This window comes from Amycolatopsis sp. NPDC114504, from assembly GCF_055633595.1.
Genome location: NZ_JBVKDU010000005.1, coordinates 495336 through 942865, shown reverse-complemented (window position 1 = coordinate 942865; position 447530 = coordinate 495336). Strand labels below are relative to the sequence as shown.

Annotated in this window: 435 protein-coding genes, 2 tRNA genes, 6 pseudogenes and 1 riboswitch (2 of these 444 cut by a window edge); of the genes and pseudogenes, 237 read left to right on the top strand and 206 right to left on the bottom strand. The window is 72.0% G+C overall.

What is annotated here, in order from left to right; translation table 11 throughout:
* The 4 genes from ACZ7PG_RS40495 to ACZ7PG_RS40480 all read left to right on the top strand — a co-directional run.
* Window positions 1-538 carry the 3' portion of a type III PLP-dependent enzyme gene (locus ACZ7PG_RS40495; protein WP_470244489.1) on the top strand. The gene continues 605 nt to the left of window position 1, outside the view, so 538 of the gene's 1143 nt are visible here — the last part of the coding sequence; its start codon lies off the left edge, out of view; it ends in the stop codon at window positions 536-538.
* Window positions 531-890, top strand: a complete 360-nt coding sequence (speD, locus tag ACZ7PG_RS40490; protein ID WP_470244488.1) for an adenosylmethionine decarboxylase — start codon at window positions 531-533, stop codon at window positions 888-890. Before ACZ7PG_RS40495 ends, speD begins: the two co-directional genes overlap by 8 nt.
* On the top strand, window positions 890-1753 hold the full coding sequence (locus ACZ7PG_RS40485; protein ID WP_470244487.1) for a spermidine synthase: 864 nt from the start codon (window positions 890-892) through the stop codon (window positions 1751-1753). The genes speD and ACZ7PG_RS40485 overlap by 1 nt, the downstream gene beginning before the upstream one ends.
* Before the next feature lie 209 nt (window positions 1754-1962).
* A complete protein-coding gene (locus ACZ7PG_RS40480; RefSeq protein WP_470244486.1) occupies window positions 1963-2562 on the top strand; it encodes a DUF4360 domain-containing protein in 600 nt (199 codons plus the stop codon).
* Window positions 2563-2627: 65 nt separating this feature from the next.
* Here ACZ7PG_RS40480 and ACZ7PG_RS40475 read toward each other — a convergent pair whose 3' ends face one another.
* Window positions 2628-3047: a hypothetical protein gene (locus ACZ7PG_RS40475; RefSeq protein WP_470244485.1), complete on the bottom strand. Its 420-nt coding sequence runs from the start codon at window positions 3045-3047 to the stop codon at window positions 2628-2630.
* Between the two features lie 364 nt (window positions 3048-3411).
* On the bottom strand, window positions 3412-3864 hold the full coding sequence (locus ACZ7PG_RS40470) for a MarR family winged helix-turn-helix transcriptional regulator (protein WP_470244484.1): 453 nt from the start codon (window positions 3862-3864) through the stop codon (window positions 3412-3414).
* Window positions 3865-3938: 74 nt separating this feature from the next.
* Here ACZ7PG_RS40470 and ACZ7PG_RS40465 point away from each other — a divergent pair, with 74 nt between their 5' ends.
* Window positions 3939-5993: an MMPL family transporter gene (locus ACZ7PG_RS40465; protein WP_470244483.1), complete on the top strand. Its 2055-nt coding sequence runs from the start codon at window positions 3939-3941 to the stop codon at window positions 5991-5993.
* On the opposite strand, the gene ACZ7PG_RS40460 is transcribed toward ACZ7PG_RS40465, so the two are convergent.
* Window positions 5974-6351 (bottom strand): MerR family transcriptional regulator, encoded by a 378-nt coding sequence (locus ACZ7PG_RS40460; RefSeq protein WP_470244482.1) that lies wholly within the window; start codon window positions 6349-6351, stop codon window positions 5974-5976. The genes ACZ7PG_RS40465 and ACZ7PG_RS40460 overlap by 20 nt on opposite strands.
* Before the next feature lie 49 nt (window positions 6352-6400).
* Between ACZ7PG_RS40460 and ACZ7PG_RS40455 the strand changes: the two genes are divergently transcribed.
* Window positions 6401-7207 (top strand): MBL fold metallo-hydrolase, encoded by an 807-nt coding sequence (locus tag ACZ7PG_RS40455; RefSeq protein WP_470244481.1) that lies wholly within the window; start codon window positions 6401-6403, stop codon window positions 7205-7207.
* Here the strand turns inward: ACZ7PG_RS40455 and ACZ7PG_RS40450 are convergent.
* From ACZ7PG_RS40450 to ACZ7PG_RS40420, 7 genes are all read right to left on the bottom strand, one after another.
* Window positions 7184-7540: an STAS domain-containing protein gene (locus ACZ7PG_RS40450; protein ID WP_470244480.1), complete on the bottom strand. Its 357-nt coding sequence runs from the start codon at window positions 7538-7540 to the stop codon at window positions 7184-7186. The two genes, ACZ7PG_RS40455 and ACZ7PG_RS40450, sit on opposite strands and share 24 nt — an antisense overlap.
* Window positions 7537-8607, bottom strand: coding sequence for a cobalamin B12-binding domain-containing protein (locus tag ACZ7PG_RS40445; RefSeq protein ID WP_470244479.1), 1071 nt, complete (start codon window positions 8605-8607; stop codon window positions 7537-7539). The genes ACZ7PG_RS40450 and ACZ7PG_RS40445 overlap by 4 nt, the downstream gene beginning before the upstream one ends.
* Window positions 8604-10232: a PP2C family protein-serine/threonine phosphatase gene (locus tag ACZ7PG_RS40440; RefSeq protein WP_470244478.1), complete on the bottom strand. Its 1629-nt coding sequence runs from the start codon at window positions 10230-10232 to the stop codon at window positions 8604-8606. Before ACZ7PG_RS40440 ends, ACZ7PG_RS40445 begins: the two co-directional genes overlap by 4 nt.
* Window positions 10225-10620, bottom strand: a complete 396-nt coding sequence (locus ACZ7PG_RS40435) for an ATP-binding protein (protein WP_470244477.1) — start codon at window positions 10618-10620, stop codon at window positions 10225-10227. Before ACZ7PG_RS40435 ends, ACZ7PG_RS40440 begins: the two co-directional genes overlap by 8 nt.
* Window positions 10621-10712: 92 nt before the next feature.
* Window positions 10713-11099 (bottom strand): STAS domain-containing protein, encoded by a 387-nt coding sequence (locus tag ACZ7PG_RS40430; RefSeq protein ID WP_470244476.1) that lies wholly within the window; start codon window positions 11097-11099, stop codon window positions 10713-10715.
* Between the two features lie 98 nt (window positions 11100-11197).
* On the bottom strand, window positions 11198-12370 hold the full coding sequence (locus tag ACZ7PG_RS40425; protein ID WP_470244475.1) for a VanZ family protein: 1173 nt from the start codon (window positions 12368-12370) through the stop codon (window positions 11198-11200).
* Window positions 12371-12445: 75 nt separating this feature from the next.
* Window positions 12446-12640, bottom strand: coding sequence for an antitoxin (locus ACZ7PG_RS40420; RefSeq protein WP_470244474.1), 195 nt, complete (start codon window positions 12638-12640; stop codon window positions 12446-12448).
* Between the two features lie 340 nt (window positions 12641-12980).
* Here ACZ7PG_RS40420 and ACZ7PG_RS40415 point away from each other — a divergent pair, with 340 nt between their 5' ends.
* The 3 genes from ACZ7PG_RS40415 (at window position 12981) to ACZ7PG_RS40405 (ending at window position 16499) form a co-directional block, all read left to right on the top strand.
* A complete protein-coding gene (locus ACZ7PG_RS40415) occupies window positions 12981-14690 on the top strand; it encodes a sulfatase-like hydrolase/transferase (protein ID WP_470244473.1) in 1710 nt (569 codons plus the stop codon).
* Window positions 14691-14813: 123 nt separating this feature from the next.
* Entirely contained in the window at window positions 14814-16001 is a 1188-nt protein-coding gene (locus ACZ7PG_RS40410) for a GGDEF domain-containing protein (RefSeq protein WP_470244472.1), read from the top strand.
* 168 nt (window positions 16002-16169) lie between these two features.
* The gene (locus tag ACZ7PG_RS40405) at window positions 16170-16499 is read left to right on the top strand and encodes a hypothetical protein (protein WP_470244471.1); all 330 of its coding nucleotides are present in this window, start codon (window positions 16170-16172) and stop codon (window positions 16497-16499) included.
* Window positions 16500-16644: 145 nt separating this feature from the next.
* On the opposite strand, the pseudogene ACZ7PG_RS40400 reads toward ACZ7PG_RS40405, so the two are convergent.
* Window positions 16645-16863, bottom strand: a pseudogene (locus tag ACZ7PG_RS40400) (enolase C-terminal domain-like protein); the annotation flags it as partial.
* Between the two features lie 650 nt (window positions 16864-17513).
* On the opposite strand from ACZ7PG_RS40400, the gene ACZ7PG_RS40395 reads away from it, so the two are divergent.
* The 3 genes from ACZ7PG_RS40395 to ACZ7PG_RS40385 are packed head-to-tail and all read left to right on the top strand — an operon-like array spanning window position 17514 to window position 19785.
* The gene (locus ACZ7PG_RS40395; RefSeq protein ID WP_470244470.1) at window positions 17514-18635 is read left to right on the top strand and encodes a S1 family peptidase; all 1122 of its coding nucleotides are present in this window, start codon (window positions 17514-17516) and stop codon (window positions 18633-18635) included.
* Window positions 18636-18689: 54 nt separating this feature from the next.
* Window positions 18690-19190 carry a tRNA (N6-threonylcarbamoyladenosine(37)-N6)-methyltransferase TrmO gene (gene tsaA / locus ACZ7PG_RS40390; protein ID WP_470244469.1) on the top strand — a complete coding sequence of 167 codons (501 nt, stop codon included), beginning with the start codon at window positions 18690-18692 and terminating at the stop codon, window positions 19188-19190.
* Window positions 19191-19242: 52 nt separating this feature from the next.
* Window positions 19243-19785, top strand: coding sequence for a dihydrofolate reductase family protein (locus ACZ7PG_RS40385; protein WP_470244468.1), 543 nt, complete (start codon window positions 19243-19245; stop codon window positions 19783-19785).
* On the opposite strand, the gene ACZ7PG_RS40380 is transcribed toward ACZ7PG_RS40385, so the two are convergent.
* Together ACZ7PG_RS40380 and ACZ7PG_RS40375 are read right to left on the bottom strand one after the other, a co-directional pair.
* Window positions 19782-20372 carry a TetR/AcrR family transcriptional regulator gene (locus ACZ7PG_RS40380; RefSeq protein WP_470244467.1) on the bottom strand — a complete coding sequence of 197 codons (591 nt, stop codon included), beginning with the start codon at window positions 20370-20372 and terminating at the stop codon, window positions 19782-19784. The two genes, ACZ7PG_RS40385 and ACZ7PG_RS40380, sit on opposite strands and share 4 nt — an antisense overlap.
* 4 nt (window positions 20373-20376) lie before the next feature.
* Entirely contained in the window at window positions 20377-21246 is an 870-nt protein-coding gene (locus ACZ7PG_RS40375) for an alpha/beta fold hydrolase (protein WP_470244466.1), read from the bottom strand.
* A 290-nt stretch (window positions 21247-21536) separates the two neighbouring features.
* On the opposite strand from ACZ7PG_RS40375, the gene ACZ7PG_RS40370 reads away from it, so the two are divergent.
* Window positions 21537-22166 carry a TetR/AcrR family transcriptional regulator gene (locus ACZ7PG_RS40370; protein ID WP_470244465.1) on the top strand — a complete coding sequence of 210 codons (630 nt, stop codon included), beginning with the start codon at window positions 21537-21539 and terminating at the stop codon, window positions 22164-22166.
* Window positions 22167-22265: 99 nt separating this feature from the next.
* The gene (locus ACZ7PG_RS40365) at window positions 22266-22772 is read left to right on the top strand and encodes a VOC family protein (protein WP_470244464.1); all 507 of its coding nucleotides are present in this window, start codon (window positions 22266-22268) and stop codon (window positions 22770-22772) included.
* On the opposite strand, the gene ACZ7PG_RS40360 is transcribed toward ACZ7PG_RS40365, so the two are convergent.
* Window positions 22769-23194: a DoxX family protein gene (locus ACZ7PG_RS40360; RefSeq protein WP_470244463.1), complete on the bottom strand. Its 426-nt coding sequence runs from the start codon at window positions 23192-23194 to the stop codon at window positions 22769-22771. The two genes, ACZ7PG_RS40365 and ACZ7PG_RS40360, sit on opposite strands and share 4 nt — an antisense overlap.
* Window positions 23195-23579: 385 nt before the next feature.
* On the opposite strand from ACZ7PG_RS40360, the gene ACZ7PG_RS40355 reads away from it, so the two are divergent.
* The 8 genes from ACZ7PG_RS40355 to rimO all read left to right on the top strand — a co-directional run bounded on the left by ACZ7PG_RS40355 (window position 23580) and on the right by rimO (window position 30135).
* Window positions 23580-24269 carry a TetR/AcrR family transcriptional regulator gene (locus tag ACZ7PG_RS40355; RefSeq protein ID WP_470244462.1) on the top strand — a complete coding sequence of 230 codons (690 nt, stop codon included), beginning with the start codon at window positions 23580-23582 and terminating at the stop codon, window positions 24267-24269.
* On the top strand, window positions 24266-25369 hold the full coding sequence (locus ACZ7PG_RS40350) for an FAD-dependent oxidoreductase (protein WP_470244461.1): 1104 nt from the start codon (window positions 24266-24268) through the stop codon (window positions 25367-25369). The genes ACZ7PG_RS40355 and ACZ7PG_RS40350 overlap by 4 nt, the downstream gene beginning before the upstream one ends.
* An 11-nt stretch (window positions 25370-25380) precedes the next feature.
* The gene (locus tag ACZ7PG_RS40345) at window positions 25381-26079 is read left to right on the top strand and encodes an alpha/beta fold hydrolase (RefSeq protein ID WP_470244460.1); all 699 of its coding nucleotides are present in this window, start codon (window positions 25381-25383) and stop codon (window positions 26077-26079) included.
* Window positions 26080-26103: 24 nt separating this feature from the next.
* Window positions 26104-27354, top strand: a complete 1251-nt coding sequence (locus tag ACZ7PG_RS40340; protein WP_470244459.1) for a PucR family transcriptional regulator — start codon at window positions 26104-26106, stop codon at window positions 27352-27354.
* Window positions 27355-27439: 85 nt separating this feature from the next.
* Window positions 27440-27691 (top strand): hypothetical protein, encoded by a 252-nt coding sequence (locus ACZ7PG_RS40335; RefSeq protein ID WP_470244458.1) that lies wholly within the window; start codon window positions 27440-27442, stop codon window positions 27689-27691.
* Window positions 27692-27723: 32 nt separating this feature from the next.
* Window positions 27724-28356, top strand: coding sequence for an NAD(P)H-dependent oxidoreductase (locus ACZ7PG_RS40330; protein WP_470244457.1), 633 nt, complete (start codon window positions 27724-27726; stop codon window positions 28354-28356).
* Window positions 28357-28451: 95 nt separating this feature from the next.
* Window positions 28452-28763, top strand: a complete 312-nt coding sequence (locus ACZ7PG_RS40325; protein ID WP_470244456.1) for an uS12 family ribosomal protein — start codon at window positions 28452-28454, stop codon at window positions 28761-28763.
* 4 nt (window positions 28764-28767) lie between these two features.
* On the top strand, window positions 28768-30135 hold the full coding sequence (rimO, locus tag ACZ7PG_RS40320) for a 30S ribosomal protein S12 methylthiotransferase RimO (protein WP_470244455.1): 1368 nt from the start codon (window positions 28768-28770) through the stop codon (window positions 30133-30135).
* On the opposite strand, the gene bla is transcribed toward rimO, so the two are convergent.
* Window positions 30119-31081: a class A beta-lactamase gene (bla, locus tag ACZ7PG_RS40315; RefSeq protein ID WP_470244454.1), complete on the bottom strand. Its 963-nt coding sequence runs from the start codon at window positions 31079-31081 to the stop codon at window positions 30119-30121. The two genes, rimO and bla, sit on opposite strands and share 17 nt — an antisense overlap.
* 54 nt (window positions 31082-31135) lie before the next feature.
* Here bla and ACZ7PG_RS40310 point away from each other — a divergent pair, with 54 nt between their 5' ends.
* Genes ACZ7PG_RS40310 through ACZ7PG_RS40300 form a run of 3 tightly spaced genes read left to right on the top strand, consistent with a single transcriptional unit; the run spans window position 31136 to window position 33277 of the window.
* On the top strand, window positions 31136-32002 hold the full coding sequence (locus tag ACZ7PG_RS40310) for a LysR family transcriptional regulator (protein ID WP_470244453.1): 867 nt from the start codon (window positions 31136-31138) through the stop codon (window positions 32000-32002).
* A complete protein-coding gene (locus ACZ7PG_RS40305; protein ID WP_470244452.1) occupies window positions 31999-32901 on the top strand; it encodes a serine hydrolase in 903 nt (300 codons plus the stop codon). Before ACZ7PG_RS40310 ends, ACZ7PG_RS40305 begins: the two co-directional genes overlap by 4 nt.
* Before the next feature lie 43 nt (window positions 32902-32944).
* Entirely contained in the window at window positions 32945-33277 is a 333-nt protein-coding gene (locus tag ACZ7PG_RS40300) for an antibiotic biosynthesis monooxygenase family protein (RefSeq protein WP_470244451.1), read from the top strand.
* A 344-nt stretch (window positions 33278-33621) separates the two neighbouring features.
* Here ACZ7PG_RS40300 and ACZ7PG_RS40295 read toward each other — a convergent pair whose 3' ends face one another.
* Window positions 33622-34188 carry a cysteine hydrolase family protein gene (locus ACZ7PG_RS40295; protein WP_470244450.1) on the bottom strand — a complete coding sequence of 189 codons (567 nt, stop codon included), beginning with the start codon at window positions 34186-34188 and terminating at the stop codon, window positions 33622-33624.
* A gap of 54 nt (window positions 34189-34242) precedes the next feature.
* Here ACZ7PG_RS40295 and ACZ7PG_RS40290 point away from each other — a divergent pair, with 54 nt between their 5' ends.
* The gene (locus ACZ7PG_RS40290) at window positions 34243-34524 is read left to right on the top strand and encodes a hypothetical protein (RefSeq protein WP_470244449.1); all 282 of its coding nucleotides are present in this window, start codon (window positions 34243-34245) and stop codon (window positions 34522-34524) included.
* Here ACZ7PG_RS40290 and ACZ7PG_RS40285 read toward each other — a convergent pair.
* On the bottom strand, window positions 34521-34733 hold the full coding sequence (locus ACZ7PG_RS40285) for a DUF2795 domain-containing protein (protein ID WP_470244448.1): 213 nt from the start codon (window positions 34731-34733) through the stop codon (window positions 34521-34523). The two genes, ACZ7PG_RS40290 and ACZ7PG_RS40285, sit on opposite strands and share 4 nt — an antisense overlap.
* A gap of 34 nt (window positions 34734-34767) precedes the next feature.
* Window positions 34768-35760, bottom strand: coding sequence for a selenide, water dikinase SelD (selD, locus tag ACZ7PG_RS40280; RefSeq protein WP_470244447.1), 993 nt, complete (start codon window positions 35758-35760; stop codon window positions 34768-34770).
* Between the two features lie 53 nt (window positions 35761-35813).
* On the opposite strand from selD, the gene ACZ7PG_RS40275 reads away from it, so the two are divergent.
* From ACZ7PG_RS40275 to nrfD, 6 genes are all read left to right on the top strand, one after another.
* Window positions 35814-35908 (top strand) — tRNA-Sec (locus ACZ7PG_RS40275).
* Window positions 35908-37191 carry an L-seryl-tRNA(Sec) selenium transferase gene (gene selA / locus ACZ7PG_RS40270; RefSeq protein WP_470244446.1) on the top strand — a complete coding sequence of 428 codons (1284 nt, stop codon included), beginning with the start codon at window positions 35908-35910 and terminating at the stop codon, window positions 37189-37191. The genes ACZ7PG_RS40275 and selA overlap by 1 nt, the downstream gene beginning before the upstream one ends.
* On the top strand, window positions 37182-38894 hold the full coding sequence (gene selB, locus ACZ7PG_RS40265; protein WP_470244445.1) for a selenocysteine-specific translation elongation factor: 1713 nt from the start codon (window positions 37182-37184) through the stop codon (window positions 38892-38894). Before selA ends, selB begins: the two co-directional genes overlap by 10 nt.
* Window positions 38895-38932: 38 nt before the next feature.
* Window positions 38933-42160, top strand: a complete 3228-nt coding sequence (gene fdh / locus ACZ7PG_RS40260; protein ID WP_470244444.1) for a formate dehydrogenase — start codon at window positions 38933-38935, stop codon at window positions 42158-42160.
* Window positions 42153-42998 carry a 4Fe-4S dicluster domain-containing protein gene (locus tag ACZ7PG_RS40255; RefSeq protein ID WP_470244443.1) on the top strand — a complete coding sequence of 282 codons (846 nt, stop codon included), beginning with the start codon at window positions 42153-42155 and terminating at the stop codon, window positions 42996-42998. Before fdh ends, ACZ7PG_RS40255 begins: the two co-directional genes overlap by 8 nt.
* Entirely contained in the window at window positions 42995-43918 is a 924-nt protein-coding gene (gene nrfD / locus ACZ7PG_RS40250) for an NrfD/PsrC family molybdoenzyme membrane anchor subunit (RefSeq protein ID WP_470244442.1), read from the top strand. Before ACZ7PG_RS40255 ends, nrfD begins: the two co-directional genes overlap by 4 nt.
* Here nrfD and ACZ7PG_RS40245 read toward each other — a convergent pair.
* The 10 genes from ACZ7PG_RS40245 to ACZ7PG_RS40200 all read right to left on the bottom strand — a co-directional run bounded on the left by ACZ7PG_RS40245 (window position 43896) and on the right by ACZ7PG_RS40200 (window position 50523).
* The gene (locus ACZ7PG_RS40245; RefSeq protein WP_470244441.1) at window positions 43896-44777 is read right to left on the bottom strand and encodes an alpha/beta fold hydrolase; all 882 of its coding nucleotides are present in this window, start codon (window positions 44775-44777) and stop codon (window positions 43896-43898) included. The two genes, nrfD and ACZ7PG_RS40245, sit on opposite strands and share 23 nt — an antisense overlap.
* A 68-nt stretch (window positions 44778-44845) precedes the next feature.
* The gene (locus tag ACZ7PG_RS40240; protein ID WP_470244440.1) at window positions 44846-45028 is read right to left on the bottom strand and encodes a CsbD family protein; all 183 of its coding nucleotides are present in this window, start codon (window positions 45026-45028) and stop codon (window positions 44846-44848) included.
* A 93-nt stretch (window positions 45029-45121) separates the two neighbouring features.
* Entirely contained in the window at window positions 45122-46912 is a 1791-nt protein-coding gene (locus ACZ7PG_RS40235) for a complex I subunit 5 family protein (protein WP_470244439.1), read from the bottom strand.
* 4 nt (window positions 46913-46916) lie between these two features.
* Window positions 46917-47261: a sodium:proton antiporter gene (locus tag ACZ7PG_RS40230; RefSeq protein ID WP_470244438.1), complete on the bottom strand. Its 345-nt coding sequence runs from the start codon at window positions 47259-47261 to the stop codon at window positions 46917-46919.
* Window positions 47261-47995, bottom strand: coding sequence for an MnhB domain-containing protein (locus ACZ7PG_RS40225; RefSeq protein ID WP_470244437.1), 735 nt, complete (start codon window positions 47993-47995; stop codon window positions 47261-47263). Before ACZ7PG_RS40225 ends, ACZ7PG_RS40230 begins: the two co-directional genes overlap by 1 nt.
* Window positions 47992-48228, bottom strand: coding sequence for a Na(+)/H(+) antiporter subunit B (locus ACZ7PG_RS40220; RefSeq protein ID WP_470244436.1), 237 nt, complete (start codon window positions 48226-48228; stop codon window positions 47992-47994). The genes ACZ7PG_RS40225 and ACZ7PG_RS40220 overlap by 4 nt, the downstream gene beginning before the upstream one ends.
* Complete coding sequence (locus tag ACZ7PG_RS40215; protein WP_470244435.1) at window positions 48225-48524, bottom strand: monovalent cation/H(+) antiporter subunit G; 300 nt, start codon at window positions 48522-48524, stop codon at window positions 48225-48227. The genes ACZ7PG_RS40220 and ACZ7PG_RS40215 overlap by 4 nt, the downstream gene beginning before the upstream one ends.
* On the bottom strand, window positions 48521-48775 hold the full coding sequence (locus tag ACZ7PG_RS40210; RefSeq protein ID WP_470244434.1) for a hypothetical protein: 255 nt from the start codon (window positions 48773-48775) through the stop codon (window positions 48521-48523). The genes ACZ7PG_RS40215 and ACZ7PG_RS40210 overlap by 4 nt, the downstream gene beginning before the upstream one ends.
* Window positions 48772-49224: a Na+/H+ antiporter subunit E gene (locus tag ACZ7PG_RS40205; protein WP_470244433.1), complete on the bottom strand. Its 453-nt coding sequence runs from the start codon at window positions 49222-49224 to the stop codon at window positions 48772-48774. Before ACZ7PG_RS40205 ends, ACZ7PG_RS40210 begins: the two co-directional genes overlap by 4 nt.
* 39 nt (window positions 49225-49263) lie before the next feature.
* Complete coding sequence (locus ACZ7PG_RS40200) at window positions 49264-50523, bottom strand: cation:proton antiporter domain-containing protein (protein WP_470244432.1); 1260 nt, start codon at window positions 50521-50523, stop codon at window positions 49264-49266.
* A gap of 182 nt (window positions 50524-50705) precedes the next feature.
* Between ACZ7PG_RS40200 and ACZ7PG_RS40195 the strand changes: the two genes are divergently transcribed.
* On the top strand, window positions 50706-51050 hold the full coding sequence (locus tag ACZ7PG_RS40195; RefSeq protein ID WP_470244431.1) for a hypothetical protein: 345 nt from the start codon (window positions 50706-50708) through the stop codon (window positions 51048-51050).
* Between the two features lie 7 nt (window positions 51051-51057).
* Here the strand turns inward: ACZ7PG_RS40195 and ACZ7PG_RS40190 are convergent, their stop codons facing one another.
* From ACZ7PG_RS40190 to ACZ7PG_RS40160, 7 genes are all read right to left on the bottom strand, one after another.
* Window positions 51058-51825, bottom strand: a complete 768-nt coding sequence (locus tag ACZ7PG_RS40190) for a maleylpyruvate isomerase family mycothiol-dependent enzyme (protein WP_470244430.1) — start codon at window positions 51823-51825, stop codon at window positions 51058-51060.
* Window positions 51826-51921: 96 nt separating this feature from the next.
* Complete coding sequence (locus ACZ7PG_RS40185) at window positions 51922-55575, bottom strand: family 78 glycoside hydrolase catalytic domain (protein ID WP_470244429.1); 3654 nt, start codon at window positions 55573-55575, stop codon at window positions 51922-51924.
* Between the two features lie 81 nt (window positions 55576-55656).
* The gene (locus ACZ7PG_RS40180; RefSeq protein WP_470244428.1) at window positions 55657-55902 is read right to left on the bottom strand and encodes a hypothetical protein; all 246 of its coding nucleotides are present in this window, start codon (window positions 55900-55902) and stop codon (window positions 55657-55659) included.
* Between the two features lie 213 nt (window positions 55903-56115).
* Window positions 56116-57408 (bottom strand): DJ-1/PfpI family protein, encoded by a 1293-nt coding sequence (locus tag ACZ7PG_RS40175; RefSeq protein WP_470244427.1) that lies wholly within the window; start codon window positions 57406-57408, stop codon window positions 56116-56118.
* A gap of 1 nt (window position 57409) precedes the next feature.
* A complete protein-coding gene (locus ACZ7PG_RS40170) occupies window positions 57410-57799 on the bottom strand; it encodes a hypothetical protein (protein WP_470244426.1) in 390 nt (129 codons plus the stop codon).
* A gap of 89 nt (window positions 57800-57888) precedes the next feature.
* Window positions 57889-58533 carry a response regulator gene (locus ACZ7PG_RS40165; RefSeq protein ID WP_470244425.1) on the bottom strand — a complete coding sequence of 215 codons (645 nt, stop codon included), beginning with the start codon at window positions 58531-58533 and terminating at the stop codon, window positions 57889-57891.
* The gene (locus tag ACZ7PG_RS40160; RefSeq protein WP_470244424.1) at window positions 58530-59612 is read right to left on the bottom strand and encodes a sensor histidine kinase; all 1083 of its coding nucleotides are present in this window, start codon (window positions 59610-59612) and stop codon (window positions 58530-58532) included. The genes ACZ7PG_RS40165 and ACZ7PG_RS40160 overlap by 4 nt, the downstream gene beginning before the upstream one ends.
* A 115-nt stretch (window positions 59613-59727) precedes the next feature.
* Between ACZ7PG_RS40160 and ACZ7PG_RS40155 the strand changes: the two genes are divergently transcribed.
* From ACZ7PG_RS40155 to ACZ7PG_RS40145, 3 genes are all read left to right on the top strand, one after another.
* The gene (locus ACZ7PG_RS40155; RefSeq protein WP_470244423.1) at window positions 59728-62307 is read left to right on the top strand and encodes a glycosyltransferase; all 2580 of its coding nucleotides are present in this window, start codon (window positions 59728-59730) and stop codon (window positions 62305-62307) included.
* Complete coding sequence (locus tag ACZ7PG_RS40150) at window positions 62307-63749, top strand: radical SAM protein (RefSeq protein ID WP_470244422.1); 1443 nt, start codon at window positions 62307-62309, stop codon at window positions 63747-63749. Before ACZ7PG_RS40155 ends, ACZ7PG_RS40150 begins: the two co-directional genes overlap by 1 nt.
* Before the next feature lie 92 nt (window positions 63750-63841).
* On the top strand, window positions 63842-64684 hold the full coding sequence (locus ACZ7PG_RS40145) for a lysozyme (protein WP_470244421.1): 843 nt from the start codon (window positions 63842-63844) through the stop codon (window positions 64682-64684).
* Here the strand turns inward: ACZ7PG_RS40145 and ACZ7PG_RS40140 are convergent.
* Window positions 64681-64956, bottom strand: coding sequence for a hypothetical protein (locus tag ACZ7PG_RS40140; RefSeq protein WP_470244420.1), 276 nt, complete (start codon window positions 64954-64956; stop codon window positions 64681-64683). The two genes, ACZ7PG_RS40145 and ACZ7PG_RS40140, sit on opposite strands and share 4 nt — an antisense overlap.
* Before the next feature lie 89 nt (window positions 64957-65045).
* Here ACZ7PG_RS40140 and ACZ7PG_RS40135 point away from each other — a divergent pair, with 89 nt between their 5' ends.
* The 3 genes from ACZ7PG_RS40135 to ACZ7PG_RS40125 all read left to right on the top strand — a co-directional run bounded on the left by ACZ7PG_RS40135 (window position 65046) and on the right by ACZ7PG_RS40125 (window position 67130).
* The gene (locus ACZ7PG_RS40135) at window positions 65046-66278 is read left to right on the top strand and encodes a GDSL-type esterase/lipase family protein (RefSeq protein ID WP_470244419.1); all 1233 of its coding nucleotides are present in this window, start codon (window positions 65046-65048) and stop codon (window positions 66276-66278) included.
* Window positions 66279-66361: 83 nt separating this feature from the next.
* A complete protein-coding gene (locus ACZ7PG_RS40130) occupies window positions 66362-66751 on the top strand; it encodes a hypothetical protein (RefSeq protein ID WP_470244723.1) in 390 nt (129 codons plus the stop codon).
* Between the two features lie 25 nt (window positions 66752-66776).
* Entirely contained in the window at window positions 66777-67130 is a 354-nt protein-coding gene (locus tag ACZ7PG_RS40125) for a ClpX C4-type zinc finger protein (RefSeq protein ID WP_470244418.1), read from the top strand.
* On the opposite strand, the gene ACZ7PG_RS40120 is transcribed toward ACZ7PG_RS40125, so the two are convergent.
* From ACZ7PG_RS40120 to ACZ7PG_RS40080, 9 genes are all read right to left on the bottom strand, one after another.
* Complete coding sequence (locus ACZ7PG_RS40120) at window positions 67120-67923, bottom strand: SAM-dependent methyltransferase (RefSeq protein WP_470244417.1); 804 nt, start codon at window positions 67921-67923, stop codon at window positions 67120-67122. The two genes, ACZ7PG_RS40125 and ACZ7PG_RS40120, sit on opposite strands and share 11 nt — an antisense overlap.
* 46 nt (window positions 67924-67969) lie before the next feature.
* Window positions 67970-69973 carry a hypothetical protein gene (locus ACZ7PG_RS40115; RefSeq protein ID WP_470244416.1) on the bottom strand — a complete coding sequence of 668 codons (2004 nt, stop codon included), beginning with the start codon at window positions 69971-69973 and terminating at the stop codon, window positions 67970-67972.
* A 13-nt stretch (window positions 69974-69986) separates the two neighbouring features.
* On the bottom strand, window positions 69987-71228 hold the full coding sequence (locus ACZ7PG_RS40110; RefSeq protein ID WP_470244415.1) for an ATP-grasp domain-containing protein: 1242 nt from the start codon (window positions 71226-71228) through the stop codon (window positions 69987-69989).
* A gap of 82 nt (window positions 71229-71310) precedes the next feature.
* Entirely contained in the window at window positions 71311-71619 is a 309-nt protein-coding gene (locus tag ACZ7PG_RS40105; RefSeq protein ID WP_470244414.1) for a putative quinol monooxygenase, read from the bottom strand.
* 76 nt (window positions 71620-71695) lie between these two features.
* Window positions 71696-71769: transfer RNA gene (locus ACZ7PG_RS40100), tRNA-Pro, on the bottom strand.
* Between the two features lie 114 nt (window positions 71770-71883).
* Complete coding sequence (locus tag ACZ7PG_RS40095) at window positions 71884-73056, bottom strand: alginate lyase family protein (RefSeq protein WP_470244413.1); 1173 nt, start codon at window positions 73054-73056, stop codon at window positions 71884-71886.
* Window positions 73057-73227: 171 nt separating this feature from the next.
* Entirely contained in the window at window positions 73228-75483 is a 2256-nt protein-coding gene (locus tag ACZ7PG_RS40090; RefSeq protein WP_470244412.1) for a glycosyl hydrolase family 18 protein, read from the bottom strand.
* Between the two features lie 150 nt (window positions 75484-75633).
* On the bottom strand, window positions 75634-76413 hold the full coding sequence (locus ACZ7PG_RS40085; RefSeq protein WP_470244411.1) for an enoyl-CoA hydratase/isomerase family protein: 780 nt from the start codon (window positions 76411-76413) through the stop codon (window positions 75634-75636).
* Between the two features lie 2 nt (window positions 76414-76415).
* Window positions 76416-77327 carry a PaaX family transcriptional regulator gene (locus ACZ7PG_RS40080; protein WP_470244410.1) on the bottom strand — a complete coding sequence of 304 codons (912 nt, stop codon included), beginning with the start codon at window positions 77325-77327 and terminating at the stop codon, window positions 76416-76418.
* A gap of 143 nt (window positions 77328-77470) precedes the next feature.
* Between ACZ7PG_RS40080 and ACZ7PG_RS40075 the strand changes: the two genes are divergently transcribed.
* The gene (locus tag ACZ7PG_RS40075) at window positions 77471-79108 is read left to right on the top strand and encodes an ABC-F family ATP-binding cassette domain-containing protein (protein ID WP_470244409.1); all 1638 of its coding nucleotides are present in this window, start codon (window positions 77471-77473) and stop codon (window positions 79106-79108) included.
* A 477-nt stretch (window positions 79109-79585) separates the two neighbouring features.
* Here ACZ7PG_RS40075 and ACZ7PG_RS40070 read toward each other — a convergent pair whose 3' ends face one another.
* The 5 genes from ACZ7PG_RS40070 to ACZ7PG_RS40050 form a co-directional block, all read right to left on the bottom strand.
* On the bottom strand, window positions 79586-80407 hold the full coding sequence (locus ACZ7PG_RS40070) for a carbohydrate ABC transporter permease (RefSeq protein WP_470244408.1): 822 nt from the start codon (window positions 80405-80407) through the stop codon (window positions 79586-79588).
* Window positions 80404-81375 carry a carbohydrate ABC transporter permease gene (locus ACZ7PG_RS40065; RefSeq protein ID WP_470244407.1) on the bottom strand — a complete coding sequence of 324 codons (972 nt, stop codon included), beginning with the start codon at window positions 81373-81375 and terminating at the stop codon, window positions 80404-80406. The genes ACZ7PG_RS40070 and ACZ7PG_RS40065 overlap by 4 nt, the downstream gene beginning before the upstream one ends.
* A complete protein-coding gene (locus ACZ7PG_RS40060; protein WP_470244406.1) occupies window positions 81357-82628 on the bottom strand; it encodes an extracellular solute-binding protein in 1272 nt (423 codons plus the stop codon). The genes ACZ7PG_RS40065 and ACZ7PG_RS40060 overlap by 19 nt, the downstream gene beginning before the upstream one ends.
* Before the next feature lie 112 nt (window positions 82629-82740).
* Window positions 82741-84828 (bottom strand): alpha-galactosidase, encoded by a 2088-nt coding sequence (locus ACZ7PG_RS40055; protein WP_470244405.1) that lies wholly within the window; start codon window positions 84826-84828, stop codon window positions 82741-82743.
* Window positions 84829-84883: 55 nt separating this feature from the next.
* Window positions 84884-85828 carry a methionyl-tRNA formyltransferase gene (locus ACZ7PG_RS40050; RefSeq protein ID WP_470244404.1) on the bottom strand — a complete coding sequence of 315 codons (945 nt, stop codon included), beginning with the start codon at window positions 85826-85828 and terminating at the stop codon, window positions 84884-84886.
* A 115-nt stretch (window positions 85829-85943) separates the two neighbouring features.
* Between ACZ7PG_RS40050 and ACZ7PG_RS40045 the strand changes: the two genes are divergently transcribed.
* Window positions 85944-87254, top strand: coding sequence for a lysine N(6)-hydroxylase/L-ornithine N(5)-oxygenase family protein (locus tag ACZ7PG_RS40045; RefSeq protein ID WP_470244403.1), 1311 nt, complete (start codon window positions 85944-85946; stop codon window positions 87252-87254).
* Here the strand turns inward: ACZ7PG_RS40045 and ACZ7PG_RS40040 are convergent.
* From ACZ7PG_RS40040 to ACZ7PG_RS40025, 4 genes are all read right to left on the bottom strand, one after another.
* The gene (locus ACZ7PG_RS40040; RefSeq protein WP_470244402.1) at window positions 87241-87726 is read right to left on the bottom strand and encodes a DinB family protein; all 486 of its coding nucleotides are present in this window, start codon (window positions 87724-87726) and stop codon (window positions 87241-87243) included. The two genes, ACZ7PG_RS40045 and ACZ7PG_RS40040, sit on opposite strands and share 14 nt — an antisense overlap.
* A 74-nt stretch (window positions 87727-87800) precedes the next feature.
* Complete coding sequence (locus ACZ7PG_RS40035; protein ID WP_470244401.1) at window positions 87801-88604, bottom strand: ABC transporter ATP-binding protein; 804 nt, start codon at window positions 88602-88604, stop codon at window positions 87801-87803.
* A gap of 3 nt (window positions 88605-88607) precedes the next feature.
* Window positions 88608-89660 (bottom strand): FecCD family ABC transporter permease, encoded by a 1053-nt coding sequence (locus ACZ7PG_RS40030; protein WP_470244400.1) that lies wholly within the window; start codon window positions 89658-89660, stop codon window positions 88608-88610.
* Between the two features lies 1 nt (window position 89661).
* The gene (locus ACZ7PG_RS40025) at window positions 89662-90699 is read right to left on the bottom strand and encodes a FecCD family ABC transporter permease (protein ID WP_470244399.1); all 1038 of its coding nucleotides are present in this window, start codon (window positions 90697-90699) and stop codon (window positions 89662-89664) included.
* Window positions 90700-90835: 136 nt separating this feature from the next.
* Between ACZ7PG_RS40025 and ACZ7PG_RS40020 the strand changes: the two genes are divergently transcribed.
* The 4 genes from ACZ7PG_RS40020 to ACZ7PG_RS40005 all read left to right on the top strand — a co-directional run bounded on the left by ACZ7PG_RS40020 (window position 90836) and on the right by ACZ7PG_RS40005 (window position 110637).
* Complete coding sequence (locus ACZ7PG_RS40020; protein ID WP_470244398.1) at window positions 90836-108880, top strand: amino acid adenylation domain-containing protein; 18045 nt, start codon at window positions 90836-90838, stop codon at window positions 108878-108880.
* A gap of 2 nt (window positions 108881-108882) precedes the next feature.
* Complete coding sequence (gene panD, locus ACZ7PG_RS40015) at window positions 108883-109293, top strand: aspartate 1-decarboxylase (protein ID WP_470244397.1); 411 nt, start codon at window positions 108883-108885, stop codon at window positions 109291-109293.
* A gap of 97 nt (window positions 109294-109390) precedes the next feature.
* Complete coding sequence (locus tag ACZ7PG_RS40010) at window positions 109391-110416, top strand: ABC transporter substrate-binding protein (protein WP_470244396.1); 1026 nt, start codon at window positions 109391-109393, stop codon at window positions 110414-110416.
* 11 nt (window positions 110417-110427) lie between these two features.
* A complete protein-coding gene (locus tag ACZ7PG_RS40005) occupies window positions 110428-110637 on the top strand; it encodes an MbtH family protein (protein WP_470244395.1) in 210 nt (69 codons plus the stop codon).
* A gap of 170 nt (window positions 110638-110807) precedes the next feature.
* On the opposite strand, the gene ACZ7PG_RS40000 is transcribed toward ACZ7PG_RS40005, so the two are convergent.
* The 3 genes from ACZ7PG_RS40000 to ACZ7PG_RS39990 are packed head-to-tail and all read right to left on the bottom strand — an operon-like array spanning window position 110808 to window position 115141.
* Window positions 110808-112559, bottom strand: coding sequence for an ABC transporter ATP-binding protein (locus ACZ7PG_RS40000; protein ID WP_470244394.1), 1752 nt, complete (start codon window positions 112557-112559; stop codon window positions 110808-110810).
* Window positions 112556-114226 carry an ABC transporter ATP-binding protein gene (locus tag ACZ7PG_RS39995; RefSeq protein ID WP_470244393.1) on the bottom strand — a complete coding sequence of 557 codons (1671 nt, stop codon included), beginning with the start codon at window positions 114224-114226 and terminating at the stop codon, window positions 112556-112558. Before ACZ7PG_RS39995 ends, ACZ7PG_RS40000 begins: the two co-directional genes overlap by 4 nt.
* Before the next feature lie 54 nt (window positions 114227-114280).
* Window positions 114281-115141, bottom strand: a complete 861-nt coding sequence (locus ACZ7PG_RS39990) for a DMT family protein (RefSeq protein WP_470244392.1) — start codon at window positions 115139-115141, stop codon at window positions 114281-114283.
* Window positions 115142-115185: 44 nt separating this feature from the next.
* Between ACZ7PG_RS39990 and ACZ7PG_RS39985 the strand changes: the two genes are divergently transcribed.
* Both ACZ7PG_RS39985 and srmL read left to right on the top strand, forming a co-directional pair.
* On the top strand, window positions 115186-115698 hold the full coding sequence (locus ACZ7PG_RS39985) for a DinB family protein (protein WP_470244391.1): 513 nt from the start codon (window positions 115186-115188) through the stop codon (window positions 115696-115698).
* Window positions 115699-115968: 270 nt separating this feature from the next.
* Window positions 115969-117090 (top strand): PheS-related mystery ligase SrmL, encoded by a 1122-nt coding sequence (gene srmL, locus ACZ7PG_RS39980; protein ID WP_470244390.1) that lies wholly within the window; start codon window positions 115969-115971, stop codon window positions 117088-117090.
* Here srmL and ACZ7PG_RS39975 read toward each other — a convergent pair.
* Window positions 117046-117615, bottom strand: a complete 570-nt coding sequence (locus ACZ7PG_RS39975) for a TetR/AcrR family transcriptional regulator (RefSeq protein ID WP_470244389.1) — start codon at window positions 117613-117615, stop codon at window positions 117046-117048. The genes srmL and ACZ7PG_RS39975 overlap by 45 nt on opposite strands.
* Before the next feature lie 48 nt (window positions 117616-117663).
* On the opposite strand from ACZ7PG_RS39975, the gene ACZ7PG_RS39970 reads away from it, so the two are divergent.
* The 6 genes from ACZ7PG_RS39970 (at window position 117664) to ACZ7PG_RS39945 (ending at window position 123085) form a co-directional block, all read left to right on the top strand.
* Entirely contained in the window at window positions 117664-118626 is a 963-nt protein-coding gene (locus tag ACZ7PG_RS39970) for a zinc-dependent alcohol dehydrogenase family protein (protein ID WP_470244388.1), read from the top strand.
* 16 nt (window positions 118627-118642) lie between these two features.
* Window positions 118643-119353, top strand: a complete 711-nt coding sequence (locus tag ACZ7PG_RS39965; protein WP_470244387.1) for an MBL fold metallo-hydrolase — start codon at window positions 118643-118645, stop codon at window positions 119351-119353.
* 124 nt (window positions 119354-119477) lie between these two features.
* Window positions 119478-120296 (top strand): ABC transporter permease, encoded by an 819-nt coding sequence (locus ACZ7PG_RS39960; RefSeq protein ID WP_470244386.1) that lies wholly within the window; start codon window positions 119478-119480, stop codon window positions 120294-120296.
* Window positions 120281-120982: an ABC transporter ATP-binding protein gene (locus ACZ7PG_RS39955; protein ID WP_470244385.1), complete on the top strand. Its 702-nt coding sequence runs from the start codon at window positions 120281-120283 to the stop codon at window positions 120980-120982. Before ACZ7PG_RS39960 ends, ACZ7PG_RS39955 begins: the two co-directional genes overlap by 16 nt.
* Window positions 120969-121985: an ABC transporter substrate-binding protein gene (locus tag ACZ7PG_RS39950; protein ID WP_470244384.1), complete on the top strand. Its 1017-nt coding sequence runs from the start codon at window positions 120969-120971 to the stop codon at window positions 121983-121985. The genes ACZ7PG_RS39955 and ACZ7PG_RS39950 overlap by 14 nt, the downstream gene beginning before the upstream one ends.
* A complete protein-coding gene (locus ACZ7PG_RS39945; protein WP_470244383.1) occupies window positions 121982-123085 on the top strand; it encodes an LLM class flavin-dependent oxidoreductase in 1104 nt (367 codons plus the stop codon). The genes ACZ7PG_RS39950 and ACZ7PG_RS39945 overlap by 4 nt, the downstream gene beginning before the upstream one ends.
* Here ACZ7PG_RS39945 and ACZ7PG_RS39940 read toward each other — a convergent pair.
* From ACZ7PG_RS39940 to ACZ7PG_RS39920, 5 genes are all read right to left on the bottom strand, one after another.
* Window positions 123082-123681 (bottom strand): class F sortase, encoded by a 600-nt coding sequence (locus ACZ7PG_RS39940; RefSeq protein WP_470244382.1) that lies wholly within the window; start codon window positions 123679-123681, stop codon window positions 123082-123084. The genes ACZ7PG_RS39945 and ACZ7PG_RS39940 overlap by 4 nt on opposite strands.
* Window positions 123671-124519 carry a DUF4397 domain-containing protein gene (locus ACZ7PG_RS39935; RefSeq protein ID WP_470244381.1) on the bottom strand — a complete coding sequence of 283 codons (849 nt, stop codon included), beginning with the start codon at window positions 124517-124519 and terminating at the stop codon, window positions 123671-123673. Before ACZ7PG_RS39935 ends, ACZ7PG_RS39940 begins: the two co-directional genes overlap by 11 nt.
* Window positions 124520-124537: 18 nt before the next feature.
* Complete coding sequence (locus ACZ7PG_RS39930) at window positions 124538-126355, bottom strand: glycosyl transferase (RefSeq protein ID WP_470244380.1); 1818 nt, start codon at window positions 126353-126355, stop codon at window positions 124538-124540.
* A gap of 95 nt (window positions 126356-126450) precedes the next feature.
* Entirely contained in the window at window positions 126451-127236 is a 786-nt protein-coding gene (locus ACZ7PG_RS39925) for an IclR family transcriptional regulator (protein WP_470244379.1), read from the bottom strand.
* Window positions 127237-127300: 64 nt separating this feature from the next.
* On the bottom strand, window positions 127301-127891 hold the full coding sequence (locus tag ACZ7PG_RS39920; RefSeq protein ID WP_470244378.1) for a TetR/AcrR family transcriptional regulator: 591 nt from the start codon (window positions 127889-127891) through the stop codon (window positions 127301-127303).
* Window positions 127892-127974: 83 nt separating this feature from the next.
* Here ACZ7PG_RS39920 and ACZ7PG_RS39915 point away from each other — a divergent pair, with 83 nt between their 5' ends.
* The 7 genes and pseudogenes from ACZ7PG_RS39915 to ACZ7PG_RS39885 all read left to right on the top strand — a co-directional run bounded on the left by ACZ7PG_RS39915 (window position 127975) and on the right by ACZ7PG_RS39885 (window position 136251).
* On the top strand, window positions 127975-128895 hold the full coding sequence (locus ACZ7PG_RS39915) for an oxygenase MpaB family protein (protein WP_470244377.1): 921 nt from the start codon (window positions 127975-127977) through the stop codon (window positions 128893-128895).
* Between the two features lie 9 nt (window positions 128896-128904).
* On the top strand, window positions 128905-129930 hold the full coding sequence (locus tag ACZ7PG_RS39910) for an LLM class F420-dependent oxidoreductase (RefSeq protein ID WP_470244376.1): 1026 nt from the start codon (window positions 128905-128907) through the stop codon (window positions 129928-129930).
* A 119-nt stretch (window positions 129931-130049) separates the two neighbouring features.
* Window positions 130050-132051: pseudogene (locus tag ACZ7PG_RS39905) on the top strand (neutral/alkaline ceramidase).
* A gap of 17 nt (window positions 132052-132068) precedes the next feature.
* Window positions 132069-133016 (top strand): sphingomyelin phosphodiesterase, encoded by a 948-nt coding sequence (locus ACZ7PG_RS39900; RefSeq protein ID WP_470244375.1) that lies wholly within the window; start codon window positions 132069-132071, stop codon window positions 133014-133016.
* Window positions 133017-133048: 32 nt separating this feature from the next.
* On the top strand, window positions 133049-134362 hold the full coding sequence (locus tag ACZ7PG_RS39895) for an MFS transporter (protein WP_470244374.1): 1314 nt from the start codon (window positions 133049-133051) through the stop codon (window positions 134360-134362).
* Window positions 134349-135764: an aminotransferase class V-fold PLP-dependent enzyme gene (locus tag ACZ7PG_RS39890; RefSeq protein WP_470244373.1), complete on the top strand. Its 1416-nt coding sequence runs from the start codon at window positions 134349-134351 to the stop codon at window positions 135762-135764. The genes ACZ7PG_RS39895 and ACZ7PG_RS39890 overlap by 14 nt, the downstream gene beginning before the upstream one ends.
* A gap of 19 nt (window positions 135765-135783) precedes the next feature.
* Entirely contained in the window at window positions 135784-136251 is a 468-nt protein-coding gene (locus ACZ7PG_RS39885; protein WP_470244372.1) for a hypothetical protein, read from the top strand.
* Window positions 136252-136284: 33 nt separating this feature from the next.
* Here the strand turns inward: ACZ7PG_RS39885 and ACZ7PG_RS39880 are convergent, their stop codons facing one another.
* From ACZ7PG_RS39880 to ACZ7PG_RS39865, 4 genes are read right to left on the bottom strand one after another with little or no spacing between them, the layout of a single operon-like run.
* Entirely contained in the window at window positions 136285-136557 is a 273-nt protein-coding gene (locus ACZ7PG_RS39880; protein WP_470244371.1) for a DUF6295 family protein, read from the bottom strand.
* A gap of 12 nt (window positions 136558-136569) precedes the next feature.
* Window positions 136570-137310, bottom strand: a complete 741-nt coding sequence (locus ACZ7PG_RS39875) for a dienelactone hydrolase family protein (RefSeq protein ID WP_470244370.1) — start codon at window positions 137308-137310, stop codon at window positions 136570-136572.
* A complete protein-coding gene (locus tag ACZ7PG_RS39870) occupies window positions 137307-138998 on the bottom strand; it encodes an MFS transporter (protein ID WP_470244369.1) in 1692 nt (563 codons plus the stop codon). The genes ACZ7PG_RS39875 and ACZ7PG_RS39870 overlap by 4 nt, the downstream gene beginning before the upstream one ends.
* The gene (locus ACZ7PG_RS39865; protein WP_470244368.1) at window positions 138995-139429 is read right to left on the bottom strand and encodes a MarR family winged helix-turn-helix transcriptional regulator; all 435 of its coding nucleotides are present in this window, start codon (window positions 139427-139429) and stop codon (window positions 138995-138997) included. Before ACZ7PG_RS39865 ends, ACZ7PG_RS39870 begins: the two co-directional genes overlap by 4 nt.
* 142 nt (window positions 139430-139571) lie before the next feature.
* Here ACZ7PG_RS39865 and ACZ7PG_RS39860 point away from each other — a divergent pair, with 142 nt between their 5' ends.
* Window positions 139572-139868 (top strand): hypothetical protein, encoded by a 297-nt coding sequence (locus ACZ7PG_RS39860; protein WP_470244367.1) that lies wholly within the window; start codon window positions 139572-139574, stop codon window positions 139866-139868.
* Here the strand turns inward: ACZ7PG_RS39860 and ACZ7PG_RS39855 are convergent.
* The 4 genes from ACZ7PG_RS39855 to mrf are packed head-to-tail and all read right to left on the bottom strand — an operon-like array spanning window position 139865 to window position 142561.
* Entirely contained in the window at window positions 139865-140914 is a 1050-nt protein-coding gene (locus tag ACZ7PG_RS39855; RefSeq protein ID WP_470244366.1) for a GTP-binding protein, read from the bottom strand. The two genes, ACZ7PG_RS39860 and ACZ7PG_RS39855, sit on opposite strands and share 4 nt — an antisense overlap.
* Window positions 140911-141060 (bottom strand): 50S ribosomal protein L32, encoded by a 150-nt coding sequence (rpmF, locus tag ACZ7PG_RS39850; protein WP_125316285.1) that lies wholly within the window; start codon window positions 141058-141060, stop codon window positions 140911-140913. The genes ACZ7PG_RS39855 and rpmF overlap by 4 nt, the downstream gene beginning before the upstream one ends.
* Complete coding sequence (locus tag ACZ7PG_RS39845; protein ID WP_470244365.1) at window positions 141060-141314, bottom strand: type B 50S ribosomal protein L31; 255 nt, start codon at window positions 141312-141314, stop codon at window positions 141060-141062. The genes rpmF and ACZ7PG_RS39845 overlap by 1 nt, the downstream gene beginning before the upstream one ends.
* The gene (gene mrf, locus ACZ7PG_RS39840; RefSeq protein WP_470244364.1) at window positions 141311-142561 is read right to left on the bottom strand and encodes a ribosome hibernation factor-recruiting GTPase MRF; all 1251 of its coding nucleotides are present in this window, start codon (window positions 142559-142561) and stop codon (window positions 141311-141313) included. Before mrf ends, ACZ7PG_RS39845 begins: the two co-directional genes overlap by 4 nt.
* A 78-nt stretch (window positions 142562-142639) precedes the next feature.
* Between mrf and rpmB the strand changes: the two genes are divergently transcribed.
* Genes rpmB through rpsR form a run of 4 tightly spaced genes read left to right on the top strand, consistent with a single transcriptional unit; the run spans window position 142640 to window position 143599 of the window.
* Entirely contained in the window at window positions 142640-142876 is a 237-nt protein-coding gene (rpmB, locus tag ACZ7PG_RS39835; protein ID WP_086860064.1) for a 50S ribosomal protein L28, read from the top strand.
* On the top strand, window positions 142876-143043 hold the full coding sequence (rpmG, locus tag ACZ7PG_RS39830) for a 50S ribosomal protein L33 (RefSeq protein WP_470244363.1): 168 nt from the start codon (window positions 142876-142878) through the stop codon (window positions 143041-143043). Before rpmB ends, rpmG begins: the two co-directional genes overlap by 1 nt.
* Window positions 143043-143348 carry a 30S ribosomal protein S14 gene (gene rpsN / locus ACZ7PG_RS39825; protein WP_470244362.1) on the top strand — a complete coding sequence of 102 codons (306 nt, stop codon included), beginning with the start codon at window positions 143043-143045 and terminating at the stop codon, window positions 143346-143348. The genes rpmG and rpsN overlap by 1 nt, the downstream gene beginning before the upstream one ends.
* Window positions 143345-143599: a 30S ribosomal protein S18 gene (gene rpsR, locus ACZ7PG_RS39820; RefSeq protein WP_470244361.1), complete on the top strand. Its 255-nt coding sequence runs from the start codon at window positions 143345-143347 to the stop codon at window positions 143597-143599. Before rpsN ends, rpsR begins: the two co-directional genes overlap by 4 nt.
* A gap of 32 nt (window positions 143600-143631) precedes the next feature.
* Here rpsR and ACZ7PG_RS39815 read toward each other — a convergent pair whose 3' ends face one another.
* Window positions 143632-144201: a hypothetical protein gene (locus ACZ7PG_RS39815; protein ID WP_470244360.1), complete on the bottom strand. Its 570-nt coding sequence runs from the start codon at window positions 144199-144201 to the stop codon at window positions 143632-143634.
* 67 nt (window positions 144202-144268) lie between these two features.
* On the opposite strand from ACZ7PG_RS39815, the gene ACZ7PG_RS39810 reads away from it, so the two are divergent.
* The 4 genes and pseudogenes from ACZ7PG_RS39810 (at window position 144269) to ACZ7PG_RS39795 (ending at window position 149348) form a co-directional block, all read left to right on the top strand.
* Window positions 144269-145057 carry a hypothetical protein gene (locus ACZ7PG_RS39810; RefSeq protein WP_470244359.1) on the top strand — a complete coding sequence of 263 codons (789 nt, stop codon included), beginning with the start codon at window positions 144269-144271 and terminating at the stop codon, window positions 145055-145057.
* Window positions 144942-145808 (top strand): annotated as a pseudogene (locus ACZ7PG_RS39805) (vWA domain-containing protein); the annotation flags it as partial. The gene ACZ7PG_RS39810 and the pseudogene ACZ7PG_RS39805, both read left to right, overlap by 116 nt.
* A 149-nt stretch (window positions 145809-145957) precedes the next feature.
* Window positions 145958-147184 (top strand): uroporphyrinogen-III C-methyltransferase, encoded by a 1227-nt coding sequence (gene cobA, locus ACZ7PG_RS39800; RefSeq protein ID WP_470244358.1) that lies wholly within the window; start codon window positions 145958-145960, stop codon window positions 147182-147184.
* 76 nt (window positions 147185-147260) lie between these two features.
* Window positions 147261-149348, top strand: coding sequence for an ATP-binding protein (locus ACZ7PG_RS39795; RefSeq protein ID WP_470244357.1), 2088 nt, complete (start codon window positions 147261-147263; stop codon window positions 149346-149348).
* Here the strand turns inward: ACZ7PG_RS39795 and ACZ7PG_RS39790 are convergent.
* Window positions 149336-150214, bottom strand: coding sequence for an alpha/beta fold hydrolase (locus ACZ7PG_RS39790; protein ID WP_470244722.1), 879 nt, complete (start codon window positions 150212-150214; stop codon window positions 149336-149338). The genes ACZ7PG_RS39795 and ACZ7PG_RS39790 overlap by 13 nt on opposite strands.
* A 135-nt stretch (window positions 150215-150349) precedes the next feature.
* Here ACZ7PG_RS39790 and ACZ7PG_RS39785 point away from each other — a divergent pair, with 135 nt between their 5' ends.
* Both ACZ7PG_RS39785 and ACZ7PG_RS39780 read left to right on the top strand, forming a co-directional pair.
* Window positions 150350-151192, top strand: a complete 843-nt coding sequence (locus tag ACZ7PG_RS39785; RefSeq protein ID WP_470244356.1) for a crotonase/enoyl-CoA hydratase family protein — start codon at window positions 150350-150352, stop codon at window positions 151190-151192.
* Between the two features lie 12 nt (window positions 151193-151204).
* Window positions 151205-152908: an AMP-binding protein gene (locus tag ACZ7PG_RS39780; RefSeq protein WP_470244355.1), complete on the top strand. Its 1704-nt coding sequence runs from the start codon at window positions 151205-151207 to the stop codon at window positions 152906-152908.
* Between the two features lie 72 nt (window positions 152909-152980).
* Here ACZ7PG_RS39780 and ACZ7PG_RS39775 read toward each other — a convergent pair whose 3' ends face one another.
* Window positions 152981-153376, bottom strand: a complete 396-nt coding sequence (locus ACZ7PG_RS39775) for a hypothetical protein (protein WP_470244354.1) — start codon at window positions 153374-153376, stop codon at window positions 152981-152983.
* Window positions 153377-153410: 34 nt separating this feature from the next.
* Window positions 153411-153968, bottom strand: a complete 558-nt coding sequence (locus ACZ7PG_RS39770) for a hypothetical protein (protein WP_470244353.1) — start codon at window positions 153966-153968, stop codon at window positions 153411-153413.
* A gap of 266 nt (window positions 153969-154234) precedes the next feature.
* On the opposite strand from ACZ7PG_RS39770, the gene ACZ7PG_RS39765 reads away from it, so the two are divergent.
* From ACZ7PG_RS39765 to trxA, 8 genes are all read left to right on the top strand, one after another.
* The gene (locus ACZ7PG_RS39765; protein ID WP_470244352.1) at window positions 154235-154465 is read left to right on the top strand and encodes a hypothetical protein; all 231 of its coding nucleotides are present in this window, start codon (window positions 154235-154237) and stop codon (window positions 154463-154465) included.
* A 13-nt stretch (window positions 154466-154478) separates the two neighbouring features.
* Window positions 154479-155099: a cardiolipin synthase ClsA gene (locus tag ACZ7PG_RS39760; RefSeq protein ID WP_470244351.1), complete on the top strand. Its 621-nt coding sequence runs from the start codon at window positions 154479-154481 to the stop codon at window positions 155097-155099.
* Window positions 155100-155200: 101 nt separating this feature from the next.
* Window positions 155201-155587: a glycine cleavage system protein GcvH gene (gene gcvH, locus ACZ7PG_RS39755; protein ID WP_470244350.1), complete on the top strand. Its 387-nt coding sequence runs from the start codon at window positions 155201-155203 to the stop codon at window positions 155585-155587.
* Window positions 155588-155724: 137 nt separating this feature from the next.
* Window positions 155725-156195 carry a glycogen accumulation regulator GarA gene (garA, locus tag ACZ7PG_RS39750; protein WP_284750621.1) on the top strand — a complete coding sequence of 157 codons (471 nt, stop codon included), beginning with the start codon at window positions 155725-155727 and terminating at the stop codon, window positions 156193-156195.
* On the top strand, window positions 156192-156938 hold the full coding sequence (gene ftsR / locus ACZ7PG_RS39745; RefSeq protein ID WP_470244349.1) for a transcriptional regulator FtsR: 747 nt from the start codon (window positions 156192-156194) through the stop codon (window positions 156936-156938). Before garA ends, ftsR begins: the two co-directional genes overlap by 4 nt.
* A 216-nt stretch (window positions 156939-157154) precedes the next feature.
* Window positions 157155-157628, top strand: a complete 474-nt coding sequence (locus tag ACZ7PG_RS39740; protein ID WP_009078856.1) for a bifunctional nuclease family protein — start codon at window positions 157155-157157, stop codon at window positions 157626-157628.
* A 41-nt stretch (window positions 157629-157669) separates the two neighbouring features.
* Entirely contained in the window at window positions 157670-158065 is a 396-nt protein-coding gene (locus ACZ7PG_RS39735; protein WP_470244348.1) for a MerR family transcriptional regulator, read from the top strand.
* 11 nt (window positions 158066-158076) lie between these two features.
* A complete protein-coding gene (trxA, locus tag ACZ7PG_RS39730) occupies window positions 158077-158412 on the top strand; it encodes a thioredoxin (protein WP_470244347.1) in 336 nt (111 codons plus the stop codon).
* On the opposite strand, the gene ACZ7PG_RS39725 is transcribed toward trxA, so the two are convergent.
* Window positions 158393-159025, bottom strand: coding sequence for a TetR/AcrR family transcriptional regulator (locus ACZ7PG_RS39725; protein WP_470244346.1), 633 nt, complete (start codon window positions 159023-159025; stop codon window positions 158393-158395). The two genes, trxA and ACZ7PG_RS39725, sit on opposite strands and share 20 nt — an antisense overlap.
* Window positions 159026-159303: 278 nt before the next feature.
* Between ACZ7PG_RS39725 and ACZ7PG_RS39720 the strand changes: the two genes are divergently transcribed.
* Window positions 159304-159882 (top strand): MerR family transcriptional regulator, encoded by a 579-nt coding sequence (locus ACZ7PG_RS39720; RefSeq protein ID WP_364379688.1) that lies wholly within the window; start codon window positions 159304-159306, stop codon window positions 159880-159882.
* A gap of 42 nt (window positions 159883-159924) precedes the next feature.
* Window positions 159925-160023: riboswitch (glycine riboswitch) on the top strand.
* A 167-nt stretch (window positions 160024-160190) separates the two neighbouring features.
* A complete protein-coding gene (gene gcvP / locus ACZ7PG_RS39715) occupies window positions 160191-163067 on the top strand; it encodes an aminomethyl-transferring glycine dehydrogenase (protein WP_470244345.1) in 2877 nt (958 codons plus the stop codon).
* Between the two features lie 5 nt (window positions 163068-163072).
* Here gcvP and ACZ7PG_RS39710 read toward each other — a convergent pair whose 3' ends face one another.
* Both ACZ7PG_RS39710 and ACZ7PG_RS39705 read right to left on the bottom strand, forming a co-directional pair.
* A complete protein-coding gene (locus ACZ7PG_RS39710; protein ID WP_470244344.1) occupies window positions 163073-163264 on the bottom strand; it encodes a response regulator transcription factor in 192 nt (63 codons plus the stop codon).
* 102 nt (window positions 163265-163366) lie between these two features.
* A complete protein-coding gene (locus tag ACZ7PG_RS39705) occupies window positions 163367-163540 on the bottom strand; it encodes a hypothetical protein (RefSeq protein ID WP_470244343.1) in 174 nt (57 codons plus the stop codon).
* Between the two features lie 222 nt (window positions 163541-163762).
* Between ACZ7PG_RS39705 and ACZ7PG_RS39700 the strand changes: the two genes are divergently transcribed.
* The gene (locus ACZ7PG_RS39700) at window positions 163763-164704 is read left to right on the top strand and encodes an NAD-dependent epimerase/dehydratase family protein (protein ID WP_470244342.1); all 942 of its coding nucleotides are present in this window, start codon (window positions 163763-163765) and stop codon (window positions 164702-164704) included.
* Window positions 164701-166875, top strand: coding sequence for a glycosyltransferase (locus tag ACZ7PG_RS39695; RefSeq protein ID WP_470244341.1), 2175 nt, complete (start codon window positions 164701-164703; stop codon window positions 166873-166875). The genes ACZ7PG_RS39700 and ACZ7PG_RS39695 overlap by 4 nt, the downstream gene beginning before the upstream one ends.
* On the opposite strand, the gene ACZ7PG_RS39690 is transcribed toward ACZ7PG_RS39695, so the two are convergent.
* Entirely contained in the window at window positions 166805-167302 is a 498-nt protein-coding gene (locus tag ACZ7PG_RS39690) for a GtrA family protein (protein ID WP_470244340.1), read from the bottom strand. The genes ACZ7PG_RS39695 and ACZ7PG_RS39690 overlap by 71 nt on opposite strands.
* A 138-nt stretch (window positions 167303-167440) precedes the next feature.
* On the opposite strand from ACZ7PG_RS39690, the gene ACZ7PG_RS39685 reads away from it, so the two are divergent.
* Window positions 167441-168595 (top strand): NAD-dependent epimerase/dehydratase family protein, encoded by a 1155-nt coding sequence (locus tag ACZ7PG_RS39685; RefSeq protein ID WP_470244339.1) that lies wholly within the window; start codon window positions 167441-167443, stop codon window positions 168593-168595.
* 47 nt (window positions 168596-168642) lie between these two features.
* Here the strand turns inward: ACZ7PG_RS39685 and ACZ7PG_RS39680 are convergent, their stop codons facing one another.
* Complete coding sequence (locus ACZ7PG_RS39680) at window positions 168643-169002, bottom strand: nuclear transport factor 2 family protein (protein ID WP_470244338.1); 360 nt, start codon at window positions 169000-169002, stop codon at window positions 168643-168645.
* A gap of 156 nt (window positions 169003-169158) precedes the next feature.
* Here ACZ7PG_RS39680 and ACZ7PG_RS39675 point away from each other — a divergent pair, with 156 nt between their 5' ends.
* Genes ACZ7PG_RS39675 through ACZ7PG_RS39665 form a run of 3 tightly spaced genes read left to right on the top strand, consistent with a single transcriptional unit; the run spans window position 169159 to window position 171109 of the window.
* Window positions 169159-169449, top strand: a complete 291-nt coding sequence (locus tag ACZ7PG_RS39675) for a hypothetical protein (protein WP_470244337.1) — start codon at window positions 169159-169161, stop codon at window positions 169447-169449.
* Between the two features lie 36 nt (window positions 169450-169485).
* The gene (locus tag ACZ7PG_RS39670; RefSeq protein ID WP_470244336.1) at window positions 169486-170292 is read left to right on the top strand and encodes a helix-turn-helix domain-containing protein; all 807 of its coding nucleotides are present in this window, start codon (window positions 169486-169488) and stop codon (window positions 170290-170292) included.
* Window positions 170293-170335: 43 nt separating this feature from the next.
* Window positions 170336-171109, top strand: coding sequence for an aldo/keto reductase (locus ACZ7PG_RS39665; RefSeq protein ID WP_470244335.1), 774 nt, complete (start codon window positions 170336-170338; stop codon window positions 171107-171109).
* Here ACZ7PG_RS39665 and ACZ7PG_RS39660 read toward each other — a convergent pair.
* The 6 genes from ACZ7PG_RS39660 to ACZ7PG_RS39635 all read right to left on the bottom strand — a co-directional run bounded on the left by ACZ7PG_RS39660 (window position 171106) and on the right by ACZ7PG_RS39635 (window position 177721).
* Window positions 171106-171795 carry a hypothetical protein gene (locus tag ACZ7PG_RS39660; RefSeq protein WP_470244334.1) on the bottom strand — a complete coding sequence of 230 codons (690 nt, stop codon included), beginning with the start codon at window positions 171793-171795 and terminating at the stop codon, window positions 171106-171108. The genes ACZ7PG_RS39665 and ACZ7PG_RS39660 overlap by 4 nt on opposite strands.
* A gap of 1265 nt (window positions 171796-173060) precedes the next feature.
* Window positions 173061-173942 carry a 3-methyladenine DNA glycosylase gene (locus ACZ7PG_RS39655; RefSeq protein WP_470244333.1) on the bottom strand — a complete coding sequence of 294 codons (882 nt, stop codon included), beginning with the start codon at window positions 173940-173942 and terminating at the stop codon, window positions 173061-173063.
* Window positions 173939-174982: a hemolysin family protein gene (locus ACZ7PG_RS39650; RefSeq protein WP_470244332.1), complete on the bottom strand. Its 1044-nt coding sequence runs from the start codon at window positions 174980-174982 to the stop codon at window positions 173939-173941. Before ACZ7PG_RS39650 ends, ACZ7PG_RS39655 begins: the two co-directional genes overlap by 4 nt.
* Window positions 174979-176334: a hemolysin family protein gene (locus ACZ7PG_RS39645; protein WP_470244331.1), complete on the bottom strand. Its 1356-nt coding sequence runs from the start codon at window positions 176332-176334 to the stop codon at window positions 174979-174981. The genes ACZ7PG_RS39650 and ACZ7PG_RS39645 overlap by 4 nt, the downstream gene beginning before the upstream one ends.
* Window positions 176335-176549: 215 nt before the next feature.
* The gene (locus ACZ7PG_RS39640; protein WP_470244330.1) at window positions 176550-177116 is read right to left on the bottom strand and encodes a TIGR03086 family metal-binding protein; all 567 of its coding nucleotides are present in this window, start codon (window positions 177114-177116) and stop codon (window positions 176550-176552) included.
* Window positions 177117-177139: 23 nt separating this feature from the next.
* The gene (locus ACZ7PG_RS39635; protein ID WP_470244329.1) at window positions 177140-177721 is read right to left on the bottom strand and encodes a TetR/AcrR family transcriptional regulator; all 582 of its coding nucleotides are present in this window, start codon (window positions 177719-177721) and stop codon (window positions 177140-177142) included.
* A gap of 187 nt (window positions 177722-177908) precedes the next feature.
* Between ACZ7PG_RS39635 and ACZ7PG_RS39630 the strand changes: the two genes are divergently transcribed.
* The 5 genes from ACZ7PG_RS39630 (at window position 177909) to pip (ending at window position 182073) form a co-directional block, all read left to right on the top strand.
* Complete coding sequence (locus ACZ7PG_RS39630; protein ID WP_470244328.1) at window positions 177909-178301, top strand: hypothetical protein; 393 nt, start codon at window positions 177909-177911, stop codon at window positions 178299-178301.
* A gap of 32 nt (window positions 178302-178333) precedes the next feature.
* Entirely contained in the window at window positions 178334-178951 is a 618-nt protein-coding gene (locus ACZ7PG_RS39625) for a DUF3558 domain-containing protein (protein ID WP_470244327.1), read from the top strand.
* 3 nt (window positions 178952-178954) lie between these two features.
* A complete protein-coding gene (locus ACZ7PG_RS39620) occupies window positions 178955-180283 on the top strand; it encodes a hypothetical protein (protein ID WP_470244326.1) in 1329 nt (442 codons plus the stop codon).
* Window positions 180284-180319: 36 nt separating this feature from the next.
* Window positions 180320-181048: an ESX secretion-associated protein EspG gene (locus ACZ7PG_RS39615; RefSeq protein WP_470244325.1), complete on the top strand. Its 729-nt coding sequence runs from the start codon at window positions 180320-180322 to the stop codon at window positions 181046-181048.
* Window positions 181049-181125: 77 nt separating this feature from the next.
* Window positions 181126-182073, top strand: coding sequence for a prolyl aminopeptidase (gene pip / locus ACZ7PG_RS39610; RefSeq protein ID WP_470244324.1), 948 nt, complete (start codon window positions 181126-181128; stop codon window positions 182071-182073).
* 55 nt (window positions 182074-182128) lie between these two features.
* On the opposite strand, the gene ACZ7PG_RS39605 is transcribed toward pip, so the two are convergent.
* Window positions 182129-183328, bottom strand: a complete 1200-nt coding sequence (locus ACZ7PG_RS39605) for a Glu/Leu/Phe/Val dehydrogenase dimerization domain-containing protein (RefSeq protein ID WP_470244323.1) — start codon at window positions 183326-183328, stop codon at window positions 182129-182131.
* 122 nt (window positions 183329-183450) lie between these two features.
* On the opposite strand from ACZ7PG_RS39605, the gene ACZ7PG_RS39600 reads away from it, so the two are divergent.
* The 7 genes from ACZ7PG_RS39600 (at window position 183451) to ACZ7PG_RS39570 (ending at window position 191070) form a co-directional block, all read left to right on the top strand.
* Window positions 183451-184377 (top strand): LysR family transcriptional regulator, encoded by a 927-nt coding sequence (locus ACZ7PG_RS39600; RefSeq protein WP_470244322.1) that lies wholly within the window; start codon window positions 183451-183453, stop codon window positions 184375-184377.
* Between the two features lie 120 nt (window positions 184378-184497).
* Window positions 184498-185769 carry a glutamate-cysteine ligase family protein gene (locus ACZ7PG_RS39595; RefSeq protein WP_470244321.1) on the top strand — a complete coding sequence of 424 codons (1272 nt, stop codon included), beginning with the start codon at window positions 184498-184500 and terminating at the stop codon, window positions 185767-185769.
* Window positions 185766-187103: an ergothioneine biosynthesis protein EgtB gene (gene egtB, locus ACZ7PG_RS39590; protein WP_470244320.1), complete on the top strand. Its 1338-nt coding sequence runs from the start codon at window positions 185766-185768 to the stop codon at window positions 187101-187103. Before ACZ7PG_RS39595 ends, egtB begins: the two co-directional genes overlap by 4 nt.
* Before the next feature lie 5 nt (window positions 187104-187108).
* Window positions 187109-187864, top strand: coding sequence for an ergothioneine biosynthesis protein EgtC (egtC, locus tag ACZ7PG_RS39585; protein ID WP_470244319.1), 756 nt, complete (start codon window positions 187109-187111; stop codon window positions 187862-187864).
* On the top strand, window positions 187861-188838 hold the full coding sequence (gene egtD, locus ACZ7PG_RS39580) for an L-histidine N(alpha)-methyltransferase (RefSeq protein WP_470244318.1): 978 nt from the start codon (window positions 187861-187863) through the stop codon (window positions 188836-188838). Before egtC ends, egtD begins: the two co-directional genes overlap by 4 nt.
* A gap of 46 nt (window positions 188839-188884) precedes the next feature.
* The gene (locus tag ACZ7PG_RS39575) at window positions 188885-189307 is read left to right on the top strand and encodes a nitroreductase family deazaflavin-dependent oxidoreductase (RefSeq protein WP_470244721.1); all 423 of its coding nucleotides are present in this window, start codon (window positions 188885-188887) and stop codon (window positions 189305-189307) included.
* 158 nt (window positions 189308-189465) lie between these two features.
* Window positions 189466-191070 (top strand): alpha/beta hydrolase, encoded by a 1605-nt coding sequence (locus ACZ7PG_RS39570; protein WP_470244720.1) that lies wholly within the window; start codon window positions 189466-189468, stop codon window positions 191068-191070.
* A gap of 46 nt (window positions 191071-191116) precedes the next feature.
* On the opposite strand, the gene ACZ7PG_RS39565 is transcribed toward ACZ7PG_RS39570, so the two are convergent.
* On the bottom strand, window positions 191117-191695 hold the full coding sequence (locus ACZ7PG_RS39565) for a TetR/AcrR family transcriptional regulator (RefSeq protein WP_470244317.1): 579 nt from the start codon (window positions 191693-191695) through the stop codon (window positions 191117-191119).
* 90 nt (window positions 191696-191785) lie between these two features.
* On the opposite strand from ACZ7PG_RS39565, the gene ACZ7PG_RS39560 reads away from it, so the two are divergent.
* Together ACZ7PG_RS39560 and ACZ7PG_RS39555 are read left to right on the top strand one after the other, a co-directional pair.
* The gene (locus ACZ7PG_RS39560; RefSeq protein WP_470244316.1) at window positions 191786-192634 is read left to right on the top strand and encodes an alpha/beta fold hydrolase; all 849 of its coding nucleotides are present in this window, start codon (window positions 191786-191788) and stop codon (window positions 192632-192634) included.
* Between the two features lie 203 nt (window positions 192635-192837).
* Window positions 192838-193542 (top strand): MgtC/SapB family protein, encoded by a 705-nt coding sequence (locus ACZ7PG_RS39555; protein ID WP_470244315.1) that lies wholly within the window; start codon window positions 192838-192840, stop codon window positions 193540-193542.
* A gap of 52 nt (window positions 193543-193594) precedes the next feature.
* On the opposite strand, the gene ACZ7PG_RS39550 is transcribed toward ACZ7PG_RS39555, so the two are convergent.
* A complete protein-coding gene (locus ACZ7PG_RS39550) occupies window positions 193595-196426 on the bottom strand; it encodes an aconitate hydratase (RefSeq protein WP_470244314.1) in 2832 nt (943 codons plus the stop codon).
* A gap of 331 nt (window positions 196427-196757) precedes the next feature.
* Between ACZ7PG_RS39550 and ACZ7PG_RS39545 the strand changes: the two genes are divergently transcribed.
* Window positions 196758-198068 (top strand): NlpC/P60 family protein, encoded by a 1311-nt coding sequence (locus tag ACZ7PG_RS39545; protein ID WP_470244719.1) that lies wholly within the window; start codon window positions 196758-196760, stop codon window positions 198066-198068.
* A 43-nt stretch (window positions 198069-198111) separates the two neighbouring features.
* Entirely contained in the window at window positions 198112-198822 is a 711-nt protein-coding gene (locus ACZ7PG_RS39540) for an SAM-dependent methyltransferase (protein WP_470244313.1), read from the top strand.
* A 3-nt stretch (window positions 198823-198825) separates the two neighbouring features.
* Here the strand turns inward: ACZ7PG_RS39540 and ACZ7PG_RS39535 are convergent, their stop codons facing one another.
* Entirely contained in the window at window positions 198826-199224 is a 399-nt protein-coding gene (locus ACZ7PG_RS39535; protein WP_470244312.1) for a DUF1801 domain-containing protein, read from the bottom strand.
* A 27-nt stretch (window positions 199225-199251) separates the two neighbouring features.
* Between ACZ7PG_RS39535 and mobA the strand changes: the two genes are divergently transcribed.
* The 4 genes from mobA to ACZ7PG_RS39515 all read left to right on the top strand — a co-directional run bounded on the left by mobA (window position 199252) and on the right by ACZ7PG_RS39515 (window position 202961).
* The gene (gene mobA / locus ACZ7PG_RS39530; RefSeq protein WP_470244311.1) at window positions 199252-199797 is read left to right on the top strand and encodes a molybdenum cofactor guanylyltransferase; all 546 of its coding nucleotides are present in this window, start codon (window positions 199252-199254) and stop codon (window positions 199795-199797) included.
* Between the two features lie 159 nt (window positions 199798-199956).
* Window positions 199957-201030 (top strand): AAA family ATPase, encoded by a 1074-nt coding sequence (locus ACZ7PG_RS39525; protein ID WP_470244310.1) that lies wholly within the window; start codon window positions 199957-199959, stop codon window positions 201028-201030.
* Window positions 201031-201036: 6 nt separating this feature from the next.
* Complete coding sequence (locus ACZ7PG_RS39520; RefSeq protein WP_470244309.1) at window positions 201037-201984, top strand: DUF58 domain-containing protein; 948 nt, start codon at window positions 201037-201039, stop codon at window positions 201982-201984.
* Window positions 201981-202961: a VWA domain-containing protein gene (locus ACZ7PG_RS39515; RefSeq protein ID WP_470244308.1), complete on the top strand. Its 981-nt coding sequence runs from the start codon at window positions 201981-201983 to the stop codon at window positions 202959-202961. Before ACZ7PG_RS39520 ends, ACZ7PG_RS39515 begins: the two co-directional genes overlap by 4 nt.
* Before the next feature lies 1 nt (window position 202962).
* Here the strand turns inward: ACZ7PG_RS39515 and ACZ7PG_RS39510 are convergent, their stop codons facing one another.
* The 7 genes from ACZ7PG_RS39510 to ACZ7PG_RS39480 form a co-directional block, all read right to left on the bottom strand.
* Window positions 202963-203472 carry a hypothetical protein gene (locus ACZ7PG_RS39510; protein ID WP_470244307.1) on the bottom strand — a complete coding sequence of 170 codons (510 nt, stop codon included), beginning with the start codon at window positions 203470-203472 and terminating at the stop codon, window positions 202963-202965.
* 65 nt (window positions 203473-203537) lie between these two features.
* The gene (locus tag ACZ7PG_RS39505; RefSeq protein WP_470244306.1) at window positions 203538-204005 is read right to left on the bottom strand and encodes a tRNA (cytidine(34)-2'-O)-methyltransferase; all 468 of its coding nucleotides are present in this window, start codon (window positions 204003-204005) and stop codon (window positions 203538-203540) included.
* A gap of 4 nt (window positions 204006-204009) precedes the next feature.
* Window positions 204010-204432: an acyl-CoA thioesterase gene (locus ACZ7PG_RS39500; protein ID WP_470244305.1), complete on the bottom strand. Its 423-nt coding sequence runs from the start codon at window positions 204430-204432 to the stop codon at window positions 204010-204012.
* Window positions 204433-204448: 16 nt separating this feature from the next.
* Complete coding sequence (locus ACZ7PG_RS39495) at window positions 204449-205393, bottom strand: TAXI family TRAP transporter solute-binding subunit (protein WP_470244304.1); 945 nt, start codon at window positions 205391-205393, stop codon at window positions 204449-204451.
* Window positions 205390-206781: a sensor histidine kinase gene (locus tag ACZ7PG_RS39490; RefSeq protein WP_470244303.1), complete on the bottom strand. Its 1392-nt coding sequence runs from the start codon at window positions 206779-206781 to the stop codon at window positions 205390-205392. The genes ACZ7PG_RS39495 and ACZ7PG_RS39490 overlap by 4 nt, the downstream gene beginning before the upstream one ends.
* 3 nt (window positions 206782-206784) lie before the next feature.
* Entirely contained in the window at window positions 206785-207453 is a 669-nt protein-coding gene (locus ACZ7PG_RS39485; RefSeq protein WP_470244302.1) for a response regulator transcription factor, read from the bottom strand.
* A 7-nt stretch (window positions 207454-207460) separates the two neighbouring features.
* Window positions 207461-208804, bottom strand: a complete 1344-nt coding sequence (locus ACZ7PG_RS39480) for an MFS transporter (RefSeq protein ID WP_470244301.1) — start codon at window positions 208802-208804, stop codon at window positions 207461-207463.
* 184 nt (window positions 208805-208988) lie between these two features.
* Between ACZ7PG_RS39480 and fabG the strand changes: the two genes are divergently transcribed.
* A complete protein-coding gene (fabG, locus tag ACZ7PG_RS39475; protein WP_470244300.1) occupies window positions 208989-209693 on the top strand; it encodes a 3-oxoacyl-ACP reductase FabG in 705 nt (234 codons plus the stop codon).
* A gap of 34 nt (window positions 209694-209727) precedes the next feature.
* Window positions 209728-210495 (top strand): enoyl-ACP reductase FabI, encoded by a 768-nt coding sequence (fabI, locus tag ACZ7PG_RS39470; RefSeq protein WP_470244299.1) that lies wholly within the window; start codon window positions 209728-209730, stop codon window positions 210493-210495.
* 3 nt (window positions 210496-210498) lie between these two features.
* On the opposite strand, the gene ACZ7PG_RS39465 is transcribed toward fabI, so the two are convergent.
* Window positions 210499-211659, bottom strand: coding sequence for a Cmx/CmrA family chloramphenicol efflux MFS transporter (locus ACZ7PG_RS39465; protein WP_470244298.1), 1161 nt, complete (start codon window positions 211657-211659; stop codon window positions 210499-210501).
* Window positions 211660-211728: 69 nt separating this feature from the next.
* Window positions 211729-212310, bottom strand: a complete 582-nt coding sequence (locus ACZ7PG_RS39460) for a TetR/AcrR family transcriptional regulator (protein ID WP_470244297.1) — start codon at window positions 212308-212310, stop codon at window positions 211729-211731.
* 86 nt (window positions 212311-212396) lie between these two features.
* On the opposite strand from ACZ7PG_RS39460, the gene ACZ7PG_RS39455 reads away from it, so the two are divergent.
* Window positions 212397-213440, top strand: coding sequence for a ferrochelatase (locus ACZ7PG_RS39455; RefSeq protein ID WP_470244296.1), 1044 nt, complete (start codon window positions 212397-212399; stop codon window positions 213438-213440).
* Between the two features lie 233 nt (window positions 213441-213673).
* Here ACZ7PG_RS39455 and ACZ7PG_RS39450 read toward each other — a convergent pair whose 3' ends face one another.
* A complete protein-coding gene (locus ACZ7PG_RS39450; protein WP_470244295.1) occupies window positions 213674-214471 on the bottom strand; it encodes a hypothetical protein in 798 nt (265 codons plus the stop codon).
* A gap of 100 nt (window positions 214472-214571) precedes the next feature.
* On the opposite strand from ACZ7PG_RS39450, the gene ACZ7PG_RS39445 reads away from it, so the two are divergent.
* Together ACZ7PG_RS39445 and ACZ7PG_RS39440 are read left to right on the top strand one after the other, a co-directional pair.
* On the top strand, window positions 214572-215969 hold the full coding sequence (locus ACZ7PG_RS39445; protein WP_470244294.1) for an ATP-binding protein: 1398 nt from the start codon (window positions 214572-214574) through the stop codon (window positions 215967-215969).
* Window positions 215966-217930, top strand: a complete 1965-nt coding sequence (locus tag ACZ7PG_RS39440; protein ID WP_470244293.1) for a vWA domain-containing protein — start codon at window positions 215966-215968, stop codon at window positions 217928-217930. Before ACZ7PG_RS39445 ends, ACZ7PG_RS39440 begins: the two co-directional genes overlap by 4 nt.
* A 307-nt stretch (window positions 217931-218237) precedes the next feature.
* On the opposite strand, the gene ACZ7PG_RS39435 is transcribed toward ACZ7PG_RS39440, so the two are convergent.
* Complete coding sequence (locus ACZ7PG_RS39435; RefSeq protein ID WP_470244292.1) at window positions 218238-219557, bottom strand: hypothetical protein; 1320 nt, start codon at window positions 219555-219557, stop codon at window positions 218238-218240.
* Between the two features lie 125 nt (window positions 219558-219682).
* On the opposite strand from ACZ7PG_RS39435, the gene ACZ7PG_RS39430 reads away from it, so the two are divergent.
* A complete protein-coding gene (locus ACZ7PG_RS39430; RefSeq protein WP_470244291.1) occupies window positions 219683-220441 on the top strand; it encodes a MerR family transcriptional regulator in 759 nt (252 codons plus the stop codon).
* 71 nt (window positions 220442-220512) lie between these two features.
* Entirely contained in the window at window positions 220513-221751 is a 1239-nt protein-coding gene (gene mshC / locus ACZ7PG_RS39425; protein ID WP_470244290.1) for a cysteine--1-D-myo-inosityl 2-amino-2-deoxy-alpha-D-glucopyranoside ligase, read from the top strand.
* Between the two features lie 52 nt (window positions 221752-221803).
* Here the strand turns inward: mshC and ACZ7PG_RS39420 are convergent, their stop codons facing one another.
* Together ACZ7PG_RS39420 and ACZ7PG_RS39415 are read right to left on the bottom strand one after the other, a co-directional pair.
* Window positions 221804-223435 carry an ABC-F family ATP-binding cassette domain-containing protein gene (locus ACZ7PG_RS39420; protein ID WP_470244289.1) on the bottom strand — a complete coding sequence of 544 codons (1632 nt, stop codon included), beginning with the start codon at window positions 223433-223435 and terminating at the stop codon, window positions 221804-221806.
* A gap of 157 nt (window positions 223436-223592) precedes the next feature.
* Complete coding sequence (locus tag ACZ7PG_RS39415; RefSeq protein WP_470244288.1) at window positions 223593-224069, bottom strand: MarR family transcriptional regulator; 477 nt, start codon at window positions 224067-224069, stop codon at window positions 223593-223595.
* A gap of 145 nt (window positions 224070-224214) precedes the next feature.
* Here ACZ7PG_RS39415 and ACZ7PG_RS39410 point away from each other — a divergent pair, with 145 nt between their 5' ends.
* The 3 genes from ACZ7PG_RS39410 to ACZ7PG_RS39400 are packed head-to-tail and all read left to right on the top strand — an operon-like array spanning window position 224215 to window position 226858.
* Window positions 224215-224802 carry an ArsR/SmtB family transcription factor gene (locus tag ACZ7PG_RS39410; protein ID WP_470244287.1) on the top strand — a complete coding sequence of 196 codons (588 nt, stop codon included), beginning with the start codon at window positions 224215-224217 and terminating at the stop codon, window positions 224800-224802.
* Window positions 224799-226061 carry an MFS transporter gene (locus ACZ7PG_RS39405; RefSeq protein WP_470244286.1) on the top strand — a complete coding sequence of 421 codons (1263 nt, stop codon included), beginning with the start codon at window positions 224799-224801 and terminating at the stop codon, window positions 226059-226061. Before ACZ7PG_RS39410 ends, ACZ7PG_RS39405 begins: the two co-directional genes overlap by 4 nt.
* Entirely contained in the window at window positions 226025-226858 is an 834-nt protein-coding gene (locus ACZ7PG_RS39400) for a metallophosphoesterase family protein (RefSeq protein WP_470244285.1), read from the top strand. Before ACZ7PG_RS39405 ends, ACZ7PG_RS39400 begins: the two co-directional genes overlap by 37 nt.
* Here ACZ7PG_RS39400 and ACZ7PG_RS39395 read toward each other — a convergent pair.
* Window positions 226853-227398, bottom strand: coding sequence for a CGNR zinc finger domain-containing protein (locus ACZ7PG_RS39395; RefSeq protein WP_470244284.1), 546 nt, complete (start codon window positions 227396-227398; stop codon window positions 226853-226855). The genes ACZ7PG_RS39400 and ACZ7PG_RS39395 overlap by 6 nt on opposite strands.
* Window positions 227399-227436: 38 nt before the next feature.
* Here ACZ7PG_RS39395 and ACZ7PG_RS39390 point away from each other — a divergent pair, with 38 nt between their 5' ends.
* Window positions 227437-228372 (top strand): phosphotriesterase family protein, encoded by a 936-nt coding sequence (locus tag ACZ7PG_RS39390; protein WP_470244283.1) that lies wholly within the window; start codon window positions 227437-227439, stop codon window positions 228370-228372.
* Window positions 228373-228391: 19 nt separating this feature from the next.
* On the opposite strand, the gene ACZ7PG_RS39385 is transcribed toward ACZ7PG_RS39390, so the two are convergent.
* A complete protein-coding gene (locus ACZ7PG_RS39385) occupies window positions 228392-229297 on the bottom strand; it encodes a PAC2 family protein (protein WP_470244282.1) in 906 nt (301 codons plus the stop codon).
* 38 nt (window positions 229298-229335) lie between these two features.
* On the opposite strand from ACZ7PG_RS39385, the gene metH reads away from it, so the two are divergent.
* The 6 genes from metH (at window position 229336) to hisG (ending at window position 236818) form a co-directional block, all read left to right on the top strand.
* Entirely contained in the window at window positions 229336-232899 is a 3564-nt protein-coding gene (gene metH / locus ACZ7PG_RS39380; RefSeq protein WP_470244281.1) for a methionine synthase, read from the top strand.
* A 12-nt stretch (window positions 232900-232911) separates the two neighbouring features.
* Window positions 232912-233574: an HAD family hydrolase gene (locus ACZ7PG_RS39375; protein ID WP_470244280.1), complete on the top strand. Its 663-nt coding sequence runs from the start codon at window positions 232912-232914 to the stop codon at window positions 233572-233574.
* A 59-nt stretch (window positions 233575-233633) separates the two neighbouring features.
* Window positions 233634-235091, top strand: coding sequence for an AlkA N-terminal domain-containing protein (locus ACZ7PG_RS39370; RefSeq protein WP_470244718.1), 1458 nt, complete (start codon window positions 233634-233636; stop codon window positions 235089-235091).
* Between the two features lie 8 nt (window positions 235092-235099).
* On the top strand, window positions 235100-235609 hold the full coding sequence (locus ACZ7PG_RS39365) for a methylated-DNA--[protein]-cysteine S-methyltransferase (protein WP_470244279.1): 510 nt from the start codon (window positions 235100-235102) through the stop codon (window positions 235607-235609).
* A 66-nt stretch (window positions 235610-235675) separates the two neighbouring features.
* Window positions 235676-235939, top strand: coding sequence for a phosphoribosyl-ATP diphosphatase (locus tag ACZ7PG_RS39360; protein ID WP_155544123.1), 264 nt, complete (start codon window positions 235676-235678; stop codon window positions 235937-235939).
* A 33-nt stretch (window positions 235940-235972) separates the two neighbouring features.
* Window positions 235973-236818, top strand: a complete 846-nt coding sequence (gene hisG, locus ACZ7PG_RS39355; RefSeq protein WP_470244278.1) for an ATP phosphoribosyltransferase — start codon at window positions 235973-235975, stop codon at window positions 236816-236818.
* Window positions 236819-236878: 60 nt separating this feature from the next.
* On the opposite strand, the gene ACZ7PG_RS39350 is transcribed toward hisG, so the two are convergent.
* The 3 genes from ACZ7PG_RS39350 to ACZ7PG_RS39340 form a co-directional block, all read right to left on the bottom strand.
* Window positions 236879-237814: a ParA family protein gene (locus ACZ7PG_RS39350; protein WP_470244277.1), complete on the bottom strand. Its 936-nt coding sequence runs from the start codon at window positions 237812-237814 to the stop codon at window positions 236879-236881.
* Window positions 237815-237878: 64 nt separating this feature from the next.
* Complete coding sequence (locus tag ACZ7PG_RS39345) at window positions 237879-238670, bottom strand: thioesterase family protein (protein ID WP_470244276.1); 792 nt, start codon at window positions 238668-238670, stop codon at window positions 237879-237881.
* Complete coding sequence (locus ACZ7PG_RS39340; protein WP_470244275.1) at window positions 238670-239569, bottom strand: RecB family exonuclease; 900 nt, start codon at window positions 239567-239569, stop codon at window positions 238670-238672. Before ACZ7PG_RS39340 ends, ACZ7PG_RS39345 begins: the two co-directional genes overlap by 1 nt.
* Before the next feature lie 278 nt (window positions 239570-239847).
* Between ACZ7PG_RS39340 and ACZ7PG_RS39335 the strand changes: the two genes are divergently transcribed.
* From ACZ7PG_RS39335 to ACZ7PG_RS39325, 3 genes and pseudogenes are all read left to right on the top strand, one after another.
* A complete protein-coding gene (locus ACZ7PG_RS39335) occupies window positions 239848-240999 on the top strand; it encodes a site-2 protease family protein (protein ID WP_470244274.1) in 1152 nt (383 codons plus the stop codon).
* Window positions 241000-241061: 62 nt separating this feature from the next.
* Window positions 241062-241892 (top strand): tRNA (adenine-N1)-methyltransferase, encoded by an 831-nt coding sequence (locus tag ACZ7PG_RS39330; RefSeq protein WP_470244273.1) that lies wholly within the window; start codon window positions 241062-241064, stop codon window positions 241890-241892.
* Window positions 241893-242634 (top strand): annotated as a pseudogene (locus ACZ7PG_RS39325) (IS5 family transposase); the annotation flags it as partial. It lies immediately after the preceding gene.
* A gap of 9 nt (window positions 242635-242643) precedes the next feature.
* On the opposite strand, the gene ACZ7PG_RS39320 reads toward ACZ7PG_RS39325, so the two are convergent.
* Both ACZ7PG_RS39320 and ACZ7PG_RS39315 read right to left on the bottom strand, forming a co-directional pair.
* On the bottom strand, window positions 242644-243093 hold the full coding sequence (locus ACZ7PG_RS39320; protein ID WP_470244272.1) for a hypothetical protein: 450 nt from the start codon (window positions 243091-243093) through the stop codon (window positions 242644-242646).
* Between the two features lie 13 nt (window positions 243094-243106).
* A complete protein-coding gene (locus tag ACZ7PG_RS39315) occupies window positions 243107-243955 on the bottom strand; it encodes a hypothetical protein (RefSeq protein ID WP_470244271.1) in 849 nt (282 codons plus the stop codon).
* 364 nt (window positions 243956-244319) lie between these two features.
* On the opposite strand from ACZ7PG_RS39315, the gene arc reads away from it, so the two are divergent.
* Window positions 244320-246122 carry a proteasome ATPase gene (arc, locus tag ACZ7PG_RS39310; RefSeq protein ID WP_284744987.1) on the top strand — a complete coding sequence of 601 codons (1803 nt, stop codon included), beginning with the start codon at window positions 244320-244322 and terminating at the stop codon, window positions 246120-246122.
* Window positions 246123-246173: 51 nt separating this feature from the next.
* Here arc and ACZ7PG_RS39305 read toward each other — a convergent pair whose 3' ends face one another.
* A complete protein-coding gene (locus ACZ7PG_RS39305) occupies window positions 246174-247106 on the bottom strand; it encodes a DMT family transporter (RefSeq protein ID WP_470244270.1) in 933 nt (310 codons plus the stop codon).
* A gap of 97 nt (window positions 247107-247203) precedes the next feature.
* Here ACZ7PG_RS39305 and ACZ7PG_RS39300 point away from each other — a divergent pair, with 97 nt between their 5' ends.
* Window positions 247204-248049 (top strand): DUF3626 domain-containing protein, encoded by an 846-nt coding sequence (locus tag ACZ7PG_RS39300; RefSeq protein WP_470244269.1) that lies wholly within the window; start codon window positions 247204-247206, stop codon window positions 248047-248049.
* Here ACZ7PG_RS39300 and ACZ7PG_RS39295 read toward each other — a convergent pair.
* Both ACZ7PG_RS39295 and ACZ7PG_RS39290 read right to left on the bottom strand, forming a co-directional pair.
* Window positions 248026-248919 carry a TIGR03620 family F420-dependent LLM class oxidoreductase gene (locus ACZ7PG_RS39295; RefSeq protein ID WP_470244268.1) on the bottom strand — a complete coding sequence of 298 codons (894 nt, stop codon included), beginning with the start codon at window positions 248917-248919 and terminating at the stop codon, window positions 248026-248028. The genes ACZ7PG_RS39300 and ACZ7PG_RS39295 overlap by 24 nt on opposite strands.
* Window positions 248920-248983: 64 nt before the next feature.
* On the bottom strand, window positions 248984-249322 hold the full coding sequence (locus ACZ7PG_RS39290) for an ArsR/SmtB family transcription factor (protein WP_470244267.1): 339 nt from the start codon (window positions 249320-249322) through the stop codon (window positions 248984-248986).
* 46 nt (window positions 249323-249368) lie between these two features.
* Between ACZ7PG_RS39290 and ACZ7PG_RS39285 the strand changes: the two genes are divergently transcribed.
* Genes ACZ7PG_RS39285 through ACZ7PG_RS39275 form a run of 3 tightly spaced genes read left to right on the top strand, consistent with a single transcriptional unit; the run spans window position 249369 to window position 251309 of the window.
* On the top strand, window positions 249369-249707 hold the full coding sequence (locus ACZ7PG_RS39285) for a hypothetical protein (protein ID WP_470244266.1): 339 nt from the start codon (window positions 249369-249371) through the stop codon (window positions 249705-249707).
* Window positions 249704-250645 (top strand): aldo/keto reductase, encoded by a 942-nt coding sequence (locus tag ACZ7PG_RS39280; protein WP_470244265.1) that lies wholly within the window; start codon window positions 249704-249706, stop codon window positions 250643-250645. The genes ACZ7PG_RS39285 and ACZ7PG_RS39280 overlap by 4 nt, the downstream gene beginning before the upstream one ends.
* A 52-nt stretch (window positions 250646-250697) precedes the next feature.
* Complete coding sequence (locus ACZ7PG_RS39275; protein WP_470244264.1) at window positions 250698-251309, top strand: hypothetical protein; 612 nt, start codon at window positions 250698-250700, stop codon at window positions 251307-251309.
* Here ACZ7PG_RS39275 and ACZ7PG_RS39270 read toward each other — a convergent pair.
* Window positions 251300-251818, bottom strand: a complete 519-nt coding sequence (locus tag ACZ7PG_RS39270) for an NUDIX domain-containing protein (RefSeq protein ID WP_470244263.1) — start codon at window positions 251816-251818, stop codon at window positions 251300-251302. The genes ACZ7PG_RS39275 and ACZ7PG_RS39270 overlap by 10 nt on opposite strands.
* A gap of 42 nt (window positions 251819-251860) precedes the next feature.
* Between ACZ7PG_RS39270 and dop the strand changes: the two genes are divergently transcribed.
* The 4 genes from dop (at window position 251861) to prcA (ending at window position 255467) form a co-directional block, all read left to right on the top strand.
* A complete protein-coding gene (gene dop, locus ACZ7PG_RS39265; RefSeq protein ID WP_470244262.1) occupies window positions 251861-253363 on the top strand; it encodes a depupylase/deamidase Dop in 1503 nt (500 codons plus the stop codon).
* Window positions 253364-253449: 86 nt separating this feature from the next.
* Window positions 253450-253644, top strand: coding sequence for a ubiquitin-like protein Pup (locus ACZ7PG_RS39260; RefSeq protein WP_013226725.1), 195 nt, complete (start codon window positions 253450-253452; stop codon window positions 253642-253644).
* A gap of 111 nt (window positions 253645-253755) precedes the next feature.
* Window positions 253756-254610 carry a proteasome subunit beta gene (gene prcB, locus ACZ7PG_RS39255; RefSeq protein ID WP_470244261.1) on the top strand — a complete coding sequence of 285 codons (855 nt, stop codon included), beginning with the start codon at window positions 253756-253758 and terminating at the stop codon, window positions 254608-254610.
* A 53-nt stretch (window positions 254611-254663) separates the two neighbouring features.
* Window positions 254664-255467, top strand: a complete 804-nt coding sequence (prcA, locus tag ACZ7PG_RS39250) for a proteasome subunit alpha (protein ID WP_470244260.1) — start codon at window positions 254664-254666, stop codon at window positions 255465-255467.
* Between the two features lie 267 nt (window positions 255468-255734).
* Here prcA and ACZ7PG_RS39245 read toward each other — a convergent pair whose 3' ends face one another.
* The 3 genes from ACZ7PG_RS39245 to ACZ7PG_RS39235 form a co-directional block, all read right to left on the bottom strand.
* A complete protein-coding gene (locus tag ACZ7PG_RS39245) occupies window positions 255735-256421 on the bottom strand; it encodes a hypothetical protein (protein ID WP_470244259.1) in 687 nt (228 codons plus the stop codon).
* 41 nt (window positions 256422-256462) lie between these two features.
* Entirely contained in the window at window positions 256463-257659 is a 1197-nt protein-coding gene (locus ACZ7PG_RS39240; RefSeq protein ID WP_470244258.1) for an alpha/beta hydrolase, read from the bottom strand.
* 103 nt (window positions 257660-257762) lie between these two features.
* Window positions 257763-259247 carry a phosphatase PAP2 family protein gene (locus tag ACZ7PG_RS39235; RefSeq protein WP_470244257.1) on the bottom strand — a complete coding sequence of 495 codons (1485 nt, stop codon included), beginning with the start codon at window positions 259245-259247 and terminating at the stop codon, window positions 257763-257765.
* 142 nt (window positions 259248-259389) lie between these two features.
* On the opposite strand from ACZ7PG_RS39235, the gene pafA reads away from it, so the two are divergent.
* The gene (pafA, locus tag ACZ7PG_RS39230; RefSeq protein ID WP_247023269.1) at window positions 259390-260748 is read left to right on the top strand and encodes a Pup--protein ligase; all 1359 of its coding nucleotides are present in this window, start codon (window positions 259390-259392) and stop codon (window positions 260746-260748) included.
* Between the two features lie 62 nt (window positions 260749-260810).
* Window positions 260811-261836, top strand: coding sequence for a WD40/YVTN/BNR-like repeat-containing protein (locus ACZ7PG_RS39225; RefSeq protein ID WP_470244256.1), 1026 nt, complete (start codon window positions 260811-260813; stop codon window positions 261834-261836).
* Here the strand turns inward: ACZ7PG_RS39225 and ACZ7PG_RS39220 are convergent.
* A complete protein-coding gene (locus ACZ7PG_RS39220; RefSeq protein ID WP_470244255.1) occupies window positions 261833-262531 on the bottom strand; it encodes an SDR family oxidoreductase in 699 nt (232 codons plus the stop codon). The genes ACZ7PG_RS39225 and ACZ7PG_RS39220 overlap by 4 nt on opposite strands.
* Before the next feature lie 91 nt (window positions 262532-262622).
* On the opposite strand from ACZ7PG_RS39220, the gene ACZ7PG_RS39215 reads away from it, so the two are divergent.
* From ACZ7PG_RS39215 to ACZ7PG_RS39185, 7 genes are all read left to right on the top strand, one after another.
* Window positions 262623-263036 carry a winged helix-turn-helix transcriptional regulator gene (locus ACZ7PG_RS39215; RefSeq protein WP_470244254.1) on the top strand — a complete coding sequence of 138 codons (414 nt, stop codon included), beginning with the start codon at window positions 262623-262625 and terminating at the stop codon, window positions 263034-263036.
* A 10-nt stretch (window positions 263037-263046) separates the two neighbouring features.
* Window positions 263047-264030 (top strand): helix-turn-helix transcriptional regulator, encoded by a 984-nt coding sequence (locus tag ACZ7PG_RS39210; RefSeq protein ID WP_470244253.1) that lies wholly within the window; start codon window positions 263047-263049, stop codon window positions 264028-264030.
* On the top strand, window positions 264027-265007 hold the full coding sequence (locus ACZ7PG_RS39205; protein WP_470244252.1) for a helix-turn-helix transcriptional regulator: 981 nt from the start codon (window positions 264027-264029) through the stop codon (window positions 265005-265007). The genes ACZ7PG_RS39210 and ACZ7PG_RS39205 overlap by 4 nt, the downstream gene beginning before the upstream one ends.
* Before the next feature lie 10 nt (window positions 265008-265017).
* Complete coding sequence (locus ACZ7PG_RS39200) at window positions 265018-265230, top strand: bacteriophage holin (protein ID WP_470244251.1); 213 nt, start codon at window positions 265018-265020, stop codon at window positions 265228-265230.
* Window positions 265231-265261: 31 nt separating this feature from the next.
* A complete protein-coding gene (gene tatA / locus ACZ7PG_RS39195; RefSeq protein WP_470244250.1) occupies window positions 265262-265591 on the top strand; it encodes a Sec-independent protein translocase subunit TatA in 330 nt (109 codons plus the stop codon).
* 86 nt (window positions 265592-265677) lie between these two features.
* Window positions 265678-266649: a twin-arginine translocase subunit TatC gene (gene tatC / locus ACZ7PG_RS39190; RefSeq protein WP_470244249.1), complete on the top strand. Its 972-nt coding sequence runs from the start codon at window positions 265678-265680 to the stop codon at window positions 266647-266649.
* Entirely contained in the window at window positions 266649-267530 is an 882-nt protein-coding gene (locus ACZ7PG_RS39185) for a diacylglycerol/lipid kinase family protein (RefSeq protein ID WP_470244248.1), read from the top strand. The genes tatC and ACZ7PG_RS39185 overlap by 1 nt, the downstream gene beginning before the upstream one ends.
* Here the strand turns inward: ACZ7PG_RS39185 and ACZ7PG_RS39180 are convergent.
* The gene (locus tag ACZ7PG_RS39180) at window positions 267527-268090 is read right to left on the bottom strand and encodes a hypothetical protein (RefSeq protein ID WP_470244247.1); all 564 of its coding nucleotides are present in this window, start codon (window positions 268088-268090) and stop codon (window positions 267527-267529) included. The two genes, ACZ7PG_RS39185 and ACZ7PG_RS39180, sit on opposite strands and share 4 nt — an antisense overlap.
* Window positions 268091-268213: 123 nt before the next feature.
* Between ACZ7PG_RS39180 and ACZ7PG_RS39175 the strand changes: the two genes are divergently transcribed.
* The 4 genes and pseudogenes from ACZ7PG_RS39175 (at window position 268214) to ACZ7PG_RS39160 (ending at window position 274474) form a co-directional block, all read left to right on the top strand.
* Window positions 268214-270991, top strand: a complete 2778-nt coding sequence (locus tag ACZ7PG_RS39175) for a DEAD/DEAH box helicase (RefSeq protein ID WP_470244246.1) — start codon at window positions 268214-268216, stop codon at window positions 270989-270991.
* A gap of 160 nt (window positions 270992-271151) precedes the next feature.
* Complete coding sequence (locus ACZ7PG_RS39170) at window positions 271152-271925, top strand: DUF4333 domain-containing protein (protein ID WP_470244245.1); 774 nt, start codon at window positions 271152-271154, stop codon at window positions 271923-271925.
* A gap of 75 nt (window positions 271926-272000) precedes the next feature.
* Window positions 272001-273204, top strand: a pseudogene (locus ACZ7PG_RS39165) (GNAT family N-acetyltransferase).
* 52 nt (window positions 273205-273256) lie between these two features.
* A complete protein-coding gene (locus ACZ7PG_RS39160; RefSeq protein ID WP_470244244.1) occupies window positions 273257-274474 on the top strand; it encodes a GNAT family N-acetyltransferase in 1218 nt (405 codons plus the stop codon).
* A gap of 4 nt (window positions 274475-274478) precedes the next feature.
* Here the strand turns inward: ACZ7PG_RS39160 and ACZ7PG_RS39155 are convergent, their stop codons facing one another.
* On the bottom strand, window positions 274479-275426 hold the full coding sequence (locus tag ACZ7PG_RS39155; protein WP_470244243.1) for a 5'-3' exonuclease: 948 nt from the start codon (window positions 275424-275426) through the stop codon (window positions 274479-274481).
* A gap of 376 nt (window positions 275427-275802) precedes the next feature.
* Here ACZ7PG_RS39155 and ACZ7PG_RS39150 point away from each other — a divergent pair, with 376 nt between their 5' ends.
* The 4 genes from ACZ7PG_RS39150 to ACZ7PG_RS39135 are packed head-to-tail and all read left to right on the top strand — an operon-like array spanning window position 275803 to window position 277954.
* Window positions 275803-276945, top strand: a complete 1143-nt coding sequence (locus ACZ7PG_RS39150; RefSeq protein ID WP_470244242.1) for a M24 family metallopeptidase — start codon at window positions 275803-275805, stop codon at window positions 276943-276945.
* The gene (locus ACZ7PG_RS39145; protein ID WP_364623019.1) at window positions 276942-277397 is read left to right on the top strand and encodes an Lrp/AsnC family transcriptional regulator; all 456 of its coding nucleotides are present in this window, start codon (window positions 276942-276944) and stop codon (window positions 277395-277397) included. Before ACZ7PG_RS39150 ends, ACZ7PG_RS39145 begins: the two co-directional genes overlap by 4 nt.
* 46 nt (window positions 277398-277443) lie before the next feature.
* Entirely contained in the window at window positions 277444-277668 is a 225-nt protein-coding gene (locus ACZ7PG_RS39140; protein WP_364623022.1) for a hypothetical protein, read from the top strand.
* A complete protein-coding gene (locus tag ACZ7PG_RS39135; protein WP_155544080.1) occupies window positions 277655-277954 on the top strand; it encodes a hypothetical protein in 300 nt (99 codons plus the stop codon). Before ACZ7PG_RS39140 ends, ACZ7PG_RS39135 begins: the two co-directional genes overlap by 14 nt.
* 92 nt (window positions 277955-278046) lie before the next feature.
* Here the strand turns inward: ACZ7PG_RS39135 and ACZ7PG_RS39130 are convergent, their stop codons facing one another.
* The 3 genes from ACZ7PG_RS39130 to ACZ7PG_RS39120 form a co-directional block, all read right to left on the bottom strand.
* Window positions 278047-279126: a GDSL-type esterase/lipase family protein gene (locus ACZ7PG_RS39130; RefSeq protein WP_470244241.1), complete on the bottom strand. Its 1080-nt coding sequence runs from the start codon at window positions 279124-279126 to the stop codon at window positions 278047-278049.
* 47 nt (window positions 279127-279173) lie between these two features.
* A complete protein-coding gene (locus ACZ7PG_RS39125; RefSeq protein WP_470244240.1) occupies window positions 279174-280358 on the bottom strand; it encodes a cytochrome P450 in 1185 nt (394 codons plus the stop codon).
* 163 nt (window positions 280359-280521) lie between these two features.
* Window positions 280522-281424 (bottom strand): LysR family transcriptional regulator, encoded by a 903-nt coding sequence (locus ACZ7PG_RS39120; protein ID WP_470244239.1) that lies wholly within the window; start codon window positions 281422-281424, stop codon window positions 280522-280524.
* A gap of 91 nt (window positions 281425-281515) precedes the next feature.
* On the opposite strand from ACZ7PG_RS39120, the gene ACZ7PG_RS39115 reads away from it, so the two are divergent.
* Entirely contained in the window at window positions 281516-282355 is an 840-nt protein-coding gene (locus ACZ7PG_RS39115; protein ID WP_470244238.1) for an oxidoreductase, read from the top strand.
* On the opposite strand, the gene ACZ7PG_RS39110 is transcribed toward ACZ7PG_RS39115, so the two are convergent.
* From ACZ7PG_RS39110 to ACZ7PG_RS39095, 4 genes are all read right to left on the bottom strand, one after another.
* Window positions 282352-282705 carry a VOC family protein gene (locus ACZ7PG_RS39110; RefSeq protein ID WP_470244237.1) on the bottom strand — a complete coding sequence of 118 codons (354 nt, stop codon included), beginning with the start codon at window positions 282703-282705 and terminating at the stop codon, window positions 282352-282354. The two genes, ACZ7PG_RS39115 and ACZ7PG_RS39110, sit on opposite strands and share 4 nt — an antisense overlap.
* Window positions 282706-282790: 85 nt before the next feature.
* Complete coding sequence (locus ACZ7PG_RS39105; RefSeq protein WP_470244236.1) at window positions 282791-283477, bottom strand: ABC transporter ATP-binding protein; 687 nt, start codon at window positions 283475-283477, stop codon at window positions 282791-282793.
* Window positions 283474-284166, bottom strand: a complete 693-nt coding sequence (locus ACZ7PG_RS39100; RefSeq protein ID WP_470244235.1) for an ABC transporter ATP-binding protein — start codon at window positions 284164-284166, stop codon at window positions 283474-283476. Before ACZ7PG_RS39100 ends, ACZ7PG_RS39105 begins: the two co-directional genes overlap by 4 nt.
* The gene (locus ACZ7PG_RS39095; RefSeq protein WP_470244234.1) at window positions 284159-286741 is read right to left on the bottom strand and encodes an ABC transporter permease; all 2583 of its coding nucleotides are present in this window, start codon (window positions 286739-286741) and stop codon (window positions 284159-284161) included. Before ACZ7PG_RS39095 ends, ACZ7PG_RS39100 begins: the two co-directional genes overlap by 8 nt.
* A gap of 286 nt (window positions 286742-287027) precedes the next feature.
* Here ACZ7PG_RS39095 and ACZ7PG_RS39090 point away from each other — a divergent pair, with 286 nt between their 5' ends.
* Together ACZ7PG_RS39090 and ACZ7PG_RS39085 are read left to right on the top strand one after the other, a co-directional pair.
* Window positions 287028-288743, top strand: a complete 1716-nt coding sequence (locus ACZ7PG_RS39090) for a glycosyl hydrolase family 18 protein (protein WP_470244233.1) — start codon at window positions 287028-287030, stop codon at window positions 288741-288743.
* 99 nt (window positions 288744-288842) lie between these two features.
* Window positions 288843-289376 (top strand): carboxymuconolactone decarboxylase family protein, encoded by a 534-nt coding sequence (locus ACZ7PG_RS39085; RefSeq protein WP_470244232.1) that lies wholly within the window; start codon window positions 288843-288845, stop codon window positions 289374-289376.
* Here ACZ7PG_RS39085 and ACZ7PG_RS39080 read toward each other — a convergent pair.
* The 5 genes from ACZ7PG_RS39080 to ACZ7PG_RS39060 form a co-directional block, all read right to left on the bottom strand.
* On the bottom strand, window positions 289373-290326 hold the full coding sequence (locus ACZ7PG_RS39080; RefSeq protein WP_470244231.1) for a quinone oxidoreductase family protein: 954 nt from the start codon (window positions 290324-290326) through the stop codon (window positions 289373-289375). The two genes, ACZ7PG_RS39085 and ACZ7PG_RS39080, sit on opposite strands and share 4 nt — an antisense overlap.
* Before the next feature lie 7 nt (window positions 290327-290333).
* A complete protein-coding gene (locus ACZ7PG_RS39075) occupies window positions 290334-291194 on the bottom strand; it encodes a dioxygenase family protein (protein ID WP_470244230.1) in 861 nt (286 codons plus the stop codon).
* A gap of 11 nt (window positions 291195-291205) precedes the next feature.
* Entirely contained in the window at window positions 291206-292012 is an 807-nt protein-coding gene (locus ACZ7PG_RS39070; RefSeq protein ID WP_470244229.1) for a citryl-CoA lyase, read from the bottom strand.
* Window positions 292005-293165, bottom strand: a complete 1161-nt coding sequence (locus ACZ7PG_RS39065) for a CaiB/BaiF CoA transferase family protein (RefSeq protein WP_470244228.1) — start codon at window positions 293163-293165, stop codon at window positions 292005-292007. Before ACZ7PG_RS39065 ends, ACZ7PG_RS39070 begins: the two co-directional genes overlap by 8 nt.
* A gap of 67 nt (window positions 293166-293232) precedes the next feature.
* Entirely contained in the window at window positions 293233-294042 is an 810-nt protein-coding gene (locus ACZ7PG_RS39060; RefSeq protein ID WP_470244227.1) for an IclR family transcriptional regulator domain-containing protein, read from the bottom strand.
* Between the two features lie 142 nt (window positions 294043-294184).
* On the opposite strand from ACZ7PG_RS39060, the gene ACZ7PG_RS39055 reads away from it, so the two are divergent.
* Window positions 294185-295600 (top strand): amidohydrolase family protein, encoded by a 1416-nt coding sequence (locus ACZ7PG_RS39055; protein ID WP_470244226.1) that lies wholly within the window; start codon window positions 294185-294187, stop codon window positions 295598-295600.
* Window positions 295601-295614: 14 nt separating this feature from the next.
* Window positions 295615-296112 carry a hypothetical protein gene (locus ACZ7PG_RS39050; protein ID WP_470244225.1) on the top strand — a complete coding sequence of 166 codons (498 nt, stop codon included), beginning with the start codon at window positions 295615-295617 and terminating at the stop codon, window positions 296110-296112.
* Here the strand turns inward: ACZ7PG_RS39050 and ACZ7PG_RS39045 are convergent.
* Genes ACZ7PG_RS39045 through ACZ7PG_RS39030 form a run of 4 tightly spaced genes read right to left on the bottom strand, consistent with a single transcriptional unit; the run spans window position 296096 to window position 301908 of the window.
* Window positions 296096-300328 (bottom strand): non-ribosomal peptide synthetase, encoded by a 4233-nt coding sequence (locus ACZ7PG_RS39045; RefSeq protein ID WP_470244224.1) that lies wholly within the window; start codon window positions 300326-300328, stop codon window positions 296096-296098. The genes ACZ7PG_RS39050 and ACZ7PG_RS39045 overlap by 17 nt on opposite strands.
* Window positions 300329-300347: 19 nt before the next feature.
* Window positions 300348-300611: an acyl carrier protein gene (locus ACZ7PG_RS39040; RefSeq protein ID WP_470244223.1), complete on the bottom strand. Its 264-nt coding sequence runs from the start codon at window positions 300609-300611 to the stop codon at window positions 300348-300350.
* A gap of 11 nt (window positions 300612-300622) precedes the next feature.
* Window positions 300623-301501 carry a ketopantoate reductase family protein gene (locus ACZ7PG_RS39035; protein WP_470244222.1) on the bottom strand — a complete coding sequence of 293 codons (879 nt, stop codon included), beginning with the start codon at window positions 301499-301501 and terminating at the stop codon, window positions 300623-300625.
* Window positions 301498-301908: an MbtH family protein gene (locus ACZ7PG_RS39030; protein WP_470244221.1), complete on the bottom strand. Its 411-nt coding sequence runs from the start codon at window positions 301906-301908 to the stop codon at window positions 301498-301500. Before ACZ7PG_RS39030 ends, ACZ7PG_RS39035 begins: the two co-directional genes overlap by 4 nt.
* A 12-nt stretch (window positions 301909-301920) precedes the next feature.
* Here ACZ7PG_RS39030 and ACZ7PG_RS39025 point away from each other — a divergent pair, with 12 nt between their 5' ends.
* The 22 genes from ACZ7PG_RS39025 to ACZ7PG_RS38920 all read left to right on the top strand — a co-directional run bounded on the left by ACZ7PG_RS39025 (window position 301921) and on the right by ACZ7PG_RS38920 (window position 326887).
* Entirely contained in the window at window positions 301921-302760 is an 840-nt protein-coding gene (locus tag ACZ7PG_RS39025) for a hypothetical protein (protein ID WP_470244220.1), read from the top strand.
* Window positions 302757-303314, top strand: a complete 558-nt coding sequence (locus ACZ7PG_RS39020; RefSeq protein WP_470244219.1) for a GNAT family N-acetyltransferase — start codon at window positions 302757-302759, stop codon at window positions 303312-303314. The genes ACZ7PG_RS39025 and ACZ7PG_RS39020 overlap by 4 nt, the downstream gene beginning before the upstream one ends.
* Window positions 303311-304543 (top strand): ATP-grasp domain-containing protein, encoded by a 1233-nt coding sequence (locus tag ACZ7PG_RS39015; protein ID WP_470244218.1) that lies wholly within the window; start codon window positions 303311-303313, stop codon window positions 304541-304543. Before ACZ7PG_RS39020 ends, ACZ7PG_RS39015 begins: the two co-directional genes overlap by 4 nt.
* Before the next feature lie 10 nt (window positions 304544-304553).
* Complete coding sequence (locus ACZ7PG_RS39010) at window positions 304554-305261, top strand: thioesterase II family protein (protein WP_470244217.1); 708 nt, start codon at window positions 304554-304556, stop codon at window positions 305259-305261.
* A gap of 20 nt (window positions 305262-305281) precedes the next feature.
* Window positions 305282-307654 (top strand): non-ribosomal peptide synthetase, encoded by a 2373-nt coding sequence (locus tag ACZ7PG_RS39005; protein WP_470244216.1) that lies wholly within the window; start codon window positions 305282-305284, stop codon window positions 307652-307654.
* Window positions 307651-307908: an acyl carrier protein gene (locus tag ACZ7PG_RS39000; RefSeq protein ID WP_470244215.1), complete on the top strand. Its 258-nt coding sequence runs from the start codon at window positions 307651-307653 to the stop codon at window positions 307906-307908. Before ACZ7PG_RS39005 ends, ACZ7PG_RS39000 begins: the two co-directional genes overlap by 4 nt.
* Window positions 307905-309170 (top strand): MFS transporter, encoded by a 1266-nt coding sequence (locus ACZ7PG_RS38995; RefSeq protein WP_470244214.1) that lies wholly within the window; start codon window positions 307905-307907, stop codon window positions 309168-309170. Before ACZ7PG_RS39000 ends, ACZ7PG_RS38995 begins: the two co-directional genes overlap by 4 nt.
* Window positions 309167-310399 (top strand): beta-ketoacyl [acyl carrier protein] synthase domain-containing protein, encoded by a 1233-nt coding sequence (locus ACZ7PG_RS38990; RefSeq protein WP_470244213.1) that lies wholly within the window; start codon window positions 309167-309169, stop codon window positions 310397-310399. Before ACZ7PG_RS38995 ends, ACZ7PG_RS38990 begins: the two co-directional genes overlap by 4 nt.
* Window positions 310396-311508 (top strand): beta-ketoacyl-[acyl-carrier-protein] synthase family protein, encoded by a 1113-nt coding sequence (locus ACZ7PG_RS38985; RefSeq protein ID WP_470244212.1) that lies wholly within the window; start codon window positions 310396-310398, stop codon window positions 311506-311508. Before ACZ7PG_RS38990 ends, ACZ7PG_RS38985 begins: the two co-directional genes overlap by 4 nt.
* Window positions 311501-311965 (top strand): hypothetical protein, encoded by a 465-nt coding sequence (locus ACZ7PG_RS38980; RefSeq protein ID WP_470244211.1) that lies wholly within the window; start codon window positions 311501-311503, stop codon window positions 311963-311965. Before ACZ7PG_RS38985 ends, ACZ7PG_RS38980 begins: the two co-directional genes overlap by 8 nt.
* Window positions 311962-313329, top strand: a complete 1368-nt coding sequence (locus ACZ7PG_RS38975; protein WP_470244210.1) for a class I adenylate-forming enzyme family protein — start codon at window positions 311962-311964, stop codon at window positions 313327-313329. Before ACZ7PG_RS38980 ends, ACZ7PG_RS38975 begins: the two co-directional genes overlap by 4 nt.
* Before the next feature lie 11 nt (window positions 313330-313340).
* Window positions 313341-314033 (top strand): thioesterase II family protein, encoded by a 693-nt coding sequence (locus ACZ7PG_RS38970; RefSeq protein ID WP_470244209.1) that lies wholly within the window; start codon window positions 313341-313343, stop codon window positions 314031-314033.
* 27 nt (window positions 314034-314060) lie between these two features.
* The gene (locus ACZ7PG_RS38965; protein ID WP_470244208.1) at window positions 314061-314765 is read left to right on the top strand and encodes a 2OG-Fe(II) oxygenase family protein; all 705 of its coding nucleotides are present in this window, start codon (window positions 314061-314063) and stop codon (window positions 314763-314765) included.
* Entirely contained in the window at window positions 314762-315739 is a 978-nt protein-coding gene (locus ACZ7PG_RS38960) for an ornithine cyclodeaminase family protein (protein WP_470244207.1), read from the top strand. Before ACZ7PG_RS38965 ends, ACZ7PG_RS38960 begins: the two co-directional genes overlap by 4 nt.
* A gap of 18 nt (window positions 315740-315757) precedes the next feature.
* Entirely contained in the window at window positions 315758-316876 is a 1119-nt protein-coding gene (locus ACZ7PG_RS38955; protein WP_470244206.1) for an epoxide hydrolase family protein, read from the top strand.
* 82 nt (window positions 316877-316958) lie between these two features.
* Window positions 316959-317609 carry a hypothetical protein gene (locus ACZ7PG_RS38950; protein ID WP_470244205.1) on the top strand — a complete coding sequence of 217 codons (651 nt, stop codon included), beginning with the start codon at window positions 316959-316961 and terminating at the stop codon, window positions 317607-317609.
* Between the two features lie 191 nt (window positions 317610-317800).
* A complete protein-coding gene (locus ACZ7PG_RS38945; RefSeq protein ID WP_470244204.1) occupies window positions 317801-317995 on the top strand; it encodes a DUF6229 family protein in 195 nt (64 codons plus the stop codon).
* 96 nt (window positions 317996-318091) lie between these two features.
* Window positions 318092-320893, top strand: coding sequence for a type 2 lanthipeptide synthetase LanM family protein (locus ACZ7PG_RS38940; protein WP_470244203.1), 2802 nt, complete (start codon window positions 318092-318094; stop codon window positions 320891-320893).
* Between the two features lie 112 nt (window positions 320894-321005).
* Complete coding sequence (locus tag ACZ7PG_RS38935; protein ID WP_470244202.1) at window positions 321006-323813, top strand: AfsR/SARP family transcriptional regulator; 2808 nt, start codon at window positions 321006-321008, stop codon at window positions 323811-323813.
* Between the two features lie 125 nt (window positions 323814-323938).
* Entirely contained in the window at window positions 323939-324922 is a 984-nt protein-coding gene (locus tag ACZ7PG_RS38930; RefSeq protein WP_470244201.1) for a hypothetical protein, read from the top strand.
* A 61-nt stretch (window positions 324923-324983) separates the two neighbouring features.
* Complete coding sequence (locus ACZ7PG_RS38925; protein WP_470244200.1) at window positions 324984-325406, top strand: hypothetical protein; 423 nt, start codon at window positions 324984-324986, stop codon at window positions 325404-325406.
* A gap of 458 nt (window positions 325407-325864) precedes the next feature.
* Window positions 325865-326887, top strand: coding sequence for a hypothetical protein (locus ACZ7PG_RS38920; RefSeq protein ID WP_470244199.1), 1023 nt, complete (start codon window positions 325865-325867; stop codon window positions 326885-326887).
* A gap of 136 nt (window positions 326888-327023) precedes the next feature.
* On the opposite strand, the gene ACZ7PG_RS38915 is transcribed toward ACZ7PG_RS38920, so the two are convergent.
* Window positions 327024-327197, bottom strand: coding sequence for a hypothetical protein (locus tag ACZ7PG_RS38915; RefSeq protein WP_470244198.1), 174 nt, complete (start codon window positions 327195-327197; stop codon window positions 327024-327026).
* A 234-nt stretch (window positions 327198-327431) separates the two neighbouring features.
* On the bottom strand, window positions 327432-328820 hold the full coding sequence (locus ACZ7PG_RS38910) for a KamA family radical SAM protein (RefSeq protein ID WP_470244197.1): 1389 nt from the start codon (window positions 328818-328820) through the stop codon (window positions 327432-327434).
* Window positions 328821-328951: 131 nt separating this feature from the next.
* Between ACZ7PG_RS38910 and ACZ7PG_RS38905 the strand changes: the two genes are divergently transcribed.
* From ACZ7PG_RS38905 to ACZ7PG_RS38895, 3 genes are read left to right on the top strand one after another with little or no spacing between them, the layout of a single operon-like run.
* Window positions 328952-330547 carry an amidohydrolase gene (locus tag ACZ7PG_RS38905; RefSeq protein ID WP_470244196.1) on the top strand — a complete coding sequence of 532 codons (1596 nt, stop codon included), beginning with the start codon at window positions 328952-328954 and terminating at the stop codon, window positions 330545-330547.
* An 11-nt stretch (window positions 330548-330558) separates the two neighbouring features.
* The gene (gene lnt / locus ACZ7PG_RS38900; RefSeq protein WP_470244195.1) at window positions 330559-332190 is read left to right on the top strand and encodes an apolipoprotein N-acyltransferase; all 1632 of its coding nucleotides are present in this window, start codon (window positions 330559-330561) and stop codon (window positions 332188-332190) included.
* A gap of 26 nt (window positions 332191-332216) precedes the next feature.
* A complete protein-coding gene (locus ACZ7PG_RS38895) occupies window positions 332217-332984 on the top strand; it encodes a polyprenol monophosphomannose synthase (RefSeq protein ID WP_470244194.1) in 768 nt (255 codons plus the stop codon).
* Here the strand turns inward: ACZ7PG_RS38895 and ACZ7PG_RS38890 are convergent.
* Window positions 332971-333720 carry a class I SAM-dependent methyltransferase gene (locus ACZ7PG_RS38890; protein ID WP_470244193.1) on the bottom strand — a complete coding sequence of 250 codons (750 nt, stop codon included), beginning with the start codon at window positions 333718-333720 and terminating at the stop codon, window positions 332971-332973. The genes ACZ7PG_RS38895 and ACZ7PG_RS38890 overlap by 14 nt on opposite strands.
* 35 nt (window positions 333721-333755) lie before the next feature.
* Between ACZ7PG_RS38890 and ACZ7PG_RS38885 the strand changes: the two genes are divergently transcribed.
* Window positions 333756-334556 (top strand): PIG-L deacetylase family protein, encoded by an 801-nt coding sequence (locus tag ACZ7PG_RS38885; protein ID WP_470244192.1) that lies wholly within the window; start codon window positions 333756-333758, stop codon window positions 334554-334556.
* Here ACZ7PG_RS38885 and ACZ7PG_RS38880 read toward each other — a convergent pair.
* Window positions 334483-335238, bottom strand: coding sequence for a DeoR/GlpR family DNA-binding transcription regulator (locus ACZ7PG_RS38880; protein WP_470244191.1), 756 nt, complete (start codon window positions 335236-335238; stop codon window positions 334483-334485). The two genes, ACZ7PG_RS38885 and ACZ7PG_RS38880, sit on opposite strands and share 74 nt — an antisense overlap.
* Before the next feature lie 48 nt (window positions 335239-335286).
* On the opposite strand from ACZ7PG_RS38880, the gene ACZ7PG_RS38875 reads away from it, so the two are divergent.
* Both ACZ7PG_RS38875 and ACZ7PG_RS38870 read left to right on the top strand, forming a co-directional pair.
* On the top strand, window positions 335287-335895 hold the full coding sequence (locus ACZ7PG_RS38875) for an NUDIX domain-containing protein (RefSeq protein ID WP_470244190.1): 609 nt from the start codon (window positions 335287-335289) through the stop codon (window positions 335893-335895).
* Between the two features lie 57 nt (window positions 335896-335952).
* Window positions 335953-336516 carry a dihydrofolate reductase family protein gene (locus ACZ7PG_RS38870; protein ID WP_470244189.1) on the top strand — a complete coding sequence of 188 codons (564 nt, stop codon included), beginning with the start codon at window positions 335953-335955 and terminating at the stop codon, window positions 336514-336516.
* Here the strand turns inward: ACZ7PG_RS38870 and ACZ7PG_RS38865 are convergent, their stop codons facing one another.
* From ACZ7PG_RS38865 to ACZ7PG_RS38850, 4 genes are all read right to left on the bottom strand, one after another.
* Window positions 336517-337467 carry an RNA polymerase subunit sigma-70 gene (locus ACZ7PG_RS38865; RefSeq protein WP_470244188.1) on the bottom strand — a complete coding sequence of 317 codons (951 nt, stop codon included), beginning with the start codon at window positions 337465-337467 and terminating at the stop codon, window positions 336517-336519.
* A 141-nt stretch (window positions 337468-337608) separates the two neighbouring features.
* Window positions 337609-337956 (bottom strand): RNA polymerase-binding protein RbpA, encoded by a 348-nt coding sequence (locus tag ACZ7PG_RS38860; protein WP_003081521.1) that lies wholly within the window; start codon window positions 337954-337956, stop codon window positions 337609-337611.
* A 227-nt stretch (window positions 337957-338183) separates the two neighbouring features.
* Window positions 338184-338948 (bottom strand): thymidine kinase, encoded by a 765-nt coding sequence (locus ACZ7PG_RS38855; protein WP_470244187.1) that lies wholly within the window; start codon window positions 338946-338948, stop codon window positions 338184-338186.
* Between the two features lie 77 nt (window positions 338949-339025).
* Entirely contained in the window at window positions 339026-340426 is a 1401-nt protein-coding gene (locus tag ACZ7PG_RS38850) for an MFS transporter (protein WP_470244186.1), read from the bottom strand.
* A gap of 244 nt (window positions 340427-340670) precedes the next feature.
* Between ACZ7PG_RS38850 and ACZ7PG_RS38845 the strand changes: the two genes are divergently transcribed.
* Complete coding sequence (locus ACZ7PG_RS38845) at window positions 340671-341339, top strand: transglycosylase family protein (protein ID WP_470244185.1); 669 nt, start codon at window positions 340671-340673, stop codon at window positions 341337-341339.
* 3 nt (window positions 341340-341342) lie between these two features.
* Here ACZ7PG_RS38845 and ACZ7PG_RS38840 read toward each other — a convergent pair whose 3' ends face one another.
* Window positions 341343-342134, bottom strand: a complete 792-nt coding sequence (locus tag ACZ7PG_RS38840; RefSeq protein WP_470244184.1) for a glycerophosphodiester phosphodiesterase — start codon at window positions 342132-342134, stop codon at window positions 341343-341345.
* A gap of 66 nt (window positions 342135-342200) precedes the next feature.
* On the opposite strand from ACZ7PG_RS38840, the gene ACZ7PG_RS38835 reads away from it, so the two are divergent.
* Together ACZ7PG_RS38835 and ACZ7PG_RS38830 are read left to right on the top strand one after the other, a co-directional pair.
* Window positions 342201-342581, top strand: coding sequence for a hypothetical protein (locus ACZ7PG_RS38835; protein WP_470244183.1), 381 nt, complete (start codon window positions 342201-342203; stop codon window positions 342579-342581).
* A gap of 140 nt (window positions 342582-342721) precedes the next feature.
* Window positions 342722-343729: a tryptophan dimethylallyltransferase family protein gene (locus tag ACZ7PG_RS38830; protein WP_470244182.1), complete on the top strand. Its 1008-nt coding sequence runs from the start codon at window positions 342722-342724 to the stop codon at window positions 343727-343729.
* Here the strand turns inward: ACZ7PG_RS38830 and ACZ7PG_RS38825 are convergent.
* The 5 genes from ACZ7PG_RS38825 to ACZ7PG_RS38805 all read right to left on the bottom strand — a co-directional run bounded on the left by ACZ7PG_RS38825 (window position 343718) and on the right by ACZ7PG_RS38805 (window position 347765).
* Entirely contained in the window at window positions 343718-344686 is a 969-nt protein-coding gene (locus ACZ7PG_RS38825) for a tyrosine-type recombinase/integrase (protein ID WP_470244181.1), read from the bottom strand. The genes ACZ7PG_RS38830 and ACZ7PG_RS38825 overlap by 12 nt on opposite strands.
* A gap of 1296 nt (window positions 344687-345982) precedes the next feature.
* Window positions 345983-346423 (bottom strand): SRPBCC family protein, encoded by a 441-nt coding sequence (locus ACZ7PG_RS38820; RefSeq protein ID WP_470244180.1) that lies wholly within the window; start codon window positions 346421-346423, stop codon window positions 345983-345985.
* Between the two features lie 12 nt (window positions 346424-346435).
* On the bottom strand, window positions 346436-346768 hold the full coding sequence (locus tag ACZ7PG_RS38815; protein ID WP_470244179.1) for an ArsR/SmtB family transcription factor: 333 nt from the start codon (window positions 346766-346768) through the stop codon (window positions 346436-346438).
* Window positions 346765-347214 (bottom strand): SRPBCC domain-containing protein, encoded by a 450-nt coding sequence (locus ACZ7PG_RS38810; RefSeq protein ID WP_470244178.1) that lies wholly within the window; start codon window positions 347212-347214, stop codon window positions 346765-346767. Before ACZ7PG_RS38810 ends, ACZ7PG_RS38815 begins: the two co-directional genes overlap by 4 nt.
* A 32-nt stretch (window positions 347215-347246) precedes the next feature.
* Window positions 347247-347765, bottom strand: coding sequence for a GNAT family N-acetyltransferase (locus ACZ7PG_RS38805; protein WP_470244177.1), 519 nt, complete (start codon window positions 347763-347765; stop codon window positions 347247-347249).
* A gap of 41 nt (window positions 347766-347806) precedes the next feature.
* Between ACZ7PG_RS38805 and ACZ7PG_RS38800 the strand changes: the two genes are divergently transcribed.
* The gene (locus ACZ7PG_RS38800; RefSeq protein ID WP_470244176.1) at window positions 347807-348364 is read left to right on the top strand and encodes a helix-turn-helix domain-containing protein; all 558 of its coding nucleotides are present in this window, start codon (window positions 347807-347809) and stop codon (window positions 348362-348364) included.
* Window positions 348365-348413: 49 nt separating this feature from the next.
* Entirely contained in the window at window positions 348414-349055 is a 642-nt protein-coding gene (locus ACZ7PG_RS38795; RefSeq protein ID WP_470244175.1) for a DUF1345 domain-containing protein, read from the top strand.
* On the opposite strand, the gene ACZ7PG_RS38790 is transcribed toward ACZ7PG_RS38795, so the two are convergent.
* Window positions 349042-350013: an SDR family NAD(P)-dependent oxidoreductase gene (locus ACZ7PG_RS38790; protein ID WP_470244174.1), complete on the bottom strand. Its 972-nt coding sequence runs from the start codon at window positions 350011-350013 to the stop codon at window positions 349042-349044. The genes ACZ7PG_RS38795 and ACZ7PG_RS38790 overlap by 14 nt on opposite strands.
* 54 nt (window positions 350014-350067) lie before the next feature.
* Here ACZ7PG_RS38790 and ACZ7PG_RS38785 point away from each other — a divergent pair, with 54 nt between their 5' ends.
* Genes ACZ7PG_RS38785 through ACZ7PG_RS38775 form a run of 3 tightly spaced genes read left to right on the top strand, consistent with a single transcriptional unit; the run spans window position 350068 to window position 352765 of the window.
* Window positions 350068-350520, top strand: coding sequence for a P-loop NTPase family protein (locus ACZ7PG_RS38785; RefSeq protein WP_470244173.1), 453 nt, complete (start codon window positions 350068-350070; stop codon window positions 350518-350520).
* A 33-nt stretch (window positions 350521-350553) separates the two neighbouring features.
* Window positions 350554-351159: a TetR/AcrR family transcriptional regulator gene (locus tag ACZ7PG_RS38780; protein ID WP_470244172.1), complete on the top strand. Its 606-nt coding sequence runs from the start codon at window positions 350554-350556 to the stop codon at window positions 351157-351159.
* Window positions 351143-352765 (top strand): acyl-CoA dehydrogenase family protein, encoded by a 1623-nt coding sequence (locus tag ACZ7PG_RS38775; RefSeq protein WP_470244171.1) that lies wholly within the window; start codon window positions 351143-351145, stop codon window positions 352763-352765. The genes ACZ7PG_RS38780 and ACZ7PG_RS38775 overlap by 17 nt, the downstream gene beginning before the upstream one ends.
* 1 nt (window position 352766) lies before the next feature.
* Here the strand turns inward: ACZ7PG_RS38775 and ACZ7PG_RS38770 are convergent, their stop codons facing one another.
* Window positions 352767-353297, bottom strand: a complete 531-nt coding sequence (locus ACZ7PG_RS38770) for a TetR/AcrR family transcriptional regulator (protein WP_470244170.1) — start codon at window positions 353295-353297, stop codon at window positions 352767-352769.
* Between the two features lie 77 nt (window positions 353298-353374).
* Here ACZ7PG_RS38770 and ACZ7PG_RS38765 point away from each other — a divergent pair, with 77 nt between their 5' ends.
* Window positions 353375-354589: an FAD-dependent monooxygenase gene (locus tag ACZ7PG_RS38765; protein WP_470244169.1), complete on the top strand. Its 1215-nt coding sequence runs from the start codon at window positions 353375-353377 to the stop codon at window positions 354587-354589.
* On the opposite strand, the gene ACZ7PG_RS38760 is transcribed toward ACZ7PG_RS38765, so the two are convergent.
* The gene (locus ACZ7PG_RS38760; protein WP_470244168.1) at window positions 354573-355133 is read right to left on the bottom strand and encodes a TetR/AcrR family transcriptional regulator; all 561 of its coding nucleotides are present in this window, start codon (window positions 355131-355133) and stop codon (window positions 354573-354575) included. The genes ACZ7PG_RS38765 and ACZ7PG_RS38760 overlap by 17 nt on opposite strands.
* 84 nt (window positions 355134-355217) lie before the next feature.
* On the opposite strand from ACZ7PG_RS38760, the gene ACZ7PG_RS38755 reads away from it, so the two are divergent.
* Window positions 355218-356228, top strand: coding sequence for an aldo/keto reductase (locus ACZ7PG_RS38755; protein ID WP_470244167.1), 1011 nt, complete (start codon window positions 355218-355220; stop codon window positions 356226-356228).
* 209 nt (window positions 356229-356437) lie between these two features.
* Here ACZ7PG_RS38755 and ACZ7PG_RS38750 read toward each other — a convergent pair whose 3' ends face one another.
* From ACZ7PG_RS38750 to ACZ7PG_RS38735, 4 genes are all read right to left on the bottom strand, one after another.
* Entirely contained in the window at window positions 356438-357544 is a 1107-nt protein-coding gene (locus ACZ7PG_RS38750) for an SWIM zinc finger family protein (protein WP_470244166.1), read from the bottom strand.
* Window positions 357541-360006, bottom strand: a complete 2466-nt coding sequence (locus ACZ7PG_RS38745) for a DEAD/DEAH box helicase (protein ID WP_470244165.1) — start codon at window positions 360004-360006, stop codon at window positions 357541-357543. The genes ACZ7PG_RS38750 and ACZ7PG_RS38745 overlap by 4 nt, the downstream gene beginning before the upstream one ends.
* A gap of 71 nt (window positions 360007-360077) precedes the next feature.
* On the bottom strand, window positions 360078-360860 hold the full coding sequence (locus ACZ7PG_RS38740; RefSeq protein WP_470244164.1) for an ABC transporter permease: 783 nt from the start codon (window positions 360858-360860) through the stop codon (window positions 360078-360080).
* On the bottom strand, window positions 360857-361783 hold the full coding sequence (locus tag ACZ7PG_RS38735) for an ATP-binding cassette domain-containing protein (protein ID WP_470244163.1): 927 nt from the start codon (window positions 361781-361783) through the stop codon (window positions 360857-360859). The genes ACZ7PG_RS38740 and ACZ7PG_RS38735 overlap by 4 nt, the downstream gene beginning before the upstream one ends.
* 79 nt (window positions 361784-361862) lie before the next feature.
* On the opposite strand from ACZ7PG_RS38735, the gene ACZ7PG_RS38730 reads away from it, so the two are divergent.
* Window positions 361863-362639, top strand: coding sequence for a TetR/AcrR family transcriptional regulator (locus ACZ7PG_RS38730; protein WP_470244162.1), 777 nt, complete (start codon window positions 361863-361865; stop codon window positions 362637-362639).
* On the opposite strand, the gene ACZ7PG_RS38725 is transcribed toward ACZ7PG_RS38730, so the two are convergent.
* On the bottom strand, window positions 362622-363791 hold the full coding sequence (locus ACZ7PG_RS38725; RefSeq protein ID WP_470244161.1) for a cytochrome P450 family protein: 1170 nt from the start codon (window positions 363789-363791) through the stop codon (window positions 362622-362624). The genes ACZ7PG_RS38730 and ACZ7PG_RS38725 overlap by 18 nt on opposite strands.
* Window positions 363792-363877: 86 nt before the next feature.
* Here ACZ7PG_RS38725 and ACZ7PG_RS38720 point away from each other — a divergent pair, with 86 nt between their 5' ends.
* The 5 genes from ACZ7PG_RS38720 to ACZ7PG_RS38700 are packed head-to-tail and all read left to right on the top strand — an operon-like array spanning window position 363878 to window position 367821.
* Window positions 363878-364948, top strand: a complete 1071-nt coding sequence (locus tag ACZ7PG_RS38720) for a TetR/AcrR family transcriptional regulator (protein ID WP_470244160.1) — start codon at window positions 363878-363880, stop codon at window positions 364946-364948.
* 19 nt (window positions 364949-364967) lie between these two features.
* Window positions 364968-366242 carry an RNA polymerase sigma factor gene (locus ACZ7PG_RS38715; RefSeq protein WP_470244159.1) on the top strand — a complete coding sequence of 425 codons (1275 nt, stop codon included), beginning with the start codon at window positions 364968-364970 and terminating at the stop codon, window positions 366240-366242.
* Window positions 366239-367003 (top strand): alpha/beta fold hydrolase, encoded by a 765-nt coding sequence (locus ACZ7PG_RS38710; RefSeq protein ID WP_470244158.1) that lies wholly within the window; start codon window positions 366239-366241, stop codon window positions 367001-367003. Before ACZ7PG_RS38715 ends, ACZ7PG_RS38710 begins: the two co-directional genes overlap by 4 nt.
* On the top strand, window positions 367004-367336 hold the full coding sequence (locus ACZ7PG_RS38705; RefSeq protein ID WP_470244157.1) for a YciI family protein: 333 nt from the start codon (window positions 367004-367006) through the stop codon (window positions 367334-367336). It begins immediately after the preceding gene.
* Entirely contained in the window at window positions 367336-367821 is a 486-nt protein-coding gene (locus ACZ7PG_RS38700) for a GyrI-like domain-containing protein (RefSeq protein WP_470244156.1), read from the top strand. Before ACZ7PG_RS38705 ends, ACZ7PG_RS38700 begins: the two co-directional genes overlap by 1 nt.
* Before the next feature lies 1 nt (window position 367822).
* Here the strand turns inward: ACZ7PG_RS38700 and ACZ7PG_RS38695 are convergent, their stop codons facing one another.
* Window positions 367823-368272 (bottom strand): anthrone oxygenase family protein, encoded by a 450-nt coding sequence (locus ACZ7PG_RS38695; RefSeq protein ID WP_470244155.1) that lies wholly within the window; start codon window positions 368270-368272, stop codon window positions 367823-367825.
* 17 nt (window positions 368273-368289) lie between these two features.
* Window positions 368290-369111 carry an NAD(P)H-binding protein gene (locus ACZ7PG_RS38690; RefSeq protein WP_470244154.1) on the bottom strand — a complete coding sequence of 274 codons (822 nt, stop codon included), beginning with the start codon at window positions 369109-369111 and terminating at the stop codon, window positions 368290-368292.
* Window positions 369112-369193: 82 nt separating this feature from the next.
* On the opposite strand from ACZ7PG_RS38690, the gene ACZ7PG_RS38685 reads away from it, so the two are divergent.
* On the top strand, window positions 369194-370120 hold the full coding sequence (locus ACZ7PG_RS38685; RefSeq protein WP_470244153.1) for an AraC family transcriptional regulator: 927 nt from the start codon (window positions 369194-369196) through the stop codon (window positions 370118-370120).
* On the opposite strand, the gene ACZ7PG_RS38680 is transcribed toward ACZ7PG_RS38685, so the two are convergent.
* The 6 genes from ACZ7PG_RS38680 to ACZ7PG_RS38655 form a co-directional block, all read right to left on the bottom strand.
* Window positions 370092-370490 (bottom strand): YybH family protein, encoded by a 399-nt coding sequence (locus tag ACZ7PG_RS38680; RefSeq protein WP_470244152.1) that lies wholly within the window; start codon window positions 370488-370490, stop codon window positions 370092-370094. The two genes, ACZ7PG_RS38685 and ACZ7PG_RS38680, sit on opposite strands and share 29 nt — an antisense overlap.
* Window positions 370487-370918, bottom strand: a complete 432-nt coding sequence (locus ACZ7PG_RS38675; RefSeq protein ID WP_470244151.1) for an SRPBCC family protein — start codon at window positions 370916-370918, stop codon at window positions 370487-370489. The genes ACZ7PG_RS38680 and ACZ7PG_RS38675 overlap by 4 nt, the downstream gene beginning before the upstream one ends.
* Complete coding sequence (locus tag ACZ7PG_RS38670) at window positions 370915-371259, bottom strand: ArsR/SmtB family transcription factor (protein WP_470244150.1); 345 nt, start codon at window positions 371257-371259, stop codon at window positions 370915-370917. The genes ACZ7PG_RS38675 and ACZ7PG_RS38670 overlap by 4 nt, the downstream gene beginning before the upstream one ends.
* A gap of 39 nt (window positions 371260-371298) precedes the next feature.
* Window positions 371299-372354 (bottom strand): hypothetical protein, encoded by a 1056-nt coding sequence (locus tag ACZ7PG_RS38665; RefSeq protein ID WP_470244149.1) that lies wholly within the window; start codon window positions 372352-372354, stop codon window positions 371299-371301.
* Between the two features lie 180 nt (window positions 372355-372534).
* On the bottom strand, window positions 372535-373731 hold the full coding sequence (locus ACZ7PG_RS38660) for an RNA polymerase sigma factor (RefSeq protein ID WP_470244148.1): 1197 nt from the start codon (window positions 373729-373731) through the stop codon (window positions 372535-372537).
* The gene (locus ACZ7PG_RS38655; protein WP_470244147.1) at window positions 373728-374072 is read right to left on the bottom strand and encodes a YciI family protein; all 345 of its coding nucleotides are present in this window, start codon (window positions 374070-374072) and stop codon (window positions 373728-373730) included. Before ACZ7PG_RS38655 ends, ACZ7PG_RS38660 begins: the two co-directional genes overlap by 4 nt.
* Window positions 374073-374167: 95 nt before the next feature.
* Between ACZ7PG_RS38655 and ACZ7PG_RS38650 the strand changes: the two genes are divergently transcribed.
* Entirely contained in the window at window positions 374168-375214 is a 1047-nt protein-coding gene (locus tag ACZ7PG_RS38650; RefSeq protein WP_470244146.1) for a site-specific integrase, read from the top strand.
* A gap of 285 nt (window positions 375215-375499) precedes the next feature.
* On the opposite strand, the gene ACZ7PG_RS38645 is transcribed toward ACZ7PG_RS38650, so the two are convergent.
* Complete coding sequence (locus ACZ7PG_RS38645) at window positions 375500-375670, bottom strand: hypothetical protein (protein ID WP_470244145.1); 171 nt, start codon at window positions 375668-375670, stop codon at window positions 375500-375502.
* 25 nt (window positions 375671-375695) lie between these two features.
* Here ACZ7PG_RS38645 and ACZ7PG_RS38640 point away from each other — a divergent pair, with 25 nt between their 5' ends.
* Window positions 375696-376205: a CGNR zinc finger domain-containing protein gene (locus ACZ7PG_RS38640; protein ID WP_470244144.1), complete on the top strand. Its 510-nt coding sequence runs from the start codon at window positions 375696-375698 to the stop codon at window positions 376203-376205.
* Here ACZ7PG_RS38640 and ACZ7PG_RS38635 read toward each other — a convergent pair.
* A complete protein-coding gene (locus ACZ7PG_RS38635; protein ID WP_470244143.1) occupies window positions 376195-376848 on the bottom strand; it encodes a class I SAM-dependent methyltransferase in 654 nt (217 codons plus the stop codon). The two genes, ACZ7PG_RS38640 and ACZ7PG_RS38635, sit on opposite strands and share 11 nt — an antisense overlap.
* A gap of 90 nt (window positions 376849-376938) precedes the next feature.
* Between ACZ7PG_RS38635 and ACZ7PG_RS38630 the strand changes: the two genes are divergently transcribed.
* The gene (locus ACZ7PG_RS38630; RefSeq protein WP_470244142.1) at window positions 376939-377715 is read left to right on the top strand and encodes an SGNH/GDSL hydrolase family protein; all 777 of its coding nucleotides are present in this window, start codon (window positions 376939-376941) and stop codon (window positions 377713-377715) included.
* Here ACZ7PG_RS38630 and ACZ7PG_RS38625 read toward each other — a convergent pair.
* The 6 genes from ACZ7PG_RS38625 to ACZ7PG_RS38600 form a co-directional block, all read right to left on the bottom strand.
* Entirely contained in the window at window positions 377695-378294 is a 600-nt protein-coding gene (locus ACZ7PG_RS38625; RefSeq protein WP_470244141.1) for a TetR/AcrR family transcriptional regulator, read from the bottom strand. The genes ACZ7PG_RS38630 and ACZ7PG_RS38625 overlap by 21 nt on opposite strands.
* 24 nt (window positions 378295-378318) lie before the next feature.
* Window positions 378319-378780 (bottom strand): SRPBCC family protein, encoded by a 462-nt coding sequence (locus ACZ7PG_RS38620; RefSeq protein ID WP_470244140.1) that lies wholly within the window; start codon window positions 378778-378780, stop codon window positions 378319-378321.
* Window positions 378777-379097, bottom strand: a complete 321-nt coding sequence (locus ACZ7PG_RS38615) for a metalloregulator ArsR/SmtB family transcription factor (RefSeq protein ID WP_470244139.1) — start codon at window positions 379095-379097, stop codon at window positions 378777-378779. The genes ACZ7PG_RS38620 and ACZ7PG_RS38615 overlap by 4 nt, the downstream gene beginning before the upstream one ends.
* Window positions 379097-379483 (bottom strand): VOC family protein, encoded by a 387-nt coding sequence (locus ACZ7PG_RS38610; protein ID WP_470244138.1) that lies wholly within the window; start codon window positions 379481-379483, stop codon window positions 379097-379099. Before ACZ7PG_RS38610 ends, ACZ7PG_RS38615 begins: the two co-directional genes overlap by 1 nt.
* Window positions 379484-379509: 26 nt before the next feature.
* Entirely contained in the window at window positions 379510-381033 is a 1524-nt protein-coding gene (locus ACZ7PG_RS38605; RefSeq protein WP_470244137.1) for an FAD-dependent monooxygenase, read from the bottom strand.
* 72 nt (window positions 381034-381105) lie between these two features.
* Window positions 381106-381717: a TetR/AcrR family transcriptional regulator gene (locus ACZ7PG_RS38600; protein WP_470244136.1), complete on the bottom strand. Its 612-nt coding sequence runs from the start codon at window positions 381715-381717 to the stop codon at window positions 381106-381108.
* Window positions 381718-381869: 152 nt separating this feature from the next.
* On the opposite strand from ACZ7PG_RS38600, the gene ACZ7PG_RS38595 reads away from it, so the two are divergent.
* Complete coding sequence (locus tag ACZ7PG_RS38595; protein ID WP_470244135.1) at window positions 381870-383216, top strand: MFS transporter; 1347 nt, start codon at window positions 381870-381872, stop codon at window positions 383214-383216.
* Between the two features lie 430 nt (window positions 383217-383646).
* Window positions 383647-384417: a hypothetical protein gene (locus ACZ7PG_RS38590; protein WP_470244134.1), complete on the top strand. Its 771-nt coding sequence runs from the start codon at window positions 383647-383649 to the stop codon at window positions 384415-384417.
* 202 nt (window positions 384418-384619) lie between these two features.
* On the opposite strand, the gene ACZ7PG_RS38585 is transcribed toward ACZ7PG_RS38590, so the two are convergent.
* From ACZ7PG_RS38585 to ACZ7PG_RS38555, 7 genes are all read right to left on the bottom strand, one after another.
* Entirely contained in the window at window positions 384620-385966 is a 1347-nt protein-coding gene (locus ACZ7PG_RS38585) for an SPFH domain-containing protein (RefSeq protein WP_470244717.1), read from the bottom strand.
* Window positions 385967-386057: 91 nt separating this feature from the next.
* Window positions 386058-386546 (bottom strand): SPFH domain-containing protein, encoded by a 489-nt coding sequence (locus ACZ7PG_RS38580; protein WP_470244133.1) that lies wholly within the window; start codon window positions 386544-386546, stop codon window positions 386058-386060.
* Window positions 386543-386977, bottom strand: coding sequence for an NfeD family protein (locus ACZ7PG_RS38575; protein WP_470244132.1), 435 nt, complete (start codon window positions 386975-386977; stop codon window positions 386543-386545). Before ACZ7PG_RS38575 ends, ACZ7PG_RS38580 begins: the two co-directional genes overlap by 4 nt.
* An 84-nt stretch (window positions 386978-387061) precedes the next feature.
* On the bottom strand, window positions 387062-387874 hold the full coding sequence (locus ACZ7PG_RS38570; protein ID WP_470244131.1) for a DUF3097 domain-containing protein: 813 nt from the start codon (window positions 387872-387874) through the stop codon (window positions 387062-387064).
* A gap of 51 nt (window positions 387875-387925) precedes the next feature.
* Window positions 387926-388810 (bottom strand): phosphotransferase, encoded by an 885-nt coding sequence (locus ACZ7PG_RS38565; protein ID WP_470244130.1) that lies wholly within the window; start codon window positions 388808-388810, stop codon window positions 387926-387928.
* Window positions 388795-389610, bottom strand: coding sequence for an SCO1664 family protein (locus ACZ7PG_RS38560; protein ID WP_470244129.1), 816 nt, complete (start codon window positions 389608-389610; stop codon window positions 388795-388797). Before ACZ7PG_RS38560 ends, ACZ7PG_RS38565 begins: the two co-directional genes overlap by 16 nt.
* 2 nt (window positions 389611-389612) lie before the next feature.
* Window positions 389613-390188: a DUF3090 domain-containing protein gene (locus ACZ7PG_RS38555; protein WP_470244128.1), complete on the bottom strand. Its 576-nt coding sequence runs from the start codon at window positions 390186-390188 to the stop codon at window positions 389613-389615.
* A 76-nt stretch (window positions 390189-390264) separates the two neighbouring features.
* Between ACZ7PG_RS38555 and ACZ7PG_RS38550 the strand changes: the two genes are divergently transcribed.
* Genes ACZ7PG_RS38550 through ACZ7PG_RS38535 form a run of 4 tightly spaced genes read left to right on the top strand, consistent with a single transcriptional unit; the run spans window position 390265 to window position 393786 of the window.
* Complete coding sequence (locus ACZ7PG_RS38550) at window positions 390265-392184, top strand: prolyl oligopeptidase family serine peptidase (RefSeq protein ID WP_470244127.1); 1920 nt, start codon at window positions 390265-390267, stop codon at window positions 392182-392184.
* Window positions 392181-393080, top strand: a complete 900-nt coding sequence (locus ACZ7PG_RS38545; RefSeq protein ID WP_470244126.1) for a S66 peptidase family protein — start codon at window positions 392181-392183, stop codon at window positions 393078-393080. Before ACZ7PG_RS38550 ends, ACZ7PG_RS38545 begins: the two co-directional genes overlap by 4 nt.
* Complete coding sequence (locus tag ACZ7PG_RS38540) at window positions 393077-393481, top strand: TIGR03668 family PPOX class F420-dependent oxidoreductase (RefSeq protein ID WP_470244125.1); 405 nt, start codon at window positions 393077-393079, stop codon at window positions 393479-393481. Before ACZ7PG_RS38545 ends, ACZ7PG_RS38540 begins: the two co-directional genes overlap by 4 nt.
* Before the next feature lie 41 nt (window positions 393482-393522).
* Window positions 393523-393786, top strand: coding sequence for a hypothetical protein (locus tag ACZ7PG_RS38535; protein WP_470244124.1), 264 nt, complete (start codon window positions 393523-393525; stop codon window positions 393784-393786).
* 26 nt (window positions 393787-393812) lie between these two features.
* Here the strand turns inward: ACZ7PG_RS38535 and mptB are convergent, their stop codons facing one another.
* The 5 genes from mptB to ACZ7PG_RS38510 all read right to left on the bottom strand — a co-directional run bounded on the left by mptB (window position 393813) and on the right by ACZ7PG_RS38510 (window position 400823).
* Entirely contained in the window at window positions 393813-395348 is a 1536-nt protein-coding gene (gene mptB / locus ACZ7PG_RS38530) for a polyprenol phosphomannose-dependent alpha 1,6 mannosyltransferase MptB (protein ID WP_470244123.1), read from the bottom strand.
* 72 nt (window positions 395349-395420) lie between these two features.
* The gene (gene nikE, locus ACZ7PG_RS38525) at window positions 395421-397073 is read right to left on the bottom strand and encodes a nickel ABC transporter ATP-binding protein NikE (protein ID WP_470244122.1); all 1653 of its coding nucleotides are present in this window, start codon (window positions 397071-397073) and stop codon (window positions 395421-395423) included.
* Window positions 397070-397966, bottom strand: a complete 897-nt coding sequence (locus ACZ7PG_RS38520) for an ABC transporter permease (RefSeq protein ID WP_470244121.1) — start codon at window positions 397964-397966, stop codon at window positions 397070-397072. The genes nikE and ACZ7PG_RS38520 overlap by 4 nt, the downstream gene beginning before the upstream one ends.
* On the bottom strand, window positions 397963-398988 hold the full coding sequence (locus ACZ7PG_RS38515; RefSeq protein ID WP_470244120.1) for an ABC transporter permease: 1026 nt from the start codon (window positions 398986-398988) through the stop codon (window positions 397963-397965). Before ACZ7PG_RS38515 ends, ACZ7PG_RS38520 begins: the two co-directional genes overlap by 4 nt.
* Window positions 398989-398990: 2 nt before the next feature.
* Window positions 398991-400823, bottom strand: coding sequence for an ABC transporter substrate-binding protein (locus tag ACZ7PG_RS38510; protein ID WP_470244119.1), 1833 nt, complete (start codon window positions 400821-400823; stop codon window positions 398991-398993).
* 170 nt (window positions 400824-400993) lie between these two features.
* On the opposite strand from ACZ7PG_RS38510, the gene ACZ7PG_RS38505 reads away from it, so the two are divergent.
* Window positions 400994-401821, top strand: coding sequence for a M55 family metallopeptidase (locus ACZ7PG_RS38505; RefSeq protein WP_470244118.1), 828 nt, complete (start codon window positions 400994-400996; stop codon window positions 401819-401821).
* The gene (locus ACZ7PG_RS38500; RefSeq protein ID WP_470244117.1) at window positions 401814-403109 is read left to right on the top strand and encodes a M20/M25/M40 family metallo-hydrolase; all 1296 of its coding nucleotides are present in this window, start codon (window positions 401814-401816) and stop codon (window positions 403107-403109) included. Before ACZ7PG_RS38505 ends, ACZ7PG_RS38500 begins: the two co-directional genes overlap by 8 nt.
* On the opposite strand, the gene ACZ7PG_RS38495 is transcribed toward ACZ7PG_RS38500, so the two are convergent.
* Window positions 403106-404056, bottom strand: coding sequence for a zinc-binding dehydrogenase (locus ACZ7PG_RS38495; protein ID WP_470244116.1), 951 nt, complete (start codon window positions 404054-404056; stop codon window positions 403106-403108). The genes ACZ7PG_RS38500 and ACZ7PG_RS38495 overlap by 4 nt on opposite strands.
* A 54-nt stretch (window positions 404057-404110) precedes the next feature.
* On the opposite strand from ACZ7PG_RS38495, the gene ACZ7PG_RS38490 reads away from it, so the two are divergent.
* Window positions 404111-404890 (top strand): AraC family transcriptional regulator, encoded by a 780-nt coding sequence (locus ACZ7PG_RS38490; protein WP_470244115.1) that lies wholly within the window; start codon window positions 404111-404113, stop codon window positions 404888-404890.
* Here ACZ7PG_RS38490 and ACZ7PG_RS38485 read toward each other — a convergent pair.
* Window positions 404866-405498 (bottom strand): class I SAM-dependent methyltransferase, encoded by a 633-nt coding sequence (locus ACZ7PG_RS38485; RefSeq protein WP_470244114.1) that lies wholly within the window; start codon window positions 405496-405498, stop codon window positions 404866-404868. The genes ACZ7PG_RS38490 and ACZ7PG_RS38485 overlap by 25 nt on opposite strands.
* 41 nt (window positions 405499-405539) lie before the next feature.
* Complete coding sequence (locus ACZ7PG_RS38480; protein ID WP_470244113.1) at window positions 405540-407171, bottom strand: tannase/feruloyl esterase family alpha/beta hydrolase; 1632 nt, start codon at window positions 407169-407171, stop codon at window positions 405540-405542.
* 149 nt (window positions 407172-407320) lie between these two features.
* Here ACZ7PG_RS38480 and ACZ7PG_RS38475 point away from each other — a divergent pair, with 149 nt between their 5' ends.
* Both ACZ7PG_RS38475 and ACZ7PG_RS38470 read left to right on the top strand, forming a co-directional pair.
* The gene (locus ACZ7PG_RS38475; RefSeq protein ID WP_470244716.1) at window positions 407321-411631 is read left to right on the top strand and encodes a GH92 family glycosyl hydrolase; all 4311 of its coding nucleotides are present in this window, start codon (window positions 407321-407323) and stop codon (window positions 411629-411631) included.
* 71 nt (window positions 411632-411702) lie between these two features.
* Window positions 411703-412236, top strand: coding sequence for a YciI family protein (locus ACZ7PG_RS38470; protein WP_470244112.1), 534 nt, complete (start codon window positions 411703-411705; stop codon window positions 412234-412236).
* A 55-nt stretch (window positions 412237-412291) separates the two neighbouring features.
* On the opposite strand, the gene ACZ7PG_RS38465 is transcribed toward ACZ7PG_RS38470, so the two are convergent.
* Window positions 412292-413047 (bottom strand): alpha/beta fold hydrolase, encoded by a 756-nt coding sequence (locus ACZ7PG_RS38465; protein WP_470244111.1) that lies wholly within the window; start codon window positions 413045-413047, stop codon window positions 412292-412294.
* A 57-nt stretch (window positions 413048-413104) separates the two neighbouring features.
* Between ACZ7PG_RS38465 and ACZ7PG_RS38460 the strand changes: the two genes are divergently transcribed.
* Together ACZ7PG_RS38460 and ACZ7PG_RS38455 are read left to right on the top strand one after the other, a co-directional pair.
* Window positions 413105-416230: a GH92 family glycosyl hydrolase gene (locus ACZ7PG_RS38460; RefSeq protein WP_470244110.1), complete on the top strand. Its 3126-nt coding sequence runs from the start codon at window positions 413105-413107 to the stop codon at window positions 416228-416230.
* Window positions 416227-418311, top strand: coding sequence for an FUSC family protein (locus ACZ7PG_RS38455; protein ID WP_470244109.1), 2085 nt, complete (start codon window positions 416227-416229; stop codon window positions 418309-418311). The genes ACZ7PG_RS38460 and ACZ7PG_RS38455 overlap by 4 nt, the downstream gene beginning before the upstream one ends.
* Window positions 418312-418362: 51 nt before the next feature.
* Here the strand turns inward: ACZ7PG_RS38455 and ACZ7PG_RS38450 are convergent, their stop codons facing one another.
* The 4 genes from ACZ7PG_RS38450 to ACZ7PG_RS38435 form a co-directional block, all read right to left on the bottom strand.
* Window positions 418363-418992 (bottom strand): DUF4360 domain-containing protein, encoded by a 630-nt coding sequence (locus ACZ7PG_RS38450; RefSeq protein ID WP_470244108.1) that lies wholly within the window; start codon window positions 418990-418992, stop codon window positions 418363-418365.
* A gap of 242 nt (window positions 418993-419234) precedes the next feature.
* Window positions 419235-420089, bottom strand: a complete 855-nt coding sequence (locus ACZ7PG_RS38445) for a TIGR03560 family F420-dependent LLM class oxidoreductase (protein ID WP_470244107.1) — start codon at window positions 420087-420089, stop codon at window positions 419235-419237.
* Between the two features lie 2 nt (window positions 420090-420091).
* Complete coding sequence (locus ACZ7PG_RS38440) at window positions 420092-420457, bottom strand: VOC family protein (RefSeq protein WP_470244106.1); 366 nt, start codon at window positions 420455-420457, stop codon at window positions 420092-420094.
* Window positions 420454-420858 carry a nuclear transport factor 2 family protein gene (locus tag ACZ7PG_RS38435; RefSeq protein WP_470244105.1) on the bottom strand — a complete coding sequence of 135 codons (405 nt, stop codon included), beginning with the start codon at window positions 420856-420858 and terminating at the stop codon, window positions 420454-420456. Before ACZ7PG_RS38435 ends, ACZ7PG_RS38440 begins: the two co-directional genes overlap by 4 nt.
* Window positions 420859-420967: 109 nt before the next feature.
* Here ACZ7PG_RS38435 and ACZ7PG_RS38430 point away from each other — a divergent pair, with 109 nt between their 5' ends.
* Window positions 420968-421399 carry a MarR family winged helix-turn-helix transcriptional regulator gene (locus tag ACZ7PG_RS38430; protein ID WP_470244104.1) on the top strand — a complete coding sequence of 144 codons (432 nt, stop codon included), beginning with the start codon at window positions 420968-420970 and terminating at the stop codon, window positions 421397-421399.
* Window positions 421400-421497: 98 nt separating this feature from the next.
* Window positions 421498-422478, top strand: a complete 981-nt coding sequence (locus ACZ7PG_RS38425) for a malate dehydrogenase (protein ID WP_470244103.1) — start codon at window positions 421498-421500, stop codon at window positions 422476-422478.
* 52 nt (window positions 422479-422530) lie between these two features.
* Here the strand turns inward: ACZ7PG_RS38425 and ACZ7PG_RS38420 are convergent, their stop codons facing one another.
* Genes ACZ7PG_RS38420 through ACZ7PG_RS38410 form a run of 3 tightly spaced genes read right to left on the bottom strand, consistent with a single transcriptional unit; the run spans window position 422531 to window position 423920 of the window.
* A complete protein-coding gene (locus ACZ7PG_RS38420; RefSeq protein ID WP_470244102.1) occupies window positions 422531-423109 on the bottom strand; it encodes a dihydrofolate reductase family protein in 579 nt (192 codons plus the stop codon).
* On the bottom strand, window positions 423106-423576 hold the full coding sequence (locus ACZ7PG_RS38415; protein WP_470244101.1) for an SRPBCC family protein: 471 nt from the start codon (window positions 423574-423576) through the stop codon (window positions 423106-423108). Before ACZ7PG_RS38415 ends, ACZ7PG_RS38420 begins: the two co-directional genes overlap by 4 nt.
* A 2-nt stretch (window positions 423577-423578) precedes the next feature.
* Complete coding sequence (locus tag ACZ7PG_RS38410; protein WP_470244100.1) at window positions 423579-423920, bottom strand: ArsR/SmtB family transcription factor; 342 nt, start codon at window positions 423918-423920, stop codon at window positions 423579-423581.
* Window positions 423921-424046: 126 nt separating this feature from the next.
* Here ACZ7PG_RS38410 and ACZ7PG_RS38405 point away from each other — a divergent pair, with 126 nt between their 5' ends.
* Window positions 424047-424631, top strand: coding sequence for a ClpP family protease (locus ACZ7PG_RS38405; RefSeq protein ID WP_470244099.1), 585 nt, complete (start codon window positions 424047-424049; stop codon window positions 424629-424631).
* Window positions 424632-424740: 109 nt separating this feature from the next.
* Here the strand turns inward: ACZ7PG_RS38405 and ACZ7PG_RS38400 are convergent, their stop codons facing one another.
* The 4 genes from ACZ7PG_RS38400 to ACZ7PG_RS38385 form a co-directional block, all read right to left on the bottom strand.
* A complete protein-coding gene (locus ACZ7PG_RS38400) occupies window positions 424741-426795 on the bottom strand; it encodes a M3 family metallopeptidase (RefSeq protein ID WP_470244098.1) in 2055 nt (684 codons plus the stop codon).
* 94 nt (window positions 426796-426889) lie between these two features.
* On the bottom strand, window positions 426890-427597 hold the full coding sequence (locus ACZ7PG_RS38395; RefSeq protein ID WP_470244097.1) for a histidine phosphatase family protein: 708 nt from the start codon (window positions 427595-427597) through the stop codon (window positions 426890-426892).
* Between the two features lie 49 nt (window positions 427598-427646).
* Window positions 427647-428489 (bottom strand): undecaprenyl-diphosphate phosphatase, encoded by an 843-nt coding sequence (locus ACZ7PG_RS38390; RefSeq protein ID WP_470244096.1) that lies wholly within the window; start codon window positions 428487-428489, stop codon window positions 427647-427649.
* A 1-nt stretch (window position 428490) separates the two neighbouring features.
* Window positions 428491-429528 carry an LLM class F420-dependent oxidoreductase gene (locus ACZ7PG_RS38385; protein WP_470244095.1) on the bottom strand — a complete coding sequence of 346 codons (1038 nt, stop codon included), beginning with the start codon at window positions 429526-429528 and terminating at the stop codon, window positions 428491-428493.
* An 86-nt stretch (window positions 429529-429614) separates the two neighbouring features.
* Between ACZ7PG_RS38385 and ACZ7PG_RS38380 the strand changes: the two genes are divergently transcribed.
* The 3 genes from ACZ7PG_RS38380 to ACZ7PG_RS38370 all read left to right on the top strand — a co-directional run bounded on the left by ACZ7PG_RS38380 (window position 429615) and on the right by ACZ7PG_RS38370 (window position 431903).
* Window positions 429615-430583 carry an aldo/keto reductase gene (locus ACZ7PG_RS38380; RefSeq protein ID WP_470244094.1) on the top strand — a complete coding sequence of 323 codons (969 nt, stop codon included), beginning with the start codon at window positions 429615-429617 and terminating at the stop codon, window positions 430581-430583.
* Between the two features lie 91 nt (window positions 430584-430674).
* A complete protein-coding gene (locus ACZ7PG_RS38375) occupies window positions 430675-431682 on the top strand; it encodes a YncE family protein (RefSeq protein WP_470244093.1) in 1008 nt (335 codons plus the stop codon).
* A complete protein-coding gene (locus tag ACZ7PG_RS38370; protein ID WP_285478272.1) occupies window positions 431679-431903 on the top strand; it encodes a DUF5703 family protein in 225 nt (74 codons plus the stop codon). Before ACZ7PG_RS38375 ends, ACZ7PG_RS38370 begins: the two co-directional genes overlap by 4 nt.
* Here ACZ7PG_RS38370 and ACZ7PG_RS38365 read toward each other — a convergent pair.
* Genes ACZ7PG_RS38365 through ACZ7PG_RS38350 form a run of 4 tightly spaced genes read right to left on the bottom strand, consistent with a single transcriptional unit; the run spans window position 431900 to window position 435479 of the window.
* Entirely contained in the window at window positions 431900-432646 is a 747-nt protein-coding gene (locus ACZ7PG_RS38365; protein WP_470244092.1) for an SRPBCC family protein, read from the bottom strand. The genes ACZ7PG_RS38370 and ACZ7PG_RS38365 overlap by 4 nt on opposite strands.
* Window positions 432636-433232, bottom strand: coding sequence for an ArsR/SmtB family transcription factor (locus tag ACZ7PG_RS38360; RefSeq protein ID WP_470244091.1), 597 nt, complete (start codon window positions 433230-433232; stop codon window positions 432636-432638). Before ACZ7PG_RS38360 ends, ACZ7PG_RS38365 begins: the two co-directional genes overlap by 11 nt.
* Window positions 433233-433263: 31 nt before the next feature.
* The gene (locus tag ACZ7PG_RS38355) at window positions 433264-434157 is read right to left on the bottom strand and encodes an alpha/beta fold hydrolase (RefSeq protein WP_470244090.1); all 894 of its coding nucleotides are present in this window, start codon (window positions 434155-434157) and stop codon (window positions 433264-433266) included.
* Window positions 434157-435479 carry a M20/M25/M40 family metallo-hydrolase gene (locus ACZ7PG_RS38350; RefSeq protein ID WP_470244089.1) on the bottom strand — a complete coding sequence of 441 codons (1323 nt, stop codon included), beginning with the start codon at window positions 435477-435479 and terminating at the stop codon, window positions 434157-434159. Before ACZ7PG_RS38350 ends, ACZ7PG_RS38355 begins: the two co-directional genes overlap by 1 nt.
* A gap of 140 nt (window positions 435480-435619) precedes the next feature.
* Between ACZ7PG_RS38350 and ACZ7PG_RS38345 the strand changes: the two genes are divergently transcribed.
* Window positions 435620-437206: an AMP-binding protein gene (locus ACZ7PG_RS38345; protein WP_470244088.1), complete on the top strand. Its 1587-nt coding sequence runs from the start codon at window positions 435620-435622 to the stop codon at window positions 437204-437206.
* Window positions 437207-437219: 13 nt separating this feature from the next.
* Here ACZ7PG_RS38345 and ACZ7PG_RS38340 read toward each other — a convergent pair whose 3' ends face one another.
* Window positions 437220-437873: a GntR family transcriptional regulator gene (locus tag ACZ7PG_RS38340; RefSeq protein WP_284749890.1), complete on the bottom strand. Its 654-nt coding sequence runs from the start codon at window positions 437871-437873 to the stop codon at window positions 437220-437222.
* Window positions 437874-437986: 113 nt separating this feature from the next.
* On the opposite strand from ACZ7PG_RS38340, the gene ACZ7PG_RS38335 reads away from it, so the two are divergent.
* The 11 genes and pseudogenes from ACZ7PG_RS38335 to ACZ7PG_RS38285 form a co-directional block, all read left to right on the top strand.
* Window positions 437987-438742, top strand: coding sequence for an HpcH/HpaI aldolase family protein (locus ACZ7PG_RS38335; RefSeq protein ID WP_470244087.1), 756 nt, complete (start codon window positions 437987-437989; stop codon window positions 438740-438742).
* Window positions 438739-440055 (top strand): MFS transporter, encoded by a 1317-nt coding sequence (locus tag ACZ7PG_RS38330; RefSeq protein ID WP_470244086.1) that lies wholly within the window; start codon window positions 438739-438741, stop codon window positions 440053-440055. Before ACZ7PG_RS38335 ends, ACZ7PG_RS38330 begins: the two co-directional genes overlap by 4 nt.
* The gene (locus ACZ7PG_RS38325) at window positions 440052-440843 is read left to right on the top strand and encodes a carbon-nitrogen hydrolase family protein (protein ID WP_470244085.1); all 792 of its coding nucleotides are present in this window, start codon (window positions 440052-440054) and stop codon (window positions 440841-440843) included. The genes ACZ7PG_RS38330 and ACZ7PG_RS38325 overlap by 4 nt, the downstream gene beginning before the upstream one ends.
* Window positions 440844-440912: 69 nt before the next feature.
* The gene (locus ACZ7PG_RS38320; protein ID WP_470244084.1) at window positions 440913-441779 is read left to right on the top strand and encodes a TetR/AcrR family transcriptional regulator; all 867 of its coding nucleotides are present in this window, start codon (window positions 440913-440915) and stop codon (window positions 441777-441779) included.
* Window positions 441776-442669 (top strand): beta-keto acid cleavage family enzyme, encoded by an 894-nt coding sequence (locus ACZ7PG_RS38315; protein WP_470244083.1) that lies wholly within the window; start codon window positions 441776-441778, stop codon window positions 442667-442669. Before ACZ7PG_RS38320 ends, ACZ7PG_RS38315 begins: the two co-directional genes overlap by 4 nt.
* Entirely contained in the window at window positions 442662-443591 is a 930-nt protein-coding gene (locus tag ACZ7PG_RS38310) for a 3-hydroxyacyl-CoA dehydrogenase NAD-binding domain-containing protein (protein ID WP_470244082.1), read from the top strand. The genes ACZ7PG_RS38315 and ACZ7PG_RS38310 overlap by 8 nt, the downstream gene beginning before the upstream one ends.
* The gene (locus ACZ7PG_RS38305) at window positions 443584-444006 is read left to right on the top strand and encodes a thioesterase family protein (RefSeq protein WP_470244081.1); all 423 of its coding nucleotides are present in this window, start codon (window positions 443584-443586) and stop codon (window positions 444004-444006) included. Before ACZ7PG_RS38310 ends, ACZ7PG_RS38305 begins: the two co-directional genes overlap by 8 nt.
* 33 nt (window positions 444007-444039) lie before the next feature.
* Window positions 444040-445599: an ABC transporter substrate-binding protein gene (locus ACZ7PG_RS38300; protein WP_470244080.1), complete on the top strand. Its 1560-nt coding sequence runs from the start codon at window positions 444040-444042 to the stop codon at window positions 445597-445599.
* A gap of 1 nt (window position 445600) precedes the next feature.
* Window positions 445601-446557: an ABC transporter permease gene (locus ACZ7PG_RS38295; protein ID WP_470244079.1), complete on the top strand. Its 957-nt coding sequence runs from the start codon at window positions 445601-445603 to the stop codon at window positions 446555-446557.
* Window positions 446554-447446: pseudogene (locus ACZ7PG_RS38290) on the top strand (ABC transporter permease). Before ACZ7PG_RS38295 ends, ACZ7PG_RS38290 begins: the two are co-directional and overlap by 4 nt.
* Window positions 447443-447530, top strand: the 5' portion of a protein-coding gene (locus ACZ7PG_RS38285; RefSeq protein ID WP_470244078.1) for an ATP-binding cassette domain-containing protein. Its footprint extends 1460 nt past the window's final position; the window shows 88 of its 1548 coding nt (coding positions 1-88); the start codon lies at window positions 447443-447445; the stop codon falls past the right edge of the window. Before ACZ7PG_RS38290 ends, ACZ7PG_RS38285 begins: the two are co-directional and overlap by 4 nt.

Genomic DNA, 447530 nt, shown 5'->3' with positions numbered 1-447530 from the left:
GCAGGGCGTCGCGATGACGCGGCTCAACCTGGGCGGCGGCTTCGCGACGACGCACCGGACGGGTGTCCCGTCGCTGGACGCGTACGCGGCGACGATCGAGACGGCCCTCGGCACGTACTTCCCCGGCGAGCGGCCCGAGCTGATGCTGGAGCCCGGCCGGGTGCTCGTCGCCGACGCGGGACTGCTGCGGACCGAGGTCGTGCTGGTCGCGCAGCGCGGCGAGCGACGGTGGGTCTACCTCGACATCGGCCGCTACAACGGCCTGGCCGAGGCCGAGAACGAAGCGATCGCCTACCGCTTCGAGCCGGTCGAGCCACACGACGGCCCGGCCGGGCCGGTGGTGCTCGCCGGGCCGACCTGCGACGGCGACGACGTCCTCTACCAGCGGACGCCGTACGAGCTGCCGGTGTCCTTGACCGCCGGCGACCGGCTCGACGTGCCGGGCACCGGGGCCTACACCGCGAGCTACGCGTCGGTCGGGTTCAACGGCATCGAGCCGCTGCGGACGTACTGCGTCGGGAGGTGGGGCGATGTCTGAGGTCGGCCGGTTCACCGGGCGGCACGTGCTGGCGGAGCTGCACGGCGTCGACGCGGCCCTGCTCGACGACCCCGAGCGCCTCGGGGAGCTGCTCCGGGTGGCGGTGACGGAGGCGGGCGCGACGGTCGTCGACGTCGTGGCCAAGCGGTTCGCCCCGCAGGGCGCCACGGTGATCGCGCTGCTGGCCGAGTCGCACGCGTCCGTGCACACCTACCCCGAGCACGGGTCGCTGTTCGCCGACGTGTTCACCTGCGGCGAGCGCGCCGACCCCGAGCACGCGCTGCGGTTGCTGGCGAAGTCGCTGGACGCCGCCGCGGTCCACCTGTCCGTCCTGCACCGGGGAGAACGCTGATGCCCACGATCCACGAACCGGTCGGCGCCGGCCTCACCCGCGTCTGGGCGGTCGACGACGTCGTGTTCGACGCGCGCACGCCGTTCCAGGAGGTGCTGATCGGCAAGACCGCGCAGGGGGTTTCGCTGTTCTGCGACGGCGAACGCCAGAGCACCGAAGCGAGCCAGCTCGTCTACCACGAGGCGCTGATGGTGCCCGCGCTGCTGCTGGCCGAGCGGGTGCGGCGGGTCCTGGTCATCGGGTCGAGCGAGGGCGTCGCCTCCCAGCTGGCCGTGGACGCGGGCGCCACGCTGGTCGACCACGTCGACATCGACGAGGAGGCGGTGCGGGCCTGCGCCGAGCACCTGCCCTACGGCTACACGACCGCGGACCTCGCGCGGAGCGACGGGCCGATCCGGGTGTCCTTCGAGGACGGCTGGGCGTTCCTGGCCGCCGCCGAAGCCCGCGGCGACACCTACGACGTGGTCGTGATCGACCTGCCGGACGAGAACACCGACCCGGACGCGCAGCACAACCGCTTGTACGGCACGGACTTCCTCGGCCGGTGCGTGCGGGTGCTGGCCCCCGGCGGGGTGGTGACCTGCCAGGCGGGCTGCCCGACGCTGTGGCGCAACGAGACGCTGCTCGCGTCGTGGCGGCGGTTCCGCGAGGTGTTCGGCACGGTGCTGTACTTCGGGTCCGACGAGCACGAGTGGGCCTTCCTCTCCGGGCGCGCGGACCGCGTCGAGGAACCGGGCGCGCTGGTGGCGCGGCGGTTCGCGGAGCGGGGGAGCCGGGCTTCGACGCTGGACGCCGAAGCGCTGCTCGCCGGCGCCACCCCGCCGTACTCGCTCCGGCACGATACTGGTCTGAACCAGTACTGACCGACGATTCTTCGATATGCACAACCGGCGAAGGGCGAAATAGCGGGAAATGGATTTCCCGTACTCCCGGTTGTCGTGTTACTCCGTTCAGTGGCCGTCGAAAAGGTTGCGATCGCGCTACGATCCGTTTCGCGCGCGATCATCGTGATCAAAAGGCACCGTGGCCCATTTGGAGGAGCGTCATGCTCGGTATGTTGGTCGTAGCCGGAATGATTCTGTCCGCCCTCGCCGCACCCGTCGATTCCGCGGCGGCATCGGCTCCGACCGAAAAGATCACGCTCGACATCAAGACCATCAACGGGTCCGGCTGCCCGGCCGGCACCGCCACGGCCTCGGCGGACGTCGCGTCCGACAACACGTCGTTCACGGTGCACTACACGAACTTCACCGCCAAGGCCGGCGGTGGCGCGTCCGCGCTCGACGCCCGGAAGAACTGCCAGATCAACGTGCTCGTCCATGTGCCACAAGGGTTCACGTACGCGATCGCCGAAGCCGAGTACCGCGGTTACGCGCACATCGAGAGCGGGGCGAGCGCGCTCGAGCAGGCCAACTACTACTTCGCCGGGACGTCACCGACCGCGCGGGTCCGCCACACCTACCCGGGCCCGTTCCACGGCGTGTGGCGGGCGAGCGACGTCACCGACGTCGCCGCGCTGGTGTTCGCCCCGTGCGGTGAGGACCGCAACCTGAACATCAATGCGGAACTGCGGGCGGACGCGGGCACCTCCTCGGCGACGAGTTACATCGAAATGGATTCCGAGCACGCGAGTGTCGACACGATTTACCACTTCGCGTGGAAGACCTGCTGAATTCGGCGGAATTGCCCGGATGACCCGCTCACCGGAACGTCTCCCGGCGAGCGGGTCCGTTCGCGTTATACGTGCGTGACCAGAAGTGTCACTCCCGCTTCGCCGCCGCAGTCGACGAAGACCGGGCCGACGCCGTTGCCGATGTGCTGCGACACGGTCGCCTTGGCGACGAAGTGGCCGGGTCCGGCGTCGATGATCCGGATGTTCTCCAGCGCCGGGTGCTCCGGGAAGCCGCCGAGCACGGACTTCAGCCCGGTGCCGCCGCCGCAGTCGCCCGTGATCGTGACTTCCTGGCCGCGGTGCGTCGTCGGGTTCGGCGTCACCTCGACGGTGGCGCGGGCGCCCTGGGGTGGTTGTGTGGTCATGGTCCCCTCCGAAGTTCCTGATGCCGCCGACGCACCGCCGGCGATGCCGATGCTCACCGCCGTGACGAGCCCGGCCGCGGTGGCCAGGCCGATCACCGTGCGGGTGGACTTGCCGCGCATGGGGTTCTCCTCCCTCGACCCGGGGTTCGCCGGATCTGCTTCGTCAGTCGCCGCGGGAGGGGTGGCGGGTTCTCGACGAAGCGGAGTGAGACGTGGATCACAGTCGACGCGGACTGTCCACAAGGGACGCTAGTCGAGTGCGGCGGAAGCCGGCAGCTCGGCCGGTTCGCCCTTCGCCGGTGCGAGCGTGCATCGTCGTTCGAACCGCTCCATCAGGACGGTAGCGATCAGGAGGGCCACTGGGGTGCTCACCGCGATCCACATGCCAGAAGAGCTACCCAGGCCCGCCGGAGCTGAATCGCCGAACTGACCGCGGAGAAGCGGGCCGGGACCGGGAATCCGCGCCTGGCCTGGGCCGGGCCGCTCAGGTCACCGGTTGCTCTCGATCCTCCGCGGACAGCCGCGCGATCACGTCCAGCAGCCCGGCGCGGAACGCGTCGTCCTCGCCCAGGACGCCGAGCAACGCCGGCTCGGCCCGCACCGCGCGTTCGTGCACCGCGGCGCCGCGCGCGGTCAGCCGGGTCAGGTGACGCCGCGCGTCGGCCGGGTCCGGTGTCCGGGTGACGAACCCGGCCTTGGCGAGCCGGTCGAGCGTGCGGCTCATCGTCTGGTCGGTCACCTGGCAGCGCTGGGCCAGCGTCCGCTGGGGGAGCGGCCCGTCGCGCAGCGTGTGGAGCGCGATCAGTCCCGCGTGGGTGAGCCCCATGCCGTCGAGCACGGCCGCCCAGCGGTGCTCCACCAGGCGCGCGGCGACCGCGAGCAGCCGGCCCGTCGGCCACGTGCTCAGGTCCGGTTCGGGGGTTGTGCTCACCGTCACTCCGGGTCGTCGTGCAGAATGTTCAGCTTGCTGAACAATTGGGCGTGTTCGCCCTCGAAAGGACCTTAGCGACCATGAACGACAAGCCGCGCCGGCTCCGCTGGCTGATCCCGGCCCTCCTGGTGATCGCCTGGCTCGGACTGGGCGGGTTCGGCGGGCCGTTCGCCGGGAAGCTCAGCGAGGTCGCGAAGAACGACAACGCCGCCTTCCTGCCGCGCTCGGCCGAAGCCACCGAGGTCTCCGACGAGCAGAAGGCCTTCACCCCGCGCCAGGTGCTGCCCGCGACCGTCGTCGCCGAGCGCACCACCGGCTTGACCGCCGAGGACCGCCGGTTCCTCGACGCCAAGGCCCAGGAGCTGGGCGGCATCCCCGGCGTCGTCGGCCCGCTCGGCAAACCCGAGAACGCGCCGCGCGACGACCAGGCCGTGCAGCTGGCCGTGCCGATCCTCGCCGACGGCAACCCCGGTGACGTCGTCAAGGAGGTCCGCGCGGCGCTCACCGGCGCCCCGGCCGGGCTCACCGTGCTGGTCACCGGGCCGGCCGGGCAGATCGCCGACCTGGTCAAGGCGTTCGGCGGCATCGACGGCATCCTGCTGCTCGTCGCCGGCGGGGTGGTCGCGCTGATCCTCATCGTGGTCTACCGCAGCCCGCTGCTGCCGTTCCTGGTGCTGCTCTCGGCGGTGTTCGCGCTCGGGCTCGCCAGTCTCGTCGTCTACCTGCTGGCGAAGCACGACGTCCTCGCGCTCAACGGCCAGAGCCAGGGCATCCTCTCGATCCTCGTGTTCGGCGCGGCGACCGACTACGCCCTGCTGACCGTCGCCCGCTTCCGGGAGCAGCTGCGGGACACGCCGAGCCGGTTCGACGCGCTGAAGCTCGCCTGGCGCGCGACGCTCGAACCCATCGCCGCCTCGGCCGGCACCGTCATCCTCGGGGTGCTGTGCCTGCTGTTTAGCGACCTGAACTCGAACAAGGGCCTCGGCCCGGTCGCGGCGATCGGCATCGGCGCCGCGCTGCTGGCGTCCACCACGTTCCTGCCCGCCGTGCTGGCGCTGTGCGGCCGCGGCGCGTTCTGGCCGTTCAAGCCGGCGCTCGGCTCGCCGCACCCGGAGACGTCGGGGATCTGGGGCCGCGTGGCGCGCCTGGTCGGCGGCCGGCCGCGCACGGTCTGGGTGGTGACGGCGCTCGTCCTGGGTGTCGGCGTCGCGTTCCTGCCGCAGCTCAAGGCGTCCGGCACGGCGCAGTCCGACGTCTTCCTCACCCAGGTCGAGTCCGGGACCGGGCAGGACGTCCTCGGCCGGCACTTCCCGGGCGGGCTGGGTGCGCCCGTGATCACGATCGCCGACACCGGCGCCGTGCCCGCGGTGCTGGCGGCGTCCAAAGTGGACGGAGTCGCGGAGTCGGTGCCGCTGCCCAAGGTCGTGAACGGCCGGGTGCAGATCCTGTCCGTGCTGAACGATCCGGCGGACTCCGAAGCGGCCGTCGCCACGGTCGGCAAGCTGCGCGACGCCGTGCACGCGATCCCCGGCGCGGCCGCGAAGGTCGGCGGCCCGACGGCGATCCAGCTCGACACGCAGCAGACGTCGGAGCACGACCGCGCGCTGATCATCCCGATCGTGCTGCTGGTGATCTTCCTCGTGCTGGCCCTGCTGCTGCGGTCGTTGCTCGCGCCGCTGCTGCTGATCGCCACGGTGGTGCTCTCGTTCGCCGCGACGATGGGCGTGTCCGCCCTGGTGTTCAACCACATCCTGGACTTCCCGGGCGCGGACCCGGTCGTGCCGCTGTTCGGGTTCGTCTTCCTGGTGGCACTCGGGATCGACTACAACATCTTCCTGATGACGCGGGTGCGCGAGGAGGCGCTGACCCGCGGCACGCGCGACGGCACGCTGCGCGGGCTGTCGCTGACCGGCGGCGTGATCACCTCGGCCGGGGTGGTGCTCGCCGCGACGTTCTCCGCGCTCGCGGTGATCCCGATCCTGTTCCTGGCCCAGATCGCGTTCATCGTCGCGTTCGGCGTCCTGCTGGACACGTTCCTGGTGCGGTCGCTGCTGGTGCCGGCGCTGACGGTCGATGTCGGGCGGCGCATCTGGTGGCCGTCCAAGCTGGCGAAGGCTACGAAATCGCCCGCTTGAAGTCCGGGCACTCGACCAGCGGCACGTGGTCGCAGGTCGCGGCGTGGCGGAGGCTGTCGCGCATGCGGGTGAGCCGGTCGATGGCGTCGTCGAGCTCCGACGCCTTGACCGCCATCCGCTCGCGCAGCGCGTCGTCGCTCGGCGTCGCCACCAGGAACCGGGCGATCTCCGCGATCGTGAACCCGGCGCCGCGCGCGCAGGCCACGAGGTCGAGGCGGCGCAGGACGTCCGGGTGGTACGTGCGGCGCAGGCCGTTGCGGCCGGCCGGTTCGACGAGCCCGCGCTTCTCGTAGAACCGCAGCGCCGAGGGCGCCAGCCCGGACTTCTCGGCGACTTCGGCGATGTCGAGCAGGGTCATCGGGTTCCTCCTTGACTTGAAGCGTAGTTCAAGTCGGACGATGACGGCCATGAAGATCCACCACCTCAACTGCGGGTCCGTGCGGCAGATCGAAGCCCCCGGACTGCCCACCGCGCACGCGGTCAACCACTGCCTGCTCGCCGAGACCGAGCACGACGGACTCGTGCTGGTCGAAACCGGCCTCGGCCTCGACGACGTCCGCGACCCCACCGCCACCCTGGGCGGCGACTGGGTCACCATGGCGCAGCCGCTGCTGGCCGAAGACGAAACGGCCGTCCGGCAGATCGCCCGGCTCGGCTTCGCCGCGGCGGACGTGCGGCACGTCGTGGTCACGCACCTCGACGTCGACCACTGCGGCGGCCTGCCCGACTTCCCGGACGCGCGGGTCCACGTCCTCGCCGCGGAGCTGGACGCGGCCTTGGCCGAGGCGCCGAGCTTCCGCTACCGGCCGGCGCACTGGGCACACGGTCCGAAGTGGGAGACCTACGACGCGCCGGCCGGGGACGACTGGTTCGGCTTCGCCTCGGTGCGGCTGACCGGCGTGGAAGCGGACCTCCGGCTCGTCCCGCTCGGCGGGCACACGGCGGGCCACGCGGGCGTCGCGGTCCACGACGGCACGCGCTGGCTCCTGCACTGCGGCGACGCGTACTACTTCCACGGAGAGCTGACGGCGGACCCGGAGCCGCACCCGGTGCTGGACGTCGTCCAGACCCGCTCGGAAATCCACCACGACCTGCGCCTGGGGACGCAGGCACGGCTGCGCGAGCTGGCGAGGCGGCACGGCGACGAGGTGACGCTCTTCAGCGCCCACGACCCGTGGGAGCTGGAGCGGCTAGGAGTCGCGGCGGGCGCGTGAGTCGGCCGTGACCTCGCCGGTGAGGTAGGCCGTCGTCCCGGTCAAGGACAGCAGCCGTTCGAGGGCGGGGGGCCGGTTGTCCAGGTGCAGGCGGGCGCCCGCGCCGGTGACCGCGCGGTGGACCAGCAGCAGGGTGGACAGCCCGGAGGAGTCGCAGAAGGCGATCCCGCCGCAGTCGAGCCGCACGTCCCGCACGTCCGGGTGGTCGGCCAGGCGGGCGGTGACCAGCTGCAGCAGCAGCCCGGCCGTGGCGAACTCGAGCTCGCCGACGATCGCGACGCGGGCCGTCGCGTCGTCCGGGGCGGTCCAGGTGCAGGTCAGCCCGCTGGTCATGCCGACCGCTCCGATCCGGCGGGCGGCTTCGCCAAGTGCGTGCGCGCGGCGCGGAGCAGGCCGGTCGCGCGCGGGAAGTCGCGCAGCTCCGCCTCGAGCAGGTCGAGGGCGGGCACCAGCGACGCGGCCGGGACGCCCCGCGCGGTGAGGATCCCGGCGGTCCAGGTCAGGAACCCGGTGAACAGGTCGTCGTCGCCGACGTACAGCGCGGTCGCCAGGAACTCGACGATGTGCGCGAGGTCCTCGGCCGTGTGCTGGCGCTGCAGGTCGGTGTAGGTCCGCATCGCGGGGACGCGCTCCTCCAGGCCGGTCAGCACCGCCTTGACGAGCCGGCCGGAGCTGCGCGTGACCAGCGTGTACTCCTGGTCGGCCAGGTGCGGCAGGTCGTCGAGCGGCTGGTGCCCGGCGAGCGGGCGGGGGAGCGGCTCGGCCAGCCGGTCGGCGGCCGAGCGGGCGTCCGGTGCCCATGCTTCGGCGCCGAGCAGCCGGGCGTACCGGCCGTCGGGGCCGAACGCGGCACCGCCGGCGATGACCGGGGTCGCGGCCGCCTGGCACGCGGTGATCGTGGCGTGCGCGGTCGGCAGCCGGGTGGCGATCGACCCGGACAGCGCGACCGCGTCCGGCCCGGTGCGGTGCAGGTGGGCGACCAGGTGCGGGGCGGGCACCTGCGCGCCCAGGTAGTCGACCCGGAAGCCGCGCAGCCGTAGCACCTCGGCGAGCAGCCGGGCGGGCATCGCGTGCCACTCGCCGTCGACGCAGGCGACGGTGACCCGGCCGAGGTGCGGCTCCGGCCGCTTCAGCACGTAACCGAAGGTCGCGATGACGCGGTCGTTGATCGCGGTCGCCGCGTGCTCCTGGGCGACCGTGAGGCGGTTGGCCGCCCACTCCTGCCCGACCCGGCGCTGGACCGCGCCGATCACGTCGAGCAGCAGGCTCTCCGGGTCGGCGCCGTCGTCGAGCGCCTGGATCACGACGTCGCCGGCGGCGTACTCGTCACCGGTCGTGACGGCGTCCCAGAGCCGTTCGGCGTGCTCGGCCACCCCGGGGGTGCGGGTGGGGGTGCTCATGCGGTGTACCTCCCGCGCCCGTGGCCGCCGACCGCGGCCAGGTGCTGCCCGCGCGGCGCGGTGATCGCCAGCACGGCCATGTCGTCGTGGGTGCCGCGGCCGATCCACTGGGACGCGAGCATCTGGATCCGCTCGACCACCGCGTCGGCCGGCAGGTTCGCGCACTCGCCCAGCGCCTGCCGGAGCCGGTCCTCGCCGAACATCGCGTCGCCCAGCGGGCCGCCGCGCGCCTCGACGATCCCGTCGGTGTAGAGCAGGCACGTCTCGCCCGGGTCGAGCGTGATGTCCGTCCCGGACGACCGGATCTCCGGCAGCACGCCGATCAGGCTGCCGTGGGTGTCGGCCTCCTCGACGCGGCCGTCCGCCCGGACGATCAGGGGCGGCGGATGGCCCGCGCACGTGACGCGCAGCCGGACGGTGGCGCCCTCGCGGCGGGCCGAGGCCAGCACGAGCGTGACGAAGCGGGCGTCACGGCCGCTCGCGAGCGAGCGGTTCAGCAGGCTCAGCAGCCCGTGGTGGTCGCCCGCCATCGGCAGCAGCGCGCGCAGCGTGGTGCGGATCTTGCCGGTCAGCACGGCCGCTTCGAGACCCTTGCCGCAGACGTCGCCGAGCACGGCCAGCGACTCGTCGCCCGCACCGGTGGTCGCCGGGTGCACGTCGTAGAAGTCGCCGCCGATCCGCTCGCCGTCGCGGGCCGGGCGGTAGCGGCCGGCGAACTCGATGCCGCCGAGCTGCTCCAGGGTCGGCGGCAGCAGCTCGCGCATCAGGGTGTCGGTGATCGACGCCTGCAGCGCGAACACGCGCGCCGCCGACATCGCCGCGCCGGCCCGTGCGGCGAACAGGCGGGCGAAGAGCTCTTCCTGGTCGGTGAAGGAGGCCCGGTCGCCGCGGCGGAGCAGGACCAGGGCACCGGCAGGGACGCCGTGGCCGGGCAAGGGCGTGACGACGATCGACCCGACCGGGCCGAACCCCGCCGGCAGCACCCAGGCGGGCGCCGCGTCCGGGTCGAGCCAGCGCGAAGGCACCGGCGGGAAGCCCTGCAGCGCCTCACCGAGGCCGGGCAGCTCGTCCGGGTTGATCTCCAGCCGGAACCGCGCCGGCTCCTCGCCGCGCACGCAGGAGACGGCGGGGAAGTTCCCGGCCGTGGTGGGCGCCAGCACCAGGGCGGCGTCGGCGAGGTGCTGCGCGGCGAGCCGGGCGGCGACCTCCATGCAGCGCTCCAGGTTGAGCGAACCCAGCAGAGCGGCGGAAGCGTCGCTGAGGAACGCCGTCCGCTCCTGCTCACGGGCCAGCGCGTCCCGGGCCAGGCGGGCGTCGGTCTCGTCGACCAGCCACCACGTCACGGCCTCGCCGTGCGGGATCGGGTGGGCCGCGAAGGCCCGCTCGCCGACCTCGCCGCGGACGACCTCGCCGGCGCGGTGGTCGTGCGCGCCGGCCAGCCAGTCCGCCACCGTGCCGGTCAGGGCTCGGCCGGGCCCGGCCGCGGGGAAGAGCGTGCGGGCGGCCTCGTTGAGCGCGAGGACCACGCCGCCGTCGTCGGCGCAGAGTGCGGCCGTGGGCGCGGCGGCCCAGCCGCGGTCGCCCGTGTCGGGTGTCCGGCGCGCCGTGCGCACCGGGTCACCCACGGGCGCCCCCGGGGTCGTCGGTCGCCAGCTCGGCCCACAGTGTCTTGCCGCTGGGCCGGCACAGCTGGCCCCAGGCCGCCGCGCAGCGCTCCACCAGCAGGAGGCCGCGGCCGCCCTGGTCGGACGGCGTCCGGCGGTGGGCCGGCCCGCCCCCGCCGTCGTCGACCTCGATCCGCAGCTTCGCGGCGCCGGTCAGCAGGCGCACGTGGTAGGGCGCGCGGCCGTGGCGGAGCGCGTTGGACGTCAGCTCGTCCACCACCATGACGGCGGTGCCGACCACGCTCGCCGGGAGTCCGCGCAGGACCGTGCGGACCCAGTGGCGGACCTTGGCCAGCTCGGTGAGGTCGGCGGTGATGCCGAGCTCGTGCCGGATCGCTCGCAGGTTCACGTCCGCCTCCTTCGCCGTTGCGGGCTCCGGGACGAAGCCGTCCCCTTCTTCATGCCCGGATCCGGGTCCGATGACACGGGTTTCGGCGGCCGTCATGTTTCTTCGGTCCAGGACGCCCGCACCGCGGCGAGGCTCGGGTGCAGCGGCATGAGGTCGCCGAGGCCGAGCAGCTCGATCGGCCGGGTCACGGCGTACGCGGTCGACACGAAGGCCAGCTTGCCGCCCGCGTCGTGCAGCCCGGCGGCCAGCCGCAGCAGGACCTGCAGGCAGCTGGAGTCGCAGTAGCCGACCTCGGCCATCTCCAGCACGACCCGCCGGGCGCCGGGATCGGCGGGGAGCAGTTCGGCGAGCTTCGGTGCGATCGCGAGGTCGAACTCGCCGCGCAGGGTGTAGACCTCGAGGCCGCCGTCCTCGTGGATCTCGACGGACCACCCGGCACCGGAAAACCGTTGCCGGGGCCGCGTCGCGTCGGTGGTCATGCGGGCTCCAGAAGGGGGGATCGGGGGCACGGGCTGGCGGCTCAACCCTGCTCCGGACGCAATCTACCAGCGCCCCCGATCCCGGGCAGCACGTCCCGTCACCGTCCTTTAAGGACTTCGGTCGGCCGGTCGGGCTCGGCCACCGGTTCGGGGGCCGGGGCGCCCGGTGCCACGATGGCGACGTTCACCGTGCGGGTCAGCCGTTCGTAGGGTGCCCGGTGCTCGCCGTCCAGCAGCACCGCCAGCGGCGTCCAGACGCCGACGACGAACACCGACGCGGCCAGCGCGACGGGCAGGAGCAGCTGCTCGGGGTGGTTGCCGAGGTCCCAGCGGTCCAGGTCCAGCAGCCACCACGTGAGCCACAGCGGCGAGAGCAGGACGCCGTTGCGGACCAGCAGCGCGATCGGCCCGGCCCGGCGGCGGCCGCGCCGCACCACGCGCAGCAGCATCGCCCGCTTCCCGGGCGTCGAGCCGGTCACCGCGGGAAGCACCACGAACCAGACGAGCGCGAGGATCACCACCGGCGTGTCGCGGTGTGCCAGGTCCTCGCCGAACAGCGTCAGCAGGCCGAACAGGAAGCCGAGCAGCGCGGCGAACCCGAGCAGGTCGGTGGCCAGCGCGAACAGCCGCCGGGTGAACGTGACCTTCGTGGCGTAGCGGCGCCGGTCGTGCTCGGGCTCCGGCGAGGGCAGCAGGCGGCCGAGCGGGCCGGCCACCAGCCAGCCCACGACGACGCCCGCGGTGTTGAGGATCAGGTCGTCGACGCTGAAGAGCCGGTACGGGCACGGGTAGACGAACCACAGGCCGGTCAGCTGCGTCAGCTCGAAGAACAGCGACACGCCGAAGCCGACCACCGCCGCGGGGACGAGCCGCATCTTCTGCGCGTAGCGGACGTAGAACCCGAGCGGGGCGAGCATCACGACGTTGAGCGCGGTGGTCCAGACCGCCGGGTTGTGCAGCAGCGCACCCGGGCTCCAGTGCCCGCGGGCGCGCTGCGAAACCACCTCGACGAAGTAGAACGGCCGCAGCTGCGGAGAACTCGCGTACGTGTGACCCGCGCAGTACGCCGGGTCGGCGGGCAGCGGCAGCACCGTCTGCGTGGCGATCGCCAGCAGGTAGAACAGGAACGCGTAGAAGACGAACGTCGGCCAGCCGCCGGCGCGGCCCCGCCGGCGGTAGCTGACGAAGGCGGCCGGGAGCATGACGGCCAGCACGAGGAACGGGAAGAGGATGAGGGCCGTCCGGACGGGGACGAGGTAGGTGGCGACCACGGAGCCGGTGGTACCCAGCCGAGCCGGGAGCGAAGCGTGCTTCCCCCGGACGGCTGGGCGGTCACCGGCCGGGACTCACTGCGGGGGCGCGTCCTGCTGCCCGCCGCCCTGCTTGTGCAGGTACTCCTTCACCTTGTCCGAGCCCTGGTCGATCTTGTCGGCGTGGTCGCCGAACCGCTGCTTGGCGGCGTCGGCGACCTTGTCCACACCCTGATCGGCCTTGTCCGGGTCCTTCCCGAGCGCTTCCTTCGCCTTGTCGAACAGGTTCATCCCTCAGGCCTTCCGTCGCGGAATCCGATCTTCGGACCTTTCGAGGAGAACACCGGCGCAACCGGCCCGCAACCGAACGGCCGCAGGCACTCACCTGTCGGGGGTATCGGCACCCCTTTCCGGGGTGAAAGCTCCGCGCCCGGGTTTGGAACCGGCGGGATCGGGTAGCGGCCGATCGCTCACGGTCTCGGGCACATCGTCCGGATCGTCCCGCGACCTTGGCTTCGGCGGCCCGGCGGCGTGAACCGTGGGCCGTCGTGGCCCGTATATGCGGTGAGACCGCCGTCCCCGCCGCAGGGGAGCGGCGGCCGACCCGTGAACCGTGATGTGAGGCCGCGCCATGATGGGAACCACCGGACTGCCGTTGCCGCGGCGTGCCCGCCGCCGCACCCCGGACGGAGGTGCGCCGCTGCCGGACTTCGGACTGCCCCGGGTCGCCCGGCGGCACGCCGTCGCGGGCGTGGTGCTCTCCGTCCTGGCGGCGCTGCTGGTGCTGTTCGCGCTCCTCGCGCCGGAGGACCTCAACTCGTTCTCGCCGGAAGCGCTGGTCCGCATACCGGTGGAAGGCCTGATCGTCGCGGCTTTCGTGCTGGTCCTGCCGCCGCGGGCACGCCGCGTCGTCGCCGTGCTGGTCGGGCTGCTGCTGGGGCTGCTCACCGTGCTGAAGGCGCTCGACACGGGCTTCTACGCGACGCTCGAGAAGCCGTTCGACCCGATCTACGACTGGAGCTTCTTCAACGCGGGCGTCGAGTTCCTCGCCGGGGAGATCGGCGACGCGGGCGCGTACGCCGTGCTGGCGGGTGCGGTGCTGCTCGCGATCGCCGTGGTCGTCTTCATGGTGCTCGCGATGCTGCGGCTGACCCGGATCGCGGCCGGCCGGCGGACCGGCGCGACGCGCGTGGTGGCCGTGCTCGGCGTGATCTGGATCGTCTGCTCGCTGTTCGGCGTCGAGATCGCGCCGGGGCAGCCGGTCGCGGCCCAGAACGCCGCCGCCCTGGCCTACGACGACCTGCGCCAGGTGAGCACGGACCTGCGGGAGCAGCAGCCCTTCGGTGAGCTGGCCGCCGAGGACGCGTTCCGGAACACCCCGGGCGACCAGCTGCTGGCCGGTCTGCGCGGCAAGAACGTGATCCTGACGTTCGTGGAGAGCTACGGCCGCGTCGCGCTCGACGACCCGGGGTTCGCCCCGAAGATCGGCGCGACGCTCGACGCGGGCACCGCCGAGCTGAAGGCGGCCGGCATCGGCGCGAAGAGCGCGTTCCTGTCGTCGTCCACGTTCGGCGGCGGCAGCTGGCTCGCGCACTCCACCGTCGAGTCCGGCATGTGGATCGACAACCAGCAGCGGTACAACAACCTCCTCGACAGCGACCGCCTGACCCTCGGCGGCGCGTTCCAGAAGGCGGGCTGGAAGACGGTCTGGGACGTCCCCGCGCACACGAAGGACTGGCCGGAGGGCCAGCGGTTCTACCACCCGGACGCCTACTACGACTTCCGGAACATCGGCTACAAGGGGCCGGGTTTCGCCTACGCGACGATGCCGGACCAGTACACGTTCTCCATGCTGCAGCGCAACGAACTCGCGAAGAGCGCGCAAAAGCCGGTGATGGCCGAGGTGGACCTCGTCTCCAGCCACGCGCCGTGGTCGCCGCGGCCCTGGCTGGTGGACTGGAACCAGGTCGGTGACGGCTCGATCTTCGCGCCGCAGCCGGGCGCGGGGGAGGCGCCGGAGTCGGTCTGGAAGGACCCGGCGAAGATCCGCGACGCCTACCGCGACGCCACCGACTACTCCCTGAAGACGCTCATCTCGTTCATGCAGCACTACGGCGACGACAACACCGTGCTCGTGTTCCTCGGCGACCACCAGCCGCCGGTGGTCACGCCGCAGGGCGCGGTGCACGACGTGCCGATCACGATCGTGGCGAAGGACCCGAAGGTGCTGGACCGGATCTCCGGCTGGGGCTGGACGGACGGCCTGCACCCCGCCGCGCAGGCGCCGGTCTGGAAGATGGACTCCTTCCGCGACCGGTTCCTGACCGCGTTCGCCCACTGACCGCCCCCTCCTGACTGTCCACTGAGGACACTCCGTCCGGCGGCTTCCGGTTCCCGCCCGGCGCGCCTATCCTGGTGGCGCCGGGCGGGGGAGCCCGGCCGATCCACGGACACGGGAGGGTAAGTGGATCCGCAGGGCCGGTCCGGCTCGGCGCACCCGCCACGCGGCGTCGTGCCCTACTACCTGGCGGTCGAAGCCACCGCCGTCGTGTTGCTGCTGGCCGCCGTCCCGGCGACGAAGCCGCAGCCGCGGGACTGGCTGTTCTTCGCCGTCCTGCTCGGCTCGGCGGTCGTGCAGGCCGAGCTGTCGGCGAAAGCCGAGCGGATGCGGCGGTTCCTGTCGAGGAACCCCCACGTCAGCGTCGCGTCGGTGTGGTACTTCGCCGCGCTGCTCGCGATGCCGCCGGTGCTCGCGTCCGTGCTCGCGGTGCTGGTCTACGGGCACCTCTGGCTGCGGATGGCGCGGGTGCCCGGCGTGCGGCTGTACCGGCTCACGTGCTCGGTGGCGACCTACGTCGTGAGCATCTTCGCCGCTCACGGCGTCGCCGGCGTCTTCGGTTCCGACGTGGCCGCCACGATCGCCGCCGGGATGGCACTCTTCCTGGTCAACACGCTGCTCGTGATGGTCGGGTTCAAGCTCCACGAGCCGGGCCGCCCGTTCCTGTCGTTCGCGGGCACGGCGTCGGAGAACCTGCTCGACGCGGCGACGCTGTGCCTCGGCGCGGTGGCCGCGGCGCTGCTGCCGGTCCGGCCGTGGCTGGTCCCGCTGCTGGTGCTGCCGGTCGTGCTGCTGCACCGGGGTGAGCTCGGGCGGCGGCTGGAGCTGCGCGCGCACGACCCCAAGACCGGGCTGCTGACCATCGAGGAGTGGCGGGCCCGGGCCGAGGCCGAGCTGGGCCGCGGGGGCGTCTGCGGGATCCTGATGCTCGACCTCGACCACTTCAAGCGCGTCAACGACACCCACGGGCACCTGGCGGGCGACGACGTCCTGCGCGCGGTCGCCGGCGCCGTCCGGGGCGAGGTGCGGGTCTACGACTCGGTCGGCCGGTTCGGCGGGGAGGAGTTCGTCGTGCTGCTGCCCGGGATCGGCCGCGTCCACTCCGTGGCCGTCGCCGAGCGGATCCGGGACGCGGTGGCGGCGCTGGCCGTGGTGGTGGCGGACGGGACGAGGATCACCGGGCTTTCGGTGTCGATCGGGGTGGCGGTCCACTCGGCCGCGGGCCGCGGCGTCGACGACGTGCTGGGAGCCGCGGACAAGGCCGTTTACGCGGCGAAGAAATCCGGCCGGGATCGGGTTTGCGTCAGCCGTTGAGGAATTGTGCGTGCCTTCCGCCATCCGTCCAGGGTCGCGGGCTAGCCCGGATGGAGCAGTGTGGTGACTTTCCGCTGCGCTCGCATTCACTGGCCCGATGAATTGCCGGTAATTCTTCCGCTCTCCTAGGCTTCGTAAGGTCGGGGTTCTCCGCTTTGAGGAGTGGTCATGCGAAGGAAATTGGCGGTTCTCGCGGTCGCTGCGTTTTCCCTGTTCGGATTGTCGGTCGTGCCCGCGGCCGCGGCCGGCGGCGACTTCGCGCCGCCCGGCTGTTTCGGCGAGCGCTACGGAACACTCTTCGGTCAGGGCGTTTCGGTCAGCTGTTTCCCCGGCGAGGGCTACGGGTACCGCGTGATCGCCCACTGCGCCAACGGCTCGGCGTTCTGGTTCGTGGCCGGCGATTTCGTGCCGTACGGATTCGGCCCGGCCGTCGCGGAATGCGCCGGGGCGCTGCTCGTCCCGTCGCGGGTGGTCTCCTACCAGGTCGACGAAATCTGATTTTCCGCGGGAACCGTCCGGCCACCCATTTCCGGGTGGCCGGACGGTGTCGTGTCCGGGTTTTTTCGGCAGGTGCGGCGGTCGTCCACCGCGTCCCGGTCCCGGTCGATTCCGAGCCAGGTGCGCGTGATCGCCCGCGGCTGCGGGATGTGCGGGGCGTACCGGCCGTTCGGCACGGCCGCCGCGGGTAGTCGCGGAATCGGGCGATCGAGCAGAGCGATTCGCCGACCGCGCTCGGGACGGTGGCCGCGGCGGCGAGCCGGGCGTGCCCGGAGACGTCGTCGGCGGTCAGCGGTTCCTCGAGCCGGCACAGGTCGAGCGGGCCGAGCGCGGCGGCCGTTATCCACTGGATCGCGTCCACCATCAGTCGCACGGCGGCCCGACGGCCTCCCGGACCGCGGTGAGCCGTTCGAGGTCCTCGCCGTCGGCGGGCATGTCGATCTTCACCTCGACGCTGGCTCGCCCGGCGGCCTTCGCGCCGGCGAAGAGGTCTCGCCACCTCGCCTCGACCGGTCGCGAGTCCTGCCCGACGAGCCGGGGAGCGGGTGGTCGCGCAGCAGCGCGGCGACGGAGCTGCCCCAGTGCCGATCGTGGACGAGTAGCCGAGCCCGTGGCCGCCGTCCTCGGTGGTCAGCTCGATGCCCGGAGCTCTAAGGGTCGGATCGTATAGGAAATACGATCTGACCGGCGTGAGAGGGGGCCGGGGGTGCCGCTGAGGGGGACGGTCATGCACGTCTGCTGCCCCGCAGACTCTGGTTCCGGCCACCGCCCCCACTCACATGCTCTACTTGGTCCAGACCTTCGTCGACGCGGACAGGCAGGACCTGTTCGCGGTTCTTCGCGTTCCGGAAACACGTTGCCCCGCAACCGATCGCGCCGTCCAGTCCACAACGGACACACGTTCGCCTCCGCGAATTCCGGACAGAAGACCGGACAAATCTGGACCACTCGCACGATCCGCCCGCACACTCGGCCCACGGTGAGTTTCTTTCCCCCTGCCTCGAAGGAGACCTCATGCGTCGAAGAATCGTCCTCGCCCTCGGCGGCGCCGCCGTCCTGACCGCGTCCCTCGCGTCGGCGTCGCTCAGCCCCGCCGTGGCCTCGCCCGGGCTGGTCGCCGCCATGCAGCGGGACTTCGGCTTGACCGCCGCCCAAGCCGAAACCCGCCTCGGCCAGGAGGTGACGGCCGCGCGGGTGATGCCGGCCGCCCAGCGAGCCGCCGGAGCCGCCTTTGGTGGCGCCTGGTTCGACCCCGCGCTCGGCAAGCTCGTCGTCGGCGTGACCGATCCGGCCGCGGCGGACGCGGTCCGGAAGGCCGGTGCCGAGCCGGCGACCGCCCGGGTCAGCGCCGCGAAGCTCGACGCGACGAAGGCCGCGATCGACGCCTCCGCCAAGGCCGCCCCCGCACCGGCCGCCGTCAGCGGCTGGCGCACCGACCCGCGCGCCGGCAGCGTCGTCGTCACCCTGCGGCCCGGCGCGCACGGCGCCGACGTCGACGCTTTCCTGGCCAGGGCGGCGAAAGCCGGTCCGGTCACGGTGGCGACCGCACCGGCCGCCGCGCCGTTCTCGGCGGGCACCGTCGGCGGCGACCCCTACTACATCAACGGCAACACCCGCTGTTCGATCGGCTTCTCCGTGCAGGGCGGCTTCGTCAGCGCCGGCCACTGCGGCGGCGCGGGCAGCTCGGTGGTCGGCTGGGACGGCTCGGCGATGGGCAGCTTCGCCGGTTCTTCCTTCCCCGGCAACGACTATTCGTTCATCCGCATCGGCAACGGCTGGTGGACCGCGCCGGTCGTGCTCGGCTGGGGCACGGTGAGCGACGCGCTCGTCCGCGGCTCGTGGGTCGCGCCGGTCGGCACCTCGGTGTGCCGCTCGGGTTCGACGACGCACTGGCACTGCGGCACGGTGCTGGGGCTCAACGAGACCGTCAACTACTCCCAGGGCGCGGTCTACCAGATGACGCGCACGAACGTCTGCGCCGAACCCGGTGACTCCGGTGGTTCCTTCATCACCGGCGACCAGGCCCAGGGCGTGACGTCGGGCGGCTGGGGCAACTGCAGCTCCGGTGGCGAGACGTGGTTCCAGCCGGTGAACGAGATCCTGCAGACCTACGGCCTCTCGCTGGTCACGGCGTAGTCATCGCGTAGCGGGTCGCGCATGGCACCGGTCGCGAGGTCCTACCCTGGGCCGATGATCCCGATCGGTGTCGTGCGCACCGCCCGCACGGAGCTCGAGCACACCCCCGTCCAGGCGGGCGCGAACCGCGCCGAAGAAGGCACGATCGAGCTCGACCCGCGCTTCGCCGAAGGCCTGGCGGGGCTGGCCGGGTTCGGCTACGCGTGGCTGCTCAGCCTGCTGGACCGCCCCGACCGGCCGGGCACGCTGACGCAGGTCCCGTACCTCCTTCGCCGCGAAGGACGCCGGATGGGCATCTTCGCCACCCGCGGCCCGCGCCGCCCGAACCCCATCGGGCTCAGCCTGGTCCGGATCCTCGGCATCGAGCACGCCACGATCCGCTTCGCCGGTGTCGACCTGCTCGACGGCACCCCCGTGCTCGACGTCAAGCCGTACGTGACGCGGTTCGACCGGCCGCCCGGCGACCCCGCGTGCGGGTGGTTCGACGCGCTCGACGTCGAAGACGGGACAACTCCGTCCGACCTGAGCGATGAATCCGGCGGGCGCCGCCGGTAGGTACCGGTGAGGCCGCGCCACCAGGGGGCGGCAGGATCCACCGGGAGTGGTCATGAGCGTGATCGTCGTCGAGTTCCTCACCCTGGACGGTGTCGTCGGGGACCCGGACGGCTCCGGCGGCACGGCCACCGGCGGCTGGGCGTTCCGGCACGGACCGGAGGCCGTGGCCGGGGACAAGTTCCGGCTGGGCACCCTGCTCGAAACCGGCACCCTGCTGTTCGGCCGCACCACGTGGGAGCTGTTCGCCAAGCTGTGGCCCGGCCGCACCGGCGCATTCCCCGACCGCCTCAACGCGGCTCGGAAGCTGGTCGCTTCGCGGACGCTGAACGACGTGTCCGCGTGGCAGAACTCCTCGCTGCTGCAAGGAGATCTCGTCGACGAAGTCACGAAGGACACGGGCGATCTGGTCGTCATCGGCTCGGTCGGCATCGCGCAGACGCTCGCCCGCCACAGCCTGGTCGACGAGTACCGCCTGCTCGTCTTCCCGAGCGTGGTGGGGGAGGGCCGGCGGCTCTTCGAAGCCGCCGCGGACCTCACGATGGTGTCCACCACGCGGGTCGGGCCCGCGGTGCTGAGCACCTACCGGACGCGTTAGGTCCGCAGGAGGCTCGCGAGCCAGTCGCCGAGGACCTGCTGGACCTCTGCGCGGGTCCGCGCGGGGTCGTCGGCCGCGGCGATCATCCTCGCCGCCTCCATCACCGCGCTGAGCACCAGCTGCGCCAAGGCGCGGACGGGCGTCTCCACGATCAGCCCGTCCGCCCTGGCCTGCTCCAGCACGGCGACGATCAGGCCGAGGCCGTACTCCGCCTCGATCTCGCGCCAGACGTCCCAGCCCAGCACGGCGGGCGCGTCGGTCAGCGAGATGCGGCGGATGTCCTCGCGCAGGCAGGCGTCGAGGAAGGCGCCGAGGCCGAGCATCATGCCGGTCAGCGGGTCCGCGCCGTCGGCGAACGCGGCCTCGACCTCCGCGGTCAGCTCGCGTTCCAGCTCTTCGACGACGGCGCGGAACAAACCCTGCTTGTCGGAGTAGTGATGGTAGAGCGCACCGCGGGTGACGCCGGCGGCGCGGGTGATCTCGTCCGCCGGGACGGCCTGGTAGCCGCGGGCGGCGAACAGTTCGCGCGCGGCGGCGACCAGGGCGGCCTTCGTGCCGGCGGAACGGTCCTGCTGGGTACGTCGCACCCGCCTAATCTGCCATGACGCCCGCGAACTCGACGATGTGCCCGGCCAGCGCGGCGGGCTGGTCTTCGGACAGGAACGTGTAGGCGTCCGGAACCTCGACGACCCGCGCGTCCGGCAGCAGCGCGGCGAGCCGGTGGGCCAGCCGGATGGGGAACAGCTTGTCCTCGGGGCTCCAGGCGAGCAGCACCGGCCGGTCGAAGGTCCGCAGCGCCTCGGCGGCGGCGAGCGTGTGCCGCGGGTGGACGTCCCGCAGCAGCTTGCGCAGGTCACGGCGCACCCCGGCGGACTTCCGCAGCGGCGAGAGGTAGGCCTGCGCGACGGCGTCCGGCAGCGGCCGCTTGGTCACCCAGCCGAAGAGCACGGGCAGCGGGTACAGCGCGCGGATCCGCAGCAGCTGCCCGAGCACCGCCATCGACCCGGGGATCCGGGCGACCGGCGGCAGCGCCTTGAAGATCGGCGGGAAGAAGTACTCGAAGCAGTCCGACGGCGTGAGCACGACCCGCCCGACCCGCTCCGGGCGCCGGCTGAGCAGGATCTGCGTCAGCGCGCCGCCGGTGTCGTTCGCGACGATTGTGACGTCCCGCAGGTCCAGCGCGTCGAGGAAGTCCGCGATCAGGTCGGCGTTGCCGGTGGGTGAGAGGTCGGCGTCCGCGCGCATCGGGAGGTCGTGCGAGCCCAGCGGCAGATCCGGGGCCAGGCACCGGAACCCGGCGGCGGCGACGTCCGGCACCACCTTCCGCCACAGTTCGGCGTTCGTCAGCACCCCGTGGACGAACACCACCGGGGCGCCCCCGCCCCGCTCGAAGTACCGCACCTCGCCGGCCGGCAGCCGGACCCGGTGCTCCTGACCCAGGGATTCGCTCCGCTTCGTCATGAGGCGAGGATACATACGTGGTGTATGTATGTAAATTGCCGCGCGACTACGCCTCGCAGAGCCGGCGGGGGAGGGAGGCGCGGTGGTGCCCCGGACTTGGCTTCGGGGAAAGGTCGGATCCGGGGGCACCACCGCCCGCGGGACAGCTGACACGGTGTCCTGCGGTGAAACCACCCTACGAACCGCCGGGCCGCCTGACCAGGGCCTCGATGCGGTGTCGAAGGTTTGTCGCCCGGTCGGTCACCGGACCTACCGAGAGTGGAGCGCATCGGCCGGCCCGGGCTCGTCCGGTGGCCGGTCGCCGTGGCGGTGGACGATCCGCCATTCGTGTAGGCGAGGTCGCCACTCGCGCCCGCGGCGACGACTTCGAGGCGGTAGTCGGCCAGGAACTCCTCGCTACGACTCGAGCCGGCGGCAGCGCGGCGCACGCCCAGTTCGTCACGAAGGGTTACGGCCGGACGACCATCGCCGACGTCGCCGCCGAGGCCGGGGTCGCGCCCGAGACGGTCTGTTCGGCGTTCAAGAACAAGGCGGCGCTGCTGCACCGCACGTGGGACGTCGCGGTGGGCGACGACGAGGACGTGTCGATGCTGGAGCGTCCGGAGCTGCGGGCCGTGTTCGCCGAGCCCGACCTGCGCACCCGGTTCACGGCGTTCGCCGTGGTCGACACCTCGGCGACGCGGCGGACCGCGCGACTGCACCTCGCCGTGCGCGGTGCGGCGGCGAGCGGCCCCGCGGCGGCGGCGATGCTCGCCGAGATCGACCGGCAGTGGCCGGCGGCCATGGCGGACCACGCCCGGGCGGCCGCGGCCACCGGGCAGCTGGCCGTCGATGAGGACGAGTGCCGCGACGTGGTGTGGTCCACGACGGACGGGATGCTGTGGCACCGGCTCGTCGAGTGTCAGGGGGTGGCCCGATGACCGCTACGCGGCCTGGCTCGGCCGGCTGTGGGTGGCGTCGTTCGTGGTAGCCTTCGGTTGAAACTTCAACCGATTTGCGTGCCGCGCGGGGAGCCCTCGATGTCGATCTTCCGCCTGAACCATGCCGTGCTCTACGTCCGGGATGTGGCCGAAAGCGTCGCCTTCTACCGCGACGTCCTGGGCTTCGACTACATCGAGGGCGGCGACGCGCACCGCGGCGCGGCGTTCCTGCGGGCGCCCGGGTCGACCAACGACCACGACCTCGGCCTGTTCGAGCTCGGTGCTCAGGCCGAGGACTCCGGCGCGGGCAAGACGTCGGTGGGGCTGTACCACCTCGCGTGGGAGGTCGACACGCTCGGCGACCTCGAACGGCTCGCCGGCCGCCTCACCGAAGCCGGCGCGCTCGTCGGCTCGTCCGACCACGGCACCACGAAGTCCTTGTACGCCAAGGATCCCAGCGGGCTCGAGTTCGAGGTCGTCTGGATCATCCCGCGCGAGCTGCTGACCGACGACGACCGGGCGAAGAGCGGCCGGCTCGACCTCGCGGCGGAGCTGGCGAAGTACGGTCCCGACGCGCGCAGCGGCGTCGGGATCTCGCGTCCCTAGGCGGTGACGCGGGCCGGTGCCTCCTCCGGCGTCCGGTTCAGGGCCGGGAGGTTGCCGAGCGCGAACCGGCCGGGGCCGACGAACGCGACGACGAGCAGGCTCCAGCAGAAGAGGGTCGCCGCCTCGCCGCCGTTCTGGATCGGGAACAGGCCGTCCGGCAGGTGCGCGGTGAAGTAGGCGAAGGCCATCGACCCGGAGCCGAGGATCGCGGCCGCCCGGGTGCCGAGGCCCAGGCAGACGAGCGCGCCGCAGACGAGCTGGATCACCGCGGCCCACCACCCCGGCCACACTCCGACGGCGGCGGGGGCCTTCGCGCCGAACAGGCCGAACAGCGTCTTCAGGCCGTGGCAGGCGAACAGGAAGCCGATGACGATGCGGTAGAGCCCGATGACGTGGTCGCGGGCCGGGTCCAGGCGGTGCATGGTGCCTCCGTGAGGGGGGTCGGGCGGCCTCGTGCCGGCCGGCGGTGTCGCCGGCCTCCGTGGATTCGGTGTATTCCAGATATACCGGCCGGGCCGGGGTGCCACACCCGTCGAAAGTTGCTTAACCGGTTTTTACTGTGATAATTCCTAGTGGTCTGTACCTTTGGATTTGCCATGCGGCGTAACCGGAACCGCCAGACAGGTGATCTACGTCCTGTGGTCCAGACCAGTTAGCGGGCTGGTCCGTGTTTCGCGATTGTTTCCGATTTTTTTCGTCCGGAAACAATCGCCGGGGTAGTGACATGCTCGGCGGTTGTGACACGTCTCCGGCGAACATGTTCGGCGCGAACGTGCCCGGAACGAACATGTTCGCTACAGTGGGGGCATGGCTCCGGAAGGCACGTACAACCGCCGTGAGCGCCCGGCGAAACCGGCGCTGACCCGCGAAGGCATCGTCGCGACCGCCGTCGCCCTGATGCGCGCCGAGGGCGTCGAGCGCGTCACCATGCGCCGGCTCGCCCAGGAGCTGGACACCGGGGCGGCCTCGCTCTACGTCTACGTCAAGGACACCGAAGAGCTGCACGCCGCGGTGCTCGACGAGCTGCTCGCCGAAGTCGACCGGAGCGGCACGGGGGACTGGCGCGAACGCCTCTGGGCGGTGCTGGACTCCTACCGGTCGGTGCTGTTCGCGCACCCGAGCCTCGCCCGGGTCGCGCTGGTGACCCGGCTGAGCGGGCCGCACTACCTGACGCTCGTCGAGGCGGTGCTCGCCCTGCTCGACGAGGGTGGCATGGCGCCCGGGCAGGCCGCCTGGGCGGTCGACGTGCTCCTGCTGACCGCCACGGCGACCGCCGTCGAACACGGCAGCCGCCGGGAGAAGCCGGGGGCCGCCCGCGAGCACGACGTCATGACCGACTCCCTGGCCGCGGCCTCCCCGCGGACCCATCCGCACATCGCCGCGCTGGCCGCCGACCTGGTGTCCGGCCCCGGCCCCGCCCGGTCGCGGTGGGCGTTCGACGCGCTGCTCAACGGCGCGCTCGCCACCCCGCGGCCCGAACCCGAGGAGAACCGATGACCCGGATCGCCATCGTCGGCGGGGGCCTGGGCGGCCTCACGCTGGCCCGCGTCCTGCACGCGCGTGGCATCGCGTCGACCGTCTACGAGCTCGACGCCTCACCCGCCGCCCGCGACCAGGGCGGCACCCTGGACCTGCACGAAGAGTCCGGCCTGCGCGCCCTCGCCGAGGCGGGCCTGACCGCGCCGTTCCGCGCCGTCGCCCGGGAAGAGGGCGAAGCGCTGCGCATCCTCGACCGCGACGGCGTCGTCCGGTTCGAGGAGACCGCCGAAGCGAGCGGCGGCACCCGGCCCGAGGTGGATCGCGGGGCCCTCAAACGGATCCTGGTCGAGTCCCTGCCGGACGGCGTCGTCCGCTGGGGCACCAAGGTGACCGCGGTGTCCGCCGGGCGGATCACCCTGGACACCGGCGAGATCGCCGAAGCGGACCTGGTCGTCGGCGCGGACGGCGCGTGGTCGAAGGTCCGGCCGCTGCTGTCGGACGCCGTTCCGGTCTACTCCGGACTGTCGTTCGTGGAGGCCCATCTGTCCGATGTGGACGAGAAACACCCGGCCGCGGCGGCGCTCGTCGGCCAGGGTTCGATGTTCGCGCTGGCCGGTGGGAAAGGCCTGATCGCCCAGCGCAACGGCGGCGGCCGGATTCGCGTGTACGCCGCCGTGCGGACCGAAGACCCCGGCACGGTCACCGGCCTGACCGACCACGAACGCCTGCTCGACGTCTTCGCCGACTTCGACGCCGGGCTGCGCGCCCTCATCGCGGAGAGCGACGAGACCCTGGTCCCGCGCCCGATCCACGCACTGCCGGTCGGCCACCGCTGGGACCGGGTGCCGGGCGTGACCCTGCTCGGCGACGCCGCGCACGTGATGTCGCCGTTCGCGGGCGAAGGCGCGAACCTCGCCATGCTCGACGCCACCGAACTGGCCCTCGCCCTGGCCGCCCACGACGACGTCGAAAGCGCTCTCTCCGCGTACGAAACCGCCCTCTTCCCGCGGTCGGAAGAAGCCGCCCGCGACTCGGCGGACAACCTCGAAGCCTGCTTCCGGCCGGACGCGCCCGCCGCCATGGTCGAGCAGATGCTGGCCCACGCCGATCACCACTGAAAGGAACCTTCGTGACCCGGACGCTGCGTCCACACCCGGGACTGGACATCCCCCTCGTCGACACCGGCGGCGGCGACCGCACCGTGCTCGTCCTGCACGGCGGCGCCGGCCCGCGCGGCGTCGAGCCGATCGTCGAGCACTTCGCACCGCACGCGCGCGTGCTCGCGCCGACACACCCGGGCTGGGCCGGCACGCCCCGCCCGGACTGGTTCTCCGGCGTCGACGACCTCGCCGTCACCTACCTCGACCTCCTGGACGACGAGGACGCGAACGACGTCCTCGTGGTCGCCAGCTCCTTCGGCGGCTGGGTCGCGTCCGAAATGGCGGTCCGCGACCGCGGGCGCCGGATCGGGCGGCTGGTGATCCTCGACGGCATCGGCGCGGACGTCGAAGGCCACCCGATCAGCCTGCCGCAGCCACCGCCCGGCGCGCCCGGGCCGGACCCCGCCGACATGGCCGCGCTGCGGGCCTACGCGGGCGAGCGGATCGCCGACCCGAAGCTGCTGCGGCGCCTCGTGCGCGTCCGGATCCCGGCGCTGCTGGTCTGGGGTGCGGACGACGTCGTCGTGCCGCCGGAGTTCGGCAAGGTGTACGCGGCCGCGTTCGCCGACGCGCGGTTCGAGGTCGTGGCGGGCGCGGGGCACGTGCCGCATGTCCAGGCCCCGGCCGAAACCTTCCGCTTGATCGACGAGTTCGCCGGACGAGCTTGATCGTTCACCCCGTAGGGTGGCTCCATGGTGGACGAAGAAATCGTCTCGGACCGCATCCGGCAGATCGCCGCCACCCTCGCGGACCGGGCGGGCGAGCTGACCGGGGAGCTGGTCCAGCTGTACGCGGCGGACCTGCCGCAGCTGGTCAACGACGACGAGCGCATGGTGAGCCTGCTGTCGGCGAGCGTCTACCAGAACATCGAGACCGCCCTGCAGATCTTCCGCCACGGCATCGACCCGGCGACCGTCGAGCCGCCGGCGGCGGCCATGGAGTACGCGCGCCGGCTGGCCCAGCGCGGCACCCCGGTGTTCGACCTGATCCGGGCGTACGACCTCGGGCAGGCCGCGATGCTCGACTTCGGCTTCCAGGAGTGCATCCGGCTCGTCGATGACGCGGCGCTGCTCGGGGCCATGATGCGCCGGCTGCTCAAGGTCGCCTACGAGTTCATCACGCGGGTGGTGCGCCAGCTCGTGAGCGTCTACCAGGACGAACGCGACAAGTGGCTGCTCAACCGGAGCGCCGCGCGGGCGGCGAAGGTGCTGGACCTGCTGAGCGAGAACGGCGGTCCGGCCGACGTCGACGCGGCCGAGGCGGTGATCGGCTACCGCCTGCGCGGCACGCACGTGGGGATGGTCGTCTGGCACGCGTCCGAGGCCCACGACGTGCTGTCGCTGCTGGAGTCGGTCGCCGGCGCGGTGCTGGCGCGCGCCGGCGGCGAGGGACGTCCGCTGTTCGTGCCCCGCGACGAGGCCGGCGCGTGGGCGTGGCTCCCGGTGGCGTCGGTCCGCCGCGAGCACCTCGACGCCGTGCTCGCCGAGGCGGACCCCGGCGTGCGCGTCACGGTCGGCGACCCCGGCACCGGCGTCGGCGGCTTCCGCGACACCCACCAGCAGGCCCGCCGGGTGCACGCGCTGGCGCTGGCCGCCGGCGAGCACTGCGACCGCGTGCTGACCTTCCGGGACGTCGGCACGGTCGCGCTGATGACGACCGACCTCAACGCGGCCCGGCTGTGGGTGGCGAGCACGCTCGGGCCGTTGAGCGCCGACGACGAGAACTGCGCGCGGCTGCGTGACACCCTGCGCGTGTTCCTCGCGGCCGGTGGCAGCTACACGACCGCCGCGGGCGAGCTGACGATGCACAAGAACTCGGTGCAGTACCGCGTCCGCAAGGCGCAGGAGCTGCTGCCGCGCGAGCTCGCGGAGAGCAGGCTGGACGTCGAGCTCGCGCTCAACCTGAGCCACCGCCTGGGTGCGGCCGTGCTGTCGCCGGCGTGATTTTGGTACCCCGGACCACCCTCGCCCAAGATCGTTGGTGCCCGGGCACGAAGCTGCGATGAGCCGATCGGCCTACCTTCCGTGTATGGGTGAAAACGGTGGGATGCTCGCGCTGGTGCGGCTACGCCGAGGCGTCGTCGGCGAAAGCAGACGCGTCTGCCACCTGATCCCCGTCCCCGCCCCCGGCGAGGTGCCGGCGCAGCTGACCGCGCTGTGCGGCGAAGGGATCTACCCCGGCGAGGCCGAAGTGCTCGACGGGCTGCGCGGGATGCCGTGCCACGCCTGCCTGATGCGCAACGCGCCGTCGGGACCGGGCCTGCTGGCGAACGCGGGCTGAGCCGGCCGCCGGCGCCGTGACAGGCTGGTGCGGTGATCGACGAGACGTCCCGGCCGGTGGTCGTCCTGCTGGCCCACCCCCGGCCGGGGAGCTTCAACCACGCCCTCGCCGCGCGGGTCCGTGACACGCTGAGCGGCGCCGGGCGGCCGGTGTTCTTCCACGACCTGTACGCCGAAGGCTTCGACCCGGTGCTCACCGCGGAAGAGGCCTACACGAGCGGGACCCGCGCGGAAGAGTTCCTCGCCGCCGAGCCGGATCCGCTGGTGCGGCGCCACCGTGAGGAACTCGGCGAAGCGGGTGGGCTCGTCGCGATCCACCCGAACTGGTGGGGCAAGCCGCCCGCCATCCTCAGTGGCTGGCTCGACCGGATCCTCGTCCCCGGCGTCGCGTACCGCCTCGACGACGCCGGTGGCGCGCCGGAGTCGCTGCTCTCGCTGCGGGGGCTGCTGGTGGTGAACACCTCCGACACCACCGAGGAGCGCGAGCGGACGCTCTTCGGCGACCCGCTCGACGCGATCTGGCGGCGCTGCCTCGCGCCCTACCTCGGTGAGCCGGACGTGCGCCGGCTGGTGCTGCGGGTGGTCGCCGGCGCGGACGAACGGCGCCGGGCCGGGTGGCTCGACGACGCCGAAACCGAGGTCCGGCACCTGTTCGGTGGTCACTGACCGGTTCCGGCCACTTCCGGTGAAGACCTTGAGACGGTTTCCCGCGGCGTGCGACTCTCGGCTCGACCGGCTACCGGACGCACCGAGGGGGACCCGTGAGCATGCTCGAGCGGATGGCCGAAGAACGTCGGCTGCGCCAGGAGAACGCCCAGGAGGCACCGGCCGGGCAGGAGTGGGGCACGTGCGTCGGCGTCCACGAAGTCGGTGACCGGCGCCGGAAGATCGCCAGGGTGCTGCTGGCGAGCGGCATGGTGATCACCGCCTACCTGCCCCTGAACGCCGTCGCGCCGGCCGTCGACACGCCGGCACTGGTGCAGACCAAGGCGATCGGCGACTGCTGCGGCGAGCACGTGGTGGTCCTCGGGATCGGCGACCAGCCGGGCCACGGCGACGTCGTCGCGGACTGACGGCGTGCGCACCGTCTCCCTGGTCACCCTGGGCTGCGCGCGCAACGAAGTCGACTCCGACGAGCTCGCCGCCCGCCTCGGCGGTTCGGGCTTCCGCTTGGCCGAAGCCGGCGACGAAGCCGACGTCGTCGTGGTGAACACCTGCGGCTTCATCGAAGCGGCCAAGAAGGAGTCGATCGACACGGTCCTCGCCGCGTCCGGCAAGGGCGCGAAGGTCGTCGCGGTCGGCTGCATGGCCGAGCGCTACGGCCGCGAGCTCGCCGACGCGCTGCCGGAGGCCGACGCCGTCCTCTCGTTCGACGACTACCCGGAGATCGGCGACCGCATCGAGGACGTCCTCCAGGGCCGGACCGCGCCCGCGCACACCCCGCGCGACCGGCGCACGCTCCTGCCGATCACGCCGGTGCGGCGGACCGCGGTCTCCGCCCACGTGCCGGGACACGGCGGCCCGGCGAGCGGCCCGCGGGTGCTGCGGCACCGGCTCGGCGGCGGCCCGGTCGCGCCGCTGAAACTGGCGTCGGGCTGCGACCGGCGGTGCACGTTCTGCGCGATCCCGAGCTTCCGCGGCGCGTTCGTCTCCCGGCCGCCCGCCGAGATCCTCGCCGAGGCCGAATGGCTCGCCGGCCACGGCGTGCGCGAGCTGGTGCTGGTCAGCGAGAACTCGACGTCCTACGGCAAGGACCTCGGCGACCTGCAGGCGCTGGAAAAGCTGCTGCCGGAGCTCGCCGCCGTCGCCGACCGCGTCCGGGTCAGCTACCTGCAGCCGGCCGAGCTGCGGCCCGGCCTCGTCGAGGCGATCGCCGGGACCCCGGGCGTCGCCCCGTACTTCGACCTCTCGTTCCAGCACGCGAGCGGCCCGGTGCTGCGCCGGATGCGCCGGTTCGGCGACCGGGAGCGCTTCCTGCAGCTGCTCGAACGGATCCGGACGATCGCGCCGGACGCCGGGGTGCGGTCGAACTTCATCGCGGGCTTCCCGGGCGAGACCGACGCCGAGTTCGCCGAGCTGAAGCTCTTCCTGGAGCAGGCCCGGCTGGACTCCATCGGCGTCTTCGGCTACTCGGACGAGGACGGCACCGAGGCCGCCGGCCTGCCGGGCAAGGTCCCGGCCGCGGTGCTCGCCGAGCGGGTCGAGGAGCTGTCGGTCCTGGCCGACGACCAGGTCTCGCGCCGCGCGGAGGAGCGGCTCGGCGCGGTCGTGGACGTGGTCGTCGGAACCGGCGGACGCGGCTGGGCGGCGCACCAGGGACCCGAGGTCGACGGGCACGTGACGTTCGCCGGGGTGGCGCCGGAGCCGGGTTCGCTCGTGCGGGCCGAGGTGATCGGCACCCACGGCGTCGACCTCGAAGCCCGCGTCCTCACCGAAGACCGCTGAGGGCGAGCTTCGCCGCCTGCGCGATCAGCCGGTCGTCGGGCGACGCGTCCTCGGCCTTCTTGTCGGACATGACGACCAGCACGATCGGCGCGCGCCCCGGCGGCCAGACGACGGCGATGTCATTGCGCGTCGCGTAGCCGCCGGTGCCGGTCTTGTCGGCGACGGCCCAGCCCGCCGGCGCGCCCGCCCGGATCAGGGCCGCGCCGGTGGTGTTGGCGCGCATCATGTCGGTGAGCACCGTCCGCTTCTCCGGCGGCAGCGCGGCGCCGAGGGTGAACACGCGCAGGCTGGTGGCCATCGCCCGCGGGGTGCTGGTGTCGCGGACGTCGCCGGGCGCGAGGTCGTTGAGGCCGGGTTCGGTCCGGTCGACGTGCGTGGTCGTGTCGCCGATCCCGCGCAGCGCGTCGCCGAGCCCCCGCGGCCCGCCCAGCTCGCGGAACAGCAGGTTGGCGGCGGTGTTGTCGCTGTAGCGCAGCGCCGCGTCCATCGCGTCGCGCAGGGAAATGCCGGTGGTGACGTGCTTTTCGGTGACCGGCGAGTTCGGCTGGAGGTCGGCGCGGGTGTACTTCAGCACCTTCGCCAGCCCGTCGAGGCTCGTGCGCTGGAGGACGGCCGCGGCCGAGAACGCCTTGTGCGTCGAGGCGTAACCGAAGCGTTCGTCGGCGCGGTGGGTCAGCTCGCGGCCGGAGCCGGTGTCCACGGCGTACACGCCTAGGCGGGCGCCGAACTCACGCTCCAAGGGCGCGAAGTCCGGTTGCGGGGCTGCCGCCGTCGTCGATGGCTTTGCTGCCGGTGCCGGTGCTGGGGCCTCGGCGGCTTGAGTGGTGCAGGCGGTGAGCGACAGGAGAGCCAGCGCGACGAACGCGGCCCGCCGGACGTGGGGGAGCGGCACGGGACAACCTTTCCGATCTTGATCGACATCCGCAGTCTCACCGGCTTCGCTCATGCTGTCCAAGACGGAAGTGAACGGTTCGATGCCGGAATCGCATAGAGTGGGGTCGTGGACCTGGTCGGCGGCTGCAGGGCGTTCGTCAGCGTGAGCGAAGCGGGGAGCTTCACGGCGGGCGCGGCGGTCGCGCGGATCCCGCAGCCGGTCGCGAGCCGGCGCATCGCCGCGCTGGAAGCGCACTTCGGCGAACGGCTCTTCGACCGGACGACCCGCCGGGCGCGGCTCACGCCGTTCGGGCGCGACGTGCTGCCCTCCGCCCGGCGGCTGGTGCAGCTGGCCGACGCGCTCGAACACGACGCGCGGCAGGCGCGGCTGCGGCCGATGCGCGTCGCCGTCCCGGACACGTGCGGGGTGCGTTCGCTGGCCGAGCTGGCCGCCGAAGCCCGCGCGCAGGAGGTCCACCTGGAGTTCCGCGTCGCGCCGCCGGGCGAGCGGGCCGAGCTGGTCCGCACGCAGGAGGTGCGGGCGGCGCTCGTCGCGGTCCCGGCCGACGAAGGCGTGTGGTCGGTGCCGCTGGGGCTGGCCGGGGTGGTCGCGCCGCCGGCCCGGGTCGTGCACCTGGAGACGTTGCGGGCCGGGCGGTCCGGGGGACCGCGGCGGCACGTCCGGCTCCAGCCGGAGGACGACGTCCCGCACGTCCGCGACCGGCTGCTGCGGGTGCGGGACGCCGTGGGCCTGCCGCCGGCGCAGGTGGCCGTGGCCGGATCGCTGACCGCGGCCGCGGCGGCGGTGTTCGGCTCGGCGGACCTGCTGCTGTGCTCGGCCGCGCAGGCCGACGAGCTGGGGCTGCACTGGCGCCCGGTCGGCGAGATCTCGCTGGCGCGCGGCTTCGGCGTCGCGGCGACTCTGGGCGAAGACGCCGACCGGTTGCGCGGACTGTCGTCGGCGGTCGCCCGGTGCCTGGGAGCCGAGGCATGAGAGCGGAAGGGCTGGTCCGGCAGCTGCGGGCGGAGCTGGACGAAGGCGGGCTGCGCGGGTCGTTCCTGGTCCGCGACCTGCGGTCGGGGCACGAGCTGGGGATCGACCCGGACCGCGAGTACCCGATCGCGTCGCTGGTGAAGGTCCCCCTGGCGGCGGCGACCCTGGAGCGCATCCGCCGTGGCGAACTGGACGGCGCGACGCAGCTGGAGGTCGCGCCGGGCGGAGTCACCACGCCCGGTCCGATCGGGCTGACGCGCTTCCGCCACCCGGCCCGGATCGCCGTCGACGACCTGCTGTACCTGAGCACGGCACTGAGCGACGGCGTGGCGGCCGACGTCCTGTTCGGTCTCACGCCGCCCGACGCCGTGATGCGGGCGCTGGAGGGGTGGGGTCTGCGGGGAATCGCCGTGCGCCACCTGATGGCGGACCTCGTCGACACCCCGGCCGAGCGGTTCGACGCGGGCGAGGTCGACCTGGCGCACGCACTGGCGATCGGCGCGGGCACGGCGGGCCAGGGGCACCGGCTGCCCCAGCTCGACGTGACCCGCGCGAACGCGGCGTCGGCGCGGGCGGTGCTGGAGCTGCTGCAGGCGCTGTGGACGCCGTCGCGGATCGATCCCGTGGTGGCCGCGGGTGTGAGGGAACTGATGGCGCACAACGTGATCCGCCACCGCTTGACGCCGGACTTCGCTTCGGACGCGGCGAAGTGGTCGTCGAAGACGGGAACGCTGCTGAACCTGCGGCACGAGGCCGGAGTAGTCGAGCACGCGGACGGCCGGGCGTTCGGCGTGGTGGCGCTGACGGAGTCCCGCGTCCCGGCGGTACTCCAGCCCGAGGCGGACGTGCTGATGGCCCGGGTGTCCCGAGCCCTGCGCGACCACCTGCGCGGAGCGTGAATATCGGTTGGGGCCGGCGGCGGCGCGGACCTAGGCTCCGGCGGTGTCCTTCACGAGACCCGAACCTCCGTACTACGCGGTGATCATCAGCAGCAAGCTCGACGCGGGCAACCTAGACGGATACGCACCCATGGACGCCCGGATGGGCTCGCTGGGGAGGGCGCAGCCGGGCTACCTGGGACGCGAGTCCCGGACGGACGCCGACGGCCGCGAGCTGACGGTGCTGTACTACCGCGACGCCGAGTCGATCACGGCGTGGAAGCAGCATCCGGAGCACCTGGAGGCCCAGCGCCGCGGCCGGGAGCAGTGGTACGCGGACTACCACATCGAGGTGGCGAAAGTGGAGCGCGCGTACGGCTTCCAGCGCCCGGAGTAGGCCGGGCCGGTCGTCATGAACGACTCGCACCCGACGCCACTTCGGGTGCGCCGACCGCAATGACCGCCGCACGGCCACGGAAGCGACTCCGGGGCCACCGGCCGCAGTCCTCAACCTGGCCAACGGTCCGCCCTTGCCGCGAAGGCGCCCCAGGGGCCAACGCCCGCAGGTCCCCGACCGCGACACCCCCACCTCGGCCACGAAGGCGACCCCGGGACCACCGCCCGCAGTCCTGAACCCGGCAAACGGCCGTGCCTCGGCCACGAAGGCGCCCCAGGGGCCACCGCCCGCAAGCCCCCAACCGGGGCGCGCCCACCCGACCAACCGCCCCCACCCCGAGCCGCTCAGGCCGGTGCCTTCACCCCGAACTCCACCTCCGCGGTCTGCACCGTCCCCGCAGTCCGCCCCGGTGCCGTCTGGTACTGCCAATACAGGTTCGTGTGCGCGATGACCGCCCCCGGCTCAGGTGCCCCGTACGCCGACAGGTCCTCCGTCGTGTGCGCGTCGGACACCAGTGTCGCGTCGTAGCCGCGGGTGAACGCGCCGTGGAGGGTGGACCTGATGCACACGTCCGTCTGGGCTCCCGCCACCACCAGCCTGCCGATATCGCGGGCCGCCAGCACCGCCTCCAGGTCGGTGTCCTCGAACGCGTCGCCGTAACCCTTGTGCACCAACGGTTCCGACTCGCGCCGCACCAGTTCCGGCACGTACTCCCACTCCTCGCTCCCGCGGGGCAGCCCGTCATCGGTGTGTTGCACCCACACCACCTCGGTCCCGCCCGCGCGCGCCTTCTCCACCAACGCGACGATGTTCGCGAGGACGGCGGCGCGGTCGTGGGCGCCGTCCATCACGCCGTTCTGCACGTCGACGATCAGCAGAGCGGTGTTCGGGCGATCGGTCAATGTCGTCATGGGGCCACCCTAAACGCGGGCACCGACAGTTTTCGCGCAGTAGCATGACCCGCCATGGACTACGGGATGCTGCTGCTCGGGATCGTCCTGCTCATCACGGTCGTCGGCCTGGGATCGTCGTCCACCGAACGCAGGCTCGGCCGCCGGCTCGATCGGATGGAACGGAAGCTGGACGCCATCGTCGCCCAGCTCGGCGTGACCGTCGTCGAGCCCGGGCTCGACGAGGTCACCGCGTTGCTGCGCGAGGGCAAGAAGATCCAGGCCATCAAGGTCTACCGCGAGAACACGGGCGCGGACCTCAAGGAAGCGCGCGACGCCGTGGAGCGGCTCGCCTAGGACGTCCCGCCGAGGCGCTTCGCCGACACCGCCGCCCACACGGCGTCGAAGTCCTCGTACCGGTCGCCCTCGGCCAGGCCGCCGAGCGAACCGAGCACGGAGTCCCCGCCGCCGGCCGCCGCCGCGCGCCGCAGGAGTTCGTCGCGGCCGCACGGGTAGGCGGTCTGGGCCAGGTGCTGTTCGAGGCTGGAACGGTCCGGTGCAGACATGATTTCCGCGTACCCGCCGCGACCGCCCCGAAACTCACCCCACGACGATCGTGTGGTCCCCGCGCGGCACGAGCTCCCCGATCACCGGATACCCCGGCACCTCCCCGGCGACCAGCAGCCCGCCGGACGTCTGCGCGTCGGCCAGCAGCAGCGCCTCGTCCTCGGAGATCCGGGACAGGTCCACGTGCGGACGCACCCAGTCGAGGTTGCGGCGCGTGCCCCCGCTGACGTACCCGTCGCGCAGCGCCTCTCGCGCGCCTTCGACGTACGGCACAGCCGGCGGGTCCAGGCGCGCGGTGACGCCACTCGCCCTGGCCAGCTTGTGCAGGTGGCCGAGCAGGCCGAAGCCGGTGACGTCGGTGGCGCAGACGGCCCCGGCGGCCAGCGCGGCGCGGGCGGCGGCGTCGTTCAGCGTCGTCATGACGTCGATAGCCTGCGCGAACCGTTCGCCGGTCGCCTTGTGCCGCGAGTTCAGCACGCCGATGCCGAGCGGCTTGGTCAGCGTCAGCGGCACGCCCGCGCGGCCGGCGTCGTTGCGCAGCAGCCGCGCGGGATCCGCGATACCGGTGACGGCCAGGCCGTACTTCGGTTCCGGGTCGTCGATGCTGTGCCCGCCGGCCAGGTGGCAGCCCGCCTTGCCGCAGACGTCGAGCCCGCCGCGCAGCACCTCGCCCGCCAGCTCGAACGGCAGCGTCTCCCGCGGCCAGCCGAGCAGGTTGACCGCCACCACCGGCGTGCCGCCCATGGCGTACACGTCGGAAAGCGCGTTGGCCGCGGCGATCCGCCCCCAGTCGTAGGCGTCGTCGACGACCGGGGTGAAGAAGTCGGTGGTCGCGATCAGCGCCGTCGACCCGGAGATCTTGACGACGGCCGCGTCGTCGCCGGTGTCGAGGCCGACGAGGAGCTCGCCCGCCGGGTCGGTGGGGGAGCTGCCGGTGAGGCCGCGGACGGCCTCCTCCAGCTCGCCGGGCGGGATCTTGCACGCGCAGCCGCCGCCGTGGGCGTACTGCGTCAGTCGGTACTCCACCGCTTCATCGTGCCCGCCGGCCGCAACCTTGGCAGGATGGTCGCATGGTGCAGGGAGGCGTATCCGGCCTGGTGACCGGCACGGTCTTCAAAACCGGTGAACGGCAGGTCCTGTCGTTGGCGGGTTCGATTCCCGTCCGCCTCCGCCATGCCTGACCCCCGCCGCGCGATCCCGCGGACCGACGCGGTGCTGGCCGAGCCCCGGGTCGCCAAGTTCGCCGAGACGCTCGGGCGTGACCTGGTCAAGGCCGTGATCCAGGAATCGCAACGAGCCGCGCGAGCCGGGGAGATAGCCCCGCACGACGTCGTCGACGTCGTGCTCGGGCGGCTCCCGGCGAGCGCGGCGTCGCTGCGGCCGGTGGTCAACGCGACCGGCGTCGTCGTGCACACCAACCTCGGCCGGGCCCCGCTGTCCGCGGCCGCGCTCGACGCCCTGGTGGCGGCCGGGGGCGCCACGGATGTCGAGTTCGACCTGGCGACCGGTGAGCGGGCGCGGCGCGGGCGGGGTGCCCTCGCGGCGCTGGCCGCCGCCGTCCCGGACGCCGGTGGCGTGCACGTCGTCAACAACAACGCGGCCGCCCTGCTGCTCTGCGCGCTCGCGCTGGCCCCGGGCCGGGAGATCGTCGTCAGCCGGGGCGAACTGGTCGAGATCGGCGACGGCTTCCGCATCCCCGACCTCCTCGCGTCGACCGGCGCCCGGCTGCGCGAGGTCGGCACCACCAACCGGACTTCGGTGCGCGACTACGCCGACGCTCTCGGCCCGGACACCGGGTTCGTCCTCAAGGTCCACCCGTCGAACTACCGGGTCACCGGTTTCACGTCGGAAGCGGCGCTCGGCGAGCTGGCCGGCCTCGGCGTGCCCGTGGTCGCCGACATCGGGTCCGGCCTGCTGACCCCCCACCCGCTCCTGCCGGACGAACCGGACGCCGCGAGCGCGCTGCGGGCGGGCGCCACGGTCGTGACGGCCAGCGGCGACAAGCTGCTCGGCGGCCCGCAGGCCGGTCTCCTGCTCGGCGACGCCGACGTCGTCGAACGGCTGCGACGGCACCCGGCCGCGCGGGCGCTGCGCGTCGACAAGCTCACGCTCGCCGCGCTCGAAGCGACGCTCCGCGGGCCGGAACCGCCGGTGCGCGCGGCCCTCGACGCGTCGGTCGCGAGCCTCCGAGAACGAGCGGAGACCCTGGTCAAAGCACTGGAAGGCATTGACGCCCGGATGGTCTCGGTGTCGTCGGCCGTCGGCGGCGGGGGAGCGCCGGGTGTCGAGCTGCCCAGCGTCGCGGTGAGCCTGCCCGCCCGGTACGCCGTCGCGTTGCGGACCGGCGAGCCCGCGGTCGTCGGCCGGGTCGAGCGGGACCGGTGCCTGCTCGACCTGCGGACCGTCCGGCCGGAAGAGGACGCGAAGCTCCTGGAAGCCGTCCGCCGATGCGGGTGATCGTCACCGCCGGGCACGTCGACCACGGGAAGTCGACGCTCGTGCGCCGGCTGACCGGGATGGAGCCCGACCGGTGGGGCGAGGAGCGCCGCCGCGGGCTCACCATCGACCTCGGGTTCGCCTGGACGCGGATCGGCGACGACGACGTCGCGTTCGTCGATGTGCCGGGCCACGAACGGTTCGTGCCGAACATGCTGGCGGGCGCCGGGCCCGCGCCGGCGGTGCTGTTCGTCGTCGCGGCCGACGAGGGCTGGATGCCGCAGTCGGCCGAGCACCTCGCCGCGCTCGACGCGTTCGGTGTCCGGCGCGGGCTGCTGGTCGTCACGAAGGCGGACCGCGCCGATCCGGCGGCCGCGACCGAGGCCGCGCTCGGCGAGATCGCCGCGACGTCGCTGGGTGCCGTGCCGAGCGTCGCCGTCAGCGGGAAGACCGGTGCGGGTTTCGACGAGCTGCGCGCGGCGATCGCCGCGCTGGCCGGAGGGTTGCCGGCGCCCGATCCGGACGCCGATGTCCGGCTGTGGATCGACCGGGCGTTCACCGTTTCGGGCGCGGGCACGGTCGTCACCGGAACGCTCGCCGCGGGGACGATCGCCGTCGGCGACGAGCTGCTGCTCGGGGACGCGCGGGTCAAGGTCCGCGGCCTGCAGGCGCTCGGCGAGGCACACGACCGGGTGACGGCCGTGGCGCGCGTGGCGGTGAACCTGCGCGGCACCGCGCGGGCGGACGTCGGACGCGGCGACGTCCTGCTCACCCCGGACCGCTGGCAAGAGACGGCCGAGTTCGACGTGCGGCTGCACGCGACCGACCTCCACCGGAACCTGGTGCTGCACTTCGGGACGGCGGCGGTACCGGTGCGCGTCCGTCCACTGGGGACGGACACCGCCCGGCTCACGACGACGTCCGCGCTGCCGTTGCGTGTCGGCGATCGCGGGCTGCTGCGCGACCCCGGCGAGCACCGGATCGCCGCGGGCTTCGACGTGCTCGACGTCCGGCCGCCGTCGCTGGCCCGCCGTGGCGCGGCGCGCGCCCGGGGCGAGGAGCTGACCACCGATGATCTCGCCGGGGTGTACCTGCGCCGCTCCGGTTTCGTGCGGGCCGCGGACTTCTCGGTGCTGGGGCTGCCCGAGACGGGTGACCTGGTGGGCGGCTGGCGCGTCGACCCGCCGCGGTTCGCCGGGCTGCGTGCCGAGGCGGCGGCGATCGTGCGGGACTGGGACGCCCTCGCCGCGGGCATGCCGGTGGAGGCGCTGCGGCAGCGGCTCGGCCTGCCCGCACCGGAGCTGGTCGGCCCGCTGCTGGCCGGCACCGGTCTCGAGGTGGCGGGCGGGCTCGTCCGCCGGCCGGGCGGGCTGGCTCCGGCGGTCGAGAAGGCCGTGGTGGAGGTGGAAAAGCAGCTGGCCGAGCACCCGTTCCGCGCTCCGGAAGCCGATGACCTGCGGGCGCTGGGCCTGGGCCGCCGCGAGCTGGCGGCGGCCGTCCGCCTCGGCCGGCTGACGGCGGTGGCGGAGGGCGTGGTGCTCGGGCCGGACATCGAAGAGCGAGCCGCGACCGAGCTGCGCGCGCTACCCCAGCCGTTCACGGTTTCGGCGGCGCGCCGCGCCTTGGACAGCACCCGCCGGGTGATGATCCCGCTGCTGGAACGCCTGGACGCGGCCGGACTGACGGAACCACTGGGCGACGGGACCCGCCGGACGAGTGGTTAGGCCTGCGTTCCGGGGGTATGGCTACTACCGTGCGAAGCATGAGCGTGCGGAAGTGGATCGAAGGCTGGCCGGTGTACCGGCAGCTGACCGGTCCCGACCGGACAGCGCGCGCGGCGGCGGCCAAATCGGACGGTTCGGAGAAATGGCACGCCCGCACCGAAGACGCCGACAAAGTGGTCAAGTCGGTCTGCCCGTACTGCGCCGTCGGCTGCGGCCAGAAGGTGTACGTCAAGGACGGCCGCGTCACGCAGATCGAGGGTGACCCGGACTCGCCCATCTCCCGCGGCAGGCTCTGCCCGAAGGGCTCGGCCAGCAAGCAGCTCGTGACCAGCCCGAGCCGCGTCACCGAGGTCCTCTACCGGCGCCCCCACGGCACCGACTGGGAGCGCCTGCCCCTCGACACGGCGATGGACATGATCGCCGACCGGGTCCTGAAGACCCGCGCCGAGACGTGGCAGGACGCCGACGACCAGGGTCGCAAGCTCAACCGCACGCTCGGCTTCGCCAGCCTGGGCGGCGCGACGCTGGACAACGAAGAGAACTACCTGATGAAGAAGCTGTACACCGCGCTCGGCGCGATACAGATCGAAAACCAGGCCCGTATTTGACACTCCGCCACGGTTCCCGGTCTGGGGACCTCCTTCGGTCGTGGGGGCGCCACGACGTTCCAGCAGGACCTCGCCAACGCCGACTGCATCGTCATCCAGGGCTCGAACATGGCCGAGTGTCACCCGGTCGGGTTCCAGTGGGTGATGGAGGCGAAGGCCCGCGGCGCGAAGATCATCCACGTCGACCCGCGGTTCACCCGCACCAGCGCGGTTTCGCACGTCCACGCGGCGTTGCGCGCCGGGACGGACATCGCGTTCCTCGGCGGCTTGATCAACTACGTCCTCAGCGAGGAAAAGGACTTCCGGGAGTACGTGCTGGCCTACACGAACGCGGCCGCCATCCTGCGTGAGGACTTCGCCGACACCGAAGACCTCGATGGCGTCTTCTCGGGCTACGACCCCGAGAAGCGCCGGTACGACATGACGTCGTGGGAGTACGAAGGCGCGCCGACCGTGCCCGCGGCCGGCTCCACCGATCCCGAACAGCCGGGGGAGCCGGGCTCGGAGTCGCACCACGGCGGGGAAGCGCACCAGAAAACGGCCCGTGCGGACACCTACGGCAGCGGCGGCGCGGCGGTCGGCGCCAAGCCGAAGACCGACGAGACGCTGCAGCACCCGCGGTGCGTCTTCCAGGTGCTCAAGCGCCACTTCGCGCGCTACACGCCGGAGATGGTCGCCGACGTCTGCGGCCTGCCGGTCGAGCAGTTCCGCGAGATCGCCGAGGCGGTCACCGCGAACTCCGGGCGCGACCGGACGACGGCGTGGGTGTACTCGGTCGGCTGGACGCACCACACGGTCGGCGCGCAGTACATCCGCACGGCGTCGATCCTGCAGACGCTGCTCGGCAACATCGGCCGTCCCGGCGGTGGCATCCTCGCGCTGCGCGGCCACGCCAGCATCCAGGGCTCCACCGACATCCCGACGCTGTTCAACCTGCTCCCCGGCTACATCCCGATGCCGCACGCGCACCAGCACCAGAGCCTCGACGAGTTCGTCGAAGCCGACGCGGGCAAGACGGGCTTCTGGGGCAACATGCGCTCCTACGCCGTGAGCCTGCTCAAGTCCTACTGGGGTGATTCGGCGCAGCCGCATAACGACTTCCGGTTCGACTACCTGCCCCGGCTGACCGGTGACCACGGGACGTACGCGACCGTGCAGAAGCAGATCGAGGGGGAGTGCAAGGGGTACTTCCTGGTCGGGGAGAACCCGGCCGTCGGCTCGGCCAACGGCAAGTTCCAGCGGCTCGGCCTGGCCAACCTCGACTGGCTCGTCGTCCGGGACCTGCAGCTGATCGAGAGCGCGACGTTCTGGAAGGACGGCCCGGAGATCGAGACGGGCGAGCTGAAGCCCGAGGAGATCGGCACCGAGGTCTTCTTCCTGCCCGCCGCCGCGCACACCGAGAAGGACGGCAGCTTCACCAACACCCAGCGCCTGCTGCAGTGGCACCACAAGGCCGTCGAACCACCCGGCGACGCCCGCAGCGACCTGTGGTTCTACTACCACCTGGGCCGGATCATCCGGGAGCGGATCGGCGACGACCCCCGGGACGCGCCGGTGCGCGACCTCACCTGGAGCTACCCGGTCGAGGGGCCGACCGACGACCCGAGCGCGGAGTCCGTGCTGGCCGAGATCAACGGCCACGGCCCCGAGGGCCCGCTTTCGGCGTACACGGAACTGAAGGACGACGGCTCGACCTCGTGCGGCTGCTGGATCTACTGCGGTGTCCGCGCCGGCGGGAAGAACCAGGCCGCGAACCGGCAGCCGGGCCAGGAGCAGGACTGGGTCGCGAAGGGCTGGGCCTGGGCGTGGCCGGCGAACCGGCGGATCCTCTACAACCGCGCGTCGGCGGACCCGGACGGGAAGCCGTGGAGCGAACGGAAGAAACTGCTCAGCTGGGACGCCGACCAGGGCAAGTGGGTCGGCCCGGACGTCCCGGACTTCGAGCCGACGAAGGCCCCGGACCACGTGCCGCCCGAGGGGGCCAAGGCCCAGGACGCGCTCGGCGGCCGTGACCCGTTCATCATGCAGACCGATGGCAAGGCGTGGCTCTACGTCCCGGCCGGTCTCGCGGACGGCCCGCTGCCCGCGCACTACGAGCCGTTCGAGAGCCCGGTGGACAACGCGCTGTACCGCCAGCAGGAGTCGCCGACGCGCCAGACGCTGGACAGCCCGGCGAACCCGTACAACCCGGCGCGCAGCGAGGTCTACCCGTACGTGTTCACCACCTACCGGCTCACCGAGCACCACACGGCCGGCGGCATGAGCCGGACGCTGCCGTACCTGTCGGAGCTGCAGCCGGAGTTCTTCTGCGAGGTCTCGCCGGCCCTGGCCGCCGAACGCGGGCTGGAGAACGGCGGCTGGGCGACGATCGTCTCCGCGCGGACGGCGATCGAGGCCCGCGTCCTCGTGACCGATCGGGTGAAACCGCTGAAGGTCCGCGGCCGGACGATCCACCAGGTCGGCCTGCCGTACCACTGGGGCCCGAACGGGCTGTCCCGCGGCGACGCGGCCAACGACCTGCTGGCCATCGTGATGGACCCGAACGTGCACATCCAGGAGTCCAAGGCGGCCACCTGCGACATCCGGCCGGGACGGCGTCCGCGCGGCGCCGCCCTGCCCGAGTTCGTGGCCGAGTACCGGAGGCGAGCCGATGGCTGAGTACGGCACCCAGCCCCGGATGGGGTTCTTCACCGACACGTCGGTGTGCATCGGCTGCAAGGCCTGCGAAGTCGCGTGCAAGGAGTGGAACGAGGTGCCCGAGGCGGGCGGGCTCGACCTGCTCGGCACGTCCTACGACAACACCGGCGCCCTGGGCTCGAACACCTGGCGGCACGTGGCCTTCGTCGAGCAGCCGAAGACGTCCACTGTGGACCTCGGAATGCCGGACCTCGGGATGCCGGACGTCGGCGCGCCGGGGCAGGAAGACCCGGGCGTGCGCTGGCTGATGTCGAGCGATGTCTGCAAGCACTGCACGCACGCCGCCTGTCTCGACGTCTGCCCGACCGGCTCGCTGTTCCGCACCGAGTTCGGCACCGTCGTCGTGCAGCAGGACATCTGCAACGGCTGCGGCTACTGCGTCCCGGCGTGCCCGTACGGTGTCATCGAAAAGCGCGAGAGCGACGGCCGCGCGTTCAAGTGCACCCTCTGCTACGACCGGCTCGGCGCGGGGATGGAACCGGCCTGCGCCAAGGCGTGCCCGACCGACTCCATCCAGTTCGGCGAGCTCGACGAACTCCGTGAACGGGCCGACGAGCGGGTCCGCGACCTGCACGAGTCCGGCGTTCCCGAGGCCCGGCTCTACGGCCGTGACCCCGAGGACGGCGTCGGCGGCGACGGCGCGTTCTTCCTGCTGCTGGACGAACCCGAGGTCTACGGGCTGCCGCCGGACCCGGTGGTCACCACGCGGGACCTGCCGGCGATGTGGAAGCGGGCGGCGGTGACGGCGGCCGGCGTCGCCGTGGCCGTCGCGGCGTCGTTCCTGGGCCGGCGCCGATGAGCCCGCGCCGCGAACGGACGATGGTCGAGCCCGCCGAGTTCCGCTCCTACTACGGCAAGCCGATCCTCAAGGAACCGGCCTGGAAGCAGCCGGACGTGCCGCTGTACCTGTTCCTCGGCGGCGCGGCGGGCGCGTCGGCGACGATGGCGGCGCTCGCCGACGTCACCGGGCGGCCGGGGCTGGCCCGCGTCGGCAGGCTGGTCGCGTCCGGCGGTTCGCTCGCGAGCGTCGTGGCGCTGGTCCACGACCTGGGGAAGCCGACGCGGTTCCTGCACATGCTGCGGGTCCTGAAGCCGACGTCGCCGCTCTCGGTGGGGTCGTGGATCCTCTCGCCGTTCTCCGGGCTGGCCGCGGTGGCGGCGGCGTCCGAGGTGACCGGGCGGCTGCCGCGGATCGGCCGGCTCGCAGGCATCGGTGCGGGCGTGCTCGGGCCGGCGATGTGCACGTACACGGCGGTCCTGCTGGCGGACACGGCGACGCCGTCGTGGCACGAGGCCCACGGCACGCTCCCGGTGCTGTTCGCGGGCAGCGCGTTGACCAGCGGTGCGGGTGCGGCCCTGCTGGCGGTTCCCGCGAGCGAGCTCGGCCCGGCGGTCCGGGCGGGGCTCGCCGGGGCGGTCGCGGAGCTGGTAGCCGAGCACCACGTGGAAACCGGCCTGGGCCTGGTGTCGGAGCCGTACCGGACGGGCCGAGCGGGCAAGCTGCTGAAGGCGGCGAAGGCTTTGACGGCGGCCGGCGCGGGACTTTCCCTGCTGGCGAAGCGGAACCGCGCGGCGGGCGTGCTGGCCGGGACGGCGTACCTGGCCTCGGGACTGTGCACGCGGTTCGGCGTCTACGCGGCCGGGGTGGAGTCCACAAAGGACCCGAAGTACGTGGTGATCCCGCAGCGGGAGCGGCTCAGTCGGCGGGAAGGCCGCTGAAGAAGTCGCCGAGTGCGGTGGCCAGCGCGGCCGGGTTCTCCTCCGCCATGTGGTGCCCGGACTTGATCGCGTGACCGCGGAGGTCGGTGGTCCAGCCGCGCCAGACGGCCAGGACGTCCCCGTAGAGGTCTTCCAGGTCGTCGTCGCTGGACCACAGGACCAGTGCCGGGCAGGTGATCCGCTTGCCGGCGGCCTGGTCGGCGTCGTCGTGCGCGCGGTCGACACCCAGGCCGGCCCGGTAGTCCTCGAGCATCGCGGTGACCGTGGCCGGGTCGTGGATCGCGCGGTGGAAGTCGGCGAAGTTGCCCTCGCCGAGCCGCTCCGGGGTGTTCTTGGTACCGACGTTGTACCAAGCGTCAGGATCGGCGGTGATCACCCGTTCGGGTTTTTCGGGCTGGGCGAAGAAGAACCAGTGGAACCACTCGCGCGCGAACCGAGCGTCGCAGCGGGCGAGGGCTTCCCCGATCGGGACGGCGTCCAGGATCGCCGCGCCCCGGATCACCGACGGGTGGTCGAGTGCGAGCCGCGTCGCCACGTAGGCGCCGCGGTCATGACCCGCCACGAAGAACCGGGAATGGCCGAGGTGCCGCAGCAAAGCGACGCAGTCCGCCGCCATGACGCGTTTGCTGTAGGGCGTGTGGTCTTCGTCGGTCGGCGGTTTCGTCGATTCGCCGTAGCCGCGGGTGTCCGGGCAGACGACGGTGAACCGCTCCGCGAGCCGCGGGGCGACCCGGTGCCACGTCGTGTGGGTGCGCGGATGCCCGTGCACCAGCAGGAGCGGCGGACCGGAGCCGCCGTGGCGGACCCGCAGCGTCACCCCGCCGACGTCGACGTAATCGAGCGCGAAGCCGTCGAACACGATTCACCCCCGGCAGCGAAACTGCCGCACCCCGGGAACCCGAGGTGCGGCAGCGGCAGAACTACGGATCAGTTCTTGTCCTTGACGCCCTTGACGGCGTCCTTGATCTTCTCGCCGGCCTGCTTGAGGGAGCCCTTGGCCTGGTCGGCCTTGCCCTCGGCCTGCCACTGCTCGTTGCCCGTGGCGTCGCCGACAGCTTCCTTCGCCCGGCCCTTGAGCTCTTCACCCTTGTTCTCGAACTTGTCGTTCATGGGACGCACCTTCCGTCGCGGCGACATTTCCGGATCGGCCAGTCGCCAAAAGGGCCTTGTCGTTCGGTTACCCACTCGCGAGGCGCCTACACATCAGAGCCGGACGAGCGCCGTGAGGACCGTCACCCCCACGAGCAGCCACGCGACGTAGTCCCCGACGTGGCCCGAATGGCCCCGGTGCAGCACTTCGAGGGCCGCTCGGACGGGCCGGGGCCACGACGGGAGCCGGTGGGGCCAGAGGGCCACCGCGGCGATGCCGAGCGCCAGCAGCACCGTGAGGCCGCCGAACAGCACCCCGGACGTCGTCCACCCGGCTGTCACGGGCGGCAGGTGCGCGACGGCTCCGGAGGCGGGCAGGACGTCGTGCAGGTACCCGGCGCGGTCGGCCTCCTGCCGCCCGGCGGTGACCGCGACGTCCTTCAGCCAGGGGACCGCGAGCGCGGCGGCCAGCACCGCGACGATCGCGCCGGTCATCGTCGCCGGGGTGCGCGCGATGCGTCCGCCCGTCTCGGGTTCCTCGTCCGTCCCGGCGGTCCGGTCGCCGTCGTCCCGGCGCGGCGGCCGGCCGAGTCCGAAGTAGACACCCAGACCGGCGCGCAGCACCGCGGCCGCCGTCACGGCGGTGACGAGCACGAACACCGCCACCAGCCAGCCGTACCCGGCGTGCTCGAGCGCGTGTTCCGCGACGTCCTTGCCGAACGCGACGCCGAACGGCGGCAGCCCGGCCAGCACCAGCGCCGCCAGCACGAACAGCCCGCCTTCCAGCCGCGAGTGCCCGCACTTGCCGAACAGCTCGTCCTCGTCGACGCTGCCGTAGCGGTCCTTGAGCACCCCGACGAGCAGGAACAGCGCCGCCTTGGCCCCGGCGTGCCCGGCGACCACCAGCACGAACCCCGTGCTCGCCTGGCCGTCGGCGGCGGCCAGTCCACAGAGGAACAACCCGGTGTGCGCGATGGTCGAGTAGGCCAGCAGCCGTTTCAGGTGGCGCTGGGTGAAGCACAGGACGGCGCCGAGCACCGCGCTGCCGATCCCGAGCACCAGCAGCACCCGGGCGAACGCGCCGTCGTCGAGCACGCCGCCGAACACCGTGCGCCGGACCCGCAGCACGCCGTAGACACCCAGCTCGACCATGACGCCGGAGAAGAGCACGCACACCGGCGTCGGCGCGACCGCGTGCGCGTCGGCGAGCCAGAAGTGGAACGGTACCGCGGCCGCCTTGACCAGCAGGCCGGTGCAGACGAGCACGAACGCGGCGAGCACCAGCGCGTCCGCCGGCTTCCCGTCGAGGGCGACGCCGAGCTGGGCCAGCCCGAGCTGGCCGCCGCGCGCGTAGAGCAGGCCGATCCCCATCAGCGTGAAGTACGCGCCCAGGGAGTTCACGACGCCGAAGTTGAGCGCGCCCTGGACGGAGTCGGCCTCCTCGACGCGGTACCCGGTGAGCGCGTAGGCGACGCCGCTCATCAGCTCGAAGAAGACGAAGAGGGTGAACAGGTCCCCGGTGAGCAGGAAGCCGAGCATGCCGGTGAGGAACAGCAGCATCATCGCGTGGTAGCGGGCTTCGACCGCCTCGAAGTAGCGCCAGCTGTAGACCAGCGCGCACGTCGTCAGGAACGACGCCAGCAGGGCGAGCGTGGTGTTGAGGCCGTCGGCGGCCATGACGATGCCGAGCGACCGCGTGCCTTCGGGTTCGTGACCGCCGAGCCAGCTCACCACCCGGCCGTGCTGGACGGCCACCAGCAGCACCGCGGTCAGCACCGTGACGCTCAGCGCCGCGGTGGTCGCGACGACGTCGGTCACCACGCGCGGCAGCTTCGCGCCCAGGCCGAGCAGCACGCACGCGGCCAGCAGCGGCAGGGCGACGACGAGGGCCGGGAGCGCGCTCATCGCCTCAGCCGCGCAGCGCGCGCAGCTCGTCGGGATCGACCGTCCCGTGGCGCTTCGAGATCTGGATGGTCAGCCCGAGCAGCAGCGCGGTGATCGTCGCCGACACGACGATGTCGGTCAGCGTCATCGCCTGCACCATCGGGTCGACCACGGGCTGCCGCTGGTCCTGGACGACGATCGGGGCGCCGGCCCGGTCCTGGTAGCCGATGCCGAGCAGCAGCACGTACGTCCCGGCCTGCGCCACCGAGAGCGAGACGACGGTGTGGACGAGGTGCCGGCTGCGCACGATGCCGATCGCGCCGATCAGCAGCAGCCACGCGGCGACGCCGTAGCAGGCCATCCCCACCATCACACGGCCTCCTCGCGGATCAGGCCCTGGCCGAGGAACTGCGCCAGCAGCACGACGAGCCCGGCGGCGACCTCGATCCCGACCAGAACGCTCAGCACGGGCACGGTGCCGGCCGCCAGCAGCGACCCGAACTCGCCCTTCGGCAGGAAGTTGGCCAGGAACGTGCCACCGGCGACCAGCCCGGTGAGCCCGGCGACGACGTACAGGCCGGTCGCCGCCGCTTCGGCGTACTCGCACCAGTCGATCGGGCGCAGCCGCGCGAGCGCCGGGTAGCTGCCGGAGATGTAGAGCAGGTGCCAGCCGGTGGCCAGCACGACCCCGCCCTGGAAGCCGCCGCCCGGGGTGAGGTGGCCGTGCACCACGACGTCGACGCCGAGCAGGAGGGTCACCGGCAGCATCAGGTAGCCGGCCAGCTTGACCACCGGCAGGACGTACCCGCGCTGGGGCTCGATCCGCTGTCGTTCCTCTTTGGACGGTTGCAGCAGCGAGAGCGCGCCCACGACGGCCGCCGCGACGATCGTCTCCTCGCCCAGGGTGTCCAGCGCGCGCAGGTCGAAGTTGACCGACGACACGAGGTTCGGCGTCGCGCGGGCGATCGCGGCGGGCAGGGCCAGGTCGCGGTAGACGTGCAGGGTGCCGCCGAACTCGGGCATCCGCAGGAAGGCCGTCACGAACAGGACGGCGACGCCGAGCGCGCCGGCCGCGCACAGCCACGTCCGCGCCCGCGGCGTCATCGCCCGCCGACCTTCCGGATGGTGAGCAGCACGAGCAGCGGCACCACGGCCGACCCGATGGCCAGTTCCGACAGCGCGACGTCCGGGGCCTGGAGCGCGACGAACAGCAGGGCCAGGCACAGGCTGAACAGCGAGAGCGTGATCGCCTGGCGCCGCGGGTCCGGCGTGGCCACCACCGCGAACCCCTCGACGGCGACGAACGCGAGGGCGACGAGCAGCACGACCGTCGTCACGACGGCAGGTCCTCGTCGATCGCGCCCCGCCGCTGAGCCTCGACGCGCCCGGCGGCGGACTGCAGCACCGGCCCGGTCACCGCGAGCAGCACGACGGTGAGCAGGACGGCGCCCGACGCCAGTGTCCAGCCACTGGCCAAAGCCAGTCCGAGCCCGACGAGCGGCGCGCCCAGCGTCGTGACCGGGGCGAGCAGGTGCAGGCGGGTGAGCAGCGTCCGGGCCCGCAGCATCGCCAGCGCCGAGACCACGACGACGGCGACACCGGCGAAGACGAGGACCTGCGCGACGACCGTCATTCCGTCGTCCCCAGCAACCGGATGAACAGCAGCGTGCCGGCGAAGGCCAGCACGGTCAGTGTCAGCGGCAGGATCACCGCGCTCGACGGACCGTAGGCCTGCACGAGCAGGAGCAGCGTGAGCACGGTGACCGGCCCGGCGAGCTGCAGCCCGGCGAGGCGCCCGACGGCGTCACCGCGGGCGGCGAGCCACAGTGCCGGGCCGAGGCCGCCCACCATGAGCGCCACGGCGGCGATCAGCCAGCCGGTCACCGGCGCACCTCGTCCAGCACGCGCGAGTCGCCGTCGAGGAGCCGGTGGACGACGAGCCGGGATTCACCCGGGGGAGTGGCGACGACCATCGTGCCGGGCGTGCTGCCGACGACGAGGGCCGCGCAGGCCACCCGGGCGTCGTGGACCGCGCCGGGTTCCCGGGGGAGGTCCACCGTGTCGAACCGGCCCGCGCGCGGGTGCCGCACGACCTCGACCAGCACCTGGACGGATTCACGGACCGCGGCGCCCGGCACGGCGAGCAGCCAGCGGAACCAGCGGGCCCGGGGCCGCCACGCGCCGCCGACGGCCTTGCGCGCGGCGCGGGCGGCGAACGCGCACGGCACCGCCGCGACGGCCGCGGCCACGATCTCGGGCAGCGACGGCGTCGACAGCGTCAGCACCCACAGCCCGGTCAGGCCGAGCCACCAGGGCAGCACCTCGGAAGCCACGGCGGCCGGGTACCCCGCGGCCGCGTTCGCCAACCGGGCTCAGTGGGCCGGCAGGTGGCCGCCCATCCGCTCGATCCGCTTGATGGCCGGCTCCGCGAGGATGCCGTGGACCAGCACGGACACGGCGACGGCGAGCGCGCCGACCCGCCACAGCACGTCCTGGTGCTCGACCGGCAGCCGGTCGATCGCGTAGGCGAGGTAGAAGAGCGTGCCGATGCCGCGGACGCCGAAGAACGCGATCGCGAGCGTCGCCGGGCGCCCGGCCGAGGAGCCGAGCAGCGAGACCCAGCCGATCACCGGCCGCACCACCAGCACCGCGACCACGGCGATCACGACTTCCAGGGGGCGCAGGCCCAGCAGCAGCCCGTCCCCGATGGCGAGGCCCAGCCCGAGCAGGGCCAGCGGCACGAAGAGCCGTTCCAGCTGGTGGCCGAAGGCGTGCAGGACGCCGTGGTACTCGTGCTCCCGCTCCTGCTTGCGGACGCAGACGGCGGCGGTGAACACCGCGACGAACCCGTTGCCGTGCGCGAACTCCGCCAGCGCGTACGGCAGGAAGGCCAGGGCGAGCAGGACGAGACCGTCGCCGTACTCGGCCAGGCGCAGCCGGTCGGACGACGTGCGGAAGATCGCCCAGCCGAGCCCGCGCCCGGCGACCAGGCCGACCACCACGCCGGTCACGACCGGCAGCAGCAGGTCGACGAGCACCCAGGAGGGGGCCAGGTCCGGCCTGCTGCCCGCCATCGCCAGCCCGAGCAGGACGAACGGCATGGCCAGCCCGTCGTTGAGCCCCGCTTCGGTGGTCAGCGTGAAGCGGATTTCGTTGTCCCTGGCCAGTTCCGGCTCGACGTCGGGGTGCGGCACGCCGATGTCGCCCGCCAGCACGGGGTCGGTCGGCGCCAGCGCCGCGGCCAGCAGCAACGCCACCCCCGGCGCCAGCGCGAGCCACCAGTACCCGAGCGCGGCGATCGCGAGGATGGACAGCGGCATGGTCAGCGCGAGCAGCCGCCACGTCGAGCCCCAGCGCTTCAGGCCGAACGGGCGGTCGACGGAGAGCCCGGCCCCGGCGAGCGCGACGAGGATGCCCAGCTGGGTGAACGACTCCACGCCCTGGAGGTGGGCCGCGGGATCGCTCCAGCCGTTGCCGTACGGCGCGGGCAGCGGCAGCAGACCCAGGACGATCCCGGCGATCAGCATCACCAGGGGGACCGAGAACGGCCGGTCCGCGACGAGTTTCGGCACGATCGCCGCGGCCAGGGCGAGCAGTCCGGCCACGCCGAACAGCACCGTCAACGACGACAAAGTGTCCTCCTGCCCGCTCGTGCCGTGCCGCCCGGGCGGGAGGTCCGTGCGCGGGACCCGGCCGAGCGAGAGCCGGGTTCCGCCGACACCGCCGCCCGGTGCGGATGCGGGTAGCGTGACCGGGAGGTGGCGTCGCGTCCCGGGTTCCCGATGTGCGCGCGGCGAAACCGGGAGGAGGCGCCGTGACATCGGCGAACGGGGCCGGGCGGCCCTGCCGGTTCTGCGGCAGCACGGGCGGCCCGCGGGTCCCGGGCAAGGCCGGCCCGATCTGCCTCGACTGCGTGCGGGCCGGGCTGCGGGTGGTGCGCGACGGCGCCGACCGCGAGACCCCGGGCGGCGACGTGCTGGCGGCGGTGACGTCACCGCTGGCCGCGGTCTGCGAGTTCTGCGGCCGCCGCGAGCGCCGCACGTTCCTCGGCCTGCGGCGCCCGCTGCTGCGGGTCACGAGCGCCCAGCGGGACGCGGTGATCTGCGTCGACTGCCTGGACCACGCCGGCGACGTGCTGAACCTCGCGCTGCGTCACTGAGCGCCGCTCAGCGTTCCGGGTCCCACTCCACGAGCTTGTCGAACAGCTGCCGGTCGCCGTCGAGGGCGAGGGAGTCCAGCGGAACGCGGCCGTAGAAGGCGAGGAGCAGGTCGTTCGCGGTACCGCGCGCGGAGGAGTCGGCCCGGCCGTCGTCGGCGGCGAGGCGGTCGGTTCGCGCGCCGTCGGCGCCGAGCCGGTTGCGCCACGAGCGGCCCTCGGTGACGTGGTAGTCGGCGACGGCGGGTTCGTGCGGCCAGGCGACCGTCGTCGTGCAGATGGTGGTCAGGAACTCCTCGACGCCGTCGACCGCCACCTCGGCCGGTACCGGCCGAGGGGTCCCGGCCGCGACCTGGGCGTCGTAGGTGTGCACGGCGATCTCGGCTAGCTGACGCCGCGCGACGGCGGCACAGGTCAGCGGTGACTGCGAAGTGCCCCACCAGGCCCAGCAACGGCGATCCGGACCGGCCTCCCGCAGGGCGTCCAGGAGCTGCCGGGTCGACGCGGCCGACCACGCCAGCAGGGGTTCGAGTTCTCGAGGGGGACCCTGGTCGTCCGGCGGGGTGGATTTGCCGGTGGCGTCGGGCCCGGCGGCGATGGTGGCCGCCCAGGCGCGGCGGCCGTCGCCGAGGTGGCGCACCAGGTCGAGCAGTGTCCACTCGGGACAGGTCGGCACCCGCACGTCGAGACCGGGTGCGGCGGTGACCGCGGCGCGGAACGCCGTCGAGCGCTCGTCGATCAGGCGCAGCAGGTCGGGGTAGTCCAAGGTGTCGTGCACCGGTGGTGTCTATCACCGGGCTTCGGCGACCGGCCAGCGGATTTCCGCCGGATCGAGCCGGTACCGCCGCGGGCAGCGGCGGTACCGGCTCTCCGGTCACGCGGTCGCGGTGAACACGTACGACCCGGCGGGCACGAAGTACGACCCCGCCGCCGACGGCACCGCTTCCGGCGGCGCGACCACCGAACCCGGCTGCGACGTCGGCACCTGCACCGTCGCCGACGAACCGACCGGGACGGTCACCCGCAGCGTCAGCTTCCCGGCCGAGACCGACCAGTCGCTGACCGCGCCGCCGTACGGCGTCTCGTACGCCGACTTCGCCGACGTCAGCCCGCCACCCGGCCGCGGCGCCACCAGCAGGGACGCGTAGCCCGGGGACGCCGGCGACAGCCCGCCGACCGAGCGGTACAGGAAGTCGCCCACCGAGCCGAGGCCGTAGTGGTTGAACGAGTTCATCCCGGGGTCGTTGAACGAGCCGTCCGGCTTGATCCCGTCCCAGCGCTCCCAGATCGTCGTCGCGCCGTGGCCGATCATGTAGCCCCAGCCGGGGAAGTCCGGCTGCAGCAGCACCTGGTACGCAACGTCGGCGTGCCCGTGCGCGGCCAGCACCGGCAGCAGGTTCTCGACGCCGAGGAACCCGACGCTGAGGTGCTCGTTCGCGGCCGCGACGCGAGCCGCCAGCTTGTCCGCCGCCGGCTGGACGCGGGAAGCGGGCAGCAGCCCGAAGGCCAGCGCGAGGACGTACCCGGTCTGCGTGTTGGCGCCGACCGTGCCGTCCGCCTGCGTGAACCGGCTGGTGAACGCCGCGCCGATCTGGTCGGCCAGCGTCCCGTACTTCGTGGCCTCGCCTGCGTGCCCGGTGGCCGCGGCCATCCGGGACACCAGCCGGGACGACCACGCGAAGAACGCCGTCGAGATCAGGTCCTGCGCGGTGTTGTCGTTGACGTTGAGCCAGTCGCCGAACGTCTGGTGGTCGCGGATCAGGTCGGCACCCGACGTCGAACGCAGGTACTCGACCCACTTCACCATCGCGGCGAAGTGCTCGTTGATGACGCCGGTGTCGCCGTAGCGCTGCCACAGGGTGTAGGGCACGATGACGCCCGCGTCGCCCCAGCCCGCCGTGCCCGAGCCGTCGAGCACGCCCGGCGCGACGTCGGTGAACGACCCGTCGGCGTGCTGGGCGTCGACCAGGTCGTCGCTGAACTTGCCGAGGAAGTTCGCGACGTCGAGGTTGAACGTCGAGGTGCCGGCGAAGATCCCGATGTCGCCGGTCCAGCCGAGCCGCTCGTCGCGCTGCGGGCAGTCGCTCGGCACGGACAGCATGTTCGAGCGTTCACCCCACAGGATGTTGTGCTGCAGCTGGTTCACCTGCGCGTTCGACGTCGTGAACGTGCCGGGCTGCGCGCCGGCCGTCCACATCGCCCGCCCGGTCAGCGTCGCGGCCGTCGGGGCCGAGGGCAGGCCGGTCAGCTCGACGTACCGGTAGCCGTGCACGGTGAAGCGCGGCTCGTACGTCTCCGCGCTCCCGGTGCCCGCCAGGGTGAACCGGTCGGTCGCCTGCGCCGCGCGCAGGTTCGTCGTGTAGATCGTGCCGTCGGGGTTGAGCACCTCGGCGTGCCGCATGGTGACCGTGGTGCCGGCCGGGCCGGTCACGGACAGCCTGTTCCAGCCGCTGAAGTTCTGGCCGAGGTCGGCCACCCAGACCCCCGGCTTCGGCTGCGTCCAGGAGACGGGCTTGAACTCCTGCTGCACCGTGACGCCGTTGTCCACTTGGGACACCAGGTTCGGCTTCGCGCCGGCCTTGACGCGGGGTGCCGCCCACGCGCGGTCGTCGAACCCGGGCCGGTCCCAGCCGGTCGCGAGCCGGGCGTCGTAGGTCTCGCCCTGGTAGAGGTCGTCGGCGCGGATCGCGCCGTCGCCGGTCTTCCAGGTGCCGTCGGTCGCGAGCGTGGTGGACGTCCCGTCGGTGAAGGTCAGCTTCAGCTGCGCCGAGTACCACGGTTCGGTGCCGTACTTCTGGCTGCCGGCGATGCCGATGCTCCCGGAGTACCAGCCGTTGCCGACCATCGCGCCGACGACGTTCTCGCCCTGGCGGATCTGCCCGGTGACGTCGGAGACGCGGTACTGCAGGCGTTTCGTGTAGTCCGTCCAGCCCGGTGCGAGGACCTCGCCGCCGACCTTGGCGCCGTTGAGGTGGGTCTCCTGCAGGCCGAGCGCGGTGGTGAGCAGCCGTGCGCTCGCGACCGGCTTCGCGACCGTGAAGCTCTTGCGCAGCAGGGGAGCGGGGGCGCTGACGGCGACGTTCGCGCCCCACGGCCCGGTGCCGTACGCGGTCAGTGCCCGCGCCGCGGTCCAGGAGCTGTCGTCGAACCCGCGCTGCTGCCAGCCGGCCGGGCCGGTCTGGCTCGCCTTCCACGTGCCGTCGGTGCTGACGGTGGGTCCACCTTGGACGGTCAGCTTCGCGATCATCCCGGCGGGGCTCTGCGTGGTGTTCTCCGCGCTGATCGCGATCGTGTTCGACCCGGCGGTCAGCAGGCTGCCGACGTCGACGACGGCGGCGGTCTTCCACGAGTCCGTGACGCGCGGGGAGTCGCTGACCTGGGTGCCGTTGACCCACACGGTCGCGGTGTCGTCACCGGTCACGACGAGCGTGGCCTTCGATGGTGCCGCGGCCAGGTCGAAGGTCTTCCGGAAGAACCGGGTGGCCGGGGGCACGCCGCCGAGCGGGTCCCCTTCGGGGTACCAGACCCAGCTGGCGCCGGCGAGGTCCGGGCCGGCGGCGGCGCGGCCGAGGAAGGCGCCGGTCCATTCGGCCGCCGGGTCGCGCAGCGCGGTTTCGAAGCGCTGCACCGCACTCCAGCCGCTCATCCGGCCTTCGCCGTCCCAGACGCGGACCTTCCAGGTGTAGGCGGTCAGCGAGGTGAGCGCCGGTCCGCCGTAGGCGACGTCGGCCTGCTGCGCGGACGTGACGCGGCCGCTGTCCCAGACGTCCTTCCCACCGGCGGAAACGACGAGCTGGTAGGCCGATTGCCGTTGCTGCGCCGACGTTGCCGCCAGCTTCCAGCCGAACCGGGCCTGGGCCGGGTCGACGCCGAGCGGGTTCACCCGCTGCCCGACCGTGGCGCTCGCGACGGAGAGCGGAGTCTTGGCCGAGGCGCTCGGCGTGCTGACCCGCGTGCCCCACGGACCGGTGCCGTAGGTGCCGAGGTCCTGGGCGGCGGCCCAGGTCCCGTCGGCGAAGCCGGGCTGCTCCCAGCCGTCGGCCGCGGTCGTCGCGCTCTTCCAGCCGGCCCCGGTGGTGAGGTCGGTGGTGCCCGACGCGGTCGTGACGCGCGCCCGCCCGAGCAGGCCGGCCGCCCCACCGGAGTTCCGGACGGCGACGGCGAGGGTGTTGACACCGGGAGCCAGCGCCGGCCGCAGGTCCACGGCCAGCGCGGACCGCCACGAGTCCGCGATGCGGGCCGACGAGGCGAGGGGCTTGCCGTTGAGCCAGACGTCGGCGGTGTCATCGCCGGTGAGGACGAACTGGGCATCGCTGACCGCGGCGGCGGGGACGGTGAAGGTCGTGCGGAAGTAGCGCGTGGCGGCGGGTGCGGTCACCCGGGCATCGCCTTCCGGGTACCAGATCCAGTGGGCGCCGGTCAGCTCGACCGGTGGAGCGGCGCCGGCCGGCGGAACCGACGCGGCGGAGAGGACCAGGATCGCGGCGAGCGTGGTGGTGGTCGCGCGCCAGAGCTTCGAGGGCAGCATGCGGGCTCCCTTACGGCGGGGATGGGGCGGCCGGATTTAAAACGTTTCAATAGAGCGTGATACGTGACTGTAATCACGAACTCACACGTTGGCAATACTCCACCGGGACGTATGGGTGGTGAATCGCTTCGACAGTCGGCGGGTTTCATAAATCGTTTTACGGCTGGATAGTGCTCGCTGGTAACGCTCACATCGTTCGCTCCCGCCGGAGATCCTGCGCGTGCTGGCGGACGTCGTTGCCTTGGCGGCGCCGGTGGCCACGACATAGGTGACGGCCATATGGACGAGATCAACTTCGGCACCAAGTGCTGGTTCCAGCCCTGCCACGGCGCGGACCCACGGGGTGCAGGCCGACCCGGAGACCGGCGTCACCGGCTGAACTTCGGCTAGGAGATCTCCGTGCGCGCGACCACCGCGCTGCAGGTGATTCGCCGGTCAGCTCCGTTTTGGACAAGAGCGACGCCACGTGGATCGTCCGGAAGGGACTTGCCGACACCGGCGGCGCCCACGCCGGGGACGCCGCCGGTGCATATGACGAGGTTAGCCGGGTCGACGCTCAGCCCTGATCCGGCGCACAGCGACCACGACCGCCGCGCCCAGCAGCACCAGGACGATCGGCAACGCCGTGGGCAGCCACGGCCAGGCCCGGCCTTCGAACCCGACACCATCGGCGGGCAGCTCCAGAACCTTCGCGGTCCAGCGCGCGGTCGCGACGTCCGTGCTGCGCGAGAGCGCGCTCACCGCGGTGTCGTAGGCGAAGCCGGGCCGGTCGTGGACGTACTCGGGTGCGGGACCCCCGGTGACGCCGCGCGTCGCACCCGGCACGATCAGCCGGTCGAGGCCGGCGGTGCCGAGTGCCGCCCGCGGCAGGAACGTCAGGCCGTGCCGGGACCGGATCGGGCCGCCGTCGGCACTCACGGCGAGGGTGCGCGAGGACAGCGATTGGCCCTCGGTGTCGAACACCGACGCGAGCTCGATCTCGCCGACGCCGTTCGCGAGCAGCACGCCGATCTCGTCCGGGTTCCAGCGGAAGGCGGCGTTGACGATCGCGGCCGCGTCCGGCATCGACGCCGGTACGTGCACCGGGACCGTGGTGCCGTAGCGCGTCCAGCCGACCGCCTTCGCGGCGTCGGCCGCCACCGCGCGACCGGCCAGCCGCTCCACCCAGTGCAGCGTTCCGTCGATGCCCGACAGGATCCCGGCCGTGGTGACGACGTCGCCGTCGTCGACGAACCGCTGTCCGCGCACCCAGTGCACGGCCGGGTAGTCGTCGGCGAACGCCTCGAGCTTCAGCCAGTGGGCGGTGGCCGGGCGGCCGTCGAGCAGCCCGGTCGAGGCCAGCACGCCACCGCCGTTGCAGACGCTCAGCAGCTTCGCGCCGCGGGCGGCCTGGGCGCGCAGCCAGTTCTTGACCGGCTCGGTGCTCGGCTCGCCGACGTCCGGGAGCGCGGGCACGACGACGAGGTCCGGCGCCTTCGGGCCGAGCCGGGCGGCGAGGTCGTCGAAGCTCAGGTCGGGGACGAGGTCGAGACCGCCGGTCAGCGGCTTCGGCTCCCGCTTCGACGCGACGGTGTAGACGTTGAACCGGCCCGTCGCCGCGAGGATCTCGTACGGCGCCAGGGTGTCGGAGACGACGGCCCCGCGGTCGCCGACGACGACCACGGCGGTGGGCTTGGCCGGGTCGTGCGCCGCCACCGTCGCGGCGGGCAGTGGCCGGTCCGGCCCGGGGGAGTACAGCGCGTCGAACGCCGACAGCGCGGAGATCGCCGCGCCGATGCCCGGGACGGCCAGCACGGCGACGACCAAGGCGAACCACTTCAAGACGGTCTTCACGTCAGTGCCAGTACTCGGCGCGGCGCCACACCATGGCGGCGAGCATCAGCGGGAACATGATCACGTGCCCGGCGACCATCAGGGTGCCGCCACTGATCGCATCGAGCCAGAACGGGACGAGCAGCATGACGAACGGCAGGTACATGGCGGCGGCCATCTCGGCGATCCGCGGCCACGAGTGCCGGCGCAGCAGCATCGCCGCGGTCATGGCGACGGTCATGTTCGTAGCCATGACGAGCGCGTCGACGTCCGGGCGTTCCAGCCAGGCCGCCGGCCAGAGCGGGTGGAGCGCGACCATGCCGATGATCATGGCGGCGACCATCTCGGCGTAGTGCCCGGCGAACCGGGCGAGCTTGCGGGGGGTGGTCCGGGTGGTTTCGGTGGTGGTCATGATTCCCTCCAGGTTTCTCCTGGACGAGAGTCCCGGGTGCCGGCCGCGCGGGGACGTGCCGGAAGTCATGACCCGGGTCATGTGACCGCTCAGAGCAGCCCGAGGTCCCGGGCCCGCAGCGCGGCTTGGGTGCGGTCGCGGGCGCCGAGCTTCCCCAGCACGTTCGTCACGTGGTTCTTCACCGTGCCCTCGGCGAGGAACAGCTTCGCGGCGATTTCGCGGTTGCTGCGGCCGTCCGCGAGCTGGCGCAGCACGTCGAGCTCCCGCTCGGACAACGGCGCGACAAGCGGCTGGGGCGCCGGCTCGGGCAGCTCCGCGAACCGCGCGACGACCTTCGCGGCCACCGACGGCTGCAGCACCGACTCGCCCCGCGCGGCCGCCAGCACCGCCTCGATCAACCGGGCCGACGACACGTCCTTGAGCAGGTACCCGACCGCGCCCGCGCGCAGTGCGGCGAAGACGTCTTCGTCGTCGTCGAACGTCGTCAGCGCGATGATCCGGACCTCAGGGTGTTCGCGCCGAAGCCGCCGGGTCGCGGCGATGCCGTCGAGGACCGGCATGCGCAGGTCCATCAGGACGACGTCCGGCGCCAGTGCGGCGGCCTGGCTCAGCGCCTCCTCGCCGTTGCCCGCCTCGCCGGCGACGTCGATGCCGTCGTGCGTCGCCAGCAGGGTGGCGAGGGCTTCGCGGAACAGCGCCTGGTCGTCGACGAGCAGGACGCGGACCGGTGTCATCCCGGAACCTCCATGCTCAGCGCGCTGCCCTCGCCCGGCGCCGAGGTGAAGTCGAGCTTGCCACCCAGCTGCGCGGCCCGTTCCCGCAGCCCCAGCAGCCCGAAACCGGTCGACGCGCCGCCGTCGCCACCGGCGCCGTCGTCGCGGACCACGACCCGGACCGCGGTGTCCGCGTAGTCCAGCAGCACGTCGGCGTGGCCGGCGTTCGCGTGCTTGCGGACGTTCGTCAGCCCTTCCTGCGCGGTGCGGAAAAGCGCCTCGCGGTGCTCTTCGGGCAGCGGCCGTTCGACGCCGGACACCGTGAGCTCGGCCGGGACACCGGCTTCCGAGACCAGCGCCCGCAACGCGTCCGGCAACGGCGTCGGCCGCGGTTCGCGCAACGCCTTCACCGAGCGGCGCACCTCGGAAAGCGCGTTCTCGGCCTGCTCCTGGGCCTTCGCGAGGACGTCGTCGGCCTTGCCCGGGTCGGTCGGCAGCACCGCCCGTGCGGCCTTGACCTGCATCTGCACGACGGTGAGCGAGTGCCCGAGCCCGTCGTGGATGTCCCGCGCGACGCGGTTGCGCTCCTGCGCCGTCGCCAGCCGTTCGGCCTGGGTGGCGTAGTCGCGCAGCTTCTCGTGCGCTTCGGCGAGTTCGCCGCGCGACCGCTGTTCGCGCACCAGCAGTTCGGTGATCACGGCCGCGAACACCACCGAGACCAGCGTCCCCAGGCCCTCCCGCAGGCCCGCGCCCAGCGACATCCCGAGGTGCACCAGCGGCACCACGGCGATGACGAGCGCGACCACCGGCAGCGGCAGGCGCAGCAGCACGCACTGGCTGACCAGCACGACGAGGAACAGCGTCGCCCCGACGCCGGCGCTGATCGTGAACGTCACGAAGGCCAGCGGCAGCTGGACGCCGACGTACGCGGCGGGCCACGTCCAGCCTTCGCGGGTGCGGACCCAGCCGAAGCCCGCTGTCGCGAGCACCGTGAAGACCGCGCCGAAAACCAGCGCGAGCACGGGCTCCCCGGACCCGAGGACCCCGAGCACGATCGAGAGGAAGGCGCCGCAGGTCAGCACCCCGAGGGCCCGGTTCATGCGGCCACTCTGGGGCGTCCGGCGCCCGCGGTCAACCGTGCACTCACGCGGCCGTCCGGACTCCGGCCGCTTACGCTGGGAACGACGGCGAAGCCGAGACGGGAGTCCGACATCGATGTCAGTCCTCTGGGGCGTGTCCTTCGACGCCACTCCGCTTTCCGGCGTCGTGGTCGAGTTCCTCAAGACGGCGCGCCGGTTCGCCGGGCACCGCGTCCACCTCGACCTCGGCTACGACATCAAGGCCGACAAGGGCGCGTTCTTCCGGCCCTACCGCGACGAAGCCGGGCTGTTGCCGGGGTGGGTCACGCTCGACCGCGTCGAAGGCGTCGACGGGATTCGCGGCTACGACCGGGAGTTCGTCGAGCGGGTCCTGCGCGAAGTCGTCCAGCACGGCGACGAGACGTCGCGTCCGGAGATCGACCGGATCGCGGGTGAGCTGGCCGAAAAGATCGTGGCCACCTGGGAACGGCTCGGCGTCACGATGGTGATGGTCGAGAACGGCACGCTGCCCGAGAACCTCGTCTACACCGAAGCGCTCTACCGCGCGATCGACCGCTACGGCACCCGCCATCGCCTGGGCCGGTTCGTGTTCTGGCGCGACCACGACCTGATGTGGCAGAGCGAACCCGGCATCGCCAAGTACGGCCACTTCCCGTATCCCGGCGTCCCCGCGCCGCGGAACTCCCCGCACATCCACTACTTCGCGCTGCACGAGCAGGCGTTGACGAAAACCCTGGAGTGGGTTCCCGGCCTGCGGAACATCGACGTCCTGCCCAATGCGTTCGCCATCGCGCCGGCGGGGATCGACGAGCGCAACGCGGGTTTCCGCCGTGACCACGGCATTCCCGGCGACGTCCCGCTGCTCGCCCGGATCACGCGGATCATCCCGCAGAAGCGCATCGACCGGGACTTGCACCTGCTCACCCTGCTGCCGGACGCGTGGCTGTTCGTCGCCGGGGACGTCGCCGAGGCGCCGGCGGAGCACGACCGGCTGGTCGCACTGGCCGGGGTGCTCGGTGTCCGCGACCGCGTCGTGTTCGGCGGCTGGCTGACGCCGTACGACACCGCCGTGCCCGGCCGGTACTCGGTGCGCGACCTCCTCGCGCACGCGACGGTCGTGTCCTTCCTGACCTCCTACGACTACGAGAGCTACGGCAACCCGGTGAGCGAGGCGATCGCCTCCGGGACGCCGTACATCACCAGCGGCTACGAGCTGTACGACGTCGTCTACGGCCGCAAGGGTTTCCGGGCTCCGGTGCTGGACATCCGGGCCCGCGACCTGCCGGACGCGGCGTTCGCGCGTGAAGTGGCCGAGCTGATCACCGACGAAGGGAAACGGGCGGACGTGGTGCGGGCGAACTCCGAACTCGGGCAGGCGCACTTCGGGACGCGGGTCGTCGACGACCTCGTCGACCGGCTCTACCCGCCACCGATGGCGGCCGGCACGCGGCTCTCCGTCGTGCTGCCGGTCTTCAATGAGGCCGCGAACCTGCCGGAGGTCCTGCGGACGCTGCACGACCAGCGTGACGGCGACGCGCCCCTGGACAAAGGCCGGTACGAGGTCGTGCTGGTCGACAACAACTCGACCGACGACACCGTGGCCGTGGCGCACGCTTTCGCGGCGGCACACCCCGATCTCGCGCTGCACGTCATCCACGAGCCCGAGCAGGGTGTGTCGTGCGCGCGGCGGGCGGGCATGGACTTCGCCGCGGCCCGCAGTCGCAACCGGCCGGACACCGATCCGGGGGAGCGGTTCTACCTCGTGTCGGCCGACGCGGACTGCCGCGTCGACCCGCACTGGCTGAGCGAGCTCCTGGACGCGATGGAGACGACCAAGGCGGCCATCGGCGTCTGCGACTACTACTACAACGCTTCGCACTTCGTCGGGCGCCCGAGGCTGTGGGACGCGATCCAGCGGACCCTGCGCTGCCGCGCCGTCACGTTCTCGCTGTTCGGCGGTTTCCCGGACGGCAAGGGCTTCGCCGTCGAGCGCGACGCCTACGAGCGCGCCGGCGGCATCGAGATCTTCTACCAGCTGCGGGACGGGAAGTTCGTCAGCCACCTCTCCGACGACTGGGACTTCGGGATCAAGGTCGCGAGCGGCGGCGACGCGATCACCTACGCGCCGCGCTCGCGCGTCGAGATCAACCCGCGCCGCGTCGACCACGCCATCGACGAGGTGATCGCCGGCCGGGCCTACGGCTCCGACGGCATCATCGTCATGCGCGACATCCGGCCGTCGGTGCCGGCGGTCCCCGGCGACCTGACCGAAGCCGAGGCGCTGCAGGCGTGGGAGTTCTCGATCAAGGACTTCACGCCGAAGAACACGATCCTGCCGGTGCTGCTGACACCCACGCTCCTGGAGGACGACGCCGTCATCGCGTTCTTCGGCGCCGATCTGGCGTCCCGGCTCGCGCGGCGGATCGCCGAGATCCGCGTGGAGATGCGCGTCGTCGACTTCACGCCGATCCACGCGTACAAGACGCCGTCGTACCGGCTGTACTTCGAGTTCGCGGACGAGCTGTTCGCCTGCCTGCGCCGGCACGTCGGCGAGGACATCGGCTTCCCGCCGCCACTGCCGCCGTGCCTGGCGGAGATCCCGGCGGACCGGTTCGCGGAGTTCGTCCACTACTACTGCGAGGACCGGGAATCCGGAGAGGCCCACAACTACTTCGGCAACGGAGGGGTGTTCTGATGACTCTCGCCTACGAAGAGGCGATCGGCTCGCTGCACACGCTCGACCCGGCGTGGCCGCGGCCCGCCGTGCTCGACGTCCTCGAGGCACCGGAGAACCGGCACCTCCTGGACTTCGTGCAGGAGGACCCGTTCGGGGCGCACGTGTTCCCGGGCAACGTCCCCGGTTCGCCGGCGGACTTCCTGCGCGACCTCGACGCGCAGCTGGCTTCTTCGCGTCCCATTCACCTGTGGTCCTACATCCCGACGTGCGCCTACCGCTGCCGGTTCTGCCAGTACCCGGTGGTGCTGGTCAAGGGCAAACCCGAGGTGCAGTACGAAAAGGCGAAGCACTGGGTCGACCTCAACATCGCCGAAGCGCGGCTGTGGCTCGACGCCGTGCCCCACCTGGCCGGCGCCGAAGTGGGGGAGTTCAACGTCTTCGGCGGCACGCCGTCGCTGCTGCCGGAGCCGGAGATCCGCCGGTTGCTGGAGTTCTACCGGTCGGAGTTCGGCTTCACCGCCGACACCACGATCCGGTTCGAGGGCGACCCGAGCACGTTCACCCCGGCCAAGCTCGAGCTGCTGCGGGACCTGGGCTGCACCAAGCTGTCCAGCGGCGTCCAGTCGTTCGACGACCACGTCCTGGAGCTGTGCGGCCGTGAGCACAGCGCTGAAATGTGCGTCGACTTCGTCCGCAACGCCCAGCGGCTGGGCTTCGAGTGGGTCAGCATCGACCTGATGTACGGGCTGCTCGACCAGACCCTGGACAGCGTCCGCCGCGACCTCGACGTCGTGCTGGACAACGAAGTCACGGCCGTGGTCTGCACGAAGCTGCACCTGGCATCCTACAGCGACACGCGCACCGGCGTCACCGGCGAGAAGCCGGCGGCGTGGCAGCTGCCGTCCTATCGGGACAAGCTGGTGCGTGACGGCCACCGCTGGCCGACGCTCGGCGAGCAGTACCAGATGCGGGAGCTGCTCACCGACGGCCTGCGGGCCGCGGGCTACACCGAACACCCGACGATGTACTTCGCGCGCGCCGGCCTCGGGCCCGAGAAGTGGAAGGCCATCATGGTCGACCAGGACAAGCAGGAGGCCGAGGTGGCGATCGGCCTGGGCGGTTCGTCGAGCTGCCGCGCGTCCGAGGCGATCACCGACGTCAACTCCCGGCGCTACATCGAAACCGTGTCGGACGGCCGCATCCCGCTGGGTTCGGCGACGCGGTTCACGCCCGAGGCGCAGGAGGCGCGGGCGGTGAAGATGGCGCTGACGACGTTGCAGCCGGTGCGGGATTCCCTGCACGCGGCGCGGTTCCCGGGGCGTTCGCTGTTCGCGGAACCGTGGCTGGGGAAGTTCCGCTCGCTGGCCGAGCGGGGGCTCGTCGAGCTGCGTCCCGGCGTCGTCGAACTCACCCGGGCGGGGGAGGTACTGGTCGAAGCGATCATCACCACCGAGCTATAGATCACCACATCGAGTGACACATCGCTCGCGGGGAGCGATCAGGCCAGGCAGCATGGGCTCCGGACGTGACCAGTGTCGAGATCGGAGCCCCGATGAGCCGAACCGTTGCCGGACACGACGAACAGCGGTGGCGGCCGCGGCTCGCCGCAGCGGGCGCCTTGGCCGCGCTCGCTTCGGTGGTCGTCGCGGCTCCCGTTGAAGCCACCGAAGCCGACTACTCCCTCGCCGACACGAACTACGCGGGCACGCAGATCGCGCTGCACGAAGGCGTGGTGCCCGGATCGGCCCGAGCCGACACGACCGACCAGACGCTCGGCCACGACGTCAGCGGGCACCAGGGCGCCGTCGACTGGTCCGCGGCGACGACCGGCGGCGCGAAGTTCACCTACGTCAAGGCGACCGAGGGCACCGGGTTCGTCAACCCCCAGTACAGTCAGCAGTACGACGGCGCGCACGCGGCCGGGCTGATCCGCGGCGCGTACCACTTCGCCCGGCCCGACATCTCGGGCGGCGCGCAGCAGGCGGAGTACTTCATCGCCCACGGCGGCGGCTGGCGGTCCGACGGCAAGACGCTCCCGGGCGCGCTGGACATCGAATACAACCCGTACGGCGACGTCTGCTACGGCAAGAACCCGGCCGACATGACGGCGTGGATCGCCGACTTCACCCGGACGTACCTGGCGAAGGTCAAGCGCAGCGCCCTGATCTACACCAGCACGACGTGGTGGAAGCAGTGCACGGGCAACGCGTCCGGGTTCGGGAACACGAACCCGCTGTGGCTCGCGCGGTACGGCCCGGAGGTCGGGGAGCTCCCGGCGGGCTGGGACAAGCAGAGCATCTGGCAGTTCGCGCGCGGCGGCGGTCTCCCGGGCGACCAGAACTACTACAACGGCCCGTTCGGCCGGGTCGTGGCGCTGGCCGGCGGGGCGGCTTAGCGCTGCCAGGTGCCCTTCAGGTCCGGCCACGGCGGCCGGCGCAGCACGGCGAGCGTGCCGAGGGTCGCCGCGACCAGTCCGGTGCCGACGGCCAGCAGGGCGATGCGCGTCGCGTCGATCGCCGGCTCGAACTTGACCTGACCCTCGCGGATCGCGAAGACCCCGGGCGGGTTCGTCACGGTGATGACGGTCGTGCCGTCGGCTGTCTCGTACGGTTCGCCGAAGGTCCGGGGCTCGCCTCGACCCGGTCTCGGCAGGCTTCGCAGCGTCATGTCCGCCGATCGAACCCGGAAACCGGGGCGCTGACAAGAACGGACAAGCTGCTTGCCGGTTTCGTGACCCGCTCCCTACCATCGATCGGATGCGAGTAACCCATCGGATCGCCGTACTGGCCACGATTTCCGCGGTCGTCGTCGCCTCGGCGCCGGGTGCGGACGGCGCGGGACACGCCTGGTTCACGTCGTGGGCGCAGTCCCAGGACGGGCACGCGGACGCCCCCGTGTCCGGCCGGTCGCTGCGCATGATCACCCACCTGAGCCAAGGCGGCGACGCCGTGCGCGTCCGGCTCCAGAACACCTTCGGCACCGGGCCGCTCACCATCGACCACGCCACCGCCGGGCTGAGCACTTCCGGCGCGGCGGTTTCGGGAGTGCGTGACCTGACCTTCTTCGGCCGGTCCGCCGTCACGATCCCGGTCGGCGGCGACGTCTGGAGCGACGAGACCCGGCTCGTGACGAGCCCGGACACGAACCTCGCGGTGAGCATGTTCGTGGCGGGCACGGCCACGCCCGGCCGCCACGGCGCGGCGCTGCGGGACAACTACCTCACCGCGGAGGGTTCGGGCGACCACACGGCCGATGCTTCCGGCACCGCTTTCACCGCCACGGTCGGCTCGACGTACGTCGTGAGTGCGGTCGACGTGCACAACACGTCGCTGAAGGGCACGGTCGTCCCGTTCGGCAGCTCGGTCGTCGACGGCATCGGCAGCACCAACTGCGGTCCCGGCTGCACCCAGCTGGGCGCCGACCGGCGCTGGACCGACGACCTGGCCCGCCGGATCGTCGCGGAGGCCCCGGCTTCGGTCCAGCTGGCCGTGGCCAACGCCGGTGTCTCGGGCACGACCAGCGCCCCGTCGTGCCCCGGAATGCCGCCGTCGGTCGTGGGTCTGGACGCCGCGAGCCGCCTCGACCGGGACGTTCTGGCGCTGCACGGCGTCAAGTCGGTGATCTACTACTACGGGACGAACGACCTGGCGTACGGCTGCGACGCGGAGACGATCCTGGCCAGCTACCGCGAAGTCTTCCAACGGCTGCGAACAGCCGGGATCGCGGTGTACGTCACGCCGAGCACGCCCCGGCCGGGCTACAACGACGCGGCGAACCTGGCGCGCCACGAGATCGGGCTGTTCGTGTCCCGCTGGTCGACCTGCGGCGGCGCCTGTTCCGGCGTCCTCGACTTCGACCAGGTGCTGAAGGATCCGCTGAAGCCGAACAGCATTCTGCCGGCGTACGACAACGGCGACGGAATCCACGCGAACGTGGCGGGCCAGCAGGCCTTGGCGGACTTCATCTCCGTGCCGGCACTCGCTCGATAGGGGCCGGTTCTTCACACGATGGCGTGACCGCGCGAGTCGGAACGGCCGGAGTGTGCCCAGGGGTCAGCACAGTACGTCCGGTGATGAACAACTCGATGGACGACGCGGGCTGCTGCCTGCTGTCCGTGGCCTGGAACGTCGCCCCGCTGACCGAAGGGCGGCCGGAGTCCCGGCGCGGGGATCTGCGCCGCACCGTCGTCGCGGTGTGCCGCACCGCCGGGCACGGCGCCCGCGACTGGGCCACGCGCAACGGGACCGGCGCCGAGGCCGAGTACCGGCCGTTCCTGCAGCTCGCCGACGTCGCCTACGAGATCGCCACGTTGCTGCAGCTGGTCGAGGACTTCCTGGTGCCCGACCTCGGGCGCGAGCACCGCCGCTGGGCCGAGATCGAGGAGCTGACCGCGCGGATGACGGAGCTCGCCGAGTGGACGTCGGGGTTCTTGAGCTTGTCAGGCTCGTCCTTACGCGCGTAAGGTCACTCCTGACAAGGAGGTCGGGGTGGCTGTCATCGCAAGGTGTTCGTTCTGCGCGAAGCCGAACACGGAGGTGGACACGCTCGTCGGCGGTCCGGGGGTGTTCATCTGCGACGGGTGTGTTCAGCTGTGCGTCTCGGTGATCGACGGCAAGCCGTCGGACGCGCCGATGATCGCGCCGTGGGAGCACGACCTGCCGCTCGAGCAGGTGCTGCACAACCTCGGCCCGGTCGCGGCGGCGACCACGCAGGTGCAGCAGAACCTGACCGCGTGGGTCGGCAAGGCACGCACCCTGGGCGGAACGTGGGCGCAGATCGGCGAGGCGCTGGGGATGACCCGCCAGTCGGCGTGGGAGCGCTTCGGTTCGGCTACGGCTTGACGCCGACACCCGCGTAGAGGCCGTCCTCTTCGGGATCGACGACGGCGGCGAGCCGGTCCGGCCGCCAGTTCGCGGAGGTGGTGAGCCCGGGTTCGACGAGCTCGAAGCCGTCGAACAGGGCAAGCACCTCGGCCCGCGAGCGCGGGTAGATGTGGTCCTGCGTCGACCGCATGGTCTCGGCGATCTTGGGATCGCGCAGGACGGCGTAGTCGTTGGTGAGGTGGGTGAGCGCGAGGTGACTGCCGGACGCGAGCGCGTCGCGGTAGGTCCCGAAGACGCCCCGCACGTCCGGCAGGTAGTGCCCGAGGGTGATGGCCAGCAGCCCGACGGGCTGGCTGAGATCAAGCAGCTTCCGCACGGACTCGGAGCCGAGAACGGCGTCGGTGTCGGTGGCATCGGCCTCGAAGGCCTCGGCGTTCGGATTGTCCTTCAGCAGCATGAGACTGTGCGCGACGGCAACGGGTTCGTAGTCGACGTAGACGACCTTCGCCCGCGGATCGACAGCCTGGGCGACCTCGTGCACGTTGCCGACGGTCGGAATCCCGGACCCGAGGTCGAGGAACTGCCGGATGCCTTGGTCGAGCATGAACCGCACAACGCGCCTGAGGAAGGCCCGATTCCGCCGGGCAACACTGGCAACCTGCGGCTGAATGGCCTCGAGTTTCGCCGCAACAGCCCGATCGGCGGCGAGGTTGTGGGCCCCACCGAGCAGGTAGTCGTAGATCCGAGCGGCACTGGGCCGCGAAAGGTCGGCATCGGGCGGGATCCAGTCCGCGCCCTCCTGATCGGTCATCGCATCCCCCTCGAATCGGCTGGGCCTACCTTAGCGGGAAAGCTCGTCACTCCGTGCTTTCCACCGCGTGCAGGCTTTCGGCCGTAAGCCGATCAGCTCCCCAGCTGCGCTCGACGTACCCGACAATCCGCGTCACGTCCTCAGCCGGCACCTTCTCCGGCAACCCACGCTCAAGCGGATCGACGTGGAAGATGTAAAGCCGCGAAGCGAACTGGTCGAAGGGCAACGAAGCCTCACCGAACCGCTCGCCGTTCCCCGCGGTGGAGACGACGACGCCGTCACCCCAGTCCTGGCCGCTGTCGTTGTTGGGGTTGAAGAAGTACACCCGCATGACGTCGTGGGGATCAGGCGCTGCCCGCAGGATCGTGATCGCGTGCCAGCCGACGTAACGCGCCGCGCTGTCGGTGACCGCGACCCCGGCCGGCTGCGGGTGGATCAGCGGCTGCCCGCCGTTGTAGGACGGGTGGTAGCTCGCGTGGAAGTGCCGGTAGAAGTCGTCGAGGTCGATCAGCTTCCCGGTGGCGACGTCGACGTTGATCCGGAAGCCGCGGGCGGTCCACCAGCCGTGGAACTCGGGGTTGACCCACCGGTGCGGGTCCCCGGGCCGGTCGGCGCAGCGGCGTCCCATCTCGGCGTAGATCCGGTCCAGGTGCGGCACCACGAGCAGCGACACCGGATCCAGGTCCGCCGGCGGCGTGGCCGCCAGCCCGGCGACGGCGTCCTTCGACGAGATCGGCTGCCCCTCGAAGTGCATGATGACCTCGTCGTCGCGGGCGGCCCAGGCGACGATCTGCAGCAGGTAGTCCGGGTCGTTGTACGCCCACATCGACAACGCGCGCGCCGACTGGCACGTCGGGTTGTCGCCCTGCCCGACACCGAGCGGCAGGCCCAGCATCGACAGCACCCCGGCGACGAGCCGCGCCGCCGGTCCGGGCTGGTCGCCGAACACCGTCGTCAGCCGTTCGCGCGCGGCCGGCGCGAGTTCCAGCGCCAGTTGGCGCCACAGCGCGGGCACCACCGGGGGCTCGTAGAGGATGCCTCGGTCGAGCAGCAGCGCGAGCCCGTAGATGCACTGCGCGGTCTGCGGGTGCACCGCGACCTCGATCAGCCGGTGCACGAGGTCGCGGTAGCGCAGCAGGCAGTTCCGGCCGGTGTCGGACAGGCCGAGTGCCTCGCCGAGCAGGTAGTCGCTCTCGTAACGCAGGAACCGCAGCAGCTCCGCGTGGTAAGGCGACACGAGACCGGTGTCGTGCATCGCCCGGGCGAACCCGGTCGCCTCGTACTGCAGGCCGACGGTGTCCATCGCCTCCAGCCGCGACCGGAAGACGTCGACGCCGGGGTCCTCCCGGCACGCCTCGGTGGTCCCGAACAGGCTGGTGATGAGCCGGTCGAGGCCCTGGCCGGACGACGCTCCCAGCGCGACGTCCGGGTCACCGCGGTAGACCGCGATCCGGGTGATCAGCGACTGCACCTGGTCGACCTGGATCGGGCGCTGGCGCAAGATCCGCCAGATCTCGTCGACCAGCTCGTCCAGGACGCTGTCGTAGCCGACCTCGTCGGCGATGTGCCGGAACAGGTCCCGGATCAGCTGCGCGGTCCGGCCCTGCCGGACCCGCTCCGCCTCGGTGGGCGGTGTGAACAGCAGCTCCAGGTTCATCGCCAGGACCTGCGACAGGAACTGGCGGGCGTCGTCGGCCGACAGCGTCGGGTGGGTGAAGTCGCCGCGGGCGACCGCGAGCATCCGCAGCTCGCTGGTCGCCTCGATCACGGCGGTGTCCGCGTTGTCGCTGCGCAGCCCCGGCCCGACCAGCGACGGGACGAGGATCTCCGGCGTGGCCCAGTCCGTGCCCAGGAACAGGCCGGCCTCCTCGATGGCCTGCGCCCTGGCCTGGATCGCCGCGGGACCGCCCGGCTGCAGCAGCACTCGCCGCAACGCCTCCAGGACGCGCCGCAGCTTCGTGTGCTTGCCGAAGTCGCGGGTCTCGGCCATCGCCCGGACGGCGTCGTCGAGCGCGGTCACGCGCTTGTCCAGCGTCACGAGGTTCCCCACGTTTCGGTCCACATCAGACGTAGAAGTCGTAGTCTTCCTGTTCCTTCAGCAGATCCCGCATCCGGTAGGCGTCGTCGCCGAAGAAGTACAGCAGGCCCCAGTGGGTGCCGAACGCGGTCCGCTTGGTGACGGTCTCCTCCAGCGGGGCCGAGAGGTCGTGCGACTCGTAGTAGTCGTCGTCCTGGGTCTGCTCGGGGATCCGCAGCTCGCTGACGACCCGCCGGCGCGGGTAGACGCCGAAGCAGCCCGCGACCCCGGCCGCGTCGACGACCTCGCGCGGGAAGAAGGCGTCGATCTCCTCCTCGGTCGTCTTGGGGTCGAAGGCCAGCGCCAGGCCCTGGTAGGCGTTGAAGCCGTAGGCCCGCTCGAGCAGCTCGAAGACCTTGAAACCCGGCGGCCGGTAGGCGACCTCGCCGAAGTACATCTCACCGTCGCTGGTGACGAAGTACTCCGGGTGCACGAACCCGAACTCGATGTCGAAGGTCTTGATGAGCTTCTCGATCTGCGCGGTGATCTGCGGCCGGTACTTCTCCAGCTCCGACGTCGCGGGAACGAACACCGAGTACCCGAGGGTGACGTATTCGGAGATGTTGAGGAACTTGATCTTCCCCTGGTGGATCCACGCTTCGACGGCGAACTCCCAGCCGTCCAAATGGGACTCCATGAGCACGGGGAACTCGTCGTCCGGGATCGTGTCGATCTCGTCGGGCGTGCGGATGACGCGGTGCCCGAGGCAGCCGGCCTTGTCGAACGCCTTGAGGTGGATGGGGTCGTTGGGATCGCCGTCCAGCTTGAGCAGCGTCTGGTTGACGCGCTTGAGGAAGCGGATCACGTCGTCCCGGTCGTGCGCCTCTTCGAAGATCCCGACCCGGATCCCGCCGAGCTGCGCGCGCCGTTTCATCAAAGCCTTGTCCCGCAACAGCATGGCTTGGCCGAAGAGGCGGGGGTTGTCGAGCAGCACGGAGTTGATCGCGCCGGCCCACTCGACGGTCTCTTCGAACAACGGGATCGCGACATCGACGCCTCTGTCCTTGAGGATCTCGGCGATCTCCATCGACCGGTCGTTGAGCCGCTCGAAGTTCCAAGGCACGTAAGGGATGTCGTGCTCGACGCAGTATTCCTCGGCCCACTCCGGCGCTACTACGAGATAGCGACGGTCGAAGCGATCGAGGGCCTCGACGGCATTGAGGCTCCAGCCGAGCAGAGCGAGATGCCCCTTGTCAGGATTCTTCGCGGCCGGTTCGGGCTGCGGCATGAACGATTCCTCCGGTTCGGCGGACGTTTTGTCTCGTGCACCGACCGTACCGGCAGGTTCCGGGGGTCCGCCGATCGAGAAGTCAGCCGGGCAGCCCGGTGGCCGTGACGGGTGTCACGAACTCGACGCGCGTGGACTTCACGTACTTGTCCCGTTCGGCGAGGAAGTGCCGGGTGTGCGGCTGCCGCTCGTGCTCGTCGAAGGCATCGCGGTCCCGGTAGACCTCGTAGAAGACGCGAGCGAGAGGAGCATCGGCGACGCGGTGGGTGACGTAGACGAGAGTCCCGGGTTCGTGCTCGGCGATGCCCCGCCCGGTCCGTTCGACGAGAAGATCGAACTCGGCGGCTCGCGCCTCGTCGTGGAGCTCGAACCGGACGACAAGTGCGAACATCTCTCTCCTTTGGGTGCCCGAACCGGCCCCGGATACGACGAAAGCCACGTTTACCTGCGTAAACGTGGCTTGTCCGTCGGGCTGACAGGATTTGAACCTGCGACCCCTTGACCCCCAGTCAAGTGCGCTACCAAACTGCGCCACAGCCCGGACCCGCACTCGCTGAGTGCGTGAGAAGTACTTTAGCGTGCCCGTCCAACGGGCTTGCACGCGGGGCCTCGATCCGCCTGACCTGCGGAAACAGGTCAGGCGGACCGGGAGCCCTCACGCAGCGTTGCCGGCGTGGGTCAGCGTCTGCCACGCCACGAACAGGTTGTTCGAGCCCGCCGGGCGCTGGCGCTCCGTCAACGTCTGCGTGTTCGCCATCGCGATCCCCAAGCGCGTGTGGAGTGCGTTGAAGCCCACCTCCGTCACCGGGCCGAGGCCCAGCTTCAACGAACCACCGCACAGCCACGAAGGCACCGCCGTGCCCAGCTGGTACTTCGACTGGAACCCCAGTGCCTGGCGCAGGCGCTCGCCCACGTCCGTTCCGTACACGTCCTGGCCCTGGATGCGCAGCGTCTCCGCCACGTCCGCGATCGCCGCGATCCCGTAGCCCGTGTGCGTGAAGTCGCGGCACGTCTCCTGGGTCAGGCCGTCCACGAACGTTCCCTGCCCTTGCCAATAGCCCACGATCTGGTCGCGCGTGGACAGTCCGCTGCCCGGGACCGTCTTCGGCAACGCGCCGTCGGACGACAGGTAAACGTACGCCGCGACGCGGTTGCGGTAGCGGGTCACCGCCTTGTCGAAGTTCGTCTTGTCCTCCAGGAACACCGAGATGCCGACCGCGGCCTCCATCATGGACAGTTCCCAGTTGCCGTTGCTGTTGCTGCCGTTGATGATTTTGTTCAGGTACACGTTGCGCAGCATCGTGCCGAAACGGCCGGAGTTCGGCCAGCTCGTGTACGTGTACTTGATGATCTCCGCCGCGCGGGGCCAGGACGAGCCCGCCCAGCCCGTCTGCAGCGGGGCGTTGCTGTTGGTGTGGTTGGTGATCGTCGCCGACCACGCGTCCATCAATGCGATCGCCTTCTGCGCGTAGCGGGCGTCGCCGGAGATGTACCAGATCAGGGCGTCCGTGTACGCCGCGATCGCGTCTTCCCGCTCGTCGGTACACCCGTTGTTCGGGTTCGAATACGGGCCGCATTCGACCACCGAACGCGGTTTCGGCGTCCGCGAAAGCGACGCGTACGCACTCGCTTTGGCTTGGTCGTAAGCGGCTTTCCACGGCTGGGCGCCGGCGTTCACCTGCGTTTTCACGAAGTCCAGCTGCGGACGGCTGACCAGCACTCCGGGGTGGGTGAACGTCGCCGGCGCCGCGGGGGCCGGGGTGGCGACCAGGCCGAGGGCCAGTGGCACCAGTGCGGCGAGCGTGACGACTTTTCTCAAGCGGGACATGGCTCTCCTCGAGACGACGGTGTCCGGGGCAGCGCGCTGCGCCCAGTCTCATGGTCCAGACCACGGCCCGTCAAGAACCGGGAAGCCCTTTCTTCGCCTCCTGAAGAAATAGCCGGGAAAATGTTCAGCCCGCTGAACGGAAGACGTTTTCCGTTCAGCGGGCTGAACAAATCAGCCAAGTCCGGCGCTGACCGCGTTCATCAACGTCCCGGTGTCACCCGACATCTCCCACGCCATCACGCCGAGCAGGCCACGCTGCTTCAGCCACGTCGTCTTCAGTCCGATCGACCAGGCGTCGTCGAACGTCCACCACTGACCGCCGTTGCCCGTGTAACACGACGTCGCGACCGCCGCGGTGTCGTGGTAGACCGTGCACGCCGGCACGCTCGCCACCAGGTTCGCGTACCCCCGGGTGCCTGCCTCCTCGGCGAACTGGCCCGGCGCCGCGCCGGTGGCCGACTGCCACTCGCCGTGCCTCCCGCCGTCCGCGACGCCCTGCCAGCCGCGCCCGTAGAACGCCAGGCCCAACGTCAGCCGCCGTGGATCGACGCCCGCGTTCGTGTAGGCGTTGATCGCCGCTTCCGCGCTGAAGTGGAAGTTGTACGGGTCGTCCGCGTCCGCGTACAGGTTGCCCTGGTGCCCGGTGCGGTTCGGCTCCCACGAGTTGTCGCTGCCCGACCCGTGGAAGTCGTACCCCTGCACGTTCGCCACGTCGAGGTAGCTGAACACCTTCGACAGGTCCCAGCCGGCCGCGACCTTGGCGGGGTCCGCCGGGGTGAACGCGTGCAGCTGGTACCGCTTGCCGGTCGTCGCGCCGTACGCGTCGAGCTGCGTGCGGAACTCGGCCAGCAGCGCCGTCAGGTTGTTCTTGTCGTTCGGGCTCCAGTGGTTGCCCGGGTGGCCGTCGGCGCTCGCGGGCCACTCCCAGTCGAGGTCGATGCCGTCGAAGATGCCGGCCGCGGTGCCCGGGCCGCCGGCGCCACCGTAGGACGCGAGGTTGCCCTTGATCCACGTGTCGAGGCACGACGAGACGAACTTCTTCCGCGACGCGTCCGTGGCCGCGACATCGGAGAAGTACTTCGAGTACGTCCAGCCGCCCAGCGAGACCAGCACTTTGAGGTTCGGGTGCTTCGCCTTGAGCTTCTTGAGCTGGTTGAAGTTGCCGCGCAACGACTCCCAGCCCGTGTCGGCCACGCCGTCCACCGACTGCGCCGCCGCGAACGGCCGCGAGTAGTCGGCTTCGGCGTCACCCGCGCCGTCGCCCTGGTTGGGGTCCTGCGGGTTGGCCGTCGTGCCCTTCGTGACGCCGGACAGGCACGTCAGGTTCACCGGGTCGATGTTCTCGAACGCGTACAGCAGGTGCGTGAGCTTGGCGGCCGCACCCGACGTCTCGAGGTTCTTCACGAAGTACTGGCGCCCGTAGATGCCCCACTGCACGAAGTAGCCGACCTTCGCGTAGCCCGCGACGATGTCGCCGGTCCGGGCGGTCACCGCGGCACTCGGCGCGGACACGTTGTCGTAGCCGTCCCGCGCGCGCACCGTGAAGGTGTACGAAGTGGACGGTGCCAGGCCGGTCACGACCGCCGCCGTCGTCGTCACCGTGGTGGCCAGCGTGGACCCGCGGTAGACGTCGTAGCTCACGACGCCGGTGTTGTCCGTCGACGCCGTCCAGGCCAGGGAGACGCTTCCCGAGTCGGCGGCCGTCGAGCGCGGCCCACCCGGCGCCGAGGGCGGGGAAGTGTCGTCGGCCGGGTTGTTCGTGGTCACGGACAAGGCGGCGCTCGCCGCGGACGTCGTGCCCTTGGAGTCCTTGGCCTTCACCGTGAACGAGTACGCCGTGCTCGGCGTGAGCCCGCTGATCGTGGCGCTCGTCCCGGTCACCGACGCGGCCAAGGCCGTGCCCTGGTAGACGTCGTAACCGGTCACCGGCAGTGAGCCGGCGGTCGAGGTGTTCCAGGCCAGCGCGACCGTCTTGGTGGTCTTCGCGACCAGCCTCAGGTTGGCCGGCGCGCCCGGGGGAGTGTCGGGTGAACCGTCGCAGTTCGCGTTGTCGACGCGGCACTGCGACGGCGTCGCGGCGGCGCTGAGCCGGAACGTCGGGCTGTACGGGTAGGTGTTGCGGCCCGGCGCCAGCGTCGCGATGTAGTACGCCGGGGTGAGCGTGACCTGGGTGCCGTTCTGGGTCACCGTGCCGTTTTCGCCGGTGCTGGCGGTGACTCCGGCGGGCAGTGTGAAGGTGATCGCCCAGTTGCTCACCGACGCGGTGCCGGTGTTCGCGACGGTGTAGGTGCCGGTCGTTCCGCTCATCGCCAGGGTGGCGGTCAGCGAACCGGCCGCGGCGGCGGGTGGCGCGAGCGCCGCGACGCTGCCGGCTGCGATCAGTACGGCGGCGAGCGCGGAGCGTAGTCGTGCGGGAGTGCGTCTCATGGCGGTTCTCCAAGCGGCACGAGGCAGACGGACTGTGGTCTAGACCACGTCCGAATGTAACCCGCGCCGGGATAACCGGTCTAGACCACATCGATCAAGACGAAACGGGCTCACGCCCGAACGGCCGAAGCCGTTGTCCGAACGGAGGTTTCACCGCCCCGTGAAGGTCGCCTTCCCGGGCCCGTCGGCGAGGAACGACTTCACGGCATTGCGGAGATCCTCGGTTTCGAACAGCTCGGCGGCGATCGACGTGATGTTCGCGTTCGCCTCCGGGACACCACCGGCGGCGAAGTGGTCGAGGACGCGCTTGGTCGCCGCGTGGGCCCGGGTCGGGCCTGAGGCCAGCCGCGCGGCGAAGGCCCGGGCCGCGTCGTCGAACCCTTCGTCGGGCAGGACGCGGTTGACGACGTTCCAGCGTTCGAGCGTCGCGGCGTCGTAGGTGTCGCCGGTCATCACGAACTCCTTGGCGCGGCCGACGCCGGCGCGCGCGGCGAGCCGCTGGGTGCCGCCCATGGTCGGCGTCAGCCCGACGACCTTCTCGACCAGCCCGAACTTCGCGCGCGCCGCGGCGAGGATCAGATCGCACGCCACGGCCACCTCGAACGCCCAGGTCAGGCACAGTCCGTGGGCGGCGAACACCGTCGGGAACGGCAGTGCCGCGATCCTGTCCGGCACCGCGAGCATCGCGTCGAAGAGCACCTTCGCCTCGGCGGGCGAGCCCTGGGCGTCGAACAGGGAGACGTCCACGCCGCCGCTGACGACCTTGCCCTCGGCGCGGATCAGCAGCGCCCGTGCAGGGTCCTTTTCCAGCTCGTCGATCGCCGACGAAAGTGAGTCCTGCAGGGAGGCCGTGTACAGGTTCAACGGCGGGGCGTCGATGGTCAGGACGGCGAGCCCGCCGTCACGGTCGAGGCGGACCTGGTCGGTCATGTTCACCCTGCTTCTTCGGCGGCGACGATGTCGTCCCAATACTGCTGGGCCTCCGGGCGCCAGTCGACGTGTTTGTGATGGAACAGCTCCGCCGCTTTCGTCCCGCTCCACTTCGCCGGCAGGAGCTCGGCGGGCAGCTGCGGGTCGAGGAACGGGAACCGCCGCCACTCGTGCACCAGCTCGGTCTGCGCCCGCAGCACGGCCCGGCCGCCGGTGGGGTGCAGGCCGGTGAACCGGTCGATGAAGTCCTCGTAGCGGTCCTTCAGCTCGGTGAGGTCCCAGGAGCGGGCGACCATGGTCTCCTGCTCGCCGACCTCGCCGTAGGTGGCGGTGAACGACATCGCCTGCGCGTCGAGACCGAGCTCGCTGACGATCTGCTGGGCCTCCCGCTGGCGGCTCAGGTCCGGGCTGACCCACACCCCGGCGACCGGCGAGCCGAAGCCCGCCCAGGTCAGCCGCGTGCGCAGCCGGTGCCGCAGGTCGCGCTTGGCTTCCGGCACGGAGACGATGAGCATCAGCCACTGGCCGTTCCAGGGACGCTCTTCGCGGCCGAACGCGTAGATCCGCTCGGCGCCCTCGGTCAGGAGGCGACGCCCCGGCGGCGTCAGCGACCAGCGCACCCGGCGCCCGACGCGCTCGGAGACCATCCAGCCCTCGGCGGCGGAGCGGGCCAGCGCCTGGCGCGCCGACTTCTCCTCGATGTCGAGGATGCCGAGCACCTCGACCAGCATCGACGTCCAGACCGGCTTGTCGCGCGGCAGCGTGTACTCGCCGAGCACGGTCATCAGCAGCGACCGCGCGCTGGCGTGGCTGACCTCGCGCCGCCGGCTCACCGTGGGCCGGGGCGCGGACGAGCGGCCTTCCCTCGGTTTCGGCCTGCGGCCGATGGTGACCGGGGGAGCGGATTCGCCCATGCTCTTTCACCTCACTGCGCGGGGGTAGCGACAACCGAACAGGTTACCCACACTGAGTGATCAAAGCGCCACCGGACACACACAGTCGGTGCGTTTGACCATGATCTGACAGTTCAGCACGGCCCCGTAGACTTGACCACCTCATGAGCGCAACTCTCGTCGCGAAGGACCTGGCCGCGGGCCACGGTGACCGCATCCTCTTCTCCGGCCTCGATCTCGTGGTCGCCCCCGGCGACGTCGTCGGCCTGGTCGGCGTCAACGGCGCCGGCAAGTCGACGCTCCTGCGGACGCTGGCCGGGCTCGCGAAACCCGACGACGGCGAGATCCGGCTGAACCCGCCGACCGCGACCGTCGGGCACCTGCCCCAGGAGCCCGAGCGGCGCGAAGGAGAGTCGGTGCGGGCGTTCCTGGCCCGGCGCACCGGCGTGTCGGCGGCGCAGGCGGACCTCGACGCGGCGACGTCGGCGCTGACCGCAGGCTCGGTGGGTGCGGACGACCAGTACGCCGTGGCACTGGACCGGTGGCTCGACCTGGGTGGCGCGGACCTCGACGACCGCGCGGCCGAAGTGGCCGCCGACCTCGGGCTCGCCGTCGACCTGGATCAGCCGATGACGTCGCTCTCGGGCGGGCAGGCCGCGCGCGCCGGGCTCGCGTCGCTGCTGCTGAGCCGCTACGACGTCTTCCTGCTCGACGAGCCGACCAACGACCTCGACCTGGACGGGCTGGCCCGGCTGGAGCGGTTCGTGTCCGGGCTCCGGTCGGCGACCGTCCTGGTCAGTCACGACCGCGAGTTCCTGGCCCGGACCGTCGACCGCGTCGTCGAGCTGGACCTGGCGCAGCAGCAGGTCAACGTCTACGGCGGTGGCTACGAGGCCTACCTGGAAGAGCGCGAGGTCGCGCGCCGGCACGCGCGTGAGGAGTACGACGAGTACGCCGACACGAAGGCGTCACTGGAGGCGCGCGGGCGGATGCAGCGCGGGTGGATGGAGAAGGGCGTCAAGAACGCCCGCCGCAAGGCGCCCGACAACGACAAGATCGGCCGCAAGTTCCGCAGCGAGGCCACCGAGAAGCAGGCGTCGAAGGCCCGGCAGACCGACCGGATGATCGAGCGCCTGGACGTCGTCGAGGAGCCGCGCAAGGAGTGGGAGCTGCGGATGGAGATCGCGGCGGCCCCTAGGGCGGGCGCGGTGGTCTCGACCCTGCGCGGCGCGGTAGTCCGGCGCGGCGGGTTCACGCTGGGGCCGGTCGACCTGCAGATCGACTGGGCGGACAAGGTCGCCATCACCGGCGCGAACGGCTCCGGCAAGTCGACGCTGCTGGCGGCACTCCTCGGTCAGCTGCCGTTGTCCGACGGCGACGCGGCGCTCGGCCCGGGTGTGGTGGTCGGCGAGGTCGACCAGGCGCGGCGGCTGTTTCTTGGGGACGTGCCGCTGGCTACGGCGTTCGCCCGGGAGGTGCCGGAGCTGCCCGACGCCGAAGTTCGGACGCTGCTGGCCAAGTTCGGTCTCAAGGCGGCGCACGTGCTGCGCTCCGCTGCGACGCTGTCGCCGGGGGAGCGCACGCGTGCTGGGTTGGCGTTGCTGCAGGCTCGTGGGGTGAATCTGTTGGTGCTGGATGAGCCGACGAACCATCTGGACCTGCCGGCGATCGAGCAGCTTGAGGCGGCGTTGGATAGGTACCCGGGCACGCTTTTGCTGGTGACTCACGACCGTCGGATGCTTGACGCTGTGCATGTCACTCGGCGGTTTGAGGTTGATGGGGGGAAGGTTCGGGAGCTTTGACCGCTGGCGGTGTCGGTTGCGGGGTCGGTGAGCAGTGCTCTCTAACCTGATCGGCGCTCGCCATCGCGGGTGAGCGGTGCTCTCGAAGCCGGGCGCTGCTCTCTGCAGCTGGTGAGCGGTGCTCTCGAAACTGAGCGCCGCTGCCGTCGTGGGAAGAGCGGTGCTCTCGGGTTCTGAACGCGGTATAGAGCTTGACGGAGCGGTGCTCTCGGGTGAGAGCAGTGCCCGCCGCTACGGGTGAGCGGTGCTCTCGGAGTCTGGCGCCGTTTCCTGTCGCGGTTGAGCGGTGCTCTCGGGACCGAGCGTCGCCTGCTGTTGCGGTGAGTGGTGCTCTCGGGAACCGAGCGTCGTCTGCCGTTGCGGGTGAGCGGTGCTCTCGAAGTCGAGCGCTGTTCGCCGCCGCGGGAGAGCGGTGCTCTCGGGTGGGAGCGCTGCTCGCCACCACGTGTGAGCCATGCTCTCGAAGGTGACCGCCGCTCACCCCTTCGTCGCGCCGCCGGTCAAGCCCTTGACGAACTGCTTCTGCAGCGCCAAGTAGAAGATCAGCACCGGCAACGTCGCCAAGAACATCAGCGCGAACACGCTGCCCAAGTCAGCCTGGTACTGGCCGATCGAGCGATAAATACCCGTCGTGATCGTCGTGCCCTGGCTGGGGCCGAGGATGATCAGCGGGTCGATGAAGTCGTTCCAGATCCACACGCCCAGGAAGATCAGCACCGATGCCGTCGCCGGGCGCAACAGAGGGAACACCACCCGCCAGAACACCTGCATGCGGCTCGCTCCGTCCAGCAACGCCGCCTCCTCCAGCTCCACCGGCACGCTCCGGATGAACCCGCTGAACACGAAGACCCCGAACGGCACGTAGTACCCGACGTTGAACAGGATCAGCCCCTGCAGCGTCGCCATCAGGTGCGTCACCCGCAGGACGTCCGTGATCGGGATCAGGATCACCTGCGGCGGGATCATCAGCCCGGCCAGCAGCACCAGCGTCAGGACCTTCGTCCACCGCTTGCCCGACCGCGCCAGGTAGTGGCCGAGCATGGCCGACAGCACCGTCAGCACCAGGATCGACAACGTCGTGACGACGACGCTGTTGGTCAAGCTGACCCAGAATAGGCCGTCCGGGCGGGTCAGCACCGCGTGGATGTTGGCCAGCGTCGGCGGCAGCGGGAGCGACGCCGGCTCCGCGGCGATCCGGTCGCCGTGCTTGATCACGTTGGCCAGCACCAAATACAACGGTACGAAGAACACCGCGCTGACGACCAGTGCGACCGACGGCCGTAGCCAGGAGCGGGTCACAGGTCCACCTCCCGGCGACGCAGGAAGTTCAGCACGACCGTCGTCACGACCGCGACGATCACCAGCATCAACACGGCCATCGCGGACGCGTAGCCGACGTGGTTCGAGTCGAAGCCGGTCTGCAGCACGTCGAACGCGATCGTCGCGGTGGCGCCGGAGCCCGGGCCGCCGTTGGTGATCACCTTGACGTAGTCGTAGGTCTTGAACGCCGAGATGAGCAGTACCACCGTGTTGATTGTCAGCGACGGCGCGAGCAGCGGCCACGTCACAGCGCGGAACCGCCGCAGCGGGCCGGCGCCGTCGATCTCGGCGGCCTCCAGCAGCTCGGTGGGAACCCCCTGCAACCCCGCGAGGTAGACGACGACGCAGAACCCGAGCATCTGCCAGCACACGATCGACGCGACCGAGTACAACGCCACGTCGGGATCCGAAAGCCAGCCGGGCGGGTGCTCGATCCCGACCGCCCGCAGCAGGTTGTTGAGCGGACCCTGGTCGTCGAGCAGGCGCGACCAGACGATCGAGACGACGACCGAGCTGAGGATCACCGGCGTGAAGAACACGCTGCGCAAAGCGTTGTAGAGCCAGCCTTTCCGATCCAGCAGCAGCGCGACGCCCAGGCCCAGCACGTTCGGCACGATCACCACGATCAGCGTCAGGATCGTGGTGACCTTCAGCGCCGTGAGGAACTGTTCGTCGGTGAAGAGCAGCCGGTAGTTGTCGAAGCCGACGAACTTCACCGGCGGGTTGAACGGGTTGTAATTGGTAAGGCTGTATCCGAAGCTGATCAGGATCGGCGCCATCACGAAACACAGGTAGACCAGCACGCCCGGCGCGCCGAACGACGCGAAGTGCCACACCCGCGGCAGGATCGGCTTGCGCCGCTTGGGGCGGGCCGGTCTGCGCCGGGACGAGGGAGGAGCGGGGGGACTGACGACGGCGGTCAAGTGCGTCAGCCCGCCTTCGCCCACTCGGTGTCCAGGAACGCGCACGCGTCGGCCACGGACTTGCGGCCGGTGATCACGTCCTGCGCGGCCTGGTCGACCTTGTCCTTCATGCCGGGCAGCAGGCCGTCGTCGGCGGTCTCCCAGCGGAACGCGTGCACGACGGCTTTCTGCTGCACCGCCTCGGTGTAGAGGTCGTAGCCGGCCTTGAAGGTCGGCCCGACGTCCGCCGGCGGGGTGTAGCCCTTGATCGCGGGGAACAGGCCGTCGGCCTTGACTGACGCGTCGAGCTGGTCCTTGTCGAGCTGGAAGCCGAGGGCGAACTTCTTGGCGGCGTCGAGGTTGGCCGCCTTGGCGTTCACGATCATGCCGCCGCCGGTGTAGGCCGGGACGACGAGCTTGCCGTCCTCGGTCGGGAAGTTGAAGACGCCGACCTCGAAGTCGTGCTTCTTGGTGTCGGCGTTGGCGGCGAACCAGTTGCCCATCGGGTACATCGCGCTCTTGCCGTCGAGGAAGGCCTGCTCGGTGGCCGCGTAGTCGCGCGACACGCTCGTCTTGTCCACGTACCCCTTCGTGGCGAGGTCGGCAAGCTTCGAAAACGCTTTCTGGAACGTGGGATCGGCGAACTTGACCTTGTCCTGACGGCGCTGGGTCAGCCAGTCCGGGATCGTGTTGTACACCTCGGTGCTGACCAGCCCGGAAAGGATCATCGACGACGGGAAGCCGTCCTTGCCGCCGCCGATGGTGAACGGCGCGATGCCCTTGTCCTTCAGCTTGCCGGCATCGGTTTCCAGCTCGGCCCAGGTCTTCGGGGTCGTGGTGATGCCCGCGTCGGCGAACAGCTTCTTGTTGTAGTAGACCGGCGGGATGGTCTGGGTGTTCGCCGGCAGCTGGAAGTACTTGCCCCGCACCGGGTTCGCGTCGGGGAACTGGAAGTCCTTGAGCTCGTCGGGCGTCCACGCGTAGAGGTTGCCCGCCTCGGCGAACCCCGCCGAGTCGACGGCGATCATCACGTCCGGGAACTGGCCCGACTGCAGAAGCTGCTTCGCGTACGACGTCCGCCCGTCGGCGGTCGGGGCGACGAGCTTCTTGACCTTGATCCCCGGGTTCTTGTCGGTGACGCGCTTGATGGCGGCGTCCCAGTAGGCCGGCGTGAGGTTCGGCGTTTCGAAGGTCAGGAACGTGATTTCCGCGCTTCCGCTCCCGCCGGTGTTCGCGCCGACCGAGCATCCGCTCACAGCCAGGAGCACTGCCGCTCCGAGCGCCAGGGACCGTCTCATCGTTCCTCCCACATGCCACCCACCATATGTGATGTACGACGCATTTGATCGGACCTCTGACACGGTGTCAAGCGTCGAACCCCATCGAATCCCGCGTTGATCCGTCGAGAGATCAGATCTTTCGACGCAATTGGACGACTCTGCTCGCGAAGTCGCCGGTCGGCAGGCCGAGGGGCAGCCCGTGGGCGAGCAGCACGGCGCCGCGGTACGAGGTTCCGGACTCCGAATCGAGGTACCGGTCAGTGGGATCGAGGCCGTCGAGCCGCAGCGGGCGCTCCGGCGCGTTGAAGTGCGCGGCCTGCCGGTAGGCGAAGACGACCACCCGATCCTCGTGGACGTACTGGAACGCCGTGACCCCGTCGTCGACCGGCGGCCGCAGCCGGTACAGCGCGCCGTGCTGGACCACGGGCCGGATGTCCTGGTAGAGCGCGATCAGCTCGTGGGCGAGCGCGAGGTCGTCGTCCGGCCAGCGTGCGATGTCGCCGCCGATGCCGAGCACGCCGGCCATGGCGACGTGGAACCGGAACCGCAGGGGCACCGAGCGGCCCGTGACGAAGCCGGGGTTGTCGGTGACCCACGCGGACATCGCGCGGGCAGGGTAGAGCTGGCCGTAGCCGTGCTGGATCCGCAGGCGGTCGAGGGCGTCGGTGTTGTCCGACGTCCACACCTGGTCGGCGCGCGCGAGCACGCCGAGGTCGATTCGGCCACCGCCGCCGGCGCACGCCTCGATGCGCAGGCCCGGGTGGTCCGCTCGGAGGCGGTCCATGAGCGCGTAGACGGCCAGGGTGTGCTCGACCCACAGGCGGTCCGGGTCCGCGTCGCCCGGCCAGCCCGCTTCGCTGAACGGGCGGTTCATGTCCCACTTGAGGAAGTCGACGCCGTGGTCGCCGACGAGCCGGTCGAGCCAGTCGTGCGCCCAGGCGGCGACATCGGGCCGGGCGAAGTTGAGGACGAGCTGGTTGCGCAGTTCCGACCGGCGCCGGTGCGGGTGCTGCAGGACCCAGTCCGGGTGCGCGCGGTAGAGGTCGCTGGCGGGGTTGACCATCTCGGGCTCGACCCAGAGGCCGAACCGCATGCCTAGCCCGTGCACGGCGTCGACGAGGGGCTCGAGGCCGTCGGGGAAGCGGTCGCGGTTGACGTACCAGTCGCCGAGCCCGGCGTGGTCGCCGGTCCGTGCGCCGAACCAGCCGTCGTCCATGACGAACAGTTCGACGCCGAGTGCGGCGGCGCGCTCGGCGAGCAGGCGCTGTCCCTTCTCGGAGACGTCGAAACCCGTTGCCTCCCAGGAGTTGTAGAGCACCGGACGCAGTTCGTCCGGGTGGGGGAGGACGTGGTCCCGGACGTAGGCGTGCCAGGCGCGGCTGGCGGCACCGAACCCGCCGTCGGTGTAGAGCCCGGCGGCGACCGGCGTCGTCAGCGGCTTGCCCGGCCCGACGCGGTGCACGACGCCGTCCTGGCCGAAGCCGCCGCTGACGGTCAGCCGGCCGGTGGACGAGCGGGTGGCGGTCAGGCGCCAGGACCCGCTCCACGCGAGGGCGACGCCGTGGACCTCGCCGTGGCGCTCGGTCGCGGTGCCGTCGTCGACCATGACCCACGGGTTGGCGTGGTGCCCGGTGATCCCGCGCCGGCTCGCGAACGTCGTCTCACCGTGGGGCGCCGGGGTGCGGTGGAGCTGGGTTTCCGCGGCCCACCGGCCGGTGACGTGGCTGAGCCGGTAGTCGTCCCGGACGGGCAGCACCCAGGTCGCGGAGTCGGCCCGGACCACCTCGACGTCGGTGTCGGCGGCCAGCTCGGTCCACCGTTCGAGGACGGGACCCTTCAAGCGGTAGTGGAGGGTGATCCGGAGGGGGTAGTAGCGGTCGGTGAAGCGGATCTTCAGGTGGTCGTGGTCGATCTCGTGGGTGGCGTAACGCCATTCGAGCGCGCGGGTGCCGTCGGCGAAGCGGAGTTGCAGAGCGGGGGTCCAGTACTTGGTCCCGCCGTCAGCGGCGAGTTCGTCGAGGCCTTCGTTGGGGTCGTTGAAGCCGTCCCACCAGGGAAGGGTTTTCCCGATGAGCTCGGGGACGTCCTCGGCGGGCAGCTTCGGGCCCCAATGGACGTGAGTCGGGACGTTGTCCTCGTCGAGCCGCAGGGCGTAGGTGCTCGACGCGGTGGTGAGCACCCACGCGCGGTGGTCTTCGAGGAAGCAGATCCCGGCCATGCGGGCCATCCTGGCGCCGGGGTGACCGGGCGCCAAGGGGTGTCCCGCTGATCGGTCAGGGCCGGTCGGTGAGGTACCCGCCCATGGTCTTGAAGTAGTCGGCCGCGGGCAGGTCCGTGCCGTCCGCCGTGCGGACCCGCTCCACCAGCAGCCCTGGCGACTGTCCGCGACGCGCGTCCGGCCCGGCCACGATCACCACGCCCTCGCCCTCGCGGATGAAGATGCGGCCCGGCGTGCCACCGTAGTGGCCGCGGGACACCGACGCGCGGAGGATCCGCAGCTGCTCGCCCCGGTGGTAGGTGAACGCGTTCGGGTACGGGTCGGACAGTGCGCGCACGAACCGCTCGATGTCCGCCGGCGACGACGTCCAGTCGACGAGGCTGTCCCGGGCCGCGCGCTTGTGGAAGAAGCTGGCCTTCGCCCGGTCCTGCGGCACCGGCGTGTAGCCCGTCTCGATCTTCGAGATCGCCTCCGCCGTGATCGGCGCGATCAGGTCGACCGTGCGGTGGAACAGGTCCGTCGTCGTGTCGGCCGGGCCGACCGGGATCGCGCGCTGCAGGACGATGTCGCCCGCGTCGAGCTCGCCGTCCATCATGTGGGCGGTGACGCCGACCTCCGGCTCGCCGTTGATCATCGCCCAGATCAGCGGCGAGAAGCCCGCGTAGGACGGCAGGAGCGAGTCGTGGATGTTCAGGGTGCCGTGGCGGGGGAGCTCGAAGATCTCCGGCGGCAGCCACGTGCGCCAGTTGTTCGCCACGATCAGGTCGAGCTCCGCCGCCTTCAGCTCGGCCAGCAGCTCGGCGTCGTCCGGGCGGTTGCGAAGCAGGACGCGGATGCCGTTGGCCTCCGCGAGGTCGGCGACCGAGTCGGCCCAGATCCGCTCGTAGGCGTGGTCGCTCTTCGGGTGCGTGACCACGAGAGCGACCTCGTGACCGGCGTCGATGAGCGCCTGGAGGGTCCGGTGCCCCCAGGTCTGGTAGCCGAACATCGCCACGCGCATTCGAGAGTGCCCTTTCGTGATCGGGGGACGAACATCACCACGAACGTACTAGGCGAGGCTCGCCTTACTTAGGTTAGGGTTCCCTGAACGGTACCGGAGCGCGCAAGGGAGCAACATGACTGCAGAGGCCGGCGAACAGATCCCGATCTACGACGTCGTCGGGGTGGGCTTCGGCCCGTCGAACCTGGCCCTCGCCATCGCTCTCGCCGAGCACAACGCGGGCCCGGGGGAGCCGGTGACCGCGCACTTCCTCGAGCGGCAGCCGCGCTTCGGCTGGCACCGCGGGATGCTGATCGACACCGCGACGATGCAGGTCTCGTTCCTCAAGGACCTGGTCACCATGCGCAACCCGACCAGCGAGTTCAGCTTCCTCAACTACCTGCACGCGGCCGACCGGCTCGTCGACTTCATCAACCACAAGAACCTGTTCCCGCTGCGCGTCGAGTTCCACGACTACTTCGAGTGGGCGGCCGCGAAGGTCGACGACGTCGTCTCCTACGGCACCGAGGTCGTCGCGGTGAAGCCGGTCCACGACGGTGACGAGGTCGCGTACTTCGACGTCGAGGCTTCGGACGGTTCGTCGCTGCGCGCCCGGAACCTGGTGGTGGGCACGGGTTTGCGGCCCCAGCTGCCCGACGGCGTCACCGCCGGCGACCGGATCTGGCACAACAGCGAGCTGCTGTTCCGCGTGGACGCCTTGCGTGACGCCGATCCGAAGCGGTTCGTCGTGGTCGGCGCCGGGCAGAGCGCCGCGGAGGTCGCGGCGCTGCTGCACGACGAGTTCCCGCGCGCCGAGGTGTGCGCGGTGTTCGCGCGCTACGGCTACAGCCCGGCCGACGACAGCTCGTTCGCCAACCGGATCTTCGACCCCGACGCCGTCGACCAGTTCTACCGCGCGGGCGAGCCCGTCAAGGACCGCCTGATGCGCTACCACGGCGCGACGAACTACTCGGCCGTCGACATCGACCTGATCGACGAGCTGTACCGCCGGATGTACCGCGAGAAGGTGCTGGGCGTGGAGCGGTTGCGGCTGTTCAACGTCTCGCGCCCGGTCGACGTGACCGACGCGGGAACGGTGACCATCGAGTCCCTGACGACGGGTGCGCGGACGGTGCTGGAGGCCGACGCGGTCGTATACGCCACCGGCTACCGGCCCGCGGACCCGACGCCGCTGCTGGGCGAGCTCGGCCCGCGGTGCCTGCGCGACGACGAAGGCCGCCTGCGTGTCGAGCGCGACTACCGGCTCACGACGGAGCCGCCCCTGCGCGGCGGGATCTACCTGCAGGGCGGCACCGAGCACACGCACGGGATCACGTCGTCGCTGCTGTCGAACACCGCGGTGCGGGTGGGGGAGATCCTGCAGTCCATTGTGGACCGCCGAGTCGTCGCGGCGCCCGAGGGGGAGTACGCCGTCAGCGCGCGGTGAGCTGCTCCCGGAGGATGTCGCTGTGGCCGGCGTGCCGGGCGAAGTCCTCGATCAGGAGCAGGTAGACGAACCGGAGGTTGACCTCGCCGAGGACGTCGTGCGTCCAGGTGTCGTCGAGTTCGAAGCGGGCCGCGATCTCGCGTGAGCGAGCGCTCGCCCGCTCGAACTCGGCGATCACGTCGGCGAGGGTTTCGCCTTCGGTGACGACGAAACTGGCGTCGCCCGGGGTCGTGGGCCCGTCGCACTCGGACTCGTCGAGGCTGAGCAGGAGGAGCTGGAACCAGCGGCGTTCGGCCATCGCGGCGTGCTTGACCAGGCCGATCGGCGTGGTCATGGACGTGACCAGGCGCCGCCGGACGTCGGTTTCGGACAGGCCGCGCGCGGTGTCGGCGACGGCGCGGCGCTGGCGGTCCATCGACGCCTCCAGCAGGTGACGCTCGGATCCGGTGGTGATTTCGGGCAGCACGAACACAGGTCAGCTCCTAGATGGGGTGGTGGCCGGACGGACCTCGGAACGGCACGAGGCGGGCCACGCCCAGGATAGCGCTAGTCGACCGGCGCCGGGTGGTGACGGCTGATCGGGATCACCATCGGGGTCCCGCTCACCGGGTCCGGGGTCACCTGGCAGCGGACGTCGAACACCTCGTCCACCAGCTCCTCCGTGATGACCTCGACCGGCTTGCCCGATGCCACGATCCGCCCGGACTTCATCGCGATCACGTGGTCGGCGTAGCGGCACGCCTGCGGCAGGTCGTGCAGGACCATGACCACCGTGCGGCCCTCGGTGCGGTTGAGGTCGACCACCAGGTCGAGCACGTCGATCTGGTGGGCCAGGTCGAGGTACGTCGTCGGCTCGTCCAGCAGGAGCACCGGTGTGCCCTGCGCGACCGCCATCGCGATCCACGCTCGCTGGCGCTGGCCGCCGGACAGCTCGTCCACCGGGCGGTCCGCCAGGTCCGTCATGGACGTCGCCTCCAGTGCCGACGCGACCGCGCCTTCGTCCGATGTGGACCACTGGCGCCACCAGCTCTGGTGGGGGGCTCGGCCGCGGCCGACGAGGTCTGCCACCGTCATGCCCTCGGGCGCCACCGGGGACTGCGGCAGGATCCCGAGGCGCTGGGCGACCTGGCGGGTCGGCAGGTCGTGGATCGAGCGGCCGTCCAGGAACACCCCGCCGGACTTCGGCGTCAGCAGCCGTGCGAGGGTGCGCAGCAGCGTCGACTTCCCGCACGCGTTCGGCCCGACGATCGCGGTGATCTGCTCCGGTGGGATGTCGAGGTCGAGGCCGTCGATGACGACCCGGTCGTCGTAGGCGACGCGGAGGTCCTGCACACGCAGGGATGGTGTCATGGGTCAGCCTCCGGAGCCGGATCGGTTGGCCCTGGCCAGCAGCCAGAGCAGCAGCGGGGCGCCGAGCACGCCGGTCACGATGCCGACCGGGAGCGCCGACGCCGTCAGCGAACGCGCGATGATGTCGCTGCCCAGCACCACGACCGCGCCGGTGAGCGCGGACGCCGTGATCGGCGGCGAGGACAGCTTGGCGAGCCGCTGCGCGATCTGCGGCGAAGTCAGTGCGACGAACGAGATCGGGCCCGCCGACGCCGTCGCGAACGCGACCAGGCCGGCGCCGGCCAACAGCAGGCCCAGCCGGACCGGCTGCACCGGCGTGCCGAGCCCGGCCGCCACGTCGTCGCCGAGCAGCAGCGTCTGCATCCACCGGGACAGCGCCAGCACCACCGGGAACAGCACGAGGAGCGCGAAGAACAACGGGACGACGTGCTCCCAGCCGCGGTTGGCGAGGTTGCCGACCAGCCAGCCGATCGCCGCCTGCGCCTCGGTGATCTGCGCCTTGCTCAGCAGGTAGTCGGTGAGGCTGGTGCACATCGCGAAGATGCCGATGCCCACCAGCAGGATCCGGTACCCGGTGGTGCCGCGCCGCCACGCCAGCGCGTAGACCAGCAGCGCCGTGAGCAGGCCGCCGAGGAGGCCGAGCGTGGTGGTGCCGAGCCCGCCACCGAAGCCGAACGCGATCCCGGCGACGACGAACGTCGCCGCGCCCGCGTTGATGCCGATCATGTCCGGGCTGGCCAGCGGGTTGCGGGTGATCGTCTGGAACACCGCGCCCGACGCGCCGAACGCGAGCCCGGCCAGCAGCCCGGTCAGCGCCCGGGGCAGCCGCAGCTCCTGCACGATGTAGCCGTTCCCGGTGTCGCCGCCGCCGAACAGGCCGGACAGCACGTCGGACACGGTCATCGGGACGTCGCCGATCGTCATGCCCACGCAGAAGAGCACGAACACGAGCACGGCGAGGATCACCGAGACGAGCAGCAGCCGCGGCCGGAGGCGGCCCGACACCGCGCCGGCGCGGAAGGTGACGCGGTCGGTCCGGATCTGCAGCAGGCTCATGTCAGGACTCCACGAGCTTGCGGCGGCGGACCAGGTAGATGAAGAACGGCGCGCCGAGGAACGCGACGATCACGCCGGCGCGGATCTCGCTCGGGCGCGCCATGATCCGGCCGAGGATGTCCGCGGCGAGCAGCAGGCACGGCGCGAGAATCGCGGTGTAGGGCAGCAACCAGCGGTGGTCCGGGCCGATCAGGAACCGCACCGCGTGCGGGACGATCAGGCCGAGGAACACGATCGGCCCGGCGACGGCGACGGCGGCGCCGGTCAGCAGCGTGATCGCCAGTGCGCCGCGCAGGCGCAGCGGCCCCAGCTTCCGGCCGAGTGCGATCGCGACATCGTCACCGAGGGCGAGGCTGTTGAGCGCCGGGCCGCTCGCGATCGCCAGCACCACCCCGACGACGAGGAACGGCAGCACCTGCAGCAACGCGTTCGCGTCCACACCGGACAGCGAGCCCGCCGACCAGAAGCGGTAACGGTTGAGCGCCACCGGATCCGACAGCACCATCGCGCTGGTGAACGACGACAGCAGAGCCGTGACGGCGGCGCCGGCGAGCGCGAGCTTGACCGGGCTCGACCCCGCGCGCCCGCGCGTGCCGAGGTAGTAGACGACGGCCGTGGCGAGGAGCGCGCCGGCGAAGGCGAACCAGATGTAGCCGTAGAGCGAGCTGATGCCCAGCACGGTGATCGAGAACACGATCGCGAACGCGGCCCCGGCGCTGACGCCGAGCAGGCCCGGGTCGGCGAGGGGATTGCGGGTCAGCGCCTGCATGACCGTGCCGGCGAGCCCGAGCCCGGCACCCACCAGCACCGCGAGCAGCGTCCGCGGCATCCGCACACTGTGGATGATCACGGCGTCCGCGGAGCCGTCGTCGTGCCACAGCACCTGCCAGACGGCGCCGAACGAGATCTCCTTGGACCCGAGCCAGATGCTCAGCAGGCACAGGAGAACGAGGACGCCGAAGGCGGCCAAGAGACCGAGGGCGCGGCCCGTGTGTGGCGGGCGTCGCGTGAGAGCGATCCCTCCGGGGTCTGTTCGCACCGCACCTCCGACTGGTACTTCTTTTAGGTAAGGCTAACCGATGGTACAGGAGTGCATCCTCACCATCCGTTTGTTAGGGTCACCTAAGTTTGCGCCCCGTTCGGGGCGTCGTGAGCAGCGGGAGGCTGGTCTACCGGTGAGCAACGGTGACGCTGTGCAGCAGGTGGCGGAGCTCGGATTCTGGCGTGACCGCCTCGCCTCGGCGCCGAAGGAGCTCGCCCTGCCGGTCGACCGGCCGTACGTCGCGGAGCCCGTCCCGGCCCGGGTGACCCGGCCGCTGCCGGCGGTCGACGAACTGACGCTGCTCGCCGCCTTCACGGTGCTGATGTCCCGGTATGCGGGAACCGCCGACGTCGTGCTCGGCATCGGCTCGCTGGTGCCGCTGCGGGTCGACCTCGGTGGCTCGCCCGGTTTCGCGGACGTCGTCGCGAGCGTACGCGAGGCGCGCGAAGAGGCATTGAGTCACCAAGTTCCCTTCGCCGACCTGGTCGCCGAGGTCGAGCCCGAGCCCGGTCGCGGGGGATCGGTGCTCGTCAACGTCGGCTTCGGTGCCGAGACCGGTTTGCCGCTCGACCTGAACCTGCGCGTCGACGGCGAAGCGCTGGTCGCCGACTATCGTGCCGACGTCCTCGACGAGTCCACAGTGGACCGGATGCTCAGGCACCTCGAGCACCTCCTGGACGACGCACGGAACCGTCCACAGTGGCCGGTCGAGCGCCTGGACCTCGTGCCGGAGCCAGAGCTGCGCCGGATCGTCGAAGAGTGGAACGTCACCGACCTCGACACGCCGCTGTCGACGCTTCCGGAGTTGTTCGCCGCCCGCGTCCGGGAGACGCCGGACGCCGTGGCCCTCGTCTTCGAGGACGAGCAGCTGACCTACGCCGAGCTGGACGCCCGCGCGAACCGGCTCGCCCACGTCCTGATCGGGCGGGGAGCCGGGCCGGAACGGGTCGTCGCGCTCGCCGTGCCGCGCTCCCCGGACATGATCGTGGCCGAGCTGGCCGTGCTCAAGGCCGGCGCCGCCTACCTGCCGCTGGACCCGGACTACCCGGCCGAGCGCATCGCGTTCATGGTCACCGACGCCCGCCCGGTCTGCGTCGTGACCACCACCGAGCTCGCCGAAAACTTCGAGAGTGCTCTTCTGCTCGACGAACTCGACCTCGACGCCGCCCCGGACACGGACCCGGCCGCGGTGATCGTCCCGGCCAACGCGGCCTACGTCATCTACACCTCCGGCTCCACCGGCCGGCCCAAGGGCGTCGTGGTGTCCCACGCCGGGGTCGCGAAGCTCGTCGCGACGCAGTCGGAGCGCTTCGGGATCGGGCCGCACAGCCGGGTGCTGCAGTTCGCGTCGCCGAGCTTCGACGTCGCGTTCTGGGACCTGTGCCTCGGCCTGCTTTCGGGCGGGCGCCTGGTGATCGTCCCCGCCGAGCGGCGGGTGCCCGGCCCCGAGCTGGCCGACTACGCCCACGCCCAGGGCGTCGACTTCATGATCCTGCCGCCCGCGCTGCTCGCCGAGTTCCCCGACGACTGCGACCTGCCGCGCGACAGCGTGCTGCTGGCCGGAACCGAGCGCGTGTCGCCCGAACTCGTCAAAAGGTGGGCGCCGGGCCGCCGGATGTTCAACGCCTACGGCCCGACCGAGGCCACGACCAACTCGACGCTCGGGCTGTGCGACCCGGAGATCGCGCCCGGCTCGGCCGTGCCGATCGGTGTGCCGGACCCGGGCACCCGCGCGTACGTCCTCGACGCGTCCCTCGCGCCGGTCCCGGTCGGCGTCGTCGGGGAGCTGTACCTCGCCGGATCCGGCCTCGCGCGCGGGTATCTCGGGCGGCCGGGGCTGACGGCGGAACGGTTCGTGGCCGACCCCTTCGGTTCGGGCGGCCGTCTCTACCGCACCGGTGACCTCGTGAAGTGGCTGCCGGACGGCCGGCTCGTATTCCTCGGCCGCGCGGACGACCAGGTCAAGATCCGCGGCTACCGCATCGAGCTCGGCGAGATCGAGTCGGTCCTCGCCGAGCACCCTCGCGTCGGCCAGTCGGTCGTCGTCGCGCAGGACGGGCAGCTCGTCGCCTACGCCGTGCCGGTGCCCGACCGCGACCAGGCGGCCGAGCAGGGGCACGTCGAGGAATGGCACGACGTCCACGAGGAGATGCTGGCCGGGTCCACGGGCATCGAGGAGAACTTCGCCGGCTGGAACTCCAGCTACGACGGCTCCGACATCCCCCTGGAAGAGATGCGCGAGTGGCACGCGGCGACGATCGAGCGGATCCGGTCCCTGCGGCCGAAGCGGGTCCTCGAGATCGGCGTCGGCAGCGGGCTCATCCTCTCGCGGATCGCGCCGGACGCCGAGGCGTACTGGGGCGTCGACCTGTCCGAGAGCGCGATCGAGAACGTCCGGCGCGAGGTCGCCGCGACGCCCTTCGCCGATCGAGTCCACCTCGCCGCCCGCCCGGCGCACGACCTGGGCGAGCTGCCGGACGAGCCGTTCGACACGGTGATCATCAACTCGGTCGCGCAGTACTTCCCGAGCGCCGACTACCTCGCCGAGGTCGTCCGGACCGCAGCAGGTCTCGTGAAGCCCGGCGGTACGATCTTCCTCGGCGACATCCGCAACCTCCGCTCGCTGCGCGCGTTCCGCACCGCCGTCGAGCTGCGGCACGGCCGGGCCGACGTCGCGGCGGTCGACCAGGCGATCGCGCGCGAGGGCGAGCTGGTGCTCGACCCGGACTTCTTCCCGGCGCTGGCCCGCGACCTGGACGGTTTCGACGACGTCGACCTGTGGGTCAAGCGCGGCACCGCGCACAACGAGCTGACCCGGCACCGCTACGACGTCGTCCTCCGCAAGGCGCCGAAGCCGGCCGCGGCCGGCGAGCAGGTCGTCGCGTTCGGCGATCTCGGGGCGGTGGAACGGTTCCTGGCCGCCGAGACGCCCGTCCGGCTGCGGGTCACCGGGATCCCCGACGCGCGGCTGGCCGGCGAGCTGGCGGCGGTGCGGGCCCTGGACGAGGGTGATCCGCGGGCAGTGACCGCGCTCGAACGCCGCGACGGCGTCGACCCCGAAGCCCTGCACGACCTCGGCGACCGCGCCGGGTACCGGGTGGCGGTGACCTGGGCGGCCGAGGCAGGCGCGCTGGAGGCCGTCTTCTCGAGGGGGGAGGACGGCCCCGCCTACCGCCCGGGGCGGCAGACCGGCACACCCGCGTCGTACGCCAACAACCCGGCGGCCCGGCGGGAGACCGGTGCGCTGGTGGCGTCACTGCGTACCCACGTGCGCGACCGGCTGCCGCTGTACATGGTGCCCTCGGCGTTCGTCGTGCTGGACAAGCTGCCGGTGCTCGCCTCGGGCAAGCTCGACCGCAAGGCCCTGCCGAGCCCGGAGCGGTTCACCGCCGGGCCGGGCCGCGCGCCGCGCAACCCCGTCGAGCAGCTGCTCTGCGAGATGTTCGCCGACGTCCTGGGGGTGCCGCAGGCCGGGCCGGACGACGACTTCTTCGCCCTCGGCGGTCATTCGCTGCTGGCGACGCGCCTGATCCAGCGGATCCGGGCGGCGGTCGGCGCCGAGGTGCCGGTGCGGGCGGTGTTCGACGCGCCGACCCCGGCCGCGCTCGCCGAGCTCCTCGCGGGGGCGGTGACCGGCACCGATCGGCGCCCGCTCACCCGCGTCACCGACCGGCCCGAGCGGCTGCCGCTGTCGTTCGCGCAGCAGCGCCTCTGGTTCCTGCACGGCCTGGAAGGCGGGTCGGCGACCTACAACGTCCCGCTCGTCATGCGGCTCGCGGGTGAGCTGGACGTCGAGGCGCTGCGGGCGGCTCTACACGACGTCCTCGACCGGCACGAGGCGCTGCGGACGGTGTTCCCGACCGCCGACGGCGTGCCGTACCAGCGGGTGCTGGCCGACGCCGAGGTCGAGCTGACCGTGCGCACGGTGTCCGATGTGGATTCCGAAGTGGACGCTCTCGTTCGCGGTGTCTTCGACCTCGGCGCCGGCGTCCCGGTGCGGGCCGCGCTGCTGACCGTCGACCCGCGGCGGCACGTGCTGGTCCTCGTCGTGCACCACATCGTCGCCGACGGCTGGTCGCTCGCTCCCTTGTGGCGCGACATCGCGACGGCCTACCGCGCCCGGCTGCGAGGGGACGCTCCACAATGGACTCCGTTGCCGGTGCAGTACGCGGACTACACGCTCTGGCAGCGTGAACTCCTGGAAGCGGAAGAGACGGTTCAGCTCGACTACTGGCGGTCCGCTCTCGACGGCCTGCCCGAGCGCATCCCGCTCCCGCTCGACCGGCCGCACCCCACGGTGTCGGCCTACCGCGGCGAGTTCTTCACCTTCGCCTGGGACGCCGGTCTGCAGGCCGGGCTGACCGATCTCGCGCGGGCGTGCGGCGCGAGCCCGTTCATGGTGGTGCACGCCGGCCTGACCGCGTTGCTCTCCCGGCTCGGCGGCGGGACCGACATCCCGATCGGCACTCCGATCGCCGGCCGCACCGACCAGGCGCTCGACGACCTCGTCGGCTTCTTCGTCAACACGCTCGTCCTGCGCGTCGACGCCGGCGGCGACCCGTCGTTCCGCGACCTCGTCGCCCGGGTGCGGGAGCGCAGCCTGGACGCCTACGCCCACCAGGATGTCCCGTTCGAACGCCTCGTCGAGGCGCTGAATCCGGCGCGGTCGCTGGCGCACCACCCGCTGTTCCAGACGATGCTCGCGTGGCAGAACACGCCCGGCGCGGGTGTCGAGCTGCCCGGGCTGACCGTCACCGAGCGGCCCGTCGGCACCGGCACGGCCAAGTTCGACCTCTGGTTCTCCCTCACCGAGCGCGCCGACGGCATCCACGGCCAGGCCGAGTTCAACGCCGAGGTGTTCGACCACGCCACCGTGACCGGCCTGCTCGACCGCCTCGAAGTCCTGCTGCGCCAGGTCGTCTCCGCCCCGGACCGCCGGCTCGGCAGCCTCGACGTCCTCACCCCGGCGGAACGCGAGGCCCTGCCCGCGGTCTGGTCGGGCGCCGTCGAGGACGTCCCCGCGGTCACCGTGCCCGAGCTGTTCGCCGCCCAGGTCGCGCGGACGCCGGACGCGACAGCGCTCGTGTTCGAGGACGAAGAGCTGACCTACGCCGAGCTGGACGCCGTCTCGAACCGCCTCGCGCGCGTTCTCGCGGAGCGGGGTGCCGGCCCCGAGCGCGTCGTCGCCCTGGCCCTGCCGCGGTCGACGCACCTGGTCACGGCCATCCTCGCGGTACTGAAGACGGGCGCGGCCTACCTGCCGCTCGACCCGGGCTATCCGGCCGAGCGCATCGCGTTCATGCTCGAAGACGCGGCTCCGGCGCTGGTCCTGGCGACCGGCGACGACCTGCCGCACGCGGTCCGCCCGGACGACCCGGAACTCGTCGACGGAGTTTCGGACGCTCCCCTCGACGTCGTGCTCCGACCGGAGAACCCGGCGTACGTCATTTACACGTCCGGCTCGACCGGCCGCCCCAAGGGTGTCGTCGTGCCGCACGCGGGCATCGTCAACCGGCTGCTCTGGATGCAGGACGAGTACGGCCTGACCGGCGACGACCGCGTGCTGCAGAAGACGCCGTCCAGCTTCGACGTCTCCGTCTGGGAGTTCCTCTGGCCGCTGATCACCGGCGCCACCGAGGTCGTCGCCCGGCCGGACGGCCACAAGGACCCGGCCTACCTCGCCCGGCTGATCCGCGACCGCGGGGTCACGACCGTCCACTTCGTCCCGTCGATGCTCCAGGTCTTCCTGCAGGAGCCGGCGGCGGGGGAGTGCACGAGCCTGCGCCGGGTCCTGTGCAGCGGCGAAGCCCTGCCGGCCGACTCGGTGGTCCAGTTCGGCCAGGTCCTCGACGCCGAGCTGCACAACCTCTACGGCCCGACGGAAGCCTCGGTCGACGTCACCTCGTGGCGGACGTCCGCCGAAGACCCGGCGGTCCCGATCGGACGTCCGGTGTGGAACACCCGGACCCACGTCCTCGACGCCGCCCTGCGCCCGGTGCCGCCGGGTACCGCCGGTGAGCTGTACCTCGCCGGTGTTCAGCTGGCCCGCGGCTACCTCGGCCGTCCCGGGCTGAGCGCGGAGCGGTTCGTCGCTTCGCCGTTCGAGCCGGGAACGCGGATGTACCGCACCGGCGACCTCGCCCGCTTCCGCCCCGACGGCGTCCTCGAATTCCTCGGCCGCGGCGACGAGCAGATCAAGATCCGCGGCTTCCGCGTCGAGCCCGGCGAGATCGCCGCGACCCTCGCCACGCACGACGACGTCGCGCACGCCGTGGTCGTGGCGCGCGAGGACCGCCCGGGTGACGTCCGGCTGGTCGGGTACGTCGTGCCCGCCGGCACGGCGAGCTCGCCGGACGAAGAGACCGAGCAGGTCGGCGAGTGGCGCGAGCTGTACGACTCGATGTACTCGGCGGCCGAGGACGAGTTCGCGGGGTGGAACTCCAGCTACACCGGCGAGCCGATCCCGCGGGCGGAGATGCGGGAGTGGCGGGACGCGATCGTCACGCGGATCCGCGACCTGAACCCGCGGCGCGTCCTGGAACTCGGCGTCGGGACCGGCCTGCTGCTGACCGAGCTGGCCCCGGACTGCGAGTCCTACTGGGGCACGGACTTCTCCGCCGAGGTCATCGCTTCGCTGGGTCGCCGGGTCGAGGCCGACCGCGTGCTCGCCGATCGCGTCGAACTGCGCACCGGCGACGCCGCGGACCTGTCCGGCCTGCCGTCCGGATTCTTCGACACCATCGTGCTGAACTCCGTTGTCCAGTACTTCCCGAGCGGGACGTACCTGCTGGAGGTGTTGCGCGGGGCCCTCGAGCTACTCGCGCCGGGTGGTTCGCTGTTCGTCGGCGACGTCCGCGACCTCCGCCAGGTCCGCGCCTTCCACACGGCGGTGGCCGAAGCGCGCGGAGGCGACGTCGAGCAGAACCTCCTGCGGGAGAAGGAACTCCTCGTCGCGCCCGAGTTCTTCGCCGGCCTCGACGGGGTCACCGCGGACATCCGGGTCAAGCGCGGCCGGGCGGTCAACGAGCTGACCCGGTACCGCTACGACGTGGTCCTGCGCCCCGGCTCGGCCGAGGCTCCCGAGCTCCCGGCGCTCGTGTGGGGTACCGATCTCTCCACTGTGGACGAGGTCGCCGGTCCGAGCCGGATCGAACGCGTTCCGAACGGCCGCACCGCACCGGGCGGGGTGGACCCCGAAGACTGGTACGCGTTCGGTGACGCGCACGGCTACCGCACGGTCGTCACGTGGTCGGCCGAGGGCGACGGTTCCGTCGATGTCGTGTTCACGACCGGCGAGACCGCCGGCGCCTTCCGGCCCGGAACCGGTCCACTGCTGTCCTACACCGGCAACCCCGGCCGCTTCCGCCGGATCAGCACGCTCACCGCGGACCTGCGGACCCTCGCCGCCGACCGCCTGCCGGAGCACATGGTCCCGTCGGCGATCGTCGTCCTCGACGCGCTGCCGGTGACGGCCAACGGCAAGCTCGACCGCCGTGCCCTGCCTTCGCCGGACCCGGTCGCGCCGACGTCCGACCGCGAGCCGCGCACGCCCGTCGAACGGCAGCTGTGTGAGCTGTTCGCCGACGTCCTGGGCCTCCCGCGGGTCGGCCCGGACGACAGCTTCTTCGCCCTCGGCGGCCATTCGCTGCTGGCCACCCGCCTGATCGCGCGCATCCGCACGACGCTGAACGCCGAGCTGGAAGTCCGGTCGGTGTTCGAGACGCCCACCGCCGCCGGCCTCGCCGCGCTGGTCGGCGCCGGTACCGGGACCGCGCGGCCGGAGCTGGTCCCGATGGCCCGGCCCGCGCTCGTGCCGCTGTCCGGCGCGCAGCAGCGGCTGTGGTTCCTGCACCACCTCGAAGGCCCGTCGGCCACCTACAACGTCCCGCTGATCATGCGCCTGGACGGCGAGGTCGACGTCGAGGCGCTGCGCACCGCACTGTCCGATGTGGTCGAACGCCACGAGGCGCTGCGGACGCGGTTCCCGCAGCACGACGGCGTTCCGTACCAGGACGTCCTCCCCGCCGGTGACGTCGACCTGCCCGTGCGGGAGGTCACCGACCTCGACACCGCGCTGACCGGGCTGGTCCGAGGCTCGTTCGACCTGGAACGCCGGGCGCCGATGCGCGCGGAACTGCTGCGGCTCGACGAGCGTGCGCACGTCCTGGCCCTGGTGTTCCACCACATCGCCTCCGACGGCTGGTCGATGGCCCCGCTCTGGCGCGACATCGCCACGGCCTACGCCGCCCGGCGCGCCGGCGAGACTCCACAGTGGACGCCGCTGCCGGTGCAGTACGCCGACTACACGCTGTGGCAGCAGGATCTCCTCGGCACCGAGGACGACCCGGACAGCGTGCTCAGCACCCAGCTGGACTACTGGCGCGACACCCTCGACGGCCTGCCCGACCGCATCGAGCTGCCCCTGGACCGACCCCACCCGGCGACCGCGACCTTCCGCGGTGAGCTGCACACCTTCACCTGGGACGCGGACCTCCACGCGCGCCTCACCGAGCTGGCGCGCGAGTCCGGCGCCAGCGTGTTCATGGTCGTCCACGCGGCGCTGGCCGCCCTGCTCACCCGGCTGGGCGCGGGCACCGACGTCCCGATCGGCTCGCCCATCGCCGGCCGCACCGACCAGGCCCTCGACGACCTCGTCGGGTTCTTCGTCAACACCCTGGTGCTGCGGGTCGACACCGGGGGCGAGCCGTCGTTCCGCGACCTCGTGGCCCGTGTCCGCGAACGCAACCTCGACGCGTACGCCCACCAGGACGTCCCGTTCGAACGCCTGGTTGAAGTGCTCAACCCGGCGCGGTCGCTGTCCTACCACCCGCTGTTCCAGGTGATGATCGCCGGGCAGAACAACACCCGCGCCGACGTCACCCTGCCCGGCCTGACCGTCACCGAGATCCCGGTGACCACCGGCACGTCCAAGTTCGACCTGGCGATCTCCCTGACCGAGCGCGAAGCCGGGATCGCGGGCGTTCTGGAGTTCAACGCCGACGTCTTCGACCACCCGGGCGCCGACGCGATCCTGCGCCGCCTCGAAGTGCTGCTGCGCGCGGCACTGGCCGCACCGGACCGCCCGGTCGGCGCCCTGGACCTCCTCGAAGGCGACGAGCGCGACCAGGTCCTGACCGAGTGGGCCGGGTCGCTCGAACCGGCCGGCACCGAGACGTTCCCCGGGCTGTTCGCCCGCCGCGTCGCCGAAGCTCCGGACGCCGTCGCGCTCGTCTTCGAGGACGTCGAGCTGACGTACGCCGAGGTCAACGCCCGGGCCAACCGGCTCGCGCACCTGCTCCTCGACCGCGGCGCCGGGCCGGAGCGCGTGGTCGCGCTGGCCGTGCCGAGGTCGGTCGACATGATCGTCGCGGAGCTGGCCGTGCTCAAAGCTGGCGCCGCGTACCTCCCGATCGACGTCGACTACCCCGGCGACCGGATCACGTACATGGTCGAGGACGCCCGCCCGGTCTGCGTCGTGACGACCCGCGAGATCGAGGCGAAACTCCCCGCGGACGTTCCCCGCGTCCTCCTCGACGACTCCGTCCTCAACGGAATGTCCACAGCGGACCCGGACGTCGTCGTGAAGCCGGAGAACGCGGCCTACGTCATCTACACGTCCGGCTCCTCCGGCCGGCCGAAGGGCGTCGTCCTCCAGCACTCGGGCGTCGCGAAGCTCGTCGCCACCCAGGTCGAGCGCTTCGGGATCGGCCCGCACAGCCGGGTGCTGCAGTTCGCGTCTCCGAGCTTCGACGTCGCGTTCTGGGACCTCTGCCTCGGTCTGCTCTCGGGGGGCCGGCTCGTCGTGGTCCCGGCCGAGCGCCGGGTCGCCGGGCCCGCGCTGACCGAGTACGCGCACCAGCACGGCGTCGACTTCATGATCCTCCCGCCCGCGCTGCTCGACGCCATGCCGGCGGACTGCGACCTCCCGCGCGACAGCGTCCTGCTGGCGGGTACCGAGCGCGTGTCGCCGGAACTCGTCAAAAGGTGGGCGCCGGGCCGCCGGATGTTCAACGCCTACGGCCCGACCGAGGCCACGACCAACTCGACGCTCGGCGAGAGCGACCCGGCCGAGCTGGCGGACGCGACCGTCGTCCCGATCGGCATCCCCGACCCCGGCACGCGCGCGTACGTGCTCGACGCCGGGCTGCGGCCGGTCCCGCCCGGCGTGGTGGGGGAGCTGTACCTCGCCGGCTCCGGCCTGGCCCGTGGCTACCTCGGGCGCGCCGCGCTGACGTCGGAACGGTTCGTCGCCGACCCGTTCGGCGACGGCGGCCGCCTCTACCGCACCGGTGACCTCGTCAAATGGCTGCCGGACGGGCGGCTGGTGTTCCTGGGCCGCGCGGACGACCAGGTCAAGATCCGCGGCTACCGCATCGAACCGGGCGAGATCGAAGCCGTGCTCACCGAGCACCCGGCGGTCGGGCAGTCCGTCGTCCTCGCGCAGGACGGCCGGCTCATCGCCTACGCCGTCCCGGCCGCCGGCCGCGACGAAGAGGCCGAGCTGGACCACGTCGGCGAGTGGCGCGAGCTGCACGAGAACGTCTTCACCGAAGCGGCGTCCGGCGGCCTGGAGGAGAACTTCACCGGCTGGAACTCCAGCTACGACGGCACCGAGATCCCCCTCGGCGAGATGCGCGAGTGGCACGCGGCGACGATCGAGCGCATCCAGGCGCTGAAGCCGAAGCGGGTCCTCGAGATCGGCGTCGGCAGTGGCCTGATCCTGTCCCGGATCGCCCCGGACGCCGAGGCGTACTGGGGTGTCGACCTGTCCGAGAAGGCGATCGCCAACCTCCGGCGCGAACTGTCGAGGACGCGGTACGCGGACAAGGTCCACGTCGCGGCCCGCCCCGCGCACGACCTCGGCGAGCTGCCGGACGAGCCGTTCGACACCGTCATCATCAACTCGGTCGCGCAGTACTTCCCGAGCGTCGACTACCTCGCCGAGGTCATCCGGACTGCCGCGGCGCACGTCCGGCCGGGCGGGGTGCTCTTCCTCGGCGACATCCGGAACCTGCGTTCGCTGCGGGCGTTCCGGACGGCGACCGAGCTGCGGCACGGCCGCCGGAGCGCGGCCGCGGTCGACCAGGCCATCGCGCGCGAAGGCGAACTCGTGCTGGACCCGGACTTCTTCGGGGCGCTGGCCCGGGAACTGGACGGCTTCGACGACGTCGACCTCCGGATGAAGCGGGGACACGCGCACAACGAGCTGACCCGGCACCGCTACGACGTCGTCCTGCGGAAGGCGCCGAAGCCGGCGCCGGTCGAGGAGACCGTCGTCGCGTTCACCACGCTCGACGAGCTGGAGCGGCTGCTGGCCGAGCGGCCGGCGCGACTGCGGGTCACCGGTGTGCCGGACGCGCGGCTGTCCGGTGAGCTGGCCGCGGTCGCCGCGCTCGCCGACGGCGACGCCGACGCGGCTCTGTCCGCTTTGGACGCCGAGCCGTCCGGAGTGGACATCGAGACGCTGCGAGACCTCGGTTACCGCGTGTACGCGGCACCGTCGCAGCAAGGCGTGCTCGAAGTCGTGTTCACCACCGGCGAGCCGACGCGCATCCACCGCGCCCGTCCGGTGCGCGCCGCCCTGGCCACGCTGGGCAACCACCCGGCCGGGCAGCGGGACACGAGTGGCCTGGTCACGGCGCTGCGGGCGCACGTCCGCGACCGGCTGCCGCAGTACATGGTGCCGTCGGCGTTCGTCGTCCTGGACCGGCTGCCGCTGCTCGCCTCGGGCAAGCTCGACCGTCGCGCGTTGCCGAGCCCCGACCAGCAAGCGGTCACGGCCGGCCGGGCGCCGCGAACCCCGGTCGAGGAAGTCCTCTGCGGACTGTTCGCCGAGGTCCTCGACACCGCGACGATCGGCGTCGACGACGACTTCTTCGCCCTCGGCGGGCACTCGCTCATGGCGACGCGCCTGGTCGCGCGGCTGCGCGCGGTGTTCGGCGTCGAGCTGCAGGTGCGGTCGGTGTTCGAGGCGCCGACCGTCGCCGGCCTCGCCGCGCTGCTGTCCACTTCGGACTCGACGGCCGCCCGGCCCGCGCTGGAGCGCGCCGAACCGCGGCCGGACGTGCTACCGCTGTCGTTCGCCCAGCAGCGGCTGTGGTTCCTGCACCGCCTGGAAGGTCCGTCGGCGACGTACAACATGCCGACCGCGGTCCGGCTGACCGGCGACCTCGACGTTTCCGCGTTGAAGATCGCACTGTCCGATGTGGTCGAACGCCACGAAGCCCTGCGCACGGTCTTCCCGGAGATCGACGGCGAAGCCCGGCAGCAGATCCTCGACGACGTCACGATCCCGCTGCCGGTCCGCGAGGTCACCGCGGCCACGCTCGCCGCGGCGGTGTCGGACGTCGCGAGCACGGTGTTCGAGCTGGAGTCCGAGATCCCGCTGCGCGCGGAACTGCTGCGGCTGGGCGCCGAGGAGCACGTCCTGGTGCTGGTGTTCCACCACATCGCGTCGGACGGCTGGTCGACCGCGCCTCTGTGGCGCGACCTCGCGACGGCCTACACCGCCCGGCAGGCCGGGGAAGCTCCTCGGTGGACTCCGCTGCCGGTGCAGTACGCGGACTACACGTTGTGGCAGCGGGACGTCCTCGGCGAGCCGGTCATCGAACCGCAGCTGGCCTACTGGCGCGACGCGCTGGCGGACCTGCCGGAGCGCATCGAGCTGCCGACCGACCGGCCGCACCCGGCGGAAGCGTCCTACCGGGGCGAGCAGTTCGCGTTCGGCTGGGACGCCGAGCTCCACAGTGGACTCGTCGAGCTGGCCCGTGCCTGCGGTGCCAGCGTGTTCATGGTCGTCCACGCCGGGCTGACCGCCGTGCTCACCCGGCTCGGCGCGGGCACCGACATCCCGCTCGGCACGTCCATCGCCGGCCGGACCGACCAGGCCCTCGACGACCTCGTCGGCTTCTTCGTCAACACCCTGGTGCTGCGCGTGGACACCGGCGGCGACCCGTCGTTCCGCGACCTCGTCGCCCGCGTGCGGGACCGCAGCCTCGACGCCTACGCCCACCAGGACGTCCCGTTCGAGCGCCTGGTCGAGGTGCTCAACCCGGCGCGGTCACTGTCCTACCACCCGCTGTTCCAGACGATGCTGGCCTGGCAGAACAACGCCGTCGCCGACCTCGCGCTGCCCCGCCTGACCGTCGCGGAGGAACCGGTCCGCACCGGCACCGCCCGCGCCGACCTGGTGTTCTTCGTCGGCGAGCGGCCCGGTCACCAGACCGGCATCCGCGGCACGGCCGAGTACAACAGCGACGTCTTCGACCGCGCGAGCGTCGAAGCGATCCTGGACCGGCTCCAGACGTTGCTGCGGGCCGTCGTGGGCGACCCGGACACCCGGATCGGCACGATCGACCTGCTCACCGACGCGGAACACGGCCAGCTCACCGCCGCTCTCGGGACGCCGCTGCCCGCGGAGACGGTCGCGGAGCTGTTCGCCGCCCAGGTGGCCCGCACGCCGGACGCCACCGCGCTGGTGTTCGGCGAGGAGCGCCTGACCTACGCCGACCTGGACACGCGCGCGACGACGCTCGCCCGGGCGCTGCTCGCGCGGGGTGCCGGGCCGGAGCGGGTGGTGGCCGTCGCGCTGCCGCGGTCGGCCGGCCTGGTCACCGCGCTGCTCGCGGTGCTCAAGACCGGCGCCGCCTACCTGCCCCTGGACCTCAACCACCCGGCCGAGCGCGTCGAGCTGATGCTCGCCGACGCCGCGCCGCACCTCGTCATCGCGGAAGACGGCTTCGGAGATCGGCTGGTCCGGCCGAGTGACACGGGCGCCGAGCCGGTCTGGCCGTCGATCAGCCCGGACAACCCGGCGTACGTGATCTTCACGTCCGGCTCGACGGGACGCCCGAAGGCCGTCGCCGGGACCCAGCGCGCGCTGGCCAACCGGCTGCACTGGGGCCGGGACGTCGCCGACGGCGTGCGCGTGGCCAAGAGCGCGCTGACCTTCATCGACGGGTCGACCGAGCTGCTCGGCGGGCTCGTCGCGGGCGACGCCGTGGTCCTCGCCGACGACGCGACGGCCACCGACCCGCACGCGCTCGCCGAACTGGTGCGCACGTCCGGCGCCCAGGTGCTGACCGTCGTCCCGAGCCTCCTCGACGCCTTCGCCGAGGACACCTCGGCCGACGCGTTCGACTCCGTGACCACATGGATCACCAGTGGTGAGCCGCTTTCCGGCGTGCTGGCCGAGAAGGTGGCCCGGCGGTGGCCGTCGGCGAAGCTGGTCAACCTGTACGGCTGTTCCGAAGTCGCGGGCGACAGCCTGGCCCAGGTCTGCGGTCCGGTGGCCATCGGGCGGCCGGTCGCGAACACCCGCGCGTACGTCCTCGACGCGGCGCTGCGGCCGGTCCCGCCGGGTGTCCGCGGCGAGCTGTACCTGGCCGGCGCCGGGCTCGCGCGCGGCTACCTCGGCCGTCCGGCGCTCAGCGCGGAACGGTTCGTGGCGTCGCCGTTCGAGCCGGGGGAGCGGATGTACCGCACCGGCGACCTCGTCCGCCGCCGGGCCGACGGCGCGCTCGAGTTCCTGGGGCGTGCCGACCAGCAGCTCAAGATCCGCGGCTTCCGCGTCGAGCCGGGCGAGGTCGAAGCAGCGCTGACGGCCGATGCCTCGGTGGCGCGCGCGGTGGTGATCGCCCGGGACGACCGGCTGATCGCCTACGTCACGCCGTCGGGCGACCCGGCCGCGTTGCGGGCGCGGGTGGCCGAGCGGCTGCCGGAGTACCTGGTGCCCTCGGCGATCGTCGTGCTGCCGGAGCTGCCGCTGAACGCCAACGGCAAGCTCGACCGCGCCGCGCTGCCCGACCCGGAGATCCGGACCTCCGGCCGCGTCGCGCGAACCCCGGCCGATCAGGCGCTGTGCGACCTCTTCGCCGACGTCCTCGGTGTGCCGCGGGTCGGCCCGGACGACGGGTTCTTCACCCTCGGCGGGCACTCGCTCCTGGCGACGCGGCTGGTCAGCCGGATCCGCGCGCTGCTCGGCGTCGAGGTCCCGATCCGGGCGGTGTTCGACGCACCCACCCCGGCCCGCCTGGCCGAACTCCTGGATCCGGGGCGGCAAAGCCGTCCCGCGCTGGTACCGGCGAAGCGGCCGGACGTGCTGCCGCTGTCGTTCGCCCAGCAGCGGCTGTGGTTCCTCGACCGGCTCGACGGGTTGAGCGCGACCTACAACATCCCGTGGGCGTGGGAGCTGACCGGACCGGTCGACGCCGACGCGCTCCGGGCCGCGCTCGGCGACGTCGTCGCCCGGCACGAGATTCTCCGGACGATCCTGGTCGAAGAGCAGGGCACGCCGTCGCAGGTGGTCCTGGCGGCGGGTGACGCCCGCGCGCGGCCGGTACTGGTCACGGAAACGGCGGCCGACCTCGAGGAGAGCGTCACCGCCGCGGCGTCGTACTGCTTCACCCTCGACGCCGAGATCCCGGTCCGCGCGACGCTCGTCTCGGCCGGGCCCGACCGGCACGTGTTCGTCCTGCTGGTGCACCACATCGCCGGCGACGGCTGGTCGCTCCCGCCGCTGAAGCGCGACCTCGACACCGCGTACGCCGCGCGCCTGAACGGTGAGCGTCCACAGTGGACGCCGTTGCCGGTGCAGTACGCGGACTACACGCTGTGGCAGCGGGAGATGTTCGGCCGGTCCGACGACCCGGACAGCCTCCTCGGCCGGCAGGCGGCCTTCTGGCGCGACACCCTCGCCGGGATCCCCGACGAGCTGGCGCTCCCGGTGGACCGGCCCCGCCCGGCGCGCTCGACGAACCGGGGCGCGGCCGTGCCGTTCACCGTGCCGGCCGACGTCCACCGCAGCCTGCGCGAACTGGCCCACGGCAGCGACACCAGCACGTTCATGGTGCTGCAGGCCGCCCTCGCGGCGCTGCTCACCCGGCTCGGCGCGGGCACCGACATCCCGCTCGGCACGCCGGTCGCCGGCCGCATGGACCACGCGCTGGAGGACCTCGCCGGGTTCTTCGTCAACACGCTGGTCCTGCGCATCGACACCGCCGGCGACCCGACGTTCCGGGAGCTCCTGGACCGCGTCCGCGAGGCCGACCTGGCCGCGTACGCCCACCAGGACCTGCCGTTCGAGCACCTCGTCGAGCTGCTCAACCCGGCCCGGTCCCTGGCGCGGCACCCGCTGTTCCAGGTCATGCTCGCGGTCTACCACGCGGGTTCGGCGCCGGAGCGGCTGCTCGGGCTCGAGTCGTCCTATCGGGACACCGGGCTGCGGCAGGCGAAATTCGACCTGTCGTTCGACCTGGTCGAAACCCCCGAGGGCATCGAGGGCGACCTCGAGTTCAGCCTCGACCTGTTCGACGAGCCGACCGCCCGGACGCTCACCGAGCGGCTGGTGCGGCTGATGACCGCCGTCGTCGCCGACCCGGACCGGCCGCTGAGCCGGATCGACGTCCTGGATGCGGCCGAGCGGCACCGGATCGTCGCCGACTGGGGTCGTGGCGAACCGCTGACGACGTCCGCGCCGACGGTCGTCGACCGGCTGGCCGCGCAGGTGGCGGCGACGCCGGACGCGACCGCGCTGAGCGACGCGGTCTCGAGTGTCACGTTCGCGGAGTTCGCGGTGCGGACCGACCGGCTCGCCCGGTGGCTCGCGTCCCAGGGTGCCGGTCCCGAGAAGGTCGTCGCGCTGGTGCTGCCGCGGTCGGCATCCGTCGTCGAGGCGATCTTCGGCGTGTTCAAGACCGGTGCGGCGTACCTGCCGGTCGATCCGGACCAGCCGGCCGACCGGATCGCGTCGATCCTCGACGACTCCGGTGCCGCGCTGGTGCTCACGAGCCGCGCGCTGGCTTCACCGGTGCCCGGGGCGCTGTTCGTCGAGGACATTGTGGACAGTGACGCTGTCCTGACCTCGCCGTCGCCCGCGAACCCGGCCTACGTGCTCTACACGTCCGGGTCCACGGGCAAGCCCAAGGGCGTCGTCATCCCGCATTCCGGGCTGGTGAACCTGTTCCACAGCCACCGCGAGACGCTCTACCGTCCCGCGGTCGCGGCGGCGGGCGGGCGGCGGCTGCGGGTCGGGCACGCGTGGGCGTTCTTCTTCGACGCCTCGTGGCAGCCGCAGCTGTGGCTGCTCGACGGGCACGAGGTGCACGTCGTCGACGACGACACGCGCCGCGACCCCGATCGCCTCGCCGCGGTGGTGCGCGACCGCGGGCTCGACTTCCTCGAGCTGACGCCGTCGCACTTCGCTCAGCTGGCCGCGGCCGGCGTCGTCGAAGACGGGAAGTGCGCGCTGGGCGTCGTCGGCGTCGGCGGCGAAGCGGTGTCCGAGACGCTGTGGGAGTCCCTGCGGTCGATGCCGGGAACCGAGGCGTACAACCTCTACGGCCCGACCGAGGCCACAGTGGACGCGCTCGTCGGCCGGTTCGCCGACGCGGACCGGCCGGTGGTCGGGCGCCCGGTGCACAACGCCCGCGCGTACGTCCTCGACGGCGCCCTGACACCGGTCCCGGCCGGCGTGCCCGGCGAGCTGTACCTGGCCGGAGCCGGACTGGCCCGGGGCTACCACGAGCGTCCCGCGCTCACCGCCGACCGGTTCGTCGCCGACCCGTTCGGGCCGCCGGGGGAGCGGATGTACCGCACCGGCGACCTGGTGCGGTGGCGGCCCGACGGGCAGCTCGAGTACCTCGGCCGCACCGACGACCAGGTCAAGATCCGCGGCTTCCGGATCGAGCCGGGCGAGATCGAGACGGCCCTGGCGCGCCACGACGAGGTGGAGCAGGCGCTCGTGGTCGTCCGGGACGACCGGTTGGTCGCTTACACCAGGCCGGCGACGGCGGATCCCGCGCGGCTGCGGGAGTTCGTGGCCCGGTCGCTGCCGGAGTACATGGTGCCCGCGGCGATCGTCCCCCTCGAAGCGTTCCCCGTGACGCCCAACGGGAAGCTCGACAAGGCCGCTCTGCCGGTGCCCGAGTTCGAGGCCCGCGGCCGGGCGCCCGAGACGCCGTTGGAGAAGTCCCTCTGCGAGATCTTCGCGGAGGTGCTGGACGTCGCCGCCGTCGGCGCCGACGACGACCTGTTCGCCCTCGGCGGGCATTCCATGCTGCTGGTGGTCCTGCGCAACCGGATCACCGAACGGATCGGGACCGAGCTTCCGATCGCCGAGTTCTTCCGCACCCCCACGGCAGCCGGACTGGCCGCGCTGCTGAACCGAGACGCGAGGTAGACGTGCACCGCACCCTGATGAACGCCAAGATCCACCGCGCCACCGTGACGCAGGCCGACCTGCACTACGTGGGTTCGCTGACGATCGACGCGGACCTGATGGCCGCCGCGGACATCGTCGAGGGCGAACGCGTGCAGGTCGTCGACATCACCAACGGCGCCCGCCTGGAGACCTACGCCATCACCGGCGAACCGGGCACCGGCGTGATCGGTGTCAACGGTGCCGCCGCGCACCTCGTGCACCCCGGTGACCTGGTCATCATCATCACTTACGCCCAGGTCGACGAGGCCGAGCGCGCGCGGCACCGGCCGCGCGTGGTGCACGTGGACGCGGACAACTGCCAGGTCCACCTGGGACACGACCCGGCCGAGCCGGTGCCCGGCGCGGAGGCCCAGTTGTCCGGCCGGAGCTGACGTGCGTGGGCGTGGACACAGGACGGTTGCGGTGGTTGCTTTTGGCAGGCTGCCCTAAATAAGGTGTGCCTATCCTAAAGTCAGGCGAGAGGTTCTCATGTCCGTGTTTCAAGGTGGGCCCGGGTTCGGCCGGCGTGGTTTCCTGATCGGGGCGGGTGGCCTCGCGGCGACCGCGGTCCTCACCGCGTGCGGCAGCAGTGACGACAAGGCCGCCCCGGCGGCCTCGGGCCCGTGGGAGTTCACCGACGACCGCGGCCAGAAGGCGTCTCGCGACCAGCGTCCGACCCGTGTCGTGGCCTACGCCAGCTCGGCCGCCGCGCTGTGGGACTACGGCGTCCACCCGCTCGGCGTGTTCGGCCCGCAGAAGACGGCCGACGGCGCCAAGGAGATCCAGGCCGGCAACATCGACCTGAACGCCGTCACGTCGATCGGCAACGCCTGGGACGACTTCAGCATGGAGAAGTTCGCGGCGCTCAAGCCGGACCTGGTCGTCACCGGCCTGACCGGCACCAAGCCGACCGACCTGTGGGTGCTGAAGGACGACCTCGGCCCGAAGGTGCAGGCGATCGCGCCGATCGTCGCGATCTCGGAGTACAAGGTCACGCTGCCCAAGGTGATCGAGCGCTTCGAGCAGCTCGCCGTCGCGCTGGGCGGTGACGCGAACTCCGCCGCGATCAAGAAGGGCAAGGACGACTTCCGGAAGGCGTCCGACGACCTGAAGGCGGCCATCAAGGCCAAGCCGGGCCTCAAGGTGCTCGTGGTGTCCAGCGACAAGGACAACCTCTACGTCTGCAAGCCGGAGTTCTTCGCGGACCTGGCCTACTACCGCGAGCTCGGCCTGGACATCGTCGACGGCGCCGGCTCGGACGACTACTTCGAGACGCTCAGCTGGGAGCAGGCCGGCAAGTACCCGGCCGACCTGATCCTGTCCGACAGCCGCACGTACGCGCTGTCGCGCGCGCAGCTGGCGGCGATCCCGACGTGGGCGCAGCTGCCCGCGGTGAAGGCGAACCAGCTCGCCGACTGGTCCACCGAACCGCGGTTCAACCCGGTCCTCGCGACCCCGGTCCTGCAGAAGCTGACCGAGGTCGTCAAGGGCGCCCGCACGGACATCACCGCCTGAGGAGGCCTCGCATGACCAACCCGTTCGAAGACCCGTCCGGTACGTACCTGGTGCTGGTGAACGCGGAGAACCAGCACAGCCTGTGGCCGGAGTTCGTCGAGGTCCCGGCCGGCTGGACGGTCGCCTTCGGCCCGTCCGGCCGCCAGGAGTGCCTGGACTACGTGGAAGCGAACTGGACGGACATGCGGCCCAAGTCCCTGGCCGACGCCATGGACAACTGACCCTTCTCGAACACGACACGCCGGGAGCCGATCAGGCTCCCGGCGTGTCGTCCATCTGCGTACGAGTGTCGTCCGCTCAAGTACGCGTGTCGTCCGTTCGAGCACGGGTCCCGGTGGCGATTGCGAGTACCTGGACGGACGACACGCGTACCTGGGTGGACGACACGGGGTCAGGCGCGCTGGCCTGACCAGGCCGCCCAGAGCTTCGCGTACTGGCCGCCCGCCGCGACGAGGTCGTCGTGCGTGCCCGACTCGACCACCGCGCCCGCGTCGAGGACCACGATCCGGTCCGACGCCGCCGCCTGGGTCAGCCGGTGGGCCACCACCAGCGCCGTCCGTCCTTCGAGGGCGGCCGCGGCCGCCGACTCCAGGACCCGTGAACCGGCGCTGCCGGCCTCCGCCGTGGCCTCGTCGAGGATCGCGATCGGCGGGTCGGCCAGCACCAGCCGGACCAGGGCGAGCTGCTGCGCCTGGGTCACCGTCAGCTGGTGACCGCCTTCGCCGACCACCGTCGCCAGGCCGTCGGGCAGACTGTCCATCCAGGACAGTGCGCCCACCTTCGCCAGCGCCGCCCGCAGGTCCGCGTCGGACGCCGACGGGTGCGCGAGGCGGAGGTCTTCGGCCAGCGGTCCCGCGAAGACGTGGACCTCCTGGCTGATCAGCGCGACGGTCCGGCGCGTGGCTTCCGGGCCGAGCTCGTCCAGGGGAACCCCGCCGAGCGTCACCGAACCCGAGGACGGGCGGTGGATCCCGGCGATGAGCTTGGCCAGCGTCGTCTTCCCGGCTCCGCTCGCCCCGACCAGCGCCACCCGCTCGCCGGGCGCGACGGCGAGGTCGACGTCGCGCAGCACCGGGTGACCGTCCACATAGGAGAAACCGGTCGCCGCCGTCTTCACCGACGCGTCCACCGGCCGCGCCGGCTGCGAAGGCGACGCCTCGGCGGGCAGGTCGGCGACGCCGATCAGCCGCGCGAGGCCGGCCGCGGCTGCCTGCGCGTCGTCGACCAGGGCGAGCGCCGTCGTGATCGGGCCGAAGAGGCTGTGGAAGTACAGTGCCGCGGCCGTCGCGACGCCGACCGTCACCGCGTTCGCGCCGACCAGCAGAAACCCGACGGCCAGCACGGCGGACAGGCCGACGAACTCCGCCAGGTTGAGCCGCGCGTAGAACCGCGTCACCAGCCGGATCCCGCGCAGCGCCAGGTCGACGGCCGTGTCGGACCGCTGCCGCACCCGGTCGAGGTGCGTGTCCGCCAGCCGGAACGCGCGGACGGTCTTCGCGCCGCCGATGGTGTCCAGCAGCTGCTGCTGTTGCGCGCCGACGGCCTCGCGCTGGCTCGCGTACAGCGGCTTCGCGCGCGGCACGTACCAGCGCACCGTCCACAGCTGGATCGGCACGGCGACCAGCGCGGCCAGCAGGAACCGCCAGTCCAGCACGGCCAGCGCGCCGAGGGTCAGCACGACCGTCAGCACCGAGCGGCCCAGCTCGGGCAGCGCCTGCCGGACGCCTTCCGCGACGACCGAGACGTCGTTCGTCACGCGCGTGGTCAGGTCGCCGGACCCGGCGCGCTCGAGCTGGTCGAGCGGCAGCCCGAGCGCGCGCTCGACGAAGCGTTCGCGCAGCTCGGCCAGGATCGTCTCGCCGAGCCGCGCCACCAGCGACACGCCGATCGCGGTCGCGATGGCCTGCCCGATGGCGACGCCGACCAGCTCGACGACCGGCGTGACCAGGTCGGCCGCCGGCCGCCGCGTCGCGACGAGGTCGACGACCCGGCCGAGCAGGGGCGCGGTGAGCAGCCCGATCGCGGTGGCCGCGACCAGCATCGTGAACGCGGCGGCGGCGCGGCCCTTCGACCGGCCGACGAGCTCGCCGACGACGGCACGGATCCGGCGGCCGTCGGCCACGGGGAGGAGTTCACGGGTCATGACAGCACCGCCGCCCGGTAGTCGGCGCGACCGGCCAGCTCGGCGTGGCTGCCTTCGCCCGCGATCCGCCCGTCGTCCAAGAGGACGACGCGGTCGGTCGCGGCGAGCAGCGCCGGGCTGGTGGTCACGAGGATGGTCGTGCGGCCGCGCCGCAGCTCGGCCAGGCCCGCGGCGATGCGGGCCTCGGTGACGGTGTCGACGGCGGTCGTCGGGTCGTGCAGGACGAGCACCGGCGCGTCGACGGCGAGGGCGCGGGCGAGCGCGACCCGCTGACGCTGGCCGCCCGACAGCGACCGCCCGCGTTCGGTGACTTCGGTCGCGACGCCGTCGGGCAGCGCGCCGGCCACCTCGTCGACGGCGGCCGCGGTGAGCGCTTCTTCGCTGAGCGGCCCGGTTTCGAAGTTCTCGGCGACGGTCCCGGCGAACAGGTCCGCGTCGTGCGCGGCGACCAGCACCACCTCGCGGACCCGGCTCGGGTCCACAGTGGACAGATCGACCGCGTCGACCGACACCGAGCCGGTCGCGGGGTCGGCCGCGCGGCCGAGGCAGTCCAGGAGGTCGGTCGCGGCGGCCGGGTCGGTGGCGACGACGCCGAGCAGCTCTCCCGGGCGGGCTTCGAAGTCGACGTCGCGCAGCGCGCCCCGGCCGAGCGCGGAAAGCCGCACGTGCCCGGCGGCCGGCTTCGGCAGCGTGGCCTCGCCGGTGCCGACGGCGGGCGGTGCGTTCAGCACGTCGGCGATGCGCGCGGCCGACGCGCGGCCCTGCGCGAGCTCGCCGTTGACCCACGAGAAGATCGAGAACGGCGTGATCAGGTACTGCGCCAGGCCGACCGCGGCGACGAGGTCGCCGACGCTGATGTCGCCCGCCGCCGCGAGGTTCCCGCCGACGAGCGCGACGACGGCGATGAAGATGCCGGTCAGCGCGAGCAGTGCGCCGTTGTGCCAGGCCTGGGCGCGTGCGGCGCGCAGGGTGGCGTGCAGCGAATCCTGGCTGGTGCGGCGGTAGCGGTCGACGGCGGCGCGTTCGGCCCCGACGCCCTTGAGCACGCGCAGGCCCGCGACGAGGTCGGTGGCGATGCCGGAGGCGAAGGCGGAGCGCTCCTGCTCGGCCTCGCTGCGGCGCTCGAGGGGCTTGCCGATCAGGTGCGCCAGGTACAGCATCGGCGGCGTGCCGAGCAGCACCAGCAGGCCGAGCGGGACGCTCATGGTGAGCAGCACGATCGCGCTGACCAGCAATCCGGCGAGGCCGGCGACGCCGAAGGGCAGGACGCCGTTGAGCTGGCCGACCCGCTTCGCGTCCGACGTCCCGATGCTGACGAGCTCGCCCGCGAGGTTGCCGGCCTCGGCGCCACCGCCGGGGTGCAGCACCCGGCGTCCGACGTCGAGGCGCAGGTCGTGGGCGGCGCGTTCGGCGGCGCGCTCGCCGAACCGGGCACCGAGGCGGTAGCTGGTGGACAGCGCGGCGAACAGCACGCCCAGCACCGCCAGCCAGAAGAGCAGCGTTCCCACCGAGCCGCCCGCGACGGCCTGGTCGATCACCACGCCGATCACCACCGGCACCAGCGCTTCGCCGCCCTGGTGGCCCGCCGTCAGCAGCGCCGCGAGGGTCACCGATCGTCGTTGCCCGGTGATCGAACGGCGGAGGACTTCCCGTCCGGTCGTGCTCACCCGCGCCTCCCTGTCCTGGTCGTGGGATAGGTAAGGCTAGTCTAAGTAAACAAGTTACGGGAACACGGTCGGCTTCGTCTCATTTCCCTCGGTCGCCGGTTCTCCGAAGCGGGCCAGCGCGAGCGCGGCGGCCACGGCGAGGACGAACCCGGCGAGCGCGACGACGGCGAACCCGGGCCGGGTGCGGTCGCCGAGGACGAAGACGCCGACCAGCGACGGGAAGACGGTTTCGCCGAGCACCATCATCGCGGTGCTCGTGGTGACGCTCCCGCGTTGCAACGCCGTCGCGTAGAACAGCATCGCCATCCCGCCCGCGACGGCCACGGTGTAGGTGGCCGGGTCGGTGAGCAGATCCAGCGGGGCGAGGCTGGGGATGATCCGCCCGGAGATGGCGACAACCCCGAAGCTGAGCCCGGCGACGAGCCCGAGCGCGGGTGTCCTGATGTGCCTGCTCGCCTTCCCGGCGGCGATCCCGGCGGCCGCCAGCACGACGACGGCCCCGATCAGCCCGAGCCGGAAGCCGAGCCCGACCGGGTCGGAGCCCTCGCTCTCGGCGGCCGCGCCGAGCAGCCCGAGCCCGGCGCACACGACGGCGACGGCCGCCCATTCCCGTTTGCCGAGGCGGATCCCGAGGAACCGCGCGGCGACGGCGGTCACGGCGAGGCTCGCGGCGAGCGCGGCCTGCACGACGAACAGCGGCAGGACGTGCAGGGCGGCGATCTGCGCGACGAAGCCGAGAACGTCCAGCACCAGGCCCAGCACGAACTTCCACTGGCCGAGGACGCGAACGAGCAGCTTCGGATCGACCCCGGCCGCACCGGAGTCTTCGGTCGCCCGCGCGGCGACCGACTGCATGACCGAAGCCACGCCGTACGCGATTGCGGCGCCGAGGGCGCAGAGGAGTCCCCACCACATGCCGATCACTCTATTTTGTCGGACCGGTGCGGTACGTTCCGGTCATGTCGAACACGAGTTCGAAGACGCATCGGTCCTGGCCGGCCCCACTGGCCGGCGACGAGCTGCGCCTCCAGCTGGACTTCCTGCAGTTCCTGCGCGCGACGGCGGTCAACAAGCTGGCGGGGTTGCCGGCGGACTTGGCGGCGGCCACCCCGTTCTCGACGTCGCCGCGGTTGAGCGCGCTGGGGGTGGTGAAGCACCTGACGGCGGTGGAGCGCTGGTGGTTGTCGATCGAGGCCGGGGGAGCGGACCTGCCGTCGCTGTGGGCGGGATCCCCGGACCCGAGCTGGGACGTGGGTCCGGACGACACCCCGGCTTCGGTGGTGGCGGCGTACAAGGCCGAGTGGGCACGGTCGGAGAAGTCGTTGCGCCGGCTGGGCCCGGACGACCGGACCCGCCGGCGGTCGGAGTTCACGGTCCGATGGGTGGTGGGGCATGTCGTGCAGGAGACGGCCCGGCACGTGGGGCATCTGGATCTGCTGCGGGAGCTGGCCGACGGGGAGGTGGGCGAGTGAAAAATCCGCGTGACACGGCCCGATAACCTGGGTCCGTGGCCGTCGTTGCGGAGTACCGCCGATTTACCGGCCCCCTGGCCCTGTGCGGGTGCCAGCGGGGTTCCGGTGCCATGTCCGTGGTCGGCGCTGTCTGAGCGTTGCCCGCGCGGTTCGGTCTGCACCACCGCAGCCGAGCCACGACCAAGCCGCAACGAACCTCGCCTGGTGTCCGGGCCAGGGGGAGCCGTCACCCCTCACCCCTCACCCCGTTCACCCCCGGAAGGTCCCGTCATGCCCGAAACGCTCACCCCCACCCAGCTCACCCGCGACCTCGCCATCCGCGATCTCACCGACCCCGCGGCCGGCCCGCACGCCCTCCAGCTCGTTGTCGAGCGGGCCGTCGCCGCCGCCAAGGGGCCGCGGACCGAAGTCCGGTGGTGGCCGGGCGATCGCATCGTCACCGTCGCCGACAACTACGACAACCTCGGCTACGACCCCGCCGACGTCACCCGCGACGCGCGCTACACCCGCTACGTCGACGCCGGTCACGTGCTGCGCAGCCATTCCAGCGCCCTGGTGCCCGCCGCCCTGCGGGCGCTCAAAGCCTGCCCCGCCGATGACGTCCTGCTCGTCTGCCCGGGCATCGTCTACCGGCGGGACAGCATCGACCGGCTGCACACCGGCACTCCGCACCAGCTCGACCTCTGGCGGATCACGCGGACGAACAAGCCGGACCTCGAGCGGCTCGTGGAAGGACTCGCCACCGCGCTCCTGCCGGGACGCCGGTGGCGGCTCGAACCCCGCCGTCATCCGTACACAGTGGACGGTGCCCAGCTCGACGTCCGCCACCACGGCGAGTGGGTCGAGATCGCCGAATGCGGCCTCGCCCACCCCGACGTCCTCGCGAGGGCCGGCCTCGAAGAGAGCTGGTCCGGGCTCGCCCTCGGCATGGGCCTCGACCGGATGCTGATGCTGCTCAAGGACATCCCGGACATCCGCCTCCTGCGGTCACCGCACCCGGCCGTCGCGGCGCAGCTCGGCGACCTTGAGCCGTACCGTCCGGTCTCGACCCTCCCGCCGGTGCGGCGCGACCTCTCCATCGCGGTGGCGCACGACGACCGCGCCGAGGACCTCGGCGACCGCGTCCGCACCGCCCTCGGGGACGACGCCGACGTCGTCGAGTCGGTCGAGATCCTCCAGGAGACGCCGTGTGCTGACCTGCCGCCTCAGGCAGTGGCCCGGCTCGGCGCCACCGCGGACCAGAAGAACCTCCTGGTCCGGCTGGTGCTGCGCCCGCTGGACACGACCCTGTCGGACCGCGAGGCGAACGTCCTGCGCGACCGCGCGTACGCCGCCTTGCACCAGGGGTCAGGTTCGCAGCCCGCGGAGCGCGAGCGCGGCGAAGCGTCGTGACGCGAGGACACGCGCCTCCGGTGACGCCGCCTGGATGCCGCCGTTGGCCATGAGGATGAGGACGAGGTCGTCGAGGACGACGTCGGGGCGCACGTGGCCGGCGTCCTGTGCGCGGCGGATCAGCTCGGCGATCGACCGCAACGCCCGTTGGCGCTCCGCGGCGAAGTCGATCGCGTGCGGGAACGCCGACACGAAGGCCGCGGTGAAGCCCCGGTCGCGGGCGTGCAGCTCGCAGAGCCGCTCGACCATCCGGGCGAAGCCGCGCCCCGGGTCGGGATCGGCCAGCCCCTCGTCGACGAGGGCGTAGCACGCCCGCATCTGGTCCGTGAACGCCGCAGTGACAAGCAGTTCCTTGGTCGGGAACCGCCGGTACAGGGTGGCCGGCCCGACGCCGGCGCGCCGGGCGATCTCGCGCATCGGCACGTCCAGGCCGTCGGCGGCGAACACCGCGCGGGCCGCGTCGAGGATGCGCTCGCGGTTGTCGCGGGCGTCGGACCGCAGCAGGTGAGGCAAGTGATCGGCCACGCTCTCACTTTAGCCAACCGGACGCCGGCGTCCACTACCGTCGGACGCATGAAAGCAGTTGCGGTGCAAGCGTTCGGCGGTCCCGAAGGGCTGACGGTCATCGACCTCCCGGTCCCGGAACCCGCCGGAGGACAGGTGCTCGTCGCCACCGAGGCGATCGGCGTGGGCGGCGTCGACGCCGTGATCCGCAGCGGCGCCCTCGCCGCGTACGGGTTCCGGGACGGGCACGTCCTCGGCGGCGAGATCGCGGGCACGGTGACCGCGATCGGGCCAGGCGTCGACCCGAACTGGCTCGGGCAGCGGGTGTGGGCCTTCACCGGCGTGGGCGGGGGTTACGCCGAGCAGGCGGTCGCCCCGGCCGAGACGCTCGTCCCGCTCCCGGCGGCGACGTCCGCGGTGGACGCGGTGACGCTCGGCAGCTCCGGCGCCGTGGCCCACTTCGGCCTCCGCCACGCCCACTTCGCCCCGGGCGAGTCGGTGCTGGTCCGCGGGGCGGCGGGCGGCATCGGGATCATGGCGGTCCAGCTCGCGGCCCGGTCCGGCGCCGGCGCGATCGCGGTCACGACGTCGTCGCCCGAGCGCGCCGACCGCCTGCGCGAGCTCGGCGCGACCCGCGTGCTGGACCGCGCCGGCGAGGGGACGGCGGACACCTACGACGTCATCCTCGACGTCGTCGCGGGCCCGGGGCTGCCGTCGTTCTTCGCCAAGCTGAGCCCGAACGGCCGCCTGGTGGCGGTCGGCGCGGTCGCCGGCGACCCACCGGCCGACTTCGGCAAACAGCTGTTCGCGTCGTTCCAGCAGTCATGGTCGTTCGCGACGTTCAGCGCGAACACCGTGCCCCAAGCCGACCGGCGCGCGGTCACCGCGGAGCTGTTCGCCGCGGCGAACAGGGGCGAGCTGACCTCGGTGGTGCACGAGGTGCTGCCGCTGGAGGAAGCGGTGGTGGCGCACCGGAAGATGCAGGCCGGCGAGGTGTTCGGGAGGATCGTGCTGACTCCGTCGAAAAGCTGACCCGTAGGGTGTGGCCATGGCAGATCGGCTCTACTTCCGGCAGCTGCTCGCCGGGCGGGACTTCGCCGTCGGCGATCCCGTCGCGACGCAGATGGTGAACTTCGCCTACCTCATCGGCGACCGGGACACCCAGGACGCGGTGGTCGTCGACCCGGCCTACGCCGTGCAGGACCTGCTCGATGTCCTCGAGGCCGATGGCATGCGGCTCACCGGTGTGCTCGCCACGCACCACCACCCCGACCACGTCGGGGGCGCGATGATGGGCTTCGAGCTGCCCGGGATCGCCGAGCTGCTCGCGATCAAGCCCGTGCCGATCCACGTCAACGGCGCCGAAAGCGAATGGGTCCGGCGCGTCACCGGGGTGTCGGACACCGATCTGCGCGCGCACGACCACGACGACGTCCTCGAGGTCGGGGCGATCCCGGTGCGGATGCTGCACACCCCCGGTCACACGCCCGGCAGCCAGTGCTTCCTCGTCGAGGACAAGCTCGTCTCCGGCGACACGCTCTTCCTGGAAGGCTGCGGCCGCACCGACTTCCCCGGCGGCGACGCCGAGGAGATCTACCGCAGCCTGCAGGCCCTCGCCGGCCTCGACGGCGACCCCGTCGTCTACCCCGGGCACCAGTACTCGGCCGAACCGTCGGCCGCGCTGTCCGACGTCAAACGCACCAACTTCGTCTACCGGCCGCGGTCGCTGGACGAATGGAAGGTCATGTTCGGCGGCTGAGCAAGCGCGTCCACGGGGTGAAACCCCGCGATTTCACGGACTGGGCACCGATTGACTTTGCCGGCCCGGGGCCCGAATGTCGGGATCACGCAAGCCCGAACATCCCTGTCCCCGGGAGAAATCCGTGTCGATTTCCACCACGGGCGTGCTTCCGCGCGCCCGGAAACGCGCCGAAGGTGCGCCGCGCCGCACGCTGCGCCGGCCCGACCTGCGGCGCTGGATCAGCCCGGTGGTGCTCGTCGCCGCCTGGCAGATCGCCAGCGGCACCGGAGTGCTGCCGCCCGACAAGCTCAGTTCACCGTGGACGGTCGTGCGGGCCGGCGTCGAAGTCGCACGCAGCGGTGAGCTCGGTGAGGCGTTCGCGGTGTCGCTCGGGCGCGTCGGCGCCGGGTTCACGATCGGCGCCGTGGTCGGGGTGGTGCTGGGCATCGTGGCCGGGCTGTCCCGCTGGGGCGAGGTGCTGGTCGACCCGCCGGTGCAGATGCTGCGGACGCTGCCGTTCCTCGGCCTGATCCCGCTGTTCATCCTGTGGTTCGGCATCGGCGAGGAAACCAAGATCGTGCTGGTCGCGCTCGGGGTGGCCTTCCCGCTCTACCTGAACGTCCACTCGGGAATCCGCGGCGCCGACCCGAACCTCGTCGAGGCGTCGCGAGCGCTCGGGTTCAGCAGGGCGGAACGGCTCTGGCACGTGGTGATCCCCGGTGCGCTGCCGCAGGCGCTCGTCGGGCTGCGGCAGTCGCTCGGCATCGCGTGGCTGGCGCTGATCGTCGGCGAGACGGTCAACGCCGACGCCGGGGTCGGCTACCTCATCAACAACGCCCGCGAGTTCCTGCGCACCGACGTCGTGGTCGTCGGGCTCGTCCTGTACGCCCTGCTCGGCCTGGTCACCGACGCGCTGGTCCGGCTGCTCGAACGGAGGGTCCTGCGGTGGCGAACCCGGTAGCCGAGGTCCGGGACCTCACGAAGAAGTTCGGCGAGCGGACCATCCTCAGTGGACTGGACCTGACGGTCGAACGCGGCGAGTTCGTCGCGCTGCTGGGCCGCAGTGGCTCCGGCAAGTCGACGCTCCTGCGGGTGCTGGCCGGTCTCGACGACGACGTGGACGGCCGCGCGGACGTGACCGGCACCGTCTCGGTCGCCTTCCAGCAGCCGCGGCTGCTGCCGTGGCGGAAGGTCTGGCGCAACGTCGTCCTCGGCCTGCGCCAGGACGGCGTCTCGAAGGCCCGCAACCGCGCGCTCGCGGAGAAAGCGCTCGCCGAGGTCCACCTCACCGACCACGCCGACGACTGGCCGCTGACCTTGTCCGGCGGTGAAGCGCAACGCGTGTCGCTCGCCCGCGCGTTGGTGCGGGAACCCGACCTGCTCCTGCTCGACGAGCCGTTCGGCGCCCTCGACGCGCTCACCCGGATCGCGATGCACGGGCTCGTCCAGGACCTCTGGCGGCGCCACCAGCCGGGCGTGCTGCTGGTGACCCACGACGTCGACGAGGCGCTGCGGCTCGCCGGCCGGGTCCTGGTGCTCGACGGCGGGCGGATCGTGGCTGAGCACCGGCCGCGCGAAGCCGACCACGACGACCTCCGCCGGCGCGTGCTGGCGGACCTGGGGGTGACCGAAGATGCGGTGGCGTAACGGAATCGTGCTCGTGGCGGCGGGCCTCGTGCTGGCCGGGTGCGGCTCGGCAGCGAGCTCCGGTTCGGGACCGGCCGCCGTTCCGGGGCCGGTGAGTGCGGCCGACCTGGCGAAGGTGACGCTCAAGGTCGGCGACCAGAAGGGCGGTGTGAAGTCGCTGCTCACCGCGGCGGGCCAGCTCGACGGCACGCCGTACAAGATCGAATGGTCCACCTTCACCTCCGGACCGCCGCTGCTCGAAGCGGCCTCGGCGGGCGCGATCGACATCGGCCGCGTCGGCAACACGCCACCGATCTTCGCCGCCGCGGCGAAAGCCAAGATCGCGGTCGTCAGCGTCGCGCGCAGCAACGTCGAGCGGGAGACCATCCTCGTCCCGCCCGATTCGCCGCTGACGGACGTCGCTTCGTTGAAGGGCAAGACGGTCGGGGTCGCGAAGGGCAGTTCCGCGCACGGCCAGCTGCTGAACACACTGCACAGGAACGGACTGTCCACCAAGGACATCAAGGTGAGCTTCCTGCAGCCGGCCGAGGCCTACGCGGCGTTCACCCAGCACACGATCGACGCGTGGGCGATCTGGGATCCCTACACCGCGCAGGCCCAGATCGAGGCCAAGGCCCGGGTGCTCGCCGACGGGCGCGGCGCGTCCAACGGGCTGGCTTTCGAGACCGCGAGCACCGCGGCGCTGGCCGACCCCGGCCGGAACTCGGCGATCCGCGACTTCGTGATCCGGGTGGTCAAGGCCCAGAAGTGGGCCGACACGCACCGTCCGGAATGGGCGGCGGCCTGGGCCAAGGAGACCGGGCTCAAGCTCGAAGTGGCCCAGAAGGCCGTCGACGCGGGCCGGGACCAGCCGATCCCGCTGGACGACGCCGTGGTGGCGTCCGAACAGCAGCTCGCGGACGCCTTCACCGACGAGAAGACTCTCCCGGGCAAGGTGGACTTCGCCGCGTTCGCCGACCGGCGGTTCGCCTCCGACCTGGACCAGGCGAGGAGCAACGGATGAGCATCAGGCTGCACTGGTTCCTGCCCACCAGCGGCGACGGCCGCACGATCGTGGAACGCTTCCACGCCAACCGGTCCGCGGGCCCGTCGGCCCAGCGCGAACCCGACCTGGACTACCTGGCCCAGGTCGCCCGCGCCGCCGAGCGGCAGGGCTTCGAAGGCGTCCTGACCCCGACCGGCACGTGGTGCGAGGACGCGTGGCTGACCACGGCCGCGCTGATCCGCGAGACGACCCGGCTGAAGTTCCTGGTCGCGTTCCGGCCCGGCGTCATCTCCCCGACGCTCGCCGCGCAGATGGCCGGCACCTTCCAGCGGCTCTCGGCGGGCCGCGTGCTGCTCAACATCGTCACCGGCGGCGACGCGGTCGAGCAGCGGCGCTTCGGCGACTGGCACGACCACGACGCCCGGTACGCGCGCACCGACGAGTTCCTCACCATCGTCCGCGGCGTCTGGTCCGGGCAGCCGTTCACCTTCGAGGGCGAGCACCTGCGCGTCGAAGGCGCGACGACGCTGGCCGCGCCGGACCCGGTGCCGCCGATCTACTTCGGCGGGTCGTCGCCGGCCGCGCTCCCGGTCGCGGCCCGGCACGCCGACGTCTACCTGACCTGGGGCGAGCCGCCCGCGCAGGTGGCGGAGAAGATCGGCAAGGTCCGCGAGCTGGCCGGCGACCGGCCGGTCCGGTTCGGCGTCCGGCTGCACACGATCTCGCGCGACACGTCGGCCGAGGCGTGGGCGGAGGCGCAGAAGCTCCTGGACGCGCTGAGCCCCGAGCAGGTCGCGAAGGCACAGGCGCAGCTGGCGGCGAGCGAGTCGGTCGGGCAGCAGCGGATGGTCGCGTTGCACGGCGGCCGGACCGACGGCGGTGTCCGCGGGCTGGAGATCCACCCGAACCTCTGGGCCGGCGTCGGCCTGGTCCGCGGCGGCGCGGGCACCGCGCTGGTCGGGAGTCACAGCGAGGTCGCGGACCTGATCGAGGAGTACCACAGCGTCGGCGTCACCGAATTCGTGCTGTCGGGCTACCCGCACCTCGAAGAGGCCTACTGGTTCGGTGACGGCGTCCGGCCCGAGCTGGCCCGGCGCGGGCTGATCAAGGAGTCCTAGCCCCAGCGCGTCGAGGCGTAGACGACGATGTTGTCGCGGTAGGACCGTTTCGCCGCGTCGAAGCTGCCGCCGCAGGTGATGAGCCGCAGCGCGCTGCCCGGCGCCGGCCCGTACACCGCGTCGGTCGGGAAGGCGTTCTTCGGGTAGCGCTGGACGGTGTCCACGACGAACCGGAGCTCCTGGCCGTCGGAACGCGTGACGAACACCGGGTCGCCGTCGCGCAGGTCACGCAGCCGGAAGAACGGCGCCGGCCCGGACCGGGAGTCGACGTGGGCGGCGATCACCGCCGGCCCGGGGTCTCCCGGCACCGGACCGGCGGCGTACCAGCCGACGTCTTCGAAGCGCGCGGGTGCTTCGAGCTCGTGGTCGGCGCCCAGCCCGAGCGGGACGAGCGCGGGCGCGTCGACGCCGATGGCGGGGATCCGCAGGCGGACCGGGCGGACGTCGGCCGCCCGGGGCAGGGGCTGCGGGCCGCCGGTCGGCGTCGGTGCCGTCGTCGGGGAGACCGGCGACGAAGGCGGTGCCGCGGCCGGGGCCGCCGAGCAGCCCGCGGCCAGCAGCACCGCGACGAGCAGCGCGCCGAGGTCAGCGCGCACGGACCAACCGGCGCCCGGCCACGAACACGGCCAGCAGCCCGGCCGCCGCGAACACCGGCCAGAGCGGCAGACCGGACGACGGCGCCGTGCCGCCACCCCCGGTCTCGACGCCGAGCCTCGGCGGCTCGGGCAGCGACGCGCCGTCGGAGATCGGGTTCGCCTTGAGCGCCCCGGCGTTCTCGGTGACCAGCAGCGTCGTCGACGTCCCGGCCTTGACGTCGACGTCGGCGGTCGACTGCACCGTGCCGCCGGTGAGCTGCAGCGGCCAGCGCCCTTCCGGAACGTCCACATAGGACGACGTCTGGCCGTAGGCCGCGTCCTTGGCGATCGACAGGCCCGTCGGGCCCGCGACGCTGACCGGCGTGATCGCGGCCGACCCTTCGACCACCCGGACCCGGCCCTTGCCGGCGGCGGGCGCGCTGAGGTCGTCGGTGACCAGGTCGCCCTTGAGCGTGCCGTCCGGGCCGTTCGCGAACACCAGCAGCGAGTAGGCGCTGCGCTCGGCGACCTCGATGGTCGCCGACAGCGCGGGCGGGGTGCTGGATGCGGCGTCGGCGGGCCGCATCGACAGCGTGTACTTGCCGGGGTCGAGCGACGAATAGGGCGTGACCGCGCCGTAGCCCGCCTTGCGGATGACGACCTTCTCGGCCTGGCCGAACGGCGCGAAGTAGATGTCCACCGGCGGCACCTTGGGGGACAGGTGGCCGACCCGGATCCAGCCGACGCCCGGGCCGGGGGCGGTCGCCGCCTCGGCCGTCACCGGCGTCAGCGCGACGAGCAGGAACGCCGCGGCGGCCAGCCCGCCGGGTCTGAGCAGGAGCTTGGGGAGGGTGCGCATCGGAAGGCCTTTCGCCGGTCAGGGGGAGGAGAACGGGACGAGCAGTCCCGGGGGCGCGAACAGCGGATAGGTGACGAGCACGCCACCGCCGGTCCGGGCGACCGACGAGGGGCGGAACAGGTCGCGCTGGCCGGTGTAGAACGCGGCCGCGCCGTCTTCGCCGCCGGTCAGCAGGACGCGGCGGCGTGGTTGCCCGGCGGGGTCTTCGCCGGGGACCTCGGGGAACGCCGCGACCCGGACCGGCTGCAGGGCCGCGAGGGCGGCGATCGTCGCGATCAGGCGCGGGTCGACGTGGCCCGCGCGGAGCTCGGCGGCGGCGTCCGGGGCGAACGCGATGCGGGCCGACGCCTGGAGGGCCTCGCCGGCGTGGGCGCGCGCCGACGACTCCGACGACGCGGCGGGGTCGGCCGGCGGCAGGCCGAGGCGCGAGACGGTGACCTTGACCGCTGGGTCGGTCCCGAACACGGCGGTCGCGCCGGAGTTGTTGAAAGCGGTGTCGAGGGCCGGGTAGTGCCGGCGGAGATCCGTCGCGTCGTCCGCGAAGACCGCCCACTCGGCGGGCGGGCACGTGGCGACGCACGCGGCGGGCGCGACGAGCATGCCGGTCGGCCAGCCGGCCTTGGCGAGCTCGGCCCAGGCGGCGTCGTCGACGAGCACGCGAGAGCCGGAAGCGTTGACCCGCAACCACTCCTGCGCTTCGGCCATCGGCCCGCCCCGGTCGGTCGTCGGCCGCAGGGCCGGGTAGCCGTACACCCAGCCGGCGGCGACGATCGCGACGAGGACGACCGCGGCGAGTGCGACGCCGGTCCCGCGCCGCCGGCCGTCTGCCGACCGGTGCGCGGCCGCGCGCTGCCGGGTCACGGCCTGCACGACCCCGGCCAGCAGCAGCGGTGTCACCGGCAGCAGCAGGGCGAGCACGGCGGTGTGCGGCACGCCCGGGACGGCCAGGGTGGCGGCGAGCAGCAGGCCGGACACCGCGAACGGCCGCAGGGACGTCACGGCGAGCGCGGCCACCAGCGCGAAGGTCGACAGCACCGCCCACGCCGGGTCGAGCGCGACCCAGTCGGCGACCGACGGGCGGCCCGCGGCCGCGAGGTGCGGCCGCAGGATCCCCGCCGCCGGGCCGAACGCGATGCCGAGCCCGAGGTTGAGCAGCACCGCCACCAGCGCGGCCCGCACGGGCGCGCGGCGCACCAGCAGCCAGCCGGCCGCGGGCAGGAAGACCAGCGCGAGCGGCGAGGTGAGCACCGCCGCCAGCAGGCACACCGCGGCCAGGACGTCGTGCCGGATCCGGGCGTCGGGCCGGGTGACCAGCACCAGCGCGCCCAGCGCCCACACGGCCGCCAGGTGCTCGACGACGACCAGCCGCTGCAGCCCGAGCGCCAGCGGGGACGCCGCGAGCAGCAGCACCGCGGCCGCCGAGGCCCACCGCGTCAGGCCGAGCCGGCGCGCCAGCACCCACAGCAGCACGGCCCCGACCACCGCGGCGACGAGCATCGTCTCGCGGACCGCCGCCAGCGCCGTGGCCGAGCGGCCGAACGCGTCCGAAACCATCGTGTAGGCCGAGAGCTGCCACCAGCCGAACGGGCTGACGCCGGCGCCGCCCGCGTCGGTGAACGGCGTGAAGTGGCCGAGCGCGTAGGCGTGGGCGACGTTCGCGGCTTCGGCGGGCAGGGCCGGGCTCGGCGCGGCGAGGTAGAGCACCCGCAGGCCGCCGGCGAGGGCCAGCAGCGCGAGCACGATGTCGAGCGACAGCAACCGGTGACCGGCCGCCGGCTCGGAAAGGGTCGCGGGGGAGCGGCCCGAGAACGTCGTCCCCCAGCTGTGCTGGGCCATTCGACGGATCGTAGCCGCTTCCGATCACCCGTCCAGCTCGGGACGGTTACGTCAGCCGGACGGCCTAGAGATCGCGAAAGCGTTGTCCCGCAAGATTATTTCCGACTGTCCCGAGTGGATCCGGAGAGTGTCCGGGTCAACGCGAGTGCGACCGTGCGGACGGCCGGGGCGACCCGTTCGGTCCGCATCCGGTTGGCCCAGCCGGAGATCGAGACCGCGGCGACCGCGACGCCGCGGGCGTCGAGCAGCGGGCTGGCCGCGCACACGACGCCGACGCCGGATTCCTCGCGCTCCAGCGCGATCCCGTCCTCCCGGACCCGGGTGAGCTGGCGGCGCAGCAGACCCGGCGCGGTGATCGTCTTCGGGCTCATCCTGGGTAATCCGGCGTCGATGACCTGGTTCACCACGGATTCCGGAGAAAAAGCGAGGATCGCCTTCCCGACCCCGGTGGCGTGCGCGGGGAACCGGCCGCCGATGCGCGACGGCAGCGTCGGCGCGTCCGGGCCGCGCAGCACGTCGAGGTAGACGACTTCGGTGCCTTCGAGGATGGCGAGGTGGACGGTGTTGCGCGTCGCTTCGCGGAGGTCGGCGAGGTACGGGCGGGCCGCTTCGACCAGCCCACGGCGGGGCGAGGCGAGTTGGCCGATTTCGAACAGCCGCAGCCCGAGCCGCACCGCACCCCCCTCGCGGGTGAGCAGGCCGGTGTCGGCGAGATGACCCACCAATCGGTGGACCGTCGTCTTCGCCAGCCCGGTCCGGCGGGCCAGCTCGGAGACGCCGAGGGTCTCGTCGCCCGGCTGGAAGGCTTCCAGGAGCGCGGCGAGCCGGGCCGCGACGAGACCGTCGCCGCTCGTGCCATCGTTCCGCCCAGCGGTACGCATGGGTTGAGTGTGCCCGATCTTCCCCGCCAGTGTCACGGGCACTGTCACGAGGTCGGAGGTGAGGTCAGTGGTGGTCGGCGCCGAGCACGAGCCGCACGCAGTGGGCGACGAGCCGGTCGCGCGAGACCTTCAGCGAGCCGTCGAGGTAGGCGATGAAGACGTTGCTCAGCGCGCCGACCAGCCCGACGGCGACCATCTGGCGCTCGGTCTCGTCCCCGTGGGACAGCTGCTCGCCGACGAGCGCGGCGAAGACCGGCAGCAGGTGCAGGCCCCGGCGAGTGAGCGCGGGGTCAGTCAGCGGGGCGAGCAGCAGGACCCGGCCCTGGCGGGGGTCGTCGACGATCAGCTCGACGAACGCGCGCACGGCGTGCTCGGCCCGCGAAGCCGGGGTCGGCGCGTCGCGGACCGCGTCGACCAGCGCCTGCCGGGCCTGCTCGCCGACGTGCTCGTAGACCGCCGCGACGAGCTCCTCGCGGTCGGCGAAGCTCTCGTAGAAGTACCGCTCGGTGAGCTTCGCGTGTCGGCAGACCGCGCGCACGCTCGTCCCGGCCGAGCCCTCGGTGCCGAGCAGCTCGAGGCCCGCGGACACGAGCTGCTCGCGCCGCAGCGCCTTCCGGTCGTCCAGGGTCGTGCCCGCCCACGTGCGGCCCGGCATGGTCACTCCTCGGTTGACTACGTGTGTTGTCAGATCCTAGCCTGACAACAGCCGTAGTCAGTTCGACTCGACGAGGAGTGCCGATGGATGCCCCCGAACCGCTGGGCCCGGGCTCGTTGACGTGGAAGTACTTCGGCGACTGGCGGGGCCTGCTGATCGCCCTGTGGGCCGGCTCGATGCAGAACATGCACCCGGGTCTCGGCGCCGGCGTCGAGCAGCACTCGCGGTTCTTCGAGGAGCGCTGGCAGCGGCTGTTCCGCTCGCTCTACCCGATCGGCGGCGTGGTCTACGACGGCCCGCGCGCCCACGCGACGGCCCTCGAAGTGCGCGGCTACCACGACCGCATCAAGGGCGTCGACGCTCGGGGACGCCGGTACCACGCGCTGGACCCGGACACCTACTACTGGGCGCACTCGACGTTCTTCGTCAGCACGATCCTCATCGCCGACCACTTCATGGGCGGCATCGGCGAAGCGGAGAAGCGGCGGCTGTTCGACGAGCACGTCATGTGGTGGCGGATGTACGACATGACGATGCGGCCGGTGCCGGACAGCTGGGAAGACTTCCAGCGGTACTGGAAGCGCATGTGCGCCGAGGTCCTGGAGGACAACAAGGCCACCCGCGACGTCCTGGACCTGCGCGGGATCTCGAAGCCGCCGTTCCTGCCGTGGCTGCCGGACCCGCTGTGGCGGCCGGTGAGCGCGCTGATCGCCCGCACCTTCCGCTGGCTGACGACCGGCCTCTACGACCCCGAGATCCGCGACCTGTTGGGCTTGCGCTGGTCCGACCGCGACGCGCGCCGGCACCGCCGGGTCGGGAAGCTGATCAACGCCGTGTTCAAGCTCGTCCCGCACGACCGCCGCTACCACCCCCGGGCCCGCGCCGGCTGGCGTCGCGTGCGCGGCGAGGTGGCTCCCGGGGCCGCGTTGGTCGAGACTCCACGGAGGAACCTGCCGCCGCTGTCGGAGCGGGGCAAGCCCGAGCACTACGCGCCGAACGTCTAGGAGGCATTCGTGAAGCTGGGATTCCACGTCGGGTACTGGGGCAGCGGCCCGACGCCGGGCGCACTGGAAGCGGTGCTCAAGGCCGAGGAGCTCGGCTTCGACTCGGTGTGGACGGCGGAGGCGTACGGCTCGGACGCGTTCACGCCGCTGGCCTGGTACGGCGCGTCGACCAGCCGGATCCGCCTGGGCACGAACATCGTGCAGATGGCCGCGCGCACCCCGACCGCGACGGCGATGAGCGCCATGACCCTGGACCACCTCTCCGGCGGCCGGATGGTGCTCGGGCTCGGCGCGTCCGGGCCACAGGTCGTCGAGGGCTGGTACGGCCAGCCGTACCCGAAGCCCCTCGCCCGGACCCGGGAGTACGTCGACATCGTCCGGCAGGTGATCGCCCGCGAGGCCCCGGTGACCCTGGACGGCCAGCACTTCCAGCTGCCGCTCAAGGGCGGCACCGGGCTCGGCAAGGCGCTGAAGCCGACGGTCCACCCGCTGCGCAAGGAGATCCCGATCCACCTGGCGGCGGAGGGCCCGAAGAACGTCGCCCTCTCCGCCGAGATCGGCGACGGCTGGCTGCCGCTGTTCTTCTCGCCCAAGAGCAACGCCTTCTACAAGGCGGCGCTGGAGGAGGGCTTCGCCCGCGAAGGTGCGCGCCACACCCTGGAGACGTTCGAGGTGCCGTGCTCGATCCCGGTGATCGTGCACGACGACGTCGAGGAGGCGGCTTCGTGGATCAAGCCGTCGCTGGCGCTGTACATCGGCGGGATGGGCGCGAAGAGCGTGAACTTCCACCACGACGTCTTCGCCCGGCTGGGCTACGAGGACGTGGCCGACAAGGTGCAGGAGCTGTACCTGGCGGGCCGCAAGGACGAAGCGACCGCGGCGATCCCGACGTCGCTCGTGGAGGACACGTCGCTGATCGGGCCGGCGGCGAAGATCCGCGACGAACTGCAGGCCTGGGAGGAAACCGTGGTCACCCAGCTGCTGCTCCGCGGGGACGCGGCGACGCTGACGAAGATCGCCGAAGCCCTCGGCTGACCGGCGAATCGACGGCGCCCGGGCGGCTTGACGGCACTTTTGTCGGGTTGCCCGGGTGGCGGGGCTCACGTACGGTCCCCGACTAACGCGAAAGTCGTTCACGTTAGTCGGGAGACCGTATGCGGGTGAGTCGTCGTACCGTCCTGGCCGGAGCCACCGCGCTCCCGTTCGCCGCCGCGCTCGGCGGGAGAACCGCCGAAGCGGCCACGGCCCTGCGGGTGGGCGTCGGGATCGGCGACGTCACCGGGCCCGCCGCCGAGAACGGCATGATGGGCTACTCGATGCCGCAGCAGCAGACCGCCGGCATCCACCTGCGCACCCGGGCCCGCGCCTACATCGTCGACGACGGGACGAAGCGGATCGTCTTCGTCACCGCCGAGCTGGGGGCCCTGTTCCAGTCCGTCCACCAGGGCGTTCTCCGCGAACTGGCCCGGAAGTACGGCGACCGCTACACGGAGCAGAACGTCCTGCTCAACGCCACCCACACGCATTCGGCGTGCGGCGGCGACTCGCACTACGCCGCCTACGACCTGTCGATCCTCGGGTTCCAGCAGCAGACCTACGACGCCGTCGTCGCCGGCATCACCGACGCGATCGGCCGGGCCCACGACGACCTCAAGCCCGGCGAGCTCACCCTCGGCCGCACCGAGCTGACCGAAGCCAGCGCCAACCGGTCCCGCGTCGCCTTCGAGCTCAACCCGGACAAGGACCACTTCCCGCTCTCGATCGACCCCGCCGTCACCGTCCTGCGGTTCCGGCAAGGCGGCCGGGACGTCGGCGCGATCACCTGGTTCGCCACCCACGGCACGTCGATGAGCAACGGCAACCACCTGATCAGCAGCGACAACAAGGGGTACGCCGCCTACACGTGGGAGCACGACCACGCCGGCGTCCGCTACCTCGATGGCCCGCCCGGGTTCGTCGCCGCCTTCGCCCAGACCAACTCCGGCGACATGCACGCCGAACCTGAACCTGAAGCCCGGCACGCCCGAGACGGAGTTCGAGAACACCCGGCGCATCGGGGAACTCCAGTTCCAGGCGGCGAAACGCGCGTTCGACGCGGCGACCGAGACCGTCACCGGCGGCGTCGACCACCGGCTGACGTACGTGGACATGGCGGGCGTCGACGTGGACCCGAGGTTCACCCCGGACGGCCGTCCACATCGGACCTGCACCGCCGCCATCGGCGTCTCGATGCTCGCCGGCAGCACCGAAGACGGGCCCGGCCTGCCGCTGCCCGAAGGCGTCAAGAACCCCTTCATCGACTGGCTCGGCGGCATCGACGCGCCGATCCCGCAGGCCCTGGCCGACGCGCAGGCGCCGAAGGTCGTCGCCGTGCCGTTCGGCGCGATGAAGCCCTACCCGTGGGCGCCCGAGGTGCTGCCGCTGCAGATCGTCCGGATCGGGCAGCTGCACCTCGTCGCCGGGCCCGCGGAGTACACGATCGTCGCCGGGCTGCGGATCCGGAAGACCGTCGCCGAGGCGCTGGGCGTGCCGCTGGAGAACGTCCTGATGCAGGGCTACTCCAACGCCTACAGCCAGTACGTCACGACCCCGGAGGAGTACGACTCGCAGCAGTACGAAGGCGCGTCGACGCTCTTCGGCCGCTACACGCTGCCCGCGTACCAGCAGGAGTTCGGGAAGCTCGCCGCGGCGATGAAGGCGGGGACGCCGGTGCCGCATGGGCCGGTCCCGCGCGACCTGCGCGGCAAGCTCGTGAACTTCCAGCCCGGCGTCGTCTTCGACAGCGCGCCGCTGCTGAAGAGCTTCGGCGACGTCGTCACCGACGCGAAGAGCAGCTACCGGCGCGGCGAGCGGGTGTCGGTCGCCTTCGTGACCGGCCACCCGAAGAACGACCTCCGCCGCGACGGCACGTTCCTCGAGATCCAGCAGTACGTGAACGGCGCTTGGGTCCGCTACGCCGACGACGGCGACTGGGCGACGAAGTTCCGGTGGACGCGGACGTTCGTCAGCGAGTCGCGCGCCGAGGTCACCTGGGACATCCCCGCGAACACCCCGGCCGGCAAGTACCGCGTCGTCCACTCCGGAGCCTGGAAGCACGGCCTCACCGGAGCCATCACCCAGCTCGGCGGGACCTCCCGCGCCTTCGTCGTCTCCTGACCCGGAAAGGACCCCGCGTGCGCAGGACCGCCCTTCTCGCCGCCGTCGTCACCGCCTTCGCCCTCGTCGCCACGCCCGCCCGGGCCGCGGACGCCGCGGTGAGCGTGCTCAGCTTCAACCTCTGGCAGCTGCCGTGGATCGCCAACCCGAACACCTCCGACAAGGAGGCCCGGGCCCTGGCCGCCGAGCGCGTCATCCGCGCGCAGGACACCGACGTCGTCGTCCTCGAAGAGGCCTTCAGCGCCCAGGCCGAGGGCCTGCGCGACCGGCTCGTGGACGCGTATCCCTTCCGGACGCCGTTGGTCGGCCAGTCCTGCTCGACGTCGCCGGGCTGGACGTCGGTGAGCGGCAACTGCTCGAACTCGCCGATCGTGGTCAACGGCGGCGTCACCGTGCTGAGCAAGTACCCGATCACCGAGAAGCACCAGCTCGTCTACCGCACCTCCTACTCCGGCACGGCCGACTACCTCGCGAACAAGGGCGCGGCGCTGGTCCGGATCTTCGCCCACGGCAAGGCGCTCTGGCTCGCCGGCACGCACCTGCAGGCCGACGAAGGCCCCGAGACGCTGCCCAAGGCGCACCAGATCCGGATGGCCCAGCTCGGCGAGCTGCGCGACCTCGCCGCCGCGCGCGTCCCGGCCGGGGACGCGGTGGCCGTCGCCGGGGACCTCAACATCGAGTACCGGGCCGGGCAGGACCGCCGCGACGCCGAGGGCCGCACCCAGGCCGAGCAGGGGGCGGCCGCGCTCGGCGGCTCGCTGCGCACCACGGGCGCGGGGGAGTACACCTTCGACGCCGTCACCAACCCGGCCGCGGCTAAGTCCGTCCCGGCGACCTACCGCGACTCGCTGGACTACGTCGGCTCGCTGCGACGCGCCGAGGTCGGCCCGGTACGGCTGGTGCATTACGACGGTGGCACGATTCCCTCCGACCACTACCCGGTGCGGGCCGAGATCCACTACTGATCCCTCATCGTATTCGTTCTGCGAGGAGAACCATGACGACGCTGTCCGGCCGGACGCGGTTCAGGTATTCGCTCGGCTCGTTCGTCACCGGGTCCTTCGGCACAGTCCCCGGCCTCGTGCTGGTCAAGTACCTGACCGACACGATGGCCGTCCCCGCCGGGTGGGCCGCCGCGATCGTGTTCGTGCCCAAGGCCTGGGACGTCCTGTTCAACCCGATCGCCGGCCGGATGTCGGACGCGGACCTGCTCAAGACCGGCAGCCGCCGCCGCTTCCTGCTCGTCGGCGGCATCGGCGTCGCGATCCTGTTCGCGGCGATGTTCGCCCACCCCGGGTTCGGCGCCCCGCTGCCGGACGCGCTGTACGTGGCGATCACGTTCGCCCTCTGCGCCACGGCGTACGCGCTGTTCCAGGTGCCGTTCAACGCCCTGCCCGCCGAGCTCACCTCGTCGGGGGCGGAGCGCACCAAGCTCACCAGCGTCCGCATCGGCGTGCTGGCCGTGACGATCCTGATCTGCGGTGGCGGCGCGCCCGCGATCAGCACCGGCATCGGCGGGGTCGCGGGCTACCGGGTGATGGCCGTCGTGATCGGGCTGATCGTGCTGGCCGCGACGCTGCTGGTGTACTTCGGCCTCAAGGACGCGCCGGTCGGCTCGCTGCGGCCGAACACCGTGAACCTGAAGGAACTGGTCCGCACGCTCGCCGGCTGGCGCCCGTTCCGCTGGCTGCTGGGCTCGTACTTCATCCAGGCGCTGGGCATCGGCACGGTGCTCGCCGCGATCCCGTTCTTCGCCCAGCGCATCCTCGGCGACGAGGGCTACGGGACGATCATCTTCGTGATCTTCGTCGGCCCGGCGCTGGTCACGATGCCGCTGTGGCCGCGCCTCGGCGACCGCGTCGGCAAGCTCAACGGCTTCCGGATCGCCACGGCGGCGTTCGCGGTGGGCCTGCTCGGCCTGGTCTTCGCCCAGTCGCTGCCGCTGGTCGTGACGCTGCTCTTCGTCGCGCTGTGCGGCGTCGGCTACGCCGGGATCTCGGTGTTCCCGCTGGCCATCCTGCCCGACCTGATCACCGCCGAGGAGGAGCGCACCGGCGAGACCCGGGCGGGGATCGCGGCGGGCGTCTGGACCGCGGGGGAGACGCTCGGGCTGGCCTTCGGCGGCGGCCTGTGGGCGATCATCCTGGCGTTCGGCGGGTACGTGTCGAGCACCGACGCGACCACGGCCCAGCCGCACAGCGCGATCGTCGCGATCCTGTTCGGCGCGTCGATCATCCCCGGCGTGCTGATCGCGCTGGCCCTGCCGCTGCTGCGGCGCAAGGTGCTGGAGCCGCGCCATGAACCCGCCTGAGGACGTCCTGGCGGAGCTGCGGGAGCTGCGCGGGGGTGACCTCCCGACGCACGGCGGCCGCACGCTGGCCTACGTCTACGACAGCGGTCTGTCCGAAGTGGACACCCTCGGGGCGGCGGCGCACGCGCTGGCGTCGTCGGCGAACGGTCTCGACCCGACGGCGTTCCCGAGCCTGCTGCGGATGGAGAACGACCTCGTCTCGGCGGCTTCGTCCTTGCTCGGCTCGGTGTCCGGTGTGGTCGGTTCGGTGACTTCCGGCGGCACGGAGTCGTGTTTGCTCGCCGTGCTCGCGGCCCGGGACGCGCACCCCTCGATCGCGTCGCCGTCGATCGTGCTGCCGACGACCGCGCACGCGGCGTTCCACAAGGCGGCGCACCTGTTCGGGCTGCGCCGGATCGACGTCCCGGTCGACCCGGTGACGTTCCAGGCCGACCCGGCGGCGATGGCCGCGGCGATCGACGACTCGACGGTGCTGGTGGTGGCGAGCGCGCCGTCGTACGCGCACGGAGTGCTGGATCCGATCGCTCCGATCGCGGCGGTGGCTGCTGCCAGGGGTGTTCGGCTGCACGTCGACGCGTGCATCGGCGGCTGGGTGCTGCCGTACTTCGCCCGCCTCGGCGCCGACGTCCCGCCGTTCGACTTCCGCGTCCCGGGCGTCACGAGCATCTCGGTGGACCTGCACAAGTACGCGTACTGCCCGAAGGGCACGTCGGTGCTGCTGCACAGGTCGGCGGAGCTGCGGCGCTCGCACTACTTCGCGAGCGCGGCGTGGCCGGGCTACACGATGCTGAACACGACGATCCAGAGCACGCGTTCGGGCGGCCCGCTGGCGGCGGCGTGGGCGGTGGTCCGGCACCTCGGTTCGGAGGGTTACCTGTCCCTGGCCGCCTCGACGCGTTCAGCCGTGTCGCACATCCGGTCCGGCATCGCCGAGATCGACGGCCTGCGCGTGCTGGGCGACCCGGTGTCGACGCTGATCGCGTTCACGGGCTCCGACGATTTCGATCTCTTCACGGTGGCCGACGAGATGAAGGTGCGTGGCTGGTACGTCCAGCCGCAGTTCGCGCACCTGTCGTCCCCGGCGAACCTCCACCTGACGGTGACGGCGGCCAACCACGGCAGCGAGAAGGAGTTCCTGACGGACCTGGCGGCTTCGGTCGACGCCGCGCGTGCTTCGGGTCCGGTGGTGATCGACGCTGCCGTGGCCGAGTTCGTGGCGGCGTTGGACCCGGAGACGCTGACGTCGGAGCAGTTCGCGGGCCTCCTGGCGGCAGCGGGTCTCGGCGGTGCGTCCGGGCTTCCGGAGCGGATGGCCCCGATCAACGCGCTCCTCGCAACGGCGCCAGGACCGTTGCGGGAGCGGCTGTTGCTCGAGTTCCTGGGCGCGCTCTACACGCCCTGACGTCTGGGACACTCTGGGCATGAACGGTGTGCTGACCAGCATCATCGCGGTCTGCGGAACCCTGGCCGGGGCGACCCTGACGTACGTTTTCGCCCGCCTCACGGCGCGGCGGGCGGAGCGCGCGGCGCGCGACGAACGGCTACGCCAGGAAAGGATCGCGGCCTACGCCGCTTTCGCCGGCGCGATGACCGTGCTTCGCCAAAATGTGATCTCCCGGTGGTTCCTGCGGCACGCGGACCCGGACAGCACGGAGAAGGCGGCCGCTCGCACCGAGGCCGACCAGAGCGGGGCCGCCGCCGATCACGCGCGGTTCGCGGTCCGGTTGCTCACCGAAGACGCCGAGCTCCTCCGGCTGGCCGACGCGGCGTTCGACCCGATCGGCGCGATGGCCGACGCGGTGGACCGCGCTGCGCTGCGGGAGCACGAAGACCGCAGCCAGGAGGTGCTGAACGCGTTCGTCCGGGTAGCCGGGAAGCAGCTCCGGTGAGCTGGCCCGGGCGCGGACGCCCGGGCCGGAACATCACTGGTTCCGCGAAGCCAGCCCCGCCGGGGCGGACTTGACCGCCGCGACGATGGCATCCGCCAGCGCCAGCGCGTCCTCCTCGGTCAGCTCCAACGCGACCCGCGCCGAAGCGCCCAACCCCGGGTTGCGGAAGTCGATGTTCACCGTGTGCCCGTACGGGGCGTGGACCGGGTGGTCGACGTACACGGTTCCCTCGTTCAGGCGGAACCAGCCGCGGGCGCCCTTGCCGCTGCCTTCGAGCGCGAACTTCTCGGTCAGGTAAGTGCACATGGCGAAGTCCTCTCAGACCGTCAGGGTGCGGGAGTAGAAGTCGAAGATGCGTTCCCAGCCGTCCTTCGCGGCTTCGGGGCGGTAGCTCGGGCGGTCGACCGAGAAGAACGAGTGCCCCGCGCCCGCGTAGGTGTGGAACTCGTGCTCCTTGCCCAGCTTCTCCAGCTCGGCCGCCAGGACCGCGACCTCGTCCGGGCCGGGGAACTGGTCGTCGGCACCGAAGAGACCCAGCAGCGGGCACGACAGCTGCGACGACAGGCCGAGCAGCGGCTTCATCTGCTTCATGGCCTCCGGCGGGTCGTTGACGACGAACGCGCCGTAGCAGTCGACCGCCGCGTCGATGTCCAGCGAACACCCGGACAGGAACGCCTGACGGCCGCCCGAGCAGTGGCCGATGACGCCGATCCGGCCGTTCGCGTTCTCCAACGCGCGCAGGTAGTCCGCCGCGCCGGAGACGTCGCCGACCAGGCGGTCGTCCGGGACGCCGCCGGCTGCGCGGACCGTGGCGGCCGCGTCGTCCGGGTCCGCGCCCGGTGCTTCGCGCGTGTACAGGTTCGGGCAGAGCGCGTTGTAACCCTCGACGGCGAAGCGGCGCACCATCTCCTTCGTCGCCGCGTCGTAGCCGGGCATGTGGTGGATCACCACGACGCCGCCGCGCGGGGTCGCGTCGGTCGGCTTGGCCAGGTAGGCCTCGAGCTCGTCACCGCCGTGGCCGGTGATGGTGACGGTCCCGGCGACGATCTCGTCGGTCATCGGTTCTCCTTCGATCCCTCGGGGGTGTGGAAGTAGCGCTTGCCGCGCGAAGCGGACGCCACCGCGGCGACGACGGCCATCACCGCGGCCGCCGTGAACACGACCACCAGGCCGTGGTGGAATGGTCCGGAGACCAGCTGCGGGAAGAACTCCCCGCCGGTCAGGGCCGACCGGTCGGCCGGCGACAGCCCGGCCAGGACGTCCGGGCCGAGCAGGTGCCCGACCGGGTTGCTGCCGAGGAACGCCGCGAACAGCGTGCTCACCGGCGGCAGCTGGGCGACGCCGTCGGCGACGGCCGCCGGGACGCCGTGGGCCTGCAGCCCGCTGGTCAGCGTCTGCGGCAGCGACGACGCGAGGCCGGCGATCATCAGCGAGAAGAACACGCCGATCGACAGCGACGTCCCGGAGTTCTGGAACGTCGCCCGCATCCCGGACGCGACCCCGCGCTGCTCGGTCGGCACGCTGCTCATGATCGCGGACGTGTTGGGCGCGGAGAACATGCCCTGGCCGATGCCGCTGACGACGAGCAGCGCGGCGAACGCCGGGTACGGGAAGTCCACCGGCAGCGCCGGCAACCCCAGGAACGCCGCCGCGACCAGGAGCAGCCCGCCGGTGGAGAACAGCCGCGCGCCGAACCGGTCGGACAGGTAGCCCGAGACCGGCCCCGCGAGGAGGAACCCGACGGTCAGCGGCAGCATGTAGATGCCCGCCCACAACGGCGTCCGCTCGTAGTCGAAGCCGTGCAGGGGCAGCCAGATCCCCTGCAGCCAGATGATGAGCATGAACTGCATGCCACCACGGGCGACCGACGTCAGCAACGCGGCGATGTTGCCCGCGGCGAACGCGCGGATCTTGAACAGGCTCAGCTGGAACATCGGCGCCGCGACGAGGGTCTCGATGAGCCCGAACAGTAGGAGCAGCAGCACGCCGGCGCCGATGCCGCCGAGCACCCAGGGGCTGCCCCAGCCGGTCGCCGCGCCGCCGTAGGGCTGGATGCCGTAGGTGATCGCGGCGAGCAGCAACGCGGTTCCGGCGGCGAAGGTGATGTTGCCGCCCCAGTCGACCTTCGCGCGCTTGGGCGTGCCGACCTCGCGGAGGCTGCGGATCGACCAGATCGTGCCGAGCAGCCCGAACGGGACGCTCACCCAGAACACCGCGCGCCAGTCGATCTCGGCCAGCAGCCCGCCGACGACCAGGCCGAGGAACTGCCCGGCCAGCGCGGTGATCTGGTTGACGCCGAGCGCCATCCCGCGTTGTTCGGCCGGGAAGGCGTCGGTGAGGATGGCGGCCGAGTTCGCCGTCAGCATCGACCCTCCGACGGCCTGGACGATCCGCCAGCCGATCAGCCAGAGGGCACCGCCGCCGGCGTGGAACGGGTCGAACGACAGCGCCACCGACGCGACGCTGAACACGACGAAGCCGAGGTTGTACATCTTGACCCGGCCGAACATGTCGCCGAGCCGGCCGAGCGTCACCACCAGCACGGCCTGCACCAGCAGGTAGCCGAGGATCATCCAGAGCAGGTAGCCGATGTTGCCCGGCGCGAGGGGGTCGAGGCCGATGCCGCGGAAGATCGCGGGCAGCGAGATGATGACGATCGAGCCGTCGAGCGCGGACATCAGCACGCCGAGCGTGGTGTTCGAGAGGGCGACCCACTTGTAGCGGCTGTGCGTTCCGGCGACGGTCACAGCTCGTCCGCCAGCCGCTCGATCAGCGGGATGGCGGCGACGAGGTCGTGCTGCTCGGCCGCGGTGAACTTCTCGGCCAGCGCGGTCGCCATCTTCTCGGTGGTCCGCGACCGCCGGTCGGTGAGCAGCTGGACGCCGGCGCCGGTGACCGACATCAGCACCTTGCGGCCGTCGGAGTCGTCCTTGCGCCGCTCGACGAGCCCGCGGTCGACGAGCCCGGCGAGCGTGACGCCCATGGCTTGCGGCTTGACGCGTTCCAGGTCGGCCAGGCACCCGGGCGTGGCCGGGCCCTCCCGGTCGAGGCGGGACAGCACCGAGCGCTCGGGCAGCGTCAGCTCCCCGACGACGTAGCCCTGCCGCAGACGCCGGATCAGCCGCCCCAGTGCGACGCGCAGGTCGGCGCTGGCCTGGAGGAGCTCCTCGTCCGTCACGATCGTCAACCTAGACTGATAAACCTGGGTTGATCAACTCGGACGGACCGGCCGCTATCGGGTGAGCCGGGAGCTTTCGCCCGGCCTCGCGCGGCCGCCGGGGCTAGCGTCCGAAGTGGACACAAGCAGGGAGGAACAGCCGATGACCATCGCCCACGTCGAGCACGCCGGCCACGACCACGTCCACCGCGAAGGCTGCGGCCACGCCGCCGTCCCGCACGGCGACCACGTGGACTACGCCCACGAAGGCCACCTCCACCGGGCGCACGACGGGCACTTCGACGAGTGCGAGATGACCGGCCACGTGCCGCACACCGGGCACGACCACGCCCACGGCGACGGCTGCGGCCACGTGGCGGTGCCCCACGGCGAGCACGTCGACTACCTGCACGACGGCCACCGCCACGCGGCCCACGAGGACCACTACGACGACCACTAGTGGACGTGGACCGGGCCCCACTCCGGAAACCGGTCCGGCCCGCTGACTTCGCCGAGGCAGTCGCGTAGCGCGGCCAGCAGCGCGTCACCGGCGAGGTCGACGCCGATGAACACCAGCTCCTGACGCGGCTCGGTCGCTACGCCCTGAGGCTCGAACCGCGCCACCGCCCCCGCCTGGGACCACAGCCCCGTCACCCCGGGCCGGGACGCCAGCACGAAGAACCCCTTGGACCGCAGCACGGTCCCGAACTCGCCGGAGTCCAGCCTCCGCGTCACGAAGTCCCACAGCGCCGCCGGGTCGAACGCCTCCGATGCTCGGAAGACCACGCTGGAGATGCCGTACTCCTCGGTCTCCGGCACGTGGTCGCCGTTCAGCTCGGCCACCCAGCCCGGCGCCTCCCGCGCCCGCACCGGGTCGTACCGGCCGGTGCCGAAGACCCGGTCCAGGGGCACCTTCCCGAAACTGCCGGTGACGACGTCCGCGGCGGGGTTGAGCCGCCGCAGCGTCGCCACCAGGCGGTCGACGTCGGGCACCAGGTCGGTCTTGTTCAGCAGCAGGACGTCGGCGAACTCGACCTGGTCCACCAGCAGGTCGCTGACCGTCCGCTCGTCGCCGGCGTACTGGTCGAGCCGGCGCTCGACCAGCGAGTCGCCGGCGGCCAGTTCGCGCGTGAAGTTCGCCGCGTCCACCACCGTCACCATGGTGTCGAGGTGCGCGACGGACTCCAGGAACGTGAACGTCGCCGCCACCGGCATCGGCTCGGAGATGCCGCTCGACTCGATCAGGACGTGGTCGAAGCGGCCGTCCGAACACAGCGCCGCGACCTTTTCGAGGAGGTCCTCCCGCAGGGTGCAGCAGATACATCCGTTGGTCAGCTCGACGAGGCGCTCCTGCGAGCGCACGAGCGCCGCGTCGATGTTGACCTCGCTCATGTCGTTCACGATCACCGCCACCCGCATCCCGGCCCGGTTGGCCAGGATGTGGTTGAGCAGCGTCGTCTTGCCCGCGCCGAGGAAGCCGGACAGCACCGTGACCGGGACGGTCACGAGTGGAAGTGCCGCATCAGCCGGCGCGGGACCAGCCGAACCTCACCGTCGACCTTGATCGGCACCAGGTCCGGCACCGCGGCCTTCCACTGCGAGCGCCGGGACCGGGTGTTGCTGCGGGACTTCTTGCGCTTCGGGACGGCCATCAGCGCGTCCCCCGCTTCCCGTAGCGGCGGTGGAACTTCTCGACCTGGCCGGCGCTGTCCATGATGCGCTGGGTGCCGGTCCAGAACGGGTGCGACCACGAGCTGATGTCGACCATGACCAGTGGGTAGGTCCGCCCGTCGGACCATTCGACCGTCTTGTCGGAGGTGATGGTGGAGCGGGTCAGGAACGCGTCGCCGGTGGACGAGTCCTTGAACACCACGGGGTGGTAGTCGGGGTGGATGCCTGTCTTCACTGGTCTTCCTTTCGGTTCGCCGCGGTCGCGTCATGCCGCGCCGGGTCGGTTTCGGTGTCCTCGCACGGCTCTTCGTGCCAGTCGCCGAACGGGTCGGGGTAGCGCTGCCACTCCGCCGGGCCGGCGGCCAGTTCGTCGTCGGTCAGTAGAGCGCCGCGCAGGGCCGCGTCGATCTCATCGGGCGTTGTCTGGTCGGTCACCACGACGAGCTCCTGCGCGCGGTCGCCGTGCACCGGGTCCCAGCGCAGGGACGCGAGCGTGCGGCGTTCGGGGGAGACGTCCGTCCACGCCGGACCGTCCGGCGCCGCGAGCCACGGCCCGGCGTGCCCGATGCCGAGCCCGCCGCCGGCCGACTCGATCCAGAACGCGACGTCCGGCTGGCTCGCCACCCACGCGCGCCCGCGGGTGCGGACGACGCCGTCGAGCAGGACGTCGAGCGCGTCGTGGAGCCGTTCGGGGTGGAACGGCCGCTGGGCGGTGAACGTGACCAGGCCGATGCCGCAGTCGACGTGCACCGGCGGCTCGCCGCGCAGCAGCGCGCCGTGCATGTCGGTGACCTCGCCGCGCCGGGCGTCCTTCGGCACGGCGTCGAGCACGCTGTGCCCGTCGCTCCGGCTCAGTTCGACGCGTGGGACCGAGGGTGCGACCCGGTCGAGGACCGCGGACGCCTTCGCCGCGATCCACGCGTCGGTCGCCGCGCCGGCCAGCACGAGGACGTCGGCGAACTCGGCCTGGGACAGGGCGACCTGGGCGACCGTGCGCTCGTCCTCGGGGCTGCCCTGCAGGTTCCGCTCGGCCAGGACGTCGTCGCCGGTCGCGTCGGCGAGGAAGGTGGCGCAGTCCACGACGGTGAGCACGGCGCGCAGGTCGACGTCGTCGCTCACCGGGTGGTCGCCGACCAGGACGTTCCGGATCGCCCAGCTCACCGGCTCCGGCTCCATGGCCTCGTCGAGCCGGACGACGATCCGGCGGACCCGCGGCATCCGGGCGAGGTGCCGCAGCAGGGGCAGCAGGTCCTCGCGCAGCGTGCAGGACACGCAGCCGTGGGCCAGTTCGAGGACGGTCAGCTGGTCGCGCTGCTCGAGCCGCAGCCGCCGGCGGACGACGCCGGCGTGGATCTCGCGCAGGTCGTGGTGGACGACGGCGGTGCCGGGCTCGGCGACGCGCAGCAGCTCGGCGAGCGTGGCGTTCGGTCCCGGGGCGAGGCCGCTCACCAAGACGAGCGGGACGCGGGGTTCAGGGGTCACTACGGCTCCAGGAATACGGGAGGGGTACGGTGCGTAGAGTAGATGAAAACGACAACCACTATCAACTTGGGAGGGTCCGTGTCCGCCGTGTGCCAGGTCACCGGCCGCAAGCCGGGCTACGGCAAGCAGGTCTCGCACTCGCACCGCCGCACGTCGCGGCGCTGGGAGCCGAACCTGCAGAACCGTCGCTACTTCGTGCCCAGCCAAGGCCGCTGGGTGCGCCTGCGCGTCTCCGCCAAGGGCATGAAGACGATCGACAAGCGCGGCATCGAGGCCGTCGTGGCCGAACTGAAGGCAAGGGGAGTGAAGCTGTAATGGCGAAGAGCACCGACATCCGCCCGATCATCAAGCTGCGGTCCACCGCGGGCACCGGCTACACCTACGTCACGAAGAAGAACCGGCGGAACGACCCCGACCGGATGGTCCTGCGCAGGTACGACCCGGTCGCGCGCAAGCACGTCGAGTTCAAGGAAGAGCGCTGATGGCCAAGAAGTCGCAGATCGCGAAGAACGAGCAGCGGAAGGTGGTCGCGGCGCGGTACGTCGAACGTCACCGCGCGCTGAAGGCCTTGGTCGCCTCGCCGTCGTCGTCCGCGGAGGAGAAGGCCGAAGCCGTTGTCGCGCTGCAGAAGCTGCCCCGCGACGCGAGCCCGACGCGCATCCGCAACCGGGACGCCGCCGACGGACGGCCGCGGGGCTATCTGCGGAAGTTCGGGCTGTCCCGGGTGAAGATGCGCCAGGCCGCGCACAACGGCGAGCTGCCCGGCGTCACGAAGTCGAGCTGGTGAGCCGGATGCCGAAGCCGAACCGCGACCGTCCCGGCAAGCGCAAGGTGAACCTGCTGCACGCCCACCGGATCACCCGCGTCGACTGGAAGGACGTCGACCTGCTGCGGAAGTTCATCTCCGACCGCGGCAAGATCCGCGCCCGCCGCGTGACGGGATTGACGCCGCAGCAACAGAAACAGGTCGCCACGGCGATCAAGAACGCGCGCGAGATGGCCCTGCTGCCGTACCCGGCTTCGGGGCGCGCTCAGTAAAATCGGATGCGGGCGGCTGGGTGGCTCGGTGATCATGGGCGAACGAAAGGGAGCGTCGCACCGGGATGTCCTGACTCAGGAGGTCCACGCTTGCACGGCCGGCTCACGGTCACGCCCGCCCAGCTGCCCGAGTCCTGCTGAACACCGCCGTCGTCCGGCCGGACCACCTGTGGAGCCCGCCGCCGAAGACCGAGGAGCCGTTCTCGACGCCGCGGTCCTGGCACATGCTCTCGGATCTCCTGCACTCCTACGGCGACCCGGACAGCGACGACACGATCGCGTTGCTCGCCTACGCCACCCTCACCCCGCAGCACGCGGGTGCGTTCCGCGCGTACCTCAAGGTGGCGCGGCACGCCTTCGACCTGGAGGCGATCCTCAAGGGCGACGCGCGCCGGCCGGCCGAGCCGGGCGACCGCGACCTGCTGTACTTCCTGGCCGAGACGTTCCGCGCCCGGCTGGTCGAGGACCTGCCCGCGGACAAGCGCCATGCGTCGACGGCCGTGCGGCAGTTCGCGTTCCGCGCGAAGAGCCTGCTCGTCGAGCTGGCCGAGATCTCCCTCGAAATGGCCCAGCTGGTCATCGCCGACGATGAGGCCGGCCACCCGCGGCTGCCGTCGTGGTTCCTGGTCGAAGCCGCCCGAGACCTGCCGCGGTGGTCGCCGCCCGGGCATGAACCCCGAGGCCGAGCGCCGGACCGAGGCGATCGAGGACGGCTGGGCGCGGGCGCGCTCGCACACGGTCCTCGAGCACCTCGCCCGCTGCGCGAGCCTGAGCACCGAGAGCGTCGGCGGCTGGGGCGTCGTCGACGGCCGGGGCGTGCTCACGGTCAACCGCGCCCGCCCCACCGAGTGGGCCTGGGTCTTCGCGCACCTGCTGCTGCACCTCTGCCTCGGCCACCTCGACGACGAGCCGCTCATCGACCCGGCCTACGCGGCCGCGTGCTGTGTCGCCGTCCGCGTCGGCACTCCCGTCGTGGAGCCGCCGGAGCTGCCCGGCGCCGACGAAGAGACGTTGACCCGGGCGTGGCGCGAGACCGGTGTCCCGGCGCCGTTCACCGACCTGGGCACCGGCACGCCGTGCCTGCGGCCGGCGCCGCCGCTCTCACGCTGGGAACCGGCGTACCGCGGGAAGCCGGAGCCGTGGACCGAACGGTTCGGCCGCGGGCTGATCGCGTCGGCCACCGAGGCGATGGAACGCGCCGCCGGCACGCGGGGGCAGACCCGGCACCGGCGGGCCATGGGGGAGTGGGACCACGCGCTGTCCTGGTTCGTCTCGTCGTTCCCGCTGCTCGGCGCGATGGCGGCCGGGTTCACCCTCGCCGGCGGCGGTCGACGCCGGGCACGGCGGGATCCACGTCAACCCGGGTGCCGCCCTGACCGCCGAGGAATGGCGGTTCGTGCCGGCCCACGAGATGCTGCACGCCGCCCTGTGCCACGAGCGCCGCGCGCACGGCCGTGACCCGTACCTGTGGAACGTCGCCTGCGACTACGTCGTCAACGGTCGGCTGGTCGCCATGGGCGTCGGCGAGCTGCCCGACGGCAGCCTGCACGACCAGCAGCTCACCGGGATGTCCGCGGAGTCGGTCTACGACACGCTGACCACCGATCTCCGCCGCGCCCGCAAGCTGCTCACACTCGGCTCGCGCTCCGTCGGCGACGTCCTGGATGACTGGCTTTCCGAGCCCGACGCGGCCCAGCGCTGGTCGTCCCGGAAGAGCCGGCCGCTGCCGTGGGGCGACCACCACGCCCAGGGCCGCGGGCTGCTGCCGCTCGGGCTGGAGCAGGAGATCCGGGCCCTGGACCACCCGCCGCTGCCGTGGGACGCGCGGCCGGCCCGCTGGTTCGACGAGCACGTCCGGGTGGAGCTGCCGGTGCGCAGCTACGCGCGGGCGTCGCGCCGCCAGCCAGCGACCCCGGACATCCCGCGCCCGGGCCGCGTCCGTCCCGAGCGGCTCGACCGGCGCGCCACCTTCGGCGTCGTGCTCGACACGTCCGGCTCGATGAACGCCGAGCTGCTGAACAAGGCTCTGGGCGCGATCGCGTCGTACGCGCTGGCCCGCGACGTCCCGGCGGCGCGCGTGGTGTTCTGCGACGCCGACGCCGGGTACCTCGCGGTGGAGGAGATCGCGGGCCGGGTCCGCGGCCGTGGCGGGACGATCCTGCAGCCCGGCGTCGGGCGGACGACTTCCCCGCCGACGGCCCGATCCTGATCATCACCGACGCGCGGTGCGACCACGTCCGGCCCGGCGCGAGCACGCGTACCTGGTGCCGAGGCTTTCGCGGCCCGCGGGCCGGTCTTCCGCGTGGCGTGACCCACGCTGGGCTGGCGCAAGGGTGAACCGTCAATAAACTCCGGCCCATGGACGACCCGCACTACCTCTCCGGCCTCCAGCTCACGGGCCGCCGCGTTGTGATGTTCGGCGGCGGTTCCGTCGCCCAGCGGCGGCTGCCCCGGCTGATCGGCGCGGGTGCCCGCGTCGAACTGGTGTCGCCGCACACGACGCCGTCGGTGCAGGGGATGGTGGACGCGGGCGAGCTGGTCTGGCACGAACGCGGCTACACCGACGGCGACCTTCGCGACGCCTGGTACGCCCTGGCCTGTACGAACGATCCCGAGGTCAACGCCGCCATCTGCGCCGAAGCCGAGCGCGAGCGGGTGTTCTGCGTCCGCGCCGACGAGGGCGAGTCGGGCAGCGCGGTGACGCCGGCGTCCGGCCGGCACGGCGGCCTCCTGTTCGGCGTCCTGTCCGGCGGCGAGCCGCTGCGCTCGGCCGCGGTGCGCGACTCGATGCTCGACGGCCTGCACAACGGCACGATCGAAGACGGCCGTCAGCCGCATCCCGAGGGCAGCCTGCCCGGGGTCGCGCTGGTCGGCGGCGGCCCCGGCGACCCGGAGCTGATCACGGTCCGCGGCCGCCGGCTGCTGTCGCGCGCGGACGTCGTCGTGGTCGACCGGCTGGCCCCCCGCGAACTGCTGGACGAGCTGGCGCCCGAGGTCGAGATCGTCGACGCGGCCAAGATCCCGTACGGCCGCGCGGCCAGCCAGGACGTCATCAACAGCACGCTGATCGAGAAGGCCAAGGAGGGCAAGTTCGTCGTCCGGCTCAAGGGTGGCGACCCGTACCTGTTCGGCCGCGGCTTCGAAGAGGTGCTGGCCTGCGCCGAGGCGGGCGTCCCGGTGACGATGGTCCCGGGCATCACGAGCGCGTTCGCGGTCCCGGCGGTGGCGGACGTCCCGGTGACCCACCGCGGCGTCGCGCACGAGGTCGTGGTGGTGTCCGGCCACGTCGCCCCGGGCGACGACCGGTCCCTGGTGGACTGGGAGCTGCTGGCCCGCATGCGCGGCACGATCGTGCTGATGATGGGCGTGGAGCGGCTCCCGCAGTTCGCGAAGGCCCTGCTGGACGGCGGCCGCCCGGCCGACACCCCGGTGGCCATCGTCGAGGACGGCACGATGCGCACCCAGCGCGCCCTGCGGTCCACTTTGGATACGGTGGTCACCGACGCGGCGGCCTCGGGGGTCCGGCCGCCCGCGGTGATCGTGATCGGCCCGGTGGCCGGCCTGGCGCCGGTCGAGTCCTCATAACAGCTGCCCGTCAAACGGGTGTTGGCCCTCCCGACGCCGGCTGGGCGATGTCAGGCTGGTGCCGGGAGGGTGCCTCATGAGCGGCAAGAATGGCCGGCGGTCGGCTGGGGGCTCCAGACGCCGGACCGGAACTGCGAACGGCCTGGTCTCGAGCTGTCCGCGGCAGTTGCCGCGGGACGTCATGCATTTCATCGGGCGAGGCGAAGAGCTCGAAGAACTCGATTCCTTGCTCGGCACCCCTCGGCGCACGGTGGTGATATCGGCCATTTCCGGTGCGGCCGGAGTGGGCAAAACCTCGCTCGCCGTGCATTGGGCGCACCGCATCGCGGAGCATTTCCCGGATGGCCAGCTCTACGTCAATCTCCGTGGTTACGATCCGGGCGAGCCGGTGACGGCACGGGACGTCCTCGGTTCCTTCCTGCGCGCCCTGGACCTACCTGTCGATCGAATCGCCGATGGAGCCGACGCCATGGCGGCCACCTATCGGTCGGTGCTCGCCGGGCGACGGATCTTGGTCGTTCTCGACAACGCCGCTACACCTGAGCAAGTCCGGCCGCTGCTACCGAACGAGTCGGGCTGTTTGGTCATCGTGACCAGTCGCAATGCCCTTTCCGGTCTGGTCGCGCGCGATGGTGCTCATCGCATCGAGCTGGATGTACTGCCTCCCGATCAAGCCTATGCGCTGCTCAGCGAGGTGATCGGCGGTGATCGGGCCGAGCGTGAGGAGGCGGCGGCGATCGAGTTGACGCGGCATTGTGCCTGTCTTCCCCTTGCGCTCCGGATAGCGGCGGAACGCGTTGCCGGAAGGCCGCACCTGAGAGTCGGTGACGTTACCCGCGAACTCGATCGCGAACACGATCGTCTCGACCAGCTGGCCCTGGGCGACGACGAGAAGGCTGCAGTGCGAACCGTCTTCTCGTGGTCCTACAAGGCGTTGCCCCCGGAATTGGCTCGTGCCTTCCGGTTGCTGAGCCTACATCCGGGTGCCGTCATCGGGCTCCCTGCAGCAGTGGTCCTGCTCGGCGAAACGACGGCCACGGCGAGGCGCCGGCTGGATGCGCTCGTCTCGGTTCACCTGATCGCCGAAGTGGCCGCGGACCGATTTCAGTTTCACGACCTGTTGCGCATCTACGCCGGAGAGCGCGCTTCGAAGGATGAACCCGCTCAGCTGCGAGAGGACGCCGTCGCGCGTTGTTATGAGTGGTATTTGCACACCGCGTATGCCGCCCTGTACGCGTTTTACCCAGAACACCCGAAGGTGCCTATTTCCGATCGGCCCGATGGCTGCCGGCCACTGGGTTTCGGGGACCGCGAGCAGGCGCGGCAGTGGTTCGCCGCGGAGCGGCAGAACCTGATGGCGGTCGTCCAGAAGGCGCCGGACGCGAACCAGTACACGGTCGGCTGGCAGCTGCCGAACGTCTTCGATTGTTTCTTGGCCATGAACCACTTCAAGGCGGAGCAGATTGCGATTCACCAGCACGGCCTCGCGGCGGCGCTGCACGTCAGGGACCGGATCGGTGAGCGGTGGGCCTACGGCCATCTGGGCGAAGCCTTCCAGGCGTCCCGCCGGTACGACGAAGCGATCAGTTGTCACCTCCGCAGTCTTTCCATCGCCGATGAACTCGATGACGGCTTCGGACAGGCCGCGTCGCTCAATGATCTGGGGACGGCTTACCTCGCGCTGGACCGGTTCGGCGAGGCTGTCGATCACCTGCGACGCGCCATCGCGAAGTGCCGTTCCATCGGCCACCCCCGCAACGAAGGAACAGCCGAGGTCAACCTCGGAGCGGCACTGCTCGGCCTCGGCCGGACCGACGACGCCCTCGACCACGCCCTCCGCGGGTTGACGATCTTCCGGGGGATCGGGGCGGTCGGATCGGCCGGGTGGGCGCTGTTGAACCTCGGCCGGATCTGGGACGGCAAGGGGCGCATCGAGGAGGCCATCCGCTACCTGCGGGAGGCGGCTGATGCGTACGTCGAAGCTGCGCAGCACCACCACGGCGCAGAGGCGCTCGTCGAACTCGGAAGACTGCTCGCCCGAGCCGGCAGAACCGCTGAGGCGTGCGAGGCATGGCGAAGAGCCCTCGTCGTGTTCACTGAGCTCGATTCGATGATGAAGGAAGAGGTCGAGGCGCTCTTGGCGGGCGTCGTTCAGTCCTCGTAGCAGCTCGCGGCGAAGGCGCGGATCGCGTCCGACAGGCGGGTCGGGTCGAACCTGAGCTCCACCGGGCTCCGGGCCTGGACGAACTCCGCGTCCGGCATGTCCACCGCGAGGGTGTCCGCGTCGCCGAACGGGTGGATCGGGTCGCCCTGGTGGCCGATCACCAGCGCTCGCGTCGTGATCTTGCGGCGCACCGACTTCGGCGGCGCGATCCGGCCGAACAGCACGCCGTGCAGCAGCGCCGCCATCGGGGCCGGGCGCTGGGACAGCGTGTCCGTCACGACGTCGACCCACTGGTTGCCGCGCGGGACCAGGGACGCCACCAGCGACACCGCCTGGACCGTCACCGGCAGGAACCGGGCCGCCATCAGCAGCGGCGCGAACGTGATCAGGCCCGCGACGATCGCGTTGTCCAGCACCGGCATCTCGACGATCAGCCCGTGCACGCGGTCAGGGGCCTGGACCGCCACCTCCAGCGAGACGTTCGCGCCCAGCGACGTCCCGCCGACCACCGCCGAGCCGACCTCGAGGTGGTCGAGCAGCGCCAGGGTCTGCTCGGCGAACGACGGCATCGAGTACAGCCACGACTCGGTCGGCCGGTCGGAGTCGCCGTGGCCGAGCAGGTCGAGCGTGACCACCCGGAACCCGGCGCGGGCCAGCCGGCGCGCGAGCGGGGCGTGCATCCGGCGGGTCAGCATGATGCCGTGGGTGAGGACGACGACCTTGTCGCCGCTGCCGAACTCCGTGTACCAGAGCCGGTGGCCCTCGTGGTCGAACGAGCCGGTCAGCTCGATCGGGCGGGACTCGCGCCGCGCCGGGACGGCCGGGGGCTCCGGCTCGATCAGGGTCGCGCTGCCGGCCGGGCTCATCTCCCACCGTCCTCCCCGCGTCGTGGTCACCTACGTCCAGGAAAACATCCCATGACCACGTCGGCACAGTGACCATCGCATCAATTGACAACGTGCCAATGGTGGCTCGTCGCGGGCATGGGTCAAGATGACCCCATGACCGCTACTGCTGACAGTCTGCCCGACCTCGTCTCCCTGAAGGTCGACGTCGCCGGCCCCGTGGCCGAAGTGACGCTCCTCGGCCCGTCCAAGGGCAACGCGATGGGGCCGGACTTCTGGCGCGAGCTGCCGCTGGTGTTCCGCGCGCTGGACGCCGACCCGCAGGTCAGGGCGGTCGTGCTGACCGGCAGCGGCAAGCACTTCTCCTACGGTCTCGACCTGCCGGCGATGATGGGCGACTGGGCGCCGATGCTCGGCGGGGACAACCTGGCCGGGCCGCGGACGGCGTTCCTCGACCAGGTCCGGTCGCTGCAGGCGGCGGTCAGCTCGATCGCGGAATGCCGCAAACCGGTCATCGCGGCCGTTTCGGGCTGGTGCATCGGCGGCGGGGTCGACGTCGTCGCCGCCGCGGACATCCGGCTGGCCAGCGCCGACGCCAAGTTCAGCGTCCGCGAGGTCCGCGTCGCCATCGTGGCCGACCTCGGCAGCCTCCAGCGGCTCGCCTCGATCGTCGGCGAAGGGCACCTGCGGGAACTGGCCCTGACCGGCAAGGACATCGACGCCGCGCGCGCCGAGAAGATCGGACTCGTCAACAATGTCCACCCGGACTCCGACGCGCTGCTGAAGGCCGCGCGCGAACTCGCCGGGGAGATCGCTGCGAACCCGCCGCTCGTGGTGCAGGGTACGAAGCAGGTACTGGCGACGAACACCGAGCGCCAGGTCGCCGACGGCCTCCGGTACGTCGCGGCGTGGAACTCGGCGTTCCTGCCCAGCAAGGACCTCGGCGAAGCGGTCCAGGCGTTCATGGAGCGTCGTTCGCCGGAGTTCAAGGGCGAATAACTAGGAGGCAGCGTGAGCGCTTCGGAGGTCCACCACGCGTTCCGGGTGGCGCGGGACTACCTGCAGACCCACCGCGAGGACTACGAGACGGCGTACCGCGACTTCGCCTGGCCGGAGCTCGACGAGTTCAACTGGGCGATCGACTGGTTCGACGTCGTCGCGCACGACCCGGACAACGCCGAGCGGTACGCGCTGTGGATCGTCGAGGAGGACGGCACCGAGAACCGCTGGACCTACCCGGAGCTGTCCGGCCGGTCCAACCAGGTCGCGAACTGGCTGCGGAGCCTCGGTGTCCGCCGCGGCGACCGGCTGATCCTCATGCTCGGCAACCAGGGCGAGCTGTGGGAGACGATCCTCGCCGCGATCAAGCTCGGCGCCGTGATCATCCCGGCGTCCACCCTGCTCGGGCCGGCCGACCTCACCGACCGCGTCGAGCGCGGCGCCGCCAAGCACGTCGTGGTCCGGTCGGTCGACGCGCCGAAGTTCGCCGATGTCGAAGGTGACTACACGCGGATCGCGGTCGGGGAGCCGGTCGAGGGCTGGCAGCCGTACTCGGCCGCGTTCGCGCAGTCGCCGGAGTACGCCTCGGACGGTCCGACGAAGGCCGCGGACCCGCTGCTGCTCTACTTCACCTCCGGCACGACGGCGAAGCCGAAGCTGGTGCAGCACACGCACGTCTCGTACCCGGTGGGCCATCTGTCCACGATGTACTGGATCGGGCTGGAGCCGGGTGACGTCCACCTGAACATCTCCTCGCCCGGCTGGGCGAAGCACGCGTGGAGCAACTTCTTCGCCCCGTTCAACGCCGAGGCGACGGTGTTCCTCTACAACTACAACCGCTTCGACGCGAACGCGCTGATGGCCCAGATGGACCGCTGCGGCGTGACGAGCTTCTGCGCGCCGCCGACGGTGTGGCGGATGCTCATCCAAGCGGACCTGACGGCGCTGAAGACCCCGCCGGTCAAGGTCGTCGGGGCGGGGGAGCCGCTCAACCCCGAGGTGATCGAGCAGGTCCGGAAGTCGTGGGGCGTCACCATCCGCGACGGCTTCGGCCAGACCGAAAGCAGCGTCCAGATCGCCAACACGCCCGGCCAGGACGTCGTGCCCGGCTCGATGGGCCGCCCGCTGCCCGGGTTCGTGGTGGCGCTGGTCGACCCGGTCAGCGGCGAACGCGCGGCCGAGGGCGAGATCTGCCTCGACCTCGACCACCGCCCGGTCGGCCTGATGACCGGCTACGCGGACGACGACGAACGCACGTCGGCGGCCTTCGGCGGCGGTTTCTACCACACCGGTGACGTCGCTTCGATCGACGAACGCGGCTACCTCACCTACGTCGGGCGCACGGACGACGTGTTCAAGGCGTCGGACTACCGGATCTCGCCGTTCGAGCTGGAGAGCGTGCTGATCGAGCACGAGGCGGTGGCCGAGGCGGCGGTGGTCCCGGCCCCCGACCCGATCCGGCTGGCGGTGCCCAAGGCGTACGTCGTGCTGGCGACCGGCCACGAGCCGACCGCGGAGACGGCGAAGGCGATCCTCGCGTACTGCCGCGAGCACCTGGCGCCGTACAAGCGGATCCGCCGGCTCGAGTTCGCGGAACTCCCGAAGACGATCTCGGGCAAGATCCGCCGCGTCGAGCTGCGCGGCCGCGAGAGCGACCCGAAGCGCGCGGAGGGGACCGAGTACCGCGAAGAGGACTTCCCCGACCTCAAGTCCTGACGGCCGCTGGTCGTGAGTGAGAAACAGGGTTAGAACACTGTTTCTCACTCACGACCAGCCGCGGCAGACCGCTCAGGAGCGGGTGCCCTCGACCTGGCGGCCGTCCTCGGTCGAGCACGCCGTCACCGGGTCGTTCGGGCCGCTGCCGCACGTCCACTCGTCGAGCACGACCGGGCCCGGGCCGTCGGCCGACGCCGCCTCGGCCGGGGTCAGCTTCGCGAAGTAGTCCTTCAGCAGCGTCTGGGCCGCGGCGCAGTCGACGTTGCCGTGCGCGACGACCGCCGTCTTGGCGCCGCCGGTGGCGGTGACGTCGCCGCACGGCACGCCGGGTGCCGTCGACGCGGCCGCGGCGGCCGCGGCGGGCGCCGGCGCCTCGGCGGACGGCGCCGCGGGCGCGGGGTCGGCGCCACAGCCGGCCAGCACGGCGGCCGCGGCGACGAGCAGCAGGGGGTACGCGAGTGTCTTCATGGGCCCTTCAGGAACGGAAGCGGATCGGGAGCGGTCACTCGGACGGCACGACGGCGGCGAACACCGTCTGCTCGCCCTTGGTGCAGGTGGTGCCGCCCTGGGCGGCGGGTGGCCCGGACGTGCACAGCCAGCCGTCGACGGTCTCGTTCACCGCGTCGTTCGAGCCGGCGCCCTGGCGGCCGGCGATCTTGCGGTGGAAGTCGCCGACGAGCTTCGTCGCCGCGACGCAGCTGACGCCGGCGGAGCCGCTGTCGAACACGTAGAGCGTCAGCCCGCTGGCGGCGGTCACGGTGCCGCACGCCCCGGGCACCGTCGGCGGGGCTCCCGCCGGCTTGGACGCCGGCGGGGTCGCGGCCGGACTGCCGCCGGTGGGCGGTGGCGGGGGAGCGGTCGTCGGGGAAGCCGGCGGCGCCGAGCTCGGGGCGGCCGCCGAAGACGACGGCGCCTGGGCGGCCGGCTCGCCGGAGCAGGCCGCGAGCGCGGGCACGGCGAGGCAGGCGGCGAGCAACGGCCGCCACGTCCTCGTGGTGGTCGGATGGGGCACCGCGATCTTGTCCTCCCCGGTCAGGCTGGCCCGGTCATTCTGGCCCATCCGGGCCGGGGCCCCGTGGCCGACTCGCCCACAGGTGTGCGGCAGATTACTCCAGCCGGGTGGCGGCCCGTCCGGTGGCCGCCCCAACAGTGTCCACAGTGGACAATTAACATTCCGTTCACGCTCCGAAACCTCACGCTGCCAAGAAGAATCGATCGGTCTAATTCCGGCCGCATCGGTTAACAATCCGGCTCCGCGTGCCGAAGATCTTGGTGGAGGCCGACGAGCTTCCCGTCCCCGATACCCGTCCCGATCCCGTGAGAGCGATGAACGCCGACGCTGTGACCAGCCCCGAAGCCAGCACCGACGAGACCGCCGGCCCGTCCGGCCCCCCGACCGTCCCCAGCAGCGTCGTCTGGTGCTGCGGGCGCCCGTACGTCCTGGAGGCGCGCCCCGGCCGCGCCCGCTGGATGGGCACCGACTACCGGGGCCGTCCCGAGGCGCTGAGCAGCGCCGAACTGCAGCGGCGCGGCTGGAGCCGCCGCCGCGCGTGCTGACTACGCTGGCCGGGTGAGCACAGCCGCACCCGAACCAGCCGCGCAGGCGAGCGCCGCCGAGCCGTCCCTGCTCAAGCAGGCTTTCAACGTCCCCAACATGCTGTCGCTGCTGCGGCTCGCCGGCGTGCCGGTGTTCCTGTGGCTGCTGCTGGGTCCGGAGGAGGACGGCTGGGCGCTCGCGCTGCTGGTCTTCAGCGCGCTGACCGACTGGCTCGACGGCAAGCTGGCCCGCTGGCTCAACCAGATGTCCCGGCTGGGCCAGCTCCTCGACCCGGCCGCCGACCGGCTCTACATCCTCGCCACGCTGATCGCGTTCCTGGTCCGGGAGATCATCCCCTGGTGGGTGGTGGTGCCGCTCCTGGTGCGCGAGGCGGTGCTCGGGGTCTGCGTGCTGACGCTGCGCCGACGCGGGTTCGCCCCACCCGAGGTGACCTACATCGGCAAGGGCGCGACGTTCGTGCTGATGTACGCCTTCCCGTTCCTGCTGCTCGCGCAGGGCGGCTCGGACGTCGCCGCGGTCGCCCGGCCGATCGGCTACGCGTTCACCATCTGGGGCGGCGTGCTGTACGTCTGGTCCGGCGTCCTCTACGTGGTCCAGGCGCGCAACGCCCTGCGCGGCGCGGGTGGCGACTGAGCGCGACGGTTATCCCCGGGTCGGGCCGCGCGCTGCGCCGTGTGGGTGTAAGACTTCGCCCAGCACGTTTTCGCCAGTGAGGGCATGAAAGGGGACCGGCGGTGTCCGCTCCTGAAGAGCTTCGCTACACCGAGGAACACGAGTGGGTCGCCACCCGGGGCGAGGACACCCTCGTCCGCATCGGCATCACCGAGTACGCGCAGGACCAGCTCGGCGACGTCGTGTTCGTCGACCTGCCGGAGGTCGGCCGCCAGGTGAGCACGGGCGACGTCTTCGGCGAGGTCGAGTCGACGAAGAGCGTGTCCGAGCTGTTCGCGCCGGTCGACGGGGAGGTCGTCGCGATCAACGACGCCGTCGCCGAGTCGCCGGAGCTGATCAACAGCGACCCCTACGGCGAGGGCTGGCTGATCGAGATCCGGCTCGACGACCCGGCGGGGCTCGAAGCCCTGCTGGAAGCCGAGGCGTACGACGCACTGACCAAGGGCTGAGCCCGGCTCCGGGCCGCCCCGGCCGGCACTGCGCCGGTTCGGGGAGCCGGGGCTCGGAGAATCGATCAGGCACGGTACGTTGGCAGCTACACGTTCTTGAGTACTAGGCAACACAGCATGTGTGGAGGAGAGCTCAGGTGAGCACGAACGACGGGCCCGGCGGCGTTCCCCCGGAGCAGTCTCCGGAGCGGACCTCTGTCTTCCGGGCCGACTTCCTGGCCGAAGCCGAAGGCCACGAGTCCGCCCCGGCCGCGGAGGCGCCGGTCCAGGGCGTCGACGCCCTGCCCGCGGGTTCGGCGCTGCTGGTGGTGAAGCGCGGCCCCAACGCGGGTTCGCGGTTCCTGCTCGACCGCGACACGACCAGCGCCGGGCGCCACCCGGACAGCGACATCTTCCTGGACGACGTCACGGTCTCCCGCCGGCACGCCGAGTTCCGGCGTGAGGGCGGCGAGTTCGTCGTCATCGACGTCGGCAGCCTCAACGGCACCTACGTCAACCGCGAGCCGGTCGACCAGGCCGTCCTCGCGGGGGGCGACGAGGTGCAGATCGGGAAGTTCCGCCTGGTCTTCCTGACCGGCCCGGGTCACGGGGGCCAGGGAGCGCAGTGACGGCGGCCGGGCGGCCACAGAATCACGGACTGAGCATCGGGGCCGTCCTGGCGCAGCTGCGCTCGGACTTCCCCGATGTCACCATCTCCAAGATCCGGTTCCTCGAAGCGGAAGGCCTGGTCCAGCCGGGCCGGACGGCTTCGGGGTACCGGCAGTTCGCCGCGGCGGACGTGGAGCGCCTGCGATTCGTGCTGGCCGCCCAGCGGGACCACTACCTCCCGCTGAAGGTCATCAAGGAGCAGCTGGACGCGGCGGACTCGGGTGCCGGGCCCGTCGCGGCCGTGCCCCGCCCGCCGCGCCGGCTGGTGCCGATCGACGCTCCGGCGGAGAACGTCGGCCTGCCGGAGGCGGCGGACTTCGCCACCGGCAAAGAGCTGCGCCTGACCCAGGAGGAGCTCCTGGAGCAGGCCGGCATCGACGAGCCCGCCCTGGCCGAGCTGCAGCAGTACGGCCTGGTCCGGCCCGGTCCCGCCGGGTTCTTCGACCCGGACGCGGTGCTGGTCGCGCGGACGGTGAAGGCGATGACCGAATTCGGTATCGAGCCGAGACATCTGCGTGCCTTCCGCGCCGCGGCCGACCGCGAGGTCGGGTTGCTGGAGCAGATCGTGACACCGGTGTATCGGCACCGTGACCCGGAAGCGAAGTCGAGGGCGGACGAGGTGGTGCGGGAGCTCGCGGCACTGTCCGTGACCCTCCACACGCTCCTCGTCAAGGCGGGAATCCGCGGCGTCGCGGGGTGTTGATCAACGATGGGGCGCTGAGATCCTCTTTGCCGCCCCATGTCAATGACTGAATGTTCGGCACCGCATGCCGTACCGTGAAGGCAAGGGTTTGCGGCAGGCGAACCGAGATAGTCTCGACAGCGAGCACAGCGCACGGATGACGGGTAGCGTCGGCGATGACGGCGTCCGGCCGAATCAGCGCCTGCGCCCGTGTGCACGAGAGGGAGGCGAAGCCCGATGAGCGAGATGCGCGTCGTCGGTGTGCGGGTCGAGCTGCCCGCGAATCAGCCGATCTTGTTGCTGCGGGAGACCGAGGGCGAACGGTACCTGCCGATCTGGATCGGCTCGGTCGAAGCCACCGCCATCGCCTTGGAGCAACAGGGAGTCCGGCCGGCCCGTCCGCTCACGCATGACCTGCTGAAAGAGGTCATCGGGGCGCTCGGCCGGGAGCTCGAGCAGGTCGTGATCACCGACCTCAAGGAAGGCACGTTCTTCGCCGAGCTCGTCTTCGACGGCGACATCCGGGTCTCCGCCCGGCCGAGCGACTCGGTCGCGCTGGCCCTGCGGATCGGTGTCCCCATCCACGCCGTGGACGCGGTGCTGGAGGAGGCGGGCCTGATCATCCCGGACGAGCAGGAGGACGAGGTCGAGAAGTTCCGCGAGTTCCTCGACTCCGTTTCGCCCGAGGACTTCCGGGGAGCCGACACCTGAGAACTTGCCTTGACGCGGACGTCAACGTCTAGCGTCGGGGTATGCGGATCGGAGAGCTTGCGCAGCGCACGGGTGTCACCACCCGTGCGCTGCGTTTTTACGAGGCCCAGGGCCTGATCGAGGCCCGTCGTTCGGCCAACGGCTACCGCGAGTACGACGAGGACGACCTGCAGCTGGTCCGGGAGATCCAGACCCTGCAGACGATCGGCCTGACCCTCGACGAGACCCGCCCCTTCGTCGACTGCCTCCGCAGCGGTCACGAGACCGGCGACTCCTGCCTGACGTCGATCGAGGTCTACCGCCGCAAGCTCGAAGAAGCCGACGCCTTGCTGGCCCGCCTCGGCGGCATCCGCGCCGAGCTGGCAGGGAAGCTCGCCACCGCCCTGGCCCGGCAGGCGCCCGATCCGTGTGTCGTGCCCGATTCCCCGCGCCCGTGAAGGAGCCCGTCATGTCCGAAGTCGCCGCAGTCACCGACGCGACGTTCACCGAGGTCGTCGACAGCGACGTCCCGGTGCTGGTCGAGTTCTGGGCCACCTGGTGCGGACCGTGCCGGACGGTCGGCCCGGTGCTGGAGCAGCTGGCCGACGAGCGGGCCGGGAAGCTCGCCGTCCGCAAGATCAACGCGGACGAGAACCCGGAGACCATGCGCTCCTACCAGGTCATGTCCCTGCCGACGATGATCCTGTTCGCCGGCGGCGAGCCGGTCGAGACGATCGTCGGCGCGTTCCCGAAGGCCCGCATCGAAGACCGCCTCGACCGGGCGCTCATGGCGCGGTCGCTTTGACGAAGGCGTCCGCGACCTCGCGTTCGTACTTCTCCAGGTCGAGCGACGGGTCCGCCGCGTAGGCCGCGGCGACCCCGTCGATCGCCTGCGCGATGGACATCGCCATCACCTCCGGCGTGAAGTCGCCGAACAGCCCTTCGGCCTGACCCTGCTTGAGCTGGCGGGCCAGCCCGTGCACCCGCATGTCGTCGACCAGCACCTTCGTCATCACCCAGCCGTCGGCGTCGTCGGCGTTGGCCGCCAGCTCCGTCAGGACCCGGACGCACTCCGGGTACGCGCGCAGGAACGCGATCGACGTCTCGATGTGGGCCCGCAGGTGGCCGGGCCGGTCCGCCGGGTCGAGGCCACCGCCGGTGCGTTCCTTCAGGAACTCGCCCTTCGTCTCGACCACCGTGCTCAGGACGGCCTGCATCAGGCCGGCCTTGTTCGTGAAGTGGTAGGAGATCATCCGGGTGCTGCTGAGCCCGGCGCGTTCCTTGATCTTGGCGAACGTCGCCTTCCGGTAACCGAGGTCGGCGATGACGCCGATGGTGGCGCCGATGATCTGGGCGCGACGGGCCGCCTCGGCGGCGCTGAGCCCCATCTCGGCCATGAGGTCGGTGTTTACTTGCATGAGTAAAAAGTTACTCGGCTGAGTAAATCCGGTCAAGAGGTTTGAACCACCGGCTCGGGGGTACGGCGAACGGCTCAAACGCTCATCCGACCGTTGAGGCTTGCCGCGCGTCGCGTTGACCGGTGTTCTCCTGGCGCTTACCGTCGAAGGAGGTAAATCGCCACGATGTGATTCACGGTCTGGGGCCGGATCGCGGCGATGGATCTCCGGTGGGTCCCGCTCCTGGGACCGGCCGACTGTCATTCGCCGGCCGTCCGGTCGGGCGAGGGGAGGCTTGCGTGGTCGAGGCTGGTTCCGAGAAGCAGCCTGTTGAGGTCGCGGCTGGCGAGCAGGGTGAGCTGTTCCCCGACAACTCGCTGCCGGACGAGCTGGTGGGTTACCGCGGTCCGGCCGCGTGCCAGATCGCCGGGATCACCTACCGCCAGCTCGACTACTGGGCCCGGACGAAGCTGGTCGCACCCAGCATCCGCACGGCGCACGGTTCCGGCTCGCAGCGGCTGTACTCGTTCAAGGACATCCTGGTCCTCAAGGTCGTCAAGCGGCTGCTGGACACCGGGGTCTCCCTCCAGAACATCCGGGTCGCGGTCGACCACCTGCGCGTCCGCGGAGTCCGTGACCTCGCGCGCGTGACGCTGTTCTCCGACGGCACCACCGTCTACGAATGCACCTCGCCGGAGGAGATCGTCGATCTGCTCCAGGGCGGCCAAGGCGTCTTCGGCATCGCGGTCAGCGGCGCCATGCAGGAGATCAGCGGCACCATCCACGAGTTCCAGGCCGAACGCGCCGACGGCGGTGTCGTCGAAACGCACCAGCCGGACGAGCTCACCCAGCGCCGCAACGCCCGCAAGACCGGGTGATCACCGCCGCGAGGAGTCGAGTAAGGTTCTCCTCGCGGTCGACGAATCCGCGCGGGAGAGTCCGAGCCACACCTTGAGCTCGGCGCCGAAGGAGCAAGTCCTCCCCGGAACCTCTCAGGCACCCTGGACCGCGCGGACGAGACGCCTCTGGAAAGCGGGTCGTCAGGACACAACCTGATGGCCCCGCCGACGGTGCAAGCCCGGCTCAACCTCGGGCGAAACTCTCAGGCGCCCCTCGGGGTACGGACAGAGTGGGGAGGCCGGGGGACATCGTCCCCGGCCCGGCTCGGCTGTCCGCAGGAGGCTCCGTGGAACTGTCACTCGCCTCGCTGGAACAGGGCATCCCGTTCGCCGAGCGGCACATCGGTCCCGGGCCGGACGAACTTCGCCGCATTCTCGATGTCGTCGGTGTCGCTTCTCTCGACGAGCTCTCCGAGCGTGCTGTTCCTGAGTCGCTGCGGTCCTCCGCTCGTCCGCTCGAACTGCCGCCGGCCGCCACCGAAGCTCAGGCGCTCGCCGAGCTTCGGGCGCTTGCCGGCCGTAACCGAACGATGGCCCAGATGATCGGGCTCGGGTACCACGACACCATCACTCCGCCCGTCATCCGGCGGAACGTGCTCGAGAATCCGGCCTGGTACACCGCTTACACGCCGTATCAGCCCGAGATTTCGCAAGGCCGGCTCGAGGCGCTGCTCAACTTCCAGACCATGGTCGCCGATCTGACCGGGCTGCCCGTCGCCAACGCGTCGATGCTCGACGAGGCCACCGCTGCCGCCGAGGCCATGACACTCGTGCGGCGGGCCGGGAAGTCCGCTTCGAACCGGTTCGTCGTCGACCAGGACACCCTGCCGCAGACCCTCGCCGTGCTTCGGACCCGGGCCGAACCCCTGGGCATCGAACTGGTCGTCGAGGACCTCTCCCAAGGTCTCACCGGACTTGGCCTCGGCGGCGACTTCTTCGGGATGCTGCTTTCCTACCCCGGTGCGTCGGGTGCGGTGCACGAGCTCGACTTGACGATCTCCGAGGCCAAGAAACACGGCGCCGCGGTGATCGTCGCCGCCGACCCGCTCGCCCTGACCCTGCTGCGGCCGCCGGGGGAGCTCGGCGCCGACGTCGCCGTCGGATCCACCCAGCGGTTCGGTGTCCCGCTCGGCTTCGGCGGCCCGCACGCCGCCTACCTCGCGGTCCGCGAAGGCCTGGAACGGCAGCTGCCGGGACGCCTGGTCGGCGTCTCGAAGGACGCCGACGGCGCACCCGCGTACCGGCTCGCCCTGCAGACCCGGGAACAGCACATCCGCCGCGAGAAGGCGACGTCGAACATCTGCACCGCGCAGGTCCTGCTGGCGGTGATGGCCTCGATGTACGCCGTGTACCACGGGCCCGACGGGCTGCGCGGGATCGCGCTGCGCGCCCACCGGATGGCCACCGTGCTCGCCGCCGGCCTCGCCGAAGGCGGCATCGACGTCGGACACGGCGAGTTCTTCGACACCGTGACCGCGTCGGTGCCCGGGCGGGCGGAAGCGGTCGTCGCGGCGGCTCGCGACCTCGGCGTGAACCTGCGGCTCGTCGACGACGACCACGTCGGCGTCGCCTGCGACGAGACGACCACCCGCGAGCGGCTTTCGTGCGTGTGGAAGGCATTCGGCGTCTCGGTGTCCGATGTGGACGGCCTCGACGCGGACACGGCGGACGCGCTCCCGGCGCCGCTGCGGCGCACCAGCGCGTTCCTCACCCACCCGGTGTTCCACGCCCACCGCTCGGAAACCGCGCTGCTGCGCTACCTGCGCCGGCTGTCCGACAAGGACGTCGCGCTCGACCGCAGCATGATCCCGCTCGGCTCGTGCACCATGAAGCTCAACGCCGCCGCCGAAATGGAACCGGTCACCTGGCCGGAGTTCGCCGGGCTGCACCCGTTCGCGCCCGCCGAAGACGCCGCCGGGCTCCTGGAGGTGGTCGCCGACCTGAGCGCGTGGCTCGCGCGGATCACCGGCTACGACACGGTTTCCCTGCAGCCCAACGCGGGCAGCCAGGGCGAGTTCGCCGGGCTGCTGGCCATCCGGGCCTACCACCGCTCGCGCGGCGAGGGCGAGCGCGACGTCTGCCTGATCCCGGCCAGCGCCCACGGCACGAACGCGGCGAGCGCCGTGATGGCCGGCATGCGGGTGGTCGTCGTCCGGTGCGACGACGACGGGAACATCGACCTCGCGCACCTGCGGTCCACTGTGGACGACCACCGCGCCGACCTGGCCGCGATCATGATCACCTACCCCTCGACGCACGGGGTCTACGAGGACACCGTCGGTGAGGTCTGCGAGCTGGTGCACGACGCCGGCGGGCAGGTGTACGTCGACGGGGCCAACCTGAACGCGCTCATCGGCGTCGCGCAGTACGGCCGGTTCGGCGCCGACGTCTCGCACCTCAACCTGCACAAGACGTTCTGCATCCCGCACGGCGGCGGCGGACCCGGGGTCGGGCCGATCGGGGTCCGCGCGCACCTGGCGCCGTTCCTGCCGAACCACCCGCTGCAGCCGGCGGCCGGCCCGGCGACCGGCGTCGGGCCGGTCAGCGCGGCGCCGTGGGGGAGCGCGTCGATCCTGCCGATCTCGTGGGCGTACGTCCGGATGATGGGCGCGGACGGCCTGCGCCGGGCGACGCTCGTGGCCGTGGCCAACGCGAACTACGTCGCTCGCCGGCTCGGCGAGCACTTCCCGGTGCTGTACGCGGGACACGACGGGCTCGTCGCGCACGAGTGCATCCTCGACCTGCGGCCGCTGACGAAGGCGACCGGCGTGACCGTCGACGACGTCGCGAAGCGGCTGGCCGACTACGGCCTCCACGCGCCGACGATGTCGTTCCCGGTGGCGGGCACGCTCATGGTGGAGCCGACCGAGAGTGAGGACCTGGCCGAGCTGGACCGCTTCTGCGACGCGATGATCGCCATCCGCGCCGAGATCGACCGCGTGGCGGCGGGGGAGTGGGCACTGGCGGAGTCGCCGCTGAGGCAGGCCCCGCACACGGCGCGCTGCGTCGCGGGCGAGTGGGACCGGCCGTACAGCCGCGAGACGGCGGTGTTCCCGGCGGGCCCGGGCGCGGCGAAGATCTGGCCGCCGGTCCGCCGCATCGACGGCGCGGCGGGCGACCGCAACCTGGTCTGCTCCTGCCCGCCCCCGGAAGCCTTCGCCTAGCGCGCTCAGGAGCCGGCGCCGGACAGCCGGACCAGCAACTCGGTCCGGCTCGTCAGGCCGAGCTTCCGGTAGATCCGCTGCAGGTGCTTCTGCACCGTCCGCGGGCTGATGCCGAGGTGACGGGCGATCTGCCGGTCGCAGGCCGCTCGGTGACCGCACCGGTCAGCCGCCGCGTCGTGTGCTCCGCGCTCGTGCAAGACACGAAGTCGCAGCCGACCAGCCGGCCGAGCCCGGCGAGCCCCGCCGACCGGAACCCGTGTACGACTTCGAGGGCGCGGTCCAGGTGCCGCGCCGTCAGTTCACTGCTCGTCCGGTGAAGAAAGCCCCGGGCGAGCCGAGTTGTCGAACCGGCGCGAGAACTCCTGCGAGCCGTTCGGGCAGTTCGCGCCCAGCTTCAGCACCGCGTACGGCCGGAACGAGCCGGACTGCGTGACCCCGCGGAACGCGGCGCCGTTCACCCGGCAGAAGAACATCTCCGTGTTGCTGGTGCTGCTGACCGCCCCGATGAACCCGCCGCGCGAGTTCGGTCCCGACCGGGCACGACCGGCTCGCCGGGATGACGCCGACGTCGGTCGTCGCCGCCTGGGCGGGCGCGGCCGAGACGGTCAGACACCGATCCGGCCGGGGCGGCGGCCATACGCAGTAGTGCGTACGCCGGGCCGGGCCCGCACAGGAACGGGAGGTAGGTTGACGCCATGGCGAGTGCGCACGGTCCTGATCGGACGTCCGTGGTCGTGACCGGCGGCAGCGGCTTCATCGGCCGGGCCGTCGTGCACGCCCTTCGCGACCGGGGTGTCCCGGTCACCGTCGTGGACCGGGTCCCGTTCCCCGAAGACGGCGTCCGCGTGGTGACCGGCGACCTCCGTGACGCCGCCGTCCGCGAGGAGGCCGTGACGCGCGAGACCGCGGGAATCGTGCACCTCGCCGCGTTGACGTCGGTGCTGAAGTCGGTCGAGCTGCCCGAGGACACGTTCGCCGACAACGTCCTGGTGACCCAGGAGCTGCTGGAGCTCGCGCGCCGCCGCGAGGTGCCGAAGTTCGTGCTCGCGTCGACCAACGCGGTGATCGGCAACGTCGGCACCGCGACGATCACCCCGGACCTGCCGCTGCGGCCGCTGACGCCCTACGGCGCCACCAAGGCGGCGTGCGAAATGCTGCTCTCGGGCTACGCCGGCGCGTACGGCATGACGACGTGTGCGTTGCGGTTCACCAACGTCTACGGCCCGGGAATGTCCCACAAGGACAGTTTCGTGCCGCGCATGATGCGCGCCGCGCTGACCGGCGCGAGCGTCAAGATCTACGGCGACGGCCGCCAGCGCCGAGACCTCGTGCACGTCGACGACGTCGTCCGCGCGCTCCTGCTGGCCCTCGACAGCGGCCACACCGGCCGCGCGATCGTCGGCGCCGGACGCTCGGTCTCCGTGCTGGAGATGGTCGAGGCCGTGCGCGAGGTGACCGGCGCCGAGCTGCCGGTCGAGCACGTCGAGGCGCCGGCGGGGGAGATGCCCGCGGTGGTCGTCGACGTCTCGGCCAGCGCGGAGACCATCGGGTACCGCCCGGAAGTCTCGCTCACCGACGGTTTGGCGACGGCGTGGAAGTACTTCTCCGGCCTCGACCGTCCAAACGCGACACCGTGACGGTGTTCCTGCGCCGGCACTGGCCGCTGCTCCTGCTCCTCGTCCCGGCGATCGCCCTCCGGGTGCTGACCTGGCTCGCCTACCGGCCCGCGCTGCTGTACATCGACTCGTTCCGCTACATCGACAACCTGCACGCGCTGCGCGCCGACCAGCTTGACCCGATCGGCTACGACCTCGTGCTGCGGCCGCTGCTGGCCGTCGGTGGGCTCGCCTGGGTCGCGGCGGTGCAGCACGTCGGCGGTCTGCTGATCGCGATCGGTGTGTACGCGCTGGTGCTGCGCCTCGGCGGCCGTCCGTGGGTGGCCGCGCTCGCCGCGGTGCCGGTGCTGCTCGACGCGTACCAGCTGCAGATCGAGCAGAACATCATGTCCGAGGTCGTCTTCGAGGCGGTGCTGCTCGGGCTCCTCTGGCTGCTGCTCGGCTGGGGCGCCCCGGGCTGGAAGCGCGCCGGCGCCGCCGGGCTGCTGGTCGGGTTCGCCGTGCTGACGCGCCTGATCGGGATTTCGCTCGCCTTGCCGCTGCTGGTCTACCTGGTCGTCGCCGGGGGAGCGTGGCGGCACTGGACGGGCTGGCGCCGGGCGGGCGCGGGCGTGCTGGGCCTGCTCGTCGTGCTCGTGCCCTACGCGGCGCGGGTGCACTCGGAGACCGGCAGGTGGGGGCTGACCGGGCCGTCCGGTAACATGCTCTACGGCCGCACCGCCGCCGTCGCCGACTGCGCGAACCTCCACCTTTCGCCCGAGCTGCAGGTGTTCTGCCCGACCGAACCGCGCGAGACGCGGCTCGTGGACAACTACACCCACGCCGACCTCGACCCGAACTGGCCGGGACCGCTGCCGCCGGGCGCGGACAAGGCCGCGCTGGCGCACGAGTTCGCGATCGACGTCCTGAAAGAACAGCCCGGCGACGTCGCCGAAGCGATTCTGAAGGACTTCTCCAAGAGCTTCGCTTGGACGCGCGAGCAGGACCCGACCGACGTCCCGCTGGATCGGTGGCAGTTCCAGCTCACCTACCCGCAGTGGGCCGACCAGTCGCTGATCGACCTGGTCACGCAGCAGAACGACGGCGTCAACGCGAGTGTCGACCAGCCGCTGGCCAAGATCCTCCGCGACTACCAGCTCGGCGGTGGATACGTCCCGGGCGCGGTGCTCGGCATCGGCGCCCTGGTGGGCCTGCTGACGGTCTTCCGGCGCAAGAAGCCCCTGGACCGGGCGCGGGCAGGCGCGCTGCTAGCGTCGTCGAGCGGCTTGATCCTGCTGTTCGCCTCGGCGGTGTTCCAGTTCTCCTGGCGCTACCAGATTCCCGCCCTCGTGCTCTTCTCGGTGGCCGGAGCCCTCGGCTTCACCACGCTGACGTCGGCCAGCCGGAAGCGTCTCGCCGCGTTCCCCGACGACGTCGACCAGAGCGCCCTCGACGACTTCCGCGGCCGTCACCCGGACCTGGAGCTGGCGCCGCTGACCGTCGTCATCGCGGCCTACAACGAGGCCGGCGGCATCGGCGAGGTCCTGGAGAAGATGCCGGACGAGTGCCTCGGCATGCGGGTCGACGTGCTCGTCGTGGTCGACGGCGGCACCGACGACACGGCGGCGATCGCGGAAGAGCACGGCGCGTACGTCTGCGTCGCACCCCGCAACCGCGGTCAGGGCGCCGCGCTGCGCCTGGGCTACCACCTCGCGGCCGAGGCGGGCGCGGAGTACGTCGTGACGACCGACGCCGACGGCCAGTACGACAACAGCGAGCTCGAAGCCCTGGTCAGCCCGGTCGTCGACGGCACCGCGGACTTCGTCACCGGGTCACGGCGGCTCGGGCACGAGGAGGCCGACAGCCGCGTCCGGTGGCTGGGCGTGCGCGTGTTCGCGGTCTTGGCCTCGGTGCTGACCGCCCGGCGGATCACCGACACGTCGTTCGGCTTCCGGGCGATGCGGGCGGACCTGGCGTGCTCGGTGCCGCTCAACGAGCCGCAGTACCAGTCGTCGGAGCTGATGCTCGGGGTGACCGCGCGCGGGTCGCGGGTGGTCGAGCTGCCGATGAGCATGCGGCTGCGCAAGGCGGGCAAGAGCAAGAAGGGCGGCAGCGTCGTCTACGGCGCCAACTACGCCCGGGTCATGACGGGGACGTGGTGGCGGGGGTACGTGCTGCGCCGCGGCCGAACACGAGCCGGTCGAGCAGGGTGAACTTGACGACGAACACCAGCGCGTAGCTGGCCACGTACGTGCCGTCGACGAGCACGACCCACCAGAAGTGCGGCAGGTTCAGGGGTGTCAGGAGCGCGCCCGCCAGCGTCGTGAGGCCGATGGACGCGAGGCCGCCGAGGCCGATGACGACCAGGTAGGGCAGCAGCTCGCGGCGGACGCGCGGGCGTCCGGTGCGGCCCCACACCCAGCGGCGGGTGACCACGAAGTTGAGCACCGCGCCGGCCGCCCAGGCCAGCGTGCTCGCCAGGGCCGCCGCACCGCCGGTGGCGAGGACCGCCAGCAGCACCACCTGGCTGACGACCGTCGCCGCGACCGACGTCGCCGCGGCGCGCGCCAGCCGGGCCCAGCCGCGGCGGCGGGTCTTCTCCGTTGTGCGGGGCCGCACGCCGTTGGTTACGGTCGTCATGCCCCCATCCTCCCCGCGGGCCCGGGGCGCCGCCGCCCGGGTCCCCTACGCATAGGAGATTCACAGCTCATTGCCAGGTCTTCATCAGCAGGTGATCGATAGCGTCGGGGGGCGTAAACGAGCAGGAAAGGCGGCACAATGCGAGTGCTGGTTCTCGGCGGTGACGGATATCTGGGCTGGCCGACCGCGTTGCACTTATCGGACAAAGGCCACGAGGTAGCCGTTCTCGACAATTTCGCCCGCCGCGGCTATGACGCCGAACTCGGCGTCGAAAGCCTCGTCCCGATCGAGTCGCTGGCCGATCGGATCGCCGCGTGGCACGAGGTCTCCGGGGCGACGATCGGCAGCTACGAAGGCGACCTGCTGGACGCGGAGTTCCTGTTCGGGGCGCTGCGCGACTTCGCGCCCGACGCGATCGTCCACTACGCCGAGCAACGGTCGGCGCCGTACTCGATGATCGACCGCGAACACGCCGTGTACACCCAGCACAACAACGTGATCGGCAATCTGAACCTGCTGTACGCGATCGCGGAGATCGATCCGTCGATCCACCTGGTCAAACTGGGCACAATGGGCGAATACGGCACGCCCAACATCGACATCGAAGAAGGCTGGCTCGATCTGGAGCACAACGGGCGCTCCGATCGCGTGCTGTTCCCCAAACGGCCGGGGTCGTTCTACCACCTGACGAAGGTGCACGATTCCCACAACATCGAATTCACGTGCCGCGCCTGGGGGCTGCGCGCGACGGATCTGAACCAGGGCATCGTGTACGGCCAGCAGACGCCGCAGACGGCGCTCGACCCGCGGCTGGCGACCCGCTTCGACTACGACGCGGTGTTCGGCACGGTGCTGAACCGGTTCGTCATCCAGGCGGTGCTGGGCCAGCCGCTGACCGTGTACGGCCACGGCGCCCAGACGCGCGGCCTGATCGACATCCGCGACACCGTCGAGTGCATCCGCCTCGCCGTGGAGAACCCGGCCGAAGCGGGGGAGTTCCGCGTCTTCAACCAGATGACCGAGAGCATGTCGGTGGCCGCGATCGCCGACCTGGTCGCCGAGCGGTTCCCCGGCCCGGTGCAGATCGAGCAGCTGGAGAACCCGCGCTCGGAGGCGCTCGAGCACTACTACAACGTGAAGCACACCGGGCTGGTCGGGCTGGGGCTGGAGCCGCACCTGGTCTCGGAGACGCTGATCGAGTCGATGTTCGACATCGTGGGCGCCAACAAGCACCGCGTGAACATGGACAAGCTGCGCCCGACCGTCCGCTGGCGGGGCGCGCTGAAGAGCTAGCCGGCGCGTGCGGGCTCCCCCGGAGCGGGGAGCCAGCACGTTCGCGGTCAGCCCGGGATCTTGTCCAGGAAGCCGTGCACCTTGGCGATCTTGCCGTCCTCGAGCTCGACGACGTCGAACCCGATCGCGAGGGGCTCGGCGCCCGGGGTGCCGAGGTACCACTGGAACCGCGCGAGGTCGTGGTGCGCGTCGGGCTCGGCGGGCAGGCTGAAGGTGAGCCCGGCGAACTGCTGCTGGGCCCCGCCGACGAACTGGTCGATCCCGTCGTGCCCGGCGACGGCCCCGAGCGGGTCGGTGTAGCGGGCGGCGGCGGTGAAGAGCTCACCGACGAGGGCGCGGCGCTTGTCGCCGTCGGTCTCGTTCCAGACGGCGATGTACTGCTCGACGATCGTGCGGACGTCGCTCATGACGGACTCCTTCGGTTGGGGGACAACGGCTTTCGTCGTCCTGCGCTGAGCCCCACTCTGCTGGCGCGGCGGCGGCCCGTCGATTACGCGCGAGGTAATGCCGCGGCGGCAGGAAATCGCCGGCGCGTCCACGCCGCCGCTCGACACAATCGGGCAATGGCGAACCAATCCGCTCCCGGCGATCAGCACCTGATCCGGGACCTGACCGCCGCGGCTCGGACCGCGCAGGCGTGGGATGCCCTCGAAGCGGTGGCCAAGGCCGGCTTGGCGGCCGGTGTCACGCGCGAAGCCATGCTGCAGGCAAGTGGGGCCGCGCTGGACGCCGTCGTCGCCGATCTGCCGGAGGGGGCCGAGGATCCGGCCGACGACGCCCTCCGCGACCTGATGGATCGCCTCGAAGGCTGGTGCCCACCCGGCGCGGAGCTGCTGCCATTACCCCCGAAGTAATGGCAGCCACCCGGTGATCGCCGTAGCGTCGCTCGCGTGACGACTACGGTGCAGACCGCTCGGCAGCGGCCCGTCGGGGAGCTGCTGCGGGAATGGCGCGACCGGCGCCGGATCAGCCAGCTCGACCTCGCGATCTCGGCGGACATCTCCACGCGCCACCTGAGCTTCGTGGAAACCGGGCGTTCGCGGCCGAGCCGGGACATGGTGCTGCGGCTCGGCGAGCACCTCGACGTGCCGCTGCGCGAACGCAACCGGCTGCTGCTCGCCGCCGGGTTCGCGCCCGCCTACACCGAGAACGCGCTGGGGGACCCGGAGATGAGTGCCGTGCGCCAGGCCGTCCGGCAGCTGCTCGCGAGCCACGAGCCCTACCCGGCCGCCGTCGTCGACCGGAACTGGGACCTCGTCGACGCCAACGCCGCCACCGGCCTGTTCGTCGCCGGGATCCCGGCCGAGCTGACCACCAACGTCCTGCGCGCGACGCTGCACCCCGACGGCATGGCCCCGCACGTCCTCAACCTCGGGGAGTGGCGCGCCCACCTGCTCGGCCGGCTCCGGCGCCAGGTGGGCCAGACCGCCGACCCGGGGCTCACCGGCCTCCTCGACGAGCTGCGCGGCTACCCGTGCGACCAGCCGGTGCCCGAGGTGGAGGTCCCTGGACCGGGTGACATCTTCGTGCCGCTGAAGTTCCGCCACGAAGGCACCGACCTGACGTTCTTCAGCACGGTGGCGACGTTCGGCACCCCGCTGGACGTCACGGTCGCGGAACTGGTCATCGAGTCGTTCTTCCCGGCCGACCCGGCGACCGCCGCATACCTGCGCGGGCGGGCCGCGTCGGTGGAATGATGGGGGACACCCGCGCAGCATCCGACGTGAGGATCACCGGCAGATGGCCGTCCCGCCTTCGCTCGCCCTGTCCGACGGAGTCCGCATCCCCCAGCTGCTGTTCGGTGTCGCGGGACTGACCGCGTCCGAAGTCGGCCGCGCCGTCCGCATCGCCCTCGACACCGGCTACCGCGGGTTCGACACCGCACCGGGCACGGAAGCCGCGGTGGGCGACGCGCTCGCCGGCGTACCCCGCGACGAGCTGTTCGTGAGCGTGAAGGTGCCCGCCCAGGGGTACGACGCCGCCCGCCGGGCCGCCGACCAGGCACTGGCCGCGCTCCAGCTCGAGCGGGCCGACCTGTGCCTCCTAGACGGCACGAAAGGCGCGTTCACCGACACCTGGCGCGCGCTGAGCCGGCTTCGCGCCGACGGTCGCGTGCGCGCGGTCGGCGTCGCCGGGTTCGGCGTCGCGGAACTGCGCCGGCTGATCGACGCCACCGGCGCGGTCCCGGCGCTGAACCAGGTCGAGCTGCACCCGTGGCTGCAGCAGGTCCCGTTGCGCGAGTTCCACGCCGAGCGCGGCATCGTGACCGCGGCGTCGAGCCCGGCCGCCAACGCCGGCCTGCTGGCCGACGAGACGGTCACCGCGCTCGCGGCGAAGTACGGCAAGACGCCGGCCCAGATCGTGCTGCGCTGGCACCTGCAGGCCGACACGGTCGCGGTGGCGGCGTCGGCCACGACGACCCGGACCCGCGAGAACTTCGGGATCTTCGACTTCGAGCTGGCCGACGACGACCTCGCCGTGGTGTCCGAGCTCGACAACGGGACGCGCGTCTAGGACTTGATCCCGGCGGCGGCGAAGTCGGCCTGCTGGGCGGGCTGCTCGAGGTACTCGCGGAAGGTCTGGGAGGCGCGCAGGACGGTGTCGTCGATGCCGTTCCCGGAGAGCCCGACGAACGGGTAGTCCGCCGAGCGCGCGTTCGCGACCGACTGGGCGGGCGAGCCGATCAGCTCGGGCTTCTTGGTCGTCAGCTCGCTGATCCAGTAGGTCGACTCGGGCAGCCAGGCGGCCGGGAGCCCGCCGATCGCGTCGAGGTTGGTGCGGCCGACCAGCGCGTCGAGCACCTGCGCGGACGGCTTGGCCTCGATCATCACGTGCACGCACTGGCCGTGCACGACGGTCGCGGCCTGGTTCCAGCGGTCGGCCGCGGCGGTGAGGGGCTTCTGCGCGCTCGGGGTGACGATGATCCGCATGTGCGAGGTGCCGCCGGAGCAGCTGGCGGCCTGTGCTTCGGCGCGGCTGTTGAGCTCGCTGTCGGCCCAGTTCCAGCCGATCACGCCGAGCCCGATCAGGGCGGCGAGGACGGCACAGGCGATCGGCCAGCCGGCGATCCGGCGCCGCGGGGCTTTCTTGCCGACGATCCGGTGCGAGCCGGTGGCTTCGCCCTTGCCGAGGGTCCGGTGCGAGCCGGTGGCCTCGCTCTTGCCCTCGGGCGCGGTGGTGTCGGTGCGGGTGGGGGGCATGCGCCGACGGCCGGGAGTCTCTCCCTCGGCGGCGGCTTCGCTGCGACGGCGGCCGCGGCGCGAAGGGGCTTCTTCGGCGGGTTCTTCGCGGTCGAGGGTGCGGCCGCCGGCCCGGGCGGAACCGGACGGCTCGTTCCGGACGGTGATCGGGTAGTCCCCGGAGGTCTCACCGTGCCGGGTGATGACCTCGGTCCGCTCGGCGGCCGACTCAGCCGGCCGGGAGGCTTTACCCCGGAAGCGGCCTCCGCCGGAGCCGTCGCCCCGGCGGGTCGGGTTGGCGCCGGTGGCTTCCCCGCGGCCAGCGGGAGCTTCACCGCGGCGGGCGGCGGGGTGCGAGCCGGTGCCGACGGCGGGGTAGGAACCGGAAGCCTCGCCACGCCCGGCAACAGGCTGGGAGCCGGAGGCCTCGCCCCGGCGGCCGGCGGGAGCTTCACCGCGGCCGGCGGCGGGGTGGGCACCGGTGGCTTCACCACGGCCGGCGACGGGGTAGGAGCCGGAGGCCTCACCACGGCGGGCGGAAGACTTACCGCGGCCGGTGGGAGCGTCGCCGCGGCCGGCGACGGGATAGGAGCCGGAGGCCTCACCGCGGCCGGCGCCGGGGTGGGAGCCGGAGGCCTTACCGCGGCGGCCGGCGGGAGCCTCACCGCGGCCGGCGGCGGGGTAGGAACCAGACGCCTCGCCCGGGACCGGGTGCGAACCAGAAGCTTCGCCACGCCCAGGGTGGAAGCCGGAGGCCTCACCGCGGCCAACGACAGGGTAGGAACCGGAAGCTTCACCGCGCCCGGCGGCAGGGTAGGAACCGGAGGCCTCACCGCGCCCAACCACAGGATAGGAACCGGAGGCTTCACCGCGGCCGACCACAGGGTACGAACCAGACGCTTCACCACGGCCGGCGACGGGGTGCGCTCCGGAAGCCTCGCCCCCGGAGACGAAGTAACCCGACGACTGGCCGGGAGCGGCACCCCGTCCGGCGATCCCAAACGCGGCCGAGATGGAACTGCGCTTCGAGGTGCCCGGACCAGCGCCGGAGGCCTTGCCGCGTCCTGGGGCGGGGGGCTCGTCCGGCTGCGGGCGGCGGCCGCCCGGTGTGCCGGTCTGGTCCTGAGGGTGCGGCACGGGCTCGTCGTCCCGGGTGTGTCGCCCCATCGTCCCTCGTCCTTTCCGCGTCTGCGCATGTCAAGCACGCGCTGCGATGCAATGAAACCGTTATCACCCTAACAGGTGAGTATCGGTGAGAGAATAATCTGACTCACAGTGGCGCGTACTCAGGGTGCTGCGCTGACCAGGCGATGGCAGTGCGCTATCAGCCGAGCACGCACCGGTGCCGCCCGCCGGGCGAAGTCACCTTGGGCCCTGGCGTATTCGGCCCGTCCTTCGGCCGTCTCGATCCGCACCGGCGGGTAGCCCAGCGCGGCCAGGTCGTACGGGCTCGCCCGCATGTCCAGCGTCCGGATCTCGACGGCCAGCTCGAACCCGTCCGCCACGAGCTCCGCGGGCACGAACGGGTCGAGCTTGTACGCCCATTTGAACAGGTCCATGTTCGCGTGCAGGCACCCCGGCTGCTCGAGTGCGACCTGTGTCTCCCTGGCCGGCGTCAGCTCGTTGCGTGGCCGGGCGTCGGCGGTGAAGAACCGGAACGCGTCGAAGTGGCCGCACCGGATGTCCAGCGACTCGACGACCTCGTCGGTGCCCGCGGAGCCGAGCCGGAGCGGGACCTGGTCGTGGCGCACCGAGTCGGCCGGCTCGCGGTAGACCATCGCCCACTCGTGCAGCCCGAAACAGCTCAGCCGCGGCGCGCGGGACGCCGTCGCGGTCAGCAGGCCCAGGACGAACTCGGCCGTCCGCTTCTTGCCCTCGGTGAAGCCCGCCGGGTCGAGGAGCACGCCGTCGGCGGTCTCGACGTACCCCTTGCGGTCCAGGAAGCGCCGCGCCCCGGGCCCGGCGAGCGCGACGCCGGGCCCGGGCTGCCACCGCTGCAGGTGCGACGGCCGGTGCGAGTAGTAGGTGAACAGGAAGTCCAGCACCGGGTGCTTCTCGCCCCGCGAGCGCCGTTCCTGGTGTGGCACCGTCCACCGCCGCATCCGCTCGACGTGCGCCGCCTCCCGGGCCAGCCAGTCCGGTTCGGCGAGCACGTCGACGGCGGTCATGCGCCCACGTGGGTTCCGTCGCGCACGGTGCCCACGTACTCCTCGACGAGGTCCTCGAGCGCGACGACGCCCACCGCGTTGCCCGTGGTGTCGAGCGCCCGCGCCAGGTGGCTGCCCTCCTTGCGCATGGCCGACAGCGCGACGTCGAGCCGGGCGTCGGCGCGCAGCTCGGTGAGCGGGCGCGTCTTCGCGTCGGGCACGACCGTCGCCGGGTCGTGGCCCGCCAGGTCGAGGACGTCCTTGACGTGGATGTAGCCGGTCAGCCTGCCGTCGTCGGTGCACACCGGGAACCGCGAGAAGCCGGTCGACGAGACCGCCCGCTCGACGTCGCCGACGGTCGGCCCGCAGGGCAGGGTCGTCAGCTCCGCGGTCGGCACCAGCACGTCGGCCACCGTCTTCTGCACCGACGACAGCGTCTGGGTCAGCCGCCGGTGCTCGGACTGGTCGATCAGGCCCTCCCGCCGCGACTCGCTGAGCAGCTCGGCCAGCTCGTCGGAGGTGTAGGCCGTCTCGAGCTCGTCCTTCGGCTCGACCTTGAACGCGCGCAGCAGCGAGTTGGCGACGAAGTTCAGCAGCCAGATGAACGGGTTGGCGATCTTGACCCACCCGACGTGCACCGGCACCAGCCACAGCGCGAGCCGCTCGGGCTCGGCGATCGCGAGGTTCTTCGGCACCATCTCGCCGATCAGGACGTGCAGCACGGTGATGAACGCCAGCGCGATGGCGAACGAGACCGCGTGCAGCAGCGCCTCGGGCAGGCCCAGCAGGTCGAAGAACGCCGACAGCCGGTGCGCGATCGCGGGCTCGCCGAGGCGGCCGAGCAGCAGCGAGCAGATGGTGATGCCCAGCTGCGCGCCGGCGAGCATCAGCGACACGTGCTTGCTCGCGTTGATCACGATCTTCGCGCGCGTCTTGCCCTGCTCCAGCAGCGCTTCGAGTCTGTCGCGCCGCGAGGAGATCAGGGTGAACTCCGCGCCGACGAAGAAGGCGTTGGTCAGCAGCAGGACCACGACGAGGGCGATGTTCAGCCAGTCGCTCACGAGGCCACCTCGGCTACCGCGGGTTCGGGGATGCTTTCGGGCGTCCGGACCGGGGCCACCTCGACCTCGGCGATCCGGCGCTTGTCCATGGTGGTGACGGTGAGCCGCCAGCCGTCGACCTCCGCGGCGTCCCCCTCGTCGGGGATCTTGCCCAGCCGTTCGAGAATCAGCCCGGCGATGGTCTCGTAGTCGCCGTCGGGCATCCGGAACCCGGTCACGTCGGTGACCTCGTCGGCACGCAGCTGCCCGGACACCAGCCAGCTGTCGGTGCCGACCTGCTGCGCCGCCGGGCCTTCGTGGTCGTCGTGCTCGTCGCGGACGTCGCCGATGATCTCCTCGACGACGTCCTCGAGGGTCACCAGCCCGGCCGTGCCGCCGTACTCGTCGACGACGATCGCCAGCTGGAAGCGGGAGTCGCGCAGCCGGTTCAGCAGGTCGTCGCCGGGCAGGGACTCGGGCACGGTCGGCACCGGCCGCATGACCGAGCCGATCGGCACGGCGGCGCGGTCGGCGGCGGGCACCGCGAAGGCCTGTTTGACGTGCACGGCGCCGCGGACGTCGTCGAGGTCCTCGGCGTGCACCGGGAACCGCGAGAACCCGGTGCGGCGCGAGAGGTCGATGAGGTCCTCGATGGTGTCGTCGATCGCGAGGGACTCGATCTGCACCCGCGGGGTCATGAGCTCCTCCGCGGTGCGCTCGCCGAACCGCAGCGAGCGGTCCAGCAGCTCCGCCGTCGACGTGTCGAGCGTGCCGCTTTCGGCGCTGGAGCGCACGATCGAGCCCAGCTCCTGCGGCGAACGCGCGGACCGCAGCTCCTCCTGGGGCTCGACGCCGAACTTGCGGACGAGGAAGTTCGCGCTGTTGTTCATGATCGTGATGAGCCAGCGGAACAGCGCGGAGAACCGCGAGTGGTAGCCGGCGACGGCGCGCGCGGTCGGCAGCGGCCGGGCGATCGCCAGGTTCTTCGGCACCATCTCGCCGAGGATCATCGACAGCGAGGTCGCGATGACCAGGGCGAGCACGATCGACGCGCCCCCGGCGAACCCTTCGGAGAGCCCGACGCCGGTGAGCAGCGGCCGGACGAGCTCGCCGATCAGCGGCTCGGCCAGGTACCCGGTGATCAGCGTGGTCAGGGTGATCGCGACCTGGGCGCCGGAGAGCTGGAACGAGAGCGTCCGGTGTGCCTTTTGGACGGTCAGCGCCCGGCGGTCGCCGACCTGGCGGACGTTCGCGTCGACGGTGCTGCGCTCGAGCGCGGTCAGCGAGAACTCGGCCGCGACGGCGAGTCCGGTGCCGACCGTCAGCAGCACGAAGAGGAGGACGCCGAGCACGGCGAAGAGGATCTGGATCATTCCGCACCCGCCCGGTCGGCGGGGGATGAACCTATCGGACAGCCGGGTCGGTCACCCGGCTCGGTACTGTCACCAGGTGACTGCGCTGCGCGCACGAAACGGTCACTCCTAGCAGTGAATCGGCGTGTACTGCGGATATGCGGACAATCTTAACGTGTCCCTGCCGCCGCCCGCCGGGATATCGGTGTGTCGGCGCGCTCACCTCGGCGGGTGATTCACCGCGGCCGCCGCCCGAGCAGGGCGACGAGCCGCGCGACGGGACCTTCGCCATGGGGGATCGGGACCGGCGGGTCGAAGATGCCGAGCCCCTGCCACTCGTCCACCCACGGCCGGACGACGTCGAGCAGCCCTTCGGCCAGGTCCTCGGTCACCGGGCAGGGGAGACCCAGCGCCGTCGCGAGGTCCCACGCGTGCACGGCGGCGTCGATCGTCATCTGCCAGCCGTACTCGCGGGCGGGGAGCAGTCCGGCCGAGACGTGCACCGCGCGTTCCAGCACGCCCTCGTCGAGGAAGGCCTCGCGAGCGGCTTCGGCGGCGGCGTCCCAGGCGGCCACCGGGTCGTCGCCGAGGACGTCGCCGTCGTAGCGGTCGCCGACGTCGTCCAAAGTGGCGCCGGCCAGCAGGGCCGGGGCCCAGAGCTGCTCGGCGACGAGGTGGTTCACGAGGTCGCGGACCGTCCACTCGGTGCACGGCGTCCGCTGGTCCCAGTCGGCTTCGCCCGCCGAGTGCGCCGCGTCGCCGAAGGCCCGCACCGCCTGGCCGTGCGCTTCGAGGAGATCCACGCGGGCCATTCGACCACGCCGGATCAGGTGGTGCCCGGCCGGTGCCGCCGCACGGTCTCCTCGACGAGGTCGAGCACCGGGCCGAGGCCGGCGGCCGGCAGGCCCATGGCCAGGTGCGAGACCAGGCCTTCGAGGACGAGTTCCAGGAACGCGGTGAGGACATCGACGTCGACGTCGTCGCGCAGGATCCCGGCCTCCCGCTGGCGCAGCAGGCGCAGGCGGGTGGCGGTGGTCAGCTGTTCGGAGCGCTCGGCCCAGCGGCCGCGGAACTCGGGATCGGTGCGCAGCCGCCGGGAGACCTCGAGGCGGGTGCCGAGCCAGTCGGCGGGGTGGTCACCACCGGCGAGGAGGTCCCGCATGACCTGGACCAGGCCCTGTTCGGCGACGACGTCGGCCATCCGGATGGCATCGTCTTCGGCGAGGGCGAGGAAGAGCGACTCCTTGTCGCGGAAGTGGTGGAAGATGGCACCGCGCGACAGGCCGGTGGCTTCCTCCAGGCGCCGGACTGTGGCACCTTCGTAGCCGTAGCGTGCGAAGCACACGCGCGAGCCGTCGAGGATCTGGCGCCGTCGTGCGTCGAGGTGATCCTGGCTTACGCGTGGCATCCTGAAATCCTGGCACCGCGGACCCGGATCTCGCAATCCGTACGTACGTACTGTGACCCGGAGTGCCCGGGAACCGAACCGCAGACCCCATCGTCGGAACGTTGCGGCGATTCGCTGACACGACATGAGACAGTTGGCTAATCTCTGCACCATCACGGTGGGTGAACTGAGGGGAAGGTGCTGGGGCGTGATCATCGGCGAAGCCGGGCAGGCGGCACAGGCGCTGTGGGGCGACGTCTTGAACACCCCGGGCCGGGTCTACGGCGGGGGCAAGGGCGGCCAGTTCAAGATGGACCCCGCGGAGCTGAACGCGGTGATCGGCCAGTGGGAGGACGTGCTCGACAAGATCTCCAAGGACGGGGACAAGATCCGGCACCTGGTCGTCGCGAGCGGAATGGCGCCCGGCAAGGACCCGGCCAGCGGGGGTTATGCCACGACCAGCTCCGACTCGATCCTCGCGTTGCTCAACCAGAACGAGTCCATGCAGAAGTACGCGCAGGACTACATCAAGAAGCTCAAGGACGCCCAGTCGAAGACCGTGGTCACCGACCAGGACATGTCCGACACCTTCAAGGCATAGGCGAGCCGAACTTGTTCCGAAGCAAACTGGGCGTGTTGGCGGTCCTCCTGGCCGTTTCGGCCGGCCTCGCGACCGCGTGCACCACGACGACGGGGGGCACGGCTTCGCCGTCGACGGCGGGATCGTCGGCGACGGACGCGCCGTCGGCCGATCCCGAGGTGCCGAAGGTCTCCGTCCCTTTGGACGCGACCAAGTACCTCGGCGACACCTGCGCGATCGTCCCGCAGGACGTCCTCACCCCGCTTCGCTACACCGACCCGGGTGTGTACCAGGCGAAGGGCGACACAGCCTTCACCGAGGCCGGGCCGTCCTGTGCGTGGACGCGCCGCGGCGAAGGCATCGGCCTCTCCGTGACGCTCGCGACGGGTAACCGTGACCGGGGAGCGGGTGGCCTGGCGGGGCTCTACGCGGGGTACCGCGCCAAGACCTTCATCCGCTTCCTCGAGGGAGCCTCGGACGTCGAGGGCTACCCGGCCATCTACTACGGCATCAAGGATGAACGGCCGACCGGTTCCTGCGGCCTCGGTGTCGGCATCGCCGACGACCTCACGTTCGACGTGTACGCCCAGGGCTACCAGGGTCAGGACGATTCTTGCGGCGCGGCCGGTGAAGTGGCGTCGAGCATCATCAAAACACTCAAGGGGGCATGACGAGTGGACGGCAAGCAGATCTTCGACAACTTCAGACAGGGTGACACTCGCGGGCTGCAGCAGATGGCGGACACGGTCCAGGAGCTGTCCGACGCCTACATGGAGCACGGGGCGAGCATCAAGGCGCTCCAGGAGCGCATGGTGAGCTCCTGGAGCGGCGACGCCGCGGACGCCGCGAACGCGGGCGCGGGTCCGATGGAACAAGCCTTCCGCGAGAGTTCGGTGCCGTTGGACGCGACCACCGCTTCCGTGAAGACTCAGGCTGCCGCGTTCGACGACTCGAGCTACAGCGTCGTCGAGGTGCCGCCGAAGCCGGACAAGCCCAGTGCCTGGAGCATCGGGTTGAAGGCCGCGATCCCGATCGCGGGGCCGTTCATGGCCAAGGACGACATCGACAGCTACCAAGAGGGCATGGCGAAGTACAACGCGGCGAACGACACCAACGTCCGCGTGATGGACCAGTACAGCAACGCCACCGACAGCACCAGGTCGGCGCTCCCCACCGAGTACGGCATCCTCGAGTCCGACGGCTCCACGATCGCCGTGAACCAGGGTGGCGGGCCGCCGCCGATCAAGCCGCCGGTCATCATCAACGAGCACGAGCTGAAGCCGATCCCGCCGGGTGGCGGCGACGACCACACCTCGACCACCAGCGTCGACACCACGCACACCGGTGGTCCCGACAAGCCCGGGTCGACCGACACGACCAGGCCGACCGACACCGGGCGCCCGACGGACACGGGCCGGCCGACCGACACCACGCGTCCGACGGACACCACACGCCCCACCGACACCACGCGGCCGACGAGCACGACCTTGCCGACCACGCCCACCCGGCCCGGTCAGACGAGCACGGACCGGCCCGGCAAGACGCCGCCCGGCACCGGCGGGATCGACTTCTACCCCACCAACAGCGGCGGCGGGGGCCAGAACTACTCGAACACCTTCGGCAGCGACCCCAACTCCAGCACCGGCGGACGCGGGCCGACGAGCGGCAACGCCGGCAGCCGGCTGCTGGACTCCAACGGCCGTCCGATCAGCGGAACCGGCTCCGGCGCCGGTGGTGGTTCCGGCGCGGCGGGGGAGCGCGGGCTCGGCAGTGGCCGCGGCTCCGGCATGGGCAGCCTCGGCAACGCCGCCGCAGCGGAAGCCGCCGCCGCGCGGTCGGCCGGCGGCCGGTCCGGGCAGATGGGGCCCATGGGCGCCGGGGGCCGCCGGGGCGAGGGCGACGAAGACGATGAGCACCAGCGGCCGGACTTCCTGATCGAGGCGGACCCGGACGCCATCTTCGGCACCGACCAGCGGACCAGTCCGCCGGTCATCGGCGAGTAGAGCGGGTAAAGGCGGGTGGACGTGGCAACAGGCCGGGTGGATGTTCCGGTCGAGGCGCTGGCCGCATTGGCGGAGCGCGAGCAGGTCGGTCAGCTGCACATCACCCTGCGCCCGGAGGCGCTGTGGCTGTCGGACGAGGAACGGGACGAGGCCGGCAAGCGGATCGACGCCGCGCTGGCCGAAGCCGGGCTGGTCGACGCGCGCGGCCGGGCCAGCGTCGACTTCCTCGACTGGCTCCCGCTGCTGGTGAACCCGGCGCGGGAGTGCTACGGCTGGGTGGGCGTCGACGGCCGGACCTACGGCGTGCTCGCCGCCGCGAAGGGCCTGCAGGCGGTCCTCGCCGTCTCCGACGGGACGCAGGTCGGCGTCCAGGAGATCGACCGGAACCGGCTCGCCGAGTCGCTCGTCGAGCAGCTGCCGCCGCTGGGCGCGGGCGGCGGGCACCCGCGCGCCGTCCGGGTGGCCGACCTGAGCGAAGCGGCCCGCCGCGGCCAGGACGCCTACCCGCTCGACCCGGCGGTCGCCGACGTCGTCAGCCTCGTGCAGCGCCCGGTCTCGGGCAGCGGGGAGCTCTACGTCGGCCGCCGGGACGACGTCGGGCGCCACACCTGCCTGCAGCAGCCGCTGCACTACGCCGACACGGACTGGGGCCGCTACCTCAGCTACACCTCGGGCACGGGCGACGACGCCGTCATCCACATCGGCCCGGCGGGCCCGCGCGAACTGGCCGACACGCTCATGGAGCTGGCCGGCGCCCTCGTCTGACCGGAAAAGGGGACGCGGAGAGCGGCCTTCAACAGTAATGTGACAGCGCTGTTGTATTCCGGTGGAAGGACGCGCTGATGGCTGGGCTGTACCCCGAGATCGAACCGTACGAACACGGCATGCTCGACGTCGGCGACGGGCACGAGATCTACTGGGAGAGCTGCGGGAACCCGGACGGCAAGCCCGCGCTGGTCGTGCACGGCGGCCCGGGCTCCGGCTGCTCGACGAACCTCCGCCGGTACTTCGACCCGGCCCGGTACCGCGTCGTGCTCGTCGACCAGCGCGGCTGCGGGCGCAGCACCCCGCACGCCGGTGCCCCGGTCGCCGACCTGTCCGCCAACACCACCGACCACCTCGTCGCCGACTTCGAACTGCTCCGCACCCGGCTCGGCATCGAGAAGTGGCTGCTGTTCGGCGGGTCCTGGGGATGCGTGCTCAGCCTGACCTACGCCCTGCGGCACACCGAGCGGGTCAGCGAAATGGTCCTGATGGGCCTGGCGACCGACCGCTTCATCGAGATCGAAATGCTCATCCGCGGGCTCGGCGCGTACTTCCCGGAGGCCTTCGAGAAGTTCCGCCTGGGCGTGCCGGAGAGCGAGCGCGACGGTGACCTCGCCGTCGCCTACCACCGGCTGCTGATGGATCCCGACCCGGCGATCCACCGCAAGGCGGCCGACGACTGGAGCGCCTGGGAAGACGCGATGCTCCCGGGCGTGCCCCCGTACAAGTCCTTCGAGGACCCGGCCTTCCGGCTCTGCTTCGCCCGGCTGGTCACGCACTACTTCGGCAACCGGGCGTTCCTGCCCGACGGCGAGATCCTGCGGAACCTCGGCAAGCTCGCCGGCATCCCGGCCGTGCTGGCCCAGGGGGTGCTGGACACGAACAACATCGTCGGCACGCCGTGGCTGCTGCACCACGGCTGGCCGGGCAGCGAACTGGTCATGCTGAACGACATCGGGCATTCGACGCAGAACGCCCCGATGCAGGACGTCCTCGTCGGCGCGACCGACCGCTTCGCCCGCTAGGGGGTCGTGAGTGAGAAACAGTGTTCTAACGCTGTTTCTCACTCACGACCGGTGCTTACGGGATGAGCAGCGCCGGCTCACCTTCGGGCGCGAGCGCCGCCTCGGCGCGCTGGGCCCGGGTGGTCTCGGCCAGCTTCAGCCCGGTGACGCGCAAGGGCAGCCGGTCCATCTTCCAGTCGGCCAGCAGGAGCGCGACCTTGGCCTGCATCTCCGTGCGCAGCCGCAGGAACGAGTCGGCCGGGTCCGCCCCGACCTCGCCCAGCAGCAGCCACCACGCCCACGCCGCCGCGCCCGCGTTGGCGACGAAGTCCGGCACCACCGCGACACCCCGTGCCGAAAGGGCCGCTTCCGCTTCCGGTGTCGTCGCCGCGTTGGCGGCCTCGATGACCACCGACGCCTTGACGAGGTTCTCGTTGTCCGGGCGCAGCGCGTACGAGATCGCGGCCGGCACGAAGATGTCCACGTCGATGCCGACGACCGTCTCGCGGGGCAGCGAGCGCACGCCCTCGGGCAGCCGGGAGCGGTCGACCTCGCCGAAGCGGTCGCGCAGCTCCAGCAGCGCCGGGACGTCGAGCCCCACCGGGTCGTACAGCGTGCCCGCGGCGTCGGCCACCGCGACCACCTTCATGCCGGCTTCGTGCAGGTACCAGGCCGCGCCGCCGCCCATGGTGCCGATGCCCTGGATCGCCACGGTCGTCTCGCGCACGTCCCAGTCCCACGCCGCCGCGACGCCGAGGCACGCCTGCGCCACACCGTAGCCGCCGACGACGTCGCCGAGCAGCAGGCCGCCGGGCACCGGGGCGTTGAGGCCCGCCTGGACCCGTCGCAGGGTGCGCGCCGGATCGGCCGAACGGGCGATCGCCGCGTGGTACGACTGCTCGAGCCCGAGCTCGGCGAACACCTCGTCGATCAGGTGCTGGGGCACGCCGAGGTCCTCGGCGGTCACCCAGTGCGCGTCCAGCCACGGCCGCAGGAACGCGCAGAACCGCTTCAGTACGCCGAACGCACGCGGGTCCTTCGGGTCGAAGTCGATGCCGCCCTTCGCCCCGCCGACCGGCAGGTTGAAGGTCGCGGTCTTGTTGGCCATGCCCCGGGCGAGGTCCTCGACCTCGGTCATCGTGCAGCCCGCCCGCATCCGGGTGCCGCCGGTGGCGACGCCGGAGACCAGGCTGTGCACGACCAGGTAGCCGTTCGCGCCGGTGATGGGATCGGTCCACGTCAGTCGCATTAGCGGCTCGGCGTTGCGCGGGGTCATCAGGGCCACTCACCTCCAGGGGAAGTCCGGGGCGGTCCGGCGACCGCCTCTCCCGAGCGTGCGCCCCGGGTGGCCCGCGCGTCCATTTAACGAACCTGCACGATCTCGTTTAGGTTTGGTGTATGGAACTCTCGTTGCACCGCTTGCGGATGCTTCGCGAGTTGCACCGCCGGGGCACTGTGACAGCGGCCGCCGCTTCGCTGCACTACACCGCTTCAGCGGTCTCGCAGCAGCTCGCGCAGCTCGAACGCGACGTCGGCTCCAAGCTGTTCGAACGGCTCGGCCGGCGCGTCCAGCTGACCGAGCTGGGCAAGCTGCTGACGGAGCACGCCGAGGAGATCCTCAGTTCGGTCGAGCGCGCGACGCTCGCCCTGGAGGAGGCGCAGGAGGCGCGGACGGTCCGGCTGGTCGCCGGCGTCTGGGCGTCGGTCGCCTCCGGGTTGCTCCCGACGGCGCTGACCGCGCTGGCCGGCGAGCACCCCGCCATCGAGGTGCGCACGCGCGAGCTGGCGCCGGAGGACACCGCCGAGGCCGTCCGGGACGGCACGCTCGACCTGTCGTTCGTCATCGACTACTCCGACACGCCGACGGCGTGGGACGCCGGGCTGGAACGCGCCGTCGTCGCCGTCGAGCGGCTGCACGCGGCGGTGCCGCGGGGTGCGGTCCCGGCGGGGACCGCGTCGCTGGACGAGCTCGCCGAGCACCCGTGGATCCTGGCCAGCCCGAAGTCGCACTTCGGCCGGGCGATGCGCACCGCCTGTCAGCGGCACGGCTTCTCCCCGAAGATCAACCACGAGGTCGAAGAGCAGTCCACGGCGATGGCGATGGTCGGCGCCGGACTCGGCGTCACCCTGGTCTCGGACCTCGGTCTGCGGCTGCTGCGGCCGCCCGGGATCGACGTCGTCGCGCTCACCACGCCGCTGCTGCGGACGGTGTCGATCGCCTACCGGCGCACCGCGTTCCGGCGGCCCGCGCTGCACCTGGTGATCGAGGCCGTGCGGGCGTCGGCGGCCGAGCTCGGCCTGGGCACCGAGTCCGCTTTGCCCTGATCAGCGACTTCTTACGGAGTGGTGAACCGGTCCCGCTGCGCAAGATCGGGCCTGATTTTGTCGTACCCCGCGTGTAGCGTCCGAAGTCAAGAAGTTCCACCACCCGGAACAAGGACGGACATGACAGAAGCGTCTACGGTGCACGATTTTCCCGAAAAATCGGGGAGTGCGTCGAACCGCACCGCGCGGGTCCTGGCGGACCGCGCGGCCGGGGAGGCGTACGTGGCATCGGTGTGCTTCAAGCACGGCCCACCGCGCCTGATCGGCGTCGAGTTGGAGTTCACCGTGCACCACGCCGACGACCCGGCCAGATCCCTCGATCCCGACGTCCTCGCCACGGCGCTGGGCCCGCACACCCCGCGGACCCTCCGCCCCGACAGTCCCGCTTCGCCGCTCCCGGCAGGTTCACCAGTGAGCCTCGAGCCCGGGTGCCAGGTCGAAATCTCCGCTCTTCCCCAGGCCTCCCTGCGCGACCTCGACGCAGTGGTCACGGCCGACCTCCACCACCTGCGTGACCGCCTCGCCGGGCACGGCCTCGTGCTGGGCGAAACGGGCATCGACGCCCACCGGCCGCCGCGCCGGGTCCTGCACACGCCGCGCTACGCGGCGATGGAACGCCGGTTCGCCCCGATCGGCCAAGGCGGCATCACGATGATGGCCGGCACCGCCGGCCTGCAGGTCTGCGTCGACGCGGGGGAGCCCGAGCACTACGCGGCCCGGTGGGCGGCGGCCCACGCGATGGGCCCGCCGCTGCTCGCCCTCTTCGCCAACTCCCGCGTCCACGCCGGCCGCGACACGGGCCACGCCTCCGCGCGCTGGCTCGCGGTGCACGACACGGAGGCGGTCCGCACCCGGACCGCGCGCGTGACGGGCGACGACCCGGCGCGAGAGTGGGCCGAACGCCTGATGGACGTCCCCCTCATGGTGCTGCCGCGCGGCGACCGGCCGTGGGACGCGCCGGAGGGGCTGACGTTCGCCGACTGGATCGACGGCAGGGGCGCCGGTGCCCTGCTGCCGAAACCGACGGTGGCGGACCTCGACTACCACCTCACCACGATGTTCACCCCCGTCCGCCCGCAGGGGTACCTGGAGATCCGGTACCTCGACGCGCAGCCGGCGGACCAGTGGCTGCCACCGGTGGCCCTGGTCGCCGCGCTGCTCGCGCGTCCGTCCACTGTGGACAAAGTGCGGGACCTCTGCGCACCGGTCGCCGACCGCTGGACCACGGCGGCGCGGTGCGGCCTGGCGGACCCGGAGCTGGCGTCCGCCGCGGCGGAGCTGGCCGACCTCGGCTGCGCCGAGCTGGGCGCGACGGGGCTGGCGGAGGAGTCGATCACCGAGATCAGCGAGAGCGTGCAGGGGCGCGCGTACCGATCGAGGAGCGAAGCATGAGCACGGAAGCACTGGGCGAGCTGAGCGCGCAGGACCTGCGCGCCCGGGCCGCCGAAGCACTGACCAGGGCTCGGGCGCGCAGCGTGGCGCTGACCGACGCGGTGGACGACGAGGACCTCGTCCGCCAGCACTCCAAGCTGATGTCGCCGCTGGTCTGGGACCTGGCGCACATCGGCGTCCAGGAGGAGCTCTGGCTGGTCCGCGACGTCGGCGGCCGCGAGCCGCTGCGGCCGGACATCGACGACATCTACGACGCCTTCCAGCACGCCCGCGCCGACCGGCCGGAGCTGCCGCTGCTCGGCCCGGCCGAGACGCGCGCGTACGTCAAGCAGGTCCGCGACAAGGCGTTCGACGTGCTGGAACACGCCCCGATGGAGGGTCGGCGGCTGACCGAGCAGGCGTTCGCGTTCGGCATGATCACCCAGCACGAGCAGCAGCACGACGAGACCATGCTGGCCACCCACCAGCTGCGCCAGGGCGACCCGGTGCTGCACGCGCCGGAGCCGCCGCCCGCGCGGTCGGGCACCCTCCCGGCCGAGGTACTCGTTCCGGCTGGAGCGTTCACCATGGGCACCTCGGCCGAGCCGTGGGCACTGGACAACGAGCGCCCGGCGCACGAGCTCGCCGTCGAGGCGTTCTGGCTGGACACGACCCCGGTGACGTGCGGGGCCTACGCCGAGTTCCTCGACAGCGGCGGCTACGCCGACGAGCGGTGGTGGAGCCCGGCGGGCTGGGCCTACCTGCGCGAGAGCGGCGTCACCGCGCCGCGGTTCTGGAAGCGGGAGCAGGACGGCTGGTGGCGCACCCGGTTCGGGGTGTACGAGCGGATCACCGCCGACGAGCCGGTCGTGCACGTCTCCTACTTCGAGGCCGAGGCGTACGCGGCCTGGGCCGGGCGGCGGCTGCCGACCGAGGCGGAGTGGGAGAAGGCCGCCCGGTTCGACCCGGCGACCGGCCGCTCGCGGCGGTTCCCGTGGGGCGACGACGAGCCGACGGCCGAGCACGCCAACCTCGGCCAGCGGCACCTGCGCCCGGCGCCGGCGGGGGCGTACCCGGCCGGCGCGTCACCGACCGGGGTGCACCAGCTGATCGGCGACGTCTGGGAGTGGACTTCGACCGATTTCCACGGTTACCCGGGCTTCGCGCCGTTCCCGTACCGGGAGTACTCCGAGGTCTTCTTCGGGCCGGAGTACAAGGTGCTGCGCGGCGGCTCGTTCGGCACCGACTCGGCGGCGATCCGGGGCACGTTCCGCAACTGGGACTACCCGATCCGGCGGCAGATCTTCGCCGGCTTCCGCACCGCCCGCGACGCCGCACCCGGCGAGGTGGGCTAGGCGCCATGTGCAGGCACATCGCACACCTCGGCGAGCCGGTCGCGCCCGCCGAGGCGGTTTTCCGCGCGCCGCATTCGCTGCTGGTGCAGTCCTACGCGCCGGCGGACATGCGCGGCGGCGGCTCGGTGAACGCCGACGGGTTCGGGCTGGGGTGGTACCCCGGCCCGGGCTCGCCGCCGCTGCGCCACCGCCGGTCCACTCCACTGTGGACGGACGAGACGCTGCCGGCGCTGGCCGCGTCGGTGACCTCCGGCGCGTTCGTCGCCGCGGTCCGCAACGGCACCACCGGCATGCCGGTGACCGAAGCGGCCGCCGCACCGTTCACCTCGGGGCGCTGGCTGTTCAGCCACAACGGTGTCGTCCGCGGCTGGCCCGGGTCCCTGGCCGAACTGGCCAAGACCCTGCCCGTCACCGAGCTGCTGACCCTGGAAGCACCGACGGATTCGACGGTGCTCTGGGCGTTGCTGCGCGCCCGGCTCGCCACGGGCGAGGATCCCCTCGAAGCGGTGCGGTGGCTGACGACCACCGTCGAGGCGGCCGCGCCCGGCTCCCGGCTGAACTTCCTGCTCACCGACGGCGAAACGCTGATCGGTACCGCTTGGACGCACGCGCTGTCCCTGCTGGAAACCCCGGCGGGCGTGCTGCTGGCGTCCGAACCCCTCGACGGCGACCCGAACTGGAAAGCCGTCCCCGACCACCACGCCGTGCGCGCCACCGCGGCCGGCGTCGCCCTGCTTCCCCTGACCCAGGAGCTCTCATGACCGAAGTCGATCTCGACCACCACCGTTCCGGCGACGCCGTCACCGCGGAGCTGCGCGCCGACGTCGTCGCCGGGCTCACCGCGGCGCAGAAGTGGCTGCCGCCCAAGTGGTTCTACGACGCCGAAGGCAGCGAGCTGTTCGAGAAGATCACCCAGCTGCCGGAGTACTACCCGACCCGCAGCGAGCGCGAGGTGCTGGCCGCGCACGCCGGTGACGTCGCGGAGCTGACCGGCGCGCACACGCTCGTCGAGCTCGGGTCCGGGTCGAGCGAGAAGACGCGACTGCTGCTCGACGCGCTCACCGGCCACGGGACCCTGGAGGCGTTCGTGCCGCTCGACGTGTCCGAGTCCGCGCTCGCCGAGGCGGCGGAGGCGATCTCGAAGGACTACCCGGGCTTGACCGTCCGCGGGGTCGTCGGCGACTTCACCCAGCACCTCGACCTGCTGCCCGGCGGCCAGCCGCGGGTGGTGGCCTTCCTCGGCGGCACGATCGGCAACTTCCTGCCCGCCGAGCGCGCGGTGTTCCTGCGCTCGGTGCGGGAAGTGCTCGACGAGGGGGAGTGGCTGCTGCTCGGCACCGACCTGGTGAAGGACCCCGGCATCCTCGAACGCGCCTACGACGACGCCGCGGGCGTCACGGGCGAGTTCGACAAGAACGTCCTGCGGGTGATCAACACCCGGCTGGGCGCGAACTTCGACGTCGACGAGTTCGAGCACGTCTCGCACTGGGACGCGGAGAACGAGTGGATCGAGATGCGGCTGCGGGCCCGGCGCGCGCTGACGGTGTCGATTCCCGGCGCGGACCTCACGGTGGAGTTCGCCGAGGGCGAGCACATCCGCACCGAGATCTCGGCGAAGTTCCGCCCGGGCGGCGTCGAGGCCGAGCTGGCCGCGGCCGGGTTCGCCCTCGACCGCTGGTGGACCGACTCGCAGCAGCGGTTCGGGGTGAGCCTGGCAAGATCTGTGCGTGGCTAATCCTCTCCGGGCGCTCGCCCGGGCCGTCGGCACCAAGCCGTGGCTGATGCGCACGGCCGGGTTCGTCGTGTGGGCGGACAAGAAACTGCACAAGGCGTTCGGCGGCCGGGTGAGCCTCGTGGGGCTCGCCGGGCTGCCGTCGCTGCGCCTCACGACGACCGGCCGCAAGAGCGGGCTGTCCCGGAGCACGAACCTGCTCTGCTTCCCCCGCGGCGACGACGTGGTGCTGACGGCGTCCAACTGGGGCCGCCCGAACGACCCGGCGTGGGCGCTGAACCTCCGTGCCGACCCGAAGTGCGTGGTGGCGCGCGCCGGGAAGCCGGTGGACGTCGTCGCGCGGGAGCTGCACGGCGAGGAGTACGCGGCGATGTGGGCCGAGCTGCTGGAGTTCTGGCCGGGCTACGCGATGGAGCGGCGGGAGGCCGGGCGGCCGTTGCCGGTTTTCCTCCTCAGCCGACCTGATCGGTAGGTTCCCACCATCCTTTCGGCCGGTGCCGGGATTCACCGGTTTGTGCCAGTCTCTCCCGGGTAACGCGCCGTGACGTCTCGGACGCGCGGCGCTGTGCACATTCAAGGGAATGCGCCACTAAGGGAGGAGACGTCTTGCCGAGATCCACGCAGGGTCGGCTGCGGTCGTTCGCGCTGGTGGGGGCGCTCGTGGCCGGTCTGGGACTGGCCGGCACGGCCGGGACCGCCGCGGCGGCCGAAGACGCGGTCGCCAAGCCCGCCGTCGTCGGCGCGACCGCCGCCGTCAACTGGGGTACCTGCCCGGCCGCCACCGTCGCCGGGGTGCCCGCGGACCAGGTCAAGTTCTACAGCTGCGCGCGCTACCGCGTGCCGGTCGACCACGACAACGCTTCGCTGGGCACCATCGACATCGCGCTGCTGAAGCGCGCGGCCCGCACGCCGGACGCGCGCGTCGGCTCGCTGTTCCTCAACCCGGGCGGCCCCGGCGGTTCGGGCCTGCGGATGCCGATCAGCGGCCAGTTCTACTTCCAGCCGCAGGTCCTCGACCGCTTCGACCTCATCGGCTTCGACCCGCGCGGCGTCGGCCAGAGCAACCCGCTGCGCTGCTTCACCACCCAGGAGGACGCCGACGAGGTCTTCGGCGCCCAGATCCCGGTGCCGCTGAGCCGCGCCGAGATCTCCGGCACGCTCGCCAGCTACCGCGACTACGGCCGGTTCTGCAAGAACAACGCCGGTTCGCTCCTGAACCACATGTCCACCAAGGACGTCGTGCGCGACCTCGACACGCTGCGCGCGGCGGTCGGCGACCAGAAGCTGACCTTCGTCGGCTTCTCGTACGGCACGCTGATCGGGTCGACCTACACGTCGATGTTCCCCAAGCAGTCCCGCGCGATCGTCATCGACGGCAACGTCGACCCGGCGCTGCGCACCAGTGACGGCGTGCAGTACGACCGGGAACGCGCGCAGGGCTTCGAAATCTCGCTCGACGGATTCCTGAAGCGCTGCGACCAGGCCGGCGCGAAGTGCGCGTTCAGCGACGGCACCCCGCGGGCGAAGTTCGACGAACTGCGCGAGTACCTCCGCAAGCAGCCGATCACCATCCCCGGCGGCGGCAGCGTGGACATCAACTCGTTCACCGGCGGCGTTTCGAGCGTCCTGTACTCGCCGTCGGCGTTCCCCGGCCTGGCCGAGGACCTGCAGGCGCTCTACGACGTCCTCCACCCGGCGGGCGTCCAGGCGCAGACGCTGCAGGCGCGGCAGCTGAAGGTGCTCACCGGCGGCAAGCAGGGCCTGGCCGACCAGAACCCGGACAGCCCCTACACCAGCGACGACTCGTACTTCGCCGTCAACTGCTCCGACAAGCCCTTCAAGATCAAGCAGGAGCAGGTGCCGGACATCGCCGCCAAGTGGGAGCGCGAGTCGCGCACCTTCGGCCGCTACCAGGCGTTCGCCGACACGGCGGGCTGCCCGGTGTGGCCGGCGAAGAAGCCGGACGTCTACCGCGGCCCGTGGCGGGCCAAGACCGACGTCCCGGTGGTCGTGGTCGGCAACTACTACGACCCGGCGACGCAGTACAAGTTCGCCCAGCGGATGGCGGCCGAGCTCGGCAACTCGCGGCTGCTGTCGGTCGACGCGTTCGGCCACTGCATCCTCGGTGACGCGCTGGGCGTCGACAAGGCCGTGGCGGACTACCTGACCGACCTCAAGGTCCCGGCCAACGGCCAGGTGTTCCAGCCGAACGTCCAGCCGTTCGAAACCTCGTAGCGCCAGGGGAAACGGGCCGGGGCGACAGTGTCGCCCCGGCCCGTTTTCATGCCCGCAGCAGCCGGTCGAGCAGGTCCGCGGCCGCCGCTTCGGCCTCGACCGCGGCGGCGGCCCGGTCGTCGGCGCGGGCGACCAGCATCGCGATCTCGTTCAACCCGGCCAGCAGGACGTGCGCGAAGTAGTCGACGCGCACCGGGTCCAGGCGGCCCGCCATCCGCAGGGCGACCTTGAGCTTGCCGAGCGTGCGGGCTTCGTCGCCGTCGCGCCAGCGCTGCCAGCCGAGCACGGCCGGCGCGTCGATGAGCATCACCTGCCGCACCACGGGGTCCGCGGCGCTGCGGATCCACGTCAGGCAGGCGGCGCGCAGTGCCTCCGCCGGATCGGTCATACCCTCGACGGCCTTCGCGCCGTCGGCTTCGACCCGGTCGTAGACGGTGTCGAGGACCGCGGCGAACAGCGCGTCCTTGCCGGGGAAGTGGTGGTAGAGCGCGCCCCGGCTCACGTCGGCGGCCCGCAGGACGGCCTCGATCGACGTCCCGTCGTAGCCGTGCTCGGTGAAGAGGCCGGTGGCGACCGCGACGAGGTGCTCGCGGGTCGCCTGGCCCCGGTCGATCTTCTTGTTCATGCCGCTCGGCTGCCTCCGTCGTTGACAAACCGACTGACGGTCTGTTCATACTAGACCGTCAGTCGGTTTACTTCTGGAGGGACTGTACCGATGGATCTGCGAACCTGGGAGGACCAGCGCGGGCGCGTGTCGACGGCGTCGGGCGAGGTGAGCTACACCGACGTCGGCGAAGGGCCGGTCGCACTCTTCGTGCACGGCGCGGGAACGAACAACCTGTTGTGGCGCAAGGCGATCGCGGCACTCGCGGGGGAGCGGAGGTGCATCGCGCCCGACCTGCCGGGTCACGGCGCCTCGCCGGTGACGCCGGAGCAGGACCTGAGCCTGAACGGGCTGGCGCGGTGGCTGGGCGACTTCTGCGAGTCGCTGGAGCTGGGCGACCTCGACGTCGTCGCCAACGACACCGGTGGAGCGGTCGCGCAGGTCTTCGCCGTGCACCGGGCCGACCGGCTCCGGACGCTCACCCTGACCAACTGCGACACCCAGGGCAACCTGCCGCCCGAGGCGTTCCGCCCGATCGTCGAGCTGGCCGAACGCGGAGAGCTGGCGCCGCTGGCCGTCCGCCAGGCGACGGACCGGGCGCGGGGCGGCGCCCTCGGGGGCGGCTACGAACGTCCGGACCTGGTGCCCGACGACGTCCTGGACGCCTTTGTGCGCCCGGTGTTCGGAACCCTGGCGGCGGCGCGGCAGTTCGAGCGCCTGCTGAAGTCGGTCCGCGGCGAGGAGCTGGACGCGATCGAGCCGCTGCTCAAGGAGTTCCGGGTGCCGACCCTGCTGGTCTGGGGTACCGGCGACCCGAACTTCGGGATCGAGTGGGCGTACCGCTTCCGCGACGCCGTCCCGGGGGTGACCGAGGTCGTCGAGGTGCCCGGCGCGAAGCTGTTCTTCCCCGACGAGCGGCCCGAAGACCTCGTCCCGCACCTGCGCCGGCACTGGGCGTAGTGATCATCACAGCCCAGGTCGTGGGCCGGGCGCTACAGTGGTCGGGTTGATCAACCACGAGCAACGGAAGCGAGGTGAGCGGCACATGCCAGCGGACAGTCAGCGGACGACCGGGCGTGCGCTCACCGGAGACTTCCGGCTGGGCTGACCTCGTCCGGTCTCCTCCTGTCCGGCAGTGCGCGCACGCCGGAAACGAGTCGGACATGACCATCTTCGAAATGCTGCTGCGCGTCGGCACCGGCGTCGGCCTGGGCGCCGTCATCGGGTTCGAGCGCCAGTTCCGCGCCCGGATGGCCGGGCTGCGCACCAACGCCCTCGTCGCGGTCGGCGCGACGCTGTTCGTGCTGCTGTCCGCCCACGGGTTCGGCGGCCTGACCACGAGCGGCGACGCCGACCCGACCCGGGTGGCCGCGCAGATCGTCTCGGGCATCGGGTTCCTCGGCGCGGGTGTCATCTTGCGCGACGGCCTCAACATCCGCGGTCTCAACACGGCGGCGACCCTGTGGTGCTCGGCCGCGGTGGGTTCGCTCGCCGGGTCCGGGCTGTACGTCATCGCGGCGGCCGGCACGGCCGTCGTGGTCGGGGTGAACGTGCTGCTGCGGCCCCTGGGCCGGGTCGTCGACCGCCGCCCGGATGCGGGGGACGAGACACCGGCGAGGTACGCGTTCCAGGCGGTGACCCGCGACGCGACCGAGGCGCACGTGCGGGCATTGCTCGTACAGTCGTTGAACCGCACGGACTTCCGGCTGCTGTCGGTGCTGAGCACGGACCGCGAGGACCGCACGGTGGAGGTCCGCGCCGAGCTGGTCGGCGACCAGCGCGACGACGCCCAGATGGAGGCGGCGGTGTCGCGGCTTTCCCTGGAGCCGTCGGTGTCCAGCGTGCGCTGGGAAGCCGTGCCGGCATGAGAAAAGGCCTCCCCGCTCACCGAGCGAGGAGGCCTTTTCGTAGCGGAAACCGTTACGCCTGCGTCATCTTCCGCAGCACGTACTGCAGGATGCCGCCGTTGCGGTAGTAGTCCGCCTCACCCGGGGTGTCGATGCGGACGTCCGCCTCGAACTCCACCTTCGTACCGTCGGCGCGGGTCGCGGTGACGTGGACCGTGCGGGGCGTGTCGCCGTCGTTGAGTGCCGTGATGCCCGAGATGTCGAACGTCTCGGTGCCGTCCAGGCCGAGCGACGAGGCCGACTCGCCCGCCGGGAACTGCAGCGGGATGACGCCCATGCCGATCAGGTTCGACCGGTGGATGCGCTCGAACGACTCGGTGATCACCGCGCGGACGCCCAGCAGCGACGTGCCCTTGGCCGCCCAGTCGCGCGACGAACCCGAGCCGTACTCCTTGCCGCCCAGCACGACCAGCGGGATGCCGGCCGCCGCGTAGTTCTGGGCCGCGTCGTAGATGAACGCCTGCGGGGCGCCGTCCTGGGTGAAGTCGCGGGTGTAGCCGCCCTGCACGTCGTCCAGGAGCTGGTTGCGCAGCCGGATGTTCGCGAACGTGCCGCGGATCATCACCTCGTGGTTGCCGCGCCGCGAGCCGTAGGAGTTGAAGTCCTTCTTGTCCACGTTGTGCTCGGTGAGGTACTGCGCGGCCGGGGTGCCCGGCTTGATCGCCCCGGCGGGGGAGATGTGGTCGGTGGTGACCGAGTCACCCAGCTTCGCCAGCACGCGCGCGCCCGAGATGTCCGTGACCGCGGACGGCTCCGGCGTCATGCCCTCGAAGTACGGGGGCTTCCGGACGTAGGTGGACTCCGCGTCCCACTCGAAGGTCTTGCCCTCCGGGGTGGGCAGCGCCTTCCAGCGCTCGCCACCGTCGAAGACGTCGGCGTAGTCCTTGGTGAACATCTCCTGCGTGATCGCGTAGTCGATGGTCTCCTGGATCTCCTGCGCCGTCGGCCAGATGTCCTTCAGGAAGACGTCGGTGCCGTTGCTGTCCTGGCCCAGCGGCTGGTTCGCGAAGTCGAAGTCCATCGTCCCGGCCAGCGCGTAGGCGATGACCAGCGGCGGCGACGCGAGGTAGTTCATCTTCACGTCGGGGTTGATCCGGCCTTCGAAGTTCCGGTTGCCCGAGAGCACCGAGACCGCGGTGAGGTCGTTCTCCTGGATGGCCGCGGAGATCTCGTCCGAGAGCGGGCCCGAGTTGCCGATGCACGTGGTGCAGCCGTAGCCGACCAGGTGGTAGCCCAGCTTCTCCAGGTACGGCCACAGGTTGGCCTTGGTGTAGTAGTCGGTGACGACCTGCGAGCCCGGCGCCATCGACGTCTTCACCCACGGCTTGACCGCGAGGCCCTTGTCCACGGCGTTGCGCGCGAGCAGCGCGGCGCCGAGCATGACCGACGGGTTCGAGGTGTTGGTGCACGAGGTGATCGAGGCGATCACCACGGCGCCGTGGTCGAGGACGAACTCGCCGCGGTCGGACGTGGTGACCTTGACCGGCTTGCTCGGGCGGCCCGACGCGCCGTTCGCGGCGGAGCTGGTGACCGGCGCGGCGTCGTCCTCGGCGAACGACAGCGACGGGGCGTCGCTGGCCGGGAAGGACTCCTCGGAGGCCTCGTCCATCTTGGTGTGCGGCGTGGTGTCCTCGCCGTCCACGTAGTCGTGGATCGACTTGCGGAACGCCGACTTCGCGTCCGACAGCTCGATGCGGTCCTGCGGGCGCTTCGGGCCGGCGATCGACGGGACGACCGTCGAAAGGTCCAGCTCGAGGTACTCGGAGTAGGCCGCCTCGCGCGACGAGTCGTGCCAGAGGCCCTGGAGCTTGGCGTACTCCTCGACCAGCGCGACCTGCTCGGCCGAGCGGCCGGTCAGCTTGAGGTAGCGGACGGTCTCCTCGTCGATCGGGAAGATCGCCGCGGTGGAGCCGAACTCCGGGCTCATGTTGCCGATGGTGGCGCGGTTGGCCAGCGGCACCGCCGACACGCTCTCGCCGTAGAACTCGACGAACTTGCCGACCACGCCGTGGCGGCGCAGCATCTCGGTGATCGTGAGGACGACGTCGGTGGCGGTGACGCCCGCCGGGATCTCGCCGGTCAGCTTGAAGCCGACGACGCGCGGGATGAGCATCGAGACCGGCTGGCCCAGCATGGCGGCCTCGGCCTCGATGCCGCCGACGCCCCAGCCCAGCACGCCCAGGCCGTTGACCATGGTGGTGTGCGAGTCGGTGCCGACGCAGGAGTCGGGGTAGGCCTGCCCGTTGCGGGACATCACCGTGCGCGCGAGGTGCTCGATGTTGACCTGGTGCACGATGCCGGTGCCCGGCGGGACGACCTTGAACTCGTCGAAGGCGCCCTGGCCCCAGCGCAGGAACTGGTAGCGCTCGCGGTTGCGCTCGTACTCGATCTCGACGTTGCGCTCGAAGGCGTCGGGGCGGCCGAAGACGTCGATGATCACCGAGTGGTCGATGACCAGCTCGGCCGGCGCGAGGGGGTTGACCTTGTCGGGGTCGCCGCCCAGGTCGGTGACGGCCTCGCGCATGGTGGCGAGGTCGACGACGCACGGGACGCCGGTGAAGTCCTGCATGATCACGCGGGCGGGCGTGAACTGGATCTCGATCGACGGGTCGGCCGCCGGGTCCCACGAGCTCAGCGCGCGGATGTGGTCGGCGGTGATGTTCGCGCCGTCTTCGGTGCGCAGCAGGTTCTCGAGCAGGATCTTCAGGCTGTAGGGCAGCCGTTCGGCGCCCTCGACCTTGTTCAGGCGGAACACCTCGTACGAGGCGTCGCCGACCTTCAGCGTGTCTTTGGCGCCGAAGCTGTCCTTGCTGGCAGGTGCGGTCACGTCTAACTCCAGTGGCATGGACTTCCGCGCCGGTGCGGCGGTCGAGTCCTGAGGTCAGTTCGGTCGGGTTCGGTGGTGGCGAGTCTTGCGCACCCCCACCGTAGGACCGGATTCGGGATGGCACACCTCGCGGTGCCTCAAACAGTACGCGCGTCCTGTTTTGGGTTCAAGACGACACGCGGTGTGGGCTGCGCCATCCGCGCCGGGGGTCCCTCAATAAGGGGAATTGGTGCCTACGGTGTGTAAGTTTCCGGTGATGCTTGTGATAGTGGTGTGACTGCAGTGACGCGCGATGTGCGCAGGTGAGCGGAGGTGGGCGGTCGTGGCGGGACGGCGTGGGGGTCCGGAGGTGCCGCGGACCCGCCGGGGACTCACCGTGAGCGCGCTCACCCTGGTGATCTTGTTCGGGGCCGGCGGCACGGGCCTCGCGGCGCCACCGCCGCCGCCCAACCCGAGCGACTCCGAGCTGAACAACAGCAAGGCCGACGCCAACGCGAAGGCCGGTGAGGTCGGCCGGCTGACCAACCAGCTGGCCCAGGCCGAGCAGAAGCTGTCGCAGCTGCAGGACGACGTCGAGCTCAAGCAGGAAGAGGCCAACAAGGCCCTGGTCGACCTGCAGTCCGCGCAGGACGCGGCGGCGCAGGCCGAGAACGACGCGAAGGCCGCCCGGACCGAGGCGGACGCGGCGGCCGGCGCCATCGAGAAGGCGCGCAACGACCTGAAGTCGTTCGCCGCCGCGAGCTTCCAGCAGGGCAGCACGGTCGGCTCGCTCTCGGCGTACCTGAGCGCCGACAGCCCCAAGGACATGCTGGCCCGCGCGCAGCTGCTCGACGCCGTCGGCGGCGACCGGCTCAACGCCCTCGACCGGCTCCAGCAGGCGCAGACCGAGAAGTCGAACAAGGACGCCGCGGCCCGCAAGGCCGCCGAGATCGCCCAGCAGAAGCAGGACGCCGCGCGCGAGGCGAAGACCAGCGCGGACTCGGCGCAGTCCAGGGCCATCTCGGCCCAGGACAGCCAGGCGTCGCAGAACACCCAGCTCCAGAACACCAAGTCCGACGTCGAGCAGCAGCTGTTCACCGCCCAGTCCAAGGTCAACGGCCTGCAGGGCCAGCGGCAGCGCTACCAGGACTGGCTCGCCCAGAAGCAGCGCGAGGACGACGAGCGCGCCCGCCAGGCCGCGCTCGGCTCGTCCGGCGGGGGCGGCCGCCCGGCGAGCAAGCCGGCGGCGGGACCGGCCGGCTCGTCGATCGAGGCGGTCATCGCCCGGGCGCTGTCGAAGATCGGCCTGCCGTACGCCTGGGGCGGCGGCAACGCGAGCGGCCCGACCCGCGGCATCCGCGACGGCGGCGTCGCCGACCGCTACGGCGACTACAACAAGATCGGCTTCGACTGCTCCGGCCTGATGATCTACGCGTTCGCCGGGGTCCGGGGCCTGCCGCACTACAGCGGCTACCAGTACACGGCGGGGCGGCGCGTGCCGCTGTCGCAGATGCGCCGCGGCGACATGCTCTTCTGGGGCGGCGCGGGCGGCATCCACCACGTCGCGCTCTACCTCGGCGGCGGGCAGATGGTCGAGGCACCGCAGTCCGGCCTGCGGGTCCGGATCGCGGCGGTGCGCTACGGCGGGATCATGCCGTACGCGACCCGCTTGATCGGCTGAAATCCGTTCGACGCCGTCGCCGCCGGCCACCAGGATCGCCGGTGTGGATGATGAGCTGAACGCGCTTCGGCGCACCCGGATGCGCTGGAACACGCCCCTGTCCGAGCCCCACGCCGAGCTGCTGCTCGACCGGATGGACCTGGGGGAGGGACACCTCGTCGACCTCGGTTGCGGCTGGGGTGAGCTGCCGCTGCGGGCCGCGGCCCGGGCGCCCGGTCTGCGCGTGACCGGCGTCGACACGGACGTGACGGGCCTCGAGCGCGGGCGGGCCGCGGCGGCGGAGCGGGGCCTCACGGTGGACTTCACCGAGGCGGACGCCGCGAACTGGGACGTCCCCGTCGACCGGGCCTTCTGCATCGGGGCCGCGCACATCTTCGGCTCGACCAAGGCGGCGCTCGAGGGGCTCGCCCGGGTGGTGCCGTCCGGCAGGCTGCTCTACGGCGACGGCTTCTGGGCGGCCCCGCCCAGCCCGGCGGCCCTGGAGATCTTCGGTCCCGACACGCTGACCCTGCCGGAACTCGTGGACGCCGCGGCCGGCGCCGGCTGGCGCGTGCGGCACCTCAGCACGGCCGACCAGCTCGAATGGGACGACTTCGAGTCGACGTCCCGGGCCGGCTGGGAAGAGTGGCAGGCGGCGCATCCGGACGACCCGCGGGCACCGGAGGTACGGGAGTGGCTCGACCGCCGGCTGCGCGAGTACGTCCGCGACTACCGGGGCGTGCTGGGGCTCGCCTACCTCGTGCTGACCCGCTGAGGGTCAGGCTTGCTCGCGCTTGAGCTTGCGCCAGCCGCCGGCCCGGTTGTTCGCGATGATCTGCCGGAACATCGCCGTGAGCGCGGGCGCGTTGACCGTCTCGCCTTCGCGGAAGGCCACGGTCCGGGCCGTCTTGTTGCCGTGCCCGGCGGTGATGATGCCCTCGGGGTCCGGGACGATGCCGCCGTCGTAGACGAAGACGTTGACGTGGTCCTTCGCCGCCAGCAGGGCGCAGATGTTGCCGTCCAGCACGAAGTACGGCTGGCGGGTGCGTTTGATGGTCTCGACGACGTCGGGGTCCGCGGCGTGGACCAGCTCGCGGACCTCGCGGCAGAGCGCCTGCTGCCACTCCGGCAGAGCGTCGATGTAGGCGTCGACGCGCGGTTCGACGGTGTAGGACACGCGTCCAGTATGGGTTAGATTCCCGGGATGCGGTACGCGGGGATCGTGGTGGCCGGGGGCTCGGCCCGCAGACTGTCCGGTGTGGACAAGCCGGCTCTGTCGGTGGGCGGGAAACCGTTGCTCGCCCGCGCGATCCACGCGCTGGAAGGCGCCGAACGGGTGATCGCCGTCGGCCCGCGGCGGTCCGGCTTCGACGTCGTGTGGACGCGGGAACCGGTGCCGGGCACCGGGCCGGTGGCGGCGCTGGCGGCCGGGCTGGCCTTCGTCCCGGACGACGTCGAGGTGGTCGCGGTGCTGGCCGCGGACCTCCCGGGCGTCCGCCGGTCCACAGTGGACCGCCTGGTCACGGCGCTCGGCGACGGCGACGGCGCCGTGCTCGTGGACGCCGGCGGGTCCCGGCAGTGGCTGCTCGGCGCCTGGCGGGTCGCCGCGCTGAAGGCGGCGCTGCCGGAGCGGCTGGAGAACGCGGCGCTGCGGCGCGTGCTGGGCGCACTGACCGTCACCGAGATTCCGGCGGAACGGGGCGAAGCGGACGACATCGACACCCCCGAGGACCTCGAGCGCCACCGCTGATCGCCTGCTTCACAGATGTCACACCGAAGAAGGTGTTGGCTACTCAGGGGCCAACGCGTGCGTCCGCGTGCCGGACGGACGGACGACCGGGGGACGCAGTACGGTCGCACCGCGTGATCACCGTCGCGGGGGCGGCGCACGGACTTTCAAGGAGGCAGAGTGACCGAGCCCGGCTACGCCGAGGGCGGGAACGGGCAGCAGCCCGGGACGCCGGCCCGGGACGCCCAGTTGCTGGAGCGGACCGTGTTCGAGGTCAAGCGGATCATCGTCGGGCAGGACCGCCTGGTCGAGCGGATGCTGGTCGGCCTGCTGGCCAAGGGCCACCTGCTGCTCGAAGGCGTGCCCGGCGTCGCGAAGACCCTCGCGGTGGAGACGTTCGCCCGGGTCGTCGGCGGCTCGTTCTCCCGCGTCCAGTTCACCCCCGACCTGGTGCCCGCGGACATCCTCGGCACCCGGATCTACCGCCAGGGCGCCGAGCGCTTCGACGTCGAGCTCGGCCCGGTCGTGGCGAACTTCGTGCTCGCCGACGAGATCAACCGCGCGCCGGCGAAGGTGCAGTCGGCGATGCTCGAGGTGATGGCCGAGCGGCACGTGTCGATCGGCGGGCAGACCTTCCCGATGCCCGACCCGTTCCTCGTCCTGGCCACCCAGAACCCGATCGAGAACGAGGGCGTCTACCCGCTGCCCGAGGCGCAGCGCGACCGCTTCCTGTTCAAGATCCTCGTCGAGTACCCGACGGCCGAGGAAGAGCGCGAGATCATCTACCGGATGGGCGTCACCCCGCCCACCCCGCACGAGGTGCTCAGCCCGGGCGAGCTGGTCCGGCTGCAGGGCGTCGCGGCGCAGGTGTTCGTGCACCACGCCCTCGTCGACTACGTCGTGCGGCTCGTCCTGACCACCCGGACGCCGAACGAGCACGGCCTCGCCGACGTCGCCGGCTGGGTGTCCTACGGCGCCTCGCCGCGCGCGAGCCTCGGCATCATCGCCGCCGCGCGGGCGCTGGCCCTGGTCCGCGGCCGTGACTACGTGCTGCCGCAGGACGTCGTCGACGTCGTGCCGGACGTGCTGCGTCACCGGCTCGTGCTGTCCTACGACGCGCTCGCCGACGGCGTGCCCATCGACCACATCATCACGCGCGTGCTGCAGACCGTGCCGTTGCCGCAGGTCTCGGCCCGGCCGCAGGGCGGGGCCGGCCAGGGCGGCCCGGTCCCGGCGGGCGCGCCGGTCAGGTAGCCGGCGATGGCGAAGAACGAGAAGGGCACGCCCCGCCCTTCGTGGGCGCCGCCGGTGCTGCGCGGCGAACGGCTGGAGGCCGGGCTCCGGACCCTGGAGCTCGACGTCCGCCGGCGGCTCGACGGGCTGCTGCAGGGCAACCACCTCGGCCTGGTGCCGGGGCCGGGGTCCGAGCCCGGCGAGGCCCGCCCGTACCAGCCCGGCGACGACGTGCGCCGGATGGACTGGGCGGTCACCGCCCGCACCACGACCCCGCACATCCGCGAGACCGTGGCCGACCGCGAGCTGGAGACGTGGGTCGTCGCCGACCTCTCGGCGAGCCTCGACTTCGGGACGGCGCTGTGCGAGAAGCGTGACCTGGTGGTCTGCGCGGTCGCGGCGGTCGCCCACCTGACCGGGGGCGGCGGCAACCGGATCGGCGCGCTCGTGTCGACCGGCGCCGAGACGACCCGCATCCCGGCGCGGGGCGGCCTGGCGCACGCCCGGGGGCTGGTGCGGAGGCTGGCCGAGACACCGCGGGCGGCCGAGGGCACGCGCGGGGACTTCGCCGAGGCCCTGGAGGCGCTGCGCCGGCCGCCGCGCCGCCGCGGCCTGGCCGTGGTGATCTCCGACTTCCTGGGCGACACGTCCTGGGAGCGGCCGCTGCGGGCGCTGGGCGGGCGCCACGAACTGATCGCGATCGAAGTCCTCGACCCGCGCGACGTCGACCTGCCCGAGGTGGGGACCGTCGTGCTGGCCGACCCGGAGACAGGGAAACAGCGCGAAGTGCATGCGTCGGCCTTGCTGCGCAAGGAGTTCGGGGCCGCGGCCCACGCCCACCGCCAGACGGTGGCGGCCGGCCTGCGGCGCGCGGGTGCGGCGCACCTGACGCTGCGCACGGACGCCGACTGGATCGCCGACATGGTGCGGTTCGTCGTCGCCCGCAAGCGCCGCTGGTCGGGGGGTGTCGCGTGAGTTTGACGGGGTTCAGCGCGCCGTGGTGGTTCCTGCTGCTGATCGCCGTCGCGGCGGTCGCGATCGGGTACGTGCTGGCGCAGCGCGCGCGGCGGAAGCGGACCATGCGGTTCGCGAACCTGGCGCTGCTGGACAAGGTCGCGCCGAAGAGCCAGGGCTGGGTGCGGCACCTGCCGGCGGTGCTGATCGTGCTGTCGCTGCTGCTGCTCACCGTGGGGCTGGCCGGACCGACCGCCGAGCAGAAGGTGCCGCGCAACCGGGCGACCGTGATGCTCGTGATCGACGTGTCGCTGTCGATGGAGGCCACCGACGTCGCGCCGACGCGGCTGAAGGCGGCGCAGGACGCGGCGACGCAGTTCGCGCGGAACATGACCCCGGGGATCAACCTGGGCCTGATCTCGTTCGCGGGCACGGCGACCGTGCTGGTCAACCCGACCACCGACCGCAACGGCGTGATCAAGGCGATCGAGAACCTCAAGCTGGCCCAGTCGACGGCGACCGGTGAGGGGATTTTCGCGGCCCTGCAGTCGGTGGAGAGCTTCTCCAGCGTCGTGGGCGGGGCCGACGGACCGCCGCCGGCCCGCGTGGTGCTGATGTCCGACGGCAAGCAGACGGTGCCCGAGGACCTGTACGCGGCGCGCGGCGGCTACACGGCGGCGCAGGCGGCGAAGCAGGCCGGGGTGCCGATCTCGTCGATCTCGTTCGGCACGACCCACGGCTCGGTCGACATCGACGGCAAGGCCCAGCCGGTCAGCGTGGACGACGAGTCCCTGCGGGAGATCGCCCGGCTTTCGGGCGGCGACTTCTACAAGGCAGCCAGTGCCGAGGAGCTGAAGAAGGTCTACGCGGACCTCGGCGAGCAGATCGGCTACGAGCTGAAGGACGCCGACGCGAGCAAGCCGTGGGTCGTCGTGGGGACGCTGATCCTCATGATGGGCGCGGCGGCCAGCCTGTTCTTCGGCCAGCGGCTCCCGTGACTCAGGCTCGGCGGACGCCGTAGAGGCTTCCGCCGAGCAGGGTCACGCCGGAGAGCACGCCGCTCACGAACGGGACCCACGCCGCGGCGCTGCCGAGCAGGGCTAGCCCGACGATCCCCAGCACGGTCAAGGCCACCCCGATCACCAGGATCGACCGCGCCTTCCACGCCGAGGCCAGCGCGACGAAGTGCAGGCCGACGACGGTCGCGATCCACGCGACGTTCGCCTGCACCGGCGCGTCCAGCAGGCTCAGCAAGAAGAACCCGGCGACGAGCAGCACCACCTCGCCGATGACGATGACGCGGTAGCTCGGCCCGAACATCGGCCGGTCTTCGAGCGTCGGCCGCCCGCCGGCGCGGACGCCGAGGACCACCACCGCCGCCAGCGCGGCCACGGCGAGGGCGCGCAGCACCCAGCCGATCGCCGCGGGGAGCGGGTCGCCGGAGTTGACGAGGACGAACACGGTGCCGAACGCGGCGCCGATGAGCGCCCCCAGGAACTGCTGTCGCATCCGGCGAACCTACCTGAGGGTGATCACGCGCCCGCGAACCCGTTCCGCCGAGCGACTGGCCGGCGTCACGCGCCCGGGGTCGCGAACCCGTTCTGCCGCCAGGCCTCGTAGACCGTGATCGCCGCGGTGTTGGCCAGGTTGAGCGACCGGCTGGTCGGCAGCATCGGCAGCCGCACGCGGTCGGTCACTTCCGGGGCCTCCTGCACCGAATCGGGCAGCCCCACCGACTCCTGCCCGAACATCAGCACGTCCCCGGGCGCGTACGCGACGTCGGTGTACAACCGCGTCGCCGACGCGCTGAACGCGTAGACCTTGGCCGGCAGCAACACTTCCCACGCCGCGGACAGCGACGCGTGCACGTGGACGCGCGCGAGGTCGTGGTAGTCGAGCCCGGCCCGGCGCAGCTGCTTGTCCTCCAGCGTGAACCCCAGCGGCTCGACCAGGTGCAGTTCGCACCCCGTGTTCGCCGCGAGCCGGATCGCGTTGCCCGTGTTCGGCGGGATTTCGGGCTGGTGGAAGAGAATGCGGAACACGGGCTCAGTCCCCGAGCAGGTCCGCGTACACCTTGCGGACCGCTTCGGGCGGCGCCGCCGGACGCAGCGTGGCCGGGTCGATGAACACGTACCGGACGTTCGCGGCCGCGACGAGCGTCTCGCCGCGGTGGATCTCGAAGTCGAAGACGAGCGACGTCGTCCCGAGGTGGGTCAGGTACTGCGAGACGACCAGGTCCTCGTCATAGCGGGCCGGCGAGCGGAACTTCAGGTTCGCCTCCGCCACCACGACGTCCGTGCGGTGGGCCAGGAACTCGTCGTGCGAACCGAAGAGCGCCTTCTCCGCCTCGAAGGCGCACATGTCCACATAGGCCAGGTAGTGGGCGTTGAAGACGATGCCCTGGCCGTCGCACTCGTGGTAGCGCACGCGCAGCGGCATCTCGACAACTCGGTGGCGGGGTTCGGTCACCGGCCCAATCTAGCGCTCAGCCGTGCAGCGCCCGGTACTCGGCCGCCGCGCCCGGCTGCAGCGGCACCGGCTGCGTGCCGATCAGCGTCCGCACGTCGAGGAACTGCGTGCCGACGGCCTCGGCGGGCACGAGGTCGGTCGCCCGCTCCACGAGCAGCCGGACGATCGCCGCGGCTACGTCGCCGGGCAGGGCGGGGGAGCAGACCAGCAGGTTCGCCACGCCGATGGTGCCCAGCGCGCCGACCCCGCGGTAGGCGCCGTCGGGCACCTGGACCTGGTCGTACACCGGCCCGTACGCGGCCCGCAGCGCGGGCACCACCGAATCCAGGGGGAGCAGGGCGATGGGTGTCGTGCGGGTGAGGTCCGCGAGCTTCGGCGTCGGCACGCCGCCGGACCACAGCATGGCGTCGATCCGCCGCCCGGCCAGTGCTTGGACGGCGTCGTCGAAGAGCAGGTGGCGGGCGTCGACCGTGATGCCCGCCTTCGCGAACAGCCGCTCGCCGAGCTGGGCCGCGCCGGACCCGCTCGCGCCGAGCGACACCGGGCGGCCCGCGAGGTCGGCGAGGCGGCGCACCGGGCCGTCCGCGCGCACGACGAGCTGCAGGTAGTTTTCGTAGACGCGGCCGAGCGCGAGCAGCGGCACCTTCGCGGTGAACGGCGCGTTCCCGGCGAGCGCGGTCTGGGCGACGTCGGCGAGCACCAGCCCGAGATCGGCCTGGCCGCTCCGGACCAGGCTGACGTTGGCGACGCTCGCCTCGGTCGGCACGGCGGTGGCGTGCAGCCGCGGCTCGACCCGGCTCAGCTCGGCGGCCAGCAGCTCGGCGAAGGCCAGGTAGAACCCGCCGCGCTCGCCGGCCGCGATGGTGAGCGTCCGGTCCGGACCGCCGTAGCCGGACGTCGAGCAGCCGGCCAGGGCCAGCCCGAGGCCGCCGAGCAGGGCGGTGCGGCGGGTGCACCTCATCGTGGCACCTCCGGCGGCAGGGTGACGCGGACTTCGAGCCCGTGCGGCTCCGCCTGGCGCAGTTCCAGGACGCCGCCGCGGGTGCGCACCTGCTGGTGCGCGATGGCGAGCCCGAGCCCGGTCCCGCGCGGGGCGCCTTCGCCGCCGGCGCGCCAGAACCGCTCGGTCGCCCGCGCGCGGTCCTCAGTGGACAGTCCGGGTCCGTCGTCGCGGACGACGAGGGTCGCGGACTCCGCACCGCTTTCCCAGTCCGTGGTGATCTTCGCGCCGCGCCCGGCGTAGTGGACGGCGTTGTCCAGCAACACGTCGAGGATCTGGGCCAGCTCGCCTTCCGGACAGCGGACGGTCACCGGCTCGTCGTGCCCGGGCGGCGGCACGAGCGTCGCGCCGGCGTCCTCGGCGGACGGACGCCAGGCGTCGACGCGTTCGGCGAGCACCGAGGCGAGGTCGCACGACTCGTCCGCGCCCCCGGCCGCGACCCGCGTCGCGGTGCTCTCGGCCAGCGCGAGGGCCAGCAGCCCGTCGAGCAGCCGTTCGAGGCGTTCCACTTCGGCCACGGTCGCCCGGTAGGTGGCCTCGTCGCCTTCGACCCGGCCGGCGAGCGAGTCCACCCGCAGCCGCAGCGCCGCCATGGGGTTGCGCAGCTGGTGGGAGGCGTCGGCGACCAGCCGGTGCTGCTGGTCGGCCGCTTCGAGCACGGCCTCGGACATCCGGTTGACCTCGCCGGCCAGCACCCGCAGCTCCCGCGGCCCGGTGCGTTCGGGGACGTGCGCGCGGTGCCCGGCGGCGACGGCGAGGACCCCGGTCTCCAGCTCGTGCAGCGGCCGCACCATCCAGCGGGCCAGCACCACCGCGAGCAGCACGAACACCACCGCGACCAGCAGCGCCCCGGCGCCGATCGTCCCCCAGCGGGTGGCGACGTCCGCGGCCGCCGCCGTCACCGACGCCCGCAGCACGACCACGCCGGACACCCGGGTGCCGGTGCCGACCGGCCGCGCGAAGTACGCCGGTTCGGCCGACGACGGGCCGAGCCGGCCGACCTGCGGCGCCGGCTCGTTGCGCATGGTCGCCTCGACCAGCGCGTGCACCGCGGGGTCGGCCGCGGTCAGCCCGCCGGCTTGCACCAGCGGTGCGCGCCGGGCGTCGACGATGACGACGCCTTCGCCGTACAGATCGGCGTAGCGGGCCGCGTCGGCCACGAGGGCGGCGGAGTCGTGGGTGTCGACGGCCTGCTGGGCCAGCACGACGAACCGGTCGACGTCGGCGGTGCGGGAGATGACCAGCTGCTGGGTGCGCTGCTCGGCGGTGGACAGCAGCAGCGGCACGGCGAAGGCGGCGACCACCGCGAGTGCCAGGGCGACCAGGACGACCAGCAGCCGGGTGCGCACGGGTCAGTCCCGGCCGAGCCGGTAGCCGAAGCCGCGGATGGTGGTGAGCAGGCCCGGCCGGTCCAGCTTCGCGCGCAGGCCGGTCAGGTGGACGTCGAGCGAGCGCGACACCGCGAGGTAGGCGTCGCCCCAGACCTCGTCCATCAGCTGCTGGCGGCTGACCGCGGTGCCGGGACGCGCGGCGAGCACGGCCAGGATCTCGAACTCCTTGGTCGTCAGCCCGATGTCGTGCCCGGCGACGAGGACCCGGCGGGCACCGAGGTCGATCTCGACGTCCTCGACGCGCACGACGTCGCCGGCGGGTGCCTCGCGGGCCACCGCGCGCCGCACGACGGCGTCCATCCGGGCGAGCAGCTCGGCCAGCCGCACCGGTTTGGTCAGGTAGTCGTCGGCGCCGAGGCGCAGGCCGCGCACGACGGACCGCTCGTCGCCGCGGGCGGTCAGGACGATGACCGGCACCGGCGAGACCGCCCGGATCTTGCGCAGGACGTCGAGTCCGTCGATGTCCGGCAGTCCCAGATCCAGCAGGACGAGGTCGGCGTCGCGGTGGCGGTGCAGGGCGTCGGCACCGCGGCCGACGCTGGTGACGGGGTGACCGCGCGCGTGCAGCGACTCCGCGAGGGCGCCCGCGACCCCCGCGTCGTCTTCGACGAGGAGCACGCGCACGGCCATCCCCTTCTCAGCGTTCGCCCGCGCCCACCGGCTCGGGGCGTTCTTCGAGCTCGGAGGTCTTCGAGGTTTCCCGCATTGTGCCGTAGACGATCAGGGAGACCAGGACACAGCCCGCGACGTACCAGAAGAACACCGACTCGTGCCCGGCGCTCTTCAACGCCTGCGCGATCAGCTCCGCGGTGCCGCCGAAGATCGCGACGGTGAGCGCGTAGGGCAGGCCGACGCCGATGGCGCGGATCTTCGTCGGGAACAGCTCGGCCTTCACGATCGCGTTGATCGACGTGTAGCCCGCCACGACGACGAGCCCGGCCAGGACGAGGAAGAACGCGCCGACCGGGTTCCGGGTCGAGCCCATGATCGTCATGATCGGGACGGTCAGCAGCGTGCCCGCGATGCCGAAGAACAGCAGCAGCGGACGGCGGCCGATCCGGTCGGACAGCCGGCCCGCCAGCGGCTGCAGGATCGCGGCCAGGAGGATCGCCGAGAACAGGATGATCGTGACCGTGCGCCGCGGGATGTGGGCGGTGTTCTCGAGGAACTTCTGGCTGTAGGTGGCGAAGGTGTAGAACGCCACCGTGCCGCCGAGGGTCAGCCCCACGACGAGCGCGATCTCCTTCGGGTACTTGGCCAGCGTGCGCAGCGTGCCACGCTCACCCGTCGTCGCGCTCTCGCCGGCTTCGCGCGTGAAGCTCTCGGACTCGTCCATCCCGCGGCGCAGCCACATCACGGTGAGCGCGGCGACGGTCCCGACGCCGAACGCGATCCGCCAGCCCCATGCCGTCAGCTGCTGCTCGGTGAGGATCGCCTGCAGGACGAGCTGGAGGCCGAGCGCCAGGAGCTGGCCGCCGTAGAGCGTCACGTACTGGAAGCTCGAGTAGAAGCCGCGCTTGCCGGGCGTGGCCACTTCGGACAGGTACGTCGCCGAGGTGGAGTACTCGCCCCCGACCGAGAGGCCCTGGATCAGCCGCGCGATCAGCAGCAGGATCGGCGCGGCGATCCCGATGGTGTGGTAGCTCGGCGTGACGGCGATGAGCAGCGATCCGCCCGCCATCAACGTCACCGAGAGCACGAGCGCGCTGCGGCGGCCGAACCGGTCGGCGAACCGGCCGAGCATCCAGCCGCCGAGCGGGCGCATGAGGAACCCGACCGCGAACACGGCGGCGGTCCCGAGGAACGCGGCCGTGGTGTCGGTCGTCGGGAAGAACGACTTGGCGAAGTATGTGGTGAACGCCGCATAGGCGTACCAGTCGTACCACTCGACCAGATTGCCGATGGAGCCGCGCAAAACGTTGCCGATAACGCGTTTCTCGCTGACGGCGTCCGCGCCTGTGCCGCTGATCCGGGTTGTCATCGTCGACCTCCTGTGTTGCGACTCACGGTGACCAACCAGCGGGTAACCAGCAAGGTCGGAGGGCAGTTCCTTACACGGGCTTAGGACGGTCACCGGCACCCCGGGCGCGGGTGCGCGGCCCGGCGGAGCTGCCGATAACCTCGTGCCCGACATCAGCGCACGGTCGACGAAGAGGGAGAACACTGTGGGACGGTCGGTTCTGGTCACCGGGGGCAACCGGGGCATCGGTCTGGCGATCGCCCGGGACCTCGCGGAGCAGGGACACCGGGTGGCCGTCACGCACCGTGGTTCGGGCGCGCCCGAGGGCCTGTTCGGCGTCCCGGCGGACGTCACCGACACCGAACAGGTCGACGCGGCGTTCAAGCTCGTCGAGGAGCACCAGGGCCCGGTCGAGGTGCTGGTGTCCAACGCCGGGCTGACCGACGACACGCTGCTGATGCGGATGAGCGACGAGCAGTTCGAGCGCGTGGTCGACGCGAACCTGACCGGCGCCTTCCGCGTCGCGAAGCGGGCTTCCCGCGGCATGCTGCGCGGCAAGTGGGGCCGGTTCGTCTTCATCTCCTCGGTGGTCGGGCTCTCCGGCTCGGCCGGCCAGGCCAACTACGCGGCGTCGAAGGCGGGCCTGGTCGGCTTCGCGCGCTCGCTGGCCCGTGAGTTCGGTTCGCGCAACATCACCTCGAACGTCATCGCCCCCGGGTTCGTGCACACCGACATGACCGACGAGCTCTCCGAGGACCGCAAGAAGCAGATCCTCGCGCAGGTGCCCTCCGGCCGGTACGCGGAGCCGTCGGAGATCGCCGCCGCGGTGCGCTACCTGGCCTCCGACGAGGCCGGCTACGTCAACGGCGCGGTGCTGCCGGTCGACGGCGGCCTCGGCCTCGGCCACTGATTTCCGTTCACCCGAACCAAGACTTGGAGGACCCGTGCCCGGACTGCTCGAAGGCAAGCGCCTGCTGATCACCGGCATCATCACCGACGCGTCGCTCGCCTTCCACGCGGCCAAGATCGCGCAGCAGGAGGGTGCGAAGGTGGTGCTGACCGGCTTCGGCCGGATGTCGCTCGTCGAGCGCATCGCGAAGCGGCTCCCCGAAGAGGCGCCCGTGATCGAGCTGGACGTCACGAACCAGGAGCAGCTCGACGGCCTCGCCGACAAGGTCCGCGAGCACGTCGACGGCCTCGACGGCGTGCTCCACTCGATCGGCTTCGCCCCGCAGACGTGCCTCGGCGCGCCGTTCCTCGACGCGCCCGCCGAGGACGTCAAGACGGCGATCGAGATCTCGACGTACTCGTACATGTCGCTGGCGAAGGCATGCCTGCCGCTGATGGGGCGCGGCTCGTCGTACGTCGGCATGGACTTCGACGCGCGCGTCGCGTGGCCGGTCTACAACTGGATGGGCGTAGCGAAGGCCGGGCTCGAGTCGGTCAACCGGTACCTGGCCAAGGAGCTCGGGCCGCAGGGCATCCGCGTCAACCTGGTCAGCGCGGGCCCGATGAAGACCATGGCGGCCAAGTCCATCCCGGGCTTCGTCGACCTGGAGGACGGCTGGGGCGAGCGCGCGCCGCTCGGCTGGGACAGCACGGACCCGGACCCGGTGGCGAAGAGCGTCTGCGCGGTGCTCTCGGACTGGCTCCCCGCCACGACCGGCTCGATGATCATGGTCGACGGCGGGGTCCACTTCCTCGGGATCTGACCCTCACACGGTCACCGGTTCGCGGTCGTCGTTCCGCTGGACGACGACCGCGACCGTGAGCGCCACCAGCGTCGCGGCGCCGAGCGCGAGGCCCGTCCACGCCACGCTCGGGAAACCCAGGCCGGCGCCGATCGCGACGCCGCCCAGCCACGGGCCGATCGTGTTGCCGACGTTGAACGCCGCCGTCGTGCTCGCGCCGACGAGCGTCGGCGAGCCGCCGGCCACGGCGTACGTGCGGACGTTCAGCGCCGGGTTGGCGCCGAACCCGGCGGCCCCGAAGACGAGCACGGCCGCCACCGCGACCACGGCGTCGGTGGTCGTCGCGAGGACGACCAAAGCCGCCAGCGCGAGCCCGACACAGCCGTAGAGCGTGGCGAACGGGCGGCGGTCGGCCAGCCGCCCGCCGGCCGTGATGCCGATGAGCGCGCCGACGCCGAACAGAGCCAGCACGCCCGGCACCCACGCCTCCGGCAGACCGTCCGTTTCGGTCAGCAGCGGTGCGAGGTAGCTGAACGCGGCGAAGATCATGGCCTGGCACAACGCGATCACGCCGAGCGCGAGCCAGACCCGGCCGCGCCGGTACAGCCGCAGCTCGGTGCGGACGCTCATCCCGCCGCCGGTCGTCTCCGGCACCAGCGCGGCCACCCCGGCTGACGCCAGCAGCGTCACCGCCGCGACCGCCCAGAACGCCGTCCGCCAGCCCGCGTGCTGGCCGACGAATGTCCCCGCGGGGACGCCGGCGATGTTGGCCACCGTCAGCCCGCCGACCAGCACCGCCATCGCGCGGCCACGGCGTTCGACGGGCACCAGCGCGATCGTCGTCGCCACGGCGACGGCCCAGAAACCCGCGCAGGCGAGCGCGGCCACCACGCGCGTCGCGAACAGCAGCGCGTACCCGGTGGAGAGCGCGCCCACGACGTGCGCGCCGAAGAAGACCACGAGCAGCGCGAGGAGCGTCCGGCGGCGGGGGAGGCGCAGGGTGCCGATCGCCAGCAGCGGCGCGCCGACGACCATGCCGATCGCGAAGGCGGAGATCAGCAGCCCGGCGTCGGGGATGGTGACGCCGAGGTCGGCGGCCATCCCGGGGAGCAGGCCGGTGATCATGAACTCGGACGTGCCCAGCGCGAACACGCTGAGCCCGAGGACGAAGACGGCCAGGGGCACGGGTCCTCCTAGGTTGTGGATCGATCAGTACAAAACTCGTGCGGCAGCTGGTTGCTGTGTGAGCGTGCTCTATCGGGTGATCACCGAAAGGGCGAGGTCGGCGACGGCGTGCATCGCCTCGGGGCTCGCGCCGCGGCGGGACATCACCCGGAGCCCGGAAATGGTGCCGAGCAGGAACTCGGCGACGTCGGCCGGGGCGCGGCCGTCCCGGAGGCTGCCGTCGAGGACGCCCTCCCGGGCGCACCCGGTGAGCAGGGCCAGCTGCTTTTCGGTGTCGTTCCGCAGGGCGGCGCCGACCTCGTCGTCGGGGGTGCCGAGCTCGGCGAGGGTGTTGACGACGAGGCAGCCGCGGCGGCCGTGCTCCAGTTCGTCGTCGACGAGGTCGTCGAACATGGCCGCGAGACGGTCGGCGGCGGTGCCCGGCCCCTCGAGGACGGCTTTCCGGCCGGCGAGGCCCTGGGCGCTGTAGTGCGTCAGGGTCCGCTGGAACAGGGCTTTCTTGCTGGTGAAGGTGTTGTAGACGCTGCTGCGCCCGAGCCCGGTGGCCTCGCACAGGTCCTGCGTCGAGGTCGCCTCGTAGCCGCGGGTCCAGAACGCGTGCATCGCGCTCTCGACGGCGGCGGTCTCGTCGAACTCCCGTGGCCTGGCCATGCGACGAGGCTACCAGGGTTTTGTACTGGTCGATTCATAACGGCCCCGCGTCAGCGTGCGGGCCGCCACATCGGCAAGATGACGGGGTGGGATACGACGCGTTGCTGTGGCTTTCGTTCGGCGGTCCGGAAGGGCCTGACGACGTCATGCCGTTCCTCGAGAACGTCACCAAGGGCCGGGGCGTGCCGCGGGAACGGCTCCTCGAAGTCGCCGAGCACTACCGGCACTTCGGCGGCGTCTCGCCGATCAACCGGCTGAACCGCGACGCGATGGCCGCGGTCGAGAAGCAGCTCGCGGCCGCCGGCATCGACCTCCCGGTGCACTTCGGCAACCGCAACTGGCACCCGATGGTCGAGGACACCCTGGCGTCGCTGACGTCGGAAGGCGCGAAGCGGATCCTGGTGTTCCCGACGAGCGCGTACGGCGGCTACTCGGCGTGCCGCCAGTACGACGAGGACATCGTGCGCGCCCGCGCGGCGGTCGGCTCGGACGCCCCCGAACTGGTGAAGCTGCGCCAGTTCTTCGACCACCCGCTGTTCGTCTCGGCGGTGGCGGACGGCGTCCGCGCGGCGCACGCGTCCCTGGGCGGCGCGCCCGGCATCCGCACGGTGTTCACGGCGCACTCGGTCCCGTCGAGCGCGGACCTGGCGTCCGGCCCGCCGATCGAGGGCGGCCGCCGGTACTCCCGCCAGATCGCGGAGGCGGCGCGCCTGGTCGCGGCCGAGGCGGGCATCGAGGAGTACGACGTCGTCTGGCAGTCGCGCTCGGGGCCGCCGCAGGTGCCGTGGCTGGAGCCGGACATCGTCGACCACATCGACGCGCTGCACGCCGCCGGGGTCATCGGAGTGGTCGTGTCGCCGATCGGTTTCGTGTCGGACCACCTCGAGGTGATCTGGGACCTGGACAACGAGGCGGCCGAGCGGGCGGCGGAGCACGGAATGGCGTTCGCCCGCGCGGCGACGGCGGGAGCGGACCCCCGGTTCGCGGAGCTGGTGGTGGAGCTGGTCCGCGAGCACACGCACGGGGTGACGCCCCGCAAGCTCTCGCCGTTCCCGGCGGCGGGCTGCACGGTGAACGGTGAGGCGTGCGCGGTGGCCTGCTGCGAGCCGGCCAAGCGCCCGGCCCGCTGAGCGCGGCCGGTGCCGGAAGTGTGGCAGTCCTTGGCGGGCTGAGCGCGGCCCGTACGCGTGGTCCCAGAACGGGAAGTGCTGCTGTGAGCCGGCCAAGCGCCCGGTAACCAGCGCCCCGCCCTCCCAGGGGGCGTGCCCTTGTCCAGCGTATCGGCCCCCGCCGATGGAATGCCGGGAAAGCCGGCGGAGCGGCCTCGTTGTCCACATTTCGGCCGGGCTGTGGACTACCGGGCTCAGCCTTCCCGGGCCGTCTGCTCCGCGAACACCCGCACGGCCTCGTTGACCGACGCGCACCGGGCCGTCCGCACCGCGTCCGACAGCGGGCGCAAAGCCTGAGCCCGCAACGACGACGCCGAAGCCGACAGCGCTCCGCCCGGGTCGTCGGACGATGCGATCGCGAGGATCGCCGCGATCTCCTCCGCCCGTTGCAGCACCCGCAACGCCCTCGCCGGCGTTCCCGCGGGCCAGTCCACGTCCGGGCGCGACCGCAGGTGCGCCGACAGCTCGGCCCGCACTCCCGGCCGGTCCGACGCCACGTCCAATGCCTGCAGCGCGCCGGCACTGTTGCGGATCGCGTCCGTCAGCCCGTGCTCGGCTTCGCCCAGGCCGATGTACTCGGGCGTGACCGCCGCGGGCAGGGAGAACACCGTCCAGCGCACCAGGCCTTCGGCGATCGGCTGCGGTACCAGCCCGAAACCGAGCTCCGGGAGGACCACCGCGTCGCCCGCGCGCAGCGCCGCCTCCGCGAACGGCCCGCCGCCGCCGAGGCCGCGGACGTCGCCCGGGACCGGGAGCACCAGCCACATGCTTTTCGCTCCCTGCGAACGCAGGGCCATGAGCAGCTGGACCGGGGTGGCCGCGCGGTTGAAGGCCAGCGGCAGCGTGAACGCCTCCGCCGCGGCCGCGTCGGCCGCCACGACGTCGTGGGCTTCACCCCACGCGAGCAGGGCGTCGAGGACATCGTCGGACGCCGCGGCTCCGTTCAGCCACGCGGACGACCAGACGGCGAAAGTCGCACTGGGACGGCACACGACGCCCTATTTTACCGGGCCGTCCCACCATCCGGCAGCGCGCCCACGCTGGAGTCGCTCCACATCGACGGACCGCCGATCCGGCAGTAGCGTCGAACGGGTGAACGCAGTTCCAGACGCTCTTCCCCGCACCGCCGGGGCCCTCCGCGCGGCCGGGTACGAGCCGCGGCCCATCGCTCGAGAGATCCACGACAACCTCCTCGACGCCCTGAAAACGGGCGAAGACGCCTGGCCCGGCATCGTCGGGTTCTCCCGCACCGTGCTGCCGCAGCTCGAACGCGCGCTGCTGGCCGGCCACGACGTCGTCCTGCTCGGTGAACGCGGCCAGGGCAAGACCCGCCTGCTCCGCACCCTCGCCGGCCTGCTCGACGAGTGGACGCCCGTCATCGAAGGCGCCGAGCTGGGTGAACACCCGCTCCAGCCGATCACGCCCGCGTCGATCCGGCGCGCCGCCGAGCTCGGCGACGAGCTGCCGGTCGCCTGGCGCCACCGGTCCGAGCGCTACACCGAGAAGCTCGCCACGCCGGACACCTCCGTCGGCGACCTGATCGGCGACGTCGACCCGGTGAAGGTCGCCGAAGGCCGCAGCCTGGGCGACCCCGAGACCATCCACTTCGGCCTGGTCCCGCGCGCCCACCGCGGCATCGTCGCCATCAACGAGCTGCCCGACCTCGCCGAGCGCATCCAGGTCGCCCTGCTCAACGTGATGGAGGAGCGCGACATCCAGGTCCGCGGCTACACGCTGCGGCTGCCACTGGACGTCCTGCTCGTCGCCACCGCGAACCCCGAGGACTACACCAACCGCGGCCGGATCATCACCCCGCTCAAGGACCGCTTCGGCGCCGAGATCCGCACCCACTACCCCCTCGACGTCGAGTCGGAGGTGGCCGTCGTCCGGCAGGAGGCGAACCTCGTCGCCGAGGTCGGCGAGCCGCTGCTGGAGGTCATCGCCCGGTTCGTCCGGAACCTCCGCGAATCGCCGGTCATCGACCAGCGCTCGGGCGTGTCGGCCCGGTTCGCCGTCGCCGCGGCGGAGACCGTCGCGGCCGCGGCCCTGCGGCGTTCCGCGCTGACCGGGGAAGAGCCCGCGGTGGCCCGGCCGGTCGACCTCGACGCCGTCCCGTCGGTGCTGCGCGGCAAGATCGAGTTCGAGCCCGGCGAAGAAGGCCGCGAGATCGAGCACCTCGTGCACCTGCTGCGGCGCGCGATCGCCGAAACCGCCCGCGAACGGTTCGCCGGGCTGGACCTGCGGCCGCTGGCCGACGCCGTCGCCGAGGGACACCTGGTCGCCACCGGCGAGCGCGTGCCGGGCGCGGACGTCCTCAAGGCCCTGCCGGAGCTCCCGGTGCTGCACGAGGTCGCCCGGCGGGCCGGTGTCTCGCCGGACGAACCCGCGGGTCGGATCGCGGCCGCCGTCGAGCTCGCGCTCGAATCGCTGTTCCTGGCCCGGCGGCTCGCCAAGGACTCCGACGACGCGACGACCGTCTACGGCCGATGACCGCGGTCCCGCTCCCCGACGGCTACTCCTACGGCCCGTGGCACGACGGGCCGGACCCGCTCGCGCCGCCGGCCGACCTGCGTGACGCGCTCGACGAGATCGGCCGCGAGGTCATGGCCGGCTCGTCGCCGCGGTCCGCGCTGGAGGAACTGCTCCGGCGCGGCACCGAGCGCACGTCGGGCCTGGACGAGCTGACCCGGCGCCTGTGGCAGCGCCGGTCGCAGATCCAGCGGCGCAACAACCTCGACGGCACCCTGCAGGAGGTTCAGCGCCTCCTGTCCGAAGCTCTCGACGCCGAGCGGCGTGAGCTGTTCCCGGACCCGGACGACGAAGCGCGTTTCCGGGAAGCTCAGCTGGACGCGCTGCCGCCGGGTACCGCCGCGGCCGTGAACGAGCTTTCCGAGTACGACTGGCGGTCGGAGCAAGGGCGCGAGAACTACCAGAAGATCCGGGACCTGCTCGGCCAGGAGCTGATGGAGTCGCGCTTCCAGGGCATGAAGCAGGCGTTGCAGAACGCCGGGCCCGAGGACGTCGAGCGGATCAACGAGATGCTCTCCGACCTCAACGACCTCCTCGCGGCCCACGCCCGGGGCGCCGAGGACATCCAGGAGCGCTTCGACGACTTCATGGGCAAGCACGGCGAGTTCTTCCCGGAGAACCCGCGCAACGTCGAGGAGCTGATCGACGCGCTCGCCGAGCGGTCGGCGGCGGCCCAGCGGATGCTCAACTCGATGTCGGCCGAGCAGCGCGCGGAGCTGGCCGAGCTGACCCAGCAGGCGTTCGGCGACCCGCGGCTCGCGCAGCAGCTGGCCAATTTGGACGCTCAGCTTCAGGCCGCCCGGCCCGGTGAGGACTGGACGGGTTCGGAGCGTTTCCGCGGCAAGAACCCGCTGGGCATGGGCGAAGGCGCCCAGGCGATGGCGGATCTCGCCGAGCTGGACGCGCTGGCCGAGCAGCTCGGCCAGTCCTACCCCGGCGCGCGGCTGGAGGACATCGACCTGGAGTCGCTCGAGCGCCAGCTCGGCAAGGACGCCGGCGTCGACGCGCGGCGACTGTCAGAACTGGAGCGTGAGCTGCGCCGCCAGGGCCTGTTCGAACGGGCCGCCGACGGGACGCTCCGGTTGTCGCCCAAAGCATTGCGGCGCCTCGGCGAGACGGCGCTGTCCGACATCGTGAACGCGTTGCGCGGCAAGACGGGCGACCGCGAGACGGAGTCGGCGGGGGCGGCGGGCGAGCCCACCGGCGCGTCGCGGCCGTGGCGGTTCGGGGACATGCAGCCGTGGGACGTGCCGCGGACGATCCGCAACGCCGTGCTGCGGTCGGTATCGGTGGGGGAGAGCGCGGTCCGCCTCGACGTCGAGGACGTCGAAGTGGTCGAGACGGAGCACCGGTCGCGGGCGGCGGTGGCGCTGCTGGTCGACACGTCGTGGTCGATGGTCCAGGAGGGCCGCTGGCTGCCGATGAAGCGCACTGCGCTGGCGCTGCACCAGCTGATCAGCACGCGCTTCCGCAACGACGCGCTGCAGCTGATCACGTTCGGGCGCCACGCGATGTCGGTGGAGCTGCCGGAGCTGATCGGGCTGGAGGGTGCGTGGGAGCAGGGCACGAACGCCCACCACGCGCTGCTGCTGGCCGGTCAGCACCTGCGCCGGCACCCGGACGCCCAGCCGGTGGTCCTGATGGTCACCGACGGCGAGCCGACCGCGCACCTGGAACCGGACGGCGAAGCGGTTTTCGACTATCCGCCGCAGCCGAGGACCCTCCACAAGACACTGTCCGAAGTGGACCGACTGGCGAAGCTGGGAGCATCGGTGACGGTGTTCCGCCTGGGCGACGACCCGAGGTTGACGGCGTTCGTGGACGTCATCGCCCGCCGCTCGGGTGGCCGGGTGGTCGCCCCGGACCTGGACGGGTTGGGTGCCGCGGTGGTGGGCGACTACCTGCGCACCCGGCGCCGGTAGGGCCTGCCGCCTGGTCGGGCGATCGCACCGGACCCGGTTTGGTCCGGGCGCCCGCGGCAGTCGGGGAACTGGCTTGGAAGGGCCTCCGCGCCTTTGATGGGCGAGGCTCGGCCGGCTTGGGAGCCTGGCCGGGCGGCCGTCGGACCTGGGTGATCCTGGCGCAGCGGTGGTCGGGGACAACCAGCGCGCCCTGCGCTGCGAGAGCCCGCTCGGGGCCGGTCCAAGGCCCGCGTGGGTAAGGCCTTGGCGCCGCCGATGCGAGACCGCGCCCGGCCTCGATGTCCTCGGCACCCCCGCGATGGCCCGCTCAACCGGCCCGGGGAACCCGCCCACCCACCCGGTGCAGGGTCCGGGCGGCGAGGGCGGTGTCCTCGTGCCCAGCTGGCAGGTACGCGTGGTGGTCCGCGAGCACCTCGCGGCCCAGCGCGCGGGCCTGGGCTACCGCACCCGCCTCGGCCAGCACCTCGACCGACCGGCGCCGCAGCCGCAGGATCCGGCTCAGCCGCGGGGCCAGCTCGGCCGACGGCAGCGCGCGGAAGTGCCGCCACAGCGCCGCCGAATGTCCGACGAGGTCGGGCGCCGGGGCCTCGACCACGGCGAACGCCCGATCCAACGCCGGGGCGAGCCGCTCTTCCGCGTGCAGCCGGCCGAGTACCGCTCGCTGGGTCAGCCGGTGCATCACGACCACGTCGCCGCGCACGTCGAATTCCGTCAGGGACGCTCCGGCCAGACCGGCGAGCGCCGCGTCCACCGCCACCGGGTCCGGCCCCACTCGGTGCACCAACGCGCGGCGCGTGCCCCGCGGCGCCAGCACCGCGAGCAACTCGGCGACGACCTGGGCGCGGCTGTCCCGGGCGGCGACCATCCGCAGCGCCGCGAGCGTCGTGTCCTCGACGCAGGCCGGGTGGGTCTCGCCCGGCTCCCGCTCCAGCGGCGGCGTGTGCGGCAGCCGGTCGAAGTAGCCTGCGAAACCCTGCCGGCGGATCACCGCGCCCGCCTGGGCCAGCGCCAGCGGCAGGCAACCCAGCTCGCGGACGACGTCCACAGTGGCCTCGTCGGGGTCACGGCCCGCTCGCGCGCCGAGGAACCGGATCGCTTCGGCTTCGTCGAACCCGCCGACCGGGACCGTGCCGCCGAGGATTTCGAAGTCCGGCACCGTCGTCGTGACGAGCACGCGGGCGCGGGCGGGCAGCCAGCGGTTGAGCGCGTCCGGGTCGGTCGCGCCGTCGAAGACCACGAGAGCGTCGTCGAGGCCGTCGAGCCACGCCAGGCCCGCTTCGGCGTCGGCACCGCCCAGCTTCGCGTACGCGAGGTCGGCGTTCGCGGGGTCCGCCACCCACACCACGGGCGAACGGCAGTCGCGGGCGAACGCGGCGGCCAGGTGGGTCTTGCCCACGCCGCTTCCGCCGCGTAGGACGCAAAACCGGCCCGCGGCGAACGTCTCCTCGATTTTGGCCAGCAGCGAATCCCGCTGCACGGCGGACAGCGGCTCCCGGGGGACGTCACCGAGGACCGGCGGCGCGGCGGGAACCCGTGGCTTCCGGCGCCGCAGCAGCAGCACCACGACGACCAGCGCGCCCAGGACGATCACGGCGCCCGCGCTGCCCACCGCGACCTCCGTGCTCATCGAGCCAGGCTAACCGCGCTCGCCGCGGCGCGACGGCTACGGAAGGGTGACGCTTGACTCTCACGTCGCGTGAGGCACCACGGTGGTCTTCGGAAGGGCCGGAAGGCTGCAGAGGAGGGGAAACGATGGGGCATCCCGTGGGCAAGGTCGCCGCACTGGCCGGGGTCACCGTCCGGACGCTGCACCACTACGACGAGATCGGCCTGCTCACCCCGAGCGGGCGGACGGGCTCGGGGTACCGCAGCTACGACGACGACGATCTCGACCGGTTGCAGCGCATCCTGTTCTACCGGGAGCTCGGGTTCCCCCTCGAGACGATCGCGACCCTCGTCGACGACCCCGGTATCGACGCCGGCGCGCACCTGAAGAAGCAGCGGGAGCTGCTGGTCGCGCGGATGGGCGAACTGGGGCGGATGGTCGCGGCCGTCGATCGCGCGATGGAGGCGAGAGCCATGGGCAACGCGTTGACGCCCGAGGAGAAGTTCGAAGTGTTCGGCGGGTTCCGCGAGCCGGACGGCTACGCGGAAGAGGCCGCGCGGCGGTGGGGTGACACGCCCGAGTGGCAGGGCGCGACCCCACCGTCCAAGGAGGACCTGGCGGCCGGGGAAGCGGCCCGCCAGGACTGGGTCCGCCGTCTGCAAGCCGTCCTGGACGCGGGTGGGGCGCCGGATGGCACCGAGGCGACGGACCTCGCCGAGGAGCACCGGGTGATGCTCGCCCGGGTCATGGGCGAGTGCTCGTACGAGACGCAGCGGCGGATCGGTGAGCTGTACGTGACCGAGCCGGTGCAGCTCGGGTTCCTGGTCCGGGCGGACGAGCAGCGGCCGGGCGTCGGGGAGTTCGTCCGCGACGCCATCGTGGCGAACATCGCACGCCGGCAGTAACCGCTGCTCCAGGTGGGGGAGGAGTCCCACCGGGCGGGAGGGCGCCGGGGGCAGCGCTTACAGTCGGGGGTATGCAGACTTGGTCATCGGTCGACGTGCCCCGCATCCCCGGCACCCCCCGCCCGCTGCGGCTCCACGACACGGCCACCGGGCAGATCCGCCCGACCGCGCCCGGCGCCACCGCCCGGATGTACGTCTGCGGCATCACGCCCTACGACGCGACGCACCTGGGGCACGCCGCGACGTACCTGGCCTTCGACCTGGTGAACCGCGTGTGGCGGGACAACGGGCACGACGTCCACTACGTGCAGAACGTGACGGACATCGACGAGCCGCTGCTGGAGCGGGCCGCGCGCGACCAGGACGACTGGGTCGTGCTCGGCATGCGCGAGACGGCGTTGTTCCGCGAGGACATGACCGCCCTGCGCGTGCTCCCGCCGAAGCAGTTCGTCGGCGCGGTGGAGAGCATCCCCGAGATCGTCGAGGTCATCGCCAAGCTGCTCGCCAACGGCGCCGCCTACCGGGCGGACGACCCCGAGTTCCCGGACGTCTACTTCGACCACTCGGCGACCGGCAGGTTCGGCTACGAGTCGAACTACGACGAGCCGACCATGACGAAGTTCTTCGCCGAGCGCGGCGGCGACCCCGACCGCGCCGGCAAGCGCCACCCGCTGGACGCGCTGCTGTGGCGCGTGGCCCGGGAGGGCGAGCCGTCGTGGGAGTCCGAGCTGGGCGCGGGCCGCCCGGGCTGGCACATCGAGTGCAGCGCGATCGCGGTCAACCGGCTCGGCCTCGGGTTCGACCTCCAGGGCGGCGGTTCCGACCTGATCTTCCCGCACCACGAGTACAGCGCGGCGCACGCCGAGGCCGTGGCCAAGGACGGGCCGTTCGCCCGCCACTACGTGCACGCCGGGATGATCGGCCTCGACGGCGAGAAGATGTCGAAGTCGCGTGGGAACCTGGTGTTCGTCTCGCGGCTGCGGGCCGACCAGGTCGACCCGGGCGCGATCCGGCTGGCGCTGTTCGCCGGCCACTACCGCTCCGATCGCGCTTGGACCGCCACCCTGCTGACCGAGGCAGAGGCCCGCCTGGCCCGCTGGCGCGAGGCCGTCTCGCTGCCCACGGGACCGTCCGCCGAGGACACGATCTCCCGGCTGCGCGACCACCTCTCCGACGACCTCGACACGCCGAAGGCCCTGGCGGCGATCGACGCGTGGGCGAGCGAGGCCCTGCGCCGCGACGGCACGGACCCGGCGGCGCCCGGCCTGATCCGCGACGCCGTCGACGCCCTGCTCGGCATCACCCTCTGACGACCACGAGGAGGGCCCGGCACCGCGCCGGGCCCTCCTCGTGTATAACGACCTATACCGCCACGGGCCGGCCGGCGGCCAGCTCCAGGTGGTCGCCCGACCAGTCCCGGCGCAGCCACCGGTCGTGGGACGCGATGACGACCGCGCCCGGCGCCGTCTCCAGGGCCGTGAACAGTTCTTCCGCCAGGGTGAGCGAAATGTGGTTCGTCGGCTCGTCCAGCAGGAGCACGTCCGGCGGGTCGGCGAGCAGCACCGCCAGCGCGAGCCGGCGGCGCTGGCCCACCGAAAGCGCGCCCACCGGCTGCCGCAGGTCCCGGGACGCCAGCAGGCCGAGCCGGCTCAGCGGGGGAGCGTCCTCGCCGAGCGCGTCCCGGTACACCCGGGCCGCCGTGCGCTCCGGGTCGGCGAACGTGACGTCCTGCTCCAGCAGGCCGACGCGCACACCGTGTCCGAAGTGGACGGCGCCGCCCGCGGGCGTGAGCCGCCGCGCCAGCACGGACAGCAGCGTCGACTTCCCGGCGCCGTTCCCGCCGGTGACGAGCAGCCGGGCCGACGCGCCGACGTCCAGCCGGGGCAGGCTCAGCCGGCCCGGAACCTCGAGTGAGCGCACCGAGATGGCGGGTCCGTCGCCGCTGGCGTGACCGGTGAGCTCCGCCCGGAACCGCAGCGGTGCCGGGGGTTTGCGCACCTGGTCGCGTTCCAGGTTCTCGAGCCGCTGCTCGGCGTCGCGGACCCGCCGCGAGATCGTCTTCTGGACGCGGGCGCCCTTGAACTTGTGGATGAACTTGTCGTTGTCGCGGGGCGCGCGGCCATAGGCGACGTCGCGCGCGGTGACCGCGACGGTCTCCCGCAGCTCCTTCAGCTCCTCCTGTTCTTCGGCGAAGCGCTGCTCCCACCGCGCCCGCTCGGCCTTCTTGTGCCCGAGGTAGTCGGAGTAGCTGCCGCCGTAGCGGACCGCGCCGCCGGCCTGGCGGTCGGCCGCGGCCGGGTCGAGGTCGACGATGTCGGTGCAGACGGCGTCGAGGAACACCCGGTCGTGCGAGGACAGCACGACGATCCCGGTCAGCTCGGTGAGGTGGCGTTCCAGGAAGTCCATCGCGGCGTCGTCGAGGTGGTTGGTCGGCTCGTCCAGCAGCAGGGTTTCCGGCCGCCGGATCAGCAGCGCGGCCAGGCCCAGCCGGGACCGCTGCCCGCCGGACAGCGTGCCGAGCCGCCGGTCGGGTTCGATGCCGCCGAGGCCGAGCCCGTCGCAGACGAGCTTCGCGCGGCGGTCGGCGTCCCACAGGTCGTGGGCCTGCGCCCAGTCCAGGACGCGGCCGTACTCGTCGAGCACGCCTTCGTCGTCGGGCCGGTCGGTCATCGCCGCGGTCAGCTCGTCGAGCCGGGCGGTGGCCGCGCGGATCTCGGCGAGCGCGTCGTCGAGGACGTCGGCGAAGGTCGCGTCCAGGGCGAACGGCAGCTCCTGCAGCAGGAACCCGACGTCCGGGCCGCGGCGGACCTCGCCGGAGCGCGGCTCTTCGAGCCCGGCCAGCAGCCGCAGCAGCGTGGACTTGCCGGTGCCGTTCTCGCCGACCAGGCCGAGCCGCTGCCCGGCCGAGGCGGTCAGCGTGACGCCGTCGAGGACGACGCGGGTGCCGTAGCCGAAGACGATGTCCTTGGCCTGCAACGGAAAGAGGGTAGACATGTGCGATCACCGGGCCCGGATGAAGAGAAGCGGAATCCCGCCGGGCGTCGTGGCACGCGGGAGCGTCAGGCTCGACCGGGTGCCGCCTCGGAAGCGGGATGGGCGCGGTTCAGTTCTTCATAGTGGAGCCAGGTTAACGCAACAACCGTAGAGTTAGTCAACTGGTTATGGCCTGGGTCACATCCGGCAGGTTCCCCGACGCCTGTTCGGCGGCGGCGGTGCCGTCGGTGAGGAACCCGACGAGGGCGGCCAGCTGACGGCGGTCCAGCCGCGCCAGCCGCTCGCCGACGAACCGCGCCATCGGCGCGTACAGCTCGGCGAGCTCGGCCATCCGGTCGGGCAGCGGCCGGACGACGAGCCGGCGCCGGTCCGCCGGGTCCGGGGCGCGCTCGGCGAGGCGGTGCTGCGCCATCCGGTCGAGCAGCCGCGTGAACGCGCCCGTGGAGATCCCGAGCAGCCGCGCGAGCTCGGTCGGGGAGTCGCTGACCCCGCCGTGGAGCAGGTGCAGGCAGTGCAGCTCGGTCGGGGTGACGGCCATCCGCTCGGCGACCGCGGCGTGGAAGAGCGCGGTCGAACCCACGAACCGGGGGAGGGCGAGGGCGGCGGCAGTGGCGAGTTCGCGCTGGTCGGGCAACGTCCATCCAAGGTCGGGTGACGAAGCAGTCACTGCCTTGCGCAGTGACTGCCCCGCGAACGATAGCGGAGCCGCTTGACAAACCCGCAGGCGGGACCAACTATGAAAGAGAACTTTCGAAATAACTCTTTCAGATAGGACGAAGATGGCCGAGCTGCCGCCGCGCAAGCGGATCGAGGACGTCGAGCTGCTGCGCGCGCTGTCCCACCCGCTGCGGTCGGCGCTGCTGCACCACCTGACCTCGGTCGGCCCGCGCACCGCGAGCGAGTGCGCCGAAGCGGTCGGCTCGACGGCGTCGAACTGCAGCTGGCACCTGCGTCAGCTCGCGCAGTTCGGCCTGGTCGAGCGGGCCGAGGGCGACGACGGGCGGGAGCGGCCGTGGCGCGCCCGGCAGGTCGGGCTCGACCTGGGCGACATCGACGACGACCCGGTCCGCCGGGCGGCCCAGCTCGGGGTGGTCGGCGCGACGCTGGCCAACGAGCAGGAGCTGACCCAGCGCTACCTCGACTCGATGGACGACCTGGACCCGGCCTGGCGGGCGGCGGCCGGGCTCATCTCCTACTCGCTGCGCGTCACGCCGGAGGAGCTGACCCGGCTGACCGACGCGATCGACGCACTGGTCCGGCCCTACGTCGGGGCCATCCGGACCGACGCGCCGGCGGGCGCGCGCCCGGTGCACGTCGGCCTGCGGGCGTTCCCGCGCATCGAACACTCGGGGAAGGCGGAGGAATGAAGCAGCTGCTGGGGGTTCCGGCGTTCGCGCGGTTGTGGGTGGCCGCGTTCTTCGGCGAGACGGCCGAATGGATGTTGCAGGTGGCGTTGCCGCTGTACGTCTTCCAGCGCACCGGCTCCGCCGCGACGACGGCGCTGAGCATCGTGCTCGGCCTGCTGCCCGCGGTGCTGCTGAGCCCGGTCGCGGGCGTCGTGGCCGACCGCTGGAACCGGCGGGCCGTGCTGTTCGGCGTCTGCTGCGGACTGGCCGTCGTGGCGCTGCCGCTGCTGGCCGAGCCCGACGTCGTCGTGGTGTACGCCGTGATGGCCGCCCAGGCGGCGCTGGCGTCGGTGTTCGAACCGGCGCGCAACGCATTGGTGCCGGAGCTGGTCGGCATCGAGGAGGTCACCGGGGCGAACGGGCTGATGAGCGTGAACGGCAGCGTCGCGCGGCTGGCCGGCGGCTGGGCGGGCGGCGCGCTGCTCGGTTTCGGCGGGCTCGCCCACGTCGTCACCGGCTACCTGGTGGTGCTGGCCGTGGCGGCGGCGCTGCTGGCCAAGCCGTTCCGCCGGGTGAGCGCGCCCGTGGCGGCCACCGCGCCCGAACCGGTGGTGCGGGCCTGGCTCGACGGTCTGCGCGAGCTCACCCACAACCGCCGGCTCTGGCGGACCGGCCTCGCGGTCGTGTTCACCTCCCTGGCGCAGGGCATGTTCCTGGTGCTGTTCGTGGTCTACGTCCTGAACGTGCTGGGCGGCAGCGAAGCCGACGCGGGCCTGCTACGGGGCGTGCAGGCGATCGGCGGGCTGGCGGCCGGGTTCGCGCTGGCCACGGTGGCGCGGCGGGTGGCACCGGCGGCGCTGCTCGGCTGGGGTTCGATCGGGCTGGGCCTGCTGTCGGCGGTGATCTGGAACCTGTACCTGGTGACGACCGCGCTCGGGCTGTACGTGGGCTTGTTCGTCCTGGTCGGCGCGCCGGGCGTGGCCGCCGGCGCGGGGGTGCTGTCGGAGATCCAGAGCGCGGTGGCCCCGGAGCGGGCCGGCCGGGTGCTGAGCACGGCGTTCGCCGCGATCGCGACGTTCACGACGGTGGGGGCGTTGCTGGCGGGCACGCTGGTCTCGACGACCGGACCGGCGCTGCTGCTGAACATCCAGGCGGGCATCTACGTCTTCGCCGGAGTGCTCATGCTGGCCCGGAAGCGCGGGTTTCGCGGAACTTCCCCGACTTCGATGGTTACGGTGGAGGGGTGCCGCACCTCTTCGCCACCAGCGACCTCCACGTGACCCACGAGGGCAACGGCCCGATCCTCGACGACGTCGTCCCGGAGACGCCCGGCGACTGGCTGCTCGTCGCCGGGGACGTGGCCGAGCGGGCCGAGGCGACCATCGGGACCTTGAAGACGCTGCGCGAGCGGTTCGCGAAGGTCGTCTGGGTACCGGGCAACCACGAGCTGTGGACCACGAAGAACGACGACTGCCAGCTTCGCGGCCAGGCCCGCTACGAGTACCTCGTCGAGCAGTGCCGCGCGATCGACGTGCTCACCCCGGAAGACGAGTTCCCGGTCTGGCACCAGGGCGGGCGCCCCCTGACGATCGCGCCGCTCTTCCTGCTCTACGACTACAGCTGGCGGACCCCCGCGGCCGAGGGCAAGTCCTTGGAGGAGGCCCTGAGCCAGGCCAGGGCGGCCGGGGTGGTCTGCACGGACGAGTACTTCCTGCACCCGGACCCGTACCCGAGCCGGCAGGCGTGGTGCGCGGACCGGCTCAAGATCAGCACCGAGCGCCTCGACGCGATCCCCGAGGACCACGGCACGATCCTGATGTCGCACTGGCCGTTGCACCGCCACCCGACCGCGCCGCTGTACTTCCCGGACTTCGCGCTGTGGTGCGGCACCACGAAGACCGAGGACTGGCATGTCCGCTACCGCGCGGAGATCGCCGTCTACGGCCACCTGCACATCCCGCGCACGACCGAGGCCGACGGCGTGCGGTTCGAAGAGGTGTCGCTCGGCTACCCGCGCGAGTGGCGGAAGCGGGCGCGGGGCGCCGTGCCGATGCGCCGGATCCTCTGGCCGTCATGATTCCGCGCGCCGCCGCTCCCTGAGCGCGCGCACCCGGCCCCGGCTGGCGCACGCGGGGGAGGGACACCAGCGGCGTCGCCCGCCCGGGTCGGCGAACACGCCCCGGCAGTCCTGCTCCGGGCAGGCCCGCAGGTCCTCGCGCAGCGGTCCGGTGAGCCAGTCGGCCGCCTGATGGGCCAGCCGGGCGAAGGCGTCCGACGCCGTCGGCGGCGCGCTGCGGTGCAGCCGGTCGAGCGCGGCCAGGTGCATCGGCTCGGTCTTGAGGAACGCCGTCAGCGGGCTCACCTGGTCGGCTCTCGGCGCGACCCCGTCGACCGCGCCCAGCGCGAGTTCGCGCAGCACCTCGCGGAGGCGGTGGGCTTCGCGCAGGTCGGCGTGCGTGACCGGCGCGAGTGGCGTCAGCTCCACGAGCGCCAGCCAGTCGCGCAGCCGCTCCACCGTCGGGATCCGCTCGACCGGCTGCGCGCCGAAGTGACGGCCGCGGGTGGCGAGCAGGTTCAGCCAGGGTGCCCCCATGTCGAGGCGGAAGTCTTCGGACACCTCGCCATCGTAACGCCTCAGGCGTTACACTCGGCGGCGTGACCGGTGAACCGAAGGTCCGGACGGTGCTCGGCGACATCGATCCGGCCGAACTGGGCGTGACGAACGCGCACGACCACCTCTTCTTCGCCTCGAAGCTGCTGCCCGGCCAGGAGCTGGACGACCCCACCGAAGCCGCGCACGAACTGCTCGCCTTCCGGAGCGCCGGCGGCCAGGCGCTGGTGCAGTGGACGCCGTACGGCCTCACGCGCCGGACCCGGGAGCTGGCCTGGATGTCGGGCGAGGTCGGGGTGCACATCGTCGCGGCCACGGGCCTGCACCGCGCCGAGCACTACGCGCCGGTGATCCTGAGCCGCGTCGTCGACGACCTGGTCCGCGTCTTCGTCGCCGACCTGACCGAGGGCACCCAGCCCGCCGACCTGCCGGACGAGCGGCGGACCGGCCCGCGCGCCGGGCTGGTCAAGGTGGCCGGCGCGTTCCACACGATCGACTCGCACGCGCGGCTGACGCTCACCGCCGCGGCGATCGCCCACCAGGAGACCGGCGCGACCATCGCGGTGCACCTCGAACTGGGCACCGCGGCCCTCGAAGTGGCCGAGCTGCTGTGCGAGAAGCTCGACGTGCCCCCGGACCGGGTGATCCTCGGGCACCTCAACCGCAACCCGGACCCCCGGATCCAGCGGGAGGTCGCCGAGACCGGCGTGTTCCTCGGGTTCGACGGTCCGTCGCGGGCCAACCACGCGACCGACTGGCGGCTCTTCGACGGGCTCGAAGCACTCGTCGAGGCCGGCCACGGCGGGCAGATCCTGCTGGGCGGCGACACGACGACCGCGGCGGCCCGCCACCAGCCGGGCGCGTCCTACCTGCTCACGACCCTCGCGCCGCGGCTGACCAAGCAGCTCGGCGGCGACGTCGTCACCGCCATGCTGGTGGCGAACCCCGCGCGGGCGTTCGCCACCAGCTGGCTGAAGTAGCGGCTCGGCTTGGAGCGAATCAGCGCAGGCCGAAGCCTTCCTGTCCGCCGCCTCGGCCGCGGCGGCGCAGGTAGCGCTCGAACTCGGCGGCGATCTTGTCGCCGCTGACCTCTTCGGGCTCGACCTCGCTCTGGGCGTCCCCGCGTTCTTCGAGGCTGCGGACGTACTCGCTGATCTCTTCGTCCTCGTCGGCCATCTCGCTGACCGTGCGCTGCCACTCCTCGGACTGCTCGGGCAGGGCGCCCAGCGGGATCTCGACGTCGAGGATGTCCTCCAGCTTGTGCAGCAGGGCGAGGGTCGCCTTCGGGGACGGCGGGTGCGACACGTAGTGCGGCACCGCGGCCCAGATCGACACGGCCGGGATGCCCGCCTGCACGCAGTAGTCCTGCAGGATCCCGACGATGCCGGTCGGGCCCTGGTAGTTGTTCATCTCGAGCCCGTAGAGCGACGCGGTGTCCTTGTCGTACGCCGTCCCGGTGACCGGGACCGGCCGGGTGTGCGCGGTGTCGGCGAGCAGCGCACCGAGCGTCACCACGGTCGCGACGTCCAGCTGCTTGATGTGCTCCAGCAGCTCGGCGCAGAAGGCGCGCCAGCGCATGTTCGGCTCGGGGCCCTGGACGAGCACCACGTCGCGGTCGAACCCGTCGGGACGGCACACCGACAGCGTTGTCGTCGGCCAGTCGACGCGGCGGGTGACGCCGTCGACCATCCGGACCGTGGGCCTGCTGACCTGGAAGTCGTAGTACTCGTCGGGCTCCAGTTCGGCCAGTGGCGTGGCGTCCCAGTTCAGCTGCAGGTGCTCGACCGCCCGGCTGGCCGCGTCACCTGCGTCGTTCCAGCCTTCGAAGGCGACGACCATCACTGGCCGGGTGGGTTCGGGGCGGTCGCCAGGCGGCCGCGGGGTCTCGTCGACGGGCTCACTCACCGGACCAGCCTACGACCACCGGCCTTACCCTGTTCAGCATGTCCGACCGGGTGTCGTCGCCGTTCCTCGAAGCCCTTCGCTCGCGCGTCCTGGTGGCGGACGGGGCGATGGGCACCGCCCTGCAGGCCCACGACCTGAGCCTGGACGACTTCGCCGGTCTCGAAGGCTGCAACGAGATCCTCAACGTCACCCGGCCGGACGTGGTCCGCTCGGTCCACCGGGGCTACCTGGAGGCGGGCGCGGACGCCGTCGAGACCAACACTTTCGGGGCCAATTTCGCGAACTTCGCCGAGTACGACATCACCGGCCGGATCTTCGAGCTGGCCGAAGCCGGCGCGCGGCTGGCCCGCGAGACCGCCGACGAGTTCGCGACGCCGGACCGCCCGCGGTTCGTCCTCGGCTCGGCCGGCCCCGGCACCAAGCTGCCGACGCTCGGCCACGCGCCCTTCACCACGCTGCGTGACGCCTACCAGGAGGAAGTCCGCGGTCTGCTGGCCGGCGGCGTCGACGCGGTGATCGTCGAGACCACCCAGGACATCCTCCAGACCAAGGCGTCGATCATCGGCGCGAAGCGGGCGATGGCCGCCGAAGGCCGGTCCGTGCCGATCCTCGCTTCGATCACCGTCGAAACGACCGGGACCATGCTGCTCGGCACCGAGGTCGGCGCGGCGCTGGCCGCGCTGGAGCCGCTCGGCATCGACCTGATCGGCCTCAACTGCGCCACCGGGCCGGCCGAGATGAGCGAGCACCTGCGGCAGCTGGCCAAGCACGCCCGGGTGCCGCTGTCGGTGATGCCGAACGCCGGCCTGCCGGAGCTGGGCCCGGACGGCGCCGTGTACCCGCTCGGGCCGGAGGCGCTGGTCGAGGCGCTCACCGGGTTCGTGCGCGAGTTCGGCGTCGGCCTGGTCGGCGGCTGCTGCGGCACCACAGACGAGCACATCCGGCAGCTGGCCGCCGCGGTGGCGGACACGAAGCCCGTACCCCGGCGGCCGCGCCCGGAGCCCGGCGTGGCCTCGCTGTACCAGGCGGTCCCGTTCAAGCAGGACGCCAGCGTGCTCATGATCGGCGAGCGCACCAACGCCAACGGCTCGAAGGCGTTCCGCACCGCGATGCTCGAAGGCCGCTGGGACGACTGCGTGGAGATCGCCCGCGAGCAGACCCGCGACGGCGCCCACCTGCTCGACCTCTGCGTCGACTACGTCGGCCGCGACGGCACCGCCGACATGGCCGAGCTGGCCGGGCGCCTGGCCACGGCGTCGACCCTGCCGATCATGCTCGACTCCACCGAGGTCCCGGTGCTGCGGGCCGGGCTGCAGCGCCTCGGCGGCCGGTGCGCGGTCAACTCCGTCAACTACGAGGACGGCGATGGCCCGGAGTCGCGGTTCACCCAGGTCATGGAGCTGGTGAGCGAGTACGGCGCCGCCGTCGTCGCCCTCACCATCGACGAAGAAGGCCAGGCGCGCACCGCCGCGAAGAAGGCCGACATCGCGTCCCGGCTCATCGCGGACATCACCGGCAACTGGGGCGTGCGGACGTCCGACATCATCATCGACGCGCTGACCTTCACCATCGCCACCGGCCAGGAGGAGTCGCGCCGCGACGGGATCGAGACGATCGAGGCGATCCGCGAGATCAAGCGGCGCCACCCCGAGGTCCAGACCACGCTCGGCCTGTCGAACATCTCCTTCGGCCTCAACCCGGCCGCGCGGCAGGTGCTGAACTCGGTGTTCCTGCACGAGTGCGTCCAGGCCGGGCTCGACACCGCGATCGTGCACGCGTCGAAGATCCTGCCGATGGCGCGGATCCCGGACGACCGGCGTGCGGTGGCTTTGGACCTCGTCTACGACCGCCGCCGCGAGGGCTACGACCCGCTGCAGGAGCTGATGGCGCTGTTCGAGGGCGTGAGCGCGGCGTCGACGAAGGCGTCGCGGGCCGAGGAGCTGGCCGCGCTGCCGCTGTTCGAGCGCCTCGAGCGCCGGATCGTCGACGGCGAGCGCAACGGCCTCACCGACGACCTCGACGCGGCCCTGGACCAGCGGCCCGCGCTGGAGATCATCAACGACACGCTGCTGTCCGGCATGAAGACCGTCGGCGAGCTGTTCGGGTCCGGGCAGATGCAGCTGCCGTTCGTGCTGCAGTCCGCCGAGGTGATGAAGGCGGCCGTCGCGCACCTCGAACCGCACATGGAGACCGGCGACGACACGGGCAAGGGCCGGATCGTGCTGGCCACCGTGCGCGGCGACGTGCACGACATCGGCAAGAACCTCGTCGACATCATCCTGTCCAACAACGGCTACGAGGTGGTCAACCTCGGCATCAAGCAGCCGATCACGACCATCCTCGACGCGGCGGCGGAGAACGGCGCCGACGCGATCGGGATGTCCGGGCTGCTGGTGAAGTCCACGGTGATCATGAAGGAGAACCTCCAGGAGATGAACTCCCGGGGCGTCTCCGCGCGCTGGCCGGTGCTCCTGGGCGGCGCGGCGCTGACCCGGTCCTATGTGGAGAACGACCTGAGCGACCTCTACTCCGGCGACGTCCGCTACGCGCGGGACGCGTTCGAGGGGCTGCGGCTGATGGACGCGATCATGGCGGCCAAGCGCGGCGAGACGCCCCTGTTGGACGCCGACGCGGACAAGAAGCGCCAGGAGCGCAAGGAACGCCGTGAGCGCTCGCTGCGGATCGCCGAGGCGCGCAAGGCCCGCAAGGCCGACGAGGAAGCCCTCGAAGGGCCGCCGCCCGCGCGCTCCGACGTCGCCACCGACGTCCCGCTGCCGGTGCCGCCGTTCTGGGGCTCGCGCGTGGTCAAAGGCGTCGCCCTCGCCGACTACGCCGCGATGCTCGACGAGCGCGCGACCTTCATGGGCCAGTGGGGCCTCAAGGGGGCCCGCGGCGGCGCCGGCCCGACCTACGACGAGCTCGTCGAGTCCGAAGGACGGCCGCGGCTGCGCTACTGGCTCGACCGGCTGACCGCGGACGGCGTCCTGGCCCACGCGGCCGTCGTCTACGGCTACTTCCCGTGCGTCGCCGAGGGCGACGACCTGGTCGTGCTCACCGAGCCGGAGCCGGCCGCGCCCGAGCGGCTGCGCTTCACCTTCCCGCGCCAGCGCCGCGACCGGCGGCTCTGCCTGGCCGACTTCTACCGGCCGCGCGAGAGCGGCTCCGGCGGTGAGGTCGATGTCGTGCCGTTCACCGTCGTCACCATGGGGCAGCCCATCGCCGACTACGCCAACGAGCTGTTCGCCGCCGACGCCTACCGCGACTACCTCGAGGTGCACGGCCTCGGCGTCCAGCTCACCGAGGCGCTGGCCGAGTACTGGCACTGCCGCATCCGCGGCGAGCTGACCCTGCCCGGCGGTGTGGCGGTCGCCTCAGAGGACCCCGAGGACGTCGAGGACTTCTTCAAGCTCGGCTACCGTGGAGCCAGGTTCTCACTGGGCTACGGCGCCTGTCCCGATCTCGAGGACCGGGCGAAGATCGTCGCGCTCCTCGAGCCGGGCCGCATCGGCGTGAAGCTGTCCGAGGAGTACCAGCTGCACCCCGAGCAGTCGACCGACGCGATCGTCTGCCACCACCCGGAAGCCAAGTACTTCAACACCTGAGGAGACTCCACTGTGGACGGATTGGCCGCCGTGCTCTGGGACATGGACGGCACGCTCGTCGATTCCGAGAAGCTGTGGGACGTCGCGCTGTACGAGACGGCGGAAGCGCTCGGCGGCAAGCTTTCCGAGGAGCAGCGGATGACGCTCGTCGGGTCCAATATGGACGACACTTCGGCGTACCTGCTCGAGGTCGTCGGCCTGCCCGTGAACCCCGAGTCGATCGCTTCGACCGGCGACCAGATCCGCCGGCGTACGGCCGGGCTGTTCGACGACGCACTGCCGTGGCGCCCCGGCGCCCGCGAGGCTTTGACCGCCGTGCGCGAAGCGGGACTGCGGTCGGCCCTGGTCACGTCCACCGAGCGGGACCTCACCGAGCTGGCGCTGAACACCATCGGACGGGACTTCTTCGACGTCACGGTCTGCGGCGACGAGGTCGAGGGCTTCAACAAGCCGCACCCGCGTCCCTACCTCAAGGGCGCCGAGCTGCTCGGCGTCGACCCGGCGCGGTGCGTCGCGGTCGAAGACTCGCCGCCGGGCACGGAGTCGGCGGTCGCGGCGGGCTGCACGGTGCTGGTGATCCCCAACGACGTCCCGGTCGAGCCGGGGGAGCGGCGCGTGTTCCGCGACTCGCTGACCGGCATCGACGTGCCGGCGCTGGCGGCCCTGCTGGGCTGAGCACGGCCACGTCGCATTCCCGCTAGCCGCGGCGTCGCGGGTCGGCGATGCTGGACCGTGTGCACGAGGACTTCGAACGGTGCGTGCGGGCCGTGCAGGGGAAGGACGCCCGGTTCGACGGGTGGTTCTACTGCGCGGTCCTGACCACCCGGATCTACTGCCGGCCGAGCTGCCCGGTCGTCCCGCCCAAGCGGCGGAACATGAGCTTCTACCCGAGCGCGGCGGCCGCGCAGCAGGCCGGGTTCCGGGCGTGCAAGCGCTGCCGCCCGGACGCCAGCCCGGGGTCGCCGCTGTGGAACGAGCGCGCGGACCTCGTCGCCCGGACGATGCGGCTGATCGCGGACGGCGTCGTCGACACCGAAGGCGTCGACGGCCTCGCCGCGCGGCTCGGCTACAGCGTCCGGCAGGTCCAGCGGCAGGTGCTCGCGGAGCTCGGCGCCGGTCCGCTGGCGCTCGCGCGGGCCCAGCGCGCGCAGACCGCGCGCACGCTGATCGAGACCACCACCCTGCCGATGACCGAACTGGCCCTCGCGGCCGGCTTCGGCAGCATCCGCTCGTTCAACGACACCGTCCGCGAGGTCTTCGCGCTCACGCCGACGGAACTGCGCAGCCGCGCGAAGGGCACGCCGCCCGCCGGGGCGATCGTGCTGCGGCTGCCCTACCGGAAGCCGCTCTGCCCGGACAACCTCTTCGGCCACCTCGTCGCGACCGCGGTGCCGGGCGTCGAGGAGTGGCGCGACGGTGCGTACCGCCGGACGCTGCGGCTGCCCCACGGGCACGGGGTCGTCGCCCTGCGGCCCGAGGAGGGCCACATCGCGTGCCGGCTCAGCCTGACCGACCTGCGGGACCTGCCGGCCGCCACCAGCCGTTGCCGGCGGCTGCTCGACCTCGACGCCGACCCGACCGCCGTGGACGACCAGCTCGCCACCGACCCGCTGCTCGCGCCGCTCGTCGCGGCCGCGCCGGGCCGCCGGGTCCCGCGCACGGTCGACGGCGCCGAGTTCGCCGTGCGGGCCGTGCTGGGGCAGCAGGTCTCGACGGCGGCCGCGCGCACCCACGCCGCCCGGCTGGTCGTCGCGCACGGCGAGCCGATCGACGACCCCGACGGCGGCCTGACCCACCTGTTCCCCTCGCCGGAGGCGCTCGCTTCCCTGGACCCCGAGACCCTGGCCATGCCGCGCAGCCGCCGTCGCACGCTGCTCGCCCTGGTCTCGGCGCTGACCGGCGGGCTCGACCTCGGCGCGGGCAGCGACTGGGCGGCGACGAGGGTGGCGCTGACCGCGCTGCCCGGGTTCGGGCCGTGGACGGTCGAGAGCATCGCCATGCGCGCCCTCGGCGACCCGGACGCGTTCCTCCCCACCGACCTCGGCATCAAGTACGCCGCGGAGACCCTCGGCCTCGGCGGGCAGGCCGCCGTCGTCGCCCGGTCGGCGGCGTGGAGCCCGTGGCGCGCGTACGCCACCCAGCACCTGTGGGCCACCGGTGACCACGCCATCAACCGGATGCCCGCCGCTTAGGAGATCCCATGCGTTCCCACACGGTCGTGGACAGCCCGTGCGGCCCCCTGACGCTCGTCGCCGAGGACGACGCGCTCTGCGGGCTGTACATGCACGAGCAGCGCCACCGCCCCGCCGAGCCGACGTTCGGCTCGCCCGCCGCCGGCGAAGTCTTCGAGCGCACCGAGGCACAGCTGACGGAGTACTTCGCCGGGCAGCGGCGCGAGTTCGACCTGCCGCTGGCCTTCCGCGGGACGCCGTTCCAGCGCTCGGTCTGGTCGGCCCTGCTCGGGATCCCGCACGGCGAAACGGCGTCCTACGGCGAGCTGGCGCAGCTGCTCGGCAATCCGGCGGCCTCCCGCGCGGTCGGGCTGGCCAACGGCAAGAACCCGATCTCGATCATCGTGCCCTGCCACCGGGTGCTCGGCTCGACCGGTTCGCTGACCGGCTACGGCGGCGGGCTCGAACGGAAGCGGTTCCTGCTCGACTTCGAACGCGCGTGTCCCACCTTTCGGGAGGATGCGTCCACTCCGGTGTGAGATCGACGGCATCCGGACCATCCCGGGGCGGCGCCCGCGGGTCCGGGGTGGAAGGATCTGCAGACCGTGAAGACCTTCGATGAGCTGTTCGCGGAGCTTGCCGAGCGCGCGCGTACCCGTCCCGACGGGTCCGGCACCGTCGTCGCCCTCGACGCCGGAGTGCACGCCCAGGGCAAGAAGGTGCTGGAGGAAGCCGGCGAGGTGTGGATCGCCGCCGAGCACGAGTCCGACGAGCGCCTGGCCGAGGAGATCTCCCAGCTGCTGTACCGCCTGCAGGTGCTGATGCTCGGCCGCGGCCTGTCGACCGAGGACGTCTACCGCTACCTGTGACGGGTCGCTCGAAGATACGAGGAGAGAAGCGAAATGCTGCGTGTTGCCGTGCCGAACAAGGGAGCCCTCGCCGCCGCGGCGACGGAGATGCTCGGCGAGGCGGGCTACCGGAAGCGGCATGAGCAGCGCGACCTGACGGTGCTCGACCACGTCAACGAGGTCGAGTTCTTCTTCCTGCGCCCCAAGGACATCGCGATCTACGTCGGCTCCGGCGACCTCGACCTCGGCATCACCGGCCGCGACCTCGCCCTCGACTCCGGCGCGCCGGTGGAGGAGGTCCAGGCACTGGGCTTCGGCGGTTCGACGTTCCGCTACGCCGCCCCGGCGGGCCGGGAGTGGAAGCCCGCCGACCTGCACGGCAAGCGGCTCGCGACGTCGTACCCGCGGCTGGTCCGCGACGACCTCGCCCGCCACGGCGTCGAGGCCGAGGTCATCCGGCTCGACGGCGCGGTCGAGATCTCGATCCAGCTCGGCGTGGCGGACGCGATCGCGGACGTCGTCGAGTCCGGCCGTTCGCTGCGGCAGAACAACCTGGTCGCGTTCGGCGACCCGATCTGCGTGTCGGAAGCGGTGCTGCTGCAGCGCAAGGGCACCGCGGAGAGCAAGGCGAAGTCGCAGCTCGCGGCGCGCCTGCGCGGGGTCGTGTTCGCGCAGCAGTACCTGATGCTGGACTACGACTGCCCGCGGACGCTGGTCGAGCGGGCGATCGCGATCACGCCGGGCCTGGAGTCGCCGACGGTGGCGCCGCTCGCCGACGACGACTGGGTGGCCGTGCGCGCGATGGTGTCGCGCAAGAAGGTCAACCTCATCATGGACGAGCTGGCCGAGGTCGGCGCCAAGGCGATCCTGGCGTCCGACATCCGCTCCTGCCGCCTCTGACGCACGCTGGTCGTGAGTGAGAAACAGGGTTAGAACACTGTTTCTCACTCACGACCGGGGTCAGCGCGGGCGGTTCGGTTTCTTCGGCAGCAGGTCGTAGAGGCCCTTGCGGGCGCCGTTGTCGTTGACGTTGCGGGCCACCGCCACCTCCGAGATGAAGTCCTCGAAGACGAACTCCTCGTCGGCGGGCACGACCGCCGGGGCCTGGTTCTGCTCCAGGTAGCCGTCGAGCGTCCCGGCGATCTCGCGGAACGACAGTGCCTGCAACGTCTCCGGGGCGTACGTCGTCACCGGGACGCCGTTCGCCGCCGCCTCGTTCATCACCACGCCGAGTGGCAGGTGCGAGAGCATCGGGATGCCGAACTCGTACATCTCCTGCAGCGCCGCGGCGGCGTAGTGCGAGATCGGGCGGCGGTAGAGGCTCGGCACCAGGCCGAACCACGACAGCGGCTGCCGCCCGACCGTCTGCTCGACGTACCGGACCTGGTCGGCCAGCAGCCGCAGCGCGCGGATGCTCGTCTTGTCCGGCTGGACCGGGACCAGGATGCCGTGCGAGGCCGCCAACGCGTTGTTCGTCAGCACGTCCAGCGCCGGCGGGCAGTCGATGATGCAGTGGTCGTAGTTGGCGAACTGGATGACCCGGGCGAGCTGCCAGCCGGGCACGCGGAACGAGTCGAGCCGCCGGATCAGGTCGAACATCCCCGGCGACGTCGGCACGACGTCGAGCGCGCCCCCCTTGCCGAGGTTGCTGCGCGGGTGCGGGACGACGATCTCCTCGATCGGGCCCTTCCACGTCTTGGCCAGCGCTTTCGCCAGGCTCGGCCGGTCCGGGGGCACCTCGGCCAGACCGAGCATCTCGGTCGTCGCGTGGCCCTGCGGGTCGAGGTCGACCAGCAGCACCCGCCGGCCCTGCTCGGCCAGCGCGGCCGCGGTGCCGACGCTCAGTGAGGTCTTGCCGACCCCGCCTTTCTGGTTGACCACCGAGGTGATCTGCATGCCGGAGCGCTCCTCAAGTCGGTCGTTCCGCGAAGGTTATTGGATGCGGGCCCGTTGTGGGTGGCTATCCGCCCCCGGCCTGTCGCGGACGCACCATGAGCGCCTGCGCGCCGGTGGCCACCGGGCCCTCGCCGTCGTGCAGGATGCTCGTCGCCGTGCCGACGCCGTGCCGGCCGACCAGGGTGACCGCGTCGAGGCCGATCCACTCGCCCGACGGCGGCCGCCGCAGGTGCACGGTCAGCTCCGAGTTGATGAACCACCACTGGCGCGGGTCGAGGTAGTTCGAGACGCCGTTGCCGGAGTCGGCGACCGTGAACAGGCGCTGCAGCCCGCTCGGCTCCTCGCCGTCGACCAGCGGGACGCGCTGGCGGGCCCAGACCGCGGCCGGGCCGGGCACGTCCATGCCGCCGCGGACCGCGCGCCACTCCACCGCGTCGAGGTAGCCGGCCTGCCAGCCCTCCGGCCACGGCGACTCCGTGACGCTGTCCGGCGCCGGCATCAGCGGCCCGGCGTCGGTGGCGATCTCGGCCGTGTCCGCCGTCGCGATGCGCCAGGCCGAAGCCCGCGCCACGACGCGCTCCGCGCTCGCCAGCTCGGCCTGCAGCAGCTCGACCGACCGGCCGGGCCGTTCGATCCGGGCCCGCACGGTGAGCTCGGCGACCGGCGCCGGGCCGAGGATCTCGATCGTCACCCGCGCGAGCTCCGCCGAGTGCGCCGGTTCGACGTTTTCGAGAGCGCGGACCAGCAACGCCGACGGCGGCCCGAAGTGCTGCGAGTCGGACGACCAGGGCCCGGCGGTGTGGGCGGTCGCGGCGAACCGGTCGTCGCCGAGCGGGACGTAGAAGGCGTCGGCCATCAGTCGGCCCGGTCCAGCGGCGTCTCTTCGCCCGCGTCGGGCTCCGGCCAGCCGGGGTAAGCGGGTGGCGTGCCGCCGTACTCGGGGCAGTGCGCCTGGTGGTCACACCAGTTGCACAGCTTGCTCTTGTTGGCCCGGAAGTCGCCGGTCTTGCCCGCCTTGAGGATGGCCTGCCAGATGGCTTCCAGCGTGCGTTCGAAGCGGAGCAGCTCGGCTTCGTCGGGGGTGTAGGCGAGGGACTGGCCGTCGGTGAGGTACATGAGTTTCAGCTGGCGCGGCACGATCCCGCGCAGCCGCCACAGCACCACGGCGTAGAACTTCATCTGGAACATCGCCTTGGCCTCGCCGATTTCACGCGGCGCGGCACCGGTCTTGTAGTCGACGACCCGGATCTCGCCGGTCGGCGCGACGTCGACGCGGTCGATGTAGCCGCGCAGCAGCACGCCGGAGCCGAGCTCGATCTCGACGTGCAGCTCGCACGCCTCCGGCTCGAGCCGCCGCGGGTCCTCCAGCTCGAAGTAGGCGTCCAGCAGCTTTTCCGCCGACCGCAACCAGTCCGCGTGGTCGTCGGGCTTCTCGCCGTCGAACAGCTCGGTCCACTCCGGACGGTCTTCGGACAGCTCGGTCCACGCCGGGCCGAGCAGCTCCCGCGCCTGGGCGGGAACGCGCTCGGCGGCCGGCAGCGCGAAGAGCCGCTCCAACACCGAGTGGACGAGCGTGCCGCGCAGCTGGGCCTTGGTCGGGACCTCCGGCAGCCGGTCGACCGCGCGGAACCGGTAGAGCAGCGGGCACTGCTTGAAGTCGCTGGCCCTCGACGGCGACAACGCGGGCCGCCGCCGCACCTGCGTGGCGACGGTGGTGGCTGGGGGTTCCGTGGTGACGGTGTCGGCGTCGGGCATGGGCAGAGCGTAACGCCGGGGTCCGACAGTTCCGGCGACCGCAACGCCCGGCAGGTCCGGACAACCCCGTACCCGGCCGGCCGACACGCGTACCCCGACGGACGACACGCGTACGCGGACGGACGACACGACCGCGCGGCGCCGTGTCGTCCGGCCGGGTACGCGAGTCGTCCGTGCAGGTACGCGTGTCGTCCGGGCGGGTACGTGTTCCGGTCGTGGGGGACGCCACCCGGACCGGATCACCCGGGACCCACACCGGGGGCTCTAGGCTCTCCGGCATGGCCGCGACCAGTGAGCAGGGCACCGGGGGCACCCGGCAGGCCGTCCTCTCGGACGGTGGTCTCCTGCTGTTCCGGGTCGCCGGGGTGCCCGTGCTGCTGGCGCCGTCGTGGTGGATCGGCTCGCTGGTCGTCGTCGTGCTCTACGCGCCGCTGGTCGGGCGGCTGCTGCCGGACGCCTCGACGCTGACGTCGTGGCTGCTGGCGGGCGCGTTCGCGCTGCTGCTGGGCCTGTCGGTGCTCGCCCACGAGCTCGGGCACTGCCTGGCCGCGCTGCGGCTGGGGATCCCGGTGCGGCGGCTGCGGCTGTTCCTGCTCGGCGGGCTGTCCGAAGTGGCCCGCACGCCGAAGCGGCCGATCCACGAAGGGCTCGTCGCCGCGGCCGGCCCGGCGGTGTCGCTGCTGCTGGGCGGGTTCTGCGGCCTGCTGATGTTCGCCGTCCCGCCCGACGGCGCGGTCTGGATGCTGGTGGCCGAGTGCGCGGTGGCGAACCTCGCCGTCGGCGTGTTCAACCTCCTGCCCGGCCTGCCGCTGGACGGCGGGCGGCTGGTCCGCGCGGGCGTCTGGGCGGCGACGGGGATCCGCGCGAAGGGCACGCGCGCCGCGGTCGCCGGCGGCGGGATCGTGGCCGCGGGGCTGCTCGTGTGGGCGCTGTGGGGCCTCGCGACCGGGAGCCCGGACCGCTGGCTGCGCCTCGGCGTCTGCGTCGTCACGGCGTGGTTCGTGATCCTCGGCGCGCGCTCGGAGCTGGCCGCGGAAGCGCGCCGCAGCTGGCCGGAAGGTCTGGACCTCACCGAGCTCGTGCGACCGGTGTTGCAGCTGCCCGCCGAGAGCCCGGTGTCGGACGCGCTGGCCGCGTCGGCGGGCCGGGGCGTGGTGCTGGTCCGCGCCGACGGCGTCGCCGCCGGGCTGCTCGACACGGGCGCGGCGGAGCGGCTCGCGGGCACCTCACCGCACGCGCCGGCGGAGCTCGCGGCCGAGCCGATCCGGGCCGAGACGGTCCTGCTGGCCTCGGAGCCGGGGGAGGACGTCGTCGAACGGGTCCGCGAGACCCCGGCGTGGCAGTTCCTGGTGGTCGACGACGAGGGCCGTCCCGCGGGCGTGCTGCGCCGGGACGACCTGCGCGCCGCGCTGAACCGCCGTACCCGCTGAGCCACCGGCCCGGGCGGCCTGCGAAGATCTGTCGTCGGCCATTCGGGGTACTGGAGGAAGTGTTGTCGGTCAGCGGACCGTTTCGCGCGGGTGATCGAGTGCAGTTGACCGACTCGAAGGGGCGGCACTACACCTTGACGCTGGCCGACGGCGGGGAGTACCACACCCACCGCGGCGGGCTCGCCCACGACGACCTCATCGGCCGTCCCGAGGGCTCGGTGGTGACGTCCGCGGGCGGGTCGACCTACCTCGCACTGCGCCCCCTGCTGCCGGACTACGTGCTCTCGATGCCGCGCGGCGCGCAGGTGATCTACCCGAAGGACGCCGCGCAGATCGTGATGTGGGGCGACATCTTCCCGGGCGCTCGCGTGCTCGAGGCGGGCGCCGGCTCGGGCGCGCTGACGTGCTCGCTGCTGCGCGCGGTCGGCTCGGAAGGGCGCGTGAGCTCGTACGAGATCCGTGACGACCACGCCGTGCACGCCGAGCACAACGTCGTGAAGTTCTTCGGCGAGAAGCCGGCCAACTGGTCGCTCACCGTGGCGGACCTGGCGACCCACGAAGGCGAGGTCGACCGGGTCGTGCTGGACATGCTGGCCCCGTGGGACCAGCTGCCGAACGTGGCCGCCCACCTGGTGCCGGGCGGCGTGCTGACGGTCTACGTCGCGACCGTGACGCAGCTTTCGCGCGTCACGGAGTCGCTGCGCGAGCAGCAGTGCTGGACCGAGCCCGAATCGTGGGAAACGCTGATGCGGCCGTGGCACGTGGTGGGCTTGGCGGTGCGCCCGGACCACCGGATGGTCGCGCACACGGCGTTCCTGCTGACGGCCCGGCGCCTCGCGGACGGGACCGTGTCCCCGCGCGTGTCCCGGCGGCCGGCCAAGGGCAAGGGCTGAGCCGCTAGGACCTGTCCTCAAAGTGGGTGGCCGTGGAAGGCGGTCTACAACCGGTTCTGGCGCTGGTCACGCACCGGCACTCTGTCCGCGCTGGTGGCGAAGGTGCAGGTGATCGCCGAGGCGATCGACGAACTCGACCGGGAAGTGTCGGTCGATTCCAGCATCGTGCGGGCCCATCAGCACGCCGCCGGTGCTCGCCGTGTTCCGGCGTCTCACACAGGGGGCGAGCGGATTCTGCGGCGGGCAGAGCGAGCCAGGTGATCATGCCATCGGTCGGTCCCGCGGCGGGCCCACCACCAAGATCCACCTGGCCTGCGATGGTCATGGGCGGCCGTTGTCGGTGGTGCTGACCGGCGGCAACGTCAACGACTGCGCGATGTTCACCCAGGTCATGGCGGGCATCGAGTTCCGTCGGCCGGGTCCCAGGCGTTCGCCGACCCGGCCGAGCCGGGTGCTGGCGGACAAGGGCTACTCGAGTCGCGCCATCCGTTCCTACCTTCGTCGACTGCACATCCCGGCGACGATTCCGGAGCGACGTGACCAGCAGGCCAACCGGCTGCGCCGCGGCCGGGCCGGTGGCCGCCCGCCGGCCTTCGACCGTGTCGCCTACCGGCGGCGCAACATCGTGGAACGGTGTTTCAACCGGTTCAAGCAGTTCCGTGCCATCGCTACCCGCTTCGATAAGACTGCTATCTCCTACCGAGGGATGATTGACCTGGCTGCGCTTCTCCTCTGGCTTTGAGGACAGGCCCTAACCCGGCACGCACCAGCGGCCGGACTCCTTGTGCAGCGGGAAGGGCGTGTCCTTCGTGCCGCCCGCCGCCTCGACGTGCACCTTCGCCGTCGCGGACTCGCCGCGGACCTCCGGTGGCTCCTTGAGGGTCGCCGTCACCGGGCCGGCCGCGTCCCACATCCGCTGGAGCCGCATGAGGGCCTCCGCGCTCTGCGGGCGGCACGTCAGCTTGCCGAACGCCGTCGAGTCGTGGTGGGCGATGGCGTCGACGATCGCGCGGGCCAGCACGGTCACCGCGGCCGTGTCGACCGCGTCGGGCGCGGTGGACGTCGACGCGCGGGTGGGCGGGGCCGCCGGGGTCGACGGTGCGGGCCCGGAGCCGGACGGCGCGATCAGCAGCAGTCCCAGCACCACGCCCGCACCGGCCACGCCGAGCAGCACGAGCCCCGCGGCGAGCGCGCGGTTCACCGACGGCGCGGGCTCACGAGCCGTCCGCCTTCACGTTGGACAGGCACCACAGGCCGGATTCCTTCTGGGCCGACATCGTGCCGACCTTGGTCTTGCTGCCGTCCGTGGCCGAGTAGCGCACGCTGGACTTGTCGCCGGTGTCCTGCGGCGACGCGGTCAGCTTCACCGTGACCTTCGGGATCTCGCCGGTGGTGCCCTCGTAGACGCTCCGGCAGATCGTGTCGCCCAGCGCCTTCTCGTCGCCCGCGTTGTAGGCGGCGATCGTCGTGTCGAACAGCTCCTGCGAGCTGCCCTTGCCCGAGGGGGCGGGACCGCCGGCCGGCTTGCTGCTCTTCGTCGACGGGCTCGTCGGTGACGAGGTCTTGGGCTTCGAGCTCGACGTCTTCGGCGCGGACGTCGGCGCCGCCGAGCTGCTGGCGGGCGGCGCCGCGGTGTTGTTGTCGTCGCCGTTGGCCAGGACGAACCACGTCACGCCGCCGCCGACCAGGATCACGGCGGCGGCCGCGATGCCGACGATGAGCCCGGTTTTCTTCTTCTTGGGCGGCGGGGCGTCACCGAAGCCGCCGCCTCCGTACGGGTCGTACCCGCCGTAGTTCTGCTGCTGCTGGCCCCACTGGTCCTGCTGCCCGTACTGCGGGTGGCCCTGCTGGGGCTGAGCGCCCGGCTGCGGCGGGTAACCGCCCTGCTGGGGCTGCCCGTACGGGTCCGGCCGGCCGAACTGCTGGGTGCCGCCGTAGCCCGGCTGGGGCTGCGGTCCGCTCTGGGGGTAGCCGCCAGGCTGCTGGCCGTACGGCCCGGGCTGCTGCCCGTAGCCGCCGGGCTGCTGGCCGTAGCCGCCCGGTTGCTGCGGCGGGTAGGTCATGGGTGGTGCCCCCTCGCGTTCCTTCGGCTCCGGACACCGTCCTCGGGCGGCCGGCGTCGGCCCGATGCTAGCCACCGGGCCGGACCGCCGCGCGGGAAGGGCGGAACTCGCTCGAATCGTCATCTCCGGGCAGGGTTGGGCCGTCTCCGGAGCGGGTACTCCCGCCGTGCTTGGTTCGTCTCGGCCCGGATGGGCCCGCGACGCGCCGGGGCCACGGCACCGAAATGGCCGCTTGCGCTGCGGGAATGTCCGTGCTGGACCAGGCGAGGAAACCGCGACGCGCCGATCTTGTGATCCGGAAAGGCCTTTTCTTGTCGGTGATCGCCGGTACCGTGGAATGAAAAGCACTCCGAGGAGGTGCCCGATGCATCATGACCTTCCCGGAGGTCGGCGCGAGGAGGCCGACCCTTCAGCGACATCCGGAGCTGGGACGACGGCGGACGAGCAGGCTCGGCAGATCCGTTTTCTCGAGGAGGAAGTGGCGCTGCTGCGCCGCAAACTGACCGACTCGCCACGGCAGAACCGAGTGCTCGAACAGCGGCTCGCCGAGGCCTCGGAAAGGGTGAGTCAGCTCACCGAACGCAACACCAAACTGGTCGAAACCCTGCGTGAGGCGCGAGGACAGCTCCTCGCTCTGCGTGAGGAAGTCGACCGGCTGGCCCAGCCACCGTCCGGGTACGGCGTCTTCGTCGAGGCGTACGAGGACAACACGGTGGACGTCTTCACGGCCGGCCGGAAGATGCGGGTGTCGGTATCGCCCGCGGTCGAGCTCTCGTCGTTGCGCCGCGGCCAGGCGCTGCGGCTCAACGAGGCGCTCACCGTGGTCGAGGCCGGCGGCTTCGAACGCACCGGCGAGGTGTGCGCGTTGCGCGAGGTGCTCGCCGCCGACGTCGAGGGCGGCAGCCTTCGCGCGCTGGTGGTCGGGCACGCGGACGAGGAGCGGGTGGTCCTGCTCTCCGATCTGCTGGCCGAGCAGCCGCTCAAGCCGGGCGACTCGCTCCTAGTCGACTCCAAGGCCGGCTACGCGTACGAGCGCGTGCCGAAGGCGGAGGTCGAGGACCTGGTGCTGGAGGAGGTGCCCGACGTCCGCTACGAGGACATCGGTGGCCTCACCCGGCAGATCGAGCAGATCCGGGACGCGGTGGAACTGCCGTTCCTGCACGCCGACCTGTACCAGGAGTACCAGCTGCGCCCGCCCAAGGGCGTCCTGCTCTACGGCCCGCCGGGCTGCGGCAAGACGCTCATCGCCAAGGCGGTCGCGAACTCGCTGGCCAAGAAGGTGGCCGCGGCACGGGGCGACAACGAGGACGGGAAGTCCTACTTCCTGAACATCAAGGGTCCCGAGCTGCTCAACAAGTTCGTCGGGGAGACCGAGCGGCACATCCGCCTGATCTTCCAGCGAGCGCGGGAGAAGGCCTCCGAGGGCACCCCGGTGATCGTGTTCTTCGACGAGATGGACTCGATCTTCCGGACCCGTGGGTCGGGCGTGTCGTCCGACGTGGAAACCACGATCGTGCCCCAGCTGCTGTCGGAGATCGACGGTGTCGAAGGCCTGGAGAACGTCATCGTCATCGGCGCCTCCAACCGCGAGGACATGATCGACCCGGCGATCCTGCGGCCGGGCCGGCTCGACGTCAAGATCAAGATCGAGCGTCCGGACGCCGAAGGCGCGAAGGACATCTTCTCCAAGTACCTGGCCGAAGGCCTGCCGATCCACGCCGACGACCTCGCCGAGTTCGGCGGCGACGCCAAGGCGACGTTCGACGCGATGATCCAGCACACCGTCGAGCGGATGTACGAGGAGAGCGACGACAACCGGTTCCTCGAGGTGACCTACGCCAACGGGGACAAGGAGGTCCTGTACTTCCGTGACTTCAACTCGGGCGCGATGATCCAGAACATCGTGGACCGGGCGAAGAAGTCGGCCATCAAGTCGGTGCTGGAGACCAACCAGCCCGGCCTGCGCGTGCAGCACCTGCTGGACGCGATCGTCGACGAGTTCGCGGAGAACGAGGACCTGCCCAACACCACCAACCCGGACGACTGGGCCCGGATCTCCGGCAAGAAGGGCGAGCGGATCGTCTACATCCGCACGCTCGTCACCGGCAAGAACACGGACTCGGGGCGGGCGATCGACACCGCCACGAACACCGGGCAGTACCTGTAGGGCTCGAACCCCGATGGGGCGGTCGCTTCGGCGGCCGCCCCATCGGCGTGCCTACAGCCTGACGAGTTCGGGCTCGGCGGTGCGGCTCCGGCGCGACCGCGGCGGCCGGTGGGCCGCGACGATGCCGAGCACCACCAGGAGCGCGCCGGCCGGCTGGTTCCAGCTCACCGGTTCGCCCAGCACGAGCACGCCGAGCAGGACGCCGACAACCGGTGTGAGGTAAGTCACTGCCGACGCGTTCGCCGCGCCCCAGGCCGCGATGATGCGGACGTTCCAGACATACGCGATGCCCGTGCCGAAAACACCGAGCGCGACCATGCTCGCCACCACCGCGAGGTCGAGGTGGACCGGCGTCACCGCGACCGCCGGGGCCAGCAGGCTGAGGATGACTGTCGCCGAGCCCGTCTGGCCGAACGCGACCACGACGGGATCGACGCCCCGCGGGGAGACGAACCGGCGCATGTAGACGAAGCACGCGCCGTAGCACGTCGTGGCGCCGAGGCAGGCGAGCTGCGCCGTCAGTTCGTGCGAGACGTCGATGCCGTGCCACGCCCCGACGATCGTGAGCACGCCGAGGAAACCGAGCGACAGGCCGAGCGCGCGCGGTGGCGTGAACCGCTCTTCGGGGAGCGCCGCGGCGGCCAGCACCATCGTGACGAGCGGGGTCGTCGCGTTGAAGATGCTGGCCAAACCGGACGAAATGTACTGTTCCGCCCACGAGAACAACAGGAACGGCACCACGCACAGCAGCACCGAGACCACCGCGAGATGGCCCCACAGCACGGGATCGCGGGGGAGCGGGCGCCGGCGCGCGAGCAGCACGGCGGCCAGCGCGAGTGCGCCCAGTGCGACCCGCGCGAGGGCGATCTGGCCGGGGGAGAGCCCGGCCAGGCCCACCTTGATGAACAGGAAGCTCGCACCCCAGACGGCGGCCAGCAGCGCGAACCGCACCGGGACACCGAACTCCGTCGCTCCGAACCGCATGCCCGCAGTCAAGCCGGGCCGCCGGGAGTGAAGCCAGCGGTTATCGGACCTCTCGTTCTGTATAACGACCTATACCCGTCGGGGTAGGCTGCCGCCCATGGCGTGGGGGGAAGAACCGTGGCGGCGAGCGGTCGCGCACGTCGCGAGCCGCGTGGCCGGGCCGCCGCTGCCCGGCGACCTGGCCGTCACCGTCCACTTCCACCCGGACCGCCTGGCCGGGGAAGTGCCGCTGCTGCGGCACCTGGTTACGGACGGCGTCTACCGCTCGCAGTTCGAGACGGGCACGAGCAACGGCGGCCTGACCGCGCACGCCGGCGGTGACCGGTGGCGCTGGGAGCACCGGATCTTCGGTGGCGCGTACGACGACCTGCCGCCGTCGGCCCGGCCGAAGTACGGCTCCCTCGACCACCGGCGGCGCCTGGCGGGCGGCTCCGTCCGGTTCGGCTCGTCCCACCTGCGGCTGAAGCGGGAAGTGCTCGCGCGCACGACGTTCTGCTATCCGGACAGCTTCGCCGAGCCGGCCGACTTCGGCACCGCCGAGCACATGCCGCTGCTGACGCTCGCCGACGCGGACGTCCAGGACGAGCTCGACGACTACATCGAAGCCCACGTCCACGGCCCGCTCCGGCTCGCGACGGACGTCGAGGCGCTCGTGCTGGACCCGGCGTTCCGCGGCACCGACGTCGAGGCGGCGGCCGCCGAGCTGCCGTTCCCCACCCGCTGGCACCACGGGTTCCGGCTGCCGGTCGAGGTTCTGGTCGAGCACGCCGACTACCGGGGCGAAGACGTCGTGCGGGCCGGGAAGGAGATCGCCCGGGACGGCCGGCTCGACGCGCGGATCATCGGCGACGCCGTCCGCGCCGGCCGGCACGACCCCCAGGTGCTCAAGCGCGTGTGGCACTGCACCGCGCGGTTCGGCCTACGCGGCGACGCCGGCGGGTAGCAGCGCTTCGGCCAGCCGGCGCCAGTGCGGCATGGCCGAAGTGCCCGGTTCGACCCCGATCACCTGGATGCCGACGTGGTCGGCGCCGGCGTCGAGGTGCGCGTGCAGCTTCGCGGTGATCGTGTCCAGGTCGCCCCAGAACACCAGGTCGTCGACGAGCCGGTCGCTGCCGCGGCCGCCGTCGAGGTCGGCTTCGGTGTAGCCGAGCCTCCGGAACTTCGCGACGTTGTACCGCGAGGTGAGGTACGTGTGCAGGTGGCCGCGGGCGATCTCGCGCGCCTTGGCCGCGTCGGTTTCGAAGAGCACGGCGTGCTCGACGCCGAGGAACGGGCCGTCGCCCAGGATTTCCCGCGCCTGGGCGGTGTGCTCCGGTGTCACGTGGTAGGTGTGCGCGCCCGCCGACCGGTCCCGGGCCAGCTCCAGCATCTTCGGGCCGTACGCGGCGAGCAGCCGCCGGATCGGCGTCGGCGGCTCGGGGTTGGCGCTCGTGACGGCGTCCAACGCGTCGAGGTAGTCGTTCATCGCCTGAAGCGGCTTCTCGCCGGGTTGCCCGGCGCCGAAGCCGAGGCCCAGCAGGTGGCGGTCCGGGTACGCGTCGGCCAGTAGCAGGGCCGCGCCGCAGGTCCAGCGCGGTCCCCGCGACCGGATTTGCGCGATCCCGTTGACGACGGTGAGGCGCTCGGTGACCGACAGCAGGAACCCGGCGTGCGTCAGGGCTTCCCGGCCGTCGGTCTCCGGGATCCAGACCGCGGGCCAGCCGAGCTCTTCCAGCTCCCGCACGGAGTCCCGGATCAGGCCGGCCGGCTGGTCTTCGAAGTCGAACGTCCAGATGCCGTAGCGGCCCAGCCGCATGTTCTCGATCGTGCCCATGAATCGAAGTATTGCAGAATTACGATATGAGTCAACCGGCCGCCGGTTGGGGCGGGGGAGAGGGTCAGAGAGAGCGGCCGAGCGCCGCGACGAACTCGGCGATCCGGGCTTCGTCGCGCTTGTAGTGCGTCCACTTGCCGACGCGGGTCGCGCGCACCAGGCCGGCGCGTTGCAGCTCGGCCATGTACGCCGAGACGGTCGACTGCGCGAGCCCCGTCTTCTCCTGGATGTGGCTGACGCACACGCCGACCTCGATCGGGTCGGCGATGGCCCGCTCCACCGGGAAATGCCGTTCCGGCTCGCGCAGCCACTGCAGCACCTGCAGCCGCACGGGGTTCGCGAGCGCCTTGAACACGTCGAGCACCCGCTCGGCGTCCGGCTGGGATTCGGTGCGTGTCGTCATGGCTGGTTCCGAGTATATCGATGTATAACGACCTATACTTCGCGCCGTGAGCGAAGAAACCCGCCGCCCTCGCGCGCCCATCACCGAAAACGACGTCCTGGCCTGGCTGGAGACGACGGCCGCCGCCGTCCAGGCGGGGGAGGTGAGCGCCCAGGAGCTGATCGACATCCTCGGGGAGCTCCGCCGGGCCTCGGCCGCGTGCGCCGACGCCTCCGACTGGGCCCTGCTCGCCGCCCGCGAAGGCGGCGCGAGCCTCCGCCAGATCGCGCCGGTCTTCGGCAAGGGGTACGTCCGGGCCCCGGCCGCGCGCCTCGAGAAGCTCCACCGCCAGGCGCAGAACGCCGACCAGTGGCTGGCCATCCTCCGGCACAAGCAGACGGCGTGAGCGCGCCCGTGGAGCGCATCGCGCTCGGCCTGGCCGCGCTGGGCCGGCCCGCCTACATCAACCTGGGCCGCGAGGGCGCGCTCCCGCCGCGGCGGGACGTCGAGTCCATGCGCGCCGCGACCTTCGCCGTGCTCGACGACGCCTACGCCGCGGGGATCCGGCACGTCGACGTCGCCCGCTCGTACGGGCGCTCGGAGGAGTTCCTGGCCGGCTGGCTCGCCGAGCGCGGGCACCCGGACGTCGAGGTCTCCAGCAAGTGGGGCTACGCGTACGTGGGGGATTGGCGCCTCGACGCCGACGTGCACGAGGTGAAGGAGCACTCGGCGGCGCGGTTCGCCGCGCAGTGGGCGGAAACCCTGGCGCTGCTGGGGGATCGGGTCGGCCTGTACCAGGTGCATTCGCTCACTGTGGACAGTCCACTGTTCACCGACGAGCCGCTGATCGAGGCGCTGGCGGAGCTGTCCGCGAACGGCGTCGCGGTCGGGTTCTCGACGTCCGGGCCGGCGCAGGCGGCCGCGATCGAGCGCGCGTTCGCGCTGGAAGTGGCCGGGCGGCCGGTGTTTTCGGCGGTGCAGTCGACGTGGAACGTCCTGGAACCGTCCGCCGGGCCTGCGCTCGCCGCGGCGCACGCGGCCGGGAAGCGGGTACTGGTCAAGGAAACCCTGGCCAACGGCAGGCTCGCGGTGGAGGCGCCCGCGGTGCTGCGCGAGGTCGCGGCGGCGCACGGCACCGGGCCGGATGCGGTCGCCGTCGCCGCGGTGCTGGCGCGAGAGTGGGCCGGCACGGCCGTCCTCGGCCCGGCGAGCCCGGCCCAGCTGGCCGCGAACCTGCGCGCCACCACGCTTTCGCTGAGCACGGACGAGGAAGCGGCGCTGGCCGGTCTCGCGGAAAATCCGGAGGAGTACTGGCGACACCGGTCCTCCTTGGGGTGGGACTGAGCCACTGCACTACCCTTCGCAGGCACACGAGGACGACAGGAGGCCGGAGCAGGTGCGTCATCGACAGGTGGTCGCCTTGGCGGCGGTCGCGTTGGTCGGCCTCACCGGCTGCGACGGGCCCGATCCGAACAACCTCGAGACGTACTACGACGATCCGGCGCCCTCCTCGGCCCCCGCTTCGGTCGCCGAAGTACCGGTGAGCCCCGCGAAAGCCGCTCCCGTCACGCCGCCGGCGCCCGACCTGGGCCTGGTCGCGGAGCGGGCGCTGCTGTCCGACGCGGACGTCGCCGAGGAAGGCGTGCAGCCCGGTTCGAGTGAAGCTTCGGGGTGCCTGACGGGCACTGTGTCGGCGAGCAGCCGGACCGCGTCCTGGCGCTATCCCAGCGGTTCGGTGCTGCGCCACCGCGTCGCGGCCTACCCCGACGTGGCGGCCGCGCAGGTCGTGGCGGACGCCGACTGCGCGGGCAAGACGGTGACCGTCCCCGACCAGGCCGGAGTGGACCGTCAGCGGGCCTGGTGCGAGGGCAAGACATGCACGGTGTTGCTGGCGAAGGGAAAGCTCGTGTCCGGGCTGACCGTGTCGGCGAGCACCGAGGCGCGGGCCGTGGACGCGGCGAAGCGGCTGCTGCCCGCGATGGCGGCGAAGCTCGCGGCTCAGCCGTAACGGCGGAACCATTCCTGGACGCCTTCGCGGCCGTCGGGGATGAACGGCAGTTCGGGTGCCGGGTCGTCGATCCAGGCGCGGAGGTCCTCCAGCGGGATCCAGCGGCCTTCGACGATCTCCTCGGCCTGGTGGTGGATCGGGCCGTCCCAGCGGACCTCGGACGCGAAGTTGTGGCAGCGGTTGCGGCCGTCGTCGTAGACCTTGGTGAACAGCGGAACGGGTTCCACCCCGTGGACGCCCAGCTCTTCGGCCAGTTCGCGGCGGGCGCACTCGGCCGGTGACTCGCCCGCGGCGACCACGCCGCCGGCCCAGCAGTCCCAGGTCGAGGGCCACACGTCCTTCACCGCGGTGCGCAGGTGCACGTAGACGGCCTGGCCGTCACCCGAACGGACCAGCACGACGCCGGCGGCGTGCCAGAGTCCTTCGGCGCGGACCCGGGAGCGGGTGGTCGTGCCGACTTCGGATCCGGCCTGGTCATAGAGCGCAACGAGTTCGTCACTGCCTGGCATGGGTGCATCGTTCCACTAGGACGACCCCGTAGGGTGGTGGACATGCGGCGGATCATGGGAACCGAAGTCGAGTACGGCATCTCCGTGCCGGGCGACGCGACGGCGAACCCGGTACTCACCTCGACCCAGGTCGTGCTGGCCTACGCGGCCGCGGCCGACATCCCGCGGGCGAGGCGGGCGCGGTGGGACTACGAGGTGGAGTCCCCGCTGCGGGACGCGCGCGGGTTCGACCTGACCGGCCCCGGCGGGCCGGGGCACGACCCGGACGTCGAGGACCTGGGCGCGGCGAACGTCATCCTGACCAACGGGGCGCGGCTGTACGTCGACCACGCGCACCCGGAGTACTCGGCGCCCGAGGTGACGAACGCGCGCGACGCGGTCATCTGGGACAAGGCGGGCGAGCGGGTGATGGAGGAGGCCGCGCTGAAGGCGGCGTCCGTGCCCGGCCAGCCGCGGCTGCAGCTGTACAAGAACAACGTCGACGGCAAGGGCGCGAGCTACGGCACGCACGAGAACTACCTGTGCGCCCGGTCGACGCCGTTCACCGCGATCATCGCCGGGCTGACGCCGTTCTTCGTGTCGCGGCAGGTGGTGACCGGGTCGGGCCGCGTCGGGATCGGCCAGCAGAGCGAAGAGGCCGGGTTCCAGCTCTCCCAGCGTGCGGACTACATCGAGGTCGAGGTCGGCCTGGAGACGACGCTGAAGCGCGGGATCATCAACACCCGGGACGAGCCGCACGCGGACGCGGACAAGTACCGGCGGCTGCACGTCATCATCGGTGACGCGAACATGTCCGAGTACTCGACGTACCTGAAGGTCGGGACGACGGCGCTGATCCTCGACCTGATCGAGTCCGGCATCCGGTTCGACGACCTCAAGCTGGACGAGCCGGTGCGCGCGGTGCACCAGATCAGCCACGACCCGACGCTGAAGGCGCAGGTGGCGCTGGCGAACGGGAAGAAGTACACCGGGCTGGACCTGCAGTTCGCCTACCACGAGATCGTCTCGCAGAACCTGGAGCGCACGGACGCCGACCAGGCGTCGAAGGAGGTCCTGCGGGTCTGGGGCGAGGTCCTGGACGCGCTGGCGCGCGACCCGCAGGAGTGCGCGGACCGGCTGGACTGGCCGGCGAAGCTGCGCCTGCTGGAGGGCTACCGGCAGCGGGACCAGCTCGCGTGGGGCGCGCCGCGGCTGCGCCTGGTCGACCTGCAGTACTCGGACGTGCGGCTGGCGAAGGGCCTGTACAACCGGCTCGTGACGCGCGGGTCGATGAAGCGGCTGGTGTCGGAGGAAGAGGTGGTGGCCGCGGTGACGACCCCGCCGTCGGACACGCGGGCCTACTTCCGGGGCCGGGCGCTGGAGAAGTACGCGACCTCGATCGCGGCGGCGTCCTGGGATTCGGTCATCTTCGACGTGGGCAAGGAGTCGCTGGTGCGGATCCCGACCCTGGAGCCCCTGCGCGGGACCAAGGCCCACGTCGGGAAGCTGCTGGACGAGTCGGCGACGGCCGAGGACCTGGTGGAGGCGCTCACCGGTTCGGACTAGGCGGGACGCACCAGCGATCGCGGCGTGACCCCGAATGTCGGGGCCGCTGGGTAGGCTAGGAAACATCAGCCACACCGGGAGGCGAGATGGCCCAGGAAAAGATCGAAAAGCACGGCGGTGGTGACTCCGACGAGGAGTTCGACGACACCGGCGCGGCGGGTCAGGAGCGGCGCGAGAAGCTCGGCGAGGACGTGGACACGATCCTGGACGAGATCGACGACGTGCTCGAAGAGAACGCCGAGGACTTCGTCCGTGCCTACGTGCAGAAGGGCGGCGAGTAGGCCGCCCGGGGCCCCGCGCCCACGCCGACCGTTCAGCCGGCGGCCGGGTCCCGCGTGACGGCACGCCGCGCGCGGGGTTCCGGCCCGCACAGATGGGATTTTTGAGCACGTATGGACAACACCAGGGGCATCTCGGGTCCCGCGCTGCCGGCCGCGTACTTCTCGTCGGCGACGTCGTCGTTTTCGGACTTCCTGCGCGTGCAGGCGCCGGAGTTGCTTCCGGAGCGGCGGGTGAGCGGTGGCGTGGCGGAGCTGGGCGTGCCGCACGGGACGACGATCGTCGCATTGACTTTCGCGGGCGGTGTGCTGATCGCGGGTGACCGGCGGGCGACGTCGGGGAACATGATCGCGAGCCGCGACATCGAAAAGGTGCACGTCACCGACGAGTATTCGGCCGTCGGCATCGCCGGCACGGCGGGGCTGGCCGTGGAGATGGTGCGGCTGTACGCCGTCGAGCTGGCGCACTACGAGAAGATCGAGGGCGTTTCGCTGTCGCTGGACGGCAAGACGAACAAGCTGGCCGGGATGGTCAAGGCGAACCTCGAGATGGCGATGGCCGGGCTGGCGGCGATCCCGTTGTTCGTGGGCTACGACCTGGAGGCCGAGGACGCGAAGCACGCCGGGCGGATCGTCTCGTACGACGCCGCGGGCGGCCGCTACGAGGAGAACGGCGGCTACGCGGGCATCGGTTCGGGTTCGCTGTTCGCGAAATCCGCGCTGAAGAAGCTGCACGACCCGGACGCCGACGCCGAGGCCGCGACGCGCGTCGCGGTGGAGGCGCTGTACGACGCGGCGGACGACGACACGGCGTCGGGCGGGCCGGACCTGGTCCGGCGGATCTTCCCGAGCGTCGTGACGATCACCGCCGAGCGCGGTGCCGTGCAGCTGCCGGAGTCGGAGACCGCGGCCGTCGCGGAAGCCGTGGTGGCGGGGCGGATCGAGCGCCACCAGAGCCGGCTCTCCTGACGCGGGGCTGAACCAGTGAACGTTGGAACACCGAAGAACCTGGAGCGCACACCGTGACGATGCCGTTGTATGCCTCTCCCGAGCAGCTGATGCGGGAGCGTTCCGAGCTGGCGCGCAAGGGCATCGCGCGCGGCCGGAGCGTGGTGGTGCTGAAGTACGCGGGCGGCGTGCTGTTCGTGGCGGAGAACCCGTCGGCGACGCTGCACAAGGTGTCCGAGATCTACGACCGGATCGGCTTCGCCGCGGTCGGGCGCTACAGCGAGTTCGAAAACCTGCGCGTGGCGGGGATCCGACATGCGGACCTCAAGGGCTACCAGTACGACCGGCGTGACGTGAGCGCGCGGGCGCTGGCGAACGCCTACGCGGCGACGCTGGGCAGCATCTTCACCGAGCAGCTGAAGCCGTTCGAGGTCGAGGTCTGCGTGGCGGAGGTCGGGGCGAGCTCGGCGGAGGACCAGCTGTACCGGCTGACCTACGACGGGTCGATCTTCGACGAGCCGCAGTACACCGTCATGGGCGGGCAGAACGAGAAGATCGCGGCGAAGCTGAAGGAAACGTTCGAGGACGGCCTGGACCTGCAGGCGGCGCTCGGGGTGGCGGTGGCCGCGCTGCGGACGCCGACCCAGCCGGCGACCACCTCGACGACGGCTTCGGCGGGCTCCTCGTCGTCGGCTGCCGCTTCGTCGTCGGCGAACGGCAACGGCGAGGCCGACCCGATCAAGCTGGAGGTGGCGGTGCTGGACCGCGACCGCCCGCGCCGCTCGTTCCGCCGTCTGACGGGCACGGCGCTGGACGCGCTGCTGCCGGTGCCGGACCCGCAGGGCGAAGAGCCCGAGGGCAAGCCGGAAAGCGAGTAGAGCTGCACGGAAGGCGGGGGCGTGGTCGGTGACCGCGCCCCCGCCTTCGTCATGCGGGCCGGCGGGCGACGGCGAGCCGGTCGAACCGGGACAGCCCCGCCGAGTCGAGCGCGGGCTCCGAAGGACCCTCGACGCCGAAGACGGCGGTGCCGGTGAAGCCCGCGGCGGGTGCGTCGCCGACCGAGGCCGTGACGCCGGCCGTGCGGGGTGCGGGCGAGCCGGTCGCCTTCGGCGGGGCTCCGGGATCGCGTTCGCCACAACCGGATATCAGGTGGCGCCGGGGCCGAAGAGGTCGTCGAACCGGGCCTTCGCCCGCCGCCGGAGCAGGACGAGGACCGCGGTGAGCGCGGCGACGGCGGCGATGCTTCCGCCCAGTAGCCACCACGGCCAGGTCCGCGGGGTGTGCCCGGTGACGACGACCGTGTTCCCGCCGGGCACCGCCGTGATGTCGGCCGAGGTCATGACCAGGTCTTCGGGGGTCAGCAGGTCGTTGTGGGCGCGGAAGTCCGCCAGGTCGGTGTAGCCGCGGCCGGTCCGGTCGACGGCCAGGGACTTCCCGGCGCCGCGCACGACGTAGAGCGTGAGCAGTTCGAGCGTGCCGCGTTCGTGCTTGACCAGCAGCGACCGGGCGTACAGGTCGCCGTCGCCGGCCGCTCGGCGGACTTCGTCGGTCAGGTCGCACTTGTCGGAGGGCCACGGGCCGTGCTGGTCGCCGGCGCCGCACCGGAACGTCGCCAGCAGGGCACCGAAGAGCCGTCCGCCGGGGTAGTTGGCGAAGAGGTACTTCGCCCGCTCCTCGCTCGACCCGGTTCCGGTGAACCGGTCGTTCTTCACCGTCGTCGACCGGGCGTACTCGTCGAGCAGGGCAGCCGCGGACGGGAGCGGGTCCAGCGGCCCGCAGGCGGAGACGGCCAAGGCCGCCGTCACGGCGAGGACCAGGGAACCGAGGCGCACGCGGCGACCGTAGCCAGGGGTCCCGGGGACCCGTCCCGAACTCAGGACGTCGCCGGCGAGGCCCGGAAGTTCTGGTCCGCGAACGCCAGCAGGTACGGCAGCGTCGCCCGGGCGGTGTGCCAGGTGTGGTTGAAGCCGCGCTCGGCGTGGACGACCGCTTCCTGGCCGCGGGCGTGCAGGGCGTCGGCGATCCGGTGGGCCGTCGTCACGTCGGTGGGGGCGCCGGTGCCGACCGCCAGCATCACCGAGATCGGCGCGGAGAACGTCATGGTCGGCAGGTAACGGCGCGGGGTGTTGGCGGCGATGGCGGCGCGGTTGCCGTCGAGGACGCCGACCGAGTCGTTGAGGTCGTCGTAGGGGAGGGCGATCAGCAGGGTGCCGAACTCGTCGACGTGGTGCAGGCCGATGTTGAGCGCTCCGAAGCCGCCGCCGGACATGCCGCCCAGCGCGCGGTGGCCGCGGTCGGCGACCGTGCGGTAGCGCTGGTCGATCGCCGGGACCACGGTGTGGGCGAGGTAGGTCTCCAGCTGCGGGCCGCCGGGGACGTCGAGGCATTCCCAGTCCGTGCTGGGCACTCCGGCCGTCAGGTCGACGCTGACCACGATCATCGGCTCGATCACGTTCGCCTGCTGCAGGGCGAGCAGGGTACCCGGGGCGTCACCCGAGGTCAGCCAGTCGCGGGGGCCGCCGAACGGGTAGCCGTGGATCAGGTAGACGACCGGGTAGCGCCGCGCCGCGTTCGCGTCGTAGCCGGGCGGCAGGACGACGTAGTTGCTGCCCGACGGGACGCCGTGCGCGGGGTCGGGCAGGTTCACGACGTCGATCCGCTGACCGGCGGCCGCGGTGCCCGAGCCCGGGTGCGCCACCGCGGAGTCGGACGGTGCTTCCTTGCCGTCGTCGAGCAGGTGGCCGGCGAGGTTGACGACGCCGGGCCCCTTCTGCAGCAGGCGCGCGAGGTCGTCGGACGTGCGCACGTACCCGACGTAGCTGTTCAGGGCAGTTACCCCCGCGAGCAGCAGTAGGACGCCGAAGGCGGTGAAGCCCCATTTACGCACCCGGCGGCGGTGCCACAACGCGACGACGGCGGCGAGGATCGCGACGGCGGCCGAGGCCAGCGCGAGCCAGATGAGCGGGGATTCGAACGGGCCGAGGTCACGGGCGCGCGCGGTGATGTCGCCGGGCAGCACCGGGTCGGTGGCGGCGCGGTGGATGCCGCTCGCCAGGCCGTGCCCGTCCATCGAATCCCCGCTCGTCCCCTGGCCGCGGGCAGGGTCGCCCGCATCTCGATCAAGACGCTAGCCAGGGGCCGCTGTGGGTTCGTTGAGAGAAAGTAAAGAGAGATTAAAGGCGATAGATGGTCAGTGCGCTGGGCCGGGACCGGAAGCGGAACCGGTTGCCGAGCGGGCCGACCTCGCCGTCGGTGGCGACGCGGCGGTGGCCGTCCAGCAGCTCGACGTCCAGCTCGGGCACGTCCAGCTCCTGGTAGACGTGGCTGGCCGCGAGCGTGCGGGTGACCATCGCCAGCAGGAACCGCGCGCGGGAGTAGGGCAGGTCGGCGCGCAGGTAGCGGACGTCGAGCAGGCCGGTGTCGAGCGCGGGCCGCCGGCTGGGCGCGAAGCCCTTCGGCGCGTACGTGCCGTTGCCGACGAACAGCAGCCAGACCTGGGTGAGCTTGCCGTCGAGGCGCACGGTCAGCGGCTTGGCGTGCCGCAGCGTCCGGGTCAGCGCGATCGCGGCCGAGGGCCACTTGGGGTGCTTTTCCTGCAGCTTCTCGCGCAGCCGGACCATCTCCGGGTAGCCGCCGAGGCTGGCGGTGTTGACGAACCAGCGGTGAGCCGTGCCGCCGTCGCCCTCCGCGATCTCGACCTCGCCGAGGTCGATGCCGACGGCGTTGCCGCTCTCGGTCGCCGCGTCCGCGTCGGGCATCGAGCTGACGCCGACGTCGCGGGCGAAGTGGTTGAGCGTGCCCGCCGGGATCAGCGCGAGCGGCAGGTCGCGTTCGGCGGCCACCGCGGCGACCGCGGCCACGGTGCCGTCGCCGCCCGCGACGCCGAGCGCGCGGACCGTCCCGCGGGCGTCGATCTCGCTTTCGAGCTGGGCGATCAGGTCCTGGCCGGGGTCAGGGTTGATGATCTCGGCCTTGGGCCAGGCGTGCCGGGCGTCCTCGGTGGGGTCCTGGCCGTCGATCCCGGACTTGGGGTTGACCAGCACCAGCATGTCGTCGCCGTCGACCATCTCGGGTGCGTCCGCGTCGTGGGCGGTGCGGGCCGGGACGTCGTCGTGCAGCGGCCACCAGTGCCGGGTCGCCAGGCCGACGCCGACCCCGATGCCCAGGCCGACGCCGACGTCGGAGGGCCAGTGGACGCCGGTGTGGACGCGGGAGTAGGCGACGGCCAGCGCGAGCGGTGCCACGGCGAGACCGGCGCGCGGCGACTCCAGCGCCACCGCCGTCGCGAAGGCCGCCGCGGAGGCGGAGTGACCGGACGGGAACGACGACGACGTCGGGCGTTTCCGCAGGCGGCGGTGCATGGGCACCTCCTCCTCGGCCGGGCGGCGGCGGGGGAAGAGCGGCTTGCCGATCAGGTTCGCCGCGGCGCTGGCCCCGGCGATCGCGACCATCCCGCGCAACGCGCCGCGCCGGGTCGCGCCCTTCTGCACGGCCAGCAGCGCGGCGACGCCCCACCAGAGCCGGGACTTGTTCGCCGATCTGGACAGGGCCATCAGCGCGTCGTCGGCTTTCGTGGCCGGCAGCGCGGCACTGCGCCGGATGAGGGCGCGGTCGGTGCGCCCGACCCGCCGGAAGGCCTGGATGAGCTGGTGTGTCAAGGAGTCGCCTTCCCCAAGTCGTCAAGAGCAGTGCTCCAATCGTGCCTGAATCGGGGGGATTTCACCGTCTGTGGCACACCGGGGGCGTGTCGACGCCCGAACGGCGCACCGTCGAAGGGGGTCCAGCGCCTACTCTGGTGGCATGCAGCGGCGGATCTTTGGCATCGAGACCGAGTTCGGGGTCACGTGCACCTTCCACGGCCAGCGCAGGCTCTCCCCGGACGAGGTGGCGCGCTACCTCTTCCGGCGGGTCGTCTCGTGGGGCCGTTCTTCGAACGTTTTCCTGTCCAACGGCTCCCGGCTCTACCTCGACGTGGGCTCGCACCCCGAGTACGCGACGGCCGAGTGCGACGACCTGGTCCAGCTGGTCACGCACGACAAGGCCGGCGAGCGGATCCTCGAGGACCTGCTGGTCGACGCCGAGCGGCGGCTGGCCGACGAGGGCATCGGCGGCGACATCTTCCTGTTCAAGAACAACACCGACTCGGCGGGCAACTCCTACGGCTGTCACGAGAACTACCTGGTGACCCGCGCGGGTGAGTTCTCCCGGATCGCCGACGTGCTGCTGCCTTTCCTGGTGACCCGGCAGCTCATCTGCGGCGCCGGCAAGGTGCTGCAGACCCCGCGCGGTGCCGTCTACTGCCTCTCGCAGCGTGCGGAACACATCTGGGAAGGCGTCTCCAGCGCGACCACGCGCTCGCGGCCCATCATCAACACCCGCGACGAGCCGCACGCCGACGCCGAGCGCTACCGGCGCCTGCACGTCATCGTCGGCGACTCGAACATGGCCGAGCCGACGACCATGCTCAAGGTCGGCTCGGCGAACCTGGTGCTCGAGATGATCGAGGCCGGGGTCCAGTTCCGCGACTTCACCCTCGACAACCCGATCCGGGCGATCCGCGAGATCAGCCACGACCTCACCGGCCGCCGCCAGGTGCGCCTCGCCGGCGGGCGCGAGGCGTCGGCGCTGGACATCCAGCGCGAGTACCACGCCCGGGCCGTCCAGCACCTCAAGGAGAACGGGACGACGCCGGCGAACGAGCGCGTCATCGAGCTGTGGGGCCGGGCGCTGGACGCGGTCGAGCAGCAGGACTTCGGCAAGATCGACACCGAGATCGACTGGGCGATCAAGCACCGCCTGGTCGAGCGCTACCGCCACAAGCACGACCTGGACCTCTCCAGCCCGCGCATCGCGCAGCTCGACCTGGCCTACCACGACATCCGCCGCGGCCGGGGCATCTTCGACCTGCTCCAGCGCAAGGGCCTGGTCCGCCGGGTCACCGACGACGGCGAGATCGAGGCCGCCAAGGACACCCCGCCGCAGACGACCCGGGCGAAGCTGCGCGGCGACTTCATCGCCGCCGCCCAGGCCGCCGGGCGCGACTTCACGGTCGACTGGGTGCACCTGAAGCTGAACGACCAGGCCCAGCGCACGGTCCTGTGCAAGGACCCGTTCCGCTCGGTCGACGAGCGGGTCGAACGGCTGATCAGCTCGCTCTAGCCTCGCCGCCCGCCCGGTGAACCCTACGAAAGTCGCCGGGCGGGTGCGGCAGGATCTCCCGCATGCGTGTCGTGCTGCTTGTGTGCGCCCTGCTGGTCTCGCTCGCGGTCCCGGCGTCGGCGGGTGAGCACCCGCCGAAGTGGGACGTGAAGGCCACCGGGGTCACCGCCCAGTTCCGCGGCCTGTCCGCCGTCAGCGCCCGCGTCGCGTGGGTCAGCGGCACCCAGGGCACCGTCCTGCGGACCACCGACGGCGGGGCGAGCTGGAAGTCCGTCGGCCCGCCCGGGGCCGAGACGCTCGAACTGCGCGACATCGAGGCCTTCGACGCCGACCACGCCGTGACCCTCTCGATCGGCCCGGGCACCGACTCCCGGGTCTACCGGACCGACGACGGCGGCGCGCACTGGCGCCAGACGTTCCAGAACACCGAGGCCACCGCGTTCTACGACTGCCTGGCCTTCTTCGACCCGTGGCGCGGCCTCGCGATGAGCGACCCGGTCGACGGCCACTTCCGCGTCCAGGCCACCTTCGACGGCGGCCGCAGCTGGCGTCAGGTACCCGACAGCGGCTTCCCACCCGCGCTGCCCGGCGAGGCCGGCTTCGCCGCCAGCGGTCAGTGCATCACCACGGCCGGGCCGTTCGACGCCTGGCTCGCGACCGGCGGCGGCGCCACCGCCCGCGTCCTGCACTCCGGCGACGGCGGACGCCACTGGACGGCGTCCGACACGCCGTTGCCGAGCAGCCCGTCGGCCGGCGTGTTCGCCGTCGCCTTCCGGACCGCGGGCCAGGGCATCGCGATCGGCGGCGACTACGCGAACCCCACCGCGCCCGGCCCGGCCGTCGCGCTGACCCAGGACCGCGGCCGCACCTGGCGCACCCCGGGGCAGTACCCCGCCGGGTACCGCTCCGGGCTGGCCTGGCGCGGCGGGAGCGTCATCGCCGTCGGCACGGGCGGCAGCGACTACAGCCCGGACGGCGGGCGGCACTGGACGTCGTTCGACACCGGCAGCTTCGACTCCGTGGACTGCGCCGGGACGAGCTGCTGGGCCAGTGGCGGCCAGGGCCGCGTCGCCCGCCTGAGCCGCTAGAGCGCCTGGCCGGTCGGGCGGACCATGATCTCGTTGACGTCGACCGACGGCGGCTGGGAGAGCGCGTAGAGCACGGCCCGGGCGATGTCGTCGGCGTCCAGCTTCGGCTTCTTCCGCTGGTCGTCGTTGAGGATGTCGGTGTCGGTGATGCCGGGGTTGATCAGCGTGACGCGCACCCCGGTCCCGACGGCTTCTTCGCGGATCGCGCCGGCCATCCCGGTGACGGCCCACTTCGTCACCGAGTACAGGCTCGCGTTCCGGATGTAGCGGCCGGCGACCGAGCCGGTGATGAGCAGGTGGCCCGAAGACTCCTTCAGCGCGGGCAGGACCGCGCGGGCGGTGTAGGCGGCGCCGAGGACGTTGGTGCGGACCATCGCCTCCCACTGGGTGGGGTCGGGGTCGTCGGTGCCGAAGAACGAGGTCCCGACGCCGATCCCGGCGTTGGCGAAGGCGGCGTCGAGCCGCCCGAACCGCTCGACGGCCTGGTCGACGGCGCCGGAGATGCTCGTCCAGTCGCCGACGTCGGCCCCGAGCGCGATCGCCCGGTCTTCGCCGAGCTCGCCGGCCAGGGACGTGACGGAGTCGGCCTTGCGGGCCACGAGAGCGACCTTGAACCCGGACGCGGCGGCGAGCCGGGCGGTGGCGGCGCCGAGCCCGCGGGAGGCGCCGGTGATGAGGAGAACGCGATCAGCCATGCCTCCAGGCTAGGGAGGATTCCCGGCGCACGCCCGGGGAGCTACTCTCCATCGGGAAGCACGTCGCCGACCGCACGAGGAGGCTCGCCCGGTGCCCACTCCCGCGGCGGAACGAGGGCGGCACGACGCCTATCTCGCCACCTGCCCCACCCGCAAGCTCCTCGACGAGATCGCCGGCAAGTGGGTCAGCCTGGTCCTCGTCGCGCTCGGTGACGGCCCGCGGCGCTACAGCGACCTTTCGCGGCGCATCGCCGGAGTCAGCCAGAAGATGCTCACCCAGACCCTGCGCGTGCTCGAACGCGACGGTCTCGTGCGCCGCGAAGTGACCCCGTCGGTGCCCGTGCGCGTCGACTATTCCCTTACGCCGCTGGGAGAAAGCCTCCGCGCGCTGATGGCCGGGTTCAAGGACTGGGCCGAGGAGAACTTCGACACGGTGGCCGCCGCGAGGACCGATTACGACGCGCGCACACCGGACCTCACGATCGGGCCGGACGGCGCGGGCTAGGCTCTACCGGGTGTCCACCGCACGCGCCGAACGGCTGGTCAATCTCGTGCTGGCCCTCCTGTCCACCCGGCAGTACCTCACTGCCGAGAAGATCCGCGGCATCGTGCCCGGATACGGGGACGCGGCCAGCGACGACGCCTACTTCCGGATGTTCGAGCGGGACAAGACCGAGCTGCGCGAGCTCGGCATCCCCCTGGAGACCGGCCGCAACTCCGCCTTCGACGCCATCGAGGGCTACCGCATCGCCCGCCGCGACTACGAGCTCGGCGAGATCGACCTCGCCCCCGACGAGGCCGCCGCCGTCGCCCTGGCGTCCCGGCTGTGGGACTCCCCGGAGCTGACCGGCCAGGCGCAGGGCGCGCTGGTGAAGCTGCGCGCCGCCGGCCTGGAGGTCGACGACCAGGCCCCCACGATCGTCGAGCCGCGGGTGCGCGCCGAACCCGCGTTCGGGCCGCTGCTGGCCGCGGTGCAGAACGGCCAGGCCGTCCGCTTCGAGTACCGCCGCAGTGGCTCGCCGGAACGCATCATGCGCACCCTGGAGCCGTGGGGCGTGGTGTCGTGGCGGGCCCGCTGGTACGTCGTCGGGCACGACCGCGACCGCGGCGCCACCCGCTGCTTCCGCTTGTCCCGTGTCACCGGCCAGGTCCGCCCGGTCGGCAAGCCGGGCGAGGTGCGGCGGCCCGAGGGCGTCAACCTGCTCAAGCTCGTGTCGGTGACGGGGGAGTCCGAACCGGCCCCGGTCACCACCGCGCGGCTCTGGGTCGCCGACGGCCGGGCCGCCGGGGTCCGCCGCCGCGGCACCGTACTGGGCCGCTGCTCGATCGACGGCGAAGAGGGCGACCTCGTCGAGATCGGGCTGTACTTCCCGGAGTCGGCGGCCGACTGGCTCACCGCGCAGGGCCCCGACGTCGTCGTGCTCGAACCCGACGTGCTGGCCAAGACCGTCCAGGATCGGCTCGAAGCCGTCGTGGCCCGGCAGGGGAGCGGCCGGTGAGCGGGTCGACCGACCGGATGCCGCGGCTGCTCGCGCTCGTCCCCTACCTGCTCGCGCGCCCGGGCATCCGCGTCGACGAGGCGGCGCACGACTTCGACGTCACGCCGAAGCAGCTGCGCAAGGACCTCGAGCTGCTGTGGATGTGCGGGCTGCCCGGCTACGGGCCCGGCGACCTGATCGACCTGTCCTTCGAGGGCGACACGATCGTCGTCACCCACGACGCCGGGATGAACCGCCCGCTGCGGCTCACCGGCGGCGAGGCCACCGCGCTGCTGGTCGCGCTGCGGGCGCTGGCCGAGACGCCGGGCGTGCTCGACGGCGACGCCGTCCGCCGCTCCATCGCCAAGATCGAGTCCGCGGCCGGGCAGGCCCAGCCCGCCGGCGTGGTCGTCGGCGGCGGGGTGCGCGAGGGCAAGAAGACCGCGCGGACCCGCGAGGAGGTCGCCCGGGCGCTGCGCGACGGGCGGGCGCTGCGGATCCGCTACTACACCGCGTCCAAGGACCAGGTCACCGAGCGCACGGTCGACCCGATGCGGCTGCTGATCGTGCAGGCGGTCGGTTACCTGGAGGCCTGGTGCCGCCGCGCGGAGGGCGTCCGGCTGTTCCGGCTCGACCGGATCGACGAGCTGACGGTCCTCGACGAGCCGTCGCGCCCGCCCGCGCACGCCCACCCCACCGACATTTCCGAGGGGGTCTTCCGCGAGCGTCCCGACCAGCGGGAGGCGGTGCTGGTCCTCGATCAGGACGCACGCTGGGTAGCCGAGTACTACCCGTGCGAGGAGCTCGACGAGCTCGACGGCGGCCGCCTGCGGATCCGGATGCGCTACGCCGACCAGTCGTGGATGGTGCGCCTCGTCCTGGGTCTGGGCGGAGAAGCGCTGGTGGAGAGCCCGGCCGACCTCGCGGCGGACGTCGGCCGCCGCGCCGCCGACGCGGTGGCCCGAGCCCGTCACCTTCCGTCAACCTGCGACCACTAGGGTGATCGACGTGCCGTACCTGCCCACCGTCGTGCTCGTCGCGATCGGCCTGCTGCTGCTCGTCGTCCTGCTGGTGCGGACCGCCAAGGTCTTGCGTGGTTTCAAGCAGACCGCAAGCATGGTGGCTACGAACACCCAGGACCGGGCGGGGCTCATCCGCGCCCGGTCGGCAGCGTTGCGCGTCGCCTTCGCGGAGCGCCGCCGGAAACCGGAAAACCAGTAACATCCCTACCAGACGCAGATAGGAGGCCATCTTGTTCGCCAACGGATTGCAAGGATGGCATTTGATCATCTTGGTGCTGCTCGTCGTGCTGCTGTTCGGGGCCAAGCGGCTTCCCGATGCGGCCCGGTCGATCGGCAAGTCCATGAAGATCTTCAAGGCCGAGACCAAGGACCTCGCGGGTGACAAGAGCACCTCGCACGAGGACGCCGAGCCGGTCGAGACGAAGCAGATCCCGGCCACGGCCGCCCCCGCGGTCCCGCCGACCGTCGCGACCGACCAGCAGGTCGCCGACCTGCAGCGGCAGCTCGACGAGCTGAAGAAGCAGCAGGCCGCCGACCAGCCGCAGAAGAACGCCAGCTGAGCGGCTGAAGCCACACCCGGTCCCTGGTCCACGGAGCGCGCCGGCTCGGCGCGCTCCGGCGGACTCCGACGAGAACGGAACATCCCGTGGCGGAACCCGCCTCCGGTAACGGCACCAGCCGCGTGTCGAAGCGGCGCAAGCGCAGCCGTCGCAAGAACCCCGACGGCACGATGACGCTCATCGAGCACATCTACGAGTTCCGCCGTCGCCTGGCCTTCGCGATGCTCGCCGTGGTGATCGGCGGCATCATCGGGTTCCTGTGGTTCGGCACCAAGGTCGGCCCGATCCCGTCGCTCGGCGACCTCGTCAAGGACCCGTACTGCGCCATCCCGCCGAACCGGCGCCTCGACAGCGCCGAGGGATGCCGGCTTCTGCAGACCGTCCCGTTCGAAGCCTTCATGACGCAGCTGAAGGTCGGCATCGCGGCCGGTGCCGTGCTCCTCTCGCCGGTCTGGCTCTACCAGGTCTGGGCGTTCATCGCCCCGGGCCTGTACTCCAAGGAACGCAAGTACGCGCTGACGTTCGTCGGGTTCGCGTCGGTGCTGTTCGCCGGCGGCGCCGTGCTCGCCTACATCCTCTTCCCGCACGCCCTGCAGCTGCTGATGGGCTTCGGCCAGGACGCGTTCGTCACCGCGCTCACCGCGGACAAGTACATCTCGTTCCTGTTGTCGCTGCTGATCATCTTCGGGATCAGCTTCGAGCTCCCGCTGCTCGTGGTGATGCTCAACCGCGTCGGCGTGGTCAAGTACCGGCAGCTGAAGAAGTGGCGCCGGGGCATCGTGTTCGCCCTGTTCGTCTTCGCCGCCTTCGTCACCCCCGGCTCGGACCCGTTCTCGATGCTGGGCCTGGCGGGCGCGCTGACGGTGCTGTTCGAGCTGTCGATCCAGCTCGCCCGCATCCACGACCGCAAGAAGGACCGGCTGCGCCACGACGAGGGCTGGGACCAGCTCGACGACGACGAAGCCGCGCCGTTCGAGTACACGCCGAGCAAGATCGACGACGAGCCGGCCGCCCCGACCGCGTCCGGCGGCCGCTCGGCGACCGACGACATCACGTAGTGGGGATCCACGCCGCGCTGGCCGTGCACCCGGCTTCGGGGCACGGCACCGCCGCTCGCATCGCGGACACCGTCGCCGAGCGGCTGCGCGGCGCCGTCGACCGCCTCGACGTGCTCGTCGCCAACTCCGTCGAAGAGTCCCGCGAGCTGATGCGGACCTCCCACGACGCCGGCCTCGACGTCCTGATAGTCCTCGGCGGCGACGGCGCGGCCCACCAAGGCGTCCAGTTCTGCGCGAACCACGACGTCGCGCTCGGCCTGGTCCCGGCGGGCACCGGCAACGACTTCGCCCGCGCCCTCGGCGTCCCCGGCGAGCCGCTGCCGGCGGTCGACGCGCTGGTGGCGGCGCTGAAGTCGGGTGCCCGGCGGCGCATCGACCTCGGCCGCGTCGGCGAGACGTGGTTCGCGACCGTGCTGTGCGCGGGCTTCGACGCCGCCGTCAACGAACGCGCCAACCGGATGCGCTGGCCGTCCGGGCCGCGCCGCTACGACGCCGCGATCCTCGCCGAGCTGGCGGCGTTCCGCTCCCGCCCGGTGGTGGTCGACACCGGCACCGAACGCCTCGAGCTCGACGCGACCCTGGTGGCGATCGGCAACACCCGCTTCTACGGCGGCGGCGTCCCGGTCTGCCCGACCGCCGACCCCGAGGACGGCGTCTTCGACGTGACGATCGTCGGGGCCATGACCCGGCGCGGCCTCATCGGCATGCTGCCGGGCCTGCGCACCGGCAAGCACCTCACGCACCCGGCGGTCCGCACCCTGCGCGCCCGGTCGGTCTCCCTGACGGGCAACAGCTGGCCGGCCTACGCCGACGGTGAGCCGCAGGGGACCGTGCCGGTGACGGTCAGCTGCGTTCCGGGCGCGCTGACGATCCTGGCCTAACGCTCGTAGCCGCCGGCCCGCGCCACCAGCTGCCGGAAGTGCGCCGGCGTCAGCAGCCGGCCCGCGTCGGTGAAGTAGACCCCGCCGCAGCGGTGGCAGAACCAGCCCTGCTCCCACAGCTGCGTCGCGGCCGGCACCCCGCGTCGCTCCCGCCGGTGCGCCCGGATCCGGCGGACGTACAGCCAGATCACCACACCCGCGGCGACGTACACGCACAACGCGGGCAACGAGATCACCGCGAACCCCAGCACCCCACCCGGCGGCGGATCGTCCAGCGACGAAAGCGGCAACGCAAGGAAGCAGCTCCCGACCAGCGCCAGTGCGAGCACCGCCGCCACCAGGCCGCCGCTCCGGCGCGGGGGAGGAAAGGGATCCAGCGACCGGGCCACCGCCGACACCGAAACCCCGCTGACCTGGCTGCTCGTGTAGACGACCCCGTCCCCGGCGGGCACCGCCACCGTCGGCCCCCGCCCGCGGAAGAACGAGTGCCCGCCCTGGTAGACGGCGGGCACGTGCTGCACCTGGTCCAGCTGCCCGCAGCCCGGACACGGTTCGGTCATGCAGCCTCCGACGCCACCACGCCCGGGCCGGTTCCCTGTGTATAACGACCTATACGCCCGGGCGGACTTCGGCGTCGGTCACGCGGCGTGCGGACCGCCGGGGGGATGTGAAACCCTGACGAGGTGGCCAATAGCCCTTCTCAGTCCCCGGCCGAGGCCTATGCGGCCTCCTCGCGTCGAGGGAAGTACCCCCAGCTGACGCGCTTCGCCGCGGAGTCGGCCTTCGAGTTCGACGAGTTCCAGATCCGCGGGTGCGAGGCCCTCGAAGGCGGTCACGGTGTGCTCGTCTGCGCGCCGACCGGGGCGGGCAAGACCGTCGTCGGCGAGTTCGCCGTGCACCTGGCGCTGGCCGAAGGCCGCAAGTGCTTCTACACGACGCCCATCAAGGCGCTGTCGAACCAGAAGTACGGCGATCTGGTCGCCCGGTACGGCCCGGACGCCGTCGGCCTGCTCACCGGCGACTCGTCGATCAACGGCAACGCGCAGGTGGTCGTGATGACCACCGAGGTGCTGCGCAACATGCTCTACGCGGGTTCGTCGACGATCACCGACCTCGGCTACGTGGTCATGGACGAGGTCCACTACCTGGCCGACCGGTTCCGCGGGGCGGTGTGGGAAGAGGTGATCCTGCACCTGCCCGAGCACGTCCGCGTCGTCGGGCTGTCGGCCACGGTCAGCAACGCCGAGGAGTTCGGCGAGTGGCTGGTCGAGGTCCGCGGGGACACGGCCGTCGTCGTCGACGAGCACCGGCCGGTGCCGCTCTGGCAGCACATGCTCGTCGGGAACCGGCTGCTCGACCTGTTCGCCGGCGAGGACGTCCACGCGCCGGGGGCCGAGCTGCGGATCAACCCGACCCTGCTGCGCCGCACCGAGGAGATCGGCCGCCAATACGCGCCCGCCGGGTTCCACGGGCCGCGCGGGTCCCGGCGGGGCTCGCCGCGGATGCCGCGGTTCCGGCCGCCGTCGCGGGTGGAGGTCGTGGAGCAGCTGGACCGGGCGGGGCTGCTGCCGGCGATCGTGTTCATCTTCTCGCGCGCCGGCTGTGACGCCGCGGTGGCGCAGTGCGTCCGGTCGGGTCTGCGGCTCAACGGGCCGGGCGAGGTCGAGGAGATCCGCCGGATCATCGAGGAGCGCACGTCCGGGCTGCCCGAGAGCGACCTGGGTGTGCTCGGCTACTGGGAGTGGCGCGAGGCGCTCGAACGCGGCATCGCGGGGCACCACGCCGGGTTGCTGCCGGCGTTCAAGGAGACGGTCGAGGAGCTGTTCGTCCGGGGCCTGGTGAAGGCGGTGTTCGCCACCGAGACCCTCGCGCTCGGGATCAACATGCCGGCTCGGACCGTCGTGCTGGAACGGCTGGTCAAGTACAACGGCGAGGCGCACGTCGACCTGACGCCGGGGGAGTACACGCAGCTGACCGGCCGGGCCGGGCGGCGCGGTATCGACGTCGAGGGCCACGCCGTGGTCGCGTGGCAGCCGGGGGTCGACCCGAAGCAGGTCGCCGGGCTGGCTTCGACGCGGACCTACCCGCTGCGGTCGTCGTTCCGGCCCGGCTACAACATGGCGGTGAACCTGGTCGCCCAGGTCGGCGCGGCGGACGCGCGTGAGCTGCTGGAACAGTCGTTCGCGCAGTTCCAGGCCGACCGGTCGGTGGTCGGCACGGCCCGCCGGATCGAGCGGAACAAGGAAGCCCTGAAGGGCTACGCGAAGGCCGTGACCGGGGACTTCGCCGAAGTGCTCGAGTACGTGGAGCTGCGGTCGAAGATTTCGACGCGGGAGAAGGCGTTGTCGCGGCAGAACACCGCCGTCCGCCGCGCCGGGACGGCCGAGTCGCTGGAGAAGCTCCGGAAGGGTGACGTGATCGCGGTGCCGGCGGGCCGGCGGGCCGGGCTGGCCGTGGTCGTCGACCCGGGGCTGGACCCGATCCGCGAGCCGCGTCCGGTCGTGGTGACCGAGGACCGGTGGTCGGGGCCGTTGTCGGTGGCCGACTTCCCGGCGCCGGTGGAGGCGCTGGGGCACATCAAGCTGCCCAAGCACATCGAGCTGCGGTCGCCGAAGACGCGCCGGGACATCGCTTCGACGCTGCGCAACGCCGGGATTTCGTTGCCCGGCAGGCAGAAGCGGCGGTCCGGGGCGAACGAGGACGGTGAGCTGGCGGCGCTGCGGCGGGCGTTGCGGGCACACCCGTGCCACGGGCTGGCCGAGCGCGAGGCGAACCTCCGCTGGGTCGAGCGGTACGAACGGCTGTCGACGGAAACCCAGCAGCTGGAGCGGAAGGTCGCCGCGACGACGCACTCGCTGGCGCGGGCGTTCGACCGGATCCTGGCGCTGCTGGGCGAGCGCGGCTATCTGGGGCCGGAGTCGGCGGGCGACGGCGAGGACCGCGTCACCGAGCACGGCCGGCGCCTGACCCGGCTCTACAGCGAGTCCGACCTGCTGGCCGCGGAGTGCATCCGCCACGGCGTGTGGCAGGGGCTGGGCCCGGCCGAGCTGGCGGCGGTCGTTTCGACGCTGGTCTTCGAGGCCCGCCGGGACACCGCGGGGGAGCCGCGGCTGCCCGGTGGTGCGGTGCCCGAGGCGTGGCAGGAGACGGTGAAGCTGTGGGTGGACCTCACCGAGGACGAGCGGCGGCACCGGCTCGACCGCACCCGGGAGCCCGACGCCGGGTTCGCGTGGCCGGTCTACCGCTGGGCGCGCGGCGAGTCGCTGGAGAAGGTGCTCACGGCGGCCGAGGCGAACGGGCAGGAGCTGTCGGCGGGTGACTTCGTGCGCTGGTCGCGGCAGGTCATCGACCTGCTCGACCAGATCCGCGACGTGCTCGGCAAGAGCGATCCGGTGGGTGCGGCGGCGGCCGACGCGGTGAAGGCGCTGCGGCGGGGTGTCGTCGCCGCGGGCGCCGCGTGAACTCCGTGTTAGGCCTGCTCCGGCCTGGGGCAGGTGGTGGGCGTGGACACGTGTGCTCGGCTCCGACCTGTGGTTGGATCGCCTGCAAGACCGTGTGTACGCGACACCACGGCGGTTTCGGGGTGGACAGCTAGATGAGCGAAGCAGGCGGAGGCAGAAGATGAGCACGCCGTATGGCGGCAACGACCCACAGCAGCCCCAGTACGGGCAGCAGCCGGGCGGCGCGTACCCGCCGAGCGGCCCGCAGGAGCAGCCGCAGTGGGGCCAGCAGCCGCCTTCGTACGACCCGAACCAGCAGCAGCCGCAGTGGGGTGGTCAGCAGCCCCAGCAACCGCAGTACGGCCAGCAGCCCGGGGGGTACACGCCGCCGCAGCAGCCGCAGTGGGGTCAGCAGCCGCCGCCCTACGGCCAGCAGCCCGGCGGTGGCTACCCCCAGAGCGGCCCGCAGGCCCAGCCGCAGTACGGGCAGCAGCCGGGCGGGGCGTACCCGCAGAGCGGGCCCCAGCAGCAGCCGCAGTACGGCCAGCAGCAGCCGCAGGGCCAGTACGACTACGGCCAGCAGCAACAGCAGTTCCCCGGCCAGGGCGCGCCGGAAGGGGAGCAGCCGGCGAAGTCGAAGAAGGGCCTGCTGATCGGCATCGTGGTGCTGGTCGTGGTGGTGGCCGTCGTCGGCATCCTCGGTTTCGTGGCGCCCGGCTTCTTCAAGACGCAGGTCTTCAACAACACCCAGATGCAGACCGACGTCCAGAAGCTGCTCACCGAGACCTACAAGATCGAAGGTGTGACCGGCGTCACCTGCCCGGCCGAGCAGAAGGTCGAGGACGGGGCGAAGTTCGAGTGCACCGCGACCATCGCGGGCAAGCCGCAGCAGATCCCGATCACGGTGAAGGGTGACGGCGGAAACTACGAGGTTTCGCCGCCCGCCACGAAGTAGCGCGGGTGTGCACGAGGTCCGGTCGCCGCGGAATTGCGGTGGCCGGACCTCGTCGTTTCCGGAGATGATCCGGGGATGAGCGACTTCGAGATCCGGACGCTGCGCGACGACGAGATCCGCGGGGCGAGTGACCTCTTCCGGGCGAGCCTGCACGTGCCGCCGAGCGACGACGCCGACTGGGAGCGGGCGGCGCGCGCGTACCAGCCGGGCCGGACGCTCGGGGCGTTCGACCCCGGGGCTCATCGGGACCGCGCGGTCCTTCGACGCCGAGCTGACGGTCCCGGGCGGGGCGCGGCTGCCGATGGCCGGGGTCACCGGGGTCGCGGTCCGCGCGGACCGGACGCGGCGGGGCGTGCTGCGGGCGTTGATGGCGGCGCAGCTGGAGGACTTCACCGCGCGCGACGTGGTGTTCGCGAGCCTGCTCGCGTCGGAAGCGCGGATCTACGGCCGGTTCGGCTACGGGCTGGCCCTGCGGCACCGCACCTACAGCGTCGACCGGCATCGCGCGCGGCTGGCGCCGGAGGTGCCGGTGGCGGGGGAGGTCCGGCTGCTCGAGCTGGACGAGGCGCTGGAGGTCTGTCCCGGCGTCTACGAGAGCCTGGCGGGCCGCCCCGGGCGGATGTCGCGGCCGGAGGTGATGTGGCGGCTCTACGAGAACCACGCCCGCCGCAGCACCCAGCCGGTCCGGGCTCTCGTGCACCACGGGCCCGACGGGCCGGACGGCTTCGCGACGTACTTCGTCGAGGGCCTGCAAGCACATCCGTGGACGAAGAACCTGCACCTGGTGGACCTGTTCGCCGGCACGCCGGCCGCGTACGCCGGGCTGTGGCGGTTCCTGCTGGGCATCGACCTGGTCGACCGGATCGTCGCGGAGGCCCGGCCGCTCGACGAGCCGATCGAGCTGATCCTCGACGACCACCGGCAGAGCACGGTCGACCGCGTCGGCGACGAGCACTGGATCCGGCTCGTCGACGTCCCGAAGGCGCTGGCCGCCCGCGAGTACGGGAACGCCGCGCCGGTCGTCGTCGAGGTCGAAGACCCGGTGCTGCCGGCCAACAGCGGCACGTACCGGATCGGTCCCGGCGGCGCCGAGCGCACCGGTGAGGCCGCCGCGCTGCGCCTCGACGTCACCACCCTCGCGATGGCCTACTTCGGCACGTGGCGGCCGTCCGCGCTGGCCGGGGCGGGCCGGATCGAGGTCCGTGACCAGGACGCACTGGCGAGCGCCGATGTGCTCTTCGGGACGCGGGTGGCGGCGTGGAGCGGCACGCACTTCTGAGCCGCCGGAAATCGGGATGCCGTGAGCGGGGCCGGACGGCAAGATCGGCGGGATGACCGACTTCGACGTCCGCCCCGTGACCGAGGACGAGCGCCGCGGCACGCTCGACCTGCTGGGCCGCTCGCTGCACACCAGCCGGATCAGCGACGAATCCTGGGCGCAGTACGGGGATTCGTGGCCCGCGGCGCACAAGTTCGGCGCGTTCGACGGCGGTACCCCGATCGGGATCGCCAGCTCCTACGACACCGATATCGCGGTACCCGGCGGGGCCGTCCTGCCGCTCGGGGCGGTCGACGGCATCGGGGTCCGCGCCGACCGCACCCGCCGCGGGGTGCTCACCGCGATGATGGCGGTGCAGCTGGCGGACTTCGTCGCGCGCGGGATCCCGCTGGCCGCCCTGCACGCCAGCGAACCCACCATCTACGGCCGGTTCGGCTACGGCTCGGCCGCGCTCGGCAAGACCGTGTGGCTGCCCAGGCCAGCGGCCCGGCTCCACGACCGCGTCCCGGTGGGCGGTGACGTCCGGATGCTGACGCCCGAGGAGGCGTTGACGGAGATTCCCGGGCTGTACGAGCGGATCGGGCTGCACCGGGCCGGGATGATCGGCCGGCCCGCCGAGTGGTGGCCGATCGCGCACGACCGCCTCGTCGGGCCGAAGGGCAGCCACCTCGTGGCCGTCCACAGTGGACCCGACGGCGACGACGGGTTCGTCCTGTACGACACGGTCGACCGCCGCACCCTGGACTCGCCCGACGAGGGGGTCGTGCTGAAGGTCCGGGAGCTGCACACCGCGGACCCGGTGGCTCGGGCCGCGCTGTGGCGGTTCCTGCTGTCGATCGACCTCGTGTCCGGGGTGCGGGCGCGCTACCGCCCGGTCGACGAGCCGCTCGCCGCGCTGCTGGCCGACCACCGGCACGCCCGCACCACCGACGTCGAGGACGACCTGTGGCTGCGTGTGGTCGACGTGGCCGTCGCGCTCAGCGCGCGCACCTACCGGGCGGCCGGCCCCGTGGTGCTGGCGGTGACCGACCGGCAGCTGCCGGCCAACACCGGGCACTACGAGGTCACCTCCGACGGCACGAGCCGCACGGACGCCGCGGCCGACCTGGCCCTCGACATCGACAGCCTCGGCATGCTCTACCTCGGGCAGTGGAGTGCGACCGCGCTGGCGGCGGCCGGGCGGATCACCGCGCACGACCCGGCCGCGCTCGAGCGGGCGGACGAGCTGTTCACCACGGTCACCGCCCCGTGGTGCGGCACGCACTTCTAGGAGGTCAGGCGCCGGGCAGGGCCTTGAGCAGCCGCTCGACGGAGTTGCCGAGGTTCCACCGCTCGGCCAGCTCGGCCACGCGGTCCGGGTCGGCGGGCGTCGCGGGCACGGTGTCGGGGCGGGACTGCTCGACCGGCGCGTCGACGGCGACCCGGACCACGGTCGGCGCGACGGCGAGGTAGTCGGCGGCGTCGGCCAGGCGGAGCCGCGTCTTGAGCGGGACGCGGGGATCGCTGGCGGCCGACGCCTCCAGGAGCGCGTCGAGGCTGCCGAACTGCGTGATCAGCTTCGCCGCGGTCTTCTCGCCGATGCCGGCGACGCCGGGCAGCCCGTCGGACGGGTCGCCGCGCATCATGGACATGTCCGCGTACGCCGGCCCGGCGGTCTCGCGGGGGAGGCTGTAGCGCTCGGCGATCTCGGCCGGGCCGAGGACTTCCGCCTTGGCCCAGCCCTTGCCGACGTAGATCACCGACGCGGGCGTCGGCTCGGTGCGCACCAGCTGGAACAGGTCCCGGTCGCCGGTGATGACCTCGACCGGGTCCTTCGTCTCGCGGGTGGCGAGGGCGCCGATGACGTCGTCGGCCTCGTAACCGGCGGCTTCCGCGGTGGCGAACCCGAACGCCTCGAGGAGGTCGAGGATGATCGGGACCTGCGGGGTGAGGGTGTCGGGCACCTCTTCGACGTCGGGACTCGCGCTGGCGGTTTCTTCGGCCACCCGGTGCGCCTTGTAGCTGGGCAGCAGGTCGGTGCGGAACTTCGGCCGCCAGTCGGCGTCGAGGCAGCACACGAGCCGGGCCGGGTGCCGGTCGGTGAGGATCCGCGCGATCGTGTCGGCGAACCCGCGCACGGCGTTGACCTGCGTCCCGTCGGCGGCCTTCATCGAGTCGGGCAGGGCGTAGAACGAACGGAAGTACAGGCTCGCGGAGTCGAGCAGGGCAAGGGGTCCGGTCACCCGCACAGCCTGCCACGCCCGGCGCGCACCGGGGGCGAGCCACGCGCACGCGCGGCACTGCGGGAGACGCGCGCCCCCGGCTCGGCGGCCTGCGGCCCGGGGGAGCGGGGGTCGGAACGACGCGGCGGGCGAGCGGGTTTCGCGGGATGCGGCCTGGAGGAGCGGGCCGGCGGACCGAGGGGGCGGGGCGGTGGCGCCGTCGGGCGTGTGGCGGGCCGGCGCTGCGTGGGCGGCGCGAGCTGCCGGGGGAGCGGGCCCGGCGCTGCGAGCGAGCCGCCCGGGCACCGGTTGCCATGGGGGAGCGGCGTCACTCGGACCGGCATGTCGCGGGCCCGGGCGGTCCGGCCACCCGGGCCGCCCCACTAGGCTCGCCCTCATGTCGCGCCGTTCCCTCCACACGCCCGCCCCCGACGCTGCCGCCCTCCGGGCGCGCCTGGACCGCGCCCGCTCCGCCGCGGCCGCCGCGGACACCGACGCCCTTCTGATCGCGCCCGGCTCCGACCTGCGCTACCTCCTCGGCCAGGCCGGCGGCTCGTTCGAGCGGCTCACCACCCTCGTCGTCCCGGCCGACGGCACGCCCGCGCTCGTCGTGCCGAAGCTGGAAGCGCCCGGCTACGCCGACGTCCCCACCGACGAGCTCGGTGTCGAGCTGCTCACCTGGGTGGACGGCGACGACCCGTACGCGCTCGTCGCGGACCGGCTCGGGAAACCCGGCCGCGTCGCGGTCAGCGACTTCACCCCGGCGCTGCACGTCCTGGCCCTGCGGGCTGCCCTCGGGACGGCCGAGCAGACGCTGGCCGGCCCGGTCGTGCGGGAGCTGCGGATGCGCAAGGACGCCGCCGAGATCGCCTCCCTGCGCGACGCCGGCGCGGCCATCGACCGCGTGCACGCCCGCGTCCACGAGTGGCTGCGGCCCGGTCGCACCGAGGCCGAGGTCGGCGCTGACATCGCCGCGGCCATCGTCGAGGAGGGCCACGTCCAGGCCGACTTCGTCATCGTCGGCTCCGGCCCGAACGGCGCGAGCCCGCACCACGACGTCTCCGACCGCGTCATCGAAAAGGGTGACGTCGTGGTCGTCGACATCGGGGGCCCGCTGCCCGCCGGCTACAACTCCGACTCCACCCGCACCTACGCCGTCGGCACCCCGCGCGACGCCGACGTCGCCGAGACCTACGCAGTGCTGCAGCGCGCCCAGGCCGCCGCGGTGGCCGCGGTCAAGCCGGGCGTCACCGCCGAAGCCGTCGACGCGGCCGCGCGCGACGTCATCGCCGAGGCCGGGTTCGGCGAGTACTTCATCCACCGCACCGGCCACGGCATCGGCCTGGACGTGCACGAGGAGCCGTACATCATCGCCGGGAACGCGCTGCCGCTGGAGCCGGGCATGGCCTTCAGCGTCGAGCCGGGCATCTACCAGCCGGGCCGCTGGGGCGCCCGGATCGAGGACATCGTGATCGTCACCGCCGACGGTGTCGAGTCGGTCAACAACCAGCCGCACGAGCTCGTCGTGCTGAACGCATGACACCCGGCGGCCTGGAGCCGCTGGACCAGTCGATCGTCCAGGAGCTCGCGGCCGACGGGCGGCGCAGCTTCACCGACCTCGCCGAGCGGGTCGGGCTGTCGGTGTCGGCGGTGCACCAGCGGGTGCGCCGCCTCGAGCAGCGCGGGGTCATCCTCGGCTACACCGCGCGGCTCGACGGCGAGCAGATCGGCCTGCCGCTGACGGCGCTGATCTCGCTGACGCCGAACGACCCGGGGGCGCCGGACGACTACCCGCAGCGGATCCAGCACATCAAGGAGATCGAGTCGTGCTACTCCGTGGCCGGCGACGAGTCCTACATCCTGCTGGTGCGCGTCCAGTCGCCGCTGGCCCTGGAGGACCTGCTGCGCCGGATCCGGGAGGCGGCGAAGGTGTCGACCCGCACGACGGTCGTGCTCTCTACGCCGTTCGAGGGACGTTCGCCGACGTTCTGACCCCGGTGGTCCGCCCGACGACCGGGGCACTGGTACGGTAAAAGGTATGGCAACACGTAAGGTCACTCTTTCGCTGGACAGCGGCGCCTTGGACTTCGCCGAACGCGCCGCGAAAGCACACGGGATCTCGGTCTCGTCCTGGCTGTCGAAGGCGGCCAGGCGCGAGGCGGTTCGCACGGGTTACACCCCGCAGAAGCCGGAGCCGGCCGTCGCGGAGTTCGACGAGGCCGAGCGCGCGGCGGCGGAGAAGGATCTGCGTGCGCAGGGGTGAAGTCTGGACGTACCACCCCCCGACCGAACCGGCCCGGCAGCGCACGGTCGTTCTGCTGTCCTCGGACGGGGTGAACGAGTCCGAGCGCCCCTGGCTGCTCGGCACCGAACTCCTGGAACGCGACCCGCAGGACATCCTCGGCGTCGCGATCGACGCCCGGTACTGGGTGTCGACGCTCAACCTCACCCGGCTCTACCGGCCGTGGTTCGACGAGCGGATCGCCGAGATCGACTTCGACGTCCAGGAGCGCATCGACATCGCCCTGCGGGCCGCCCTCGATCTTTGAGTGTATAACGGCCTATACCGCCCGGCGATGGTGAAAGACACCGGTCCCGTGAGCGCACGCGTCACCCCCAAAGCCCGCAAAGAGCAAGGGGGTCAGCGGGCGACGACCTCCGGGGCCGCGTGCAGCTTGCCGTCCGCGCCCGCGAGGCAGGACGCGTTGCCGTCGCGGGCGGCGATGAACTCCGTCAGGCAGTTGGCGATCGCCGCGTGGCCGGCCGCGTTGGGGTGGAACGACTCCTGCAGCGCGTGGCCCGCCCGGTCGGCCTGCGCGAGGTCGGCCAGCTGGAGCGTCAGGCGCGTGAACCATTCCGTCGCCGGGTTGGCGCCGCCGCTGCACGCCTCGTGCTTGACGCCGGCCTTCGCGAGGTCGAGGAACCGCGCGCCGGTCTGCTGGGCGGCGGCCTTGAGGCCGGCGGAGAGCACTCCGATGCCGGTTTGGGAGATCCATTGGAGGTCTTCGACGCGGAACGGGCAGCCGTTGAGGGTGCGGAGGTCCTCGGGCAGGTCCGGTCCGATCGGGGCGGCGTAGGACTGCAGGATGAGCTGGTAGTCCGCGGGGACGTAGTCGGCAGCGGCGAGCACCTTCTTCACGTCGGCGACGGCGGTGGCGACCTTCGGGACCATGGCGTCCACTTTGGACTGCCAGGTCTGCTTCAGTGCGGTGCTGCACGGCGGGCCGCCGGGGTTGAACCAGGCTTTGAAGCAGTCGGTGACCTGGTTGGAGAACTTGGGTTCGTCGTTGGCGCCGACGGCGATCACGACGGCGGCGACGCGGTGGTCCTTGACGAGTGCGGCGAGCTGCTGTGCTTGTGAGGGCTCGGTCCACTGCTTGACGTCGCCGAGGGCGACCTGTTCGGCGGGTGCGCCGGAGCAGGCGAGGTTGACGTGGGCGGTGATGCCGGGTGCGGTGATCTTGTCGACGAAGGCGTTGGGGGAGCGGTGGCACCAGTTGCCGCCCTGGCCGTTGGTGGTGGCGGTGTACTGGCCGGCGCCTTCGCCGGAGACGGTGCTGTCGCCCATGGCGACGATGGTGAGCGGGCCGGTGCCCGGTGGGCCTTGCCGTGGTTGTGGTTGTCCGTTCTTGCTTTCGGAGCCGAAGAAGACGAAGAGGCCGGCCAGCAGGGCCACGCACGCGAGGACCAAGGCTCCCCAGTACCACCGAAGACGTCGCATCGTCGTCGAGTCTACGGATCAGTGGTCGGACGGGTGTGCGTCACCGGTCACGCCGAGCGCCGGGCGGCGTGGTGGGGGACGAGGTCGACCGGGAGTTCGCGGACTCCGAAGATCATCGGTGAGGGGTAGCCGATCTGGACGCCGTCGCGGACGCGGATGTCGGCGAAGCGGTCGAGGAGCTGTTCGAAGACGACTCGTCCTTCGAGGCGGGCGAGGGGTGCGCCGAGGCAGAAGTGGACGCCGCCGCCGAAGGCGAGGTTGGTTTCCTTGCGGGGGCGGGGGTCGAACTCGGTCGGGCGGGTGTGGTGGCGGGGGTCGCGGTTGGCGCCGAGGACCCAGGGGGTGACCATCGACTTGGCGGGGATGGTGACGCCGCCGAGTTCGACGTCGGTGGTGCTGATGCGCAGGAGGCGCATGATCGGTGGCCGGTGGCGGGTGACTTCTTCGAGGAGGCTGGGGACGAGGCTGTGGTCGCGGCGGACGGCCGCGGCGGCGTCGGGGAATTCGTGCAGGGAGAGCACGGTGTTGCCGAGCATCATGGTGGTGGTGATGTGGCCGGCGGCGAGCAGGAGCGAGGCGAAGTTGAGGACTTCGTGGTCGGCGAGGCGTTCGCCGTCGACTTCGGCGTGGGCGAGTGCGCTGAAGAGGTCGTCTTCGGGGTCGCGGCGGCGTTGGGCGAGGAGGGCGGCGAGGTAGGTCTCCATGACTTCGGTGAGGGAGGTGCCGTCTTCTTGGGGGGCGCCGCCGGAGAGCAGGGCGTCGGCCCAGCCGCGGTAGAGGGTGCGGTCTTCGGGTGGGATGCCGATGAGGTCGCCGATGACGACGACGGGGAGTGCGTAGGCGAGGTCGCGGATGAGGTCGGGGTCGTCGTGTTCCGCCATTTCGGTGATGAGGGTGTCGGTGGCGGTGACGATCCGGGGTTCGAGGTCGGCGACGACTTTGGGGGTGAAGGCTTTGCTGACGAGTTTTCGCAGCCGGTGGTGGACGGGTGGGTCGACGGCCGCCATATTGCCGCGGACGGCTTCGGCGGTGTCCGGGAGGAGGAGTCCGGGGTCGGAGGAGAATGTCTGGTGGTCGGTGAAAATGCGGCGGACGTCGGCGTGCCGGAATACGTGCCAGGTGTCGTCGTCGTCGGCGATGACCGGGTGGTTCTCGCGCATCTGGTCGACCCACGCGAACAGCGCGGCTCCGCCGTCTTCCAAGGATGGTGGGCGGACTTCGGGCGAGCTCATCCCGCGGCTCCTTCGCTGAAACCGATTTCCCCAGAATGAATGCATTCATTCGTTGACATTGACCACGCTATTGGCGTTCCTGGTTGGGCGTCAACAAGAAAAGGTGATCTTATTCGTCAACGAAATGGGCTTGTCGATCAACTTTGGATGTCAACGGGACGATTCAGCCTGCTTCGGTCAGGTCGGACGTCGCCGCCAGTTCGAGGGCGACGTCGGCGATCACCGGGATGGCGGGGTTGTCGTGGTCGGGTACCCACACCAGTTCGGTGCGGGCGATGTCGTTTTCCAGGGGTACGAACGCGACGCCGCTGCGCCGGAGGCTGTGGGAGGAGCGGGTCAGCCGGGTGACGCCGATGCCGGCTGCGACGAGGCCGAGCAGTCCTTGCACGGTGGTGGCTCGCTGGACGACGTGCGGGGTGAAGCCGGCGGCGGCGAAGTCGGCGTCGTAGCTGCGGTGCCAGGGTTCCCAGCTGCCGCGTGGGGTCAGGACCCAGGGTTCTCCGGCGAGGTCCGCGAGCTTGAGCGACGCGCGTCCGGCGAGGGGGTGGCCGGTGGGGAGGACGGCGCACACTTCTTCGGTGAGCAGGGTGCGTGACGCGAGGCCGGGGACCAGGGGTGGGCGGGTGAAGGCGAGGTCGAAGCGGCGTTCGCGCAGGCCGTCGACGAGTTCGGCGATCGAGGCTTCGGCGGTGGTCACTTCGAGGTCGGGGAACCGTGCGCGCACGGCGCGGACGACCGGGGGCAGCAGGTAGTTGGCCGTGCTGGTGAGGAAGGCGAGCCGGGCGGTGCCGATTTCGCCGCGGATCGCGCGTCCGAGTGTCGCGACGGCGGCGTCGGCGCGGGCGAGGACGGCGCGGGCTTCCGGCAGGAAGAGCTCGCCGACGGCGGTGAGGCGGGTTCCGCGGGTGTCGCGGTCGAAGAGCCGGGCGCCGAGGGTGCGTTCGAGGACGGTGATCTGCTGGGAGAGGGACTGCTGGGCGATGTGGAGGCCGGTGGCGGCGCGGGTGAAGCTGGTTTCGTCGGCGACGGCGACGAAGTAGCGCAGCTGCCGGAGCTCGGGGGTCACAGGCTGGGACTGTAGCCGCGGCAGGGGATCGGTGTTGGCGGCGTGGTCGTGCGCATCCCCAGGATGGAGGGGAATCCACTGGGAGGAACAGATGACGAACACCGACGGCCGCGTCTGGCTGATCACCGGCTGCTCGGCCGGGTTCGGCCGGGAGATCGCGCTGGCCGCACTGGCCGCGGGTGACCGGGTGCTGGCCACCGCGCGGCGGCCGGAAACCCTGTCCGGCCTGCGGGAGCGTGGCGGGGACCGGGTCCGGACCGCGGCGCTGGACGTCACCGATGCCGGGCAGGTCGATGCCGCGGTGAAGACGGCGCTGGAGGAGTTCGGCCGGATCGACGTCGTGGTGAACAACGCGGGCAACGGCTCGGTCGGCGCGGTCGAGGAGCTCACGCTGGAGGAGCTGCGCGCGCTGATGGAGGTGATGTTCTTCGGGGCGGTGGCGGTGACCAAGGCGGTGCTGCCGCACCTGCGGGCGCAGGGCAGCGGCACGGTGGTGCAGATCAGCTCGATGGGCGGGCAGCTGTCGATGCCGGGTTACGGCGCCTACTGCGCGACGAAGTACGCGCTGGAGGGTATTTCGGAGGCGCTGGCGGTGGAGGTCGCGCCGTTCGGGGTGAAGGTGCTGATCGTGGAGCCGGGCGCGTTCCGGACGGAGTTCGGTGGTGGCCGGATGCACCGTTCCCGCACGATCGACGCGTACGCGGTGTCGACGTCGGGTACGCGGGACGCGGTCGAGTCGATGGACGGCACGCAGCCGGGCGACCCGGCCAAGGCGGCCGCGGCGATCGTGCGGGCGGTCGGCAGCGAGGGCGCGCCGTTGCACCTCGCGCTGGGCGCGGATGCCGTGGCGGCGATCCGGGCTCAGCACGAGGCGCTCGCGGCGGACCTGGCGGCCTGGGAGGAGGTCAGCCGGGCGACGGCGCTGGACTAGTTCTGCGGGTCCTGCAGCACGCCGAGGACGTTGCCGTCGGCGTCGGTGAAGGTGGCGACCAGGCGGCCGTTGCCGACGTCCTTGGGCTCGTCCTTGATCTTGGCGCCGGCGGCGGTGACGTCGGCGAGCTTGGCTTCGATGTCGGTGACGTGCCAGTAGGTCACCGGGCCGGTCATGCCCTGCTGGGCGCCGTTCGGGACGAGGCCGATGTGCTGGCCTTCGACGTCGTAGCCGACGTAGTAGGGCGCGTCGGCCTGGGGTTCGGTGCCGAGCAGGGCGGTGTAGACGGCCTTGGCGGCGGCGAGGTCGGTGACGGGGTGGAGAACGGTCTTGATCCCCTGGGTGCTCATCTTCGGTGCTCCTGAAGTCGTGGTCTGCGGTACGTCCATGACGTTATGGTGAGCCGCTGACCTGCGCTTCTCGATTCCTGATCGGTTAGTCGAGCAGGGCGGTGAGGACGCCGTCGAGGAGGCGGACGCGGCGGTCGGCGATGCGGTGGACCTCGTCGTCGTGGGTGGCGACGATGACGGCGGCGCCTTCGGACGCGCAGCGGCGCAGGAGCTTCAGGACCCGGGGGGTGCTGCCCGCGTCGAGGTGGGCGGTCGGTTCGTCGGTGAGCAGGATGCGGGGCCGGCCGGCGACGGCGCGGGCGAGGGCGACGCGTTGCTGCTGGCCGAACGACACTTCGAGGGGGTAGCGGTCGCCGAGTTCGCCGATGCCGAGGTCGTCGAGGAGTTCGGTGACGCGGGACTGGATCGCGGCGGGGGCCGGGCGGGGTATGTCGGAGCGCAGCCGCAGGGGCAGGGCGACGTTTTCGGCGATCGTGAGTTCGTTGGCCAGCCCGAGTGCCTGCGGCAGCACGGCGCAGGTGTGCCAGGGCGGGGCGCCGCTGATGGGGACGCCGTCGAGCAGGACGCAGCCGGAGTCGGGGGAGTCGAACCCGCACAGCAGGGCCAGCAGGGCGCTTTTGCCGGAGCCGGAGCGGCCGGAGACGGTGACGAGCTCGCCGGCGCCGACGCGCAGTTCGAGGCCGCGCAGCACTTCGATGTCGCCGCTGGGGTGGGCGAAGCTGCGGCGCAGCCCGACGGCTTCCAGCATGGACGGCGCGGCTTCCGCGGTCATCGCTGCGGCTCCCGTTCTTCGACGCCTTCGAGCGTGCCCTTGTGCAGCCGGGCGACGCGGGCGCCGAGGTCGATGAGGCGTTCGTCGTGGGAGGCGACCAGGACCGCGAAGTCCTGGTCCACCAGGTACTGCAGGGTGTCCAGGACGAGGTCGGCGGAGGCTTCGTCGAGCTGGGACGTGGGTTCGTCGGCGAGGATCACCGTGGAGCGCGCGGCGAGGACGCAGCCGAAGGCCAGGCGTTGCTGCTGGCCGCCCGAGAGCGCGGCGATCTTCCAGTCGCCGGTGCCGTGGAGGCCGAGCTGGCCGAGGATGTCGTCGGGGTTGCAGTCGGTGCCGGCGGCTTCGGCCGCGGCGCGGAGGTTGTCGGCGACGCTCAGGTAGGCGAGCAGGTTGTCGGACGGGCTTTGGAACACCAGTCCGAGGTGGTGGCGTCGCAGGGCGCGTCGTTCGCGGTGCTTGAGCTTGCGGACGTCGGCGCCCTGGAAGGTCAGCGTGCCGCGGGCGGGTTGTTCGAACAGGCCGAGCACGCGCAGCAGCGTCGACTTGCCGGAGCCGGACGGTCCGGCGAAGACGGTCATGCCCCGGGCGGGGACGTCGAAGCTGACGTCGTCGACGCCGGTGACGACGCCGGCGGGGGTCGGGTAGTCGACGCCGATGCCGCGGAGGGTGAAGATCGGTTTGTCAGGCACGGATCAGCTCCGCGGTCCGGGCGGTGCGCACCGAGCGCATCGCGATCCAGCCGGCCAGTGCCACCACGAGCACGCCGACGACCAGCACGGTCAGCACGAACGGCAGGGGGTCGGGGAGCTCGGAGCGGGGCGCGAGGAAGGTCGCGGGGTCGAACCGGGGGACCGAGAGGCCGGCGACCGAGATGCCGCAGACCACGCCGACGACGATCGCGAGGCCGCTGAGGGCGCCCAGTTCCATCAGGTGGCTCGCGAGCAGGGTCCGCGGCCGCATGCCCATCCGCAGCACGAGCGCTCCGGCCAGGGCGTTCTGGCGGCGGCGGACTTCGACGGCGACGAGCAGCGCGAGGATCGCCACGACGCCGAGGACCGCGCCGAGCAGTGCGACGAAGGAGAACGTCCAGGACACGACGAAGAACGGCAGGCCGTCGAGTGCGGTTTCGCGGTCGATGCGGTTGGGGATGAAGACGCCGGCGGTGCGCAGCGCGGCGGTCGCGTCGGCCATCGACGCGCCGGTCAGGACGCTCCACTTCGGGACCCGGTCGAGCTGTCCGTGGTCGAGCGCGGTGCGGGAGACGACGTAGCCGGGTGAGGTGCCGATCATCGGGAACACCGGGAGGTCGGCGACGGTGACGGCGTCGCGGAGGCCGTCGGGCAATTGGGCGCTCTGCTTGGCGGTGTGGCCGACGCGGATGACGGGGGTGCCCTTGGGGTCCGGTTGCGAGATCTGCCGCAGGAGCCCGTCGAGGTCGCCGGCCGGGACGTCGCCGGCGGTGGCGCCCCGGGTGAACGTGGCGGGGTCGACGACGAGGACGACGCTGCCGGTGCCGGTCAGCTCGCCGACGACGGTGCTGTTGTGCGCCAGTGCGGCGGGCATCGCGACGGTGCCCATGCCGATGGGGCTGTCGGTGTCGAGGCGGGCGTTGCCGCCGACGAAGATCGCCGACTTGGTGTCGAGCGCGGCTTCCTGGCCGTTGGCGATGCCGATCCCAGTGGCGAGCGTGCCGATGGCGAGGGTGCCGATGACCAGGACGCCGGTGACCGGGGCGCGGGCGCCGGCCAGCCGCCGGATCGCCAGCTGCAGGGCGGGGCGTGACCAGAGCCGGGCCCGGTGGGAGGCGTGCAGGGCCAGCCAGGCCAGCCGCGCGGTCAGCAGGCCGACGGTCAGCACGACGAACACCGGGTAGGTCAGGGCCAGCGGGTCGACCTGGGGTAATGGATTTCCGAGGCGGGAGCCGGTGCTGTAGTGGGCGAGGCGGGTCCAGCCGAGCCAGGCCATGCCCGCGGTGGCGAGCTCCCACGGGAAGTACCCGAGCAGCCGCATCCGGTTGCCGGCGCGGCGGACGCGGCCGAGTTCGAACTCCCGGTGCGCTCGCACGGCGACGACCAGGGCCAGCAGCGCGAGCGACACGACGAGTACGCCGGCCGCGACGATGCCGGCGTTCAGCTCGGCCTCGGGGTCGGGTGCGCCGGGTGGGCCGTAGACGCCGAGCAGCAGCCGGGCGGCGACCGCGCCGAGCGCGCCGCCGAGCAGGATCGGCAGGCCGAGTTCGGCGACGGCGAGGCCGCCGAGGGCGCCGGGGCCGCTGCCGCGGGCGGAGAGCAGCCGTAGCTGCGCGTGGCGGCGCTGGTACCACTGCAGGGCGACGGTGCCGAGGCCGGCGCAGCCGACCAGGACGCTGATCAGCGCGAGCGGCAGGATGGAGACGAACACGTTGTCCTGGGCCTGGCGGGCGATCTGCACCGAGCGGTCGAACGTCGGGACGTCGGTGGCGACGAGGTTCCCGAGTCCTTGGGCGGTGAGGTCGGCGCGGACGTCGGCGATGAGGTCGCGGGAGCGCTGCAGCAGGTCTTCGGCGGCGCTGAGGGTGGCCGGTGCCGGTTCGTAGAACGAGATGTGGAAGTACTGCATCTTCGGCAGGCCGATCGCCTTGACCGCGTCGGCGAAGGTCTTGCCGTCGGTGGCGAACACGATCGAGTCGATGGGGTCGTTGGCGAGCCGGTCGACGACGGCGCCGGACTGCTGGGAGCACCACCAGCGCGGCGGCGGGTCGAGCAGGTCGCGGTAGATGCCGGTGACCGGGGGCAGCGCGGTGCCCTGGATGCTCGGCCGGGTGCCGACGCCGATGTGCTCGGCGTCGGCGACGACGTTGCCCAGCCACAGCCCGGGGGCGCGGGTGCCCTGCTGCAGCGCGAGGTTGTCCAGGCCGGCCTGGTCGCGGTAGCCGAGGCGGATCTTGTAGTTCGGGTCGCCGTTGAACTGGGTGCCGGGCAGGACGTTCGTGTACTGGCCGACGACCGGTGCGCCGAAGCCGTGGGCGCCGGCGTGGCGCTGGACCGCGCCGGTCACGGCCGGGATGTCCTGGACGGGGATGTTGCCCTTGCCGAAGACCGGGCCGTAGCTGTCGGGGCAGGTGATGCCGGTCTGGTAGGCGATCGTCGCGCCGCCGGCCGCGGAGGCCTGCAGGACCGCGGCGGTGCCGAGGAAACAGGCGAGCAGCGAGGTCACCGCGGCGACGATCAGGGTGAGCGGGCTGGAGAGGGCGGCCTTCGGAGCCGCACGCCACGGCTTGGTCACTCTGCGCTGTCCAATTGTCCCCCATTTCACCCGCATGGACGCGCACGCTACCGGCAGATCGCAGGAGTTGGCACGTTTTTGTATCCGATTGTTGCTCACACGCGGTCATCGGCCACGGATTCGGGAACGAGCAACCCGTGCGGCCATCCGGCCGGTTTAGTGGTCTAGACCTTGACGCATGGATTGGTCTGATCCAATCCTGAAGGCGTTCTCGCCGTGTTACGCCGCGGCACGGCTTCCCGCCGGCACTGGAGCGCAGATGCGTCGACGCAGACCTTTCTCCCGAATGTCCGTTTTACTTGCCCTGGCTGGGGTTTCGGCCGGCACGCTGGTCGCCGCGGCCGGAACCGCCCAAGCCGCGACGCCGCTGCCCGCGCACGTCTTCGCGCCGTACTTCGAGGCCTGGACCGGCGAGAGCCCCGCCGCGCTGGCCCAGCAGTCGGGCGCCAAGCACCTCACGATGGCCTTCATCCAGGCCGCCACCAAGGGTTCGTGCACCGTCTACTGGAACGGTGACACCGGGATGCCGATCGCGAACTCGACGTTCGGCGCGGACATCGCCACGATCCGGTCCCGCGGCGGCGACGTCATCCCGTCCTTCGGCGGCTACACCGCCGACAACACCGGCACCGAAATCGGCGACAGCTGCACCAACGTCGACTCGATCGCCGCCGCCTACGAGTCGGTGATCACCACCTACGACGTCCCGCGCCTCGACATGGACATCGAGGACAACTCGCTCACCAACACCGCCGGGATCGACCGCCGCAACAAGGCCATCAAGAAGGTCCAGGACTGGGCCGCGGCGTCCGGGCGCTCGCTGCAGATCTCCTACACCCTGCCCACGACCACCCGCGGCCTCGCCGACAGCGGCCTCGCGGTACTGCGCAACGCCGTCGCCAACGGCACCCGCGTCGACGTCGTGAACATGATGACCTTCGACTACTACGACAACGCCGCCCACCAGATGGCCACCGACACCCAGACCTCGGCCACCGGGCTCGTCTCCCAGCTCGGCGCGCTGTACCCGGGCAAGACGCAGGCGCAGCTGTGGGCGATGGTCGGGATCACCGAGATGATCGGCGTCGACGACTTCGGCCCGGCCGAGACGTTCACGACCGCCGACGCGGCCACCGTCTACAACTGGGCGGTCTCGAAGGGCATCAACGAACTCTCGTTTTGGGCCCTGCAGCGCGACAACGGCGGCTGTCCCGGCGGCGCCGCCGCGGACAACTGCTCCGGCATCGCCCAGGACACGTGGTTCTTCAGCCACGCCTTCGCACCGTTCACCGGCGGCACGACCGTGCCCGGCAACGACTTCTCCCTCGCCGCGAACCCGGCCTCGGCCTCGGTCGACCCGGGCGGCTCGGCCACCGCGACGGTCAGCACCGCCGTCACGTCCGGGTCCGCCCAGCCGGTGACGTTGTCGGTCACCGGCGCCCCGGCCGGCGTCACGGCGTCGGTCAGCCCGGGCTCGGTCACCGCGGGCGGCAGCGCGACGCTGTCGGTGAGCACCACGTCGGCGGCGGTCCCCGGGGTCTACCCGCTGACCGTCACCGGCACCGCGACCGGCGCGAGCCACAGCGCCACCTTCACCCTCACCGTGAAGGGCACCCCGCCCGCGGGCGGCGTCGTCAACGGCGGGTTCGAGACCGGTGCGCTGAGCCCGTGGAGCGCCGCGGGTGACGCCATCGTGGCGTCGCCGGCCCACTCCGGGACCCACGCGCTGCAGGTGGTGCCCACGTCCTCGGCCACCGGGGAAGCGGCGCAGAACGTCACGCTCGCACCGAACCACGCCTACACGCTCAAGGCGTGGGTGCAGGGCAACTACGCCTACGTCGGGGTCCGGGGCGGCGCGACCGCCAGCACGTGGACCTCGAGCAGCGGCTGGACCCAGCTGTCGGTGCCGTTCACGACCGGCGCGTCCGGTGCGGTGACGGTGTACGTCCACGGCTGGTACGGCCAAAGTGCCCTCTACGCCGACGACTTCACCCTCGGCTGATCCGTTCGGCGGCGGCCCGGTTCAGCAAAGTGGAGGTTGGCCGGGCCGCCCACGGCCGAAAGACTCACGGGGAGATCTTTCGCCCGCGAGGAGGACCTGATGCCGCACATCCCGCTCGACCCGCAGCTGCCGGGCATTTCGGCGCTCTTCGCCTACCGGCCGGAGACCGCGGTGCCGCTCGGGGCGCTGGGCGAGGTCCTGCTGCGCGGCCCCAGCACCCTCACCGTCGGGGAGCGCGAGCTGATCGCGACCGTCGTGTCCCAGGGCAACGAGTGCCGGTTCTGCACCGGCAGCCACGCCGCCGTCGCGGCCCAGACCATCGAAGGCGGCCGGGCGGTCGTCGACGCCACGCGCGGCGGGATCGACAACGCCCCCGTGTCGGCGAAGCTCAAGGCACTGCTGTGGATCGCGCTCGCCGTGCGGGAGACCGGCCGCGCGGTCACCGAAGAGCTCATCGCGGCCGCCCGCGCGGAGGGCGCGACCGACACCGAACTGCACGACACGGTCCTCATCGCGGCGGCCTTCTGCATGTTCAACCGGTACGTCGACGGCCTGGCCACGGTCGTGCCGGACGACGAAGCCGTCTTCGACCTGATCGGCAAGCGGCTGGTCGAGAACGGCTACCGCCGCTAGGGCACCAGCACGACCCGGCCGGGACGGGTCCACGCCGCACCCGCGTCGCGCAGCGGGACGCGCTCGTAGTCGACCGTGAGCGCCCCCGCCACCGCGTGCCCCACCACCGTCAGGAGCGCTTCGCGGCGGCGGACGGCGTCGAGCTCGTTGTTCGTGTAGCCGTGGACGTGCAACGACTTGCTGCGCAGCACGGCCGAGGACACCGGGAACTCGTCGCCGGCCGCGCCGCCGAGGTTCACCAGCCGCCCGCCGGGGCGCAGGGCGCGCAGTGCCGCCGCGGCCGGGATCCCGGCCACCGGGTCGATCACCAGGTCCACCGGGACCTCACCGAGCCGGGCCGCCAGGCTTGCGACGTCGTCCTCGGCCGCGAGCCGCACGACACTGTCCGCGCCGAGGCGGCGGGCCCGCTCCAGCGCGGCATCGGACCGCGCGCACGCGACGACGTGCCCGGCCCCGGCGACGCGGGCCAGCTGCACCGCCGACTGGCCGACGATCCCGCCGGCGCCGAGGACGAGCACGGTCTCGCCCGCGCCGAGGTTCCCCTTCCAGGTCAGGCACATCCACGCCGCCACCGCCGACAGCCCGAGCGCCGCCACGAGCGCGTGGTCCGCCCCGGGCGGCAGGATGACGAGATCGTCGGGCGCGGCGACGGCGTGCTCGGCCATGCTGCCGTCCCCGGGCCGCATACCGGCGGGCGTGGCGAACCAGACCGGCGTGCCGGCCGGCTCGGTCGGCGTCGGCCGCGTCAGCACCCCCACGCCCTGGACCCCCGGCACGTACGGCGTCCCCGGCCGGCCGAAGTAGGACGTGCCGGACGCGCAGAGCAGGTCGAGCGGGGTGATCGGCGCGGCGGTGACGCTCACCGCGACCTCGCCCGCCCCGGGTTCGGGCACCGCCCGGTCCGCCACCGCGGGTGGCTCGCCGGGCGTCCGGATCTCCGCCGCGCGCACCTGCGCGTCAGACGGGCTGGAGGATGAAGTCGTACCGTGCCTCGAGCCACGGCTCGGCCGACTCGCCACCGTCGGGCGTCGGCCCGGGGTCGCGGTGCTCGAAGGTGACGACCAGCTCCTGCTTGGTGCCGAACACGACGTCGCTGTCGAGGTACTCGGCGCCCTCCTCGAACAGGTGCGTGATCAGCGGCTCGTAGCCGGCCGCGTTGATCAGGAAGTGCACGTGCGCCGGGCGGAAGTGGCTGATGTCGGTGCCGCTGATCAGTTCGCCGACCGGGCCGTCCATCGGGATCGAGTAGCCCTTGGGCGCGATGGTGCGCAGGCAGTAGGTCCCGTCGGCGCGGGTGGCGTACTTCGCGCGCAGCCGCGCTTCGTCGATGTCCGGGATCTGCGACTCGTACGCGCCTTCCTCGTCGGCCTGCCAGACGTCGAGGATCGCCCCGCCGACGGGGGAGCCGTCGAGGCCGGTGACGGTGCCGGTGACGTAGAGCGGCGTGCCGGGCAGGCCGTCGGACATGTCGCCGCCGAACTCCTTCTCCGGCGAGCCGTCGATGTGGAACGGGCCGAGCACGGTCGCCGGGGTCGCCTTCGCGTCGAAGGCGTGGTTCATCTGCACCACCAGCATGCTCAGGCCGAGCACGTCGGAGGCGAGGATGAACTCCTCGCGCTTCTCGTCGCTGATCTGCCCCGTCTCGGTGAGCCACCGCATGGCGGCCATCCACTCGGTCTCGCTGAGCCGCACTTCGCGGGCGAAGGCGTGCAGGTGCCGGACGAGGGCGGCCATGACCTGCGCGGTGCGCGGGTCATGCGCGCTCGACCAGCGTTGCGCGGCGAGCTCGGTGATGTTGTCCTCGGTGACGAGCTGCATCGGCGTTCCTCTCAGCGTTGCGGGTCCGGGGGGACCGGCCGGTTGTTCAGGTCTACCGACAGGAAGATGTCGTTCGCGACCGGGTGCCGCAGTTCTTCGGCGAGCTGGCCGATGAGCCCGGCGGTCCGGGCCAGCAGCGCGAACCCGCGCAGCAGCTCCAGCGGCAGCCCGAGGTCGGTCAGCGCGGCGCCGCAGACGCCGGCGCCGTTGAGCGGCAGCGTCTTGCCCAGCACCTGGGGGTGCACGCGGCCGATGGCGGCGAACAGCTCCAGGTGCGGTCCGCGCAGGCCTTCTTCGGCGGCGATTTCGAAGAGCCGCCGGGTCCGCGGGTCGCCGTCCTTGTGCACGTGGTGCCCGAGCCCGGGGACGAACTTCTTCTCCGCACGACGGTTTTCGACGGTCTTGAGCGCGAGCGCGTCCCAGCCGGCCTCGTCGGTCGGCGTCTCCGCGCTCGCGAGGACCTCGTGCAGGAACCGGCCGCAGTCCTCGGTGACGCCCAGGAAACGCGACCCGCCGCCGAGCAGGCCCGCGGCGAGCGCGCCCTGGACGGAGTCGGGCGCGGACAGGTACGTCAGCCGGGTGACGATCGCGGTCGGGGTGAAACCGTGGTCGGCCAGCGCGGCCAGCACTGCCTCGAAGACCCGGGTCTCCCCTGGGGACGGACGTCGTTGCGTGGCCAGCCAGAAGGCCAGCTCGCCGAAGCCGACGGTGCCCATGACGTCCTCGGCGAGGTCCTGGCCGAGCAGGGTGATCTTGTCCTTCGTGGACGATCCCAGTGCTGTTTTGTAAACGGGCGCAGTGTAGACGGGGTCAGTCATCCGGGGTCTCCGTGAGCCAGGTGCGCAGTTCGGCGCCGTGTTCGTCGAGCTCCGGCGGCGGCAGCCGGTAGGCGGCCGGGGTCGCGGAGAACCGGATCGGGTGCCGGGTGGTGGGGACCGCGCGGTCGCCGTCGCCGACCTCGACGATCGGGTCGAGCCCGAAGCGCTCGGCCATCGCGAAGCCGCCGTCGATGGTGTTGATCGGTCCACACGGGACACCGACCTTCGTCAGCGCCTCGAACCAGTCGACCGCGCTCTTCTTCGCCAGCCGCTCGATCAGGATCGGCCGCAGCTCTTCGCGGTTCTTCGTGCGGTCGGCGTTGCGGGCGAACCGCGGGTCGCCGGGGACGTCGGGCAGGTCCAGCACCTCGCACAGCCGGCGGAACTGCCCGTCGTTGGCCGCGGCGACGATCAGGTCGGCATCGGCGGTGGGCAGCGGCTCGTAGGGGAAGACGCTGGGGTGGGCGTTGCCCATCCGGTAGGGCACCACCCCGCCCGCGGCGTAGGCCGAGCTGTGGTTGACCAGCCCGGTCAGCGCCGAGGACAGCAGGTTGACCTCGACGTGCTGGCCCTCGCCGGTCGCGTCGCGGTGGCGCAGCGCGGCGAGGATGCCGATCACCGCGTGGTTGCCGGCCATCACGTCGAACACCGAGATCCCGGCCCGGTACGGCGGGCCGTCCGGGTCGCCGGTCAGGCTCATCAGGCCCGAGATCGCCTGCACCATCAGGTCGTAGCCGGGCACGTGCGCGCCCGCACCCGAGCCGAAGCCGCTGATGGAGGCGTAGACGCTGCCGGGGTTGGCCGTCTTGACGGAGTCGTAGTCCAGGCCGTACTTGGCCAGGCCGCCGGGCTTGAAGTTCTCGATCACCACGTCCGCGCGGGCCGCCAGCTCGCGGGCGACAGCCGCGTCGGCCTCCTCGCGCAGGTCGAGCGCGATCGACCGCTTCCCGCGGTTCACCCCGAGGTAGTACGTCGAGACGTCGCCGCGCACCGGCGGCATCCACGTGCGCGTCTCGTCGCCCTGCGGCCCCTCGACCTTGACGACCTCGGCGCCCATGTCGGCGAGCAGCATCGTGGCGTAGGGCCCGGCGAGCACCCGGGAGAAGTCCGCGACCAGCAGCCCGGACAGCGGGCCGGCCGTGCTGGGTTCCACCCGGATCCTCACTTCCTGTCCGTCAGACGGACGCTTGTCCGCAGTCTGCCCCGGCGCGCGGTGGCGGTCAAGACACCGCGGGGACGGTGACGTGCGGGACGTCGTGCAGCCGCGCGAAGTCGGCGCTGATCTCCCCGGCGGTCTGCAGCAGCAGCGGCAGGTGGTGCTCCAGGAGCCGCTCCACCGGCGTCTCGGCGGCGTGGCAGTTGACGTTGACGCCGGCGATCACCCGCCCCGAGCCGTCGCGCAGCGGCGCCGCCACCGAGCGGATGCCCAGCGCGAGCTGCTCGTCGGTGAGCGCCCACCCGCGGGCGCGGACCTCGCGCAGCTCCGCGTCGCGCTCGGCCGGCTCCGGCTGCCAGCGGGGGACCAGCCCGGAGCGGGTGGGCTGGGCCAGCACCGCCTCCAGCTCGGCCGGGGCCAGCGCGGCGAGCTGGACCTTGCCCAGCGACGTCGGCAGCGCCGGGAACCGCGTGCCGATCTGCACGCTCAGCCCGACGATCTTCGGCACCGCGACCCGGGCGACGTAGACGATGTCGGAGCCGTCGAGCTGGGCGATCGAGCACGACTCGTTCGTGCGCTCGACCAGGCGTTCCAGGTGCGGCCGGGCGATGTCCCACAGGCCCATCGAGCGCACGTAGGCGACGCCGAGGTCGAGCACCCGCGGGGTCAGCGCGTAGCCGCGCCCGCCGGCGCGGACGTACCCGAGCTCTTCCAGCGTCAGCAGGATCCGGCGTGCGGTCGGGCGGGCCAGGCCGGCGGCGGTCGCCACCTCGGCCAGCGTCATCTCCGGCCGGTGCGGCCCGAACACCGTGATCACCTCGAGCCCGCGCGCCAGCGCTTCGATGAAGTCGGGACCCGTTCCCTCGCGTGGCATGCGCGACCTCCCTCTTGCAGTGCTGCCCCGCAGCGTAGCGGCGGGGATCGACGGGGATTGACACCGGCGCGGCACTGGGCAAAGGTGGCGTCACCCCTTGAGTGTCCGTAGAGCGGACGAGTGTACGCGACCGGAGGCAGCGATGACCGGACCAATCGTCCTGCGAGGCGGCACGGTGCTGACCCTCGACGACGCCCGCCGGGTACTGCCCGGCGAAGACGTCCTGGTCACCGGCGGCGAAATCGCCGCGATCGGCCCCGCCCTGGACGTCCCGGCGGGCACGACCGAGATCGACGCCGCGGGCGGCATCGTCATGCCGGGGATGATCGACACGCACCGGCACCTGTGGCAGACGGCCATGCGCGGCTACGGCGCCGACTGGACGCTCACGCAGTACTTCGTCTGGTACTACCTCGAATGGGGCAAGGTGTTCCGCCCCGAAGACATCCACGCGGGCAACGTCCTCGGCGCGTGGGAAGCCCTCGAAGCGGGCGTCACGACCACCGTGGACTGGTCCCACGGCCTGCAGACCACCCAGCACGCCGACTCGGCGGCCGACGCGCTCGAATCCGTGCCCGGCCGGTTCGTCCTGGCCTACGGCAACATCCAGGACGCCCCGGCGAACTGGACCGCCACCCCCGAGTTCCGCGACTTCGTCTCTCGCCGCACCGGCGGCGAACTGGGCTTCCAGCTGGCGTTCGACGTCACCGGTGACCCCGCGTTCCCCGAGAAGCCGGCGTTCGAGGTGGCGCGCGAGCTCGGCGTGCCGGTGACGACGCACGCCGGAGTCTGGGGCGCGACCGGCGACGACAGCATCAAGCTGATGCACGACCACGGGTTCATGACCCCCGAGACGGTCTACGTCCACAGCGCGTCGCTGTCGGCGGACTCCTACCACCGGATCGCGGCGACCGGCGGCTCGGCGTCGGTCTCGACGGAAAGCGAGCAGAGCGCGGGCCAGGGCTACCCGTCCACCTGGGCGTTGCGCCAGTACGGGATCCCGGTGTCGCTGTCGATGGACACGTCGGTCTGGTGGAGCGGCGACCTGTTCTCCGCGATGCGCACGACGCTGGGCGCGGACCGCTCGCGCGAACACCTGGAGGCGCACGCGAAGGGCGACACGGTCACGCACGCGGCGTTGCGCGCGGAGCAGGTGGTGGAGTGGGCCACCCGCGGCGGCGCGGCCGCGCTGGGACGCTCGGACATCGGCAGCCTCGAGGTCGGCAAGAAGGCCGACGTGGTGCTGCTGAAGAACGAGCACTCGCCGGTGTCGTTCCCGCTGCTCAACCCCTACGGCCACGTGGCGTTCCAGGCCCAGCGCGGCGACGTCCACACGGTGCTGGTGAACGGCCGGGTGGTCAAGCGCGACGGCCGCCTGGTCGACGTGGACCTCCCGGCGGTGCGCAGCCAGGTGGAGTCGACGGTCGAACACCTGCGCGGGCAGCTGGGCGAGGAAGCGTGGGCGAAGGGGATGAACCCGGACGTCCCGGAGACCAAGGTCCTCGACAACCCGTACACATACACGACCTACCAGAGCGACACCACCCACGGCGGCTGAGCTACCGTGGCGCGGTGGTCCAGGTCTTCATCCAGCCCGCCTACGGCACCGCGGACGCCCGCCGGTACGGGGCGGAGTCGCTGGAGAAGACCGTGGACTTCCGCGCGTACGCCGACCTCCTCGACCCGGCCGACCTCGCCCGCCTGACCGCGCTGCACCGGAGCGGCCGGGCGCGGTTCTGGGGCGCCAAGGACAGGTACGACCGCCGGATGGACACCGTGCGCACCGGCGACGTCGTGCTGTTCACCGGCCGCAAGCACGTCCAGGCCGCCGCCGAAGTCGGACACGGCTTCCGCAACCCCGCCTTCGCACGGCGCCTCTGGAACCCGGACCCCGGGAAGTGCCTGTTCAGCAACGTCTACAGCCTGCGTCGCCACCGGCAGGTCGGACTGCCCTACGAAGCGCTCTGGGCGTTGCCCGGCTTCACCGCCGGCGACCACTTCATGGGCTTGCGCTTCCTGGACGACGCGAAGTCGGCCGCGGTCGTGGCGTTGCTCAGTTCGGCTGCTTGAGAACCGCCGGGCGGGCGAAGGGGTAGCCGGGCAGGCGGACGCGGCGCGCCCGGCGGTCGCTCAGCTCGACGTTCACCCCGGCGCACCACAACCCGGCCAGTCCCGTGTGGACGTCCGCTGTGGACACCGCGGTCAGGTCCGGGTGGACGGGGAACTCACCGCCGAAGCCGACGACGACGGCCGCCCGGTTGCCGCTGGCGACGGCGAGCAGCGCCGAGGCGTCCGGGAGCGCCGTGAGGTGCTTGGCCCACAGCCGGGTGTCGAGCGGGCGCCCGGCGGGCAGAATGCCTTCCGCGGTGGCGATCGGCACGACGGGCGGGGCGAAGGCGACGTCGTCGAGCGCGGCCGTGAGGGTGCCGCGGCCGAGGGCTTCGGCCAGGCGCGCGCCGTCGGCGACCGACAGCACCCCGGCAGCGACGGCGGCGGTCAGGTGCCCGGCACCGCGACCGGTCACGACGTCCGGAGCCGCACCACGGGCGGTGAACTCCCCGAGCAGCGCGTGCTGGTCGGCCGCCGAGCCGAAGGCGAAGACGACCCGGACCGGACGCGTCTGATCGACGACGCCGGCCGTTCCGGCACCGTCGCGCAGTGCTGTCACGGCGTCGGCGACGTCCCCGGCGACGACGGCGAAGCGGTGCGGGAACCGCTCGCGGCCACGGTCCAGCGTGGCGGCGACACCGGCGAGGTCGAGGCCGGGGGTGGTGGCGAGGTGCTCGGCCAGCTGCCGCCGGGCGTCGGCGAGCGCGGTGGGGGTCGCCGCGGACACGGCGATCACCTGCCGCCCGCCGATCACGGGAGTCGGTCCGGAGGCGGCCGCCGGCGCGGCGGGAGCCGGGGTGGGCTCGAGTGGCTGGGCCTGGCCCGCAGGACCGGCGGGCCGCGCCACGAGCCCCGAAGCGACTCCGGCTGGCGCCATGGGCTGCGCCACCGGTCCGGAATCCGGCGCCGAAGCCACTTCAGTCGGCGCCACGGTCCGCGCCACCGGAGCCGAATCCGGCGCCAAGGCGACTCCGGCCGGCCCCACGGTCTGCGCCACCGCCGGCCCCGAACCCGGCACCGAGACCCCTCCGGCCGGCCGCACCGCGGCGATGTCCGCCCCGGCCGTCACCAGTGCGACGTTCGCCAGCAACGCCACCTGGGCCCGCACCGTCGTGTGGCGCAGCAGCTCGCCGATCGTCGGGGCCGAGGTGAAGCGTGCCCGCAAGCCCGCCTGGAGCTTCACCAGGATCAGCGAATGGCCGCCGACGTCGAAGAAGTTGTCGTCCATCGTGAACGTGTCGTGTTCGAGCAGCTCCGCCCACGCCGCCCGCACCAGGTCCACAGTGGAATCCGCGACGACGACCACAGGAACAACGACTGGAGCGGCCGCGACCGGAACAGCTGGAGCCTCGGCCCCCACCTCAGGCAACCGGCGGCGGTCGATCTTGCCGTTCGGCGTCAGCGGCATCCGGTCCAGCGGCACGAGGTACCGCGGCACCGCGAACACCGGCAGCACCTCCCGCGCGTGCCGGCGCAGCTCCTCGACCGTGCCGCCCGGGCCGAAGACCACGTACGCCGCGATCTCCTTCTCCTTGCGGCTGTTCAGGCACACCCGGACGAACGCCGCCTCCACCGAAGCGTGCGCCGCCAGTGCCGACTCGACCTCGCCGAGCTCGACGCGCTGGCTGCGGATCTTCACCTGGTTGTCGTTGCGGCCGATGAACTCCAGCCGCCCGTCCGGCAGCCACCGCACCCGGTCACCCGTGCGGTACAGGCGAGCGCCGGGCACGCCGGAATACGGGTCCGGGACGAAACGCCGCGCCGTCTCGCGCGGGTTGCCCAGATACCCGCGCGTCACGCCGGTGCCGCCCAGCAGCAGCTCGCCCGGCACCCCGCGAGGCGCCTGGCGCATGGTCGCGTGGTCGAACACGACGTACCCGTCGGTCTCGGGCACGACCGAGCCGATCGACAGCGTCCGCGTGTTCTCCTCGATCGCCGTGATCGGCGTCCACGTCGAGGTGAACGAGTTCTCCGTCGGCCCGTAGCTGTGCAGCAGCGTCCCGGGCGCGCACCAGCGCAGCGCCTTCGCCATGTGCGGCACCGAGATGATCTCGCCCCCGAAGTACACCCGACGCAGGCCGGGGAACAGGTCGGGCACGTCCTCGATCAGCCGGTTCAGCAACGGCGTCGACACGATGAGCGTGGTGATCCCGCGCTCGCGGAACGCCGTCCGCAGCTCCGGCGGGCTCAGCGTCAGCTCCTTGTCGAAGATCACCAGCTCGGCGCCGTGGGTCAGCGCGCCCCAGACCTCGTAGGTCGCGCCGTCGAAGTTCAGCGGGGACAGCTGGGAGACGACGTCGGTGTGGTGCAGCGGCACGAAGTCGGGCCGGTCGAGCAGCCGGACGAACCCCGAATGCGGCCACACGACACCCTTGGGCCGGCCGGTCGAGCCGGACGTGTACAGCACGTTGAACACCGACGCCGGGTCGATCTCCACATCCGGCGGCGTCGCCGGGTGGCGCGCGGCCTCCGCGAGCGCCTCGTCGACGAGGTAGATCGGGCACTTGGGCAGCCGCACGCGCTCCACGAACCCGGGCGCGCCGATGACCAGCCGCGGCCGGGCGTCGTCGATGACCATCTGCAGCTGCGCGTCGGGGTAGGCCGGGTCCAGCGGCACGTAGGCCGCGCCCGCCATCAGCGTGCCCAGCCAGAACACCACCGACGTCGGGCCCGGCGGCAGCAGCAGCGCCACCAGCGACTCGGCGCCCGCCCCTTCGGCACGCAGCCAGTTCGCGACCGACGCCGCGCGCCCGACTAGTTCGGCGTAGGTGAGCACCTCGTCGTGGTAGCGCACGGCGACCGCGTCCGGCCGCAGCCGCGCGTGCCGGCGCACGAGGTCGGGCAGCAGGACGCGGTTGACCGGCTCGCGTTCGGTCTCCGGCCGGGCCGGCACGAACGGGTCGCACGCCGCCACCAGCGCACCGCAGCTCGACGCCGGGTCGGCGACCGCGTCGGTGAGGAGCGTGACCAGCTGCGCGAGCAGCAGCTCGGCGGTGCTGTCGCGGTACACCAGCGTGTCGTGGTCGACTCGCAGCCGGATGTGCGCGTCGCCCTCCAGCGCCGCCAGCGACAGGTCGTACTTCCCGGCGGCCGTCTCGTGCTCGACGACCCGGACGGTCGTGTCGCCGGCGGTCCAGGTCAGCTCCTGCTCGGGGAAGTACATGAAGACGCTGTTGTCGATGAGGGCCGAGCCGCCGTCGCGGCGGATTTCGCGCAGCCGCCCCGACGGCACGGCCGAGTGCTCGAGCGAGTCGAGCATCTGGTCGCGCACGCGGTCGACGAGCGTGGTGAACGACTCGGCGAAGTCGAGTCCGCTGCGCACCGGGAGCACCCGGGCCAGCAGGTCGACCCGGTCCTCGTTCTCGGTGGTGCGCGCGGCGAACAGCATGCCGGTGGTGCCGTCACCGGTGGCGCTCCACGCGTGCAGGAGGGTCAGCCACGCGCTCAGCACGACCACCGCGGGCGACGCGAGCCGGTCGCGGGCCACCGCGCGGACGCGGTCGAGGACGTCCCCCGCCAGCACCGTCTCGTGGAAACCGGCCACGCCGGGCACCGAGCCCGGGCGGTTGAGGTCCGCGATCGGCGCGAGCGACGGCGGCTGGTCGGCGAGCAGGCCCGTCCAGTAGGCGGCCGTCTCGGCCGGCGAGACGTCCACAGTGGACGGCTCGGCGGGCAGCGGCGCGTCCCACGGCGCGCGGCCGGCGACCCGCGAGGTGTAGGCGTGGACGAGGTCCCGCACGAGGATGCCCTGCGACCAGCCGTCGGACACGATGTGGTGCACGGCCAGCACGAACAGGGCGCCGTCGCCGGTGGTCAGCAGGGTGCCCCGCACGAGCGGCTCGGAGGCGAGGTCGAACGGCTGCGCGGCGATGGCCGCCGCCCACTCCAGTGCCTCCGCGCGGTCGTAGGGACCGGGCCGCCGGTGCTTGACGAACGGCACGGGCGGGCGGCGGTGCACCACCTGCACGAGCTCGCCGTCCTCGGTGTGGAAGGCGCTGCGCAGGTTGGGGTGCCGCTCGACGACGTCGTCGAGCGCGGCCCGCAGCGCCGCGACGTCGACGCCGGGGGTGAACTCCAGGTCGAGCGGGATGGTGAACCGGGCGGACTCCGGCTCCCGCTGCATGGCGAGCCACACCTCGGTCTGTTCCGCCGTCGCCGGCCTGCGCGCCTCGATCACGAGCGGTCCCTTCGGGAGGTCAGTTGCCGGCCTGGCGCCGCACGACGAAGTCGGCGATCGTGCTGATGGACCGGAAGTTCAGCGGCGTGAAGTCGGTGTCGGAGATGGCCACGCCGAACTGCTGCTCGCACCGGGCGCGCAGCTCGATGAACCCGAGGGAGTCGAGCCCGAGGGTTTCCTGCAGGCTGTCCTCGGCGTGGATGCCGTCGGCCGGGACGTCGACGTACAGGTCGGCGACCAGGATCTCGCGCAGCGTGTTCTCCAGGCTGGTCTTCGGCGACATGGGCGCTTGCCTCACTCTCGGGTTCCGGCGGGCAGGAGCGTGCCCGCCTGGTGCGCGAGCCGGTCGGTGGCCGGGGTCGGGATACCGCGCCGGCGGCCGGCCGCGTGGATCGGACCGGCGATCGCGTCGAGTTCGCCCGGCGTGCCGCGCTCGGTGTCCCGCTGCAGCGACGTGCGGGTCCGGCCGGGCGCGCGGGTCAAGGCGCGCAGCACGCGGCCGCGGTCGAGGCGGGCGCCTTCGGCCCGGCCCACCGCGACGGCTTCCTCCGCGCAGGCGAGCATCAGCCGGGTCAGGTCGTCGTCGGCGCGGACCCGCTCGAGCGGACCGGCGGCGCACGTCGTGGCGAGGGCGAGCGGGGCGAGGAGCGCGAGCTTGCGCCACAGCACGTCGGCCGCGGTCCCGCCGTCGGTGCAGCCGATCCCGGCCGCGGCCAGCGCCGCCGAGACGACGCCGGGCGGGCCGGCCAGCTCGATCTCGGTGAACAGCGACTCCTGCCGGACCTCGCCGGGGCCGGTCCGGGCGGCTTCGATCCGGATCGCGCCCGCGACCACCCGGTCGCCGAACCGCGCCCGCAGCGCCGGCAGGTGCCCGAGCCCGTTGAGCAGCGGGACGACGACGCCGGGTTCGGCCGCGACGCTCGTGAGGGCCTCGGCGAGGTCGGGCTGCTTGACGCAGATCCACAGCACGTCGGCGGGCTCGGTCAACGTGGCCGCGGCCGGGACCGCGGCGGTGAAACTCTCGCGGATCCCGTGGTGCACGGTCACGGTGCCGGGATACCGGGGGAGCGCGGCGGCCCGCAGCAGGAGCGTGACGGTTTCGCCGCCGCGGGCCAGTGCGGCGGCGAGGGCGAGCCCGACCCCGCCGCCGCCGAGCACCGCGTGCCGGCTCATGCGGACCGGCGGACCGAGCGGGGCGCGATGTCGCGCCAGGTACCGGCGATGTGGTCGAGGCAGGCTTCCTCGGTGCCGGCGAACCCGGCGGCGCGCCAGCCGGCCGGCAGTGCGAGCCCGGCCGGCCAGACCGAGTGCTGCTCTTCGTCGTTCACCACGGCGACATGCGTCGCACCGTCGTCTTCCGGCACTTCCGCCCCCACTTCGCACGCCACCGTTGCCGAATTCGACGTTAGCGACTCCTGGCACCCGCCCTTCTCCATTCCTGCGCATTCACGGAAGGCGGGCGGCGTGTCGGAAAACGTATTCTGGAATGCTGTGATCTGAACCACATCTGGTTTCTGTTGCCGTGCTCGACAGTGGACTGCCACCTTGTGAACCAAGGCATTCGCCGTCGAATTTCGCATGGGGGTTCCTTCGTGGCAGGGTCGGCAGGCGAGGACGGCGACCGCGAGGTGCGGACGCTGAATCCGTCCCAAACGAATCCGCGGCTTCGGTACGAATTCGACCGCGGCAGCGGCTACGAGGCCGAGATCAGGCTGACCGCCGCGCTCTCGGCCCTCATTCCCGAGGACGAGCTGCTGCACTCCGACCACCGCTTCTTCCAGATCGTGCACCTGCTGACCGAGTACTGCTGGGTCGCCGTGCACCACAGCCTGTGCGACCTGACCGAGGCCCTCGGCCGGGGTGACGCGATCGCCGCCGGACGGCTGCTCGTGCGGTGCGCCGACACCGCGTCGCTCACCGTCGAATGCCTGCGCGTCATGGGGAACTCCCTCACCCAGGTCTCGTTCCTGCGCATGCGTGACGACCTCGCCGGGGCGGCCTCCGGGCTCGCCTCGCCCGGCTCGCGCAACGTCCGCCGCGCCGCGCACGCCGTGTGGGCCGCCTTCGAGGAAGCCACCGCCGGCGCCGGGGTGACCCCGGCCGACCTGGTCGAGGCGACCCACCCGGACTCCCGTGCCGCCGGGCGCGTCGCGCAGCTCGCCGACGTCATGATCGGCATGCAGCGCTTCGACACCCAGGTCCTCGAGTGGAAGCAGGTCCACCTCAACCTCGTCTGGCAGATGCTCGGGGGCCAGCCCCGCGCCGCCGACGAAGCGGACGAGGACACCGACCGCCCGCGGAGCATGCGCGGAAAGTCCATCTCGGACCTGGAGCGGCTCGCCGTGCGCCCGCTGTTCCCCAAGCTGTGGTTGCAGAACACCGCGGTCTACCGCGCGATGAGCGCGGGGATCCCCGACGAAGAGGCGGCATGACGCAGGAAACGAACCACCCCGCCACGACCGCGCCCGCCGGACCGCCGCTGACGGTCCTGCCGACGCCGCGGGCCACGCTGCGGGAGGTCCCGTTCGGCGAGATCCGCGCGATCCTCGCCGGCGAACCGGCCGGGGAGCGCTGGGCGTGGGCGCCGGGCTACCCCTTCGACGGCACCGTCGGCGGCGCGAAGCTGGTGCTGCGGATGGTCACCGCGGACGCCTACCGCCCGGGGTTCGGCCTCTACCAGGTCGTGGACCGCGAGTCCGGGCTCGCCGTCGGCGACGTCGGGTTCCACTCCGCGCCCGACGCTGGCGGTGCGGTCGAGATCGGCTACGGCCTGATCGAGCCGTTCCGCGGCCGCGGGCTGGCGACCGAGGCCGTCGAGGCGCTGCTGGCGTGGACGTTCGAGCAGCCCGGCGTCACGGCGGTGCGCGCCGAGACCGACGAGGGTCACCTGCCGTCGCGGCGGGTGCTGGAGAAGACCGGGTTCGCGCTCGTCGGCACGGACGGCGAAACCCGCGAGTACGCGAGACGGCGGGAGCCTGGCTCATGACCAAGGTGGCGGTGTTCGAATCGGCCGACGCGTCCGCACTGCCGGACCTGCTCGACGCGGCCGCGGACTGGTGCGAGCTGGTCGTGGTCAACGCGGGCCCGCAGCCGTGGACCGCGGACGAGCGGGAGGGCCTCGCCGACCTGGCGGAGGTCCTCGACGCGGCCGGGTCGGACCCCGCCACGATCGCCGCGCAGCTGGCCGCCCTCGACGTCGAGGGCGTGCTGACCATGGAGGACGAGTGGATCCCGCTCGTCGCCGCGGTGGCCGCCCGGCTGGGCCTGCCTTACCACAGCGAGGCGACCGCGGAAGCGGTGACGCGCAAGGACGTCCAGCGCGCGATCCTCGCCGATACCGGGCTGGGCGTGCGCGCGGCGGCGTTCACCGACGAAGCCGGACTGGTCGCCGCGATCGCCGCCGTCGGGTTCCCCGCCGTGCTCAAACCGGTGCTGGGCAACGGAAGCTTCAACATCTTCCCCGTCGACGACGAGGCCGCCTTGCGGGCGGCACTGGCCGGCGCCGCCCGCAAGGCGGGCACGCAGCGGTGGCTGCTGGAGGAACGGCTGATCGGCGTCCCGCACCCGGCGGGGGACTGGCTCGGCGACGTCTTCTCGGTCGAGATGGCCACCCTGGGCGAAGGCGAGCACTGGCCGTTCTGGATCTCCGACCGGTTCCCGCTGCTCCCGCCGCTGCGCGACAGCGGCATGGGCGGGCCGTCGCTGCTGCCGTGGGACACCCAGCAGCTCGCCACCGAGCGGGCCGGGCGGATCCTGACCGCGCTGGGCGTCACCAGCGGGCTCGCGCACATGGAGTTCAAGCAGACCGCCACCGGGCCGCGGCTGATCGAGGTCAACGGCCGCCTCGGCGGGTTCCTGTCCTCGTTCGTGCCGCGCGTCAGCGACCTGAACCCGGTGCGGCTGGCCCTGGAAGTGGCCGTGGGCAAGGCCGAACGGCGCCCGCTGGTCACCACCGGCTACGCGGCCTGCATCTTCACCCAGTTCCCGCCGACCGCCCGCCGGCTCACCGCGCTCGCCGATCCCGCCGAGCTGCTGAAGGTGCCCGGGGTGTGGCGGGTCGACCCCCGCCGGGCGGTCGGCGACGCGCTCGACTACCGCACCGGCCTGCACGGGCGCCTGCAGAACGTGTGGATCGAGGGCGAGACCCCGGCCGCGTTCCGCGACGCCTGGGCGGCCGCGTCCGCGGTCGTCGCCGAGGGCAACCGATTCGAGTGAGGGGACGACGATGACGAGCGGCGTACCCGTGCTGTGCTTCCCGCCCGCGGGGGCGGGACCGAGTTTCTTCCAGTCGTGGGGCGAAGCGACCTCGGCGCTGCGGTTCGTCGCGGTCGAGCTGCCCGGCAAGGAGCGGCGGTTCGCCGAGCCGCCCGCGACCACCATGACCGGCCTGCTCGACGCGATCGCCGACGACGTCCTGCGCGAGGCCGGCACCGCCGGGCGGGTCGGCGTCTTCGGCCACTCCTTCGGCGCCCGGGTCGCCTACGAGGTCGCCCGGCTGGTGACCCGGATGCGTCCGGAAGTGGAACTGACGCTCTTCGCCAGCGGCGCCGAACGTCCCGGCGTCGAGCGGCCGGCACCGATCGCCGCGCTGCCCGATGAGGAGTTCGTGGTCGCCGTCGCCGAACTGGCCGGCTACCGGCACCCCGCGATGGACGACCCGGACCTGCGCGAGCTGCTGCTCCCCGGGCTGCGCGCCGACATCGCGGTCGACGAGACCCACCGCCCGGAGCACCCGGACCCGGTCGCGTTCCCGATCGTCTCGGTCCGCGGCGCGGACGACGAACTCGTGTCCGCGGCGGCGGCCGCGCGCTGGGCCGAGGTGACGTCGGCCGGGTGCACGACCCCCGAGATCCCGGGCGGGCACATGTACCTGGTCGAGCAGTGGCGGCCGCTGGTGGCGCTCATGGCGCGCGAACTGGCCGTGAGCTGCTGAAACGGGTGGGAGGAGAAGCCGTGCTGAACGTTCTGCGCCCGGTGCCCGCCGGGCTCGGCGACGGGACCGTGCGCGCCCGCGCCGTCGCGCTGGGCACCGCTCTGCGGTTCGAGCCGGTGCCGTGCCCCGCCGCGGACGGCGCGCGGTGGCGGGAACGCGAACTGGCTCGCGGGACCGCCGGGCTCGTCGTGCTGTCGTACGCCGACGGCGTCCGCGAGCTGGTCGCGACCGGGCCGGACGCCGAGGTACTGGCCCGCGCGGTGCTGGAAAGCCCGCGGACCGCGGAGCTGCCGGCGCACCTGGTCGGACCGTCGGAACAGTCCACTGTGGACCTCGGCTCGGCCGCGCCCGCCGACGTGCTCGCCGCGCTCCGCCTGGTGCTCAGCCGGTACACGCCCGGTGCCACGGTCGACGAGGACCAGCCGGTCGGGGTGTTCCGCAAGCAGGTCGCGACCGGCGCCGTACCCGAGGTCCTCACCGTGGGCGACGCGCTGACCGTGCAGGTCACCGGCGGCCGCGCTATCGCCGAGTTCACTGAGAACGGTGTCGCGGAATGGGCCGCGACCCAGCTCGCACAGCAGCTCACCGCCGTGCTCGGCGAACTGCGCGACGATGACCAGGACCGGCCGCTGGCCGACATCGCCTTCGACGCCGGCCCCGAGCCGCGGCCGGCGACCGCCGGACAACCCCGCACCATCACCGAAGTCTTCGCCGAGCAGGCCGCCCGGCGCGGTGCGGCGCCGGCGGTGTCGGGCGACGACCGCTCCTTCACCTACGCCGAACTCGCCGCGCGAGCCGAACGCTTCGCCGCCGGTCTGCGGGCCCGCGGGATCCGGCCCGGCGACCGGGTCGGGATCGTCCACGAGCGCGGCGCCGGCCTCGTCGCGCTGCTGCTCGGCGTGCTGCGGGCCGGCGCGGTGTACGTCCCGCTCGACCCCGCCTACCCCGAGCGGCGGCGCACCTACATCGCCGAAGACGCCGGGCTCGCGCTGGTGGTCACCGACGAGCTCGCGGCCGAGCTGCCCGCCGACGGCGAGGTCCCGGCCGGGCTCGCCGGACCCGGCGACCCCGCCTACGTCATCTACACCTCCGGCTCGACCGGACGGCCCAAGGGCGTCGTCGTCCCGCACCGCAACGTCGTGGACCTCGTCTCCGGCACCGCGGCCGACTTCGGGTTCGCCGACACCGACGTCTGGACGTGGTTCCACTCGGTGGCCTTCGACTTCTCCGTCTGGGAGATCTGGGGACCCCTGCTCACCGGCGGCCGGGTCGTCGTCGTGCCGGAGTGGACCCGCCGCTCGCCGGACGACTTCGCCGCGCTGCTGCGCGACGAGCGCGTCACCGTCCTCAACCAGACGCCCTCGAGCTTCGCGCAGGTGATCGAGACGCAGCGACGGCGGTTCGACGACCTGCCGCTGCGGCTGGTGGTCTTCGGCGGCGAACCGCTGGACGCCTTCGCGCTGCTGCCGTGGTTCGACCGCTACCCGGAGACGCGCTGCCGGCTGGTGAACATGTTCGGCATCACCGAAACGACGGTGCACGTCACCGCCCAGACCGTCACCCGGGCCGACGCCCTCGCCGGGTCGCGGTCGGTCGGCCGGGCGATCCCCGGCTGGGAGGTCCGCGTGGTCGACGCGCGCGGCCGCCGGCTGCCCCCGGGCGTGCCCGGCGAGATCGCGGTCGGCGGCGCCGGGCTCGCCCACGGCTACCTCGGCCGCCCGGAGCTGACCGCGGTCCGGTTCGTCCCCGACCCCGGCACCGGGCGGCGGCGCTACCTCAGCGGCGACCTCGGCCGGCTGCTGCCCGACGGGCGGCTCGAGCACCTGGGCCGGCTCGACAGCCAGGTCAAGCTGCGCGGCTACCGGATCGAGCTCGACGAGATCCGCAAGGTCCTGCTGGCCGAACCGGACGTCGTCGCGGCGGCGGTCGTGCTGGCCGCGCCGGGCACCGCCGAAGCCCGCTTGGACGCCTACGTCGTCGCGGCCGACGCCGATCTCGCCGGCCTGCGGACCCGTGCCGCAGCCCTGCTGCCCGGGTACATGGTCCCCTCGACGTTCACCGCCGTGCCCGCGCTTCCCTTGACCGTCAACGGAAAGCTCGACGAGTCCGCCCTGCCCGAACCGGTCCTCGGCGGCGCCGCGGCGGCCGAGCTCGACGAGGACGCCGACGTCGTGCTGAAGGCGTGGCGCTCGGTGCTGGGCGCTGCGATCGGGCCCGACGACCACTTCTTCGACAGCGGCGGGAACTCGCTGCTGGCCGCCAAGACCCTCGCCGCCCTGCGCCGCGCCGGCCTGACGGCCGGGATCCGCGACCTCTACGGCCACCCCACCCCGCGCCTGCTCGCCGCCCACCTCGCCGGAGAACCCGCACAGCAGAAGGAAGCGCAGCCGTGACCACACCGCACCCGCAGCCCGACCTTACCGCCCTCGTCCGCCGGAACTGGGCTCGCGTGCTGGGTCACGACCGGTTCACCGACGACGACTTCTACTTCTCCATCGGCGGCAACTCCCTCGGCGCGACGCGGATCATGGCGGCACTCGGCCGGGAGGTCGGCACCCGGCTGCCGGTCCGGATGCTGTTCGACCACCAGACGGTCGCCGCACTGGCCGGGGCGGTCGCCGCCCGGCTCGAGGCGAACGCGGCATGAAGGGCCTGAGCCGGATCGCCGCGCTGCCCCGGGCGGCGCGGCTGCTGATCTTCACCAACGGCGTCAGCGCGCTCGGCGCGGGCATGGTGATGCCGTTCCTCTGGATCTACCTCACCGAGGTCCGGCACCTGCCCACCTGGGTGCCCGCGGCGACCCTGGCCGTGCAGGCGTTCTCGGCGGTGTTCGGCGGCCTGGCCTACGGCGCGCTGCTGGACCGGCTGCCCTACAACGTCGTAGTGCCGCTGGCCAACGTCAACGCCGGGGTCGGCACGCTGCTGTTCGCGTTCGCCGGGCAGGCGTGGATCGCCGTCGCCGCCGCGATCGTGTTCGGGTTCGGCATCAGCGGGGTCGGCACCGCCGTGCGCGCGGCCTACGGTGCGACCACCAGCCCGGACCAGCGCGAAACCGCGTACTCGGCGGACTACGGCGTGCTGAACGTCGCGATGGGGATCGGCGTGATCCTCGGCGGGGTGTTCGCCGCGCTGGCCTTCCTCAGCCCGGTCGGCCGGTACTTCCTGATGTACTCGATCGACGCGGCGACGTTCTTCGTGATGGCCGTCGCGACCGTGCGGGCCCTGCCGAACCGCGTGCACCACGCCGCGAGCACCGGCGCCGTCCGCGGCAGCTACCGGGCCGTGCTGCGCTCACCGAGCCTGCTCGCCCTGCTGGCCGTCCTGCTGCTGTCCGCGCTGGTGTCCTTCGGCCAGTTCCGCGCCGGGCTGCCCGGCTACCTGACCCAGACCGGCGCCATCACCGCGAGCGGGCTGTCGTTCGCCTTCGCTGTCAACATCATCCTCTGCGCCGTGGTGCAGTTCGTGGTGATGCCGCACCTGGAGCGGTTTTCGCGGACACTGCTGGTCGCGGCCAGCGGCGTGATGTTCGCGGCCTGCTGGGTGTTCGTGCTGCTGGCCGGCGGCCACACCGGGATGACGGCGCTGGTGCTGGCGACGGTCGCGGTGATCCTGCTGTCGATCGGGGAGTCCCTGGTCGTCCCGCTGCTCACGACGCTGCTGAACAACGCCGTGGGCGAAGAGCTGCGCGGCCGGGCGAACGCGCTGTTCTCGATCACGCTGTCGACGAGTGCCGTCATCGGGCCGGCACTGGCCGGGGCCCTGCTGCCGTTCGGGTCCGGTGCCGCGTTCGTCGGCGTGATGATCGTCCTGAGCGTCGTCGCGACCCTGCTGGTGCTGGGCCTGCGCCGGTCGTTGCCCGCCGCGGGGGCGGAGCCGGAGATCATCGACGAAGTGGAGGCCGCGGCATGAGCGAAGGATCCGACGCGATCGCGATCATCGGCATGGGCTGCCGGTACGCCGGGGCCGCGAGCGCCGCGCAGTTCTGGGACAACCTGCGGGCCGGGCGCGACCGCTTCACCCGCGGCGGGCCGGTGCCGCCCGGTGACGGGCCGCGCGACATCCCGGCGTGGGGCTTCATCCCCGACCGCAACCTCTACGACGCCGGGCTGGTCGGCTACACGAGCGAGACGGCCGAGCGCGACCCGCAGCACGGCATGCTCTACGAGGCGTTCTGGGCCGCGGCCGAGGACGCCGGCGTGCGGCTCTCGGACATCGGCCCGTCGACCGCGGTCTACGCCGGGGTCGCCCGCACCAAGCACGTCGAGCGCGGCACGTTCGAGTCCACTGTGGACAGGGACGCCACGTTCGCCGGCCCGCACTTCTCGTACTTCCACGACCTGCGGGCCGAAAGCATCATGATCGACTCCTCGTGCGCGACCGGGCTGGTCGTGGTGCACCTGGCCTGCCAGAGCCTGCGGCTGGGCGCGTGCGACTACGCGCTCGCGGGCGGGGTCGCGGTGATGGACACCGACGGCAGCTACGAGTACACACCCAACGGCATCTACTCCAGCGAAGGCGTGTGCCGCCCGTTCGACCGCGCGTCCACCGGCACCGTCCCCGGCGACGGCGTCGGCGCGGTGCTGCTGCGCCGGCTCGACGACGCGCTCGCCGACGGCGACCCGATCCACGCGGTGATCCGCTCGAGCGCGGTCGACAACGACGGCAGGCAGAAGGCCGGGTTCACCATCCCCGGCGTCGAAGGCAAGATCCGGGTCGTCGCCAAGGCACTGGCCGGCGCCGGGCTGACCGGCGCGGACCTCGGGTACGTCGAAGCGCACGGCGTCGGCATCCCGATGAACGACGAGATCGAAGCCACGGCGCTGACCGAGGCCCTCGGCTCCGCCGGCCAGCCCCTCGCCGTCGGCTCGGTCAAGGCGAGCATCGGGCACACCGACACCGCGGCCGGGCTGGCCGCGCTGATCAAGACGGCGTTCACCGTCGAGCACGGTTTCCTGCCCGCCACGCCGAACACCGCCGACCCGATCGAGGAGCTGACCGCCGGCGGCGACCGGTTCTCCATCGTCCCCGAGGGGCGCGCGTGGACGCCCGACGGGCCGCGCCGCGCCGGGGTGATGTCGGCGGGGATCGGGGGCACCAACGCGTTCGCGATCGTCGAGCAGGTCCCGTGCTCTCCGTGACCGGAACCGCCTGGCACACCTCGCTGGGCGCCGGCCGCGAACAAGTCTGGCAAGCTCTGCTCGCCGGGCGGACCGGGCTGCGCGTGGTGCCCGGGACGAACAAGTTCCGCAGCTTCGTCGCGGGCCCGCTGCCGGACGGGCCCACCGAAGGAAGCGCCCGGGAACGGCACGTCGAGCTGGCCACCGTCACGGCCGAAGCCGCGCTGAGTGACGCCGGGCTGCGGGCCGGGGACACCGATCCGGTGCTGGTGCTCGGCACCAGCCTGGGCCCGCACATCGACGACGCGGACCCCGGGTCGCTGCACGACTGGGCCGCCGAAGTGGGCAAACGGCTCGGGCTGACGCGGCCGCCGGTGTCGCTGTCGACGGCGTGCTCGTCGGGCGCCGACGCGATCGCCGTGGCGGCGGACCTGCTGGAAGCCGGGTACGCGGACATCGCCGTCGCCGGGGGCGTCGACCTGCTGACCGAAGGCAAGCGGCTCGGGCATTCGCTGCTGGGCACGCTGTCCCCGACGACGCACCGCGCGTTCGACGCCGACCGGTCCGGGATGCTGCCCGGCGACGGCGCGGGCTACGTCGTCCTCGAACGGACCGACTCGGCCCGGCGCCGCGGCGCCCGGGTGCACGGGTACCTGCGGGGCTGGGGTTCCACCAACGACGCGGACGGCATGACCGCGCCGAAACCCGACGGTGAGGCCGCCGCGCGGGCCGTCCGGCGGTGCGTCGACGTCGCCGGGCTCGACTTGGCCGACGTCGCGGTCGTGAACGCCCACGGCACCGCGACCGTCCTGAACGACCAGGCCGAAGCCACCTGCCTGTCGGGACTGTTCGGCCAGGTGCCGCGGCCGCCGGTGGTGTTCGCGACCAAGGGCGCGCTGGGGCACTCGCTCGGCGCGACCGGCGTCATCGAAGCCATCACGCTGCAGCTGGCCCTGCGCGACCGGACGGTGCCGCCGGTACTGGGCCTGGTCCGGCCGATGCCGGAGCTGCGGCTGCCCGTCGCCCGGGACGCGCCGCGCCGGTTCACCGGCGGGTTCGGCATCAGCCTGACCCTCGGTTTCGGGGGGTTCAACACCTGTCTGCTGGTCGAACGGGGGGACGATGCCTGAGCCGGTCACCGCGACCCGCACCCCGGACGCGCCCCGGCCGCCCGGCGCCCCGGTCCGCTACGCCGACGCGTCCGCCTGGCTGGTGTGCGACCTCGTCGGTGCGGTCCTGCGCGACTGGCCGGGGCCCCACGAGCAGGTCGGCGTCCTCGGCGTCAGCGAATACGCCACCGGCGACACCCTGCGCCGGGTCGCCGACGACGTCGCCAAGAAGGCGATCTCGCCCCTGCGGTTCGTCGCGGCCAGCCCCGGGACGCTCGTCGGGCTGAGCTGCCTGCGCTACGGCCTGCACGGGCCGAGCCTGCTGCTGACGATGCCGCCGGCCGACGGGCTGCCCGTCGCGCGGGTGCTCGCCGCCCGCTGGCTGACCGGCGCGGCACCGGCGGTGCTGCTGGTGACCCACCAGGTCGAGCGCTCGGGCACCCACCGCGGAACCTGCGAACTCCTGGAGGCGGCGTGAACGGCACCGCGGTGACCGAGCGGGAGGTCGAGGACCTGCTCGCCCGGACGACCTGGCCCGGCGCCACCGAAGGCTGCCCTGGCGTCGGCGAGCTCGCCGCCCGGTTCGCCGCGGCCGGCCTGGCCCCCGGCTCGGTCGTGCTGGTCGCGCTGCCCAACGGCACCCGGCTGATCCGCGTCTTCTTCGCCCTCGTCCTCGCCGGGCTGGTGCCGACGCTGCTCGCCGCGTCGACCCCGGCGACGCGGCTGCGCGCCACCGCCCGGCGGCTCGGCGCCGCGGCCCTCGTCCGCCCGGCCGGGATCGGCACCGGCGAGACCGACCAGGTGACCGTCACCCGCCTGGCCGAGGGCCCGCACCGGACCCACCGGCCCGGGCAGGCCGTCCTGCTCACCTCCGGCACGTCCGGGATGGCCACCGGCTGCCTGCACGACGTCACCGCGCTGCGGCGCAACGCCGCCCGCCACGCCCGCGCCATCGGCCTGACCGCGGCCGACCGGATGCTGATCACGCTGCCGATGCACTACTCCTACGCGCTGGTCGCGCAGGTGCTGGCCGGGCTCGTCACCGGCGCGTCCCTGGTCGTCACCGGCCCGCCGTTCACCCCCGCCGGCTACCGCGACGTCGTCGCCGCCCACGACGTCACCGCGTCCGCGCTGACCCCGCTGCTCGTCGCCGACCTGCTGGCCGACGGCGGCCGGCTGCCGCCCGGCCTGCGGGCGCTCGGCGTCGGCGGCCACGCGCTCGCCCCGGCCCGCACCGCCGCGCTGCTGGCCGCGAACCCGGACCTCGAGCTGTACCTGACCTACGGGCTGACCGAAGCCGGGCCGCGGGTGTCGACGCTGGCCGCGCACCGCGAGCCGCCGGGCCGGTTCGCCTCGGCCGGCACCCCGCTCGACGGCGTCGCGCTGAGCGTGCGCGACGCCGGTCGCGGCCCGGCCGAGCAGGAGGTGCTCGTCACCGCCGACACCGTGTACCGGGCCAAGGTCGGGGTCGAAGGCGGCGTGTCCCGGGGAAAGCTCGTCGGGCCGGACACCATCGCCACCGGCGACGTCGGCCGCCTCGACGACGACGGCTACCTGTGGCTCACCGGGCGCCTGTCCGACTTCGCGATCGTGCGCGGCGACAAGGTGTCCCTCTCGTCGGTGCGCAAGGCGGCCGAGTCGCTCGACGGTGTCCTGCGCGCGGTCGTCACCCCGCCCGGCGACGAGAACGCCGGTGCCCTCGGCCTCGCGATCTACGTCGACGAGTCCCGGTCCCTGTCCGAAAAGGACATCCGGCGAACGTTGTACCCGCTGCTGACGGCCAACGAACGCCCCGGCGAGCTGACCGTGCACCCGGTCGCGGCCGGCAGCCTGCACAAGTAGGGGAGAAGGCCATGGAGTTGCTCTGCGTACCCGGGGCCGGCGGTTCGGCCCGTGCCTACCGCCCGTGGGCCGCGGCACTGGCCCCGGAGATCACCGTCCGCGCACTCGACCTGCCGGGGCGGGGCAAGGCGGCACGCGAAACCCCGGCGCCGACGCTCGCCGGGACGGCCGCACAGCTCGTCGAACGGATCCCGCGTGAGGGCCGCTACGCGCTGGCCGGGCACAGCATGGGCGGCCTGCTCGCCTACGAGATGGCACGCCGGATCTGCGCGACGGACACGTTGCCGCGGCCGGAGTTCGTCGTCCTCGCCGGGGTCCGGCCCCCGCACCTGATCTCGGCCGCGGAGTTCAACCGGCTCGTCACCGCTAGCGACGACGACTTCCTCGGCGGGCTCGTCGCCCTCGGTTTCCTCGACCCGGTCGCCCTGCAGTCGCCGATGCGGGGCCTGTTCGTGCCGACCCTGCGCGCGGACCTGGCGCTCGTGGCGGGCTACGAACCGGGGCCCGTCGAGCCGCTGCCGGTCGACCTGTTCGCCTGGTACGGCCGCGCCGACCCCACCGCGCCCGGGACCGCCGTCGAGGAGTGGGCCCGCTACACCGGCGCCCGGTTCGAGGCGGCCGCCTTCCCCGGCGGCCACGACTTCCCGTTCGAGCGGCCGCCCGCGGTGGCCGAGCGCCTGCGAGCGCACCTGAGCGTCCACTGAGGACGTTCCCGACCACAAGGAGGCACCATGTCGGCCACGATCGACCACATCCCGGGCCGGTTCGCGGACTGGACCCCGCCGCGGGACCTGCCGTTCCACTGGCACATCTACGACGTCGGCAGCGCCCTGCCCACCGGCTGGGCCGAGGAGCTGCTCGACGTGGCGGCCCGGCAGGCGGACCGACGGAGCTTCCGCCCGACCATGACCACCGCCCGCGAGACGCCCGACGCGATCATCCCGCTGGAGTCGGTCGACGGCGAGGTGCTCGTCGAGCAGGCGCCGTGGGTGAACGAGCTCTACACCGGCTGGTTCCGGCAGCTGGGCGAGCGGCTGATCGACGAGCCGCTGGAGCTGACCAGCACCGCCAACCGCGCGCTGAGCCTGAACGTGCAGCGTGGCATCACCATGCGCTACCCGTGCCACGTCGACAGCAACCCGATGGAGGGCCTGCTGTACCTGACCGACTGCACCGAGGAGACCGGCGGCGGCCTGGTCGTCTCCCGCAACCGCCACGCCCGCGACGTGTCCGAAGTGGACGAAGACGCGGCGGTCATCCTCCCGCGCCGGGGTCAGCTGTTCTTCTTCGACGCCCGCTTCCACCCGCACTACGTCCAGCCACTGCGCACCGACGACGCCCTGCGCGCGGTCGTCACGATGAACTACTACACGCGGTCGATCCCCGAGGCCGTGCGCCCGGCGGGCCTGGACGACCAGCTGTTCGGCTCGCGATGACGCTGCTGGTGCTCTCCGGCGCCGACGTCCGCGCGGCGTTCCCGCCGAAGGAAAGCCTCGCGCCGATGCGCGAGGCCCTGACGACGCTCGCGCGCGGCGAGGCGCACCAGCCGCTGCGCCCGGTCGTCGCCCCGGAGGGTGCCGCGGGCCTGCTGGCGATGATGCCGGCCTACACCGCGGCCGCGGGCTACGGCGTGAAGATCGTCTGCCTGTTCGAGGGCAACACCGCGCTCGGCCTCGACGCCCACCAGGGCGCGATGCTGCTGTTCAGCAGCGAGACCGGGGAGGCGCTGGCGCTGCTGAACGCGTCGGTGCTGACCGAGCTGCGCACCCCGGCGGTGACCGCGGTGGCGACCGAGGCACTCGCCCGCCCGGACGCGGCGGACCTGACGGTGTTCGGCATCGGCGTCCAGGGTGCGGCCCACATCCGCACCCTCGCGGCGGTCCGTCCGCTGAACCGGGTGCGGGTCGTGGCCCGCGACGCCGCACGAGCTCGGCAGGTCTGCGCGTCTCTGTCGGCCTCGTTGGCAGTGCCGGTGGACGTGGCCGCGTCCCCGGAGGAGGCCGTCCGCGCGGCCGACATCGTGGTGACCGCGACCAACGCGGTGTCGCCGTTGCTGCGGCGGGAATGGCTGCGCCCGGGCACGCACGTCAACGCGGTCGGCTCGTGCGTCCCGCACACCCGTGAGCTGGACACGGCGACGATGGCCGGCGCGCGGGTGTTCGTGGACTCGATCGAGTCGGCGACGCACGAGGCGGGCGACTTCCTGTTCGCCGCGCGCGAAGGCGCGATCGGACCCGGGGACCTGACGCCGCTGGGTGATGTCCTGCTCGGCCGGGTCCCCGGCCGCCAGACCGAGGACGAGATCACGGTGTTCGAGTCGGTGGGCGTGGCGGTCCAGGACCTGGCGGCGGCGCGGTTCATCCACGCGAGGGCGGCGGAAACCGGCGGCGGGACCAGGGTCGAGTACTGACTCCGTTAGGTTCGTCGCATGGAGACTTTCGCCCCGCGGACCGCCCCGGCGGTTCTCGAAGACCTCCGCACCCGGCTGCGCGCGACCCGCTGGCCGGACGCGCCCGAGGACGCCGGGTGGTCGGCCGGCGCCGACGTCGACTACCTGCGTGAGCTCGTCGCGTACTGGGCGGACGGCTTCGACTGGCCCGCCCGCGAAGCCGAGCTCAACGCGATCCCGCGGTTCACGACGTCGGTCGGCGGCCACGACATCCACTACGCGCACGTCCGAGCGGCGGGCGGCCCGGCGCTCCCGCTGGTGCTCACCCACGGCTGGCCGGACTCGTTCTGGCGCTACACCAAGGTGATCCCGCTGCTCACCGATCCCGGCGCGCACGGCGCCGACCCGGCGGACGCCTTCGACGTGATCGTCCCCGACATCCCCGGCTTCGGGTACTCCTCGCGCCCCGCGACGCCACTGGACTCGATCGCCGTCGCCGGGCTGTGGGCCGAGCTGATGACGAAGCTCGGCCACCCGCGGTTCGGCGCGGCCGGCGGGGACCTCGGCAGCCACGTCAGCCGCTACCTGGCGCTCGACCACCCCGACCGGGTGGTGGCGGTCCACCGCACCGACGCGGGCCTCCCGATCTTCACCGGCGACCGGGCGGACCTGACCCCGGAGGAGCGCACCTGGATGGCGGAGGTGACGACGTGGGGCGCGGCCGAAGGCGCGTACGCGGCGATGCACCGCACGAAGCCCCAGACGGCGGCGGCCGCGCTGAACGACTCACCGGCGGGCCTGGCGGCGTGGATCGTCGAGAAGCTGCAGTCCTGGAGCGATGGTTTCCGCTTCACGCAGGACGAGATCCTGACGAACATCACGCTCTACTGGCTGACCGAGACGATCGGCTCGTCGATGCGGATGTACCGCGCGAACGCGGCGATCCCACCGGCCCAGCTGGCCCGCCGGGTGGAGGTGCCGTCCGGGTTCGCCCTCTTCCAGGGCGACATCGTCCGTCCGCCGAAGGCCTGGCTCGAGCGGTCGGCGAACACGGTCCGCGTGACCGAGCCGGAGCGCGGTGGGCACTTCGCGGCGTTCGAGGAACCGGAGATCTACGCGCGGGAGCTGCGGGAGTTCTTCCGCCCCTACCGTTCGTAGCGGCCATCGACGGGAGGAACCGACCCGGGCGCGCGACGGCGCCGTCATCGAGGTCCTCACCGACATCATCCGGACCACGGGTGTGGTCGTCGCGGCGGTGGCCGGGCTGGCGATCGCCGGGGGAGCCGGCGGCATCGGGGCCTCCGGTGGTGCGGCGGGCGGGGCCGCGTCGGAGGCGCTGGCCGGGAACAGCGCCGGCGATGTCGTCGACTCGCTGCCGGGCCGCTCGCTCAAGACCCGCAACGCCGAGGCGCGCGAGTCGGCCAAGCGCGGGAAGTCGAAGGAAGCGTGGAGCCAGCTGAAGTTCAAGGAGCTCAAGCGCGAGGTCCGGCGGCTGGAGCGCGAAGGCGACTGCGTCGCGGCCGCCTCGGGCCGGGTCCGGGAGTTCCTGGTCAAGACCCCTTGCACAGGACTGGACCGGATGCTGCTGGCCGTCGGGGACGGCCACGGCAACGCGGCGGTCGTCTCGGTGGTCCGGGTCGGGTTCCGCGCCAAGAAGCAGGCCGCGGACTTCGAGAAGGTCGAGGCCGTGCAGGGCAGCGGTGACGTCCGGCCGCTGGAGATCGCGGCCGTCCTGGGGATCGCCGGGATGCGGATGACCGGGCTGCACTACCGGTCCCGGCCCGACGGCTACGGCATGGTCGTCGCCGAGGCCGACACCGCGACCGGCCACGTCGACGGCGCGACCTTGGCCGCGCTCGCCGATGTCGCCGCCTACCTGCCGGTGAAATGATCAGCCGAACTGCACCGATTCCGATTCTCGGCACCTGCTAGATCAAATTCCGGAAACCGGCGAAAACCAACTTTAGTCGGATTCTTCGGGGCCACCTTGGTTGCGCCCGAATGGTCGTCGATGTGGGCGCGGCGGGCTGCCTACACTCCGCTGGTTGTGTTCAGATCCTTCGGCTACTGGGAGGTTCCGCCATGCGGACTGTTGATTCTGCTGCCGTTTTGGAAGGGTGGCTGTCGGGTTCGGAATCGGCGCACGGCCTGGCGAACCCCGCCGGTCCCCTGTACGTCGGCGGGAACGCCGCCGAGGCCGCGCTGGTCGACCCGACCGACATGCTGTACGCCTTCTGTTCCAGCCCGAGTGGCTCGCACGGCAGCTGGTGCTGCTGACGCGGTCATTGCTCGAAACGCGCCCGCTTCTCCCGGTTTCCGGGAGGGCGGGCGCGCCCGGGTCGGAACAGGCGGAGGCGGATGGTGCTCGATTCAGTGGAAAGCGAAACCCTCGCGTTCGGCGGCCCCGTCCGCTGGCTCGCGCGGCCGTGGCGGGCCGAACTCGCCGAGGAACTCGACGCGATTCCCGGCTTGACACCGGACGAGCGCGAAGTGGTGCTGGCGGCCGGGAGTGACGCGCTGGTCCACTCGCTGCACGCGAAGGTGTCGCGCGTGTTCCTCATCGAACTGCACGCGCGTCGGCTGGCCGGCGGGGACGAGTCCGCGATCTGGGCCCAGTACGTCGAAGACGCGATGCGGGACGGCTACCTGGCGAGCATCGAAGGCCGTTACCCGGTCCTTCCGCGGCGGGTCGGGCAGGTGGCGCGGTTGTCCGTGGCCGCCGTCGCCGGGTTCGCCGCCCGGCTGGCCACGGACCGCCCGCTGTTCGCCGACGCGCTGCGCGGGCCCCTGCGGGCGGTCACGTTCGGGCGCGGCGACACGCACCGGGGCGGCCTGACGGTCAGCCGGGTCGACGTCGGCGGCGGGACCATCATGTACAAGCCGCGGAACTCCGCGATCGACGTCGCGCTCGCGGCCTTGATCGACGACGCCTACCAGGACTTTCCCGCCACCCCGCCGCCCGTCGAGCGGATCCGGGTGCCCTCGGTGCTGCTGCGCGACGGCTACGGGTGGGCGGAGTTCGTCGAGCCCCGCTACTGCGCCGACGAGCGCGAGCTGGGCGTCTTCTACCGCAACCTCGGGCACTGGCTCGCGATCCTGCGGCTGTGCGGCGGCACCGACATGCACGCGGAGAACATGATCGCCGCGGGTCCGGTCCCGGTCATCGTGGACGCCGAGACGCTGTTCGACGCGCCCGCGGAGTTCCCGGCCAGCGGTCAGGGCGACGCCGTGGACGTCGCGACCGCCGCGATCCGCCGGACGGTCCTGCGCACCGGGCTGCTCCCGGTGCGCGGCACGGGGTACGCGCTCGGCGGCGTCGACATCTCCGGAATCGGCGCGCTGCCCGGGCAACAGCCCCGCATCCCGGCGCCGGTCATCGCCGCCGCGGGCACGGCCGCCGCGCGCCTGGAGGTCGACCTGGTCGAGATGCCCACCGCCGGGAACCACCCGAGCCCGACCGCGGTGCTGCACGCCCACTGGGACCGCGTGCTCGAGGGCTTCCGCGAGATGACCGCGCACCTGCACCGCCTCGACACCCGCCCCGGCGGGGACGCGCACCACCTGCTGCGGCACTTCGAGGGCGTCGAGGCCCGCCGGATCCTGCGGCCGACGCAGGCCTACGTCGACATCGGCCGGATGCTGTGGCACCCGGCGTCGCTGCACGACGAAGCCGCCGCGATCGCCCGCGGGCGGGACATCCTGCTCCGCAACGCGAAGGTCCTGCACGGTGCGCCGCAGGACCTCGCGACGATCGACGCGGAGATCGCCGACCTGCAGGCCGGCGACGTCCCGCTGTTCAGCTTCGAGGTCGACCGCGCGGCGATCGAGACGTCGGTGGCCGACTGGCGCGGCGCCGACCTGCCGTTCGAGGAGGCGATCATCCAGGACGCGCTCGTCGGGGCCTACCTCAACGAGCGCACGCTGCCCTCGCGCCGTCAGTACCCGGCCCGTGACCCGCACTGCCGGGACCGCGAGCGCCGGCGCCGGACGCTGGCCGCGGGGCTGGTCCGGCAGCTGTGCGACGGCGCGGTGCGCGGCGCGGACGGCACGTTCACCTGGGTCAGCCCGGTGTTCACCCCGGCGGGCTGGTCGATCCGGGTCCTGCCCGCCGACCTCTACACCGGCCAGGGCGGCGTGGTGCTCACCCTCGCCGAGTACCTGGCCGAGGTCCGCGCCGGGCGCGCAGACGAGGTCGAGGGCGTGCAGGAGTGCTTCGACGGCGCGCTGCGGGTGCTGAAGAGCGTCGAGGAGCTGACCGAGACGCCGTCGGCCGGGGCGTTCAGCGGTGCGGCGTCCCAGGTGTGGACGTGGCTCGCGCTGCACCGCGTGCTGGGCTGGGACTGGCTGCTCGACCGGGCCGCCGAGCGGGCCGGGCAGTTCTCCGACGGGCGCATGATCGCCGAGGACCGCGAGGTGGACCTGCTCAACGGCGTCGCGGGCGCGGGAGTCCCGCTGCTCGACCTGGCCGCGACCGGACGGCCGGAGTGGCTGCCGGTGGCCGCGGCGGTGGGGAACCGGCTGGTGGAGCTGGCCGTGCACGAAGACCATGGAGCCCGCTGGCCCACCCGGCTCAACCCCGAGGGCATCGGCGGCTTCGCCCACGGCGCGACAGGGATCGGCTGGACCCTGACGCGGCTCGCCCTCAGCGACGCCGGCACCCCGGCGGAACGGGACACGTGGCGGGAGCTGGCCGAGCGGGCGTTCGCGTACCAGGAATGGCTCTACCGGCCGGAGGCGGGCAACTGGTTCGACGCCCGGATCGGCAGCGAGGACGACTTCTTCACCAGCTGGTGCCACGGCAGCGCCGGCATCGGCCTGGCGATGCTCGACCTCCACCACCGCACAGGCGACCCCCGCCGCCTCGAGATGGCGGTCCGAGCCGCCCACGCGAGCGCGGCGGAGGGCTTCGGCTGGAGCCACACCTTGTGCCACGGTGACATCGGCCTGTGGGAGATGCTGGACGCGATCCGGCTGGCCGACCCATCGTGGACCGGCCCGGACCGCGACGAGATCGACGCGGAGCTGCTGACGAGCCTCGAACAGCGTGGCCCGGTCGGCGGCCTGGCCCGGGAGGCGTTTTCCCCGAGCCTGATGTCGGGCCTGGCCGGCGTGGTGCACGGGTTGCTGAGGATGCACCCGGAGCAGGACCTGCCTTCGCCGCTCCTGCTGGATTGACGTCGCCCTGGGTTCCTTGCCGGCTCACGATCGACAACTCGCCCACCACCCGTCGGCAGCTTGAGGAAGGTGATCGGGAGTATCTGGCGGCGCCGCCGGTTCACCTGTAGGCGTGAGGACGGATTCGGACGGTCCGCGGTTCCAGGTGCTCGGGCCCTTCGAGCTGCGGGTGCGCGACCAGGTCCTGGAGCTCGGCGGATTCCGCATCCGCACGCTCCTCGCCCTGCTCACGGCCAACGCCGGCCGCGTGACCTCGGTGGGAACGCTCGTCGACGCGCTCTGGGAGACCGAGGCGCCGCGGGACGCGCACCGGACCGTCCGCAGCTACGTGTCACGGCTGCGGCACTCGCTGGCGCCGGCGGCCGACCTGATCGTCACCCACCCCGCCGGGTATTTGCTGCGACCGCCGCCTGACGCCGTCGACGCCGGCCGCTTCGAAGGGCTCGTCGTGGCCGGCAGGCAGGCGATGGGGACCGAGCCGCAGGTGGCGGCGGAACGGCTGGCCGCCGCGCTCGCCGTCTGGCGCGGGGACGCCTACGCCGAGTTCGCCACCGTCCCGCAGCTGCGCGCCGAAGCGACGCGGCTGCACGGGCTGCGCCTCGGTGCCGTCGAGGACCGCGTCGACGCCGAGCTCGCCACCGGCGCGGGCACGGTCCTGGTGGAGGAGCTCACCGGGCTCACCGAACGCCACCCCGGCCACGAGCGGCTGTGGGGCCAGCTGATGACCGCGCTGTACCGGGCGGGCAGGCAGGCCGATGCACTCGACACGTTCGCGCGGGCACGCACCGTGCTTGTCGAACGATTCGGCCTGGATCCCTCGCCGCGGCTCGTCGAGGTGCACCGGCAGGTGCTGGCGAACGACAGCCGGCTCGAGGCGACCGCCGCCGTGGTCGTCCACGGCCCGCCGGCCCGGCCGGTGCGCAGTGACCTGCCGGGCGACATCGCGGACTTCGCGGGCCGCCGGGCCGAGCTGGACCGGCTGCTCGGGAGCGGGCCCGAGACGGCCCCGCTGGCCATGGTCATCGAGGCGCTGGACGGCATGGCGGGCGTCGGCAAGACGACGCTGGCGGTGCACGCCGCGCACCGGCTGACCGAGCGCTACCCCGACGCGCAGCTGTTCATCGACCTGCACGGCCACACCCCGGGCCAGCCGCCGATCGCCCCGACGTCCGCGCTGGACAGCCTGCTGCGGGCGCTGGGCGTGCCCGGTGATCGGATCCCCGCCGACCTGGACGCGCGGGCCGCGTTGTGGCGCGCGGAGCTGGCGGCGCGTTCGGTGCTCGTCCTGCTGGACAACGCCGCCGACGCCGCGCAGGTTCGGCCGCTGCTGCCCGGTACCGCGCGGAGCCTGACGCTGATCACCAGCCGACGCCGGCTCGTCGACCTCGAGTCGGCGCGCACCCTCTCGCTCGACGTGCTGCCGCAGGCCGACGCGGTCGCGCTGTTCGCCGGGGTCGTCGGCGACGAGCGGGCGACCGCCGAGGCCGGCGCGGTCCGCGACGTCGTCGAGCGGTGCGGCCACCTGCCGCTGGCGATCCGCATCGCCGCCGCCCGGCTGCGCTCGCGGCCCGCGTGGACCGTCCGCTACCTGGCGGACCGGCTGGGGGAGGCGTACTCCACGCTCGCCGAGCTGGCGGTCGGGGATCGCAGCGTCGGAGCCGCGTTCGCGCTGTCCTACCAGCGGCTGGACGAGCCGCGGCGGCGGATGTTCCGGCTGCTCGGCGTGCACCCCGGCCCGGAGATCGACGTCCCGGCGGCGGCCGCCCTCGCCGGGGTGGCCCGCGCCGAGGCGAACGAGCTGCTGGAGAGCCTCGTCGACGACCACCTCGTGCAGCAGCCGCTCACAGGCCGGTACCGGCTTCACGACCTGGTCCGACGGCACGCGCGCGCCGTCGCTCTGACCGAAGAGCCGGAGGCGGCCCGGGCCGGGGCCCTGCGCCGGGTCGTGGACTTCTACCTCCACACCGCCTACGCGGCCAGCCGCCTGCTCGACCAGCAGCACCCGCCCCTCGACCTGGGCGAGCCGGCCGCGGGCTGCGTCCCGCTGGCCCTGCCCGACGACGCCGCGGCGATGGCGTGGTTCGACACCCACCACGGGTGTGTGGTGGCCGCCCGGGTGGCGGCCGCGAACGCCGGCTGGGACACGGCCGTCTGGCAGCTGGCCTGGACGCTGGACAACTTCCACTACCGGCGCGGCCACCTGCACGAGAACATCGACGCCTGGCGCGCGGGCCTGGCGGCGGCCGAACGGCTGGAGAACGCCGCGGTCCAGGCTCGCGCACACCGCCGGCTCGGCCTGGTCTACGCGCCGCTCGGCCGTCAGGAGGAGGCGCTGCTCCACCTGAACCGGTCGCTGGCGCTGTCCGAGCAGATCGGCGACACGCTCGGACAGGCCGGCGCCCACTTCGTGCTGGCGCTCGCCTGGTCCCACCGCGACGACGACAGCCGCGCGCTCACCCACATCACCAGCGCGCGTGACCTGTACCGCTCGGTGGGCGACGAGAAGTGGGAGACGAGGGCGCTCAGCATGATGGGCGCCTGCCACACCCGGCTGGGCCACCACGACCGGGCGCGCGAGTACTGCGAGTCCGCGCTGGCCCGCTGCCGGGAGCAGGGCGACATCTACGGCCAGGCGGACAGCCTGGACAACCTCGGCGCGATCGCGACAGCAATCGGCGACAGCGCCGGGGCTTTGCGCCACTGCGAGCGGGCGTTGGAACTCTGGCACCGGCTGGACAACACCTACCGCCAGGCGGCAACCCACACGGCGATGGGCGACGAGTACCAGCGTTTGGCGGAACCGTCCCGGGCCCGGGCGGCGTGGCAGCGAGCTGCGGAGCTGTACCGGGCCCAGAACCTGGACGAGGCCGCGCTGGAGGTCGAGGCGAGGCTCGATTCAGGGCCGGTTCGCGCGGGGTGAGCCGTCGGCGGCCAAGCTGCTGCGCTCCGGTCGGCTGCTTGCGGGACTCAACCGAAGGACCTGCTCGAGCGTGAGGAGTTCGCCAGGTCCGTGCGGGCCGGGCGAGACCCACCCGGGGAGGAAACGTGGGAGCAAGACTGAAGGTGCTGGCCGCCGTGAGTGTGCTGGCGGTCGCCGCGCCGGCGACGGCGTCCGCGGCGGAGCTCGCGCCGGCCGCGGTGTGCCGGGTGGCCGAGCTGCCCGGAACGGTGGCCGGCGAGGAGGTCTACCCGGCCGCCACCGACGACCACGGCACGTTCGTCGGCCTCGGTCGGTCGCACTTCGGCGACAACGAGCACGGGCTGCAGTGGCACGACGGGGTCACGACGGACCTCGGGGAGTTCGTCCCGTCCGCGATCAACTCCGGCGGGGTGATGGTGGGCTCGCAGTTCGCCGACGGGAGGCAGCACGCGGCGATCCGGTCGGGCGGGGTGACGACGTTCCTGCCGGAGCCGGGTGAGCCGGGCTCGGGGGCGACCGACATCAACGCCCGCGGCGACGTCTCCGGGTACGCCTGGGTCGACGGCCTGTCCCGTGCCGTCGTCTGGCCGGCGGGCACGCGGACGCCGCGGGTGCTCGACGACGGGCCGGTGTACACGATGGCCCTGAAGGTGGACGACCTCGGCTTCGTCCTGAGTTCGGCGGGGTTCGCCGGCGACGAGGTGCAGACGGTCTACCGGCTCGACGGCACGGTCGTGCGGACGTTCCCGGTGATCGGCCCGGGCGGGCACCGCGCGTCGGACCTGGCCGGGGGCGTGCTGATCGCCGACCGCGGCGGCGCAGAGGGCGATGAGCTCACCTACATCGACGTGCTGACCGGACGCGAGCGTCCGTTGCCTGACAGCACGTACGCCCAGGGCGGGGTCCTCGCCGCGAACGGCGTCGTCGCGGCGAAGAACCGCAACGGGTCCCCGGCGCGCTGGAAGCACGGCCGCCAGCTGCAGCTGCCCCAGCTCGGAAACACCTACCCGCTCTACCCGACCGCGATCAGCGCCGACGGGCGGCAGATCGCGGGGGTCAGCACGGACAACACTCGGCAGATCGGCACGCTCTGGACGTGCCGAAACTGACGATGAAACGATTTTCCGTCCGGATGGATCGCATTCATAACCCAAGAACAAAGGAGAACCGATGAGAAGGATCGGCATGATCGTGGCTGCTGCGGCAGCAGTGCCCGCTCTTGTCGCCGGGCCCACAGTTGCCGCAGCGTCACCGGCAAGCGCAGCTGCCTACCCCACTCTCAACTTCCTCCTCAAGGACGGCACGGGTGGCTACTACTCCGGTACGGTCACCTTTTACAACCGCTCAGTCGGCGTCATCGGGTCGTTCAACGCCAGCGGCTGCGAGCGGGCATACGCGACCTCGCTGGTGGACTTGAAAGCGCTTGACGCGAGAAGCACGAGCCTTCACTGCGATACTATAACCTCGGGAAGCTTTTCCCTTTCCGCGGACGTTCCCGGTGGGGCGAATCGTGTCTACCTCGCCATCAAAAGCGAGTACGAGAGGGTGTACGACTTCACGAATTGCTGGCGTGACACCATGATCTGCAACTAGCACTGCAGTAGGGTGAGCAGGCGCCGGATCTCCGGCGCCTGCTCACCGTTCGGCGGTCGCTCGTCGTGTGGCCGGCACGGACGCCCTGCTGGGTGCGGAAGCCGTCCCAGGACCACACCAGCACCACGCCGTTGTCGATTCGTCCGAGCGCCGGGCCGTGGCTGGACCGGCCGACCGTCGGGTGCTGCTCCGACCAGCGGTCACCGCAGCTCGCGCAGCAGGGCGAGCCCGGCCAGCACCGGCGCGGCCGAGCACGGTTCGGCGTGACGGTCGAGGCCGGGCGCCGCCTGCACTGGCAGGACAGCCGGAGCACCGCGCCGCCGTGGCCGCGTTGGTCGTGGGCGCCCTGGACCTGTGACGCCGGCTCGTTGAGCCGTTCGGGTGGCGACGCGGCCCGCGGCCAAACCTCCCGGGGCCGCCGGGCGTGGTGGGGAGACGGCCGACTCCCGGGGGGAACCATGCTCAAGCGAACTCTTCTACTCGTGGCGGCGCTCGGCGCCGCCCTCGTGCCCGGCGCACAACCCGCGGTGGCGGCGGGCTGCACCTGGGCGATGACACCGCTGGCACTGCCGGCGCCCTACACCAGCAGCGAGGTCTACGCGGCGGCCGAAGGCGACTGGTTCGTCGGAGCGGTGCGCGGCCCCGACGCGTATTCGCAGGTGCGGTGGCACGGCGGTCAGGTCGTTTCGTCGTTCCGCCTGGTCGAAGTGCGCGACATCAACTCCTCCGGAGACGTCGTGGGGGACGGGGGGACCGGTGATTGGTGGGCCGCGAAACCCGTCGTGTACCGCGGCGGCCAATACGTGAACCTGCCCATGCCGCAAGGGTTCCGGTCCGCCAAGGCCACGCACATCAACAACGCCGGGGACGTCATCGGTGTCGCCTACGGTGATTTCGGCGGCGACGTCCACCCGGTGCTGTGGGCCGCCGCGCGGCCGGGCACGGCAGAGGTCCTGAACCCGGATCCGCAGCACCTCTACGACACCTACCCGGTCGACGTCGACGAGCAGGGCCGCGTCCTGCTCTACACCGACATCGGCGAGCGCTCGGGCGAGGTGTTTGTCCGAGCCACCGACGGCAGTTACCGGCAACTGCCCCCGCTGTACCCCGGTGGCGCGGTCTACCTCGAGGCCTTCCACGGCGGCCGCATCGCCGCTTCGGTCGTCACGCCCGAGCTGACGATGGTCGCCATCGAGGCGGACCTGGCCGGGAACGTCGTGCACACGACCACCGAAGCGGCCGACACCCTGTTCCTCGACGCCGGCACGACGATGGCCGGCGTGGCCCACACGTTCGGCCCCGAGAACTACGAACTCCGCATCTGGGAGAACGGCGAACCCACGGCCGACCTGGCCGGCGACGCCGACTTCAACGCGGCCCCGCGGCCCGCGGGTCTCACCGACGACGGGACGCTGGCCGCGACCATCAGGTTGCCGGGCACGACGCAACCGCGGGCGGTGGCCTACCACCGCGGCTGCTGACGCCGCTTGCACCACGCGGCCGGACAGCGCGGCCCGCCGCCTCGCCGGAGACAGCACGTCGGCTGCGACCAGCACCTGACCCGGCGCAGCCGCGGGCGATGGCCTACCGCCCGCGGCTGCCGACCGCGCCCGACCGTCACGACTCCTTCAACCGGCTGCCCCGCCGCCAGACCGTGCGCGTGTCGAGCGTGTCGCCGATGGTCGTCGTCGGGTCGCCGTCGACCAGGAGCAAGTCGGCGCGGAGGCCTTCCGCGACGCGGCCCCGGTCGGCCAGGCCGAAACGGCGGTGCCTGCGGCGACCTCCGGCCATGACCACCACCGCTGTCTCGGCGCCCGAGCCGCCGGGTGGATCGCTGAGCTCGTCGGCCGGTATGTCCGGCTGAGCCCGCTCGGCGGCAGCAGCTGCATGGATCTTCTGGGCCGTTTCTGGGGCGCATGGCGATCGGTCGCAACCGGTACGCACCGGCCCTGACCAGACCAAACACGCGAATAAGCCGAAGGGTGCCGCGAAGCCCCGATCGGGCTTCGCGGCACCCGCTAGGCGTCAGCGGGGCTGGTTCGCCCACCAGGTCCGACCGGCCTCGGGCAGCGTCGAAATCGGGTCGTAGTACGGGTACCGGCGCTGCAACGCCTCCGGGTCCTCGAGCTCGATCCCCGTCCGGTAGTTCTTCGTCCAGTACGAAATCCCCAGCTCCCGGTCGTACTCCGCCAGCTGGTGCACCCACCGCTTCCCCACATAAGGCACGTCGCACACGATGCGCGGCGTCGCATACCCGGGCAGGTACCCCATGATCGCGTGCTGCAGTTCCTGGGCTTCCCAAACAGCAACCCGCCAGTGCTCCGCGTTCGGGATCATGTCGCACATGTAGAAGTAGTACGGCAGGATGTTCGCCTCGCCCTGCAGCGCGAAGCACAGGTCCAGCAGCTGGGCCGGCGTCGCGTTCACCCCGCGCATCAGCACGCCCTGGTTGCGCACGTCCCGGACACCCACGTTCAACGCCGTCTGGGCTGCCTCCGCCACCAGGGGCGTCACCGACTGGGCGTGGTTCACGTGCGTGTGGATCGCCAGGTTGACGCCGCGGCGCTGGGCCGTCACCGCGACGCGCTCCAGGCCCTCGACCACCTTCGGCTGGAGCCAGTGCTGCGGGAGCGCCGCCAGTGCCTTCGTCGCCAGGCGGATGTCGCGGACCGTGTCGATGTCCATCAGGCGCATCAGGAACGACTCCAGCTGCGGCCACGGCACGTTGGCGACGTCGCCGCCCGACACCACCACGTCGCGGACGCCCGGGGTCTTCTTCAGGTACGCGATCATCGCGTCCTGGCGGTCGACCGGCTTGAGCGAGAGCTTGTGCTTCTCGACCGTCTCCGTGGAGTTGCCGACCAGGTCCATACGGGTGCAGTGGCCGCAGTACTGGGGGCACGTCGAGATCATCTCGGCCAGCACCTTGGTCGGGTAGCGGTGGGTCAGGCCCTCCACGACCCACATCTCGGCCTCGTGCAGCGAGTCGCGCTCGGAGTGGGGGTGGCTCGGCCAGGTGGAGTCACGATCACTGCGCACCGGGAGCATGTAGCGGCGGATCGGGTCGGCGTAGAACGCCTCGGTGACCTTCGCCGGGTCGGTGCCCGCCGTGGGCGCCATCGTGTTGATCATCTGCGGCGGCAGCAGCATCGACATCGTCGCCATCTCGCGCTGGTCGGCGAGCATGTCGTCGTAGAAGCGCTCCTCCAGCAGGTCGCCCATCAGCGCGCGCAGCTGCTTCGCGTTGCGGATGCAGTGCACCCGCTGCCACTGCGCGTCGCGCCACTCGGCGTCGGTCACGTCGTGCCAGCCGGGGAAGCGGCGCCAGTCGGGTTCCACGAGCTCGGCGCGGGCGTACTCGTAGGGCTGGTCGAAGGCGGCGGCAGGCGTCACAGGTTCCTGGATCGCAGTCACTTGTACTCCTAGTCGTCGGGAACGCGTTAAAATATCCTGTCATAACGTTCTCACGGAGTAAATCTTCCTGCCTGCTGGTGTGTCTTCCCCCAGGTGCAGTAGCCCTCGCCACCGGGGGCAGACTCAAGGGCGTGACGGACGAACACACGACGCTCCTGCTCGGCGGGCGCGTCTACACCCCCGCCGGCCCGGACGCCACGGCGATGGCGGTCACCGGCGGCACCGTGGTCTGGGTCGGCCAGGACGGCCCGGCCCGCGCCCTCCACGAAAACGCCGAGATCGTCGACCTCCACGGCGCCTTCGTCGCGCCCGCCTTCGTCGACGCCCACGTCCACGCCACCGCCACCGGCCTGCACCTGAGCGGCCTCGACCTCACCGGCGTCCGCTCCGGAGCCGAGCTGCTGGCCCGCGTGCGCGACGCCGTCGTCCCCGGACAGGCCCTGCTCGCCCACGGCTGGGACGAGAGCACCTGGACCGACTCCCGGCTGCCCAGCCGCGCCGAGCTCGACGACGCCGCCGGCGCCACCCCCGTCTACCTCAGCCGCGTCGACGTCCACTCCGCGCTGGTCTCCACCGCGCTGGTCGACCTGGCCCCGGCCGCCCGCGACGCCGGCGGCTGGTCGCCCGACGGCCCGCTGACCCGCGCCGCCCACCACGCCGTCCGCGCGGCCGTGCGCGCCGCGATCACCCCCGAACAGCGCGAACGCGCCCAGCGCGCGTTCCTCGCCGAGGCCGCGGCCCAGGGCATCGTCAGCGTCCACGAATGCGCCGGCCCCGACATCTCCGGCCGCGACGACCTCGCCGCCCTGCTCGCCCTCGCCGGCCCGGACACCACCGAGGTCGTCGGCTACTGGGGCGAACTCGGCGCCGTCGAGACCGCCAAACAGCTCGGTGCCCGCGGCCTGGCCGGCGACCTGTTCGCCGACGGCGCCCTCGGCTCCCACACCGCCGCCCTGAGCGCCCCCTACGCCGACCACACCGGCTCCGGCACGCTCTACCTCGACGCGCACCGCATCGGCGAACACCTGGCCGTCTGCACCGAAGCCGGGCTGCAGGCGGGCTTCCACGTCATCGGCGACGCCGCCGTCGCCGAAGTCGTCGAAGGCTTCCGGCTCGCCGAGAAGGAGGTCGGGCAGCGCGCCCTCGCCGCCCGCCACCACCGGCTGGAGCACCTGGAGATGGTCACCGCCGAGCAGGCGAAGCTCCTGGCCGGCTGGGGCGTGGTCGCGTCGATGCAGCCGCTGTTTGACGCGCTCTGGGGCGGCGACGAAGGCATGTACGCCGAACGTCTCGGCACCGCCCGCGCCGCCGGGCTCAACCCGTTCTCGACCCTCGCCGCCGAAGGCGTCCTGCTGGCGTTCGGTTCCGACGCGCCGGTGACGCCGCTGGACCCGTGGGCGAGTGTCCGCGCCGCCGCCTACCACCGCACCCCGGGCGCCGGCCTGTCGCCGCGCGCCGCGTTCACCGCCCACACCCGCGCCGGGCACCGCGCCGCCGGCGTCAACGACGGCATCACGGGCAGCCTCGTACCGGGCGCGCCGGCGCACTACGCGATCTGGGACGCGACCGACCTCGTCGTCGCGACCCCGGACAGCCGCGTGCAGCGCTGGTCCACCGACCCCCGCGCCGGTGTCCCGCCCCTGCCGCGGCTGGAACCGGACGCCGTCCTGCCGCACTGCCTGCGCACGGTCCGCGCGGGTGAAGTCCTCCACGACACCATCACCTAGAGTCGTCTTCCGTGGCAGTCACCGTGGCGGACCCCGAACCGGGCGCCCCGCACCAACCCGCCCGAACCCGGCGATTCCCGCGTGCCTGGCTGCTGCGCCTGGCCGGCGCGCTGGTGTCCGGGTTCGCCTATTACCTGAGCTTCGCGCCCCGCCCGCTGTGGTGGCTCGCGCCGCTGGCGTTCGCCGGGTTCGCGCTCGTCCTGCGCGGCCGCTCGAGCTTCCGCGGCGCGTTCGGCTACGGCTTCGCGTTCGGGTTCGTGTTCTTCCTCCCATTGCTGACGTGGCTGCTGGACTTCCTCGGCCCCGACTTCGGGCCGTGGCCGTGGCTGGGCCTGTCGTTCGCGCTGGCGCTCTACTACGGCCTCGCGGGCGGCCTCATCACGTGGGTGTCGCGCCTGCCGGCCGGGCCGCTGTGGGCCGCGCTGGTGTTCATCGCGCTGGAGACGCCCCGCGCGTGGTTCCCCTTCGGCGGCTTCCCCTGGGGCCGGGTCGCCTTCAGCCAGCCCGAAGGCGCGTTCCTGCCGCTCGCCTCGATCGGCGGCGCACCGCTGGTCGGCTTCGCCGTCGTCCTCAGCGGGTTCTGCCTCGCCGGCCTCCTCGGACGGCTCTGGGACGGCCGCGAAGCGCTCACGGCCGCGCTGCGCACCCGTCCGGCCGTCTTCGCCGCCGCCGGCACGCTCCTGCCCGTCGTGGCCGGCCTGGCGCTGTGGCCGACCGTCGGCACCGCCGCGCAGGACGGCGAGCTGACCGTCGCGACCGTGCAGGGCAACGCGCCGGACATCGGGCTGGCGCTGCAGGGCGAACGGACCGTCCTGCGCAACAACACCATCGCCGAGAGCCAGCGGCTGCTCGACGCCATCCGCGCCGGGAAGGTCCCGAAGCCGGACCTGGTGCTGTGGCCGGAGAGCGCCACCACCGTCACCGGGCCCGACCCGCAGGTCGACCAGCTCGTCGCGAACTTCGGCGTGCCCGCGCTGATCGGCGCGATCTACGAGCTGCCCGACCGGCACCTGCAGAACTCCGTCATCGCCTGGGACCCGCACACCGGGCCCGGGCAGCGCTACGCGAAGCAGCAGCTGGTGCCCTTCGGCGAGTACGTGCCCGCCCGCAAGCTCGCCGAGCTCGTCACGCCGTTCCTGGACTCCGAGACCGTCGACATGGTTCCCGGCGACGGCGCGAACCAGACGATGGCCGTCGCGGGCACGAAGGTCGGCATGTTCGTCTGCTACGAGGCCGCGTTCGACTACCCGGCCCGCGACGCCGTGCGCGACGGCGCCGAACTGCTCGTCGTGCCGACCAACAACGCCTGGTACGGCGAGAGCGAGATGAGCGTCCAGCAGCTGGCCATGTCGCGGCTGCGGGCGGTCGAGCACGGCCGGTCGGTCGTGGTGTCCGCCGTCTCAGGGGTGAGCGCGATCGTCGCCCCCGACGGAACGGTTACCAGCTCAACGGGCCTTTTCACCGCGGATTCCCTGGTCGGGCGCGTCCCGCTGCGGACGCAGACTACGCTGTCGGATCGACTCGGTGCGTGGACGGAGTACGGGCTGCTGGCACTGGCGATCGCCGGGGTGGCCGGCGGGCTCGTGCTCCGTTTTCGCACCCGGCGCGGCAGCGCCGGCACGGCAGGGGACACGGCGGACTGACCGCCGGGGATATCGGAGGAGCACGGATGTCGCAGGCGCCGCGGGGGGCCCGGGGAATCGAGCCGGTGCTGGTGGTGATCCCGACGTACAACGAACGGGAGAACCTCGGCCCGATCCTGGATCGCCTGCAGAAGGTACTCCCGGACGTGCACGCGCTCGTGGTGGACGACGGCAGCCCGGACGGCACCGGTGAGCTCGCCGACGAGCGCGCGGCCGCCAACGACCACGTCCACGTGCTGCACCGCACCGAGAAGGCCGGCCTCGGCGCCGCCTACATCGCCGGGTTCCGCTGGGGCCTGGCGCGGGAGTACAACACCATCGTCGAGATGGACGCCGACGGCTCGCACGCGCCCGAGGACCTGCCCCGGCTGCTGGACGCCGTCGGTGACGCCGACCTGGCGATCGGGTCGCGGTACGTGCCGGGCGGCAGCGTGGTGAACTGGCCGCTCAAGCGCCAGGTCCTCTCGCGCGGCGCCAACATCTACTCGCAGGTCGCGCTGGGCATGCGCACGCGCGACATCACCGCCGGGTTCCGCGCCTACCGCCGTCCGGTGCTGGAGAAGCTGGCCCTGGACGAGGTCAACTCGCACGGCTACTGCTTCCAGATCGACCTGACGGTCCGCACGGCCGACGCCGGGTTCGAGATCGTCGAGGTGCCGATCACCTTCACCGAGCGCGAGATCGGCGAGTCCAAGATGGACGGCTCGATCATCCGCGAGGCGTTCCTGCGGGTGGCCACGTGGGGCGTGGAGCGCCGCTGGCAGCAGCTGCGCCGCCTGGTCAAGCGCGGCTGACCCGCGCGGTCACGATCCACGTCCGGGCGCCCAGCAGCACGCCGTCCGGGATTTCGTGCCGGGCGAAGGCGTTCCGCAGGCGAGTGGCGGCGCCGTCGGTGGGCCGCAGCTCCTGGACGTCGTGGAGACCGAGGGCGAACTCGCACGCCGTCGCCGCGTCGGGGCCGTAGCAGACGGGCTCGCGCAGCTCGGTGAACTCGACGTCGCCGAAGCCCGCGTCCCGCAGCAGGGCCGCGGTGTGGCTCCGGTCGCCGAGGGAGAAGTGCGGCCCGGGCGGCGGCGCGGCCGTGCCGGGGGAGACGGCGTCGTGCAGCACCGAGTACCACTCGTTGCGGGCCCGCTCCTGCCACACCAGCAGCACCAGGCGCCCACCGGGGCGCAGCGCGCGGGCGAGGTTGGCGAACGCGGCGGGCGGGTCGGCGAAGAACATCGCCCCGAATCGGCTGAGCACGACGTCGAAGGTCGCCGCCGGGAACGGGTGCGTCTGGACGTCGGCCACCTCGAAGCTTGCCCCGCCGAGCTCGCGGGCCCTGGCGATCGACTGCTCCGAGACGTCGACGCCCAGCGCCGTCGCGCCCGCCTCGGCGGCTTCACGGGTCGACTCGCCGGTGCCGCAGCCGACGTCGAGGACGTCTTCGCCCGGCCGTACGGCGGCCACGGCGCGGAACCGCTCGTTGTGCGGGCGCACCTCGGCGTCGAACAACGCCGCGAACCGGACCCGGTGGGGTTCACTCATGCCGTCTTCTCCCGTCATCGGCCATCATGGGGCCGATGACGACCATCGTGGCCTTCCACGCCCACGCCGACGACCCCGTCCTGCTGAGCGGCGGCACCCTCGCCCGCGCGGCGGCCGACGGGCACCGGGTGGTGGTCGTCGTGGCCACCGACGGCATGGACGCCGAATCCCCGACCCCGCGCTGGCGGGAGCTGGAGGCGAGCGCGGCCATCCTCGGCGTCCGGCGCGTCGTGCACCTCGGGTACGCCGACAGTGGCCACGGGCCTGAGCTGTACCCCGATCCGCCCGGCCGGCAGCGCTTCGCACGCGCGGACACCGAGGAGGCCGCCCACCGGCTCGCCGCCGTGCTGCACGAGGAGAAGGCCGACCTCCTGCTCGGCTACGACGCGAACGGCGGCTACGGTCACCGTGACCACGTCCAGGTGCACGCCGTCGCCCGGCGGGCGGCCCGGCTGACCGGGACGCGGCTGCTGGAGGCCACGATCCCGCGCGACTTCGCCCGGCGGTTCGTCCGGGTGGTCCGGGCCTTGCGGATCCCGTTCCCGTACGACGCCGAAGCGCTCGACCACGTAGGGAGCCCGGCTTCGGCCGTCACCCACCGCTTCGACGTGCGGCGGTTCGCCGGGCGCAAGCAGGCGGCGCTGGCCGCGCACGTGTCCGACGTCCGCGGCAGCGGGCGGCTCGCGGCGGTGCTGCGGGTGCTCGTGTGGCTGCCGGCGCCGTTGTTCGCGGTGGTGGCGGGTCGCGAGTGGTACGTCGAGGTCAGCCCGGCCGGATCGCCACGCCGATCGCTGCAAGTTTCTGCACGTTCTGGTCGCCTGGATCGGCGTCGGTGATGACGCCGGCGATGTCGGCGAACGGCAGCACGGTGAACCGGGAGGCCGCGCCGAGCTTCTCGGCACTGGCCAGCACGTAGGTGTCGGCGGCGCGCCGGGCCAGGGTGCGTTTCATCGCGGCTTCCTCGGCGTCGCCGGTGGTGAGCCCGGCTTCGGGGTGGACGCCGGTGACGCCGAGCAGGAAGACGTCGGCGCTGATCGCCTGGGCGGCCTCGGCCGCGGCGGCGCCGCAGGTGACCGCGGAGTGCCGGAACAGGCGTCCGCCCAGCAGGAAGACCTCGACGCCCGGGTGGTCGAGCAGGGCGACGGCGACGGTCGGGCTGTGGGTGACGACGGTGGCCTCGAGGTCTTTCGGCAGGGCGTTCGCGACGGCGAGCGTGGTGGTGCCGCCGTCGAGGATGACCGTCGAGCCGGGCCGGACCAGGCCGGCGGCGATCCGCGCGACCCGGTCCTTGCCGTCGACGGCGATGGCCGTGCGGCTCGCGTAGTCGGCGACGGCGGGGGAGACGGGCAACGCGCCGCCGTAGACGCGCTGGCAGAGCCCGGCGGCGGCGAGGTCGCGCAGGTCGCGGCGGATGCTGTCCTCCGAGACGCCGAGCTCGGTGGCCACGTCCTTCGCCAGCACCTTGCCGTCGGCCGCGAGCCGGGCGAGCAAGAGGTCGCGGCGTTCGCCGACCAGCATGCACAGTCCTCCTTGTTTCTGCCGATTCGTGCACATTATGGTCGCGGCATGACCTCCTCGACAAGCCCGTCCCGCAACCCGCGCGTCCGGGTCACCGACGTGGAACTGCTGTCGTCGGCCTGGTACGTGCTGCGCCGGACGACGTTCGACTACCAGCACGGCGACGGCCGCTGGACCACCGAACAGCGCGAAACCTACGACCGCGGCAACGGCGCGACCGTGCTGCTCTACGACGTGGCGGGCGGGACGGTGCTGCTGACGCGTCAGTTCCGCTACCCGGTCTACGTCAACGACCACCCGGACGGCATGTTCCTGGAGGCGGCCGCGGGCCTGCTGGACGCCGACGACCCCGAGACGGCCATCCGCCGCGAGGCCCAGGAGGAGACCGGCGTCCGCATCGGCGAGCTGGAGCACGTGTTCGACGTGTACACGAGCCCGGGCTCGGTGACCGAGCGCCTGCACTGCTACGCGGCGCCCTACGACCCGGCCGACCGCGGCGAAGGTGGCGGGATCGCCGAGGAGGGAGAGGACATCGAGGTGGTCGAGCTGCGCTTCGAGGACGCCCTGAAGATGATCGAGACGGGGGAGATCGCGGACGCGAAGACGATCATGCTGCTGCAGTGGGCAGCCCTGCGAGGCCCGTTCCGCACCGATTAGGTTTCGCCGCCACGCCCGTCTGTATGGGGGAAGCGACACTCACGAAAGGCCGGCACGATGCGGAAACTGATCTTCGGCATGAACCTGACCCTGGACGGCTACATCGCCGCGGCCGGCGACGACATCGGCTGGAGCGGCGGGCCGGGCGAGGAGCTGTTCCAGTGGTGGCTCGACTACGAGCTCGGCATCGGCACGTCGCTGTACGGGCGCAAGCTGTGGGAGGCGATGAGCTCCTACTGGCCGACCGGTGATCAGCACCCGGACGCCACGCCGGCGCAGATCGAGTTCGCGCGGAACTGGCGGGACACCCCGAAGGTCGTGTTCTCCTCGACCGTCGACAAGGTCGACTGGAACACCCGCCTGGTCACCGGCGACGCGGTCGCCGAGATCACCCGGCTCAAGGCCGGGGACGGCGGCCCGATGAGCATCGGCGGCGCGACGCTCGCCCGGGCTGCCCTGCGAGCCGGGCTGGTCGACGAATACGTGCTGGTCACCCACCCGGTCCTGGTGGGCGGCGGCACGCCGTTCTTCACGGCGCTGGACAGCTGGGTGCACCTGAACCTGGTCGAGACGCGGACGTTCCCCGGGGGCGCGGTGCTGACCCGGTACGAGACCCAGTGATCACAGCGTCGCCGGCAGGCCCAGCCAGGGCTTGCCGGCGACCTCGAACCCGGTGAGCTCGGCGATCTTCCCGTCGGCGATGTGCAGGACCGCGAGGTTCAGCAGCCGGTGCACCGGGTCCTCGGGGGTGCGCAGGTACAGCGCGGCGGCGGGCATGCGGTTGACCGTCGTGGGGGTGCAGCGCCAGTCGTCGTGGCCGTGCCGGAAGAGCCCGCCGGCGACCCAGCCGTCCACCGCCTCCCGGGCTCCCGTGGTCACGGTGCCCGGGTCGGGCAGCATCGCGAAGCGCAGGTCGTCGCGCAGCAGGGCCGTCAGCCCGTCCAGGTCGTTGCGCTCGTGGGCGTCGATGTAGGCCTTCACCACGCCGCGCTCGTCGTCCGAAAGCTCGTGGGTGGCGGGGCTCCGCCAGTCGAGACGCCGGTCGGGCAGCTGCTCGCGCATCGTGACCCGCGCGCGTTGCAGGGCGCTGGTCACCGAGGCGACGGTCAGCTCGAGGGTGCCGGCGGCTTGTGAGGCGGGCCAGCCGAGAACGTCCCGCAGGACGAACACGGCGCGCTGCCGCGGCGGCAGGTGCTGGACGGCGACGACGAACGCCAGCTCGATCGTCTCCCGCGCCACCGCCGACTCCTGCGGGTCGTCGGGGAGCATCCGGTCGGGGTAGGGCTGCAGGTGCGGCACCTCGAGGTCCGCGCCCGGCAGCTCGGGTGTGCGCTTGTCCAGGAAGTCGAGGCAGGCGTTGGTCGCGATCCGGTACAGCCAGGTCCGTACGGCCGCGTGGCCCTTGAACGACTCCCGCTTGTCCCACGCGCGCAGGAACGTCTCCTGCGTGAGGTCCTGGGCGTCCTCGAAGTTCGCGAGCATCCGGTAGCAGTGCACCTGCAGCTCACGCCGGTGGCGCTCGGTGAGGAGCGCGAACCCCGCCGCGTCGATCATGGTCGTCGATCCTTCCACCCGTGCGAGGGAGCCGTCAGTACAGACGGGGTGGCGAAGGACTTCTGATCGGTCCGGGCATGCGAAAGGCCCCGCGGGGGGAGGTCGCGGGGCCTTTCCGTTGTGGTGGGAGCGGTGGCTACGGGCCGACGCTCTCGGGCGTTACGCGGACCGGGAGGTCCGCCGGCCCTTCAGCTCGGCGAGACGTTCGTTCAACAGGTCCTCGAGCTCGGGGATCGTGCGCCGCTCGAGCAGCATGTCCCAGTGGGTGCGCGGCGGCTTGACCTTCTTCTGCTCGGGCTGCCCGCCGTCCACGATCTCCGACTCGCTGCCGTGCAGACGGCATTCCCAGACCGTCGGGATCTCGGCGTCGTCGGAGAACGGCACCTCGAACTCGTGGTTCTTGGGGCAGGCGTAGCGCACGGTGCGGCGAGGGGCGAGGTCGTGGTTGCGGTCGGTCTCGTAGCTGACCGCTCCCAGCCGGCTTCCACGAAGAACACGGTCGGCCATGATGGGGGTCCTTTCAGTCAGCTCCGGGTGGAGCCTGGGGTGATGCTCACCCTATGCAACGACTTGGGGCCCCCGAGGATTCCCGGGCTGCCATGTCGTTGCTCACGATGAGCTGCGTCACCCAACGGCATCAGCTTCCTCTAGTAGGAGGCGTTTCGCGCTTCGGCGTGACGTCAATACGGCCTTCTTAGTGCTGATATCCCCCGGATGGGCTACTCGGGTCCATGTCAGGTCAACCGTAACTGACCGTGACGACCAGTAACGGGCCCCAAGTCACCCGATCGGAAGTGGCGGCGACACAATACCTGATAACGCACAGTAGCATTTTCGGCCTCAAAACCGGCCAAAGCTGAAGATTCAACTACGGATTGTTCGGTATCTGCCACCACGACGGTGTCGCCCTCGCGCACGACCTCGCCCTCGAGCACCCGCGCGTTGAACCGTCCCGGCAGCCCGCACCAGCACAGCACTTCCACCTGAACGGGTTGCAGTTCGTCCGCGAGTTCGAACAGGCGAGCGGCCCCGGGGAACAACCGGCTCCGGAAGTCCGTCGCGATCCCGAAGCAGTACACGTCGATCTCGACCTCGTCGGCCAGTTCCGCCAGCTGGTCGACCTGCCCGGGGGAGAGGAACTGCGCCTCGTCCACCACGACGTAGTCCACGTGCTGCCCGCGCGCCCACTCCTGACGCACCAGGTCACGCACGTCGGTGTCCTCGCCGACCTCCACCGCCTGTCGGCTCAGCCCGATCCGGCTCGAGATCTGCGGCGCGCCCGAGCGGTCGTGGCGCACCAGCACCAGACCGCGCCGGCCCTGCCGCGCGTGGTTGTGGTCGATCTGCAGCGCCAGGGTCGACTTCCCGCAGTCCATCGGTCCGTAACAGAACTTCAATCTGCCCACCGGCGGCGTCCCGCGGCGCGAACCGGCCGCGGGAACCGACGAGAGCGCGTCGGTCGGATCGGGGCCGGCAGCCCGGTCGTTCAACAAGGTCACGACACCTGACCCTATCGGTGTCTGGACAGTCGTTCAGGACAGCCCCGCGTGACAGCCGAACGAGCCACGTCACAGCGTCACAGAACCTCCGGCGGCGTGTTGCCCGCGGCCACGATCGCGCGCCGCACCGGCACCAGCCAGGCGAGCACCAGCCCCGCCGCGAAGAAGATCACCAGCGCGATGATGGCCAGCCGGAACGACCCCGTCGCCTGCCCCACCCCGGCGAACAGCAGCGGCCCCAGCCACGACGTCCCGCGCTCACCCACGACGTAGAGCGAGTAGTACTGCGCGTCCTTGCCCGCCGGGATCATCTGGCTGAACAACGACCGCGACAACGCGTTCGTCCCGCCCAGCACCAGCCCGATCCCGACCGCCACCGCGAGGAACTGCACCATCTGCTTCGGCTGCACGAAGTACGCCCCGGCCAGCACCACGACCCACAGCACCAGGCTGCCCAGGATCGTCCGCTTCGCCCCGATCCGCCGCGCCACCAGCCCGTGCAACGTCCCGCCCAGGTACGCCACGAACTGGATCACCAGGATCGTCACGATCAGGACCTCGTTGCCGAACTTCAGCTCGTCCTTGCCGTACTGCGCCGACACCGTCACCACGGTGTTGATCCCGTCGGTGAAGACCAGGTAGCTGCCCAGGAAGGCCAGCGTCAACGGGTACGCCTTCGCCGCCACGATCGTCTGCCTCAGCTCCGCGAACCCCGCCCGCAGCACCGACCTCCCCGGCACGACGTCCACCGGGGTGTGCCGGCGGGGGAGCGCCCGCACCGCCGGGATGGTGAACAGCGCCCACCACAGCCCCGAGGTCAGGAAGCAGATCTGCACCGCCAGGTCCTTGCTCACGCCGACGGCGTCGTGGCCGAGGTAGAGCCCCAGCTGCAACACCAGCGCGAGCCCGCCGCCCAGGTACCCGAACGCCCAGCCCTTCGCCGAGATGTCGTCCCGCTCGTCCGGCCCGCCGATGTCGACCAGGAACGAGTAGTAGACGACCAGCGAACCGCCGTAGCCGATGTTCGCGATGATGAACAGGACCACGCCCAGCTGCCAGTCCGACCCGGCGAAGAAGAACATCGCCGCCGCGGCCGCCGCACCCAGGAACGCGAACCCGCCCAGGATCCGGCGCTTGTTGTGGCTCCGGTCGGCCACCGCCCCCGCGATCGGCAGCACCAGCACCTGCACCACCGTCGCCACCGACAGCAGGTAGCCCCACACCGAACCGGCCGGGAAGTGCAGCCCGAACAGCGTCACGTCGCAGTTGTGCAAAGTGTCCGGCTGGCCCGCCGCGTCGAGGCACGCGCGGTCCCCGTTAAGGGTGAAGTTCGACTTCGCGTCCGCGGCCGCGATCGTGCTCATCGAAAGGGCGCCGAACACCGTCGTCGTCGACGAATAGAACGGCGAATTCGCCCAGTCGTAGAAATACCAGCCCCAGCGCTCGCGCTGGGTCGAGCGCGTTCCGGCCAGCGTCATCCACGGCTCCTTCACCTCGAAGATCAGCAGGTCAGCGCGGAGACTACGGGGCGCATCCGAACGCGGGGGACCGGACCGCCAAACCGTGTCCGCTTTGTCGCTTCGTGATCATCCGCCACTTCCGGGGCAATCACGGTCGGCGCGTCACCGCGTGTCGCTGACTCGTGTGAACAGAGTTTCATGTGAGACTCAGGCGGGCAGTGTGTCCCTTGTGGTCAGTGGGACACGCTTCTACTGTGCTTCCATGATCCAGAACCGGAGACGCACCACCGCGAGAATCCTGCTTCTCGCCATCGCCGCCTTGGGTCTGCAGCTCACCATTCCCGCCCTCGCCGCCGCGGACCCCGCGTCCACGGCCTGGGCCAAGCTCCGCATGTGCGAGTCCAGCGGCCGCTACGCCACCAACACCGGCAACGGCTACTACGGCGCCTACCAGTTCGACCTGCCCACCTGGCGCAGCGTCGGCGGCGCCGGCCGCCCCGACCAGGCCGCACCGTCCGAACAGGACTACCGCGCCCTCTACCTCTACCGCATGCGCGGCTGGCAGCCCTGGCAGTGCGCCGGCATGCTCAAGCTCGCCGGCGACGCCGACGCCCGCAGCAAGCGCGTCCCCAGCTACGCCGAAGCCGCCTACATCGGCGGCGGACCGGCCCCCGCACCCACCCCGCCGCCCCCGAACGGCAAACCGCCGTGGCCCGGCGTCGTCTACGCCTTCGGCGACTGCGCCGCCCCGCTCAAAGCCTTCCAGCTCCGCATGAACGCCTTCGGCTACGGCTTCACCGGCACCGGCTGCTACTACGAAAAGACACGCACCGCCGTCCTCGACCTCCAGCGCGCCAACGGCATCAAGGACAGCGGCCTGCTCGGCCCCAAGACCTGGGAAGCCGCCTGGAACGGCAAGCCACCCCGCTGACGGTCACGGCTCCTGGGACCGCTGCCAGGAGCCGCGCTCGATCAGCACCTCACGCAGAAGATCCGGCCGGTCCGTCACGATCCCGTGCACACCCAGGTCCAGCAACATCCGCATCTCCGCCGGATCATCGATGGTCCACGTGTGCACCTCGATCCCGGACCGCCCCGCCATCGACAGGAACGCCTTGTCCACCACCCGCAGCGCCCCCTGCCGCACCGGCACCTGCGCCATCGCACCCAGCACCAGCCGCCCCAGGGGGAGCAGCGGCAGCTTCCCCCGCGCCCACAACGCGAACGCCGACCGCGGCCCCATCGCCGTCACCAGCTTCGGGCCCGCCAGCTTCCGCAACCGCACCAGCCGCGCGTCCGAAAACGCCGCCGCGGCCACCCGGTCGTGCGCCCGCGTCCGCTCCAGCACCTCGACGAACGGCGTCACCGCCTGATCAGCCTTCACGTCGATGTTGAACCGCGCGTCCGGCAGCTCCTCCAGCACGTCCTCCAGCCGCGACAGCGGAGCCCGCCCACCCACCTTGACGTTCTTCAGCTGCTCCCACGTCTGCGTCGCGATCGCCCCCGACCCGTCGGTCGTCCGGTCCAGCCGCGCGTCGTGGTGCACGACCACCACACCGTCCGCCGTCGCGTGCACATCCGTCTCGACGTACCGGTACCCTTCCGCACACGCCCGCCGGAACGCCGGCAGCGAATTCTCCAGCCCGTCGAGCTCGTCGAGGTGCCACCCCCGGTGCGCGAACGCACGGGGGAGCGGATCGGCCAGGTACGGAAACGACGACTGCATCCCTCAAGTGTGCACTTCCGCCATGACCCCGGCATGAGCAACCGGTGGCCAGCTAGGGTCTCCCTGGTGAGGGAAGCCGCCGAACTAGCCCAGCCCGTCCCCGTCGAAGTCGCGCCCGCCCGCCGCGGCGCGCCCCGGCACTGCGGCTGGTGCGGACGACGCCTCCCCGAAGCCGGCAACGTCGGCCGCCGCCGCCGGTACTGCGGCCAGTCCTGCCGCCAACGCGCCTACGAACGCCGCACCGCACTGCAGCGAAGCGGCCTGCCCGAGGACGCCGTCGTGCTGTCCGACACCGAAGTCGCCGCCCTCCAGGACCGGCTGTTCCAGCTCCGCTGCGCCGCGGAAGACATCGTGACCGCCGCCGACGACGGCGCCGACGTCCGCGAGTTGCGGGCCCTGGCCGACGACATCGCCCGCGCCGCCAAGGACCTCGAACAGCTCCGCTGACCGGTACGGCCAAGGACGTTCGGGCACATCTTGCACACCCCGTCACCTTGCCGGTACGCAAAGGATCGCCCCCGGCCACCCGCGCCTGAAACCCTGACGCTCAGTACCCGTCGGTGAGCTGAACGTGGGGGATGAGGCGGATGACGGAACGCGCGCGGGCCTGGGCGAGCGTCGACAGCACGGACACACCCACCTACCGGGACGTCGTCACCGCCCACCTCGCCGCGGCCTCGCGGGTCGTCGACCTCCACCACGCCGACCTCGCGACCACCCTGATGGGGGACTGGGCCGACCGGCCCGTCACCGACTTCGACCACCAGCCGTCGTTCGCCGCGAACGACGGCTCACCCGTCGAGTTCTCCTTCGCCCTGACCCGCACCGGCGCCGAAGCCAGGATGGGCTTCGAAGCCCTGGACACCGCCGAACGCCTCACCGACCACCACTTCATCCGACGGCTGCCCACCGCCGACGTGACCAGGCTGCACCTCATCGAAGATCTCTTCACCCCGGCAGGCGGCCTGTTCTCGATGTTCTGCGCGACCGCGCTCAGGACCGGCACGCCGCTGTTCAAGGTGTACCTCGACCCCTCCGCGGGCGGACAGCCCCACCGAACCGTCGCCGAAGCCATGGACCGCCTGGGGCTCCGCGCACCGTGGACCGACGCACCCCACCACGAGATCGCGGTCTTCGCACTGGACCTCGACGCCGCACCCGAAGCCAGGGTCAAGCTCTACCTCCGCCACACCGGCAGCGACCCGGCCGACCTCGAGCGCGTCGCCGCCCTCGCCGACGACCACCAGCCGGACCTCTTCACCAAGATCCTCACCCGCGTCTACGGCCACCCCACCACCGACCTCGCCAAAGCCCCCATGACCTGCCTGGCTTTCCGGGGGAGCAGCCCACGCCCCGCCTCGGCCACGCTCTACTGCCCGCTCGACCCCAACCTCGACAACGACGCCGAAGCCGCCGCCCGCGTACTCGATCTCCTGGAACTCTCCGGCATCGCCCCGGACCACTTCCACGCCCTCGCCACCGCCATCTCCGGAACCGACCTCACCCGCGCACACCGGCTCAGCTGGCTCAGCTACAAACAACCCGAAGACCCCGTCGTGACGATCTACGCCGGCCTCGACGGATCACCCCGGTGACAGCCCGTCCAACGCCCGGTACGTCCGATTGCTCGCCGCCGCCGCACGTTGCTCCCGGCCCGTCGCCTCGATGTAGTTCTGGCTCGTCGCCAAGCTCGCGTGCCCCAGCAACGCCATGATCTCCGACGCCGTCGCCCCGTCCTCCGCCAACCGCGTCGCGAACGTGTGCCGCAAAGCATGCAGATTCGCCCCCACCGGCACCCGGTCGTGCAACCCCGCCCCCCGATAACACGACTTCACCAGGTACTCCAGCGCACCCCGCCCGATCGGCTCACCCGACCGATCCAGCAGCAACGGCGAACCAGGGGAGAACCGCACACTCGAAAACCGCACCCGGCACGACTCCCGGTACCGCTCGATCAACTCCGCCAGCACCGGCTGCACCGGAATCGACCGATCCCGGCTGCCCTTCCCCTTCACGTGCAACCGCAGCTCACCCGCACGCCCCACCAGCGACCGCGCCGTCAACGCCCGCATCTCCGCCGCCCGCAACCCCGCCACCAGCCCCAGCGCGATCACCAGCACATCCCGCTCCGGCCACGGATCCCGCGCACGCCGCGAACCCGCGGCCGCCGCCGACAGCAGCTGCTCCGGGGTTTCCTCGCCCCGCAACGGTTTCGGCGTCAACGCCGGCGTCCGCGGCCGCGCCACCGCACCCATCGGATTGCCCTCCAGCAGCCCGTCCGCCACGCAGAACGTCAGGAACTGGTTCCACGTCGACCAGGCCCGCAGCACCGAGCTCTTCGCATGGCCGTCGGCGAACACACCGAACACCGACCGCAGCGCCGGGCCGGTCAGATCGGCGACGTCCAGGTCTTCGGCCGGGCGGCCGAGCTGGGAAACCAGGAGAGTGGTGATCCCGGCGAGGTCACGGCGGTAGGCATCGGTGGTGTGCGGAGAGTCCTTGCGGGGCCGGCGGGCCGCGAAGAAGGCTTGCTGGGCCTCGGAAACCTTCATGTGGATCTTCTACAGCACGGCACCGACAATTCCGGTCGCCGGGTCACCTCCCATTTCATGCATAATCGCCATTATGCATGAAATGTCGGTTTGGTCCGGAATGGCCCTCTTGGGGGATCCGAGACCCTCGGAGGGCCATTCAGGGCTCGAATCCGCCCTCTGAGTGCCCGCGGCGGGGATGCGTACATATGTTCGAGCGCCACGGAGATCGCTCTGGACCGCCTATGGGTCACCCGGGGGCGAATCGGCCGCCAGGACGCCCGCGGACATGTCGCCAACCGCCGTCTCAACGCCGGAGCATCTGACATAGTTTCGTCACCGTGACGTTTTGAGGTCGGGTGGCAGCGCATCCGATCGTCGACTTCAGGGGATGCTCCTGCGGCCTCCCGAAGGCGTCTCCAGGGGCCCTTGGCGGCCAGTACGTCGGAAGGCTCAACGAGAAACCTCAGGAGAAGTCGTCCTGACGAACCGGACGCACTGCTCGAAGGCCGGCTTCGGCACCCCTACCGACTCTTCGGCGCAGCGTGTCCCCAAGTGCCGATAATGTACATTATGTCAAGTAGTCGATCCGAGAGCCTCCCCTCAGAACCCCATCTGCTGGCGTAGCGTCGTGAGGGTGTGCGAGTACTCGACCGTGCTCTCCACGTCCGACACCGCGACGCCTTGGATGAGCGCGTCAGTCCCGTCGGTGAGTGCGGTGCGATGAGGACGACCGTGACGTGGGCTTCTGGTGCACGGCAAGCACTACGAGGCCGTCGACCCGCCGGCGCCGGATCACCGGCTGATGTCGCCGGACTCATTGGTGCGTGTCCCCCGGGCTCGCCGCGGCGTGCGGAAGGCGGCCGGGGGCAGAGAAGTCCGTCGACGTGCGCACCGCGATCCACGCGGCGATGTCCGATCACCTCGGGCGGCCCGACTCCGTCTGCACCCACCCGGACGAGCGGGTCCCGGAGCCGGACCAGTGGTCGACCACCCTGTCCAGCTGCGTCGACCTCACCACCGGCGACTACTACGTCGCGCCGGGCTTCCCCTTGTCACCACGATGTCCCTCTCCCCCAGACTCACGATCGGCGCCTTGGCGCGATCGGGGTCCTGTGCGCGGCCTGCGGTGGCCGGGTCCTTCCGGCGCCGCGGCCGACGCCAAGGCGAACGTGAAGCTGGTCGACGCGACCCCGGCCGCGACCGGGCCACCAGGTTGGTGGCCAAGGAACCGACCAACCTCGATCTGTCCAATGCGGACGCCGACTACTTCGCCGACGAGCTCGACCACGTGCTGACGGAGGGCTGGTAAGCGCGTCAGTGCCAGTCGCTGATCGCGACGTCGTGCGGGTCCGGGGCGCCCTTCCCGGTCTCCAGCAGCTGCTTGAGGCTCATCAGGAAGATCGCCCACTTCGTGCTGCAGTGGTGCATGAACTCGGCGGCCTCGCGCCAGCCTTCGTGCTTGAACAGGACGATCGTGTAGTCGCCGCGCTGTTCGATGTCCCAGCGGATCGTCGTGCCGACCCACTCGGGCGGTCCGTCGACGACCTCCCAGCGGACGAGCCGGCCCGGGTCGAGCTCGGTGACCTTCATGTCGAAGCCGCCGGCGGTGAACCGGAACGCGATGACGCCGCCGAGCTCGACGTCGCCCACGGTCTTGTGGGCCCACCACGCGGACAGGCCGTCGAGGGTGGTGACGGCCTCGTAGACCTTCTCCGGCGTGGACTTCTCGATGCCGATGCGGTGCAGGATGTCCATGGTCGTGCCTCTCTAGAGGTTCTTCTGGATGGTTTCGGCGATGCGCTTGATGCGGCGGAGCCGGGCGTCCCAGGCGGCGCCGACGTCGGCCAGCTGCGCGACGGCGCGGGCGAGCTGAGCTTCGTCGACGCGGTACTGCTTCTCGCGCCCGGCGGCCGTCGCGTGCACGAGGCCGACGCGGTCGAGGACGGTGAGGTGCTTCGCGACGGCCTGGCGGGTCACCGGGAGGTGCTCGCTCAGGCTCGTGGCGGTCGCGCTGCCGTCGTTCAGCAGCAGGTCGAGCAGGCGGCGCCGGGTGGGGTCGCCGATGGCCGACCAGAGGTCGTCGTCCACGGCGGTGCTCACGGGGTCGCGGCTCCCACCTTGACGGTGTACGCGGGCAGGCGCGGGAGGAAGTGGTCCCAGCCGCTGACGTGGTCGGCGTACTCGGCGGCGATCTTGGCTTCGTCCCAGCCGCGCTCGCGGAAGCCGGTCTCGGTCATCCGCAGGCGCGTGCCGGTCCCCGAGGCTTCGAGCTCGAAGACGACGAGGAACGAGTTGCCGGGCGCGGCCGTCTCGCCCTCGGCGTGAGCCCAGCGGAAGGAGAAGAGCTTCGGGGGGATGGCGTCGACGACGGTGAACTGCACCCAGCTGCCGCCGAAGCCGATCCGGCCCGCACCACCGGGTTCGACGGGGTACTCGGCCTCGTCGGGCCACCACTCGCGGAGGTGTTCGGGGCTGCTGACGACGTCGAAGACCACGTCGGGGGTGGCGTCGATGTGGATCTCGCGGTCGAGTGTTCCGTATTCCATGCCGGGCTCCTAGTGCAACGTTTGGTTGCGTGTCACGTTAGCGGTGCCGGCGGCGATGTGCAACCATCGGTTGCATGAAGGTCCTTCTGGACCCACGCGACGTCGCGCCAGGCGCCGTGCTTCCAGCCGACCCGGCGGTAGACGCCGACCGGCTCGAACCCGAGCGCGCGGTGCAGGCCGGCGCTCGCGTCGTTGGGCAGGGCCATGCCCGCCAGGGCGCGGCAGAACCCGCGCTTGCGCAGCCGTTCGAACAACGTCTCGTACAGCGCGCGGCCACCGCCGGTCCGGCGGCGGCCGCGTTCGAGGTAGATGCTCGTCTCGCACGACCACCGATAGGCGGCACGCGCGGCGAAGGAATGGGCGTAGGCGAAGCCGGAGACGGCACCGTCGTCTTCGAGGACGAACCAGGCGTGGGCCTGGGCGATCCGGCGAGCCATCTCTTCTGCCGACGGTGGCTCGTCTTCGAAGGAGATGACGGTGTCGGTGACGTAGGGCGCGTAGATGGCGGCGCAGGCAGCCGCGTCTTCAGGGGTGGCGTCTCGGATCAGCATGGCTCATATGGTAGCCAGTACAGGTCGTATAGTATCAACCCATGACCGATCCCCTGACCACTCGCCTGGCCGCCACCGTGCACGCCGCACGGACGTCCCGAGGGCTCTCGGCGGCCGCTCTGGCCGAGGCGTCCGGGGTGTCGCGGGCGATGATCGGCAAGATCGAGCGGGGTGACGTCCAGCCGACGGCGGCGTTGCTGGCGAAGCTGTCGTCGGCGCTCGGGATGACGCTGTCGGAGCTGATCGCGCGAGCCGAAGGCGACGAGCGGCGGCTGGTGCGCGCGGCCGAACAGCCGGTGTGGGTGGACCCGGACACCGGGTACCGGCGGCGCGCGGTCTCCCCCGCCGGCGGCCGTCCGCTGGAGCTGGTCGAGATCGAGCTGCCCGCCGGCGCGGAGGTGCCGTTGCTCGCCAGCGGGTTCCTGCACCAGCAGATCTGGGTGCTGGACGGGCACCTGCGCCTGCGCGAAGGCGCCGAGGTGCACGAGCTGGACGCCGGGGACTGCCTGCAGCTGGGGACCGCGCCGGAGCGCGTGTTCACGAACCCGGGCTCGCGGCCCTGCCGCTACCTGGTCGCGCTGGTGCCGCGCGCCACCTGACCAGGTGATCCGGCGTGCCCTCGCGCGCTCGGACCGCTAACTTCGCGCGGTGCGTCGACTGCGGAGGATCTGGTACCAGTGCGCGGAGTTCCTGCTGGTACTGCTGGGATTGGGCTGGCTCATCGCCCCGGACACCGGGCTGGACGTGGTGTTCCTGCTGGCGTGGGACGTGCTGGCGGTGGCGGTGATCGTGACCCGGTTCGTGCGTATCCGGCGCTACCGGCTCGCGGGTGACGGCGAGCCGACGTGGCTGCACAGCCTGCTGGGCCGGCGCTCGAGCTTCGCGGCGACGCTGCTGGTGAGCGTCGTCGGGATGTCGGCGGGCTTCCTGATCCTCGTGGCGAACGTGATCGCCGAGGAGGACGACGAGTACGCGTCGGTGCTGCAGATCAGTGCGGTGCCGGCGGTGCTGGCGGCGTGGATCCTGCTGCACTTCGGGTACGCCGACCGCTACGCGCACCTGCACTACCGGGCCGCCCCGGGATCCGGACTGCGGTTCCCGGCGACGGAACGGCCGAACCTGCTGGACTTCGCCTACTTCGCGTTCACCGTGGGGACGTCGTTCGCGACGTCCGATGTGGAGGTTCAGGCGCGGCCGATCCGGTACACGGTGCTGACGCACAGCGTGGTGTCGTTCGTCTACAACACGGCCATCCTCGGGATCGCGGTCGGCGTGATCACCGGGAAATAGCGTCGATGCCGGTGAGCTCGGCCGACAACGCCCACAGCCGCGCGGCCTGCTCGGGGTCGACGGCGTACTCGCGGACGCCGACACGGTGGCGGACCGCGGTGACGCCGTCGTCCGCGGGCGCGGGCTCGGCGATGTCGCAGTCTTCGAGGTAGACCCCGCCCATACCGTCGAGCTGAGCGGAAGTCGCGGCCCAGACCTGGGTGGCGGCACCGGCCTCGACGGTCTTGAAGTAGTCGGTGGGGTTGCCGTGTTCGTCGAGCCAGCCGTGGGCGCGCCATTCTTCCCGCGGGATGTGGCGCAGGAGGTTGGTCATGATCGAGCCGGGGTGCAGCGCGAAGGCCCGCACACCGCGATCCCGGCCGAGGCGGTCGAGGTGGACGGCGAACAGGACGTTGGCGGTCTTGGCCTGCCCGTAGGCGAGCCACCGGTCGTAGTCGTGTCCGAAGTGGACGTCGTCCCAGCGGACCGGCGAGAAGTGGTGGCCGCGCGAGGAGACGGAGACGACGCGGGCGCCGTCGGCGATGGCCGGCCAGAGGTGGTTGACCAGGGCGAAGTGGCCGAGGTGGTTGGTGGCGAACTGGGCTTCCCACCCGGGGCCGACGCGGGTTTCGGGGCAGGCCATGATGCCGGCGCTGCCGACGACGAGGTCGAGACGGCGGCCGGAGTCGAGGAAGCCGCCGGCGAAGGCGCGGACGCTGTCGAGGTCGCCGAGGTCGAGCTCGCCGACCTCGGCGTTCGGGATCCCGTCGAGGGCGTCCTCGGCCGCGGCGCGGCGGCGGGCGGGGACGACGACGCGGGCACCGGCGTCCGCGAGAACGCGGGTGGTCTCCAGGCCGATGCCCGAGTAGCCGCCGGTGACGAGGGCGAGCTTGCCGGTCAGGTCGACGCCGGCGAGGACCTCGGCCGCGGTGCTGGAGGCCCCGAAGCCGGAGCCGATCTTGTGCTGCGGAGTGGTCATGGGTTCGACGGTAGGAGCTGGAGCGCGCTCCAGCGCAAGCGCGAGAATGGCGGCGTGGAGCGGGTGCTGGTGCTGGGGTGCGGCGGGTCCGGGAAGTCGGTGTTCGCGCGGGCGCTCGGGGCGCGGACCGGGTTGCCGGTGGTGGAGCTGGACGGCGTGTTCTGGCAGCCGGGCCCGGCCGGGTTGTCCCGGGCGGAGTGGGTTGCGCGGCAACGGGAGCTGGTGGCGAGTCCGAAGTGGATCCTCGACGGTGATCTCGGTCCGTACGACGTGCTGGAGGTCCGGGCCGCGGTGGCGGACGCAGCGGTGCTGCTGAACCTGTCGCCGGCGCGGTGTGTGTGGCGGGCGGTGCGGCGGGGTCGTGAGCGGTGGGACTTCTGGTCGTGGGTGCTGAGCTACCGGTGGCGGCACCTGCCCGCGGTGCGGTGCGCGCTGGCCGCGTCGGGCGTCGAGGTGGTGGAGCTGCGGTCGCCGCGGGCGGTGCGGCGGTTCCTCGGCGAGCGTTGACTGAAGCAATGAATCAGTGCTTCACTTCTTGACGTGCCCTACCGCCGCACCCCGAAGGTCCAGGAACGGCTCGACGCCCAGCGCGAGACGATCGTCGCCGCGGCGACCGAACAGCTTGCCGACCTCGGCTACAGCGGCTGCTCCGTCGCCGCCGTCGCCGAGCGGGCCGGGGTGGCCGTCGGGAGTGTCTACCAGCACTTCCCCACCAAGGCCGACCTGGTCGTGCACGTGTTCCGGCAGGTCGTCACACGGGAGGTCGAGGCAGTCCGGGCCGCCTCCGCGCGGCCCGGTGAACCCGCCGAACGCGTCCTCGCCGTGTTCGAGACCTTCGCCCAGCGCGCCCTCAAGGCTCCCCGGCAGGCCTACGCCCTGCTCGCCGAGCCGGTCGACGCGCGGATCGATGCCGAACGGCTCGAGTTCCGGCGGGCGTTCACCGAGGTCGTCGCCGAGCACGTCGCCGCCGGGGTCCGGCAAGGCGTGCTGCCGCCCCAGGACGGCCGGCTCACCGCCGCCGCGCTGGTGGGTGCCGCCGCCGAAGTCCTGATCGGCCCGTTGACCAGCGGCAACGCCGGTGACGTCGCCGAGCTCCGCACGTTCGTCGTCCGCGCTCTAGGAGGTTCCGATGCCCGCCACGCATGAGGTCACCAACCAGGTCCCGACGCTGCAGGGCCACGACGTCGCCGACGACCCCGCGCTGCTGGCCGGGCTCGAACGAGCCGGCGCGGGCTGGGCGTCGGACGAGCTGCACGAGCTGGGCCGGCTCGCCGGCAGCGAGCAGGCCCAGGAGTGGGGCCGGGTGGTCAATGAGAACGAGCCGGTGCTGCGCACCCACGACCGCTACGGCAACCGGATCGACGAGGTCGAGTTCCACCCGTACTGGCACGACCTGATGACCGTCGCGGTGTCGCACGGCCTGCACGGCACGCCGTGGCAGGACCCGCGCGAAGGCGTGCACGCGGCCCGGGCGGCGAAGTTCTACGTGTGGGGGCAGGTCGAGGCCGGGCACAGCTGCCCGATTTCGATGACCTACGCGGCGATCCCGGCGCTGCGGGCCAACCCGGAGCTGGCCGCGCGGTACGAGCCGCTGCTGGCCTCGACCGAGTACGACTTCGGGCTGCGCGAACCGAGCACCAAGCGCGGCCTGATCGCGGGCATGTCGATGACCGAGAAGCAGGGCGGCTCCGACGTCCGCGCCAACACCACGACGGCGACCCCGGGCGCCGACGGCAGCTACACCCTCGTCGGGCACAAGTGGTTCACCTCGGCGCCGATGTCGGACATGTTCCTGACACTCGCCCAGGCGCCCGGCGGGCTCTCCTGCTTCCTGCTCCCCCGCGTCCTGCCCGACGGCTCGCTCAACCCGATCCGGTTGCAGCGGCTGAAGGACAAGCTGGGCAACCGCTCCAACGCGTCGTCGGAGATCGAGTACGACCACGCCGTCGGCTGGCTCGTCGGCGAGGAGGGCCGCGGGGTCCGGACCATCATCGAGATGGTCAACAACACCCGCCTGGACTGCACGCTCGGCAGCGCGTCCGGCATGCGCCTGGGCGCGGTCCGCGCGATCCACCACGCGACCCACCGGCACGCCTTCGGCAAGGCCCTGGTCGACCAGCCGCTGATGGCGAACGTGCTCGCCGATCTCGTGGTCGAGTCCGAAGCGGCGACGACGGTGGCGATGCGGCTGGCCGCGGCGGGCGACCGGCGCGACGACGCCCAGGAGCAGGCGTTCCGGCGGCTCGGGCTCGCGGTGTCGAAGTACTGGGTGTGCAAGCGGGCGCCGATGCACGCGGCCGAAGCCCTGGAATGCTTCGGCGGCAACGGGTACGTCGAGGAGTCGGGCATGCCGCGGCTCTACCGCGAGGCACCGCTGTCGTCGATCTGGGAAGGCTCGGGCAACGTCGCCGCGCTGGACGCGTTGCGCGCCATGGGCAAGCAGCCGGAGACGGTCGCGGCGTTCTTCGCCGAGGTCGAGCGGGCGGCCGGCGGCGACAGCCGGCTCGACGACGCCGTCGACCGCGTCCGCAAGGAGCTGACCGACCTCGACGCGATCGAGTACCGGGCGCGGCGGGTGGTCGAGGCGATGGCGCTGGTGCTGCAGGGATCGCTGCTGGTGCGCCACGGCCACCCGGCGGTCGCGGACGCGTTCTGCGCGTCCCGCTTCGGCGGCGACTGGGGCATCGCGTTCGGCACGTTGCCGGCCGGGGTCGACACGGGCGCGATCATCGACCGCGCGGCGGTGCGCTGAGTCAGCCCAGCGCGTCCAGCGCCCCGGCGACCGCGGCGGCCTTGAGCTCCGCGACCGGGGCGTCGGGGAACTGCATGCAGACGTCCTGCAGGCCGCCCAGTGCCAGGATCGCGCGCGCCTGCTGTTCGAGGGTCGGGGAAGGTCCGCACATCAGCCCGGTGAGCCGGGTGCGCCAGGCCAGCACCTTGTCGATGAGCCCGAGGTCGGCCAGCGTCGGCATCTCGGCCAGCAGCATGACCACGTCCGCGCGGTGGCGGTAGTTGAAGTCGAAGAACCCTTCGATCAGCTCCCGGACCGGCGCGTCGCCGCGGGCCTCCTGGTCGAGGAGGAACTTCTCGCCGTCGTCGAGCATGGGCTGGACGATGCTGCGGACGAGGTCGTCGCGCGACGGGAAGTGGTAGTAGAGCGCGGGCTTGGTGATGCCCAGCCGGTCGGCGATGTCCTGGAGGCTGGTGCGCTGCACCCCTTGGGTCGTGAAGAGGTCGCGCGCGGCGTCGAGGATGCGCTGCTTGGTGTCGGAGGGTTTCGGCACGGACCCAGCATAACTGACTTAACGATAGGTAAGGAGCTGTGGTACAACTTACCTACCGTTAAGTCAGGGAGGTACTCATGCGGATTCTCGTCTCGGGCGCCAGCATCGCGGGGCCGGTGCTCGCCTATTGGCTCACCCGTCACGGCTTCGACGTCACCGTCGTCGAACGCGCCCCGGCGCTGCGCAAGACCGGCGGGCACGCCGTCGACCTGTTCCGGCCCGCCATGGAGATCACCGAGAAGATGGGCGTCCTGCCCCGGGTCGAAGCCCTCAAGACCGGTACCACCCGGATGACGCTGTACCGGGAAGGCGTCCGCCGCCCGTCGCGGGTGGACCTGTCGAAGATCTACCGCGCCACCTCCGACCGGCACGCCGAGATCATGCGCGACGACCTCAGCGAGATCTACTACGACGCCGGCCGCGACGACGCCGAGTACCTCTTCGGCGACTCGATCACCGCCCTCTCCCCCGACGGCGACGTCACCTTCGAACACGCCGCACCCCGGAAGTTCGACGTCGTCGTCGGCGCCGACGGGCTGCACTCGAACGTCCGGCGCCTGGTCTTCGGTGAGGAAGCCGGCCTGACGAAGTTCATCGGCGCCTACCTGGCCGTGCTCTCCATGCCGGACACCTCCGGCCTCGGCGACGGCGAGACCGTCCTGCACCTCGGCCCCGGCCGCACCGCCGGCGTCTACAGCGCCCGGCACCTCGACGAAGCCCGCGCGGTGTTCCTGTTCCGCCGCGACGAGCAGCTCGACTACCACCACCGCGACGTCGCGCGGCAGCAGGAGCTGCTGCGCGAGGCCTACGCCGGGATGCACCCGCAGGTCGACGGCTGGCTCGCCGAACTCGCCGGCCCCGGTCCGTTCTACTTCGACTCGATCACCCAGCTCGGCCTCGAGACGTGGTCACGCGGGCGCGTCACGCTCGTCGGCGACGCCGGCTACTGCCCCGGCCCGGCCGTCGGCGGCAGCACCAGCCTCGCGGTGCTCGGCGCGTACGTCCTCGCCGGCGAACTGGCCGCGGCCGGCGGCGACCATGAACGCGCTTTCGCCGCCTACGAAAGCGAAATGGGCGAGCTGGTGCGCAAGAGCCGCGCGTTCGCCGTCGGCGCCGCCCGGAGCCTGATCCCCGGCTCGCGCGCCGGGGTGTGGGCACTGGCCCGCGGCGGCCAGCTGGTCTCCGCCCTGCCCGCCCGCGTCACGACGGCGCTGGCGAAGCTCAACACCGGCGGCGTGCGGATGCACGACTCGATGCGGGTCAAGGACTACGCCGTCACGCCCGTGGCCTGAGCCCGTCGACGAGGACCGCGACCATCCGCTGGTTGTACTCCAGGTCCTCGCCGCGCACGGGCTGGCAGAGCAGGGCCACGGCGTGCAGGAGGTCTTTCGCGCTGACGTCGGCGCGGACCTCTCCCGCCGCCGCTTCCAGCAGGGCCGCCAGTACCGGTTCCATCCGCTGCATGAAGTAGCCGGGCAAGGCGTCGAACGCCGGGTCGCCCGAGTGCAGGGCCGCGGCGAACCCCCGTTTCGTGCCGACGAACTCCGTGTAGCGGCGCAGCCACCTGTGCAGTGCCTCGGCCGGCTCGTGGCCCGCGCTGAGCGCCGGTCCGGCCTGCGCCACGACGTCGATCTCGCGCTGCAGCACTGCCGCGACCAGGTCCGCGCGCTGCGGGAAGTGCCGGTAGAGCGTGCCGACGCCGACCCCGGCGAGGTCGGTGATCTCCTTGGCCGGCGCGTCCACCCCCGAGGTCGCGAAGACGCTCTTCGCCGCCTCCAGCAAGGCGTCGACGTTGCGTTGCGCGTCGGCGCGCCGGCGTCGCGGCTCTTCGGGCATGGCGCTCCTCCGGGTAGCTAAGCGGAAAGCCTTTCCGTATAGTTGTGGAAAAGCTTTCCGGTTAAGGCTACCCGAGGAGTCCCCATGCAGTACCGCACCCTGGGCCGGACCGGCATCAAGGTCAGCCCCTACGCACTGGGCACGCTGATGTTCGCGACGTCGCTCGGCAACGCCGACCCCGCCGACTCGGCCCGCGTCCTCCACAAGGCCCTCGACGCCGGCATCAACTTCGTCGACACCGCCGACGCCTACGGCGACTCCGAGGAGATCGTCGGCAAGGCACTGGAAGGCCGCCGCGACGACGTCGTGCTCGCCACCAAGTTCGGCCGCCCGACCGGCCAGGACCCCAACCACCAGGGCGCGTCACGGCGCTGGATCGTCACCGCCGTCGAGAACTCGCTGCGGCGCCTGCGGACCGACCACATCGACCTCTACCAGCTGCACCGCCCCGACCCCGGCACCGACCTCGAGGAAACCCTCGCCGCGCTCACCGATCTCCTGCGCAGCGGCAAGGTCCGCGCGATCGGCGCGTCCGGCACCCCCGCGTCCGGCATCGTCGAAGCCCACTGGATCGCCGAACGCCGCGGGCTCACCGGGTTCCACACCGAACAGCCGGTCTACTCCCTGCTCAACCGCGGCATCGAACGCGAGGTCCTGCCCGTCAGCCGCCGCTTCGGCATGGGCACGCTGGTCTGGGGACCGCTCGGCCAGGGACTGCTCACCGGCCGCCCGCACGACGAACTGCGCCGCGCCGCCCTGGTCCGCCACCTCAACGACGAAACCCGGCTCGACGTCGTCGCGAAGTTCACCGCCCTCGCCGCGGAAGCGGGCCTGCCCATGACCCACCTCGCGATGGCGTTCACGATCGCCCACCCCGACGTGACGAGCGCGCTGCTGGGGGCCCGCACGATGGCCCACCTCGACGACCTGCTCGCCGGCCTGGACGTCACCCTCTCCGACGACCTCCTCGACCGCATCGACGAGATCGTCCCGCCGGGCACGGACGTCGGCACCCTCGACCAGACGTACCAGACGCCGGCGCTGACGCAGGCGGAGCTGCGCCGCCGCCCGCTCGCCGACCGCGCCGCGGCCTGAGCCAGGCGGACCGGGGCACGGACAGAAACCGGCGCCGGAAGAAACCGGGCGGGCGCGCGGGTGAATCGGCACCGCGCGCCCGCACCCCCAGTGGGTCCCGGCGGGGAAACCCCGCCGTCGCGGACAGGAGACACCGGGGAGCGCGCTGGATACCGCACGGTCCCCATGAAAATCCCTGGCCAGGCGCGGGTTCTCCGCGTGAAGAACCCTCAGCCGAGCAGCAGGCCCGGATCGGACTCCGGCGGGCCCGCGGGCCACCACTCGCCGCCCTCGCGCCGGTACGGGTGCCACCGGCCCCGGCGGTCCAGCCGCACCTGCACCTCCCCGGCCGTGCACCGGTTGCGGTCGAACACCGGCGCCTCGTCGGTGACGTCGGCGAGCGCGGCCCGCGCGGCCGCCAGCGCCGCCTTCGGCGGTGTCCACGGCGAGTCGAGCACCTCCAGGCCCGCGCGCCCGCCGTGCGTCCACGCCGCCACCGCCCGGTCGAACTCCGCCCCTTCGCCCAGCCGCGACGCCGTCGCGGGGAACTCCGCGGCCAGCCGGACCGTGTCGGGCCGCCGTCCCGGCCACGGCTCGCCCGCCAGCAGCGCCCGCGCCTGCGCCGACGCGTTCGCCGCCAGCAGGGCGAAAGCCGCCGCGGGCACCCCGGGCGCGGCCGGGATCGACGGCGCCCCCGACGGCCGGAACTCCGCCGGATCCGGCAGCTCACCCGGCGTCCGGTCCTCGACGAGGAGGTCCTCCCGCGGCGCCGTGCGGCTCTCCAGCTCCGCCCGGATCTCCCGTTCGCCCTTGCCGCGCATCAGCAACAGCACGAACGGGTCCGCGTCCAGCAGCCACGACGCCTGGAACGACAACGCCGCCGCGTGCCGGCACGGCAGCTCCCAGCCCGCGCAGTCGCACTCCGGATCCAGGTCGCCGATCCCCGGCAGCAGGTGGACGCCGGCGTCGTCGGCCGCCGCCACCAGGTCCGGCGGCATGTCCCGGTCCAGCAGCGCCGCCAGGTGCCCCGCGCGTGAGGCGACGCGGTCGAGGAAGCGCGTCCAGTCCACTTCGGACAGTTCCGCCAGTCGCAGCTCCGTGTGGAACGGGCCGCCGTCGACGTCGTCCACCGCCGCCGCGATCCGGCCCGGGCTCACCGTGATCGGCCCGACCAGCCCGGCCGCGGCGTACCGGCGGCCGGCCTTGAGCTGCCGCAGATCGAGCGCGGTGTCCTCCATCGCGCTCAGCCACGCCCGGCCCCACCACGACTTCGCGAAGCGTCCCCGCGCCCCGGCGGCTCCGAACGCGGGGAAACCGCGCACCGCTTCGTCGCTCATCCGCGGCTCCTCAGCTCGACGAGCTCCGCGAGCTCGGTGTCGGTCAGTTCGGTCAACGCAGCCTCGCCACCGGCCAGCACCGCGTCGGCCAATGCCCGCTTCTCCCGCAGCATCGCCGCGATCCGGTCCTCGACGGTGCCTTCGGCGACGAGCCGGTGCACCTGCACCGGCCGGGTCTGCCCGATCCGGTACGCCCGGTCGGTCGCCTGGTCCTCCACCGCCGGGTTCCACCAGCGGTCGAAGTGCACGACGTGGTCGGCGCGCGTCAGGTTCAACCCGGTACCGGCCGCCTTGAGCGACAACAGAAACACCGGCACCTCACCGGCCTGGAACCGCTCGACGAGCTCCTCGCGACGCGCGACCGGGGTGCCGCCGTGCAGCAGCAGCGTGCCGACGCCCCGCGCGGCCAGGTGCTGCTCCAGCAGCCGGGCCATGGCGACGTACTGGGTGAACACCAGCACCGCGCCACCCTCGGCGAGGATCGTGTCCAGCAGCTCGTCGAGCAACTCCAGCTTCCCCGAACGGCCGCCGGGCTCCTTGAGGTACTGCGCCGGGTGGTTGCAGATCTGCTTGAGCGCGGTCAGCAGCTTCACGATCCGGCCGCGGCGCGCGATCCCGTCGCTCGCGGCGATGTCGGCCATCATCTCCCGCACGACCGCCTCGTACAGCGCCGCCTGCTCCGGGCTCAGCGCCACCGGCCGGTCGGTCTCGGTCTTCGCCGGCAGCTCCGGCGCGATCCCCGGGTCGGACTTGCGGCGTCGCAACAGGAACGGCCGCAGCAACCGCGACAGTCGCTCGGCCGCGGCGGGGTCCCCGGCCTCGATCGGTTTCGCCCACCGCGTCCGGAACTCGCTCAGCGAACCCAGCAGGCCCGGCGCCGACCAGTCGAGGATCGCCCACAGCTCCGAGAGCGTGTTCTCCACCGGCGTGCCGGTCAGCGCCACCCGCGCGGCCGCGGGCACCAGCCGCAGCGCCTTGGCGGTGCCCGACCGGTGGTTCTTGACGTGCTGGGCCTCGTCGGCGACCAGCAGCCCCCATTGCACTTGGGCCAGCGGTGCCGGATCGGCGCGCAGCGTGCCGTAGGTGGTCAGCACGAACCCGTCGAGCTCCTCGAGCGAGCGCGCGCCGCCGTGGAAGCGCCGCACCGGCACGCCCGGGGCGAACCGGCGGATCTCGCGCTCCCAGTTGCCCAGCAACGACGCCGGGCAGACCACCAGCGTCGGCCCGGACGCGCGGTGCAGGTGCAGCGCGATCAGTGTGACCGTCTTGCCGAGGCCCATGTCGTCGGCGAGACAGCCGCCGAGGCCGAGGCCGGTCACCGTGGCCAGCCACTGCAGCCCGCGCAGCTGGTAGTCCCGCAGCGTCGCGGCCAGCCCGGCCGGCGGCGACTGGGGTTCCGGCGGTGCGGACAGCCGTTCCTTCAGCCGCGCGAGCCAGCCTTCGGTGACGACCTCGACCGGCTCGCCGTCGACCTCAGTGGTCCCGGTCAGCACCGCGCCCAGCGCGTCGACCGGGGTGAGCGGCTTCAGCGTCCGCTCGCGCGCCTTCGCCGCCAGCGCCGGATCGACCAGCACCCAGCGGTCGCGCAGCCGCACCACCGGACGGCGGGCCTCGGCCAGTGCATCCAGCTCCGCCTCCGTCAGCACCTCGCCGCCCAGGGCGAGCTGCCAGTCGAACTCCAGCGCCCGCCCGCCGCCGAAGAACGACGGCAGGTCACCCGGCGCGTCGCCGGCGGTCACCACGGCCCGCGCGGTCAGCGACCCCGCCAGCTCGGCCGGCCAGTGCACGTCGATGCCCACCGCCGCCAGGCGTGGTGCCGCGGCCGCGACCAGTTCGGTCACGTCGTCTTCGCCCAGAGCCAGTTCGTCGGGGACGGCCGAGGTGAGCAGCGGGCTCAATGCCGGCCAGACCTGCGCGCCGCGCCGCAGCGCCAGCACGACGTCGATGCGCGCGCGTGGCCCGAACCGGCCCGTCTCCCACAGCTCGGCCGCGTCGGCGATCTCGGCGTCGCTGTGCACTTGGACGATGGCGTGGAAGCGGCCGGTGTCGAAGCCGTCCGGCGCCTCGACGCGCAAGGACACGCGGATGCCCGAGTCGAGCCCGGCGGCCAGTTCGTCGGCCCAGTCCCGCACGGACTCCGCGCGTTGCGGCGCGACGGCGGCGAACAACCGAGACCCGGCCGCCTTCACCGCGGCGGGCGTGCGGGGCAGCGTGTCGGCGACAGCGTCGAGGAACGCCCGCAGCAGTAGCCCCGGCGCGCGTTCCTCCGCCGGCATCGCGGCCGCCAAGTCCCGCAGCCACGCGGCTTCCGCCGGTTCCAGTGGTCCGACGCGCCAGGCGTCGTGGCCGGCCTCGGTGACGCCCGGCAGCAACCGGCCCGCCGCGACCAGCAGCAGCGCGGCCTTCGCCGCCGTCGCCCAGAACGCGTCGGTACCGTTCAGCAGCTCCGGGAGGCCGTCCACAACGGACAGATCGCGGCCGTCGACGACCAGGCGTCCCGCCCGTGGGGGTTCACCCGGTCGGAATTCGATGTTCAGTTCCCCAGCCTCCCGTATCGGCGCACGGACAACGGCACGAAGACCGCGAGCAGCACCAGCGGCCACACCACCGCCATCAGCACCGAATGCGTGCTCACCCAGGACGTCCCGGCCGCGCCCGGGTTGCCGAACAGCACCCGCGCCGCCGTCACCGTGGAGGACAACGGGTTCCACTCCGCCACGGTTCCCAGCCACGCCGGCATCGTCGCGGTCGCCACGAACGCGCTGGAGAGGAACCCGAACGGGAACTCCAGCGTCTGCGCGAGCGTCACCATCGACGGGTCGGTCGTCAGCAGGCCCAGGTAGATCCCGGCCCACACCAGCGCCGTGCGCAGCAGGAGCAGCAGCCCGAACGCGGCGACGGTCTCGGCCGGGCTGCCGTGGGGCTGCCAGCCGACGGCGAACCCGCACCCCAGCAGCACGGCCAGCGCGAGGACCGCGTTCGCCAGGTCCGCGGCCACCCGGCCGGTCAGCACCGCCGACGGCGCCATCGGCAGGGACCGGAACCGGTCGGTGACGCCCTTGGTGGCGTCGTCCAGCACCGCGATCATCGTCCCCGACAGCCCGAACGCCATGGTCATCGCGAACATCCCCGGCATCAGGAACTCGCGGTAGGAGCCGCCGCCGGGCACGGTCATCCCGCCGCCGAGCAGGTACGCGAAGATCAGCACCATCAAGATCGGGAACGCCACCACGGTGGCCAGCCGGGCCGGCCGCCGCGCCAGGTGGGCGAGGTACCGCTGGGCCAGCGTCCAGCCGTCTTCGAGCGCCCATCTCATCGCGCCACCCCCGTCAGCTCCAGGAACACCTCGTCGAGCGTCGGCTGCCGCAGCGCCACGTCGGCGAACGACAGCTCGGTCGCCGCCAGCTCGCGCACGACGTCGGTCAGCATCGACGGCTCGGCCGGCACGCTCACCTTCAGCTCCTCGGCGACCGGCTCGGCGCCGGTGACCCGGGCCAGCAGCGCCGTCGCCGCGGCGACGACGTCCGGGTCGGTCAGCACCAGCTCGATCCGGGTCGCCCCCAGCGAGCCCTTCAGCTCGGCCGGCGTGCCTTCGGCGATCACGCGTCCGTGTTCCACCAGGGAGATCCGGTCGGCGAGCCGGTCGGCCTCCTCCAGGTACTGCGTCGTGAGCAGCACGGTCGTGCCGTCGGCGACCAGGGACCGCACCGCCCGCCAGACCTCGACGCGGCTGCGCGGGTCCAGCCCGGTCGTCGGCTCGTCGAGGAACAGCACCCGCGGAGCCGCCAGCAGCGACGCGGCCAGGTCCAGCCGTCGCCGCATGCCGCCGGAGTACGCCGAGACCGGCTTGCTCCCGGTGCCGGCGAGCCCGAACCGCTCCAGGAGGTCGTCGGCGCGGCGGGTGGCTTCGCGCCGGCCCAGGTGGTGCAGCCGGCCGAAGAGCACCAGGTTCTGCCGTCCGGACAGCAGTTCGTCGACCGCGGCCTGCTGGCCGACCAGCCCGATCGCCGAGCGCACTTTCGCCGATTCGGTGGCGACGTCGAAGCCGGCGATCCGGGCGGTGCCGCCGTCGTGGCGCAGCAGCGTGGACAGGACGCGGACGGCCGTGGTCTTGCCCGCGCCGTTGGGTCCGAGCAGGCCGTGCAGGGACCCGGCGGGGACCGAGAGAGTGAAGCCATCGAGGGCGTACGCGTCGCCGTAGCGCTTGCGAAGTCCCTCGGCGTGGATCTGCGGAGTCATCCTCCCCCTTAACTCTGTACTGTGTACGAAGTAGAGCGTAACACAACTCTGTACGTCGTACGTAATTAAGGTGGGCAGAATGAGCGGCGTGAGCACGGAGGAGAACGACGACGGCGACCCGCGACGGGCGATCGAGCTGCTCTGGGGCGTCTCGGCACCTCCGCGACGCGGCCCGAAACCGAAGCTGACCACGGCCGACGTCGTCCGCACGGCGATCGCGCTGGCCGACGCCGACACGATCGACGCCGTCACCATCCGCCGCGTCGCCGAGCAGCTCGGCGTCTCCCCCATGTCGCTCTACACCTACGTGCCGGGCCGGGCCGAGCTGCTCGACCTGATGATCGACCACGCCCACGGCGAGCTGCCGGTCCCCGACCCCGGTCTCGGCTGGCGCGAGGCGCTCACGGCGATCGCCGACGACCAGTGGGCGCTCTTCCACCGCCACCCCTGGCTGCTGCAGGTCACCACCAGCCGCTCGGCGCTGGGACCGCACAGCTTCGCCAAGTTCGAGCACGAACTGCGTGCGGTCGAAGGCATCGGGCTCGACGACGTCGAGATGGACGCCGCCGTCACCCTCGTCACCGGCCTGGTCCGGACGACCGCGCGCAGCTCGCTCGACGCCGCCCGCCTGGTGCGCACCAGCGGCCTGACCGACGCCCAATGGTGGGAGCGCGCCGCGCCGGTGCTGGCCGGCATCCCGGCCGCCGACGCGGCGCACTACCCCCTGGCCTCGCGGGTCGGCCAGGCCGCCGGCGAGGCCCACAACGCCGCGGAAGACCCGGCCTACACCTTCCGCTTCGGCCTCGCCCGCGTCCTGGACGGCATCGAAACCCTGATCTCAGAGCGTCAGCCGTAGTTCCGCCGGCCGCCAGGTCCCGCCGTCGGGCGCGCGCGGCACGTCACCGGCCAGCGCCAGGTCCGGGAACCGGGCGAACAGCGTCGACAGCGCCACCTCCGTCTCGACGCGGGCGATCGACGCGCCCAGGCAGAAGTGCGGGCCGTGCGAGAACCCCAGCTGCGCCGGCCCTTCGCGGGTGACGTCGAGGCGGTCCGCGTCGGGGAACGCACGCGGGTCGCGGTCGGCGGCCACCATCGCGGCCGTCACGCGCTCGCCTTCGCGGATCAGCTGCCCGTCGATCTCGACGTCCTCGCGCGCGAACCGCGGCGTGGTCAGCAGCTGCGGGCTGCAGAAGCGCATCAGCTCCTCGACCGCGCCCGGCCACAGTCCCGGGTCCGCGCGCAGGGCCGCGAGCTGGTCCGGGTGGCGCAGCAGGGCTTCGACGGCGTTGGCGATCAGGTTCACCGGCGTCTGGCCGGCCAGCACGAGGTGCCAGACCAGGGTGACCAGCTCGGTGTCGGTGAGCCGGTCGGCGTCCTCGGCGCGCACGAGGTCGCCGATGAGGTCGTCGCCCGGTTCGGCCCGGCTGCGCGCCACCGCGTCCTGCGCGCCCGCGATGATCTCCGGGATCGCGGCGGCGAAGTCCGGGCCCATGCCACTGGCGACCGCGGCGCCGTACTCCCGCCAGCGCGGCCGGTCGGCGCCGGGAATGCCGGCCATCTCGCAGATGACGTCCATCGGCAGCGGCCGCGCGAAGTGCGGGATCAGGTCGACGACGCCGTCTTCGGCGTGGGCGGGCAGCTCGTCGAGCAGCCGTTCGGTGAGCGCGGCCAGTCGTGGGCGTAGCTGCGCGGCGCGCTTCGGCGTGAACGCCGGTGCCACGAGCCGGCGCAGCCGCAGGTGTTCCGGTCCGTCCTGCTCGGCCATCGTCCGCATGTACTCCAGGCAGTGCTCGGGGATGCCCGGCGGGCGCATGAAGCTCTCCGCCCGGACCTCGAACCGCGGGTCGGCCAGCATCGCGCGCGCCTGGGTGTAGCGGGTCAGCGCCCAGAACGGGCCGAAGCCGGGGATGACGAGCTTGGCCACCGCACTCATCTCCCGGGCCTGGTCGTAGGCGGTGAACGGGTCAGTCAGGACCTTGAAGTCGGTCAGGTCGATCTCGGGGGTCATCCACCACTCCAAATGTTCACATCAGATGTTCTAATCATCTCAGTGGTCACGGTATCTTGGCTCGCGACGCCACGGCAAGGAGGACGATGGTCAGGCTCAGCAGGACCGAGACCCAGGAACGCAACCGCGCGAAGGTCCTCTCCGCCGCCCGCGACGAGTTCGCCGGACGTGGCTTCCGCGACGCGAAGATCGACGTCATCGCCGAACGCGCCGAGCTCACCCGCGGCGCGGTCTACTCCAACTTCCCGGGCAAACGGGCCCTGTACTTCGCGGTACTGGCCGACCTCGCCGAACGCGCGCCCCGGTTCGCCACCCCACCGCCGGACGCCGGCGCGGCCGACGTCCTGGCCGCCTTCGCCCGCGCCTGGGTCGCGCGCCTCCCCCTGGCCACCGACACCGACAGCGGCGACGCCCGGCTCGGCCGCGACCTGCTGCCCGAGATCCTCGCCGACGAGCACACCCGCCGGCCGTTCGCGCAGCTCATGCGCGTCGACGCGATCCTGCTGGGGCTCGCCCTGGAACGGGTGCGCCCGGGACGGCGCCTGGTCCGCGTCGCCGAAGCCGCCCTCACGACGTTGCACGGCGCGAGCCAGCTCGCCGCCGCCGCGCCCGGCTTCGGCGAGCCGTTCCACATCGTCACCGCCTGCACCGCGCTGCTCGACCTGGACCTCGGCGACGACTGGCCGGCCGTCCCGCCGATCACGAGCCAGGCCCGGCCCGCCGACGAGGCGTGGACCCCGCCGGCGGCGACCGACCTGCTGACCGGCGAGGAGTTCCGGCCCGGGGACGGCGTCGTCACGATCCTCGGCCTGCACCGCGCCGCCGCCTTCGAAGAGGCCGTGCGCACCGGCGCCGACGTCACCGCCGTGCTCGTCACCAGCGACCCCGCCGAACTCGCCCCGCTGGCCCGGCTCGCCGTCGCCGACTTGCGCGGCTGCCTCGACCAGGCCATCGCGCCCCCGGCCCGGCCCCGTCTTCGGCTCGTCTGCGACGCGGCCGGCGAGCTCGCCGCGGCCGCCGGTGTCACCGCGGTCAGCGACGCCACCGAGGCGGCCGTCCGCGTCGAAGCCGGCCGGATCGTCGCGCGCGCCGAGGGATTCGGCGCCTGTCACGCGGCGGCTGTCGGTCCCGGGCCCGGCCGTTCGTCGGGTGGGTGACCCGGCGGAAGGAGCAGCGGTGGACGTCGAGACCGCGGTCGCGGAGGCGTTCCGCGAGGAGTGGGGCCAGGTCGTGGCCACGCTCATCCGGATCACCGGCGACTGGGACCTCGCCGAAGAGTGCGCCCAGGAGGCCTTCGCCCTCGCCCTGCGCACCTGGCCCCGCGACGGCGTCCCGAAGCGGCCCGGCGCCTGGCTGACCACCGCCGCCCGCAACCGCGCCACCGACCGGCTCCGCCGCGAGACCGCCGGCGCCGCCAAGCTGCGGGAGGCCGCCTTGACCCACGTGCCGGACGAGCCCGAAACCGACGACAGCGGCGTGACCGACGACCGGCTGCGCCTCATCTTCACCTGCTGCCACCCGGCACTGGCCACCGAAGCCCAGGTCGCGCTCGCGCTGCGCACCCTGGCCGGGTTGTCCACCGCCGAGATCGCCCGCGCCTTCCTCGTCCCCGAAGCGACCATGTCGCAACGACTCGTGCGGGTGAAGCGCAAGATCCGCCACGCCGGCATCCCCTACCGCGTCCCGCCCGCGCACCTGCTGCCCGAACGCACCGCCGCCGTCCTCGGCGTGCTGTACCTGACGTTCAACGAGGGCTACTCCGCCAGCGCCGGGCCGGATCTGCTGCGTCCCGACCTCGCCGCCGAAGCCGTCCGGCTGGCCCGCGTCCTGGCCCACCTGATGCCGGACGAACCCGAGGTCCTCGGCCTGCTCGCGCTGATGCTGCTGCAGCACGCCCGCCGCGCCACCCGCGCCGGTTCCGACGGCGAGCTCGTCCCGCTCGAGGAACAGGACCGCACCCGCTGGGACGCGGCCGGCATCGTCGAAGGCACCCAGGTGCTGGAGACGGCGTTGCGCCGGCGGCGGCCCGGGCCGTACCAGATCCAGGCGGCCATCGCGGCCTGCCACGCCACCGCCGCCCGGCCCGCCGACACCGACTGGGCCCAGATCGCCGGCCTCTACGGCGAGCTGCGCAAGCACGTCCCCAGCGCGGTCGTCGAGCTCAACCGGGCCGTCGCGGTCGGCATGGCCGACGGCCCGCTCGCCGGACTCGCGCTGCTCGACGAGCTGACCATGGACGGCTACCACCTGCTGCCGGCCACCCGCGCCGACTTCCTCCGCCGCCTCGGCCGCCACGCCGAAGCCGCCGAGTGGTACGCCAAAGCCCGCGACCTCGCGCCCACCGAGGCCGAACGCGCGTACCTCGCGCGAAGAATCTCCGAAGCGGTGTCGGTCCCGGGCGGTCCTGTTCGTCGGTCGGGTGAATCCCGGCCACCTCAGGAGAGCCCATGACCACCCTCGCCGTCCCCGGCGCCACGATCACCTACGACGTCACCGGAAGCGGCCCGGTGCTGCTGCTGGTCCCCGGCGGGCCGGCCGACGCCGCCGTGTTCACCCACATCCGGCCGCTGCTGGCCGAAACCCGCACCGTCGTCACCTACGACCCGCGCGGCCTCGGCCGCAGCCCCCTCGACGGCGAGCCGGGCGACGACATCATCCGCGAGCACGCCGACGACGTGCACCGCCTGCTCGCCGAAGTCGGCCCCGCGGACGTCTTCGCCAGCAGCGGAGGTGCCATCACGCTGCTCGACCACGTCGTGCGCCACCCCGGGGACGTCCGCACGGTCGTGCTGCACGAGCCGCCGGTCACCCGTTACCTGCCCGCCGACGCCCTCGACGGGCCCGACATCCCCGCGCTGTTCCGCGACCACGGCCTCGACGCGGCCTTCCCCGCCTTCATGGCGCTCGTGGGCGTCGACCCCGCACCCCCGCTCGACCCGCGCGGCGAAGGCAACTTCACCTACTTCTTCGCCCACCTGATGGCCGCCACCGGTGCCTACGAACCCGACCTCGGCGCGCTCCGGGCGACGTCCGCGCGGCTGGTCGTCGGAGTCGGCGAGAAGTCCGCCGGGTCGACGGCCCACGAGACCGGCCTCGGGCTCGCCACCGCCCTCGGCCTGACCGCCGTGGAGTTCCCGGGCGACCACGGCGGGTTCGCCACCGAACCGGAAGCCTTCGCCGCGCGCCTGCGCGAAGTACTGGAAGGACGCTGAATGCGGTACCTGCTGATGATCGCCGGCGACGATACCGCCGAGGAACACCAGTACGACGGCTGCGACGGCTGGGGCGAGGACCTGGCCCGCCGCGGCAAGATCCACGGCGGAGGCGGCCTGCGCCCGCCGTCGGAAGCCACGACGATCCGCGTCCGCGACGGCGAGGTCCTGCTCACCGACGGCCCGTTCACCGAGGCCAAGGAACAGATCGGCGGCTACGTCGTCCTCGAGTGCGACGACCTCGACGAAGCCCTCGAGATCGCGTCCCGGCACCCGGCCGCGACGTACGGCAGTATCGAGGTCCGTCCGATCTTCGTCCCGGAGGAACTCTGATGCCGTCCATTGTGGACCGACCGGCCCAGCGGTACGTCGCCGAGCGCGCCACCGTCGGGATCGAGGAGTTCCCGCGCATCGCCGACCGGCTGCCGCCGCTCATCGGCACGCTCGCCGGCCACGGGATCGTGCCGGCCGGGGCGCCGTTCTTCCGCTACCGCGTCCTGCACCCCGGGATGCGGTTCACCGTCGAAGCGGGCGTCCCGATCGAGGGCGACTTCACCCCGGCCGCACCGGCGTTCCTCGGCGACCTCCCGGCGGGGAAGTACGTCCTCGAAACCTACGTCGGCGCCCCGGACGGCCTGGCTACCGCGACCGCGGAGGTCCTGGCCTGGGGCGCCGCCGAGGGTGTCATGTGGGACGTCACGGAAGGCCCCGACGGCGAGGAGTGGGGCGGCCGCCTGGAAGTGCTGCGCACCAACCCCCTGGAGGTGCCGGACCCGAACCAGTGGGTCACCGACCTGCTCTTCCGCCTCGCGGACTGACTCAGCGGCCGGTGAGCACGGCCGCCACCAGGCAGCCGAACCCGGCCGTGCTCACCACGGCCCGCAGCACGTTCCAGCGCACCCAGACCGACTCGAACGCCGCCCGCACCGCCGCGTAGTCGTCGCCGCCGCTGTCCAGCGCGTTGTTCAGCGGGATGTTCACCACCGCGGTGATCACGATCATCGCCAGCAGGAACCCGAACCCCGCGATCACCCACGGCCGCGGCCCGGGGTTGAGGAAGATCGCGACGCCCGCCAGCACCGGCGCGCCCAGGAACGTCAGCATGAAGACCGGGTTGACGATCGCGACGTTGATCCCGCGCATGCCCTCCACGAACGTCTTGTCGTCGCCGCGCGCGAGCCCCGGCATCACCGAGCACGCGTAGGCGTAGAACAACCCGGCGATCAGCCCGGCCGCGACCAGCGCGGCCACTAGTACCACAGTGGACATCGGTCTCTCCTTCCCCTTCACCGCGACCAGATTCCGGTCGCCGCCGCGTCCCGCGCGAAGGCGGCGAAGTCCGTCGCCGGCCGGCCCAGCACCCGTTCGACGTCGTGGGTCACCGACTCGTTGCGGCCGTCGAGCACCCGCGCGAACAGCTCCGTCAACGCCCCGACTTCTTCTTCCGGCACGCCGTACTCGACCGCCGCGGCGGCGTACTCCTCGGCGGAAACCGGAACATAGCGGACATCCCGCCCCGACGCGGCCGAAATTTCCGCGGCGGCGTCGGCGAAGCCGAGCAGCCGCGGTCCGGTCAGCTCGTACAGCCGGCCCGTGTGGCCGGGTTCGGTCAGCACCTTCACCGCGACGTCGGCGATGTCGCGGACGTCGACGAACGGCTCGGTGACCGTGCCCGCCGGCAGCGCGATCTCGCCGCCGCGCACGGCGTCGAGGAGGAAGTGCTCGCTGAAGTTCTGCGCGAACCAGCTGCACCGCAGGACCGTCCAGCCGGTCCCGGCTTCGGCCACGATCCGTTCGCACGCTTCGGCTTCCTCCTCGCCGCGGCCGGAGAGCAGCACCAGGTGCCGGACCCCTTGTGTCACGGCCAGTTCGGCGAACGCGTGGATGTCGGCGGCCGCCTCGGGCACCACCAGGTCGGGGTAGTAGGTCAGGTACACGGCGTCGACGCCTTTCAGCACCGGCGCCCAGGTCTCGCGGTCGCTCCAGTCGAACGGCGGCGCCCCGCGCCGCGACGTGATCCGCACCGGCAGACCGCGCTCCCGCAGCCGATCCGCCACGCGGCGCCCGGTCTTGCCGGTGCCGCCCACCACCAGGAAGTTCGTTGTCATGGCAGTGAGTCAACCGCCCGCGATTAAGACTCTCCATAGTTCAAAGCCTCGATCGCATGTTCCAGCGTCTACACTCGGCGACATGGACCCGCTCGCCGCGCTCCTCGACGGCCCCCGCGCGCACGGCGCGTTCCTGCTGCGCTCGGTGCTGACCCCGCCGTGGTCCCTGCGCATCGAAGACGAAGCGCCGCTGACCGTGGTGTCGGTCGTGCGCGGTGAAGCGTGGATCGTCCCGGACGCCGGCGAGAACGTGCTGCTCGGCGAAGGCGACGTCGCGATCGCCCGCGGCCCGGATCCGTACGTGGTCGGCGACCACCCGTCGACGCCGCCGCAGGCGCTGATCCAGCCCGGCCAGGAGTGCCGCACCCCCGACGGCGGGCACCTCACCGCGTACGCCGACCTCGGGGTCCGCACCTGGGGCACGGGCGGCCCGGTCGTGCTGCTCACCGGCACCTACGGCATGGAAGGCGAGATCAGCAAGAAGCTCCTGGCCGCGCTGCCGACGCTGATCGTCCTGCGGGCGGCCGACTGGCCGACGCCGCTGGTCGGGCTGCTCGCCGACGAGATCGGCCGGGACGTGCCCGGGCAGGAGGCCGTCCTCGACCGGCTGCTCGACCTGCTGCTGATCGCCGCGCTGCGGGCGTGGTTCGACCGGCCCGACACCACCGCGCCCGCCTGGTACCGCGCCCACGACGACCCGGTCGTCGGGCAGGCGCTGCGGCTGCTGCAGCACCAGCCGGCCGAGCCGTGGACGGTCGCCAAGCTCGCGTCCAACACCGGAGTCTCCCGGGCGGCGCTGGCCCGGCGGTTCGCCACGGCGGTCGGCGAGACGCCGATGGCCTACCTCGCCGGCTGGCGGCTCGCGCTCGCCGCGGACCTGCTGCGCCAGCAGCCGGACGCCACGATCGGCGCGGTCGCCCACCAGGTCGGCTACGGCAGCGCGTTCGCCCTCAGCGCGGCCTTCAAACGCGAGTTCGGCGTCAGTCCCCAGCGGTACCGGACGGCTTGAGCGGCACGGAACTGTGCTCGTGGACGATCTTCCAGCCGTCCTCGCCACGGCGGAACCCGACGGTCGAGCGCACCCACATGTCCACGACGGTGTCGTCGGTCATCGTTCCCCGCACCTGGAACAGGTAGTGCGCGAACGCGACATCGCCGTCGGCGACGACTTCGAGGTCGCGGATCTTCAGGTCGATCGTGGAGCGGTACGCGCCGAACCACTCCCGCAGCCGGTTCCGCTCGGCGTCCCGGCCGGTGTCGCGCAGCGGGCCGAGCGCGTCGAACAGCGTGACGTCCTCGGCGTATTGGGCCACCAGCGTCTCGACGTCCTTCGCCGCGACGGCTGCGACCCGTGATTCGACGAGCAGTTCGGGCGTCATTTCAGCTCCTCGCCGAGCCGGTCCAGCCAGTCACCGGTGCCCTGCTCGCGCCAAGCCGGTTCTTCGGCGCCGTCGAGGAAGGTGCCCTGTTCGGTCAGGACCAAGCGGGTGCCGTCGCCTTCGCCGACCAGCTCGACGGTGGTGATCGAGACCGTGGCGAGCGTCTTCCCGCCGCTCAGCGCCGTGGAGTAGACGATCCGCCGCTCCGGCACGATGTCGTGGTAGGTCGAGAGGACCGCCAGCGGCGTCCCGTCCGGGCCCACGGCCTCGACGGTCTCGCGGCCGCCGACGCGGAAGTCCAGCTCGTGGGTCCCGTCGGGGGCGAACCAGCGCGTCTTGACGGCCGGGTCCGACCACGCGGCGAACACCCGCGACGGCGGGACGGGGTAGGTGCGTTCGAGCGTGAAGGTGCTGTGGTTGACGGTCATGTCGTGCTCCCTTCCGACATTCCTGGCGGCTCGGCGAGGACGTCGCCGAGCCGGTCGAGCCTGCTTTCCCACGTGGTGCGCTGCCCGCCCAGCCAGTGCTCGCCGGCGCGCAGCATCTCCGGCTCGATCCGGCAGGTCCGCACGCGGCCGACCTTCTCCGACCGCACGATCCCGGCGGATTCGAGCACCTGCAGGTGCTGCACGACGGCGGCGAGCGACATGGTCAGCGGCTCGGCGAGCTCACTGACCGACGCCGGCCCGCGCACGAGCCGCTCCACCAGCCCCCGCCGCGTCCGGTCGCCCAGGGCGCGGAACACCAGGTCCAGCTCATGGTCAAGCATGTACTTAAGTTATGCCCGCGTTCGCCAATAGTCAAGTAATTACTTAAGCATTGCGGTGACGGCATCAGGGAGCCCTGGCGTTTCCCGGAGCACGGCGAAGACCTTGGCCAGCGCGCGCTCGGCGTTGTCGGCGCGACCGGTGCAGGTGCGCAGCTCGGCCCCGAGGCTCGTGGTGGTCTCGTGCATGGACCGCACGGTCTGTTCGTGTGCCGCCTGCAGTTCGGCCAGCCGCTGGTCGTACCCGGCGCGCAGGCGCTCGGCATCCATCCGGGCCCGTTCCAGGGCGGCTTCCTGCGTGGCGTGGTGGGCAGTAGCTGCCCGGGTCAGCTCCTCGCGTGCCGCGTCGAGCCGACCGGCGGCCGTCTCGGCGCGGGCTTCCGCCGTTTCGGCACGCGCCGCGGCGGCCTGGGCGCGGCCGCGTTCGTCGTCGAGCGCGGTGCGGGTGGCCGCGACGTCCGCGGTCAGGGTGGCGATCGTCGATGCCCGCTCGCCGGCCAGGGTCGCGCTCGCCTCGGCCCGTTCGGCGACCCGTGCGAGCTCGTCCCGGACCGCGGACAGCTGCCCTTCGACGCGCTGCCGCTCGTGGAGCGCCTCCCGCTGGGCGCCGCGGGCAGCGTCCCGCTCCCGGAGAGCGGTTGCTGCCTCCTTCTCGGCGGTGCCCGCTTTCCTGACGGCCTCTTCGGCCGTTTCGCGAGCTTGGGCGGCTTCAGCTTCGGCGAGCCCACGCTGCCGGCGGTAGTCGTCGGCCTCGGCCAGGGCGGCGTCCCGTTCGGCGAGCGCGGCGGCGGTGGTGGCTTCCAGCTGATGGCGCAGGGTCGTCAGCGTCTCGACCAGCCCTCGCGCGGGCTCGAGCACGCGATCGACCTGCCCGGCGAGCGCGGTGACGGCGGTGTCGTCCAGCTCGGTGTCGCTCTCCCGCAGCGACTCGGCGTCCGACAGGACAGCTTCGGCGTCGCGACAGTTGAGGTTCCGGCGCCCCCAGGTCTTCCCGTCCTGGCAGAACCGAGCCCGGCTCCCCCGCCCCACCGCCGGCGGCAGCGGCGCCCCACAGCGCCGGTACTCGCAAATCCGAGGCTGACCTGCATCTTCCGTCATGATCAGGAGTCTATCAAAGCTTCTAATTAGAACTAGATACAGCTATTCAAAATCTAAAGATAGCTAGTTGCACACTTGAGTTCGGATAAGGTTACATATCCGAACTCAGAACAGGGCGAGAGATCGAGGGGCAGCGAGCGGCAGATTCGAGGGCCTCGAAAACTAGGACCCCCCTTGATGTCAACCTGGAGTTGACGCCGAGGCTCGCTTCCGCTCCAGCAGGGCCCTCTCGGCCGCGTTACCCGTCAGCTCGATCGCCGTCGTGTAGGCCGTCGCCGCTTCCCCGCTCCGGCCGACCCGGTCCAGGAGCTCCGCACGGATCGCGTGGTACAGCGGGAACCGCGGCAGCTCGAGTTCCTCGACCAGCGCCAACGCCACTTCGGGACCGTCGACCTCGGCGACCGCCACCGCACGGTTCAGCGCCACCACCGGTGTCGGCGTCACGGCCAACAGCTGGTCGTACAACGCCTTGACCTGGGACCAGTCCGTGGGCGCGTCGCTGTGGACGGCCTGGATCGCCGCCTGGATCTGGTACGGGCCCGGCTGGTTGCGGCGCAGGCAGCGACGGACTATCTCCTGGCCCTCGGCGACCAAGGCCGCGTCCCAGCGCGAAAAATCCTGGTCGGCCAGCAGCACCACGGCGCCGTCGGCACCGGTGCGGGCCGCGCGGCGCGCGTGGATCAGCAGCATCAGTGCCAGCAGGCCCCACGCCTCCGGCTCGTCGGGCATCAGCCCGGTCAGGACGCGGGCGAGCCGGATCGCCTCGTGGCACAGGTCGTCGCGGACCAGGTCCTCCCCCGCGCTCGCCGTGTAGCCCTCGTTGAAGATCAGGTACAGCACGCCGAGCACCGCGGCCAGCCGCGCCGGCAGGTCGGCGTCCTGCGGGACGCGGTACGGGATGCCCGCGTCGCGGATCTTGTTCTTCGCCCGGACGATCCGTTGGGCCATCGTCGGCTCGGCCACCAGGAACGCGCCGGCGATCTCCGCGGTGGTCAGGCCGCCGAGCAGCCGCAGCGTCAGGGCGACCTGCGTGGGGCGGGCCAGCGCGGGATGGCAGCAGGTGAAGATCAGCCGGAGCCGTTCGTCGGGCACGGCGCCCTCCTCGACGGGCTCTGTCTCGGCGTGCAGAAGTGCGGCCTGGGCGTGCTTGTCCGCCCCGGCGGCCTCCCGGCGCAGGCGGTCGATGGCGCGGTTGCGGGCGGTCGTGATGATCCAGCCGGCCGGGCTCGGGGGCGTCCCGTCGGCCGGCCACCGCCGGACCGCCTCGGCGAACGCGTCCTGCACGGCCTCCTCGGCGACGTCGATGCTCCCGAAGACCCGCACCAGCACCGACACCGCGCGGCCGTACTCCGCGGTGAAGACCTCCTCGACGCTCATCCCGCGAACGGCCGCACCTCGACCGGCAGCGGTGCGACGGCGTCGGCGAGCCTGCCACCCCAGACGAGCGCCGCGTCGAGGTCGGGCGCGGTGATGATCGTGAACCCGCCGAGGTGTTCCTTGCCTTCGGCGAACGGGCCGTCGGTGACGAGCGTGTCGCCGTCGGCGGCCCGCAGCACCGTGGCGCTGGAGGGCGGGTGCAGCCCGCCGGCGAACACCCAGGCCCCGGCGGCCTTGAGGTCGGTGTTGAGGGTGTCGAGCTTCTTCGTGATCCCGTCGAGGACTTCCGGTGGCGGGGTCGGGCCGTCGGGCTGGTAGATGCTGAGCAGGTACTGCTTCACGCGGTCTCCCTCGGTCGGTGCTTTCCCCGCTGACACGAACGGCGCCCCGCCGGATCGACAGCGTTCCGGAAGAATGATCCCGTAATCTTCGGCGCGTGCCCGAGCTCGAACCGGTGACCGACGCCGCCGCCCTCACCGCCGCGAGCCCGCAGGACCGGCTCGCCCTGCTCGACGAAGCCGCCGCCCGGCACGTCGACGGGCAACGGCCGCCGAACACGCTCAAGGCCTACGCCCAGGACTGGCAGGTGTGGCAGGACTACACCGCCGAGGCTGGGATCCCGCCGCTGGCGGCGTCGATCGGCGCCCTGACGGGGTTCGTCGTCTGGCTCGAACGCGGCCGCACGCTGCGTCCGGACGAACGCGTCGTGCCGGAAGTGCCGGAGCGGGCCGCCCCGGCGGCGCCGTCGACGATCGAACGACGGCTCACCGGCGCGCTCGCCGGGCTGCGGCACCACAAGGTCGTCGTCGACCCCGAAGCGAGCCGTGCCGCGTGGCGCGCGTTGAAGGGCTACCGGCAGCGGCTGGCCCGCGAGGGGATCCAGCGGGGTCGCGGCAAGGCCACCATGGTCACGCTCACGGACCTGCGGGCGATGTCCCGGGCCTGCCCGGACACCCTGTCCGGCGCCCGCGACCGCGCGATGCTGCTGATCGGCTTTCCCATCGCCGCCCGGTGTTCCGACCTGGCGAACCTGCTGGTCACCGACGTCGAGCCGGTCGACGACCGGGGCCTGGCGGTGACCGTGCGGCACGGCAAAAGCACCGGCGACATGGTCGTCCCGCGGCGCGAGAGCCCCGACACCGACCCGGTGCGGGCGTGGCACGCGTGGCGCTCCGGCGCCGGGATCACCGAGGGGCCGGCGTTCCGCCGGGTCGACCGGCACGGCAACGTCGGCGCACCCGCGTTGAGCACGACCGGCGTCAACCAGATCCTCACCCGGGCCGGCGTCCGCGCGGGCCTGCCGTACCCGGTGACCGGGCATTCGCTGCGGTCCGGGTTCGCCACCGAAGCCCGCCGCGCCGGGGCCGACGACCTGGCGATCGCCGACCAGGGGCGCTGGGTGCGCGGCAGCCGCGCGCTGTACGAGTACATCCGCCGGGTCGACCAGTGGAACGACAACGCGGCGGGCGTGCTCGACCTCTGAACACGCGCTCAGAGCGGCCAGGGGAAGGCCGCCGACGACGCGCCGGGCCACCAGAGTCCGCCGAAGCTCACCCGGTCAGCCACGCCCGGGTGGCGCCGGCAATCGCGCCAGGCCGCCGAAGTTCACCTGGTCAGCCAGGCCCGGCTAGCGCCGGCGACGCGCGAGTCTGCTGAAGCTCACCCGGTCAGCCAGGCCCAGGTGTCGCCGGCGACGCGCCAGCCCGCTGAAGCTCACCCGGTCAGCCATACCCGGGTAGCGCCGCCGACCGCACCAGCCCGCCGAAGCTCACCCGGTCAGCCGCGCCCCGGTGGCGCCGACGACCTCGCCGTCGAAGCGGGCGAGCCAGCTGCCGCAGACGCAGCGCACGTAGTCGAGCCGGTGGGTGGCGGGCCGGGACGCGGTCGCCGGCAGTTCGGCGAGCGGCCAGCCGCAGCGGGGGCAACGGTTTCCGTCCATACCCCGATCGTGGTGTAATGGCTTTGTGCACTTCAACCCTTACGGCGGTCCGGCCGCACTGGTGGCCGCCGACCTCGTGAACGCGGGGTCAGCGAGTGAGCTGCTGGACGGCATGGTCCGCAATGGCATGTCCATCCCGTCGCTGACCGACGACGAAGCCGCCCGGATCGCCGCGTGGGCCCGCGTTCTGCGCCCGGTGTTCGCCGCCGACCCCGCGGCGCGGCCGGACCTGGTCAACGACCTGCTCGCCGAGGCGGCGTGCCGGCCTTACATCGCCACCCACGACGGGAAGCCGCCCCACCTGCATTACTCGGTCGAAGACGCCGGCCCGGTCGGCCGCGTCCGCGCCTACACCGCGGGCGGCCTCGCCCACCTCGTGTGCGAGGCCCCGGACCGCCTCGGCATCTGCGGCCGCGAAGGCTGCGAAACGGCGTACGTCGACACCTCCCGCAACGGCCGCCGCCGCTTCTGCTCGACGCGCTGCGCGACCCGCGTCCACGTCGCCGACCACCGGGCCCGGCAGCTCACCGCTTGACGGCGCGCCAGCCCAGGACAGTCGGCGTGGGTGCGCCGCCTTCGGCGAACCGCTCGAACACCAGCCCCGCGCCGAGGACGGCGTGGAGCAGGTCGGGCAGCGGCCGATGGGTGGCACCGACCTTGTCCCGCACACCGCGGTCGGTCCAGGACGCCGTCGTCCAGCCGGGCTCCCGGTACCCGGGCCGGACGACGACCGCCCGCTCGTCGGACCGGTCGGCGAACGCGCCGCAGAAGCACGGGTGCACTCCGATGTGGACGAACACCCCGCCGGGGGCCAGCACGCGTGCCACCTCGCGCAGCACCGCCGGGTAGGCGGGCATGTCGGTGTGCACCATGAGAGACGCGACCGCGGGCAGCGATCCGGTGGCGACCGGCAGTGCTTCGCCGTCGCCGCGCAGCACGGGCAGCCGTCCGGACGCGTGGCGCAGCATGCCGGCGGAGATGTCGACGCCGAGCGGCGTCCGGCCGAGCTCCCGGATCCGGCCGGCGTGGGCGCCGGTGCCGCAGCCCAGTTCGAGGCACGGCCCGGAGCCGAGGCCGAGGAGGTCGCGCAGCACGGGGCCGATCTCCAGGGGATCGTCGCGTTGACCGGGCAGGAACGTCGTCTCGTACCAGTCGGCGATCGCGTCGTAGGACGTCATCTTTCCCGTGTACCGGCCGCCGGCGGCGGTGCGCCAGGGATTCCGCCCCGGGCGGAAGGCGCGCGGCAGGGGGCCGCTTAGACTGCGGACATGAGCAAGCGCTTAGTGGTCATGGGGGACTCGTTCACCGAAGGCGTCGGGGACGACGACCCGGCCGCCCCGAACGGCGTCCGCGGCTGGGCCGACCGCGTCGCCGAGCAGCTCGCCGCGCGCGAGCCGGGCTTCCGCTACGCCAACCTCGCCATCCGCGGCAAGCTGCTGCCGCAGGTGCTGGGCGAGCAGCTCGAGCCGGGCCTCGCCCTGGACCCCGACCTCGTCTCCCTCTACGCCGGCGGCAACGACCTCATGCGGCCCAAGGTCGACATCGACGCGCTGCTCGTCGACTACGAGACCGCCGTCGCCCGGGTGCGCGCGACCGGAGCCCGCCTCATCCTGTTCACCGGGGTCGACGGCGTCGAGGACCCGCTGTTCCGCGCGATCCGCGGCCGGGTCGCGATCTACAACGAGCTCGTGCGCGGCATCGCCGCCCGGCACGACGCCCTGCTGGTGGACCTGTGGTCGATGCGGCAGCTGTGCGACCGCCGGTTCTGGGCGCCGGACCGCCTGCACCTCAACGCGCTCGGGCACACCGAGGTCGCCATCGAGGTGCTGCGGGTCCTCGGCGTCGAGCACCCGCTGCTCAGCCCGGAGCTGGCGCCGCGTGAGGTGCTGAGCCCGGCCGCGCGCCGCAGCCAGAACCTGCAGTGGGCGCGGGAGCACGCGCTGCCGTGGGTGCGGCGGCGCGTGAAGGGCGAGTCGTCCGGGGACACCATGGCCGCGAAGCGCCCGACGCTGGAGCCGGTCGGCTCAGCGCCGCTCCCCCGCTGACGGACGAAGCCCGTCGAAGAGGATCGTCACGGCCCGGTCGCGCAGCCGCGCGTCCGGGCCGGCGTATTCGGCGGCCTTCGCCACGCCGATGATGATCGTGATCAGCTCGCCCGGCACGAGGTCCTCGCGGACCGCGCCCGCGACCTGGGCGCGGGTCAGCAGCACCCCGAGCGCGCCGAGCAGCCGGGCGCCGATGTCGGATTTGGCGTGCGGCACGCTCACCCCGGCGGCGGTGAGCGCCTCGAAGTAGGCGTTCTTCGCACCGGACATCTCGATCCAGCTGGTGAGGAACGAGAAGAACGCCCCTCCCGGGTCGGCGGAGTCGGCCGCGACGACGGATTCGGCCTCGGCGACGAACCGCTGCAGCCGGGCGATCAGCACGGCCTCCAGGAGTGCTTCCTTCGTCGGGAAGTGCCGGAACACCGTGCCGATGCCGACGCCGGCGGCGCGGGCTACCTCTTCGGTGGGTGCCCCGGTGCCCTTGGCCGCGAACACGCTCTCGGCCGCGTCCAGCACGCGCGCCCGGTTGCGCCGGGCGTCGGCGCGCAGGGGTTTCGTCTCGGCGGGATCAGCGGTCACCTCCCGATGGTACTGCGCCGTTTGTCACTGATCGGATCGATGACGGGCCGGGTCGTCCATCGCGTCCAGCAGCCGGGCCAGCGCGCGGGGTACGTGGGAGCGCCAGCCGCCGCCCATGATGCGCCGGGAGACGCGCTGGAACTCGTCGTCCGGGTCGAAGCCGGTATGGCTGAGGAAGAGCCGGGTGCCGGTGCCCTCCGGCTCGAGCCGCCAGGTGACCGTCCACTGCGGACCCCAGCGGATGCTGAGCTTGCGCTCGGGCTCGACTTCGAGGACCTCGCACGCCACCGGTCCGCCGGCGAACCCGGCCGCGGGCACCGGTTCGGCCAGCAGCTGGAACCGGTGTCCCACCACGGGTTCGATGTCGTTCGGCATGTTGATCCAACGCTCGAGGAGGTCCGGTTCGGTGAGGGCCCGCCAGACCTTGCGCGCCGGGTGGGCGAGGAACTGGTCGACGTGGATCGCCGTCGGGTCGTCGTCGCTCACAGGGCGTCCTCCTCGTCGAGCAGGTCACGCAGGTTGGCGAGCTTGCTCCGCCAGAACCGCTCGTACGGCGTGAGCCAGTCGGCGACCTCTTCCAGCGGGGCCGCGTCGAGGCGGTAGACGCGGTTGCGGCCCTGTCGCTGCTCGTTGACCAGGCCCGCCTCGCGAAGCACCCGGAGGTGTTCCGAAAGGCTGGGCCGGGCCATGTCGAACCGGTCGGCGATCGCGCCGGCGGCCATCGGGCCGTCCAGCAGCAGCCGCAGGACCTGCCGCCGCGCCGGGCTGGCCAGCGCGGCGAAGACGTCGTCGTTGACCGGCATCAGTTCGGCGCGGCGCCGAAGTCCGACGGCTGCAGCAGGCCGAGGGTGTGGCCGTCGAGGTCCTTGAAGGACGTCGCGAGCCCCCACGGCCGCTCCTCCGGGTCGGCCACCTCGACGCCGCCGGCCCGCAGCGCGGCGACGTCGGCGTCGAGGTCGGTGGTCTGCAGCTGGAAGTGCCGCGGGCCCGGCTCGATCCCGGCGACCTGCTGGTCGGTCAGCACCACGCCTGTCTTCGCGCCCTTCGGGGCGACCATCACGAACCGGCCGCCCTCGGGCGTGCGCCGGTCGACGAGCGCTTCGAAGCCGAGCTTGCCGACGTAGAAGTCCCGTGCGCGGGCGTGGTCGGCGACGGGCAGGGTCAGGAACTGCACGTGGGTGATCGTCATGCCAGCGACATTACGTAGGAGATCTCCTACATGTCAACGGGGCTGCCGAACCACCGTTCGAGCGCCGCCCGCAGCGTCTTCCGCTCGGTGTCGTCGGGTTCGGCCGAGCTGGTCGCCCAGGCGACGTACCCGTCCGGCCGGATGAGCAACGCGGTCGCGGCGGCCTGCGCCTCACCGGGAACGAGGTCGACGCGGTCGGTCCAGCCGCGCAGCTCGTCGCCGAGGGAGCCGGTGAAGTCGAGCAGCAGCGGCCGGGCCGTGCGGGTCAGCTCGGCGAGCCGCGTTCCGTCGGCCAGCACCAGGTCCGGGGCCCACCGGCCGTCGAGCGGGTGGTCGGTGCCCGGTTCGTACCTGATGTCCGCGCCGGACATCAGGTCGGCGATGTGCTGCACGGTGCCGGGCAGCCGCAGCAGCTCACCGAAGAGCTCCCGCAGCGCGGTGACGTCGCGGCCCGGCGCGATCAGCGCGGACTGGGCCTGGGTGTGCATGACGACGCGTTCGGCGACCGGGCGGCGTTCGCTCTCGTAGGTGTCGAGCAGCCCGGCCGGCGCCCGGCCGTGCAGCTCGGCGGCGAGCTTCCAGCCGAGGGCGACCGCGTCCTGCAGGCCGAGGTTCAGGCCCGGGCCGCCGATCCCGGAGTGGACGTGCGCCGCGTCGCCGAGCAGCAGGACCCGGCCCTCGCGGTACCGGTCGGCCAGCCGGGTGTTGCGGCCCCGCAGGCGTCGCAGCAGGTGTGGTCCGTCACCCTCCGGGGGTCCGATGGGCAGGGCGAAGCCGAGCACCCGCTCGATGGAGGCGCGCTGGTCGTCGAGGGTCATCGGAGGCTCGTCGACGTCCTCCTCGGCGTCGGTCCACTCCAGCGTGGTGACGAGGGCGCCGGTGGGGAACGGCGCGTAGACGAACAGGCCGGTTTCGGTGCGGTAGTGGAAGAACGGCGGGATGACGCCGTGGCCGGGCACGGTCAGCCCACCGGACGCGGCGTCGACGAACTCCGCGGGGACGGTGGCGTTCGCGGTGATGGAGAGGGTGCGGTCTTCGGTCACGCCGGGGAAGCCGATGCCGGCGAGCTTGCGCGTGATGCTGCGCCCGCCCTCGGCGCCGACGAGGTACCGGGTGGTGAGCCGGCCCGGTCCGTCAGGGCCGGCGACGTCGAGGGTGACAGCGTCGGCGTCCTGGGTCAGGCCGGTGAGCTCGTGGCCGCGGCGGAGCTCGACGCCGAGCTCGGCCGCGCGTTCGGCGAGCATCGCCACGATGCGCCGCTGGGGCACACCGAGGATGGTGAGCGAGTTGTGCTCGGCGAGGCTGAGGTCCAAGCGCATCGCCCCGAAGACGAACCCGGGGGCGGGCGGGCCGATCGGGCCGGCGAGCCGGTCGTGCAGCCCGCGGCGGTCGAGGAGGCGCACGACCTGGCCGACCAGGCCGTTCGCGCGGTTCTCCTCGGTCGGCTCGGGCAGCCGCTCCAGGACCAGCGGACGGATGCCGGCGAGGGCGAGTTCGCAGGCGAGCATGAGGCCGTTGGGCCCGGCACCCGCGATGACGACGTCTTCCATGGCGGAACTCCTTGTGGTGAAAGGGCATGACTGAGAAGCCCGGCGACCCTGCCGGGCGTGGAGCGAGGTGGTTCAGCGCGGTTCGGGCAGGCCGGCGGCGAGCCGGTCGAACACGTCCCGGAGCAGGTCTTCCATCGGGCACGGCGGCTCGGTTCCGAGCCACTGCTGTGTGACGACGTTGAGCGCGGCGCCGACGACACCCGCGACGAGCTTCGGGTAGACGTCCGCCTCGACGTCGGTGCCCGTGCGCTCGGCGACGACCCGGGCGATCTCGGCTTCGCCCGCCGCCCCGGCTTTGTGGAACTCGCTCTGCAGTGCGGGTTCCGCGACCATCAGCCGGATCCCGGCCAGCCACGACTGGTCGGGGAGGCGTCCTTCGGTCTCACCGAGGGCGAACCCGGCCAGCGCGGCCGCGGTGATGGCCGCCCAGATCGGCTCGCCGGCCGGGCGTTCCCGGAGAGCCGCGGCGATCGCGCGGGACCGCTCGTGGTGGCGGGCCACGATGGCCTCGCCCTTGGTGGCGAAGTAGTTGCTGAAGGTCCGGGTGGACACCCCGGCCTCGGCGGCGATGTCCTCGATCCGGACCTGGGCGTACCCGCGTTCGACGGTCAACCGGATGGCCGCCCAGCTCAGCGCGATGCGCGTCTCCTGCTTCTTGCGCTCACGCAGCCCCTGGGCGTCCATGGGTCCACCATAGCGGAACTTGCAGATTCTGCAAAGTTGCAGAATCTGCACTTTGTTCATCACCGACCGGACGCGATGTCGGACATCGATCGCCTAAATCGTCGACGGGCGTCACACTGTTGTGTGACATCAGTCACCGGAGGTGTTGCGAGATGGTCTTGGGCGACAACGGAGTCACTCACAAGGTGGAACCGGACAGTGAGTCCGGAAAAGTGCAGGTACGGCGTGCGGCGATGGCGAGCGCCATCGGCACGACCATCGAGTGGTACGACTTCTTCCTCTACAACACCGCGGCGGCCTTGGTCTTCCCGCACCTGTTCTTCCCGTCGTCGAGTGCCTACGCGGGGGCCATGCAGTCGTTCGCGACCTACGCGGTCGGGTTCGCCGCCCGCCCGGTCGGCGCCGCGATCTTCGGGCACTGGGGCGACCGGATCGGCCGTAAGGCCACGCTGATCGTCACGCTGCTGCTGATGGGCGTCTCGTCGGGCATCGTCGGGATGCTGCCCGGGACCGCGGCCATCGGGTTCGCCGCGCCGCTGATCCTGGTGCTGCTGCGGCTGATCCAGGGCATCGCGATCGGCGGTGAGTGGAGCGGCTCGGTGCTGCTCGCGATGGAGTGGGGCGACCAGAAGAAGCGCGGGCTGCTCGGCAGTTTCGCGCAGATCGGCGTCCCGGTCGGGCTGGTGCTGGGCACGGGCGGGATGACGCTGCTGTCGGCCACCCTCTCCCCCGACGCGTTCGACTCGTGGGGCTGGCGGCTGCCGTTCCTGGCGAGCCTGATCCTGGTCGCGGTCGGCCTGGTGATCCGGCTGAAGATCCTCGAGACGCCGATGTTCGCGAAGCTGGTCAAGAACCAGCAGACGGCGCGGACGCCGGTGCTCGACGCGATCCGCCACCACTGGCGCGAAATCCTGCTCTCGGCCGGCGTGCGGTTCAGCGAGCAGATGCCGTTCTACCTCTTCACCAGCTACGTGCTGGTGTACGTCGTGTCGCGGCACGAGTTCAGCAAGACGTTCGTGCTCAACGCGGTCCTCGTCGGCGCCGCGTGCGAGCTGGCGATGATCCCGTTCTTCTCGGCGCTGTCGGACCGCATCGGCCGCAAGAAGGTGTACCTGACCGGGGCGGTGTTCACCGGCGTGATCGCGTTCCCGTACTTCACAATCCTGGCGCACGGCAACCACGCACTGGTGTTCGTCGCGGTCGTGGTGTCGTTCATCCCGCACGCGCTGCAGTACGGCCCGCAGGCGGCGCTGATCGGCGAGAGCTTCCCGACGCACCTGCGCTACGGCGGCGCGGGACTGGGCTACCAGCTGGCGTCGGTGTTCGCGGGCGGCCCGGCGCCGCTGCTGGCGACGTGGCTGCTGCACCAGACCGGGACGCCGTACTCGATTTCGGGCTACATCATCCTGTCGGCGGTGGTCACGGTGCTGTGCGTGATCTTCCTGAAGGACCGCTCGAAGGCCGACATCGACGACGTGACCGTCTACCAGCGCACCTGACGACACAACGAAAGAGGGCCTCCCACCGAAGCCGGTGGGAGGCCCTCTTCACGTGCGGATCAGCGGCGCTCGCTCGCGGCGATCGGTCCTCTCGGTCAGATCACCCTGAGATTTCGCGTATGGCATCAAGAGGCCATGGGATACCCGCCGAGTCCCCGCGTTCCTCGAACTCTTCTTCAGTGCATACCCAAACCACAGGGAAGTCTCGGCCACGCGTCGGCCCACTCGTCGCCCGCATTCGAACCGTTGCTCCGGTCGCGGTCACCGCTTCCACCAGCGCTCCTGCTGTTATTGCCATAGTTCCCATGCTTCGCACTGCCGTAGACCTAGGCAAGGATAATCTCCCTGCCACAGACTTGTGGCAGGAGCTTGTGGCAGCTACTCTCCTCTTGTGGCAGCTTAGATCTTGCCTGCCGGTAGGAGGCGAACCATGGACGAGCAGCAAGCAGTGTTCAAACCACCGTTCATGGCGTTCGCGACGCTGTGGAACTTCATCGAAGACCTCGCGAGCAGACCGTTGCCGCCGCAGATTGATCGCTCGATGATGAGCAACAAATCTGGTACGGATCAAGCAGGCTTGTTGTCAGCGCTTGCTAACTTCAAGCTGGTCGATGGTCAGCAGCGAGTTCAGCCGGAGCTGATCGCTCTGGCTGCCTCCGATCTCGACCAACGCAAGGCTGAGTTAGCGGCTCTTCTGCGTAAGTACTACACGGCAGCGGTGGAGCTCTCCGAGAAGCACGGAACCCATCAGCAACTCCAGGATTTGTTCAGAGAGACGTTTGGCCTGGACTCATCGGCAGACACAAGACGAAAGGCCATCACCTTCTTCTTGCATGCCGCACGAACAGCTGGACTGCAGGTCAGCGCCAACTTCCCTGTGACTCGAAGCGGCTCCGGTGCTCCAGGCGCACCGCGCGCGAAGAAGCCTCGCGCTCGCAAACCGGCTACACCGCCCCCCGTAGCACACGCCTCTGAGCAGGCGTCCGGGTCGGTCGGAGGCGTGACTGCATTCAGCACGGAGGTGAAGATTAAGGCTGGAACAGTCCGATTGACAGTAGATGTCAACCCACTTGAGCTTCGTGGCGATGATCGAAAGTTCTTCTTTGATCTGGTTGATCGCATGGAGGACTACGCGGCCAACGCGAGTGCCCCGCCCGCAGAGAAGGTAGCGGACAAAGACGCCGAAGGTGGGTTGACATGAGGAGGGACTAAGCCCCCGCCGCCAGCACCTTGACAGAGGAGCGGCGGGGGCCAAGCCGCACCGTGTCTGGGTCTGCTGTCACAGATCCCGGCACGGCTTGGCACGGGAGTTATACAACCCTCATGACACTTCTAACTCTACAGCCAGTATGTGAAGGGGGGCCTCCCACCGAAGCCGGTGGGAGGCCCTCTTCACGTGCGGATCAGCGGCGCGGGCCCTGGGGTCCGCCGAACGGGGGCTGCTGCGGGAACGGCCCGCTGCCCGGGTTCTGCGGTCCGCCGAACTGGCCCGGCGGCGGGGACTGCGGCGGCTGGCCCTGGTATCCGGCGCCCTGGTGCGGACCGGCCGGGGACTGCGGCTGCGGCAGCGGCTGGCCGCTCTGCGGCGTCGGCGGCTGCTGGGGCGCGGGTGTGACCTCGGTGCCGCGCTCCTCGTCCGCCTGCTCCAGCTCGGGCTGCTGCTGGACCGGACGCGGGATCGCCGGCCGCGCGGGCGGCGCGCCGGTCGGCACTCCGAGGGCCGGGACCTCCTGGCGGGCCACGGCTTCCGCGGCCGCGACAGCCTCCGCAACCTTCGGGTCGCTCTTCGTCTCGAACCAGCTCGAGACCTCTTCGTCCTCGAGCTCGGGCTTGGCCGGGACGTCGTCTTCCTTCGGTGGCTCATAGCGGAAGACGCCGTCGTCGCCGGGGGCGCCGAGGGCGCGGGCGAAGCCTTCGAGGGCCTTGCCGTAGTCGCTCGGGATCATCCAGACCTTGTTCGCGTCGCCCTGCGCCAGCTGCGGGAGGGTCTGCAGGTACTGGTAGGCCAGCACCTCCGGCGTCGGGCGGCCGGCCTTGATCGCAGCGAACACCTTTTCGATCGCCTTCGCCTGGCCCTGCGCCTGCAGGTACCGCGCGGCACGTTCACCCTGCGCCCGCAGGATGCGGGACTGCCGCTCGGCCTCGGCGGCGAGGATGGTGGCCTGGCGGGCACCTTCGGCGGAGAGGATCTGGCTCTGCTTCTGGCCTTCCGCGGTCTTGATCGCGGACTCCCGCTGACCTTCCGCGGTGAGGATCATGGCGCGCTTCTCACGGTCGGCGCGCATCTGCTTCTCCATCGAGTCCTGGATGGAGGGCGGCGGGTCGATCGCCTTGAGCTCGACGCGGCCGACGCGGATGCCCCAGCGGCCGGTCGCCTCGTCGAGCACGCCGCGCAGCTGCGTGTTGATCGAGTCGCGCGAGGTCAGCGTTTGCTCGAGGCTCATGCCACCGACCACGTTGCGGAGCGTGGTGGTGGTCAGCTGCTCGACACCGACGATGTAGTTCGAGATCTCGTACACCGCGGCGCGCGAGTCGGTGACCTGGAAGTACACGACGGTGTCGATCGACACCGTCAGGTTGTCCTCGGTGATGACCGGCTGCGGCGGGAACGAGACGACCTGCTCGCGCAGGTCGATCCGGGCGCGCACCTTGTCCAGGAACGGCACCAGGAAGGTCAGGCCCGGCGACGCCACCGTGCGGAACCGGCCCAGCCGCTCGATCACCGCCGACTGCGCCTGCGGAACGACCATGATCGCCTTGGCTACCGTGATGATCACGAAGAGAGCCAGTAAGACGACCACGACGATCGCTACTGTGGTGGTCAAGAGATCTTCCCCTTACCTAGTACCATTCTTGCGCGGTTGACGGTGTTCCGGGCGCCGCGGGCGGGCGCACCTCGAGCTTCAGCTCGCGAGTGGCGATTCCCCAGCGTCCTGTGGTGTCGTGCAGGACCGTCCACACTGTACGGTGCAGGTCCTCCGGTGCGGTGACGGCGCGCTCGGCCGTGGTCAGGCTCGCTTCCTGCCGCAACGCCGTGGTGGTCAGCTGTTCGATCGCGATCGCCGGGTTCATGATTTCGTACGTCGCCAGCTTCGGGTCGGTGACGGCAAAAATGACCTCGAATCCGATGTGGACTTCCCGGCCGTCGCCGGCTTCGATCGCCCGGGGCGGCGCGGACAGGATCTGCTCGCAGAGGTCGACGCGCGCCCGGACGGTGTCGGCGAACGGCACCACGAAGTGCCGGCCGGGGCCGAGCACGGCGCGGAAGCGGCCGCCGCGTTCGATCACCGCGGCCCGGCCCTCGGGAACGATGACGAGCCCCAGGCTCACGGCTCGGCCGACACTACGGCGGTGGCGCCCGAGATCTCGACGACCGTGACGGACGTGCCGGGCTGGATCGGCTCGTGGTGCTCCGAGAGGCTGCGGGCGGACCAGACGTCGCCGGCCAGTTTCACCTGCCCGGCCTCGTAGTCCACTGTGGACAGGACGACGGCGCGGGCGCCGATGAGGGCCTCGATGCCGGTGCGGTGGCCGGTGCCGGCGAGGAAGCGCCGCTTCAGCGCGGGCCGGACCAGCACGAGCATTCCGACCGAGGCGACGGCGAACACGGCGACGTCGATGAAGATGTTCCCGGTGAGCACGTCAGCTCCGGCGCCGAACAGCGCGCCGACGCCCAGCATGATCAGCACGAAGTCGCCGGAGAGGACTTCCGCGATCATCAGGGCGATGCCGACGATCAACCAGACCACTGCCCATGCCATGGCTTCATGCTCTCAGATCGCGCCGGTTCGCACCGGCGTAGTAACGGGACGTGACCTACGCGTGACCTTGGACAAATCAGACATTCAGCCCTCTTCCGCCGGCTCGGTGACGAAGTCGATGAGCCGTTCCACGGCCCCGATGAGCGGGGTCTCGAGGTCGCGGAAACTGCTCACCCCGTTCAGGACACGTTGCCAGCCTTCGTAAGGTTGCCCCCAGCCGAGCGCGTCGCAGATCCCCTGCTTCCACTCGGTGCCGCGCGGGATCTTCGGCCACGCCCTGATCCCGACCGCGGCGGGCCGCACGGCTTCCCAGACGTCGATGTAGGGGTGCCCGGTGACCAGCACGTTCTCGTCGTGGACGGCCTCGACGAGCCGGGACTCCTTGCTGCCGGGCACGAGGTGGTCGACGAGTACGCCGAGGCGCCGGCCGGGGCCGGTGCCGAACTCGGCGACGCGGTCGGAGAGCACGTCGACGCCGTCGAGGGGCTCCACGACGACGCCTTCGACGCGCAGGTCGTGACCCCAGACGCGTTCGACGAGCTCGGCGTCGTGCTTGCCCTCGACCCAGATGCGCGAGTCGCGGGCCACCCGCGCCTGCAGGCCCTGGACGCGCACGGACCCGGACGCCGACACCTGCTTGACCGGCGCCTTCACCGTCTTGACCGGCACCAGCGTGACCGGTTTGCCTTCGAGCAGGAAGCCGGCGGGTTCGAGCGGGAACACGCGGTGACGGCCCTTGGCGTCTTCGAGCACGACGTTGCCGTACTCGATCTTCACCACGGCGCCGCAGTAGCCGCTGGCCGGGTCCTCGACCACGAGACCGGGCTCGGCGGGGACCTCCGGCACCTTCTTGCGGCGCGGGCCGGCGAGCACGTCGTCATAGGAATGGGAGCGCACGACCCGGCACGCTAGTGGTCCCCGGTACCCGGACGGGTCATGCCACGCCGGTCAGCGCGCCAACTCCAGGACGGCGTCGGTGAACGGCGTCCGCTCGCCGCGGCGCAACGGCGACAGCGCGACCAGCGGGGCCATCGCGACGCACCAGGCCCGGACGCGCTCGGCGTCGAAGTCGGCCACGTGCGGGGCGAGGGCGGCGAGGCCGTCGTCGATCGTGCCGCCGCGCGCCATGGGGACGAACATCCAGTCGACGGCGTCGAGCGACGGGTCGCCGAATCCCGCGCGCGGGTCGATGGCGACGATGCCGCGGCCGGGTCCGGCGTCGAGGACGTTCGCCGGGTGGAGGTCGCCGTGGATAAGCGTGACCGGCCCGCTGGTGGCCAGCTCCATCGCGCGCTCGCGGCCCTTCGCCAGCACTTCGGCGCTCATGTGCTCGGCGGCCGGGGACTCGCGGCGACGGCGCTCCGAGAGCGTGAAGATGAATTCGATGCCGTCGGCCAGCCGTCCGAACTGTCCGACCGGCTCGACGGAATGCAGCTGGTCGAGCATTTCGCCGACCTCCGCCCACGGGACGTCACCGTCCAGCTGGGTGCCCGGGACCAGGCCCTCCAGCAGGATCGCGTTCGCGCCGAGGTCGGTGTCGAGCACGTTCACCACGCGGGGACGATCGGCCCACGCGTCGAGGGCTGCGGCTTCGGACTCGGCGACGGTGGCGTCGGGGGTGAGCTTGAGAACGCGCAGGTCACCGCGGGGGCCGGTGCACAGCAGGGTGCGGCCGGTGTTGCCGGGCCGGGCCTCACGGACTTCGAGGTGCCACTTCGCGGTGAGCCGGGCGACCAGGTCCGGGAGCGCGTCGCACCACGGCTCGGCCAGTTCCGCTCCGAAGCGGTCGACGAGCCGGGCGCGGGCCGCGTCGTCGATCAGAACAACGGCCACGGGATGGCGCGCCAGTCGTCGCCCGGTTCGGGGAAGATGCCTTCGGCCAGCAGCAGGTCGGTGCGTTCGGCCAGGGCCCGGATCTCGAACTTGGTGATGTGCTCGGCCAGCGTCTTGCCGAGGCCGCCGTCGATCTCCGACCGCAGCTTGCGCAGCTTCTCGACGGTGTCCGGCGGCACCGGCTCGCCGATCCAGCCCCAGAGCACGGTCCGCAGCTTGGGGTCGGTGTGCAGGCAGATGCCGTGGTCGACGCCGTAGACGCGGCCGTCGAAGCCGGGCAGCAGGTGCCCTCCCTTGCGGTCGGTGTTGTTGACGACGATGTCGAGCACGGCGAGGTCGCGCAGCCCCGGGTGGTCGGCGTGGGCCAGCACCGCGGGCTCGCCGAGCCGGTCGTGGGCGTGCAGCACGACGCGCCAGTCTGCGGGGAGGTCGTCGGGGGCGCGGACCTCGACGAGGTCGTCCTCGGTGGTCTCGATCCACAGCTGGACCATGCCGGGGCCGAACGGCCCGTCGCGCAGCACCGTCGGCGGGATCGCGCCGATGCCGGCGGCTTCGCTGATGATGGCGGTGGCGACTTCGCGGCCGGCGAGGGTGCCGTCGGGGAAGTCCCACAGCGGCCGCTCCCCCGACACCGGCTTGTACACGACGCGCCCGGTGACGCCGTCGAGCTCGATGGCGCAGAACAACGTCACGTTGGAGGCGTCGACCAAGCGGCCTTCGACGTCGATGCGGCCGTGGGTGACCAGCTCGCGGGACGCCGGGTCCGACGGATCCGGCTGTCCCGCCGGCGTGTCGGCCATGGTCAGTCTTCGTCCGCGTCGGTCTCGCGCCGGTAGCCGTTCTGCCGCGGGCAGATGTGCCCGTTCGGGTCGAGCGGCTCCCCACACAGGGGACACGGCTTGCGGCCGGCGTTGACGACGCGGTCGGCTCGCTCGGCGAAGGCGCGGGCGGCCGCCGGGGTGAGGAAGACGCGGACCGCGTCCGGGCCCTCCTCGGTGTCGTCGAGCACGACCGTCTCGTCGACCTCGCCCTCGGTGATGGCGAGCAGCTCGATGACGACGGCGCTGCTGTCGGCGTCCCAGCCGAGACCCATGGTGCCGACGCGGAACTCCTCCTCGACCGGGACGGTGAGGGGGTCGACGTCGAGCTGGTCGTCGGGGACGTCGTCGGGCACGTCGGCACCGAAGCGGCTGGCGACCTCCTCGAGCAGCGAGCTGAGCCGCTCCGCGAGGACGACGACCTGCTGCTTCTCGATGGCGACGCTGATGGTGCGCACGTCCTCGGAGGCCTGGAGGTAGAACGTGCGATCGCCGGGCTCGCCGACGGTGCCGGTGACGAACCGATCCGGCTGGCGGAAGACGTGGATTACGCGAGACATAGCAGTGTCGACCCTAGGCCACGGGCGCATGATCGGCATCCGCCGCCCCACCTTCGCGGGCCGCTAGCCTCTGGGGGTGTCTCGGATCTCCCCGTACGGAACCTGGTCCTCGCCCATCACCGCCGCCGAGGTGGCCGCCGCCGGTGGCGGCCCGCAGTGGCTCGACGTCGTCGGGGACGAGGTGTGGTGGGCCGAGGCGCGGCCGGGTGAGCAGGGCCGGGTCGCGCTGGTCCGGGCGGTGCCGGGGGGTACCGAGGACGTGCTGCCGGCACCGTGGAACGTCCGCAACCGGCTGCACGAGTACGGCGGCCGGCCCTGGGCGGTGGTGGCCGGTGTGGTGGTGTTCACGCACTGGGCGGATCAGCGCGTTTACGCGGTGAGCGAAACCGGTGTGGTGCCGCTGACACCCGCTCCCCCGGAGCCCCAAAGTGTCCGGTACGGCGACCTGCGGGCCGGGCGGCCCGGCGAGGTGTTCGCGGTCCGCGAACGCAGTGTCGGACCGCGGCCCACCGACGTCGAGCGGGAGCTGGTGGCGATCGCCCTCGACGGCGGCGCGGAGCGGGTCCTCGCCGCGAGTCACCGCTTCCTGACCGTGCCGAAGCTGTCGCCGGACGGGCGGCACGCGGCGTGGTTCGGCTGGGACCACCCGGCGATGCCGTGGGACGGGACCGAGCTGTGCGTGGCGCCGGTGGCCGAGGACGGGTCGTTCGGGCCGCACCGCGTGCTGGCCGGCGGCGAGAGCGTCTCGGTGTGCCAGGTCGAGTGGGAGACGCCGGAGACGCTGCTGGCACTGCTCGACCCGGACGGCTGGTGGAACCTGCACCGGATCGGGCTCGACGGGACGTCGGCGAACCTCGCGCCGGTCGAGCGGGAGCTGGGCGGGCCGCTGTGGAAGGTGGGCGCGCGCTGGTTCGCCCCGCTCGGCGGTGGCCGGCACGCGGTGCTGGCGTCGGGGCGGCTGGCCGTGCTCGACGAGGCGGACGGCTCGGTGACGCCCCTGGCCGAGGAGCTGACGGCGTGGTCGTCGACGGGGCTCGCGGTGTCCGGCGACGACGTCGTCGGGATCGCCGGCGGCCCGGTCCGCGAGGCGGCCGTGGTGCGGGTGACCCCCGGCGGCGCGGTGACCGATCTGACGCCGCAGCCGGAGCTGCCGGCGGCGTTCCTGCCGGTGCCGGAGGAGCGGGTGTTCACGACGGCGGACGGTGAGACCGTGCCGGTGGTGCTGTACCGGCCGGCGAACCCGGACTTCGAGGCGCCCGAGGGTGAGCTGCCGCCGCTGGTGGTGCACGTCCACGGCGGCCCGACCGGGCAGTACCTGCCGATGCTGGATCTGGAGCTGGCGTACTTCAGCAGCCGGGGTATCGCGGTGGCGGCGGTGAACTACGGCGGGTCGACCGGGTTCGGGCGGGCCTACCGGGAGCGGCTGCGGGAACAGTGGGGCGTGGTCGACGTCGCTGACTGCGTCGCGGTGGCCGAGGCGATGGTGACGGCCGGGCTGGCCGACGGCGGCCGGCTGGCGATCCGGGGCGGCAGCGCGGGCGGGTTCACCGCGGCGGCGTCGCTGACCACGACGAAGACCTACCGGGCGGGCACGGTGATGTACCCGGTGCTGGACCTGGCCGGGTGGACCGGCACCGAGGGCGACACGCACGACTTCGAGTCGCGCTACCTCGACGGGTTGGTCGGGCCGTTGCCCGCGGCGAGACAGCGGTACGTCGAGCGGTCGCCGCTGGCGAACTCGGCGTCGCTGGCCGGGCCGGTGCTGTTCCAGCAGGGGCTGGACGACCGGATCTGCCCGCCGGAGCAGGCGGACCGGTTCGTGGCCGGGTTGGAGGGGCGCGGGATTCCCTACGCCTACCAGCGGTTCCCCGGGGAGCAGCACGGGTTCCGGCAGGCCGCGACGATCGTGGCGGCGCTGGAGGCCGAGCTGTCGTTCTACGGTCAGGTGCTCGGGTTCGAGACGCCGGGCGTGGCGCGGCTGGAGCTGTCGCGATGAGGCCGCCGCGTCTGCGGGCGGGTGACACGGTCGCCCTGGTGGCGCCGGCCGGGCCGGTGCCGGCGGACCTGCTGGAGAAGGCGATCCCGGTGCTGCGCGGCTGGGGTGTCGAGCTGCGGATCGGGCCGTGCGTGCGGGCCGATCCGGGGTCGCCGCCCTATCTGTCCGGTTCGGACGCCGCGCGGGCGGCGGAGTTCACCGAGGCGTGGCTGGACCCGGGCGTGCGCTGCGTGCTGGCGGCGCGGGGCGGCTACGGCGTGCAGCGGATGCTGGACCTGGTGGACTGGGCCGCGCTGAAGGAGGCGGGCCCGAAGGTTTTGGCCGGGTCGTCGGACATCACCGCGTTGCACCGGGCGGTGGACGTCCACTTGGGACTGTCCAGTTTGTTCTCCCCGATGCCGGCGAGCGTACTGTTCGACGACTTCGCGGTGGAGCACCTGCGGCGGTCCCTGTTCGACCCCGAGCGGAACCTGGTGGTGCGCGGCGGTTCGACGCTGGTGCCGGGCCGGGCGTCGGGGAGGCTGACCGGCGGGAACCTGTCGCTGCTGGCGGCCGGGCTGGGGACGCCGGAGCAGGGGTCGGCGCGGGACGCGGTGGTGCTGCTGGAGGACGTCACCGAGAGCGTCTACCGGCTGGACCGGATGCTGACGCAGCTGCTGCGCGGCGGCTGGTTCGCCGGGGTCCGCGGGATCGTGCTGGGTTCGTGGGCGGCGTGCGGCGATCCCGCCGAGGTCCGCGCGCTGCTGCTGGAACGGCTGGGGCCGTTGGGGGTGCCGATGGTGGAGGAGTTCGGGTTCGGGCACGTGGCGTCGTCGCCGACGTTGCCGCTGGAGGTCCCGGTGACCCTGGACGCGGACCTGGCGACGTTGACGTTCGACGCTCCGGCGCTGACATGACTCCGGAAGAGGCTCGTTCGCGGTTCGCCTCGGCGAGGGTCGCGCGGCTGGCGACGGCGTCCGCGGCCGGGGTGCCGCACCTGGTGCCGGTGACGTTCGCGGTGCACGGCGACGAGGTGGTGTTCGCGGTGGACCACAAACCGAAGTCTTCCGTGGCGCTGCGGCGGCTGGCGAACATCGCGGAGAACCCGGCGGTGTGCTTCCTGGCCGACGGCTACGACGAGGACTGGTCGCGGCTGTGGTGGGCCCGCGCGGACGGCACCGCGCGGGTGCTGCCCCCGGGTGCCGAGCCGGTTTCGTGGCTGGTGGCGAAGTACGAGCAGTACGCGGAGCGGCCGCCGGAGCACGCGGTGGTGGTGACGGAGATCCACAAGTGGGGTGGTTGGTCGGGCTCGGCCTGAATTCGCTACCCGACAGTGGGCTGGCGTGGCATCGTCCGGCCATGGCTTACGAGGAGCGGGAGCACGCCGGGCGCTTCTACGGGGTGCAGTTCATGTACGCCGTGCCGGAAGACGCCTGGTTCGTCGAGCTGACCGACGTCACATCCGGTTGCATGATCATGACGGGAGTCGTGCCCGACGAGGACCCGTCAGTGGAGCCGACCGTGCGCGTGCACGCACCGGAGGAGTACCGCATCCCGCACGAGATCATGGTGTGGTTCATGGCGAAGGTCGACGAGGAGATCGCGCGCAGCCGCCCCGCCTAGGAGGAACTGCGTACGCAGGCCGCGCCCTAGTCGCGGAGGAACTTCTCCGGGCGGCGCCACGCGTCGATGATGCCCAGCGGGTCCGGGCGCAGCAGCGAAGCCGCCGAGTACAGGCTCGCCACCACCACCAGCGCGATGAACCACCAGTCGTAGAGGGCCTGCTCGCCGGTCGGGTAGTAGACCAGCGTCACGAACACCGACACCGCCACCACCAGCGCGAGGTGGCGGGGCTGCCACTTGAACGCCGACAGGAGCACGAAACCCCAGGTCAGGTACCACGGAAGGGTTGGCGGCATGAGGATCGCCACCGCGAGCAGCGAGATGCCGGCCCGGTAGACCGCCTCCGTGCCGCCGCCGCGGCCGAGCCACCACTGGCGGGCGCCGAAGCCGATCAGGAGGAGCATGCCGGCCGCGCGGGCGACCGTGACGAACGGCGACACCTGGACGTCCACCACGATGTGGACCAGGTTGTAGAACACCTCGCCGATACCCGTCGGGATGTTCAGCCAGTTCGCGATGAGCTGCGGGGCCTTGAGCCCGGACCACCAGCCGAGGTTCAACGACCCCAGCGAGATCCACGTGCCGGCGACGAACACCGGGAGGAACAGGCCCACCGACGCCGCTCCGGCGCGCAGGAAGTTGCGGACCTTGGACTCGCCGGGCAGGTGGTTGGCCCACATCCAGACGATGAACGGCAGCGCGATCGCGGCCGTCGGCTTGATCAGCATGCCGATCGTCACCAGGACGACCGCGACGACGTGCTTCTTCTCCAGTGCGGCCAGGACGCCGATGGTGAGGAACGCGAGCATCATCAGGTCGTTGTGCGGGCCGCCGAAGAGGTGGATCACCATCATCGGGCTGGCCACCGCGAGCCACAGCGCCACCGGGAGCTTGCCGCCGAGGTGCTTGACCAGGCGCGGGAGCGCCCACAGCGTGCCGACCAGGCCGACCAGCAGGACCAGGCGCATGAGGATGACGCCGAGGATCATGTTGTCGCCGCTGACCGAGACGACGGCCTTGGAGATCAGCAGGAACAGCGGCCCGTACGGGGCGGGCGTGGTCTGCCAGAGCGGGTGGACGTTCTGCACGACGTTCGGCAGCACGTCGAGCTCGGCGGGGCCGTTGGCGTACGGGTCGAGCCCATAGAGCAGCTGGGCGCCCTGGCCGAGGTAGGAGAAGACGTCGCGGGTGAACAGCGGGGGCGAAATGAGCAGCGGCGCCATCCAGCAGCCCGCGGCGACGAGGATCGGGCGGCTGCCGACGCGGCCCTGCAGCACGTAGCGGCCGAGCCGGACCCACGCCCACACGACGAGGCCGAAGCCGGTGTAGAGGACGGCGTTGGCGAGCATGCGACCGTGGCCGTAGCGGATCCACGAGAGCGGGCCGTGGCCGAGCACGGGGTCCTTGATCAGGATGCCGCCGGCGCCGAAGGCGGCGATCATGAGCAGGGTGCTGCCGACCGTGCCCATCGCGATCGTGCGGTAGGGGAATCGCGAGGGCGTGAGAAGCCGCTCGGCCAGCGTGGTCGAGGGCGTCTGCGCGGGGTCGGTGGTGGTCGCCATTTCCGTTCGGAGGTTACACACTGCGCTGAAGCGGGCTTCCCGCAGTATCAGTTTTTCGACGTCACGTCGCGGTCAGTTCGCGACGGTGCGGCGCTGGGCGGTGCCGCCGGGCAGGGCGGCCAGCAGGGACTTCGTGTAATCGTGCCGCGGGTCGAGCAGGACCTGTTCCACCGTCCCGGTTTCGACGAGCTCGCCGCGGTACATCACGGCGACGCGGTCGGCGATGTTCCAGGCGAGACCCAGGTCGTGGGTGATCACCAGGGCGGCGAGGCCGAGCTCGCGGCGCAGCCTCAGCAGCAGTCCGAGGATCTCGCCGCGGACGGACGCGTCGAGGGACGCGACCGGTTCGTCGGCCACCACCACCGACGGTTCCAGCGCCAGTGCCCCGGCGATGACGACGCGCTGCCGCTGGCCGCCGGAGAGCTGGTGCGGGAGCCGGTCGGCGTACTTCCCGGCGGGCCGCAGCTCGGCGGCCTCCAGTGCCCGGTGGACGACGGCGCGCTCGTCGGCGAGCTTGTGGATGCGAGGGCCTTCCGCGACGGCCTCGTAAACCGTGTGGGCCGGGTTCAGCGCGCTGGTCGGGTCCTGCAGCACCAGCTGGACCTGCCGGCGGTAGGCCTTGAGGCCCGCGCCGCCGGACGGGACCGGGTTCCCGGCGTAGCGGACCACTCCGGAGTCGGGTTTCTGCAGGCCGAGCAGGGTGCGGGCCAGCGTCGTCTTGCCGGAGCCGGACTGCCCGACCAGCGCGACGATCTCGTCGCGGGCGATGGCCAGGTCGACCCCGGCGACGGCGTCGATCCGCTTGCCGGTGCGGTCGCGGAAGGACACTCGCAGGTTCTCCGCGGCCAGCAGCGGTTCGCCGCCCGGGGCGCGGTCCGCGGGCTCGGGCGGGAGGGGGTTGCTGGTGGCCGGGGCGAAGCGCGACACCGGGTCGCCGACCGTCGGGAACGCCGCGGCGAGCGCCCGGGTGTGCTCGTGCTTCGGCGAGCCCATCACCTCGGCGCTGGGGCCTTCTTCGACGATCTGCCCGTCGTACATCACGGCGATGCGCCGGCAGGTGGCCGCCAGCACGGACAGGTCGTGGCTGATCATGATCAGGCCGATGTCCTGCTCGGCGACCAGCCGGGAGAGCAGGTCGAGGACCTGGGCCTGGACGATGACGTCGAGGGCGGTGGTGGGCTCGTCGGCGATGATCAGCCGGGGCGAGCAGGCCAGTGCCATCGCGATCATGACGCGCTGTTTCTGCCCGCCCGACAGCTCGTGGGGGTAGGCGCCGGCGCGGCCCGAGGGCAGGTCGACCTGGGTGAGCAGCTCGGCGACCCGCGCGTCGACTTCGGCGTCGGTGAGCGCCTTCCCGGAGGGCGGGTGCAGCCGCAGCGGCTCGGCGATCTGGTCGCCGATCTTGCGGACCGGGTTGAGGGCGTGCATGGCGCCCTGGAACACCACGGACGCCTCGGCCCAGCGGACCGCGCGCAGCCGGCCCCACTTCATGGCCGTGACGTCTTCGCCGTCGAGGAAGATCTCGCCGGTGATCTTCGCCGTGTGCGGCAGCAGGCGCAGGACGCTCATCGCGACGGTGGACTTGCCCGACCCCGACTCCCCCGCGACGCCGAGGGTGCCGCCGGGGTCGAGGGTGAGGCCGACCCCGCGCACGGCGGGCACGTCCTGCTCGCCGACCGCGTAGGTGACGGTGAGGTCCTTGAGCTGCAGCAGCGGGGTGGTCACTTCTTCAACCTCGGGTTGAGCACGGTCTCCAATCCCCGGCCGACCAGGGTGAAGAAGAGGACGACGAGGACGATCGCGATGCCCGGCGGGAGCACGTTCCACCAGGCGCCGCGGCTGATGGCGCCGTTGTTGAGCGCGTCTTCCAGCACCTTGCCCCAGCTGACGGCGTTGGCGTCACCGACGCCGAGGAACGACAGGGTCGCGTCGGCGATGACGGCGTTGCCGACCACGAGCGTGGTGTTGGCCAGCACGAGCGGCATGACGCCGGGCAGGACGTGCTTGCCGATCACGTGCAGGTGGCCGCCGCCGAGGGCGTGGGACCGCTCGATGTACGGCCGGCTCTCGATGGTCAGCGTCTGCGCCCGGACCAGCCGGGCGGTGCTGGGCCAGGCGGTGAGGCCGATGGCGACGATGATCGTGCCGACGCCCTTGGGCAGCACCGCCGACAGTGCGATCGCGAGGATCAGCGACGGCAGGACCAGGAAGAAGTCGGTGAACCGCAGCAGCGTGGCCGACACCCAGCCGCCGAAGTGCGCGGCGGTGATCCCGATGAGCGTGCCGATGATGACCGACAGCAGCGCCGCGGAGAACCCGACGAGCAGGGAGATCCGGCTGCCCCAGACGGTCATCAGCAGCACCGACCGGCCGAAGTTGTCGGTGCCGAGCCAGAAGTCGGCGGTGGGCGGGGACAGCGGCTGCCCGGTGGCCTTGGTGACGTCGAGGCCGCTTTCGTCGCTGATCAGCGGCAGCAGCAGCGCGACGACGACGGTGGCGCCGAGCAGGATCAGCCCGACGAGCGCGGCGCGCTGCCCGGCGAACTCCCGCCAGGTGCGGGCGATCGAGGCGCGCCGTCGGCTCCACGCGATCTGCCGCGGTGTCTCGGCGGTGGTCATGAGGTACGCACCCTCGGGTCGAGCACGCGGTAGAGCAGCTCCGCGAGCAGGTTCATCAGCACCACTGCGCTGGCCAGGACGGTGAACACGCCCTGCAGCACCGGCAGGTCGGGCCCGTGCAGCGCGTCGTAGGTCAGCTGCCCGAGGCCGGGCCAGCTGAACACGGCCTCGACGGTGACCGCGCCGGCGACGACCTGGCCGAACTGCATGAACACCAGCGTGGTGGTCGGCAGCAGGGCGTTGGGGACGGCGTGGCGCTTGCGGACGAGGTCGTCGCGCAGGCCCTTGGCGCGGGCGGTGGTGAGGTAGTCGGCGTTCATCTCCCCCAGCAGCGACGACCGCATGATCAGCATGTACTGGGCGTAGAACACCGCCAGCAGCGTCACGCACGGCAGCACCAGGTGGTGCAGGACGTCGAGGGTCTGGGAGAGGACGTCGGGCGCGGCGTCCGGGGAGTGCATGCCCCGGCTGGGGAACAGGCCGTTGGTGACGACGAGCAGCATCAGGCCGAGCCAGAACTGCGGGACCGACCACAGGGTCAGCGCGATCCCGGTCTGGGTGCGGTCGAAGAGGCTGTCGCGGCGCCAGGCGGCGCGGATGCCCAGCCAGAGGCCGATGATGACGGCGAGGATGGTGGCGCTGCCGACGAGCAGGATGGTCGGCCAGAGCCGTTCGCCGATCATGTCGGCGACCGGGCGGCCGTTGTTGAGCAGCCGGGACTCGCCGAGGTCGCCGTGCAGCAGGTCCCAGAAGTACTGGCCGAACTGGACGAAGACGGGCTTGTCGACGCCCATCTGCGCGCGCAGCTCGGCGATCTGCTGGGGGCTGGTGGCGCGGTCGCGGGTCATGGCGGCGACCGGGTCGCCGGGCAGCATGCGGAAGAGGAAGAAGAACAGCACGACCACCAGCACGACGCTGATGACCGCTTCGAGGATCTTCTTGAGCACGAACCGGGCGGTGCCGGTCCCGCCGCGGTGCTCGTCGGGGTCGACGAGCACCGCGGCTTGTTCGGGGGCGGTCATGCTTACTCGCGGTCCTCGGAGGTCTTGTTGCGGCGGCTGATGATCACACCGCCGACGACGATGATCACCACGACGATCGCGCCGACGACGATCCACACGACGGTGCCGCTGCTGCCGGAGTCGGCCGTGGCCTCGGTGCCGGCCGGGGTGGCGCCGTAGACGCCCCAGTAGCCGGTCTGCTCGAGGATCGCGCCCTTGGGCTGCGGCTGGGTGGTGAAGGCGGCGAACTTGTCGGAGCGGTAGGCCTCGAGCGCGTTCTGGTAGTCGAGCACGATCGTCGGGAACTGGCTGTACAGCCGGGCCTGGGCCTGCTTGACGTAGTCGGCGCGCTTCGCGTCGTCGGTCTCGGTGAGCTGCTTCTTGTACAGCTCGTCGTACGGCGCGTCGCAGAAGAACGTGTCGGTGCTGCCGCCCTTGCCGTCCGCGCTGGGCCGCGCGGCGCAGGTGTGCAGCGAGAGCGCGTAGTCCGGGTCGGGGTTGGTGCCGTAGCCGCCGATGGCGAGGTCGTACTTGCCGGTGGCGGTGCGGTCGGACAGCTCGTCGTCGGACACGAGGTCCTGCTTGACGGTGATGCCGATGTCCTTGAGCCAGCCGCTGACGTACTGGGCGACGCCCTGGTCGTAGCTGCGGTTGGAGTGCCCGGTCAGGCGCAGCTCCAGCTTGGCGCCGCCGGGGGCGGTGCGGACGCCGTCGGCGCCCTTCTTGTAGCCGGCCTGCTCGAGGGTCGCGTTGGCGGCGGCGAGGTCGAACTTGACCTTCTCGGTGGCGCTGGGGTCCCAGTGGTAGGCGCTGTAGACCGGGGGCACGACGCCGCCGCCGACCTGGCCGAGGCCCTTGAGCACCTTGTCCACCAGCGACTGGGTGTCGACGGCCTGGGTGATCGCCTTGCGGACGTTGATGTCCTTGAGCACCGGGTTGCCGTCACCGATGGGGTTGTTCGAGCTGTCGGTGACGCCGAAGTTGAACGCGAGCTCGTCGTAGCGGCGGCCGGGGGCGGCGTTGGTGGTGATGCCGTCCTGGCCCTGCAGCGCGGCGAACTGGTTGGGGTTGAGCCGGTTGATGACGTCGACTTCGCCCTGCTTGAGCGCGTTGACCGCGGCCTCGGTGTCCTTGAACTGCAGCAGCTGCAGCTCGTCGACCTTCGGGGCGCCGCGCCAGTAGTCCTTGTTGGCCTTGAGCTTGACGTACTCGTTCGGCTTGTACTCGGTGACCTGGAACGGCCCGTCGGAGACGCCGGCGATCTTCAGCTCGTCGGTCGAGGGGTCCTTGAGGTCCTTGACGCCGTCCCAGATGTGCTGGGGCACGATCGGCACGTCGAGCAGGTTCATGTTGACCTGCACGGTCTTCGTCTTGATGACGAGGGTGGTGTCGTCGGGCGCGGTGACCGTCTCGAAGTTGGCGACGTAGTTGCCGTTGGCGGTGCGGGCGTTCTCGTCGCTGAGCATGCGGTTGAAGGTGAACGCCGCGTCCTTGGCGGTCACCGGCTGCCCGTCACTCCACTTGACGCCGCCGCGGATCTTGAACGTCCAGGTCAGCTTGTCCGCCGACGGCGTCCAGGACTCGGCCAGCGCCGGCGAGGCCTCGGCCTTCTCGGCGTTCGGGACCGTGAGGAACTCGTAGGTGAACCGGCCGATCTGCGTGGACGCGGCGAGCACGGCGGTGAACGGGTTCAGGTGGTCGATGCCGGTGGTCAGCGCGACCCGCAGCACCTTGCCCTGCTGGGCCTGGGCCGGGGCGGCGAGCGGGATCGCCGCCATCGTCGCGGCCGCGACGACCGCGCCGACGCGGCCCAACCGGCCGATCCTGCGTGGGAAATGCACCAAAAACCACCCCATCGTTCTCGCTGTGAAGCCTCCCCAAGGACGAGAAGTAACCACATACCCGGACAACCGCGCAATATGTTGCCGCCTCGGCAGGTGTCCGATCGTTATCGATCGCGTTCGACTACGCACCGTGATCGGGGATCGGTGCCCGGGGCGCCGGCGGCCTGGTTAGAGTGCCGGTCATGCGCATCATGATCTCGGCGGACATGGAGGGCGCCACCGGCGTCACCTGGACCGACGACGTCGTGCCCGGTTCGCCGCAGTGGGACCGCTTCCGGCGGCTGTTCACCGGTGACGTCAACGCGGTGCTGGCCGGGCTGTTCGAGGCCGGCGCCGGGGATGTGCTGGTCAACGAGGCGCATTCGTCGCAGCGGAACCTGCTGCTGGAGGACCTCGACCCGCGGGCACGGATGCTGACCGGGCGGCACAAGCCGCTGTCGATGATGCAGGGCGTCGACTCCGGTGTGGACGGTGTGGTGTTCCTGGGCTACCACGCCGGCGCCGGGTTCGACGGGGTCCTTTCCCACACCTACCTGGAGAACCAGATCACCGGGGTGTGGCTGGACGACGTCCCGGCGAGCGAGGGGCGGCTGAACGCGGCGATGGCCGCGGAGTACGGCGTCCCCGTCCTGCTCGTTTCGGGTGACGACAAAACGTGTGACGACGCCCGTGACTACGCTCCGGAGGCGGAGCTGGTCCAGGTGAAGGAGTGCGTCAGCCGGTACGCGGCGATCTGCCTGCCGCCGGCCCGCACGGCGGACCTGCTGACCGGCGCGGCGGCCGACGCGATGGCGCGGGCCGGGCGCGAGGAGCGGCAGGTCCGGGCGCACCGGATCGAGGTGGAGTTCGACGCGAGCCACCTCGCGCAGGCGACGGCGGTGATCCCGACGGTGGAGCAGATCGGCACGCGCCGCGTCGGCTTCGACGCGGTGACCATGACCGAGGCGATGAAGGCGTTCAAGGTCGTCACGGCGATCGCGGCCGGGGCGGTGCAGGGCATCTATGGCTGAGATCGACGTCGTCGGGCTGTGCGCCGACCTGATCCGGTTCGACACGACCAACCGCGGGAACAACGACGCCGAGCCCGAGCGCCCGGCCGCCGAGTACGTGGCGGCGTTCCTGGACGGGCTCGGCATCCCGTCGAAGATCCTGGAGGCCGCGCCCGGCCGGGCCAGCGTCGTCGCCCGCGTGCCCGGCACCGACCCGTCGTTGCCCGCGCTGCTGGTGCAGGGCCACCTCGACGTCGTGCCGGCGGACGCCGCCGACTGGTCGGTGGACCCGTTCTCCGGCGAGGTCCGCGACGGGTACCTGTGGGGCCGCGGCGCGACCGACATGAAGGACTTCGTGGCGATGGTGCTCGCCGCGCTGGCCGGCGGCGTGCGCCCGCGGCGTGAGCTGGTGCTGGCGTTCGTCGCCGACGAGGAGGACCGCGGCGAGTGGGGCGCCCACTGGCTGGTCGCGAAGCACCCCGAGCTGTTCGAAGGCTGCGAAGCAGCCATCAGCGAGTCGGGCGGCTACACCTACCACGTGCCCGCGGCCGACGGCCGTGACGTGCACCTGTACCCGGTCGGGACGGCCGAGCGCGGGACCGCGCACCTGCGCCTGACCGCACGCGGCCGGGCCGGGCACGGGTCCCGGCCCAACGACGAGAACGCCGTCACCCGGCTGGTGGGCGCGCTGCACCGGATCGCCGCGCACCGCTGGCCGGTGACGCTGACCCCGGCGGTGCGGGCGTTCCTGGAGCGGACCGGCGAGGCTTTGGGCGTCCCGGCGGACTTTTCCGATGTGGACGCGACGGTGGCGGCGCTGGGCCCGGCGGGTTCGCTGGTGGTGCCGACGGTCCGCAACAGCACGACCCCGACGATGCTGGACGCGGGCTACAAGGTGAACGTGATCCCGTCGACGGCGACCGCGCAGGTCGACGTGCGGGTGCTGCCGGGCACCGAGGAGTCGTTGTTCGCGGCCTTGGACGAGCTGCTCGGCGAGGGCGTGACGCGGGATTTCGTGGCGCACCAGCCGCCGGTGCAGGCCCCGGTCGACTCGCCGTGGTTCGCCGCGATGGCGGCGGCGTTGCGGGCGGAGGACCCGGAGGCCGTGGTGGTGCCGTACTGCCTGGGCGGCGGGACCGACGCGAAGGCGTTCGCGCAGCTGGGCATCGCCAACTACGGGTTCGCGCCGCTGTGGCTGCCGAAGGGCTTCCCGTACCGCGCGATGGCGCACGGGGTGGACGAGCGGGTCCCGGTGGAGGGCCTGCACTTCGGGACCCGCGTCCTGGCCCGCTTCCTGGCGGAGTGCTAGGGCACCACGACCACCTTCCCGGCCGCCTTGTCGTCCTCCATGTACCGGTGGGCCTCGGCGATGTCGTCGAGGCCGACGACGCGGTCGAGGTGGGGCCGGTAGACGCCGGCCTCGACTTCGCGGACGACCCGCTGCAGCACGGCGTTTCCCGCGCTGCCCTTGAGGTTGTCGCTGTGGAACGCCGTCAGCTTGGTGCCGGACGGGATGTTCGCGATCGGCTCGAAGCCGGGGACGAGCCAGCCGCTGAGGGAGCCCGCCACGCACACCGTGCCGCCGCGGCGGACCCGGTGCAGCGAGTCGACGACGGTGTCGGCGCCGACCAGGTCCAGCACGTAGTCGGGCCGGCCGGGCAGGCCGTCGAGGACGACGTGGTGCACGCCGGCGGCGGTGAGGGCGTCGCGTTTGGCCGGGTTGCGGGTGGTGGCGGTGATCTCGAGACCGTGGCCGGCGGCGATCGAGGCCGCGGCCAGGCCGACCGACGACGTCCCGCCGCGGATCAGCAGGTGCCCGCCCGGCGTGATGCCGAGGGTGTCGAGGGCGCCTTGGGCGGTCAGGTAGGTCTCGGGCAGCGCCGCCACGGTGTCCCAGGCCAAGGTCGTGGTGATCGGCATCAGCAGCGGGTTGGGCAGCAGCGCGTACTCGGCGTACCCGCCGTCGAAGGCGCGGCCCATCTCCCCCATCACCGCCGCGACGGTGGTGCCTTCCGGCAGTCGCGCGTCGGTCGAGGTCTCGACGGTGCCGACGCACTCGATCCCGAGCACGCGCGGGAACGTCACGCCGGGGGAATGTCCTTGCCGGGTCCGCAGTTCCGACCGGTTCAGGCCCGCACCGCGCACCCGGACCAGGCTCCAGCCGTCGCGGACCGCCGGCACCGGCAGTGCGCGGATCTCCAGCACTTCGGGGCCGCCGGCCCGGACGCAGACCGCCGCTCGCATCGTGTCGCTCATGCGTCCACTGTCGACGCGGCGGCGGGCGGCCGACCACCGGTAAACTGCCACGTTATGCCCATCGGCCGCCAACCCGAGCCGACGTCGCGGCTGTGGCCGGCCGGCGGCGCTCACCGGTGGCCGTCGGGCGGCGTGAGCCCGACGGACTCGCACACCCGCGGACACCTGGTGTACGCCGCCCGGGGTGTGCTGTCCGTGCACACCGAACGGGGTACGTCGATCGTGCCGGCGAACCGGGTCGCCTGGACGCCCGCCGGGTTCACCCACCGGCACCGCGCGCACGGCGACACCGACATGCGGATCGTCTTCCTGCCCGCGTCACTGGCCCGGCTCGTGCCGGACCACCCCGCGGTGTTCACCGCCTCGGACCTGGCCCGCGAGATCCTGCTCGCGCTGACCGGCCCCGCCGAACCCGGCAAGGCCGCGAGCGCCCGGCTCCGCCGGGTCCTCGTCGACCAGCTCGGCGACGCCCGCGAGCAGCCGCTGCACCTGCCCGAACCCCGCGACGACCGGCTGCGGGCGCTGGCCAGGGTGCTCTACGAGAACCCGGGCGACACCACGCCGCTGGCCGGGCTCGGCAAGGCGATCGGCGCCGGGGCGCGGACGCTGAGCCGGCTCTTCCACGACGAGCTGGGCATGACCTTCTACGAGTGGCGCACCCAGCTGCGCCTCTGCCACGCGCTGGTGCTGCTCGCCGAAGGCCACGACACCAGCCACGTCGCGCACGCCTGCGGCTGGTCGAACCCGAGTCAGTTCATCGTGGCGTTCCGCGCCGTCCTGGGCACCACGCCCGGCAGGTACCGCGCGGATCAGCGGGTGAAGGTCGCCCAGTAGCGGAGGCCGTCGTGGATGGTCTCCAGGCTCACCAGCCGGACGCCGCCCTGGGCGACCGACTCGATCTCCGCCCGGCTGAACGGCCAGGGCGGGCCCGGCTCGGCGGCCACGTTCTCCTCCGCGACCTCCGAGACGATCGCCGTGCCGCCCGGCGCGAGGAACCCGGCCAGCGCCGTGATCGCGGCCGCGCGGAAGTCGCGGGGCATCGCCTGGATGTTGATGATCTCCACCACCAGGTCGAACGCCTGGTGCCACTCCCCCGGCGGGTTCAGCAGGTCCGCCACCACGTAGTCCACTGTGGACTCCGGGAAGCGGGCGCGGGCGGCTTCGACCGCGGCCGGGGCGACGTCGAACGCCGTCACCGCCCACCCGGCCGCCGACACCAGCTCGGCGTCGTCGCCCAGTGCGCTGCCGACGACCAGCGCGCGGCGGCCGTCACCCGGGCGCATCCACTCGGCCAGCGCCGCGTTCGGCTTGCCGCGGGTCCACGGGACCTCGGCTTCGCCGCGGGCGGCGGCGGTGTAGAGCTGGTCGAACCACCGGGTGGGGTCGCCTTCGGCGAGCGAGGCGCGGGACAGGACGCGGTCGGCGGGCTCCGGTGTCGTCATGATCGTGACCTTAGCGACGGCACCGGACCCGCGTGACCGGTTTACCGCGCCACCGGCCCCGGAAGCGCGTACAGCCCGTTGCCGGCCCAGTCGACGACATCCCGGACCGGCGAGGTCGGGGGCGCCGGGCGGAAGTTGGCCGCGTCGTCGACGCTGCCGGTGCCGTCGTAGACCGCGCGCTGCGGGTAGGCGAACACCGGCCGCGTACGGGTGACGGCGCCGGCGGCGTCGCGGCCGGTCGCGGTCACCTTCGTGGGCGTGGTGCCGCGCTCGACCCAGGCGACCAGCTCGCGAAGCGGGTCGAACTCGGTGATCGTGGTGCCGCCGCCGCAGTGGTACAGCGACGGGACCATGAACAGGCGGGCGAAGTCCTGGGACCGGCCGCGCGTGAGCCGCTGGTAGTAGTCGAGTGTGCCGGTCGGCGGGATGGCTTCGTCGGCCCAGCCGTGCCAGAGCACGAGCTTGCCGCCGCGGCGCTGGAACGCCGAGAGGTCGGGGTTCATCGCGTTGTAGCGGACGCCGACCGGGGTGAGCCGGTCGAACTCGGCCTTGGTGAAGGCGAAGGTGTCGACGGTCGAGGCCGGCGCGCCGATCGGGTAGGCGAGGTAGCGCAGGTAGTTGTCGGCGAGGCTGCGGGCGAAGGCGAAGCCGCCGGTCTCGGGGGTCGCGATGATCCAGCCGGCCCAGGACAGCTCGGAGCCGGGCTGCTGGCCGCCGGGGTAGAGCAGCGTGCCGTGGGCGTCGACCGGCGGTGAGTAGATCTTGCGGGTTGCCGCGACCTGGGCCGGGGTGAGGCACGACGGCGTGTCGGCACCGGTGCAGGTCAGCTTCGCCGGGTCGAAGTGGCACGCGCGGGGGTCGTCGAGCTGGCCGTCGGTGAGCCCGTCGAGGCGATCGCAGGCGGCGAGGACGGCGTTGTGCAGGGCGGGCAGCTTCGCGGCGGTGAGGATCGAGCTGCCGTCGGCGGCGCTGTTCACCCGGGCGAGCCACGTCTGGTAGACGCCGAGCAGCGCCTGCCAGTCGCCCGCGGGGGCGCCGGCGACGATGCCGTCGAAGTCGGCCGGGTACCGCTGGGCCAGCTGGAGTGCTTCGCGGCCGCCGTCGGAGCAGCCGGTGAAGTAGGACTTCTTCGGCGGCGAGCCGTAGAACGCCCGGATGATCGCCTTCGACGCCCGGGAGACGACGTGGGGTGCGCGGAACTCGAAGTCGTCGCGCGCGGCCTGGTTGTGGGCGCCCCAGCTGCCGTCGTCGACGACGGCGGGGGTCGTGCCGACGTGGCCGTCGTCGGTGGCGGCGACCGCGACGTCGCCGCCGCGGGGCAGGTCGCAGTCGGCGAAGGGGGGCGGGTTGACGATGCCGCAGAAGCCGCCGCAGCCGTACTGCAGGTAGCGCCCGGCGTAGGTCTTGGTGGGCAGCCGCAGCTCGAAGCGGACGGCGGGCTCGACGTACCCCCGCACGCCGCAGTACTCGGGGTCGGTGCCGGTCGCGGCGACGACGGCGGCCGAGGTGACGTGCGTGGCGGCGCCCGGGAGGGCGAACCCGTGGACCAGGTCGCCGCAGGCGGTGATCGGCCGGACGGCGGCGTCCTCGGCGGCGGTGGCGGCCGGTGGTGCGAATCCGGTGGTGGCGAGCAGGAGTGTCGCTAGTGCGGTGAAGATCCGGACTGGTCTCATCGGGTTCCCGTTCCCTCGGTTGTCCAGTTCTGGCCAGGTTTGCCGACCGGTCTTGACATCGATGTCACCCGCGCGTTTGTCTTCCTGGGCGCCGCTGGGTCCCCGCCCGCGCGGTGCCCTTGTTCATCCCTCCAGAGCTTGGAGCAATGATGCCCCGAAGCGCCAGACCACCGGTCGCCATGATGCTGGCCGCCACCGTGGTCGCCGCCGGCCTGGTCGCCCTCCCCGCGGCCGCGAGCGCCGCCGAGGACGCCCTCCCCGCCGATTTCTCCTCGTCGTTCGAGCCGGGCGACCCCCAGCCGACGTGGACCGACACCGTGGACACCGACGCGGCGGGCAAGCCGCGCGCGTACGGCGTCAACGGCGCGAACGGCACCGCGATCCCCGGCGACATCCGCGGCAAGGTCACCGAGACCAGCGCCAGCAGCGAGAACACCGACGGCGGCGAGGTCGTCGCGAACCTCGTCGACGGCACCACCGACACCAAGTGGCTGTCGTGGGACCCGACCGCGTGGGCGCAGATCAACCTGTCCGAGGCCACCTCGGTCACGCACTACGCGATCTCCTCGGCCAACGACTTCGACGAGCGCGACCCCAAGGACTGGACGCTGCAGGGGTCGAACGACGCGAGCGCGTGGACGGACCTGGACAAGCAGTCCGGCCAGACGTTCAGCGCGCGGTTCCAGCAGAAGGACTACAAGCTGGCCGCGCCGAGCGCGGCGTACAAGTACTACCGGCTGGACGTGACGGCCAACAACGGCGGCCCGATCCTGCAGATGTCGGAGCTGCTGCTGGCCAACGACGACCCGGCCCCGCCGCCGCTGCCGAACATGCGCAGCTTCACCGACTCCGGTCCGACCAGCGGGTACACGAACAAGAACCGCGTCGGCTTCACCGGCATGAAGGCGTTCCGCTACTCCGGCAGCCAGACCGCGACCGGGCACGGCTGGTCGTACAACAAGATCTTCGACGTCGACGTACCGGTCGTGGACTCGACCGAGCTCTCGTACAAGGTGCAGCCGCAGTTCATCACCGGCGACCTGAGGTACCCGAGCACGAACGTCGCGATCGACCTCGCCTTCACCGACGGCACCTACCTGCGCAACCTCGGCGCGACCGACCAGTACGGCTTCCCGCTGACCCCGGAGGGCCAGGGCGCCTCGAAGGTGCTCTACGCCAACCAGTGGAACCTGGTGCGCTCGGCGATCGGGCAGGTCGCCAAGGGCAAGACGATCGACCGGATCCTGGTCGGCTACGACAACCCGAACGGGCCGGGCTCGCTGCAGGGCTGGCTCGACGACGTGAAGGTGTCGGCGACCCCGACGCCGCCGTCGAGCACCCGCCCGAGTGACAACGTGGTCACCACCCGGGGCACGATGGCCAACAGCACCTTCTCCCGGGGCAACAACTTCCCGGCCACCGCGGTGCCGCACGGGTTCAACTTCTGGACCCCGGTCACCGACGCCGGTTCGGGCAGCTGGCTCTACAACTACAGCACCCAGAACAACGCGCAGAACCTCCCGCAGCTGCAGGCGTTCAGCGTGAGCCACGAGCCCAGCCCGTGGATGGGTGACCGGCAGGCGTTCCAGGTGATGCCGTCCGCGGCCGCCGGGGTGCCCGACGCCAACCGCGACGCGCGGGCGCTGCCGTTCAAGCACAGCGACGAGACCGCGCGGGCGCACTACTACGGGGTGCAGTTCCAGAACGGGATCAAGACCGAGATCGCGCCGACCGACCACGCGGCGATGTTCAAGTTCTCCTTCCCCGGCGCGGACTCGAGCCTGATCTTCGACAGTGTCAACAACTCCGCCGGGCTCACGCTCGACAACGCCACCGGCACGCTCTCGGGCTACACCGAGACCAACGTGTACGCCGGTGCGGGCCGGATGTTCGTCTACGCGCAGTTCGACAAGCCGGTCACCGCGGGCGGCAAGCTCACCGGGCAGGGCCGCGACAACGTCACCGGCTACCTGCGGTTCGACGCCGGCGCCGACAAGACCGTGAACATGCGGATCGCGACGTCGCTGATCAGCGTCGACCAGGCGAAGAAGAACCTCGCCCAGGAGATCGCCCCGGCCGCGACCTTCGACTCGGTGCGTGACGCCGCGCAGAAGGCCTGGGACGACCAGCTCAAGGTGATCGAGGTCGAGGGCGCGTCGAAGGACCAGCTCACGACGCTCTACTCGAACCTGTACCGGCTGTTCCTGTACCCGAACACCCAGGCCGAGAACACCGGCACCGCCGACAAGCCCGCGTACAAGTACGCGAGCCCCGTGTCGCCGAAGACCGGCACGGACACCGCGACCCAGACCGGGTCGAAGGTGGTCGACGGCCAGATGTACGTCAACAACGGGTTCTGGGACACCTACCGCACGACCTGGCCGGCGTACTCGCTGCTCACCCCGGACATGGCCGGGAAGATGGTCGACGGGTTCGTGCAGCAGTACCGCGACGGCGGCTGGATCGCGCGCTGGTCCTCTCCCGGCTACGCGGATCTGATGACCGGCACGAGCTCCGACGTCGCGTTCGCCGACGCCTACCTCAAGGGCGTCAAGAACTTCGACGTCAAGTCGGCCTACGACGCGGCGGTGAAGAACGCCACGGTCACCCCGCCGAACTCGGCGGTCGGCCGCAAGGGCCTGGACCAGGGCATCTTCCTCGGCTACACGCCCAACACCGCCAGCGAGGGCTTCTCGTGGGCGATCGAGGGCTACGTCAACGACTTCGGCATCGCGAACCTGTCGAAGAAGCTGGCCGACGAAGCCGCGCCGAACGACCCCCGCAAGGCGGAGTACCAGGAGAACTACGAGTACTTCACCAGCCGCGCCCAGCAGTACGTGAACCTGTTCGACCCGAGCACCGGGTTCTTCCAGGGCAAGGACGCGAACGGGAAGTTCACCAAGACCAAGGACCAGTACGACCCGCGCTCGTGGGGCGGCGACTACACCGAGACCGACGGCTGGGGCATGGCGTTCACCGTGCCGCAGGACGGTCAGGGCCTGGCGAACCTCTACGGCGGCAAGGCCGGCCTGGCGACCAAGCTGGACCAGTTCTTCGCCGACCAGGAGACCGCCAACTACCCGGGTTCCTACGGGGGCGTGATCCACGAGATGCGGGAGGCGCGGGACGTGCGGATGGGCCAGTACGGCCACTCCAACCAGCCGGCGCACCACCTGCTCTACATGTACGACTACGCGGGTCAGCCCTCGAAGACCCAGGCGAAGGTCCGTGAAGCGCTGTCGCGGCTCTACAACGGCAGCGAGATCGGTCAGGGCTACGCCGGCGACGAGGACAACGGCGAGATGTCCGCGTGGTACATCTTCAGCGCGCTGGGCTTCTACCCGCTGCAGATGGGCAGCCCGAACTACGCGATCGGGTCGCCGCTGTTCAAGAAGGCCACCATCCACCTGGCCGGCGGCAAGAACCTGGTGATCAACGCGCCGAAGAACAACGCGAAGAACGTCTACATCCAGGGCGTGAAGGTCAACGGCAAGGCGTACTCCTCGACCTCGCTGCCGCAGGACGTCATCGCGAAGGGCGGGACGATCGACTTCGACATGGGCCCGAACCCCTCCAAGTGGGGCACCGGCCCGAACGACGCGCCGAAGTCGATCACCACGGGTGACGCGGTGGCGACACCGCTGCACGACGAGACCGGCGCCGGCAAGGGCACGCTGTCCACTTCGGACGGTTCCAACGCGACGGCGCTGCTCGACAACACCTCGCGCACCCAGGCCGCCGTCACCGGCGCCCTGCAGTACCAGCTGAACAACACCGACGAAGCCGTCACGCACTACACGCTGACGTCCCAGACCGGTGCGGGCGACCCGAAGAGCTGGACGCTGAAGGGCTCCTACGACGGCAAGACCTGGGCGGTGGCCGACCAGCAGACGAACCAGGCGTTCAGCTGGCGGCAGCAGACCCGCGCGTTCAAGGTGGCCAACCCGGCGCACTTCGCCTACTACAAGCTCGAGGTCACCGCGACCAGCACCGGCGCCCCGGCGCAGCTGGCCGAGTTCGAGCTGCTGGGCAAGCCGGACGCCTCCTGCACGAAGACGATCACGGGTGCGTCCAACGGCCCGCTCACGGTCTCGTCCGGCACGGTGTGCCTGCAGGACGCGACGGTGTCGGGCCCGGTGACCGTCGCACCCGGCGCGTCGCTGGTGGTGCGGGGCGGCGAGATCAAGGGCCCGCTCGCGGCGACGGGTGCCGGCCAGGTCGTGCTGAACCGCACGAAGGTGGGCGGTCCGGTGGCGATCACCGGGGCGACCGGCACGGTGTCGATCGAGCTGACCCAGGTGGGCGGCCCGGTCGCGCTGACCGGCAACCACGGTCCGGTGCTGACGTCGAGCACGATCGGCGGCCCGCTGGCGTGCGCGGCGAACTCGCCGGTCCCGACGGACTACGACCTTCCGAACACCGTCCGCGGCCCGTCCGCGGGGCAGTGCGCGAAGATCTAGTCCCGTAGCCGGAGTGTGTGAGGGCCTTCCCGCCGGTGGTGGGGAGGCCCTCACCGCGTGGGGAGGGTGCGATGGAGTTCTTCTGCTACCACCGGGACCGGCCGGGCTCGGCCGCGCTGCGCGAGGAGCTGGTGGAGGAGCATTGGTCCTACATGGACCGCTTCACGCTGACCGCCCGCGGCCCGACCTTCGACGGCGACACGCCCACGGGCAGCGTGCACATCGTGGACGTACCGGACCCGGCGGCGGCCCGCGCGTTCGCGTTCGACGAGCCCGGCTACCAGGCCGGGGCCTACCGCGACGTGCTGCTGCGCCGGTGGCAGGACGCGCTGGGCCGCACGATGGGGGACTTCCCCGGTGGACGGTCCGGTGGGGATCGGTACCTGGTCCTCGGGTTCGGCTCGGGTGAGCCCGTCGAGGTGACGGATTCGCGGGAGGAGCTGATCGCGTACGGGCAGCTGCTCTCGGATGACGGCGCGGCGTGGCTGGGCACGGCGGTGCTGCTGCGGGCGCCGGACGCGGATGCTGCTCGGGCTGTCCTGGCGCCGGGACGCTACGCCGGGGTCGAGGTGCACCGCTGGCAGTTCGGCGGCCGCGAGGGCTGACCCGCTGCGGCCGGCGGGAGGGTCGGCTCGCGTACCTGGGCTGCCCTTCCTCCGGTCAGAGGCGGCGGAGCCTGGCCAACGTCGTGCACAAGGCCGGGGCGAAAGCGTCCACGTCGGACTCGAAGCCGTGGTGGCCCCCAGGAAACCGGGCGTACCCGCACGCCAGGTGCTCCGCCTGGATCCGGGCCGACTGCTCCAGGCACGAATCACGGCTGGTCTCGCCCGCCGCCGTGACCACCGGGATGCCCGTGCGGCGGACCGCGTCGAGGTCCGGGGTGTGCAGGACCACCGCCGGGAACTCGCGGGCCAGGAAGAGCTCGGCGGCCGCCGGGTCCGGGAAGTCGGCCGTGCTGATGCCGGCCATGGCCAGGGCCGCGTCGAGGCCTTCGCGCTGGTGGGTGGTGCGGACCTTGCGGGCGATCGCCAGCCACCTGGGGGCGTCCGGGAGCAGGGTGATCGCCGGGGCTTCGTGGACCACCAGCTCGGTCACCGCGTCGGGGACCTGCGCGGCCAGCTCGAACGCGACCGAGCCGCCCGCGCCCTGGCCGAACACCGCCGCCCTCGGTCGCGCCGGGCGGGCGGCGCGGATGACGGCGGCCGCGTCGCGGGCCTGCTGGCCCATGTCGAAGTCGGTGTCGGGTCCGCGCCGGTCGTAGGTGAGGACCGCGTAGGTGCCGGCGAGCCGCCGCGCGAGTCCGGTGTAGCGGGCGCGGTAGCCGCCGCGGCCGGCGATCAGCAGCAGGAGCGGGCCGTCGCCCAGCAGCTCGTAGTGCAGCTCGGCACCCTCGTGCCGGACGATGTGCGTCCTCACCGAGACCTCCCCCCGCGTCGGCCACACGCTACGCCGTTCGGCCGATACGGTGTGCGCATGCCCGAGGCCGTGTTCTGCTCGTCGTTCGAAACCGGTGATCCGCGGCCGGTGGACCCCGCCTTGACGGTCGACAGCGGCCCGGACCGCTCCCCCACGGCCAAGACCGGCGTCGGCTTCACCGGGGCCAAGGCCCTGCGCTACACCGCCCGCCCGCGCAGCGTCCTGTTCGAACCGGACGTCCCGGTCACCGGGGACCTCGAGCTGTCCTATGTGGTCTTCCCGCAGTCCGACGGCGAGATCCCGGCCTACCACGCCACCCGGGTCAGCCTCGACCTCGAGTTCGCCGACGGCACGAGCGCCGGGTTCGAGCCGGTGGACGACAAGACCCTGTGGGTGGACCAGTGGAACCTCGTCCGCCGCCCGCTCGGGGCGTTCACCGGACGCCGGATCAGCCGGATCGTGCTGCGCACCGCGTCCCCCGAGGGCGAGATCACCGGCTGGATCGACGACGTCCGCCTCGCCGAACGGCCCCAGCCGCCCCGGGACCCGGTCGACTTCGTCCGCACGACCCGCGGCTCGCACTCCAGCGGCGACTACTCCCGCGGCAACAACTTCCCCGCGACCGCGGTGCCGCACGGGTTCAACTTCTGGACCCCGGTCACCGACGCCAGCGTCACCAACTGGATCTACTCCTACCACCGCCACAACAACGCCGAGAACCGGCCGGCGCTGCAGGCGCTGGCCCTGAGCCACCAGCCGAGCCCGTGGATGGGCGACCGGCACACCTTCCACGTCATGCCCGGCACCGGCCCGGTCGAGCCGAACCGCCGCAAGCGCGCGCTGGCCTTCTCCCACGACGACGAGACCGACTCGCCGCACCACTACGGCGTCCGGTTCGCCAACGGCATGACCGCCGACGTCGCGCCGACGTCCCACGCGGCGATCCTGCGGTTCACCTTCCCCGACAAGCACGGCTGGCTGCTGTTCGACAACGTCGCCAACCGCGGCCGCCTCCGGCTCAACGCCGACACCGGCGTGATCTCGGGGTACACGACGGTCCGCAGCCGCCTGTCCGCCGGCGCGCGCCGGATGTTCTTCTACGGGGTGACGGACGCTCCCGCCACGCGCGGTGCCAAGGTCCGCTTCCCGCCGTGGCGGCGGGTCTCGGGCTACTTCGAGTTCGACGGTCCCGACGCGACGCTGCGGATCGCGACGTCGCTGATCAGCCTCGCGCAGGCCAAGCACAACCTCGAGCTGGAGATCCCCGCCGGGACGACGTTCGAGCAGGTCCGCGACCAGGCCCGCGCCCTCTGGCAGGAGCAGCTCGGCCGCGTCGAGGTCGAAGGCGCCACCGAGGACCAGCGGACCACGCTGTACTCCAACCTGTACCGGCTGTTCCTGTACCCGAACGTCGCGCACGAGAACACCCCGAAGGGCATCCGGCACGCGAGCCCGGTGGTGCGGCGGTGGTGGCCGGGCACCCGCCGGCGCACCGGCGCGAAGGTCGTCGACGGGGAGATGTACGTCAACAACGGCTTCTGGGACACCTACCGCACCACCTGGCCCGCGTACGCGCTGCTCACCCCGGAGCACTGCGGCCGGATGGTCGACGGGTTCGTCCAGCAGTACCGCGAAGGCGGCTGGATCTCCCGCTGGTCCTCGCCCGGCTACGCGGACCTGATGACCGGCACCAGCTCCGACGTCGCCTTCGCCGACGCCTACCTCAAGGGCGTCCGCGACTTCGACGTCGAGGCCGCCTACGACGCGGCCCTCAAGAACGCCACCGTCACCCCGCCGCACCGCGCGGTCGGCCGCAAGGGCCTCGACCGGTCGATCTTCCTGGGCTACACCCCGACGTCGGTCCACGAAGGACTGTCCTGGGCGCTCGAAGGCTGCATCAACGACTTCGGCCTCGCCAACCTCTCGGACGCCCTCGCCCGCGAAAGCGACGGCACCCGGGCCCGGATGTACGCCGACTACGCCGCCTACTTCCGCGAGCGCGCGAAGCACTACGTCCACCACTTCGACCCGAAGATCGGCTTCTTCCAGGGCCGCAACCGCGACGGCAGCCGCAAGTTCGCCCCCGAGGGCTACGACCCGGCCGCCTGGGGCGGCGACTTCGTCGAGACCAACGCGTGGAACACCGCCTTCACCGCACCCCACGACGGCCCCGGTCTCGCGGCGCTGCACGGCGGCAACGAAGGCCTCGAAGCCAAGCTCGACGAGTTCTTCGCGACGCCGGAGACCGGCCGCCGCCCCGGCGCGTACGGCGGCCTCATCCACGAGATGACCGAAGCCCGCGACGTCCGCATGGGCCAGTACGGCCACTCCAACCAGCCCTCGCACCACATCCCGTACGTCTACAACCTCGCCGGCGCGCCCGCGAAGGCCCAGCGCGTCGTGCGCGAGGTCCTCCGGCGGCTCTACCTCGGCAGCGAGCTCGGCCAGGGCTACCCCGGCGACGAGGACAACGGCGAGATGTCCGCGTGGTGGGTGTTCAGCGCACTGGGCTTCTACCCCCTGGCCGTCGGGAGCCCGCGTTACGCGATCGGCTCGCCGCTGTTCGAAAAGGCGACCGTCCACCTGGGCGAAGGCAAGACCCTCGTCATCCGCGCGCCCGGCAACACCGACGAGACGGTCTACGTCCGCGGCCTCACCGTCGACGGCGAACCGCACGACGCCACGACCATCGCCCACGCCACCCTCGCCGGCGGCGCCGAGCTGGTCTTCGACCTCGCAGGCGAACCCACCGCGTGGGGCACCCCGCCGCCGCCCGCCGAGCAGCCGGCCCCGATCTCCGACCTCACCGGCACCGCCACCAGCGAAGACGCCAAGAACGTCGCCGCGCTCTTCGACGACACCACCCGCACCGACGTCACCTTCCGCAGTGCCACCCCGGCGATCGAGTTCACCGTCACCGGCGAGCCCCGCGAGGTCACGATGTACACGCTCACCTCCGGCAACCGCGGCGGAGACCCGAAGTCCTGGGTCCTGGAAGGCTCCGACGACGGCACGGAGTGGACCACCCTGGACGAACGCCAGGACGAGCTGTTCCGCTGGCGCCGCCAGACCCGGCCCTTCGCGCTCGCCACCCCGGCCGCGCACCCGCACTACCGGCTGCGGATCACCGCCACCCGCGGCCGCCGCACCACCCTCGCCCAGTGGGAGCTGCTCGCCCGATGAACCACTTCCGCACCGCCGCCCTCGACCGGCTGGCGGCGGCCGACCCCGGCCTGGTCCGCCTGCGGCTGGCCGGGTCCGCCGTCCTCGGCATCGTCCTCGCCGTGGCCGCGCTGCTGCCCGCGCACCTCCCGCTCACGGTGATGCTGGTCGGCGCCATCGCCGCGATGATGACGGCGTTCACCGTCAACGACCCGACCCCCGGCGGCCAGGCCGGCACCCTCGTGCTGGCGTTCCTCACCGGGGCCGCGTCCATCACCGTCGCCAGCCTCGGGTCGGCGCTGCCGCCGATGGACAGCATCGTGTTCGTCCTGCTGATCTTCGTCGCCGTCTACGCCCAGCGCTTCGGCCCCCGCGGCACCGCGCTCGGCTCGATCGGCTTCTTCCTGTTCTTCTTCCCCATGTTCCTGCAGGCCCACCTCGCGCAGGTCCCGCAGCTGCTGATGGCCCTCGGCGTCGGCGTGCTCGCCAATGCCGTCGTCCGGTTCGTCCTGTTGCGCCACAACGCCGAAGCCGAGTTCCTGCGTGTGCGCCGCGCCTTCCGCGCCCGCCTCGCCGCCGTCGTCCGCGCCACCGAAGCCCACCTCGCCGTGGGCGGCAGCGAACGCACCCGCAAGCAGCTGCGCAGCGCGCTCGCCCGCCTCCACGAATGCGTCCTGCTCATCGAGGACGCCGCCCCCGACGTCGTCGACGCCCGCGCCGCCGACCGCCTGCGCCGCCGCGCCATCGAGGTCGAGCTCGCCCTCGAGTGGCTGGTCAGCACCGTCCAGCGCACCTCCTCCGACGAGCTCGCCACCGACGTCCGCGACGACCTCATCGCCCGGCTCGCCCGCTTCCGCGCCCTCATGGAACGCGACCCGCGCGAGCTCCCGCTGATCAGCCAGACCGGCGAGTACAGCCGGATGCTCGTCGAAGGCAGCCGCATCGACGAACACGCCGCCCCCGGCGACGGCGTCCGCAAGGCGCTGGCCGAGCTGGCACTGGCCGACGACCGTGCCCAGCGCGCCGCCGCGCCCGAGTCGACCCCGGACTCCCCCGACGAGGACGACGACGAGCCGACCCCCGCGTTCGCCTACGACAACCGCACCCGCAGCGCGATCCAGGCCGTCGTCGGTGGCGGGCTCGCCGTGCTCGGCGGCGAGCTGGTCTCCCACCAGCGCTGGTACTGGGCCGTCCTCACCGTCTTCGTGGTGTTCATCGGCGCCTCCAGCGCGGGGGCCACCTTCGTCAAGGGCGTCCGCCGACTCGGCGGCACCCTCATCGGCATCGTCGGCGGTGTCCTGCTCGCCTCCCTGGTCGCCGGCAGCATCCCGGCCACGCTCGCGCTGATCCTGGTGTGCGTGTTCGGGATGGTCTACACCGCCCGCGTCTCCCAGGTCGTGATGGCCTTCTTCATCACCAGCATGCTCGGCCTGCTTTACAGCCTGCTCGGCACGTTCAGCCTCGAGGTGCTCTGGATCCGCGTCGCCGAAACCGCGGTCGGCGCCGTCGCGGGCATCCTCGCCGCCGTCGTCATCGTCCCGGTCCGCACCCGCTCGGTCATGCTCGACGACATCTCCGCCGTGCTCGACGAACTGGCCGAGTTCCTCGAGCACACCCGCGACCTGCTCGCCGGCGAGGAGAACGTCAACATCATCGAGCTCTCCCGCGACCTCGACCGCGCCGTCGAGCAGGTCCGCACCACCATCGAACCGCTGACCCACCCGGTCAACCTCCGCAGCGCCCGCCGCGACTACGGCTGGCACGTGCTCACCACGCTGGAGACCATCGCCTTCCGCGCCCGCCACGTCGCCGCCCGCGCCCAGCCCGGGCAACTCGCCGGCGAGAACGCCGAGCGCCTGCGCCGGTTCACCGGCCGGCTGCTGGACAACATCGACGTCCTCCGCAAAGCACTCGACGCGCCGGGTGGCCCCACGCCCGGCACGCTCGTGCGCGACGACGGCACCCCGGTGTCCGACCGTGTCGAGCAGGCCGAAACCCGGGCCATCCTCTCCAGCCTCAGCCACCTCGACGAGGGCCTCATCTCCCTCGGCCGCGTCTTCGACGTCCAGGCCACCGATCCCCGCGCCCCCGCGAAGAAGTGACCGCCGGGGTGGCGCGGCCCCGACACCGCGCCACCCCGGCTGTTCACCCGATCAGGGACAGGACAACCACGCGAAGTGGTACGTGGTCGTGATGCTGCCGTCGGTCGAGTCCATCGTCACGAAGCTCGTCGTCTTCTTCGGATCCGACGTCCCGGCCGCGGCCCGCAATTCCGTGTTGACGTTCAGATTGCGTTCCTCACCACACGGCTTGAACACGATCGCACCGACCTCGGTCGAATCGGTGAAATGCCAGTCGTCCTCGAACGGACCGGTCAGCGGGTGCTGCATGTAGGCCGTCGGAGAATTGCCCTGGAAATAGTAGTTCGCTCTTTCCAGGCCGGTCGCGCCGCGTTCCAGGTGGGCGAATCCGCGGTAGTCCGCCTGCGCGATTCCGTAGGTGAACCCCTGCGGGACGTGCACCCGCAGGCCGATCTGGCAGTTCTTCCGGGCGTCCAACGGCCCGGCGCCGACCCCGACCAGCGCCGTGTAGGCGCTGTAGGTCACGGTGAACGCCGTGTTGTCCTGCGACACCGCCACCGCGGACGTGCCGGCCGGACAGCCCGTGCCATTGGCGTTCACGACGTCGATGACGATTTTGTCGGGCGGCGGAGGAGTGTTCCACGAATGCGGGGTGACCACAGAGGAAAGCGCCATTACGGCAGCAACGACCGCAGACAGCATCGGAATCCTTCCCAATACATTCGAATTGGGTACGGGGGCGTCGACCATGGTAGCGAATCGATCATGGTCCGAAACCCCGCTGAACGGAGCAACACGCAGTAGCCGTCCCGCCACGCGGTATACCGATAATGTCGAGCCGCCATTATCGCGAAAACGAAGGAATTCGACCGGAAAACGATTTCGCGCCCCCGGACCGCCGCCCGCCGTCCGCGATCACCCCGCGACGTCCGGGCTTGATCGTTTCACTTCGCCAGCAGGCCCGCGGCCCGGCCCAGCGTCGCGACCCCCGCCGCCGACCACGGCCCCGCCGTGATCACGACCGCGTGCTCGACGCCCCACTCCGCGAACTCGCCGCACCGCCGCGCGAACGACTCCGCCGACTCACCGGCCGCCAGCCGCGTGCTGATCGTCTTCTCGACCTCCCCGTACGGCCGCCCGGCCTCCTCGCAGTGCCGCGCGAGCACGGACAGCTTGTGCCGCACCGTCTTCCCGCCGTCCGGGATGTCGAACACGTTGCACGCGTCGGCGTACCGCGCGACCAGCCGCAGCGTCTTGCGCTCACCGGCCCCGCCGATCAGCACCTTCGGCCGGCGGACCGGCAGCGGAATCCCGATCGGACGGTCCAGGCGGTAGTGCTCACCCTCGAACGCCGAGTCGTCCCCGGCCCACATCCGCAGCGCCAGCCGGATGGTCTCCTCCATCCGCTCGAAGCGCTCCCCCACGGGCGGGAAGGGCAGGCCCATCGCCCGCGCCTCGCCGTCGTGGTGCCCGGTGCCGATCCCGAAGCGGGCCCGCCCGCCGGAGAGGACGTCCAGCGTCGTGACCGCCTTGATCAGCAGCGCGGGCGGCCGGAACGTCACCGCCGAGACCATCGTGCCCAGCCCGATCCGGCTGGTGCGCGCGGCCAGGAACCCCAGCGTCGTGTACGCCTCGAGCATCGCCGAATCCGGCGTGCTGTGCGGGTCGGCCTGCAGCAGGTGGTCGGCCACCCACAGGGTGTCCAAGCCGGCGTCGTCAGCCGCGACGGCGACGTCCGACAGTTCCTCGGTCGCCCTGTCCGGCCACGAGAAGTCCGTGACCCCGATGCTCAACCGCACGGCTACCCCCTCGTGAGCAGTTCCAGGTTGTGGCCGTCGGGATCCTCGAAGTAGATCCCGCGGCCGCCGTTCAGGTCGTTGACCTCGCCGGCCCGGTCGTGGAACGGGTCGGCCCAGTAGGTGAGGCCGGCCCGCTCGATCCGCGCCAGCGCGGCGTCGAAGTCGTCCTCGCCGACCAGGAACGCGTAGTGCTGGCTCGTCACGCGGTCCACCCGCAGGTAGTCCAGCGTCACGCCGTTCGCCAGCCGGATCGGCACGAACGGCCCGTCGACCGGCCCGGTCCGCAGGCCGAGGATCCCGGCGAGGAACTCCGCCGACCTCTCCCGGTCGGTCACGCACACGATCGTGTGGTTCAGCTCGACGCTCATCGCGCGCTCCCGCCGGGTGCGAACGGCGGCGAGCCGCCGATCGGGCTCAGGTGGATGCCGGCCAGCCGCCAGCGGTCGTCGTCGCGGACCAGCACGTGCGTGGCGCGGAACCGGCCGTCGACCGGGTTGCCCCGGTGCTTCGCGACCTGGTCGTGCACGCCGATCGCGATGGCGGTCGTGCCGAAGTCGCGGACCTCGACCTCGTCCCAGCCGAGCTTTTCGGTGACCAGCCCGCCGCCGTCGTAGCGCGCCAGCCACTGGTCGCGGTCCAGGACGAAGCCGAGCGGGCCGACCAGGCGGAAGCCGTCGGCCACCAGGCCGGCCAGCACTCCGGTGTCGCCACGTTCTTCCGCCGCGGCCCAGACCCGGCCGAACTCGCGGACCTGCTCTTCGGTGCTCATCGTGTGCCCCTTCCGGTTCGATTTCCGGTGCGATGGGCACAACGTTAGAAGTCTAACCGTTAGATGTCAAACGCTTAGACCTCTCTGTTTCTGCGGTAAGGTCACCCCCGTGCCAGCACCCACCACCACCCCCATCGGCGTCGTCCTCGCCCGCACCGCCAAGACCGCCGGCCGCGCCTTCGACCAGGCCCTCGCCGCCGCCGGCGGCTCCCAGCCCGTCTGGCAGATCCTCATCTCCCTCAAAACCCGACCCGTCGCCAACCAGCGCGAACTCGCCGACGCCGTCGGCATCCAGGGCGCCACCCTCACCCACCACCTCAACGGCATGGAAAGCGCCGGCCTCGTCACCCGCCGCCGCGATCCCGACAACCGCCGAGTCCACCTGGTCACCCTCACCCCCGAAGGCGAACAGCTCTTCCTCCGCCTCGCCTCCGCCGCCATCGCCCACGACGAACGCATGCGGAAAGGCCTGTCCGACACCGAGATCGCCCAGCTCGCCGACCTCCTGCACCGGCTCGCCGGCAACGTCACCGGTACCTGATCGATCCAGCGAGAGTGACTGGACGCACCCGACCCGCCACCACGAGGAGAGATAGGCTCCATGCACTAGCCAAAGTCGTCTCAAGCTGGAGAACCGCAATGACCCAAGCCCCTGTCAACGTGACCGTCACCGGCGCCGCCGGCCAGATCGGCTACGCGCTGCTCTTCCGCATCGCGTCCGGTCAGCTCCTCGGCCAGGACGTCCCGGTGAAGCTGCGGCTCCTCGAGATCCCGCAGGCGGTCAAGGCGGCCGAGGGCACCGCCATGGAGCTCGACGACGGCGCGTTCCCGCTCCTGGCCGGCATCGACATCTTCGACGACCCCAAGCAGGCCTTCGAAGGCACCAACATCGCCCTCCTCGTCGGCGCCCGCCCCCGCAGCAAGGGCATGGAGCGCGGCGACCTCCTCGAGGCCAACGGCGGCATCTTCAAGCCCCAGGGCGAAGCCATCAACGCCGGCGCCGCCTCCGACGTCAAGGTCCTCGTGGTCGGCAACCCGGCCAACACCAACGCCCTCATCGCCCAGTCGCACGCCCCCGACGTGCCGGCCGACCGCTTCACCGCGATGACCCGCCTCGACCACAACCGCGCGCTCGCCCAGCTCTCCAAGAAGCTCGGCGTCCCGGTCACCGAGCTCAAGAAGCTCGCCATCTGGGGCAACCACTCCGCCACCCAGTACCCCTCGGTCCAGCACGCCGAGGTCGGCGGCAAGAGCGTCGAGGTCGACCAGGCCTGGCTCGAGAGCGACTTCATCCCGACCGTCGCCAAGCGCGGCGCCGCCATCATCGAGGCCCGCGGCCTGTCCTCCGCCGCGTCCGCCGCCTCCGCCGCCATCGACCACGTCTACACCTGGGTCAACGGCACCGCGGCCGGCGACTGGACCTCCGCCGGCGTCGTCTCCGACGGCTCCTACGGCGTCGCCGAGGGCATCATCTCCTCGTTCCCGGTCACCGCCGAGAACGGCGAGTACAAGATCGTCCAGGGCCTCGAGATCGACGACTTCTCCCGCGCCCGCATCGACGCCTCGGTCGCCGAGCTCGTCGAGGAGCGCGACACCGTGCGCAAGCTCGGCCTCATCTGAGCGTGACCCACGAAGGGGCCACCGTCCAGGAAGGACGGTGGCCCCTTTCGCGTCAGCTGGTCTTCAACGGCCCGGCGACCTTGTACGTGCTGAGCAGCACACCGGACGGCGTCGACGTCGACCCGGCGAACTCGAACGTCTGCCCCGGTGTCCCCTCCGCGAAGAGCCGCTTCCCCGTCCCCACCAGCACCGGGTAGACCACCAGCACGACCTCGTCCGCGAGCCCGTGCTCGAGCAACGCCGACGTCAGCGTCGAACTGCCCGTCAGGACCAGCTCCGGACCGTCCTCCGCCTTGATCCGCCGGACCCCCTCGACCAGGTCCGGCCCGACACCCTCGGCCGGCCCCCACCCCAGATCGTCCCCGCGATGGGTGACGACGTACTTCTTCGCCGCGTTCAGCCGGTCCGCCATCACGTTGCCCGACACCGTCGGCCAGAACCCCGCGAAGATGTCATACGTACTCCGCCCGAGCAGCAGGTCGAACCGCTCACCGTGCGCGGCCAGCATCGCCTCCGCACCGGCGGGCGTCCGGTACGGCCCCGTCCAGTCCGGGTACGGGAAACCGTCCTCGGCGGAGTTCTGGATCACGCCGTCCAGCGACACGTGTTCGATGATCTTGAGAGTTCTCATCCCGCCAGCACCTCGTCCAGTTGGGGCATCGCGGCGCGAAGGCCTTCTTCCATGCCCGGGGTCGTCCGTTCCATCGCTTCGACACTCGAAAACCGCGTGACACTCGTCATCCGCGACCCCGACGGCGTCGCCTCGAAGACGAACGTCATCGACATCGGCATGTCCTCGTCCCCGGCGTTGTCATCACCGTCGTCCGCCACGAACGAGTCGATCGGGTCCACCGCCGTGAACTTCCACGAGCCACTCCACTTCTCCCCGTCCGGCCCGGTCAGGAAGTACTCCGCGCGACCACCGACCCGGAAGTCGTGGTGCGTGAACGTCGCGGGCGCGGACGGCGGCCCCCAGAAGCGCTCCAGCTGCCGCGGGTCGGCCCACGCCGCCCACAGCCGTTCTCGCGAAACCGGGAAGTCGGCCACCAGCGTCAGCGTCAGCGCTTCCGGATCCTTGGTCACCGAGGTGACGGGCATCGTCAATCCTCTTTCTCTTGCAACAGGTCATCGAGCTGCGCCACCCGCTGACGCCAAACGGACTCGTAGAAATCGAGGAGCTCACCGGCCCGCCGCAGCCGCTCCCGGTCGGTCGCCACCCGCTGCTCGCGACCCCGCGCGCGCTTCCGGACCAGACCAGCCCGCTCCAGCACCGCGACGTGCTTCTGCACCGCGGCGAAGCTCATCTCGTAGTGCGCGGCGAGCTCGGACACCGACGGCGTCCCGGTGATCGACCGCGCCAGGATGTCGCGGCGCGTGCCGTCGGCCAAGGCCCGGAAGAGCTGGTTGAGCGACTCCTCACTCTCTTCCCGAAGTACAACCATGTGGTTGTACGTTAGTCGCCGCCGGCCACCCTGACAAGACCTCACCCCAGTCCGCTCCCGGCGAACACCGCACGCTCACAGCGAAACCACCACCGGCCGCACCCGCCCGCGCCCTACCGTCGGGCCATGACCACACTCGCCGTACCCGACATGCAGGCACCGAGCACCGCACCCGAAGACTCGGTCTACCAACAGCTCCTGCGCGACCGCATCGTCTTCCTCGGCTCCGAGGTCAACGACGAGGTGGCCAACCGGATCATCGCCCAGCTCCTCCTGCTCGCCGCCGACGACCCGGCGAAGGACATCACCTTCTACATCAACTCACCCGGCGGCTCGGTCACCGCCGGCATGGCCATCTACGACACCATGCAGCTCGTCAAACCCGACGTCTCGACCTACGGCCTCGGCTTCGTCGCGTCCATGGGCCAGTTCCTGCTCTCCTCCGGCACCCCCGGAAAGCGCTACCTGCTCCCGAACACGCGGATCGTCATGCACCAGCCCTCGGCCGGCATCGGCGGCGCCGCCGCGGACATCGCCATCCAGGCCGAGGTGTTCGGCAAGATGAAGCGTCGCCTCGCGGAGATCACCGCACGCCAGACCGGCCAGACCGTCGAACGCATCACCACCGACGCCGACCGCGACCGCTGGTTCGACGCCGAGGAAGCGCTCACCTACGGCTTCGTCGACCACATCGTCGGCGGGCCGGCCTGACTCCGTCCGTCTGTGCTGTTGTTCTGGCGTCGGATACGGCACTGCGGGGCAGTTTCTTTCAAAACTGCCCCGCAGTATAGGCCGTTATACAGTTGGAGAAGGGGTGTGCTCAGACCCCGTTGAGGCCGCGGCGCGCCAGGAGCGGGTCGATCTCGGGGTCGCGGCCGCGGAAGGCCCGGAACGCGTCCATGGGGTCGATGCTCCCTCCCCGGCCCAGCAGCGTGCGGCGGAAGTGATCGCCGTTCTCGCGGGTCAGTCCCCCGCTCTCCCGGAACCACTGGACGGTGTCGGCGTCGAGGACCTCGCTCCAGATGTAGGAGTAGTACCCGGCGCTGTAGCCGCCGCTGAAGACGTGCGCGAAGTACGTCGTGCGGTAGCGCGGCGGGATCGCTTCGACGGCGACGCCGGCCTTGACGAGCGCGTCCGTCTCGAACCGCTGCACCTCTTCGACGCGGTCGTCGACGCCGAGGCGGTGCCAGGCCTGGTCGAGCAGGGACGCCGCCAGGTACTCGGTGGTCGAGAAGCCCTCGCCGTACTGCTGGGCGGCGAGGAGCTTGTCGACCTGCTCCTGGGGCAGCGCCTCCCCCGTCTCGTGGTGCTTGGCGTAGTTGGCCAGCACCTCCGGCCACAGCATCCACATCTCGTTGACCTGGGACGGGTATTCGACGAAGTCGCGGGGCACGTTGGTGCCGGAGAACGTCGGGTAGCGGACCGCCGAGACGAGGGCGTGCAGCGCGTGCCCGAACTCGTGGAACGCGGTGACGACCTCGTCGAAGGTGAGCAGCGTCGGCTCCCCCGCCGGCGGCCGGCCGACGTTGAGCACGTTGACCACGACCGTCTTGCGGTCCAGCAGCTCCGACTGGTCGACGAAGGTGTTCATCCACGCGCCGCCGCGCTTGGCGTCGCGGGTGTACAGGTCGAGCAGGTACAGCCCGAGCGGGCTGCCGTCGGCGTCGAACACCTCGAAGGTCCGGACCTCCGGGTGGTACTTCGGGAGGTCGGTCCGCTCGGTGAAGGTGAGCCCGTAGAGCTTGGTGGCGGCGAAGAAGACGCCGTCGAGGTACACGCGGTCGGCCTCGAAGTACGGCCGCAGGGCCTCGGTGTCGACGTCGAAGCGCTCACGGCGGACCTGGGCGGCGTAGTACGGCCAGTCCGACGGACGCAGCGTCGCACCGGGGACGTCGGCTTCGAGCAGCTGCTGCAGTTCCGCGGCTTCGGTGCGGGCATTGGCGACCGCGGCGGGCGCCAGGCGTTCGAGCAGCCCGGCGGCGGCTTCGGCGGTCTTCGCCGTCTCGTCGGCGATGACGTACGCGGCGTGGTTCGGGTACCCGAGCAGCGTGGCCCGTTCGGCCCGCAGGTGCGCGATCTCGGCGACCAGCGCGTTGTTGTCGAACTCGTTGCCGCGGTTGCCGCGCGCCATCGACGCGGCGTGGATCCGCGCGCGGATCTCGCGGTCGCGCAGGGTCTCCAGCGGCGAAGCCTGGCTCGTCGGCAGGGTCAGCGGGATGACGTACTTGCCGTCCTCGCCGCGGGCCGCCGCCGCTTCGGCCGCGGTGGCGATCGCGCCGTCGCCGAAGCCGGCCAGGTCGGCGCGGTCTTCGAGCACGACGGCCAGGTCGTTGGTGTCCTTGAGCAGGTTCTGCTGGAACTTCGTCTGCAGCGTGGACAGCTGGCCGTTCAGCTCCCGCAGGCGGGCCTGCTCCGTCTCGCCGAGCCCGGCGCCCGCGCGGCTGAAGTCGAGGTGACGGCGTTCGAGCAGCCGCCGCGACTCCTCGTCCAGGCCGAGCTCGTCCCGCCGAGCGTGGAGCGCGTCGATCCGGGCGAACAGCTTCGGGTTCAGGTGGAGGGCATCGTGGTGGGCGGCCAGCTTCGGCGCGAACTCGGCCTGGATGGCCTGGATCTCGTCGGTGCTGTTGGAGCCGGACAGGTTGTAGAACACGCTCGCGACGCGGCCCAGCAGCTCGCCGGCGCGTTCGAGGGCCACGACGGTGTTCTCGAACGTCGGCTCGGCGTCCTGCGCCGCGATCTGCTCGATCTCCGCCGAATGCTCGGCCAGGCCCGCCTCGAACGCGGGCCGGTAGTGCTCGTCGGCGATCCGGTCGAACGGCGGCAGGGCGTAGGGCAGTTCACTGGGTGCGGCGAACGGGTTGTCCGGCGAAATCATCGGGGCAGGCTCCTGGTGGGGGTACAACACTCGGTCCCGCCACCCTACGTGGTCCACCTGTGCGGATGTCAGCGCTTTCCGGAGGTGGCCAGGCTCACCGGCCGGTGGTACCGCCCACGACGGCGTCGCTGCTCCCGGCGCCCTTTTTGCCCCGCTTCGGCTTGGGTTCGGGGGGCACGATGCCGCTCAGGTCGCTGCTGTGGTCGTTGACCCGCATGACGAACGGCCGGGTCTCGGTGTAGCGCACGACCGAGATCGACGCCGGGTCGACGACGATCCGCTGGAACGCGTCGAGGTGCTGCCCGAGGGCGTCGGCGAGGATGGACTTGATCACATCGCCGTGGCTGCACAGCAGCCAGACGGCGTGGTCGCCGTGCTCGGCCGCGATCCGGCGATCGTGCGCGCGGACGGCGGCGACCGAGCGGGCCTGCATCGCCGCGAGCCCTTCGCCGCCGGGGAAGACCGCGGCCGAGGCGTGCGCCTGCACGACCCGCCACAGGGGTTCCTTGGCCAGGTGCTTGAGCTCCTTGCCGGTCCAGTCCCCGTAGTCCACTTCGGACAGCCCGGGTTCGACGGTCTTGCCGAGCCCGCGCGCGGTGGCGAGGGGGCCGACGGTCTGCTTGCACCGCAGCATCGGCGACACGACCAGCTCGGCCAGCGGCACGCCGTCGAGGCGCTCCACCAGTTTCTCCGCCTGGGCACGACCGGTGTCGTCGAGGTTGACCTTCGGGGAACGCCCGGCCAGGACACCGGAGCCGTTGGCCGTCGATTTGCCGTGCCTGAGCAGAATGACCGTACTCACGGGACCCACCCTACGTGGGGACCGATCAAGCGGTCCCCACGCGGGCGGCTCAGTGGCTGACGGGACCCGCGTTCGGGTCCAGCGCCCCGGTGAAGATCAGCACGAACAGCAGCACGCCCAGCACCAGCCGGTAGATCACGAACGGCACGAAGCTGCGCTTCTTGATGTAGGCCATCAGCCACGCGATCACCGCGTAGCCGACGCCGAACGCCACCAGCGTCGCCAGGATCGTCGGGCCCCACTGGGCCGGCACGCCGCCCGAGCCGATGTCCTTGAGCTTGTACACTCCCGACCCGAAGACCGCCGGCAGCGCCAGCAGGAACGAGTACTCCGCCGCCTCGGAACGCGTGTAGCCCAGCAGCAGGCCCGCGCTCGTCGTGCCGCCCGAGCGGGAGACGCCCGGGATCAGCGCCAGCGCCTGGGCGAAGCCGAAGCCGAGGCCGTGCGGCACGGTCAGGTGCTCCAGCGTCCGCTCCTGCTTCCCGACCCGGTCGGCGTAGAGCAGGATCAGGCCGAACACGATCAGCACGGTGGCGGTGATCCGCAGGTCGCGGAACGCGCTGTCGATCTGGTCCTGCAGCAGCAGCCCGAGCACCACGATCGGCAGCGAGCCGATGATGATCAGCCAGCCCAGCCGGGCGTCCGGGTCGCGGCGCCAGTCCGGCTTGTACAGCGAGAAGAACCAGGCCTGCAGGATGCGGCCGATCTTCTTGCCGAAGTAGATGATCACCGCGAGCTCGGTGCCGATCTGGGTGACCGCGGTGAACGCGGCACCCGGGTCGTCCCAGCCGACGAGCGCCGCGACGATCCGCAGGTGCGCGCTCGAGGAGATCGGGAGGAACTCCGTCAGGCCCTGGACCAGGCCCAGCACCAGTGCTTCGAACCAGCCCACGTCAGGCCACCCCCGCCTTCTCCAGCGCCTCGACGGCGGTGGTCAGCGCGGCCCCGGCGTCCGGGGTGTACGGCGACACCGACAGGGTGGTCACGCCGGCCTCGGCGTATTCGGTCATCTTCTCCGCTATCCGTTCCTTCGGGCCCAGCAGCGACGTCGCGTCGAGGAACGCCAGCGGCACCGCCGCCATCGCCCCCACCCGGTCGCCCGCCAGGTACTTCTCCTGCACTTCGGCGGCTTCGGCTTCGAAGCCCATCCGGCACGCCAGCCGGTTGTAGAAGTTCTTCTCCTTGCTGCCCATCCCGCCGAGGTAGAGCGCCGCGTAGGCACGGACCGCGTCCGCGCACGCCTTCCAGTCGGCGCCGGGCACCAGCGGCACGCTCGGGGCGACGTCGAAACCGTCCAGCGTGCGGCCGGCCCGCTCGGCGCCGGTCCGCAGCTGCGCCAGCTGCTCCCCCGCGTGCGCCGGCGAGAAGAACACCGGCAGCCAGCCGTCGGCGATCTCCCCGGCCAGCTCGAGGTTCTTCGGGCCGATCGCGGCCAGGTACAGGGGGATGTGCTTGCGGGCCGGCCGGACGGTCAGCCGCAGCGCCTTGCCGGGCCCGTCCGGCAGGGGCAGTGTGAAGTGCTCGCCCTCGAACCGCACCCGCTCCCGCCGCAACGCCGAGCGCACGATCGAGGCGTACTCCCGGGTGCGGCCCAGCGGGGAGCCGAACCGCACGCCGTGCCAGCCCTCGGACACCTGCGGGCCGGACACGCCCAGCCCCAGCCGGAAGCGGCCGCCCGAGAGCGTGTCGAGGGTCGCGGCCGTCATCGCGGTCATCGCCGGGGTCCGGGCCGGGATCTGCAGCACGGCGGCACCGACGTCGATCCGCGTCGTGTGGGCCGCGATCCAGGTCAGCACCGTGACGGCGTCCGAGCCGTACGCCTCCGCGGCCCACACGACGGCGTAGCCGAGGTCGTCCGCCTGTTTCGCCAGGGCCAGGTTCGAGGGGTCGTTCCCCGCTCCCCAGTAGCCGAGATTCAGTCCGAGTCGCACGGGGCCAGACCCTAACGGGGCCCTTGTGGGCGACACGACTCACCTTGGTCAGGTTCGGGAGGGGCCGCCCACTAGGCTCGGCGGTCGTGGAAAAGCGACTGCTCGGCCGCTCGGGACTGCGCGTCTCGCGGATGGCGCTCGGCACCATGACCTGGGGTGGCGACACCGACGCGGAAGAGGCCGCCAGCCAGCTGGTCGCCTTCGTGGACGCCGGCGGCACCCTGGTGGACACGGCCGACATCTACGGCGAGGGCGAGAGCGAGCGGGTCCTCGGCTCGCTGCTCGGCGACCTCGTGCCCCGCGACGACATCGTCCTCGCGACGAAGGCGGTCGCCCGGCGCGACGACGGCCCGTTCGGCGGTGGCGCCTCGCGCGGCGCCCTGCTCACCGCGCTCGACGGCTCGCTCAAGCGGCTCGGCACCGACCACGTCGACCTGTGGCAGCTGCACGCCTGGGACACCTGCGTGCCGATCGCGGAAACCCTCGCCGCCCTCGAGTACGCCGTGACCAGCGGCAAGGCCCGGTACGTCGGCGTCTCGAACTACGCGGGCTGGCAGCTGGCGACGGCCGCCGCCGGCGCCGCGGCGGTCGCCCCGATCGTCTCCACCCAGGTCGAGTACTCGCTGCTGGAACGCGGGGTGGACCGCGAGGTCGTCCCGGCCGCCGAGCACCACGGCGTCGGGCTGCTCCCCTGGGCGCCCCTGGGCCGCGGCGTGCTGACCGGCAAGTACCGCACCGGCACGCCCGCCGACTCGCGCGGCGCGAACAGCGCGTACGCCGGCTACGTCGAGCACCACCGCACCGACCGGGCCGCCCGGATCGTGCAGGCGGTGGCCACCGCGGCCGACGGGCTCGGCACGTCGCCGCTGGTGGTGGCGCTCGCCTGGGTCCGCGACCGGCCCGGGGTCGTGGCCCCGGTCGTCGGGGCGCGGGACACCGGCCAGCTCACCGGCTCGCTGACGGCGGAGGAGATCACCCTCCCGCCGGCCATCCGCTCCGCGCTCGACGACGTCAGCGCGATCGAGGCCGGTTACCCGGAGCGCTGGCCGCGCTAGGTGTCTGTTGGGTGACATGCACGTGACGGCAGAACGATCGTGGAGGATGCTGGTGAACACCGCCCGTCGAGGGACACCTGGAGGCAGCAACGTGCGTCGGTTCGCCGCCGTGTCGTGGATCGCGATCCCGCTCGCCGGTGTCCTGGTGCTCTCGGGCTGCTCGTCGGCCAAGTCCGACAGCGACGACCTGCAGATCGTCGCGAACCCCGTGGCGGCGAAGCCGGCGGTCTCCCCCGCCGCGACCGTGAAGCCCGCCGGTCAGGTGCTCGCCACCGGGTCGGTGTCGGCCGTCGCCGTCGCTCAGGGGACCCTCGTCGTCGCGCTCGCTCAGCCGCCGTCTTTGCGGCTCTACGACCTGAACGCGCTCGCGTCACCCCCGGTGAATATGCCGTTATACGGCAAGGCGGAGAAGCTTTCCGTGGCGCCGGGGCGGGTCGAGATCGCCGAGCCGGCCCAGGGCGTGGTGCAGCAGCTGACGTTGCCGGACCGGAAGCTCACCGAGACGAAGACGGGCGGGCAGCCGGCGTCGAGCATCGCCTACGGCGCCGACCGGCTGGTCGCGATGGGGACGGCGAAGGACATCCGGCTCCTGCCGGCGAGCGGTCCGGCGCGGACGATCGGCGGGCAGCTCTACAGCGCCGACGACGTCGTCGACACCGGGACAGGTGTCGTGGTGCTGGACCGGCTGCGCACGGCCGTGTTCTCGGTCGACGTCGCCGCCGGGAAGGTCAACGAGGGCCTGCGCGCGGGAGACGGCGCCGCCAACGCCGTGGCGGACTCCTACGGGCGGGTGCTGGTGACGGACGCGCGGGCGGGCGCGCTGATCGCGTTCTCGGCTTCGCCGCTCATCATGCGGCAGCGCTACCCGGTGCCCGGGGGCGTGTACGGGATCGCCTACGACGCCCGGCGGAGCCTGGCGTGGGTGACGCTGACCGGACGCAACGAGGTCGTCGGGTTCGACGTCCGCGGCGGCGAGCCCGTCGAGAAGTACCGCTTCCCCACCGTGCGCCAGCCGGACTCGGTCGGGGTGGACGAAACCAGCGGCCGGGTGATCATCGGCTCGGCCGCCGGAGAAGGGACCCAGGTGATCCAGCCATGACGACGGTCAGCGAGGCGGTGGTCGAAGGGGACTGGGAGTATCGCCGCCTGCACCTCCCCCCGGGCGTGTCCCGGCGTGCGGCGGCGATCCAGCTCTCCATCCACGCGGAGTTCGCGGGCTGGGAACTGCGGAACGTGCGGCTCTACGCCGACGGCACGCGCCGCGTCTGGCTACGCCGCAAGAAGACCGCGGAGAGCCTCCCCGGCGCGCTGCCGACCTAGCCGAACACGCGGCTCAGCCAGTCGCTCCAGGCCTTTTCCTCGACTTCGGCGTCCGCGCCGGGGGTGAAGACGTGGTGGGAAGCGACCATCGGGCCGTGGAAGCCGCGCAGGAAGCGGATCATCGCGTCCGCCGTGCGGATGCCCGCGGTCTGGTCGTTCGCCGCGTAGACCACCCCCTCCTGCGCGCGCCGGCCGTCGAGCGAGATCCGGACGTGGTCGCCCTCGGCGGGTCGCGCGGAGAGACCGAGCGCGGCGCCGAGCCGGGCCCATGCCGCGGGCCAGTCCCCCACCGGCGGGCCGAACGCGGTGACCGGCACCGCGGTCCGGCCGGTGAAGTGCGTGACGTACTCGACCAGGGTGCGGAAGAACATCGCGCCCCCGGTGGTCATCGCCTCGAACTCGTCCTCCCAGTCGTCGCCGGGCAGGAACCCGCTCGTGACGCAGCGGACCACCGTGCTGCCGCCGTCGCGGCCCTCGACGAGGAACTCGTAGCCGATCTTCCGCCCGTCCGGCGCGGGGTCGCTGCCGTAGACGAGCTTCTCGAGCGGCTCCCACTCCCGGATCCGGTACTCGGGCTCGTAGCCGCCGAAGGCACCGCGGACGACGCCGCCGGTGCCGCCCTCGACCTCGTTGCGGCCCATGAACCACGAGTCGATGCCCGGCCCGGTGGCGATGGCCGCCCACACCTGCTCCGGCGTCGCGTCGACCTCGGCGAGGTCGGTCAGCTCGAACTCATGCCCCACGAGACTCCTCCGGGATGCTCGGGTGGACGGCAACGACCACCCGGTGCGGGCGGCCCTTCTCGGCCGCCTCGTCGTGGTACTTGCCGACCAGGGTCGTGACGGCGGTAGCGAGCTCCTCGGCGAACGCGGCGCGGTCGGCCGCGGAGGCGAACCGGACCTCGCCGTCGATCGCGAAGGTCGCGACCCGCTGCTTCGCCTTCTCCCCGCCGGTGATCAGCTGGCCGACGTCGCGCACGAGCCGGCCGGCGACGGCGAGCAGCCAACGGGCCGACAGCCGGTCCGGGGACTGGGCCGGGTCGGGCTGGACGGCGGCCAGCGCGGCCGGCGAGATGACGTACGACGCCGCCGTCGCCCGCATCATCCGCTCGGTGACGTTGCCCTTCCGCCGCTCCTCGACCAGCTCCACCAGGCCGTGCGCTTCCAGGGTCCGCAGGTGGTAGTTGACCTTCTGGCGCGGGAGGCCGACCCGCGCGGCCAGCATGGTCGCCGACGCCGGCTCGGCCAGTTCGGCCAGCAGCCGGGCGCGGACCGGGTCCAGCGACACCTCGGCCGCCGACGCGTCTTCGATCACCGCCACGGAGAACATGCGTCCAGGATCGTTCCGAAAAGAGAAGTTGTCAAGAACTCTCGTCTTGTCGGTGACTCGCGTTGACCATGGCGACGACCCGCGGCAACACCTGCGCCGCGGCCTCCAGCGGCACGACGTGCCCGACGCCGGGCAGCACCACCGCCGTCCCGTCGGCGAGGCCGCCGGCCCACTGCTCGACGTCCGACGCGCGGACGATCCGGTCCCGCTCCCCCACGATCGCCGTCACCGGCAGGCCGCTGACCTGCGCCGAGGCCGAATCGCGGGCGTAAGCGTCCAGCGCCGGGCGGAACAGCGACACCGTGTGCGGCCAGTTGCCGCGGATCATCTTCACGGTCAGCTCGACCAGCTCCGGATCCGGGTCGTCGCCGAACAGCCACCACCGCAGGCCCGCGCTCACCGCCCGGCTCGTGTGCTCCCGGACCACACCGAAGAGCTTGGAGCCGAGCACCGCTTCGAGGTCGCGGGCCAGCTTGCCCAGGGCGTTCGGCCACGTCGCCGAGACCTCGGTGGCCAGCGTCCCCGACGACGTCGCGAGCAGCACCAGCCCGGACACCCGCGCGGCGAACAGCGCCGGGTGCCGCTGGGACAGCGACATGATGGCCAGGCCGCCCATGTCGTGGCCCACGAGCACCACCCGGCCATCGGGGACCTCGCGCTCGAGCAGCTCCGCGAGGTCGTCGCCGAGCTGCGCCATGGTCGCGGTGCCGCGCCGCGCCCGCCCGGACCCGCCGTGGCCGCGCTGGTCGTAGGTCAGCACGGCCACCGGCCCGTCCGCCGCGTCCGGCACCAGCGGCGCGATCCGGCCCCAGCTGCGCTGGTCGAGCGCGTAGCCGTGGACGAACACCACGGTCACCGGCGCGCCCGGGTCGCCCCTGCGCACCACCTGCAGGGACGTGCCGTCGGCGAGCGCGAACGCGGTCATCAGCTGGTGCGCAGGAACCGGTCCAGCACGCGGGTGCCGAACTTCAGCGCCTCGACCGGGACGCGCTCGTCGACGCCGTGGAAGAGCGCCGAGAAGTCGAGGTCGGCCGGCAGCTTGAGCGGCGCGAACCCGAAGTTGCGGATCCCGAGGTCCTGGAACGACTTCGCGTCGGTGCCGCCGGAAAGCATGTACGGCAACGTCTTCGCGCCCGGGTCTTCGGCCAGCACCGCGGCGGTCATGGCGTCGACGAGGGCGCCGTCGAACGTCGTCTCGACCGGCGGGAGCTCCATCCACTCCTTCTCGATGTCCGGGCCGAGCAGCTCGTCGAGCTCGCGGTCGAACGCCTCGAGACGGCCCGGCAGGATCCGGCAGTCCACCGCGGCCTCGGCGACCGACGGGATGACGTTCGACTTGTACCCGGCGGTCAGCATGGTCGGGTTCGCGGTGTCGCGCAGGGTGGCGCCGATCATCCGGGAGATGTTGCCCAGCTTGGCGACCGAGCCCTCGATGTCGTCCTCGGGGAAGTCCCAGCCGGTGATCTCGGTGACGCCGGCGAGGAACTCCTTCACCGAGTCGGTCAGCACGAGCGGGAAGCGGTGGTTTCCGAGCTTCGCGACGGCTTCGGCCAGCTTCGTCACGGCGTTGTCGCGGTGGATCATCGAGCCGTGCCCGGCGGTGCCGCGCACGCGCAGCTTCATCCAGCGGATGCCCTTTTCGGCCGTCTCGATCAGGTAGGCGCGGACGTCGTCCTTGAGCGTGATCGAGAAGCCGCCGACCTCGCTGATCGCCTCGGTGACGCCCTCGAAGAGCTCGGGGCGGTTCTCGACCAGCCACTGGGCGCCGAACTTGCCACCGGCTTCTTCGTCGGCGAGGAAGGCGAAGACCAGGTCGCGCGGGGGCACGACGTTGTTCATCTTGTAGTGCCGGGCCAGCGCGAGGGCCATCCCGCACATGTCCTTCATGTCGACCGCGCCGCGGCCCCAGACGTAGTCGTCCTGGATCGCGCCCGAGAACGGGTGGACCGACCACTCGGACGCGTCGGCGGGCACGGCGTCGAGGTGGCCGTGGATGAGCAGGCCGCCCCGCGACCGGTCGGCGCCTTCGAGCCGGACGATGACGTTGTGCCGGTTCTTGCCGCCCGACTCGACGTAGGTGATCTCGTAGCCGGCATCGGTCAGCTTCTCCGCGACGTACTCGGCCGCGGCCCGCTCGCCGACCAGCGTGTCGGGGTCGCCGGTGTTGGTCGTGTCGATGCGGATGAGCTCGCTGGTCAGCGTGACGGCTTCGGCCGCGGCGGCTTCGATCAGGTTCGGTTCGGTCACCGGCCATTCCTATCACCCGGACGGCCGCGGGCGCCGGTCAAGCGCCTGCTGGGATCGTCACGGGGGCGGCCGGGTGTAACCGTGGTGAGATCGACGACGACTCACGACGGCCCGTCGCCGCCGATCCGAGGAGGGCTTCCATGCCGGACCTGGCCTATGCACCCGCGGAGGACGCGGACTCCGTGCGCGAGCTGACCGTCGGTTCCCTCCTCCGTGACGCCGCCGAGCGCGCTCCCTCCGCGACCGCGCTGGTCGAAGGCGTCCCAGACCCGCAAGCACGGCGCCGCTGGACTTACGCGGACCTGCTGGCGGAAGCCGAAGAAGCGGCCCGGGCGCTGCTCGGCCGGTTCCAGCCGGGCGAGCGGGTGGCGGTGTGGGCCCACAACATTCCCGAGTGGGTGGTCCTCGAGATGGCGGCCGCGCTCGCCGGATTGACCCTGGTCACGGTGAATCCCGCCCTGCGCGAAGAGGAAGTCCGGCACGTCCTGAGCCAGTCGGAAGCGGCGGGGATCTTCCTGGTGCGGAGCTATCGCGACAACCCGATGGCGGAGACGCTCGCCCGGGTGCGTCCCGGCCTCCCGCACCTGCGGGAGACGGTGCTGTTCGAGGACTGGGGGACGTTCCGCGCGTCCGGCTCCGCCACCGAAGCGCTGCCGGCCGTGAGCCCGGACGATCCGGCGCAGATCCAGTACACCTCCGGCACCACCGGGACCCCCAAAGGGGCCGTCCTGCACCACCGCGGCATCACCAACAACGCGTGGCTGTCCTACGCCCGGACCCTGGAGATGCGGCCGGGCGAAGCCTTCGTCAACCCGATGCCGCTCTTCCACACCGCCGGCTGCGTGCTGGCCACCCTGGCACCGATCGCGTCGCTGGGCACCCAGGTCCTGCTGCCGTGGTTCGACCCCGGGCTGCAGCTCGAGCTGATCGAAGCCGAGCGCAGCACGGTGTTCGGCGGGGTCCCGACCATGCTGCTGGCCCTGCTGAGCCACCCGCGGTTCGCGACGACCGACTTCTCGTCGGTGCGTTTCGCCCTCGCCGGCGGCGCGACGGTCCCGCCCGAGCTGGTCCGGCGCGTCGAGTCCGCGGTGGGCGTGCCGATGAGCATCATCTTCGCGCAGACCGAGGCCTCGCCCGGGATCACCATGACCCGGCCGGACGACACTCCCGAAGACCGGGCGGAAACGCTCGGGAAGCCGTTGCCCGGCTGCGAGGTCAAGATCACCGTTCCCGCCACCGGCGACGTCCGGGCCCGCGGCGAGATCGGCGAAGTGTGCACCCGCGGCTACCACGTGATGACCGGCTACTTCGGCCGGCCCGACCAGACGGCCGAGGCCATCGACCCGGACGGCTGGCTGCACACCGGCGACCTCGCCACCATGGACGACCGCGGGTACCTCCGCATCGAGGGCCGGGTCAAGGAGATGATCATCCGCGGCGGCGAGAACATCTACCCGCGGGAGATCGAGCACGTCCTGCTCGGCCATCCGGCCGTGCACGAGGTCGCGGTCGTCGGGGTCCCCGACCCCGTGTGGGGAGAACAGGTCGCGGCCTTCGTCCGGCTGGTCCCGGGCGAGACCGCCGGCGAACCGGAGCTCGACGCCCACGTGCGCGAGCACCTCGCGCCCCACAAAGCGCCCCGGGTCTGGCGTTTCGTCACCGAGTTCCCGCTGACCGGGTCCGGGAAGATCCAGAAGCACGTCCTGCGCGACCGATCGGGACTGTGAGGCCCGGCCGGGATCAGTCGCGGTCCAGGGCCGAGACCACTTCGGACACCGGGCGCAGGTGCTGGTTCAGCACCCGTGACGCCTCTTCGGCGTCGTGGGCGTCCAGCGCCGCCACCAGTGCGCGGTGCTCGGCGTCGATCACCGGCAGCCGCTCCGGGCGGGCCTCCAGTGCCCGCACCGCGACGCGCTGCTGGCGCGAGCGCAGCGTGTCGTACAGCTCCGTCAGCACGGAGTTGCCCGCCGCGTTCACGATCGCGCGGTGGAAGGCGCGGTCCAGACCCGACACCGCGAACCAGTCGCGGGCCTTCCCCGCGCGGTCCATCTCCTCGATCAGGCCGGCCATCTCCGCGGGCGCCCCCGCCCGGGCCGCGCAGACCTCCGCGATCGCGTGTCCCTCGATCAGCCGGCGGCTCTGGTAGACCTCCGCCAGCTCGCGCGCGGTCACCGTGCGGACCTGGGCGCCCTTGCGCGGCAGCAGGCTGATGAAGCGCTCGGCCTCCAGCCGGTGGAACGCCTCGCGCACGGGTGTCCGGGACACCCCGGTTTCGCCCGAGACCCATTGCTCGTCCAGGAACCGGCCGCCTTCGAGCTCGCCCGCGATGATCCCGTCGCGCAGCCAGGCGTACACGCGGTCCCGCGCCGGCCCGGCCGGTGCGCTGGTGGTCATGCCACTCCCCTCGTCGGCCGTCAGCTTAGCGTCTGGACCGACAGATATCCATCGTGTATACACGGTGCACACAACGACCGGAGCTACCGTCGTGAGCGCGCAGGAGGTCCCCCATGTCCCCAGTCCCCGCCGACCGGCGCTACGCCGTCTGGCTGTCCGACCCGTCGTTCGCGGCCGCCGAGATCGCCCGCGCGATCGGCTACGGCGCCGCCGTCCTCGACATCGAGCACGGCGCCTTCGACCTGGCCGACCTCGAGCGGTTCGTCCCGTTCCTGCGGGCGCTCGGGCTGGAGGTGCTCGCCAAGGTCCTCGGCCCCGAGCGCGGCCCGATCCAGCAGGCCCTCGACTTCGGCGCCGACGCCGTCGTCATCCCGCACGTCGAGAACGCGGCGCACGCCAAGGCCGTCACGGCGTTCGCGAAGTTCCCGCCACTGGGCGACCGCAGCTTCGCCGGCGGGCGCACGACCGGCTACCGCGGCTTCACCGACGAGTGGGTCGCCGAGCAGGACCGCCGCACGCGCTGCCTGCCGATGATCGAGGACGCCGGCGCGATCGAGGACATCCCCGAAATCTTCGCACTGGACACAGTGGACGGTGTCTTCGTCGGGCCGTCCGACCTGTCCCTGCGCCGCGAACGTGGGGCGTACACCCGAAAAGAAGGCGACTTCGCCGACCTGAAGCGCGTCGCGGACGCCGCCCGCGCGGCCGGGAAGCCGTGGGTGTTGCCCGCATGGAGCCGGGAGGAGAAGGAGTTCGCCCTTGCCCACGGCGCCGGGCAGCTCGCGCTCACCATGCAGCACGGCGCCCTCGCGGCCGGGCTCACCGCCGCCTTCGAGGAGACCACGTCGCTCGCGAAGGAGGCGCGATGACGACCGCGGTCCGCACTGCGACGCGGAAGAAGACCCGCTGGGCGATCGCCGGCGTGCTCGGCGTCGGCTCGTTCGTCAACTACGTCGACCGCGTCAACCTGTCCATCGCCGGGCCGGAGATGATGCGCGAGTTCCACCTGAGCGCGGCCCAGCTCGGCGTCGTCGCCTCGGCGTTCCTGTGGACGTACGCGGTGCTGCAGCTGCCGATCGGCGCGATCATCGACCGGATCGGCGTCCGCTGGGTGAACCGCGCGGCCGCCGTCCTGTGGGCCATCGCGTCGTTCCTGACCGCGGCGTCGGGCGGCCTCGGCCTGCTCCTGGTGTCGCGGCTGGTCCTCGGCTTCGGCGAGGCGCCGACCATCCCGGCGGGCTGGAAGGCGATCGGCCAGTGGTTCCCGCGGTCCGAACGCGGCCGGGCCACCGCGATCTTCGACGGCTGCGCCAAGATCTCCAACGTCCTGGGCATCCCGGTGATGGCGTTCCTCGTGACGGCGTTCAGCTGGCACGCGGCGTTCCTCTTCACCGGCGTCCTCAGCATCGGGTACCTGCTGGTGTGGTGGCTGCTGTACCTGACGCCGAAGCAGGCCCTCGCCCGCGGACGGCTGTCCGCCGAGGAGTTCGCGTACCTGCGCGAAGGCGGCGCGGACGACGAAGACGCGCCCACACCGAACTCGCTCACCGGGCTCGGCCACCTGCTGCGCCGCCGCAAGACCTGGGGCCTCGCGCTCGGGTACGCGTCCTACACCTACGCCTATTACGTCCTGCTGACCTGGCTCCCGGGTTACCTGGAGAAGCAGTTCGGCGTGAAGCTCCTGGCCGGTGGCTTCTACACGATGATCCCGTGGCTGGTCGCCGTGCTGGCGCAGTTCCTCGTCGGCGGGATCGTGCTGGACCGCCTGATCGCTCGCACCGGCAACGAAACTAAGGCGCGCCGGATCGTCCTGGTCGTGAGCATGCTCGTCTCGCTGTCGGTGGCCGGTGCCGCCTACGCGGGTTCCGTGGCGACGGCGCTGGTGTTCCTGTCGATCGGTGCCGCCGGGCTCGCCGTGTCCGTGCCGGCCGGGTCGAGCATCGTCGCCGTCATCGCGCCCGAAGGCTGTTCGGGGACCCTCGGCGGGCTGGTCAACTTCGTCGCGAACATGATCGGCATCGCCGCGCCGATCGTGACCGGCGCCGTCGTCGACGTCACCGGGTCGTTCGCCGGCGCGTTCCTCGTCACCGGCGTGGTGCTGCTCGCCGGGATCTTCTGCTACACGGTCGTGCTCGGCAAGCTCGACCGCATGCCCGCCCCACCCCGGAAGGAATCCGCATGACGCACGTGGCCCTCGCGCAGTTCGCGCCCGGAGAAGACAAAGCCGCCAACCGCACGCTGATCGCGAAGCTCGCCGGCGACGCGGCCGAGCGCGGCGCGCGGGTCGTGCTGCTGCCCGAGTACGCGATGTTCACGGCGCCGGCGATGGACCGGCGGTTCGTCGACTCCGCCGAAGACCTCGACGGCGAGTTCGTGACGAGCCTCCTCGCGCTCGCCGCCGAGCGGGGCATCACGATCGTCGGCGGCATGAACGAGCGCCTCGACGGCTCGCACATCTCGAACACGCTCGTCGTCGCCGGCCCCGGCGGCTTGCAGGCGCTCTACCGCAAGATCCACCTCTACGACGCCTTCGGCTTCCGCGAGTCCGACGTCGTCCGCGCCGGGGAGATCACCGAGCCGGCGACGTTCGAGGTCGACGGCGTCCGCTTCGGCCTCCAGACGTGCTACGACCTCCGGTTCCCCGAGGTGACCCGCCGGCTGGCCGACGCGGGCGCGCAGGTCGTGCTGCTGCCGGCGGAATGGGTGCCCGGGCCGTTGAAGGAATACCACTGGAGCACGCTCGTTCGCGCCCGCGCGATCGAGAACACGCTCTACGTCGCCGCCGCGGGCCAGTCCGCGCCGACCGGGTCGGGCACCAGCATGCTCGTCGACCCGATGGGCGTGGTTGTCACCTCCCTCGGCGAACAGACCGGCGTGGCCGTCGGCGAGGTGTCACCCGAGCGGATCGCCGAGGTACGGGCGAAGAACCCGGCGCTGGCACTGCGGCGGTTCACGGTCGTACCGCGCTGATCTTGCGCTCCGACTGACTCATCAGTCAAGGATTGCGATTATCGCAATACAGGGTTACCGTCTCCTGGCATGGACGAGACCGCGGAGCTGCGGGACCGGGTCCGGGGGCTGGTCAAGGCCATGCCGGGGGCCCAGCGGGAGTTCGCCGCCGCGATCGGGCTCGACGAAACCAAGCTGTCCAAGGCGCTGAACGGCACCCGCCGGTTCTCGCCGCACGAACTGGTCCGCGTCGCCGAGCACTGCGGCGTCACGGTCAACTGGCTGCTCAACGGGAGCGACGACGCGGTCACCGTCACGGCGGTGCCCGCGCCGGCCACCCGCCTCGCGAGCGACGATCCCGACCACCTCGCCCAGTCCGAGCCGCGCCGCCGCATCCTCGAGACGGCCTGGACGCTGATCGCCGAACGCGGCTATCACAAGGTGCGCATCGCCGACATCGCCGAAGCGTGCGGCACGAGCACCGCCACGATCCACTACCACTTCCCCAGCAAGACCGAAGTCCTCAACGAAGCGTTGCGGCGCAACGTGAAGCTCGCGTTCGACCGCCAGGTGGCGGAGCTGCATTCGATCGACGACGCGCACGAGCGGCTGTGCCGCCTGGTCGAGCTGCAGCTGCCGACCGACGGCGTCCTGCGCGCCGAGTGGTCGGTGTGGCTGCAGGTGTGGAACGAGGTCGCGCTCGACCCGTCGTTCCGCTCGCTCTACACCGACTCCATCGACCGCTGGTACCGCACGATCGCGATGACCATCCGCACCGGCTGCGAACAGGGTGTCTTCGCGGTGACCGACCCGGACGCGGCGACCACCCGGCTGACCGCGCTGATCGACGGCCTCGGCATCCAGGTGCTGACCGGCCGCCCGGGCAGCACGGCCGAAACCATGCGCGACCACCTGCACGACTTCATCGAAAGCTCGATCGTCAAGGGAGGCTCATGAACCACGAGGTCATCGTCACCTGCGCTCTCACCGGCGCCGGGGACACCGTCGGCCGGAGCCCGCACGTGCCCGTCACGCCCGCGCAGATCGCCGCGAGCGCCGTCGAGGCCGCCAACGCCGGGGCCGCCGTCGTGCACATCCACGTCCGGGACCCCGAAACCGGGTCGCCGTCGCGGGACGTCGCGCTCTACCGCGAGGTCGTGCGGCTGGTCCAGGAGTCCGATGTGGACGTCGTCGTCAACCTGACCGCCGGGATGGGCGGTGACCTGGTGATCGACCAGGAAGACCCGCTCAAACCGGTCGACGGCACCGACCTCGTGAACGCCCTGGACCGGCTCCTCCACGTCGAAGAGCTCCTCCCCGACATCTGCACCCTCGACTGCGGCTCGCTCAACTTCGGCGAGGGCAGCCAGCTCTACGTGTCCACTCCGGACATGCTGCGGGCCGGCGCGAAGCGGATCCAGGAGCTCGGCGTCAAGCCCGAGCTGGAGATCTTCGACACCGGCCACCTGTGGTTCGCGTCCAAAATGGTCGAAGAGGGCCTGATCGACGCTCCCCCGCTGTTCCAGCTCTGCATGGGCATCCCGTACGGCGCGCCCGTCGACCCCGGGCTGTTGCAGGCCATGGTGAAGCTGCTCCCGGCCGGCGCGCAGTGGGCGTCGTTCGCCATCGGGCGGGACCAGATGCCGTGGGTCGCGCAGTCCGTGCTGCTCGGCGGCCACGTCCGGGTCGGCCTCGAGGACAACCTCTACCTCGCGAAGGGCGTCAAGGCGACCAACGGGCAGCTCGTGGAGCGTGCCGTCGGGATCGTCCAGGACCTCGGCGCCACCGTGGTAAGCGCTTCCCGCGCCCGCGAGATCCTCGGCCTGAAGGAGCGCGTCCATGCCTGAGACGGTCGCCTGCGTCGGCGCCGGCGTGATCGGTGGCGGCTGGGTCGCGCACTTCCTGACCCGGGGCTTCCGGGTCCGCGCCTGGGATCCGGCACCGGACGCCGCGGCCAAGCTGACCAGGCTGGTCGACGCCGCCTGGCCCGCGCTCACGTCGCTCGGCCTGGCCGACGGCGCGAGCCGGGACAACCTGGAAGTCACCGCGACCCTCGCCCAAGCGGTCGCCGACGCGACCTTCGTCCAGGAAAGCGCTCCCGAAGACCTCCCGCTCAAGCAGAAGCTCCTCGCCGAGATCGACGCCGTCACGCCGGCCGGGATCGTCATCGCCTCCTCGACGTCCGGCTACGGCATGACCGAGATGCAGGCCGACGCCGCGACGCCGGAGCGGCTCGTGGTCGGGCACCCGTTCAACCCGCCGTACCTCATCCCCCTGGTCGAGGTCGTCGGCGGCGAACGCACCGAGGCGTGGGCGGTCGAGCACGCGGCGGCGTTCTACCGTCGCGTCGGCAAGACCGTCATCACCATGGACCGCGAGGTCCCCGGCTTCATCGCCAACCGGCTGCAGGAAGCGCTGTGGCGCGAGGCCCTGCACATGGTCGCGAACGGCGAGGCCACGGTCGAGCAGATCGACACCGCGATCACCGACGGGCCCGGCCTGCGCTGGCCGGTCCAGGGCCCGATGCTCACCTTCCACCTCGCGGGCGGTGAAGGCGGGATGGCGCACATGCTCGACCACTTCGGCCCGTCGCTGAAGGCGCCGTGGACCCGCCTCGACGCTCCGGAGCTGACGACCGAACTCCGCGACGCCGTGGTCGAGGGCTGCGAAGACGAAGCCGGGGAACGCACGATCGCCGACCTCATCGCCGAGCGCGACCGGGCGATCATCGCCATCCAGCGCGCGGTCGAGGAGGCGCGCGATGGCTGAGCTGGCCTACCGCGACCGCGTCCGTCCGGAGTGGATCGACTACAACGGCCACCTGTCCGAGCCGTACTACGTCCTGGTCTTCGGCGACGCGACGACGCACCTGATGCACACCGTCGGCCTCGGCCCGGAGCACAGCGGTTCTTCGCTGTACACCGTGGAGGCGCACGTCCGCTACCTGCGGGAAGTCGGCCCGGACGCCGACCTGGACGTCACGACGGGAGTGCTCGACGTCGGCGCGAAGAAGGTCCGGCTCTGCCACGAGATGCGCGTCGCCGGGGACCTCGTCGCCACCGAAGAGATCCTGGCGATCCACGTCACCGAGAGCAGAGCTTCGCCGCTCCCCGCCGTCATCGCGGAGCGGCTGCGCGGCTACCTCAACCCGGTCCCGGACTACGCGGGGCGCGCCATCGCCTGACCCGAACGCCCGCTCCCACCGGAAGTCCCCACCATGGCAGAGCGATGTAGTCCTTTCACCCGGCGCACGTTCCTGGCCGCCACCGGGGTCGCCGTGCTGGCCGCCGGCTGCGGCACGACGTACGCCGCCCCGGTGCCGACCGGCCCGCCCCGCTCCGGCGGCCGGCTGCGGGTCGGCGTCACCGGCGGCGGCGCGTCCGACACCCTCGACCCGCACATCCCCGCGACCAACCCGGACATCGCGCGGGTCATCAACCTCTACGAACCGCTCCTGCTCCGCGACCATGACTACCGGCTGCAGCCGCTGGTCGCGCAGTCGCTGACGTCGTCGCCGGACGCCCGGACGTGGACCGCCGTCCTGCGCGACGGCGTCAAGTTCCACGACGGCCGCCCGGTGACGCCGGCCGACGTCGTCGCCACGTTCAAGCGGATCATGGACCCGAAGGATCCCAAGAGCGGCGCGGCCGGGCTGACCATGCTGGCCGAGGTCGCCCCGAGCGGCGACCGGGCCGTCGAGTTCCGGCTGAGCACGCCGAACGCGGGCTTCGACGACCTGCTCGGCCAGTACTCGCTCGGCATCGTCCCGGCGGACTTCGACCTGAAGCGCCCGATCGGCACCGGCCCGTTCAAGGCGGGCTCGTTCACCGCCGGGCTGCAGAGCAGCTTCACCCGCAACGAGCACTATTGGCGGCCCGGCCAGCCCTACCTCGACGAACTGGTCCTGATCAACTTCGCCGACGACGACGCCCGCATCAACGCGCTGCTCTCGTCCCAGGTGGACGCGATCGACCAGGTGCCGGTGGCCCTGGTCGACGTCCTGCGCAGCGACCCGCGGATCGAGGTCCTCGCCGCCGAGACCGGCACATGGCTGCCGTTCACCATGCGGGTCGACCGGCCGCCGTTCGACGACGTGCGGGTGCGCCAGGCCATGCGCCTGGTCGTCGACCGCGAGCAAATGATCAACCAGGTCCTCAGTGGACAGGGCAGGCTCGGCAACGACCTCTACGCGCCCTTCGACCCCGCCTATGCCAAGGAGCTCCCCCAGCGCAGGCAGGACATCGACGCGGCCAAGCGGCTGCTCGCCGAGGCCGGCCACCCGAGCTTGACCGTCGAGCTGGTCACCGCGCCGATCCAGGCGGGCGCGGTCGAAGCGGCGCAGGTCTTCCAGCAGCAGGCGAAGGCCGCGGGCATCACCGTCAAGATCCGCAAGCTCGACACCACGACGTTCTACGGCGAGAACTACCTGTCCTGGGACTTCGCCCAGGACTTCTGGTACACCCGCAACTACCTCCCCCAGGTCGCGAACGGCTCGCTGCCGAAGTCGCCGTACAACGAGACGCACTGGCAGGACCCGGAGTTCATCGATCTGGTCACCCGGGCCGGGTCCACTGTGGACCCGGGCGAACGTGCCGACCTGCTCGAACAGGCGCAGAAGATCGAGTACGAACGCGGTGGGCTGATCATCTGGGGCTTCGTCAACCAGGTCGACGCCCACCGGAAGTACGTCGCCGGGCTCGTCCCGGACCGCACCGGGGTCTCGCTGAGCGGCTACCAGTTCCGCAGCGCCTGGCTCGGCACGAGCGGGGAGGCGTGAGATGACCGGACTGATCCTGCGCCGCCTGCTCGTCAGCGTCCTCGTGCTCTGGGTGGTCTCTCTGCTGGTCTTCGTCGCGACACTGCTGCTGCCCGGCGACCCGGCGCGAGCCATCCTCGGCCAGCAGGCCACCCCCGAGCGCGTCGCGGCGCTGCAGCACCAGCTGCACCTCGACCTGCCGGTCTGGCAGCGCTACCTCGACTGGCTCGGCGGCCTGTTCACCGGCGACCTCGGCACGTCGACGTCCACCCAGGGCCCGGTGACGGCCCTGATCGGCGACCGGATCTCGGCGTCGCTGGTGCTGCTGGTGGTCGCCGCGGTGCTCGCCACGCCGCTCGGGCTCGGCCTCGGCACGTGGAGCTCGATCCGCCGCGACCGGGCCACCGACCAGGCGATCTCCGGGGTGAGCCTGGTGATCGCCGCGCTGCCGGAGTTCGTCATCGGCGTCGCGCTCGTCGTGCTGCTCTCGACGACGGTGTTCAAGATCTTCCCGTCGGTGACGATCACGCCGCCCGGCGAGGCGGTGTGGCGCCAGCCCGCGCAGCTCGTGCTGCCGGTGCTCACGCTCGTGCTGGTCGTGACGCCGTACATCACGCGGATGATGCGGGCGACCATGAACGAGGTCCTCGACAGCGGGTACGGCGAGATGGCGCGGCTCAAAGCCGTGCGCGAACGGACCGTGCTGGTGCGGCACGCGCTGCCGCACGCCATCGGCCCGGTCGCTCAGGTCGTCGCGCTGCAGCTGGCGTGGCTCGCGGGCGGGGTCGTGGTCGTCGAGTTCCTGTTCCGCTACCCCGGCATCGGCCAGGCGCTGATCGACGCCGTCGCCAAGCGGGACGTCGCCGTCGTCCAGGCGATCACGCTGCTCATCGCGGGCGTCTACATCGTGGTGAACCTCCTCGCGGATGTCGTCGGCATCCTCGCCGACCCGAAACTGCGCACGGAGGCAGGCCGATGACCGCCGTCGAACTCCCCCGCACCGCCACCCCCGACGCGCCGCCGGCCCGCCCGGGCGGGCTCTTCCGCAGCGCGTGGACGTTCCCGAAGGCCAAGATCGGGGCGGCGCTCACCCTCGTCGTGGTGCTGATCGCCCTGCTCGGGCCGTGGCTCGGGCCGGTGCTGACCGGGCACACCACGACCGACTTCGCCGGGAAGCCGTTCAAGCACGACGGCGTCTTCGGCACCGACGGCCTCGGCCGCGACGTCCTGACCCGGTTCCTCGCCGGCGGGACGACGTTGCTGCTCTACGCCGTGCTGGCGACCGTGCTCGGGATCGTCCTGGGCGCGCTGCTCGGCATGGTCGCCGGTACGGCGGCGGCCGGCTCGACAGCCTGCTGATGCGCGGCAACGACGTCCTGCTGTCCTTCCCGCAGCTGGTGATCGCGCTGCTCGCGATCGCGGTGATCGGGCCGGAGGGCTGGCTGCTCGTGCTGGTCATCGGGCTGACGCACGCGCCACGGACCGCCCGCGTCGCCCGGCAAGCCACCGTCGCGGTCCGCGGCCAGGACTACATCCGCGCGGCCGAGATGTACGCCGTGCCGCGGTCGCGGATCCTGCTGCGCGAGATCCTGCCGAACATCACCGGCCCGCTCATGGTCGAGATCGGGCTGCGGCTGACCTACTCGATCGGGTACATCGCGTCGCTGTCGTTCCTCGGCCTGGGCATCCAGCCGCCGTCGGCCGACTGGGGCCTGATGATCAACGAGAACCGGATCGCGCTGGTCGTCCAGCCCTGGGGCGTGCTGCTGCCGGTGCTGGCGATCGCCGCGCTGACCGTGGGAACCAATCTGGTGGCCGACGCGCTGGCTTCGGCCGCCGCCGGCCGGAAGCGGGAGGCCCGCGCATGAACGCCGCTCTCGAGGTGTCCGGGCTCGCCGTGTCCACCGTGGCCGGGGTGTCCGTTCTGGACGACGTCTCCTTCGAGGTCGCGC

Bases quoted from the DNA above. Each gene is read 5' to 3' on its own strand.
- ACZ7PG_RS39270 (WP_470244263.1), bottom strand. From the start codon at position 251,818: ATGCCAGGCAGTGACGAACTCGTTGCGCTCTATGACCAGGCCGGATCC.
- ACZ7PG_RS39725 (WP_470244346.1), bottom strand. From the start codon at position 159,025: ATGCAAGTAAACACCGACCTCATGGCCGAGATGGGGCTCAGCGCCGCC.
- ACZ7PG_RS38585 (WP_470244717.1), bottom strand. From the start codon at position 385,966: ATGGTCGTTCCGCAGGCGCAGTCGGCGGTGATCGAGCGGCTGGGCCGG.
- ACZ7PG_RS39035 (WP_470244222.1), bottom strand. From the start codon at position 301,501: ATGAGCCGGCACGCGGTGCTCGGCGGCGGCGGGGTCGGGCTCGCCCTC.
- ACZ7PG_RS38455 (WP_470244109.1), top strand. From the start codon at position 416,227: ATGAACCACTTCCGCACCGCCGCCCTCGACCGGCTGGCGGCGGCCGAC.
- ACZ7PG_RS40395 (WP_470244470.1), top strand. From the start codon at position 17,514: ATGCGTCGAAGAATCGTCCTCGCCCTCGGCGGCGCCGCCGTCCTGACC.
- ACZ7PG_RS39070 (WP_470244229.1), bottom strand. From the start codon at position 292,012: ATGACTGACCCCGTCTACACTGCGCCCGTTTACAAAACAGCACTGGGA.
- ACZ7PG_RS39260 (WP_013226725.1), top strand. From the start codon at position 253,450: ATGGCCCAGGAAAAGATCGAAAAGCACGGCGGTGGTGACTCCGACGAG.
- ACZ7PG_RS38460 (WP_470244110.1), top strand. From the start codon at position 413,105: ATGCCCGAGGCCGTGTTCTGCTCGTCGTTCGAAACCGGTGATCCGCGG.
- ACZ7PG_RS38420 (WP_470244102.1), bottom strand. From the start codon at position 423,109: ATGAGAACTCTCAAGATCATCGAACACGTGTCGCTGGACGGCGTGATC.
- dop (WP_470244262.1), top strand. From the start codon at position 251,861: ATGCGGCGGATCATGGGAACCGAAGTCGAGTACGGCATCTCCGTGCCG.
- ACZ7PG_RS40055 (WP_470244405.1), bottom strand. From the start codon at position 84,828: ATGGCCGGGATCTGCTTCCTCGAAGACCACCGCGCGTGGGTGCTCACC.
- ACZ7PG_RS38720 (WP_470244160.1), top strand. From the start codon at position 363,878: ATGGTCAGGCTCAGCAGGACCGAGACCCAGGAACGCAACCGCGCGAAG.
- ACZ7PG_RS39605 (WP_470244323.1), bottom strand. From the start codon at position 183,328: ATGACCCCGCGCAACGCCGAGCCGCTAATGCGACTGACGTGGACCGAT.
- ACZ7PG_RS40140 (WP_470244420.1), bottom strand. From the start codon at position 64,956: ATGACGCTGCGAAGCCTGCCGAGACCGGGTCGAGGCGAGCCCCGGACC.
- ACZ7PG_RS39495 (WP_470244304.1), bottom strand. From the start codon at position 205,393: ATGAGGTGCACCCGCCGCACCGCCCTGCTCGGCGGCCTCGGGCTGGCC.
- ACZ7PG_RS38980 (WP_470244211.1), top strand. From the start codon at position 311,501: ATGCCTGAGCCGGTCACCGCGACCCGCACCCCGGACGCGCCCCGGCCG.
- ACZ7PG_RS39790 (WP_470244722.1), bottom strand. From the start codon at position 150,214: ATGAGCCCGGCCGGCAGCGCGACCCTGATCGAGCCGGAGCCCCCGGCC.
- ACZ7PG_RS39895 (WP_470244374.1), top strand. From the start codon at position 133,049: ATGACGACGCTGTCCGGCCGGACGCGGTTCAGGTATTCGCTCGGCTCG.
- ACZ7PG_RS38405 (WP_470244099.1), top strand. From the start codon at position 424,047: ATGACCACACTCGCCGTACCCGACATGCAGGCACCGAGCACCGCACCC.
- ACZ7PG_RS39915 (WP_470244377.1), top strand. From the start codon at position 127,975: ATGGATGCCCCCGAACCGCTGGGCCCGGGCTCGTTGACGTGGAAGTAC.
- ACZ7PG_RS39810 (WP_470244359.1), top strand. From the start codon at position 144,269: ATGAACCCCGAGGCCGAGCGCCGGACCGAGGCGATCGAGGACGGCTGG.
- ACZ7PG_RS39220 (WP_470244255.1), bottom strand. From the start codon at position 262,531: ATGGCTGATCGCGTTCTCCTCATCACCGGCGCCTCCCGCGGGCTCGGC.
- ACZ7PG_RS39430 (WP_470244291.1), top strand. From the start codon at position 219,683: ATGGGGCATCCCGTGGGCAAGGTCGCCGCACTGGCCGGGGTCACCGTC.
- ACZ7PG_RS39110 (WP_470244237.1), bottom strand. From the start codon at position 282,705: ATGAGCACCCAGGGGATCAAGACCGTTCTCCACCCCGTCACCGACCTC.
- ACZ7PG_RS39700 (WP_470244342.1), top strand. From the start codon at position 163,763: ATGGCGAGTGCGCACGGTCCTGATCGGACGTCCGTGGTCGTGACCGGC.
- ACZ7PG_RS38675 (WP_470244151.1), bottom strand. From the start codon at position 370,918: ATGACCGTCAACCACAGCACCTTCACGCTCGAACGCACCTACCCCGTC.
- ACZ7PG_RS38320 (WP_470244084.1), top strand. From the start codon at position 440,913: ATGGACGAGACCGCGGAGCTGCGGGACCGGGTCCGGGGGCTGGTCAAG.
- ACZ7PG_RS38805 (WP_470244177.1), bottom strand. From the start codon at position 347,765: ATGCTGATCCGAGACGCCACCCCTGAAGACGCGGCTGCCTGCGCCGCC.
- ACZ7PG_RS38895 (WP_470244194.1), top strand. From the start codon at position 332,217: ATGTCGCAGGCGCCGCGGGGGGCCCGGGGAATCGAGCCGGTGCTGGTG.
- ACZ7PG_RS38845 (WP_470244185.1), top strand. From the start codon at position 340,671: ATGATCCAGAACCGGAGACGCACCACCGCGAGAATCCTGCTTCTCGCC.
- ACZ7PG_RS38540 (WP_470244125.1), top strand. From the start codon at position 393,077: ATGACTCCGGAAGAGGCTCGTTCGCGGTTCGCCTCGGCGAGGGTCGCG.
- ACZ7PG_RS40385 (WP_470244468.1), top strand. From the start codon at position 19,243: ATGAGCGTGATCGTCGTCGAGTTCCTCACCCTGGACGGTGTCGTCGGG.
- ACZ7PG_RS38750 (WP_470244166.1), bottom strand. From the start codon at position 357,544: ATGAGCGACGAAGCGGTGCGCGGTTTCCCCGCGTTCGGAGCCGCCGGG.
- ACZ7PG_RS38880 (WP_470244191.1), bottom strand. From the start codon at position 335,238: ATGCTGGTCGGCGAACGCCGCGACCTCTTGCTCGCCCGGCTCGCGGCC.
- ACZ7PG_RS39520 (WP_470244309.1), top strand. From the start codon at position 201,037: ATGGCGAAGAACGAGAAGGGCACGCCCCGCCCTTCGTGGGCGCCGCCG.
- ACZ7PG_RS38535 (WP_470244124.1), top strand. From the start codon at position 393,523: ATGGCTTACGAGGAGCGGGAGCACGCCGGGCGCTTCTACGGGGTGCAG.
- ACZ7PG_RS38920 (WP_470244199.1), top strand. From the start codon at position 325,865: ATGCTCAAGCGAACTCTTCTACTCGTGGCGGCGCTCGGCGCCGCCCTC.
- ACZ7PG_RS39020 (WP_470244219.1), top strand. From the start codon at position 302,757: ATGACGCAGGAAACGAACCACCCCGCCACGACCGCGCCCGCCGGACCG.
- ACZ7PG_RS40045 (WP_470244403.1), top strand. From the start codon at position 85,944: ATGACTGCAGAGGCCGGCGAACAGATCCCGATCTACGACGTCGTCGGG.
- ACZ7PG_RS39480 (WP_470244301.1), bottom strand. From the start codon at position 208,804: ATGACAACCCGGATCAGCGGCACAGGCGCGGACGCCGTCAGCGAGAAA.
- ACZ7PG_RS40130 (WP_470244723.1), top strand. From the start codon at position 66,362: ATGAACAACTCGATGGACGACGCGGGCTGCTGCCTGCTGTCCGTGGCC.
- ACZ7PG_RS40215 (WP_470244435.1), bottom strand. From the start codon at position 48,524: ATGACGGTCGTCGCGCAGGTCCTCGTCTTCGCCGGTGTCGCCGTCGTC.
- ACZ7PG_RS39985 (WP_470244391.1), top strand. From the start codon at position 115,186: ATGTCGAACACGAGTTCGAAGACGCATCGGTCCTGGCCGGCCCCACTG.
- ACZ7PG_RS38300 (WP_470244080.1), top strand. From the start codon at position 444,040: ATGGCAGAGCGATGTAGTCCTTTCACCCGGCGCACGTTCCTGGCCGCC.
- ACZ7PG_RS40155 (WP_470244423.1), top strand. From the start codon at position 59,728: ATGTCAGTCCTCTGGGGCGTGTCCTTCGACGCCACTCCGCTTTCCGGC.
- ACZ7PG_RS38575 (WP_470244132.1), bottom strand. From the start codon at position 386,977: ATGGCATGGGCAGTGGTCTGGTTGATCGTCGGCATCGCCCTGATGATC.
- ACZ7PG_RS40230 (WP_470244438.1), bottom strand. From the start codon at position 47,261: ATGGTGGGGATGGCCTGCTACGGCGTCGCCGCGTGGCTGCTGCTGATC.
- ACZ7PG_RS38335 (WP_470244087.1), top strand. From the start codon at position 437,987: ATGTCCCCAGTCCCCGCCGACCGGCGCTACGCCGTCTGGCTGTCCGAC.
- ACZ7PG_RS38330 (WP_470244086.1), top strand. From the start codon at position 438,739: ATGACGACCGCGGTCCGCACTGCGACGCGGAAGAAGACCCGCTGGGCG.
- ACZ7PG_RS39060 (WP_470244227.1), bottom strand. From the start codon at position 294,042: ATGCCACGCGAGGGAACGGGTCCCGACTTCATCGAAGCGCTGGCGCGC.
- ACZ7PG_RS39565 (WP_470244317.1), bottom strand. From the start codon at position 191,695: ATGAACAAGAAGATCGACCGGGGCCAGGCGACCCGCGAGCACCTCGTC.
- ACZ7PG_RS38410 (WP_470244100.1), bottom strand. From the start codon at position 423,920: ATGGTTGTACTTCGGGAAGAGAGTGAGGAGTCGCTCAACCAGCTCTTC.
- ACZ7PG_RS38485 (WP_470244114.1), bottom strand. From the start codon at position 405,498: ATGACGACACCGGAGCCCGCCGACCGCGTCCTGTCCCGCGCCTCGCTC.
- ACZ7PG_RS38670 (WP_470244150.1), bottom strand. From the start codon at position 371,259: ATGCTTGACCATGAGCTGGACCTGGTGTTCCGCGCCCTGGGCGACCGG.
- ACZ7PG_RS40135 (WP_470244419.1), top strand. From the start codon at position 65,046: ATGCGAGTAACCCATCGGATCGCCGTACTGGCCACGATTTCCGCGGTC.
- ACZ7PG_RS39735 (WP_470244348.1), top strand. From the start codon at position 157,670: ATGCGGATCGGAGAGCTTGCGCAGCGCACGGGTGTCACCACCCGTGCG.
- ACZ7PG_RS40000 (WP_470244394.1), bottom strand. From the start codon at position 112,559: ATGACCCGTGAACTCCTCCCCGTGGCCGACGGCCGCCGGATCCGTGCC.
- ACZ7PG_RS38740 (WP_470244164.1), bottom strand. From the start codon at position 360,860: ATGAGATGGGCGCTCGAAGACGGCTGGACGCTGGCCCAGCGGTACCTC.
- ACZ7PG_RS39775 (WP_470244354.1), bottom strand. From the start codon at position 153,376: ATGAAGACACTCGCGTACCCCCTGCTGCTCGTCGCCGCGGCCGCCGTG.
- ACZ7PG_RS40035 (WP_470244401.1), bottom strand. From the start codon at position 88,604: ATGACACCATCCCTGCGTGTGCAGGACCTCCGCGTCGCCTACGACGAC.
- ACZ7PG_RS38440 (WP_470244106.1), bottom strand. From the start codon at position 420,457: ATGAGCGTCGAGCTGAACCACACGATCGTGTGCGTGACCGACCGGGAG.
- ACZ7PG_RS39560 (WP_470244316.1), top strand. From the start codon at position 191,786: ATGGATCTGCGAACCTGGGAGGACCAGCGCGGGCGCGTGTCGACGGCG.
- ACZ7PG_RS38545 (WP_470244126.1), top strand. From the start codon at position 392,181: ATGAGGCCGCCGCGTCTGCGGGCGGGTGACACGGTCGCCCTGGTGGCG.
- ACZ7PG_RS39145 (WP_364623019.1), top strand. From the start codon at position 276,942: ATGACACCCGGCGGCCTGGAGCCGCTGGACCAGTCGATCGTCCAGGAG.
- ACZ7PG_RS40085 (WP_470244411.1), bottom strand. From the start codon at position 76,413: ATGACCGACCAGGTCCGCCTCGACCGTGACGGCGGGCTCGCCGTCCTG.
- ACZ7PG_RS39410 (WP_470244287.1), top strand. From the start codon at position 224,215: ATGGCCGAGCTGCCGCCGCGCAAGCGGATCGAGGACGTCGAGCTGCTG.
- ACZ7PG_RS38315 (WP_470244083.1), top strand. From the start codon at position 441,776: ATGAACCACGAGGTCATCGTCACCTGCGCTCTCACCGGCGCCGGGGAC.
- ACZ7PG_RS38295 (WP_470244079.1), top strand. From the start codon at position 445,601: ATGACCGGACTGATCCTGCGCCGCCTGCTCGTCAGCGTCCTCGTGCTC.
- srmL (WP_470244390.1), top strand. From the start codon at position 115,969: ATGCCCGAAACGCTCACCCCCACCCAGCTCACCCGCGACCTCGCCATC.
- ACZ7PG_RS38810 (WP_470244178.1), bottom strand. From the start codon at position 347,214: ATGGAATACGGAACACTCGACCGCGAGATCCACATCGACGCCACCCCC.
- ACZ7PG_RS40445 (WP_470244479.1), bottom strand. From the start codon at position 8,607: ATGAGCACCCCCACCCGCACCCCCGGGGTGGCCGAGCACGCCGAACGG.
- ACZ7PG_RS40465 (WP_470244483.1), top strand. From the start codon at position 3,939: ATGAACGACAAGCCGCGCCGGCTCCGCTGGCTGATCCCGGCCCTCCTG.
- ACZ7PG_RS39420 (WP_470244289.1), bottom strand. From the start codon at position 223,435: ATGTCTACCCTCTTTCCGTTGCAGGCCAAGGACATCGTCTTCGGCTAC.
- ACZ7PG_RS39350 (WP_470244277.1), bottom strand. From the start codon at position 237,814: ATGCAGATCACCTCGGTGGTCAACCAGAAAGGCGGGGTCGGCAAGACC.
- cobA (WP_470244358.1), top strand. From the start codon at position 145,958: ATGGACGACCCGCACTACCTCTCCGGCCTCCAGCTCACGGGCCGCCGC.
- ACZ7PG_RS39305 (WP_470244270.1), bottom strand. From the start codon at position 247,106: ATGCGGTTCGGAGCGACGGAGTTCGGTGTCCCGGTGCGGTTCGCGCTG.
- ACZ7PG_RS40295 (WP_470244450.1), bottom strand. From the start codon at position 34,188: ATGACGACATTGACCGATCGCCCGAACACCGCTCTGCTGATCGTCGAC.
- rpmF (WP_125316285.1), bottom strand. From the start codon at position 141,060: ATGGCCGTCCCGAAGCGCAAGAAGTCCCGCAGCAACACCCGGTCCCGG.
- ACZ7PG_RS38725 (WP_470244161.1), bottom strand. From the start codon at position 363,791: ATGACCCCCGAGATCGACCTGACCGACTTCAAGGTCCTGACTGACCCG.
- ACZ7PG_RS39645 (WP_470244331.1), bottom strand. From the start codon at position 176,334: ATGATCCAGATCCTCTTCGCCGTGCTCGGCGTCCTCCTCTTCGTGCTG.
- ACZ7PG_RS38765 (WP_470244169.1), top strand. From the start codon at position 353,375: ATGCGGATTCTCGTCTCGGGCGCCAGCATCGCGGGGCCGGTGCTCGCC.
- ACZ7PG_RS40290 (WP_470244449.1), top strand. From the start codon at position 34,243: ATGGACTACGGGATGCTGCTGCTCGGGATCGTCCTGCTCATCACGGTC.
- ACZ7PG_RS39635 (WP_470244329.1), bottom strand. From the start codon at position 177,721: ATGCCACGCGTAAGCCAGGATCACCTCGACGCACGACGGCGCCAGATC.
- ACZ7PG_RS38605 (WP_470244137.1), bottom strand. From the start codon at position 381,033: ATGGAAGACGTCGTCATCGCGGGTGCCGGGCCCAACGGCCTCATGCTC.
- prcB (WP_470244261.1), top strand. From the start codon at position 253,756: ATGGACAACACCAGGGGCATCTCGGGTCCCGCGCTGCCGGCCGCGTAC.
- ACZ7PG_RS39440 (WP_470244293.1), top strand. From the start codon at position 215,966: ATGACCGCGGTCCCGCTCCCCGACGGCTACTCCTACGGCCCGTGGCAC.
- ACZ7PG_RS40335 (WP_470244458.1), top strand. From the start codon at position 27,440: ATGGGTGAAAACGGTGGGATGCTCGCGCTGGTGCGGCTACGCCGAGGC.
- ACZ7PG_RS39655 (WP_470244333.1), bottom strand. From the start codon at position 173,942: ATGACCGCCGTCGACGTGCTCGCCGAACCGGACTGGCTGGCCCGGGAG.
- ACZ7PG_RS38630 (WP_470244142.1), top strand. From the start codon at position 376,939: ATGAGCAAGCGCTTAGTGGTCATGGGGGACTCGTTCACCGAAGGCGTC.
- ACZ7PG_RS38595 (WP_470244135.1), top strand. From the start codon at position 381,870: ATGGTCTTGGGCGACAACGGAGTCACTCACAAGGTGGAACCGGACAGT.
- ACZ7PG_RS40450 (WP_470244480.1), bottom strand. From the start codon at position 7,540: ATGACCAGCGGGCTGACCTGCACCTGGACCGCCCCGGACGACGCGACG.
- ACZ7PG_RS39550 (WP_470244314.1), bottom strand. From the start codon at position 196,426: ATGCCACTGGAGTTAGACGTGACCGCACCTGCCAGCAAGGACAGCTTC.
- ACZ7PG_RS40160 (WP_470244424.1), bottom strand. From the start codon at position 59,612: ATGAACCGGGCCCTCGGGGTGCTGACCTGCGGCGCCTTCCTCTCGATC.
- ACZ7PG_RS39935 (WP_470244381.1), bottom strand. From the start codon at position 124,519: ATGCGCACCCTCCCCAAGCTCCTGCTCAGACCCGGCGGGCTGGCCGCC.
- ACZ7PG_RS38370 (WP_285478272.1), top strand. From the start codon at position 431,679: ATGACGACGGTCAGCGAGGCGGTGGTCGAAGGGGACTGGGAGTATCGC.
- ACZ7PG_RS40460 (WP_470244482.1), bottom strand. From the start codon at position 6,351: ATGACCCTGCTCGACATCGCCGAAGTCGCCGAGAAGTCCGGGCTGGCG.
- ACZ7PG_RS40430 (WP_470244476.1), bottom strand. From the start codon at position 11,099: ATGACCACCGACGCGACGCGGCCCCGGCAACGGTTTTCCGGTGCCGGG.
- ACZ7PG_RS39690 (WP_470244340.1), bottom strand. From the start codon at position 167,302: ATGACGACCGTAACCAACGGCGTGCGGCCCCGCACAACGGAGAAGACC.
- pafA (WP_247023269.1), top strand. From the start codon at position 259,390: ATGCAGCGGCGGATCTTTGGCATCGAGACCGAGTTCGGGGTCACGTGC.
- ACZ7PG_RS39785 (WP_470244356.1), top strand. From the start codon at position 150,350: ATGACCGCTACTGCTGACAGTCTGCCCGACCTCGTCTCCCTGAAGGTC.
- ACZ7PG_RS40225 (WP_470244437.1), bottom strand. From the start codon at position 47,995: ATGACGCCGCGGGCGCGGACGTGGCTGTGCGCGGCCGGCGCGCTCGGC.
- trxA (WP_470244347.1), top strand. From the start codon at position 158,077: ATGTCCGAAGTCGCCGCAGTCACCGACGCGACGTTCACCGAGGTCGTC.
- ACZ7PG_RS38885 (WP_470244192.1), top strand. From the start codon at position 333,756: ATGACGACCATCGTGGCCTTCCACGCCCACGCCGACGACCCCGTCCTG.
- ACZ7PG_RS39030 (WP_470244221.1), bottom strand. From the start codon at position 301,908: ATGCGAAATTCGACGGCGAATGCCTTGGTTCACAAGGTGGCAGTCCAC.
- ACZ7PG_RS39115 (WP_470244238.1), top strand. From the start codon at position 281,516: ATGACGAACACCGACGGCCGCGTCTGGCTGATCACCGGCTGCTCGGCC.
- ACZ7PG_RS38685 (WP_470244153.1), top strand. From the start codon at position 369,194: ATGGACCCGCTCGCCGCGCTCCTCGACGGCCCCCGCGCGCACGGCGCG.
- ACZ7PG_RS39575 (WP_470244721.1), top strand. From the start codon at position 188,885: ATGCGCACGGCCGGGTTCGTCGTGTGGGCGGACAAGAAACTGCACAAG.
- ACZ7PG_RS38955 (WP_470244206.1), top strand. From the start codon at position 315,758: ATGGAGACTTTCGCCCCGCGGACCGCCCCGGCGGTTCTCGAAGACCTC.
- ACZ7PG_RS39160 (WP_470244244.1), top strand. From the start codon at position 273,257: ATGACCGACTTCGACGTCCGCCCCGTGACCGAGGACGAGCGCCGCGGC.
- ACZ7PG_RS40005 (WP_470244395.1), top strand. From the start codon at position 110,428: ATGACCAACCCGTTCGAAGACCCGTCCGGTACGTACCTGGTGCTGGTG.
- ACZ7PG_RS40165 (WP_470244425.1), bottom strand. From the start codon at position 58,533: ATGACACCGGTCCGCGTCCTGCTCGTCGACGACCAGGCGCTGTTCCGC.
- ACZ7PG_RS38800 (WP_470244176.1), top strand. From the start codon at position 347,807: ATGACCGATCCCCTGACCACTCGCCTGGCCGCCACCGTGCACGCCGCA.
- ACZ7PG_RS40185 (WP_470244429.1), bottom strand. From the start codon at position 55,575: ATGCTGCCCTCGAAGCTCTGGCGCGCGACCACCACCACGCTCGCCGCG.
- ACZ7PG_RS39860 (WP_470244367.1), top strand. From the start codon at position 139,572: ATGACCATCGCCCACGTCGAGCACGCCGGCCACGACCACGTCCACCGC.
- ACZ7PG_RS39405 (WP_470244286.1), top strand. From the start codon at position 224,799: ATGAAGCAGCTGCTGGGGGTTCCGGCGTTCGCGCGGTTGTGGGTGGCC.
- ACZ7PG_RS38480 (WP_470244113.1), bottom strand. From the start codon at position 407,171: ATGAGACCAGTCCGGATCTTCACCGCACTAGCGACACTCCTGCTCGCC.
- ACZ7PG_RS38775 (WP_470244171.1), top strand. From the start codon at position 351,143: ATGCCCGCCACGCATGAGGTCACCAACCAGGTCCCGACGCTGCAGGGC.
- ACZ7PG_RS39510 (WP_470244307.1), bottom strand. From the start codon at position 203,472: ATGCGACAGCAGTTCCTGGGGGCGCTCATCGGCGCCGCGTTCGGCACC.
- ACZ7PG_RS38875 (WP_470244190.1), top strand. From the start codon at position 335,287: ATGACCTCCTCGACAAGCCCGTCCCGCAACCCGCGCGTCCGGGTCACC.
- ACZ7PG_RS39365 (WP_470244279.1), top strand. From the start codon at position 235,100: ATGCGTTCCCACACGGTCGTGGACAGCCCGTGCGGCCCCCTGACGCTC.
- ACZ7PG_RS38435 (WP_470244105.1), bottom strand. From the start codon at position 420,858: ATGAGCACCGAAGAGCAGGTCCGCGAGTTCGGCCGGGTCTGGGCCGCG.
- ACZ7PG_RS39705 (WP_470244343.1), bottom strand. From the start codon at position 163,540: ATGTTCTTCTGCCGGGTGAACGGCGCCGCGTTCCGCGGGGTCACGCAG.
- ACZ7PG_RS39295 (WP_470244268.1), bottom strand. From the start codon at position 248,919: ATGGGCACGATCGAGAACATGCGGCTGGGCCGCTACGGCATCTGGACG.
- ACZ7PG_RS38660 (WP_470244148.1), bottom strand. From the start codon at position 373,731: ATGAGCGTCGAGGAGGTCTTCACCGCGGAGTACGGCCGCGCGGTGTCG.
- ACZ7PG_RS38560 (WP_470244129.1), bottom strand. From the start codon at position 389,610: ATGGCCGACACGCCGGCGGGACAGCCGGATCCGTCGGACCCGGCGTCC.
- ACZ7PG_RS39555 (WP_470244315.1), top strand. From the start codon at position 192,838: ATGACCATCTTCGAAATGCTGCTGCGCGTCGGCACCGGCGTCGGCCTG.
- ACZ7PG_RS38925 (WP_470244200.1), top strand. From the start codon at position 324,984: ATGAGAAGGATCGGCATGATCGTGGCTGCTGCGGCAGCAGTGCCCGCT.
- ACZ7PG_RS38825 (WP_470244181.1), bottom strand. From the start codon at position 344,686: ATGAAGGTTTCCGAGGCCCAGCAAGCCTTCTTCGCGGCCCGCCGGCCC.
- ACZ7PG_RS38995 (WP_470244214.1), top strand. From the start codon at position 307,905: ATGAAGGGCCTGAGCCGGATCGCCGCGCTGCCCCGGGCGGCGCGGCTG.
- ACZ7PG_RS40010 (WP_470244396.1), top strand. From the start codon at position 109,391: ATGTCCGTGTTTCAAGGTGGGCCCGGGTTCGGCCGGCGTGGTTTCCTG.
- ACZ7PG_RS40420 (WP_470244474.1), bottom strand. From the start codon at position 12,640: ATGAACCTGTTCGACAAGGCGAAGGAAGCGCTCGGGAAGGACCCGGAC.
- ACZ7PG_RS39740 (WP_009078856.1), top strand. From the start codon at position 157,155: ATGAGCGAGATGCGCGTCGTCGGTGTGCGGGTCGAGCTGCCCGCGAAT.
- selB (WP_470244445.1), top strand. From the start codon at position 37,182: ATGCGGGTGATCGTCACCGCCGGGCACGTCGACCACGGGAAGTCGACG.
- ACZ7PG_RS40030 (WP_470244400.1), bottom strand. From the start codon at position 89,660: ATGAGCCTGCTGCAGATCCGGACCGACCGCGTCACCTTCCGCGCCGGC.
- ACZ7PG_RS39875 (WP_470244370.1), bottom strand. From the start codon at position 137,310: ATGACCGACGAGATCGTCGCCGGGACCGTCACCATCACCGGCCACGGC.
- ACZ7PG_RS38490 (WP_470244115.1), top strand. From the start codon at position 404,111: ATGCCCATCGGCCGCCAACCCGAGCCGACGTCGCGGCTGTGGCCGGCC.
- ACZ7PG_RS39600 (WP_470244322.1), top strand. From the start codon at position 183,451: ATGGAACTCTCGTTGCACCGCTTGCGGATGCTTCGCGAGTTGCACCGC.
- ACZ7PG_RS38790 (WP_470244174.1), bottom strand. From the start codon at position 350,013: ATGACCACTCCGCAGCACAAGATCGGCTCCGGCTTCGGGGCCTCCAGC.
- ACZ7PG_RS38555 (WP_470244128.1), bottom strand. From the start codon at position 390,188: ATGTCTCGCGTAATCCACGTCTTCCGCCAGCCGGATCGGTTCGTCACC.
- ACZ7PG_RS38645 (WP_470244145.1), bottom strand. From the start codon at position 375,670: ATGGACGGAAACCGTTGCCCCCGCTGCGGCTGGCCGCTCGCCGAACTG.
- ACZ7PG_RS39920 (WP_470244378.1), bottom strand. From the start codon at position 127,891: ATGCCGGGCCGCACGTGGGCGGGCACGACCCTGGACGACCGGAAGGCG.
- ACZ7PG_RS39345 (WP_470244276.1), bottom strand. From the start codon at position 238,670: ATGGCCGACGCCTTCTACGTCCCGCTCGGCGACGACCGGTTCGCCGCG.
- ACZ7PG_RS40340 (WP_470244459.1), top strand. From the start codon at position 26,104: ATGGTGGACGAAGAAATCGTCTCGGACCGCATCCGGCAGATCGCCGCC.
- ACZ7PG_RS38945 (WP_470244204.1), top strand. From the start codon at position 317,801: ATGCGGACTGTTGATTCTGCTGCCGTTTTGGAAGGGTGGCTGTCGGGT.
- ACZ7PG_RS40235 (WP_470244439.1), bottom strand. From the start codon at position 46,912: ATGAGCGCGCTCCCGGCCCTCGTCGTCGCCCTGCCGCTGCTGGCCGCG.
- ACZ7PG_RS40145 (WP_470244421.1), top strand. From the start codon at position 63,842: ATGAGCCGAACCGTTGCCGGACACGACGAACAGCGGTGGCGGCCGCGG.
- ACZ7PG_RS39290 (WP_470244267.1), bottom strand. From the start codon at position 249,322: ATGACGACACGCACCGAATCCCAGCCGGACGCCGAGCGGGTGCTCGAC.
- ACZ7PG_RS38400 (WP_470244098.1), bottom strand. From the start codon at position 426,795: ATGATTTCGCCGGACAACCCGTTCGCCGCACCCAGTGAACTGCCCTAC.
- mobA (WP_470244311.1), top strand. From the start codon at position 199,252: ATGCGGTACGCGGGGATCGTGGTGGCCGGGGGCTCGGCCCGCAGACTG.
- ACZ7PG_RS39485 (WP_470244302.1), bottom strand. From the start codon at position 207,453: ATGGCCGTGCGCGTGCTCCTCGTCGAAGACGACGCGGGGGTCGCGGGC.
- selA (WP_470244446.1), top strand. From the start codon at position 35,908: ATGCCTGACCCCCGCCGCGCGATCCCGCGGACCGACGCGGTGCTGGCC.
- ACZ7PG_RS39075 (WP_470244230.1), bottom strand. From the start codon at position 291,194: ATGCAGCTCGTCACCGAGGACAACATCACCGAGCTCGCCGCGCAACGC.
- ACZ7PG_RS38890 (WP_470244193.1), bottom strand. From the start codon at position 333,720: ATGAGTGAACCCCACCGGGTCCGGTTCGCGGCGTTGTTCGACGCCGAG.
- ACZ7PG_RS40350 (WP_470244461.1), top strand. From the start codon at position 24,266: ATGACCCGGATCGCCATCGTCGGCGGGGGCCTGGGCGGCCTCACGCTG.
- rpsN (WP_470244362.1), top strand. From the start codon at position 143,043: ATGGCCAAGAAGTCGCAGATCGCGAAGAACGAGCAGCGGAAGGTGGTC.
- arc (WP_284744987.1), top strand. From the start codon at position 244,320: ATGCATCATGACCTTCCCGGAGGTCGGCGCGAGGAGGCCGACCCTTCA.
- ACZ7PG_RS39015 (WP_470244218.1), top strand. From the start codon at position 303,311: ATGACCAAGGTGGCGGTGTTCGAATCGGCCGACGCGTCCGCACTGCCG.
- ACZ7PG_RS40090 (WP_470244412.1), bottom strand. From the start codon at position 75,483: ATGAGACGCACTCCCGCACGACTACGCTCCGCGCTCGCCGCCGTACTG.
- ACZ7PG_RS38615 (WP_470244139.1), bottom strand. From the start codon at position 379,097: ATGCCGGTCAACGACGACGTCTTCGCCGCGCTGGCCAGCCCGGCGCGG.
- ACZ7PG_RS38830 (WP_470244182.1), top strand. From the start codon at position 342,722: ATGACGGAACGCGCGCGGGCCTGGGCGAGCGTCGACAGCACGGACACA.
- ACZ7PG_RS40120 (WP_470244417.1), bottom strand. From the start codon at position 67,923: ATGACCGATCAGGAGGGCGCGGACTGGATCCCGCCCGATGCCGACCTT.
- ACZ7PG_RS38495 (WP_470244116.1), bottom strand. From the start codon at position 404,056: ATGAGCGACACGATGCGAGCGGCGGTCTGCGTCCGGGCCGGCGGCCCC.
- ACZ7PG_RS39665 (WP_470244335.1), top strand. From the start codon at position 170,336: ATGGCCGTCCCGCCTTCGCTCGCCCTGTCCGACGGAGTCCGCATCCCC.
- ACZ7PG_RS40475 (WP_470244485.1), bottom strand. From the start codon at position 3,047: ATGCGCGGCAAGTCCACCCGCACGGTGATCGGCCTGGCCACCGCGGCC.
- ACZ7PG_RS38705 (WP_470244157.1), top strand. From the start codon at position 367,004: ATGCGGTACCTGCTGATGATCGCCGGCGACGATACCGCCGAGGAACAC.
- ACZ7PG_RS38470 (WP_470244112.1), top strand. From the start codon at position 411,703: ATGGAGTTCTTCTGCTACCACCGGGACCGGCCGGGCTCGGCCGCGCTG.
- ACZ7PG_RS40455 (WP_470244481.1), top strand. From the start codon at position 6,401: ATGAAGATCCACCACCTCAACTGCGGGTCCGTGCGGCAGATCGAAGCC.
- ACZ7PG_RS40485 (WP_470244487.1), top strand. From the start codon at position 890: ATGCCCACGATCCACGAACCGGTCGGCGCCGGCCTCACCCGCGTCTGG.
- ACZ7PG_RS40365 (WP_470244464.1), top strand. From the start codon at position 22,266: ATGTCGATCTTCCGCCTGAACCATGCCGTGCTCTACGTCCGGGATGTG.
- ACZ7PG_RS38510 (WP_470244119.1), bottom strand. From the start codon at position 400,823: ATGGGGTGGTTTTTGGTGCATTTCCCACGCAGGATCGGCCGGTTGGGC.
- ACZ7PG_RS40285 (WP_470244448.1), bottom strand. From the start codon at position 34,733: ATGTCTGCACCGGACCGTTCCAGCCTCGAACAGCACCTGGCCCAGACC.
- ACZ7PG_RS39890 (WP_470244373.1), top strand. From the start codon at position 134,349: ATGAACCCGCCTGAGGACGTCCTGGCGGAGCTGCGGGAGCTGCGCGGG.
- egtC (WP_470244319.1), top strand. From the start codon at position 187,109: ATGTGCAGGCACATCGCACACCTCGGCGAGCCGGTCGCGCCCGCCGAG.
- ACZ7PG_RS39950 (WP_470244384.1), top strand. From the start codon at position 120,969: ATGCGGTGGCGTAACGGAATCGTGCTCGTGGCGGCGGGCCTCGTGCTG.
- egtB (WP_470244320.1), top strand. From the start codon at position 185,766: ATGAGCACGGAAGCACTGGGCGAGCTGAGCGCGCAGGACCTGCGCGCC.
- ACZ7PG_RS38505 (WP_470244118.1), top strand. From the start codon at position 400,994: ATGCGCATCATGATCTCGGCGGACATGGAGGGCGCCACCGGCGTCACC.
- ACZ7PG_RS39150 (WP_470244242.1), top strand. From the start codon at position 275,803: ATGTCGCGCCGTTCCCTCCACACGCCCGCCCCCGACGCTGCCGCCCTC.
- ACZ7PG_RS38730 (WP_470244162.1), top strand. From the start codon at position 361,863: ATGAGCGGCGTGAGCACGGAGGAGAACGACGACGGCGACCCGCGACGG.
- bla (WP_470244454.1), bottom strand. From the start codon at position 31,081: ATGAGCGAAGCCGGTGAGACTGCGGATGTCGATCAAGATCGGAAAGGT.
- mptB (WP_470244123.1), bottom strand. From the start codon at position 395,348: ATGGCGACCACCACCGACCCCGCGCAGACGCCCTCGACCACGCTGGCC.
- ACZ7PG_RS39880 (WP_470244371.1), bottom strand. From the start codon at position 136,557: ATGTGCACTTACCTGACCGAGAAGTTCGCGCTCGAAGGCAGCGGCAAG.
- ACZ7PG_RS38515 (WP_470244120.1), bottom strand. From the start codon at position 398,988: ATGACCGCCCCCGAACAAGCCGCGGTGCTCGTCGACCCCGACGAGCAC.
- ACZ7PG_RS38760 (WP_470244168.1), bottom strand. From the start codon at position 355,133: ATGCCCGAAGAGCCGCGACGCCGGCGCGCCGACGCGCAACGCAACGTC.
- ACZ7PG_RS38325 (WP_470244085.1), top strand. From the start codon at position 440,052: ATGACGCACGTGGCCCTCGCGCAGTTCGCGCCCGGAGAAGACAAAGCC.
- ACZ7PG_RS39770 (WP_470244353.1), bottom strand. From the start codon at position 153,968: ATGGGCCAGAATGACCGGGCCAGCCTGACCGGGGAGGACAAGATCGCG.
- ACZ7PG_RS39965 (WP_470244387.1), top strand. From the start codon at position 118,643: ATGGCAGATCGGCTCTACTTCCGGCAGCTGCTCGCCGGGCGGGACTTC.
- ACZ7PG_RS39240 (WP_470244258.1), bottom strand. From the start codon at position 257,659: ATGGACGGGCACGGCCTGGCGAGCGGCATCCACCGCGCCGCCACCGAC.
- ACZ7PG_RS39140 (WP_364623022.1), top strand. From the start codon at position 277,444: ATGGCAACACGTAAGGTCACTCTTTCGCTGGACAGCGGCGCCTTGGAC.
- ACZ7PG_RS38840 (WP_470244184.1), bottom strand. From the start codon at position 342,134: ATGCAGTCGTCGTTTCCGTACCTGGCCGATCCGCTCCCCCGTGCGTTC.
- ACZ7PG_RS39340 (WP_470244275.1), bottom strand. From the start codon at position 239,569: ATGCCCGACGCCGACACCGTCACCACGGAACCCCCAGCCACCACCGTC.
- ACZ7PG_RS38355 (WP_470244090.1), bottom strand. From the start codon at position 434,157: ATGACCGCGTTCGCGCTCGCCGACGGCACGTCCCTGCAGGTGGTGCGC.
- ACZ7PG_RS39945 (WP_470244383.1), top strand. From the start codon at position 121,982: ATGAGCATCAGGCTGCACTGGTTCCTGCCCACCAGCGGCGACGGCCGC.
- ACZ7PG_RS39085 (WP_470244232.1), top strand. From the start codon at position 288,843: ATGCCGCACATCCCGCTCGACCCGCAGCTGCCGGGCATTTCGGCGCTC.
- ACZ7PG_RS40355 (WP_470244462.1), top strand. From the start codon at position 23,580: ATGGCTCCGGAAGGCACGTACAACCGCCGTGAGCGCCCGGCGAAACCG.
- ACZ7PG_RS38665 (WP_470244149.1), bottom strand. From the start codon at position 372,354: ATGACGGAAGATGCAGGTCAGCCTCGGATTTGCGAGTACCGGCGCTGT.
- ACZ7PG_RS38340 (WP_284749890.1), bottom strand. From the start codon at position 437,873: ATGACCACCAGCGCACCGGCCGGGCCGGCGCGGGACCGCGTGTACGCC.
- ACZ7PG_RS38305 (WP_470244081.1), top strand. From the start codon at position 443,584: ATGGCTGAGCTGGCCTACCGCGACCGCGTCCGTCCGGAGTGGATCGAC.
- ACZ7PG_RS39010 (WP_470244217.1), top strand. From the start codon at position 304,554: ATGACGAGCGGCGTACCCGTGCTGTGCTTCCCGCCCGCGGGGGCGGGA.
- ACZ7PG_RS38475 (WP_470244716.1), top strand. From the start codon at position 407,321: ATGCCCCGAAGCGCCAGACCACCGGTCGCCATGATGCTGGCCGCCACC.
- ACZ7PG_RS40415 (WP_470244473.1), top strand. From the start codon at position 12,981: ATGATGGGAACCACCGGACTGCCGTTGCCGCGGCGTGCCCGCCGCCGC.
- ACZ7PG_RS38635 (WP_470244143.1), bottom strand. From the start codon at position 376,848: ATGACGTCCTACGACGCGATCGCCGACTGGTACGAGACGACGTTCCTG.
- ACZ7PG_RS39675 (WP_470244337.1), top strand. From the start codon at position 169,159: ATGGCGAACCAATCCGCTCCCGGCGATCAGCACCTGATCCGGGACCTG.
- ACZ7PG_RS39435 (WP_470244292.1), bottom strand. From the start codon at position 219,557: ATGAGCACGGAGGTCGCGGTGGGCAGCGCGGGCGCCGTGATCGTCCTG.
- ACZ7PG_RS40060 (WP_470244406.1), bottom strand. From the start codon at position 82,628: ATGAGACGGTCCCTGGCGCTCGGAGCGGCAGTGCTCCTGGCTGTGAGC.
- ACZ7PG_RS40375 (WP_470244466.1), bottom strand. From the start codon at position 21,246: ATGACGAAGCGGAGCGAATCCCTGGGTCAGGAGCACCGGGTCCGGCTG.
- ACZ7PG_RS40255 (WP_470244443.1), top strand. From the start codon at position 42,153: ATGGCTGAGTACGGCACCCAGCCCCGGATGGGGTTCTTCACCGACACG.
- ACZ7PG_RS40150 (WP_470244422.1), top strand. From the start codon at position 62,307: ATGACTCTCGCCTACGAAGAGGCGATCGGCTCGCTGCACACGCTCGAC.
- ACZ7PG_RS40240 (WP_470244440.1), bottom strand. From the start codon at position 45,028: ATGAACGACAAGTTCGAGAACAAGGGTGAAGAGCTCAAGGGCCGGGCG.
- ACZ7PG_RS39685 (WP_470244339.1), top strand. From the start codon at position 167,441: ATGCGAGTGCTGGTTCTCGGCGGTGACGGATATCTGGGCTGGCCGACC.
- ACZ7PG_RS38735 (WP_470244163.1), bottom strand. From the start codon at position 361,783: ATGACTCCGCAGATCCACGCCGAGGGACTTCGCAAGCGCTACGGCGAC.
- egtD (WP_470244318.1), top strand. From the start codon at position 187,861: ATGACCGAAGTCGATCTCGACCACCACCGTTCCGGCGACGCCGTCACC.
- ACZ7PG_RS40405 (WP_470244471.1), top strand. From the start codon at position 16,170: ATGCGAAGGAAATTGGCGGTTCTCGCGGTCGCTGCGTTTTCCCTGTTC.
- ACZ7PG_RS40080 (WP_470244410.1), bottom strand. From the start codon at position 77,327: ATGGGCGAATCCGCTCCCCCGGTCACCATCGGCCGCAGGCCGAAACCG.
- ACZ7PG_RS40075 (WP_470244409.1), top strand. From the start codon at position 77,471: ATGAGCGCAACTCTCGTCGCGAAGGACCTGGCCGCGGGCCACGGTGAC.
- ACZ7PG_RS38360 (WP_470244091.1), bottom strand. From the start codon at position 433,232: ATGTTCTCCGTGGCGGTGATCGAAGACGCGTCGGCGGCCGAGGTGTCG.
- ACZ7PG_RS38500 (WP_470244117.1), top strand. From the start codon at position 401,814: ATGGCTGAGATCGACGTCGTCGGGCTGTGCGCCGACCTGATCCGGTTC.
- ACZ7PG_RS39125 (WP_470244240.1), bottom strand. From the start codon at position 280,358: ATGAGCTCGCCCGAAGTCCGCCCACCATCCTTGGAAGACGGCGGAGCC.
- ACZ7PG_RS38870 (WP_470244189.1), top strand. From the start codon at position 335,953: ATGCGGAAACTGATCTTCGGCATGAACCTGACCCTGGACGGCTACATC.
- ACZ7PG_RS38710 (WP_470244158.1), top strand. From the start codon at position 366,239: ATGACCACCCTCGCCGTCCCCGGCGCCACGATCACCTACGACGTCACC.
- ACZ7PG_RS38590 (WP_470244134.1), top strand. From the start codon at position 383,647: ATGGACGAGCAGCAAGCAGTGTTCAAACCACCGTTCATGGCGTTCGCG.
- ACZ7PG_RS39315 (WP_470244271.1), bottom strand. From the start codon at position 243,955: ATGACCTACCCGCCGCAGCAACCGGGCGGCTACGGCCAGCAGCCCGGC.
- ACZ7PG_RS39180 (WP_470244247.1), bottom strand. From the start codon at position 268,090: ATGACCGAACCGTGTCCGGGCTGCGGGCAGCTGGACCAGGTGCAGCAC.
- ACZ7PG_RS38680 (WP_470244152.1), bottom strand. From the start codon at position 370,490: ATGACGCCCGAACTGCTCGTCGAATCACGGGTCGCAGCCGTCGCGGCG.
- tsaA (WP_470244469.1), top strand. From the start codon at position 18,690: ATGATCCCGATCGGTGTCGTGCGCACCGCCCGCACGGAGCTCGAGCAC.
- ACZ7PG_RS38860 (WP_003081521.1), bottom strand. From the start codon at position 337,956: ATGGCCGACCGTGTTCTTCGTGGAAGCCGGCTGGGAGCGGTCAGCTAC.
- rpmG (WP_470244363.1), top strand. From the start codon at position 142,876: ATGGCGAAGAGCACCGACATCCGCCCGATCATCAAGCTGCGGTCCACC.
- ACZ7PG_RS38600 (WP_470244136.1), bottom strand. From the start codon at position 381,717: ATGGACGCCCAGGGGCTGCGTGAGCGCAAGAAGCAGGAGACGCGCATC.
- ACZ7PG_RS38690 (WP_470244154.1), bottom strand. From the start codon at position 369,111: ATGACAACGAACTTCCTGGTGGTGGGCGGCACCGGCAAGACCGGGCGC.
- ACZ7PG_RS38850 (WP_470244186.1), bottom strand. From the start codon at position 340,426: ATGACGCTGGCCGGAACGCGCTCGACCCAGCGCGAGCGCTGGGGCTGG.
- ACZ7PG_RS39680 (WP_470244338.1), bottom strand. From the start codon at position 169,002: ATGAGCGACGTCCGCACGATCGTCGAGCAGTACATCGCCGTCTGGAAC.
- ACZ7PG_RS40095 (WP_470244413.1), bottom strand. From the start codon at position 73,056: ATGTCCCGCTTGAGAAAAGTCGTCACGCTCGCCGCACTGGTGCCACTG.
- ACZ7PG_RS40305 (WP_470244452.1), top strand. From the start codon at position 31,999: ATGAGAGCGGAAGGGCTGGTCCGGCAGCTGCGGGCGGAGCTGGACGAA.
- hisG (WP_470244278.1), top strand. From the start codon at position 235,973: ATGCTGCGTGTTGCCGTGCCGAACAAGGGAGCCCTCGCCGCCGCGGCG.
- ACZ7PG_RS39090 (WP_470244233.1), top strand. From the start codon at position 287,028: ATGTCCGTTTTACTTGCCCTGGCTGGGGTTTCGGCCGGCACGCTGGTC.
- nrfD (WP_470244442.1), top strand. From the start codon at position 42,995: ATGAGCCCGCGCCGCGAACGGACGATGGTCGAGCCCGCCGAGTTCCGC.
- ACZ7PG_RS38990 (WP_470244213.1), top strand. From the start codon at position 309,167: ATGAGCGAAGGATCCGACGCGATCGCGATCATCGGCATGGGCTGCCGG.
- pip (WP_470244324.1), top strand. From the start codon at position 181,126: ATGGCTGGGCTGTACCCCGAGATCGAACCGTACGAACACGGCATGCTC.
- ACZ7PG_RS38960 (WP_470244207.1), top strand. From the start codon at position 314,762: ATGACGCTGCTGGTGCTCTCCGGCGCCGACGTCCGCGCGGCGTTCCCG.
- ACZ7PG_RS38915 (WP_470244198.1), bottom strand. From the start codon at position 327,197: ATGGCCGGAGGTCGCCGCAGGCACCGCCGTTTCGGCCTGGCCGACCGG.
- ACZ7PG_RS39885 (WP_470244372.1), top strand. From the start codon at position 135,784: ATGAACGGTGTGCTGACCAGCATCATCGCGGTCTGCGGAACCCTGGCC.
- ACZ7PG_RS39925 (WP_470244379.1), bottom strand. From the start codon at position 127,236: ATGCGTACCGCTGGGCGGAACGATGGCACGAGCGGCGACGGTCTCGTC.
- ACZ7PG_RS39970 (WP_470244388.1), top strand. From the start codon at position 117,664: ATGAAAGCAGTTGCGGTGCAAGCGTTCGGCGGTCCCGAAGGGCTGACG.
- ACZ7PG_RS40360 (WP_470244463.1), bottom strand. From the start codon at position 23,194: ATGCACCGCCTGGACCCGGCCCGCGACCACGTCATCGGGCTCTACCGC.
- ACZ7PG_RS40105 (WP_470244414.1), bottom strand. From the start codon at position 71,619: ATGTTCGCACTTGTCGTCCGGTTCGAGCTCCACGACGAGGCGCGAGCC.
- ACZ7PG_RS38610 (WP_470244138.1), bottom strand. From the start codon at position 379,483: ATGACGATCACCCACGTGCAGTTCCTGACCCTGCCCGTCGCCGACCAC.
- ACZ7PG_RS40480 (WP_470244486.1), top strand. From the start codon at position 1,963: ATGATTCTGTCCGCCCTCGCCGCACCCGTCGATTCCGCGGCGGCATCG.
- ACZ7PG_RS39105 (WP_470244236.1), bottom strand. From the start codon at position 283,477: ATGACCGCGGAAGCCGCGCCGTCCATGCTGGAAGCCGTCGGGCTGCGC.
- ACZ7PG_RS39765 (WP_470244352.1), top strand. From the start codon at position 154,235: ATGAACGCCGACGCTGTGACCAGCCCCGAAGCCAGCACCGACGAGACC.
- ACZ7PG_RS38970 (WP_470244209.1), top strand. From the start codon at position 313,341: ATGGAGTTGCTCTGCGTACCCGGGGCCGGCGGTTCGGCCCGTGCCTAC.
- ACZ7PG_RS39170 (WP_470244245.1), top strand. From the start codon at position 271,152: ATGAGCACGCCGTATGGCGGCAACGACCCACAGCAGCCCCAGTACGGG.
- ACZ7PG_RS38520 (WP_470244121.1), bottom strand. From the start codon at position 397,966: ATGACCACCGCCGAGACACCGCGGCAGATCGCGTGGAGCCGACGGCGC.
- ACZ7PG_RS39795 (WP_470244357.1), top strand. From the start codon at position 147,261: ATGAGCGGCAAGAATGGCCGGCGGTCGGCTGGGGGCTCCAGACGCCGG.
- ACZ7PG_RS40110 (WP_470244415.1), bottom strand. From the start codon at position 71,228: ATGCCGCAGCCCGAACCGGCCGCGAAGAATCCTGACAAGGGGCATCTC.
- mshC (WP_470244290.1), top strand. From the start codon at position 220,513: ATGCAGACTTGGTCATCGGTCGACGTGCCCCGCATCCCCGGCACCCCC.
- ACZ7PG_RS39300 (WP_470244269.1), top strand. From the start codon at position 247,204: ATGGCGTGGGGGGAAGAACCGTGGCGGCGAGCGGTCGCGCACGTCGCG.
- ACZ7PG_RS39930 (WP_470244380.1), bottom strand. From the start codon at position 126,355: ATGGCCCAGCACAGCTGGGGGACGACGTTCTCGGGCCGCTCCCCCGCG.
- ACZ7PG_RS38700 (WP_470244156.1), top strand. From the start codon at position 367,336: ATGCCGTCCATTGTGGACCGACCGGCCCAGCGGTACGTCGCCGAGCGC.
- metH (WP_470244281.1), top strand. From the start codon at position 229,336: ATGTCCGACCGGGTGTCGTCGCCGTTCCTCGAAGCCCTTCGCTCGCGC.
- ACZ7PG_RS40050 (WP_470244404.1), bottom strand. From the start codon at position 85,828: ATGCGCGTGGCGATGTTCGGCTACCAGACCTGGGGGCACCGGACCCTC.
- ACZ7PG_RS38425 (WP_470244103.1), top strand. From the start codon at position 421,498: ATGACCCAAGCCCCTGTCAACGTGACCGTCACCGGCGCCGCCGGCCAG.
- ACZ7PG_RS38820 (WP_470244180.1), bottom strand. From the start codon at position 346,423: ATGGACATCCTGCACCGCATCGGCATCGAGAAGTCCACGCCGGAGAAG.
- ACZ7PG_RS39660 (WP_470244334.1), bottom strand. From the start codon at position 171,795: ATGCCCCCCACCCGCACCGACACCACCGCGCCCGAGGGCAAGAGCGAG.
- ACZ7PG_RS40170 (WP_470244426.1), bottom strand. From the start codon at position 57,799: ATGACCACCACCGAAACCACCCGGACCACCCCCCGCAAGCTCGCCCGG.
- ACZ7PG_RS39990 (WP_470244392.1), bottom strand. From the start codon at position 115,141: ATGTGGTGGGGACTCCTCTGCGCCCTCGGCGCCGCAATCGCGTACGGC.
- ACZ7PG_RS39225 (WP_470244256.1), top strand. From the start codon at position 260,811: ATGCGTGTCGTGCTGCTTGTGTGCGCCCTGCTGGTCTCGCTCGCGGTC.
- ACZ7PG_RS38415 (WP_470244101.1), bottom strand. From the start codon at position 423,576: ATGCCCGTCACCTCGGTGACCAAGGATCCGGAAGCGCTGACGCTGACG.
- ACZ7PG_RS38450 (WP_470244108.1), bottom strand. From the start codon at position 418,992: ATGCTGTCTGCGGTCGTTGCTGCCGTAATGGCGCTTTCCTCTGTGGTC.
- ACZ7PG_RS39460 (WP_470244297.1), bottom strand. From the start codon at position 212,310: ATGGCCAGGCCACGGGAGTTCGACGAGACCGCCGCCGTCGAGAGCGCG.
- ACZ7PG_RS38965 (WP_470244208.1), top strand. From the start codon at position 314,061: ATGTCGGCCACGATCGACCACATCCCGGGCCGGTTCGCGGACTGGACC.
- ACZ7PG_RS39595 (WP_470244321.1), top strand. From the start codon at position 184,498: ATGACAGAAGCGTCTACGGTGCACGATTTTCCCGAAAAATCGGGGAGT.
- ACZ7PG_RS38345 (WP_470244088.1), top strand. From the start codon at position 435,620: ATGCCGGACCTGGCCTATGCACCCGCGGAGGACGCGGACTCCGTGCGC.
- ACZ7PG_RS38310 (WP_470244082.1), top strand. From the start codon at position 442,662: ATGCCTGAGACGGTCGCCTGCGTCGGCGCCGGCGTGATCGGTGGCGGC.
- ACZ7PG_RS39040 (WP_470244223.1), bottom strand. From the start codon at position 300,611: ATGTCGCCGAAGACCAGCCTGGAGAACACGCTGCGCGAGATCCTGGTC.
- ACZ7PG_RS39130 (WP_470244241.1), bottom strand. From the start codon at position 279,126: ATGCGACGTCTTCGGTGGTACTGGGGAGCCTTGGTCCTCGCGTGCGTG.
- ACZ7PG_RS38695 (WP_470244155.1), bottom strand. From the start codon at position 368,272: ATGTCCACTGTGGTACTAGTGGCCGCGCTGGTCGCGGCCGGGCTGATC.
- ACZ7PG_RS38755 (WP_470244167.1), top strand. From the start codon at position 355,218: ATGCAGTACCGCACCCTGGGCCGGACCGGCATCAAGGTCAGCCCCTAC.
- ACZ7PG_RS39335 (WP_470244274.1), top strand. From the start codon at position 239,848: ATGGCCGCGACCAGTGAGCAGGGCACCGGGGGCACCCGGCAGGCCGTC.
- speD (WP_470244488.1), top strand. From the start codon at position 531: ATGTCTGAGGTCGGCCGGTTCACCGGGCGGCACGTGCTGGCGGAGCTG.
- ACZ7PG_RS39055 (WP_470244226.1), top strand. From the start codon at position 294,185: ATGACCGGACCAATCGTCCTGCGAGGCGGCACGGTGCTGACCCTCGAC.